Source organism: Vibrio mediterranei (genome assembly GCF_013364395.1).
GTDB lineage: Bacteria > Pseudomonadota > Gammaproteobacteria > Enterobacterales > Vibrionaceae > Vibrio > Vibrio mediterranei.
In genome coordinates this window covers 1380095-1841467 of the sequence record NZ_JABXGK010000001.1, presented here as the reverse complement: position 1 = coordinate 1841467, position 461373 = coordinate 1380095, and the positions used below count along the sequence as shown (strand labels likewise).

420 protein-coding genes, 3 pseudogenes and 1 riboswitch (2 of these 424 only partly in view) are annotated in these 461373 nt (G+C 43.4%); of the genes and pseudogenes, 200 read left to right on the top strand and 223 right to left on the bottom strand.

Going from position 1 to position 461373, the window contains the following annotated elements; all coding sequences use genetic code 11:
* Together pheT and ihfA are read left to right on the top strand one after the other, a co-directional pair.
* Positions 1-1551 carry the 3' portion of a phenylalanine--tRNA ligase subunit beta gene (pheT, locus tag HOP38_RS08665; protein WP_198557868.1) on the top strand. It extends 837 nt beyond the left edge of the window, so only the last 1551 of its 2388 coding nucleotides appear in the window; the start codon falls outside the window, past its left edge; the stop codon is at positions 1549-1551.
* A gap of 521 nt (positions 1552-2072) precedes the next feature.
* Positions 2073-2366: an integration host factor subunit alpha gene (ihfA, locus tag HOP38_RS08660; RefSeq protein WP_006074250.1), complete on the top strand. Its 294-nt coding sequence runs from the start codon at positions 2073-2075 to the stop codon at positions 2364-2366.
* Between the two features lie 95 nt (positions 2367-2461).
* Here ihfA and HOP38_RS08655 read toward each other — a convergent pair whose 3' ends face one another.
* Complete coding sequence (locus HOP38_RS08655; protein WP_006074249.1) at positions 2462-3238, bottom strand: RelA/SpoT domain-containing protein; 777 nt, start codon at positions 3236-3238, stop codon at positions 2462-2464.
* Positions 3239-3468: 230 nt separating this feature from the next.
* Between HOP38_RS08655 and HOP38_RS08650 the strand changes: the two genes are divergently transcribed.
* Entirely contained in the window at positions 3469-4122 is a 654-nt protein-coding gene (locus HOP38_RS08650; protein ID WP_038230379.1) for a thiopurine S-methyltransferase, read from the top strand.
* Between the two features lie 108 nt (positions 4123-4230).
* Here the strand turns inward: HOP38_RS08650 and HOP38_RS08645 are convergent, their stop codons facing one another.
* From HOP38_RS08645 to ppsA, 3 genes are all read right to left on the bottom strand, one after another.
* Positions 4231-4602, bottom strand: coding sequence for a SpoIIAA family protein (locus HOP38_RS08645; RefSeq protein ID WP_198557867.1), 372 nt, complete (start codon positions 4600-4602; stop codon positions 4231-4233).
* A 32-nt stretch (positions 4603-4634) separates the two neighbouring features.
* Positions 4635-5333, bottom strand: coding sequence for a toxin-antitoxin system YwqK family antitoxin (locus HOP38_RS08640; protein WP_006074245.1), 699 nt, complete (start codon positions 5331-5333; stop codon positions 4635-4637).
* A 218-nt stretch (positions 5334-5551) separates the two neighbouring features.
* A complete protein-coding gene (gene ppsA / locus HOP38_RS08635) occupies positions 5552-7945 on the bottom strand; it encodes a phosphoenolpyruvate synthase (protein WP_198557866.1) in 2394 nt (797 codons plus the stop codon).
* A 154-nt stretch (positions 7946-8099) separates the two neighbouring features.
* On the opposite strand from ppsA, the gene ppsR reads away from it, so the two are divergent.
* Entirely contained in the window at positions 8100-8933 is an 834-nt protein-coding gene (gene ppsR, locus HOP38_RS08630) for a posphoenolpyruvate synthetase regulatory kinase/phosphorylase PpsR (protein ID WP_088877401.1), read from the top strand.
* A gap of 79 nt (positions 8934-9012) precedes the next feature.
* A complete protein-coding gene (locus HOP38_RS08625; protein ID WP_198557865.1) occupies positions 9013-9654 on the top strand; it encodes a TPR domain-containing protein in 642 nt (213 codons plus the stop codon).
* A 28-nt stretch (positions 9655-9682) separates the two neighbouring features.
* Here HOP38_RS08625 and HOP38_RS08620 read toward each other — a convergent pair whose 3' ends face one another.
* Positions 9683-10744 (bottom strand): 3-oxoacyl-ACP synthase III family protein, encoded by a 1062-nt coding sequence (locus HOP38_RS08620; protein ID WP_198557864.1) that lies wholly within the window; start codon positions 10742-10744, stop codon positions 9683-9685.
* A 3-nt stretch (positions 10745-10747) separates the two neighbouring features.
* Positions 10748-11434 (bottom strand): hypothetical protein, encoded by a 687-nt coding sequence (locus HOP38_RS08615; RefSeq protein WP_198557863.1) that lies wholly within the window; start codon positions 11432-11434, stop codon positions 10748-10750.
* A 187-nt stretch (positions 11435-11621) separates the two neighbouring features.
* Between HOP38_RS08615 and HOP38_RS08610 the strand changes: the two genes are divergently transcribed.
* A complete protein-coding gene (locus HOP38_RS08610; protein ID WP_198557862.1) occupies positions 11622-12410 on the top strand; it encodes a ferredoxin--NADP reductase in 789 nt (262 codons plus the stop codon).
* A gap of 3 nt (positions 12411-12413) precedes the next feature.
* On the opposite strand, the gene HOP38_RS08605 is transcribed toward HOP38_RS08610, so the two are convergent.
* Positions 12414-12845 (bottom strand): hypothetical protein, encoded by a 432-nt coding sequence (locus HOP38_RS08605; RefSeq protein ID WP_006074231.1) that lies wholly within the window; start codon positions 12843-12845, stop codon positions 12414-12416.
* Positions 12846-12962: 117 nt separating this feature from the next.
* Positions 12963-14378: an ammonia-forming nitrite reductase cytochrome c552 subunit gene (gene nrfA, locus HOP38_RS08600; protein ID WP_006074229.1), complete on the bottom strand. Its 1416-nt coding sequence runs from the start codon at positions 14376-14378 to the stop codon at positions 12963-12965.
* A 494-nt stretch (positions 14379-14872) separates the two neighbouring features.
* On the opposite strand from nrfA, the gene nrfB reads away from it, so the two are divergent.
* The 14 genes and pseudogenes from nrfB to HOP38_RS08530 all read left to right on the top strand — a co-directional run bounded on the left by nrfB (position 14873) and on the right by HOP38_RS08530 (position 25815).
* Positions 14873-15466, top strand: a complete 594-nt coding sequence (nrfB, locus tag HOP38_RS08595) for a cytochrome c nitrite reductase pentaheme subunit (RefSeq protein WP_006074227.1) — start codon at positions 14873-14875, stop codon at positions 15464-15466.
* A 1-nt stretch (position 15467) separates the two neighbouring features.
* Positions 15468-16154: a cytochrome c nitrite reductase Fe-S protein gene (nrfC, locus tag HOP38_RS08590; RefSeq protein WP_006074225.1), complete on the top strand. Its 687-nt coding sequence runs from the start codon at positions 15468-15470 to the stop codon at positions 16152-16154.
* A 1-nt stretch (position 16155) separates the two neighbouring features.
* Positions 16156-17112: a cytochrome c nitrite reductase subunit NrfD gene (nrfD, locus tag HOP38_RS08585; protein WP_006074224.1), complete on the top strand. Its 957-nt coding sequence runs from the start codon at positions 16156-16158 to the stop codon at positions 17110-17112.
* 119 nt (positions 17113-17231) lie between these two features.
* Positions 17232-19202: a heme lyase CcmF/NrfE family subunit gene (locus HOP38_RS08580; RefSeq protein WP_198557861.1), complete on the top strand. Its 1971-nt coding sequence runs from the start codon at positions 17232-17234 to the stop codon at positions 19200-19202.
* Positions 19192-19608, top strand: a complete 417-nt coding sequence (locus tag HOP38_RS08575; protein ID WP_006074220.1) for a cytochrome c-type biogenesis protein — start codon at positions 19192-19194, stop codon at positions 19606-19608. Before HOP38_RS08580 ends, HOP38_RS08575 begins: the two co-directional genes overlap by 11 nt.
* Positions 19609-19679: 71 nt before the next feature.
* Positions 19680-20099 (top strand): GNAT family N-acetyltransferase, encoded by a 420-nt coding sequence (locus tag HOP38_RS08570; protein WP_006074218.1) that lies wholly within the window; start codon positions 19680-19682, stop codon positions 20097-20099.
* Entirely contained in the window at positions 20092-20580 is a 489-nt protein-coding gene (locus tag HOP38_RS08565) for a GNAT family N-acetyltransferase (RefSeq protein WP_198557860.1), read from the top strand. Before HOP38_RS08570 ends, HOP38_RS08565 begins: the two co-directional genes overlap by 8 nt.
* Positions 20570-21037: pseudogene (locus tag HOP38_RS08560) on the top strand (ASCH domain-containing protein). The gene HOP38_RS08565 and the pseudogene HOP38_RS08560 overlap by 11 nt, the downstream one beginning before the upstream one ends.
* A 6-nt stretch (positions 21038-21043) precedes the next feature.
* Entirely contained in the window at positions 21044-21571 is a 528-nt protein-coding gene (locus HOP38_RS08555) for a GNAT family N-acetyltransferase (RefSeq protein WP_006074213.1), read from the top strand.
* A gap of 1 nt (position 21572) precedes the next feature.
* The gene (locus HOP38_RS08550) at positions 21573-22061 is read left to right on the top strand and encodes a GNAT family N-acetyltransferase (RefSeq protein WP_198557859.1); all 489 of its coding nucleotides are present in this window, start codon (positions 21573-21575) and stop codon (positions 22059-22061) included.
* A gap of 127 nt (positions 22062-22188) precedes the next feature.
* Positions 22189-24090: an alpha/beta fold hydrolase gene (locus HOP38_RS08545; RefSeq protein WP_006074209.1), complete on the top strand. Its 1902-nt coding sequence runs from the start codon at positions 22189-22191 to the stop codon at positions 24088-24090.
* 46 nt (positions 24091-24136) lie between these two features.
* Complete coding sequence (locus HOP38_RS08540; protein ID WP_198557858.1) at positions 24137-24556, top strand: DUF1801 domain-containing protein; 420 nt, start codon at positions 24137-24139, stop codon at positions 24554-24556.
* A 71-nt stretch (positions 24557-24627) separates the two neighbouring features.
* A complete protein-coding gene (locus tag HOP38_RS08535; protein ID WP_038230407.1) occupies positions 24628-25044 on the top strand; it encodes a GNAT family N-acetyltransferase in 417 nt (138 codons plus the stop codon).
* Positions 25045-25068: 24 nt separating this feature from the next.
* Positions 25069-25815 (top strand): phosphotransferase enzyme family protein, encoded by a 747-nt coding sequence (locus HOP38_RS08530; protein ID WP_062459675.1) that lies wholly within the window; start codon positions 25069-25071, stop codon positions 25813-25815.
* 6 nt (positions 25816-25821) lie between these two features.
* On the opposite strand, the gene HOP38_RS08525 is transcribed toward HOP38_RS08530, so the two are convergent.
* Entirely contained in the window at positions 25822-26379 is a 558-nt protein-coding gene (locus HOP38_RS08525) for a lipid-binding SYLF domain-containing protein (RefSeq protein WP_062459678.1), read from the bottom strand.
* Positions 26380-26707: 328 nt separating this feature from the next.
* Between HOP38_RS08525 and HOP38_RS08520 the strand changes: the two genes are divergently transcribed.
* From HOP38_RS08520 to HOP38_RS26080, 12 genes and pseudogenes are all read left to right on the top strand, one after another.
* Complete coding sequence (locus HOP38_RS08520; RefSeq protein WP_198557857.1) at positions 26708-28399, top strand: mechanosensitive ion channel domain-containing protein; 1692 nt, start codon at positions 26708-26710, stop codon at positions 28397-28399.
* Between the two features lie 112 nt (positions 28400-28511).
* Positions 28512-28712 (top strand): hypothetical protein, encoded by a 201-nt coding sequence (locus HOP38_RS08515; RefSeq protein WP_063606343.1) that lies wholly within the window; start codon positions 28512-28514, stop codon positions 28710-28712.
* A gap of 74 nt (positions 28713-28786) precedes the next feature.
* Positions 28787-29083 (top strand): Dabb family protein, encoded by a 297-nt coding sequence (locus tag HOP38_RS08510; RefSeq protein ID WP_006074197.1) that lies wholly within the window; start codon positions 28787-28789, stop codon positions 29081-29083.
* Positions 29084-29090: 7 nt separating this feature from the next.
* Positions 29091-29504 (top strand): alternative ribosome rescue aminoacyl-tRNA hydrolase ArfB, encoded by a 414-nt coding sequence (gene arfB, locus HOP38_RS08505; protein ID WP_096443297.1) that lies wholly within the window; start codon positions 29091-29093, stop codon positions 29502-29504.
* 19 nt (positions 29505-29523) lie between these two features.
* Entirely contained in the window at positions 29524-29985 is a 462-nt protein-coding gene (locus tag HOP38_RS08500) for a GNAT family N-acetyltransferase (RefSeq protein ID WP_006074192.1), read from the top strand.
* 112 nt (positions 29986-30097) lie between these two features.
* Positions 30098-30367, top strand: a complete 270-nt coding sequence (locus tag HOP38_RS08495) for a hypothetical protein (protein WP_242456517.1) — start codon at positions 30098-30100, stop codon at positions 30365-30367.
* 21 nt (positions 30368-30388) lie between these two features.
* Complete coding sequence (locus HOP38_RS08490; protein WP_373682908.1) at positions 30389-30802, top strand: GNAT family N-acetyltransferase; 414 nt, start codon at positions 30389-30391, stop codon at positions 30800-30802.
* A 121-nt stretch (positions 30803-30923) separates the two neighbouring features.
* Positions 30924-31115 carry a CPXCG motif-containing cysteine-rich protein gene (locus HOP38_RS08485; protein WP_006074186.1) on the top strand — a complete coding sequence of 64 codons (192 nt, stop codon included), beginning with the start codon at positions 30924-30926 and terminating at the stop codon, positions 31113-31115.
* A 65-nt stretch (positions 31116-31180) separates the two neighbouring features.
* The gene (locus HOP38_RS08480) at positions 31181-31783 is read left to right on the top strand and encodes a LysE/ArgO family amino acid transporter (RefSeq protein WP_198557855.1); all 603 of its coding nucleotides are present in this window, start codon (positions 31181-31183) and stop codon (positions 31781-31783) included.
* Between the two features lie 38 nt (positions 31784-31821).
* Positions 31822-32190, top strand: coding sequence for a GFA family protein (locus HOP38_RS08475; protein WP_198557854.1), 369 nt, complete (start codon positions 31822-31824; stop codon positions 32188-32190).
* A 12-nt stretch (positions 32191-32202) separates the two neighbouring features.
* A pseudogene (locus tag HOP38_RS26085) lies at positions 32203-32769 on the top strand (GNAT family N-acetyltransferase); the annotation flags it as partial.
* On the top strand, positions 32755-33243 hold the full coding sequence (locus HOP38_RS26080; protein WP_373682907.1) for an HAD family hydrolase: 489 nt from the start codon (positions 32755-32757) through the stop codon (positions 33241-33243). The pseudogene HOP38_RS26085 and the gene HOP38_RS26080, both read left to right, overlap by 15 nt.
* Positions 33244-33247: 4 nt before the next feature.
* On the opposite strand, the gene HOP38_RS08465 is transcribed toward HOP38_RS26080, so the two are convergent.
* Complete coding sequence (locus tag HOP38_RS08465; protein ID WP_006074178.1) at positions 33248-34114, bottom strand: fructosamine kinase family protein; 867 nt, start codon at positions 34112-34114, stop codon at positions 33248-33250.
* 178 nt (positions 34115-34292) lie between these two features.
* On the opposite strand from HOP38_RS08465, the gene HOP38_RS08460 reads away from it, so the two are divergent.
* Positions 34293-34637, top strand: coding sequence for a DUF3802 family protein (locus HOP38_RS08460; RefSeq protein WP_006074176.1), 345 nt, complete (start codon positions 34293-34295; stop codon positions 34635-34637).
* 64 nt (positions 34638-34701) lie between these two features.
* On the opposite strand, the gene HOP38_RS08455 is transcribed toward HOP38_RS08460, so the two are convergent.
* Positions 34702-35172: an NlpC/P60 family protein gene (locus tag HOP38_RS08455; protein ID WP_198557852.1), complete on the bottom strand. Its 471-nt coding sequence runs from the start codon at positions 35170-35172 to the stop codon at positions 34702-34704.
* A gap of 145 nt (positions 35173-35317) precedes the next feature.
* Between HOP38_RS08455 and HOP38_RS08450 the strand changes: the two genes are divergently transcribed.
* Positions 35318-37357, top strand: a complete 2040-nt coding sequence (locus HOP38_RS08450) for a methyl-accepting chemotaxis protein (protein ID WP_198557851.1) — start codon at positions 35318-35320, stop codon at positions 37355-37357.
* 2 nt (positions 37358-37359) lie between these two features.
* Here HOP38_RS08450 and HOP38_RS08445 read toward each other — a convergent pair whose 3' ends face one another.
* Positions 37360-38172, bottom strand: a complete 813-nt coding sequence (locus HOP38_RS08445; RefSeq protein ID WP_006074171.1) for a sterol desaturase family protein — start codon at positions 38170-38172, stop codon at positions 37360-37362.
* Positions 38173-38240: 68 nt separating this feature from the next.
* On the opposite strand from HOP38_RS08445, the gene HOP38_RS08440 reads away from it, so the two are divergent.
* Positions 38241-38987 carry a tRNA-uridine aminocarboxypropyltransferase gene (locus HOP38_RS08440; protein WP_198557850.1) on the top strand — a complete coding sequence of 249 codons (747 nt, stop codon included), beginning with the start codon at positions 38241-38243 and terminating at the stop codon, positions 38985-38987.
* A 151-nt stretch (positions 38988-39138) separates the two neighbouring features.
* Positions 39139-40047 (top strand): N-acetylglucosamine kinase, encoded by a 909-nt coding sequence (gene nagK, locus HOP38_RS08435; RefSeq protein ID WP_198557849.1) that lies wholly within the window; start codon positions 39139-39141, stop codon positions 40045-40047.
* A 66-nt stretch (positions 40048-40113) separates the two neighbouring features.
* Here nagK and yegS read toward each other — a convergent pair whose 3' ends face one another.
* Together yegS and HOP38_RS08425 are read right to left on the bottom strand one after the other, a co-directional pair.
* Positions 40114-41016: a lipid kinase YegS gene (yegS, locus tag HOP38_RS08430; protein ID WP_006074166.1), complete on the bottom strand. Its 903-nt coding sequence runs from the start codon at positions 41014-41016 to the stop codon at positions 40114-40116.
* A 45-nt stretch (positions 41017-41061) separates the two neighbouring features.
* On the bottom strand, positions 41062-41865 hold the full coding sequence (locus HOP38_RS08425) for a Cof-type HAD-IIB family hydrolase (protein ID WP_198557848.1): 804 nt from the start codon (positions 41863-41865) through the stop codon (positions 41062-41064).
* Positions 41866-42013: 148 nt separating this feature from the next.
* Between HOP38_RS08425 and queE the strand changes: the two genes are divergently transcribed.
* Positions 42014-42694 carry a 7-carboxy-7-deazaguanine synthase QueE gene (gene queE, locus HOP38_RS08420; protein ID WP_006074162.1) on the top strand — a complete coding sequence of 227 codons (681 nt, stop codon included), beginning with the start codon at positions 42014-42016 and terminating at the stop codon, positions 42692-42694.
* Positions 42695-42711: 17 nt separating this feature from the next.
* Positions 42712-43398 carry a 7-cyano-7-deazaguanine synthase QueC gene (gene queC, locus HOP38_RS08415; RefSeq protein ID WP_124939739.1) on the top strand — a complete coding sequence of 229 codons (687 nt, stop codon included), beginning with the start codon at positions 42712-42714 and terminating at the stop codon, positions 43396-43398.
* Between the two features lie 33 nt (positions 43399-43431).
* Here the strand turns inward: queC and HOP38_RS08410 are convergent, their stop codons facing one another.
* The 4 genes from HOP38_RS08410 to HOP38_RS08395 all read right to left on the bottom strand — a co-directional run bounded on the left by HOP38_RS08410 (position 43432) and on the right by HOP38_RS08395 (position 47432).
* Complete coding sequence (locus tag HOP38_RS08410) at positions 43432-43791, bottom strand: DUF2750 domain-containing protein (RefSeq protein ID WP_006074158.1); 360 nt, start codon at positions 43789-43791, stop codon at positions 43432-43434.
* A 121-nt stretch (positions 43792-43912) separates the two neighbouring features.
* Entirely contained in the window at positions 43913-44536 is a 624-nt protein-coding gene (locus HOP38_RS08405) for an OmpA family protein (protein WP_006074157.1), read from the bottom strand.
* A gap of 1 nt (position 44537) precedes the next feature.
* A complete protein-coding gene (locus tag HOP38_RS08400; RefSeq protein WP_006074156.1) occupies positions 44538-45857 on the bottom strand; it encodes a TolC family outer membrane protein in 1320 nt (439 codons plus the stop codon).
* A gap of 384 nt (positions 45858-46241) precedes the next feature.
* Complete coding sequence (locus HOP38_RS08395; protein WP_198557847.1) at positions 46242-47432, bottom strand: class I SAM-dependent methyltransferase; 1191 nt, start codon at positions 47430-47432, stop codon at positions 46242-46244.
* A 150-nt stretch (positions 47433-47582) separates the two neighbouring features.
* Here HOP38_RS08395 and yccX point away from each other — a divergent pair, with 150 nt between their 5' ends.
* Positions 47583-47858 (top strand): acylphosphatase, encoded by a 276-nt coding sequence (gene yccX, locus HOP38_RS08390; RefSeq protein ID WP_006074153.1) that lies wholly within the window; start codon positions 47583-47585, stop codon positions 47856-47858.
* Between the two features lie 4 nt (positions 47859-47862).
* On the opposite strand, the gene HOP38_RS08385 is transcribed toward yccX, so the two are convergent.
* The 6 genes from HOP38_RS08385 to HOP38_RS08360 all read right to left on the bottom strand — a co-directional run bounded on the left by HOP38_RS08385 (position 47863) and on the right by HOP38_RS08360 (position 53391).
* Entirely contained in the window at positions 47863-48192 is a 330-nt protein-coding gene (locus HOP38_RS08385) for a TusE/DsrC/DsvC family sulfur relay protein (protein WP_124939737.1), read from the bottom strand.
* Positions 48193-48339: 147 nt separating this feature from the next.
* The gene (locus HOP38_RS08380; RefSeq protein WP_038230452.1) at positions 48340-49002 is read right to left on the bottom strand and encodes a Bax inhibitor-1 family protein; all 663 of its coding nucleotides are present in this window, start codon (positions 49000-49002) and stop codon (positions 48340-48342) included.
* A gap of 217 nt (positions 49003-49219) precedes the next feature.
* Positions 49220-49969, bottom strand: coding sequence for an amino acid ABC transporter ATP-binding protein (locus HOP38_RS08375; protein ID WP_031496112.1), 750 nt, complete (start codon positions 49967-49969; stop codon positions 49220-49222).
* 21 nt (positions 49970-49990) lie between these two features.
* Positions 49991-51088, bottom strand: a complete 1098-nt coding sequence (locus HOP38_RS08370) for an amino acid ABC transporter permease (RefSeq protein WP_198557846.1) — start codon at positions 51086-51088, stop codon at positions 49991-49993.
* A gap of 1 nt (position 51089) precedes the next feature.
* Positions 51090-52292 (bottom strand): amino acid ABC transporter permease, encoded by a 1203-nt coding sequence (locus HOP38_RS08365; protein ID WP_006074561.1) that lies wholly within the window; start codon positions 52290-52292, stop codon positions 51090-51092.
* Between the two features lie 70 nt (positions 52293-52362).
* Complete coding sequence (locus HOP38_RS08360) at positions 52363-53391, bottom strand: amino acid ABC transporter substrate-binding protein (RefSeq protein ID WP_006074559.1); 1029 nt, start codon at positions 53389-53391, stop codon at positions 52363-52365.
* Positions 53392-53848: 457 nt separating this feature from the next.
* On the opposite strand from HOP38_RS08360, the gene HOP38_RS08355 reads away from it, so the two are divergent.
* Positions 53849-54787: a siroheme synthase gene (locus HOP38_RS08355; protein ID WP_006074556.1), complete on the top strand. Its 939-nt coding sequence runs from the start codon at positions 53849-53851 to the stop codon at positions 54785-54787.
* A 41-nt stretch (positions 54788-54828) separates the two neighbouring features.
* Here HOP38_RS08355 and HOP38_RS08350 read toward each other — a convergent pair whose 3' ends face one another.
* Both HOP38_RS08350 and HOP38_RS08345 read right to left on the bottom strand, forming a co-directional pair.
* Complete coding sequence (locus HOP38_RS08350; RefSeq protein ID WP_006074555.1) at positions 54829-55311, bottom strand: YajQ family cyclic di-GMP-binding protein; 483 nt, start codon at positions 55309-55311, stop codon at positions 54829-54831.
* A gap of 1 nt (position 55312) precedes the next feature.
* Positions 55313-56377, bottom strand: a complete 1065-nt coding sequence (locus HOP38_RS08345; protein WP_171389084.1) for a 3-deoxy-7-phosphoheptulonate synthase — start codon at positions 56375-56377, stop codon at positions 55313-55315.
* 261 nt (positions 56378-56638) lie between these two features.
* Between HOP38_RS08345 and HOP38_RS08340 the strand changes: the two genes are divergently transcribed.
* Together HOP38_RS08340 and HOP38_RS08335 are read left to right on the top strand one after the other, a co-directional pair.
* On the top strand, positions 56639-57550 hold the full coding sequence (locus HOP38_RS08340; RefSeq protein ID WP_198557845.1) for a putative PEP-binding protein: 912 nt from the start codon (positions 56639-56641) through the stop codon (positions 57548-57550).
* Positions 57551-57676: 126 nt separating this feature from the next.
* Entirely contained in the window at positions 57677-58156 is a 480-nt protein-coding gene (locus HOP38_RS08335) for a PaaI family thioesterase (protein WP_006074551.1), read from the top strand.
* Positions 58157-58192: 36 nt separating this feature from the next.
* On the opposite strand, the gene HOP38_RS08330 is transcribed toward HOP38_RS08335, so the two are convergent.
* Positions 58193-59542, bottom strand: a complete 1350-nt coding sequence (locus HOP38_RS08330) for a hypothetical protein (protein WP_006074549.1) — start codon at positions 59540-59542, stop codon at positions 58193-58195.
* 112 nt (positions 59543-59654) lie between these two features.
* Here HOP38_RS08330 and HOP38_RS08325 point away from each other — a divergent pair, with 112 nt between their 5' ends.
* Entirely contained in the window at positions 59655-60494 is an 840-nt protein-coding gene (locus tag HOP38_RS08325) for a CvfB family protein (RefSeq protein WP_006074547.1), read from the top strand.
* 282 nt (positions 60495-60776) lie between these two features.
* Here HOP38_RS08325 and rsmF read toward each other — a convergent pair whose 3' ends face one another.
* From rsmF to HOP38_RS08305, 4 genes are all read right to left on the bottom strand, one after another.
* Positions 60777-62195, bottom strand: a complete 1419-nt coding sequence (gene rsmF, locus HOP38_RS08320) for a 16S rRNA (cytosine(1407)-C(5))-methyltransferase RsmF (protein ID WP_198557844.1) — start codon at positions 62193-62195, stop codon at positions 60777-60779.
* A 112-nt stretch (positions 62196-62307) separates the two neighbouring features.
* Positions 62308-64944, bottom strand: coding sequence for a PqiB family protein (locus HOP38_RS08315; protein ID WP_198557843.1), 2637 nt, complete (start codon positions 64942-64944; stop codon positions 62308-62310).
* An 8-nt stretch (positions 64945-64952) separates the two neighbouring features.
* On the bottom strand, positions 64953-66203 hold the full coding sequence (locus HOP38_RS08310) for a paraquat-inducible protein A (RefSeq protein ID WP_198557842.1): 1251 nt from the start codon (positions 66201-66203) through the stop codon (positions 64953-64955).
* A 39-nt stretch (positions 66204-66242) separates the two neighbouring features.
* The gene (locus HOP38_RS08305) at positions 66243-68039 is read right to left on the bottom strand and encodes an ABC transporter ATP-binding protein (protein WP_198557841.1); all 1797 of its coding nucleotides are present in this window, start codon (positions 68037-68039) and stop codon (positions 66243-66245) included.
* Between the two features lie 83 nt (positions 68040-68122).
* Between HOP38_RS08305 and HOP38_RS08300 the strand changes: the two genes are divergently transcribed.
* From HOP38_RS08300 to rmf, 14 genes are all read left to right on the top strand, one after another.
* Positions 68123-68596, top strand: a complete 474-nt coding sequence (locus HOP38_RS08300) for a GAF domain-containing protein (protein WP_006074540.1) — start codon at positions 68123-68125, stop codon at positions 68594-68596.
* Between the two features lie 98 nt (positions 68597-68694).
* Positions 68695-69324: an RNA chaperone ProQ gene (proQ, locus tag HOP38_RS08295; RefSeq protein WP_198557840.1), complete on the top strand. Its 630-nt coding sequence runs from the start codon at positions 68695-68697 to the stop codon at positions 69322-69324.
* Between the two features lie 17 nt (positions 69325-69341).
* Entirely contained in the window at positions 69342-71345 is a 2004-nt protein-coding gene (gene prc, locus HOP38_RS08290) for a carboxy terminal-processing peptidase (protein WP_006074538.1), read from the top strand.
* Between the two features lie 165 nt (positions 71346-71510).
* On the top strand, positions 71511-72173 hold the full coding sequence (locus HOP38_RS08285) for a hypothetical protein (protein WP_006074536.1): 663 nt from the start codon (positions 71511-71513) through the stop codon (positions 72171-72173).
* A 139-nt stretch (positions 72174-72312) separates the two neighbouring features.
* Positions 72313-74922 carry an aminopeptidase N gene (gene pepN / locus HOP38_RS08280; protein WP_198557839.1) on the top strand — a complete coding sequence of 870 codons (2610 nt, stop codon included), beginning with the start codon at positions 72313-72315 and terminating at the stop codon, positions 74920-74922.
* 95 nt (positions 74923-75017) lie between these two features.
* Positions 75018-75236, top strand: a complete 219-nt coding sequence (locus tag HOP38_RS08275) for a DUF2835 domain-containing protein (protein WP_006074533.1) — start codon at positions 75018-75020, stop codon at positions 75234-75236.
* Positions 75237-75393: 157 nt separating this feature from the next.
* Entirely contained in the window at positions 75394-80238 is a 4845-nt protein-coding gene (locus HOP38_RS08270; protein ID WP_038230488.1) for an NAD-glutamate dehydrogenase, read from the top strand.
* Between the two features lie 215 nt (positions 80239-80453).
* The gene (gene pyrD / locus HOP38_RS08265) at positions 80454-81464 is read left to right on the top strand and encodes a quinone-dependent dihydroorotate dehydrogenase (RefSeq protein WP_124939728.1); all 1011 of its coding nucleotides are present in this window, start codon (positions 80454-80456) and stop codon (positions 81462-81464) included.
* Positions 81465-81623: 159 nt separating this feature from the next.
* Entirely contained in the window at positions 81624-82169 is a 546-nt protein-coding gene (locus tag HOP38_RS08260) for a cell division protein ZapC (protein WP_198557838.1), read from the top strand.
* A gap of 569 nt (positions 82170-82738) precedes the next feature.
* A complete protein-coding gene (gene rlmKL / locus HOP38_RS08255; RefSeq protein ID WP_198557837.1) occupies positions 82739-84862 on the top strand; it encodes a bifunctional 23S rRNA (guanine(2069)-N(7))-methyltransferase RlmK/23S rRNA (guanine(2445)-N(2))-methyltransferase RlmL in 2124 nt (707 codons plus the stop codon).
* A gap of 6 nt (positions 84863-84868) precedes the next feature.
* Complete coding sequence (locus HOP38_RS08250; RefSeq protein ID WP_081411582.1) at positions 84869-85120, top strand: glutaredoxin family protein; 252 nt, start codon at positions 84869-84871, stop codon at positions 85118-85120.
* Complete coding sequence (locus HOP38_RS08245) at positions 85098-87020, top strand: ABC transporter ATP-binding protein (RefSeq protein ID WP_198557836.1); 1923 nt, start codon at positions 85098-85100, stop codon at positions 87018-87020. The genes HOP38_RS08250 and HOP38_RS08245 overlap by 23 nt, the downstream gene beginning before the upstream one ends.
* 5 nt (positions 87021-87025) lie before the next feature.
* Positions 87026-89116, top strand: coding sequence for a DUF3466 family protein (locus HOP38_RS08240; RefSeq protein WP_198557835.1), 2091 nt, complete (start codon positions 87026-87028; stop codon positions 89114-89116).
* 164 nt (positions 89117-89280) lie between these two features.
* Positions 89281-89454, top strand: a complete 174-nt coding sequence (gene rmf, locus HOP38_RS08235) for a ribosome modulation factor (RefSeq protein ID WP_006075701.1) — start codon at positions 89281-89283, stop codon at positions 89452-89454.
* Between the two features lie 135 nt (positions 89455-89589).
* Here the strand turns inward: rmf and fabA are convergent, their stop codons facing one another.
* A complete protein-coding gene (fabA, locus tag HOP38_RS08230) occupies positions 89590-90108 on the bottom strand; it encodes a bifunctional 3-hydroxydecanoyl-ACP dehydratase/trans-2-decenoyl-ACP isomerase (RefSeq protein WP_038230501.1) in 519 nt (172 codons plus the stop codon).
* Positions 90109-90179: 71 nt separating this feature from the next.
* Positions 90180-91817 (bottom strand): S16 family serine protease, encoded by a 1638-nt coding sequence (locus HOP38_RS08225; protein ID WP_198557834.1) that lies wholly within the window; start codon positions 91815-91817, stop codon positions 90180-90182.
* Positions 91818-91988: 171 nt separating this feature from the next.
* On the opposite strand from HOP38_RS08225, the gene matP reads away from it, so the two are divergent.
* Together matP and HOP38_RS08215 are read left to right on the top strand one after the other, a co-directional pair.
* Complete coding sequence (matP, locus tag HOP38_RS08220) at positions 91989-92438, top strand: macrodomain Ter protein MatP (RefSeq protein ID WP_124939722.1); 450 nt, start codon at positions 91989-91991, stop codon at positions 92436-92438.
* Positions 92439-92461: 23 nt separating this feature from the next.
* The gene (locus HOP38_RS08215; RefSeq protein ID WP_198557833.1) at positions 92462-92773 is read left to right on the top strand and encodes a DUF3634 family protein; all 312 of its coding nucleotides are present in this window, start codon (positions 92462-92464) and stop codon (positions 92771-92773) included.
* A gap of 98 nt (positions 92774-92871) precedes the next feature.
* On the opposite strand, the gene HOP38_RS08210 is transcribed toward HOP38_RS08215, so the two are convergent.
* Entirely contained in the window at positions 92872-93123 is a 252-nt protein-coding gene (locus tag HOP38_RS08210; protein ID WP_006075457.1) for a hypothetical protein, read from the bottom strand.
* A gap of 1409 nt (positions 93124-94532) precedes the next feature.
* On the opposite strand from HOP38_RS08210, the gene HOP38_RS08205 reads away from it, so the two are divergent.
* Positions 94533-94826, top strand: coding sequence for a hypothetical protein (locus tag HOP38_RS08205; RefSeq protein WP_198557832.1), 294 nt, complete (start codon positions 94533-94535; stop codon positions 94824-94826).
* A gap of 20 nt (positions 94827-94846) precedes the next feature.
* Positions 94847-95110 carry a hypothetical protein gene (locus HOP38_RS08200; protein ID WP_198557831.1) on the top strand — a complete coding sequence of 88 codons (264 nt, stop codon included), beginning with the start codon at positions 94847-94849 and terminating at the stop codon, positions 95108-95110.
* A gap of 453 nt (positions 95111-95563) precedes the next feature.
* Here HOP38_RS08200 and HOP38_RS08195 read toward each other — a convergent pair whose 3' ends face one another.
* Entirely contained in the window at positions 95564-95905 is a 342-nt protein-coding gene (locus HOP38_RS08195) for a helix-turn-helix domain-containing protein (protein ID WP_038230505.1), read from the bottom strand.
* 127 nt (positions 95906-96032) lie between these two features.
* Between HOP38_RS08195 and HOP38_RS08190 the strand changes: the two genes are divergently transcribed.
* Entirely contained in the window at positions 96033-96689 is a 657-nt protein-coding gene (locus HOP38_RS08190; RefSeq protein WP_198557830.1) for a hypothetical protein, read from the top strand.
* A gap of 4 nt (positions 96690-96693) precedes the next feature.
* Here the strand turns inward: HOP38_RS08190 and HOP38_RS08185 are convergent, their stop codons facing one another.
* Entirely contained in the window at positions 96694-97035 is a 342-nt protein-coding gene (locus HOP38_RS08185) for a helix-turn-helix domain-containing protein (RefSeq protein ID WP_038230505.1), read from the bottom strand.
* 127 nt (positions 97036-97162) lie between these two features.
* On the opposite strand from HOP38_RS08185, the gene HOP38_RS08180 reads away from it, so the two are divergent.
* The 8 genes from HOP38_RS08180 (at position 97163) to HOP38_RS08145 (ending at position 102975) form a co-directional block, all read left to right on the top strand.
* On the top strand, positions 97163-98467 hold the full coding sequence (locus HOP38_RS08180) for a replication initiation factor domain-containing protein (RefSeq protein ID WP_062463889.1): 1305 nt from the start codon (positions 97163-97165) through the stop codon (positions 98465-98467).
* A gap of 10 nt (positions 98468-98477) precedes the next feature.
* Complete coding sequence (locus HOP38_RS08175) at positions 98478-98819, top strand: DUF1293 family protein (RefSeq protein WP_038230509.1); 342 nt, start codon at positions 98478-98480, stop codon at positions 98817-98819.
* A gap of 262 nt (positions 98820-99081) precedes the next feature.
* Complete coding sequence (locus HOP38_RS08170; RefSeq protein ID WP_038230512.1) at positions 99082-99333, top strand: hypothetical protein; 252 nt, start codon at positions 99082-99084, stop codon at positions 99331-99333.
* Between the two features lie 118 nt (positions 99334-99451).
* Positions 99452-100846 carry a hypothetical protein gene (locus HOP38_RS08165; RefSeq protein ID WP_198557829.1) on the top strand — a complete coding sequence of 465 codons (1395 nt, stop codon included), beginning with the start codon at positions 99452-99454 and terminating at the stop codon, positions 100844-100846.
* A 2-nt stretch (positions 100847-100848) separates the two neighbouring features.
* Positions 100849-101166, top strand: a complete 318-nt coding sequence (locus HOP38_RS08160) for a DUF2523 family protein (RefSeq protein WP_062463896.1) — start codon at positions 100849-100851, stop codon at positions 101164-101166.
* Between the two features lies 1 nt (position 101167).
* Positions 101168-102271, top strand: a complete 1104-nt coding sequence (locus tag HOP38_RS08155; protein ID WP_198557828.1) for a zonular occludens toxin domain-containing protein — start codon at positions 101168-101170, stop codon at positions 102269-102271.
* A gap of 61 nt (positions 102272-102332) precedes the next feature.
* Positions 102333-102611, top strand: a complete 279-nt coding sequence (locus HOP38_RS08150; RefSeq protein WP_062463900.1) for a hypothetical protein — start codon at positions 102333-102335, stop codon at positions 102609-102611.
* Between the two features lie 25 nt (positions 102612-102636).
* Positions 102637-102975 (top strand): hypothetical protein, encoded by a 339-nt coding sequence (locus tag HOP38_RS08145; RefSeq protein WP_198557827.1) that lies wholly within the window; start codon positions 102637-102639, stop codon positions 102973-102975.
* Positions 102976-103206: 231 nt separating this feature from the next.
* On the opposite strand, the pseudogene HOP38_RS08140 reads toward HOP38_RS08145, so the two are convergent.
* Positions 103207-114234 (bottom strand): annotated as a pseudogene (locus HOP38_RS08140) (tandem-95 repeat protein); the annotation flags it as partial.
* 838 nt (positions 114235-115072) lie between these two features.
* Between HOP38_RS08140 and HOP38_RS08135 the strand changes: the two are divergent.
* Genes HOP38_RS08135 through HOP38_RS08115 form a run of 5 tightly spaced genes read left to right on the top strand, consistent with a single transcriptional unit; the run spans position 115073 to position 123814 of the window.
* Positions 115073-116419 carry an HlyD family type I secretion periplasmic adaptor subunit gene (locus HOP38_RS08135; protein WP_006074508.1) on the top strand — a complete coding sequence of 449 codons (1347 nt, stop codon included), beginning with the start codon at positions 115073-115075 and terminating at the stop codon, positions 116417-116419.
* A gap of 16 nt (positions 116420-116435) precedes the next feature.
* Positions 116436-118670: a response regulator gene (locus HOP38_RS08130; RefSeq protein WP_164491405.1), complete on the top strand. Its 2235-nt coding sequence runs from the start codon at positions 116436-116438 to the stop codon at positions 118668-118670.
* Positions 118645-120030, top strand: coding sequence for a TolC family protein (locus HOP38_RS08125; protein ID WP_198557825.1), 1386 nt, complete (start codon positions 118645-118647; stop codon positions 120028-120030). The genes HOP38_RS08130 and HOP38_RS08125 overlap by 26 nt, the downstream gene beginning before the upstream one ends.
* 41 nt (positions 120031-120071) lie before the next feature.
* A complete protein-coding gene (locus tag HOP38_RS08120) occupies positions 120072-121670 on the top strand; it encodes an ABC transporter transmembrane domain-containing protein (RefSeq protein ID WP_198557824.1) in 1599 nt (532 codons plus the stop codon).
* A complete protein-coding gene (locus HOP38_RS08115; RefSeq protein ID WP_006074500.1) occupies positions 121667-123814 on the top strand; it encodes an ATP-binding cassette domain-containing protein in 2148 nt (715 codons plus the stop codon). Before HOP38_RS08120 ends, HOP38_RS08115 begins: the two co-directional genes overlap by 4 nt.
* Before the next feature lie 19 nt (positions 123815-123833).
* On the opposite strand, the gene HOP38_RS08110 is transcribed toward HOP38_RS08115, so the two are convergent.
* Positions 123834-124196, bottom strand: coding sequence for a hypothetical protein (locus HOP38_RS08110; protein ID WP_198558288.1), 363 nt, complete (start codon positions 124194-124196; stop codon positions 123834-123836).
* Between the two features lie 259 nt (positions 124197-124455).
* Between HOP38_RS08110 and ccoN the strand changes: the two genes are divergently transcribed.
* The 10 genes from ccoN (at position 124456) to uspE (ending at position 133408) form a co-directional block, all read left to right on the top strand.
* Positions 124456-125883 (top strand): cytochrome-c oxidase, cbb3-type subunit I, encoded by a 1428-nt coding sequence (gene ccoN, locus HOP38_RS08105; RefSeq protein ID WP_006074498.1) that lies wholly within the window; start codon positions 124456-124458, stop codon positions 125881-125883.
* A gap of 11 nt (positions 125884-125894) precedes the next feature.
* Positions 125895-126515: a cytochrome-c oxidase, cbb3-type subunit II gene (gene ccoO, locus HOP38_RS08100; protein ID WP_006074497.1), complete on the top strand. Its 621-nt coding sequence runs from the start codon at positions 125895-125897 to the stop codon at positions 126513-126515.
* A 10-nt stretch (positions 126516-126525) separates the two neighbouring features.
* Positions 126526-126699 carry a cbb3-type cytochrome oxidase subunit 3 gene (locus tag HOP38_RS08095; RefSeq protein WP_006074494.1) on the top strand — a complete coding sequence of 58 codons (174 nt, stop codon included), beginning with the start codon at positions 126526-126528 and terminating at the stop codon, positions 126697-126699.
* Entirely contained in the window at positions 126699-127673 is a 975-nt protein-coding gene (gene ccoP / locus HOP38_RS08090) for a cytochrome-c oxidase, cbb3-type subunit III (RefSeq protein ID WP_006074493.1), read from the top strand. The genes HOP38_RS08095 and ccoP overlap by 1 nt, the downstream gene beginning before the upstream one ends.
* 89 nt (positions 127674-127762) lie before the next feature.
* Entirely contained in the window at positions 127763-128242 is a 480-nt protein-coding gene (locus tag HOP38_RS08085; protein ID WP_006074489.1) for a FixH family protein, read from the top strand.
* 3 nt (positions 128243-128245) lie between these two features.
* Positions 128246-130615 (top strand): heavy metal translocating P-type ATPase, encoded by a 2370-nt coding sequence (locus HOP38_RS08080; protein WP_198557823.1) that lies wholly within the window; start codon positions 128246-128248, stop codon positions 130613-130615.
* Between the two features lies 1 nt (position 130616).
* A complete protein-coding gene (gene ccoS / locus HOP38_RS08075) occupies positions 130617-130796 on the top strand; it encodes a cbb3-type cytochrome oxidase assembly protein CcoS (protein WP_006074487.1) in 180 nt (59 codons plus the stop codon).
* Entirely contained in the window at positions 130793-131467 is a 675-nt protein-coding gene (locus tag HOP38_RS08070; protein ID WP_198557822.1) for a sulfite exporter TauE/SafE family protein, read from the top strand. Before ccoS ends, HOP38_RS08070 begins: the two co-directional genes overlap by 4 nt.
* 91 nt (positions 131468-131558) lie before the next feature.
* The gene (locus HOP38_RS08065) at positions 131559-132305 is read left to right on the top strand and encodes an FNR family transcription factor (protein ID WP_006074485.1); all 747 of its coding nucleotides are present in this window, start codon (positions 131559-131561) and stop codon (positions 132303-132305) included.
* A gap of 158 nt (positions 132306-132463) precedes the next feature.
* Complete coding sequence (uspE, locus tag HOP38_RS08060; protein ID WP_006074483.1) at positions 132464-133408, top strand: universal stress protein UspE; 945 nt, start codon at positions 132464-132466, stop codon at positions 133406-133408.
* 163 nt (positions 133409-133571) lie between these two features.
* Here the strand turns inward: uspE and ttcA are convergent, their stop codons facing one another.
* From ttcA to HOP38_RS08040, 4 genes are all read right to left on the bottom strand, one after another.
* A complete protein-coding gene (gene ttcA, locus HOP38_RS08055; protein ID WP_006074480.1) occupies positions 133572-134465 on the bottom strand; it encodes a tRNA 2-thiocytidine(32) synthetase TtcA in 894 nt (297 codons plus the stop codon).
* 201 nt (positions 134466-134666) lie between these two features.
* The gene (locus HOP38_RS08050; protein ID WP_198557821.1) at positions 134667-135323 is read right to left on the bottom strand and encodes a DUF2987 domain-containing protein; all 657 of its coding nucleotides are present in this window, start codon (positions 135321-135323) and stop codon (positions 134667-134669) included.
* A gap of 3 nt (positions 135324-135326) precedes the next feature.
* Positions 135327-136124, bottom strand: coding sequence for a glucosaminidase domain-containing protein (locus HOP38_RS08045; protein WP_006074478.1), 798 nt, complete (start codon positions 136122-136124; stop codon positions 135327-135329).
* The gene (locus tag HOP38_RS08040) at positions 136117-136980 is read right to left on the bottom strand and encodes a hypothetical protein (RefSeq protein WP_006074477.1); all 864 of its coding nucleotides are present in this window, start codon (positions 136978-136980) and stop codon (positions 136117-136119) included. Before HOP38_RS08040 ends, HOP38_RS08045 begins: the two co-directional genes overlap by 8 nt.
* Before the next feature lie 336 nt (positions 136981-137316).
* On the opposite strand from HOP38_RS08040, the gene potA reads away from it, so the two are divergent.
* From potA to HOP38_RS08015, 5 genes are all read left to right on the top strand, one after another.
* Positions 137317-138432 (top strand): spermidine/putrescine ABC transporter ATP-binding protein PotA, encoded by a 1116-nt coding sequence (potA, locus tag HOP38_RS08035; RefSeq protein WP_038230549.1) that lies wholly within the window; start codon positions 137317-137319, stop codon positions 138430-138432.
* Positions 138416-139273, top strand: a complete 858-nt coding sequence (gene potB, locus HOP38_RS08030; RefSeq protein WP_006075155.1) for a spermidine/putrescine ABC transporter permease PotB — start codon at positions 138416-138418, stop codon at positions 139271-139273. The genes potA and potB overlap by 17 nt, the downstream gene beginning before the upstream one ends.
* Positions 139273-140043, top strand: a complete 771-nt coding sequence (gene potC, locus HOP38_RS08025; protein WP_006075154.1) for a spermidine/putrescine ABC transporter permease PotC — start codon at positions 139273-139275, stop codon at positions 140041-140043. Before potB ends, potC begins: the two co-directional genes overlap by 1 nt.
* 103 nt (positions 140044-140146) lie before the next feature.
* Positions 140147-141181, top strand: a complete 1035-nt coding sequence (locus tag HOP38_RS08020; protein WP_198557820.1) for an extracellular solute-binding protein — start codon at positions 140147-140149, stop codon at positions 141179-141181.
* 239 nt (positions 141182-141420) lie between these two features.
* On the top strand, positions 141421-142458 hold the full coding sequence (locus HOP38_RS08015) for an extracellular solute-binding protein (protein WP_006075152.1): 1038 nt from the start codon (positions 141421-141423) through the stop codon (positions 142456-142458).
* Positions 142459-142535: 77 nt separating this feature from the next.
* Here the strand turns inward: HOP38_RS08015 and cobB are convergent, their stop codons facing one another.
* The 11 genes from cobB to HOP38_RS07960 all read right to left on the bottom strand — a co-directional run bounded on the left by cobB (position 142536) and on the right by HOP38_RS07960 (position 153916).
* Complete coding sequence (gene cobB / locus HOP38_RS08010) at positions 142536-143273, bottom strand: Sir2 family NAD+-dependent deacetylase (protein ID WP_006075151.1); 738 nt, start codon at positions 143271-143273, stop codon at positions 142536-142538.
* A gap of 167 nt (positions 143274-143440) precedes the next feature.
* Positions 143441-144661, bottom strand: a complete 1221-nt coding sequence (locus HOP38_RS08005; RefSeq protein WP_096444206.1) for an ammonium transporter — start codon at positions 144659-144661, stop codon at positions 143441-143443.
* Positions 144662-144994: 333 nt separating this feature from the next.
* A complete protein-coding gene (locus tag HOP38_RS08000; RefSeq protein ID WP_006075149.1) occupies positions 144995-145426 on the bottom strand; it encodes a hypothetical protein in 432 nt (143 codons plus the stop codon).
* 16 nt (positions 145427-145442) lie between these two features.
* Entirely contained in the window at positions 145443-146444 is a 1002-nt protein-coding gene (locus HOP38_RS07995) for a formate dehydrogenase subunit gamma (protein WP_370736779.1), read from the bottom strand.
* 86 nt (positions 146445-146530) lie between these two features.
* Positions 146531-147139, bottom strand: coding sequence for a formate dehydrogenase FDH3 subunit beta (fdh3B, locus tag HOP38_RS07990; protein WP_006075147.1), 609 nt, complete (start codon positions 147137-147139; stop codon positions 146531-146533).
* An 11-nt stretch (positions 147140-147150) separates the two neighbouring features.
* The gene (locus tag HOP38_RS07985) at positions 147151-150006 is read right to left on the bottom strand and encodes a formate dehydrogenase subunit alpha (RefSeq protein ID WP_198557819.1); all 2856 of its coding nucleotides are present in this window, start codon (positions 150004-150006) and stop codon (positions 147151-147153) included.
* Positions 150007-150015: 9 nt separating this feature from the next.
* Positions 150016-150234 (bottom strand): transcriptional initiation protein Tat, encoded by a 219-nt coding sequence (locus tag HOP38_RS07980; RefSeq protein WP_006075145.1) that lies wholly within the window; start codon positions 150232-150234, stop codon positions 150016-150018.
* A 56-nt stretch (positions 150235-150290) separates the two neighbouring features.
* Positions 150291-150914, bottom strand: a complete 624-nt coding sequence (locus HOP38_RS07975) for a TorD/DmsD family molecular chaperone (RefSeq protein ID WP_198557818.1) — start codon at positions 150912-150914, stop codon at positions 150291-150293.
* A 12-nt stretch (positions 150915-150926) separates the two neighbouring features.
* Positions 150927-152588 carry a 4Fe-4S dicluster domain-containing protein gene (locus HOP38_RS07970; protein WP_198557817.1) on the bottom strand — a complete coding sequence of 554 codons (1662 nt, stop codon included), beginning with the start codon at positions 152586-152588 and terminating at the stop codon, positions 150927-150929.
* A 256-nt stretch (positions 152589-152844) separates the two neighbouring features.
* Positions 152845-153435 (bottom strand): DUF3306 domain-containing protein, encoded by a 591-nt coding sequence (locus HOP38_RS07965; RefSeq protein WP_198557816.1) that lies wholly within the window; start codon positions 153433-153435, stop codon positions 152845-152847.
* Positions 153425-153916 (bottom strand): DUF3305 domain-containing protein, encoded by a 492-nt coding sequence (locus HOP38_RS07960; protein ID WP_006075141.1) that lies wholly within the window; start codon positions 153914-153916, stop codon positions 153425-153427. Before HOP38_RS07960 ends, HOP38_RS07965 begins: the two co-directional genes overlap by 11 nt.
* Before the next feature lie 103 nt (positions 153917-154019).
* Here HOP38_RS07960 and HOP38_RS07955 point away from each other — a divergent pair, with 103 nt between their 5' ends.
* Positions 154020-154847, top strand: coding sequence for a formate dehydrogenase accessory sulfurtransferase FdhD (locus HOP38_RS07955; protein WP_038223221.1), 828 nt, complete (start codon positions 154020-154022; stop codon positions 154845-154847).
* A gap of 120 nt (positions 154848-154967) precedes the next feature.
* Here HOP38_RS07955 and HOP38_RS07950 read toward each other — a convergent pair whose 3' ends face one another.
* Positions 154968-156554: an ABC-F family ATPase gene (locus HOP38_RS07950; RefSeq protein WP_198557815.1), complete on the bottom strand. Its 1587-nt coding sequence runs from the start codon at positions 156552-156554 to the stop codon at positions 154968-154970.
* Positions 156555-156802: 248 nt separating this feature from the next.
* Between HOP38_RS07950 and HOP38_RS07945 the strand changes: the two genes are divergently transcribed.
* The 3 genes from HOP38_RS07945 (at position 156803) to HOP38_RS07935 (ending at position 160559) form a co-directional block, all read left to right on the top strand.
* Complete coding sequence (locus HOP38_RS07945; protein ID WP_198557814.1) at positions 156803-159145, top strand: ATP-binding protein; 2343 nt, start codon at positions 156803-156805, stop codon at positions 159143-159145.
* 8 nt (positions 159146-159153) lie between these two features.
* Positions 159154-160032: a mechanosensitive ion channel family protein gene (locus HOP38_RS07940; protein WP_062460461.1), complete on the top strand. Its 879-nt coding sequence runs from the start codon at positions 159154-159156 to the stop codon at positions 160030-160032.
* 188 nt (positions 160033-160220) lie between these two features.
* On the top strand, positions 160221-160559 hold the full coding sequence (locus tag HOP38_RS07935; protein ID WP_038222382.1) for a hypothetical protein: 339 nt from the start codon (positions 160221-160223) through the stop codon (positions 160557-160559).
* A gap of 89 nt (positions 160560-160648) precedes the next feature.
* Here the strand turns inward: HOP38_RS07935 and HOP38_RS07930 are convergent, their stop codons facing one another.
* The 3 genes from HOP38_RS07930 to HOP38_RS07920 all read right to left on the bottom strand — a co-directional run bounded on the left by HOP38_RS07930 (position 160649) and on the right by HOP38_RS07920 (position 164590).
* Positions 160649-160876: a hypothetical protein gene (locus HOP38_RS07930; protein WP_006071484.1), complete on the bottom strand. Its 228-nt coding sequence runs from the start codon at positions 160874-160876 to the stop codon at positions 160649-160651.
* 242 nt (positions 160877-161118) lie between these two features.
* The gene (locus HOP38_RS07925; RefSeq protein ID WP_006071483.1) at positions 161119-163143 is read right to left on the bottom strand and encodes a sensor histidine kinase; all 2025 of its coding nucleotides are present in this window, start codon (positions 163141-163143) and stop codon (positions 161119-161121) included.
* Entirely contained in the window at positions 163136-164590 is a 1455-nt protein-coding gene (locus HOP38_RS07920) for a sigma-54-dependent transcriptional regulator (protein WP_062460470.1), read from the bottom strand. The genes HOP38_RS07925 and HOP38_RS07920 overlap by 8 nt, the downstream gene beginning before the upstream one ends.
* Positions 164591-164914: 324 nt before the next feature.
* Here HOP38_RS07920 and HOP38_RS07915 point away from each other — a divergent pair, with 324 nt between their 5' ends.
* From HOP38_RS07915 to HOP38_RS07890, 6 genes are all read left to right on the top strand, one after another.
* On the top strand, positions 164915-165748 hold the full coding sequence (locus HOP38_RS07915) for an ABC transporter substrate-binding protein (protein ID WP_253251069.1): 834 nt from the start codon (positions 164915-164917) through the stop codon (positions 165746-165748).
* Positions 165748-166446 (top strand): ABC transporter permease, encoded by a 699-nt coding sequence (locus tag HOP38_RS07910; RefSeq protein WP_006071480.1) that lies wholly within the window; start codon positions 165748-165750, stop codon positions 166444-166446. The genes HOP38_RS07915 and HOP38_RS07910 overlap by 1 nt, the downstream gene beginning before the upstream one ends.
* 63 nt (positions 166447-166509) lie before the next feature.
* Positions 166510-167232, top strand: a complete 723-nt coding sequence (locus HOP38_RS07905) for an energy-coupling factor ABC transporter ATP-binding protein (protein ID WP_198557813.1) — start codon at positions 166510-166512, stop codon at positions 167230-167232.
* Positions 167210-167818: a molybdenum cofactor guanylyltransferase MobA gene (gene mobA, locus HOP38_RS07900; protein ID WP_198557812.1), complete on the top strand. Its 609-nt coding sequence runs from the start codon at positions 167210-167212 to the stop codon at positions 167816-167818. Before HOP38_RS07905 ends, mobA begins: the two co-directional genes overlap by 23 nt.
* A gap of 2 nt (positions 167819-167820) precedes the next feature.
* The gene (locus HOP38_RS07895) at positions 167821-169593 is read left to right on the top strand and encodes a bifunctional molybdopterin-guanine dinucleotide biosynthesis adaptor protein MobB/molybdopterin molybdotransferase MoeA (RefSeq protein ID WP_198558270.1); all 1773 of its coding nucleotides are present in this window, start codon (positions 167821-167823) and stop codon (positions 169591-169593) included.
* Positions 169594-169620: 27 nt separating this feature from the next.
* Complete coding sequence (locus HOP38_RS07890) at positions 169621-169887, top strand: DUF2960 domain-containing protein (protein ID WP_038230574.1); 267 nt, start codon at positions 169621-169623, stop codon at positions 169885-169887.
* Between the two features lie 418 nt (positions 169888-170305).
* Here HOP38_RS07890 and HOP38_RS07885 read toward each other — a convergent pair whose 3' ends face one another.
* Entirely contained in the window at positions 170306-170947 is a 642-nt protein-coding gene (locus tag HOP38_RS07885) for a LysE family translocator (protein ID WP_198557811.1), read from the bottom strand.
* Positions 170948-171114: 167 nt separating this feature from the next.
* Here HOP38_RS07885 and HOP38_RS07880 point away from each other — a divergent pair, with 167 nt between their 5' ends.
* A complete protein-coding gene (locus HOP38_RS07880; RefSeq protein ID WP_038230579.1) occupies positions 171115-172596 on the top strand; it encodes a carboxypeptidase M32 in 1482 nt (493 codons plus the stop codon).
* Between the two features lie 134 nt (positions 172597-172730).
* Entirely contained in the window at positions 172731-173216 is a 486-nt protein-coding gene (locus tag HOP38_RS07875) for a hypothetical protein (protein WP_038230580.1), read from the top strand.
* Positions 173217-173284: 68 nt separating this feature from the next.
* Here HOP38_RS07875 and HOP38_RS07870 read toward each other — a convergent pair whose 3' ends face one another.
* The 6 genes from HOP38_RS07870 to HOP38_RS07845 form a co-directional block, all read right to left on the bottom strand.
* On the bottom strand, positions 173285-173677 hold the full coding sequence (locus HOP38_RS07870) for a VOC family protein (protein ID WP_031497077.1): 393 nt from the start codon (positions 173675-173677) through the stop codon (positions 173285-173287).
* Positions 173678-174007: a nucleoside triphosphate pyrophosphohydrolase family protein gene (locus HOP38_RS07865; protein WP_038230582.1), complete on the bottom strand. Its 330-nt coding sequence runs from the start codon at positions 174005-174007 to the stop codon at positions 173678-173680.
* Positions 174008-174135: 128 nt separating this feature from the next.
* Positions 174136-175254, bottom strand: a complete 1119-nt coding sequence (locus tag HOP38_RS07860) for a linear amide C-N hydrolase (protein WP_198557810.1) — start codon at positions 175252-175254, stop codon at positions 174136-174138.
* A 219-nt stretch (positions 175255-175473) separates the two neighbouring features.
* Entirely contained in the window at positions 175474-175986 is a 513-nt protein-coding gene (locus tag HOP38_RS07855; protein WP_006071435.1) for a porin family protein, read from the bottom strand.
* A gap of 185 nt (positions 175987-176171) precedes the next feature.
* Positions 176172-180092 carry an ATP-dependent RNA helicase HrpA gene (gene hrpA / locus HOP38_RS07850; RefSeq protein WP_198557809.1) on the bottom strand — a complete coding sequence of 1307 codons (3921 nt, stop codon included), beginning with the start codon at positions 180090-180092 and terminating at the stop codon, positions 176172-176174.
* Positions 180093-180206: 114 nt separating this feature from the next.
* Entirely contained in the window at positions 180207-181538 is a 1332-nt protein-coding gene (locus tag HOP38_RS07845) for a MipA/OmpV family protein (RefSeq protein WP_031494492.1), read from the bottom strand.
* 250 nt (positions 181539-181788) lie between these two features.
* Between HOP38_RS07845 and HOP38_RS07840 the strand changes: the two genes are divergently transcribed.
* The 3 genes from HOP38_RS07840 to HOP38_RS07830 all read left to right on the top strand — a co-directional run bounded on the left by HOP38_RS07840 (position 181789) and on the right by HOP38_RS07830 (position 184639).
* Entirely contained in the window at positions 181789-182175 is a 387-nt protein-coding gene (locus HOP38_RS07840; RefSeq protein WP_198557808.1) for a VC1380 family protein, read from the top strand.
* Positions 182176-182198: 23 nt separating this feature from the next.
* Positions 182199-184121, top strand: coding sequence for an alkaline phosphatase D family protein (locus tag HOP38_RS07835; RefSeq protein ID WP_198557807.1), 1923 nt, complete (start codon positions 182199-182201; stop codon positions 184119-184121).
* A gap of 71 nt (positions 184122-184192) precedes the next feature.
* Positions 184193-184639, top strand: coding sequence for a tellurite resistance TerB family protein (locus tag HOP38_RS07830; protein WP_006071430.1), 447 nt, complete (start codon positions 184193-184195; stop codon positions 184637-184639).
* Between the two features lie 75 nt (positions 184640-184714).
* Here HOP38_RS07830 and HOP38_RS07825 read toward each other — a convergent pair whose 3' ends face one another.
* On the bottom strand, positions 184715-185245 hold the full coding sequence (locus HOP38_RS07825) for a 3'-5' exonuclease (protein WP_006071429.1): 531 nt from the start codon (positions 185243-185245) through the stop codon (positions 184715-184717).
* Between the two features lie 88 nt (positions 185246-185333).
* Positions 185334-186869: a sensor domain-containing diguanylate cyclase gene (locus HOP38_RS07820; RefSeq protein ID WP_198557806.1), complete on the bottom strand. Its 1536-nt coding sequence runs from the start codon at positions 186867-186869 to the stop codon at positions 185334-185336.
* Between the two features lie 333 nt (positions 186870-187202).
* Here HOP38_RS07820 and HOP38_RS07815 point away from each other — a divergent pair, with 333 nt between their 5' ends.
* From HOP38_RS07815 to HOP38_RS07800, 4 genes are all read left to right on the top strand, one after another.
* On the top strand, positions 187203-187835 hold the full coding sequence (locus HOP38_RS07815; RefSeq protein WP_006071427.1) for a DUF2760 domain-containing protein: 633 nt from the start codon (positions 187203-187205) through the stop codon (positions 187833-187835).
* On the top strand, positions 187835-189697 hold the full coding sequence (locus HOP38_RS07810; RefSeq protein ID WP_198557805.1) for an Hsp70 family protein: 1863 nt from the start codon (positions 187835-187837) through the stop codon (positions 189695-189697). Before HOP38_RS07815 ends, HOP38_RS07810 begins: the two co-directional genes overlap by 1 nt.
* An 85-nt stretch (positions 189698-189782) precedes the next feature.
* On the top strand, positions 189783-192581 hold the full coding sequence (locus HOP38_RS07805) for an Hsp70 family protein (protein WP_038230601.1): 2799 nt from the start codon (positions 189783-189785) through the stop codon (positions 192579-192581).
* A 144-nt stretch (positions 192582-192725) separates the two neighbouring features.
* Positions 192726-192878 carry a hypothetical protein gene (locus HOP38_RS07800; RefSeq protein ID WP_006071423.1) on the top strand — a complete coding sequence of 51 codons (153 nt, stop codon included), beginning with the start codon at positions 192726-192728 and terminating at the stop codon, positions 192876-192878.
* Positions 192879-192904: 26 nt separating this feature from the next.
* Here the strand turns inward: HOP38_RS07800 and HOP38_RS07795 are convergent, their stop codons facing one another.
* The 4 genes from HOP38_RS07795 to HOP38_RS07780 all read right to left on the bottom strand — a co-directional run bounded on the left by HOP38_RS07795 (position 192905) and on the right by HOP38_RS07780 (position 197412).
* Positions 192905-194170 (bottom strand): carbohydrate porin, encoded by a 1266-nt coding sequence (locus tag HOP38_RS07795; protein ID WP_198558269.1) that lies wholly within the window; start codon positions 194168-194170, stop codon positions 192905-192907.
* Between the two features lie 11 nt (positions 194171-194181).
* On the bottom strand, positions 194182-194829 hold the full coding sequence (locus HOP38_RS07790) for a DUF3299 domain-containing protein (RefSeq protein WP_062460523.1): 648 nt from the start codon (positions 194827-194829) through the stop codon (positions 194182-194184).
* Between the two features lie 49 nt (positions 194830-194878).
* Positions 194879-196258 (bottom strand): metal-dependent hydrolase family protein, encoded by a 1380-nt coding sequence (locus HOP38_RS07785; RefSeq protein ID WP_198557804.1) that lies wholly within the window; start codon positions 196256-196258, stop codon positions 194879-194881.
* Positions 196259-196461: 203 nt separating this feature from the next.
* Complete coding sequence (locus HOP38_RS07780; RefSeq protein ID WP_198557803.1) at positions 196462-197412, bottom strand: helix-turn-helix domain-containing protein; 951 nt, start codon at positions 197410-197412, stop codon at positions 196462-196464.
* Positions 197413-197559: 147 nt separating this feature from the next.
* Here HOP38_RS07780 and HOP38_RS07775 point away from each other — a divergent pair, with 147 nt between their 5' ends.
* Positions 197560-198318 carry a hypothetical protein gene (locus HOP38_RS07775; protein WP_006071418.1) on the top strand — a complete coding sequence of 253 codons (759 nt, stop codon included), beginning with the start codon at positions 197560-197562 and terminating at the stop codon, positions 198316-198318.
* Between the two features lie 208 nt (positions 198319-198526).
* Here the strand turns inward: HOP38_RS07775 and HOP38_RS07770 are convergent, their stop codons facing one another.
* Genes HOP38_RS07770 through HOP38_RS07755 form a run of 4 tightly spaced genes read right to left on the bottom strand, consistent with a single transcriptional unit; the run spans position 198527 to position 203547 of the window.
* A complete protein-coding gene (locus HOP38_RS07770) occupies positions 198527-200290 on the bottom strand; it encodes a phospholipase D family protein (protein WP_198557802.1) in 1764 nt (587 codons plus the stop codon).
* Positions 200291-200309: 19 nt separating this feature from the next.
* On the bottom strand, positions 200310-201374 hold the full coding sequence (locus HOP38_RS07765; RefSeq protein WP_006071416.1) for an AI-2E family transporter: 1065 nt from the start codon (positions 201372-201374) through the stop codon (positions 200310-200312).
* A gap of 9 nt (positions 201375-201383) precedes the next feature.
* Positions 201384-202403, bottom strand: coding sequence for a DUF2955 domain-containing protein (locus HOP38_RS07760; RefSeq protein ID WP_198557801.1), 1020 nt, complete (start codon positions 202401-202403; stop codon positions 201384-201386).
* On the bottom strand, positions 202393-203547 hold the full coding sequence (locus tag HOP38_RS07755) for an HlyD family secretion protein (RefSeq protein ID WP_006071414.1): 1155 nt from the start codon (positions 203545-203547) through the stop codon (positions 202393-202395). Before HOP38_RS07755 ends, HOP38_RS07760 begins: the two co-directional genes overlap by 11 nt.
* 235 nt (positions 203548-203782) lie before the next feature.
* Here HOP38_RS07755 and HOP38_RS07750 point away from each other — a divergent pair, with 235 nt between their 5' ends.
* From HOP38_RS07750 to HOP38_RS07730, 5 genes are all read left to right on the top strand, one after another.
* Positions 203783-204805, top strand: a complete 1023-nt coding sequence (locus HOP38_RS07750) for a helix-turn-helix domain-containing protein (RefSeq protein ID WP_031495396.1) — start codon at positions 203783-203785, stop codon at positions 204803-204805.
* A gap of 118 nt (positions 204806-204923) precedes the next feature.
* On the top strand, positions 204924-205568 hold the full coding sequence (locus HOP38_RS07745) for a DUF3299 domain-containing protein (protein ID WP_198557800.1): 645 nt from the start codon (positions 204924-204926) through the stop codon (positions 205566-205568).
* A gap of 773 nt (positions 205569-206341) precedes the next feature.
* On the top strand, positions 206342-206791 hold the full coding sequence (locus HOP38_RS07740) for a hypothetical protein (RefSeq protein ID WP_198557799.1): 450 nt from the start codon (positions 206342-206344) through the stop codon (positions 206789-206791).
* Between the two features lie 2 nt (positions 206792-206793).
* Entirely contained in the window at positions 206794-207297 is a 504-nt protein-coding gene (locus HOP38_RS07735; RefSeq protein ID WP_124941142.1) for a hypothetical protein, read from the top strand.
* A 36-nt stretch (positions 207298-207333) separates the two neighbouring features.
* Positions 207334-207813, top strand: coding sequence for a hypothetical protein (locus tag HOP38_RS07730; protein WP_198557798.1), 480 nt, complete (start codon positions 207334-207336; stop codon positions 207811-207813).
* A 41-nt stretch (positions 207814-207854) separates the two neighbouring features.
* On the opposite strand, the gene HOP38_RS07725 is transcribed toward HOP38_RS07730, so the two are convergent.
* The 10 genes from HOP38_RS07725 to HOP38_RS07680 all read right to left on the bottom strand — a co-directional run bounded on the left by HOP38_RS07725 (position 207855) and on the right by HOP38_RS07680 (position 215687).
* Complete coding sequence (locus HOP38_RS07725; protein ID WP_198557797.1) at positions 207855-208886, bottom strand: DUF2157 domain-containing protein; 1032 nt, start codon at positions 208884-208886, stop codon at positions 207855-207857.
* 98 nt (positions 208887-208984) lie between these two features.
* A complete protein-coding gene (locus HOP38_RS07720) occupies positions 208985-209779 on the bottom strand; it encodes a PhzF family phenazine biosynthesis protein (protein WP_198557796.1) in 795 nt (264 codons plus the stop codon).
* 18 nt (positions 209780-209797) lie between these two features.
* Positions 209798-210175, bottom strand: coding sequence for a VOC family protein (locus HOP38_RS07715; RefSeq protein ID WP_031496537.1), 378 nt, complete (start codon positions 210173-210175; stop codon positions 209798-209800).
* A 9-nt stretch (positions 210176-210184) separates the two neighbouring features.
* The gene (locus tag HOP38_RS07710) at positions 210185-210859 is read right to left on the bottom strand and encodes a YoaK family protein (RefSeq protein WP_038230619.1); all 675 of its coding nucleotides are present in this window, start codon (positions 210857-210859) and stop codon (positions 210185-210187) included.
* A gap of 40 nt (positions 210860-210899) precedes the next feature.
* Complete coding sequence (locus HOP38_RS07705) at positions 210900-211403, bottom strand: GNAT family N-acetyltransferase (RefSeq protein WP_198557795.1); 504 nt, start codon at positions 211401-211403, stop codon at positions 210900-210902.
* Positions 211400-211993, bottom strand: coding sequence for a DJ-1/PfpI family protein (locus HOP38_RS07700; RefSeq protein WP_096995712.1), 594 nt, complete (start codon positions 211991-211993; stop codon positions 211400-211402). Before HOP38_RS07700 ends, HOP38_RS07705 begins: the two co-directional genes overlap by 4 nt.
* 171 nt (positions 211994-212164) lie before the next feature.
* On the bottom strand, positions 212165-212800 hold the full coding sequence (locus HOP38_RS07695; protein ID WP_062460570.1) for an alternative oxidase: 636 nt from the start codon (positions 212798-212800) through the stop codon (positions 212165-212167).
* 428 nt (positions 212801-213228) lie between these two features.
* A complete protein-coding gene (locus HOP38_RS07690; RefSeq protein WP_006072464.1) occupies positions 213229-213822 on the bottom strand; it encodes a GNAT family N-acetyltransferase in 594 nt (197 codons plus the stop codon).
* A 290-nt stretch (positions 213823-214112) separates the two neighbouring features.
* Positions 214113-215486 carry a Na+/H+ antiporter NhaC family protein gene (locus HOP38_RS07685; RefSeq protein ID WP_198557794.1) on the bottom strand — a complete coding sequence of 458 codons (1374 nt, stop codon included), beginning with the start codon at positions 215484-215486 and terminating at the stop codon, positions 214113-214115.
* Positions 215487-215534: 48 nt separating this feature from the next.
* On the bottom strand, positions 215535-215687 hold the full coding sequence (locus HOP38_RS07680) for a hypothetical protein (protein WP_198557793.1): 153 nt from the start codon (positions 215685-215687) through the stop codon (positions 215535-215537).
* Between the two features lie 81 nt (positions 215688-215768).
* Here HOP38_RS07680 and sbcB point away from each other — a divergent pair, with 81 nt between their 5' ends.
* The 5 genes from sbcB to purT all read left to right on the top strand — a co-directional run bounded on the left by sbcB (position 215769) and on the right by purT (position 220739).
* Positions 215769-217190: an exodeoxyribonuclease I gene (gene sbcB, locus HOP38_RS07675; RefSeq protein ID WP_062460577.1), complete on the top strand. Its 1422-nt coding sequence runs from the start codon at positions 215769-215771 to the stop codon at positions 217188-217190.
* A 98-nt stretch (positions 217191-217288) separates the two neighbouring features.
* The gene (locus tag HOP38_RS07670; RefSeq protein ID WP_006072459.1) at positions 217289-217654 is read left to right on the top strand and encodes a CidA/LrgA family protein; all 366 of its coding nucleotides are present in this window, start codon (positions 217289-217291) and stop codon (positions 217652-217654) included.
* Between the two features lies 1 nt (position 217655).
* Positions 217656-218342 carry a CidB/LrgB family autolysis modulator gene (locus HOP38_RS07665; RefSeq protein ID WP_006072457.1) on the top strand — a complete coding sequence of 229 codons (687 nt, stop codon included), beginning with the start codon at positions 217656-217658 and terminating at the stop codon, positions 218340-218342.
* A 176-nt stretch (positions 218343-218518) separates the two neighbouring features.
* Positions 218519-219406, top strand: a complete 888-nt coding sequence (cdd, locus tag HOP38_RS07660; RefSeq protein ID WP_006072456.1) for a cytidine deaminase — start codon at positions 218519-218521, stop codon at positions 219404-219406.
* 157 nt (positions 219407-219563) lie between these two features.
* Entirely contained in the window at positions 219564-220739 is a 1176-nt protein-coding gene (gene purT, locus HOP38_RS07655; RefSeq protein WP_006072453.1) for a formate-dependent phosphoribosylglycinamide formyltransferase, read from the top strand.
* Positions 220740-220816: 77 nt separating this feature from the next.
* Here the strand turns inward: purT and HOP38_RS07650 are convergent, their stop codons facing one another.
* The gene (locus tag HOP38_RS07650; protein ID WP_006072452.1) at positions 220817-221173 is read right to left on the bottom strand and encodes a VOC family protein; all 357 of its coding nucleotides are present in this window, start codon (positions 221171-221173) and stop codon (positions 220817-220819) included.
* A gap of 178 nt (positions 221174-221351) precedes the next feature.
* Between HOP38_RS07650 and HOP38_RS07645 the strand changes: the two genes are divergently transcribed.
* Positions 221352-222722, top strand: a complete 1371-nt coding sequence (locus tag HOP38_RS07645; RefSeq protein WP_006072451.1) for an MATE family efflux transporter — start codon at positions 221352-221354, stop codon at positions 222720-222722.
* 90 nt (positions 222723-222812) lie between these two features.
* Positions 222813-223877 carry a DUF3080 family protein gene (locus tag HOP38_RS07640; RefSeq protein WP_198557792.1) on the top strand — a complete coding sequence of 355 codons (1065 nt, stop codon included), beginning with the start codon at positions 222813-222815 and terminating at the stop codon, positions 223875-223877.
* A gap of 3 nt (positions 223878-223880) precedes the next feature.
* Here HOP38_RS07640 and HOP38_RS07635 read toward each other — a convergent pair whose 3' ends face one another.
* The 4 genes from HOP38_RS07635 to HOP38_RS07620 all read right to left on the bottom strand — a co-directional run bounded on the left by HOP38_RS07635 (position 223881) and on the right by HOP38_RS07620 (position 226391).
* Entirely contained in the window at positions 223881-224741 is an 861-nt protein-coding gene (locus HOP38_RS07635; protein ID WP_006072449.1) for a DNA ligase, read from the bottom strand.
* 172 nt (positions 224742-224913) lie between these two features.
* A complete protein-coding gene (locus HOP38_RS07630; protein WP_038222565.1) occupies positions 224914-225297 on the bottom strand; it encodes a DUF4156 domain-containing protein in 384 nt (127 codons plus the stop codon).
* Between the two features lie 162 nt (positions 225298-225459).
* Complete coding sequence (locus tag HOP38_RS07625) at positions 225460-226203, bottom strand: chromosome partitioning protein ParA (RefSeq protein ID WP_198557791.1); 744 nt, start codon at positions 226201-226203, stop codon at positions 225460-225462.
* A 29-nt stretch (positions 226204-226232) separates the two neighbouring features.
* Positions 226233-226391, bottom strand: coding sequence for a hypothetical protein (locus tag HOP38_RS07620; protein ID WP_006072438.1), 159 nt, complete (start codon positions 226389-226391; stop codon positions 226233-226235).
* Between the two features lie 389 nt (positions 226392-226780).
* Positions 226781-226880, top strand: a riboswitch (glycine riboswitch).
* A 145-nt stretch (positions 226881-227025) separates the two neighbouring features.
* Between HOP38_RS07620 and HOP38_RS07615 the strand changes: the two genes are divergently transcribed.
* Positions 227026-228393: an alanine/glycine:cation symporter family protein gene (locus HOP38_RS07615; RefSeq protein WP_006072436.1), complete on the top strand. Its 1368-nt coding sequence runs from the start codon at positions 227026-227028 to the stop codon at positions 228391-228393.
* A 266-nt stretch (positions 228394-228659) separates the two neighbouring features.
* Here HOP38_RS07615 and HOP38_RS07610 read toward each other — a convergent pair whose 3' ends face one another.
* Both HOP38_RS07610 and HOP38_RS07605 read right to left on the bottom strand, forming a co-directional pair.
* A complete protein-coding gene (locus HOP38_RS07610; RefSeq protein ID WP_198557790.1) occupies positions 228660-230192 on the bottom strand; it encodes a bifunctional NUDIX hydrolase/phosphatase PAP2 family protein in 1533 nt (510 codons plus the stop codon).
* A 12-nt stretch (positions 230193-230204) separates the two neighbouring features.
* Entirely contained in the window at positions 230205-230699 is a 495-nt protein-coding gene (locus HOP38_RS07605; protein WP_006072428.1) for a GNAT family N-acetyltransferase, read from the bottom strand.
* Positions 230700-230875: 176 nt separating this feature from the next.
* Here HOP38_RS07605 and HOP38_RS07600 point away from each other — a divergent pair, with 176 nt between their 5' ends.
* Positions 230876-231211: a hypothetical protein gene (locus HOP38_RS07600; protein WP_006072426.1), complete on the top strand. Its 336-nt coding sequence runs from the start codon at positions 230876-230878 to the stop codon at positions 231209-231211.
* Position 231212: 1 nt separating this feature from the next.
* Here the strand turns inward: HOP38_RS07600 and HOP38_RS07595 are convergent, their stop codons facing one another.
* From HOP38_RS07595 to HOP38_RS07570, 6 genes are all read right to left on the bottom strand, one after another.
* Complete coding sequence (locus HOP38_RS07595; protein ID WP_124941134.1) at positions 231213-233093, bottom strand: propionyl-CoA synthetase; 1881 nt, start codon at positions 233091-233093, stop codon at positions 231213-231215.
* A 19-nt stretch (positions 233094-233112) separates the two neighbouring features.
* Complete coding sequence (prpF, locus tag HOP38_RS07590; RefSeq protein WP_006072423.1) at positions 233113-234288, bottom strand: 2-methylaconitate cis-trans isomerase PrpF; 1176 nt, start codon at positions 234286-234288, stop codon at positions 233113-233115.
* 10 nt (positions 234289-234298) lie between these two features.
* Positions 234299-236893: a Fe/S-dependent 2-methylisocitrate dehydratase AcnD gene (gene acnD / locus HOP38_RS07585; protein WP_198557789.1), complete on the bottom strand. Its 2595-nt coding sequence runs from the start codon at positions 236891-236893 to the stop codon at positions 234299-234301.
* A gap of 48 nt (positions 236894-236941) precedes the next feature.
* Entirely contained in the window at positions 236942-238072 is a 1131-nt protein-coding gene (gene prpC, locus HOP38_RS07580; protein WP_198557788.1) for a bifunctional 2-methylcitrate synthase/citrate synthase, read from the bottom strand.
* 104 nt (positions 238073-238176) lie between these two features.
* Positions 238177-239076: a methylisocitrate lyase gene (gene prpB, locus HOP38_RS07575; protein ID WP_062460608.1), complete on the bottom strand. Its 900-nt coding sequence runs from the start codon at positions 239074-239076 to the stop codon at positions 238177-238179.
* Positions 239077-239148: 72 nt separating this feature from the next.
* Positions 239149-239835, bottom strand: a complete 687-nt coding sequence (locus tag HOP38_RS07570) for a GntR family transcriptional regulator (RefSeq protein WP_006072419.1) — start codon at positions 239833-239835, stop codon at positions 239149-239151.
* 292 nt (positions 239836-240127) lie between these two features.
* Here HOP38_RS07570 and HOP38_RS07565 point away from each other — a divergent pair, with 292 nt between their 5' ends.
* The 3 genes from HOP38_RS07565 (at position 240128) to HOP38_RS07555 (ending at position 243350) form a co-directional block, all read left to right on the top strand.
* Positions 240128-241102: a tripartite tricarboxylate transporter substrate binding protein gene (locus HOP38_RS07565; protein WP_038228532.1), complete on the top strand. Its 975-nt coding sequence runs from the start codon at positions 240128-240130 to the stop codon at positions 241100-241102.
* Between the two features lie 214 nt (positions 241103-241316).
* Entirely contained in the window at positions 241317-241814 is a 498-nt protein-coding gene (locus HOP38_RS07560; RefSeq protein ID WP_006072416.1) for a tripartite tricarboxylate transporter TctB family protein, read from the top strand.
* A gap of 9 nt (positions 241815-241823) precedes the next feature.
* A complete protein-coding gene (locus tag HOP38_RS07555; RefSeq protein WP_006072415.1) occupies positions 241824-243350 on the top strand; it encodes a tripartite tricarboxylate transporter permease in 1527 nt (508 codons plus the stop codon).
* Positions 243351-243404: 54 nt separating this feature from the next.
* On the opposite strand, the gene HOP38_RS26150 is transcribed toward HOP38_RS07555, so the two are convergent.
* From HOP38_RS26150 to HOP38_RS07540, 3 genes are all read right to left on the bottom strand, one after another.
* The gene (locus HOP38_RS26150; RefSeq protein ID WP_198557787.1) at positions 243405-243884 is read right to left on the bottom strand and encodes a type II secretion system protein; all 480 of its coding nucleotides are present in this window, start codon (positions 243882-243884) and stop codon (positions 243405-243407) included.
* Positions 243885-244017: 133 nt separating this feature from the next.
* On the bottom strand, positions 244018-244704 hold the full coding sequence (locus HOP38_RS07545) for a response regulator (RefSeq protein ID WP_006072411.1): 687 nt from the start codon (positions 244702-244704) through the stop codon (positions 244018-244020).
* On the bottom strand, positions 244701-246320 hold the full coding sequence (locus tag HOP38_RS07540) for an ATP-binding protein (RefSeq protein WP_198557786.1): 1620 nt from the start codon (positions 246318-246320) through the stop codon (positions 244701-244703). Before HOP38_RS07540 ends, HOP38_RS07545 begins: the two co-directional genes overlap by 4 nt.
* Before the next feature lie 398 nt (positions 246321-246718).
* On the opposite strand from HOP38_RS07540, the gene HOP38_RS07535 reads away from it, so the two are divergent.
* From HOP38_RS07535 to HOP38_RS07515, 5 genes are all read left to right on the top strand, one after another.
* Positions 246719-246958: a hypothetical protein gene (locus HOP38_RS07535; protein ID WP_031493599.1), complete on the top strand. Its 240-nt coding sequence runs from the start codon at positions 246719-246721 to the stop codon at positions 246956-246958.
* Between the two features lie 206 nt (positions 246959-247164).
* Entirely contained in the window at positions 247165-248598 is a 1434-nt protein-coding gene (locus tag HOP38_RS07530; protein ID WP_198557785.1) for a TolC family protein, read from the top strand.
* The gene (locus HOP38_RS07525; protein ID WP_006072406.1) at positions 248595-249569 is read left to right on the top strand and encodes an HlyD family secretion protein; all 975 of its coding nucleotides are present in this window, start codon (positions 248595-248597) and stop codon (positions 249567-249569) included. The genes HOP38_RS07530 and HOP38_RS07525 overlap by 4 nt, the downstream gene beginning before the upstream one ends.
* Before the next feature lie 9 nt (positions 249570-249578).
* Positions 249579-250763, top strand: coding sequence for an ABC transporter permease (locus HOP38_RS07520; protein WP_198557784.1), 1185 nt, complete (start codon positions 249579-249581; stop codon positions 250761-250763).
* A complete protein-coding gene (locus HOP38_RS07515) occupies positions 250760-251899 on the top strand; it encodes an ABC transporter permease (protein ID WP_031493596.1) in 1140 nt (379 codons plus the stop codon). Before HOP38_RS07520 ends, HOP38_RS07515 begins: the two co-directional genes overlap by 4 nt.
* 64 nt (positions 251900-251963) lie before the next feature.
* On the opposite strand, the gene HOP38_RS07510 is transcribed toward HOP38_RS07515, so the two are convergent.
* The 7 genes from HOP38_RS07510 to HOP38_RS07480 all read right to left on the bottom strand — a co-directional run bounded on the left by HOP38_RS07510 (position 251964) and on the right by HOP38_RS07480 (position 262581).
* A complete protein-coding gene (locus HOP38_RS07510) occupies positions 251964-253265 on the bottom strand; it encodes a dicarboxylate/amino acid:cation symporter (protein WP_063606768.1) in 1302 nt (433 codons plus the stop codon).
* 353 nt (positions 253266-253618) lie between these two features.
* Positions 253619-254227 carry an FKBP-type peptidyl-prolyl cis-trans isomerase N-terminal domain-containing protein gene (locus HOP38_RS07505; RefSeq protein ID WP_198557783.1) on the bottom strand — a complete coding sequence of 203 codons (609 nt, stop codon included), beginning with the start codon at positions 254225-254227 and terminating at the stop codon, positions 253619-253621.
* A 139-nt stretch (positions 254228-254366) separates the two neighbouring features.
* Positions 254367-256163, bottom strand: coding sequence for a class I poly(R)-hydroxyalkanoic acid synthase (gene phaC, locus HOP38_RS07500; protein ID WP_198557782.1), 1797 nt, complete (start codon positions 256161-256163; stop codon positions 254367-254369).
* A gap of 79 nt (positions 256164-256242) precedes the next feature.
* The gene (locus HOP38_RS07495) at positions 256243-256590 is read right to left on the bottom strand and encodes a phasin family protein (protein WP_006072396.1); all 348 of its coding nucleotides are present in this window, start codon (positions 256588-256590) and stop codon (positions 256243-256245) included.
* A 99-nt stretch (positions 256591-256689) separates the two neighbouring features.
* Positions 256690-257901, bottom strand: coding sequence for an acetyl-CoA C-acetyltransferase (locus HOP38_RS07490; RefSeq protein WP_006072393.1), 1212 nt, complete (start codon positions 257899-257901; stop codon positions 256690-256692).
* Positions 257902-257916: 15 nt separating this feature from the next.
* Positions 257917-258657 carry an SDR family oxidoreductase gene (locus tag HOP38_RS07485; protein WP_006072390.1) on the bottom strand — a complete coding sequence of 247 codons (741 nt, stop codon included), beginning with the start codon at positions 258655-258657 and terminating at the stop codon, positions 257917-257919.
* 708 nt (positions 258658-259365) lie between these two features.
* The gene (locus HOP38_RS07480; protein ID WP_198557781.1) at positions 259366-262581 is read right to left on the bottom strand and encodes a S41 family peptidase; all 3216 of its coding nucleotides are present in this window, start codon (positions 262579-262581) and stop codon (positions 259366-259368) included.
* A 408-nt stretch (positions 262582-262989) separates the two neighbouring features.
* Between HOP38_RS07480 and HOP38_RS07475 the strand changes: the two genes are divergently transcribed.
* Both HOP38_RS07475 and HOP38_RS07470 read left to right on the top strand, forming a co-directional pair.
* A complete protein-coding gene (locus HOP38_RS07475) occupies positions 262990-265407 on the top strand; it encodes a hybrid sensor histidine kinase/response regulator (RefSeq protein WP_198557780.1) in 2418 nt (805 codons plus the stop codon).
* Between the two features lie 14 nt (positions 265408-265421).
* Positions 265422-265784: a DUF805 domain-containing protein gene (locus HOP38_RS07470; RefSeq protein ID WP_198557779.1), complete on the top strand. Its 363-nt coding sequence runs from the start codon at positions 265422-265424 to the stop codon at positions 265782-265784.
* Positions 265785-265837: 53 nt separating this feature from the next.
* Here HOP38_RS07470 and HOP38_RS07465 read toward each other — a convergent pair whose 3' ends face one another.
* Positions 265838-267658: a PhoX family protein gene (locus HOP38_RS07465; RefSeq protein ID WP_198558268.1), complete on the bottom strand. Its 1821-nt coding sequence runs from the start codon at positions 267656-267658 to the stop codon at positions 265838-265840.
* Between the two features lie 409 nt (positions 267659-268067).
* Here HOP38_RS07465 and HOP38_RS07460 point away from each other — a divergent pair, with 409 nt between their 5' ends.
* From HOP38_RS07460 to HOP38_RS07450, 3 genes are read left to right on the top strand one after another with little or no spacing between them, the layout of a single operon-like run.
* Entirely contained in the window at positions 268068-269690 is a 1623-nt protein-coding gene (locus HOP38_RS07460; RefSeq protein ID WP_198557778.1) for an ABC transporter transmembrane domain-containing protein, read from the top strand.
* Complete coding sequence (locus tag HOP38_RS07455; protein ID WP_198557777.1) at positions 269683-271749, top strand: ABC transporter transmembrane domain-containing protein; 2067 nt, start codon at positions 269683-269685, stop codon at positions 271747-271749. Before HOP38_RS07460 ends, HOP38_RS07455 begins: the two co-directional genes overlap by 8 nt.
* Positions 271742-273037: an HlyD family type I secretion periplasmic adaptor subunit gene (locus HOP38_RS07450; RefSeq protein WP_198557776.1), complete on the top strand. Its 1296-nt coding sequence runs from the start codon at positions 271742-271744 to the stop codon at positions 273035-273037. The genes HOP38_RS07455 and HOP38_RS07450 overlap by 8 nt, the downstream gene beginning before the upstream one ends.
* A gap of 64 nt (positions 273038-273101) precedes the next feature.
* Here the strand turns inward: HOP38_RS07450 and HOP38_RS07445 are convergent, their stop codons facing one another.
* Entirely contained in the window at positions 273102-285230 is a 12129-nt protein-coding gene (locus tag HOP38_RS07445; RefSeq protein ID WP_198557775.1) for a VCBS domain-containing protein, read from the bottom strand.
* A gap of 447 nt (positions 285231-285677) precedes the next feature.
* Here HOP38_RS07445 and ggt point away from each other — a divergent pair, with 447 nt between their 5' ends.
* Positions 285678-287447 carry a gamma-glutamyltransferase gene (gene ggt, locus HOP38_RS07440; RefSeq protein ID WP_198557774.1) on the top strand — a complete coding sequence of 590 codons (1770 nt, stop codon included), beginning with the start codon at positions 285678-285680 and terminating at the stop codon, positions 287445-287447.
* A 19-nt stretch (positions 287448-287466) separates the two neighbouring features.
* Here the strand turns inward: ggt and HOP38_RS07435 are convergent, their stop codons facing one another.
* Complete coding sequence (locus HOP38_RS07435) at positions 287467-288033, bottom strand: nucleotidyltransferase family protein (protein ID WP_198557773.1); 567 nt, start codon at positions 288031-288033, stop codon at positions 287467-287469.
* A gap of 116 nt (positions 288034-288149) precedes the next feature.
* On the opposite strand from HOP38_RS07435, the gene HOP38_RS07430 reads away from it, so the two are divergent.
* Positions 288150-288338, top strand: a complete 189-nt coding sequence (locus HOP38_RS07430) for a hypothetical protein (RefSeq protein WP_006072365.1) — start codon at positions 288150-288152, stop codon at positions 288336-288338.
* A 60-nt stretch (positions 288339-288398) separates the two neighbouring features.
* Here HOP38_RS07430 and HOP38_RS07425 read toward each other — a convergent pair whose 3' ends face one another.
* The 30 genes from HOP38_RS07425 to HOP38_RS07285 form a co-directional block, all read right to left on the bottom strand.
* Positions 288399-288875 (bottom strand): GNAT family N-acetyltransferase, encoded by a 477-nt coding sequence (locus HOP38_RS07425; protein WP_198557772.1) that lies wholly within the window; start codon positions 288873-288875, stop codon positions 288399-288401.
* A 2-nt stretch (positions 288876-288877) separates the two neighbouring features.
* On the bottom strand, positions 288878-289345 hold the full coding sequence (locus tag HOP38_RS07420) for a 2TM domain-containing protein (RefSeq protein WP_006072362.1): 468 nt from the start codon (positions 289343-289345) through the stop codon (positions 288878-288880).
* 199 nt (positions 289346-289544) lie between these two features.
* Entirely contained in the window at positions 289545-289946 is a 402-nt protein-coding gene (locus HOP38_RS07415; protein WP_124941116.1) for a DUF1801 domain-containing protein, read from the bottom strand.
* Positions 289947-289956: 10 nt separating this feature from the next.
* The gene (locus tag HOP38_RS07410) at positions 289957-290709 is read right to left on the bottom strand and encodes an SDR family oxidoreductase (protein ID WP_006072358.1); all 753 of its coding nucleotides are present in this window, start codon (positions 290707-290709) and stop codon (positions 289957-289959) included.
* Positions 290710-290902: 193 nt separating this feature from the next.
* On the bottom strand, positions 290903-291613 hold the full coding sequence (locus tag HOP38_RS07405) for an HAD family hydrolase (RefSeq protein WP_124941114.1): 711 nt from the start codon (positions 291611-291613) through the stop codon (positions 290903-290905).
* Between the two features lie 160 nt (positions 291614-291773).
* Complete coding sequence (locus tag HOP38_RS07400) at positions 291774-292190, bottom strand: GFA family protein (RefSeq protein WP_062460236.1); 417 nt, start codon at positions 292188-292190, stop codon at positions 291774-291776.
* A 32-nt stretch (positions 292191-292222) separates the two neighbouring features.
* Complete coding sequence (locus HOP38_RS07395) at positions 292223-292852, bottom strand: DUF1349 domain-containing protein (protein ID WP_198557771.1); 630 nt, start codon at positions 292850-292852, stop codon at positions 292223-292225.
* Between the two features lie 50 nt (positions 292853-292902).
* A complete protein-coding gene (locus HOP38_RS07390; RefSeq protein ID WP_124941112.1) occupies positions 292903-293430 on the bottom strand; it encodes a PH domain-containing protein in 528 nt (175 codons plus the stop codon).
* A gap of 206 nt (positions 293431-293636) precedes the next feature.
* Positions 293637-293912 (bottom strand): hypothetical protein, encoded by a 276-nt coding sequence (locus HOP38_RS07385; protein WP_198557770.1) that lies wholly within the window; start codon positions 293910-293912, stop codon positions 293637-293639.
* Between the two features lie 12 nt (positions 293913-293924).
* Complete coding sequence (locus HOP38_RS07380; protein WP_124941110.1) at positions 293925-294374, bottom strand: YHS domain-containing (seleno)protein; 450 nt, start codon at positions 294372-294374, stop codon at positions 293925-293927.
* A gap of 387 nt (positions 294375-294761) precedes the next feature.
* Entirely contained in the window at positions 294762-295151 is a 390-nt protein-coding gene (locus HOP38_RS07375; protein ID WP_198557769.1) for an MAPEG family protein, read from the bottom strand.
* 46 nt (positions 295152-295197) lie between these two features.
* Positions 295198-295581: a hypothetical protein gene (locus HOP38_RS07370; protein ID WP_198557768.1), complete on the bottom strand. Its 384-nt coding sequence runs from the start codon at positions 295579-295581 to the stop codon at positions 295198-295200.
* Between the two features lie 177 nt (positions 295582-295758).
* Positions 295759-296535 carry a phosphotransferase family protein gene (locus HOP38_RS07365; RefSeq protein WP_198557767.1) on the bottom strand — a complete coding sequence of 259 codons (777 nt, stop codon included), beginning with the start codon at positions 296533-296535 and terminating at the stop codon, positions 295759-295761.
* Positions 296535-296987 (bottom strand): DUF3291 domain-containing protein, encoded by a 453-nt coding sequence (locus HOP38_RS07360; RefSeq protein ID WP_031495862.1) that lies wholly within the window; start codon positions 296985-296987, stop codon positions 296535-296537. Before HOP38_RS07360 ends, HOP38_RS07365 begins: the two co-directional genes overlap by 1 nt.
* A gap of 69 nt (positions 296988-297056) precedes the next feature.
* On the bottom strand, positions 297057-297302 hold the full coding sequence (locus HOP38_RS07355) for a Rho-binding antiterminator (RefSeq protein ID WP_198557766.1): 246 nt from the start codon (positions 297300-297302) through the stop codon (positions 297057-297059).
* A 64-nt stretch (positions 297303-297366) separates the two neighbouring features.
* Positions 297367-297843: a GNAT family N-acetyltransferase gene (locus HOP38_RS07350; RefSeq protein ID WP_198557765.1), complete on the bottom strand. Its 477-nt coding sequence runs from the start codon at positions 297841-297843 to the stop codon at positions 297367-297369.
* Between the two features lie 39 nt (positions 297844-297882).
* Positions 297883-298356 carry a GNAT family N-acetyltransferase gene (locus tag HOP38_RS07345; protein ID WP_031495856.1) on the bottom strand — a complete coding sequence of 158 codons (474 nt, stop codon included), beginning with the start codon at positions 298354-298356 and terminating at the stop codon, positions 297883-297885.
* A 71-nt stretch (positions 298357-298427) separates the two neighbouring features.
* On the bottom strand, positions 298428-298793 hold the full coding sequence (locus tag HOP38_RS07340) for a hypothetical protein (RefSeq protein WP_198557764.1): 366 nt from the start codon (positions 298791-298793) through the stop codon (positions 298428-298430).
* A gap of 263 nt (positions 298794-299056) precedes the next feature.
* The gene (locus HOP38_RS07335; RefSeq protein WP_198557763.1) at positions 299057-299410 is read right to left on the bottom strand and encodes a DUF1428 domain-containing protein; all 354 of its coding nucleotides are present in this window, start codon (positions 299408-299410) and stop codon (positions 299057-299059) included.
* 574 nt (positions 299411-299984) lie between these two features.
* Complete coding sequence (locus HOP38_RS07330) at positions 299985-300380, bottom strand: GFA family protein (protein ID WP_006075009.1); 396 nt, start codon at positions 300378-300380, stop codon at positions 299985-299987.
* A 121-nt stretch (positions 300381-300501) separates the two neighbouring features.
* The gene (locus HOP38_RS07325; protein ID WP_198557762.1) at positions 300502-301446 is read right to left on the bottom strand and encodes an RDD family protein; all 945 of its coding nucleotides are present in this window, start codon (positions 301444-301446) and stop codon (positions 300502-300504) included.
* Positions 301447-301523: 77 nt separating this feature from the next.
* Positions 301524-301658 carry a hypothetical protein gene (locus HOP38_RS26145; protein WP_006075007.1) on the bottom strand — a complete coding sequence of 45 codons (135 nt, stop codon included), beginning with the start codon at positions 301656-301658 and terminating at the stop codon, positions 301524-301526.
* Positions 301659-301867: 209 nt separating this feature from the next.
* Complete coding sequence (locus HOP38_RS07320) at positions 301868-302323, bottom strand: GNAT family N-acetyltransferase (RefSeq protein ID WP_198557761.1); 456 nt, start codon at positions 302321-302323, stop codon at positions 301868-301870.
* Positions 302324-302461: 138 nt separating this feature from the next.
* Positions 302462-302851, bottom strand: coding sequence for a nuclear transport factor 2 family protein (locus HOP38_RS07315; RefSeq protein WP_006075005.1), 390 nt, complete (start codon positions 302849-302851; stop codon positions 302462-302464).
* A 109-nt stretch (positions 302852-302960) separates the two neighbouring features.
* A complete protein-coding gene (locus HOP38_RS07310) occupies positions 302961-303395 on the bottom strand; it encodes an Sbal_3080 family lipoprotein (protein WP_038223160.1) in 435 nt (144 codons plus the stop codon).
* 216 nt (positions 303396-303611) lie between these two features.
* Positions 303612-304025, bottom strand: coding sequence for a VOC family protein (locus HOP38_RS07305; protein WP_198557760.1), 414 nt, complete (start codon positions 304023-304025; stop codon positions 303612-303614).
* A 639-nt stretch (positions 304026-304664) separates the two neighbouring features.
* A complete protein-coding gene (locus HOP38_RS07300) occupies positions 304665-305132 on the bottom strand; it encodes a macro domain-containing protein (protein WP_242456516.1) in 468 nt (155 codons plus the stop codon).
* Between the two features lie 66 nt (positions 305133-305198).
* On the bottom strand, positions 305199-305729 hold the full coding sequence (locus tag HOP38_RS07295; RefSeq protein WP_198557758.1) for a hypothetical protein: 531 nt from the start codon (positions 305727-305729) through the stop codon (positions 305199-305201).
* A gap of 162 nt (positions 305730-305891) precedes the next feature.
* Positions 305892-306353: a hypothetical protein gene (locus HOP38_RS07290; protein ID WP_031418943.1), complete on the bottom strand. Its 462-nt coding sequence runs from the start codon at positions 306351-306353 to the stop codon at positions 305892-305894.
* 143 nt (positions 306354-306496) lie between these two features.
* On the bottom strand, positions 306497-306946 hold the full coding sequence (locus tag HOP38_RS07285) for a GNAT family N-acetyltransferase (protein ID WP_198557757.1): 450 nt from the start codon (positions 306944-306946) through the stop codon (positions 306497-306499).
* 276 nt (positions 306947-307222) lie between these two features.
* Here HOP38_RS07285 and HOP38_RS07280 point away from each other — a divergent pair, with 276 nt between their 5' ends.
* Positions 307223-307423: a hypothetical protein gene (locus HOP38_RS07280; protein ID WP_198557756.1), complete on the top strand. Its 201-nt coding sequence runs from the start codon at positions 307223-307225 to the stop codon at positions 307421-307423.
* A 125-nt stretch (positions 307424-307548) separates the two neighbouring features.
* Here the strand turns inward: HOP38_RS07280 and HOP38_RS07270 are convergent, their stop codons facing one another.
* From HOP38_RS07270 to HOP38_RS07215, 10 genes are all read right to left on the bottom strand, one after another.
* The gene (locus HOP38_RS07270; protein ID WP_198557754.1) at positions 307549-308010 is read right to left on the bottom strand and encodes a hypothetical protein; all 462 of its coding nucleotides are present in this window, start codon (positions 308008-308010) and stop codon (positions 307549-307551) included.
* A gap of 658 nt (positions 308011-308668) precedes the next feature.
* Positions 308669-309052 (bottom strand): hypothetical protein, encoded by a 384-nt coding sequence (locus tag HOP38_RS07260; RefSeq protein ID WP_198557753.1) that lies wholly within the window; start codon positions 309050-309052, stop codon positions 308669-308671.
* Positions 309053-309195: 143 nt separating this feature from the next.
* Positions 309196-309711: an AAA family ATPase gene (locus HOP38_RS07255; RefSeq protein WP_198557752.1), complete on the bottom strand. Its 516-nt coding sequence runs from the start codon at positions 309709-309711 to the stop codon at positions 309196-309198.
* A 110-nt stretch (positions 309712-309821) separates the two neighbouring features.
* Positions 309822-310787 (bottom strand): restriction endonuclease, encoded by a 966-nt coding sequence (locus tag HOP38_RS07250; protein ID WP_198557751.1) that lies wholly within the window; start codon positions 310785-310787, stop codon positions 309822-309824.
* Positions 310788-310935: 148 nt separating this feature from the next.
* Positions 310936-311595 carry a CatB-related O-acetyltransferase gene (locus HOP38_RS07245; RefSeq protein WP_198557750.1) on the bottom strand — a complete coding sequence of 220 codons (660 nt, stop codon included), beginning with the start codon at positions 311593-311595 and terminating at the stop codon, positions 310936-310938.
* 613 nt (positions 311596-312208) lie between these two features.
* Positions 312209-313021 carry a hypothetical protein gene (locus HOP38_RS07240; RefSeq protein ID WP_198557749.1) on the bottom strand — a complete coding sequence of 271 codons (813 nt, stop codon included), beginning with the start codon at positions 313019-313021 and terminating at the stop codon, positions 312209-312211.
* A 184-nt stretch (positions 313022-313205) separates the two neighbouring features.
* On the bottom strand, positions 313206-313742 hold the full coding sequence (locus tag HOP38_RS07230; RefSeq protein ID WP_242456515.1) for a hypothetical protein: 537 nt from the start codon (positions 313740-313742) through the stop codon (positions 313206-313208).
* A gap of 153 nt (positions 313743-313895) precedes the next feature.
* Positions 313896-314345: a GNAT family N-acetyltransferase gene (locus HOP38_RS07225; RefSeq protein ID WP_198557747.1), complete on the bottom strand. Its 450-nt coding sequence runs from the start codon at positions 314343-314345 to the stop codon at positions 313896-313898.
* Positions 314346-314495: 150 nt separating this feature from the next.
* Entirely contained in the window at positions 314496-314927 is a 432-nt protein-coding gene (locus HOP38_RS07220) for an ATP-binding protein (RefSeq protein WP_058965619.1), read from the bottom strand.
* Positions 314928-315051: 124 nt separating this feature from the next.
* The gene (locus HOP38_RS07215) at positions 315052-315474 is read right to left on the bottom strand and encodes a hypothetical protein (protein ID WP_198557746.1); all 423 of its coding nucleotides are present in this window, start codon (positions 315472-315474) and stop codon (positions 315052-315054) included.
* Between the two features lie 238 nt (positions 315475-315712).
* Here HOP38_RS07215 and HOP38_RS07210 point away from each other — a divergent pair, with 238 nt between their 5' ends.
* Positions 315713-316678 carry an integron integrase gene (locus HOP38_RS07210; RefSeq protein WP_198557745.1) on the top strand — a complete coding sequence of 322 codons (966 nt, stop codon included), beginning with the start codon at positions 315713-315715 and terminating at the stop codon, positions 316676-316678.
* Between the two features lie 51 nt (positions 316679-316729).
* Here the strand turns inward: HOP38_RS07210 and rplT are convergent, their stop codons facing one another.
* The 4 genes from rplT to thrS form a co-directional block, all read right to left on the bottom strand.
* Positions 316730-317083, bottom strand: coding sequence for a 50S ribosomal protein L20 (gene rplT, locus HOP38_RS07205; RefSeq protein ID WP_004401084.1), 354 nt, complete (start codon positions 317081-317083; stop codon positions 316730-316732).
* A 41-nt stretch (positions 317084-317124) separates the two neighbouring features.
* Positions 317125-317319, bottom strand: a complete 195-nt coding sequence (gene rpmI / locus HOP38_RS07200; RefSeq protein ID WP_004401085.1) for a 50S ribosomal protein L35 — start codon at positions 317317-317319, stop codon at positions 317125-317127.
* Between the two features lie 106 nt (positions 317320-317425).
* A complete protein-coding gene (infC, locus tag HOP38_RS07195; RefSeq protein WP_081411588.1) occupies positions 317426-317977 on the bottom strand; it encodes a translation initiation factor IF-3 in 552 nt (183 codons plus the stop codon).
* A gap of 3 nt (positions 317978-317980) precedes the next feature.
* A complete protein-coding gene (gene thrS / locus HOP38_RS07190; protein WP_031494507.1) occupies positions 317981-319906 on the bottom strand; it encodes a threonine--tRNA ligase in 1926 nt (641 codons plus the stop codon).
* 346 nt (positions 319907-320252) lie between these two features.
* On the opposite strand from thrS, the gene HOP38_RS07185 reads away from it, so the two are divergent.
* Entirely contained in the window at positions 320253-320444 is a 192-nt protein-coding gene (locus tag HOP38_RS07185) for a hypothetical protein (RefSeq protein WP_063605343.1), read from the top strand.
* A 61-nt stretch (positions 320445-320505) separates the two neighbouring features.
* On the opposite strand, the gene HOP38_RS07180 is transcribed toward HOP38_RS07185, so the two are convergent.
* From HOP38_RS07180 to HOP38_RS07130, 11 genes are all read right to left on the bottom strand, one after another.
* Positions 320506-321783: a glycosyltransferase gene (locus HOP38_RS07180; protein WP_198557744.1), complete on the bottom strand. Its 1278-nt coding sequence runs from the start codon at positions 321781-321783 to the stop codon at positions 320506-320508.
* Positions 321784-321906: 123 nt separating this feature from the next.
* Complete coding sequence (locus HOP38_RS07175) at positions 321907-322902, bottom strand: hypothetical protein (protein WP_198557743.1); 996 nt, start codon at positions 322900-322902, stop codon at positions 321907-321909.
* Complete coding sequence (locus tag HOP38_RS07170; protein WP_006070678.1) at positions 322889-324280, bottom strand: DUF3131 domain-containing protein; 1392 nt, start codon at positions 324278-324280, stop codon at positions 322889-322891. Before HOP38_RS07170 ends, HOP38_RS07175 begins: the two co-directional genes overlap by 14 nt.
* Positions 324281-324291: 11 nt before the next feature.
* A complete protein-coding gene (locus HOP38_RS07165) occupies positions 324292-325701 on the bottom strand; it encodes a DUF3131 domain-containing protein (protein ID WP_006070677.1) in 1410 nt (469 codons plus the stop codon).
* 27 nt (positions 325702-325728) lie between these two features.
* Complete coding sequence (locus HOP38_RS07160) at positions 325729-327045, bottom strand: DUF3131 domain-containing protein (RefSeq protein WP_124941086.1); 1317 nt, start codon at positions 327043-327045, stop codon at positions 325729-325731.
* Positions 327035-328894: a glycosyltransferase family 2 protein gene (locus HOP38_RS07155; protein WP_006070675.1), complete on the bottom strand. Its 1860-nt coding sequence runs from the start codon at positions 328892-328894 to the stop codon at positions 327035-327037. Before HOP38_RS07155 ends, HOP38_RS07160 begins: the two co-directional genes overlap by 11 nt.
* Positions 328895-328984: 90 nt before the next feature.
* Positions 328985-331141: a glycoside hydrolase family 2 protein gene (locus HOP38_RS07150; RefSeq protein ID WP_198557742.1), complete on the bottom strand. Its 2157-nt coding sequence runs from the start codon at positions 331139-331141 to the stop codon at positions 328985-328987.
* A gap of 9 nt (positions 331142-331150) precedes the next feature.
* The gene (locus tag HOP38_RS07145) at positions 331151-331603 is read right to left on the bottom strand and encodes an ATP-binding protein (protein ID WP_031496075.1); all 453 of its coding nucleotides are present in this window, start codon (positions 331601-331603) and stop codon (positions 331151-331153) included.
* A gap of 11 nt (positions 331604-331614) precedes the next feature.
* A complete protein-coding gene (locus HOP38_RS07140) occupies positions 331615-332739 on the bottom strand; it encodes a nucleotidyltransferase family protein (RefSeq protein ID WP_124941083.1) in 1125 nt (374 codons plus the stop codon).
* A gap of 32 nt (positions 332740-332771) precedes the next feature.
* A complete protein-coding gene (locus HOP38_RS07135) occupies positions 332772-333104 on the bottom strand; it encodes an STAS domain-containing protein (RefSeq protein WP_006070671.1) in 333 nt (110 codons plus the stop codon).
* 10 nt (positions 333105-333114) lie between these two features.
* A complete protein-coding gene (locus HOP38_RS07130) occupies positions 333115-334341 on the bottom strand; it encodes a PP2C family protein-serine/threonine phosphatase (protein WP_198557741.1) in 1227 nt (408 codons plus the stop codon).
* 148 nt (positions 334342-334489) lie between these two features.
* On the opposite strand from HOP38_RS07130, the gene HOP38_RS07125 reads away from it, so the two are divergent.
* Both HOP38_RS07125 and HOP38_RS07120 read left to right on the top strand, forming a co-directional pair.
* The gene (locus HOP38_RS07125) at positions 334490-335473 is read left to right on the top strand and encodes a hypothetical protein (protein WP_124941081.1); all 984 of its coding nucleotides are present in this window, start codon (positions 334490-334492) and stop codon (positions 335471-335473) included.
* 232 nt (positions 335474-335705) lie between these two features.
* The gene (locus tag HOP38_RS07120) at positions 335706-340148 is read left to right on the top strand and encodes a beta strand repeat-containing protein (RefSeq protein WP_198557740.1); all 4443 of its coding nucleotides are present in this window, start codon (positions 335706-335708) and stop codon (positions 340146-340148) included.
* Between the two features lie 107 nt (positions 340149-340255).
* Here the strand turns inward: HOP38_RS07120 and HOP38_RS07115 are convergent, their stop codons facing one another.
* The 4 genes from HOP38_RS07115 to HOP38_RS07100 all read right to left on the bottom strand — a co-directional run bounded on the left by HOP38_RS07115 (position 340256) and on the right by HOP38_RS07100 (position 344287).
* Entirely contained in the window at positions 340256-340513 is a 258-nt protein-coding gene (locus tag HOP38_RS07115) for a membrane protein (protein WP_006070667.1), read from the bottom strand.
* Positions 340514-341821: an HlyD family type I secretion periplasmic adaptor subunit gene (locus tag HOP38_RS07110; protein WP_198557739.1), complete on the bottom strand. Its 1308-nt coding sequence runs from the start codon at positions 341819-341821 to the stop codon at positions 340514-340516. It abuts the gene before it with no gap.
* Positions 341822-341829: 8 nt separating this feature from the next.
* Complete coding sequence (locus HOP38_RS07105; RefSeq protein WP_198557738.1) at positions 341830-343530, bottom strand: type I secretion system permease/ATPase; 1701 nt, start codon at positions 343528-343530, stop codon at positions 341830-341832.
* A 124-nt stretch (positions 343531-343654) separates the two neighbouring features.
* A complete protein-coding gene (locus tag HOP38_RS07100) occupies positions 343655-344287 on the bottom strand; it encodes a YdcF family protein (RefSeq protein ID WP_198557737.1) in 633 nt (210 codons plus the stop codon).
* 228 nt (positions 344288-344515) lie between these two features.
* Between HOP38_RS07100 and HOP38_RS07095 the strand changes: the two genes are divergently transcribed.
* Positions 344516-345937, top strand: coding sequence for a DUF3131 domain-containing protein (locus HOP38_RS07095; protein ID WP_198557736.1), 1422 nt, complete (start codon positions 344516-344518; stop codon positions 345935-345937).
* Positions 345938-345962: 25 nt separating this feature from the next.
* Here the strand turns inward: HOP38_RS07095 and HOP38_RS07090 are convergent, their stop codons facing one another.
* From HOP38_RS07090 to HOP38_RS07070, 5 genes are all read right to left on the bottom strand, one after another.
* Complete coding sequence (locus HOP38_RS07090) at positions 345963-347132, bottom strand: phosphoglycerate dehydrogenase (RefSeq protein ID WP_124941075.1); 1170 nt, start codon at positions 347130-347132, stop codon at positions 345963-345965.
* A 122-nt stretch (positions 347133-347254) separates the two neighbouring features.
* Positions 347255-348370: a phosphoserine transaminase gene (locus HOP38_RS07085; RefSeq protein ID WP_031496908.1), complete on the bottom strand. Its 1116-nt coding sequence runs from the start codon at positions 348368-348370 to the stop codon at positions 347255-347257.
* 227 nt (positions 348371-348597) lie between these two features.
* Positions 348598-349830, bottom strand: coding sequence for a DUF819 family protein (locus tag HOP38_RS07080; protein ID WP_006070660.1), 1233 nt, complete (start codon positions 349828-349830; stop codon positions 348598-348600).
* A gap of 537 nt (positions 349831-350367) precedes the next feature.
* The gene (locus tag HOP38_RS07075) at positions 350368-351879 is read right to left on the bottom strand and encodes a CoA-acylating methylmalonate-semialdehyde dehydrogenase (RefSeq protein ID WP_198557735.1); all 1512 of its coding nucleotides are present in this window, start codon (positions 351877-351879) and stop codon (positions 350368-350370) included.
* 73 nt (positions 351880-351952) lie between these two features.
* Positions 351953-353860, bottom strand: coding sequence for a bifunctional 5-dehydro-2-deoxygluconokinase/5-dehydro-2-deoxyphosphogluconate aldolase (locus HOP38_RS07070; protein ID WP_198557734.1), 1908 nt, complete (start codon positions 353858-353860; stop codon positions 351953-351955).
* Between the two features lie 527 nt (positions 353861-354387).
* On the opposite strand from HOP38_RS07070, the gene HOP38_RS07065 reads away from it, so the two are divergent.
* The 4 genes from HOP38_RS07065 to HOP38_RS07050 all read left to right on the top strand — a co-directional run bounded on the left by HOP38_RS07065 (position 354388) and on the right by HOP38_RS07050 (position 359104).
* On the top strand, positions 354388-355395 hold the full coding sequence (locus HOP38_RS07065; protein WP_006070657.1) for a sugar ABC transporter substrate-binding protein: 1008 nt from the start codon (positions 354388-354390) through the stop codon (positions 355393-355395).
* A 63-nt stretch (positions 355396-355458) separates the two neighbouring features.
* On the top strand, positions 355459-356952 hold the full coding sequence (locus HOP38_RS07060; RefSeq protein WP_006070656.1) for a sugar ABC transporter ATP-binding protein: 1494 nt from the start codon (positions 355459-355461) through the stop codon (positions 356950-356952).
* An 84-nt stretch (positions 356953-357036) separates the two neighbouring features.
* Positions 357037-358056: an ABC transporter permease gene (locus HOP38_RS07055; protein WP_006070655.1), complete on the top strand. Its 1020-nt coding sequence runs from the start codon at positions 357037-357039 to the stop codon at positions 358054-358056.
* A 217-nt stretch (positions 358057-358273) separates the two neighbouring features.
* Positions 358274-359104 carry a MurR/RpiR family transcriptional regulator gene (locus HOP38_RS07050; RefSeq protein WP_006070654.1) on the top strand — a complete coding sequence of 277 codons (831 nt, stop codon included), beginning with the start codon at positions 358274-358276 and terminating at the stop codon, positions 359102-359104.
* Positions 359105-359150: 46 nt separating this feature from the next.
* Here HOP38_RS07050 and iolG read toward each other — a convergent pair whose 3' ends face one another.
* The 10 genes from iolG to iolE all read right to left on the bottom strand — a co-directional run bounded on the left by iolG (position 359151) and on the right by iolE (position 370058).
* Positions 359151-360134, bottom strand: coding sequence for an inositol 2-dehydrogenase (gene iolG, locus HOP38_RS07045; protein ID WP_006070653.1), 984 nt, complete (start codon positions 360132-360134; stop codon positions 359151-359153).
* A gap of 113 nt (positions 360135-360247) precedes the next feature.
* Entirely contained in the window at positions 360248-361078 is an 831-nt protein-coding gene (gene iolB, locus HOP38_RS07040) for a 5-deoxy-glucuronate isomerase (protein WP_198557733.1), read from the bottom strand.
* A 140-nt stretch (positions 361079-361218) separates the two neighbouring features.
* Positions 361219-362043 (bottom strand): sugar phosphate isomerase/epimerase family protein, encoded by an 825-nt coding sequence (locus tag HOP38_RS07035; protein WP_006070651.1) that lies wholly within the window; start codon positions 362041-362043, stop codon positions 361219-361221.
* A gap of 98 nt (positions 362044-362141) precedes the next feature.
* The gene (locus HOP38_RS07030) at positions 362142-362975 is read right to left on the bottom strand and encodes a MurR/RpiR family transcriptional regulator (protein WP_006070650.1); all 834 of its coding nucleotides are present in this window, start codon (positions 362973-362975) and stop codon (positions 362142-362144) included.
* Between the two features lie 76 nt (positions 362976-363051).
* Entirely contained in the window at positions 363052-363879 is an 828-nt protein-coding gene (locus HOP38_RS07025) for a class II fructose-bisphosphate aldolase (protein ID WP_006070649.1), read from the bottom strand.
* Between the two features lie 10 nt (positions 363880-363889).
* A complete protein-coding gene (locus HOP38_RS07020; protein ID WP_006070648.1) occupies positions 363890-364759 on the bottom strand; it encodes a 5-deoxy-glucuronate isomerase in 870 nt (289 codons plus the stop codon).
* A 165-nt stretch (positions 364760-364924) separates the two neighbouring features.
* Complete coding sequence (gene iolC / locus HOP38_RS07015) at positions 364925-365920, bottom strand: 5-dehydro-2-deoxygluconokinase (RefSeq protein WP_006070647.1); 996 nt, start codon at positions 365918-365920, stop codon at positions 364925-364927.
* A gap of 11 nt (positions 365921-365931) precedes the next feature.
* Positions 365932-367107: a Gfo/Idh/MocA family protein gene (locus HOP38_RS07010; protein ID WP_088877186.1), complete on the bottom strand. Its 1176-nt coding sequence runs from the start codon at positions 367105-367107 to the stop codon at positions 365932-365934.
* Between the two features lie 73 nt (positions 367108-367180).
* The gene (iolD, locus tag HOP38_RS07005) at positions 367181-369052 is read right to left on the bottom strand and encodes a 3D-(3,5/4)-trihydroxycyclohexane-1,2-dione acylhydrolase (decyclizing) (RefSeq protein WP_096441244.1); all 1872 of its coding nucleotides are present in this window, start codon (positions 369050-369052) and stop codon (positions 367181-367183) included.
* Between the two features lie 112 nt (positions 369053-369164).
* Positions 369165-370058 (bottom strand): myo-inosose-2 dehydratase, encoded by an 894-nt coding sequence (gene iolE / locus HOP38_RS07000; RefSeq protein ID WP_006070644.1) that lies wholly within the window; start codon positions 370056-370058, stop codon positions 369165-369167.
* 550 nt (positions 370059-370608) lie between these two features.
* On the opposite strand from iolE, the gene HOP38_RS06995 reads away from it, so the two are divergent.
* Positions 370609-372051, top strand: coding sequence for a sugar porter family MFS transporter (locus HOP38_RS06995; RefSeq protein ID WP_006070643.1), 1443 nt, complete (start codon positions 370609-370611; stop codon positions 372049-372051).
* 89 nt (positions 372052-372140) lie between these two features.
* A complete protein-coding gene (locus tag HOP38_RS06990) occupies positions 372141-373043 on the top strand; it encodes a LysR family transcriptional regulator (RefSeq protein WP_124941068.1) in 903 nt (300 codons plus the stop codon).
* Position 373044: 1 nt separating this feature from the next.
* Here the strand turns inward: HOP38_RS06990 and HOP38_RS06985 are convergent, their stop codons facing one another.
* Together HOP38_RS06985 and HOP38_RS06980 are read right to left on the bottom strand one after the other, a co-directional pair.
* Positions 373045-373806 carry a sulfite exporter TauE/SafE family protein gene (locus tag HOP38_RS06985; protein ID WP_006070641.1) on the bottom strand — a complete coding sequence of 254 codons (762 nt, stop codon included), beginning with the start codon at positions 373804-373806 and terminating at the stop codon, positions 373045-373047.
* Between the two features lie 2 nt (positions 373807-373808).
* Positions 373809-374696 carry a sugar phosphate isomerase/epimerase family protein gene (locus tag HOP38_RS06980; protein WP_198557732.1) on the bottom strand — a complete coding sequence of 296 codons (888 nt, stop codon included), beginning with the start codon at positions 374694-374696 and terminating at the stop codon, positions 373809-373811.
* 194 nt (positions 374697-374890) lie between these two features.
* Between HOP38_RS06980 and HOP38_RS06975 the strand changes: the two genes are divergently transcribed.
* The 4 genes from HOP38_RS06975 to HOP38_RS06960 all read left to right on the top strand — a co-directional run bounded on the left by HOP38_RS06975 (position 374891) and on the right by HOP38_RS06960 (position 377781).
* Positions 374891-376096: an acetyl-CoA C-acetyltransferase gene (locus HOP38_RS06975; RefSeq protein WP_198557731.1), complete on the top strand. Its 1206-nt coding sequence runs from the start codon at positions 374891-374893 to the stop codon at positions 376094-376096.
* Positions 376097-376109: 13 nt separating this feature from the next.
* Entirely contained in the window at positions 376110-376763 is a 654-nt protein-coding gene (locus HOP38_RS06970; RefSeq protein ID WP_198557730.1) for a CoA transferase subunit A, read from the top strand.
* The gene (locus tag HOP38_RS06965; protein ID WP_198557729.1) at positions 376763-377440 is read left to right on the top strand and encodes a 3-oxoacid CoA-transferase subunit B; all 678 of its coding nucleotides are present in this window, start codon (positions 376763-376765) and stop codon (positions 377438-377440) included. Before HOP38_RS06970 ends, HOP38_RS06965 begins: the two co-directional genes overlap by 1 nt.
* Before the next feature lie 152 nt (positions 377441-377592).
* Positions 377593-377781, top strand: a complete 189-nt coding sequence (locus HOP38_RS06960) for a hypothetical protein (RefSeq protein WP_006070636.1) — start codon at positions 377593-377595, stop codon at positions 377779-377781.
* A gap of 99 nt (positions 377782-377880) precedes the next feature.
* On the opposite strand, the gene HOP38_RS06955 is transcribed toward HOP38_RS06960, so the two are convergent.
* Positions 377881-378669, bottom strand: coding sequence for a TerC family protein (locus HOP38_RS06955; protein WP_171391637.1), 789 nt, complete (start codon positions 378667-378669; stop codon positions 377881-377883).
* Positions 378670-378974: 305 nt separating this feature from the next.
* Here HOP38_RS06955 and HOP38_RS06950 point away from each other — a divergent pair, with 305 nt between their 5' ends.
* From HOP38_RS06950 to HOP38_RS06925, 6 genes are all read left to right on the top strand, one after another.
* Complete coding sequence (locus HOP38_RS06950) at positions 378975-379712, top strand: GntR family transcriptional regulator (protein ID WP_006070634.1); 738 nt, start codon at positions 378975-378977, stop codon at positions 379710-379712.
* 322 nt (positions 379713-380034) lie between these two features.
* Positions 380035-381480: a xanthine dehydrogenase small subunit gene (xdhA, locus tag HOP38_RS06945; protein ID WP_006070633.1), complete on the top strand. Its 1446-nt coding sequence runs from the start codon at positions 380035-380037 to the stop codon at positions 381478-381480.
* Complete coding sequence (gene xdhB, locus HOP38_RS06940; RefSeq protein WP_006070632.1) at positions 381473-383863, top strand: xanthine dehydrogenase molybdopterin binding subunit; 2391 nt, start codon at positions 381473-381475, stop codon at positions 383861-383863. Before xdhA ends, xdhB begins: the two co-directional genes overlap by 8 nt.
* Positions 383864-383877: 14 nt before the next feature.
* Entirely contained in the window at positions 383878-384702 is an 825-nt protein-coding gene (xdhC, locus tag HOP38_RS06935; RefSeq protein WP_006070631.1) for a xanthine dehydrogenase accessory protein XdhC, read from the top strand.
* A 65-nt stretch (positions 384703-384767) separates the two neighbouring features.
* A complete protein-coding gene (gene guaD, locus HOP38_RS06930; protein WP_006070630.1) occupies positions 384768-386102 on the top strand; it encodes a guanine deaminase in 1335 nt (444 codons plus the stop codon).
* 197 nt (positions 386103-386299) lie between these two features.
* Positions 386300-386662 (top strand): YgiW/YdeI family stress tolerance OB fold protein, encoded by a 363-nt coding sequence (locus HOP38_RS06925; protein ID WP_198557728.1) that lies wholly within the window; start codon positions 386300-386302, stop codon positions 386660-386662.
* A gap of 41 nt (positions 386663-386703) precedes the next feature.
* Here HOP38_RS06925 and HOP38_RS06920 read toward each other — a convergent pair whose 3' ends face one another.
* Positions 386704-387171, bottom strand: coding sequence for a DMT family transporter (locus HOP38_RS06920; RefSeq protein WP_063605382.1), 468 nt, complete (start codon positions 387169-387171; stop codon positions 386704-386706).
* A gap of 101 nt (positions 387172-387272) precedes the next feature.
* Here HOP38_RS06920 and HOP38_RS06915 point away from each other — a divergent pair, with 101 nt between their 5' ends.
* From HOP38_RS06915 to HOP38_RS06905, 3 genes are all read left to right on the top strand, one after another.
* On the top strand, positions 387273-388208 hold the full coding sequence (locus tag HOP38_RS06915) for a 2-dehydropantoate 2-reductase (RefSeq protein ID WP_198557727.1): 936 nt from the start codon (positions 387273-387275) through the stop codon (positions 388206-388208).
* Between the two features lie 2 nt (positions 388209-388210).
* Positions 388211-388762: a DUF2301 domain-containing membrane protein gene (locus HOP38_RS06910; protein ID WP_171388624.1), complete on the top strand. Its 552-nt coding sequence runs from the start codon at positions 388211-388213 to the stop codon at positions 388760-388762.
* A gap of 71 nt (positions 388763-388833) precedes the next feature.
* Positions 388834-389172, top strand: coding sequence for a hypothetical protein (locus HOP38_RS06905; RefSeq protein ID WP_006070625.1), 339 nt, complete (start codon positions 388834-388836; stop codon positions 389170-389172).
* A 118-nt stretch (positions 389173-389290) separates the two neighbouring features.
* On the opposite strand, the gene HOP38_RS06900 is transcribed toward HOP38_RS06905, so the two are convergent.
* From HOP38_RS06900 to HOP38_RS06890, 3 genes are all read right to left on the bottom strand, one after another.
* On the bottom strand, positions 389291-389992 hold the full coding sequence (locus tag HOP38_RS06900; RefSeq protein WP_198557726.1) for an SDR family NAD(P)-dependent oxidoreductase: 702 nt from the start codon (positions 389990-389992) through the stop codon (positions 389291-389293).
* A gap of 146 nt (positions 389993-390138) precedes the next feature.
* Positions 390139-390690, bottom strand: a complete 552-nt coding sequence (locus HOP38_RS06895) for a nuclear transport factor 2 family protein (RefSeq protein ID WP_198557725.1) — start codon at positions 390688-390690, stop codon at positions 390139-390141.
* 11 nt (positions 390691-390701) lie between these two features.
* Positions 390702-391565 (bottom strand): alpha/beta fold hydrolase, encoded by an 864-nt coding sequence (locus tag HOP38_RS06890; RefSeq protein ID WP_198558267.1) that lies wholly within the window; start codon positions 391563-391565, stop codon positions 390702-390704.
* A gap of 302 nt (positions 391566-391867) precedes the next feature.
* Here HOP38_RS06890 and HOP38_RS06885 point away from each other — a divergent pair, with 302 nt between their 5' ends.
* Positions 391868-392773, top strand: coding sequence for a helix-turn-helix transcriptional regulator (locus HOP38_RS06885; protein WP_198557724.1), 906 nt, complete (start codon positions 391868-391870; stop codon positions 392771-392773).
* 257 nt (positions 392774-393030) lie between these two features.
* On the opposite strand, the gene HOP38_RS06880 is transcribed toward HOP38_RS06885, so the two are convergent.
* Complete coding sequence (locus HOP38_RS06880; RefSeq protein WP_198557723.1) at positions 393031-393870, bottom strand: class I SAM-dependent methyltransferase; 840 nt, start codon at positions 393868-393870, stop codon at positions 393031-393033.
* 1006 nt (positions 393871-394876) lie between these two features.
* Between HOP38_RS06880 and HOP38_RS06875 the strand changes: the two genes are divergently transcribed.
* From HOP38_RS06875 to HOP38_RS06865, 3 genes are all read left to right on the top strand, one after another.
* Complete coding sequence (locus HOP38_RS06875) at positions 394877-395461, top strand: NAD(P)H-dependent oxidoreductase (RefSeq protein ID WP_088878035.1); 585 nt, start codon at positions 394877-394879, stop codon at positions 395459-395461.
* A 235-nt stretch (positions 395462-395696) separates the two neighbouring features.
* A complete protein-coding gene (locus tag HOP38_RS06870) occupies positions 395697-396353 on the top strand; it encodes a DsbA family oxidoreductase (RefSeq protein WP_198557722.1) in 657 nt (218 codons plus the stop codon).
* A gap of 85 nt (positions 396354-396438) precedes the next feature.
* Positions 396439-396978 carry a redoxin domain-containing protein gene (locus HOP38_RS06865; protein ID WP_198557721.1) on the top strand — a complete coding sequence of 180 codons (540 nt, stop codon included), beginning with the start codon at positions 396439-396441 and terminating at the stop codon, positions 396976-396978.
* 82 nt (positions 396979-397060) lie between these two features.
* Here HOP38_RS06865 and HOP38_RS06860 read toward each other — a convergent pair whose 3' ends face one another.
* The 5 genes from HOP38_RS06860 to HOP38_RS06840 form a co-directional block, all read right to left on the bottom strand.
* Positions 397061-397426, bottom strand: a complete 366-nt coding sequence (locus tag HOP38_RS06860; RefSeq protein ID WP_088878038.1) for a winged helix-turn-helix transcriptional regulator — start codon at positions 397424-397426, stop codon at positions 397061-397063.
* Between the two features lie 574 nt (positions 397427-398000).
* A complete protein-coding gene (locus HOP38_RS06855; RefSeq protein ID WP_198557720.1) occupies positions 398001-399602 on the bottom strand; it encodes a BCCT family transporter in 1602 nt (533 codons plus the stop codon).
* Between the two features lie 9 nt (positions 399603-399611).
* A complete protein-coding gene (gene dddP / locus HOP38_RS06850; RefSeq protein WP_124941054.1) occupies positions 399612-400949 on the bottom strand; it encodes a dimethylsulfonioproprionate lyase DddP in 1338 nt (445 codons plus the stop codon).
* Between the two features lie 524 nt (positions 400950-401473).
* Positions 401474-402493: an aldo/keto reductase gene (locus tag HOP38_RS06845; RefSeq protein ID WP_124941053.1), complete on the bottom strand. Its 1020-nt coding sequence runs from the start codon at positions 402491-402493 to the stop codon at positions 401474-401476.
* Between the two features lie 205 nt (positions 402494-402698).
* Entirely contained in the window at positions 402699-403583 is an 885-nt protein-coding gene (locus HOP38_RS06840) for a LysR family transcriptional regulator (RefSeq protein WP_124941052.1), read from the bottom strand.
* Positions 403584-403772: 189 nt separating this feature from the next.
* Here HOP38_RS06840 and HOP38_RS06835 point away from each other — a divergent pair, with 189 nt between their 5' ends.
* Positions 403773-405305, top strand: a complete 1533-nt coding sequence (locus tag HOP38_RS06835) for an aldehyde dehydrogenase family protein (RefSeq protein WP_239919895.1) — start codon at positions 403773-403775, stop codon at positions 405303-405305.
* 43 nt (positions 405306-405348) lie between these two features.
* Positions 405349-406689 (top strand): lyase family protein, encoded by a 1341-nt coding sequence (locus HOP38_RS06830; protein ID WP_198557719.1) that lies wholly within the window; start codon positions 405349-405351, stop codon positions 406687-406689.
* A gap of 397 nt (positions 406690-407086) precedes the next feature.
* Here HOP38_RS06830 and HOP38_RS06825 read toward each other — a convergent pair whose 3' ends face one another.
* From HOP38_RS06825 to HOP38_RS06815, 3 genes are all read right to left on the bottom strand, one after another.
* Positions 407087-408013 carry an alpha/beta hydrolase gene (locus tag HOP38_RS06825; RefSeq protein ID WP_198557718.1) on the bottom strand — a complete coding sequence of 309 codons (927 nt, stop codon included), beginning with the start codon at positions 408011-408013 and terminating at the stop codon, positions 407087-407089.
* 39 nt (positions 408014-408052) lie between these two features.
* Positions 408053-408457: a hypothetical protein gene (locus HOP38_RS06820; RefSeq protein WP_031496773.1), complete on the bottom strand. Its 405-nt coding sequence runs from the start codon at positions 408455-408457 to the stop codon at positions 408053-408055.
* A 141-nt stretch (positions 408458-408598) separates the two neighbouring features.
* Positions 408599-409756, bottom strand: coding sequence for an alpha/beta hydrolase (locus tag HOP38_RS06815; RefSeq protein WP_198557717.1), 1158 nt, complete (start codon positions 409754-409756; stop codon positions 408599-408601).
* Between the two features lie 275 nt (positions 409757-410031).
* On the opposite strand from HOP38_RS06815, the gene HOP38_RS06810 reads away from it, so the two are divergent.
* The 3 genes from HOP38_RS06810 (at position 410032) to HOP38_RS06800 (ending at position 412597) form a co-directional block, all read left to right on the top strand.
* A complete protein-coding gene (locus tag HOP38_RS06810) occupies positions 410032-410949 on the top strand; it encodes a helix-turn-helix domain-containing protein (RefSeq protein ID WP_124941038.1) in 918 nt (305 codons plus the stop codon).
* A 313-nt stretch (positions 410950-411262) separates the two neighbouring features.
* The gene (locus HOP38_RS06805; RefSeq protein WP_198557716.1) at positions 411263-412063 is read left to right on the top strand and encodes an SDR family NAD(P)-dependent oxidoreductase; all 801 of its coding nucleotides are present in this window, start codon (positions 411263-411265) and stop codon (positions 412061-412063) included.
* A 213-nt stretch (positions 412064-412276) separates the two neighbouring features.
* Positions 412277-412597 carry a hypothetical protein gene (locus HOP38_RS06800; protein ID WP_124941036.1) on the top strand — a complete coding sequence of 107 codons (321 nt, stop codon included), beginning with the start codon at positions 412277-412279 and terminating at the stop codon, positions 412595-412597.
* A gap of 67 nt (positions 412598-412664) precedes the next feature.
* Here HOP38_RS06800 and HOP38_RS06795 read toward each other — a convergent pair whose 3' ends face one another.
* The 5 genes from HOP38_RS06795 to puuE form a co-directional block, all read right to left on the bottom strand.
* Complete coding sequence (locus tag HOP38_RS06795; protein ID WP_062460126.1) at positions 412665-413927, bottom strand: urate hydroxylase PuuD; 1263 nt, start codon at positions 413925-413927, stop codon at positions 412665-412667.
* Between the two features lie 21 nt (positions 413928-413948).
* The gene (locus tag HOP38_RS06790; RefSeq protein ID WP_124941035.1) at positions 413949-414518 is read right to left on the bottom strand and encodes an ureidoglycolate lyase; all 570 of its coding nucleotides are present in this window, start codon (positions 414516-414518) and stop codon (positions 413949-413951) included.
* 20 nt (positions 414519-414538) lie between these two features.
* On the bottom strand, positions 414539-415525 hold the full coding sequence (gene alc, locus HOP38_RS06785) for an allantoicase (RefSeq protein ID WP_062460123.1): 987 nt from the start codon (positions 415523-415525) through the stop codon (positions 414539-414541).
* Positions 415526-415683: 158 nt separating this feature from the next.
* Complete coding sequence (gene uraD / locus HOP38_RS06780) at positions 415684-416199, bottom strand: 2-oxo-4-hydroxy-4-carboxy-5-ureidoimidazoline decarboxylase (protein WP_198557715.1); 516 nt, start codon at positions 416197-416199, stop codon at positions 415684-415686.
* On the bottom strand, positions 416199-417131 hold the full coding sequence (gene puuE / locus HOP38_RS06775; protein ID WP_088877161.1) for an allantoinase PuuE: 933 nt from the start codon (positions 417129-417131) through the stop codon (positions 416199-416201). The genes uraD and puuE overlap by 1 nt, the downstream gene beginning before the upstream one ends.
* A 359-nt stretch (positions 417132-417490) precedes the next feature.
* Here puuE and uraH point away from each other — a divergent pair, with 359 nt between their 5' ends.
* The 4 genes from uraH (at position 417491) to HOP38_RS06755 (ending at position 422516) form a co-directional block, all read left to right on the top strand.
* Complete coding sequence (uraH, locus tag HOP38_RS06770; RefSeq protein WP_006070606.1) at positions 417491-417844, top strand: hydroxyisourate hydrolase; 354 nt, start codon at positions 417491-417493, stop codon at positions 417842-417844.
* Positions 417845-418093: 249 nt separating this feature from the next.
* On the top strand, positions 418094-419437 hold the full coding sequence (locus tag HOP38_RS06765) for an NCS2 family permease (protein WP_006070605.1): 1344 nt from the start codon (positions 418094-418096) through the stop codon (positions 419435-419437).
* Between the two features lie 166 nt (positions 419438-419603).
* Positions 419604-421013: a nucleobase:cation symporter-2 family protein gene (locus tag HOP38_RS06760; protein ID WP_006070604.1), complete on the top strand. Its 1410-nt coding sequence runs from the start codon at positions 419604-419606 to the stop codon at positions 421011-421013.
* A gap of 141 nt (positions 421014-421154) precedes the next feature.
* Positions 421155-422516: an 8-oxoguanine deaminase gene (locus tag HOP38_RS06755; RefSeq protein ID WP_198557714.1), complete on the top strand. Its 1362-nt coding sequence runs from the start codon at positions 421155-421157 to the stop codon at positions 422514-422516.
* A gap of 92 nt (positions 422517-422608) precedes the next feature.
* On the opposite strand, the gene HOP38_RS06750 is transcribed toward HOP38_RS06755, so the two are convergent.
* Together HOP38_RS06750 and HOP38_RS06745 are read right to left on the bottom strand one after the other, a co-directional pair.
* On the bottom strand, positions 422609-422998 hold the full coding sequence (locus HOP38_RS06750; protein ID WP_031494100.1) for a VOC family protein: 390 nt from the start codon (positions 422996-422998) through the stop codon (positions 422609-422611).
* A 60-nt stretch (positions 422999-423058) separates the two neighbouring features.
* On the bottom strand, positions 423059-423493 hold the full coding sequence (locus HOP38_RS06745) for a helix-turn-helix domain-containing protein (RefSeq protein ID WP_198557713.1): 435 nt from the start codon (positions 423491-423493) through the stop codon (positions 423059-423061).
* Between the two features lie 144 nt (positions 423494-423637).
* Here HOP38_RS06745 and HOP38_RS06740 point away from each other — a divergent pair, with 144 nt between their 5' ends.
* Both HOP38_RS06740 and HOP38_RS06735 read left to right on the top strand, forming a co-directional pair.
* On the top strand, positions 423638-424144 hold the full coding sequence (locus HOP38_RS06740) for a DUF3087 domain-containing protein (RefSeq protein WP_198557712.1): 507 nt from the start codon (positions 423638-423640) through the stop codon (positions 424142-424144).
* 546 nt (positions 424145-424690) lie between these two features.
* Complete coding sequence (locus tag HOP38_RS06735; protein WP_038228374.1) at positions 424691-424954, top strand: hypothetical protein; 264 nt, start codon at positions 424691-424693, stop codon at positions 424952-424954.
* A gap of 83 nt (positions 424955-425037) precedes the next feature.
* On the opposite strand, the gene HOP38_RS06730 is transcribed toward HOP38_RS06735, so the two are convergent.
* From HOP38_RS06730 to gcl, 4 genes are all read right to left on the bottom strand, one after another.
* Entirely contained in the window at positions 425038-425652 is a 615-nt protein-coding gene (locus HOP38_RS06730; protein WP_038228372.1) for a TetR/AcrR family transcriptional regulator, read from the bottom strand.
* Between the two features lie 235 nt (positions 425653-425887).
* Positions 425888-426787, bottom strand: a complete 900-nt coding sequence (locus HOP38_RS06725) for a 2-hydroxy-3-oxopropionate reductase (RefSeq protein ID WP_198558266.1) — start codon at positions 426785-426787, stop codon at positions 425888-425890.
* A 22-nt stretch (positions 426788-426809) separates the two neighbouring features.
* Positions 426810-427586, bottom strand: a complete 777-nt coding sequence (gene hyi / locus HOP38_RS06720; protein WP_038228368.1) for a hydroxypyruvate isomerase — start codon at positions 427584-427586, stop codon at positions 426810-426812.
* Positions 427587-427596: 10 nt separating this feature from the next.
* Positions 427597-429390 (bottom strand): glyoxylate carboligase, encoded by a 1794-nt coding sequence (gene gcl / locus HOP38_RS06715; protein ID WP_198557711.1) that lies wholly within the window; start codon positions 429388-429390, stop codon positions 427597-427599.
* A gap of 312 nt (positions 429391-429702) precedes the next feature.
* Between gcl and aceB the strand changes: the two genes are divergently transcribed.
* Together aceB and HOP38_RS06705 are read left to right on the top strand one after the other, a co-directional pair.
* A complete protein-coding gene (gene aceB / locus HOP38_RS06710) occupies positions 429703-431319 on the top strand; it encodes a malate synthase A (RefSeq protein WP_198557710.1) in 1617 nt (538 codons plus the stop codon).
* Between the two features lie 102 nt (positions 431320-431421).
* On the top strand, positions 431422-431859 hold the full coding sequence (locus tag HOP38_RS06705) for a GlcG/HbpS family heme-binding protein (RefSeq protein ID WP_198557709.1): 438 nt from the start codon (positions 431422-431424) through the stop codon (positions 431857-431859).
* 34 nt (positions 431860-431893) lie between these two features.
* Here the strand turns inward: HOP38_RS06705 and HOP38_RS06700 are convergent, their stop codons facing one another.
* Positions 431894-432376 carry a MarR family winged helix-turn-helix transcriptional regulator gene (locus tag HOP38_RS06700; protein WP_006070592.1) on the bottom strand — a complete coding sequence of 161 codons (483 nt, stop codon included), beginning with the start codon at positions 432374-432376 and terminating at the stop codon, positions 431894-431896.
* 117 nt (positions 432377-432493) lie between these two features.
* Between HOP38_RS06700 and HOP38_RS06695 the strand changes: the two genes are divergently transcribed.
* The 3 genes from HOP38_RS06695 to HOP38_RS06685 all read left to right on the top strand — a co-directional run bounded on the left by HOP38_RS06695 (position 432494) and on the right by HOP38_RS06685 (position 434530).
* Complete coding sequence (locus HOP38_RS06695; RefSeq protein WP_088877153.1) at positions 432494-433387, top strand: DMT family transporter; 894 nt, start codon at positions 432494-432496, stop codon at positions 433385-433387.
* Between the two features lie 141 nt (positions 433388-433528).
* Positions 433529-433759 carry a glutaredoxin family protein gene (locus tag HOP38_RS06690; RefSeq protein ID WP_006070589.1) on the top strand — a complete coding sequence of 77 codons (231 nt, stop codon included), beginning with the start codon at positions 433529-433531 and terminating at the stop codon, positions 433757-433759.
* A 48-nt stretch (positions 433760-433807) separates the two neighbouring features.
* Positions 433808-434530, top strand: a complete 723-nt coding sequence (locus HOP38_RS06685) for a hypothetical protein (RefSeq protein ID WP_198557708.1) — start codon at positions 433808-433810, stop codon at positions 434528-434530.
* Here HOP38_RS06685 and HOP38_RS06680 read toward each other — a convergent pair.
* Entirely contained in the window at positions 434514-435383 is an 870-nt protein-coding gene (locus HOP38_RS06680; protein WP_006070587.1) for a LysR family transcriptional regulator, read from the bottom strand. The two genes, HOP38_RS06685 and HOP38_RS06680, sit on opposite strands and share 17 nt — an antisense overlap.
* 104 nt (positions 435384-435487) lie before the next feature.
* On the opposite strand from HOP38_RS06680, the gene HOP38_RS06675 reads away from it, so the two are divergent.
* From HOP38_RS06675 to HOP38_RS06660, 4 genes are all read left to right on the top strand, one after another.
* Positions 435488-436699 (top strand): MFS transporter, encoded by a 1212-nt coding sequence (locus HOP38_RS06675; RefSeq protein ID WP_198557707.1) that lies wholly within the window; start codon positions 435488-435490, stop codon positions 436697-436699.
* A 456-nt stretch (positions 436700-437155) separates the two neighbouring features.
* The gene (locus tag HOP38_RS06670; RefSeq protein WP_006070585.1) at positions 437156-437575 is read left to right on the top strand and encodes a hypothetical protein; all 420 of its coding nucleotides are present in this window, start codon (positions 437156-437158) and stop codon (positions 437573-437575) included.
* 140 nt (positions 437576-437715) lie between these two features.
* On the top strand, positions 437716-437961 hold the full coding sequence (locus tag HOP38_RS06665; RefSeq protein ID WP_038222115.1) for a hypothetical protein: 246 nt from the start codon (positions 437716-437718) through the stop codon (positions 437959-437961).
* Between the two features lie 330 nt (positions 437962-438291).
* Entirely contained in the window at positions 438292-438483 is a 192-nt protein-coding gene (locus HOP38_RS06660) for a hypothetical protein (protein ID WP_198557706.1), read from the top strand.
* A 78-nt stretch (positions 438484-438561) separates the two neighbouring features.
* On the opposite strand, the gene HOP38_RS06655 is transcribed toward HOP38_RS06660, so the two are convergent.
* Positions 438562-439002 (bottom strand): ester cyclase, encoded by a 441-nt coding sequence (locus tag HOP38_RS06655; protein ID WP_006070583.1) that lies wholly within the window; start codon positions 439000-439002, stop codon positions 438562-438564.
* Between the two features lie 118 nt (positions 439003-439120).
* Here HOP38_RS06655 and HOP38_RS06650 point away from each other — a divergent pair, with 118 nt between their 5' ends.
* The 6 genes from HOP38_RS06650 to HOP38_RS06625 all read left to right on the top strand — a co-directional run bounded on the left by HOP38_RS06650 (position 439121) and on the right by HOP38_RS06625 (position 444632).
* Positions 439121-440011 carry a LysR family transcriptional regulator gene (locus tag HOP38_RS06650; RefSeq protein ID WP_198557705.1) on the top strand — a complete coding sequence of 297 codons (891 nt, stop codon included), beginning with the start codon at positions 439121-439123 and terminating at the stop codon, positions 440009-440011.
* 172 nt (positions 440012-440183) lie between these two features.
* Entirely contained in the window at positions 440184-440759 is a 576-nt protein-coding gene (locus tag HOP38_RS06645) for a DUF1415 domain-containing protein (RefSeq protein WP_006070581.1), read from the top strand.
* A gap of 384 nt (positions 440760-441143) precedes the next feature.
* Entirely contained in the window at positions 441144-441407 is a 264-nt protein-coding gene (locus tag HOP38_RS06640) for a hypothetical protein (RefSeq protein ID WP_006070579.1), read from the top strand.
* A 419-nt stretch (positions 441408-441826) separates the two neighbouring features.
* A complete protein-coding gene (locus tag HOP38_RS06635; RefSeq protein WP_006070578.1) occupies positions 441827-442399 on the top strand; it encodes a nucleoside triphosphate pyrophosphohydrolase family protein in 573 nt (190 codons plus the stop codon).
* 523 nt (positions 442400-442922) lie between these two features.
* Positions 442923-444410, top strand: a complete 1488-nt coding sequence (locus tag HOP38_RS06630) for a SulP family inorganic anion transporter (RefSeq protein ID WP_038228347.1) — start codon at positions 442923-442925, stop codon at positions 444408-444410.
* A gap of 21 nt (positions 444411-444431) precedes the next feature.
* Positions 444432-444632, top strand: coding sequence for a hypothetical protein (locus HOP38_RS06625; RefSeq protein ID WP_198557704.1), 201 nt, complete (start codon positions 444432-444434; stop codon positions 444630-444632).
* A 115-nt stretch (positions 444633-444747) separates the two neighbouring features.
* Here HOP38_RS06625 and btuD read toward each other — a convergent pair whose 3' ends face one another.
* The 9 genes from btuD to HOP38_RS06580 all read right to left on the bottom strand — a co-directional run bounded on the left by btuD (position 444748) and on the right by HOP38_RS06580 (position 453425).
* A complete protein-coding gene (gene btuD, locus HOP38_RS06620) occupies positions 444748-445506 on the bottom strand; it encodes a vitamin B12 ABC transporter ATP-binding protein BtuD (RefSeq protein ID WP_006070575.1) in 759 nt (252 codons plus the stop codon).
* Positions 445490-446488 (bottom strand): vitamin B12 ABC transporter permease BtuC, encoded by a 999-nt coding sequence (gene btuC / locus HOP38_RS06615; RefSeq protein ID WP_006070574.1) that lies wholly within the window; start codon positions 446486-446488, stop codon positions 445490-445492. The genes btuD and btuC overlap by 17 nt, the downstream gene beginning before the upstream one ends.
* 45 nt (positions 446489-446533) lie before the next feature.
* Positions 446534-447562 (bottom strand): succinylglutamate desuccinylase, encoded by a 1029-nt coding sequence (locus HOP38_RS06610; RefSeq protein WP_038228341.1) that lies wholly within the window; start codon positions 447560-447562, stop codon positions 446534-446536.
* Between the two features lie 187 nt (positions 447563-447749).
* On the bottom strand, positions 447750-449549 hold the full coding sequence (locus tag HOP38_RS06605) for a M3 family oligoendopeptidase (protein WP_198557703.1): 1800 nt from the start codon (positions 449547-449549) through the stop codon (positions 447750-447752).
* Between the two features lie 113 nt (positions 449550-449662).
* Complete coding sequence (locus HOP38_RS06600) at positions 449663-450289, bottom strand: histidine phosphatase family protein (RefSeq protein ID WP_006070571.1); 627 nt, start codon at positions 450287-450289, stop codon at positions 449663-449665.
* A gap of 28 nt (positions 450290-450317) precedes the next feature.
* Complete coding sequence (gene cobU / locus HOP38_RS06595; protein ID WP_038228334.1) at positions 450318-450854, bottom strand: bifunctional adenosylcobinamide kinase/adenosylcobinamide-phosphate guanylyltransferase; 537 nt, start codon at positions 450852-450854, stop codon at positions 450318-450320.
* Between the two features lie 9 nt (positions 450855-450863).
* Positions 450864-451652, bottom strand: coding sequence for an adenosylcobinamide-GDP ribazoletransferase (locus tag HOP38_RS06590; protein ID WP_198557702.1), 789 nt, complete (start codon positions 451650-451652; stop codon positions 450864-450866).
* Complete coding sequence (cobT, locus tag HOP38_RS06585; RefSeq protein ID WP_198557701.1) at positions 451649-452677, bottom strand: nicotinate-nucleotide--dimethylbenzimidazole phosphoribosyltransferase; 1029 nt, start codon at positions 452675-452677, stop codon at positions 451649-451651. Before cobT ends, HOP38_RS06590 begins: the two co-directional genes overlap by 4 nt.
* Before the next feature lie 457 nt (positions 452678-453134).
* The gene (locus tag HOP38_RS06580; protein ID WP_006070567.1) at positions 453135-453425 is read right to left on the bottom strand and encodes a hypothetical protein; all 291 of its coding nucleotides are present in this window, start codon (positions 453423-453425) and stop codon (positions 453135-453137) included.
* Between the two features lie 722 nt (positions 453426-454147).
* On the opposite strand from HOP38_RS06580, the gene HOP38_RS06575 reads away from it, so the two are divergent.
* The 6 genes from HOP38_RS06575 to HOP38_RS06550 all read left to right on the top strand — a co-directional run.
* Complete coding sequence (locus HOP38_RS06575) at positions 454148-455032, top strand: sigma-70 family RNA polymerase sigma factor (protein WP_038222111.1); 885 nt, start codon at positions 454148-454150, stop codon at positions 455030-455032.
* A 76-nt stretch (positions 455033-455108) separates the two neighbouring features.
* Positions 455109-455792: an NAD(P)H-binding protein gene (locus HOP38_RS06570; RefSeq protein ID WP_006070565.1), complete on the top strand. Its 684-nt coding sequence runs from the start codon at positions 455109-455111 to the stop codon at positions 455790-455792.
* Positions 455793-455949: 157 nt separating this feature from the next.
* Complete coding sequence (locus HOP38_RS06565; RefSeq protein WP_198557700.1) at positions 455950-457317, top strand: L-cystine transporter; 1368 nt, start codon at positions 455950-455952, stop codon at positions 457315-457317.
* A gap of 163 nt (positions 457318-457480) precedes the next feature.
* Positions 457481-458605 (top strand): permease, encoded by a 1125-nt coding sequence (locus HOP38_RS06560; RefSeq protein WP_038228320.1) that lies wholly within the window; start codon positions 457481-457483, stop codon positions 458603-458605.
* A gap of 139 nt (positions 458606-458744) precedes the next feature.
* Positions 458745-460913 carry an FUSC family protein gene (locus HOP38_RS06555; RefSeq protein WP_198557699.1) on the top strand — a complete coding sequence of 723 codons (2169 nt, stop codon included), beginning with the start codon at positions 458745-458747 and terminating at the stop codon, positions 460911-460913.
* 11 nt (positions 460914-460924) lie between these two features.
* Positions 460925-461373, top strand: partial view of a TolC family protein gene (locus tag HOP38_RS06550; protein WP_198557698.1) — the 5' portion only. Its footprint extends 1174 nt past the window's final position; 449 of the gene's 1623 nt are visible here — the first part of the coding sequence; the start codon lies at positions 460925-460927; its stop codon lies beyond the right edge, outside the window.

The following is a 461373-nucleotide window of genomic DNA, read 5'->3' as shown; positions in this document are numbered from 1 at the left end:
ATGGCGGAACAAGGCGAGAAGTTAACACTTTTAGACGGTACTGAAGCAGAGCTTAACGCAGATACTCTAGTTGTTGCTGATCACAATAAAACACTGGCAATTGCTGGTATCTTTGGTGGTGAAGAGTCTGGTGTTACCTCTGAGACTAAAGACGTTCTACTAGAATGTGCATTCTTCGCACCTGACCACATCCGTGGTCGTGCTCGTAGCTACGGTCTTCACACCGATTCTTCAATGCGTTTTGAACGTGGTGTGGATTTCGCACTTCAGACAGGTGCAATGGAGCGTGCAACAGAACTTCTTGTTGAAATCTGTGGCGGTGAAGTAGCACCTGTTGTTGGTGTAGAGTCAGAAGCTGACCTGCCAAAAGCAAACACAGTAGCACTGCGTCGCACTAAGCTAGATGCGCTACTTGGCCATCACATTGAAGATGCGGACGTTGTTGAAATCCTTGAGCGCTTAGGCTTGACTGTTGAAGCATCAGAGTCTGGTTGGACGGCAACAGCACCAACATGGCGTTTCGATATCGCTATCGAGCAGGACCTGATTGAAGAAGTTGGTCGTATCTACGGCTACGACAATATTCCAAACCAGCACCCAGCAGCAGCACTTAAGATGCACAACCATGTTGAAGCGGATCTGCCTCTCAAGCGTGTTCGTAACCTGCTTGTTGACCGTGGTTATCAAGAAGCCATCACTTATAGCTTCGTTGAACCAGAGCAGCAAAAGCTAATCGTTCCTGACGTTGAGCCACTCGTCTTGCCATTCCCAATTTCTGCGGAAATGTCAGCAATGCGTCTTGGGTTGATTCAGGGCCTACTTAACACGGTTGTTCACAACCAGAAGCGTCAGCAGCCACGTGTTCGCCTATTTGAGTACGGTTTACGTTTCATCCCTTGTGAAACTGCAGAAAACGGTATGCGCCAAGAGCCAATGCTTGCTGGTGTTATTGCTGGTACACGCAGCGAAGAGCATTGGGATATTGAAACTAATACGGTTGACTTCTTTGACCTTAAAGGTGACCTAGAAGCGATCCTAGAACTGTCAGCAAACGAGAAAGCATATTCATTTGCTGCAGCGAAACACCCAGCGCTTCACCCAGGTCAGTCTGCGGCAATCGTCGTAGATGGCAAAGAAGTTGGTGTAATTGGTACTGTTCACCCAGAGCTTGAGCGTAAGTTTGGTCTTAATGGCCGTACTATCGTGTTCGAAATTGAATGGTCTGCAATTAACTCTAAAGTGATTCCAGAAGCGGTACAGCTTTCTAAGTTCCCTTCAAACCGTCGAGATATTGCAGTTGTTGTTGATGAAGCTGTAGCTTCAGGTGACATCGTTGCTGCGTGTCTAGAACAGGGTGGTGAGTTCTTGAAAGACGCGAAACTGTTCGATGTATACGTTGGTAAAGGTGTTGAAGAAGGCAAGAAGAGTCTTGCCATCGCACTAACGTTGCAATCAGTTGAACGTACTCTAGAAGACGCAGATATCGCTGGTGCGGTGGATACAATCGTTGCTCACGTATCTGAGAAGTTTGGTGCTTCACTGCGTGACTAATTATTAGTTATTCACTTAGCTAAGTGTTCGAAAAGCGAGTCAATTTAATTGGCTCGCTTTTTTTTGTTTAATCACATAGAACTGATGCAACCTAAAAATATAGCTCTTTATACACTAGATTGTATAACTTTCTGTCGAGCGGGTTAAACGTGTTTCATATTGGCTGGCATCTGCAACTTACTGTTTTTATAAGATAAATGCTGTAAAACTGTGGTCTGCGTTAGGTATTTTGTAATTTGTTGTTATTTTATTTATATCTGATATATCGAAGATAATTGAAATATATGACTGTGGTTGGGCTCTGTGTGCTGTTGAAACTTTTGTTTTGTGCTATTAAAACGGTAACTTGCTAATAGATAAGAAAATATCCTGACATTTCCATGATATAAAAAAGTTGGCGAAAATCAGAAGGTTGGCTTACACTTTTCAAAGTTAGACCGTTATGTTGTTGATTGGTCAAACGAAATGTTTAGCGCTATCGCTGTGATAGTAAGGTTTAAATTAGCTTTGAGGGGAGTTTTATGGCGCTCACAAAAGCCGATCTGGCTGAGAACCTATTTGAGAAACTCGGATTCAGTAAAAGGGATGCCAAGGAAACGGTAGAAGTATTTTTTGAAGAAATCAGAAAATCACTCGAAAGTGGCGAACAGGTAAAACTGTCGGGTTTTGGTAATTTTGACTTGAGAGACAAGAATGAACGTCCTGGTCGAAATCCTAAGACTGGTGAAGATATTCCAATTTCTGCTCGACGCGTAGTTACATTCCGTCCCGGCCAAAAACTGAAGGCACGAGTCGAGAACATCAAAGTAGATTAAGTTCTTACTTTAGAAAACAAAAAGACCACAATATGTGGTCTTTTTGTTTTTTTGTCGATGAATTTACTCGTTAAAGAGTCAAGACTAAAGCGACACTATGCCGCTTTAATATTGGTAGTAATGTATGGCTGCCACGCATTTTGATAAAGCTCTAGAGATTGCCTTCTTAAGCTGGTGATTTGCGCAGTTTCAATATCGTTCAAGCTACGATCTTGTGAGGCTGCGTTGCGCTCGATGCCTTGAATTATCTCATAAAGATCATGCTCTGGACCGCTTTTCACGTCGGCAATGGCTTTCAAGTGAAGCTGAACTTCTGCAATGATTCCGGTCTTAGGAAGTTGAACCAAAATATTCAAGTCACGGTAGCCAGAAGGCGCAGGACTCTTGAAGCGGTTTTTAACACGAACGACTTTGGCTTCGCGATTGAGAGTTTCATAAGCACCTACAAGACCTTCAACATCATCAGCTACGATTGTGCCACGAGCTAAGTCGGTGATTTGATTTACTTCACCATTAAGTTCAGTACGGATTTTTTCCTGTGCACGGTCATAAGATTTCACGCCTGCGAAATAAGCGTCAGTACCAGTAAGTAGGGCGGTAGTTTTACACAGCGACTCTAATTCGTGCTGAGCTTGGTGGGCTTTGCTATACAAGATATCAAAGTCAGAATGCGGTTGAAGTGCGTTGCTGTTAACAGCATCGATGCCATATAAGCCACTTAGGCTATGTTTGAATACAGATGGACAAACTTCGTTCTGTTCTTGGTTTCCTTTTGAAGTAGTTGAATCGGATTGATTAAGCGTTGCCGCAAATGCAGGTGCGCGGCTGAGTACCAATAGCATTAGTGCTGCGGTACGAAGAAACATGCTCATTCTCTCTCCTAGTTACGTTACGAAAACGGTATGCAAAAAGGACGATAACGTTCAGGAGTTGCACTACCTATAGTATGGGGACTAACTTACCGAACCCAACCTAAAAACACGAAACAGTGTCTGATGTGTGACCTAAGTCTCGCAATAAAGTTACCTTCAGAGGCATGACTTTTTGTCCTCATTCTGTAAACTCTACGTTAATGATTATCCACACCGAATATGAACGATAAATGAACGATTTTGAATTGTGGCATGATAAATGGGCATCGAATAAAATTGGCTTTCATCTGGAAGATGTGAACCCGTTACTTATCAAATACTGGAACCAAGTAAAACCAAACCGCACGGATGGTGTTTTTGTACCGCTTTGTGGTAAATCTGAGGACCTTGTTTGGCTAGCACAGCGCCACGATAGCGTTCAAGGTGTAGAGCTCAGTCAGATCGCTGTACGTGCCTTTTTTGCCGAGCATTTCTATACGCCAATGGTCACTCCAATTAATGGCCAATTTGAGTTGTATCAGTTTGACGAGTTAGATATTTACGTAGGTGACTATTTCACAGCTCCTATACGACCTGTAGAGCTTATTTATGACCGTGCTGCACTCATCGCGATGCCGGAAGAACTAAGAGCTTTATACGTCGAGAACTTGAAGCGCTCTCTAATGCCGGGTGGTCGAATCCTATTGATTACACTTGATTATGTCCAAGCTGAAATGTCCGGGCCTCCGTTTAGTGTTCCGTCGAGTGAAGTAAAGGCATACTTTGGTGAAGAATACCGTTTAACGTTGTTGGAACGGGATGAGGCAGACGATAATCATCGTCGCATAAAACAAGGCTTAACTCGATTTGCTGAAGAGGTTTGGCTTATTGAGCACCTAGATTAATGAGTGCAAGCAGTTTGCAGTTTAGCCTGACCAAGAAAGCCAGACCCTAAGGATCTGGCTTTCTTATATACTGTCTGTGGACTTTCAATGATCTTATGTTGAACGCGACTACTTGGGAGCTTGAATCCAGTTCCAAGCTTGTTCAAAGTCGGCTGAGGCGAATGCTTTTTCTTGAATATCAAACATTCGAGCGATAATAGCATCCGCATTCACCAACCAAGTAATAACCTTTCTGTCAGCAACGATTGCTACTTTTTCGATTCGTTTTAGATTTGTCAGTGTCCAGACAATGTCCTTAAATCCTGCCGCAAGCGACCAATTAGCACTTTCATCAAGTATTGCCATCACACTTATTCTTTCATGTTCTGCCAATAGCTTGTCTACCTCAGCGATAATGTGTTTTTCTTGCACTAAATCGACGTTGTCATCAAATTCAATGACCAGTATATCTGGGCGTGGTGATGGTAGGGTAGTGAACATAAGCATCTCCTTCGAAAGGCTAAACTGACGGACTAGGATTTATTATCAAACCAATGCTGTTCAGAAACCATCTTGTTATCTTTGACGGTTACTTCATATTGTTTCTGTCCATCAGGTGCGTATTTGGTCACGATGCCATCATTGATGTCTCCTTGATCGTAAGTTGCTTCGTAAGCTTTGTTTCCATTTGGATAGTAGCTAATGGCTAGACCGTCTTTCTTGCCTGAATCATAGTTTTCAACTGATCGTGGTTGGCCATTCTCATACCAAGAAGATAACTTACCTTGCAGTTCACCATCATCATACTTCGCTGAGACAAGTTTTTGACCATTATAGGACCACTCATCGAAAGCGCCATTTAATACGCCTCCTTTATATTCAGCATCGACTTTCAACTGTCCATTCTCATACCACTGTTTCCAATCTCCGTCTGCGAGACCGTCCTTGTAATTGATGGTAGAAGAGACCTGACCATTTGGATAGTAAGTGGTTTCTGCACCTACGGCTTTACCGTTAGCAAATCGGACATGAAGTGCGTTTTGCCCGGAGTTATATTTGCGTGTAAGTTCACCGGTGAAAGGTGTGGTTTCGTTTACTTGGTAAGCGATACCGTTTCTAACTTGAACGTAGTCAACGGAATTTTCAGTATCTTGGGCAGTTGACTCGGTGGCATAAGCACCAACAGATACACAGGTAAGTACACCCGCAACAATTGCAATGGATTTTCTCATAGCGTTACCTCATATGTAGAGCTTTGGTCTGCCTATCCAGAATAGGCTTGAGATAGCGCAATTAAAAAGTGAAAAAGTCGACAAGTATTATTGCAAAAATAAAACGGAACCTTTGGTTAAAACACGTGACTAACGTGCTCAAAACTAATCAAAACAGGCGTTCTGCTAACAAAAAAGCCAGAGCAAACGGCTCTGGCTTAGTCATAACGTGCAGCTATTTATTGCTTAGCAACATTACCCAATTTCAACCAGGTATCAATAACAGTATCTGGGTTCAGGGATACTGAGCTGATGCCTTGTTCCATTAGCCATTCTGCTAAATCGTCATGGTCGGAAGGACCTTGACCACAGATGCCGACATATTTGCCAGCTTGTGTTGCTGCATCGATAGCCATTTTCAACATCGCTTTGACTGCTGGGTTACGTTCGTCAAACAGATGTGCCACGTCTCCAGAATCTCGGTCTAAGCCAAGTGTTAATTGTGTCATATCGTTTGAACCGATGGAGAAGCCGTCAAAATACTTAAGGAATTCGTCAGCTAAAACTGCGTTTGAAGGCAGTTCACACATCATAATGACCTTAAGACCTTGTTCTCCACGGCGCAGTTCAAACTTAGCCAGTAAGTCGATAACTTGGGCAGCTTCGCTTGGTGTTCGCACGAATGGAATCATGATTTCAACGTTCTTTAGGCCCATTTCATTGCGTACACGTTTTAATGCACGAGTTTCTAACTCAAAGCAATCTTCGAATACCGATGAAATGTAGCGAGACGCACCGCGGAAGCCAAGCATAGGGTTTTCTTCGTGTGGTTCAAATGCTTTACCACCGACGAGGTTGCTGTATTCATTCGACTTAAAGTCAGACATACGAACAATCACACGTTTAGGCCAGAAAGCAGCGGCAATCGTAGCAATACCTTCAGTGAGTTTGCTCACATAGAAATCGATCGGGTCATCGTAGCCGCGAATGCGCTGAGTAATTTCAGCTTGTAGCTCTGGAGATTGCTGATCGAAGTTAAGTAGGGCTTTCGGGTGAATCCCTATCATTTTGTTAATGATAAACTCAAGACGCGCTAGACCTACGCCCTCATTAGGGATTTGAGCGAAGTCAAAGGCACGATCTGGGTTACCAACGTTCATCATTACTTTGGTCGGCAGAAGAGGTAATTCGTCAACGGCTGAGCGTCGTACTTCAAACTCAAGCTCTCCCTGATAAACGTAGCCCGTTTCGCCTTCTGAACAAGAAACAGTTACGGTCGCGCCGTCGGCAAGGCTATCTGTTGCGTTACCACAACCAACGATAGCTGGGATACCTAGTTCACGAGCGATGATTGCAGCGTGGCAAGTACGGCCGCCTCGGTTGGTGACAATTGCAGAGGCCTTTTTCATGACAGGTTCCCAGTCAGGGTCGGTCATGTCAGTCACTAGCACGTCTCCTTCTTGAACCAGTGACATCTGGTCAAGTGAATCGACCAATCTAACTGGACCTGTACCGATGCGTTGGCCAATAGCACGGCCTTCGACTAACACGTCTGCTTTGTTGTTCAGTTGGAAACGTTCGATGACATTTTGTTCACTTTGAGAGCATACTGTTTCTGGGCGTGCTTGAACGATGTAGAGCTTGCCATCAATGCCATCTTTTGCCCATTCAATGTCCATTGGACGCTGGTAGTGCTTTTCGATGATCATCGCTTGTTTAGCAAGTTCTTTGATTTCTTCATCAGTTAGCGAGAACTGGTTACGCTCTGCGTCAGACGTGTCAATGATGTCGACCTGTTTACCAATTTCTTGATTGTTGGAGTACACCATTTTAATGAGTTTGGAGCCGAAGGTCTTTTTAACAATCGGCGCTTGTCCTTGTTCAAGAAGCGGTTTGTGGACGTAAAACTCATCTGGGTTAACGGCGCCTTGAACGACCATCTCACCTAGACCCCAAGCCGATGTAATGAAGACGACTTGGTCAAAGCCAGATTCAGTATCTAAGGTGAACATCACGCCGGATGATGCTTGATCAGAACGCACCATACGCTGAATACCAGCCGATAGTGAGATACCGCGGTGGTCAAAACCTTGATGGACACGATACGAAATCGCACGGTCATTAAATAGCGAAGCGTATACGTGTTTAGTGGCTTCAAGAACGGCCTCGATGCCTTTTACATTTAAGAATGTTTCTTGCTGGCCAGCAAATGAGGCATCTGGTAAGTCTTCCGCAGTCGCAGAAGAGCGAACTGCTACAGATAGCTCTGTGTTACCTTCAATGAGTTCTTGGTAATTTTCTCTAATGTCCTGCTCTAGGTCAGCAGGGAATGGGGCTTCTAATACCCATTGACGGATGGTCGCGCCTGTCTTACGCAGTGCGTCAACATCATCAACATCAAGTTCGTCTAGTAGGCCATGAATGCGCTCATCCAATCCTTCGAAATCGAGGAACTGGTTGAAGGCATAAGACGTCGTCGCAAAGCCATTCGGTACTGACACTCCCGCATTAGCAAGATTGGAAACCATCTCGCCTAGTGAAGCATTCTTACCGCCGACCTTATCGACATCGTCCATGGACAGGCCATTGAACCAAAGGGTGTTGTTTTGTTGCATGTCTATCTCCAGAAACATTGCAGCTGTAGGATATAGCAATCGATTACGTATTCAGTAAAAAAATAGTTAACTATTTTTCAAAACTGTGGGGGAACGTTATTGAATGCTAGGGTTTGTTATCGATATTATGTAATGCATCCTACTTAAATTTTTTTGAAAAATTAAATAAAAAATGAAAAATAATGGTCAAAGTCGTGACGTGTTCTACGTTTCTGATGGAACAGCGATTACTTGCGAGACATTGGGGCACGTGGTTTTAGGGCAATTTCCGTTCACTGCGAATGAGAAAACGTTTCCATTTGTCGAAAGCGAACATAAGCTTGATGAACTCATTAGGGAAATTAATCAATCTTATGAACGTAACGGTGTAAAGCCGTTAGTGTTTTTCTCTATTGTTGTACCCGAAATTCGCACAGGTCTTATGCAGTCTTCTGCGTATTGCTACGATGTGTTGGAGAGTATTGTGGCGCAAGTAAAGGACGATTTGCAGCTAGAACCGAAACCTAAGTTGCAACGTTCTCACAGCGTAGGGAAGGATACGGATAAGTACTTCGATCGTATCGCAGCAATTGAGTATACTCTTGCTCACGATGATGGGATTTCACTCAAGAACCTTGATCAAGCTGATATTATTCTACTTGGTGTATCTCGAAGCGGTAAAACGCCAACAAGTCTTTATCTAGCCATGCAATTCGGTTTGCGTGTGGTGAATTATCCTTTTATCGATGATGATATTAAGCGTCTTCGATTGATGCCTGAATTTGAAATTCATCGTCACAAACTGTTCGGTTTAACCATTGATCCCGAACGTTTAACTGAAATACGAGAAAATCGATTAGCAGGCAGTGATTACGCAAGTACTGAGCAGTGTCTTCAAGAGCTGGCGAGTGTGGAGTCTTTATTTAGACGAGAAGCAATTCCGTACATCAATACGTCTTCATTATCCGTTGAAGAAATTTCAACCAGAATCCTCGAAAGAGCTGGGCTAAAACGCCGAGTGTTCTAGAAAACGACCACGAACTCACAGTGAATCTTAACGGGAACCGATATAATGTCGGTTCTTTTTTTATCTTGAGTAACAAGCTTTGTCCTTCAATATCTATCTGTTTGCTTTACTTTGCGGCATTGTCGTTTTCATTATCGCGTTGCTGAGTCTAAAAAGCATAGCTAGCGGTAAACAACGCTTTTTGTTTTCGGCTGTCGCTAGCGTCCTCGTCTGTGGTATTTCTTTGGGTATTTGGTCACAAATGCGCAATACACTCCCTGAGCTCGAACTTGCTGCACCATTTAAAAATGGTGAATCCATGATGCAAGAACTGCAGCAAGCACTAAAACAGAACCCTAATGATGCGAAAGATTGGTTTAGGTTAGGGCAGCTTTATATGCAAAGCTCTGAGTTTGATGCGGCGATTACTTGTTTTGACTACTCAATTCGACTGTCTGAGACCCCTTACGCTGGTCAGTATGCGGCAATAGCGACGGCGAAGTACTTTGATGAGTCGCAAACGATCACCCCTGAAGTGCAGCAGTTTCTTGATAAAGCACTCGAAATGGATGAGCACAACGACACCGCATTGCTACTTGTTGCGTCTGACTATTTTCTACATTCAGAACACAACAAAGCGATTGAAATTTGGACGAAAATCCTTGATTCCAATCGACCAGGGATTGATAGAGCGGCTATTATTGAGAAAATTAATCAAGCGAAACGCATGAGCGGCAACTAAATACTTACTGGTAATAATCTTTAGAGCCTCAACTTTTGTGCGTATAGATAAAGCCACCATACATATATTTGGTGGCCTCTGCGCCTAGAATAACGACCTTACTTCCCACCGTAAGCTTATCGCTATGAACTAGATTCGAAAAACTACACCAAATTGCAGCAGAGCCCAGATTTCCCCAATGTTTAGCATCATTGATGATCTTACTCGGGTCTATATCCAAAGCTTCAGCCAGCATACTATCGATTCGCCCACTTGCTTGGTGGGGGATGATGTAGTCAAAATCGTCCAACTCAAAACCTTGCTCTCTCAGCGCGAGAATACTCGCTTGAAACAAGGATTCGCCACTTTTACGGACATCGGTTGCGCTATGATGAAAGCGCGCCTTTCCCGCTTGAGTGTAAACAGATGCAGAGCCGCCGTCGAGAGATAAACCCGGTGACTTATCTATACCAATTTGACCAGTGAAACAGTGCGATATCGTACCTATTCCTTCGCTTGTCTCAGGTCCAATAATGACCCCTCCAGCACCGTCTCCCATTTGCATGTAATTCACCAATTGAGACTGGTCGAGAAAACCTTTGTCGTAATCGAAATACACTGACCCTGTTTCGCTACCCACGATGGCGATGGGTTTGTTGAGCAAAGCAAGGCGCGGAATGGCGATTTGTAAAGCACTTGCGAAACCTGTACAAGCTTGTCGCAGTTCCATAAACGGACCTTGGTATCGAAGCTTTTCGGCTACCCATGCGATGTTGGGAGGAAGCTGAGTGTCTGGCGTTGTCGTATGGCCAATAAGATAATCAATATCAGAGAGAGTATGTTGAGAGTTTGCGAGCAAATCTTTAATGGTATGAACTGCAAGATCAGAGTTGCTTGGATTTGGCTCGCTAGTATGAGTCTGAATGCTGCGTGAAAAATGACGACCTTCAATGCCTAGAAAAGGCACTATCCTTGCTGCTACTCTGGCAAAGCGTTTTCCGGAAAGTTGCTCAAGTGCTCCGAGTAGTTCCCCATTTGATAAGTATTGTTCGGGAAATTGATGGCTGGCGGCAAGCAGTGAAACGCGCCCGGGTAGAAAAGTTGCAGTCATAAATTATCCCTCTTTAGTCTCGAAAATCATGTCTAGATTTACTCCAAGCACTTCAAACGCGTCACGTTCGGTATTGAGTAGCTCATATAGCTTGTCTGAGATGTTGGTGTTCAGCTCACGCCATCGAGATTTATCGTATCCAAGTTCTATGGCGTGAAGCTTCGATACAGAGACATGCCTGGCCTCATCCTGTTTGATGGCGCGGCAAAGGAGAGTAAAAGGATGATGTGGTCCCAAAGAGCCTTTCTCAATAAACAGCATCAACTTACACACTAGGGCATCCAAACAAGCGATTTGAGCAAAGTGCTCTTCGAATGTTTTTCTTGCTCCCAATGAGGCAAAGAATCGCTGGCTGCGTCTTTTTATTGCAAGTATATCTGCAGGTTCTTCAATTTGATGACGAACCCACTCTAGAGCCTCTTCATGGTATTTCTCATCGGCAACGATACGCTCAAAATCGTTGGCGGCAATTGCTAAGGGACTTTCTTTTTTCCTCACTGATTCGTTGTAAAACACCCATTGAGAAGATTGTTCACCACATACTAGCAATGGCAAAAGGCGTGAAAGTGCCTTGCGTTCCATGTCGGTAAATTCAAGTAGTCGATGTTGGTATTCGTGCAACCAGTAGCGAACTGGACTTTCGCTAGGCACATCTAGTGGCACAGCTGGAAAACAAGGTTTCATGGTCACTAACACATCCTTTTTACGACACACAATATAGTTAGACCGGAAAGTTGAGAATTTCTTTCATCTGTTATTTAAATCTATGATGAAATGGTTCGAAAGTCCTAATTCCCTCATAAACTGTAGTTTAAATTTTGTCGGATTTAGCTCTATGATGAACAGAAGCTTATGTTTTCTTCATCGGAGGTAAAGTATGGCGAACATAGATAATGTGTTGGTTCCTAACGGTTTGGTTGAAGGGCGTGTACTCGCTAAGAAGCAGTGGACAGAAAAGCTCTTCAGCCTTGAAGTGGCAGCATCGATAGAGACTTATGTCGCTGGTCAGTTTACTAAATTGGGTTTACCGAACTCAGACGGCGAATGGGTTCGTCGAGCTTATTCTATGGTGAATCACCCGAAACATCCTTATGGCAAAGATCATCTGGAGTTTCTCATCATTGCCGATGACAACGGTCAACTGTCGCCGAAATTAAACGACCTAGAGGTGGGAGACAAACTGTTTGTCGGTAAACAGCCTTCGGGTTTTATGACTCTAGAAGAAATACCGGATTATGCCAAAGCGCTTTGGATGCTCTCTACCGGTACGGCGATTGGTCCCTTTCTCTCTATTTTAGAAGATGACTCGATTGCCAAACGCTTTGATAGCATCGTTCTTGTCCACGCCGTCCGAACCCAAAGTGAATTAGTATACTCAGACTCTATCGAATGCGCGAAAAACGCGTTGGGCGACAAGTTTCATTTCGTTTCTGTGGTGTCAAGAGAAGCGCATCCCACTAGTCTTAGAGGTCGAATTCCCGAGTTACTACTTAATAGGGAGGTTCAGAAACAGGTGGGCTTAGCGCTGAGTGCGCCAGACAGCTTTGTATATATTTGTGGAAACCCTGCAATGGTCAAAGATACAAGTGAGACACTGCTAGAGCTAGGACTTACTAAACATCTGCGTCGTAAGCCGGGTAATTTTGCGAGTGAAAATTACTGGTAGCCGCTAATAGGTGTAGCCTACACCAAAGTAAGCAGCCTCAAGACCGGTGTTATAACCTACATCAGCGGTGAAACCGGTGACGCCAGTTTTAAACAACAATCCAATATTGCCATTAAAACGGAGTGATGAGTCATAAGTTTTGATTGGAGAACCATTGAACTGCTCTTCGCTTCGGTTGGCAATTCCGGCACCAACATAACCGACAAAATTCTCACTCAAAGATTTTACTAGACCCACATTAAGAGCGAAATCATCATTGTTAGGGCCCGTTCCACCAGCCAAGTTGCTGTAAAAGCCGAAGCTTAAATTACGATCGTGATAAAGACCTACGCCAAAACCACCGTCACTAGTTGTGCCGACAGAAACGCTGTTGTAAGTGCCTGCAAGTAGGGGAGAGCTTACTACGCAGAGAACAAGTGCGAGATGCTTTTTCATAGAGCGCCAATTTAGGTGTCTGATAGTCATAGACTTAATGGTAGCAAAAAGCCCCAACTAAGTGGTTGGGGCTTTAACTAATAATCGAATAGATCACAGAATCATATTAGTGAAATATTAGTACTTCGCTTCTCTTGCTTCTGCTTCTTTGTCCCACTCAGGTACGACGGTTTCTAAGAAGTGCTGTTTCTCAGCGTTCATCTTATCCATATCCATACCTAATGCTGCTTGAGCTTTCTCTTTAGTTGAGATATCAGGGATTTCTACCGGATCAGTGATGCCTTTCTTAGCAAGCAGTCGGATAAGTTTCGCACGTGCATCTGCTGCTTTGTCCACTGATGTACCAAGCACCTCAAGTGCCACTTCTGGAGCGTGCATATGCACACCATGAGAAGCGATGGCATAGTCCCAGCGCCATTGTGCATGACGAATATCCATCAAGATAGGTTTCATCTCTTCTTCTGTCGCACCTGCATCCCATGCAGCACCAGCTTCAAAGTGAGCGGCAACGATTTGCTTTTCAGCGGTAAGCTTCATATTAAGAACTTGAGCTTTGCGCGTTGAAACGATGCCTTGTAATTGCTCTTTCGTTTGAGTGTGACAATTAGCACAAGTATCTTCGAAGCGATCAAATGGGTTACCAACTTTGTGATCAGTAAAGACCGTACCGTCTTCTTTGGTCACTTTAGGCATATGACAGTCAACACAAACTACACCGTTCTTACCGTGGATACCATCACGCCAAGTTTCGTATCCTGGGTGTTGAGCTTTTAACATTGGCGCTTTAGAAACTGCATGTTGCCAATCTTTGAAGTTCAATGCATCGTAGTACTCTTCCATTTCACCAACAGTTGTTCCCATATCCCACGGGAACTTAACCGCTTTCGTTGGGCCAGTGAAGTAGTACTCTACGTGACACTGAGCACAGACAGATGCTTGCTGGTCTAAGCGAGATTGTTCGTCAAACTTCTTGCCAATAGCTTCGAATGCACGTTCTACATACGGCTTTGCGATTGCCAATGCAGGCTCGCCGTTTTTAAACGCGTCACTGCGAGTATCGTGACAGTCAGCGCAGCCTATAGGGTTAGAGATTTCTGCACCTAGTCTTGCCCATTTGCCTTCAAAGTAGCCATCTTCGCCACGTTCATCGATCACACGACCAACATCTGGGCTTTTACAGCTCCAACATGCCATCGGCATAGGGCCTGATTTAGGATCTGTTGGACCGCCTGTTCTCAGTGTTTGTCTTACATCGTCTAACGCATAAAAGTGACCGCGCGCCTTATTATAGTCTTTAGCAAAGCCATAGCCTGCCCATAGGATGACCATATTAGGGTCATGCGCCAACGCATCTTCTATTTCTTCACTTTCACTTGTTTCTTTCCACGTTTTATATTGATCGGGATGATCTTTTTCGTAGGCTTGATTTCGAGGGTCAATCAACCCTTCTTCTGATGCTGCATAAGCTGGCACACTCGCGGCGCCTAATAGAGCTATTGCAGCAACGGAACTTAGAATCCAGTGCTTTTTCACAGTGTTATCTCCATATTCTAATTTTTGAAATGCGTTGTGGGGCTATTTCCCTAAATAAGATTTGGAGACGTCTTATCTTATTAAGACCTGTTAATATTAGCTCATATTCATTAATACTTAATTACATGTCGGGGCGTTTACTGTTTTAGATCAATTTATCTAAGTGATTGAGTTCACATCTATTTTCAACTAACCCTAAAGGGGTAGGTGGCTTTATTTGTGATGATATTAATTATCATTTTTAAATGGAAGTTATGTAAAAATTCACACACAAACATTAGTGATATTGCTCACTAATTACCTCTAAAGTGATAGGCAAATAACACATCGGAAACTATGATCGTCATGTGAAGCGTTGTGGCTCATCCTAAATAAGAATTGATTACATTTCGTTGGTAATGACTTAATTCAAGTAATTACTAGAGGAAAGTTATTAATTATTAATCTGACTTTGTAGGTTTTACCTTCAATATTGGGTTTAAGGAAAGGATACAATGGGCAATGTTAAATTGACCATGGTGATAATGCTTCAGGCCCTCCTAGCATTTACTCTCTATGGTTATTCACTCAATGCCTTAGCTGATGAAGCAGCCCTCGAAAAAGAAGGGGTATCTCAACGGCATAAGGTGGAGTTGATTCGTGACAAGGACTATAAATGCGTTCAGTGTCACAAAGACTCTAAACAGACACTTGCTGGCTCTCACGGAGAGGACGCAATCGAAATCATTGGCAGCGAAGTTAATTGTACTCAATGCCACAGTAATATCGGTCCAGATCACCGTGACGGTGGTTCTACGGTCATTAAATATCATCCTGCGCAGTCTCAGCCGGGTTCCGATAAAACATGGTTAGACCCTGAAGCTATCCTCAAAGCAAACAGCCGATGCACCGAATGTCATCAGCCGCAATATTTGCGCGAAGATAGCTGGACTCATGATGTGCATGCGAAAAACCTAACCTGCACCAATTGCCACTCAGTGCATGCCGAGAAAGCGAAAGTACTTTCTTACGACCACAAAGCAACTATTAAGATGTGTGTCGATTGCCACAAAGACTTCAACGAAAAACGTGAAGAGGAGGGCAAGTAATATGAGTTGTTCAAGACGAAATTTTCTCGCTGGCACAGGCGCTGTCATCTTTACCACGGGGGTGGCAACAACTTCAGTGTTAACTTCTCGACAGTCGGTAGCGAGTGATGACACCAAAAAAGCGGTGCGCTATGGCATGTTGCATGATGAAAATGCCTGTATTGGTTGTACCGCTTGTACAGACGCTTGTCGTGAAGTCAACAAAGTACCGGAAGGTGTTTCCCGCTTGGAAATTCACCGCTCAGAGCCTATTGGTGAGTTTCCAGATGTGGAGTATCGATTTACTCGTGATTCCTGCCAACATTGTGAAAACCCTCCTTGTGTTTATGTGTGCCCAACAGGTGCAGCTTATAAAGATGAAGAAACAGGCATCATCGATGTACACAATGAAAAATGCGTAGGTTGTGGTTATTGCTTAGCAGCATGTCCTTACCAAGTGCGCTTCTTCAATCCGGAAACTCGCTCTGCAGATAAATGTAACTTCTGTCGTGACACCAATTTAGCCGAAGGCAAGTTACCGGCGTGTGTGGAAAGTTGTCCAACTAACGCTTTGGTGTTTGGTGATTTGAATGATCCAAACAGCGATATTAATAAGATGAAGAGTATCAAGGTGATATACCGTGATAAAGAACAATTAGGGACTAAGCCTAAACTGTTCAAAGTTCCGTTCCATAAGGGGGAGGTATAGTATGAGTACTTGGGAAACTGCCTTTCATTTCGACTCTCTTGTGTGGGATTGGATTATTGCGATCTATCTATTTTTGGCTGGTATGTCCGCGGGTTCTGCACTGATAGCGATTTATCTTAAGCGAAAAGTCATAGAAGGCGATCCAGCGCAAAATGGCATCCTGAAGGCTATGGCTTGGTTGGCGCCATTTGGCATTATTGTTGGTCTGTTGATCTTGGTATTCCACTTAACCAAGCCACTCGAGTTTTGGAAAATTATGATTTACTTCAACCCAACGTCAGTGATGTCGATGGGGGTGATCTTATTCCAAGTCTACATGGTTGTCTTGTTTGTGTGGATTGGCATGATTTTCAGAAAGCCAATTATGGATGTGTTGGGAAGCAAGTTCGATTTTGTAGAGAACATTCTGATTAAGTTCGAGAAAATTGAGAATGGTTTGGAGTTGTTTTTAGGTTTCTTAGCTATCGTATTAGCGGCTTATACTGGCTTCTTATTATCGGCACTGAAAACCTATCCAATGCTTAACAACCCCGTGCTTCCGATTTTGTTCTTGTTCTCAAGTCTGTCGTCGGGTGCCGCTGCAAGTCTATTGTTTGGGATTTTGGTGTTTAAAGAAGATGCGCATAGCCCAAGTGTCAAATGGGTACACAGCTTTGAACGTCCTGTCGTTTTGTTCGAACTGTTTGTCATCGTTACCTTCTTTACCGGTCTTATCTTTAGTGGTGGTCAAAACGAAGCGGCCGCTTGGAATGCTATCGGCGGTGGATTCTGGTCTAACTGGTTCTGGTATGGCGTTATCGGTATGGGTATGTTGTTACCTTTGGCAATGAACTTCTTTAGTTCTGAAAAGGCAAAGCATAACCACGGCTTTATCCTAGTCGTCACAAGCCTTAGCTTAATCGGTGTTTTGATGCTACGTACGTTTGTGCTTTATGCAGGCCAAATGACGGTAGTCTAAGTATACTATCCCCGTGAAAGCGGGGATCTTCTAAAGCACTCTCTGCACAAATCTATATCGAGTGTGTTTTAGAAGAGTAACAGAGTCGTTTTCACTCTTGGCAACAACATAGAGGTTACATGATCGGGTACATTGGATTATTCACTTTGATAGTCGTTGCTGTCACGAGTAGTTTAGCGAGCATGAGCGGAGTCGTCTCCTATCGACTGCCGCTGCAACACAGACTGCACCTAGATAAAGTAGTGCAGTTACTGACATTACTAAGCATGCTATTTGCGGTTGCTGCTATCGTGGTACTTGCTGTCGCCTTCGCTGTTGATGATTACTCAATAAAATACGTTTCAGACAATTCAAACAGTCAACTTCATCTTGGTTACAAGATTGCTGCTACCTGGGGTGGCCATCAGGGATCGATGCTATTCTGGGTGGTGACGCTGTCACTTTGGGGTGCGGCTCTTTCTTTCGTTCAAGACTCTGTCAGGCGACATGCTATGTGGTTAATGCAGCTTATCGTCGCCATATTTGCTTGGTTTACATTGCTTGCGTCTAATCCATTTGAATTAAATGCCGTAATACCAACTCAAGGCAGAGACTTAAACCCCATGCTTCAAGACATTGGTCTTATCATTCACCCGCCATTGTTGTACGTCGGCTATGTCGGGTTTGCATCGGTATTAGCGCTAGCCTTGGGTTCACTGTTTACTTCGTCTTTGGGAACTTCGGCCAGTTCAACCCAATGGGTGGTAAGCGCAAGAGTGTGCGCCGTGGTTGCGTGGCTATTTTTGACTGCGGGTATCGCTGTCGGCTCTTGGTGGGCGTATTACGAACTCGGTTGGGGAGGCTGGTGGTTCTGGGATCCTGTGGAGAATGCCTCATTGCTACCTTGGTTAACCAGTTGCGCGCTAATACACACTATGATGCTTGCTAAACACCGTCAGTTGGTGTTCTGGACCTATTCTCTTGCATTCATTACGTTCTGCTTGAGTATCCTAGGCACCTTTATTGTTCGCTCAGGCGTATTGACTTCTGTTCATGCATTTGCGGTCGACCCAACCAAAGGTTTCAGTTTGTTGGCGATCTTAACCATCATCTTTGTTCTGGCTTTTGTTTCTTTGATATTACGTTCGGATAGCCTTCATTCTAAGGCTATCACTGACATTCGAACCAAACCTTTTCTGATACTTATTGCTGCAAACCTTTTTACGTTGGCGACTATGGTTGTGGTATTTGGTACGTTTTATCCTATGGTGTATGAGCTTTTGGGCTTAGGCAATATTTCTGTGGGTGCGCCATATTTCAATTTGTTGTTTGGTCCACTCTCAATTTTTGCTTTATTTGTCATGGGTTTTGTACCGTTTTGTCGGTGGAAATCTGATGAGAAACGAGTGCTTACCCCACTCATGGCGGTCTTGTTTGTTGCCAGTTTAATCGCCGCATTTGCCGTCGTATTGTATTACTCACAACATAACGCACATGTTGGTGCAGAGTGGTCGTTTTGGGCATTTATGACGGTCTGGGGCAGTGTGTGGGTGATGCTGTCTCATCTGCGGCTATTGCACAGTCATAAGATGAATCGTGGCCTGTATGCAGTAATATTGGCACATGTTGGAATTGCGGTGGCCGCATTTGGCTCTGCGATGAATGCTGAGTATTCGTATGAAATGACAAGAAAGCTAGGACCGGGTTCTAGTGTAGAGTTTGGTGATTTTAACGTGCGCTATCTTGATACCCACCTCTATGTTGCTCGCTCGTTCAGTTCAGAACAAGCTGAGATTGAAATTACTCCACTATCGAATCCTTCAAAAATACAACGTGCTTATCCTGAGAAGAGGCACTATCCCGTACGCGTGATGAACATGACAGAGCCTTCTATGACGCCAAAATGGGATGGCGATGTATACATATCATTGGGTGATAAAGTGGATGCTGAGCACTACGCGGTTCGCATCCAGTTTAAAGCTTTTGTGCGATGGATATGGTTTGGGGCGTTCTTGGTTTGTTTATCTGGAGTTTGGATGCTCTTGTCTCAGTTATTCTCTATTAAGCGTGTGCAATGTGAAAATAGTGTAGGAGACGCTAATGTTGTTTAGGAATATCGTAATCACTGGCTTCCTCTTATTATGTTCAATCCTAGCGCCAGTTGTTCATAGTTCGGAGAGCCAATTCGTGGAACTGTTTGAATTTGATTCACCTAAGCAGCAAAAACAAGCGATAGAACTGGCTAAAACACTACGTTGCCCAATGTGTCAAAATCAGAACTTAATTGAGTCAAATTCTCCGGTCGCGAAAGACATTCGTCTAAAAGTGTTCGAATTAATCAAACAAGGGAAAACAAACCAAGAAGTGAAGGACTTTATGGTTGCTCGTTACGGTGAACATGTTCTTTATCGACCATCCATGAGTCGTCATAATGCGTTGCTATGGGGAGCGCCTATCATGTTTGCACTGGGGCTTGTCGTGGTTATCTTTGTTAATGTAAAACGAAAGTCTCAATAATATCTAGTTGATCTTTCAACGGTAATTGTATATTCCTTTAACCCTATTGGTACAAGTAGGGACGGTTGTACATGTCATATTTCATTTCCTCGGACAAACGTTTATTAGATATTCCTCTCATCCATAGAGAGTTAGCTAACAGCTATTGGGCTAAAGGCATTCCTCTCGACGTGGTCGAAAAATCCATCGAACATTCTCTTTGTTTTGGTGTGTATACCGCCTCTAACGAGCAAGTTGGCTTCGCTCGAATGATAACTGATAGAGCGACGTTTGCTTATTTAAGTGATGTATTTGTAGTTGAAAAAGCAAAAGGAGAGGGGTTGGGTAAGCAACTCATTAAAGCCATTGACGAACACCCAGAGCTGCAAGGGTTAAGACGTATCATGCTCGCGACAAGCGACGCTCATGGATTGTATCGGCAGTTTGGTTATCAAGAGGTTAGTAACCCGCAAATCTTAATGCAAAAATGGAATCCTGCGATATATGACTAAATCTGCTGTCACGTTCGACACTATCTCTGAACACCCTGAGTTTAAGGCTACCATTGTTGATTGGTATTATCATCAGTGGGGGAAAAGAGATCCTAACAATTCACTTGAAAGCTATACGACCAAGCTTGATGATTTACTCGAGAATGGCGGTATCCCCGTTAGTGTCGTCGGTGTGCAAGATGGTGAATTGGTTGCGACCGCACACTTGAGACTAAATGAAATTCCAAGTTTCGAGAATTACGAGTTTTGGTTGGGTGGCGTTTATGTGCATCCATCGCGTCGAGCGTCAGGGGTAGCCTCGCAGTTAGTGAAGCAAATGATAGCAGAAGCCAAACAGTTCGGTATCGAGACACTCTACCTTCAAACAGAGAACCTGACAGGTGGGCTCTACGCCAAACTAGGGTGGGAGAAACGGCATCAACTCAATAATAAGGGTGTTGAAGTCATCGTCATGGTAAAGGAGTTAAGCAGTGACGCCTAAACAGCAAACATTTCTAAACCAGTACTTAGAACAGTTAACTACCTCAGAGCGAGCAAGCATAAAAGATGTGATTGCCGAGCATTTTTGTGGCGATTAATATAATGCCAACAAATGTGCGAAGCTAATTAATGAAGGTATTAAAACCGCTTCATGTAGCCTAAAAGCGGGGTATGAGATTGAGCAAGAACCATTGCCTCAAGTTGGGCGGTTGTCTGTTGTTTTGGACTGGGACCAAAATCCTATATGTATCATCAAATTGACATCGGTTGAGGTTTGTCCGTTTAATCAGGTATCTGAAGCGTTTGCTTACGCAGAAGGTGAAGGTGACAGGACCTATCAATGGTGGAAGCAAGCGCATCTACGTTTCTTTGAATGGTACGCGAATGAACTGAACATCACGTTTAGTGAGTATGATGACTTGGTGCTTGAGCGTTTTGAAAAAGTGTTTCCGAGGTAATTAACCATGCTTACTCTAGAGACACCTCGATTGCAACTGAGACAAATTGGTCGTAGTGACTTCAAGCTTTTCCGACTATTACACCAAGATCCAGAGATTATCCGTTTGTGTTTTGATGCCCCTTCAATGGACGAAATTAAACAACGATTCGAAGAGCGACTACCGGTTTGGCAGCCAGGTAGCGATCAGTGGTTATGCATGACAATTGTGTTAAAAAGTAATCAAGCTAAAGTCGGTGTTACAGGGTTCAAGGTATCAAATCGTGTTGCAGAAGTCGGTTACCTCATGCTCACCGAATATCAAGGGATGGGTATTGCTACAGAGTCGCTAAAATGCGTTCTAGATTGGGGAATATCGCAACTCGACGTCTCAAAGTTTAATGCTGTCGTAACTCAAGGTAATCATGGCTCCGAACGAGTGCTAGAGAAATGTGGATTCCACATTAAAGCGATAGAGAAAGAGGCGTATGTTATCGGAGGAAAAACTTACGACGATATTATTTATCAGCGCAATGTGACGAAGAGAGGAGAGTAAAGTGATAAGAAATGTCCAAGAGACAGACAGTATAGCTATTGCTAGGATCTACAATCACTATATTGCTCATTCGACATGTACGTTTGAGGAACACCCTGTAACCGATGCAGACATGGCTGAGCGTATTCGCGTTGTTGTTGATTCCGCTCTACCTTGGTTGGTGTATGAACATCAAGGACAAGTGGTTGGCTATTGTTATGCAAAAAGATGGAATGCACGCAGTGCTTACCGATTTACAGTTGAGTCCTCTGTGTATGTTGACCATGAAACACCAATAAAAGGTGTAGGTTCCAGATTATACGATGCACTGTTTAACGACTTACAGATACGTGGTGTTAAGAATATTATGAGCGTTATCACCTTACCAAATGACGCCAGCGTAAAGTTTCATGACAAGATGGGAATGCAACAGGTCGGTCACTTTAAGCAAATCGGATTTAAGTTTGAGCAGTGGTTGGATGTGGGCTATTGGCAAAAGGTTTTAGATTGATTAACGCCCTATAAATTTTCTTGAATTTATTTTGGTACTGTCCCCATATTATCCTTAGTTCACACTTTTTTTAGGCAACACATTCTGAACTGAGTGATTTTAGCGTTTAATAGATTTTGGAATCATCATGGGCAAGCGATACATCATAAGCAGCAAACATCACGACAACTTTATGTTGCGCCAACAACATGTAGATAAAATAGCCTTGGTGACCGAAGGTGGAGGGCAACGAGGAATCTTTACCGCAGGTGTTCTTGACGCTTTTTTACGTGCCGACTTCAATCCATTTGATTTGCTTATTGGTACGTCCGCTGGTTCGTTGAATCTCGCTTCCTATATCTGTGGACACCAAGGTCATGCCTATAAAGTCATAGCAGAAGCAACTCGCCATCCCGAGTTTTTCAAGCTCACTAAATACCTCTTAAGCGGCGAGGGGTTGGATTTAGACTTTTTGGTCGATAGTGCAGAAGTCAATATTCCACTGAATTGGGATAAGGGCTCGGACCTGTTGAAGACTAAACAGGTTATAGCGGTCGCCACTCATGCTCAAAAGCTGACCTCAGAGTGCTTTGATGTCACGGTTGATAACTGGAAAAATGTGCTAAGGGCGTCATGTGCTATTCCCGCATTGCATAAAAACCCCGTTGTGTTTGATGATGCACGGTGGCTGGATGGTGGTGTTTCAGCTCCAATCCCGGTAGAGGAGGCTTATCGTCGAGGCTACAAACATATTGTGGTCGTTCGTACTATGCCTATCGATTTTGACGACCATCATCCGCTGTTGGAAGCGATTTTAAAACGAGCGCCAACTAAAACGATGAGTGAACTATCAGCAATTCTTATCAAGCATGAGGAAAGCTATCGTAAAACACAGCGTTTTCTCGCATCACCACCTGATGACGTTAACATTTACGAAATCTCGCCGGCAATAAATCTTAAGTCTTCAGTTATTGGCAGTACTAAAAAACAACTTGATGCGGATTATATGCATGGTGTGCGTTTAGGGCGCTTATTTGTGGAAAGTGTTGGCAGAAAACTCGATATTCCCTATACACCATACAAACGGCATAAAATCGTGACATCAGAATTTGCCAATGATGATGCTTATCACCAAAAAATCGATGAGGTTTGGGAGAATCGAACTCGCGGTCATTTTAAAGGCGCGATGGATTGCGATATTGCTTGGGTCAATGTCAACCCACAAAACCTGAATCGAGCGTTGGTTTTAGTACAAGGCCGCAATGAGTCGTGTTGGAAATATAAAGAGTTAATGTATGAACTCAGCCAGCATTTTAGTGTTTACTCTTTTGATCACCGAGGGCAAGGCGAGTCAGAACGATTGGTTGAAAATAGCGAGTTGGGTCATATTGATCAGTTTGTCCATTATGTAGATGATTTAGCGCAGTTTGTCGAGAATGTGGTTCGCAACAAAGACAGCGATGAAGTGATGATGTTGGCGCACTCAATGGGCGGAGCGATTGCGACGCAATTTATTGCAAAATACCCTGACACGATTAAAGCGTGTGCGTTGACGAGTCCAATGTTTGGAATCAAGCTACCTAAGGTGGTAGGTGGCATACAAACCGCAACGATTAAGATGATCAGTCAGCTGCAGAAAACGCCGCACTTTGCACCCAAGCAAACTGCGTTTGTAACCAAAACGTTTGAAGGAAATGATCATACAAGTAGTCCAACGCGTTTTAAAGCATACAGTGACCTATTGAATAATCACCCCAAACTAAGACTTGGTGGAGTGAGCCCCAAGTGGATTACGGAAGCGATGGCTGCGGGTAAAACATGTATTTCCCAAGCGAAAAACATCAAAACGCCAATCTTAATTATTCAACCAGAAGGTGACAATGTCGTTTCCCTATCGGCACAAGATTCGTTTAATGAAAAGTGTACGAGCTCTCGACTATTGACCATACCTCACGCAAGACACGATGTGCTCATTGAAGCGGACCGCTATCGAGATTGGGCATTGAAACACATTATGAATTTTTATGACCACAAGCATAAATTCATGTAGTTCGCGCAATGTGAGAACGCGCGGGACCATCTGATAAGGAATAACGATGACCACGCTAAAAACTCGTCCTACAACAGAAGACCCCAGTGCTTTTATTGAATCAGTTAAGAATGAGCAAAGAAGGAGAGATGCTGAGACTTTGCTCACAATGTTTACCAAAGTGACTGGGCGGCAACCTGTTATGTGGAGAGAAAGCATTATCGGCTTTGGCGAATACGGTTACACTAACACTCGAGGAACGTATTCTTGGATGATGACGGGCTTTTCGCCACGGAAACAGAACCTGACCCTTTATATCATGCAAGGCTTTGACAATCTCCAATCCGAACTGGAGAAACTTGGCCAGTTCAGAACGGCAAAGTCATGTCTTTACATAAATAACCTATCAAAAATCGACCTGAAAGCTTTAGAGTTACTGCTTGTAAAAGCAGTAGCAGAAATGGAGTCTAAATATCTTTGTACCTGAAAGCAGGCTCTAGACAAAAAGAATGACCTGAGTAAAAAGGAGTAACTCAAGTGAGCGTAACTTTCCGCGAGATGCAAATCGCTGACTACGATAACGTGATGACTTTGTGGCGGCAAACTGATCATATGGTGATTCGAGAGGCGGATAACCGCGACAACATCATTGCTTATCTAGATAAAAATCCGAATATGAGTTTTGTGGCCATCCTACATGGAGAAGTAGTGGGTGCTGTTTTAGCAGGAACAGATGGGAGGCGTGGCTACCTGCAGCATTTGGCGGTTGCATCCCAGCATCGTGGAAAACGAATAGGTAAAACATTGGTGGAGAAAGTGACGGACTCTTTTGCTCAAATTGGTATCGAGAAAACGCACTTATTTGTTAAAGCTGACAACGAGGCTGCACAAGAGTTTTATCGTTCTATGGGGTGGGAAGTGCGAAAAGAAGTCAAAATGTATTCATTCAATGCCTCTGCAAACGTCGATATTTAATTTTAACCTTAATGAGTGAAACCAATGAGCCCCATTGTAGTAAAGACCGACACGGTTATCAGGCCTGCAAGTCCATGGTCTCGTTCTGTACATATTTTCCTTAAGTTTTTAGAGCAGCAAGGCATCCATTACGTTCCTAAAGTACTCGCTCTGGATAACGATAATGAGACACTTTCATTGGTAAAAGGCAAAACATTTAACTATCCGTTACTTGAGGAAATAGCCAGTCTACAGGCACTGGAAACAGCGGCGAGACTGCAAAGGCGGCTTCATGACGCGAGTGTTGGATTTATTGAGCAGTATGATGTCGCACGTTTAGATTGGATGCTGAGCTCAGACACCGAATCTGAAGTTATGTGTCATGGGGACTTTGCACCCTACAACGTGGCATTAGAGGCGAATAATGTCGTCGGGGTATTTGATTTTGATACCGTTCATCCAGGCTCAAGGTTGTGGGATTTATCGTATTCTGTCTATTGCTGGGCACCTTTCAAAACCAACTCGGTAGATAAACTCGGTGATATCGTTCAACAAGTACGTCGGGCAAAAGCATATCTGGATGCGTATGAAATAGATACAGTAAGCCGCTTTAAATTGGTTGAAACGATGGTGTCTCGTTTAAGGTATCTCGCCAGCTTTATGGAAGACAAGGCCAATGAGGGGGATCAAGGTATGCAGCAATGTATAGAGGAAGGTCATAGGCGCAGCTACCTCAACGATATTGATTATCTGCTACGCAACTATGATGAGATTACTCGAGGCATTCGATAGGCTTGTCTAGTCAGTAAGTGACTGGTTAACTTTAGCGCGAATAACTCTGGCTGTGACAGTTGCTGACGCTCCGCCGTCAGACAACACATGCAGAGTGAACTCGGGGTTCATATCACCAGAAGAACCTTGTGCTGCGGCGCTGCCTGCAGAGGCTTCCGCTCCAATTTCAAATTTCCATTCACCGTCTTTCCAATCATCGACCAGCTCTTGTGTGTTTAGAAGAATCAATACTTTGTATGAACGTGCACCCCAGCCAGCACCGAAATCGAGTCGTTTAACCGTAAAGTAGATATGTGGCTCGGCGCCTTTTATTACCATAACACCTTCGCCGCCTCCGACACCCACAACAGGGACTTTGGTCACTTTCATGTTTGCAACACCGTACGCTAATGCTTCATTCATTTGAGCTTGCAAGTGTGGTTCTTTTTTTAGTAACTCCGATATAGTGGTTTGCGCCATAGTGTCGAGTTCATTCCGCTCGGCTAATTTTTGCTGTTCACTCAATGACGAACATCCACTGGCGATGAGAATAATAGCTAGGAATAATAATCGGCGAAACTTCATGTTACATCCTCATCTAAATGTGATGAATTGAATCGAACTAATCTGTGGCACGCATAATAGGGTAGAACACTAGGTGATAACAATGGCCGTCAGGTAAAATCATGGCATTTTATAATATGAGAAGGATAAAGCGCATTGGTCTCGAATCACATAGGCGTGTTGTCAGAATCTACCTAAGCATAGTCGATAGTTTTCATACAGATGACACCGAAGACTATGGCAAGGGTGATCATGTCATCAATCTCTATCTAGAGATGCATGTACAAATGGTTTTATGGCCTATCATTAAAGCAATTAATCTAAACTTAACACCTTCAGGGAGTTGTGAATGAGTGTTTGTTTCCCTCAATTTTTAAAGACTAATGCTATTGCAGTATTTGTTGTATTCGTAATGTCGATGATGAGTGACGTTGCCTTAGCTCAAGATGATACCCCTACTAGGGTACCACCTCCAAAGGCTCAAGTAGCCTTAGACAAAATTAACGCGGAGATAAGAGATCTTTCGGAATCACTCAAAGCTTCTAGTGGAGATCAAAAAGACGCTATTCAATTCCGCCTCTTCAATAAAAACAATGAGCTAAGAGATGTCATCGGTAGCGCGGTTGAATCTAATGATTTACCAAAAGATATGCTCATTGAACAGGTACGGTTCCAGCAAAAATATACAGAAGGCGCGAAAACTTATCTAGAAGATAAGTTAAAAACGGTTGGAGAGCAGTTCAATAACGCCAAAGCTGAGAATAAACTGTCCATTTTAAATACTTATAGTGAAGTTCAAGACTATTTGAACGCCACCTTTAATGCGGCATGGCAAAACCTGATGTGGCTGAACAAACTTGGAGTTCAGGATGAGAGTGGTGAAGCGCAGTTTGAAGTACTAGTCGCGAAAAACCTGAGGTTAACGTCAGCGTCGATCGAATATTTCAACCAACAGGTGGAGGCGATCAATTCTCAGTTGGCATCGGCGCCAGAAGGAGACAAAGCTGCACTTCAAACTAGTCAGTTAGTGCTTAAGCAGCGTATTGGTATTGAAACAGAAAGTCTTCGTAATTTGATCGTTCTAGGTGATGACGTTGGTTTAGAAACGTCTGAATATAAAAGACAAGTATTCTCTGTAACTGGGAATATCACTCAAGACATTTTAGATTCAAAAGTGTTGATTTCGCTGTTGAGTTATTGGTGGAGTGCCGCCGTTGATTGGCTAGGCGATAACGCACCACAGCAACTATTCCAAGTGTTTATTTTCATTCTTATTCTTTTTGTTACACGCGCCGTTGTAAAACTGGTACGCAAGATTGTGACAAAAGCAGTTCACAACAAGAATTTGAAGCTCTCTCACTTGATGCAAAACTTCTTTGTGTCTATGTCGGGAAATATTGTCTGGATTATCGGTATCATGGTTGGGCTGTCACAGATAGGGCTTAACTTAGCGCCTATCTTGACGGGTTTCGGTATCGCAGGTGTGATTATTGGTTTTGCGCTACAAGATACATTATCTAACTTCGCAGCGGGTATGATGCTTCTTATCTACCGCCCATTTGATGTTGGTGATTTTGTTTTTGCTGGTGGTGTAGATGGTAAGGTAAGTCATATGAGTTTGGTCAATACCACGATTCGCACCTTTGATAACCAAATTATCATTGTTCCTAACAGTAAGATCTGGGGAGACGTTATCAAAAACGTTACTCACGAGCGTACTCGTCGAGTAGATATGGTGTTTGGTATTGGTTATGGAGATGACTTGCTCAAAGCTGAATCTGTTTTACATGAGATTATCGAGGCTCACCCTGCGGTTCTTAAATCACCAGAGCCTAACATTCGAGTTCATACACTGAATACCTCATCAGTAGACTTCATCGTTCGACCATGGGTAAAAACAGATGATTACTGGGATGTGTATTGGGATGTGACTAAAGAGGTTAAATTACGCTTTGATAAAGAGGGCATTTCTATACCTTTCCCTCAACAAGACGTGCATTTACATATGGTGGATAAATTGAAGTCTGAGTCTAACGCTTAGTATCAACACAATTATTCATTGATAGGGCTCTAATTTCATAAATTAGAGCCTTTTTATTATCTGTAATATTAGTTATTAAATAAGTTGAATATAAAAGCTCAGAGGTACGATTATGACGGAAGAAAATACAAAGAATAGCGAAGTGACAGTCGTAGACATCAAAATGCCATTTCTATCTATGGTGATATTTATGGTCAAGTTCGCCATCGCATCAATACCAGCTATGATCATCCTTGGGTTGATATTTAGCCTCTTTGGTATGATATTTGGTGGCATTTTTAGCGGCTTTCATGGCGGAATGGGGCACTACTAAAATGTCCTTGTCTAGTCACTGTGGTTGAATTTCTGTAGTATCGAGTGATTGATTCGCTAAGTAGAACTTTAGTAATGATTAGACATATCTTGTTGATTCGATTCAACGAAAAAGCAACAGAGCAAAGCATTAACGAACTTATGGCTTTGTTTGAGGCTATGCCCAAAAAAATAGCAGGAGTGGAAGCGGTAGAGTGGGGTGTGAACGATAGCCCAGAAGGTAAAAATAAATCCTATACGCACAGCGTAATGATGACATTCAAGGATGAAAATGGTCGACAGAACTATCTGCCTCACCCCGAACATGATGCTCTAAAATCGGTGTTCAGACCGATTTTAGACGACATTATCGTATTCGATTACTCAGTTTAAATTCAGCATGTTACAGATTTCTAATACGGTAACGTTGGCAGATTGGGAAATCGAGCTAAATGCAATTCGTTCGATGGGGAGCGGTGGTCAGAATGTTAACAAGGTTTCCACTGCTATCCATCTACGTTTTGATATTAGACGCTCGACACTACCCGCGATATATAAAGAACGTTTGCTTGCAAGCAACGACTCTAGAATCTCTAAGGAAGGTGTCATTGTGATTAAAGCGCAATCACATCGTACTCAAGAGAAAAACCGGGAAGACGCACTTGCGAGGCTAGCTGATTTGATTCGGTCAGTGATGGTCGTGCAAAAGAAACGTCGTGCAACAAAGCCAACTCGTTCATCGCAAATAAGACGCGTGGATAATAAGAAGAAGCAAGGGCAGAAGAAGTCCCTACGTGGAAAGCCAATATTGTAAATCTAGTTAAGGAGAGAAAGTGAAAATAATTAAGGATGATTTGACGGGTCCAGAAATAAAAGCCCTTTTACAAGCTCATTTGGATGACATGTACGCGACTTCTCCTCCAGAAAGTGTTCATGCTCTTGATATTGATGCTCTTCGTCAGCCAGAGATTACGTTCTGGACTGCATGGTTTGAAGATGATTTGGCAGGATGTATAGCCTTAAAAACCATTGAGTCGGGACATGGTGAAATAAAATCGATGCGCACGACAGAGAGTGCTCGTGGCAAGGGAGTAGCAAGAAAACTGCTTGCTCATCTAACCAGTAAGGCCTCAGAAAACGGCTTGACGCGACTGAGTTTAGAGACAGGAACCGAAGCATTTTTCGAACCAGCAAGAAACCTATATCAAAGAGATGGCTTTGTAGAGTGTGAACCATTTGCTAGCTACTCGCTTGACCCTAATAGCGTGTTTATGACGAAATCGCTGACAAGATGAACATGATCGGATTGAAAGAAGCCTTTTGAATATGGGCTCTCTATTTCGCTTCGTTTTCATAGCGAATATAAGTTCAGGGATTGTGGTCTGCATAGCTGGCTACATTTTCCCTATGTTGAAAACATCCGAACTTTCTGATTTCTCATTTTACGTCGCTATCGTGTTATGGGGCGTGGCTGGTTTAGCTTGGGATGGAGGAAGAATAAGCCGAACCTATGACGTCGATGTTGTGTCACAAAAGATGACAGCAATGGTTAGAGACCATAATCTTGAAGCTGAAAAACATAAGCACTATCGACAAAACTACTCTTTTGGTTTTTCTTTATTTGTTGCAGGCGTTTTCCCTCTGCTAATTTCCGCAACTCTCGCTTGGTTAAATTAAAAAGTGGGTAATAATAACGTGGTGAAAATATCTTTAGTTGAACTCGAACAGGTCCTACCTATTCGTCAGCAAGTTCTGTGGCCCGATTTACCAATAGAGAGCTCGCTGGTAGAAGGAGATAACCGAGCGATACATATCGGTGCATTTGTGGATGATAAGTTGGTTTGTGTTGCTTCGATATTTATCGATGGTAATCAAGGTAGGTTACGTAAATTTGCAACGCTTCCTGATTACCAAGGTCAGGGTATTGGCTCACAGGTCATCGAGTTTGTCTTGAACATGCTTGAAAGACAAAATATTGAGGTGTTTTGGTGCGATGCGAGGGAGTCTGCGCTGGATTTCTATAAGAGATTTGGAATGGTTATTGAAGGAGATATCTTTTACAAAAAAGGTGTGGCATACAAAAAGGCGTCGTTAGTTTTATCAACGCTATGATATGAGTAGCAGCACTGCGTTAGTATTGAACACCTTAGACGACAAATATCTCTGACTGCCATATTTGAGTATCTCTTTTGGCGATTCTACACTTTGATAAAACCTACCATGGGTGTAATCGATGGAAGCATTAAAAGAGTGGCGAGTAAACTGCCCGTATTGTGGAGAGGCTTTTGAAACATCAATCGACTGTTCCGTTGATGAGCAAGAGTATATTGAAGACTGTTATGTCTGTTGTCGACCAATCTTGTTTGAGGTCACATTAGACAGTGATGATGTGTTTGTAACAGTAAGACACGAGAACGAAACATAGGTTGAAATTCAATTAATTACGCGTTACAAGATAACCTCTCCTCGATAAAGGATTGTGAGGTTTACTTGGATGTAACGACTTTTTTGACAGGCTTTTCCTTGGGTCTGTCGTTGATACTTGCAATTGGTGCTCAAAATGCGTTTGTTCTAAAACAAGGGCTAAAGAAACACTATGTATTTGCCGTGTGTTCTGTATGTGCAGTTTCTGATGCCATTCTCATTTCTGCGGGTGTCGGCGGCTTCGGTGTCATTATTGAGCGGTTTCCGCAAATCGAAATAGTAGCTCGTTATGCGGGGGCTGCTTTTCTTACTGTATACGGGATCCAAAGCTTGCGTTCTGCTTTCAACAGCAAACATCAACTCGACCCTGAAGGGGATTCAAGTGCAAGTTTGCTAAAAACCATTCTGATTAGTTTAGCGCTAACTTGGCTAAACCCACATGTTTATCTAGATACCGTTGTTTTGCTAGGCTCTATTTCTACCCAATATGCTCCGAATCAGTTCTCTTTCGGGCTCGGTGCCGTGATGGCTTCCTTCGTGTTCTTTTTCTCCTTGGGGTATGGTGCTCGACTGCTAACGCCTATCTTTCATAAACCAATATCATGGAAAGTATTGGAGCTCGTTGTTGGTGCTATTATGTTATCCATCGCCCTTAGCTTGGTTTTGTAACCTAGCTAGATATCGTCAATTTAAACAGGGAAGAAATAATGTCTCACCATAACGCGCAATGTCATTGCGGAAATATAACTCTCAGTTTTGCCAACTGGCCGGCGAATTTAACAAGTTGCAACTGCTCTGTATGTAGTCGTTATGGGACATTATGGGGCTATTATGAGCCTGATTCGGTGACAGTTTCAGTATTACGTCAACCTACAACGGCGTATCAATGGGGTGATGGTTTTATCGACTTTCACCACTGTCCAGAATGCGGATGCGTGACGCATTACACTTCAACGGATAAATCGCCAACCCAGAAAGTTGCTATCAATTTCAAAATGGTGACCCCAGAAAAGATAAGTACCATACACATTCGCTATTTTGATGGTGCAGATAGTTGGAAGTATCTTAATGATTAGATAAGGATTTCGATGAATAATACCAAACTAAGGTTTCAGGATATTACCTTACGCAAGGCGTCAGCCGAAGATCTAGAACCGCTTTATCAACTTATGACGGCTGACGAAGAGTGGACGAAATACAACGGCCCTTACTTCGGTTATGTTCGGCCAAGATTATCTGAATTTAAGCAGCAACAGTTCCAAAAGTTCCTAGATGGTAACACAGGCTTGGTTATAGATTATTTGGGGCGAGCAATAGGCAGTGTTAGCTACTATTGGGAAGATAAAAACACGCGTTGGCTTGAAGCTGGTGTGGCCATTTACGACTCATCACTTTGGGGTAGGGGCATCGGGTTGAAAGCGCTGATTCCATGGGTGGAGCATCTTTTTGCAACATTGGAGATCGAGCGAGTAGGCTTTACTACTTGGTCTGGAAACCCTGGAATGATGCGATGTGCCGAGAAGCTTGGAATGACGCAAGAGGCAAGGCTACGTAAAGTTCGCTATTACCTAGGTGAGTACTTTGATTCGATAAAGTACGGTGTCTTGCGTGAAGAGTGGCAAGAGCTCTACAAGCGTTGGTTGAGTCGAGACCGAGTGTACTTGTTTGACTGGGGTGACACTCTAATGGTCGATGACCCTACACAAACTGGAAAAATGTGTGATTGGTCAAATGTTGAAGTAGTTTCTGGTGCCGTAGAGTTGTTGTCAGCGCTTTCTAAGCAGTATCCTATTTATGTTGCGACCAATGCACAAGATTCTAATGAAATCGATATAAAACAGGCATTTGAACGTGGTGGTTTAGCTCAATACATCACAGGCTACTTCTGTTTTAACAATCTTGGTGTTTCTAAAAATCACCCAGAATTCTATCGGCTCATCGCAGGCAAGTTAGGTATCCCGGCAAACAAGTTGACGATGACCGGCGATCAAAGGGACAAGGACATAGCACCCGCTAAATCCGTTGGCTTAGTCACCAACTGGCTTAATTCGAGTGGTGTGTCCGACCCGTATGATGTTGGCTTCGCCTCGTTGCTTGAGATATTAGATAAAGAGGTGAAGGTCGAGTAAACCTCTAAGAGGCTTGAATCGTTGAGATTAGCTCTTCAGCTTGGTCGAGGTAGCTGCCCCCAAAAAGGTTGCAGTGATTGAGCACATGATAGAGATTATAGATGTGCTTTCTATACTCGAACATAGGCTCAATGGGCAGTACGCTTTCATAACCGTCATAAAATTCCTGCCTGAAACCACCAAAGAGTTCTGTCATAGCGAGATCGCACTCTCGATCTCCCCAATAACTGGCGGGATCATAACAAATAGGCCCAAAGGCTGAGTTAGCCACATTGCCGTTCCAAAGGTCGCCATGCAGCAAAGAAGGTTTAGGGTTATGGCCAGAGAGCTGCTCGTTGATAAGGGAGACAAACTGGTCGATATCGGTAAAGCTGATTTGCTTCTCTTTAAGTAGCTGTAGTTGCCAGCCTATACGTTGTTCAGAGAAAAAGCGGGACCATTTTTTATGCCACTGATTAGGTTGTAAAGTAGCACCAATATAGTTGTCTTGATCAAAGCCAAATTCGGCTTGTTCACCCCATTTGTGCAGTTTTGCTAACTCAATTCCAAACTGATGACTGGCAGTACTCACGTCTAAAGGTTTGACAGGGATGTAATTAAGAATGATGAACGCACATTCTTTAGTTTTGCTAATTAACACCACCTCGGGTACATGAACCGTATTAGTGTCACGGAGCGCTTTGAGGTTATCCGCCTCAATCTCAAATTTAGCAAGGAAGTCTTTGTGATTGGTTTTCACGAAGTAACGCTGATCACCATCGCTAATCATATAGCATTGGTTAATATCGCCACCGCTCATTTTGACACGTTCTTTGATAGAAAAGTTGAACATGAGTGCATCGGATAGCTGATCTGAAATCGCTTGCCACATAAGTTACTCCCGTCTGCCAATCTATGGCTAGTGTAGAACAATATTGACTACATAACATACTGCCAGCGCACAGAATCATTGACGTGCAGCGCGATTTTTCGTACTAGTTCTTACAAACGTGAACTAGGTTTGCTATGTTTAAGTTCTTGTCATTTAAACAATTGCTAGGAGTTCAGTCGTGGTTGTAGATACTGACGGCTATCAGGCATTAATCGAACATCTCGCCATGAATCTTGATGTATTCACTTCAACTTCTGGAGATACGGGCGAAGAAACAATAGAAGATGTGTCCACGGACATGGTCGCGTCCAACATTATGGTGTTGTTTGAACAAAACCCAGAACTTCATTCAAGTGTGCGATTTAAGTTGCTAAAAGAAGTAGATTTAGTGATTCAAGACTTAGAAGAAGTATTGGCTGGAGTTTGGAACAAGCCGGCCACCAATGAGCAGGTTGCATTTCTTGAAGAGTATATAGCGTTAGTCAAAAATCTATTTGATACTGCTGTTGCAATATATGATTAAAGAAAATAACAAAAGGATTGTTCCCTCTCGGGATATTTTATTTCTTTGAGAGGGAGGTATTCTATTACTGAATATTTCTAAAATGCCAAAATGTTGATGCCCAATAAGGATTATCTAGTCTAGAGAGGACCACACCTTTAGATGTAGACGCATGCATAAAAGTATTCCCACCTAAATAAATACCCACGTGCCTAGTTTTTCTGCCCGTTTTAAAAAACACTAAATCACCGCTTTGAGCATTATTGTAAGCTACTTTATGGCCTATTTTAACTTGTTGTGCAGTGGTTCTAGGTAAGCTAACAGCATAAGCATCTTGATAGACAGCTTGTACAAACGCCGAGCAATCGACGCCAGAATAATTGGTGCCACCAAGTCGATAAGGAACGCCTTGCCATTTCTTGTATTCAGCCAAAAATGGTGCATTTTCAGCACTTTTATAATCAACTTGTGTATGTGGTGCTTGGCTTGGTTGGCTCGAACAAGCCGTCAACAATGCCACTATACCGTATGGAATCAATACTTTAACAATTTTCATCTGTCACACTGCTTACATTTATGTGTAATAAATATGTCATTAACGGCCTCTACCATTTCCGAATAATTTTATACCAAATTATCGTTTTGTACTATTTATCCACGAAATTTGGTCGCAATTTAACGATTGATGCAACGGAATCGCTATGAGATCGTCAACACAACGAAAACGTCCAACCTCAATAATTCACTCACTCAGCGCAATATTCATTTTAATCTGTATCTTCTTTATTGCTCTAAGTTGGCTAAGTTCAAGTGGATTAACACAAGTAAAACATCAATTCGATAATTTATCGGATCGCGTACTCCCTCTGGCAATGAATAATGCAGCCTTAACACAAGATACGTTGGAACAAGTAAAGTTACTGAACTATGGAAGCCAGTTATCTTCTGAGGCAGAGTTAAATGCTATCCAGGAACGTATCGCGCTGCTGACTAGCCTTAGTGAAACCCGGGTCAATAGTCTGTTCGAGATTGCAAAAAAGATAGATAGTGCCGTGACTCAAGACCAAAGAGCTCAACTCAGGGAAAAAATAGCTGAATTGCAATCCGTTACTGAGTCCGTATTGGCGTTTCAGTCTCAACTCATTGCAATGAAAGGTCGTATAGATAAGCAAGTGACGGGATTCCGTTATGGGTTAAGTTCTATTGGCCCTGAAATGAATCGTATTAGCCTAATTCTGTCTCAAGACAATCCATTGTCTTCAGATGCGGCGAGTCGATTTATTGCGAGTGCTAGTTCAATGGAGAGCACGTTCTTAGTCATGATGATGCAAGAAGAACTGAGTAAAGCGAAAAGTGAATATCGTGAAATGCGTAATCGAATCGCTGGAATCAACCTAGCATTTGCAGACTTCTCAGATTGGCACCCTGAAGTCAAAGAGTTTGCCAGTCTTATTGCACCATATGAAATGGTTCAGGACGGATTTAAACAAAGTGGTGTACTAAGTCAAATACTCGACAGGCTAGAAGTGGTTGAAAAGCAAAAAGTGGAGTTGGAACGTGCTGTTGTAATAGCCGATGACACGGTACAACTCCTACAGCAAATCTCTGATACTGCCTCGACACTAATAAAAGATAGTCAATCCGTAGTGAATCATACTCTTGATACAACCTCACAATGGTTAATTGCTGCTACAACATTTCTAATTGCAACAATCGTCGTAATCTTCTTCTCTCTGCGTCGATGGATAAATCGACCTTTAAAGAACATCATCTCTCAATTGAAAGGGCTCACAGAATACGAACTAACGGGCAAAGTGATGCTAGCGGGTCCTGCTGAAATGCAAGATATCGCCAGAAAGTTGAACCAAGTTATCGAGTCGACTCATGATTCGATTGAGGTGGTAACGAGAAACTGTGAAACACTCTATCAAACGGCGGAGATAAGTCACGGCGCGGCAGAGGAAACTCGTCTGAGTTTGCGTTCACAAAACGCCTCCCTAGATAGCATGGTGACAACGGTTACAGAACTGGAAGCATCGATTAAGGAGATAGCTCAAGTGACGACTGCGTCGTTTAACGATTCTCAACAAGCGGATAGTTATGCCAACCTTGGTTTGGAAGCGGTATCTGACAACCAAGAACGACTTCATATGTTGGATACGACGTTAGGCAACAATGAAGCGTCAATGACTGAGCTAGATGGCAAAGTGAAGCAGATTCAAGAGATGGTGGATATGATCAGTGGGATTGCAGATAACACTAATCTATTAGCATTAAATGCGGCTATTGAAGCTGCAAGGGCTGGCGAGAAGGGCAGAGGCTTTGCTGTTGTGGCGGACGAAGTTCGTAAACTCGCTAGTGATACTTCTGCACAAACCACAAACATTCGACAAATGATGTCGGAGCTCATCCAAGCAGCCCAAGACTCACGTCAATCGGTTGTCGAGTCACGCAAAGAAATGTCTTTTGCTTTGGAATCCAGCGACCGAGTAAAAACGTCTTTTACTGACATCGCCCATTCAGTGAATCAGATCCGTAACAGGGCAGAGCAAGTTTCTGTGGCTACTGAACAACAAGAGCGTGCCACGGCAGACGTGGGCCGCTCAATCATTCAGGTTACTGAGCAAGGTGAACATTCGAGCATGCAGTTGGAGTCCATGGTAGAAAGTGCTGAGCAAGTAGCGGAAATTGCGGGCCACCAGCAATCGATGTTACATAAATATCAATTGAACCAAGCTTAGTTCTACTGAGAATGGCTAGCGTCGTTCTTATCGTTCCTAAAAGGTTGGGTAAGCAGTTTGTCCAACCTTTGTTCTCTTGGCTCGACAAATGCTGGAATACCGATTACCACGCCATCATGCCCTAACTTAGGTTGAGCACGATAAGTTCCAAACAAGATGTCCCAGATGGATAGAAAGAAGCCAAAGTTGGAATGAGTTTCTTTGACGATCTCCGAGTGATGAACACGGTGAAAATCCGGTGTTACGATAACTTTTCTCAGCAAGGCATCAAACTTCAAAGGCAATTTGCCGTTGCTATGGTTAAACATCGCACTGGCATTGAGTACAATTTCGAAAATAAGCACTGCGATTGGAGGTACGCCTAAGGCAATCACGATCACTATTTTTATCCACATGGAGAGGATGATTTCAATAGGGTGGAATCGAGAGCCTGTGGTGACGTCGATATCCCGATCAGCGTGATGCATTCTATGCAATCGCCAAAGGATTGGAACGCGATGAAAGACTATATGTTGAAAGTAGATTGCTGCATCCAACAGCACTACACAAAGTGGGGCAATTAACCATGTGCTCACTTCGAACTGGTTAAAAAGCCCAATACTATGTTTCTGAGCAAAGAGTGCAGCTTCTATGGCAAGAAGTGGCATGACTAAGGCGAGAATTAGAGAGTTAAGGCCAACTAGGCTGAGATTGTTAATCCAACGCAAACGTCGTGTTCTTGTACGTTGTTTTCTAGGTACACACCACTCCCACACCGCACAAATTATGAGTACAGAGAGAAAGATCGACAATCGAATAGAGTCACTGTGTTCCATTGAATAGGGTTTCCTTTTACTTACAAAGTGTACCAGAGTAGAATCCCGCCACCTTTCGCTAGAATACCATGAAAATGAGACGTCACGCCTTCCATAAAATGTACGATGAGCGCCTAGCCGCGGCAACTAAACCATTTAATGCTCGTGGAGCGAAAGTCATACGTTGTAAAAGCTGCCAAATTGCGCAACAGTATTGTATTTGTGAGTACCAGCCAAAACCGAGCAATGACTTTGCAGTGTTGCTGTTGGTTTCTGATGCGGAAATTCTGAAGCCAAGTAATACAGGCCGCCTGATACTTGATACGGTCGAAGAAGGCTATGCGTTTCCTTGGCATCGAACTGAAACTCAACCAGAACTCCGTGCACTGCTAAAAGATGAGACCTATCAACCCGTCATAATCTTTCCAGAAGATTATGTTGATGATAAAAAGCGTTTAATCGACCAAAACCAGTTCGAAGTAGAGGGAACTAAGAAACTCTTGTTTATCCTTTTGGATGGCAGTTGGCGTGAGGCTAGACGTATGTTTAGAAAGTCACCATATCTCAATCAGTTCCCTGTGTGTTCGATTAAGCCTGATGCTTTGTCTAACTATATGATGCGAAAGTCAGAGAACGAAGATCATCTTGCTACCGCAGAAGTTGCGAGTATTGTCTTTGAGCAATTTGGGTCATTGCGTCATTCGATGATATTGAGAGAATGGTTCGCGGTTTTCCGCGAAAGTTACATGTTGAGCAAAACGCGTCTCTCTCCAGATTTATCGCGACCAGCACTGAATAATTTCATAGGTCTAATAAAAAACGAGAACTCGCTCTAAAGTTCCAGTTCTAATGTGATGGCTTGTTGAACAAGCAGTTCGAACAAGGGCATAAATCCGCTCTACGTCACGGTTTGAGGGGGTAGGGATATGGATAATGCCAACAGTTATCTATTTTTTGCCTCAAGTTGAGGTTAGCAAGGAGAGTTGCATGTATTACGGCTTTGATGTCGGTGGCACTAAAATTGAATTTGGTGCATTTAATGAAAAACTTGAACGCGTTGCGACAGAACGTGTACCTACACCAGGCGATGATTATCCGCTACTAGTAGAGACCCTAGCAGGTTTAGTGGCTAAGTACGATGCAGAACTTGGAACCGAAGGTAAAGTAGGTCTTGGTCTGCCTGGTATGGAAGACGCTGACGACGGAACTGTACTCACCGTAAACATTGCATGTGCGAAAGGCAAACCTCTGCGTAGTGACTTAGAAGCGAAGATTGGTCGCGAAGTGAAACTTGAGAATGATGCAAACTGCTTTGCATTGTCTGAAGCATGGGATGACGAACTGAAAGATGCTCCATCTGTAATGGGTCTAATTCTTGGAACTGGCTTTGGTGGTGGGTTGATCTACGAAGGCAAAGTGTTCTCTGGTCGTAACCACGTAGCCGGTGAACTAGGCCATATGCGACTCCCTATTGATGCTTGGTTCCACCTTGGTGAAAAAGCGCCGCTTCTTGATTGTGGCTGCGGTAAGAAAGGGTGTTTAGATAACTACCTATCTGGACGTGGATTCGAGCTACTTTATGCAAACTATTACGGCGAAAAGAAGAAAGCTATCGATATAATTAAAGCACGTGAAGCCGGTGACGCCAATGCTATTGAGTTCGTTGATATGTTCATGGAACTTTTGGCTATTTGTTTCGCTAACATCTTCACGGGCAACGATCCGCATGTGGTTACGTTAGGCGGTGGTCTATCTAACTACGACCTTATTTATGAAGAAATGCCTAAGCGTATCCCTAAATATCTAATGTCTGTGGCGAAGTGTCCGAAAATCGTCAAAGCGAAGCACGGCGATTCTGGTGGTGTTCGTGGTGCAGCATTCCTTAACATCAAGTAGAGTTGATTGGATTGAAAAAAGCGACCAGAAATGGTCGCTTTTTTGTTACTTGCATTAAGCTGAAAATCAGTGACTAACTAGCATTGGGCAGTGCTCTGGTAAAACCAATTGGATTGTGTTCGGCAGCACACAAAACTCGATATTGGTAGCTTCGATAGGTTCACCATCTAAATTTACAGGCATGATACCATCGGAAATCCATTCAATGGTTTTTACCTGATTACGTTTAACGAACATTCCACTATAACCATCATCTTGCATCAACTCCTCAATTACGGCAGGGATATCGCTGGGGGTGAATTCCTCAAGCGACACCACATCTAAATAGCCGTCGTTGATAAAGGAGGTTGGAGAGAGCGCTTGGCCACCACCGGCCATTCTCCCATTGCAAATAGCGCCGACAACCACATTGCTTGTGACAGTTTGACCATCAAACTTCACCGTGCCTTTAAAAGGTTGGAAGTTGATGGCTTGAACGAGGCCTGCGAGCGTGTAGGCTCCTCCGCCAAGGAAGTTTTTTAGGGCAATAGGTGTGTTTGCTGTAACTTGCGCACCAAACCCAGCTGTAGCGATATTCACAAAGTGACGGTCATTCGCTCTCGCTGCATCAACTGGCTTAGACGTTCCCGAAACAGCTAATAGCAAGGCATCGTAAGCAGAATTGGTTGGGATGGAGCAGGCGGTCGCAAAGTCGTTAGCGGTTCCAAGTGGCAAAACCGCAACTTCCATTGTGGTGATATTGTTTTTTAGAAGTGCATCGACTACTTCGTTTATGGTTCCGTCGCCACCTCCAGCAATGAGCCGAGAGACGCCTTGATCCGCCGCTTCTTGTACTAATCTTTCAATATCGCCTCCTTCCCAAGTCACACGGACTTCTATAGGGTAACCTTCACCACGGAGTTGATAGATGGCTTCTCTAATATCATCTTGAGCAGCTTTCTTTCCGTTAAGTAGGAGGCGATAAGTCATATTTTTTCCTTAAAACAGTATGTTATCTAGTCAACACAATGAAAACTATAGCACAAACTTTTCAATGGCTTTCGCTACACCGTCATCGTCATTACTGTCAGTAATATAGTCGGCAATGGATTTAGTTTCTGGCATGGCGTTCGCCATCGCAACACCTTTACCAGCGAATTTGATCATATGATGGTCATTTTCTGCATCACCAAAACACATGGTTTGTTCGTACGGGATATTTAAGTGATCGGCAATAACTTTAACACCTTCACCTTTGTTGCTTAAAGGGTTCAAAAACTCAAGGAAGAATGGGGCGCTTTGTACAATGGTATAGTCGTCGTGGTAGCGCGCTGGGATTTTACCGATGCCCTCAGTTAGTTGAGCTGGCTCACCAACAATCATCGCTTTGATGATCTCGTGATCTTCCTCTAGCTTATTAAAATCATAGATGGTGATATCTAGCTTATTGATCTCAGCTTCGTGGTCGGTGTAAGGATTCGCTTCTGTAGCAATCAAACCCAATTCGCGGCTAAAGGCATGGCAATGCAGGCCGAGCTGTTTCGCTAGGTTCGCTACTTCTTTAGCGCGACGACCATCGATGATTTGTTGATGAAGTATGTCACCTGATACTACCTTCTGTACAAAGGTACCATTGAAATGGATGACATAATCTTCTTCACCGTTCAAACCAAGCTCATTAAGGGCATCTAACATACCGTTGAGAGGGCGACCAGATGCAAGCACCACTTGGACGCCTTGTTGTTTGGCAGATTGGATAGCTTGTTTAGTACGCGGAGAGATTTTTTTATCAGATGTTAGTAGGGTTCCATCCATATCGATGGCAATGAGTTTATACACGTTACTTACCTAAAAAAGAAATAAATCAAACGCCTCTAGGATATGAAAAAGCGCGTTACACTACCAGAGATTTAGTATGACACTTTGTATTGAATTTCTTGGTCGCATCCTTTAAGGTCTGCTCATCTTATATAATTGGCATGATTTGATGAGTAATACTCGATTTAAAATCAACGAGATGTTTGAAACCATCCAAGGTGAGGGCATGTTTACCGGCGTCCCGGCGGTATTTATCCGACTTCAAATTTGTAACGTAGGCTGTTCGTGGTGTGATACGAAGCAGACATGGGATGCGAATAATGAAGACCAGCGTTCGTTTGGAGAAATCATAACTAAACAAGGTGACAGCCCTACGTGGAGCGATGTCGACGCAGCGGAAATTGTGGCTATGTATCAATCGCAGCAGTTTAACGCAAAGCACATTGTGATTACTGGAGGCGAGCCTTGTGAGTATGATCTAACCGCGTTATGTGAAGCCTTTGAAGCCATTGGATGTCGTTGCCAAATCGAAACCAGCGGTACTTCAGAAATAAGAGTCACGCCAGTAACCTGGGTTACGGTGTCACCAAAAGTGGCAATGAAGGGAAAACTTCCTGTACTTTCCTCGTCGTTAGAACGTGCTGATGAAATCAAGCACCCAGTTGCGACGCAAAAAAACGTCGACCAATTAGATGAGCTTTTACAGGGTGTAGAGTTAAAGAGTGATGTGGTTATTGCGCTTCAGCCAATCAGCCAGAAGCCACGTGCAACTGAGTTGTGTATTGAAACTTGTATTCAGAGAAATTGGCGTTTATCAGTTCAAACACATAAATATTTAAGTATTGCTTAAAGGGCGAGGAGATATTGATGAAAAAGGCAGTAGTCGTTTTTAGTGGTGGACAAGATTCAACAACTTGCTTGGTCCAAGCACTTGAGCAGTACGATGAAGTACATGCAATTACGTTTGATTATGGCCAACGCCATAAGCTAGAGATTGAAGTAGCGGAAGCATTGGCAAACAAGCTCAACGTGAAAGCACACAAAGTTATGGACGTTAGCTTGCTCAACGAGCTTGCGATTAGCTCATTAACTCGTGACGATATTCCTGTCTCGCACGAGCTTCAAGAAAATGGTCTGCCGAATTCATTCGTGCCGGGTCGCAATATACTGTTTCTGACACTGGCGGGTATTTACGCCTATCAAATCGGCGCGCAAGCTGTCATTACCGGTGTATGTGAAACGGACTTTTCTGGCTACCCTGACTGTCGAAATGACTTTATCAAAGCTATGAATAGCGCTTTGGTGCAAGGGATGGACAGAGAGTTTGATATTGTTACGCCACTTATGTGGTTAGATAAGGCAGAGACTTGGGCGCTGGCTGATAAGTTTAATGCGCTATCGTTAATCCGAGAAGAAACGTTAACCTGCTATAACGGCGTTATTGGCGACGGTTGTGGAGATTGTCCATCTTGTGATCTTCGAGCGAACGGACTGAATCATTATTTAGAGAATAAGTCTGAAGTGATGGCTTCTCTGAACGAGAAGTCAGAATAAAAAAAAGAGGCTGAAAGCCTCTATTTTTTTCGTTTACTTAGCGTTTAAGTACAACTTAGCGATAGCTGATGGTTCCATTTCCTTACCGTCTAGCTGACTGTTCCAGTTGGTACCTATTAGCACACCATCTTCATCGAGAGTTAGTAGCCAATCTTCTACAAAGATATCAAGTGGGATGTGTAACACTTCAAAATCAGCCCACTCTTCAACGTTGTGTGTTTTTGCGTCTTCCTCAGACGACCAAAACGGCATAACTTCTGTGTTTTCGAACTCAGTAGAATCGCACGCTAACCAACCATCTTCATTACGCAGGCCCCAAACAAGCTGGTTTTGGGTGGTTTCCTCAATAAACAGGTTAAGGTTTTGTTCGATATCTGAAGTTAATTTACTCATCACTTTATACTCTTAATAAGAATTGCTACAAGGTTAGCATGAGATACCGAATATCTAAATGAAATAAAACAAAAAGAGCGCTAATACATAGCGCTCTTAGTTTAACTGAGTGAAGAGTGAACTATTTACCGATAGTAGTAAAGATAGTCCATTCTTTTTCTACTTCACCTTTATAACCAACAACGGAAGCAACCACTTTTCTGTTCATCGCATGTGCAAACTCGGTATCACCAAGCTCTTCTGGCTGGGTATCGCCATAGCCCACAATAGTTAGGCGTTCTGGGGCAATACCGTTGTTGATGATCGCTTCACGAACAACCTCAGCGCGATTCTTCGAAAGTACCAAGTTCTTCTCTGGGTTACCAACTACACTCGCATAGCCTTGAATTTCAATAGTGGTATCTGGGTATTCCTTTAAGAAGTCTGCCATTTGGCTGATTTGTGTTTGGAATACTGGTTTGATATATGTTGACGCGTTATCAAACAAAATTCTCAACGCCATCGTATTCGACACGTCGACATATTGTTCACAACCATCGTTATCTAACGCAGCGCCCTCCGGAGTTGCAATACACAAGTCACGGGCATTAATAACGCCATCACCATCATCGTCGATTAAATCGGCTTTTTGATCGGCAAGAGGAGTTGCGATGTAGTCGTATTTATCATTTTCAGGCGTTGTTGCTGATGCAAAAAGCGGCAGAGAAACAAGGCCACATAGTAGTAATTTGGTCTGTAGTTTCATATTAATACTCCACCTTCTCGTTCCACTCTTTTGGAGTGTCAACTCGTAATGCTGCAAGTAAATCGCCAGTAGCATTCATCACTCTATAGCGAGCAAATTGCTCAGCGTATTTAGCGTCTAAATATCCTTTACGAGCCTCGAACAGTTCGTTTTCGGTGTTAAGAACATCAAGAAGAGTACGTTTGCCTATCTTGTATTGTTTTTGGTAAGCAACAACAGTGTCAGAAGCAGAGTCTACGTGATCGGACAAAAATTCACGTTGTTGAATGGTGAACTCTAAACCTGTCCAAGAGAGTTTTAATCCTTCTTCAACCATGCGGTAGGTTCTGTCACGGAAGTCTTTGGCTTTATTGAGTTGGTACGCTGCAGCTTCAGTACGATCGGAGTCTGAGCCGCCATTATATAAGTTGTAACGCATTCGAAGCATAGCGCGAGTTTCATTATCGGTACCGATATTACCACCGGCATCGTCACGCCAGTTATGGCCCGCATCGATATAGAAGGTAGGGTAGTTAACCCCTTTAGTTTGTTGGTATTGAAAACGAGCAGAGTCTACATCCACCTGAGAGACTTTGATTACAGGGTGATGTTCCATGGCGATTTTTAGTGCGTCATCTACGGTTGGTGGAATAGCGACTTCATCAGCTCTAGGATATTTGAGGCCCAAAGGGGCTTGCCCTACTAGGCGTTTAAACTGCGTATGTGTATCGAAAAGGTTGTTCTGCGCGGCGAGTAAGTTACCATGAGCTTTTGCAATACGAGCTTCGACTTGTGAAAGGTCTGCGGTTGAACCAATACCTGAGTCAACACGCTTTTTAATGTCTTTATATATTTTCTTGTGTACTTCTAGATTAGCTTCAGAGAGAGCCAATATCTCGTAGGCTTTGGTCGCGTCGAGATAAATCTGAGCAACTTCAAGCGCAATGTCTGAGGCATCCGCAAGTAATTGGTATCTCACAGACTCTGCTTCCGCAGCAGTTCGATCCATATCGTTTAATGTCTCGTTACCATCCCAAATCAATTGAGTAAGACTAATACCAACTTCCTTTCGAGTTAAGTTCTCGTTTCGACTATTTAAAGAGTTTTCACGGTCATAATCCGTTCTTTCGTAGCCGATACCACCGTCCAAGTCGACTTTAGGTCGATACGCCCCCACAGAAGCTTCTGCGTCATATCGTTTACTAACGTATTCATTATATGCGGCTTTAATATCAGGGTTAGTAGCAAGTGTGTTTGCCACTGCTTGCTCTAATGTTTGACTGCTAACCGGAAGGCTAAGGGCTACAAAACAAGCGGCTGCTGTTAGAGTGAACCTGTTCAATGTTATTCTCCTTAATCCTTGGCTAGACGAATTGCTGATTTTTGGTTTTGAGCTTGCAAATTCATCACTTCTACTCACTACTATTTATTCGAGTTAAGTCATAAACTTAGGTAACACGCTATAGAATTACTATAGCGCACAACCTTGTTCTTTCAACCTAGCTCGATCACACCTTGAACCTAAAGAGGGGTAGGTACAGGCTAGATGTTGGCTTTGTTATACATTGCCACATACTATTGAAAATAGTAGAGAAATTCGTTAATTCAATTAAGGAATTGAAAAAATGTCTTATTTTTGAGACAGCTCAATCAAAAAAGCCATTCTTTTCGAAAAAAGAATGGCTTAGAAAATGATGTAGAGTCTTGACTCTAAAATGCTTTAGGTCTAGAGGACTTTACAAGCAAACCCTTTCAAGTAGAAGCCTTCCGGGTAAGCGGTATCTGTTGGGTGGTCTGCGGCTTGTTCAAATCGTTCTACAAACTTAACAGAACGGTTAGCATCTACAGCGGCGTCTGCGATTATTTTTTGGAATAATGCGCCGTCCATTAATCCTGAGCAAGAGTAAGTCAAAAGGGTACCACCGGGCTTCAAGATCTGCATTGCTAGCATATTGATATCCTTGTAGCCGCGACAAGCGCCATTGAGTTGAGCTTTCGATTCGGCAAACTTTGGCGGATCCATGATAACTACATCAAACTTGGTTCCTTGATCTCGGTATTCACGCAATAACTTGAAGACATCTGCATTGAGGAACACCGCTTTTTTCTTCTCAGTGAAACCATTCAACTCGGCATTGTGTTTCGCGGTATCAAGAGCCAGTTGAGAAACATCGGCGTTAATGACACGCTTGGCACCGCCTTTTAATGCATAAAGTCCAAATCCACCGGTATAACTGAAGCAGTTTAGTACTTCTTTATCTTTTACATACTTCTGTGCTTGATAACGGCTATCGCGCTGATCCAAGTAGAACCCCGTTTTGTGTCCGTTAATGATATCGACGCTAATTTTTACGCCATTTTCTTCAATGACGACTGGCTTTGATGGTTTTTCTCCATGCAATACACCAGTGCGTTCTTTTAATCCCTCTTTTTTACGAACCGATACATCAGAACGGTCGTAAATAGAGCATTCTGGGAAGCACTGCGTAAGTGCTTCTACAAGGGCATCCTTTTGGAATTCTGCTCCAGCACTGAGCAATTGGCAAACTAGGAAGTTTTCATAGCGGTCGATGGTAATACCCGGTAAACCATCAGACTCTGCAGCTATCAAGCGATATCCGGTCAAGCCATCTCGTTCAATAATGTCTTCCCTTAGTAACTGCGCTTGCTTGATACGGCTGACAAAAAAGCTAACGTCAATATCTTGCTTTTCAAAGCTCCATACACGTGCTCGAATCTGAGAGTTAGGGGAGTATGCAGCCTTAGCTAACCACTCGCCATTGCTAGCGAACACGTCGACTGTTTCGCCAAGTGACGGCTGGCCGTCAACATGAGAAATACCTCTAGAGAAAATCCAAGGATGTTTGCGTCGAAGTGATTTGTCGCGACCTTTAACAAGATGAATAGCTGGAGCCATGGGATGCCTTACGAAGTTGAAACAGAGAAAAGGTTGGCTATTTTGTGTGAAGATTCAAACAAATGCAAATAGAGTTCCGTTAACCTGATTTAGAAACTGTATAGATGAACTAAAATCAGCTTAGCACGCTGTTCATGCAGGAGAGAAGATATGACTCAAATTTGTCAGAAGGTTGTTGTGAAAGGCATGGTTCAAGGAGTAGGGTTTCGTTACCACACTTGTCATGAAGGGTTAAAATTGGGACTGACTGGGTATGCTAAAAACTTATATGATGGCTCGGTTGAGGTGGTTGCATGTGGTGATCAAACTAAAGTTGAAGCTTTGTGTGAATGGCTAATGCAAGGCCCAAGGACCGCAACGGTTGATTCGGTGACCAAAGAGCCTTGTGAACAAAGTATTGTTTACAGTGGTTTTAAAATTCTCTGAGTACTTATAAGCACTTTGCAGGCTTTGGTAAACCTGCAAGTTTTGTAGCTTGCTTTGCCGGGCCTTTTTTGAACAGCTTGAAAAGATATTTACTGTTTCCCTTTTCCGGACCATGTGCCTTTTCCATTGCTTTTACCAGCATTCGTACCGCTGGTGAGGTGTTAAACTCCACATAAAAGTCGCGAACAAACATTACAACCTCTAGATGTGCATCGGTCAGTTCAATACCTTCCTCTTGTGCTAGAGTTTCGATCATCGCAGGCTCCCAATCTTGATGATTGAGCAAATACCCTTCGGCGTCAGTTTCGATGGTTTTACCGTTAAATTCAAACATGTTTTTGATCTTGTAATTGAAACACGTGGCAAGGTTAGCTTAGTTACACGCTTTTTTTCAAGAGTGGTAGGGTGGTTTTAATCAGTATTTAGATACAAAAAAGCCCAAGAACGTGTCTTGGGCTTTCCTTAACATCCAGCGACTTGATTAGTCGTCGTTCATAATACCTAGGATAGATAGTAGGCTGATGAAGATGTTGTAGATAGAGACATACAAGCTTACAGTTGCAGAGATGTAGTTAGTCTCACCGCCGCGAACAATTTGCTGAGTTGTAAGCAAGATAACGCCTGTTGAGAACAGGATAAACATTCCGCTCATCGCTAGGTATAGCATTGGCATTTGTAGGAAGATGTTTGCAACCATACCTACCAACAGCACAACGAAACCAGCTAGAAGCATACCGTTAAGGAACGATAGGTCACGTTTGGTTGTTAGTGCGTAAGCCGACGCGCTTAAGAACGCTAGAGCAGTACCACCTAAAGCGGTCACAATAACATCGCCCATACCAGCGCCAACATAAGCGTTAAGGATAGGACCGATTGTGTAACCTAGGAAGCCAGTAAATAGGAACGTAAATACCAAGCCCATGCTGTTGTTGCGGTTCTTTTCAGTAAGGAAAAGCAAACCGTAGAAGCCAACCAGCATAATAATCAAACCTGGGCGAGGCAGGTTCATAGCCATAGAAAATGCTGCAACGACCGCAGACCAAAGTAGCGTCATAGATAGCAGCGCGTAAGTATTTCGCAATACTTTGTTAGTTTGCAGTACACTCGCTTGAGATGAACTGCGAGATACCATAGGATCGTTCATAATCTTCCTCATAGATGATTGTCTTTACTTATATGACTATTTATGGGGCTGTTTGTTCGAAAAATCAAGTCCACAAATACAAGTCATTGAACAAAATCATAATAAAAATAATTGGTTAAGTGTGTAGTAAGTTGTAACACGATATTTCTACGTTGCAAATGGCAAAACAATGTAAAAATGGCGACTTAAAAAAGTCGCCATTTCTCATCCAGAGCAATCAGTGATGAAGTATCTGACTTAGGAAGTTTTGCGTTCGATCTGATTGCGGATTTTCAAAGAAATCAACAGGATTGTTCTCTTCGATTATCTCCCCGGCATCCATAAATATCACTCGGTCGGCAACCTCTTTTGCAAAACCCATTTCGTGCGTTACACACAGCATGGTCATTCCTTCCTCTGCGAGTTCTACCATTACGTCCAGTACTTCTCTAACCATTTCTGGGTCGAGAGCTGACGTTGGCTCGTCGAACAACATAACCTGCGGGTTCATACACAATGAGCGAGCGATAGCTACGCGTTGCTGCTGTCCACCAGATAGCTGACCAGGATATTTGTCAGCTTGATCTGGGATTTTAACGCGCTCAAGATATTTCATCGCAATGGCTTCCGCTTCTTCTTTTGGCATCTTTTTGACCCAAATAGGAGCAAGCGTGCAGTTCTCCAGCACCGTGAGGTGAGGGAACAAGTTAAAGTGTTGGAAGCACATGCCCACTTCACGTCTCACCGCTTCGATGTTTTTCAGGTCTTCAGTCAATTCGTTACCAGAGACAAAAATGTGTCCTGCTTGATGCTCTTCTAATCGGTTAATACAACGAATCATCGTTGACTTACCTGAACCGGAAGGGCCACAAATTACGATTTTTTCACCCTTTTTAACGTCAAGGTTGATATTTTTCAGTACGTGAAACTCGCCGTACCACTTGTTCATGTCCTTTAATTGGATCATGTAATCTTCTTGTTGCGTCATAATACGTCCTCGAATTTCCGTTTATCGTTTGTGACCGGTATGCAGCTTGTTCTCTAGCCAAATCGAGTATCTCGACATGCCAAAACAGAACACCCAGAACACTAACGCGACAAATACATAACTTTCCGTAGCAAAACCAAGCCACTCGGGGTCGGTGTTTGCGGCTTGACCAATACCCAGTACATCAAACATACCAATGATGAGTACTAGACTGGTATCTTTAAATAAACCAATGAAGGTGTTTACGATTGAAGGAATGGTAATCTTAAGTGCCTGCGGTAGCACAATAAGCCCCATTTTTTTCCAATAAGTAAGACCTAACGCGTCTGCTGCTTCATATTGGCCTTTTGGAATAGCCTGTAGACCACCACGAATAACTTCCGCCATATAAGCCGCACTGAACATGACAACACCAATCAATGCTCTAATCAGCTTGTCAGTTTCTACACCTTCTGAGAAAAATAACGGCAGCATTACCGACGCCATAAACAGAACAGTGATAAGCGGAACGCCACGCCATACTTCGATATAAACAGTACAGATACTGCGAATAATCGGCATCTCTGAACGTCGACCTAATGCTAACGCTACACCAATAGGTAGAGAGACGATAATACCCACAAGAGCAATGATCAGTGTGACAAGTAGACCACCCCATTTGTGTGTTTCTACGACTTCAAGCCCAAACACACCACCGTATAAGAGGCCAGCGGCGATGAAAGGATAGATGTTGACGAAGAACAACCAAATCCATAAACGTTTAGGCGTTCGCTCATAAGCAAGCAAAGCAACGAAAATTGCCAGTGTTGCGTAGAACAGGCGAGGGCGCCATAACTCAGCTTGAGGGTAGAATCCATACATGAACTGTTCCCAGCGAACGCTGATAAACACCCAGCACGCGCCTTCTCTCGAACAAGCGTCGCGAGTGGTACCAACCCAATCTGCTTTGAGAATAGCCCAATCGAACACATACCAAAGTAGAGAGAGAGCAAAGTAGCCTAAAACAATCGTTAGTAGAGAGTTAACTGGGCCATTAAATAGATTCTTTCGTAACCAACCTACCACACCAACAGTATTGGCTGGCGGCGGAAGGTCCGGTTGAAATTGATGCTGTGACATATTACCTCTCCACCAATGCAACTTTCTTGTTGTACAAGTTCATCAATGCAGACGTCACCAAACTCAAGGTTAGGTAAACGGCCATAGTCATTGCGATGATTTCAATGGCTTGTCCAACTTGGTTTAACGTAGTACCAGCGAACACAGATACTAAATCTGGGTAACCTATCGCCATAGCTAAAGAAGAGTTCTTTGTCAGGTTAAGGTATTGACTGGTGAGTGGTGGAATGATGATCCTCATTGCCTGAGGAATAACGACCAGTTTTAATGTGCGAGATTTAGGTAATCCAAGAGACATTGCTGCCTCGGTTTGACCGTGGTTTACAGCATTAATGCCTGAGCGAACGATTTCAGCAATGAAGGAAGCGGTATAGATACTTAAAGCAAGAGTCAAAGCCGCAAGCTCAGGAATAATACTGATACCACCTTTAAAGTTGAAGCCTTTAAGAACGGGGTACTCTGCCGTGATAGGCATGCCCATAACAAAAAATACAACAACAGGAAGGACAACGATTAAACCCAAACCAATGCGAAACATTGGTGTTTGTTGACCAGTAAGCTTTTGTTTGTTCTTAGCCCAAATATTAATAATGATGGTCGCAATAATACCGAGTATAAAAGCGCCGATCACCACGCTACTGCCTTCTCCAAACACTGGAGCAGGGAAGTAAAGGCCACGAACATTTAAGAAAATAGCTTCACCTAGGCTCATACTTTGACGAGCGGAAGGTAAGGCTTGAAGGACCGCAAAGTACCAGAAGAAGATCTGTAACAATAAAGGAATGTTTCGGAAAATCTCGATATACACTGCAGCAAATCGACTAACTAGCCAGTTAGAAGAAAGTCGAGCAATACCGATGACAAATCCGAGAACAGTAGCTAACACAATGCCTAGCACAGAGACTAGCGCCGTGTTTAAAAGCCCCACAAAAAAGGTTCGGCCATAAGAAAAGGTTTCGTCATACTCGATAAGAGTAAGACCAATTCCAAAGCCTGCTTCTTGGTTTAAGAAATCAAAACCCGTTGCGATACCTCGAGCAGCTAGATTGTTTAACGCATTGTTAACGATCGTATAGAAAAAGAGTCCTAAAGCGAGAACGGCGATAACTTGGAAAACAATAGAGCGGAAGGTGGGGTTGTATAGTAGATTTGCGCTTTTCGCAGGTTTGTTCTGCGGTGCGACTTGAGTCGTAGTAGGTTTCATACAGCTATAACCTCAAATCCTTTTAAAAAAAGGGCGGATGAACCGCCCTTATTTGAGCACTTAATAGTTATTAGCGGATTGGTGGCGCGTACATGAAGCCGCCAGCATTCCATAGTGCGTTTACGCCACGTGAGATTTGAAGTGGTGAACCTTCACCAACTGTACGCTCAAAACTCTCGCCGTAGTTACCTACTTGTTTAATGATTTGGTAGCCCCAATCATCACGGATACCTAGGCCTTTACCTTTAGGACCATCAACACCAAGAATGCGCTTGATGTTTGGATCTTTAGACTTCAGCATTTCATCTGCGTTCTTTGACGTGATGCCATATTCTTCAGCGTTCACCATTGCTGCTAGTGTCCACTTAGCGATGTTGAACCATTGGTCGTCGCCTTGACGTACTACTGGGCCAAGAGGCTCTTTAGAAATGATTTCTGGAAGAACGACCGCTGAACTTGGATCTTGAAGGTTTAGACGAAGTGCATACAGACCTGATTGGTCAGTTGTTAACACATCACAACGACCTGAGTCGAAACCTTTTGACGTTTGAGCTGCAGTATCGAATACTACTGGCTTGTATTCCATACCATTGTTACGGAAGTAATCAGCTAGGTTCAGCTCAGTAGTGGTACCTGATTGAACACAAACAGACGCGCCGTCAAGTTCTTTAGCGCTAGAAAGACCTAGATCTTTCTTAACCATAAAGCCTTGACCATCGTAGTAGTTAACACCAACGAAGTTTAGACCTAGTGCAGAGTCACGGTGTAGAGTCCATGTAGTGTTACGTGATAGTACATCAATCTCACCAGATTGAAGTGCAGTAAAACGTTCTTTCGCAGTCAATGGAACGTATTTAACTTTGGATTTGTCACCCAATACCGCAGCAGCAAGAGCTTGGCAGTATTCTACGTCAATACCTTCCCACTCACCTTTTGAGTTAGGGTTAGAGAAGCCTGGAAGACCAGTACTAACGCCACAGGTTAAAACGCCAGCTTTAGTGACTTTGTCGAGAGTGCCGTCAGCAGCAGATGCTGATGTACTCATCATTGCAGCAGATGCCGCTACTAAAGAAGCAATAAGAGTGAGTTTCTTTGCCATTGTGTATCCTTCCTGTTATTTCCGTGTAAATCAGGTCCAGCCTGAATACAATGTGCTAGTTATTGTTGTGTTGCATCATAAGTCGTTAAAATTGAACTGATTTGGTGCAATTTGTAACGACCGTTTAAAGCGTAGATAATGATTTGTGATTTCTCAAATTATTAATTTAAATAGTGTTTTGAGTTGCCACATACGTCTAAACAGTAGTTAGAATGACGAAATGTGATGATTTTGTAAATAGTGCAGCTTGGCACCAAAAGGGTGCTTCAGAGAGTGGTATGTTATATTTGTGTTAAATTAACATAATCAGTCGTTTTATTGATTTTGGTTCAAATTTTTGACTAATAAACATTAAAAATTCAGTGAAAAATTGTTTTGTGACCAATGTCTCGGTGACAAATATGCACCGTAATGGTGAATATGAATGAATAGTTATTTCGTTTAGAAAAGGAAATTTATGCGTTACTTTCCACTGTTTATGGATTTACTAGATCGACCAGTTTTGGTCGTAGGGGGCGGAGAGGTCGCGTGCCGAAAAGTGGATACTTTAACGAGAGCAGGGGCTCGCGTAACGATAGTATCACCTCAACTAGAGCCTTACCTTGATGATTTAGTCGAGCAAGGTAAATGTTTATGGGTAAAGCGTTTCTACGAAGCTGAGTTAATGCATCAGGACTTTGTGCAAGTTTGGGCGACAACTGATAACCCAGAACTTAACCATCAGGTGCATAAAGATGCTAAAAAAATGGGTATTTTGGTAAATGTCGTTGATGATACCCCGTATTGCGACTTCATTACTCCATCGATAATCAATCGCGGCCGCGTTCAAATTGCCATATCAAGTGGTGGTGCCTCGCCAGTTTTAATTAGAGGTATTCGAGAAAAGCTTGAGTCCATACTTCCCATGAATACGGCTCAGCTGGCGGATTTTGCCGCAAGCAAACGTGGTGATATTAAACAGCATTTCGCTACCGTTGATGAGCGACGCAAGTTCTGGGAGTTGTTTTTCAACGAACCTAGGGTAGTGGAATGTAAGAATAATCATGAACTTGAGCTCGCCTATCAACAGCTCATAAACAGTGACGCAGAGTTTTCCAATGCCTGTACGTGGATCAAGTTTGGTGTTGACCCTGAACTCCTGCCTATTAAAGCACTAAGGATTATGCAAGAGGCTGAAGTGGTGTTCTTTGACAAGAGTTGTCCATTCGGATTTGTTGATTTAGTTCGACGGGACGCAGAGCGCATCGAGTTTCAAGATATCGCACAAGTCTCTCAAGACATTCAGAAACGCAAAGCAAACAAAGAACGTATAGTAGTGTTTGTAGACCCGCAATCTTCATCACATAGGCTTCTAAAAGAGGGCGATGAGGAAATTGGCTTGGCGCAGATAAAATAAAAGGGCGTTAACGCCCTTTTAATCAAAACGACTAACTCGAGTTAGTCGCGGAAGTTATTAAACTGGAATGGTTGACCTAGTTCGCCAGTCTTAACTAACTGCATAGTTGCTTGCAGGTCATCGCGTTTCTTACCTGTTACGCGGACTTTGTCACCTTGAATCGCGACTTGAACTTTAATTTTCGAGTCTTTTACAAGTTTCACGATTTTCTTTGCAACGTTGGTTTCGATTCCTTGCTTGAACAATACGGTTTGGTGCCATTGTTTACCTGATTGTTCAGCCGTTTGCGATTCCATCGCGTTTACATCAACGCCGCGCTTAGTCAAGTTACCACGCAAAATATCGCGCATTTGCTTAAGCTGGAAATCGCCTTCACATGAAAGTTTTACGGATTCATCGTTTTGAGAGAACGATGCTTCGACGTTCCTAAAATCAAAACGCGTCGCCAGTTCACGGTTTGCATTGTCTACAGCATTACGCAGTTCTACTGTGTCGATTTCTGAAACAATATCAAATGACGGCATGTTAACCTTCCTTCTCGTTACGTTGTTTTACAGCATCAGCAAGAATGTCTAGCATTTGAACGGTATCATTCCAACTAAGGCAAGGATCTGTGATTGATTGTCCATAAGTAAGGTTATGGAGATCTTCCATGCTCTGGTTACCTTCTTCTATGAAGCTCTCAGCCATGATGCCTGAAATCTTATTGGAACCAGAGATAATTTGACCAGCGATGTCTTTCGCAACGTCGAGTTGCTTACGATGTTGTTTTTGGCAGTTTGCATGACTGAAGTCAACAACTAGGCGAGCTGGTAAGTCAAATGACGCTAACTGTTCGCATGCTTTCTCTATTGACGCTTGATCGAAGTTTGGTCCTGTGTCTCCACCACGTAGAATCACGTGGCCATATGGGTTACCACTGGTGCGGTATACTGTCATACGGCCATGTTTATCTGGTGAGTAGAAATAGTGCTGTGCTCTCGCGGCGCGAATCGCATCAATTGCAATTTTGATGCTGCCGTTGGTACCGTTTTTGAAACCAACAGGGCAAGATAAAGCTGAGGCCATTTCTCGGTGAATTTGCGACTCAGTAGTACGTGCGCCAATTGCGCCCCAAGTGATAAGGTCGGCGATGTATTGGCCCGTAATCATATCTAAAAACTCAGTTGCTGTAGCCAAACCAAGTTTGTTGATGTCTAGAAGCAAACCACGAGCTTTGTTCAAGCCAGTCTCAAGAGCATAAGAACCATCAAGATTGGGATCAGTAATTAAGCCTTTCCAGCCAACAACAGTGCGTGGTTTTTCAAAGTAAGTACGCATGACGATAAATAGGTCGTCTTTATACTTGTCTTGAATTGCACTTAAACGCTTAGCGTAGTCTAGTGCAGCTTCAGTATCGTGGACTGAACAAGGTCCTACGATGCAAAGAAGACGATTGTCTTCTCCGCTTAAAATACTTTCAATTTGACGGCGAGAATTAGCAATGCGCTCTGCAACGTCATCCGTGATTGGGTGATTCGTACTCAATTCTGACGGAGTCGGCATTGGACCTAATGCCTGTGTTCTTAGTTCATCTGTCTTTAATGGCATGGTGCAGCCTGCAAATTTATTACGAAGCGATAAAGATAAACGAAATGACAGTTAGAATAAACCTCTAATCCGGAGATAACCGTATCATTTGCATTGATTCGCCCTTCATAAAACACACATTGGTTAAATTAGAATCAAAGTTTGGCTTTATCCTCGTGCTACAAAAATAGTGGTCACATTTAATTAAAAGGAATCCCTTGTATTCATTGGCGGGAGTCGGTATTTTTCCTTTAAAGCAAATAACAACAGCACGGAGCAGCAATGGGGTACGACACTATCCAAACTGGCCAAGAAGAAGCCGAATCAACAACCAACCTGAACCTTGGAAATGTACTACCTAGTTTTGGCGAGCAGCAGCAACCTGCTACCCATCTTTATGTATCTATTTCTGAGCTCATTATGGAAAAGATATTCTTTCACCCCAACTATGCCTCAATGGTTGACTCTCTCGATACCGTAGAGCTCGAGGCAATAAATGCTATCTTAGGTGAGCAAAGTGCTTCAGAGTTTTTTGTTGAGACGTTAGTGAATGCAATTAAAGCGGCGAATATTGCTTCTTACGACACCGTACGTCTTGAACTCAATGATGCAAATAGCTACGAGATGAGTGCTCTACTAGGTGGAGGCGCGGAACCTGATGAGGTGAACCCTTGTCTGGGACTTCGTGGTGTCTCTCGATTTGCTTCTGACGCTTATAAAGCGTGCTTTGCGCTTGAATGCGAAGTGATAAAGCGTTTGAGAGCTGACGGTATTAATGTCGAAATCGTTGTGCCTTGCGTACGTGCCTTGAGTGATGCCGCTAAAATCATTGATCGACTCGCTGAGCAGGGTTTGCCACGAGGCCTTAATGGTCTAAACGTATTGTTTGCTTGTGACACTCCTTCCGCAGTGCTGCTGTCTGAGCGTTTGCTTCAGTATTTCGATGGATTGGTAATTAAAGTTGAGAGCTTGACTCAATTGACTTTAGGTGTCGACATCAATCAAGAAGAACTAGTTCATCTATACGACCCTCAAAACGAAGCGGTACTAAAGCTAATTAAAGAAGCGGTTGCCGCCTCAAAAGAAGCGCGAAAACCGGCTCTACTGACAATTGGATCACTCGACGATTATCCAGCCCTTAAAGACTTCATTTCTGAACTGGGTAGAATCGACGTATATTCCACTGCAGCTTAATTACGGCGGCGCTACAGTGAAAGCTCCTGTCTTCTTACGAAGTTAGGAGCTTTTTATTAACAAAATTTTGACATCTTCGTAGCTTTCTAGTTTACTGGTCAGACAAGTATGAATGAGGGAAGTCGTATGTTATCGCCGTTACAAAAGGCTAATTTTTACCTTAACGCGTTTGGGTTTATGAAGGTGCCGTTAATTTGGTTATGCCGTCCAAAATTACTGGAACTGAACGAAGAAAAGGTCGTAATTAATATTCCATTAAGGCGACGTACGAAGAACCACTTAAACAGTATGTATTTTGGCGTGCTTGCGGTTGGTGCTGATGTTGCCGGCGGATTTATGGCGATGAACAAAGCGCAAAAACGCGGTAATAAAGTGTCGTTGGCATTCAAAGAGGTCGAAGGCAAATTTCTAAAACGGCCAGAAGCTGATGTTCAATTTGTTTGCTCTGACGGAAGGCTTATTGATGAAATGTTGGACGAGACGATAAGAACGGGAGAGCGTGTGAACAGACCGGTAAAGATTACCGCCATCTGTCCATCACTACATGGTGACGAACCAATGGCGGAGTTTTCTTTGGTCTTGTCATTAAAAGCTAAGGCAGCGTAACCTAGCAAACCAAACTGTGTACTCAAACTTTTAGTACTACAGTGGGATTTGTTCTATATCGACAATTTTCGAACGGCTGAGCACAATTTTCCAACGATAGTAAATGGGTTCGTTACCATGGTTGTGCTCCTTCACAATCAGATTGAGCAAGTGACGTTTTTCTAACGATTCTTTCACTACTTGACCGTCTTGAAGCTTATAAAAGCGGTTGTTGGATTTATCCATCAATCGCGTCAGCGCTCGGAAGTTAATATTAATGACTTCACGAGTCTGATCATAACCACTGGTAAATTTAGAGGTCGCCATGTCGGTTAGTGAGCGATAGTGCAAGATTTCTTCTTCTCTTTGAACCACACGCTTCTTGCGAATAGACTTAATTCTATCTGGCATTTTTTCGAACGTTGTGTAGTCCAACCACTCAATTTTCCTGCCCACATCTTTCTTTGTAGTTGCATCGATATAACGTCTGCGCCACTTAGGTTTTCCTCTTTGTATCCAGCGCCACATAATATCGCGTAGGTCATCTTTAAATACTTCACGCAATGCGTAGATAACAGATAGTACAAGAATAAATGAAGCGGTAATCTCGCCCAGATAATCGCGTGCCAATATGACCGCGGACGTTACGAATAACATCACCAGTCCAGTCGCAGTACCTTTGATAACTCGTTTAGTATTACTGCCGACGGACGTTGACTTTTCTTGCAGTACTACAGGGTGTTCAATCAAGCGGCGCAATAATCTCATCTTGTTGCTAAGACGAGTAGGGTCTTTACGAACTTTTTCAGAGTTGTAGTTGTTAAGATTTCGATGTGCCTGTTCTTTTTCGACAATGGTAATAAGCCGATCTTTTAAAGGGGTATATGCCTTACCGTTAGGGATATAGACGACGAGTTCGAGAAACTTCTGCCCGGTATACCAAGATAAATAGTTATCAATGTTGGCATAGTGACGTTTAAGGCTTTCTTCATAAGGAATCGAACGGCGCATCTTCTTAAGAATATCGAGAGCGAGTTCAATGACTTCATCTATTTCATCTGCGGTGACATCTTCCTTCGCCGTTTCTTTTAAGGTTGCAACTGCTTTATCGAGGGCAATAACATATTGGTAGGCGAATAGACTCAAACTGACGCGGTATTGAGTATTAGAAAGGCGTCCTCGCTTTGCTAATCGCGAGTGAACGAGTGGCAGAAGTGTTTCATTACTGTAGTAAGCTCGCTTTTGCGAAATTGAATCGTAGTAGAAATCTGTTTCGGATACTAGATGTGACTTCATCCCTAGTTCGTTTGGGACGAATAAGTAAACATCTAAATCTAATCTTTTTGAATTTGCCATCACGTGTGCAATTTTGAGTGTAATGGCGTCTTGCTTGTCGACGGTGATCAAACAACTTCTCCGTGTACTTTGATAACGTTAAGCATATCAGAACCAAGGTAAACTAGCATCTTAAAGCGAGTCAGGTATAATCGCGCCAATTACCCCAATAGAGATAAACACAATGATTAACGTAGGTCGTATCAACCAGCTAGAAGTAACAAAAGAAGCGGATTTTGGTTGGTTTTTAGACGGAAAAGATTACGGTTCAATTTTATTAACCAAGAAGCACGCTCCTGAGGGTGTAGCGGTTGGTGATGTTGTTGATGTTTTTCTCTATTTTGATGCGGACAACCAAATTGCTGCAACCACAGAAAAACCAGTTGCACAAGTTGGCGAGTGGGGCCTGATGAAAGTTGAAGGCGTAAATAGCATCGGCGCATTTGCCAGTTGGGGAATTAAAGAGAAAGACTTACTTATTCCTTTTAGCGAACAGCGTGGTCGCCTGTCAGCAGGACAAACGATCCTGGTTTACGTGTACACCGACAAAGCATCCGGCCGTATCGTTGGTACCACGAAATTCAACAAGATTTTAGACAATACACCTGCACAATATACAAAGAACCAGCAAGTTGATTTGCTCATCGCTGAACGCAGTGACTTGGGCTACAAAGCGATCATTAATGGTGAACACTGGGGAATGATTTTCCCTTCGGATGTATTTGGTAAGTTGTTTATCGGTAAGCAGTTGAAGGGCTTTATCAAACAAGTTCGTTCTGATGGTAAGATAGACTTGACGCTTCAAAAAGTGGGCGTTGCAAAAATGGATGATTTAAGTGAAAAAATCCTAAGTCTACTAGAGAAGAAAGGTGGCTTCTTACCATTGAGCGACAAATCTACGCCTGAAGCGATTTTTGCCACCTTCAAAACCAGTAAAGGTACATATAAGAAGAGTATCGGTGGTCTATATAAGCAAGGTAAGATCAGTATTGATAAAGATGGTATTCGTCTGATTCAAGACTAATCAAAACTAACGATAAAACTTCAGACCAAAAAGAGGCCCAAAACTGATCCTGATTTGGGCCTAGGGGAATGGCTCATGGAGAGCCTACGCTAACTGTTTTAAACAAACCTGCATTCAATAATGCGTCGCTATGCTTCTTTATGTCAGTGCTTAGAATCTTTACTTTAAACGGCTATTGCGTTTAATTGCCTATGTGTTGATAACCTTTAAAGTGTAGTACAGAACAGGAAAAAAGCGATGTGACAAGCGGTTTTAGCTAGCTAAAACCGCTATGTATTTGGCTTAAAACAGGTTTTTGTCGCGCACCAACTCTCTTGGAAGGCCATTCTTTACTCTATTTCCAACCCATTTACCCAAACCAATAATAAAACCGTTATAACTAACGAACACTTCGCCTTTGCCAGATAAGCCCTCAGGCCTTACGTCTCGACCCATAAACCACTCTCTTGCGTCCTCTTTAGATAGGGGAACAGCGGCTGTTTCAGTATTAGTCAGAGCAGTAGCGACTTGATGTTGCCAGCGATAACCTTTTTTATGTTGTTCTGCGATTTTGATACCCATGCGCGAGAAACGAAACTCTCCCAACATTGGTTCTAGCGCTTCTGGGAATAACCAAATGTCATTGTCACGCTTCCATAACGTGCTGTGTTGTGGAAGAGAAATTCCCATAGTTTGCTGTAGTTGAGTGACAACGTCACTTGATTCTTTTCGAGTTAATGGTTGAAAAGGAAACTTACCTAGTCGCTTCTTTACTGTTGGTGCAGGGTAAGCAGCTGTTTTCTTAAACTTGGCAATAAAGAAGCCTTCACTGTCGTAAGTTTGCGGGAAAACGTGCAGAAACCCTTCTTGTGTTGTCGCTTTCTCTGCATCAGGGAACAGCTGTTGCAATGACGTGATTTCAACAGCATTTCCAAAAGTTTGTGTGAGATGAAGAGCAACCTGTTGGTTTTCTTCTGGACTTAAAGCACAAGTAGAATAGACCAAGGACCCACCTACTTTTAGGGCGTGAAATGCACTTTCAATAAGGTCTTTCTGGGTTTGTGCAATATCTTTGGTAGACGCTAGGCTCCAGTTTTTCATCGCATCGGCATCTTTACGAACGGTTCCTTCCCCTGAGCATGGTGCATCTAAGAGAATGGCATCAAACTGTTCGGGCAACCATCCGCCAAACACGCGAGCATCGTAGTTACTCATTGCAACATTACTGACTCCGCAGCGTTCGATATTGGCGTGCAATACTTTAACGCGGCTAGAGGCAAACTCATTCGCTACCAAAACTCCTTCGTTATTCATTAATGCGGCAATCTGAGTCGTTTTTGAGCCGGGAGCGGCGGCCATGTCCAAGACGGCTTCAAATTTGTCATCACCACAAAATAAAGCGCTAGGCGGAAGCATAGAACTGGCTTCTTGAATATAGAATAATCCTGCCATATGCTCTGCGGTGTTGCCAAGGGGTACGGTGCTTTCGTCTGCATCAATCCAAAATCCCTCTTCACACCAAGGGATGGTCGTTAATTCCCACCCATTTGCCAGTGCTTTGTTTAAAAAGTCATCAATTGAAATCTTAAGGGTATTAACGCGAATACTCTTTCTTAAGGGTCTTTGACAAGCGGCGATGAAGTCTTCCATGTTGAGAGTGCTAGGGAGGAACGTTTCAACATGTCTTAAGAAGTCTTCTGGGAGGTAAACATTGGCGTGCAAAATGATGCCTTTCGATAGCTGTGTTTATTTAGCAGCGAATTATATACCCAGCGGTAATCAAAGCAAATAAAAGCCCGCTATTGCGGGCTTAGGAAAGGCGTCTTTTGATCGATTAAGGAGTAGGGATTGGCGTGCGCCATTTTTTCCAGTTTTCTTCTGCAGAGGTGTTTAAATAAAACGACTGTCCAGCCTCTGCTTGAGGTTGAAGCTGTTTCCCTTCTGGAGTAGAGAACGTAATCCCTCCTCGAATCAGGCTATCAACAGTACCAGCCTTGATGTTAGCGCCCGAGAGGCCAATTTGCACATCTAAACCAGACACATTCCAAAACACGCTATTAGAACGGACTAAATAGGCATAGTGCGGATCAATTTGAATGGTGGAGATGACACGGTCAGCGAATGTGCCAAGCTCGACGTCAGTGACACGACCCACTTCAATGTCTCGATAGAGGATTGGTGTTCCAGGCTTAATTGAGCCACGAGTTTCACTTTGTAGCGTAAACTCAACGCCGTTTTCTACTTTAGGAAAATCGTTAAGGTCGAAAACCTTAGAGGCTTTTCCTTTACCCGGCTCTACGGCTATATATTGACTAACAATAGCGCCTAGGTTCTTCACACCGTTAAGACCGATTTGCGGTTTCACCATCCAATAATAGGTGCCTGATGTAGTTAATTGATTGACATACTCCGGCAGAATTCTTGCGATTACTTCAACACGCTCTTTATCGAAATCTGGAACGGTAAGCATCACTTCACCAACTTTTACCCCTTGGTATTTTAGCGGCATACCTTTACTGACTTGTTGGTCTGATGTCGTGGTATAGAGAGTAATAGACTGACCAAATTTACGAGCTGAGTTGAAGTCCTGATATAGTTTCCAGTTCTTGCCAGTTTTGTTGTCGATACCCGGCATGCTATCAAATGCGATACCGCCGTCGATAAGTGTTTTGAGTGGCGCAGCTTTAACACTGATCCCAGATAAAGAGGCTTCAACTTCAACACCAGAGCGGTTCCAAAATACCGTTTGCGGTGTAACGAGGTGCTTGTATTTGTTATCGATGCTCGTTTGAATATAGACTCCGCCATCGGTCAATGAGTAGTTTGATACGCTACCTACCTGCATATTTCGATATAGAACAGGACTACCTTCTTGGATTGGAGGAAGCTCATTAGCGAATAGTGTCAGGCGCATTGAACCAGTTTGGTCATGTTTTGCTAACTCAGCCAACGATTTGGTTTGGAACAAGGCAAATTCTGCGCGGTCTGTTTTCGCACCTTCACTGACAAAACTGATAGAGCCTGTTAGAAGTTGTTTTGCTGGTGGGACAGTAACGTTGAGTCCCGCTTTAGTTAACTCAGCGGTAGCACTGCCTGTTACGAAAAAGCGGTTTTGCGAGCGAATCAGATCTTTGTACTCAATATCAATGGAGATATCCATTGCCACTTGGTCGTCCACCAGTTCCACGCTATTTAGCGTACCGACAGGAATACCTCTATAAAGGACGCTGCTGCCAGGCTCAAGACCAAATGAGTTCTCAGAAAGTAGACGTATAGCGATAGATTTCGCTTGAACGCGGTCGAGTTCGTCTTGTTTAACTGCTACAAAGTCACGGGCTTGTTCGCCACTTCCAGGAACGAGCGTTAAAAAGTTTCCAGTAATCAGATTTGATAGGTTTTCAACCCCAGACAATGACACTTTGGCTTCTTCCAATAAGAACAATGTGCCCTGATTGAGCATATCACTGAAGGCTGGCTCGATAGATGCTGAAGCAATGATAGAGTCTCGTTCGCCGCTTAATGCCAAATTGTTGATACGGCCGATCTCAAGGCCGCGATACATAATCGGTGACCCATTGGCCTTCAGGTTGCTGTTATCGGGTAGGGCGATGCGAATTGGAATACCTCGACCAGCGGTTTTAAGATCTTTGTACAGTCTAAAATCTGTCCCAGCTTTTACCGGTTCACCACCGTCGGGAGAGTCTACGGCAATGGCGCCTGCGAGAATAGCACTCAAGCTTTCAAGACGAATGTCGACACCTTGAAAACCAACATTAGCTCCGATGCCACTCACATTCCAAAAGCGGCTCTTGTCAGTGATGATGTGACGAAACTCGTCTTGAATAGATGCTTTTATAATTACGGTTTCAGCATCATTATCAAGTTTGAAGCTATAGACTTCACCTATTGGAATTTTCTTGTAGACAATTTTTGAGCCTACTGAAATGCCCCCTAAGTCTCTTGCCTTTAAAGTAACAGTTAACCCGTCGTTGACGGCGAGTTCAGTTGGTACTGACTCAAGAGCCACATATTTGGATTTCGCGCTATCGGATTCGGTAGCAGGGAAAATCGATATGTAGTTACCGGATACCAGAGCATCTAATCCAGAAATGCCAGATAGCGACGCGGAAGGTTTTACCAACCAAAATTTCGTGTCTTCACCCAGTAATTTGGTTGCTTCAGGATATATATCAGCATCGACATAGATGTTACTCAGGTCTTCTGACAGATTGATGTCTCGCACCATACCCACCTCTAAACCTTGATAGCGAATAGTCGTTCTACCTGCGATTAATCCTTGAGCATCAGAGAAGTAGATTTGCACTCGTTGACCGGCATCATGAACGGCTTTTGCTAATAACCAACCCGCCAAGGCGATGGTCAAAACAGGCAAGATCCAGAGAGGAGATATGCGTCGATCTTTCTTAATCTCTGGGCTATAGGATGGTTGCTGTTGATTCTCGTTACTCATTAAAGCTACTACTCAACTTTGGTTTCAGGTTGCAAGGAAGGTTTCGAATTATATCTGTCCCACAGTAATCGTGGGTCCAATGTTTCGGCCGCAAACATGGTTAATACAACCACTATACCGAAGGCAACGGCACCAAACCCTGGGGTGAAGTTCAAAATCTGGCCACGGTCTACTAAGGTAAGCATGATTGAAATGACGAACAAATCAGTCATCGACCATTTGCCGATCCATTTAATCGCTCGGTAAATACTCATTTCGACTTTGTGATTTTTAACCTTGTCGAATTGAATGCAAAACATCAGATAGCTGAGGCCAATAATCTTAGCTACGGGTACTACGATACTCGCGACAAAGATAATAATGGCAATACCCAGCATGTCATTGTTAATAAGCGATGCGACCCCAGAAAAAATGGTATCTTCTAGGCGTTGTCCATTGGTAATTAAAATTGAAATAGGCACAAGGTTGGCTGGGAATATTGCAACGGTAGCGGCAATAAGCAGCGCCCATGTCTTCTGCATGGAGTTGGGCTTGCGATGGTGCAGTGGATTGTGGCAACGAACGCAAAATTCAGCTTCGGGTTGTGATAAATGGCATGTGTGGCAGTGGATTTCTTTCGCTTCTACTGGCAATGAGCTTTCTGCTTGCCAACTTTCCCAATAACGTCTTGTGCTTACTCGGTTCACTAGAACAATAGTAAGTACTTGTAGAATCACCAAGCTATATAGTGCATTACCAACGTAGATATCCGAATAATCTTGGAGCTTAAAGCATGAAATAGCGACACTGATCAGGAAGACATCTAACATTACCCAGTGCTTACTGTGTGAGAGAATGCTGAGCGATATTTTAAGCGTATTGAACCAACGATACTTCAGTGCGACATGAGCAGTTATCACTGTGGCACACATAGCGAGTGGGGCAATGGTGTGACAAAACAGGGTTAACAAAGCAAGCCCTGGGTAGCCTTCCTTAATGAGGGCATAAACCCCTTCCATTAAGGTGCCTTCAATCATCATTCCTACAAGTCGGATAGTTATAAAGTCGAAATAATGAGAAGGTATAAACAGAAGTAGGCAGGTTATTGCTAGCGCAAGGTTGCCACCAATTGAGTAACTTTCGCTGCGATAGAGTTGGGTACCGCAACGAGGGCAATCAGCACTGTAGCCTTTTTTTAGGTCGACGATGTCAACAGGCAATTCACAGCATTGGCATAAACGAACTTGGGTAGGTGTTCGCGCGTGAGAACAGGCACTCATCTTTCATGACCTATCAAAGATGAGTGTGTTGCTGTGGAGCTAACTTGCTGATTGCACTGAGCCATAAAGTGTCTGATACAGTCCTTCTGCTTCGACCAATTCGACGTGCGTTCCTGATTGAGTGACTTGTCCATCTTCCAGAACATAGATGAGATCGGCCTGTTTTACTGCTGAAAGTCGGTGAGCGACGATCAATGTGGTGCGGCCTTTCAAAAACTCAGTCAATGCGGTGTGTAAAGCCGCTTCGGTAGCAGTATCGAGTGCAGACGTCGCTTCATCAAGGATGACGAACTGCGGATCGCTTAATATCATTCTAGCAATAGCGAGTCGTTGACGTTGTCCTCCGGACAACCGAATACCATTGCGACCAATTTGTGTTTCTAGACCGTCGACTAACTTGTCAGTGACGTCTTGTAGCTGAGCAACTTTGAGCGCATTCCAAATGGAGAAGTCGTCATACTCTCTGCCAAGTGTCAGATTATGCCTCAAGCTGTCATTAAAAAGTATAGGTTGCTGTAAAACAACAGCAATTTTATCTCGAATTATGTCGAAACCTATGTCGTCAGTGTTAACACCATTGAAGCGAATGATGCCACTGCGTTGTTTATAAACGCCGATAAGTAACTGAATGAGCGTTGACTTGCCCCCACCACTTGCTCCCACCAGTGCGACCTTCTTACCCGCTGGGATATGCAAGTCCAGTTTATTGAGTACGTCTTTATCTTGATCATAAGAGAAAGAGACGTTTTCAATGGCAACATCTACCTCGCGATCAGCTTTGAATGGATTGACTTTACTAATGGCGCGCGGCTCTTCTTCCAATTCGAGTAAACTGTTGATTCTTATTAGTGCGGCTTTTGCGCTATACCAAGAGAACTGAATACCTAATAATTCCTGAACAGGGCCTAACATGAACCACAAATAGCCGAAGACCGCGAAGATTTGCCCTATGGTGAGATCGCTGAATAACACCATAACCATTGCGATGGCTCTGAAAAGCTCAAATCCAATTAAGAAAAGAAGAAACGACAATCTACCTGCGGCTTCAGACTGCCACGCGTATTTATCGGCGTTACTGCGAACTTCATCGGCTTGTTCTTTGAGCTGTTGTAAGAAATCTCGCTCTCGATTAGCAGCTCTAAGTTGATAAATACCATCAAGTGTTTCAACTAGGCGATTTTGAAACTTTTCGAACGCTTGGTTTTCTTGTTTTTTTAGATGCTTAACCATTCCGCCCAATTTTCGGGAGAAATAGACGACGATTGGGTTGACCAATAGGATAAACAGGCCTAGTCGCCACTCTAACCATAGCAAGACGATAGCGGTGCCTAAAACGGTTAGGAAACTAATAATAAATTTGCTTAACGTTGAGCCAATAAATTGGTCAATGGTTTCAATATCAGTAATTAAATGCGCATTAATGCCGCCACTACCGCGAGTCTCATATTGTTTGATGCTGATACGACCGAGCTTATCTATCATCTTGCATCGGATTTTATAGGTAATGGTTTTAGAAACCAGCGTAAACTGGCGACCTTGCAGAATATTTAGACCTTGGCTTACAGTACGCATAAGAACGACGAGTACTAAGGTAAGAGCGATGTAGCCGATAGGTGTCTGCCAACTATCTAACATGATCATATTCATATACTGCAAACCAGTGGAAGGTTGGTTAAGCAGAACTTCGTCGACCATCAGTGGCATCAATAGTGGGATAGGGACGCTAATGAGTGTAGCAATAAGAGCGATAATATTCGCCGCAATAAGCCGAGACTTATGATTTTTTACTTGAGTTATTAACCAGGAACGGCTAATAGTGTCTTTCGTACTTGTCATGCTTTTGAGAATAGTTCCTATTACGATTTTGAGGCATTGTACTGGTATTGTAAGATATTGAAAGTGTTATTGATGGACATATCATGAATCTAGAAAACTATGAACGCTTGGCGAAACAGGCTACAGCACTCATTGAATCCGAAACGGATTTTATTGCTAACCTATCTAATATTAGTGCACTTCTTTTTATGGAGTTAGATGATCTTAACTGGGCCGGCTTTTATTTAATGAAACAGGGCGAGTTAGTGTTAGGACCTTTCCAAGGAAAACCAGCGTGCGTCCGCATTCCAGTCGGCCGTGGTGTCTGTGGCACTGCGGCAGAAACCAACACCATACAACGTGTATACGATGTACACGCGTTTGAAGGTCACATTGCATGTGATGCTGCAAGCAATTCAGAGATTGTGATTCCATTTTCTATCGGTGGTGAAGTAGTCGGCGTCTTAGATATTGATAGCCCAACAATTGGTCGATTCAGTGAAATCGACGAAGAGGGACTAAAAAACTTTATGAATTCGGTAGAAAAGGTGCTCAATTCACATACAAACGCGGCTTAAAATGAAATTTGCCTGTGGTTTTTCTAGTGCAGGTCACTATAATACCAAGAATATTTTTCTTAATGCTTCGCGGATAACCGCATTAACCAGGAACCCACATGGAAAACACTGAGAAGTTGAAGAACAGCAAAGAAATTATCGCGTATATTGCTGAATGTTTCCCTAAATGCTTTACTGTAGAAGGTGAAGCAAAACCACTTAAAATTGGTATCTTTCAAGATCTTGCTGAACGTTTAAAAGATAACGAGAAAGTCAGCAAGACTCAGCTACGTGCAGCGTTAAGACAATACACTTCTTCTTGGCGTTATCTACACGGTGTAAAACCGGGTGCAGTGCGTGTTGACCTAGATGGCAATGAATGTGGTGAGCTAGAAGCTGAGCATGTTGAACACGCGCAAGCTACACTGGCTGAAAGTAAAGCTAAAGTTGCAGCTCGTCGTAAAGAACAAGCTCAGAAAGCTCGTGAAGAAGGCAAGGCAAAACCTAAAGCTAAAAAGCCTCAAGCACGTAAGCCACAAAACAATACTAAGAAACCAGCGAAAGTAAATACGCCAGTTGAAACGCGCGCTTTGAATGCAGATGAAATGATCATCGGTAAGCAAGTAAACGTAAACATGGGCAAAGGGAACATGGCTGCGACCATTGTTGAAATCAATAAGGAAGATGTGCGCGTTCAGCTAGTAAATGGCCTACAAATGGTTGTTAAAGCGGAGCACCTGCGCGCATAAAGGAGAAATTCCTACGCATGAAGTGCCGTTCAAAATTATCGATAGTTGCTGCTAGCCTTTGGCTAGCAGCTTCATCAGCTCACGCTTTGGAAGCGAAATTTGAAAAATCAGATATTCCTACCTTGGCTCCCGAAGTACAACATGAAACAGCCAGTAAACGCGTAACTTCTCGTTTTACTCGTTCTCACTACAAACACTTCACTCTAGACGACGAATTTTCAAAAGCGATTTTTGCACGTTATTTGGAAATGCTCGACTACAACCGAAATATCTTCACACAAGCCGACATAGACAAGTTCAACTCTTGGTCGACTCAGCTTGATGATCAACTCAAGGCTGGTAATAACCAAATTGCATTTGATGTGTATAACCTTTCGATGCAGAAACGTTATGACAGATTTGCATACGCGTTATCTCTGTTAGACAAAGAGATGAAATTCGATGTCGATGAAAGCATTACGTTAGATCGTTCAGAGGCCGCTTGGCCAAAGGATGAAGCGGAGCTTAATGAGCTTTGGCGTAAACGCGTTAAGTATGATGCGTTGAATCTGAAGTTGGCTGGCAAGAATTGGGATGAGATAAAAGAAACGCTTGGTAAACGTTACAACAACGCAATCAAACGCCTAACTCAATCACACAACGAAGATGCATTCCAAATTTATATGAATGCGTTTGCAAGAGAAGTTGATCCTCATACTAGTTATTTATCTCCTCGTTCTGCAGAACAGTTCCAGTCAGAGATGAATCTGTCTCTGGAAGGCATTGGTGCCGTTCTCCAACTCACTGATGACTATACTGTTATTCGTTCTCTAGTAGCAGGTGGTCCGGCATCTAAGAGTAAGCAATTAGGCGAAGGCGATAAGATCATCGGTGTTGGACAAGATGGTGAAGAGATCGTAGATGTAATCGGATGGCGACTTGATGATGTAGTACAGCTTATCAAAGGTCCAAAAGGCACCAAGGTTAAATTACAGATTTTACCTGATGGCAAAGACGCTAAGGCGACAGTTGTTGAAATCGTTCGTGACAAGATTCGTTTAGAAGACAGAGCCGTTAAGTCTGAAGTTATCGAGAAAGACGGGAAGAAAATTGGTGTTCTAGAAGTACCGAGTTTCTACGTTGGTTTATCCAAAGACACAGACAAACTAATTACCGAGCTGAAAGAAAAAGGTGTCGACGGCATCATTGTTGATTTACGCAACAATGGTGGTGGTGCCTTGACGGAAGCGACTGCAATGTCGGGGCTATTTATTGAAAGTGGCCCGGTTGTACAAGTACGAGACAGCTATGGTCGAGTCAATGTAAACAGTGATACTGACGGTAAAATCAGCTATCAAGGTCCATTGACTGTACTCGTTAATCGTTATAGCGCCTCTGCCTCAGAAATTTTCGCAGCTGCAATGCAAGACTATGGTCGTGCAATTGTATTAGGCGAAAACTCATTCGGTAAAGGTACAGTTCAGCAACACCGCTCACTAAACCATATCTATGATCTATTCGATAAAGAGTTAGGTTACGTACAATATACTATCCAGAAATTCTACAGAATTAATGGTGGTAGTACGCAGAACAAAGGCGTAGTGCCAGATATCGCCTTCCCAACGCCAATCGATCCTGCTGAAACTGGTGAGAGTGTTGAAGATAACGCACTACCATGGGATAGCATAGATAAAGCGAAATACAGTGAGTTACAACGTAACGATGAAATGATCGCATCGCTTACGACTAAGCATGAAGAACGCATTAAATCGGATATGGAATTTGGATTTATCGCAGAAGACATCGCTAAGTACAAAGCTGAAAAAGACGACAAAACGTTATCTTTGAATGAAGCTGCACGTAAAGCGGAAAGTGATAACAATGATGAGCTTAGATTAGAGCGCGTCAACTTGCGTCAAAAAGCGGCGGGAGAAGAGCCATACAAAACTTTGGATGACATCCCGAAAGATTATGAAGTTCCAGACGCTTACTTAGATGAAGCCGTGGCTATTATGGTCGACATGGTAAACGCCAAATCTTAACGTGTTCAAACTAAACAAAAGCGAGCCTAGTGCTCGCTTTTTTAATGCTTGTCCTCGCTTGCCTCAGATTTGATACTTAAAATTAAAAATCGTGATTTAGATCAAAAAATTTCGCAATCTCGTATTAATCCACCTAAGCTTATTATAACTGTGAGGGGGATACATATGAGATGGATTACACTACTTTTATGTGTTTTGTCGTTTGGGGTGCTGTCTGATACACGTAAAGATAACAATGACTTAACTCAGTTTGACCAACCGTTTCTGTTGGGAGATTGGTATTTAGTAAACCCGAGTCCAGAAGAAGGCCCGGACACCTTTTTAGCAATCAAGTTATCGCTGGGTTCCAACTACACTTTTTCGATAGACATTCAAAAACAAGATTACAGTATTGAACATTGGGAAGGGTTGTTTACCGCCAATGATGATACGATCATTCTCGGTCTAAACAGTGATGAACCACAGGTCTATAACTATAGTGGTAACCATAATATGCTTAATCTTAATGGAGTCGTCTTTACTAAAGCGTTGCCCAATGCACTCGCTGGTATCTGGTCTTCAGTTAGTGTGAGTGGTGATGACAAGCACGCTCAAGAAATTGCGAGAATGGATTTAATCCTTCAGCCAGATTTTGTGTTTACGTTTCGTGTAAGTTCAAGCGATGGGGATGAAGCGATTCATAGTGGCGTCTACTACACCGAAAATGATCACATCGTGTTGCTTTATAAAGACGGTGAACACGATGCAACTTATACATTAAATCAGGATGAACTGACTTTAGAGGTAGAAGACGGTGATATGTTTGCTGTACTCAACCGTATTCGCTAGCAACACTGGCAGTTACTCAAAAGCGTCAACTTAGTTTGACGCTTTTTTTGTATCCAATTCTGCACAGTAACAGTTCTAAGGTATATAATCGTCGAGGATTAAGCTAACTATGCTAACGATAATAATATAAGGACAAAGGATGACCGAGTCAGCACCTAAAGCCAAATACCGTAGCGACTATCAAACACCGTCGCATACTATCACAGATGTAAATCTTACTTTCGACCTTCATGAAACCCAAACTAAAGTGACCGCTGTTTCTCAAGTTAAGCAACTTGGTGAGGCAACAACCTTGGTACTTGATGGAGAAAATATCGAACTTATTCAAGTCAGAGTGAATGGAGAAGCTTGGAGTGATTTCATTACTAATGATTCCGGTTTGGAGATTTCTAATCTGCCAAAAGAATTCGAATTGGTGATTGAAAACCACATTTCTCCGTCAACGAATACTGCTCTTGAAGGTTTATATATTTCTGATGGTGCTTACTGCACTCAATGTGAAGCCGAAGGTTTCCGACGTATTACTTATTTTTTAGATCGACCAGACGTTCTTGCTAAATACACAACGAAAGTCATCGCAGACAAGACAGCTTTCCCATATCTCCTAAGTAATGGCAACAAAATCGAAGAAGGTGAATTAGAAAGTGGTAAACATTTTGTTACCTGGGAAGATCCACATCCAAAGCCTTCCTATCTCTTTGCTCTTGTCGCCGGTGATTTTGATGTATTGCGAGATATATTTAAAACACGTTCAGGCAGAGATGTCGCACTGGAAATATTTGTAGACAAAGGCAATCTCGATCGTGCTAATCATGCGATGGTTTCACTAATTAATTCGATGAAGTGGGATGAAGAACGGTTCGGTCTTGAGTATGACTTAGACATTTATATGATCGTTGCGGTCGATTTCTTCAATATGGGTGCAATGGAGAATAAAGGCCTCAATGTCTTTAACTCTAAGTTTGTTTTGGCTAACGACCAAACCGCTACAGATACTGACTACTTGGGAATCGAAGCTGTTATTGGTCATGAATATTTTCATAACTGGACAGGTAACCGAGTGACTTGTCGCGATTGGTTCCAGTTGAGTTTAAAAGAAGGTTTAACGGTATTCCGTGACCAAGAATTTTCTTCGGATTTAGGCTCTCGCTCTGTTAACCGCATTAATAATGTTCGTATTATTCGCGGCCCTCAGTTTGCTGAAGATGCTAGCCCAATGTCACATCCGATAAGACCTGACAAAGTCATTGAAATGAATAACTTCTACACTTTGACGGTTTACGAAAAGGGAAGTGAAGTTATTCGAATGATGCATACGTTGCTAGGTGAAGACAAATTCCAAGCAGGTATGAGATTGTACTTTGAAAGGCATGATGGTACTGCGGCTACGTGTGAAGATTTTGTTTCCGCAATGGAAGATGCATCGGGAATCGATCTGAAGCAATTCCGTCTTTGGTATAGTCAATCGGGTACGCCAACATTAACGGTTACCGATAGTTACGATGAATCTGCGAAGACTTATACGCTTAACGTTTCTCAACAAACTCAGCCAACTCAAGATCAAGCCGAAAAGCAAGCGTTACACATTCCGTTTGACGTAGAACTGTATGATGAAAAAGGAAATTCTCTAGAGTTACGTTGTAACGGAATTGAGTTAAATAACGTGTTAAATGTGACTCAGAGTGAACAAGAATTTGTCTTTGAGAACATATCTTCGAAACCTGTGCCTTCAATGCTTCGCGAGTTTTCAGCTCCGGTTCGTCTCGAATTCGATTACAGCGATGAGCAATTAGCCTTTTTAATGATCAATGCGAAAAACGATTTTGCTAAGTGGGATGCTGGGCAAATGTTGTTGGCAAAGTACATTAAGTCGAATGTTAATTCTGTTCAAAGTGGCATTAGTGTAGAACTACCGAGCTTGGTGATTGATGCATTTCGAGGCGTCCTACTGAACAAAGATTTAGAAGAGGCGTTCATTGCTGAAGCATTATCTTTGCCAAGCTTTAATGAAGTAGCCGGCTGGTATAAAACTGTAGATGTCGATGCAGTTTGCGACGTGTTGAAAGAGATTAAGTCACTGCTAGCAGATGCGTTACAAGATGAATTGTCTGCGTTATACCACACGTTAACTCAAGCCGATTATTCGATTGAGCATGACGCAATTGGTAAACGCTCGTTAAGAAACCTTTGTCTACAGTACTTGGTGAACGTTGATGAGTACCAATACTTGGCCGAGCAACAATATCGTGATGCCAACAATATGACGGACACTATCGCCGCAATGACTGCCGCAAATAGTGCTTCACTTTCGTGTCGTCAGCTATTGATGGATGATTATAGTGAGAAATGGAGTCATGATGGACTGGTTATGGATAAATGGTTTGCCTTACAAGGGGCCAATCCATCAATCAACGCTCTAGAGAATGTTAAACATTGTATGTCACACAAAGCGTTTAGTTTAAGCAATCCAAATCGTACTCGCAGTTTGATAGGTTCTTTCTTGAACATGAACCCACGTCGCTTCCATGATATCTCGGGTGAGGGCTATCAGTTTGCTGGTGAGATATTGACTCAGTTAAATGAATCAAATCCGCAAGTAGCGTCACGTTTAATTGATCCGTTGCTCAAGCTGAAGAAGTACGACGCAAAACGTCAGGAACTTATCAAAGTCGAATTGAATAAGTTACGCAGTTTGGACAACTTAGCTAAAGACTTATTTGAGAAAGTCACAAAAGCACTAGAGTCATAATCGATAAATAGCCAATACTGTATATATGAACAGTATTGGCTTTTTCTTAAATAAACCTAAGGAAAATTACTTAAATTGCGCAATATTTAAACAATATGAAACAGTACTGCTTTAATCTCAATATTTCGTATCAGAATTACCTTGCCCATTACACTGGTCATGCATCCAGTATTTTGGTGGTGACCGATGAGCGTTTAAAACTGCAGCTTCCCGCAAGTCGCTTTCGACCGTTTTTGACACAATTAGGCATTAAAGGTCGCTTTAGATTGATAACTGACCAGAACAATAAGTTTATACGGTTAGAATCACTGTAACCGCTCCAAATTATAGTGATATGAATAAGTGCATTAGTCACACTATCAAACATTTCCCTGAAACTTCTTCCATTTTTTATTAACTCTTTCTCAATAAAACTTTTACAATATAGAACAAGCCTACATCCCTCATAAAAACAAAAAGTGGAGCGTTTCTATGACCACGCGCGAACCAGTTGTTCCGGTTCTACTGGAGAAAGTATACAAGTTGATTGAATCCAAAGTTGAAGGGAGCAATCAGCCTTTAGTAACTAAACTCGCCAAACATATTTTTAGCAATGTTTCCCCCGATGATTTGCTACAAAGAAATGAATCAGATCTTTACGGTGCTGTTGTTAGTTTATGGCATCATCTCAATGAGAAAAAATACGATGAAGTGTCGGTTCGGGTATTCAACCCGGCGGTTAGTCGTCATGGGTGGCAATCAACTCACACTATTTTAGAAATCGCCGTTCCAGATTCTCCGTTCTTAGTTGACTCAGTCAAGATGGCTCTTAATCGAGTAGATTTGACTTGTCACATCATGCTTCATGGTCCGACTCAATTTGAACGCGATGAACAAGGGCAGATAACATCAGTTAATGAAGGGAAAGGGCACTTACAATCGATTTTCCATATCGAAATCGACCGTTTAAGTGACAAAGCTGAAATGTCAGCGCTTAAGGATGAGTTGGTTTCTATATTCGAAGACACTAGTTTGGTCGTTAACGAGTGGGAGGCGATGTCGGATAAGCTTAAGCAAATCACAAAAGATCTGGTTAAGAACAAAAAGAAACTTCCAATGGAAGCCGATCGTTTTGATGAAACCATCGCGTTTTTAGATTGGGTTGGTAACCACAATTTTACCTTTATGGGCTACAAAGAGTTTGATCTCATCAATGAAGAGGGTGACTCCATACTCAAACCTACCGAAGATAAAGGCTTAGGCCTGTTCGCCAGTGAAGAACGTGTCCGTTCGGTAAAAATTTCTGAGTTTTCCGACTCGGCACGCCTAGAAGCGAAAAAGCCTTTCCTACTTATTCTTACCAAAGGTAATAAAGCAAGTCGTATCCACAGACCCGCGTATACAGATTACATCGGAATCAAGAAATTCGATGCAAATGGAAAGGTTGTGGGAGAACATCGATTTACTGGCCTGTATACATCAGCCGTGTACAACCAAAGTGTATCCACCATTCCACTAATTCGCGAAAAAGTTGATCGTATCTTGGATGCTAGTGGATACCGAAATGGATCTTATTCATACAAAGCGCTTCGCAATATATTAGAAAACTATCCGCGCGATGAACTACTTCAAGCAAAAGAAGAAGAATTGCTTGAAATAGGTATGGGTGTGGTTCAAATGCAGGATCGTGACTTGATCCGCTTGTTTGTTCGTAAAGATCCGTTTGGTCGTTTCTTTAGCTGCATGGTGTATGTTAGCAAAGATCGTTATAACACTCAGCTTCGAAAAGATACACAACGGATCCTTCAAAACTACTTTGGCTGTGAGCAAGAGGTTGAGTTTACGACTTATTTCTCCGAAAGCCCTCTGGCTAGAACCCATTACATCGTAAGGGTTGATAACAATAATATGGATATGGATGTGAAGGCGATAGAAAGAAACCTAATGGAAGTATCAGCGTCTTGGGATGATCGTCTTTCGGAAGCTATTGTTGCTAATTTTGGTGAGAGCAAAGGGCTACCGTTATCGAAAGTGTATTCAAGAGCATTCCCTCGTTCATATAAAGAAGACATGATGCCGACCTCTGCTGTGGCGGATATTGAGCGACTTGAATCCCTTGATGAAGATAATAAGTTGGGCATGCTGTTCTACCGACCACAAGAAGCGGCGGCGGATTCCAAAGAAGTTAAACTGAAGCTATATCATCGTGATGAACCAATACACTTATCCGATGTAATGCCAATGCTCGAAAATCTTGGTCTGCGAGTGATCGGTGAATCACCGTATGAGATCGTTAAGTCAGACGGCGGAACATACTGGATCCTAGATTTTGCGATGCTACATAAGAGTGATGCGGTTGTCGATCTTCGAGAAGCTCGCGATCGATTCCAACAAGCATTCGCTGCAATTTGGTCTGGTGGTTTGGAAAGTGATGGTTTCAACCGTCTGGTACTAGGTTCCGGTTTAACTGGTCGTGAAGTGTCAATCTTAAGGGCGTATGCGCGTTATATGCGTCAAGTCGGTTTCCCATTCAGCCAGCATTATATTGAAGACACTCTGAATCATTACCCAGATCTAGCAAAAGACCTAGTTGAGTTATTTGCACAGCGCTTTATGCCTTCTCTAAAAGGAAGCAAGAAAGGGCAACAACGTGTTATTGATAAGATCCACAAACAGTTAGATAAAGTAGAAAGCTTGGATGATGACCGTATTATCCGTCGCTATGTCGAAATGATTTCGGCTACGCTGCGTACAAACTACTATCAGAAAGATAACAATGGTGTTAACAAGCCTTGGTTATCTTTAAAGCTTGAGCCAAAGAACATTCCAGAAATTCCAGCTCCAGTACCTGCGTTTGAAATTTTCGTTTATGCGCCGGACATTGAGGGTGTACACCTACGTGGTGGTAAAGTTGCTCGTGGAGGTTTGCGTTGGTCAGATCGCCAAGAAGATTTTCGTACTGAAATACTTGGGTTGGTGAAAGCGCAGCAAGTTAAGAACACGGTGATCGTACCTGTAGGGGCAAAAGGTGGTTTTGTTTGTAAACGTCAACCTCAACTATCATCACGTGATGAGATATTTGCTGAAGGTCAACGCTGCTATAAACAGTTCATCAGAGCGTTATTAGATGTATCCGACAACATTATCGAAGGTGAAATTATTCCACCGAAGAGTGTTGTTCGACATGATGAAGACGATCCGTATTTAGTAGTAGCTGCGGATAAGGGGACTGCGACGTTCTCTGACTTGGCCAACTCGGTATCAGATGAATATAACTTCTGGTTGGGTGATGCGTTTGCTTCCGGTGGTTCTAACGGATACGACCATAAAGCAATGGGCATTACCGCTAAGGGTGGTTGGGAGTCAGTTAAACGTCACTTCCGTGAAATGGGCATTGATTGTCAGAACGAAGACTTTACTGCTATTGGTGTTGGTGACATGGCAGGGGATGTATTTGGTAACGGTATGTTGTTATCGAAGCACATCAAACTTCAAGCTGCGTTTAACCACATGCATATCTTCATTGATCCAAACCCACAATCTTCAGCGAAAAGTTGGGAAGAGCGTAAACGATTATTTGATCTCCCACGCTCGAGTTGGGAAGACTATGATCCGAAATTGATCTCAAAGGGCGGTGGTGTTTTTGCTCGCAAGGCAAAATCGATCACGTTAACTCCTGAGATCCAAAAAATGCTTGGGACCAAGAAAGCATCCATGGCACCAAATGATCTTATCAAGATGATTCTCTCCATGGAAGTCGATCTACTTTGGAACGGCGGTATCGGTACCTACGTCAAGTCTAGCGCTGAAACGCATACTGATGTAGGTGATCGCGCTAATGACGTACTACGCATCAACGGCAACGAATTGAAAGCCAAGGTAGTTGGTGAGGGCGGTAACTTAGGTATGACTCAACTGGGGCGTATTGAGTACGCTTTAACTGGTGGTCGTGTTAATACTGACTTTGTTGACAATGTAGGTGGTGTAGATTGCTCCGATAACGAAGTTAATATTAAGATCTTCTTGAATGGTCTTGTGTCTAACGGTGATCTGACAGTCAAACAACGCAATGAAATCCTTGAGTCTATGGAAGATGAGGTTGGCGAAATTGTTCTAGATGATGCCTATTGCCAGTCAGAGTCTATCTCAGTAACAGAATTCCAAGGCGTATCGCTAGTCAAAGAACAGATTCGTTTCATACATACGCTAGAAAAAGCAGGTCATTTGGATCGTGGTTTGGAATATATTCCATCTGATGAAGAGCTGATTGAGCGCGAGAAACAAGGCATTGGAATGACAAGACCTGAGCTCTCAGTGCTGGTGGCTTACGGTAAGATGGTATTGAAAGAAGAACTGGTGACTGATGAGATCGCGACCGATGCGTATCATCAGCAGCAACTGACACAATACTTCCCATCTGAGTTACGCCGTAATTACATAGAAAGTATGTCAACGCATCCTCTGAAGGCTGAAATCATCTCTACAATGCTTGCAAATCAGATGGTTAACGAAATGGGATGTAATTTCGTGACTCGTCTACAAGAAGAGACGGGTGCCACAGTAGTTGATATTGCCAACGCATACGCAGCATCTAGAGAAATCTATGGTTTTGCATATACTTTCGAGCAAATACGTAAACTTGATAATATTGCCAGTTCAGAAGCGCAATATGAGCTGCTGTTTATTGTACGCCGCACATTACGCAGACTTGCTCGTTGGATCTTGAGAAATCGACCTGGCAAACAGTCGGTTGAGCAACTCGTTGCTCGCTACCGTGATGACGTTATGAAAGTAGAGGAAACACTTGAAACTTGCCTTGTAGCTGAAGAAGTAGCGGAACATCGTCTACAAGCTGAAAACTGGGTGGAGCAAGGAGTAGGAAAAGAGCTGGCCAATTATGTAGCTCGTTTATCTAGCTTACTATCCGCTGTTGATATTTCGGAAATCGCTGCAGAAGCTAACTTTAGTGTTGAGCAAGCCTCTAAACTCTATTTCCATCTCGGTGATCGTCTATCATTGCATTGGTTCTTAAACCAAATAAACAGTCAAGGCGTTGACAATAATTGGCAAGCTCTTGCTAGGGCAGCATTCCGCGAAGATCTAGACTGGCAGCAACGTTTGTTGACAGCGCAAGTCCTTAAATGTGGCTGTGGTGGCGATAACGAAGACGTTATCCTGTCACTTAATAATTGGATGGAAACTAATGCGAGTAGTTTGCTTCGTTGGGAAAATATACTCAACGAGTTCAAAGTAGGTAATGTTCATGAGTTTGCTAAGTTCTCTGTAGCACTCCGAGAATTGAGCTTGTTAAATTTAAATTGTGCAAACACACAATAAATAGATACTGCTAACCGGTTTTATTAAGTGATAAGCGCCTTTTATAGGCGCTTTTTTATTGTCGAGAGAATAATGAGTGACAATGTCACATAATTTGTGTCTTTATTCGCCTAATCGTTTGCGTTTTCGCGAGAAAACTAAAAACTTCATTGCATGTTCAAACAAATAAGTAAATAATACCACCCCGTTTACACGGGTTTTCTATCGGAGGCACAATGCTTTACCGTCTTGCCAGAACTGGCTTTTTCCAACTTGATGCCGAAAAGGCTCATGATCTCGCTATTCAGAACTTCAAACGTTTTACTGGCACTCCTCTTGATCTAGCATATCGTCAACAACTTCCTAATCGTCCTGTTGAATGTATGGGGCTGACTTTTAAGAACCCTGTAGGTCTTGCTGCAGGTCTTGATAAGAATGGCGAATGCATCGAAGCGTTTGGTGCTATGGGCTTTGGTTTTGTGGAAGTAGGGACTGTGACACCTCGTCCTCAACCAGGTAACGACAAACCTCGTCTTTTCCGTTTAGTTGAAGCTGAAGGGATTATTAATCGAATGGGTTTCAATAACCTAGGTGTCGATAACCTTATAGAGAACGTAAAGAAAGCAAAATTTGACGGTATTCTAGGTATTAATATCGGCAAGAACAAAGACACTCCGATCGAAAAGGGTGCTGAAGACTACATTATCTGCATGGAAAAGGTATACGAGCACGCTGGTTATATTGCCGTAAATATTTCCTCTCCAAATACTCCGGGACTGCGCAGCCTTCAATATGGTGAAGCACTTGATGAGCTGTTAGAAGAACTGAAAACGAAACAAGCGGAACTTGCTGAAAAACATAATAAATATGTACCTTTGGCATTGAAGATCGCTCCGGATCTTAGTGACGACGAGATTGGCCAAATCTGTGAATCGTTGATCAAAAATAAAATTGATGGCGTGATCGCAACGAATACTACGTTGGATCGTTCTATCGTAGAAGGAATGAAGCATGCGAATGAAGCTGGTGGCTTAAGTGGTCGTCCAGTTCAATCACGTAGTACCGAAGTAGTGCGTCTACTTGCTGAGAATTTGCAAGGTAAGCTGCCAATTATCGGTGTTGGCGGCATTGATTCCTATGTTTCTGCGAAAGAGAAGTTGATGGCAGGTGCAACACTCGTCCAAGTTTACTCCGGATTCATTTACCATGGTCCAAAACTTGTTAAAGACATCGTTAAAAACCTGTAATTACTGAAAAGTTACTGGGTCTAACATAAGAGAAGGGGAAAATTGTTTTCCCCTTTTTTTTTGCGTAATCGTTTGTAGAATTATATTCAACTGACAAAAAAGGTAATTAAGCGTTTTACCTAACAGTCTGATTATTCTTTAAATATAAGAGACGGAACGATGCTTAAACCCAGCGATACATGGATCTGGTATATGGATGAGGACAAAGGTTCTCTCATGCTGGATTTGGGAGATGAGATGGTTTTTAAAACCAATCTTTCCCGAAAGCTCCTTGTCGACTGCGCGATGGGTCAGAACAACTTTACTGTAGATGACGCATCCGCGTTCCAAACCTTTAAAGACCAAATAAGCATATTGGGGCTATCTGAGCCTCGACAGGCTGAACTCACACTCTATTGTGTTGCAGCCAAGCGCTTCCATAAGCCCGTTCAGCCAAAGAGTTGGTTCTTTGACCATCAAAATGGCAGCTATCAACCCCAAGAAGGCGATTTAGTCCGATTAGTTAATCAACATTCGGAAGGTTTCTTTATTGTCCTAGAAGTCGGTGAGAGTGCTAGCTTATGTGCCTTAGTAGATTTAGAGTCATTCAGTTTGACGCCAAGTAAAGGTGTTCAATTTGGCCAGAGCATTAAAGTCATGCATGACAGAATGGCTTGTGCACATCAATTTATGAGAATTAACCAGCCCATTGCTCTTGTCGGTTAAGAGCTTAGTAGGGTAATTCGAGCGCAAAATGCGCCAAATAGAAAAAGCAGTGGCAGCTTTTAGTAGTACACAACGATTCCAAAAACGTTCCTCGTAGAAATTTATCGGCCTTCATGGCCGATTTTTTTTGCCTCAATCCTAGAGGATACACCTCGTATTTCCCACCATCTTCCTATCTTGTTTTTAAGAAACCTATACCTTTGAGTCCTATCTGGTGATATTTCGCATATTTTTTTATCTAAATAGTGACTCTTTTTCTGCTTAAAACAGGGTGTTTTACCGCTATAAATTCCTCCTTTAGCTAAAAATGTAATAAAATTACGCATCAAAATACTCATTGGTATAGACCAAAACCAATGTAAATAAGTATTCACTTCGTCCCTTGGTCAATAAATACGACTGGTATATCATTAACGGCTAATGTAATGATGGTGACGGTGTTTATGAGTTTCATTCGGTTAAAGCTTGTTCGAACAAACGAATAACTAAGGGATTCGAGTAGGTTTGTTTAGTGAGAAGGCCGTTTGTCAGGTATAATCAACACCATTTTTCACAGTCAGATGAACACTATGAACCAATATCTTGCCGTTACTTCTAATGGACTCGAAAACCTACTGGCTCAAGAGCTTGAGCAATTGGGTTTAACTTCAGTAAAACCTGTACAAGCGGGAGTGAAGTTTAAAGCGTCAAATGAGCAGATTTATCGAGCTTGTTTATGGAGCAGATATGCTTCTCGCTTTGTTAAAGTGCTTTCGGAGTTTACTTGCCAAGATGATATGGACTTATATCTGGCTGCGTCTTCCATTAACTGGATTAATCACTTCCATAGCTCAAAGAAATTTATCGTAGACTTTAACGGTACCAACCGTGAGATTCGCAATAGCCAGTATGGCGCGATGAAAGTCAAAGACGCCGTAGTAGATTGCTTCAATAAGAAGAATTTGCCTCGCCCAAATATCAGTAAAGACCGCGCGGATGTGCGTGTTCATGTGCGCCTACATAGAGATAAAGCGCTTATTGGCTTAGATATGGTTGGCTCAGGTTTACACCAACGTGGCTATAGAACAGAAGCAGGCCGAGCGCCTTTAAGAGAAACATTGGCCGCTGCCATTGTTGCTCGTAGCGGCTGGAAAGAAGGGCAAAACATGCTCGATCCTATGTGCGGTTCTGGTACGCTGCTGATAGAAGCGGCCATGCTTGCTGCAAATATGGCTCCTGGTGTTAAGCGTCAAACATGGTGTTTTGAAGCACTTGAAGATTTTGAACCGGAGGTATGGGCAGAGGTTAAATCAGAAGCTAATGTCCAAGCTCGACGCGGTGTCAAAAAGACTGACAGCAGATTTTGGGGATTCGATAACGACCCTAAAGTGTTGAGAACCGCTAAAGAAAATGCCAAACGTGCAGGCGTTGAAGAGTTGATTAACTTTGAGCTTGGCGATGCGAGCCAAGTGACTAAACCTGCCGAGTTCGGAGAAGGTGTTGTGGTGTGTAACCCTCCATACGGCGAGCGCTTGGGCACGGAACCAGGGCTTATCGCACTTTATACCGAATTTGGCAACCAACTAAAAACTCAATTTGGCGGTTGCCAAGCCTCTATCTTCTCTAGTTCAGACGATTTGTTAAGTTGCTTACGTATGCGAGCAGAAAAACAATTTAAACTGAACAATGGTGCGTTACAGTGTCACCAAAAAAACTATTCAATTTCTCAACGCTCCGAAGACGAGTTAGTCGGCAATAAGGACGCACAAGTTGTAGCTCCGGACTTTTCTAACCGTCTCAAGAAGAACATTGGAAAGATTGGAAAGTGGGCCCAAAAGGAAGGCTTAGATTGCTATCGCATATATGATGCTGATCTACCTGACTACAATGTTGCTGTTGACGTTTATCAAGACTATCTGGTTATTCAAGAATACGCAGCTCCCAAAAGCATTCCTGAAGAGACAGCAAAGCGTCGATTAACGGATGTTATTCGTGCCAGTATCAAGGTAACCGGTGTTGGTACCAACAACGTGGTTCTTAAAGTACGTGAAAAGAAAAAAGGCTCATCGCAGTACAACAAACTGGCGGCTAAGTCATCAAAGCTTCACGTAAATGAATACGGGGCTCAGCTAATCGTTAATCTTTACGACTACTTAGACACTGGCCTGTTCCTTGACCATAAAATCACTCGCCGTAAGCTTGGTGAAATGGCGAGCAACAAAGATTTTTTAAACCTATTTGCTTATACAGGATCTGCAACTGTTCACGCAGCATTGGGTAGCGCGAAATCAACGACAACAGTTGATATGTCAAATACCTACTTAGAGTGGGCGAAAGAGAACATGAAACTCAATGGCCAAGTTGGCCGTCAGCATCAATATATTCAAGCAGACTGCTTACAATGGTTAGAAAAAGCCAACGGTAGTTACGACCTTATCTTTATTGATCCACCGACTTTCTCGAACTCTAAGCGAATGGAACAATCATTTGATGTTCAGCGTGACCACGTAACGCTAATGACGAACTTGAAACGACTACTGCGCGAAGAAGGTACGATAGTATTTTCGAACAACAAACGACACTTCAAGATGGACTTGAAAGCGCTGGAAGAACTTGGCCTTAAAGCCGAGAACATTTCAGATAAAACTCTGCCACTTGATTTTACTCGTAACAAACATATTCATAACTGTTGGGTTATTACTCACCAAAAGTAAAGGATTATGGAAAAGGAACTTATTCTATACAGTACTGAAGGATGCCATCTCTGTGAGATGGCATTTGAGCTCATATCTCAGGTTGGATTAACTGAGCAATTACAAGTGATTGATATTGCATTTGATGATGAGCTATTTTCTCGTTACGGCGTCACTATACCAGTTGTAAAAAGCGAACAATCTGAAATTAACTGGCCTTTTGACCTTTCTCAACTGAAACAATGGTTAACAGCTAATGGCATTACTTACCATTCATAATGGGCAACTAGCATTTGGTGATCATCCATTGCTAGACAAATCTGATTTCGCACTTCAAGAAAACGAACGTGTGTGTTTGGTTGGCCGCAATGGTGCGGGCAAATCAACATTAATGAAAGTGCTTGCGGGAGAAATCGTCATGGACGATGGCAAACTGCAGATCACTCAAGATGTCGTGGTATCACGGCTTGAACAGGATCCTCCGCGTGATCAGGCTGGTACGGTAGCTGATTACGTCGCTGAAGGACTGGCAGAAGTTGGTGAGTTATTAAAAACTTATCATGCTCAACTAGATTTGGTCGCGCAAGACCCGTCTGAGCGAAACATAAATCGATTGGCGAAAACTCAAGAGAGCTTAGAAGTTGCCGGAGCATGGCGCTTTGAAGACCGTATTAAGAATATTCTTGGGGCTTTGAAGTTAGATGGCAACACACTGTTAACTGACTTATCTGGTGGATGGCAGCGTAAAGCTGCGTTAGCTCGTGCTCTTGTTTGTGATCCTGATGTTTTACTACTCGATGAGCCTACCAACCATCTAGATGTAACCACAATCGAGTGGCTGGAAACTTTCCTAAAAGATTTTCGTGGCTCAATTATCTTTATCTCGCACGACCGCGCCTTTATTCGCTCGATGGCAACTCGCATTGTCGACCTTGACCGTGGTCAATTAGTTTCTTATCCAGGTAGTTATGAAACCTATTTGGTTGAGAAAGAGGAAGCATTACGTGTTGAAGAAATGCAAAATGCTGAATTTGATAAAAAGCTTGCGCAAGAAGAAGTATGGATTCGTCAAGGAATTAAAGCACGTAGAACGCGTAATGAAGGACGAGTAAGAGCGCTTAAAAAGCTGCGTGAGGAACGCCAAGGTCGTCGCGAAGTTCAGGGTAAAGTGAATCTTAAATTGGATGATAGCGCTCGTAGCGGAAAAATCGTTTTCGAAGCTAATGACCTCAATTATCAGATTGAAGGCAAAACCATAGTTAAGAAATTTTCCTTTAACATCCAGCGTGGCGACAGAATTGCGCTTATTGGTCCTAATGGTTGCGGCAAGAGTACTCTAATCAAGCTTCTCCTCGACGAATTACAGCCGACATCCGGAAAGTTGAAATGTGGTACTAAGCTAGAAGTGGCTTATTTCGATCAATATCGTGAAGCTCTTGACCCAGAGAAGACGGTGATTGATAACCTTGCTGACGGTAAGCAAGAAGTCATGGTAGGCGGTCGAGAACGACACGCGTTGAGCTATCTTCAAGACTTTTTATTCGCCCCAAAACGTGCCAGAACTCCGGTTAAGGCATTATCTGGCGGCGAGAAAAACCGCTTATTATTGGCGCGTATCTTCCTTAAGTCGAACAACTTATTGGTGCTTGACGAACCAACCAACGATCTAGATATCGAAACGTTAGAGTTACTCGAGGAATTACTTGCTAACTATCAGGGCACGCTGCTCTTAGTGAGTCACGATCGTCAATTTGTTGATAATACTGTGACTACGAGCTGGATTTTTGAAGGTGAAGGGGTTATAGAAGAGTTTGTTGGTGGTTATCATGATGCCCAACAACAACGAATGCAGGTCATCGAAGCAAGAAAAGCTTACGAACCTGTGAAAGAGACTAAAAAGCAAGCAGTTGAACCAGAAAAGAAAGCAACTGCTGTGAACTCTAAACCTAAAAAGCTGTCGTATAAGCTGCAAAGGGAATTAGAGGCACTACCTGCGTTACTTGAGCAGCTAGAGCAAGAATTAGAACAGTTGCAGGAAACCGTGAATAACCCTGATTTTTTCACTAAACCTGTCACTGAGACACAACCAATTTTAGATAGTTTGTCTGCCAAAGAGCAGGAACTGGAAATTGCCTTTGAGCGATGGGAAGAGCTCGAAGCAATGCAACAGGAAAGTTAGTCTTCATGAGTCGTATTAATTTCAAAATTTCATTAATTGCAGCCGGTGTTATGGCTGCAACTTCAAGTCAGGCAGCGTTGTATAAGGTTGTGGAAGTCGACCCAACAGCGAGCATGAGTTCGACTGGTATCTATGATGCAGAGGTTACAGAGTTTTATGGTTCTGCTATACAAAAAACTACTCGAGATCTAAGTGCTCTCCCATTAGGTTGTTTTCAAGATGGAACAACCTGTCCAGAATATTCATTAGCTGGAGATTCTAGGAATGGGTCAGAAGGGCATTCTTATCGACAAGAAGTACCCTTCAACTATGACTCTAGTTTCTATTACACAGATTGGGGGCGGAATAGGGACTATTGCCGAAACGAGCTAGGTTATCAAACTTGTGACCCTGCTTGGACTGACAAACTGTGGTATAGCTTTGGTTCAGGTAATAATGGTGCTAACGATAGCTGCGCAAGCAAACGTGGCAAGTTTGGCGGTCTTTTACGTGAAAGAGATGCATTCCTTAACTCACAACAAACAGGGTGGAATAACTGTTATGGTGAGGATAATTACTATTCAAACGCTCTAGCATTTGAAGAAAATACTGCTTCGTCTAACCCAGATTCTCCATCAGCAGCTAGTCGACTATCAATCACACCATCTTCTGTTTACAAGCCTGCTGGCGTGTCAACAGCGGACCAAAATTCCGAAAACGTTGTAGTTAATAACCTGTTGGATAATGGTACAGTCATAGGAAATACTAGTTCAGGCTATTACCGAACTTCTGCAGGCAATTTAGCTACAGCTTATAGAAACCGCGGCTACGTGTTTAGTGGCAGTTCAACAACGATGCTACCCCCATTAGCTAACGATGGTACTGATGATGAGAAAGCTATTACCGCTCAAATGGGACGCACAATGGCTTGGGATTCCTTTAGTGATGGCACGAATACTTACTTTGTTGGTAGTGCATCCGTAGGGCCGTTTGATTACGGCGACAGTAACAAAGATTGGGGAGGTGATTTAAATAATTGTGTTGGTAAGAGTGACCCAGCTGCATTGCGTGAATGTCAGAACTTTGCTTTTGCAACTAAAGCTGCTGTTTGGAATGTAAATGGAGACGTATTTCAAGCATCCAATTGGACAACTGGTACTTCACGAAATGTAGATAAAAAGGCTATGCAAGGTAGCGCAAGAGCTGCTGTTGTTAGTAGTAAAGTGGTAGGAGACCTTAAGGATAAGCCGGTATTGGTAGGATTAAATAGTTTCCAAGATGGTAGTAACCTGTTTATGGAAGCAACAGTCTTTAAGCCATCGACAGATCCTAATGCAAAAATTGAGTCTGGTAATTATTGGTCACCAGTACGGGTTACGCGCTCGACGGTAAAAGATGGCGATGATTTCGTTTATAGTAACTCTCAAGCGACAGACATTAATGAGAACTTTGTTTTAATTGGTGAAGCAAAACGTCGTGGAGATAAGAGAGAGAATGGTGCAGCACCAAATCGTATGTTCCTTGCCTCTGTTGATTCATCTTCAGGCGCTGCCGAGGCTCGCTATTTTGATGAACTAACTGGCAACAGTGGTATCTTCTTCCGCGGTGTTGGGGGTGAAACTGGTGCGATCAATAATTTCAATGAAATTGTTGGTGCAGTGGATGCAGAACAATCTACCGAGTATTTTGGTAAGAAGCGTCGCCAACGTGGTTTCATTTACCCTTATAATACCACTGGTACTGTTGCTGAAAGACTTGCTATCTTTGAGGGTAGACCGTGGTTGTTAGATGATTTGACTAATGGTGGACAATTTAGCGTTAGTAACAACCAATATCGCATTGTTGATGCTTCAGATATTAATGATGACGGTGTTATAGCTGCAACTGCACTTAAATGCGCAGGTGGTTATGATACAACTGGTCACAACTCGTATTGTGGTAATGGACAAAAACCTGAAAAAATTGTCGCTGTTAAGTTGATCCCGATCCCAAATGCTGCAGATCGCACCATTGAAGCTCGCGCATTAGAAGCTGCACCTGTAGAGCGTAAGGGTGGTAGTCTCGGTTGGATGGCAATGATTTTCCTAGGGTTCTTAGGGTTACGCCGTAACAAATAGTCACAAGTGACAAAAATCCCAGGTTCACACTTCTGAATCTGGGATTTTTTGTGCCTTGTGATCAGCGGAATAATGCGCAATTATTAAAGAGGAGTAACAAAAGCTCCACAAATCTTTAATGGTAGAAAGCTGGGAGACTGGCTTTGTATAATGAGGACCGTACTATGAAGAGACAAAAACGTGATCGTCTAGAGCGAGCTCAATCACAGGGTTATAAAGCTGGATTGAATGGTCGATCGATGGAAACCTGTCCCTATCAACAAATGGATGCTAAGTCTTATTGGCTAGGCGGTTGGCGTGATGCCCGAGATGACAAACATTCAGGACTCTTCAAGTAAGTCGGGAGCAAAATTGAAGTTTTTTAAGGCCTCATCTTGAGGTCTTTTTTGTAGTTGTTACTTCTAATGCACTATAACTAAATATGTGTGAGTAAAATAAACGACTCCGGAGAGTCGTTTATTGAAAGTTTCGATTTAGAAAGTTGATGTGTCTTTAAAGAGGCCGACTTTTAGGTCTTTAGCAACATAGATTTCTTTACCATCTACTAAAACACGTCCGTCAGCGATACCCATAACAAGCTTGCGATTTACTACGCGCTTCATGTGTAGCTCATACGTTACTTTTTTCGCAGTAGGGAGGATTTGACCAGTGAATTTTAGTTCACCTACACCAAGAGCACGACCTTTGCCTTCACCACCAATCCAACCAAGGTAGAAGCCAACTAGCTGCCACATTGCATCTAGACCAAGACAACCTGGCATGACTGGGTCACCAATAAAGTGACAATCAAAGAACCATAGGTCAGGGGTGATATCTAATTCTGCAACAATTAAACCTTTACCAAAGTCACCCTCGGTTTCTGACATTTTAGTTACACGATCCATCATCAGCATGTTTGGTGCTGGTAACTGAGGGTAGCCTTCGCCAAATAATTCACCACGGCTAGAGGCTAGAAGATCTTCACGGCTATAAGATTCACGTCTGTTTTGCATTATTAAATTACTCCAAATTTTGGTATGAGCATCTTAGTGAACAGGTGTACGCTAGACAAGTCCGACCACGACTAGACAAACCAGTTTTTAACCCTTTCTAACAAAGTTTCCGGCAGTTCAAGTTTTTCAAAATTTTCAATACGTTCGGCTATCTTTCCAATAACGCTATCTTCGTCTTCACTCTTGAACGGTTTATTAAGAAGTAGAGGAACCACTTCGTCAACGTGTGTCGCTGACCAGATATGGAACTCACCTTTCTTAATGCTTTCGACTACCTCAGTACTGAGTGCTAGGTGTTGAAGATTAGTTTTTGGGAGTACAACACCTTGTTTACCAGTAAAACCTTGGTGTTTGCATACGCTGTAGAAACCTTCGACTTTCTCATTGAGGCCACCGACGGCTTGAACGCGGCCAAATTGGTCGACAGCACCTGTGACCGCAATTTGTTGGTCGATAGGATAGCCAGATAATGCACTTACGAGAGAACACAACTCAGCTAGCGACGCACTGTCACCATCAACCTCGCAATAAGATTGCTCAAACACAATAGAGGCAGAATAAGGGAGCGGGGCATCAAGGTCCAACTCGGAAGAAACGAACGCCTGCATAATCATCATGCCTTTCGCATGGATGTTACCGCCAAGATCAACTTTTCGCTCGACATCAGAGACATCACCATCACCAAAGTGCACTACGCAGGAAATTCGAGCGGGTTCTCCGTAGGAAACTGGGTGCCCGGGAATATCTATAACAGTTAATCCGTTGACCTGGCCAACCTGTTGTCCCTGAGTTTCAATAACAACTTGCCCCTCGAGAATATCGTCAATTGCGCGTTCAGGAAGATACGCTTCTCTGCTTCGTTTCGCACAAATTGCTTCCTCAATATGAGCGGATGTTATTACTTTGTCATTACTAAAAGATGATGCTTCACCAAGAAGTGCCGAATGCCAATCGATGGACAGAGGAAGATACTGCTTATCTTCAGTTTCACGAGCTCCGGCTTGGAGAAGGCGCAGGTAGGCTGAACTATCTAGATTATATTCGGGAAGCAGCTTCTCTAGTAGACCATTTACAAAACCAAAGTAAGTCGAGATAGTTTTGTCGGAGACCTTTAGGTCACTCTCCAGTTCCGTATACTGCATAAAACCAGAGCGGAAATCATTGTCAGCATAATCAAATTCAGCGAGTTGGTCTCGGTCACCAAGAATTATCAATTTAAAATCTGATTGGAATTGTGGCGGAGATAAAACAGTGGACTGCTTATCAATAGCCACACTGTTTAGTGACGCTCCTGAAAGCAAAGCCTTAATATTTCCCCAAGCGCTTAACGTACTTAATGCCGCTTGAGTTGAAGCCACAAGAAATCCGTTATTAGCTTGTGAAATTAATCCAGCGGAAACTTCAAGTTGGTTATCAACCTTAGCGTAATGATCAAACAGTAGCGCAGAGCTTGTATCCTTTGTCACGACAACATGTTTTCCTAATGCTTTGAGTGAATCAGCTATTAGTTCACGGTACTTTAGGTTGTCACCATCTTTAACAACTAACACTTTAGATTTACAAGCTTTTGATGTGAAAAACTTAAGAGCGGCTTGTAAACGAGGTTGCAAATCAAGCAGCGATGCTGGTGCAATATTCGGTGCTTGTTCAATAGTGGTTTGATAGTTGTTGTACTGCGGACAAACGTCTTGCCAAGGGACTAGATTCATTAAGGTGCTACTTATTTAAAATTTGGATGGAGTATACAACGAAACCAGAAGTAACGTTAGTAATAGAGCACGGTTAATCGGGAGCAGATTCTCAGATTTTGTGTTCTTTTATTGAGTTGTTACGTGACTTGGGTTACGCTGTCACTGTAAACAGAGTAGGGACGCAAACCAATGAAATACCAACAGCTTGAAAACCTAGAATGTGGTTGGAAGTGGCAGTATTTATCTAAAAAGTGGCGCGAGGGGGAGAATATCACTCGCTATATTGATACCAGTGAAATCGATCAGGCCGTTGCGACTTTTAAATCATTAGAACACGAGCCTACTCTGGTTCTTGATTGGATTGATGAGCATATGTCTGCAGAGCTTGATAATAAACTCAAGCAGGCAATTCGTGCCAAGCGCAAGCGTCACTATAATGCAGAACAAGTTCATACAAAGAAAAAGTCTATCGATCTTGACTACCGAGTTTGGGAAAAGCTGTCTTACCGAGCAAACGAACTCGGATGTACATTATCCGAAGCGATCGAATACTTGTTAAGTGAAGCGTCGCGCAGTGAGAAAGCGACCAAGACAGTGAGCAGCCTAAAAGAGGACTTAAGTAAGTTACTGTCTGATTAGCCAGGGAATAGGGAGTAGTTGCGATGTTATACGTTGTTCTGATAGGTGCACTTGTTGTTTTTTGGCTTGTTGCCGTTGACCGTCCAGTTTTAACTGTAAAATTTGATAACGGTGAACTAGGTAACGTTAAAGGTCATATTCCTCCATCTTTTCGACATAATCTTAAAGATATTGTTGAGCGTGATAAAGCGACAGGTGTTTTAAAAGTTTACCAAACCCGTACCGGTATGAAGCTAAAATTTAGCAACTCAATAGCGAAAGCATGCCAACAACGTATTCGAAATGTATTCCCACATCAAGGATTCAAGTCAAAAGGCAAAAAGAAATCTCGATGAGTTCCAATTAGTTTAGAAGTGTAGGCGCTGTAAGAAGCGCCTTTTTTAATATACCTAATGCACTATAACTAAATTATTTGACTCGATAAGATAAACAACTATCCGTGCGCCGCTATTTCTCGTTCATCCCAGATTTTCATTAGGGTACGCCTTGATTCAGAATCCAGCATTTGTATCCGGCGACAAGTCCAGTTCTCGGCAATGTAATCAGCCATCTCTAGTGAGATAGGGTTGTTATCTGTTAAATAGGTTTCTAAAGCTGCTTCTGCCTCCAATAATGACAACCCTTCGATATCCCATTTTTGAATTCGTGTATAGCTAGTTGTAAACCACTCAATAGGTAAAGACATAGAATATTCCTTTTCTAATAATTCTTGTTGTTCTCGTTGGTGAAATTAGAATTAAACATCTAACTCATTTTGTAAAGAGAATATCTTAGAAAAACACAATAAAAGTTTATAAATATCTAAATCTATAATCAGATTCTATTTATAGAAGTGGTGCTATACATGCATTGCTATTTCTTTCGCTATAGCTTTGCAATATTGAATTTACATAGTCAATAGCTCGTTCCTGCCCTTGTTTTTAGTCCCAACACCTATAGAGAGTACGAAGGGGCTTGAAGTATAAGCGTGTGTATGTAATCTATCTTTAATATTCGTGAGGTTAATCGATTCTCGTAGTTTAAATATAGACTAGAGCAATAATGGTATCGAATATAACTAACTCTAATTATATGTATGTTGAAAACTCTACTGTTTAAAATTAGATGTTAAACACTTCGTGCCTATGGGTATATAAATGAAAGCGATTTATAACCACAAAGATATAAAAGGTTAATTAAAAGGCTAGGGAATGGATAGATTACCTAGCCAAACTATTAATTTACTAAGCTGTCGATTAATTTCTTACAACAAGTATTTGTGAACGCCTAAACAGATAGTTCGGTTATTTTCAGCCTGATGTTTTCTGTTTACACTCCAGTTTCTTTGGGATGTACGCGTCGAAGTGCTATGACTTCGCTGAAGCGATAAACAATCGAGGTAACGTGTTCCTATAATTGGTTAAGTTGCTTACTGTAGTTGTTTAGCGCTAAAAGAAAAGCCACGCTGTTAGAAAAGAAAGACTAAACAAGCGAAAACTTCGCCAACCAGGTAGGTATAAGCTTGTGTTGAACAGTTAAGGTAACGAAGAAAGAAAGCTCGTTTCAATACACTTTAGTTATACGCTATGGAACTTGTATCCAAAGGCTGTACCCATAGGATGAGGAAACCATTCGGTGGACAGTTATTTGAATAATACTAAGCCCCAAGCTATGAGCCAAAAGTATATATCGGAACAAGCCAAAGGCTTTAACTCTATAAGCTAATCAGTATTGAAATGCTTCATCAGGCGTAAAATTTAATGACTAGGTAAAGAACGTGGTAACGTGAGAAACTAGCAACATGGCGGGCTTTTCTGTATCTCATTGATACTAAGCCGACTATAATCTTAGTGCGCATTATGTGGTTAGATTTATGTTGAGTGGTTTGCTGAAAGCCAAGCGTGGTAAAGGGTGGGCGAGTGAATTGCTCATTGTCGGCCTCGAGGCCGTACATGCTAGGAGGGAGAATCGCTTTACTAGTGAAGCCCGTAACATAAATCCTGTAATACGCACTGATCAAATAAACGTCGATTTTATGCATCTTGGCACTTGGTTTTTTATACAGTAATCCCCATAACTTATATTGACATTATACGAGCAAAATAAGGGGGTTCGATGTCTAGTGAAACTTATCAGGTCGCTCATATTCGTGAGCAAGGACAAGATATGATTATCATTCCTTTAAATCAACGAGTCGGCACTTATAGTCAATCTCAATTAAACGATCTAAAACGCTCACTTCAGTTTTATGCTTCAGATGCAGGTTTGGCCGGAGAGGTATGTTTAGTTTGGGAGTCTGGCAGGACGTTTCATTTCTTAGCTCCAACTCCTTGGCATGCATTTTTTAGGAGCATTAACATGAGTGTTGTTGCTGCAAATATCAACAAAAAGCTAACTTGTAGAGCTTAATTTATAAAAGGAGACATTTAGTGATTAATGCCAATGATTTCATCGAAAAACATGAAGATTCGATAGCTCGTGAAGTTCAGAACATCTTGCAATGCATTGAAAGTATGTTGGAGGATCGTGGCGGCTATCTTGAACTAGACTGGAGTTTAGATCACGCTCCCGTAGGCACTATTTCTAAGGTAACTAAGCTAGTTTCTCAACATTTGAGTGAGTTAAATTGGGTTTGTGAGTCATCGATTAAGCGAAATTTAAATCGAGTATCTCTAACTATTTATCCTGCTTAACCAACTAATAGCCAAGTTGTTCAAGCAATTTGGCTTTTTAAAAGGGCGCTCGACTTAGTTCAGCACTGCGACTAACTCAAACGCCCGAGGCCAATCTCCCTTCAAACTAGTCGGTAAATCCCTTCCTTTCTGCCAAGCCTGCCTTGCAGAGACTCACCACATAAAAGGCGATTCATGCCACAGCAATCCATCGATGTTTTAGCGCGCCAGCTGTGCGAACAAGGGAGGGACCCGCGCCCCGCGGGAGGGTTCCCTTATGTCGTGCAGATAAGCGAAATCATGTTTGTCTGTACATGAAAAATCTTTTGGATCGAGAGATGAACAAGGAAGAGTGCACAGAAGGCAGAGGAAAACCCCCGTCTAGTATTACGGGGGTACTTTCGGTGATGTATCGGTTTTCGATGCTCTCGCGATCTATCGTCTTCCGACTAGGTCTATTACGTACATAGATCGTTAAGGGTTACTTTGTTCTAGTATTCCTTTAGTCGCATGCCTTATCAGTAAGCTTTCCAGAATCGTATCTATAACATTCCTTTCTTCATCGTCTAACGTGTTGATCTTATTTATCCTCATCAACAAGGTTTGATCTTTTGTTGTTTCCCATCTTCCGCACAGTTCATCAATGGATATTTCCAGCTCATTTGCGATTTTGATGAGGTTTTCCATTGTTGGCTGTCCTGCTCCAGATTCGTACTTTTTGTAAGCAGTAAGACTGATTCCCATCACATCTGCCATTTGTTGTTGGGTCATTGATTTTGACTTTCTGTTGGTAACTAACCTGTCTTTAAATTCCATATCAACCTCACATTTTGTTCATTATGTTTCTATTCTATAGCTGTTTTTGTTTACAGTGGTCTTGAAAGTTTGCGTTAGTTTCCCTATGGTAGCTTCATTAGTTGCCTTGACAGGTTTTGGAGATACAATGGAAAACGCATCAAAAAGACACTTTGCTTGTTCAGAATGTGGGCAAATCTACACGTCGTTCTTCCATTGTGTTTGTCCGTTCTGTCGAGCTGGCGTTGTTCGTCAACAAGAGATTGATAGCAACGATATTCACGCTCGTACTTCTTACACTCACGAACATAAACCTAATCGTTATCTCAAGAGAGCGGCGCGCGTTAATCCAGAGTATCTAGGTTCTAAATCTCTTGATATGGACGTTGATTCCGAGTACTTAAACACGTCTACAACCATTGACTGGCTTGCGTTTACCGTCAAGTTGTCAGATTTTCGTCACTGTACAAAATCAGCGCCTTTCTCTGGAATTGCTTTCCCTGACGTTCCTGAACTACCAGCTATGAGAACTAGCAGCGGTCAAGACTTGGAAGATGTAAACGAGTATCGTCGTCGTGTTTATTCCTCGTACTTTGAAAAATGCGTTCTCATCTTTCTCACTAGGGTTCTAGGTTTTACGGTTGGTTGCCTGATTGAATCTAAGTTCAACTTCTACGATAACCACTTCAATATCTATTCGGCAGATGGCCTTGAGTTCTGTATTACGGGGGTACTTTCGGTGATGTATCGGTTTTCGATGCTCTCGCGATCTATCGTCTTCCGACTAGGTCTATTACGTACATAGATCGTTAAGGGTTACTTTGTTCTAGTATTCCTTTAGTCGCATGCCTTATCAGTAAGCTTTCCAGAATCGTATCTATAACATTCCTTTCTTCATCGTCTAACGTGTTGATCTTATTTATCCTCATCAACAAGGTTTGATCTTTTGTTGTTTCCCATCTTCCGCACAGTTCATCAATGGATATTTCCAGCTCATTTGCGATTTTGATGAGGTTTTCCATTGTTGGCTGTCCTGCTCCAGATTCGTACTTTTTGTAAGCAGTAAGACTGATTCCCATCACATCTGCCATTTGTTGTTGGGTCATTGATTTTGACTTTCTGTTGGTAACTAACCTGTCTTTAAATTCCATATCAACCTCACATTTTGTTCATTATGTTTCTATTCTATAGCTGTTTTTGTTTACAGTGGTCTTGAAAGTTTGCGTTAGTTTCCCTATGGTAGCTTCATTAGTTGCCTTGACAGGTTTTGGAGATACAATGGAAAACGCATCAAAAAGACACTTTGCTTGTTCAGAATGTGGGCAAATCTACACGTCGTTCTTCCATTGTGTTTGTCCGTTCTGTCGAGCTGGCGTTGTTCGTCAACAAGAGATTGATAGCAACGATATTCACGCTCGTACTTCTTACACTCACGAACATAAACCTAATCGTTATCTCAAGAGAGCGGCGCGCGTTAATCCAGAGTATCTAGGTTCTAAATCTCTTGATATGGACGTTGATTCCGAGTACTTAAACACGTCTACAACCATTGACTGGCTTGCGTTTACCGTCAAGTTGTCAGATTTTCGTCACTGTACAAAATCAGCGCCTTTCTCTGGAATTGCTTTCCCTGACGTTCCTGAACTACCAGCTATGAGAACTAGCAGCGGTCAAGACTTGGAAGATGTAAACGAGTATCGTCGTCGTGTTTATTCCTCGTACTTTGAAAAATGCGTTCTCATCTTTCTCACTAGGGTTCTAGGTTTTACGGTTGGTTGCCTGATTGAATCTAAGTTCAACTTCTACGATAACCACTTCAATATCTATTCGGCAGATGGCCTTGAGTTCTGTGGAAAGGTTGGGGTGGGCGGCTCTAATCAAAGAGATACGATCCACTTTTCTATCAATGCTCAAGGTTGTAAACACCTTTTCACTAAGCGCACTCGTCAATACGTTCACTACTGGCTGTCAAATATTCTCAATGTGACTTTGCTTACTCGCTGTGATTTGGCCTTTGATGACTTCGACGGTATTCATACTTGCAAGAATGTCGAACTGGCTTTTCTTGATGACGGCTTTAAACGTTCTCGCGGTATCTCTCCAACATTCACGAACTCTGACGAATGGCATATCGATGGCGAAGGAAACAAGGTTTATAGCGTCGAAATGAGAAGGATTGGGTCTCGTTCTTCGCTGGTTCACTGGCGCATCTATAACAAAAAGCTTGAACAGAAAATCGATAAAGATGGCTTTGTCTGGTATCGCAGCGAGGTTGAATTGAAAAAGGTTTCGGTTGATATCCTCCTTGATATTGATGGCTATTTCTCCGGCCTTAATAACTACGCTAAATCACTTTTCTCTAAGGATGTTGAGCCTAAATCAATGTCCTTTAAATCAAAAAAACGTTGTGCTTGTGAAGTCCTTCAAGCGGCTTATTGGGCTAAACGTCAGTATGGCCGTGTTGTTAATGGCCTTCTGGATTTGTATCACGGTGACTTTGAGAAGGTGGTGTCGTCTTTGGTGCGTGACGACTCTCAACTGTCATTTACTTCAATGCACCAAAAATTAATTAACAGTTTATAGGAGTTCCAAAATGGTCAAAGTCATGGGGTTAGTTAAGCGTCAATATCCAAACGGCAAAAACAACAAGCCATTTTACGAATTGGTCATTCTTCGTTCCATTGAGAATGTTGATACCGAGAATTACAAAAAAGAGGGTCACGGTTTTGATACGGAGGTTCCGTACGGAAAAGATCCTATCAAGATACGTCCAGATTACGCCATTCAATTGCTTTCAACGGGGGCTTTTGTTCCTGAGCGTGAATATGAATTTCAGCTTGGCTGCAATCCAAATGACGTTTACGAACAATGGGTTGAAAAGCTCATTCCTGTCGATGACGACATCAAAAAGCACTTTCAAGCATCTTTGAAGTAGGTGACTTATGCCGTATTGCGTCGTCGCTGAGAAAAGCACAAACGTCTTAAAACTTAGTGGTCAGAAAATCTCTGATTGCGACGCACTTGTCGTGATATCCGCTAGTGAATATCACACCTATATCGGGGCTTTGGAATTGTCATCTTCTGAAATTTCAGGGCTTCTATTTTCGGGCTTTGGGCTCGTTATCTTGGGTTACTTATTGGCTGCACCTATTGGTCATGTGATCCGCTTTATCAATAAAATATGAAAGGTACATTCTATGAAAAAACTTATCTCTCAAGCTAAAAAAGCTGTCCTTCTTGCTTCCATTTCTTTGGCTTCTCCGCTGGTTTTCGCTGCGGGTGAAGGGGCGACAAGCCCAGTAGACCAAATTAAAACAGCCGTGTTGGGTGCTCTTGATGGTCTGTCTGCTGTTACTGCTGTGATTTTGGCTGTAGCACCAATCGGTATTGGTATTGCCATTGCGTTTAAGGTCTTCGGTAAGTCTAAGCAAGCCGTTAATAAAGCATGATTTTCTTGCTCCATGAGCTAGTTACTGCCATCTGGTTTTTGCTAGGTGGCATGATTGCACTAGCCACAATTCAAGGTTTAAAGGGCGGCTGAGGTCGCCTTTTTTGTAGGTGGTTTTTATGAAGCGACAATTACTTCTATTCGGTCTTATTCTCTGTTCATTTTATGCGGTCGCATCAGCGAGGCTTCAAGTTGCTGAGGCTTTGTTAGCCAGAGAGAGGGCGGTTCAATTTGGCTCCCAAATGTTAAAAGTCGACACTGCTGTGAAAGCTGTCTCTCCTGTAGCTCGTCCGTACTTTGTTACGCCTTCAAACGTGTCAATGTCTTCATTTGGAGGTTTCCTTAAAAGTATGTCTACCCAAGAGCCAGTTAAAACTGTATTAGCCGCGCTTGGCTTTGCGGTGTCGGCTGGTAATTGGGAATGGTCTTCTGACTCTAGTGGCGCGCCGAAACAAGGTAGCCTTTACTCCGTTCAGCTCAGTCAAATGCGTTACCCTGGTTATGGTGTGTCTATTCATACGGCTCTTAAAAATACGTTTGCTGAAAATGGTCAGAACTATGGAACAATAGATACGGTTGAGGTTACTCAAGATAATGTTCTTGTTGCAACGACACACAGTGGTTGGCGTTATGTTGGGTCTTGGGTTCATCTCAAGTGCGATAGCGCAACTTCAACGGTAGAAAGCTGTGCTCCTGATTATGTTCCTAGTCAGGCTGATAAAACTATTCCGGATGATGCATTTGCGGGCACGCTGGCATCAAGGTTTTCCAGTCTTTCTGATACGCAAAAACAAGCTCTGTTTCAAAATGCTGATGGCTCACTCGCTGACTTGGATTGGCAACCTGAGGCAACAACAGAGCCTACCTTTAGTGATGGTCGTCCACTTCCGTCAATTGGCGATCCTTTATGGCAATCTGCACTGGATTATTCACAAGGGAAAACCGTTCCAGAAGACAAAGCGGTTGACGCTCGTTACTTGGCGGATAATGTGGCCAAGAGCGACCAAACGGTTTTAGAAAAGAACGCTAAAGGTTCTAGCGGAGGTGGTACAAAACCCGAAGGTGGTGATGTCGATTTACAGCCTGTTATTGGTGCTATTCAGTCTCTGCAATCCAGTAATTCCAATGAGTTAAAAGCCATTAAAGAACAGCTTAAACAGAATGCCAAATCACCGGACTTAAGCAAGGCCGGAGAGGTAAGTTGTCTTGTTGGTTTGAAGTGCCCATCTTATGTCGACCTCAAGTATGAGAGCGGTTTAAAGGGGCTTCTCGATGATTTTAACACTCAGGTTTCTGCATCTAATCTCCTCAAGTTTCTCGATGGTTTTCGCTTTAGTGGTAATGGGAATGTGACGCCGCCAGTGTGGATTATTGATCTCACCAATGTCGATTTCTTGGGTAAAGGGCTAGGGCGTCATGATGTGAGTTTGCCTAGTTATATCTGGTCGTTTATGCGTGCTTGTCTTCTTTTCGGCACAGTGATGGCCTGTCGCAAAATCATCTTTGGGGGTTAACTATGTTTGATTGGATTGTTTCTCTGTTCAATACGTTCGTTGAGTTTCTTGGCCGTTTGATAAATACCTTGGTTGTCATGCTCACGAACTTGGGGCTAGGGGGCGTGGATGTACTTCTTACGTTTGTTATCTCTTTGATTAACGGCTTAGGTTCGTTGCTGTCTCCCATTGATTTAAAACCGTATCTCAGCATGTTACCTGCTGAGGCTATCGATATCATGTCTCTCGTTGGCTTTCCTCAAGCTATAACGATGATCATCTCTGCGGTATCGGTACGTTTTCTCCTTCAGCTTATTCCATTTGTAAGGTTGGGTTCGTAACATGATTAATCTCATTATGGGGCGACCGGGCGGCGGAAAAAGCTATGAAGCAGTGGTCTATCATGTGTTGCCTAATATTAAAGATGGTCGCAAGGTCATCACCAATTTACCTTTGAATATGGAAGCACTTATCGCTGTTTTTGGTGAGAAGGTTTCCGAACTCATCGAGGTTAAGTCCTTTGATTTGCATGACTATGGCAATGATAATAGGCCGTTTTCTAGCCCCAATGATTACAAGGATGAGTGGAGAAACGAACGGGGACAAGCACCGCTTTATATCATCGATGAGGCTCATATGATTCTTGGCAATCAGGCCAAAAAGGATCTTCTAGAATTCTATTCAATGCACCGGCATTTTGGTATCGACATCACTCTGTTAACACAGTCAGATAGAAAGCTTCACCGTGATATTCGAGATATGATTGAGATTGTGTATCGGTGTATCAAAAACACGGCTCTAGGCTCTAACAAAACGTATACGAAAAAGGTCAAAATGGGCTTGCGTGGTGATGTGGTGAACACTGAGCAGCGAACCTATGAAAAGCAGTATTTCAAGCTTTATCAAAGTCATACTGCGTCAAACTCTGCGGTGTCTGAGGCTCAAGCAAAGGATGTTCGTCCTTTATGGCGTTCTAAAATGGCGTGCGCTCTGTACGTTTTTATCATTCTTTCGGTTGTTGGCTTGGTTAATGTTTTTAGTCAGGATAGCTTGCTAGGTTCGCCAGCTACACCAACAGAGTCTATTCAGACTATAGAATCCACACAAGTTTCTACGGAGGTTCAAGAGCCAGAATTCTATGAACATCCTTTAGGTGACTTTAATTTCTTAGTGACAGGGTTTTCAGAGTCTTTGGTTTACGTGAGCAATCAAATTGATCCATCAAAGTCTTTGCGAGAATACTATTTTCAGCTTTCACAGGGTGACTATCAAATGAATGTGACAACAGGCCAGCTTCGAAGTCTCGGCTATCAAGTTGAGCCTATTAATGATTGCTTCGCTCGTATTCGTTTTCAGAAGTTCGAGCAGTTGGTGACGTGCGCATCAAAACAAAAGCAAGTGATTGAAGAGTTTAACCCAGTAGCAAACGCATCTCTGCCTATATAGTTTTTGTATTTAACGCACCTTGTACTAGCTTAAATAGGAGAAACTGAACTTGGGTATAGCCATGAAATCATTAATTATTCTTACGTTGGGTCTAGCTTCTACGATGGCTTATGCACTGATGCCACTGAAGGACGAGAAAATTATTGAGTTAGCGAAAGTATCAATGGAGGAACACCTACAAGAAGAAGGTTTGACGATTGATGACGCAAAAGTAGCACTGGCGTTTAAAGATAAATTCGACAAGGCAACCGTTTATTTTGAAGTCGACGAACACCACGGAGAGCCTGAGATTTACGTCGTGATTTGTCGAGACAATAAATGTTACTTGAATTACCGATAATCCACTTACCAAAGGTAGAAAGCATATGGAGTTCTATCAGCAACAAGATATTGTTTGGTCTTCAAAAAGGCTACTTAAACAATCAGAAACCTTAGAAGTTAAACCTTGGCATATCTATTGGGGGAATCCGCTTTCTAAGCTTGCACGACAAGCATCAAAGCTGGGTGAGTTTCTATATGGAGAAGATACTGAGATTCTTTGTGTAAAGTACAAATACTCATATGAGGATGTTTGGTCTGCTAGAGCGAATCTTTGTGAAGCTAACAGAATCATCTATGACATGAGATATCATCAAGTGATGACATACTTTAAACCAATGATTGCCATTTCTTTTACAGGGTTTCTCTATGCTCTGTTTCTATAATCAAAGTGCGTATTATGTATATTATGTTAAATAAGATACGCGTGAGCTTAAAATCCTTACCTTGAACCGCTCTACTATCCTTGTTTTAGCCCAGATTTAACCATAATCGATATTTACCATAAAATACCTAATAAACACATAAACTTAATCTGACGATTACGATTATGTGTTTATTACGATAATTACGCTTATAGACTCGTTCTCAAGTTGTAGTTGCTCATGTTTGTTTCACTACATTAAATTGTCATCAAGGTCTTGTTGAGCGCCGCCACCTGTATTGTCATCAGTGTCAAAGCTGCCCGAGTCGTCTGTGAAGTCAACATTAACTTGGGTGTTGTCACTTTGCGTCCAGTCTGTTCCTTGTTGTTGTTCAGTAGAAACTGTCTGCCCGCTTTGTGTTGCTTGCAAAGCGTATTGTTCATTGACATCGATCTGTAATGTCTCACTTGCTCCTTCAATCGGTGCATCAAGTTCATCTACACCTTGATAATTGACATCGACTTGTCCTTCAAATACATCACTGAACGAAACGGTTAATGGCTGTGTGAGATCTCCTGATATTGTGTAACTGCCATCGCCATTGTCTAGGCCACCTGTTACTTCAGCATCATTTGGAAGTCCAGTAACCACAATGTGGTCAACTTCATTAGATGAAGACGCCGCTTCTGGTGTTTCCAGATTGATAACATCACCTGGTGCGACGGTCACATCAAAGCTGTCATCTATTTCAGTATTATCTGGCACAACGGTCTCTAAAACTGTTGTTTGCTGCTCTGAGGCTTCCATTGCTTCAACGCTTAGATTCAAAGGTATGTTTTGTTCATCTCCATCAGTAGTGATTGTAGTTGCTAGACTGATATCACCATCGAACGTATCATCTGGCCAAAACGTCCAACTATCTTCCCCAGTTGAAATCAACGCGCCGCTATCACCCGTATAGGCTAAAGCGTTAACGTCGGATTCATCAGTCAAACCTAAATTTTGAAGTATGTGTGACTCTGAGATTTCGATAGAAGAATCAGCGGATTGAACTAGTAGGCCGCTATCAGCCGAGCCCTCTTCTACACCTACATTGAAGTGGCTTTGCACGCTATTGTCACCATCACTAGCGATGAAACCAATCTGAGCGGGGCCACTATAACCTTCAGCCGGAGTGAATTGATAGCCACCCTGCCCGTCTGATTCAATAATACCTTCACCACCAAGTAAAGAAACTGATTCGATACTAAGATCTTGATGATCATCAGAGCTGATCGTTGCTAACATATCACTATCTGAAAAATAGAGCGTTTCACTTGGGTTAACGTCTGCCTGGCCAATACCATCAATTTCTAAAGTATTAGGTAATGAACTTCCTGATTCATAAACGCCGATGCTCAACTGCTCATCATGGATAATCCCATCTTTTTCAATTATGTATGCTAGGTCTACATTCCCATAAAAGTCAGGTGCTGGTATAAAAGTCCAAGTTCCATCTGAGTTGGTGACTAATTCTCCCTGAGTATTATCAACTAAATGAACGAGTCTTACTGCATCACCCTGCTCTGCCTCCACATTTTGAGCTAGGTTAATGAGCTCGTCAGTACTAATAATGAGCTCATTACCTGAGATAACGTTAACATCACCAGCAAAGACACTATCATCCTGACTTGTAGTTTCATCACCATAGTCGACTGTTGTCGCCGAAACGGTCACAAAGAAGTTGCCGTGAAAATCTTGCGGTGGCGTCATTTGCAGATTATTGATATCCCAATCGGTAATGACGATCTGCTGACCTGCTTCCTCAATTACTACGGTATGAGTTCCGTCGGTGATTTGGAATCCTACGGGATAACCTGTCATCACGAGTTGACTTAGTAACTCAGAGCTATCAACTAACGATACATCTAGGTTTAAGTAGCCGGTCGTATCTTCTGAGAACACTAATGGCCCATCATGTGCGGTTGTGATAACAGCGCCGTCAGCTACGGGACGAATGTATACGGGCACATCTAGTGATGTTTCAAATTCTCCGTCAGAGACAATAACTTGCAGTTCGGAGATACCTGCAAAATCAGCGGTTGGGCTAAATGTCCAAGTGCCGTCTTCATTTTGGGCAATTTCACCACCATCTTCGGAATCAGGTACGATGACCCGTGAAACGACCAGCTCATCGGTATCTATGTCATCAAAGAGATCCACGAGATCTGATGCATCAAATGTAAAGGCACCATCCTCATTGGTGGTCAAAGATGCGTTGCCGACAGCAAATGGTTCATCATTAACGGGGATTACGTCGATACTAACAGTACCTTGAGCCTCTAAAGCATCGTCTGAAACAGCATAGTCAAGCTCAATCAATCCATTAAAATCTTGACTGGTTATGAGGTGGTACATACCGTCTGGCTGGACTTGCAATGTTGCATTTTCCGGTGCTCTTACGCTTAATTGATCGAGAGTTAGCGTATCTCCATCTCCATCTACATCTGACGCTTGCGCAAGAATATACGCTGGATCGATGACTAAGATCTGGTCTTCATCTGTGGATAGTGAAATTGCAGGTGCATCAGGCGCATCATTGACCTCTAAGAGATTGAGATGACCGCTTGCTTCGGTATCAAGGTGTCCGTCGTCTACTTTAAAAGTGAATGGAACATCACCATTGAAGTTCTCCACCGGAGAGAATGTCCATGTTCCATCCAGATTATCGACAAGCGACCCAAATGAAGCGTCTATCTGAAGGTCCTTCGCCGTCAACGTGTCACCGTCAACATCACTGGCATAAGCCAGTAAATCTTCTTGAGAGATAACGATACTCTCGTCTTCAACACCAGAAAGTTCAACATTTTCGGAGATCGGTGCATCATTCACAGCTTCAACGGATAGATTCAGAGTGTTAGGAGTAACGAACTCTCCGTCTGTAATCTTATAGCTGAGTTCGAGATCACCATTAAAGTCTTCGTTCAGTGTAATAGTGAATGTACCGTCATTATTGTCTGCAATAATGGCATTTTCATCGTTGGTGGCTAGCTCGAACGCCGTCAACGCATCGTTGTTTAAATCGACAGCATTAGCTAACAGCATTTCCTGGGAAACCAATAAGCTTCCATCTTCTTGCATCGTCGCAGAGACTGGGGTTGATTCAGGTGCATGCTCTCTTGCATCAATATGGATGGTTTGTGAAGTGGTCGATGTATCTCCATTGGATTGTTCTGTTGATGTCGCTACAATGTTGAGGTCAAACTCACCACTGTAATCAACGGGCAACTCTATCGAAATTGGTTCCAGTAGTGCTACTGTTGGAAGTGTGATAGGTTCGGAAGAGTCAATATTTACCTCACCTTGATAGATGCTGGTATTTACCTCACCTAAATCAATGGTAAATAGGAAATCGTCAAAGTCACGATCCCCTCCGTTGTACATGTCTTCAATACCGTAGACTAGCTCATTTTCGTTGTTGAAATAGGTACGAGTATGATTAATGTTATCTTGATTTAGATTGGGGCTTGTTCCCCCATGGAAGATAGCATCACCATTCTGACTTCGGATTACAGTCTCTCCTCCATTGCTGCTAACAAATACCAGTTGCGGGTCAATAGAATCAGTAGTAGCTAGCCCACCATTGACGTCTTGAAACTCGTAATGGCCATCGCTGAACGAAGAGAAGTTGTTATGATTAAAACCATTTGGCACGACAAATAGATTAAAGCTCTCACCTTCTTCTAGATCAAAACTAAATGCGGACTGTCCGGGTACTAAATCTCCTCCTCCTCCTACCTGAGACGCATTTTCGTAGACGATTTCAACGTCGTTAATCTGTCCGTTTTGGTCAACCTTATAGTATCCGACTGCATTATAGTATCCAGCCCCCTCACCTTCGAAAGTAACGGTAATTTCACTATCAACATAACTTGTGAGTCCATTATCTTGGTCATCGAGAACGGTTTGACTATCATAGCGGAGCACTGAGCCTTCAGGAATACCACTTGCTTGAACGGTAACTGATTCAGACCCATCCAAATCAGTCACTTGAGCTGAAACATTTAATTCAATAGTATTATCAGGGTCAACTTTGAGCCCATCTACGCCAATTTCAGCACCCAGTTCATCGGTTACATTCAACTGAGGGTCGTCGGCGACGGCGTTGACAGTTAATGAGATCGTTTCTGTTGCGGTTAATTCACCGTCCGATGCTGTATATGTTAGAGGAATCTCGCCGTTGAAATCATTAGATGGTGTAAAGCTAAAGCTACCATCACTATTCTCAACTAATACACCATCATTTCCAGAGTAACTTACATCGGTAATATGCAGTTCAGTGCTATCGATATCTGTTACACTTTCAAGAAGTTGTTCTCGTGTAATCGTAATCGTATTGTCTTCATCAACGTTGAGATCCACTTGTGTCGTATCGGGAGCATCATTAATGGCAGCTACCGCTATAGCGATTGAGGCACTAGAGGTATCGGTACCATCAGACACATCAAAGCTAAGATTCAACGCACCATTATAATTTTCGTTTGGAGTGAATGTGTGAGTACCGTTACCTAGTGACGTAAGTACACCGTCGGTACCTTCATAGTGGACACCGGTAACCGTTAAATCATCACCTTCAATATCACTCGCACCCTGCAGCAGTTCAGCGTCCGTAAAGGTTAAGGTGCCATCTTCATCCATGCTAAAGCTCTGATCGTAAATCACAGCGGCATCATTGACAGCTGTCACCGTCACGTCGAGTTGCGCTGGAGATACACCACCATTGCCATCGTCAACGGTATAGTTAATTTCGAACTCACCGTTAAAATCCGCATTCGGAGTGATGGTATATGTGCCATCACCATTGTCGGTAATCACACCATTTGGTATGGAAATATCACTAATTGTGACATTGTCACTACCATCTGAGCCGTTGTCAGTATTACCTTCATCGACGTTAAACAACAACGCAATATCAATTCCGTTGTCTGCGTTCGCCGCGTCTTCACTGGTCGGTAAGGTGAAGTTGTTCTGACTTCCCACTTCCTGACTTGGCACGACAATGCCATCTACGATATCAAACACATGCCAATGGTCACCACTGATGTTCTCTGGCAACTCCGGCGCGAAGGTTTGAACTAATGTATCTCCGACAAATACCTGAACTTGAACATTCTCAACCCCATCCACATCCCAACTGCGATTACTGTAGTTATGCACCGAATAATGCATATTGGCATCTTGATAGTTAGGTATAGTAATGGTTTCTGGCCCGTGTCCATTGGTGTCATCAACATCCTGCTGAACCATACCATCGCCAAGTTGATGGTTCATATCGCGATAATAGATATGATCTAATTCTGCACCGGTGTCGGTGTCATAAAGCCACAAGTGATTGTCCATATCTCTTGGTGTTGCACCCCATGTCACTACGATTCGCATGTCGGTAGCTTCTAATACCTCACTTAGCGAAATAACGCCACTATCGGTGGTTTCGCCGGCTGGAACGAGGAAGGTATTGGTAATAGCACCCTCTTGCTCAATAGTGACACTGCCTTGCTCAAATACATTGCCTGTCACTGTATATTGACCCTGGGCGTTAGTGACCGCGGTTGTTGAATTCCCTACGTCATCACTTAACGTAACTTCTGCACCCACTACGGGTTGACCGTTTTCGGCGTTGAGAACAGTACCGGACACGGTGGTCGATTCACCCTGCTCACCAATGACGGCGGTCATATCATCATTTTCGATGTCGGTGGCAAATTGAAGCAATTCAGCTTGGGTTACGGTGTATGAACCGTCTTCTTCAATGGTAATGGGCACATCAGCTGAAATAATCGGTGCATCATTGACTGGGTCAACGGTGAGAGCAAGATTCCCAGCCACCGGTGTTGACCCATCGCTAATATCGTAAGCAATATCAATTAAGCCATTGAAGTTCGCATCAGGTGTGTTGGTAAAAGTACCGTCACCATTATCTTGAATCGATGCATTAGCAGCCGACAGATTTGAAGCGGTGAGCTGGTCGCCATCAATGTCTGCAGCATTCGCAAGAAGCTGAGCTTGATTGACCGTAATACTGGTGTCTTCATCAACGTTGGCGGAGACATCGGAAGTGGTCGGTAAATCGTTCACAGGGTTAACCGTTAGAGTCCCTGCCGCTTGGATGGTTTCCAGTCCGTCAGAGACATCAAAGGAAAGGTTGAGGTCTCCGTTAAAGTTGTCATCAGGCGTAACGGTAAACGACCCATCTGGATTCTCGCTAACGCTTGCATTACCGCCTACGGTTACATTGGTCGCGGTTAAGTCATCACCATCAACATCATTGGCTTGTGATAACAGCTGGTTTTGTGACAGTGTAATGTTTCCATCTTCATCCAGCGTATAAGCAATGTCACCGCTGACTGGAGCATCATTAACCGCAAGAACATTTACGTCAAACGTAGCTTCGACCTGTGCGCCATCTTCATCGGCGATGACAATATCAAGCGTAACCGTTCCGTTGAAATTCTCATTAGGCGCAAAACTGCAGGTTCCATCGTTATTGACGGTGAAGATGCCATCATTACCAGAGTAGCTGACCTCGACCAAAGACACATCGCCCTCTACATCGGAAGCGCTAGAGAGCAACTGAGTTTCATTAAAGATTAATACATTGTCTTCATCGACGGTGTAAGACGCGGTACCAAAGACCGGGAGATCATTAACCGACTCTACCGTCACGTTGATATTTGCCGAGCTTGACTCTAATCCATCTGTGACGGAATAACTCAGTTCGAGGTCCCCATGGAAATTTTCATTAGGCGTAAAGGTATACGTACCATCACCATGGCTGTCTAATACACCCGACGTGCCATCGTAAGTCACTTGCTCTATAGACAAGTCGTCATTATCGATATCAGAGGTTGCAGACAAAATATCGTCATTGGTAAACAGAAGCGTTCCATCTTCTTGAATAGTAAATGGTAGATCTGTGGCGACAGGTCCATCGTTGACTGGTGTAACATTGACAAAAACGGTTGCGGTATCAAAAGAGCCATTCCCGTCGGTCACGGTATATTCGAATGAAGCTTGTCCATTGTAGTTGGCATCAGGCGTGAATTGGATCTGTCCGTTTTCATCTAGACTGACAGTTCCGTGTGAGTCGTCAGTAGAAGTTACGCTCACTAAAGTCAGCTCATCACCATCAATATCTGAGTCGTTTACTAAAAGATCGCTTGCTTGGAGCGTCAAGACTCCATCTTCTTCGACCTCAATTGCTCTTGAAGTGATAGTGCCATCAATTTCGATAAGTTGCTCTGTGACATTCAGAGTATCCTCAGCAGTGCTGTGATTTAAGTTCAGCTGCAGAGTGTTTGTTACTTCGCTTCCATCTCCTTGGATGGTGGTGATCTGAATTTCTTCTGCCATGGTTCTCGAGACAACCATGTTTTGTACTACGTAGGTTCCATTTCCACCTGTCGTTCCTAGTTCAAAATGATGGACTGGAACATCGGTTGTGAAGGAATACGTATCTTCGTATTCCCCAGATTCACGATAACCACCTTGGGTGCTGATAATGTTTCCTTCAGCGTCATAGGCAGTAATGTTCACCTGCGTTGCGTGGGAGCTAGTTTCATCAAAATACCCGCCGAGTCCATCAAGCTGGAACGTAATTTGATTGACGTCTTCTCCTTCAACTGTAACCGTGAGAGTTTCATCGTCGCTGAGTCCATTGGATGACTGATTACCTATTCCAGCACCGACATGACTATTGGGGCCATTCCACGCCGCTAAAGCACCCTCACTAACAACCGTTGTAACGACAATACCATCTTCAACGTACGTCGCGGTGTCTCCATCGACGTTACCCCAATCGGATGTCGATGCAGTCCCATCAAAGCCTTGGTTGTTTGGATCGTTGTCGAAACTGCCCACTCGGATATCACGAGTGTCCGATTGAATCTCAACAGTATTTGGTACAAATTGAACTTCGGTGTCAGCGGGATATTCCAATCCAATAACCATATCCGCCCAATCACCGTTTTCATCGAGATATTGTACCGCCCCATGCTCTGGTGCGACGTCTAAGCGAATCATAGGTTCAGCACTAGACAAATTGACGTCATCACGAGCAATAACAAGGTCGTTTACAGGATCAACTGTTAAGTTTAACGCGGTTGCGACGGTTTCTTGTCCATCAGTCACATCGAATGTGAGTGACAATGGCCCATGAAAGTTCTCGGCCGGAGTGATAGTGAAATTTCCGTTGCCATCATCAGTCACCGTGCCAAATGCTTCTAGGTATAGGTTTTCAGCTGAGAGTTGGTCACCGTCAACATCGGATGCGTGGATGAGCAACTGTTCCTGAGATAAAGTAATAGAATTATCTTCGTTAACTTGATAAGCAATTGGACCTGAAACGGCTGGAGTATCATTGACGGAGAGTACATCAATAGTCGCGGTGGTTGGAGACGTTAATCCTGACTCATCAGAAACCACTACTTGTAAAACGACTTCGCCATCAAAGTTTTCATTTGGCGAGAAGTAGTATGTTCCATTTTCATGAAGGGCTAAAATACCATCGCTGCCACTATACGTCACCGAATCTAGTGAGATGGCTTCCCCATCAACATCGCTCGAATTTGCCAACAGTTGCTCTACTGTGATGTCAATTACCCCTTCTTCATTGACTGAATAGGATGTAGAACCCGCAATTGGCGCGTCATTAACGGCAGCTACTGCTATATCTATCACCGCACTGCTGGTATCTGTGCCATCTGACACATCGAAAGTTAATTGAAGTTCGCCATTGTAGTTTTCATTTGGTGTGAAAGTATGAGTACCGTTACCTAATGATGTAAGTACACCGTCGGTACCTTCATAGTGGACACCGGTAACCGTTAAATCATCACCTTCAATATCAATCGCACCCTGCAGCAGTTCTTCGTCCGTAAAGGCTAAGGTGCCATCTTCATCCATGCTAAAGCTCTGATCGTAAATCACAGCCGCATCATTGACGGCTGTCACCGTCACGTCGAGTTGCGCTGGAGATACACCACCATTGCCATCGTCAACGGTATAGTTAATCTCGAACTCACCGTTAAAGTCTGCGTTGGGAGTGATGGTATATGTGCCATCACCGTTGTCGGTAATCACACCATTCGGCATGGTAATATCACCAATTGTGACATTGTCACTATCTTCTGAGCCATTGTCAGTGTGACCTTCATCGACGTTAAACAACGATGCAATATCAATTCCGTTGTCTGCGTTCGCCGCTTCTTCACTGGTCGGTAAGGTGAAGTTGTTCTGACCTCCTACTTCCTGACTTGGTACGACAATACCATCTACGATATCGAACACATGCCAATGGTCACCACTGATGTTCTCTGGCAACTCCAGCGCGAAGGTTTGAACTAATGTATCTCCGACAAACACCTGAACTTGAACATTCTCAACCCCGTCCACATCCCAACTGCGATTACTGTAGTTATGCACCGAATAATGCATATTGGCATCTTGATAGTTAGGTATAGTAATGGTTTCTGGCCCGTGTCCATTGGTGTCATCAACATCCTGCTGAACCATACCATCGCCAAGTTGATGGTTCATATCGCGATAATAGATATGATCTAATTCTGCACCGGTGTCGGTGTCATAAAGCCACAAGTGATTGTCCATATCTCTTGGTGTTGCACCCCATGTCACTACGATTCGCATGTCGGTAGCTTCTAATACCTCACTTAGCGAAATAACGCCACTATCGGTGGTTTCGCCGGCTGGAACGAGGAAGGTATTGGTAATAGCACCCTCTTGCTCAATAGTGACACTGCCTTGCTCAAATACATTGCCTGTCACTGTATATTGACCCTGGGCGTTAGTGACCGCGGTTGTTGAATTCCCTACGTCATCACTTAACGTAACTTCTGCACCCACTACGGGTTGACCGTTTTCGGCGTTGAGAACAGTACCGGACACGGTGGTCGATTCACCCTGCTCACCAATGACGGCGGTCATATCATCATTTTCGATGTCGGTGGCAAATTGAAGCAATTCAGCTTGGGTTACGGTGTATGAACCGTCTTCTTCAATGGTAATGGGCACATCAGCTGAAATAATCGGTGCATCATTGACTGGGTCAACGGTGAGAGCAAGATTCCCAGCCACCGGTGTTGACCCATCGCTAATATCGTAAGCAATATCAATTAAGCCATTGAAGTTCGCATCAGGTGTGATGGTAAAAGTACCGTCACCATTATCTTGAATCGATGCATTAGCAGCCGACAGATTTGAAGCGGTGAGCTGGTCGCCATCAATGTCTGCAGCATTCGCAAGAAGCTGAGCTTGATTGACCGTAATACTGGTGTCTTCATCAACGTTGGCGGAGACATCGGAAGTGGTCGGTAAATCGTTCACAGGGTTAACCGTTAGAGTCCCTGCCGCTTGGATGGTTTCCAGTCCGTCAGAGACATCAAAGGAAAGGTTGAGGTCTCCGTTAAAGTTGTCATCAGGCGTAACGGTAAACGACCCATCTGGATTCTCGCTAACGCTTGCATTACCGCCTACGGTTACATTGGTCGCGGTTAAGTCATCACCATCAACATCATTGGCTTGTGATAACAGCTGGTTTTGTGACAGTGTAATGTTTCCATCTTCATCCAGCGTATAAGCAATGTCACCGCTGACTGGAGCATCATTAACCGCAAGAACATTTACGTCAAACGTAGCTTCGACCTGTGCGCCATCTTCATCGGCGATGACAATATCAAGCGTAACCGTTCCGTTGAAATTCTCATTAGGCGCAAAACTGCAGGTTCCATCGTTGTTGACGGTGAAGATGCCATCATTACCAGAGTAGCTGACCTCGACCAAAGACACATCGCCCTCTACATCGGAAGCGCTAGAGAGCAACTGAGTTTCATTAAAGATTAATACATTGTCTTCATCGACGGTGTAAGACGCGGTACCAAAGACTGGGAGGTCATTGACTGACTCCACTAGTACATCGATAGATGCCGTAGTTATTGCTGTGCCATCGGATACACCATAACTTAATGAAATATCACCATTAAAGTTCTCATTGGGAGCAAAAGTGTAATTACCATTACCAAGATGAGTCAGCACACCTTGATCACCTTCATAAGTCACGTTATCGATGAAAAGCTCATCGCCATCTATGTCACTGGCACTGTTGAGCAAATCCGTATCAGTAAAAGTTAAAAGACCATCTTCCTGAATTTCATAATCCATACCACTGACAACAGCGGCATCATTTACGTTATCGACTTGGACTTCAAATGACGTTTCAGTTGTCTCGGAATCAAAAGCGTCATCCTGTTGCGATTGAACAAATTGTTCATCGCTTAAGACATTTACCTCAAATGTTTCTTCTGTTGTTGCGGTATCGCTGATTTCCTCCTGAGCGGCTCGAACCGAAGGCGAAACGGACGGTTGTGCTTGTGTAACTGCATCACTTGGAGTGGAAGAACCACCAGCTTGAGTATCAGGTTGAGTTTGCTCTCCACCTACCGCTTGCGCGCCCGCCCCACTAGCCGCGCCATTATCGGCTTGCGGTTCTGACTCACTAACGTTTGAATCTTGTGAATCGACAATATTTGATTGGCTGTCCTGTTGCTGTGCAGCTCCGTCATTTCCTGATTGTGTGGATTGTTCTGATGCAGCATTAGAATCATCTTGCTCTGCTCCTGCACTAGTCGGGCTATCGCTGAGAGCTTGGTTTATTTCATCCGAAGCATCGGCATTATCTGCTCCAGTCGCAATAGTAGTGGCAATGGTATTTTGTTGATTTTGCTGTGCTTGCTGTTGGTCTGTATTGGTATCTACTGTAGATATTTGCTCCACCGCATCATTAAGTGGATTGTTTTCATTGTTCGTTGCCATTGCCGCCTCCAAAACACACGATCCATTGTTGATTCGTCAACAGATTAGTAGATGAATTCCGGATTAGTAGTAAAGTTTAGCTGTTCAGCTCAAATCTCATTGATTCCAAACACAGTACTCATAATGAAAATTTATCTTTGAAAATTATTCGCTTATATCCTTAGCTATTTTTCAAACGGTCTAGTTCATTCAAGGAAATGAATCAGCATTAACTCAACCTAGCCTTTTCGTCGAGGCATATAACAAGGGTGGGATCGTGAGTAAGAATAGTATCGAGAAGCACATCAGAAATGCGTTAATCCAAAACTCGTCAGTGACAGATGAAGCACATTTGGATGAAGTAAAGATTAAAAGTGCAATGACTCCAGTTCATAAAGCTCTGCTACTGACGTTTCTCGTATCCATGGTTTTACTTGTGATAGCGTCGCAAGCACGAATAGATATCGTCGTCTCTTCTCGGGGAGAGTTGCTTCTCGACTCCGATATCGAGCGTGTGCAGCATCTTGAAGGTGGCATTCTTGATGAGTTATTGGTTAAGCCAGGAGACGTTGTTTACGAAGGTCAACCTATCGCTAAACTAAAGTCGCTAGACCGGAATTCGTTACTGTCCACTAATGACTCTGAAGTCACTCAATTAGAAATGGATCGTCTTCGCTATCAAGGGTTGATCTTAGGTCAAGAGCCCGATTTTTCTGAGTTTAGTGATTTTCCGAAATTAGTCAGCCTAAACGTGCAAGCTTGGACTCAAGAAAACAGTAAAAATCAATCCAGTGAGACGCTTATTGAACATGACATAGAGCACAAGAAAACCCTCGTGGATTCTATGAAGCGCAGAAAACAGAGCTCCAACAATCAACTCAAGTTAATTCGCAAGCAATTGGGGATTAAACAGACCTTATACAAGGAAGAGATGGCCTCATATGTCGATGTCCTGAATATGCAAGTACAAGAGTCGAATATGATTCGTGAGATTGAGAATCTCGACGAATCTATCATGAATGAGAGATTCCAACTGGAGCGCTTAGATAAGCAACTTGCAGATCTGGTAGCCAATCGAAACTCAGAGTATCAAGCGCAGATTACTCAAATAGAAAAAGAGCTCAGTATAAAGCGGATTCAAAGGCCACAATTGTCGGATAAAGTTGACCGATTAGTCGTATATGCACCTGTAGATGGTGTTGTTGATAAAGTGCATTTCAATTTCCGTTCCGCAGTGATTCCGCCAGGTGAAAGTATTGCTGATATCGCACCGCTAAATAATCAGCTTCATGGTGAAGCAAAAATCCCAAGAAAAGAGATGGGGTTCGTTGAAGTAGGTCAACAGGTAAAGCTTAAGTTTGATACTTACAATTTTTCTAAATACGGTTTTCTTTCTGGAACCATTACCTCCATAAGTCGATCTTCTTACGAAGAAGAAGAATCAGAATATTATCTCGCTAAGATTCTGATTGACCACGATTATCTAGAGCGCTCTGGCACTAAATACAGCCTGTCACCTTATATGGAGTTCACCGCAGACATAAAAACCGGAGACCGCCGAGTAATCGAGTACGCCATGAAGCCTGTCATGTCCGCGATTGATGATGCGTTTGACGAGCGATAGCGGGAGTGAAATCAATATGAGACCAAGGCATCAAATTTACACCTTTCCAATCATTAAACTCGGGATTGCATCGTTGATGATCCTGTCCTTGTTCGGTATTTGGTTGACGTTACAGTTCTATTTGTCCCACCCTTCTAAACAGGACTTTACTACCCCGTTAATTTCGCAAAGTCGACTCTTAAACCAACAATTAGAGACCACAATATTAAACTTAGATACATGTATTAATGGTGGCAGTTGTGAGGGTGTTAACTCAAGTTTAACCCTTCTGATGGGGGCACTTTCGGAGTTTAAATCGCTAGCTTCAAGTGATAAATCTCAGGTCAGTTTGGTCGGTGCTGTTGAGTATAGTCACCTAGAACTTGCGAGTTTGAGGTTTCAAGCGATAGACGATACTTCACTAGATGATTATCAAAGACTGAGGGAAGCGCTTAGTAGAGATTATGTAGAGATTCGTAATCGATTTGATGACCTCTTCTATGTGGAGCATCAACAAGCCATTAACGAGCTTAGATCTAGTATTGATAAACTCTTTCTGCTATTTCCGGCTATAGCATTAATCGCCATTTTTGTTGTATTAGGTGGATGGTATCGACTTAAGAAGACGGCGAGAAACAGACACTCTATCAATGAGAGTTTTCAATCTCTATCATCAAGGTTGGATTCTCTCGACTCCAAATCAATCGACGATATTTTGAATAGCGCTCACCTAGACCCTATCGAACGCAATATATACTCTAAACTTCGATTGGTATTTGAAAGGATGGATCAGCAACAAAAAGATGCGGACCTAAATCAACAACTCTATGGGTTAATCGGATATGAGATACGAGGAATTACCAGTACGATCAAAGGTGGTATCCAATATTTAGTTCAAGACTCAGAAGATAGTCGTGCGGTATTGGCACAAGACATTACTTCTGCTGCAGACACCTTGTCGGAACTCGCTGAAAATTACAACCGACTGTTATCCCAAGGAAGAGACAAAGGTAATAGCCATTTCTCTTTTCTTAACACTTTGTCTGAGTTGACTGTTCATCTCAAAAGTAAACTGCATCGAGAAGAGCGAGATATTGAATGTGATTTCAATACCAACCTTCCCAATACCATTGTCGGTCACCAAACTAGCCTTTTTTGGATTCTGTTCCTCAAACTTTCAAGCGCAGTACAAATTCAAAATGACAAACAAGTCCTGTTTCAAGTAGAGATAAAAAGCTCGGACAACGTCGACAAAACACGAATGTCGTTATCAGTTACCTTTCTTACTCACTTGAATGTTGAACGTAGCAAGATTGATTCACTTCATTGGTCAGAACGCAGTGATATAACCGCTTCTAATGATGAATGGACAGAATCTATTTTGAGTAATGTCAGTTATTTTGATTCTCGTTGGTATGAATCGGGACAACAAAGACGTTATGTCATTGAATTTGATATGGAAGCTCAGAACTTCTTTACCTTCAAGTCACAGCAACTTAACAATCGACATTTTGTTCTTTGTAGCCAAGGTAGGCTCTCTTTAGATCTGTTAACCAACTTGCTTACCTCTCAGGGAGCTCAAGTGACACTATGTGAAGATCCCAATGACCTATTTAGAGTGTCAGCCAATAGCACCAGTATTGATGCGATTCTCATTTCAGACACGATAGAAGGTATCCAAATGGACGCGTTTGCCAAAACACTAAGCGCCCGATTAAAACAAAATGAGACCAAGTTGTTTCTCTTGGCACACCATGCTGAGGGCATGCAAAGTGCCTTTGAGTATGTAGACAAAGTCTTCTTTACCCCTGCTCTCCCTTATGAGTTTATTCCTAACCTAACTGAGGCGTTGAACGCAGAGTCCGTTGAGGAAACACTGGAAAATAGCTCATTCTTGATTGTTGAAGATGACAAAGTGCAGCAATTCTTGCTCAAGAGAATTTTGATGAAACAAGAATATAAAGCCGACACGGTTGGGGATGGAACTGAAGCGGTAGATTGGGTCAAAGCTCAGCGCGCTGACATTATTTTTATGGACTGCATAATGCCAGGCATGGGAGGCATTGAAGCGACCAAGCTCATCAGAAAACATGAAAGTGATAATGGCTCTACAACACCTTCAACGATTATAGGAGCCACTGCACTTACCAGTGTTGCTGAGCACAAAGCGTGTATCGAAGCAGGTATGGACTATGTCATTAGCAAACCATACAAGAGTGATGAAATTATCAAGGTGATTAAGAAGTATGTGGCATTTCAGAAGCTTAATTAGCCTTTTAGTTGGCATGACCGTCACTATGACAGTACATTCTGCAACCGTATTGGAAGCGGTAGAGATTGGGCTAAACAACAACGTATCTCTTATTGCCAGTCGTAAAGGCGTTGAAGAAAGTGCCTACGATATTGACGTGAGTCGTTCCAGTTTCTTACCAACGATCTCTGCGGATGTAAAAACGACCTGGAACTCTACTACGACTCATTTAAGCGGGGTAAGTGATACTAATGCAAGCTACAACGATCATGGTTATGGTCTGTCTTTGACACAGAGTTTGTTTAATCTTCGCGATATCTACGAATATGGAACCAGTAAACTGGATTTCAGCATTGAAGAAGTAAGAAACGAGGCAAAAACTCAAGAAGTCATTCAACAGATTACTGAGCAGTATTTCGAGTTCTTAAAAAACGGCGCGAAAATCCGAGCGACGAAAGCTGAACTCGATTCGTCGATGGCTCGCCTCAAACAGATGAATCGAAATGTGTCGCTTGGTAATGTCGCAGCAAGTGAAGTTTATGAGGTGATAGCGCAAAAGGAAGGCATTGTTAACCGGCTAAGAAGTTTACAGAAAGACAAAGACGTTATATTAAACCGTCTTGCCTTGTTAACCCAGTATCCAGTAATTCCCTCTCAGGACTTAAAAGGTCAAGTACTGCTTAGTGAAATCCCGTTAGATCAACAACAAGACTTGTTGGGACAAGCGATGAAGTTTAACAACGATATCATCTTGTCCCAAAAAACCGTGGAGCGAAGTTATCGGACTTTAAAGGAAACGGGCTCGAACTTTGCTCCTAATCTATCGGCAAACGCAAGTTACCGACATAACGATACGAATAACTTCGACCTGTCGACTAACCCGAACTCAACAGGGATATCGGACGATAAATCTGTTGGGCTTGTGCTTTCTGTGCCAATAACCTCTGGTGGTTCAGACTATTACTCGTATCAAAAAAATAAAAAGACCATTGAGCGTAACGAACTGCTATTAACGGACAGTCAAAACACAGTTCGCAATGATGTGGAAACCTCTATTCTCAACTTGAATGACTTTTCCCAGTCAGTTTTTACTTACGAGACCATTATTAAAGCTAACTACTCCTCATACAAAGGTATTAAGCGCGCCCATAGTTTAGGTACGCGAACAATCACAGACTTGCTCTCTGCTGAAAGTAAGTTGTTTAACAGTATTAGAGATTACGAGAGTGCTAAATATGACTATGTCATCGAGTCTATTAAGCTCGATCGACTTGTAGGTAACTTGTCGCCTTTAACCATTGAAAAAATCATGCAAATGATGGATGAAGCTTCGAGCATTCGTTATCAAGACGTTATCCCTGAGCATTTGAAAGATAACTAGCCAGAATAATGGCTAGCGGCTTATGAAAGTGAGAACTTAGAATGGACACAGCGTACTTCTCTCAGAAAATATCTTGGATGGATAAATTTTATCTAACCTTCTCGACAATAATGTCGACGCTTTTTGCGCTAGTCTTGCCATTTTCAATCTTGATCATTTTTGACCGAGTATTGCCAAATCAAGCAACGGATACCCTGTTTGTTCTTTTCGCCATTATTCTTGTGGCTATCTATTTAGATTACTTGCTTCGTATGCAAGAAGAAGTCATTACCGCTTCTTTGGTGAAGAGTTTCGAACAACGGCTTACCAACAAAGTGTTTAGAGCTATTTGTCTGGCTCAAATCCCTGAGTTTAGCCGCTTGGAGCCCGGCCAGTATTTGGAGCGCATTGCTGCGATTCCAGAGTTAAAGAATTTTTTCGGTGGTGAAGTTGTTCGTGCAATTATCAATTCGGCCGTTAGCGTTATTACCATAGCGGTTATCACCATCATTAATTTATGGGCTGGAATTGCGCTCTTGGTCGCATCTCTAGTCCTAGCGATCGCCGCATTTCGCATTTCAAACCGTAAAGTTTCTGCCCAGCAAACCAAATCAGAGATTGAAGGACTGACTAACTCAAAAATCATTGAGATCGTATCGAGCCCGTTAGATAACAAGAGTCGAACCATGGAATATCGGCTTGAAAGTTTAATGACCGATATGATTAAAGCACGTGAGAAAAAGAGCATTGAGTACGAAAACCTCGAATCGCACTTCAATCTAATCTTGACCTTGATTCAACAACTATCGATAGCCGTCGTAGTGGTGTTGCTTGCAATATCTGTCATTAACTTAGAGGCAACACAAGGCGTGATGGCCGCCATCATTATGCTTACCAACCGTTATTTCTCACCCTATCAGCAAGTAATGAGGACTATTGGACGTTGGAAGCTAAATAGAGTGCAGATCATTGAGATATCGGAGATCTTAGCATTAGAACATTTTGAAAAATCACATGAAGTTCATGCGCCCCATAGTTTTGATGACATTACGATTCAACTCGATGAAAAACAGCGAATCATTATCAATCGTGGAGAGCCTATCCTACTTCAAGGTCCTTCGGGTTCAGGTAAAAGTCATCTAACTCGAAGTCTAACTTGCGATAACGAATGTGGCGATACAGTGATTCGTATAGGTGATTTATTGTTGTCTGAGCTACCTTACCATTCATGGCGCGAACAAGTTCACCGAATCGATCGGAACAGTGGCTTTGTTGAAGGCTCAATCATAGATAACTTAACCTGCTTTAGACCTATGTTAAACGGTGCCGCGTTTACTTTGTGCAAAGGACTTGCAGTTAAAAACGAAATCGATGCCTTAGAGCAAGGGTTCTATACCCAACTGAAGGGAAATAAAACTATCCCACTATCTAGGCAAGTGCAATATGCCTTGCTGATCATTCGCGCCATGCTTAGTCAGAAGAAATTGGTGATTCTTGACGATATCGATACGGTTTTCGACCCAGACTTTGCACAGCGAGTCGTGTCTATGCTCGTTCCTAAGTCTTCTGGTCAGTTTCTTATTATCGTAAGTAATAAAATCCGACCAGAATCGTATGGGTTGAAGTCGATCAAACTTTCTAAAGAGAGAGCTCACTTATGACGATACTGGTCGATTTCAATAATGTTTCCCAGCGACTAAAGGATTTTGAAGCTGAAGGGTTTGAATTCAGATATCAAGAGTCCCCTTTGTTACGTGGCCTTGCTTACACATTGATTTCTTTAGAATGGGAAGGCACACCAAGTATTTTATCCGATGCCTTTACTCCCGGTGATAACGACCAGCATGGCTTTGAATTAACACTCTCAAGGCTTGGTTATCAGTGCCGAACGACTGAGTTTAAGCGTGCCGTCGTTGAGGATCTCAAAGCGGCTAGGCTTCCTTGCTTCATAGAATTGGATAAGCTATCAGCGGTCTTGCTTGAAGTGGAAGGCAATAATGCGGTGTTATTCGATTATCGCAACAACAATACTATCTCAATTCCTATAGATGGTTTGAACTTCTCTTTAACCATCATCTCAGAATACTCGAAGCTATTCCGAGAGCCGCCTCCTGAGACTCAAGATAAAAGCAATTGGGTGAAATACACTTTCTATCGCTACAATAATGAATTCAAAAGCTTAGTGTTCCTTTCTTTGATCATTAACATTCTCAGTGCATTGCAGCCATTCTTTATTATGGGTGTCTATAATTTTGCGCTCTCTTCCAGTTCTGTGTCGACCCTGTATTGGCTGACAGTGTTTGCGATATTTCTCGCAATGGCCGAGTTCTTATTTCGACGTGTTCGTATGCGTATTCTTTCTACATCAGGGCAAGATTTAGCTGTCCATATCTCTAGAAATGTCATCGCCAAACTGCTTTGGCTGCCTTATTCAATGACTTCCAGCGCTGGGGTGTCATCCCAATTAGCAAGGCTGCGAGATATCGACCAATTCAGAAAGCTAGTCACCGCGGAATCTACGTTGAGCTATTTCGACTTGCCTTTTGTTGCGCTATTTATTCTCGCTATCACTATTCTATCTGGCTCGGCTGCGTTGACTGTCATCGCAGGCATCTTTGTTATGATCGTATTCTGTTTGTACGCTCGCTATATCTATACTCAAGCAACGTCACAAAGTTCGCGTGCTAACGCGATGGTGTCATATCAATGGAATGAAATCCTTAGAGGCATTACTACCCTACAAGGACTACCTTTGTTGCGAGTTATTCAATCTAGATTCAGAGCCGCACATGAGCAAAGCTCCAACGATGCTGCATTTGTCGCTAAGGTAAATGCTAAGATTCAAGCTATTGGTGGCGGCTTAATCCAAGCCGTTGGCACGGCAGCAATTGTTACCGCAGTCATAGGGGTAATTGACGGCACAGCAAGTGCTGGCGCAATGCTAGCAACCGTTATCTTAGTCTGGAAAGCTCTAGGGCCAATTATGGGGATCTACAACTCTTTGGCTAAATTCAAAACTATTCAATCTTCCACTGCACAGATTAATGCCTTGATGTCACTTGATGATGACAAAACGTCGATTGAGAAAAGCCCTCCAATTAGACAGTTTAATGGTGAAGTGGCGGTGAGTGGCTTGGTTCATCGCTATCAAGGTGCGACGACAGGTCTGACGAACTTGAGCCTACATATTACCCCTGGGAGCAAAGTTGCAATCTCAGGACCAGCAGGTTGTGGTAAGACGACCTTGTTGACTCTTATTGCTGGCTTGGAGCCTAGATATCAAGGCAGTGTGCTACTGGACGGTTATAATATTAAACAGTTCAACAACTATCGATATAGAAAAGGCATTAGCTATATTCCATTTGACCTCCATCTTTATGAAGGTTCACTGGAATCGAATTACATCCTGCATAATGGCGTAATTTCAAAAGAACAAATGATGAGATCCTTTACTTTGCTCGGGCTAGAGAAATTCTTTGAGCAAGGCCTAGAGACACATATAAATACAGAGATGCTTGCTCATCTACCTTCTGGATTACTACAAAGGTTGAGGTTGGCCATAGGGCTCGCAGATATGAGTCAAAAGATCATTCTGATTGATGAGCCCCTGATAGGCGTTGAAATTGAACATGCGACTTATATTAATCAGCTGTTCGCCGGTGTGTTAAGAGACAAAACTGTCATCTATACAACCGTAGCGCCTACATTAATTTCTAGCGCAACACATTGTTTACTTTTGGATAAAGATGGCTCTCAGAAATACTTCGGTACGCCTGATAAAGTAATGAACGCAATGGGAACTTAAAATCTCTACTACACAATTTCTATCTTGGCAGAATATCTACCTTAACAGAATTATCACTATCGTCTGAGATCACGAATGTTACCGGCATTTCATCTTTACTTATGTTCATAGTGGCGGTCACATTTAACGCTGAACCATCACTTTTTGAGCCTTTAATCGTTAAATCTTCTGATTTTGTGACCGCGAGCGTGTTTGTTGAATCTTGATACAGAAAACGGACATTTTTGTCTTGAAATTTGACCTCACATGGTTGTGAAGATTGACAAACAACCTCGCTAGACTCCTTATGGCTAATGGTTCTGTATGTAAATGCTGCAATTAGCACCACCATCATGATGATAATTTGAACAATCCTACCTTTTGTTAACTTCTGTGCTGGCATATTTACGTGTTCTCCGTGTAACAAACTTCAAAGTTTTGAAATAAATGGTCAAAAACCCGACCAACCATAAGGTTACTACCCTGTTTTTGATTTGTTAATTGAAGTATTATTGTTGGCTGAAAATGCTACTTTTTGTTAAATCCCGAAAGCTGAGTAACGTTTTGATTAGGCGTTAGTTCTTCTGAAGGGTTGGGTAGCATTACGACATGTGTCGTGTTGGAAGTAAAGTGTAGTTAATTAGAAAATTGGAAGCATGTTAATGAGCCAAGAAAAGCAGCTTGAACAAGTCTACAACTATACCGTCGTACGCCAGTTCACTTTAGTGACGATTCTTTGGGGTATTGTTGGTATGGCAGTAGGTGTTTTGATTGCCGCTCAATTAGTTTGGCCACAGCTCAACTTTGATACGCCGTGGTTGACGTACAGTCGTTTACGTCCTTTGCATACTAATGCGGTAATCTTTGCGTTTGGTACTAGTGCTCTGTTTGCAACGTCTTATTATGTTGTGCAGCGTACGTGTCAAACGAGATTATTTGGGGGCCCTCTTGTCGCATTCACCTTTTGGGGATGGCAAGCAATTATTTTAGCCGCTGCAATTACTTTACCGTTGGGTTTCACCTCTGGTAAAGAATACGCAGAATTAGAATGGCCAATCGATATCGCTATTGCAGTGGTATGGGTATCTTACGCGATTGTGTTCTTTGGAACACTTATCAAGCGAAAGACATCGCATATCTATGTAGCGAACTGGTTCTTTGGAGCGTTCATCATTACCGTCGCGGTACTTCATATCGTGAACAGTATGGCAATTCCAGTATCAATGGGTAAATCTTACTCTGTGTACTCTGGTGCCGTCGATGCGATGGTTCAATGGTGGTATGGTCACAACGCGGTAGGTTTCCTTCTTACGGCAGGTTTCTTAGGTATGATGTACTACTTCGTACCAAAGCAAGCTGAACGTCCTGTTTACTCTTACCGTCTATCGATCGTTCACTTCTGGGCGCTTGTTTCTCTGTATATCTGGGCTGGTCCTCACCACCTACACTATACAGCTCTACCTGACTGGACTCAGTCTTTAGGTATGGTGATGTCTTTGGTTCTATTCGCGCCTTCTTGGGGTGGTATGATCAACGGTATCATGACGCTGTCTGGTGCTTGGCATAAGCTGCGTTACGACCCAATTCTTCGTTTCTTGATCGTTTCTCTGTCGTTCTACGGTATGTCAACGTTCGAAGGCCCGATGATGTCTATTAAGACAGTTAACGCATTGTCTCACTACACTGACTGGACTATCGGTCACGTACACTCTGGTGCTCTAGGTTGGGTTGCGATGGTATCTATCGGTTCGGTATACCACCTAATCCCTCGCCTATTCGGCCAAGAGCGCATGTACTCTGTAGGTCTTATTAATGCTCACTTCTGGTTGGCTACAATTGGTACGGTGCTCTACATCGTAGCAATGTGGATCTCCGGTGTAATGCAAGGTCTAATGTGGCGTGCAGTTAACTCAGACGGTACGCTGACTTACAGCTTCGTAGAATCTGTACAAGCGTCTTACCCATTCTATACCGTTCGTTTCATTGGTGGTTTCATCTTCCTAGCAGGTATGTTCCTAATGGCATACAACGCTTATAAGACAATCACTGCAACGAAAGGTAGCTTGAAAGCTATCCCTCAACCGGCTTAAGGAGATTAAAAATGAGCTCAAACTCTAACAATCGCCATGAAGTCGTTGAACGTAACGTTGGCTTACTGGCTATCCTAATCGTATTCGCAATCAGCTTGGGCGCACTTGTTGAAATCACACCACTGATTTTCCAAAAGCAAACGACTGAACCTGTGAAAAACCTACGTGCGTACAGTGCACTAGAAATGGAAGGTCGCGATATCTATATTCGTGAAGGTTGTAACGTTTGTCACAGCCAAATGATTCGCCCATTCCGTTCAGAGACTGAGCGTTACGGTCACTACTCTGTCGCTGGTGAAAGCGTTTGGGAACACCCATTCCTATGGGGTTCTAAGCGTACTGGCCCAGATCTAGCTCGTGTTGGTGGACGTTACTCAGATGAGTGGCATCGTGTTCACCTAATTGATCCTCGTGAATTGGTTCCAGAATCAAACATGCCAGGCTTCCCTTGGCTTGAGGAAAACGTACTGGATGGCAAACTGACGCAGAAGAAACTTGAGATCTTCCGTAATCAATTTGGTGTTCCATACACGGACGAGCAAATCGCAAATGCATCTAAAGACGTAGAAGGTAAAACAGAGATGGACGCCATCATTGCTTATCTTCAATCTTTAGGCCATGCGATGAAATAAGGAGGGGCTTATGGATATCGGTACTATTCACAGTATTTGGACCATAGTTTTGTTCGCGAGCTTTATCGGTGTTGTGTGGTGGGCTTTCGGTAAAAGTCGTAAATCACGATTCGAAGAAGATGCAAACCTAGTATTCGCTGACGAGCAAAAACCCACCTCCGAAGAAAAAGGAGTGACTAAGTAATGACTACATTCTGGAGTCTATGGATTATTGTCATCACTGTCGGCACGTTGCTTGGTTGCGCAGCTATCCTGTATTGGTGTGTTCGCGACAAAATGGGTGTCGAAGAAGGCGAAGATATGGGACACGAGTACGATGGTATTCGTGAACTAAACAACCCACTGCCTAAGTGGTGGACTTATTTGTTCGTCGGTACGTTCGTATTTGCAGCAATCTACCTTGCGCTATATCCGGGTCTAGGTAGTTATAAAGGCCTTCTAGGCTGGCAAAGTTCGGACCAAACAGTACGTTCGATTGAAGAGTCAAAAGCATCGATTGCCGCTGCACAGAGCAACAAGTCTCTTGTACAGTATGCAAAAGAGCTAGATGACGCAGAAACTCACTTTGGTGAGGCATTCAACCGTCTAGCGAAGTCTTCGGATGGTGCGTTGCGCCCTATCCCAGAAATCGCAGCAGACAGTGAAGCAATCAAAGTGGGTCAACGTTTGTTCCTACAAAACTGCTCTCAATGTCACGGCTCAGATGCGCGTGGTCAAACTGGCTTCCCTAATCTAACGGACGATGCGTGGCTATATGGTGGTGAACCAGAAGCTATCGTAACTACTGTTATGCAGGGTCGTATCGGTCAAATGCCAGCGTGGAAAGACGCATTGGGCGAAGATGGCGTTCGTGAAGTAGTCAGCTACACACTGAGCCTATCAGGTCGTAAAGTTAACGCACGTGAAGCTGAAGCAGGCAAAGCTCGTTTTGTAGTCTGTGCAGCGTGTCACGGTACAGACGGTAAGGGTAACCCTGCTGTAGGTGCTCCTGATCTGACTGACCAAGTTTGGCTATTTGGTGATTCTCGTGCTGCTGTGACTGAAACAGTCATGAATGGTCGTTCTGGTGTTATGCCAGCATGGAAAGACATTCTAGGTGAAGAAAAAGTACAGCTGGTTTCAGCGTACGTTTGGAGCCTAAGTAATTCCGACAAATAAGTAACATTTCAATAACAGCCCCTTGTAAGGGGCTGTCTTTTCTAGATAAATTATAATTTCTTTCTTAGTTAGCTGTTGAGAACTTTTTTATGGTAAAGCCTTGGTATAAACAATTCTGGCCGTGGTTTCTAATCGCGTTGCCGCTTATCGTTGTGATTGCAACTGTCTACAGAATTTCACTGTTATTAGACAACAAAGTCAATCTGGTTGCCGAGGATTACTATAAAAAAGGCAAGGGAATTAACGTTGATCTAACCAAGATTAATGTCGCTAAAGAATTGGGGCTAAATGCTACGGTTTCGTCTGCTGGAGACACTATTCTGATTACGCTTCAGAAAGGTCAACTGCCCCACTTTCCAGCTCTCACTGCTACTTTTACTCACCGTACTCTGCCGGATAGAGACTTTGAAAAACTCTTAACTGCCGATGCTAAAGGCACTTATCGCCTTATATTGGACCATGATGTGCAAGGGCCTTGGTTCGTTGAACTACAGCCACATGACCAAGCGTGGATGGTTCAAGGTCGAGTCACTTTTCCAACTGAAACTGATGTAGTGTTGTTAGATTAGATTATGTGTAAGACGTGTTATCACTGCGGTGAAGATGTACCAGCCAACACGAGCTTCAGCGTAGACATATTAGGTGCAGAACGGGACATGTGTTGTCCCGGCTGTGAAAGCGTGGCTCAAACCATCGTGGATAGCGGATTAGTCTCCTACTATCAATATCGAACAGCACCGGCAGAGAAAGCCGATCTCGTCCCAGAACAATTGCGGTCGCTAATTCATTATGACAATGAAGATGTACAAGCTGAATTTGTACGGAACAACGAAGACACCAAAGAGGTGACGTTGTCACTTGACGGTGTGTCCTGCGCGGCTTGCGCGTGGTTAATAGAAAAACGTATGGCTGTCGAGCCTGGTGTGCTGTCTATTCGCGTTAATACAACCACCAACCGTGCTCTGCTTAAATGGGACAAAACCAAAACACAACTCAGCCAACTGCTCTCTTCTATCCATTCTTTAGGCTACAAAGCAGCACCTTTTGAGGCTGATAAACAAGAGGCTGCTTACCACGCTACCATGAAGCAGTATCTATATCGTCTGGGTATTGCTGGCCTAGCCACCATGCAAGTTATGATGCTTGCTGTGGCATTGTATCTAGAGGTGTTTGGTGATTTAGAACCGGAGTTTAAAAACTATTTCCGATGGGTCAGTTTGATATTCGCAACGCCTGTTCTTCTATATTCCGCCCTACCTTTTTATATCAATGCTTGGAGAAGTATTAAGGGTCGAACACTAGGGATGGATGTTCCTGTCTCCATCGCTCTCATTCTTGCTTACGTGGCCAGTTTAGTTGCTACCGTGGCTGAAAAAGGAGAAGTGTTCTTTGAGTCGATCTCCATGTTCACCTTCTTCTTGCTCGTTGGACGGTATCTAGAAATGCGCGCTCGCCGTAAGGCAGCAGCAGCAAGCGGCAACCTGCTTAAGCTTGTCCCTGCGATAGCCAACAAATTAGATGGTGACCAAGTACCAGTAAAATCTCTACAAATCGGTGACCAAATCAAAGTACTACCAGGTGAACATATCCCAGCAGATGGGGTCGTGCTCAGTGGTCGTATTCATATCGATGAATCTATGTTGACTGGTGAATCTCTACCTGTTGTTAAAAGCAAAGACGACTTTGTGTATGCAGGTACGTTGAATGGCGATGAAGCTTTCGACTTGGAAGTGCGCTCGACCAAAGCTGACTCCATGATCTCAAGCATTGTGAGGTTGCAAGATGAAGCGCAGTTAACTAAGCCCAAGATAGCTGAAATTGCCGATATCGTTGCACGCTATTTTGTGGCAATTATATTAATTATCGCTGCAGGAACATGGTTCTATTGGCATCAGACTAAGCCGGACGACGCATTCTGGATCATGTTGTCTGTCCTTGTTGCAACCTGCCCTTGTGCGCTTTCGTTGGCAACTCCTACAGCGATTACTTGTTCGAGTTCAAGAATGGGCACTCTTGGTATTTTGTCTCGTAGAGGTCATGTCTTTGAGACCTTATGTAAGGTAAATCATCTTGTTGTCGATAAAACGGGAACGTTGACACATGGCGACATCGAAATTGCTAAAACCAATTTGTTTGGTGATTTATCAGAGCAGCAAGCGTTGGAGTTAGCAGCCGCTCTTGAAAGTCATGCCAACCATCCTATTGCTCGCGCGTTTAAACCATACTTAAACCGTGAATTAGCGGTGAACAGCGTCGAAAACGTTATCGGCTCTGGGCTGACGGGGTATTTCGGTGATTCCTTAGTAAAAATAGGCAATGCTTCTTTTGTACTTGGTAGAACCGATAATGCTCGTAACAGCGTATATATGTCTATCAATGGTGAACATGTAGCGACATTTATATACCGAGATCCGATTCGAAAAGAAGCGGCTGAGTTTATTGATAAGATGCGTGCGGCAGGTGTAAAAACCACATTGTTAACTGGCGATACAATGGCAAATGCAGAAGTAGTCGCAAAAGAAGTGGGCATAGATGACGTAGTCGCCAGCGCTTCACCAAGTGATAAGCTGGACTATCTTAAATCTTTGGGTAGTAACGATGTATCTATGATGATCGGCGATGGTATTAATGATGCTCCAACTCTGGCGGGCGCTCACCTTTCTATTGCTATGGGTGGCGGTACAGACGTTGCTAAAGCTTCGGCAGATTTAGTGTTGCTAGGAGACCGACTTGATAAGATCTTGACTGCTCGAGAGTTAGCGATAAGAACAAGAAAGATTATTAGAGAGAACCTAGCTTGGTCTTTAGGGTATAATCTTCTCATCCTACCTCTCGCGGTTGCCGGTCTTGTCGCGCCTTACATCGCAGTAGTAGGGATGTCAGCGAGTTCTATCATCGTAGTTTCAAACTCGCTGCGCTTGCTCAAAGAAGAAGGTAAGTAACATGGAAAGCATCTACATATTGATCCCAATTGCCATTGTCTTAGTTTGTGTCGCAGTTGGTATCTTCCTATGGGCAGTAAAGAGTGAGCAGTTTGAAGATCTTGAAAGACAAGGTCACAATATTCTGTTTGATGAAGATGTAGAGCAGAAAAAGGATACCAAGAAGGATTCAAAAGAGTGACATTGGATCTATTAGGCGCCTTTACTATCGGCTTACTCGGCGCCGGCCACTGCATGGGAATGTGTGGTGGCATAGCCTCCCTCCTTTCTATCGGACAACCGAATAAAACCCCTACCACTCTTATCGTTAATTACAATCTTGGCCGTTTGATCAGTTATGCATTGATAGGTAGTGTTGTAGGTGGAACGATTGCAGGGATTGCGTCGCTTTCCCAGTTTAATCATGCACTTGCTATTTTGCGCATCATTGCAGCCGCCTTTATGGTGTTGCTTGCCTTCTACGTAGGGCGTTGGTGGAATGGCTTGTTAATTGTTGAAAAGCTGGGTCAGTCGTTATGGAAACGAATTTCACCTTTCGCAAACCAATTACTTCCTTTAAAGCACAGCAGCTATGCTATCCCCTTTGGTTTTCTTTGGGGCTGGTTGCCTTGTGGACTTGTTTATTCAACATTAACGTGGGCAGCGGTTTCTGGAAGCGCATTGGGCGGCGGCGCCACCATGTTAGCGTTTGGACTAGGTACACTGCCAGCGATGCTACTTGTTGGAACGAGCGCAACAAAATTAAAAAGCCTGCAAAATTCGCTAATATTCCGTAATATCGCAGCGATTTCTATACTTGTATATGGCCTGTATACAGGTTATGAATCGGTGATGATTTTTAACGCAAACTAATAGATGATTGTTTTATCATTGATTTTTTAGCTACCCTTAAGGGGTAATGAATGATAAAATCTTGATGTACATCAAATAGTGAAAGGTTGTTATGATTTCTGAAAAACCTGTAGCAAAACGTATTCAGTCCGGTGGCTGTGCCATCCATTGTCAAGATTGTAGTATTAGTCAGCTGTGTATCCCCTTTACTTTGAATGAATCTGAGCTCGATCAACTCGACCAAATCATTGAACGTAAAAAGCCAATTCAAAAAGGCCAAGAGCTTTTTAAAGCGGGTGATGAACTTAAGTCTCTCTATGCTATTCGCTCTGGCACAATCAAGAGCTATACCATCACAGAACAAGGTGACGAGCAAATTACAGCATTCCACCTTGCTGGTGATCTTGTAGGTTTTGACGCAATTACGGGTGATGAACACCCTAGTTTTGCACAAGCACTTGAAACATCAATGGTTTGCGAGATTCCTTACGAAATTCTAGATGATTTGTCAGGAAAAATGCCTAAGCTTCGTCAACAAATTATGCGTTTGATGTCGAACGAGATTAAAGGCGACCAAGAAATGATTCTACTGCTTTCTAAAAAGAACGCAGAGGAGCGTTTAGCCGCTTTCTTATATAATTTGTCGACACGCTTTTCTCAACGAGGCTTTAGTCCTAGAGAATTCCGTCTCACTATGACTCGTGGTGACATTGGTAACTACCTTGGTCTGACTGTCGAAACAATCAGTCGCCTATTGGGTCGCTTCCAAAAATCTGAAGTATTAAGTGTAAAAGGTAAATACATTACCATTATCGATCACGATGCTTTGATGGAAATGGCTGGCGTTACCAAAGAGTAAACTGACGTTTTTATCAGAACTCTACAACCTTTCAAAAAGTGGCTCTATGATGAGCCACTTCAAATTTCTACCTACCTGTTCTCCAATTTTTCTAAAAAAATTCATAGATTTGCGCTAAAGTTAATTTAGGTTATAGCCCAAATAGGTAGGGAGTATCTATGAGCATTTACAGTAAAATCCTCGTCGTTGCGAACCTCAATAGCGATGAGCAACCTGCCCTTGCTCGTGCGGTTCAACTTGCTAAGAAGAGTAAATCCAGAAGCCATATTTCGTTCTTCTTATCTATCTACGACTTTTCCTACGATATGACATCTATGCTTTCGCATGAAGAGCGTGACGCAATGCGACGCGGTGTGATTCAGCAACGTGAAGAGTGGATGCGCAATGTTGCCAAACCGTTTATCGATGACAGTTTTGATTTCGATGTAAAAGTTGTTTGGCACAATCGCCCTTATGTCGCCATCGTAGAAGAAGTGTTTGAAGGGAAGCACGATATTGTCATTAAAGCGACGCGCAAGCACGACATCTTAGAGTCTGTCATTTTCACCCCGACAGATTGGCATTTGTTAAGAAAATGCCCAGTGCCTGTATTACTGGTTAAAAATTCAGACTGGCCAGAACACGCTAACATTATTGCATCAGTGCATGTTGGCTCTGAAAACCCAACCCACATCGATCTTAATGACTGTATGGTCAAACAGCTTGATAGTTTAACTGAACGCCTTGGCGCAACGGGTTATTTGGTTAACGCCTACCCTGTCACCCCAGCAAATATTACCATTGAGCTTCCTGAGTTCGATCCTGCAACCTATACCGATGCAGTTCGTGGCCATCATTTGACAGCGATGAAAGCCCTAAGACAAAAACACGGTTATTCAGAAGAGCATACTATTGTTGAACAAGGCTTGCCGGAAGATATCATCCCTGATGTATCACGTCAGCTTGATGCAGGTATGGTCATACTTGGTACTACTGGACGTACGGGTTTATCGGCGGTGTTCATCGGCAATACGGCTGAACATGTAATTGATAAGATAAACTGCGACGTAATGGCATTGAAACCTGAAGGTTACATCAGCCCATTAGACCCAAGCCAAGCCTGATAAGTACGTTTCCCCTATGCGGGCAGGAATAGACTTGAACAGGACATTGAATCCTTTACATGATTCTGGATTGGGAATGTATAAAGATATAAATTCAGAATGCCTACTACAGAAAAGAAAGCGCCCCTCTAACGAGGGGCGCTTTTTTGATTAGATTTCGTAACTAAACATTGGTCACATCAATAAACATTGATTCATCGATATTAGTTGAAGAAACTGTCGCTTCGCTAAAGTCATAAGCTTCTCGTTCCCCTTCACGATCAAGTGGGAGGTTGACGAAGTCAAATAATTCACGATCAGCTAACTGGCTTGGGCTAACGTTTTGAATCGATTTGAAGATGCTCTCTACACGCCCTGGAGTTTTCTTATCCCAATCGATCAGCATGGCCTTGATTGATTGACGCTGTAAGTTTTCTTGCGACCCACATAGGTTACAAGGAATAATAGGGAACTCTTTATGCTCTGCGTAGCGAATCAGATCTTTCTCACGGCAGTACGTCAACGGACGAATAACAACGTTACGACCGTCGTCTGAACGCAGTTTTGGTGGCATTGCTTTGAGACGGGAACCATGGAACATATTTAGGAACATGGTTTCTACAATGTCATCTAAATGGTGACCCAATGCTATTTTCGTTGCGCCAATCTTCTCAGCGAAAGAGTATAGCGTGCCGCGACGTAATCGAGAGCATAAACCACATGTTGTTTTGCCTTCAGGGATCTTCTCTTTCACTACTGAGTAGGTGTCTTTATCCACAATATAATATGGAATGTTTAGTGTCTCGAAGTAGTCAGGCAAAATATGCTCAGGGAACCCTGGCTGTTTTTGATCTAAGTTTACGGCCACAACATCAAACTTGATAGGCGCTGCTTTTTGAAGATTAAGCAGGATATCGAGCATCGCAAATGAGTCTTTACCACCACTAATACACGCCATTACAACATCGTTCTCTTCTATCATGTTGTAATCTATGATCGCGTTTCCAACATTTCTTCTAAGGCGCTTTTGAAGTTTGTTGAATTCTAGGGTTTCTTTTCTTGTATCTATTTGGGTCATCGCGGGCTCTCACATTGCCGACAGATGTCGACGGTTGGATTTCCTATCAAGGGTTTATCTGGGGCGTGGATTATACGAGCTTTTTTGCCATTATTAAATGGTTGTTTCAAGTTGAGTTGTAGTGAGCGGATTTACAAGTGGGTTTGTAGCATAAAGAAGGATTCAATCCTCTCAGGTAAAGAGGATTGAATGTTTAGAAGCTTATTTAGCTGCTGGTAGATATGGCAGTACGCGCAGTGTCTGTGCTGGAAGCGTGATATAGCCATTTTCGCCAATATCCGCTAGTTTGACTTGTGCTTTTCTATTCTCGATCGGTTGTACTTTACCATTAGAAAAAGCGATTGAGCCAGATACGTCAGATGCAAACTCAAGTGTCACTCCTTCTACGTCAGGAGTAAACCAACTTGCAAACATGCCACCTAAGTCTTCTAACATAGTCTGCATTTGAGGCAGTAAGTTGTTTATTTCACTGTAAGAGACTTCTCCCGATAAAGGCTGTTTGGTCAGTACTACCATAGAGAAATCACATCGCTTGTCCTGCGGCGTATGTACAAACACCAACGGGTTGGCTTGCTTTAGATTACTGTCTAGAGGAACGAGTAATTCATTCGCAGCGCTCGTTTGAAGATCTTCATAATGTTCTTCTTTCTCCATCCAGGCTTTTTCGATTGTACAAAGTGATTTGTTGTCTGCATCAACAAAGAAAAAACCGACTTTCACGTCTTCATGGCCTTCTTTGGCATTATTCTTCATTTGCGAATAAAGCTTTGAGTAGGTAAACATGTATTCTTGAGCTAACGTAGGCAGCGTAAATGTACTCGCCGCCAATCCCAAAAGGGCTAGATTTATTACTTTCATAAGTTATTGTTTTTGTGTCCAGAATTCTTCATTATGACGAATCATTGCTTGCAGGTCTTTGACGTATGCCTCACCTCGCTCTGAGTAACGCAATAATCCGTTCGTCATTTCCAATGCGGCTACTTCCGTTCGCGGATCTTGTCCTTTGTCTCTTATGTTGGCACGAATCTCTCTCAGTTCTTGGTAAGCACGATTACGGTTAACGTTCATAAAGTAACCATGAATTGACCCTTGCGGGGAATCAAACTTTGCAACTTCGTGTGTTTTACCTTCACTTCTTTGTAAAGGAACCAGCCCACAACCTTTGCTATAGCACCACTGACCAAAGTAATTATTGGCCTCTTTAGCAAATCGAGAAGTGCCCCAAGCTGATTCATTTGCCGCTTGAGTAAGTACAAGAGCTTCAGGAAGGACATCGACCCTGTGCAACATATCTTCAAGCCATTCTAAAGTCACTTCTGTGGGTTCGAGCGAATACAGCCTTCCTAATCGTTTAGCGGTCTCAATTTGTTCTGAGCTTAGCGAATTCTCTTGTTGTAGAGCCGTTTTCATATCCAATAATCGTTTGCGCTCTTTCTGTACACGTGCATTTTCTATTTCGACACCCGGACGCAAGTAATCAAAGAAGGTTTTCTTTTTGGTACGCGTATCGGTAATTGTAGCTGTGTCAGGTTTGGATTCAGAAATCGGCGTTAACGTCGAATCTAGTTGCTCAGTGTCATCCTGTTTTTCATAGAAAAATAAAAAAGCGCTCCCCGACAGGAGAGCGATAATTGAAAGAATTTTGCGTGACTTACGCATCAAATACCTCTGGATTCTTATTTGGCTTGTCATCGTTTCTCGGAGGTGGTGGCGTATTGTCATCGTTATCACGATGATCCGAGTCGTCATTTGAGCCGCTGTCATCTTGAGATGCCACAATTTTCAGTTTGATGCCAAACATCTCTCGGTAAAGGATCCCCTTTACATGGAAGAAGAATGGCAACACAAAAATTAGACCGATTCCGTAGAACATGGCCCCAGCAATAAACATCAATACTAACAGAATGTAAATTCCTGCTAGTACGAATATCTTTTTATTTACTGCTCGTAATGAAAGTAAAAGCGACTGCAATGGCGGAACTTTCTTTTCACAAATAAGCAGAATCGATTGGCTAAAAGCTAACGATAAATACATAGACAAGAACGGCAGGATCATACTAACCATCCCTTGTAGTACAAGGCTAAACAGAGTTGCAATAATCACTGGGACAGTAAACTGCAGACCTTTTGCAATATGACGTGGCTTTGTAGTGAGTCCAGCAGCGTGGCTCATTGCCATCAACGAGATACCTGCATAAACCGGTGCACTTACTACTTCATAACTGAAGTTGGCGACAAATATAGCTTGAAAAATTTGTTCGTTCAAAAGAGATGGATCTTGGAACGCTTGTAAGATCACTGACGGGTCGCCAAGTTGCAATTGCAGCGCTATATAGAAGATTCCTAACTGCACAAAAATCAGTGCGATAATAGCAGGAGAGAAAGACATAAAATGCTTGGTGGTTTGCTTCCAAGCTTCTTGAAACACCGCTCCGGCTTTAAGTTCATACTGGCCGGACACCGCGCGCTCAATGCTTCCACCTAGATTGAAGTCTCTTTCAAAATCGTTTTTCATAGTATTTCCAAGTTACATCCACATCGCGAATGTGTAATTTCTTCGTTGAAAAGGCTGCGCCATTATAGCGGGAACAACAATGTATTATCACTGTTATAACCTTGCTTTCTTGTCTTTTTGGATGATAATTAACCACTTGATAAGGCGAAAATTTCGACTCAGTAAGTTCTTAACTTAGTATGGTAAATAATCTTTAGTTTTACCTGCAAAATTTTTTCTGTTTCGAGGTAAGAAAATGCTTTGAATTCACTCAATTGGTGATTATGATGCGCGCCTTAAATGTGTATAGCAACCGGCCAATTATAAAATTTCGGCCAAGGTGGAGAAAAACAGACGTTGAACGCTAAACATTCAGTAGGAACACCAGTAGTACAGCTATCAGGTGTAAGTAAAAGTTTCGATGGTAAGGAAATCATCGCGAATCTTAACTTAAACGTTAATCATGGTGAGTTTCTCACTATTTTGGGTCCTTCGGGCTGTGGTAAAACTACCGTACTTCGAATGATTGCTGGTTTTGAAACGGTTGATAATGGCCGAATTACCCTAGCTGACCAAGATGTAACGGACGTCCCTGCTGAACAGAGGCATGTAAACACCGTTTTTCAGAGCTATGCCCTATTCCCTCATATGACCGTGTTTGAAAACGTGGCATTTGGTTTGCGCATGCAGAAAGTACCTAACGCAGAAGTTGAACCACGTGTTCTCGAAGCGCTAAAAATGGTACGTCTTGAAAAGATGGCACAACGTAAGCCGCATCAGCTATCTGGTGGACAGCAACAGCGTATCGCTATAGCTCGAGCAGTTGTTAACAAACCAAAAGTATTGCTTCTCGACGAATCGTTATCTGCTCTTGATTACAAACTGCGTAAGCAAATGCAGATCGAGCTTAAACAGCTACAACGTCAATTAGGTATTACCTTTATTTTCGTTACCCACGACCAAGAAGAAGCGTTGTCAATGTCTGACCGTATTATCGTAATGCGTGATGGTGTGATTGAACAAGACGGTTCGCCTCGCGAAATCTATGAAGAGCCTAAAAACCTGTTCGTAGCGCGCTTCATTGGCGAAATTAACGTGTTTAACGCTATTGCTCGCGAGAGAATTGATGACAAGCGCATCAAAGCAGAGATCGAAGGTCAAGAGAGCATCGTCTATTACGACAAAGCGTTTGAAGCAGGAGAAAAGCTTCAAGTTCTTTTGCGTCCTGAAGATTTGCGCATTGAAGAGATTAAAGAATCTGAGAATAAAGGTATCGTTGGTCACGTTGCAGAGCGTACTTATAAAGGTATGACTTTAGATTCAGTTATCGAACTAGAATCAGGTATGCGTGTCATGGTCAGCGAATTCTTTAACGAAGATGATCCTGATGTTGACCACTCGTTAGGTCAAAAAGTGGCGGTAACTTGGGTAGAGAGTTGGGAAGTGGTGCTAAAAGATGAGCAAGAGATTTAATTTACAAAACGCCATCATCACTCTGATCGTTAGCTGGTTGGTACTGTTTGTACTCATTCCTAACGTGATGATCATTGGCACCAGTTTCTTAACCCGAGACGAAGCCAACCTCATTGAGATGACGTTTACGTTAGACAACTACGCAAGACTGTTGGACCCACTTTATGCCAAGGTGTTGTTCCATTCATTCTACATGGCGATAGTTGCAACTTTGATTTGCTTAGTCATTGGCTATCCGTTCGCGTATATCGTCGCAAAGATGCCTGAGAAATGGCGTCCGTTTATGTTGTTCCTGGTCATCGTACCTTTTTGGACTAACTCTTTGATCCGTACTTACGGCTTGAAGATTGTGCTCGGTACACAAGGTATCTTGAACAAAAGCTTATTGGCATTGGACATTATCGACAAACCGCTACGCATTATGTACACCGAAACAGCAGTGATGATCGGCCTAGTATATATTCTGTTGCCATTTATGATTTTGCCGCTCTACTCCGCAATCGAAAAACTCGATGGTACATACATTGAGGCTGCAAAAGATTTGGGTGCTAACAAATGGCAAACGCTAACGAAAGTTATTTTGCCGCTTACTATGCCTGGCATTATTGGTGGCTGCTTGCTAGTTCTGTTGCCAGCACTTGGCATGTTCTATATCGCTGACCTACTTGGCGGTGCGAAAAACTTGCTAATTGGTAACGTTATTAAGAGTCAGATTTTGAACGCACGTGATTGGCCGTTTGGTGCTGCGACGAGTATCGCTCTTACCGCTGCGATGGCAGTAATGTTGTATGCCTACTACCGAGCAGGCAAGCTCTTGAATCGTAAAGTGGAGCTAGAATAATGGGACGCGTAGTTAGATTTAGTTTTATGTCGGTAGTTTATGCGTTCTTATATCTACCGATCATCGTATTGATTGCCAACTCGTTCAATGCCAATAAATTTGGTATGAAATGGGGAGGTTGGACAACAAAGTGGTATCACGCTTTAGTCAACAACGACAGCTTAATGCAGGCAGCATGGCATTCACTTAATGTGGCTGTGTTTTCTGCAACTGCAGCTACGATAATTGGTAGCTTAACCGCAGTTGCCCTCTTCCGTTACCAGTTTAAAGGTAAAGGTGCGGTTAGTGGACTGCTGTTCATTGTCATGATGTCTCCTGACATTGTTATGGCAATCTCATTGTTGGCTATTTTCCTAGTATTGGGGGCACAACTTGGCTTCTTTAGCTTGTTAATTGCGCATATTACATTCTGTCTTCCTTTTGTTGTTGTCACTGTTTACAGCCGACTAAAGGGATTCGATGTAAAAATGCTTGAAGCTGCGAAAGACTTAGGTGCGGGTGAATGGACAATCCTGAAACAGATAATCCTGCCTCTTGCTAAACCTGCTGTTGCCGCTGGTTGGTTGTTGTCATTTACGCTTTCATTAGATGACGTTATTGTCAGCTCGTTTGTAACAGGCCCGACATACGAAATCCTACCGTTGAAGATCTACTCAATGGTAAAAGTGGGTATTTCGCCAGAGGTGAATGCACTGGCCACCATTATGTTAATTGTCTCTCTAATTCTTGTTGTTGCCTCGCAACTGCTTGCTAGAGAGAAAGTGAAATAAATCAGTAAAATCGCTATTTTATTTGCGGGAGCAGAATGGCGTCGACATTCTGCTCTTTTTCTATCTATGCCTTCGGGCAGCGTTTGTTTTGGAGCTAACGTCAATGAAAAAATGGGCTACTTTATTAGCTGGTAGTGCATGTGCACTCTCTCTACTTTCAGGAGCAGCGAGTGCTGAAGATGATCAAGAATTAGTATTTATGAACTGGGGGCCGTATATCAATAGCAGCATCCTAGAACAATTTACTAAAGAAACTGGCATTAAAGTGATCTACTCAACTTATGAGTCGAACGAAACTTTATATGCAAAGCTAAAAACACATAACAAGGGCTACGACTTAGTTGTTCCTTCAACCTACTTCGTAGCGAAAATGCGCGATGAAGGTATGCTACAGAAAATTGACAAATCAAAGCTGTCGAATTTCAGCAACCTAGATTCTAACTACTTGGATAAGCCATACGATCCTAACAATGACTACTCTATTCCACACGTCGTTGCGATTACAGGTTTAGCCGTCAATACAGACATGTATGACCCAGAAGAGTTTACTAGCTGGGCTGACCTTTGGAAACCGGAGCTAGAAGGTCAATTGATGCTTATGGATGATACTCGTGAAGTATTCCATATTGCTTTACGTAAACTTGGTTACTCGGGTAACACCACGGATAAAGCACAGATCGACGAGGCGTACACCGAATTACAAAAACTGATGCCAAACGTATTGGTATTTAACTCTGATAACCCAGGTGCACCATACATGTCTGGCGAAGTTGGTGTCGGTATGCTTTGGAACGGTTCAGCCGCTGCAGCGCAAAACGAAGGACTTCCAATCAAGCTTGTATTCCCTAAAGAAGGTGGCATTGGTTGGGTAGACAATTTCGCAATTAGCTCTGGAGCGAGAAACGTCGAAGCGGCTCATGAGATGATAGATTTCTTGCTGCGTCCTGAAATTGCTGAACAAATTTCTCGAGATACTGGTTACTTAACAGCCGTTAAAGCATCGAATGAAAAGTTCAAGGACAGCCCTGCTCTATTCCCTTCTCAAGAAGACTTAGATCGAGTTGAATGGCAAGACGCTGTTGGTGATAAAACTGTGGTTTATGAAGATTATTTCTTGAAGCTCAAAGCTGGTCAGTAACTCATAGCGAAATTGACAAAAAGGTGGCATTTGCCACCTTTTTTCATGATTGAGCTGCTATATCATTCTAAACGTTTAATTTTTGTAAATTCCTACATAGAGTATTCAATCATTGACTGATATAATGTTGTGATGCACATCAAATAATGATGGCGTGCAAAGTAATATAGGAACCCCTACTTTCCTATATTGTCATGTCTCCTAGAGACTCTTTGTCTACCAATACAAACGGAAAAGTAATGAAAAGCAAATTGTATGCAGGCGCACTTTGTGCGGCGACTCTTCTCACTACCCCGGCGTTTGCAGCCAACGAAGAACTTTACTTCTACAACTGGTCTGAATACATTCCTAGCGAAGTACTAGAAGACTTTACCAAAGAAACTGGTATCAAAGTCATCTACTCTACTTATGAATCCAACGAAAGCATGTACGCTAAGCTAAAGACCCAAGGTTCAGGTTACGATCTTGTCGTACCATCGACCTACTTCGTGTCTAAGATGCGTAAAGAAGGCATGCTTCAAGAGATTGATAAAGAAAAACTTACTCACTTCAAAGATTTGGATCCTAATTATTTAGACAAACCTTTTGATCCAGATAACAAATACTCAATCCCATATATCTGGGGTGCAACCGGTATTGGTATCAATACTGACATGCTTGATAAATCAGCAGTAAGCTCTTGGGATGACCTTTGGGATCCTCAGTGGGAAGGCCAGTTGATGATGATGGATGACTCTCGTGAAGTATTCCATATTGCATTGACTAAATTAGGTTATTCACCGAATACTACAAATCCAGACGAAATCAAAGCAGCGTATGAAGAACTAAGAAAGCTAGTACCAAACGTTTTGGTGTTTAACTCTGATTTCCCTGCTAACCCGTACCTTGCTGGTGAAGTGTCACTTGGCATGCTATGGAACGGTTCAGCGTACATGGCCCGTCAAGAAGGTGCGTCAATTGATATTGTTTGGCCTGAGAAAGGTGCAATTTTCTGGATGGACAGTCTTGCTATCCCTTCAGGAGCCAAAAACGTTGATGCTGCACACAAGATGATCGACTTCTTATTGCGTCCAGAAAATGCAGCGAAAATTGCTTTAGAGATTGGCTATCCGACTCCAGTTAAGACGGCTTATCCTCTACTTCCAAAAGAGTTTGCTAACGATCCAAACGTGTTCCCACCACAAGAAGTGATGGATTCAGGTACATGGCAAGATGAAGTTGGCGAAGCTGGTGCGCTGTACGAAGAGTACTTCCAAAAGCTAAAAGTAGACAACTAAGCACAGTTTTTTCAATGAATAATAAAATAGCCCTCAAGTACGAGGGCTATTTTTATTTAAGTCGACAATCGATGACCTTATGAAGCTGCCTTATCCTCGGTCTGTAACGCTAAAATCTCTCTGACCAGTTTTGGCACTTCTATGCTTGCCTTGCCATAGCGCTTCTCTTCAAACTCACTTTGAACCGCACTAGGTTCTAAGTTAATTTCAATCGTATGCGCGCCATGCATTTTTGCGTCATGGACAAAACCTGCTGCAGGATAAACTACCCCAGAGGTACCTATAGATATGAACAAGTCTGCTTTTTCTAATGCCGCATAGATATCACCCATTTTTAACGGCATTTCGCCAAACCAAACTATATGAGGGCGCATTTGTGATGGAATCTGGCAACAATGGCACAAATCACCCGTTTCGATGTCATTCACCATTTCGACGACCTGCCCTGACTCAGAGCAGCGAGCACGAAGCAACTCTCCGTGCATATGGATGATATTCTCACTACCGCCACGCTCATGAAGGTTATCGATGTTTTGTGTGATAACCGTTACTGTCCCCTCTAACTGCCTTTCTAGGTCCCCAAGAGCAATATGAGCCGCATTAGGTCGGATATCGGTTTGTTGAAGCTTCTGACGTCGTTGATTGTAGAAGCTTTGGACTAACTCTGGGTTTCTCGCAAATCCTTCAGGGGTCGCTACATCTTCGATGCGATGATTTTCCCAAAGTCCATCTTGTGCACGAAAAGTCTGTATTCCTGATTCTGCCGAAATACCTGCCCCGGTTAAAACGACAACATTTTTATAGGGAAACTTCATAAACACTCCTTGTGCTGACTTATCGTTGTTTTAATAAGAGTAACACGGAAGCAATAACAACAGTAGCTTTGGGGATTAGACCATAGTCTAAATTTACTTAGATTCAGTAAGTTAGATAGTGGGAATATGATGAGCACCCAAGTATTTCTTCGGGTGCTCTTATGTACTTAGTCTTCGTTAGTGGCGGATATTCTATGGATCGCCAGATCCGCTCCGTTAAATTCATCTTCTTCAGAGAGTCGTAATCCGGCTACTTTATCCAGAATGCCATATACTATCCCTGCACCGATTACCGCAACGACCACACCCGTGACCGTGCCAATAAGCTGAGAAGCGAAACTAACGCCCCCTAACCCGCCCAAAGCTTGCTGTCCAAATATCCCGGCAGCAATACCACCCCATACGCCGCAAAGCCCATGCAAAGGCCACACGCCTAATACATCGTCGATCTTAGTTTTATTCTGTAAGTAGGTGAACACCCAAACAAACAATGCTCCAGCAACTGAACCAGTAACTAGTGCGCCAATTGGATGCATCAAATCGGAACCTGCACAAATAGCCACTAAACCAGCTAACGGACCATTATGGATAAAGCCAGGGTCATTTCTTCCGACAATTAGCGACGCCAAGATACCGCCCACCATCGCCATCAGCGAATTCATAGCAACAAGGCCACTGATGCCTTCCAAAGTTTGCGCTGACATCACGTTAAAGCCAAACCAGCCGACACTAAGAATCCAAGCACCTAATGCTAAGAAAGGAATGTTAGAAGGTGCAAAGTTAGTATGCTTGCCCGCACGAACTCGTCCTTTGCGCATTCCTAAAAAGATAACCGCGACTAGCGCGATCCAACCGCCAACGCCATGTACAACGACTGAACCAGCAAAGTCATGAAATCCGGCGCCAAAGCTCTGTTCTAACCAGTTTTGGAATCCGAAGTTACCGTTCCAAATCATACCTTCGAATAATGGATAGACGATACCAACCGTAAAAAAAGTGGCAAGAAGAATTGGGTAAAAACGAGCTCGCTCAGCAATACCACCAGAAACAATGGCGGGGATTGCTGCGGCAAATGTCAGTAAGAAAAAGAACTTCACTAGCTCATATCCGTTGCCTTGTGACAATGTCTCCGCATCTGCAAAGAAAGTGCCCCCGTATGCAACCCAATAACCGATAAAAAAGTAAGCGATTGCCGAGACACCAAAATCGGCGAGTATCTTTACCAAAGCGTTTACTTGGTTTTTATGGCGAACGGTTCCCACTTCTAGGAACGCAAAGCCTGCGTGCATTAAAAACACCATGATGGCGCCCAATAGTAAAAATAGTGTGTCTGAGCTTTGCGTTAGTGTTTGTACGGCTCCATGTACCTGCTCTACCGAAGTGGTCATGTACTAATTACTCCTTTGCAACGATTCAATCCATGTAATGCACAATATCTGTGCTTCTTATTCTTTAAGCACACCAAAATAGGGAGCGCTAAAATCGAACGTTGTATAAGGCAATTAGCATTCCACTTATTGTCCAAACACAAGATAATCACTAAGTTATTGAATATTTGGATAAATACGTGCTTGCTAATCAGTAAGGTAGGACGCGCGGGCTTTAAAATCGCACCAATATAGTGAAATAGCACCAAAATGGTACGCACTACTATGTAGCAATGTTGTTATACCAAGAAATAGGGGATAAAAGAAAAGCTCCTTAAAAGGAGCTTTTCGACGTTATGGTAAGTGTTGTATAGGCTGTTCGGTATTACCAAATGTCATCGCGATATTTTGATTCAGCTTGCTCATTCCCATGAACATGCGAATGATCCACATAACAATCGCGACAGCAGCAAATAACATCCCAATGTAAGGAATAATATTTGCAATTTGGTCTATCCAACTGGCTTTGTACCAGTAGTTAGTCACACCTTTTAATAGCCCGTTCGATGTTGCTACCGTTACGATTAAAACAACAAAGAAAGTTAGGTTTAAAAAGAACGTGCGAATTAAACCATAATAGTGAGAGTTTACTACTTCGCTATCTTCACCTTTGTCTAAACGGTAACCTGCATAAATGATGGCAATCACGCCAGACAGTAACAAAGTAAACGGCGTAAACAAACTTAAGATATACGCCACCCAAATACCTTTATGATGTTGGTGCATAAAGTCCTCTACCCCTTTACGTTAATTTCTGCTCTGGTTTGACGGAATCAGGTTTGGCTTCGTTTGTCGTCGCTGTACCTTCACCACTTTGACCTTGCTTCATTTCCTCGTACCAAAGATCATGGTGTTCTTTTGCCCAAGTTTCGTCAACGTCACCTGTAACCATACCTTCTAACGCCCCTTCCATACCGAATAGACCGATATAGATATGGAATACGAATCCACAAATCAGTATAAGAGCTGAGAACATGTGAACTAAGTTAGATAGCTCCATATCTTTTCTCGTTTGTCCAAAGATAGGGAAATCGAGAATAAGACCACTCACTGCCGCGATAGCTCCAAAGAAGATAAGCAACCAGTAAATCGCTTTTTCACCACCATTGGAGAATCCAGCAGATGGGTGCGAACCTTTATGTTTACCAACCATCCCACCAAGTTTCATGAACCATTGCATGTCTGTCTTATTAAAGATGGACTTTCTCCACCATTTAAATAGAACAGCAAATAGCAGAATAAAGAATATTGGTCCCATGTAGTTGTGATACTGCTTAGCAAGATACACCGTCCAACCCCAAAGCTCGGTCGGTACATAAGGCTTCATAAAGTGTTTGCCATAAACAAGCATTAAGCCACTAAACGCCAACGTAAGAAAGGTAAACGCCATACTCCAGTGGAGAGCACGGTCCATTCTTGACCAACGACGTAGCTTTTTGCCGGTACGAGCCCCGCTTAGTTTCAAAGGGCCAACTAAGAAGTACATCAATACCACCATACTGATGCTGCCAAAGATTGCGACAGCTGCAGCAGGTGACATCCATTTCTCTTTGAGGATAAACCACGTTTCCCCTGGTGTACTGATTAACACACCATGTTCAGGAGAAGCAGACGTTGTTGTACCTTCCACCCCTTCTTTCACATGACGCCAATAATCCGCACCCGCGAGTTGCGTCATCTCACCTCTAACGACTTGATTGCTTTTACTCTCTTCTGCTCTTACTCCAAACGACAGTACAAGCATCACTGCTGCCAATAAAGGCAGCAGTGAGAGAGCCAATTTTCTAAGCAAACCTTGTTCTTTAAACAAAATAGGCATAGAGCTCTCCATTAGCTTTTCGTTGCGTCGTAAGCCAGATCATTGCCGTCAGTCCAGCCAGCATTCTTAGCACCGCGCTCTACAACACGTTGACGGAAGATATCAGACACTTTTTCTGCATCACCCGCTAACAATGCTTTTGTTGAGCACAATTCAGCACACATTGGCAGCTTGCCTTCTGCTATACGGTTAGCTCCGTATTTTGCACGTTCCTCTTCAGAGTTGTCTTCTGTTTCAGGACCGCCAGCGCAGAACGTACATTTGTCCATCTTACCGCGTTCGCCAAATGCTGCTTGTTTCGGGAATTGCGGAGCACCAAATGGACATGCAAATAAGCAATAGCCACAGCCGATACAAAGGTCTTTGTTGTGAAGCACGATGCCATCTTCAGTATGCTCAAAACAGTCTGCTGGACACACCGCCATACATGGCGCGTCTGTACAGTGCATACAAGCAACCGAAATTGAGTTTTCACCAGGTAGGCCGTCGTTTAATGTTACAACACGTCTACGTTGGATGCCCCACTCAAGCGCATCATCGTTTTCGTTTTTACATGCAGTGACACAGCCGTTACATTCAATACAACGCTTGGTGTCACATAGGAATTTCATTCTAGCCATTTTATGACTCCTTACGCTTTCGTGATGTTACAGAGAGTGACTTTAGTTTCTTGCATCTGAGTCACCGGATCATAACCATAGGTTGTTGCAGTATTCGCTGCTTCACCTATGACGTAAGGGTCACAACCTTCTGGGTATTTAGAACGAAGATCTTCACCTTGGAACTTACCGCCGAAGTGGAAAGGAATAAACGCCAAGCCTGGTTTCACACGAGGTGTCACCATCGCCTTGACTTTGATTCGTCCTTTCTCTGCACCTTCAACCCATACCATGTCACCATCTTTAAAACCGATGTCATTGGCATCTTTAGGGTTAACTTCAACAAACATTTCACGTTGTAGTTCAGCTAGCCAAGGGTTTGAACGTGTTTCTTCACCACCACCTTCGTATTCAACCAGACGCCCAGAAGTCAGTACGATTGGATACTCTTTCGATTTGTCCTGATCCTGAATCGACTTATACATGGTTGGTAGACGGTAAATTGATTCGCTGTCATCCCATGTTGGGTAGTCAACAACAAGATCACGTCTTGGTGTGTAAAGCGGCTCACGGTGTAAAGGAACACGGTCAGGGAACGTCCAGACAATTGTACGAGCTTTAGCATTACCAAATGGCATACAACCATGCTTAATCGCGACGCGCTGGATACCACCTGATAGGTCGGTCTTCCAGTTCTTGCCTTCTGCAGCTGCTTGCTCTTCTGGTGTTAGATCGCCCCACCAACCCAATTGTTTAATGAGCTTGTCGCTGAACTCTGGATAGCCATCCTCAAGTTCACAGCCTAGCGAGTAGCTGTCTTCTGCAAGCAAGCTCTTACCTTCGAATTCCACACCAAAGCGAGCGCGGAAGTTACCACCACCTTGCGCCACAGGTTTCGAAGTATCATAAAGAATATGAGTACCTGGGTGTTTCATCTCAGGTGTACCCCAACATGGCCATGGAAGACCGTAGGTTTCACCATTGATAGGACCGCCCTCGGCTTCCAGTGAAGTTTTGTGGAACGTATGCCAGTTTTGTTGATGCAGTTTCAAACGCTCTGGGCTTTGACCGGTATAGCCAATGGTCCACATGCCTTTATTGAATTCACGAGTAATGTCTTCAATGTTTGGCTGGTTATTTTCGACTTTAATGTTCTTGAACAACTGCTGTTCAAAACCAAGCTTCTTAGTCAGAAGGTACATGATCTCGTGGTCAGGTTTTGAGTCGAACAAAGGTTCAATGACTTGGTCACGCCACTGAAGTGAACGGTTTGAAGCTGTTACTGAGCCGTGAGTTTCAAACTGAGTCGTTGCTGGCAGAAGATACACACCATCAGTACGGTTGTTCATAACCGCAGCATGTGTTGGATATGGGTCAACAATAACCATCATGTCGAGTTTTTGCATTGCTTTTTGCATCTCAACACCACGAGTTTGCGAGTTAACCGCATGACCCCAGTAGAACATTGCGCGAATATTATCGTTTTGCTCGATGTTGTCTTTATTTTCAAGAACACCATCAATCCAACGAGAAACAGGAATACCCATGTTGTTCATCGGTTTCTTGCCGCGATACTCGTTTTGGTCAAAACGTTCTTTGATCCATTCGTAATCAACGTCCCATACTTTAGCCCAGTGTTTCCATGAGCCGTCTGCTAGACCGTAATAGCCTGGTAGCGTATGAGATAGCACACCAAGGTCTGTTGCACCTTGAACGTTATCGTGACCACGGAAGATATTAGCACCACCGCCAGAACGGCCAATATTACCTAACGCTAACTCCAGAACACAGTAAGCACGAGTATTGTTGTTACCCGTCGTATGTTGAGTACCACCCATACACCAAATGATGCTTCCTGGACGGTTTTCAGACAGGATCTTCGCAGCTTTGTAGACATCTGCTTCACTCACACCTGTTACACGCTCGACTTCTTTCGGATTCCATTTCGCGACTTCCGTACGGATTTCGTCCATACCAAATACACGTTGGCGAATAAACTCTTTGTCTTCCCAGTTGTTCTCAAAGACATGCCACAAAATACCCCAGATGAACGCTACGTCGGTACCCGGACGCAGTGAGCAAAAATGATCAGATTTTGCAGCTGTGCGGGTTCGACGAGGGTCCGCAACAACAATCTTACATCCATTCTTTTCTTTAGCGATCAGAATGTGCTGCATTGCAACAGGGTGCGCTTCTGCTGGGTTAGAACCAATGAACAGCATGGATTTACAGTTATGCATGTCATTGAAAGAGTTCGTCATCGCACCGTAACCCCAAGTGTTTGCAACACCTGATACGGTTGTAGAGTGACAAATACGGGCTTGGTGGTCGACGTTATTCGTACCCCAAAGCGATGCCATCTTTCTGAACATATAGGCTTGTTCATTGTTGTGCTTAGCACTGCCCAACCAATAAACCGAATCAGGGCCGGATTCTTTGCGGATTTCAAGGACCTTGTTACCAATCTGTTCGATAGCTTCGTCCCAAGAGAGCTTTTTCCACTTACCACCTTCCAATACCATCGGGTATTTTAGACGACGTTCGCCATGTCCGTGCTCACGCAAAGCAGCGCCTTTCGCACAGTGACCGCCGGCGTTAAAAGGGTGATCAAAAGCGGGTTCTTGGCCGGTCCAAACGCCATTTTGAACTTCTGCGTATACACCGCAACCTACCGAGCAGTGAGAACAGATAGTACGTTTTACTTCTGTTTTCGCATCGATTGGCACTTCTTTCGCTTCGGCTTTTTTAATCATTCCTGGTGCAAACGTATAGGCACCTGCCGCTAAACCACCAGCGGCAATGGATGAATTACGCATGAAAGCTCGGCGGCTTAGACCTAACTTGTTTTCATTTTTGCTGACGCTCTCGGAGCGTTTGGTCAATTTCATGAGATGCTCCTAGAGTGTGTCGTAATAGTCTTTGACGTGTTGCGTTTCACGATAACCACTTTTGTCTTGGTCATCCTGCTTAACATCAACAAGTTCAGTATTTGTTGCTGCTTTCGCAGTGCCAGAAATTACGGCTCCGGCTACAGCCGCTGTCGTTAACCCCTTTAAGAGATTTCTGCGACCTTCATTAAGTTGTGGCTGTTCGCCGTTTTGTTTTGCTTTGCTCATATATTGCTCCCTGAGTGGATGCCTATCCGTGAGATGGCATCTCTAGTTCGCGGACATTACTTCGTGGTTATGTTCTTAACGTCTATCTTCATTTTCGTCTGCGTAGAGCTTATGCTTTCAGCATATTTCACCTGCTCCACATCGAAAAACGCTTCCATAAGTGTAGAAACAGCTCGGTAAAACTGCGCACTTTTTGCGCAATCAATCTGTCTACACAAATCTTGATACCAAGGAGAAAGGTGTTTATTGAAAAACGCCTTCGCTTGTTCTTCTTGGTTTTGACTGATCAAATACGCCATCACTTCATTGATTGCTGAGATATGATCTTCCGGCTCTTTGACGGATTCATCTCGCTCCAAACCCAGTTGATTTAGGTCGTGTCTAATTAGTGCTAAAGGCTTCTCCATCAAAGAACCTGTCAGGTGCCAAGAAGCGAAAGGGACAACTTCACCTCTTCCTACTCCTATAAACAAATCTTGATATTCATCTTCTAAAGCACTGACTTCAGCTTTTTGAGCAGCTTTAGAAAGCAGTTCCCAAGCCGCCGTCATTTGATTGATCCCAACTTCGATCTCTAAGGACGATAGAAAATCGATCGTTTCACGTTCTGGTGCTCCACGACAAAGCGTTGAGATAAGCAAATAAATGTCACTTCTAAGCTCGTTGTATTCGTTATCCATTGACATTTCTTCCTAGTATTTCAGTTGCTCAGATGGGTTTTCTGCCATGCTTTCAAACACATCCACCACTCGACAGTCTTCACACATAGCGATACGTCTTAGTGACTCTTCATTATCAAAATGCGAGTGACCGCGTAACTTATCTTGTAGCATGGTTATCATGGATTGAGGAGCAAATGGTTTACCGCAGCGCAGGCATTCGGCCGCTTTTTCTTCATGAAGCGCCACGGTTGAGCGGCGGGATTCACTGTCCCAATTGATACGTTGGGTTAACGACAAAGCAGATTCAGGACAGGCTTTTTCACACATGCCACACTGAATACAATCTTGTTCTATAAAGTCTAAGGCTGGTCGATCACCATCGTTGTGTAATGCTTTGGTTGGGCACACGGCCACACAAGCCATACATAACGTACATTTGTCTGTGACACACTCTACTGTGCCGTATGGTGCGGTCGTTGGTAGTGGCAAGATGCTCTGTTCAACTTGGCGCTGTTCTACTAAGGCATCAAGAGCGTGGTACAAACGCGCCCTTTTATCACCTTGAATATCACCGAGTCTAAGACCAAGGTCTTCTTCAGTAAGAGTCGGAAGCCCTTCTCTTAAAGACTCAAGATAAAGAATGTCGATGGTTTCACGGGCCAAACCCAAACTATCAAGCAGCTGCTGAGCCATACCCACTTCGCGATTTAACACCGTTTGAATCGTTTCCGGCATATGTTTACTAGCAGCAAACAGCACTTGTGTTGCACCATTTACCAAGGCTGCAAACCAAGTATCTATACCCACAGAAGGTAATTCTTCGACAACAACGGGAATTACATTGTCAGGAAGGACATTCAAGGCCATAACGTTGTAAGACTCGTGGCGAGAGCTGCAGATAAGGACAATCGCTTTCTCCCCACCTTGGTTATGGTAGTTAGCGAGAGTTCGTTCGATAAACTTCTGCGTCTCCTGAGGGGTTGGCAGCGCATAGTGAATGGCTTCGGTTGGACAAGCGGTTGCACAAGTTCCAACGCCTTGGCATAGGTAAGGGTTAATTTCGATCTTATGGCCGATCTTATCATTACCTTCACTACTTAATGCACCTGCTGGACATGCATCCACGCAACGCTCGCAGCCTTTAACGCCTCGAGAGCTATGCGCGCACAAATCCGTATTAAGTCGAAAGAACTTTGGCTTATCGAACGTACCCATTAGCCCTGGTATTTCCTCCAGAGCATCAGCAAGTTTAGGATACCCGCGCCCCACTGGATAATAACCCGGGACAGGCACTTCTTCCGACATACAGCCATTCAGAGATAAGTCCAGAACCACATCAAACACATCACGGCCAATGGAGACTTCAGCAAGATTAACCGCTGATTGATTATTTTGAATGTGGACACTGAAGGTTCCGAGAAACCCGGAAATTTCGATACTATCGGCGTAATAGAGATTACCGTTGTCCGATGGTTCTCCATCTGTCGATAACAAAGTGACTGAATGCATAGTTGACAGCTGCTCAGCGGTGCTTGTTATGATGGCAGTAGGACCAACGATTAATGTATCACCGTGACTTTCATAACTCACAGTGGGTGGTATGAGATTCGACAATTCAACGGTATTTTCAAACGCGAAACTTCTGGCGCGCCCATTTTGAGTCGTCGATTGTTGTAATAGTTGTTTTATCATTGCTTGCTTCCAGTGCAGGAGTCTTGACGCTCCATAGCTATTGGTTTTATATGAACCATATATCACTATTTGCAATATCTGTTCCAACTCGTACAAAAGCCAAATTTACTGATTTATTAGTAAATTAGCTTAAATACCATTGGGAAAATTAGGGAGAAATGTCGCGTGAGACAAAATGTCTCATTTGGTGAGAAAATATTATGAGACAAAATGTACCTATATTTTGTGTGGTAAATTTTGTCTCATAATCAATTGATTACGAAGTCTTGTCATTTGGTTCGTGGTCATCAAAACCTTGGTTGTCGAAATAATCTGCATCCGCCTCAGACTTCTCTATATCATCCTGCCCTTCAGTTTCTGTGTGTAGAGTTTCGATGTCTTTGTGGCCTTGTTCAGGTTGAACTGAAGCAACTGGTTCTTCAGGCTCTGTCTCATCTGCCACATTTTTTATCCAGCCACGCAATGTTTCAGCCACATCAGACGCCAACGGTTTTACCGCTGAATAATCATGGTCATAATCGTTGAGTCCATCTACAACATTATATTCAGGACTCATGAACATCTTACGCAGTGCTGCCTTTTTGACAGCTTTATCTACCTCTGGATTAGCCAGTAATTGAGAGACTGAAAGCTCTTCGGGTTTCTCAGGAACCTCAGAATCGAGCGACTTTTCACCTTCCGAACTGCACTCTTCATGTTCTGCTTGCTCTCGCTCAACTTCTGACTCTGCGTTACCCTCAGCGACCGCATCAGCTTCATTGCTTTCTGGCAGTGCGTCGAGCTCTAATTCGTCTTTATTCTCGTCGAGCTTGCGCTGCGACCAACGTGATAGAAAACTACTGGCCACTTGAACGCCCCGCTCCTTTACGCTTTTTACGTCTCACTTCCAATAACTCTCCATGACGACCTATGAAAGCCTCCATCCAAGCTTGAATGGGTAATGGTATTGGTTTTGACAACACAAGATAATCACCGTCCATAAATGAGCCAGCAACTGCCTGTGAAGCCGTAACCATAATTGGCGTTAAACTGGTTTCCTCATGTGAATCTAAAACAACGAACAACATTGGATTTTGCGAGCTCAAGTTAAATCGGTAATCAGTACGCTCGTCGCGATAAAGCTCCAAAGTGGCATGAGGCTTGCTGATATCTGTAACTTCTAATTTAAATCCATCGAGTTCTCGCTGTGTTGTCGTCCAGCGACCCACTTGTTTTTCAACGATGGAAAGATCGATTTGTAGCGGCCATTGATGCTCGTTTTTCTCGACAATCAGACCGTCTACCAAAGAATCTTGGTTAGGAATGGATTCAGGTGATTCTGGATGCATTTCATGTCCCTAATTTTAGCGTTTGGTATTTGCTTACTTAATCAATCTTAGCAATAATCAAGCCAATAGCCTCATGCTAGCGACCAACAAAAAGGATAAACGCGTGGTTAAACCCAACATTATTAGAACAAGCGAAAATCCCCTACAGACCATTGAAGTCGATGTCTATGACGAATATGGAGAAAAGCTAACCAAACAGATTGCCTGTGAACGACCTCTTACCGTTATGCTGAACTGGAAAGAGATCGTCACTCTTATGACTCTTGGCTCAAGACCAGACTCATTAGTTCTGGGGTATCTGAAAAACCAAGGTTTCTTGTCTGACCCTGATGCCATTGAATCATTGATAATCGACTGGGAAACTCACTCTGCTGCCGTCATTACCAAAGAAAATACCGATTTCCTCGACGAAGCGTTGAAGAAAAAAACCGTCACTTCAGGTTGTGGTCAAGGCACAATGTACGGCAATGTGATGAAACAGCTCGAAGGTTATCAAGTTCCGCAAACGCCTCTAAAACAGTCTCAAATCTATGCGACTTTAGAAGCACTAACGCACTACAACGACACTTACAAAAAAGCGGGGGCCGTTCACGGGTGTGCTATTTGCCAACAAGATAAAGTACTGTCATTCGTGGAAGATGTTGGTCGACACAATGCCGTAGACACACTTGCCGGAGAAATGTGGATAAACCAAGAAACCGGTGAGGATAAGATTTTTTACACCACAGGACGTTTGACCTCAGAGATGGTTATCAAAGTGGCACAGATGGGTATTCCAGTCCTGTTATCTCGCTCTGGCGTTACTCAAATGGGCTTAGACCTTGCTAAACAATTTGGTATTACCACCATTGCTCGAGCTAAGGGGCTACGTTTTCAAGTGTTTACTGGGGCGGAGAAGATTGAGTTTGATGTGAAAGGTGAGCAAGCATAATAGTTGCTTGAGATATTAAAAAAGGAGTCCGAGGACTCCTTTTTGTTTGGTTCGAATGTCGCTATAAGAGGTTCCTGTTTTACTTAGGAATTGCGACTCTGAGGTCAGTACTCTAGATGATTAAACACCGCGAGCTTTTAAGAACTCTTCGTATGTGCCTTTGAAATCCGAGATCTTGTTGTCTTTGATTTCGAGAATACGTGTCGCGATTGACGATACAAACTGACGGTCATGTGATACGAAAAATAGCGTACCTTTATAGTTTTCTAATGCCAAGTTTAAGGATTCGATAGATTCCATATCCATATGGTTAGTTGGTTCATCCATCAACAACATGTTCGGCTTATGCATCATAAGTTTACCTAGAAGCATACGACCTTGCTCACCACCAGACAGCACTTTTACTGACTTTTTAATATCATCTTGGCCAAACAACATCCGTCCTAAGAAACTACGTACCACTTGTTCATCATCGCCTTCTTGGCGCCACTGACCCATCCAATCAGTCAGGTTCATGTCTTCTTCAAAATCATGAGCATGGTCTTGGGCGTAGTAACCGATATTGGCATTTTCTGACCATTTAAACTCACCCGTTTTCGGTTCAAGTTCACCGGCTAACGTGTTAAGTAGCGTTGTTTTACCTACACCATTCTCACCGATGATTGCAACACGCTCGCCAACTTCAAAGATAGCGTTAAAGTCAGACCACAATACCTCTTCAAAACCATTAGATAGGTTTTCCACGTTCAAAGCATTTCTGAACAGCTCTTTTTCTTGATCAAAGCGGATAAATGGGTTTTGACGGCTTGACGCTTTCACTTCTTCTAACTGAATCTTATCGATTTGCTTAGCACGAGAAGTTGCTTGCTTCGCTTTCGATGCGTTAGCTGAGAAACGAGAAACAAACGTTTGTAAATCAGCAATTTGAGCTTTCTTCTTAGCGTTATCAGCTAACAGACGTTCACGAGCTTGTGTAGCTGCAAACATGTATTCATCATAGTTACCCGGATAAACACGTAGCTCACCGTAATCCAAATCAGCCATATGTGTACACACGCTGTTTAAGAAGTGACGGTCGTGCGAAATGATAATCATGGTGCAATTACGTTGGTTAAGTACCTGCTCTAGCCAACGAATCGTATCCATATCCAAGTTATTGGTTGGTTCGTCAAGTAGCATGATGTGTGGGTCTGCAAACAGCACTTGCGCCAATAGAACACGCAACTTCCAACCTGGAGCAACTTCACTCATTAATCCAAAGTGTTGTTCTTCAGGAATACCAACCGCAAGTAGCAGTTCTCCTGCTTTTGCTTCCGCCATATAACCATCAAGCTCAGCAAACTGAACTTCAAGGTCCGCAACTTTCATCCCATCTTCTTCGCTCATTTCAGCCAAAGAATAAATACGGTCACGTTCTTGCTTGATGGCCCAAAGTTCTCTGTGACCCATAATAACAGTGTCTACAACCGTGAACTCTTCATAGGCGAATTGGTCCTGGTTTAGTTTTGCTACTCGCTCGTTAGGGTCGTAAGAAACGTTACCGCTTGTTGGCTCCAACTCGCCGCTCAAGATTTTCATGAATGTAGACTTACCACAGCCATTCGCGCCGATCAGACCATAACGGTTACCTTCGCCAAACTTGATAGAAATGTTTTCAAACAGTGGTTTAGCACCAAACTGTTGAGTGATATTTGCGGTTGATAGCACAAGCGTTACCTTTGAGATTAAACAAAACTGCGCAACCCTACAGTCTCTTGCCTTCAGATGCAAGTGACAACTGCATTCCCGCCCTATTGATACGTAGGATTCTGGTGACTAGACGTGCATCTTTTTAGCTGTGAAGCAATATTCTCTATCTTTTTATCGGCTGTCACGTGCAGAGTGTGGCGACGCTAACTACACTAAATTAAGAATTTAAATAGTTACAACTAGTTACGAACAGTGGTGTGCTAATAATGATCAATAAATCTCTCTGGATAGCAGTGTTAACGCTTTGCCTTAGCTTTCCAGCCTCTGCACGATGGGATTACCAAGATGACGATAATCCTGTCCCCTCTGAAGACGCCCAATCACTGGCTACTGAAGTCGCTGCGTTACCTGCGAAGTTATTCTTAACGCCTCAAGACAACAATAAGGTAAGGCGTTTACTCGCTTATACGTTAGATCAACAAGACCGCGAAATCTTGTCTTACGATGAAGCACTTGCGGTGTTTCGCGATGATGTGACTGACGAACATTGGTTTGACGTTGAAACGCAATATCTCACACTTAACAGTTTGAGCCATAGTAAACAAACTTTGTTAGAACTCGCCTCAGACAAGACATTCGATCAACTCACCGGGTTCGGTCCAGATGGCGTAACTCAGTTTAAACAAGAGTGGCGTATTACCACTCTGAACGCCGAATACTTTATCTTCTTTCAGTTAAGAAGTTTGAAGACCCTGGTGACGGAGATATTTATCTCCCCTGTCCCCGTTATTTGGGTAGGTATCAAGGTATTCTTTATTTATTGCGTTCTAATGTGGTGGCTGACTAATCAAAGGCGATTATTTGATCAACTAAAATCACATGTTGCATCTGTGGTAGGCAAGCCACCGATTTGGGTTCGATTTATCTGGTATCTTGGTCGTGCAAGTATAGCAATTGCTTGGTTGATCGCTATTACCGTCTCTTTACGTGTTCTTAGTAGCATCGAAGCGTTATCTCAACTGTCATATCTAGAGTTATTTACTTGGTGGATACTTGGAGGCTCTATTGCGATCTCCTTTATTTTGGAGTTTGTTCATCGCAATAGCTTCGCGACCAGTAAAGAGATCGTCGCACTACGACTTTCCACTGTTAGACGTTACGTTTGGAGCTTTATCGTTGCGGGTCTTGTATTGCAAATAGCGGCTCAAACTCTTGGCAAAGGAACAATTTATTACTGGATATCGAGCTTTTTTTCTTTGTGGTTCGCGTTGATTACCATCACGGTAATCGTAATGTGGAAAGATACTGTTTTTAGTTCGTTAGAGAAGATCTCCGAGAAGCCACTATGGGTGACATGGGCGACAAGTAAAAAAGATATATTTATAGTCGGCCTCATCGCCACCTCACTCGCGACGTTATGGATTGCACTGCATCACCTTAAAAACCGCCTTATTGGGCTCTTATCTCAATATACGGTATTCAATCAGGGACTCACCTACCTATTTAAAATAGAGGTCGCAAAACAAACCGGTAGCAGTGCAGACAGTAACCTAGTTCGAATTAAAGGAGATTCTGCGTTTGATTATGTCCTACCCGGCGATGATTTCAGTCCTTTAGTAGAATATGCCAAAGATGAATTTCAACAACTGTCAAAATACCTGCTCACCAATAGCCCTGCTATATGCGTCATCACTGGCGAACGAGGTGTTGGGGCAACTAGGCTTCTGAAGCAGGTATTGCATAAAGTAAAAAACGCTGAGCCAGTTTATGTAAACTGCCCTCTAGCAGGTTATAACCAGCTATTAATTCACTTTGCTGTAAGCATTGGATTGGAAGAAGACGCAAGCGAAATGAAAATCCTCAGTCATTTGCGTAAAAGCAATACCAATTATCTTATCGCAATTGATAACTGCCAAAGACTTGTAAAGCCCAAGGTGGGCGGACTCAACGATCTCATCCGCTTTACCAATTTACTGCGTCGTTCCAAAAAGAGCCATAGAGCGGTGTTTTCCATTGAGAAGGCTAGTTGGCGATTTGTTGATAGAGCCAGAGGTGAGCGTCTGCTTTTCGATTGGGTTGCATTTCTTCCTAAATGGTCAGAAGAGCAAATTGGCGCTTTGTTAGATAGCCGAATTAACCAAGGCCCCGAGCATAAGGTTGGCTTTGAAGGTCTTGTTGTGCCTAAGCAATGGGATAACGATAGTGAGTCTGAAGAAGATCGAGCGAAACAAGGTTTCTACCGTATTTTGTGGCATTACTCCGATGGCAACCCGACGGTTGCTTTGCGTTTCTTTAGGTTCTCACTACGACGAAATAAAGACACCGATGCCGTAGTAGTCCGCCTCTTTCATGCTCCTGAATCCGAAGAACTCGATAAAATGCCAAAACCGATGTTGGCCATACTACGCTCCATCGTTCAACTGGAAGCAGCTTCTCCTGAGGATGTGTCCGACTGCACCCAACTTACTATCTCTGAAGTTATTGGCACATTGCGTTATTTTCAAAGCCGAGGTTACATAGAGTGGAAAGAGGACAAGGCTCGTATTTCCGATCACTGGTTTAGACACATTACTAACGTGTTGGATCGCCAACATTTGCTGGTTAAATAGGAGGTTACATGAAACAGCTTATCTACATCATTGTTTTGTTATTACTGCCTTCTGTCAGCTTTGCCAATGAAGAAGTAGCTTCTGTGGACAGTATTACTCAATTTGCCACCTTGATTCGTTGGTCCGGTGTCGTTCTCAGTGTCATCATCATAATGGCAACTTGGTTGCTGATTAAGTTTATGAACTCCTTGGTGGACAGCATTGGTAGTCAGTTCGTGCAATATCGGATGCTATTGCAAAAGCTACAGTCCTTCTTACAATTCTTCATCTACATGACCGCTGGTATCGTAGTTTTCATGTTAAGCTTTAGAATTAACGACCACATTCTTGCCCTTATAGGTGGTACGCTTGCCGTTTCGGTAGGTTTCGCGATGAAAGACCTTGCAGCCTCCTTTATTGCAGGCCTAACAGTGATGATTGACCGACCTTTCCAAGTAGGTGACCGCGTCACATTCGAAGGTAACTATGGCGACATTTTGACTATAGGGCTGCGTTCTGTGCGTATGAGAACCTTAAATGATGACATCATTACCATTCCAAACAACAAGTTCCTTAATGAGGTGACGGTTAGCGGAAACTACGGTGCACTCGATATGCAAGTTGTGATTCCGTTCTACATTGGAATGAATGAAGATATCGTCTTGGCGAGAAACTTGATTCAAGAAGCGGCCTCCTCTAGTCGTTACATTCATCTGCCTAAACCTGTTACCGTTCTAGTGAAACAGACCATCACTGACAATTATCTAGCGATTCAGTTGACTTGTAAGGCGTATGTTGTTGATACCGCCTACGAGAAACTATTTGAAACTGATATTACTCTGAGAGTTATGGAAGAATTTAAAAAGCATGGTATTAACCCACCACAAATCGCTGTCAGATCAAGCTAACAACGTCCGCACGATCATACTAAGCAAATGAAATTTGTCGTTTAGATAAAAACTGCAAGTTGATGTGCCACAACGACCTATCTACTATTCCGGGCAGTTACGGTAGTAGGCGTGATAACGCTTACTACCTATCTGAAACCTTTGGAGTAATTGTCGTGAACAAATTTCAGAATCTGAATTACGATAAAATGGGTAAAGAACGCATCAAGCGTGAACATGATTTATTAAAGCTGAACTGTGTTAGTGACAGTGAGTTTGAATCAAGAATGGCGGTATGGGACCGCATGGCACTTTCTTCTGCACCACTGGGAGAAGCAAAGAATTTTATTGAAGCGACGTTTAACAAATTGCAAAACGACGTTGTAAACGCAAGCCGTGACTTTCAAGTTAGCTTTAGTGATTTCGAAGCAATGGCAAAAGACGAAATTAACTACATTCGAATCAATGTAGCGGATCAGAAAACACAATTTGTGTGGTACGCCATTATCACTTTAATGGTTGCTGGAACTGTCGCTATCTGTATGTAGCTTCAAGCCACATTAACATCGACCGTTTGCAAAGATATCTCGATATACGTCGAGATATCTATTGTGAATAGTTACAAGCATCTCTCATATTACAGAGCGTCAAACTCACGCTTCTTTTCTTCATACCACGCTTTCATTTCCTCAGGATTTTGCATCATCGCTTGAATCTTATTCATTGCATCAAGGTGTGCTGGCTCTTGTTTCTGATACATTTCCATCCCGTGCTGCTTACTTAACTCAGCAATTTGTTCGAATGTTTCTGCTTCAAACACCACATCGCATGCCCCACCAAGTTGTCTACAAGTCATTGATTTCATTTTGTTCCCTCTTCATATAGACAAAGTGCTCATCCTCTCTAATGGTAGTGAAAGAATGACGTTTATACAGATGATGAACTTTACTTCCTTGTAAGTGGTATAGCGTAAACAGCTTAAATTACTCCCTTGTGATGCAAGAACGTCTAATCTGGGAACCAATCCCTTAGCTTTGGAACTTAAGCAATCGTTAGGAACGTCCTTGGTGGTAATACGCTTTATATACTCCACTCATATTTATTACGTTAAGCGCTAACCAGTAAATGATGATCTGCTTTTTGCGGCAAATAGAGTGTAAACTGGCTACCCTCACCAAGTTTCGACTTAACACGGATCTCACCTCCCGTTTGACTCAGAATACTCTGAGATACAGAAAGACCTAATCCAGTACCATCTCGCTTAGTGGTGAAAAATGGATCGAAAATTCGTTTGATATTGGCATCAGAAATGCCGCAACCTTCGTCGATAACATGAATAAGCGAACCGATGCTTTGCCCTGCTTCTACCCAATCTTCTGTTAAGACGGTTAAACGCCCCTTACCTTGCATAGCATGAATGGCATTCATTTGTAGGTTGACTAGTATTTGCAGGAGTTGATGTCTATTCACTTCAACTGGCGTTTTCGCATTAAGGTCGACGATGAATTCCACGTCGCGTTTCTTCGCTCCAGTTCTTACCAAAGTGACGCTTTCATCCACAATTGGATTCACGTGCTGCCATGTTACTTCATCTTGCACACCACCTTGGCGACTGTATTGCAGTAGACTTCGAGTAATGTTTCGAATACGGTCGATTTGCGCCAATATGACATCAATTTCTTCTTCAACGCGAGATACATCGGATCCCAATTCGAAGCGCATAAGCTCAACATTACCCAGAATAACTGCCGTTGGGTTGTTAATCTCATGGGCAATGCCCGCAGTTAGCTCCCCTAAAGCGGCCAGCTTTTCATTGGTAACCAGTTTATTTCGAGTTTGGTTTAACAGCTTGATATGTAACTCAAGTTGCTCCGTTTTCTCTTTTAGGCTAGCGGTACGAGAATGCACTTTACCTTCAAGTTCATGGGCCGCTTCTTGAATCTGCTCATTACGGAATTGTAGTTGATTAAGCATGTTGTCAAACTGCTTAGCGAGTTGACTTAGTTCGTGTTTATCATCCAGCCCCAACTCACCAATGCGTTCTTCATCTTTGCCTAACTGAACCATTTTCACCACACGGTGGATCTGTTCTATGGGTCTAAATAGATCGCGAGCACCACGATAAACAATAAAGCCCGAAACCAATAGCAAGCCAATGATGATGACGCTTACCTCACCAATATTAGTGATATAAGTTTTAATCAATGGCCAAACTAGATATCCAGTGTAAGCAATTCCCACAATGTTATTATCGATATCACGAATAGGCTTATAACCAGCGATGTACCACGTGTCGTAAACGTACGCTTTATCTATCCAACTCTCTCCCTTGATTAACACTGCATTGCTAACCTCTTGGGACACTAAGGTACCAAGTGCTCGTCTACCCGTGTATGACTCATCCATCGGTACATTAGTCGCAATTCGTAAATCGTCCAAGAACAAGGTCACCGTCCCTTGTATATGACGTTCAAGATTGCTCACTGGATAAATAGTGTCACGAATTCGATCCACCAACGCCAAGTTGTTGTTCATCAGGACGCCACCATCCAAATAGCCTAACAGGTGACTGTTGTCGTCAAACACAGCGATGATAGAACGGCTCACCAAAGAGCGCTCCTCAAGCACGTGATTTTCTTGCTGCCAAACTTCTGAGTGTTCCGCCAGTGACGGTTCCATTTCAAAAGCAGCAGATCTCGACAACACATCAAAGAAAGAGCGTTGCTGTGCCATTTTTCGGTATTCTGACTGACTAATTTTGTTGGCCGGCATCCAACGCAAGAAGTCCAGTTGATAACGCTCGCGTTGGGAACTCACCCACACATCAAATTCGTTATTGGTTTGAATATGATTCAAGCGAGTCCGAAATTCATACGATTCAGAGAAAGCTTGGATGTGGTCGAATTGTTCATCTTGCAAGCTATCGATTTTGTCGCCAACGATGCTCAAGCGCTCGGATACGTCGATCAGCGCACTCTGCCATGTATAGTGAATAGACCAGTATGCCGTTATTCCAAATAGTGCGATTAGAGTGAGGAAAATAGGCGCTGACGTTAAAAACAATAGGCGGTATCGAACCATTGATTTGGTTCTGTAGCGCCATTTGCTCCATAGGCGCATCAATTTATTCATCTACGCAGCCTTCGTCCCACTCTTTGTACTTACGCTCCAACGTCTTTCGTGCTACACCTAGATCTCGCGATGCTGCCGATTTATTGCCGGAATGTGCTTCTACCACTTGTTGAATGTGAGATTTTTCGACATCTTTTAGAGACCATGAATTAGGATAGCCAAACTGACCATCTTGAATCATCGAATTCGCGGGCATCGTGGTCAAATCGTTGACAGACATGGTGATAGAAGTGTTAACCGGTGCTCCTTTTAACTCATTAAAGTAGTGAGCTGGCGGTTTATTGAGAAGAATGCAGCGCTCTAACAAGTTCTTAAGTTCACGCACATTACCCGGCCAATCGTAATCTTGCATAGAGTGCATATCTTCATGAGCCCATTTGGGTTCTGGAACACCTAACTCCTTGGCAAGTGACCGAGTAAAGAAAGGTACCAAATCTGATAAGTCAGCAAGGCGTTCTCTTAACGCTGGCACTTCTATTTTTAAAACATTTAAACGGTAGTAAAGATCTTGTCTAAACTTTCCTTGATCGACTTCTTCTTGTAGGTTGCGATTAGTTGCGGCAACGACTCGAACATCAATACTGATCTCTTTTTCTGTGCCCACAGGCCTAACCGTTCTCTGCTCTAATACACGCAGTAACGATGCTTGCATAGCCAGAGGCATTTCACCTATTTCATCTAGGAATAATGTTCCCCCGCTGGCTACCCGGAAAAGCCCTTCTCGATTCTTTTTAGCACCTGTAAAAGCACCTGCAGCGTGACCAAACAATTCACTTTCTAATAGCTCTGGAGCTAATGCACCACAGTTTATGGCAACAAATGGCCCCTGACGTTTACTGGCGGTATGAATACCTCTCGCAACTAGTTCCTTACCCGTACCCGACTCACCTTCTATCAACACTGACGCTCTAGATGGTGCAAATTGACCAATGAGCTGTTTTAAGTTCTTCGTCTTTTCAGAAAGGCCGATAATTTCTTTACTAACACGTCGGCTAATGTCATGACTCAAAGCGACATTAATTCTTTCAGCCAGTCGCTTATCCATACAGCGTTTAACGGCTTGCAGCATTTGGTCTAGGTTGAAGGGCTTTAGGATAAAATCAGATGCTCCTAATTTTAACGCACTGATCGCGACCTCCAAGTCGGCGTAACCAGTCATAAATATCACGTCGGCTTTACGATCTAAGTCGTTAAACGCTTCTTCCCACTCAATCCCAGACCTACCAGGTAAGTTGATATCCAAAATGATAAGGTCATAGTGATGGTTGATCCTAAGCTGTTCGGCTTCTTCAACACTTCCTGCAGTGTCGACTTGTCCAAACCCTTTACTCAATGCTTTTTTAAGAATGGCTTGCATGCCGACTTCATCATCAACGACCAGTACAGAGAATGCGAGATATGGTGACGTCAATTGGTTGGTAATTTCAGAGGTTTGAAAAAAAGTCATAAATATATGTATTCGTTCCTATTTGAGACAGAGTGTACCAATCTGCTACAAAACATCATTGGTTAAATTGCGACATTTTGTCCCAGCTCAAACTAATTGTAGTTTAACTGCGAGAAATATTAGCAAAATGTCGCACTTTGCCGCTTTTTTTCTAAGGAAATTATGGCATTGTCTTTGCTTATGGGTACCACGCGTATAGAAACAGGTACCATAAACATAACGAAGGGTACCTAGTGCATGAATCGTGCTGGTGGCGTTGTTCTTCACCAAACTATCATGCGTTTACGTAGATTAATGATAAAAATAACCAAAATGGACAATACTATGACATTCTCAAGATTAATGGTTTCTGCTGTGTCTCTAGCGGCACTGTCTGCAACGGCTTATGCAGATGGTACAGATACCGACCAATCTCGCATCCGTCTCGCAACGACAACCAGTACCTACCACTCAGGTCTTCTCGACTACCTACTCCCAGAATTTACTACTGATACTGGCTATCAAGTTGATATTATTGCAGCTGGTACGGGTAAATCTCTGAAAATGGGAGAAAATGGTGATGTTGATGTCGTGATGACACACGCTCCTAAAGCGGAACAGAACTTTGTCGATGCCGGCTATGGCATAGAACCGCGTAGCGTAATGTATAACGACTTCGTAATCGTAGGACCAGAGAAAGACAGCGCTGACGTACACGATCAGAAAACCATAGAAGAAGTGTTCTCGCATATCGCTAAAACTAACGCCATTTTTATCTCTCGAGGTGATGACTCTGGTACTCATAAAAAAGAACTGCAAATCTGGAAACAAACCAAGATTGAACCTAACTTCGGCGGCTATCGTTCTGTAGGTCAAGGTATGGGGCCAACACTTAATATGGCCTCAGAAATGCAAGGCTATACAATGACAGACAGAGGGACTTGGCTTGCCTATCAAGCTAAGCTAGACCTTGAAATCTTGTTCCAAGGTGACAAGCAACTCTTCAACCCGTACCAAGTCATTATTGTAAACCCAGAACGTTACCCTACTCTTAATACCAAAGGCGCTCGCGTACTGAGTGATTGGTTGGTATCAGATAAGGGACAATCTATGATCAATAGCTATCGTAAAATGGGCGAACAATTGTTTGTCGCTGATGCGAAGAAAACGAACAGTTAATGAGCATCACTGAAACCACTATGGAGGCGTTAAGCCTCCTATTTAGCCTCGATAAAGACCTATGGCGTATCGTAGCCGTCTCGTTCAGCGTATCTATATCAGCTGTATCACTGGTTGTTTTGCCCGCTATTATTGCCTCATATCTTCTGGCCTACAGCAATTTCCCCGGCAAGTGGTTTCTGCTCTCATTGGTGAACACCATGCAAGCGATTCCCACCGTTGTGATTGGCTTGCTTTTATATATGCTGCTATCACGTTCGGGACCTTTAGGTGACTGGGAAATGCTGTTTACTCAACGAGCCATGATTGTGGGTCAAATACTGATCTGTTTTCCAGTTTTGGTGTCAATGATGCATGGCGCGTTACAAAGCACCGACCGAAGAGCAATGGAAACCTCTGTAACACTAGGTGTATCTCGTTTTAGAACACTTATGACACTCATTTGGGAGTCGCGTTTTCCGTTAATGGCTGCTGTGATTGCAGGTTTTTCTCGAATCGTAACTGAAGTGGGCTGCTCAATGATGGTTGGTGGCAATATCATGGGCCTTACCAGAAATATCCCTACCGCCATTGCTATGGAAAGTCACAAAGGAGCTTTCGCACAAGGTGTCGCCTTAGGAATCGTCTTGTTGGTGTTGGCATTAGTGCTCAACTTTATGCTGTCATCAATGCGAGGTAAAGGCGTTCTAAGAACTTAACTTGCTCAACGTTTTTTGTTTCAAACACTATAATTAATTCAAGACTCTGCTTGAGGGACAATAATGACAATACAGCTTAAGGCAAAGCAGGTTTCCATGCGGTTCAAAGACCGTGTCTTATTCCATATACCATCGTTAACGATCGGACCAAACGAAGCCGTCTACCTAAAAGGCGATAATGGCGTCGGTAAGACTACACTACTGAAGATATTGGCTGGCTTATTAAAACCTACGTCAGGTGAGGTGTTTCCTAGTTGCCAAAGTATAATGTCGCGCTTGTTTGGTGGTTCTGGTCGTAAAGACGTTATCTATCTTCACCAATCCCCTTACCTTTTTGACGGCTCGGTCTATCAAAATGTCGCGTATGGCATTAAGCATAAGAGAGTTGAAGCCCATGATAAGCGCGCAGAAGTAATTGCGGCGTTGCGATTAGTCGGACTTGAAACGCTCGCTGACGAGCATGTATCAGTGTTATCTGGTGGTGAAAAACAGCGAGTCGCTATGGCTCGCGCTTGGGTTCTGAAACCTTCTATTTTGTTAATGGACGAGCCAAGCGCTTCACTTGACCAAGAGTCAATAGAACGTTTGGTTTTCATGGCTGAGGATCTGTTAAAGCACGGTTCTAGTATTGTAGTTACGAGCCATCAATCCAATGCGTTAACTAAGTTGTGTCGAAAACAATGGTGGATAAAAGACTGCACCTTGATAGAATCTCCACTGTTACAAATTATTGATAAAAAACAAACCGATCAAGAGAGTGATTATGTTGCATCCAACTCAGACTAGTTGGGTTATCCTCGCCGGAGGCCAAGCGTCTCGTATGGGCGGAAATGACAAGGGCTTAGTAGAATTTAATGGTAAGCCCTTAATCGAGTATGTTTTACAACGGCTCACCACACAAACTTCATCCATTACCATTAACGCCAACCGCAATGTAGACCAATATGGTCAATATGCTCCCGTTATTAGCGATACGTATAAAGATTATCCGGGACCTCTTGGTGGAATGCACGCTGGCTTAGCCGCTTCGTCAACTGACTGGGTTGGCTTTGTCCCATGTGATAGTCCGTTTATTGATGAACGTATTGTTGAACGTTTTTGTCATGCTGTCGAAGACTCGACCGATATTTTAGTGGCACATGATGGCGATTTTCATCAGCCTGTTTTCACCATGTTTCACAAGCGAGTTCTACCTAAATTGGAAGCATTTTTAGAGCGTGGCGATAGAAAAATCATTTTGTTATACAAAGAGTGCAATACCAAGTACGTTGATTTTTCAGATAATCCCGATTGTTTTGTTAATCTAAATACACCAGAAGAGCTGTCGAAACTATCAGCAACCATTGAGCATTCACAGAAGAGCACTCTATGACCATCAAATCCATTAATAATGTCCCGCTTCTGGGTTTCGCTGCTTATAGCGGTACTGGTAAAACAACATTATTGGAAGCCTTACTTCCAAAACTAACCGATACCGGACTAAGAATTGGTGTGTTAAAGCATGCGCATCATAACTTTGATGTAGATAAACCAGGAAAAGACAGCTATCGCCTTCGTAAAGCTGGTGCGAGCCAAATGTTGATCTCTTCTCGATATCGACATGCATTGATGACGGAAACTCCTGAGGCTGAAGCAAATTTTGAATACTTGTTGACGCGCTTTGATCATCAAACGCTGGATTTGATTTTAGTTGAAGGTTGCAAGAACATCGCTTTCCCTAAGATTGAGCTTAACCGTAAAGAAGTGGGCAAACCTTGGCTACACCCAAGTGATGAGAATATTATTGCTATCGCTAGTGATAGTGAGTTGGATGTGTCACTACCGACAATGAGCATCAATGATTTAGACGCCATCACAAGGTTCATCCTAAATTATGTTAGCCCAGATACCTCTAGCCCTCAGAAAGAGGCAGCGTGCTGCGATACGCTATCACCCGCTTTCTTATCAGTGAAACAAGGCCAAGAGCAAATTCTTAACGCCGTAAATGTTTTGTCTGCATCTGAAACTATCCCACTAACCAATGCTTATGGCCGCACGCTAGCAGAGAGTATTTCGTCTCCTATTAATGTGCCAGCGTTTACCAACTCAGCAATGGACGGTTATGCCATCATTGGTGCCGATGCTGGACTAAAACAATTCAATGTCGTCGCGAGTGTGATGGCAGGTTATGGCTACGACCAAGAACTTCGCTCTGGTGAGTCAGTACAAATCATGACTGGAGCACCAATGCCAGCTGGCGCTGATACCGTTATAATGCGTGAACAGGCTAACGTTGATGGCGATAGAGTGAGCTTTGGTGATGCCGGTATTAAAACCGGACAGAATGTTCGTCAAGCTGGAGAAGATCTTGCGATCAACCAATCGGTATTTGATACCGGCACATTGTTGCAGGCACCTGAGATGGGCATGATCGCCTCACTTGGACTAGATAGCGTAAAAGTGAATCGTAGCCTAAAAGTCGCGGTATTTTCTACAGGTGATGAAGTTCAAGCCCCTGGAACGCCTCTGCGTGCTCACTCTATTTATGATTCTAATCGTTTTACCATCATGGCGATGTTGCAGAAATTAGGTTGTGAAATTATAGATCTTGGCATTCTTGAAGATGATGAGTCCGTTATGGAGAATGCGATCACTGAAGCGAGTCGCAGCGCGGATTTGGTTATTACCTCAGGTGGTGTCTCTGTCGGTGATGCTGACTTTATTAAGAACGTTCTTGAAAAGCACGGTAACGTTGATTTTTGGCGTATTAATATGCGCCCGGGACGCCCTCTCGCTTTTGGTGACATTAATGGAACACCCTTCTTTGGACTTCCTGGAAATCCAGTCGCCGTAATGGTGTCGTTTATTAACTTTGTTGAACCCGCGATTAAGAAGATGCAAGGTGTTGGACAGTTTGTACCACACAAAGCCGTCGCCATTGCCTCTGAGCCACTGCGCTCTCGTCAGGGAAGAACAGAGTTTAGCCGAGGATTCTACGAGCTTGATGAAGAATCAGGACAATTAATGGTTCGCACGACGGGGAAACAAGGCTCGGGTATTCTACGTTCGATGAGTGAAGCAAACTGCCTAATAGAGATTGCACCACATATCGATACAGTAAAAGCAGGCGAAAGCGTGACAATTATCCCGCTACAAGGCAGAATCTAGCGCTAAATTATCAGCAGGTAGAAAATCATGGCTCGTACCATCATTTACGAATACAAGAATGAAGAGAAAACACTGACGTTTTCTTACCAACAGCATCGCAATATTCATGAGGCTGTCGCTGAAGCAGAGGGCATCGACCTTTCTGATTTCTTAAGAATGGAACAGCAAATCGAAGCCGTTTCGGATACCAAGGCTGTTCGCAATTATCGCGATAATCATTTTAAGAAATTGGGCTTTGGAAAAATAACTCTCATGCCTAAAGAGAACTTCGGAGTCGGCAAAAAGCCGATATAGTTACTGAATTCGATAACCAGGACACCGAGTCGATTGACTCGGTGTTTTTTTATTCACCCGACCAGAAACCAAACGTTTACCATATAAAAATTTTATTGTTGAGTGGAACTAATGGCATGAAATGGTAACTAACTCTATCAGCAGACTCGTAATATTCATTACAACAAAAACAGCGATAGAGCGAATATGATTAAGGTAATTTCTTTAGTAGCAACTTTGATGATTTTAGGTGGGTGCGCCTCGTACAACGAGTTTGCGAGCGAAACTCAACTATACAACCACAATCTAGAAGCTCGTAATTACTGCAAGCAAATAAGTGACTCCAAAGCATACTATCAGTGTTTCGATAAATTTCTATTGAAGTCCCCTACCGTCACACTAAATCAATTCTATACCGCGCAACGTTCATTGGAGAAAGCTAAGAACTCATCGGCGGCTCTTCAATCAACAGTTTAATACCGAGAATGATCAGTACTGCACCGGTCGTACCTTCCATCCAACGAACAAAATTTCCATTGTTAAGAAGTGATTTAGCGGAATTAAGCATGCCCGATAGTCCACATTGCCACACCATAGCGATAACAAAGTGAATCGCGGCCATTAACAATGATTGCAAAAATGGCGAGTATTCTGGGTTAATAAACTGAGGTAAAAACGCTAAGTAGAAAACAGCAGTTTTAGGGTTCAACACATTAGACAAGAATCCTTCTCTTAGAGAACGCGAAGCTGCTATGGTATTCACCTTATCTTGCTCTAGCTTTATGGTCTGATTTGATTTTAATGCTCGTAAACTTGAGATACCCAACCAAATTAGATAGGCAGCGCCCAACGTCTTTACAAACGCAAACAATTCCGCTGACTGCGTAAGTATCACCGATATACCCAGAGCTGAGAATGTTGCGTGAACAAATAGCCCCAAGCAGATGCCAAAACTGGTTATTGCACCATCATTGAAGCCGCCTCTAGAGGTGTTACGAATCACCAGCGCCGTATCTAGTCCCGGCGTTAGTGTAAGAATAGTAATAGCAATAAGGAAGGCTTCAAGGTTAAGAATATGCATAACGTCCACTGTCATCTTTCTAAAACATCAGAGTTCGAATTCTGAGGTAACTCCGATTAAAAATCCATGGTTAATTTGGATTTCCTCTCCAGATTTTATCGGCCACTTTCCGTAACTCCTTGTTAGTGTTAAGTTAGGACAATCGTTCACGCAAAAGGTCATAAGACATGGAAAACTACAACAAACTGGTTGAACACTATAAAACAATTTCTAATTTCAGCCATTTATCCGCTATATGTGGTTGGGATGCAGCGGCAATGATGCCATCTGGAGGCAACCAAGCTCGCTCAGAAGCGATGGCTCAACTGTCACTTCATATCCATCAACTATCGACTGCGCCGCAGCTAGCAGAATGGTTCGAACAAGCTCAGAGTGATGAGCTCGACCCTTCACAACGAGCCAGCTTAGGGGAAATGAAACGACAATGGCAGCTTACCACTGTCGTTCCAGAAGAATTAGTGAAAGCAAAGTCTCTTGCTGGATCCAAGTGCGAACACGCTTGGCGTACACAGCGTGGTGACAATGATTGGGATGGCTTTTGTAAAAACTTCGAAGAGGTAGTGAAACTTTCGCAAGAAGAGGCCCAAATTAGAGCGGAACAATCAGGCTTAACTCCTTATGATGCGATGCTGGATATCTATGAACCGGGGGTAAACTCACAGCAACTCGATTCAATCTTTGGTGACTTGGTATCTTGGTTGCCAGAATTAACTCAACAGGTCATTGAAAAGCAAAAAACAGAGTCGGTTTATACCACTGAAGAGTCATACAGTACCAAAGATCAAAATGCGCTTGGATTGGAAGTGATGAAACTTCTTCAGTTCGACTTTGACCATGGTCGTCTGGATATCAGTTCGCATCCTTTCTGTGGTGGTGTTCCTCAAGATGTCAGGATCACAACACGCTACGATGAATCTGACTTTGTTCAGTCTTTAATGGGAATTGTCCACGAAACCGGTCATGCTCGTTATGAGCAAGGCTTACCAAAACAGTGGGCAGGACTACCAGTTGGCCAAGCACGTTCAATGGGTATTCATGAATCTCAATCTTTGTTCTTCGAAATGCAATTAGGCAGAAGCCAACCTTTTATCGCCAACTTAGCGCCACTGGCTCAAAAACACTTCTCAACTAATGACGCGAAAGTATTCGAAGCAAACAATCTACAGAAAATCTATACCCGAGTGCAACCAGGGTATATTCGCGTTGATGCGGATGAGCTTACTTACCCTGCCCATGTTATTCTTCGTTATGAGATCGAACGAGATTTGATGAATGGTAAGATCTCCTATAAGGATATTCCTGAACTGTGGAATCTGAAGATGCAGCAGTACCTCGGTCTTTCCACACAAGGTAACTTTAAAGACGGTTGCATGCAGGACATTCACTGGACAGATGGTGCCTTTGGTTATTTCCCTTCTTACACTTTAGGGGCAATGTATGCAGCGCAGTTTATGGCGGCGATGAGAAAAGAGGTGGATGTGGACAACGCAATCTCTTCATTAGAATTGGCTCCGATCTTTGATTGGTTAAGTGACAATATTTGGAGTCAGGCAAGTACGCTTGCTACTGGAGAGTTGGTTAAACAAGCGACTGGCTCAGAACTTAACGCTCAATTCTTTAGAACACATTTAGAAAAACGTTACTTATAGTTTCGGTCATGACTCGCGAAGTTAGACGACTTGGCGAGTCAACACTTTCCAGTCTGTGGCGCAAAGTGATAAGTAATTCAACGGTAACCGTTTTAACATTGCCTATTAATAGTTAGTCAATAAAGGCAATAGAAATGAAACTGTCCACACTATCGGTATTATTAATTCCGAGCTTGTTCATCGCTACAAGTGTGCAAGCGAACTCCTCAGAAGGTCCTAAGCTAATTTACTCCGCACACATTGATAAAACGTGTGGTGTACAAGTTGACAGCGAGGCGACCGGCACCTTAGGTTTTGGAAACCAAGTTCCTGAAGATGGTGCAACGTTTAAAGTTATTTCTAATCATAATGAAAATCATATGAACCCAAAGCTCCAAGTCACTCACTTCGAGGCTGACGATGACAAAATTACAGCACAAAATACTACGTTGGAAATTGATGGGACTGCACACAAAGTAGAAGACTTACAGAACGCTCCTGTCGAAGTTCAAGTCGGTGAGAACACAGCTCACGGTTACACAAGTGTTGGAGAATTTGAGTTTGAGGAAAATGGAGATAAAACGGCAACGGTAACCTATACCATTACCTGTACGCATGACATTGTGAAGGTTCAAGGTTAAATCTCGACACAACATATAATGATTCGGGGGAGACCTATTCTATCCCCCGCCATTACTTCTGCTGATAATTATCTCTTTGAGTCGTATTCAATCACTGAAATAACCGCGCCACATGGATCCTCTATCACCGCTATCTTACCGACACGCTCAATAGTCGTCACTGGAACCAATACTAAACCACCGACTAATTCTGTTTTGTTCACAATAGCTTCAACTTCGTCAACGGTTACGTAAGTGCGCCAATGTGCTCGAATATCCTTATCATCGACAGTAAGTATGCCAGCAAAAGGTTCCGTAGCGTTATCACTTGTAACCAGTGCGTAGCGACTACCATTTCGACCCGGTACCTCTTTTAACTTCCAACCAAGCATTGATTCATAGAACCGGCATGCTTGTTCAAAATCCGGAGTTATCAACTCTGACCAACTAAATAATCCATGGTCTTCAAACGGTTTATCCACTTACATACCTTCCACTTTTGACAGCCATTTTTCTCTCTTTATTAGGCAAATATCCATGATTAAACGAGCAATTTCCTCTGAACTTTGGTCTGGGTTTTGCTCATGCAGTGCTCTCCAAGCGACGTCGATAGCGCAGTTAATAACATCGCACGCTTCACCTACAACACCATCACTTCCACCTTTTTCAGTAGGAGTGATGCCATCTTTAATCTGTAGTTCTACTGATAGCTCGCCGACTTCTTCTACAAGTTTTTGTAAAAAGAACGGATAGGTTCTGTGTGGTTTTTCGGTGCCAAGTTCCTCGGATACCTTAACGAGTTGTTCAAACATTCAATTTTCCCCTATTCAATCGCCTTAGCACCTTAAAGATGGGAGTATTCTTAGTCGTTTTTAACATCATTAAAAAAGCGACCAATTGAGTCGCTTTTATCAGAACCATGATGGTAGTTTTATCGGATTTATTGATTATTAATTGCGGGCTGCACGCTTTGTGTAATATCTTCAAATTCAAACTTTCCATCATCTAACGCTTTCTTAATCTCGCTTTTTGCAGAAAAATCTAACGCAGCAAGATCCACTTTCTTAATTCGGCTGTCGTTCATCGTTTTGTAGTAGAGAACGCCATTGGTTTGGTCAACCACTGAAGTCCACTGAGTCGCGCTTGGTAGATCTGGGATATGCTCTCGATATTGCGGGCCAAACTCAGAGCCAATTGGAATATCGAAGTTATTCAATATATGAAAGGCTTGAGAAACTGCCTGTGCCGAGGTTTTGAGTTCAGGTGCAGTGGTGACATAAAATGCCGCTCGTACGAACCTAGAAGGCGGCGTAATGTCTCCAGGTAAGCCTAAGAACCCTGAACCGATACCGAATGATTTTGCCTCGACCTTTCCAAACTGCCGAGGAGCACTGGTTCCAGGTTGTAAGTGCAGGTAGTTGTTTAAGTTGGTCACCTGCCAAGGAAACGTTGGAGAGTTAGTCAGAACGCCTACTTCATTTTCGTAAACATGCACCTCTCCTTGGTTCATAATTTCAATCACAACACTTCGACCTGTTTTGTCCGTTACACGCCAATGCCCTGTTGGTGAAGGCTGTCCTTTAGCATCTAGATATACTGGCACTATATCTATAGATTTCATCGCGGTTATTACTTCATCGACAGTTTTAAATTGCGACAACATCCAACGTACAAAATCCATATCGGTAATGCTCTTCTGTCTTGCTTCCTCATTGTACGGTTTTAGCGAACCGTACCCTTTGAAATAGAATAGTCCGGCACTCAACCCAGCCTCATTAACCCCTTCCCCAATAAACCGGTCATCACTTACTGATATACCAACAAAACCTAGACGACTACCCCAACTGAATCCTTGTTTATGATCGGGCATAATCGACGTGAACTGGTGCTTTCTCGGAGAGATGATCAGTTTACTATTTAGATTACTCTCACCCCATTCAATAGTGCGAGCTTGTATGAAGTCGTTTCCGACCGTAGAAAGAGAAATGCCAGTACAAGCACTAGCAGGTACGATAACGCTAGCTGAAAGCACTATCGCAATTAACGTTTTTCTGAACATTTCAAACAACCTAAAAGTAAGGCTACACATTGTAGTGCTATGAGTGTAGACCTAGTTCTCTTAGTTGAAAATGGAAATTGCAATACGATGAAAAGAATTATCTTTTCAGTTACTTAATTGATATTTTAATCCACCAAAAGACTCTCTATTCGTACAATTTTAGATCGCCAGGTACGAAAAAGGCGACCCAAGGTCGCCTTTTTACACACTTACACAGTTTTAGAAGATGTGAAGTGTAGCATTGATGGTAAAACTATCTAGATCTTTGTCATCAAATTTGGTTTTAACGCCGTTAAAACGTTGCCAACTCGCACCAACAGAAAGCATATCAGTCACGAAGTACTCTGCACCTACACCGTACATAAAGTCTGTACCGCTGTCGCTGCCACTTAGACCATCTTTATAATCAGCGTTGTAGTAGTGTAAACCACCTTTAGCGTAAAGCTGTACTGGACCAATATCGATACTTGGTTTAAGTGCTGCGTACCAAGAACCTAGTTCTGCGTAACCTTTCTTGCCCTCGCTAGTACCGTCGAAGTTACCGTGTTTCCAGTAACCACCTTCAATACCGATGATAGGCAGAATACCAGTACCAACGTGGAAACCCATTGGGGTATCGCTGTTACCATTGTAGTCTGCACGACCAGCAGAAACACCACCATACAACCACGCATCAGCAAACGCTGACGTCGACGCACCAACAAGCGCAAGCGCTAAAAGTGTCTTTTTCATTTGTAACCTTCTTGTTTAATAAAATGCGGCGAGTCCAATGAAAGCCACCGCGGAGCTTTATATATCACACACTATATCGTAGGAGAATCCTTCTAGTTTTAATTTTCGGTAAAACTTTCTGAATTCTCATACGCTTAGAAGTTATATCTATCACATTTTTGCATAGAATCTATTTAGTTGGACACTTAGCAAGCGTCTATCGCATTCAATACGCGTTTATCGGACACTGGGTATGGCGTACCGAGCTGCTGAGCAAAATAACTCACGCGTAGCTCTTCTAGCATCCAGCGAATCTCTTTAACGTTTTCTGGTATTTTCATGCCTTTTGGAATCTTGTTAAGTAACTCTTTGTAGTCTTGAGTGACGGATTCCACTTTTAGCATGTGCATGCGATCTCGATTTGGGTCAATCGGTAACTTCTCCATACGTTTCTCAATTGCTTTCAAGTAACGCAGAATATCCGGCAGTCGTTTCCAGCCACATTCGGTTGCGAAGCCTTTGAAAATCAATCCTTCGATTTGCGCTTTTATATCCGATAACGCGAATGCCATAGTCAAGTCTACGCGACCTTTTAGCTTTTTATTAATGTTGAACGCAGTCGTCAGGATTGTTTCCACTTGCTGTGCAATGTCTACAACTGTATCGCCCAACTCTCCACGCACATACTCTTTAAGTTGCTCAAATTTGTCTGCATCCCAAACTAAGCCACCTTGACCTTCGATAAGCTTATCGATACCGCACGCTATACAGTCATCAATTAAGTCTAACACTTTGCCATAAGGGTTGAAATAGAGACCCAGCTTAGATTTGTTCGGAAGATTGGTGTGCAGATATTTAATTGGAGACGGCACATTCAGTAGCAGCAAACGACGTTGCCCTTCTTTCATGACCTGCTCTTGTTCGACTTCCGTTTCAAACAACTTAATTTCAACGCTGTCTTTATTGTCCACCAGAGCAGGATAGGCTTTCACATCAAATCCACCGCGCTTTTGCGAATAGACTTTTGGCAGTTCACCAAAGCTCCAGGTATGCAAACCTTGCTGCTCAATGTCATCATCAGCAACTTTAGACAAAGTTTGTTGCACTTTGTCTTTCAGGCTTTCTTTCAACTCATAGAGATTGCGATTCTCTTTAAGCTTTCTATTGCGATGATCCACAGCACGGAAAGTAATTTTCAGGTGATCAGGAAGTTGTTCTAGATTCCAGTCGTCCCTTAATACTTCCACACCGGTCATGCGGCGAAGTTCTTTTTCCAATGCATCTAAAAGCGGTGCTTCCATCGGTGTGACACGAGCCAAGAATGCGTCTGCGTAGTTTGGCGCTGGAACAAAGTTCTTACGTAGTGTCTTTGGCAATGCTTTGATTAAGCTCACCACCAGTTCATGTCGCAACCCTGGAATTTGCCAATCGAACCCTTCACTATCAATCTGGTTAAGGATAGGTAATGGGATATGCACTGTTACACCGTCACTATCTTCTCCAGGTTCAAACTGATAACTTAGCTTGAGTTTAAATCCACCTTGATGCCAGAAGTTAGGATAATCAAGATCGGTGACATGACTAGCGTCGCCCTTAAACAGCATCTCTTTTTCAAAATTAAGAAGCTCTTTGTTCTTCTGGCTTGCTTTCTTCCACCACGTATCAAAATGGCGCCCAGAAACAACTTCCGTACCTACACGTTGATCGTAGAAATCAAACAGCTCATCGTCGTCAACAAGGATATCCCGACGACGCGACTTGTGCTCAAGCTCTTCTACTTCTTGTAGTAGCTTTCTGTTTTGTTTGAAAAATGCGTGCTTGGTTTCCCAATCCCCTTCAACTAAGGCACTGCGCACAAACAGTTCGCGACTTAAAACTGGGTCAATCGCGCCATAGTTAACCAATCGCTTCGGAACAATTGGTACTCCGTACAACATCACTTTTTCGTGTGCCATTACGGCTGCGCGTTTCTTAGACCAATGGGGTTCACTGTAGCTACGTTTGATTAGGTGTTTTGCTAGAGGCTCAATCCACTCTGGTTGAATTTTGGCGATAATACGTCCCCAGAGCTTAGAGGTTTCCACCAGCTCTGCCGACATAATCCACTTAGGTTGCTTCTTAAACAGACCTGAAGCCGGGAAGATATGGAATCGTGCGTTTCGAGCCCCTTGGTACTCATTTTTCTCTTGGTCTTTCACACCAATATGAGACAACAAGCCAACCAGTAAGGCAGTATGGACCGATTGGTAACTGCCTGGTTCTTGGTTGAGTTTTTCATCCATCTCACGCATCGCTTGATGTATTTGGAAGTAGACATCTTGCCACTCACGTACACGTAAGTAGTTTAAATAGTCTTGCTTGCATTGCTTGCGGAATTGATTTCCAGACAACGCTTTTTGTTGTTTTTGAATGTAATCCCATAGGTTTACAAACGTCAGGAAATCAGACTCTTTATCGAAAAAGCGCTTGTGTTTGTCGTCAGACGATTGCTGCTTGTCACTAGGACGTTCTCTTGGGTCTTGAATAGACAATGCAGAAGCGATAACCATGACTTCTTTTAAACATCCAAGTCTTGGTGCTTCTATCACCATTCGAGCCAAACGAGGGTCGATTGGCAGGCGAGCCAACTTACGACCAATTGGAGTTAAACGTTTCTTAGGATCTTTTGCTTTATCATTGATAGCACCTAACTCTTCAAGCAGACGTACACCGTCTTGGATATTGCGTTTATCAGGTGCTTCAACAAATGGGAAAGCTTCGATATCGCCCAACCCCAAAGCCGTCATTTGCAGAATGACCGACGCTAGGTTGGTTCTAAGAATTTCAGGATCAGTGAATTCTGGGCGTGATTCGAAATCTTCTTCCGAATACAGACGAATACAGATCCCCTCTTCTACACGGCCGCATCGACCTTTACGCTGGTTTGCACTTGCCTGAGAAACTGGCTCAATAGGAAGACGCTGAACCTTTGTGCGATAACTGTATCGACTAATGCGAGCGGTACCTGGGTCAATGACGTACTTAATTCCCGGAACAGTCAGAGATGTTTCAGCAACGTTAGTGGCGAGTACAATTCGTCGACCTGCATGTGGTTGGAAAATCTTATTCTGTTCGCCAGCGGATAATCGAGCGTACAATGGAACAATCTCAGTATCACGAAGGTTACGTTTTGCTAATGCATCCGCCGTATCACGAATCTCACGCTCACCGTTCATGAAAATCAGAATGTCACCAAGACCTTCATCACACAGTTCATCTACCGCTTCGAAAATGCCTTCTAGCTGATCTCTATCGCCATCATCGTCCCCAGACAGAGGGCGATAGCGAGTTTCAACTGGGTATGTTCGTCCCGAGACCTCAATAATTGGCGCGTCATTGAAATGTTTTGAGAAACGCTCTGGATCGATGGTCGCTGAAGTGATGATGATTTTTAAATCAGGGCGTTTCGGGAGTAACTCACGTAAGTACCCCAGAATAAAGTCGATATTCAAACTACGCTCATGCGCTTCATCAATAATGATGGTGTCATATTGATTAAGAAAACGATCGTGTTGAATTTCAGCTAGTAAGATACCGTCTGTCATCAACTTCACTTGAGTATTGTCAGAAATCTGATCGTTAAATCGGACTTTATACCCAACGAACTCGCCGAGTGACGTCTCCATCTCTTCGGCAATACGATTTGCCACTGAGCGCGCAGCAAGTCGTCTAGGCTGTGTATGACCAATTAAGCCAAATTGTCCTCGACCTAATTCTGAGCAAATTTTTGGTAACTGAGTCGTCTTACCTGAACCTGTTTCACCCGCCACAATAACCACTTGATTATTCTCAATGGCTTCGGCAATTTCATCTTTCTTCTGACTAACCGGCAGCTGCTCTGGGTAGTTGATGGTAGGTTTTGTAGCTGCGCGCTGTTGAGCAACCATCATCGATCGCGCAATATCGATAGCAATCTCGTCGAATACTGCAGATTGAGCTTCTGGTTTTTTAATTCTTGTTGCGCCCGCGATACGCTTACTCAAACGAAAGCGGTCGCGAATCATACAGTCTTTTAATGCTTTTTTAAGTGACTGTGGATTATTCGCTCGCACTTGCGACTGTTGATTGGAATTTTGAGAGGAAGTCAAAACGTTCCCTACTTAACTTTTTACTATTAAAAACTGGCCGGATTGTAGCACAGGTAGGAAATTCGCGTTAAGCCAGAAGGATACAAAAAAGCTCCGCAATGCGGAGCTTTCTGATTAGAAGTGGTATTGAAGATAGAAGGTGCTGTAGTTACTACCACCTTTGATTCGACCAAACTGGGACGAAGCTTCGAATATCGCACTGCGGTGATGCAGAGCATAACCCAACCATAACTCTTCAAGCTCTGGTTTACCGATAATAGAGCCTATGCTGATATCATAAGAAATATCAATGTAGTTCATAAGGTGACTCGCACGCTTCTCTTTCTTATCCATCTCTTGTTGTTCGATATAGGTAATGTTGTCGATATATGACAGGCCGTTACCCACACCTAAACGCATCTTCACTGGCCAGTTAAATGTGTAATATGCTTTGATAAGCGTGATAAATTCTGTACCAGAGCCTTGAACCTCAGAACTCCAGTGGTGAGCAATACCCGGACTCAAATAGATATCCAACGGCATACCAAACAACTCATCCGTTAATGGATGGCCATAAAATACTGATGTTACTTGGTTATTATACGGATCGCGCTTACCATTAAAGGTCAGGATATCACCCATGTCCGATGGTGACGCATAACCATGAGCTACACGCACATAAGGTTTAGCTCCGATATCACGACGTACTTGCTTCGCTTTTGATGTTGATTTTTTCTTCTCGTTGAAGAAACCAAAACCGAAATACACTTCGCCTTCAAAACGTTCTTTAATCACTGATGAATGATACGCTTGGTTATCTAGCATGCGAATATTAGTCGCACCTACAAGGTATAGGTTTGATACGACGTGGTATTTAGCATCAACGCCCATCGCATAGTCCATACCGCCACTTAGGCTATCTGTAGTGCCTCGGTATGTACCATAGTATTCGGTGTTAAAGTCAGCATCTTTATAACGTAGTGTAACGTTAGGACGTAATTCAAGGTCACCATAATCAAGCATACCTTGAAGTCTAAAGTTTGCATGATAACGGTTATGTCCGTCTGTCATTAGCTCAGTGTCGAAGTGCCAAGCGTCATCAAAGTTGTAACGCATTTGCAAACCATAATCCGCAGTGTCTCCCCCAACGGCATTTTGCTCGTCTGCTGGTATGTCGATAAAACGCATACGCGCAATGGCGTTAAGCTCTAACTCTTTGTCATCCGTTTTATAGAGGTGGGCGCCTGCCATAGTACCGTCTAGAAAGACATAGTCATTCTTAAAGAACATCATCGGAATAAAGGTACTAACGGAGGTATCACTTCCTTTGGTATCAAAAGGAATGTTCGCTGTACGCCACACTGCTGCAATGCCCCAATCCGCTTCTTGCGCTGACTCTTCTGCCAATACCACTGGTGCTGTACAAAGTGATGCTGCGGTCGCGAGCGCGAGATTTCTCTTTATCATGTCTTGCAGTTTCTCCAACTGGAATATGTTTACAATTAATAAGCTAAGGAGCACGTAATCACTATTTTGACTGATAGCCAAAATTCACACGCCATTTATCAAATAACCTAACAACAGCTACCTCAGTGAAGTAGAGTTGTATATTATGGGGTTAACGCATATTTTTATGTCACCACACTGTTATTTGCCTTATGGCTCAATAAATAACCAACAGTGATGGGTGTCATAGTTTCCACTATTTAGACGAATCGTGAAAGTAGAAAAGTTAAAAAAAATTCTCCAATCTTTGCCAAACGATCAACATATTGATGTCGTCACAGGTGAGACATGGCTTCCAGAAAGACTTTTGAGTGCTAAAGTCGATAATGACTTGTTATTCTTAGAGTTCGACAACGCTCCTGACGAAGCGGAAGATACGTTTGAAGGTCGAGGATTTGTTGAGCATGAAATAGAGCTTGTTCGTGAGCGATTAGCTCAGATGATCGACCAAAGCAACAATAAAGAGCATCTTTTGGATGCTTTGACTGCTTTTTTCCTAATCGGTCATGAAACGAGTAGCTCAGAGTTTGTCGAACTGCTTGAGCAAATGAATGAAGCTACGGCACCATCAGAGCACCCGGCACTGGAACATTCCTAAAAAGTAAGTAGAAAGAACGCCTCATGAAAAAGCTCAATCCTGTGTTGGCAGGACCAATATTACGTCGCACTAACCCTCAGCATATCACCCTATGGTTGGCGACCTCATTGTGTCCTTCAAACCTTCAACTTGCGATCAATAACGATGATGTGATTTCCTACAATGATTTTGATACTGAGCAGGTCTACAAAATAAGCAACAAGCTATGGATCATTCAGTTCCACACTAATCTTTTAACGTCTCAGACTGGCCACTTAGGTTATAACGTGGTTTGGCGAGAATCCAAGAGCAGCGTTCTTAATGACAACATGTTCTATTCATCGTCATCTTGGATAGACATCATATTGTCAGATAAGTCTGATCATATTCTTCACGGTTCATGTAGAAACCCACATCATCATAGTGAAGACAGCCTGCTTCAAGTTGATTCATTGCTCGATCAGTTAGCGAATTCTACAAAAGACGATGATCGACCAGACCTTTTGTTACTTACTGGCGACCAAATCTACGCTGATCATGTTGCCGGTCCCATGTTGGTGGCTATCCATAAAGTCATCAAATTACTTGAGTTACCTAATGAGTCATTTATTAGTGCTCCTGTTGAAAATGCAGATGAACTCTATCGTTGTACCAACGCTCTCTATTCTAGAGACCAAATACTCCCCCATTACCAAGATGAGACTCATCGTCTAAAGGGTCTGATTAACAAAAATGACACGCCTATTTTCAGCTCTAGAGAATGCGAAAATCATCTGATTAGCTTCTCAGAATTTTTGGCAATGTACTTGTTAAATTGGTCTCCTGAACTCTGGGATGCCATTCAGTTTAAACAACTGCGTCCCAATGATGGTTCTGAAAACCAACCTTTGTTAGAGAAAGACCAACCTCTTTGGAACTGGGAAAAAGCAGATCTCGATAAATTTGTCGCTGGCTTACCGAAGATCAGGCGAGTTATGGCGCATGTCCCAAGTTATATGATTTTTGATGATCACGACGTAACTGACGATTGGAACCTAACTGTTGGCTGGGAAAAAGCAGCTTACGAGAACGCGTTTTCTAAGCGAATAATAGGTAACGCTCTATTGTCCTATCTACTGTGCCAAGCTTGGGGTAATACGCCAGTTCAGATGAAGAGTGACTGGCGAGACAGTTTGGTTGGGCTGTTCTCTTATTCCAACGCAAACAAAATCATCGCGCAAGACCAACACGATGACTTAATTACGCAATTGCTGCGATACGAGAAGTGGCACTTTAGTCTTGATTCATCACCTAAAGTAGTGGTTCTTGATACTCGCACACGACGCTGGCGTTCCGAGTCCAATCTAAATAAACCATCTGGTCTAATGGACTGGGAAGCGATGGTTGAATTTCAACAAGAGCTCATCGGTCTAGACTCTGTTGTTGTCGTATCTCCCGCACCTATGTTTGGTGTGAAATTTATAGAAACACTACAAAGTATGGCGACAAAAATGGGTAATCCACTAATTATTGATGCTGAAAACTGGATGGCTCATCCTGGAAGCGCCAATACTCTACTGTCTATTTTTACCCATACTAAGACACCTAAGAACTTTGTCATTTTGTCGGGTGACGTACACTACTCCTTCGTCTACGACGTCAAACTTCGTTATAAGCAGACGGACTCGCACATTTACCAAATAACCTGTAGTGGAATAAAGAATGAGTTTCCGGAACCACTACTGACGATTTGTGACACACTCGATAAATGGCTTTATTCACCGCGTTCACCGCTCAACTTGTTTACTAAGCGTAAGCGTTTAAAGATCTTCAAACGTAAGCCAGAACCAAGTCACCATAATCGACTGGTCAATAAAAGTGGTATCGGAAAGGTACGATTGGATGATGAAGGCAAACCTATCGAGATATCGGTCCTTCATGGAGATGGTACAAAAACCACATTCCCTGAAACTAATTCCGAAAGCTAAACTCTAAATACTTGTGATCTGGCTCAACAATCACTATGTATTATAAATAAGCAATAAAATCAGGTAACGCCATGTTTAATTCCATTACTTCAATGTTTAAACAACTTATTGAAGGCGATGACTTATCTAACAACAAGTCAATTAGCCCTAACCTTGCTATCGCTGCACTGCTTTGCGAAGTGTCTAATGCCGATTATCAAGTGGAAGAGGAAGAAGAAAAAGCCAAGCTATCTTTAATTGAACGACTGTTAGGACTTGATGAAACAGAGTCGAAAACTCTGTTGGTTCAAGCGCAAGAACAAACCAAGAACTCAGCGTCTTTGTACGACTTTACCTCAAGCTTGAGAGAATTGAGTCAGGAGAAGCGCTTTGACTTAATCAAAGCCATGTGGGAAGTTGCCAACGCAGACGGAGTTATTGACCCGCTGGAAGATGCAGTGATTCGTAAAGTAGCAGAGCTCCTCTATGTTGATCACAGCGAGTTTATCCGAGCTAAGATTCAAGTCACTGACAAGTAGCGCCACACGTTATAAGCACAAAAAAGCCGAGCAGAGAGTATTTCTGATCGGCTTTTGTCATTCTTGGTCAGCGAGTTACAGCATGGTCAATGCCAATTTAGCAAGGTTATACGCATCAACATAGCCCGAGTGCTGTCTACCTTCCCACTCTATTCCTTGGCTTTCTTGTGCCGCTTTGTGACCAATACGCTTGTCTTTAAGTCGATTTTGTATGCGATATAAGGTCGCTAGATTAACAAACTCTTTGAATGGCATTTCGATGCCTTTCGATTGACATTCTTCGAGTAAGATAATGTCGTCTCGGCCCCATGAGGCATAAATTTTGTTAGGCCCACCAAAATTTTTAACCATCGACTGAATCACAGACGCTAGTGGACGCCCCTGCTTTTCTACTTTACGTGGTGTTATACCGGTAAGCTCTGTACAAAATAACGACACCTTATCAGTTTCAGGCTTAACGTAATATTGTGCTCGCTTCACTACTTCTTGTTTAACTAAATCTATTTCTGCTAGCCCTACTTCAATTATCTCGCCAGTCGTGCCAACACCGTCGACATTCCAACAACACATTTCAAGATCAAAACAAACGACACGATTATAATTCATAGGGATTTTAAGATTAGTTAAACGAACCGTCGGATTGTAACGTATCAAACGTCAAACCTCGACAGTTCTCCATTCAATCGCTAAAAAATCAAGCAACCATTGCTCTGTTCCTGCCTTTATCTTTGCTTCTATATAATAAATCATCGGCACGGTTCATGAGTTTCTCCAAGGACTCTCCTCTAAATACGGACGCACCTATACTCAGTGTACAAACAAAGTTTGGATCGATGGTGTCCCATTTCATAAAGGAAATATCTTCACACACTTCGTTTAGATAAATGTTGAGTAACTCTTCGTCAACACAACGACTTATCACAGCAAACTCATCGCCGCCGAGTCTGAACAGCATATCATCGGGATACAGTTGCGCTTTTATATACGCAGCAACTTGCATCAAGATTTCATCACCAGAAACGTGACCATATTTATCGTTAATTTGCTTAAACTTATCAATATCAATAATGACTAAAGAAAATGGCTTATTGCATGAAATATGGTAATCCGCTAACCGATTGAATGCGCGTCGATTGTACACTTCCGTTAAAGGGTCTCGCTCTACTAAGTATTGCAAGTCACGCGTTCTGCGACTGACCAACTTGGTCAATCTTCGTTGTTCACGCAGCATTAACTGAACCACGTAAGCCAATAGAATCGAAATGATAAAACCGCCTGAAGCAACACATAGGAGAATAAAACTGTCATTCTGTGAAATTTCTGAATCGTGTTTAAACTGAATGTTCCACTGTCGATCATAAAGATCCACAATGATGCTCTTTATATCCCCAGACAACGTTTGCCACGCTGGATTCTCATACATAATGGGGTCATCTTCGGCATCAAACCCTAAATCCACAACTTGAATACCCACTTCTCTACCGATGGAGGTTCGAGAAACAATCTGCTCGAAATATGCGGTTGTCCGAACAACTCCAATAACCACTCCACGTAATGAGTTATCACCGACCTCGAATACTGGGTGGTAAACTAGCATTCCTTGTTTCGGTAACGAACGATCAAACCCGTCCTGTAATAGGCGAATCTTATCTGACAAACTCGGCTCTCCGGTTTCCAGTGTGCTGCGAATCACTCGTCTAACACGCTCTCGGGAAGAGTAGTACCCCAATGCACGTAAGTTGGCTTCATTAACAGGATAGACATCACTTGCCACATAAATAGGCTCATCATTTTCAAGGATATAACCATCTTGGCGAGGTTCGTCTTTAGGTACCGTATATATTTGATAACTTGGAAAGTGTTGCTTGACTCGCTCTACGTGCGACTCAATCTGCTCAGGATACACCTTCTTCATCCATTGCATAGCTATCAAACTTTTTGAATCTGCTAGCAATGGAGCGACAAAAGTGGAGAAATTATCCCACGTTGGTGGTTGAGTTGCGTGATAGAAACTAGCTCCTGCGCCAATAAAAGCAACGTCCAACATGACAAGTTCTTTTATATTCTCTGCTTGGTTTTGAGCTAAGAACTCAAAATTAGAATCGGAAAGTTGTTTTTGTCCTTTATATACAAGATGTGTAATGAAAATCGTTAATACCAATCCGAGAATTAGTACTAACACGGAGTACCGCTTGACACCACGGTCCTCTTTGCTTAAGCCTGTAACCATATATATTGTCCTAACTGGTTATAGTTTTATTAGTGTTACCAGTTTTTATATTTGTATTAAATATTATTAGCCATGTGATATAAGTATCGAAAATACAATACCTTACCTTTTACTGTTAAATCTTACACAGCTCTGACATGGACAAAAGTTACAGTGTTGAAAAAAACAGCGAAGATCACCTAAATTTGTAAAATCATCATTATCTGCTGAATTCTTCGCCAAAAAACTCACTTTGTAATGACATTATTGCGAAACCATCGCGCTATGAGCCTTGATTATGCTAGACTTCGCCCCAAAATTAACAACTAATGACTGACACATAGAGAAACTCCTATGAACATCGATCTAAATGTTATCCCAACTACTTTCGACATGTTGCACGCTGGCCTAGCGGCTTCTAGCGTTTTGTTGCTTGCCATCGCGGTATCACGCAAAAGCAAAGTCGTTGAAAAAGTGGTCGAAAAACCAGTAGAGAAGATCGTCGAGGTTGAAAAGCCAGTAGAAAAAATCGTTGAAGTTGAGAAAGTCGTTGAAGTCGAAAAAGTCGTGGAAAAAGTTGTAGAAGTAGAATCTAAACTTGCGACTGCTTCTACCGATTCTGCAATGCAACTTCTGTCTTTGATGCAGCAAGAAGCTCGCATGGTCGATTTCCTGCAAGAAGACCTAACTTCATTCTCCGATGAAGAAGTGGGTGCAGCAGCTCGTGTTGTCCATTCTGGCGGTAAAAAAGTGATCACCGAGTACTTTGCTTTGTCTCCAATTCGCAGTGAAGACGAAGAAACTCGCGTAACAATCGAAGAAGGCTTTGATTCGCAATCTGTTCGCCTAACTGGCAACGTAACAGGTAATGCACCATTCTCAGGCACACTAATTCATAAAGGTTGGAAAGCCGACAAAGTGACTCTGCCTAAGTTGTCTGAGAACTACAACGCATCTGTCATCGCACCAGCAGAGGTAGAGCTATAATGGATCTATCAACGCACGAACAGAATCAGCCATCTGCTCATTACAGTGTAGGTATCGACTTAGGTACTACACACTGTGTTATGTCGTTTCTTGATACGACAAACGAGTCCGCGCAAGTGGAAGTAGTTTCTATTCCACAGCTTACAGCGCCAGGTACTGTAGAATCTTTCAAACAACTAGGTTCATTTCTATATCAACCTCATGAGCACGAGATGGGACAAGGCTCCCGCACTCTGCCATGGACAAGTGAGCCAAAGGCTCTGGTTGGTGCCGTTGCTCGAAACCTTGGTTCAAAAACACCTATTCGTCTCGTAGCGAGTGCTAAATCTTGGCTGTGTCACGGCGGTGTGAACCGACGTGAGAGCTTTCTTCCACAAGGCAGTCCAGAAGAAGTCACCAAAGTGTCTCCTCTTCGTGCGACTGAGCTGTATCTAGAGCACTTGAAGGATACATGGAATCACAAACACCCTGAGCATAAGCTCGAGGACCAAGACGTAACCATAACCGTCCCGGCTTCTTTTGATCCTGCAGCGCGCGATCTTACTGCAGAAGCAGCACGTAACGTTGGATTATCACACCTAACCCTTCTTGAAGAGCCTCAAGCAGCCTTATATAGCTGGATTGACAACAGCGAGGATAAATGGCGTGATGAAGTCAATGTTGGCGATGTAGTGTTAGTAGTCGATGTCGGTGGTGGTACCACAGACTTATCTTTAGTCGCAGTAACAGAACAAGATGGTAACCTGAATCTTGAACGTGTTGCTGTTGGTGAGCATATTCTGCTTGGTGGCGACAATATGGACCTTGCTTTAGCTTATCGCCTAAAGATGAAGCTAGCGCAAGATGGTAAAGAATTGCAACCGTGGCAAGTTCAAGCAATGACTCATGCTTGCCGCGACGCTAAAGAAGCCTTACTAAATGATTCTGAGCTTCAAGCAGTGCCGATTGTTGTCCCTAGTCGTGGCTCTAAGTTACTAGGCGCAACACTGAAAACGGAATTGACCCAACAGGAAGTTCAACAAACTCTTGTAGACGGTTTCTTCCCACAAGTGGGCATTCAAGATCATCCGGTTCAACGTGCTCGCGGTGCATTAACGCAAATGGGCCTTCCTTACGCACAAGATGCGGCGATTACTCGCCATATTGCTGCGTTCTTGAGCCGCCAAAGCAACGCAACAGATAACGCCTTTGCAGGTATTCCTGGCATGCAACCAGCACCTGAGTTCGTCAAGCCAACAGCCTTGCTCTTTAACGGCGGTGTCCTTAAATCGAAACTACTCTCTGATCGTTTGTTCTACACCATTAACGCGTGGCTTGAAACCGCGGGCTCAGACAAGGCAAAAATGCTTTCTGGCCTAAACTTAGATCTTGCCGTTGCAAGTGGTGCAGCTTATTACGGTAGCGTTCGACGTGGTCAAGGTGTTCGAATTCGCGGCGGTATTGCCTCGAGTTACTACATCGGCATTGAAAGTGCGATGCCTGCGATTCCGGGAATGGCTCCTCCAATGGAAGCCCTTTGTGTTGCACCGTTCGGTATGGAAGAAGGCAGTAGTGTTCAAGTCCCTAGTCAAGAATTTGGACTTGTCATTGGTCAACCGGTTCATTTCCAATTCTTCGGTTCAACTACCCGCCGTGATGATGAGGCAGGAGTTCATCTTGACTTTTGGCAACCAGAAGAGCTTGAAGAACTTCCAGAAATTCAAGTTACCTTGCCAGTATCAGAAGGCCGCAGCGTTGGCGAAGTGGTTCCTGTGACACTATCATCGCGCGTTACTGAACTTGGCACTCTATATCTGGAAGCCATCGCTTCGGATAATGGCCAAAAATGGCACGTTGAATTTGACGTCCGCGAAGACGCATAACAATAATTAAATGACAAAACGGCACATAATGTGCCGTTTTTTATCGCTAATCCCAGTCTTTATTAAGACCTAACTGGAGCATGTCATGGCATCCTCACAATATCTGGTCGGTATCGATTTAGGTACAACCAATACGGTTGTCGCATTCTGTGAAATTCAAGACGACCTCTCTAACTCTCCGGTCGAATTGTTTGAAATCGACCAACTCGTTGGCCCGGGCGAAGTAGTGCGTAAACCACTACTACCCTCTTTCCGTTATCATCCAGCAGCTCAGCAAGTGTCCGAAGCGGACCTCACTCTCCCATGGGAAAATCAATCGGTCGATGGTGATCTGAAAAATATCATCATTGGTGAATGGGCGAGAGAGTTGGGTGCAAAAGTTGAAGGCCGACAGGTCTCAAGTGCTAAGAGTTGGCTATCGCACACTGCAGTTGATCGTGAAGACGACATTCTACCGTGGGCCGGCGCGCAAGATGTCGAAAAAGTGTCGCCAGTCATCGCCAGCGCAAGCTATCTCAACCATATTCGTCAGGCATGGAACCACCGCCATCACTACAACAAACTTGAAGATCAAGATGTAGTCATTACGGTTCCAGCTTCCTTTGATGAAACCGCAAGGAAGCTCACCCTACAAGCCGCAAAATTGGCAGGACTACCAAAAGTCCACCTGTTAGAAGAGCCACAAGCCGTTTGTTATGACTGGTATGCGAGACACAAAGATACCGCAGCACAAGAGTTGGCCCAAGTACCGCTTATTCTGGTATGTGATGTTGGCGGTGGTACTACTGACTTAAGTTTGATTGAAGCTAAACACGACAATGACGAACTAACACTGAATCGAATCGGTGTCGGCGAACACCTTATGTTAGGTGGTGATAATCTTGATCTGGCACTTGCACATATGGCTGAGCAGCGCTTTAACGAGGCTAAAAAGCTTAACGCGGCTAGTCTTACCAAGCTGATTCAGCAAACTCGCAAGGCAAAAGAGGCGTTGCTGTCTGAAAATGCTCCAAATGACATGAAAATCACTATGTTGGGTAGTGGTTCTCGTTTAATCGGTGGCACGAAAAGCATCGCTCTTACCAAACAAGAAGTGCATCAAATAGCTTTAGAAGGCTTCTTTCCGACCACGAAGTTTGGTGAGCTACCTGACAAGAAACGAAGCGCTGTCGTTGAATTTGGACTGCCTTACGTTTCCGACCCTGCGGTAAGTAAGCATGTCTCCGAGTTCTTGCATTTGCACCAAGAGGTTGCGAAAGACGCCTTAGGCGATCAAAGTGACCCAGCGATTCCTGTTGGCCTGCTACTCAATGGTGGTGTTTTCAACAGCGACTTGGTCACACGTCGCGTGGTCGATATCGTTGAAAATTGGAAAGGTTCTGCTGTTTCTTTACTCTCTAACCCACATCCAGATTGGTCTGTTGCGCTTGGTGCTGTCGCTTTTGCAAAAGCACGTCGTGGTGCACAGCTTAAAATTGGTGGTGGTAGTGCCCGTTCCTACTTCCTACACCTACAAGAAAAGAACAAACTTGGCCAAGCTTTATGTTTATTGTCCAAAGGTACAGATGAAGGGCAAGAAATTCGTCTGACTGGTCGTCGATTTGCGCTAACTCTGGGTGAACCTGTTCGATTTAACCTTCTTACTTCAACCCATGATTACTTTGGCGAGCATCAAAAAGTACAGAACGGGTTAATGGTTCAAATCGACCCCGATCAGTTCGCACCGTTGCCTCCATACATCAATACGTTACAGGGTAATGATTCTCAGCTTGCTGCCAATCAAAAAGAACGAGTTGAAGTTCAGCTCGCTTGCCAATTAACCGAGGTTGGTACGCTTAAGATTGAATGTGTAAGCACTGAGGATGATGCTCAGCGATGGGCGCTTGAATTTGAAGTTCGAAATCAGCAGGCACAAGAAGAAACGGTCACCGCTCATCCTGGGCTGGAGCCAAGCAAAGATTTGATTTCTCGTTTGTATAGTGGCAACAAAAACAGCGCTGACAGCAAAGAAATCAAGCTGCTCTCCAAAACACTTGAGAAAAACCTTGGTAAGAAAGATGACTGGGATTTCTATACCTTACGTTCTCTAGTTGACAGTTTTTCACTGGGTCGCAAACGTCGTCGTCGTTCTGAACAACACGAAAAGAATTGGCTTCGCTTAACAGGCTTTTGTATGCGCCCTGGTTTTGGTGATGCGACTGACTCATGGCGTATGGAACAAATCTGGGGGTTGTACCAACAAGGTATTCAGTTCCAGAATGCACAAGGTTGGAGTGATTGGTGGACTTTCTGGCGTCGTGTCTCAGGCGGTCTAAATGAAGAACAGCAGGAAGTAATATTAGGAGGGATCGCCAAATACTTACATCCTGGTGCGATGAAGAATGCCAAAACATTCCAAGGAGCCAAGGATAAAGGCTATGAGGCCATGGTTCGTTTATCGGCAAGCTTAGAGAACTTGTACGTTGATGACAAAGTTCTGTTAGCTACTTGGTATCTCAGCAAGGCCCTCAACCAGTCTCAGTTCGAACAAGCACACTGGTGGGCATTAGGCAGACTTGCCTCTCGTACACCACTCTACGGCAGCCAACATAACGTGATATCGCGGGAACAAATTGAACAATGGCTACCAAAACTTCTTGAGCAAGACTGGCTAAAAGAACCAATGATAGGCTTTGCCTGTGTCCTGATGTGCCGTAAAACCGGCGACCGCTCTCTAGATATTTCTGATGACTATCGAGCGCAGGTTCTAGATAAGCTGAAAGCGTCGAAAGCATCTTCTAGTTGGCATGAATTGGTTTCCGAGGTCAAAACACTGTCGGAATCTGATTCTAAAAAGTTATTTGGTGATGCCCTACCAGTTGGTTTGCGACTTATCAATCAATAAAGCAGCGACACAGTTTGCTATGGTTTGGAACACTTTGGCACAAATAGGTAAGTAATATCGGCTATTCCAAGCTAATTTTCGTTAAGGCGTATACATTGCGCCTTAACGATGATTATCACTCCTCATAATAGCGGAAACCTAATAATGAAAAATCGAGTCATTGAGTATCAGCCATTAGGCATCGGTGCTTGGGTAAGAATTGAAGTCACAGTTGAAGTCGCCGATGTTCTTGCTAAAGAATATACAGGTTACGGATGGCCAGTCAGAGTGTATAGCTACATCTACGATGGAAATTAAAAAAAGAGCTCATATGAGCTCTTTTTTTAGATAGCGACTCGTAACCTTAGGCCGATAATCCAAGTACTATCTTTATCAGAAAACGCAGGGTTCTTTATATACTGTAAGTCTGGTGTGACTTGAATATAGTCATTCACAGCCCAGTTATAATATAGCTCTGAGGTAATTTGATTGTCTAAACCACTCCCAAACGCTTCATTGACTTCACTCCAGTTTACGGCGAAACCCAAATTACTCGTTGCATTACCCAAACCAAAGTAGCCGATACCTGCGCTGATAGAAGTATCATACAAGGCTACATCTCCGCTTGAGAACCCTCCCCGAATAAATGGCATCAACTGCGCTGTCGCAAAATAGCTCGCTGAAAAGTTGATACCACGGCCGTTTTGATCGCTATAGGTTGTACTACCATCTGGCAAGGTAATAGTAGACAAGTTATGTCTTGTACCACCATCAATATTCCATGCTGTGACATGTACGTTATCGGTATAAATTTGCTCTTGAGAAGCGGTCCAACCAAACTCTAACGTTGTAAAAAGTTTGCTGTCGTCAAAGAAAGAATTAAATGGGTCACTAGAGTCACCGTTAGCATCGGCTACCCCACCAATCAGATAAAAATTGTCAGTCAACATATGACCTACGGCTAATCCAAGTACACCATCATCAGGCAAGCCAATTGCGCCTCCTCCTGTGCTAAAGGCCAGGTTAGTAAATCCCGTCCAAGGGCTCGCAAGAGCATAAGTATCGACGTAATCGGTGGTATCTAGATACCCAAGCATGAGTGACGTTCTACCCTGGTTTAACTTTTGTTTCCAATACAAGTTAGTGAGACGACTGCCTTGGTCAGAATACGCAGGCCCTATCATACCGACATAGCCGACACCATCAGGTAGACTGGGAGTAACATTGCCGATAAACGAAAACTCTTTAGGTGAAAGGTCGGTGTACTTATGTCTGTGCTCTACTTTCCATACCAGTCCACCAACATTACCTGAATCTAGGCCAACCAAGTTCCAACTCCCGTAGAAACGAAACACACCAGCGGCGGCGTTATTTTCGCCTCCTGTCACGGTGTCCGAAGCACGAAGCCCCAGTGATTGATAATCTAAGCCAAATGTAAGATTTTGATCTTGTTCTAACGATTCTCTCCAGTTCAATTTTGGGGTTGGCTTTGTCTTGAGAGTGTTATCGACTGAGTCCGGGCTCCCAAAATCGGCACCAATAGCTATTTTGGGGACGAGCGACGCAAAGATCGCAGCTAAAGCAACACTTGATAGAAGGGTTTTAGTCATCATACGTCTCACTATAACGTTTCTGATTGGTAATAATCTTCAATGTTAGTGGCTTCCATACTGTAGCCCATTGTCACTGAGGTATTACCATCAACAAGAAAAACATCCTCTGTCTGTTTATCGCTGGTGAAAATACCCTCAACCCACACTGGATATTGAACATTTTTAATTTCAAATCCTTCTGGGTAGCGTATTCGCACTATTTGATTTGCTGGCGGAGGTGGCAAATGGATACATGCACCCGCAACTGGCACCAACAGAAAGTCAGTACTTTTCTCTCCTGTCATTTCTAGCGGCACGATAAAGCCAGCCATTCGAATATTTCGTTTATCAAAGCGATCCGTCGTGGTCTCCGATAGAGCTTGCATCTGAGCCATATAAGTCGCTCTTTTCTCGAGTAAATCACGAGCATCGACACCTTCACTACCCAACTCAACAATGAGTTGATTAGCAAGTTTTTGATTCGCTTTGTTGGGCACAGAGTCTAATAACAAAATCGTTTGTAAAGATTCTCTCTGAGCTTCGGTTATATCCGGTAAGACTACAATTTCTTCTTTCATTTGAGGTTTCAAATCCGTCCAATCTAAGACCGAGATTTGACTCGCAGACACGGAAAACGAAAATAGAACAACAATCAGGCTAGAACACCAATTCAACATGTACATTACTCTTGTTAAGAGGGCTCAGTTTCTGAGCCCCACTGAATGGCTATAGTGTGTTCTTGTAAACAACACCGTCTTTCATGATCACTTTAATTGTGTCTAAGTCTGCCTCTCGGGGCTCAGCATCAAACCATTTCTCGTTGGCACCGATTACTGATAAGTCCTCGAGTGGATTACCATCTACTAAGATAAGATCGGCGTATGCACCTTCTTCAACCACGCCTAACTTACCTTCAGGATAAGGGTCCATGACCCCAGATAGTTTGACAATTTCGCCATTCACTGACGTCAAGCCTTTGAGTGTGAAGAAGTTACCCAGCTCTTTACCAGCAAGGAATATGGTATGGTCGGTTTGCTTAATGCAAGCGGTTACATCACCAACACAGTCCGTGTGAAAACCCCATTTAGGTTGATACTTGTTGACATTTTCAATGTACTTGGAGAATGCCTTCGTCGCTGATTCTGCTTTTCGTTTCGAAGCCGGATTAGAGTTGATCGCTTCGATTTGAGTCAAATAGGGAGAAAAAGCCGTCATATTGGTTGTAATATACGCTCCCTTCTCTTTCATCTTTTTAGCAATATCACCGTCAAACATAAAACCGTGTTCAATAGTTTTTACGCCCGCATCAAGGTTGCGTAAAATTGCTTTTTTACTGTATGCGTGAGACATAACGTAGGACCCATAGGCCTCGGCAATTTCTACCGCTGCCGAAATTTCTTCTGGCGACATCGCATTTAGCTGCCAAGGGTCAAAAGATGAAGCGACACCGCCGGAAGACATGATCTTAATTTGCGTGTTGCCTTGTTTGAAATTCTGACGTGCAGCGGCCTTTATATCGGTAATACCATCGGCATTAAAGCTGACGCTGTTTCTCGCCATACTCGTCGTAGAACCGAAAAAATGTTGATTGGCTGTTGTGAGATTACTAAAGTCTGCGTGAGAACCTGTAGGACCAATGAAAGCACCAGAGGTATAAAGTCTAGGTCCCTCCAGCATCCCTGAGTCTATCGTTTTTCGTAAGCCGGTATTCAACCCGCCAGCATCACGCCAAGTGGTGAAGCCTGAACGAAACGCCGCTCGAGCGTTAACCGTAGAACGCGCGGCTAATTCTTCTATCGTGCGATTATTCTCGTGGTCACTCAAGTTACCGCCGTTTAATAGCAGATGGCCATGCCCTTCAATCAGACCCGGCATTAATGTCATACCACTCCCATCAATGACTTGCGCATCGGAGACTTCAACTACATCTTTCGATACCGCTTTGATTAAGTTGTCTTCCACTAATACGTAGTGGTTTTCATACAGTTTGTTGTCTGTGCCATTAAAAACATTAACGTTCTTAAACAAAATTGTGTCTGCTTGCGCTGAGAGCGCACAGACACAAGAAGCTGCGAGAAGAGACAGTTTGCCGCCGATCGATTTCATTATTTCACCTTTAGTCCATGCCAAGTGGAATCCACTTCGCGTAACATTCCGAATCATTGATATGAATTTGCTGCTACGAGGCTAATTGTTTTTTATGTAACACGCTGAGTTCACAAACAATTAACATCTAAACCTTAGGTGATAATTTATACATTTGCGAACCTAACGTATTGCCATTTGGCGACAAAACTTAAAGGTTGCTTTTACGTAGGGAGATTTGACCTATATTGCGAGGGAGTGATACCAACGTATCGCTTAAATGCTCGCGTGAAATGCGCGGAATCAGAGTAACCAAATTGTTGAGCAACTGTCGCAATAGTAGATGAAGACATAAGCTCAGTTTTAATGAGTTCAAACAAGATCTGTTCACTAAATTCCTTGTAATTGGTTTCCTCCTCTTTAAGTCGGCGTTGAATCGTTCTTGAGTGGATATTAATAACCTCAGAAGCTACATCTAGAGGTAACTTTCCAGCGGTAAAGTAGGGTTTAAGCGCGAGTTTTAAACTCTGAGTAAACCGTCCCAACTTTGGTAACGGTTCGCTGGGTACAGATTTTTGAACGTTAAACTTGGTCATCTGCATCATTACGCTGTCAGGTATTTTAATTGCAGTCACAGGGCGTTCGTTATAGAGCACCACATTCTGAAGTTGCGGTAGCAATTTAAACGCCTCAACGGAAGATGACTGAACACCAATTTCTTTCGGATGATACTGTCCTGCTGTTAACTGATGGACTAACTGTGTCATAAACGTCACAGAAAATATCTCTGCATATTGGAACCAAACTTCATCTGCACCCGTTTTCTCCCTTACAAACCACCACGCTCCACCAGCCCTTTTTATGTAGACTTTGGTATTGGACGATTCCATTTCTAGCAATTGACCAAATCTGCTAAGCGCCTCATGAACCGTCGTATTAACGGGTAATTTACTCAGATAATACGGGACATATTCAAGTGAGACCATTTCCCATACCCTAATCCCAAATTGATCGCTAGATAATCGCTTTCCGAGATGACATAACAGGTTTTTCAACGTTGATTCTGGTAAATAAGAATAGTTAGGTTGTTGAACAATTGTATTGGGAATACGCGCTTCTCTTAATAAAGGAAGTAGATCAACATCCATCCCCTTGAAGAGGTCAATAAAAAACATGACGTGTTCTGTTCGAATTATGTGGACTTGCTCTTCTTTTCTAGGTCTGGCCATCATCTAGTACACAAGTAATTAGGTGGTATAGGACTAATATAGTCTATCCTAGATGGTAACCATCTGAATAAATTAGTATTTAAAGGAATATATATGAAGTCGGTTAGTTTAGCTGCTTTAACTAGCATGACGGTGCTTTCCCCTTGCCTCGCTCAGTCAAGTCAGTCCGAGGAATGGGAATATTTGTTGGTGTTCCCAATGATATGGACACCAAGCATCACCGGTACCTCAGGAAATTCAGGTGGTATCGTGGATATTGACATTCCTTTTGATAATATTGTTAGTAATTTAAATTTCGGTCTCATGGGCGATTTCTATGCCCAGAAAGGTAAATGGCTATTGGGTGTTCGCGCTAACTATTTGCATATCAAAAGCTCCAATTCATCGACTTACAAACCAAAACTGCCGTTTCTTCCGGATATCACAACCACTATCGATCTAGATGCCACTATGTCTTTAAATGACCTCTTCGCTGGTTATGAAGTCACCCATGGCTTAGTGATGCTTACGGGGGTTAGACATACTTACAGTAAGTTCAATATTGATATAGGTGTTAACGAATACGACGCCCCATCGATCAATTCATCAGGGCACCAATTCGACTGGTTGGTGGGGTTAAAATATGCCCACTGGTTTAATCAGGACTGGGGATTGAGTCTTACTGTAGATACTAGTATTGCTGGCGACAATGATGTGAATAGAGGGCTCAATCTCGCTGGAATGTATCGATTAAGTAATCTAAACAACATTTGGTTCGGTTATCGCTACTTAAATATTCAAAATGACTCGGGCACTACACAGATAGATGTCACCCAGCAGGGCCCGATGATAGGTTGGGCGTTCAGTTTTTAGAATTGAGCAGTCTACAACCTATTTAACATTCTTAGCCTTGTTTGAAGATGAGCAGCCAAGTCGATATGCAACCACAACTCTTCAATATCTTGAACTCTAAAATGTACGATCATTAACGACTCCTATAGTTTGATTGACAATCAAACATACCGCACGAAAATGATCGACATTTGCCAGATTACGCCATCAATAGCGAATAACTCCCTGCCTAGAATTGATACTTGAGTCCCGTAGATTCGAGAATGTTATATATTTCTCGCTGGCTTTCAGATGTTTTGCCTTTCATACCCCCAACCGCCCTAAGCTGCTTCCGCATCTCTAACCACTCCTCACTACCCCAAAGTAATGAGTCTTGCTTAAGTAGTTCAAATTGTTGGTTGAGATCACTGATTATTTGCTCTCCCGATAAGAAAAACCCCACTTCATTGTTGTAAAGCAACGAACGAAAATCGAGATTGGTCGTGCCTACAAACGCTGTTTCATCAATAATCAGAAATTTCGCATGAAGTTTGCCATAGTATTGTGTTCCACCGAGTAATACCGAGTCGGGTTTACCTAATTGGTAGAACTTGATTCTTGGATGGTTAACCGCCTTCTTCCAAGCTGATGATTGAAGGAACTTTTCGTTGAGCTCGTTATTATCAAGGTCATCGTCTAACCAAGTTTGCTTGAGGGTTTCATCTTGCATAATGAGTGAAGGTACCGTGTGCATGTCGATCACGGCTTGAGTGAAGAAGTTATCACTAGTAAGTACTGAGTTAGTAATAACCTCAATACTTCGCTCTGGATCTTGTTCCAACCAACTCAACGCGATGTTTAGCTCTCTATCGATTACGCCTTCATCTTTTAGTAAATCCGACTGAAGAAACAGGTATGGTGACACTATTCTTATTTTTTTAAGCTCAGTATTGGTATAGGCAGTTTTCGCCAAAATGCCGCTGATTGAATTGGCATTAGCACTTTTGTTATGGCTATAACGCGTCACAACATCTTCCGCATTTAGATTGTCCAATTCGTGCGCAAATTTGGTATCTGCAGTACGATAATCTATATCTAGATACTGAGCTATACCAATGTATGCTTGATTAAACTCTGGGTTTGCTTTCAACTTCTGATAAGACTTTAACAATAAAGACTTGTCTCGATTGTAACTTGACCATGTATCAAGCTTTTTGTTGCCAGGTTTAGTAAACAGGACCGTAAAATAATACTCACTTAGTCGAGATGGCGACTGCTCAGGTTTCGATTCAAGTAAAGGACGGATTATGACTTCAATATCACGAAACGCTGAGTAGTCCTTACTTCCATTACTATCGATCCCGTAATAATGAAGCGACATATTCCGCCCACCCGTAATCACATAAGCATTTTGATTATAGAAACCGTCCACAATAAATAGCTTGTCGTGAGAGCGATGGTTCCATCTGGAATCACCATCTGTTAGTGCATTGAAGACAACCGCCTGTACGCGTGCTTTCTGAGTTGTAATCTGTCCTTCTCTATCACGAATATAGCCCGCGTTTTTTTCACACTGCATAAGGCCTTTTAAGTTCCCATTGTTAAGACTGTACGAACCCAAGCTATCTACCATAATGCGGATATCAACACCGCGTTGCACGGCCTCACACAAAGCTCCTAATGTGGCTTTACCTGCTAAATCGTCAGAGAAAATATAGTATGTAAGATCAATGGTGTGTTTCGCGTTTTCAATCAAGTAGATCTTCGCGGCTAGACTCTTTATCGCGTCCGCCTGCTGTGAGCCAATCACTTTAACAAGAGCTGGTTGAACTGGTAGTCGATTCTCAGACGAGAGTTTAAGATAATCTTTCTCTAAATCTTCAGCGTCGCGCCAACGACGCTGCTCCATTAGCTGTGATGTCCACTCATCGTCAGAAGAACTCGGAGAGTGAGCATTAGAAGCACACCCGCCCAAAACTAACGATAAAACGAAGATAGAAATCCCTTTCCACATTGAGCCAATTCTCCTTGCATTAATCTTTGGCTTTTTCTGGCTCTTCTAGCCAAGATACGAACAGTTGATAACTCAAACTTAATACAACGGCACCAACAAACAGGCCGACTATTCCTGACATAGCCATTCCACCTAACGCACCCAATAGTAAAACCAACATGGGAATATCTGATCCTCGACTTAGTAACATAGGCTTAAGAACCGCGTCGCTGCCGCTGACGATGACACACCATACTAAAAACAGTACTGCTGCTGTGGTCGACTGGGTACCGAACACATAAGCAATCACCGGAATAAGCGCCAGTATTGGCGGTAACTGGATAATAGCCATTAACAAGACCGCTAGTGCCCAAAGCCCTATCGCAGGCACATCAACGAACGCCATACCGACTGCGGCCATGATCGATTGAATAACCGCAACACCCAACACGCCTTGTACGACGCTACGAACTGTTGATTTGGATAGATTGACTAGCTCCGCACCTTTGCCGTTAGTGAGTCGATTAGCCACTTTGTTGAACGCTTTTTGGCAGTTCTCAGCATTCGCCATAAACACGCCAGCAATGATGGTCGAAACGATAAATTGTAGTAGCCCACCCGCAAAGGACCCCACAGCACCAGCTAATGTTGTTGCTAGCGATTTTATCTGCTCACTATATTTAGCCATCGCTCCTTCTAAGTTAGTCGAAGCATGATACATAGCGGCATATATCTTTTCACCAACTACAGGCAATTCTTTGACGGCTTGAGTCGGCCTTGGTACTTGAAGTGTTCCGTCCTGTAGCTGCGAATACACTTCTGTGCCTCCCGTATATAAACCACTAGATAACCAAACGAGTGGAATAAGTAGTAGCAGAACGCCAATCAACGAAAGCAACCCACTTGCTTTACCTTTGGAAATACGGCATTTAGCGTGTAACCATAACGCCACTGGATAGAGTGCGACGGCGATAATACCGCCCCAAACAACGAGCATCATGAAAGGTCTAAGAATGGAAAAACACCAATAGACCAAAATGGAAATGGTCGCGATTTTGATAAAAGTATCGATCGCATTTTTATTGAAGGAACTGTCAAAATTCATAACGTTTACCTAAATAGATTTCATCATCTGTCCATTGAACTGCAGGACCTTCCATTGCCTCGTTTCAATAAAGAAAGCAGCAATCATCATGTATAAAGCGACCAAACCAAGAAGTCCGAGCCTTATCCACATTTTTTCGTCAATCACACCAGAGCTCATTAACGTCGTGCCTATCAACACCAAAGCGGTATTGAATGCCGTCGCGTACACCGGTGCCTTTGTAGGCTCTGAGTACATTTTGCTACCGATAACAATTGCTAGAAGACTGATAAAGACAGTGTAAAAAACAATATTAGGGACTAGAGCTAATACACCAAACACTAGAACGGCAATCACACCACCAATACCATTGCTAATTAGCAAAAACAGACTTAACTTGATGGACTTTTCGCCTGTTATCATTAACGATAACAAAGCAATAAATATCATCGAAAGTAGCGCTTCAGAGATCTGGAAAATGAAGAAGAAACAGACAACAGGGAAAGCGACAATCATCGCTTTCAACGTGGAATGCCAGCGGAATTCCGAAGTAAATGGAACCGTTTGATAGCCCTGATGCGTTTCTTCTCTCTCCGGCATATAGATGTGCATTATTGCGAATATTGCGACTGCAATAGCACCAGATAAACTTAAACCCAACGCCAAAAATATAGCAATTGGTGGACTATCGATTGCCATAAAAGGCAACATCAATGTCGACATTAACAATATGGTTGCGAACAAATTCCATTTCGGGTCGAGAAACAGGTAATACCCCAACATCATCAACATTCCTACCCCTATTAATAGAGGAACCGGATATTGAGCAAGACCTAAGCTTAAGCTAACACCAATTACAACGGTTACGATCATCGCAAGAAGAAGTTCATAGACGATGTCTTTGTGTAATACCTTCTTTTCAAACAGAAACTTAGCGGTGAAAATCGGTGTTACAAACGCCAATGGCCAATCTATCCAAGCAGCAAGAAACGTAGCAATACCGACACCAAGCGTAAATCTGAGTACGCGATTTTGTGTGTTATCGGACATAAGACATCCAACTAACGATTCGAATCCAAGCCTTGCCTAACATGTTGAAGATGGTGTTGTTATCGGTGTATACCACGACATCCGCTTGACCACCTATTCGCAGCAACCCTGTCGTATCAGCCGTATCGAATTCAATCGTAACCGGAAGCATTTGAGTTTGTCTTAACCAGCCAGTTTGATTATTGGCTTGAGCCAGTTTGCCAGCTTGGTTGGACTGCCCCCAATCCACGCCCCAATCAACACTTGATATTTTGCCTGTGATGACCTTTCCTGGAGCAAAGTCGAGTGCTATTTCAACCTCATTACCTGGTTGAATATTACCTAAACTGTTCTCTCTAAAGTAAGCCTCAATCCAAATGCTATCTGTTGACACAAACGTCATTATGGGTTGGCCAGCGCTCGCATAAAATCCTTCGGACAAACTGAAGTTTGAGACGCCACCGTTGGTTGGAGCTCTAACTACGGTACGTTCTAAGTCCAGTTGAGCCTTCTCTAATGCAAGTAAAGCTGCTTTAATCTGGCTATTTTCTTCACCTTCTGCGCCAAGCTGTTTATTGGCTTTGTCCAAATCTGCCTGTGCATTTTGAACATTGGCGCGTGCCCTCGCCAAATTCGCTCTTGCTTTATCAGCCTCAGAAGCGGAAATCACCCCTTTTTCTGCCATAGTAAGTACACGACGAGTTTGCAGTTCAACGTTATCTCGTTCGACGATACTGCTGGTCAAACGAGCCTGTGCAGAGGCGATCGTCGCCGTTTGAGCTCCAACATTTTGTCCAGCAATTTCCAAATCCTGTTCCGCTTTTTGAACAGCTATCTCATAGTCCACCGGATTAAGAGCAATCAATGTATCGCCCTCTGACACTAACTGATTAGGCTTTACCTGAATATCGATCACTTGCCCAGAAACCTGAGGTTTGATCGGCACGACATAGCCTTTGACGCGCGCATTGTCTGTAGAGGGAATGATTCGATCTGAAATAATACTGATAGCGAGACTAGCTACAATAAAGACAACAAGAGCATTGGTAACTTTCTTCACTTTGTTCTGTTTCGCTTGCTCTGCGTTTTGTTCAGCTTGTTCAATTTGAGAATCTTTGTTCTGTTTCTCTACTGGCTGACTTTTTGATTCTGGTTTATCGCTCATTACTCATCCCTTGTTAACAACTTAATAACCAATCCTATCTAGGTATAGACTATTACCGGAACAAATTAAATTTAATTACTTTAAAAATTAGTATATTAGAGAACCAACACGTGTTTGCTTTGCTGATTATCACTGAGCGAAAATTGTAGTTGATGTGTTTTTTCAGATTTGCCATTTTGCGCCAAAGGTCTAACCTAAACATTATCAATATCTCAAAAATACCGTCTTAACGCCTATGACCACTAGCAAGGACCCAATTACGCCACTGATCAAATCTGGTTATGCCCGCGTATTGGTAGAACTCTTTCGCGAATACAACCACGACCCTCACCAAGCGATAAAAGAATCTGGATTACCACCAGACTTGTTCGATTTGGATCAAGAATTCTTACCCCAAGAGCCAGTGAAAAAATTAATCTATTTATTGGGAAATCAATTAGGAATTACTCAATTCGGCGATCTATTACGAACGGCGATTAGGCAAAAAGTTATACCACGCCTACTAGGTGAGTTATCTGAATGCAATACGGTAGAGGAAGCTTTAGTCCATACAAAACAAGTGTTTCAGTACGATGCCGTTGGCGTCAATGTTGGACTAGAACAGAGTCATGGAAGGACTTGGTATTGGTGCAAACGCCAATTTGATGACAGCCCGTTATTCCTTTGGTCAGAGATTTGGGCAGTGCTTTACGCTATTGAATTGGTCCGAGCCATGACTAAGTCCACATGGACTCCTAAACAAATTAAAATCCAATCGAAGGAAGTTGATGTATTTAAAGCTATCATAGGGACGTCACCACAATATTTCGTTGAAAATGAACGTATAGAATGGTTAATCGATAAGGAGATTTTGCAGCACGCTCCAAATATCACCAGTAAAGATTGTGCACCACAAGAACCATTAGTGACTTGGCACGCTAACTTTACCGACCGCGTGTTTACGGCATTATTACCCTATGTTCGGGAACACAACCTTACCCTAGAGCAAGCAGCCAAACTGTTAAAGCTGACACCACGTACGCTGCAGCGAAGGCTCAATGAAGAGCGAACAAGTTTCCGCCATATCAAAGATAATCTAGTATTTACTGTCGCAGTAGAACTAATGGGCGAAGAACGATCACTGACTCACATTGCTAGTCAACTTGGCTTTTCCGATATTTCTCACTTTTCGCGTTCGTTTAAGCGCATCAGCGGCCTAACACCTAAAATGTATCAAAGAACGATATTAAGTTTGAACGAAACACAGCGCAGTCCATAACCAAACAACACGGTTCATTCTTACAACAAGATACCAAAAAGAACTGGTTAAGGATGTACACATGGCAAGGTTACTGATAGGTTCTGTCGGTTAATGGTCAATTATCGGTATTTAAAGCATGCGTTCGTTAGTTATTTTATTCAGTCTTTCTTTGCTATTTATGGTGAAAGCACATGCAAATGACTGGCAGTGGCAAGATCTCTCGCCGACCATTGACGCGCCAACTTACCAAAACAAGTTCGCGAGTTTTACACCCACACAGCGCTATGATTTGATGACGATCGTAGACTATCAAAATAAACACAAACCTGAACGTGCAGCACTAGAGACAAATTATCGTGAAGCATTGATACGCTTTGCAAAGAATGGCATCAATATCCTTGATTTAATTGAAGAACAAAAGCAAATAGATGCCGATCATTCAGATTGGAATATGAATATCAATCCCACGCTAATTGGCAAGAAGGGGCGACTTCCTGGGTTCATTGTACCTCTTGAATTTGATGAGTTGATTGTTACTGAGTTTATACTTGTTCCTACTGCCGGCGCCTGTATTCACACTCCACCACCGCCAGGAAATCAAATGGTCGTAGTGAGTTACCCTAAAGGAATTGAGTTTCGAGGTTTATACTCACCGGTGTGGGTCGAAGGAACTTTGTTGGAGCAATCTACCGCTTCCAATATTGAGCTCTCCGACGGCAATACTGAAGTAATGAGCGCATACACAATGACCGCGGATAATGTCACAGTGTACGAGCAGTAGTATCTATTGTTGCTTTACAGGTTTTGATATTCAGAAACTTAAGATTCTGTATGCTAGCTCCGACCAAGACGATAAACCCTCTTTGCACGAGTTCCAAACAACCAAACATCTGTTGTTAAAGTAGCAAAAGCCACCATTTTACGCGTCCCTTCTCAGAAGTACTCAATAAATCGAGTGTATGGATTATTAAAAGTAGTCCAAAGCCAATCGTAGGTTCATCATTTAATTTTCTTCTTCGATACATCGATACAAAAACAATCTCAAAGTTAGAGCAGTAATTACGCAACCTTCCTTCGATGGTTAGCGTTTCAACGCCAAAACAAAGTTGTTTCACTTTTCTAACCTGCTGGCGCGAAATGGTAATCGTATTACGCGCAACTGCATTACTATCCCCTTCTTTGTTAGCTCTAGAGGTGATGTATGCGACTACTTAAATACTTTGTCTGCTTAACTGCGTTGGCTGCATCATTCACAGCCAGTGCCAATGTTCATAAGTGGAAAAACACTCAATTCGAAACCTATTCAGATAAAACGCAAGTGCAATTTACCCTGGTGAATCGTTCCAATGTCTCTGCAAATTACTATCTGAGGATCAACGAGAAGGTGTTTAACAATAAAATTGAGCTAGCGGCCAATCAGGAAATTGACTTAGACATTAGTGTTAAAACCCCTCCTAGTAAAACATCCGAAAAATTAGTGTGTACTAAGATGGTTACAGACTCCCCGAACACCTATGAAGTATGCACAAAGCTCACATTTAAGAGGTTTTAATCATGAGTTTTAGAATCACTTTGGGGTCGGCAGCTATGATGATTTCGATGAATGTACTGGCAAACCCTATCCCCTCACTATCAAACCCATCAGGTACTGATAGAATTCGGACATCTAATGGGTCTACCTGTGAACAAGCAGTATCAACGGGTAAAACTGTTCAATTTGGAACTTATGGTTCCCAAGGCGCAGATGATACATACAGTAACCAGTACGACCCTTATCACAATTATTACAACGAAGATGACCGCGGTATCTATGCTGCAGTCACAATTCAGTTTGGCGGTGAAGACCGTGTTGATTGCACAAAACTGTACGCGTTCGAAATGCGTCAGCGTAAACGAGAAGAAGAACTTGCTCAAGCTGAACACGAACTTAAGCTTCTGCAAATCGAAACAGAGAAGCAGCGTCTAATTAAAATGAAACAAACTAATACAACATTCGCGGAGTAATTATGCGCAAATCTACCGCTCTACTAGTCGCAGGTATGCTTGTTATCACTAATCATGCAGTGTATGCAAATAACAACTTTTCGCTAATGGATAACGATGCAGAAATAGAGTTTAAAGCATCCATTGAAGCACAGTGTGGTTTGGAAGTGCTCAAAGATAAAGGTGATTTGGCATTTGGAGATAGTTATCTAGCGGACGCAGCTCAAATTCAGATTATCGATAACCGTCAAAATGGCCGAGTGTTACTCAGACTAGACGACTTAGAGTATGACCAAGACGATTATCTAAGGAATCTAGAGTACAGCTTTTTCCATTTTAAAGTAACAGGTAGCGGTGAAAAGGAAGGCAGTGCTCTTGCTTGGATGGTAGGTAAAACCTTTACACGTCATGAACTTGGTAATGAGCGTAAGCTAGAAATCCGAGCCAGAGTTTCTCTTTCTGAGGAAGATACAGTTGCCAAAGATGACCTGACAATAAAAACCGAATGGGTCACGATTTGCGCTTAATGAGTCGGCCTAGCAAGCATCTATTGGAATTTATTTATGTTCAGATTGGTCACTAATTGTTGGGTTCTAGCTCTGTTACTACTATCAACGACATGTTTGGCAGAAAACAACGATGCTCAATTAAGATTCCGTGCAGACATCCCAGCACGCTGTGGAATTGAAGTCATTGATGCAGAGGGAGAACTGTCATTTGGCGAAGATTACGATTTACGTGAGATTCGACTGCGTTTGGTTCATAACATCCCTCACGGTAGTGTAATTCTGCGTTTAAAAAATGCTGACTTTGGAGGTTTAGAATCGAGCCTACCATCTGAGAAGTTTCGATTTCAAATTGATTTTCCTCAGCGTTATGAGGGCGATATCAACTATTGGCGTAATGGTATTCAAATCGAAAAGGATCAGTTAAACCCAGATCAAATCATCGAAATAAGAGCAAGAGTGGATATCGACGAGTCGATGGCACCAGCGGGTGAGCATATGATGAGGCTCGATTGGGAGAGCTTATGCGTAAGATAAACGCTCCCAAAACTATTGTTAAATGAGTTTAACGAAGCAGATTACTCTTTTGCACGTCCAAGGCGGTATATCTTTTCAGCACGAGTCCCAAAGAACCAAAAGCTTGTTGCCAAAATAGCAAAAAATACCGCTTTATGTGTACCTTCCCAGAAGTACTCTATAAAGCGCGTGTACAGATTAATGAAGATGAAAATGAGCCCGAAGCCACGCGTAAGTTCATCATCAAACTTCATTCCGTGACACACAGCTACAACAGACGCAATAAGTAATAGTATCGACCAATGTAGCAAAGAGAACTGAGTGACATTACTCCACACACTAAAGTCCGCATAATTACCAAACACCGACATTAACCACATCGATATAAAGAACACAAATAGCCCCAAAGCACGAGTAGTGATGGCGAAATCTTCTTTAGATGGCCAACGTTTTACTGCCAACGTACTTGTTACTATCAGTACTAAACCATAAAGCACATAACGGAATGGGAAATTAAGTCCAAGAAAATAACCTTCGTCGCTTAGTTGATAGGTTTCAAAACCAAGCCAAGTACCAAATGACAGTAACGCACACAACCAAACAATATGCGACGGAATCCACAATCCCAAAACGCCATACACTAGCGAGGCAAGCAGGATTAACTTGGTTAAGCTATTGGTTTGAATAACCTGCCCTAGAAAATAAATCGACACAGCAGTACTGACAATACCCAGTACAAATAAGGCCTCATTGCTAAAGGCTTTGTCCGGAGTCTTCGATTTTCGTCTTACGCCAATAAAGTAAAAGCCCGCTGATATTACGGCGAAAAATCCACTCTTCGCTATGTCAGGTGCAGAGAAGATCTCATCCAGTAGTTTAATCAGCCATTCATCGAGCAACACGGAAAGTACCGATAAAACGATGCAAACAATTGCAATCCAAAATGAGTACTTAGCAATAAGTGACCAATCGACACTAGCGACTTGATAGCTGTTTTTCAGTTTGTCATGTTCTTCTTGGTTGATAGTGCCTTGTTCAAGCCATTGCTCTATCGCACTGTCAACAACACGACCTTCTCTTTTTGAAAGCTTCATTCGTTTGACTCTTCTACTACTGGGATAAATAACTGACTACGCGTCCCACTTCTAAGCCTATAAGTGGATTTCATTAGTCGTCAAATTGGTGCGTGACTCTAAACGTTCAGAGTGGACTTCGCAAATAATACGGCATTACCAGAAATACAGACACTGTCCTGAAGCACCTCACCATACAAGATCCCACTTCTTTTAGAAGCTTGTAAGGCCGTGAGTTTTGATTTGCCGAGTCGTTCAGCCCAATATGGCATCAAACCCGCATGAATCGAGCCTGTGACGGGGTCTTCATCACCGCCATTCGCTGGCCAAAAATAGCGAGAAACAAAATCATATTGATCGTCGGAACCTGGAGCTGTCGCGACTACATCATAAGGAGCAAGTGTTTTTAGTGGCTCATTTTGCGTTGTTAAAGAGACAACATGTTGTTTTGACTCGTAAATAGCGAAATATGCTTGCTTACTTCGTAGCACCTTAGATGGTTCTATAGATAGTCCTCGAACAAGCGCTTCTGGAACCTCGTCTATTTCACAAGGCATAAGAATGGGAAACGTCATCTCTATTCGCTCACAAGCTCCTTGTACCACGATTAGGTCACCGACATCGTTGGTAGAAAAACGAATTTCGCCAGTGTGAGACAAGTCATTGAACAGTACAAACGCGGACGCCAATGTGGCATGGCCACAGAAATCAATTTCAGTGATTGGAGAAAACCATCGAATATAGTAGTGGTTGTGATCAAGACGTTTAAGATAAGCGGTTTCAGATAAGTTGTTTTCTGCTGCAACGTTAAGCATCCATTCATCGTCAGGGTACTCCTCAACGAGGATAACAGCTGCACTGTTGCCCTTGAATGGCTGTGTGGTAAAAGCATCGACAATCCATTGCGTGGTCATGATTTTCCTTAGAGTTGACTATTGATAATTACAAAGTTCGATAAGATTACCGTCTGGATCGCGCAGGTAAATTGACAATATGCTGCCCGTAGCGCCTGTGCGATTGACAGGCTCTGTGAATACGTCAATACCTTTAGAAATGAGTATCTGTTTAGCTTGTCCAACCGGAGTGTCTATTACAAAACACAAGTCTTCACTTCCCGGCACTGCAAAGGTTGCTTTAGGTTCTATCTCTTGTCCCTTGATATGCAGATTGATCTTCTGAGAACCAAAATGAAGCGCATGCCGATTATCACCAAATGTTTCATATCTCATTCCTAGCGTTTCATAAAACTCCACAGATGATTGCAAATCAGCAACTGTGAGTACGAGATGATCAATCGATTGAATGTTCATAAATTCCCTCTAACTTGCTCGATTGGTATAAGCGATTCTCTTGCGATAAATTCGGTACACTAACGCTAAAACTAGGCATGCTGCCGCAGGGACAACGAGCGCCATAAACGCTAAATTCCGATACAACAGAGCACCCACTATACCGCCAACGATGAACCCCGTTAATATGGTGACAAACAGCTTGGCCTTTCGTTTATCAAATGTCTCGCCTCTTAATGTCGAACCAATCATGATTCCCAAATCAGTAACGATACCAGTGACATGAGTCGTTCTAACTACCGCTCCACTAAACGTGGTTGCCAAGGCGTTTTGCAACCCACATGCAGCTGAAGCAAAGTAGGTTCCACTTTGAGAACCATTGAGTAGTAAATAAGTGGCGATCAGCAAAAATAGACTTTCAATGCAAAGAAGCCACTCGTATTGGCGACCGAGCTTTAGCGACACATTTGAAATAAATAGACCAGAAATCGCCGACCCTGCTAGGAAGCTAACGATAATTGCGAACATATGACCTGCAAGAGACCAATCGTGAATCAGTTGAGTACCTAATAGTGTTGCAGTACCAGATAAATGTGAGATGGCCTGATGCTGAAACCCCATGAGCCCTACAGCATTCACTGTCCCTGCTAGTAAAGAGAGAACAAACGCACCCGACTCAATCCAACGAGGTAACTTAGATATCACAACAATCACCTATCTCAACAACATAACTCAGAAGGCAGCATCATAGACCTATTTCATCTGCTGTCTTTGATTTAAAGCACATAATGTGTTGAGGACCAGCTTGACCACCCAGATATAGTTCTTTCGTATCAATAAATCCTACTGCTAAATAAAGTTGATACGCCGCCTTGTTTTTACAGTTAACGGTCAAATATAGGTCATTGTATTCAGTGCCCAGCCAAGCGTTAAACTCTTTGACTAAAAGCTTTAAACACATCTTAGCGAGACCTCTACCCTGAAACCGCGAATCGATAAAAAAAGCGCGAAGGCCAGTAGCATTCTCCAACGTAGTTCCTAATGTAACTTGGTATGCCTCATCAAGTAGGAAAAAACCTGCAGGAGTCTCGCCCGAATAGATTACCCATTGACTCTCCTTGGGGTAACCTAAACTGCTCTGAATAATATCGGATACTACACCCACAAAAGGCAACTGTTCATCTGACACAGCTAGTGCTAACACATTTTCCGATATTGGATGGGTTAAACGTCTTACAGCAATACTCATAAAGTAACTCCATGTTCACACCAATCAAACTCCATCTGTTTTGCTGTTTTAAGTGCGATGTCACGTCCGCGCAATTTTTCAACCAACCTCAAGCTCATATCAATCCCAGCAGAAATACCAGCTGATGTGACAATGTCACCGCAATCTACCCAACGTGTATCATTGATAATGGTTAACTCCGGAAACAGGTGTTGTAGTTCATTTTGATCTTCCCAGTGAGTCGTGACAGTTTGGTTAGAAAGGACACCCGATTTCGCCAGCAAAAATGCGCCTGTACACACAGAAGCCACAAGCGTAGAGTTAGCTGCTGTCTCTCTCACCCAATCTAATACGCGAGTGTTTTCCATCTCTTGGATATGAACCCCACCGGGGACAATCAGTACATCAATTGCCGGATGACTGTAGATGGAATAGTCGGATTGGATTTTAAGACCACCTCTTGCTAAGACGGTACCTTGTGTTTGAGATAGAAGGCTGACTGACCATTTGTCTTCTTCGTTCAGAAACCGATTCGCCGTAGAAAAGACTTCAAAAGGCCCAGCAAAGTCTAATACCTCTACATCACGATACACATAGATTCCAACATTCATCACAGCCTCCATTCTGTTAAGATACTGTTACCTACAGTATTGAGTTACAAAGATTATTTCAACCTTTGTAACCCAAACCATAAGTATTGGATAACGTCAAAGGCATCTCACTCACAACAAATGAAATCGTTGTTCTAAATAAAAAAGACGCCGAAGCGTCTTTTTTATTGGTTAGGCAAGATGCGAAGGCAAATCTTTACGTTCATAAGCATCAGCAAACCCGTGGTTTCTATCTCTATGACCGGCTTCATCCTGCCTGATTCTTAAAACAACATCACGCAACAGTGCATCGTCCGCTAACTGGTAATAATCGATCGCAATTTTGGGAGCCGGTATGTTCTCTATGTACCCTTCGTCTATCTTCTCTAGGTATTCTGTATAGCTTTTACAGGCTTCTTCTTCAAAATAACCTACAACTCGATGTGCAACTTTGGAAGAGAGTAAATAGATAATCGAGTAAACAACAATAAACACGCCCTGACCCAGTAGAACTATGAGCCTCTCCAACCAACTGGGTTTGGCAATATCTAGAAAAATCATTAAGTGCATTCGCTCATTTTCAGCCTCGTCTAAAAGCTCTCGGATCCAACCTTCATCGTCTCTCATACGCCTAAGCGCTTTTAAGTGATTGAACATACCCGCTACCATTCCAGGTACGGCGGCGATGGTTTCCAGAATAACTGCCCTTTTATCGTATTTTTTGCCGTAAAAAAGGTTGAGTACATACTTCAGCAACTTAGTGACAGAAAGAGCGACTTTTTCTGAAACACGTTCAGCTTTCTTGTGCGTCAATTTGAATTCTACCATTACTGATCTCTCCATATGATTAATCTACAAACAACATACATACTTAACGCCATTCATTCAACTATTTTTGAATAACACCAATAATAGTTGAGTTTTTATAGGGTTATTAAGACAAGATCATAAGAAAAAAGGCATTGAAATAGATAATAGTTTCGTTAAATCAGGAGCTTAAATTCAATCATCACTTTTATTGAAAAAGTTGAATCGTAGGGGGAATACTGGCTATCTAAGAATAATTAAGCGAAAGACACTGTCTAGCAGACACAGGCAGTTACACAATTGCGTCACGGCTGAATTTGTTCCCCTTAACAGGGTAAAGGGCATCAGATCATTGCGAGGAGGATTGAAAAGCGTGGATGATTATACGTTTGAGGATAGGTGCAAAAAAGAGCCTCGGTTTAACCAAGGCTCTTTATTGAGAACTGTTTTTAGCTTTGAGCAGGTCGAAGCATGAACCAGTATGGGAAATTTTCACTCTTAGACAGTACTTCAAAGCCTCGACGTTCAAAAGTCTTCACAACTTTCTCACTAGATGCCACGACATAGGTTGGTTTGCCTGCCGCATCTGCTTGGTCAGTGACGGTTTTGATTAACGCACTCGCCAGACCTTTTCCGCCAGCTTTCGGTGACACCCCTAGGCCCCACAACCAATAGCAATCTTGCAACGGTGGCACTGCTAGCATTTGTTCGCAGACTTCTTTTGCCAATTCAATTTTGCACGAGCCCATCATGCGCGTAACAATGGATAGAATCTCCATTTTTTGCATCACATCCGGCTGGTGCTTGCCTGGTGAGCGCATAATAACGCAACCATCGCGCTCAGGAGTGGTGTACACTTCACCACCGGCTAACCCCCACTCGCCAACCGCCCAACGCCAGTAACAATCATGTGCGAAGTCAGCCACCTCGTCTTGGCGTAATGCTGCTTGCATCGCTTCATTATCAGCGTAGGCATCTAGAAACATGTTACATAGATCTGGTACTGCAGAGTAATCGGCTTTGATAATTTGTAATTCAGACATGCTACTTCCTCATGGCGGATTTAAATCGAGATCGTAAGAAAAGAAACACACGCACATTTGCTTGCCTTCTTCCTTCAATAAAACAGCACTTTAAAGCAAAGTCAATATTCTACGATAGTTAATAACATATCGATTAATAAAGCAGCATAACCTGCAAATAGAGGCGTTTTATCTGACGGTATTTGGACAGGTTTGGAGATTGTGAGTTCCGCCAATAAAGCAAAGGCTCCATATAATGAAGCCTTACTTATTATCAAAATTGGCGGTTTAGCCTTTCAACTATAAGGTTGCTATACGTGTCTCTCTTCGCAAAATGTTGCTTGCTTCGCGCGTGGTTTTAACACGATCGCTACTACCGCTGATAATGCTAATGCGAAGCAGTAATAGGAGTTAGAAACCACTTCTAAAGGCGATAATTGGAAAACGGAGCCAAGCAGTAACACTTGAGCACCATAAGGCAGTATTCCTTGAATTACACATGAATAGATATCAAGTAAGCTTGCTGAGCGGCGTGCGGTTACTTTGTTTTCTTGAGCCAATTCTCGAGCCACGCTACCAGAGACGATAATGGCTACGGTATTGTTTGCCGTACACAAATTTACCAGAGAGACTAAGCCTGCAATACCGAACTCACTCGCCTTTCTGTTTGCTTGCGTTGAATGCGTTGACCCAAACTTACGAATCACTTTAGTAATAACTTGCGTTAGAAATGCTAAACCGCCTTGACGACGCATTAGCTCACTCAACCCACCAATTAACATAGACAATAAGAAGATTTCTTGCATGTTGCCAAAGCCGGCATAGATATCTTGAGCAAAGCTTGTCAGTTGGTAGCCCTCAACAGAGGTCAAACTTATCGTACCCGCAAGCAGAATACCTACGGTTAAAACAACAAATACGTTTAATCCAGAGACGGCCAATACCAAAATCGCAATGTAAGGCATGACTTTAAACCACTCAATGTCTCCAGTTTCCGGTAACTGAGTCGCAGAACTATTCAATGCGAAAATCACTAAAGCAATAAACGCTGCAGGAATAGCAATACGTATATTTTCTTTAAATTTATCTTTCATTTCACACCCTTGCGAACGTGTCGCAGCTATGGTTGTGTCGGAAATAATAGATAAGTTATCACCAAACATAGCGCCACTTAGTACGACACCCGCAGTCAGTGGAACACTCATGCCCGCAGATTCTGCAATACCAAGTGCAACAGGGGCAACGGCGGCTATAGTACCCATTGATGTCCCCATTGCAGTCGCAATGAAAGCTGAAATAAGGAATATACCAGGAAGAATCATGCTTGTTGGAATGGCTGATAACCCAAGATTCACTGTCGCATCAACACCTCCAGAGGCTTTCGCTACGGCAGCAAACGCACCCGCTAACAAATAAATCATGCACATGGCAATGATATCCTGATGCCCCACACCTTTAATAAACTGCTCAATAGCTTTGTTCAGTGTTTCTTTACTTAAAACGATCGCCAAAACCACCGCTGGTAATGCAGCAATTGGCGCAGGAAGTTGATAAAACGCGAAATCTACACCTTGTAAGGATAAATAGGTCCCTACACCTATAAATAATGTCAGGAATAGCACAAGAGGAAACAGTGCTATAGGTGAAGGAACAATAGATTGGTTGTTTTTATTCGTTTTGGTCATATCAAAAGTGGCAGCAATAACAGGAAGGCGTGCAGCATAATGCCGCCATTAAGACATGTCAACGTCTAGACGTCCAAATGTCCATGCACCATTCCACTGTATGATAAAACAGCTAAACGAAAGCGAGGTAAATACTGAAAGAAATAAAACACCCGCATCACGTGGATAATACCGCTGAGAATGCTCAATGTTCGTTGCCATACACTCTCTCGGGTGGTCTAATAAGAGTTATTCAAGCATCATTTTATCATGCTTAGTCTATGATTTAAGGAACCATTTCTAATGTCCCAACACCAACCCACTTATTTCTTTTTCGATTATGAAACATGGGGAGTGAGCCCTGCTAAGGACAGACCTTGTCAGTTTGCGGGTGTACGGACGGATGAGAACTTTAATATCATTGGTGAGCCATTGGTTATTTACTGCCAGCCACCATCGGACTACTTACCTTCTCCCGAAGCAGCATTAATCACAGGTATCACACCACAACTTTGTCAGGAGAAAGGGCTCTCAGAACCAGAGTTCATTGCTAAGATTCATCACGAACTAGCCACACCAAACACAACAAGCCTTGGTTACAACAGCATTCGCTTTGACGATGAGGTAACTCGTTATACCTGTTATCGTAACTTCATCGATCCTTACGCATGGAGTTGGCAGAACGGTAACTCACGTTGGGATTTATTGGATGTTATGCGCGCATGCCACGCACTCCGCCCTGAAGGAATTGAATGGCCGGAGAATGACGAAGGGTTTACCAGTTTTAAACTTGAACATCTCTCTGTTGCTAATGGTATCGAACACGAAAATGCTCACGATGCCATGGCAGACGTTATTGCAACGATAGAACTAGCCAAAAAAGTAAAGGCCGCGCAGCCAAAACTGTTTGACTACTTTTATTCGATGCGTCAAAAGCGAAAACTAAACGAACTCGTCGATATCGTGAACATGACACCCTTGATGCATGTATCTGGAATGTTAGGTAAAGAGTGCCAATATACCAGTTGGGTAGTACCTATCGCGTGGCACCCAACCAATCAAAATGCGGTTATCGTTGCTGATCTGGCCAAAGACCCACAACCACTATTAGATTTAGATGTTGATGCATTACATCAGCGCCTATACACCCGACATGATGAACTCGCACCGGACGAGAAACCTGTCCCGCTTAAACTTATTCATCTCAACAAGTGCCCTATTCTCGCGCCGGCCAAAACGCTCACAGCGGAAAATGCAGAGTCCATTGGCATTGACAGAGAGCAGTGTTTGAAGAACCTAGCCCTAATCAAACAACATCCAGAGATCCGTGAAAAACTGATCGGACTATATAGTATTGAGCGCGAGTTTGAGAATGATGGCGACGTAGATACTCAGCTCTACAGCGGCTTTTTCTCGCCAGCAGACAAGAGCGCGATGGATATTATTCGCGAAACGGACCCAAACAATCTATCTGCATTAGACATTAGTTTTAGTGATCCTCGTATTGAACCGCTGCTATTCAGGTACCGTGCACGCAATTTCCCATGGAGCCTTGATGAAACGGAACAAGCTCGCTGGGCAAACCATTGTCGTGAGTTTTTCGAAAGTCGTATTGAAAGCTATATGCTAAATATGGAAAACTTAGTTCACGAACATGAGTCTGACGAGAAGAAACTCGCCATACTAAAATCCGTCTACCGCTACGTGGAGCGTCTCGTTTCTTAACTTCTCCAGCCATGTAGTGACTGTGCAGCCAAACCTCAGGATTCATTCTTTTGGCTGCACTTAAGGAGAGTCGTTACTTTTTATACTAAGAGGAAGCCATGCTCAAAACCGCGCTTCACTATATACTATCGTTCGCTATTATTTTCGTTGCCCTATTTATCGGAAATACCATCCAACATTTACTCGATGTGTCCGTGCCTGGCAGTATATTTGGCATGTTACTGTTATTTGCGGCGATGGCGGGCGGAGTTATCCCGGTTAAACTCGTTCAACCGGGTGCTCACGTGTTCATTCGTTATATGATTTTGTTGTTCGTTCCCATTAGTGTCGGGTTAATGAACCATTTCGATATGTTGATTGCTAACGCTCTGCCGATCTTAGCCGGTGCTATTGGCGGTACACTTATTGTTCTGACCGCACTCTCCGTCTTCCTTGATCGATTCTTAAAGAAGGGAGATAGCTAATATGTGGCTGCTAGTTACTATCGTCGTTTTCTTTGTTGCCCGTTTTATTTCTCAGAAAGTAAAGAATCCACTATTTAATCCGCTACTCCTCAGTATTGCGATTATGATTCCTTTACTCACGTACCTTAAAGTGCCGTTTGACACGTATTACGCGGACAACGAGTGGATCAGCTATCTGCTACAACCCGCAGTGGTTGCACTTGCCTATCCGCTCTATGAGCAACTCCCCCAAATACGTGCTAACTGGAGAATAATCGCGTTAGCATGTGGTGTTGGCAGTGTTGCTTCCATGTTCACGGCTTCAATGCTCGCTGTATGGTTAGGCGCCGACATGCAACTCATCGCTAGTTTGTTGGGTAAATCGGTCACCACGCCTATCGCAATGGAAGTTTCAAGCCATTTAGGTGGGGAGCCGGCCATTGCAGCCATTCTAGTGTTACTCGTCGGATTATTTGGTGCGATATTAGCGTACCCAATTTACAACTTACTCGGTGTCACGCATCCCATTGCAAAAGGATTAACCATGGGCACGGTGTCTCACGCTCTTGGCACAGCCACTTGCGCAGAGAAAGATCCTAGAGACGCGGCATTCAGCTCACTTGCTCTCGTTGTTTGTGGTGTTATCACTTCCATTCTTGCCCCGTCTATGTTCGCATTCTCCCTCTGGTTTGGGACTGTTATCGCTTAACACTTCAGGACTGTATAGCCAGTAAAACTCGTCGTTTACTGGCTACAAATTGTGTGACATCACTCTTATTGCTGAAACATTGCATTAATTGCATTTTTATTTGTGATCATAATCACCCTTATTTCTCACTAACTTGCATAGAATGTCAGTAAACCGCAAAAGATAAAGGACACAGCATGACAGATCGTTTTGAGTCAGCGCTTGCAGATATGCCAGAGCAGATCGTTAACTATCTAAAACCTATCATTACTAAGCCAGAATTTGATGCAACGCTATCACAAGAGCAGTTTGAACAACTGCTTGTTCTTTCTGGCCTAGAAGATGATGAGCTTCGCGTTGCCTTGCTGCCTTTAGCTGCAGCCTATTCATATGCACCTATCTCTGAGTTTTTTGTTGGCGCAATTGCACGTGGGACATCAGGCAAACTGTACTTCGGCGCAAACATGGAGATCATTGGGGCGCAACTTGGTCAAACAGTTCACGCAGAGCAATCCGCTATCAGCCACGCTTGGATGAAGGGTGAAACTGGACTTAAAGATATCACGATTAACTTTAGTCCTTGTGGTCACTGCCGCCAATTTATGAACGAGCTGACCACTGCGGACAAGCTAGTTATTCAATTGCCGCAGCGCGATGCAATGACGCTACAAGAATATTTACCAGAGTCCTTTGGACCTAAAGATCTTGGTATTACCGAAGGGTTAATGAGCCCATTAGCTCACGCTTTAACTACTGACGAAACCGATACGCTCGTCGTATCTGCAGTAGAAGCGTTAAATCGCAGTCATTCACCTTATACTCAAAACCTAAGTGGTGTTGCTATCGCAATGAAAGATGGCTCTGTCTACCAAGGGGCGTATGCTGAGAACGCAGCATTTAATCCTAGCCTTCCACCATTACAGGTAGCGTTTGTTCAGTTGCTTCTAGATGGTCAAAACTTTGAAGACATTCAGCTAGTAGCGCTAGCAGAAGTGTCCAAAGGTAAAATCAGTCACCTTGCAGACACTCAAGCAACACTTGAGGCCATTGACCCAGATATCCAACTAGAATACGTGTCAATTTAGCGCTGCAACTCTCTGATATCGTTTAGCCTCGCTCATGCGGGGCTTTTTTAGGCCAAAATTTATACTGATAATAAAATCTCGCGCAAACGTTTGCTTTCCTGCAATAATCCAGTATGATCCCCCGAAATTCTTCCTCATGAATGCTCAAGGACACTCTATGTTTGGTACTGCTACTCGTGAAAATGCTACACGTGTTTTACTTTTAGGCTCTGGTGAATTAGGTAAAGAAGTTGCCATTGAATGCCAACGACTAGGCTTAGAAGTCATCGCTTGTGACCGATATGCTGACGCCCCTGCAATGCAAGTTGCTCACAGAAGTTATGTGCTCGATATGTTGGACGGCGAAGCACTAGAGGCCATTATCAATCAAGAACAACCCGACTACGTAGTGCCGGAAATCGAAGCCATTGCAACGGACAAGCTAGTCGAGTTAGAAAGTAAAGGCTTAAACGTTGTTCCTACTGCGAATGCAACCAAGCTAACCATGAATCGTGAAGGTATCCGTAGACTGGCGGCTGAAGAACTCGGCCTGAATACCTCTCCTTACCAATTTGCAGACAGCTACGAAGACTTTAAAGCGGCTGTAGAAAATGTCGGTGTACCATGTGTAGTGAAACCAGTTATGAGTTCTTCTGGTAAAGGTCAAAGTGTTATCAAGTCAGAATCCGACATTGAGAAAGCCTGGACCTACGCTCAAGAAGGTGGCCGTACTGGCGCAGGTCGAGTCATTGTTGAAGGTTTTATCGATTTCGATTACGAAATTACTTTATTGACCGTACGCGCTGTCGATGGCGTTCACTTTTGTGCTCCTGTGGGTCACCGTCAAGAAGATGGTGATTACCGCGAATCTTGGCAGCCTCAGGCGATGTCAGCTAATGCAATAAAAGCGGCAGAATATACGGCAGAGCAAGTGGTTAACGCGCTGGGTGGCTATGGTATTTTTGGTGTAGAACTGTTTGTTAAGGGCGATAAAGTTATTTTCAATGAAGTATCACCTCGCCCACATGATACAGGTCTAGTCACGCTGATTTCTCAAGACATGTCGGAGTTTGCATTACACGTGCGTGCTTTTACCGGCCTACCAATTAACGGCATCACCCAATATGGTCCTGCAGCTTCCGCTGTTGTTCTCGGCCAAGGCACATCTAACAATATCCGTTACGAAGGCCTTGATGAAGCTTTAAGTCTTCCACAAACTCAAATCCGCCTCTTTGGAAAACCAGATATTGATGGGCGTCGTCGTTTAGGCGTTGTACTTACTAAGCGTAAATCTCTAGAGACAGCAGTCGATGAGGCTGTCGAATGCGCTAAGAAAGTAAAAGTTATCTACTAACACGAGCGCTTTTACGTAATGGAATGACCAATGGGCTCCAACAGAATGCTAGAGCCCATTGGCGTATTTAGTGCTTATTATCTAGATTCAGACCAAACAGCAAACTCGTTGCCACTTGGCTCGATGAAATGAAAGCGGCAGCCACCCGGAAAGTCGAAAATATCCCGTACTATACAGCCACCATTTTGTTTCACCCGCTCCAGTGTTTCGGAAATCGCCGCGCTGTAGAAAACCAGCAACGCCCCACCCTGTTGAGCTTTTGAACTTAACTCTGCGCGATAAAATCCGCCGTTAAGTCCTTGGTTTGAAAAGGCTGTATAATCAGGTCCATAATCCTCAAACGTCCAACCAAATGCCGCTTCAAAAAACGCTTTTGTCGCGGAAATATCGGCCGCTGCAAACTCAACATAATCCAATTTATCGTGTGTACTCATCAATTCATCCTTGCCGCTCTGATAATTCAATCATAAAACACGTTCACTATAATAATTGTGAGTAAACGTTTGTTTCCAAAACAAACAATTATCTGACCACAGAGACAATAAATTATGGTGCGAAATGACAAACTTCTTTATCATTCATCATGGTTATTTATAAAACATGGAATCTTACGTGCAACGCTATCAGACTGAAGCTAAAAATCTCATCAAACTTGCCTCCCCCGTTCTCATTGCCTCAATTGCTCAAACCGGTATGGGGTTTGTCGACACTATTATGGCAGGTGGTGTGAGTGCCGTTGATATGGCGGCGGTTTCCATTGCCGCCAGTGTTTGGCTTCCTTCTATTCTTTTCGGTATAGGTCTGTTGATGGCCTTGGTACCCGTTGTTGCACAACTCAATGGCGCTGGAAAGCAAAAGCAGATCCCTTATGAAATCCATCAAGGTTTCATCATGGCTCTGCTTATTAGTGTTCCAATCGTGTTAGTCCTATTACAAATAGAAACCATACTCGATTTAATGAGTGTCGAAACCATCATGGCCGACAAAACCGTAGGCTACATTTACGCGGTTATTTTCGCTGTCCCTGCTTTCCTGTTGTTCCAAGCACTACGTAGTTACACAGACGGAATGTCGCTGACAAAGCCCGCTATGGTTATTGGTTTTATTGGCTTACTGATCAATATTCCACTTAACTGGATCTTTGTTTACGGGAAATTTGGTGCTCCAGCTTTAGGCGGCGTTGGATGTGGCGTTGCGACCACAATCGTCTATTGGATCATGTTCTTTATGATGTTGTTTTATGCCGTCACTACTGAGCGTCTCAAGCACATTGAACTTTTCAAAACTTGGCATAAACCAGAACGTAAAGCACAGGTTCGTTTATTTAAGCTTGGCTTTCCTATCGCTGCTGCAATCTTTTTTGAAGTATCTCTTTTTGCAGTGGTCTCATTGCTTGTCGCGCCACTTGGCTCACTTGTCGTGGCGTCGCATCAAGTGGCAATGAACTTTTCATCTTTGGTCTTTATGATCCCAATGAGTATCGGTGCAGCAGTCAGTATCCGCGTTGGACATAAACTGGGTGAAACTGATACAGCTGGAGCAGTCATTGCTTGTCGTGTCGGCCTCGGAGTGGGCCTTGGGGCCGCTATTTTCACCGCAATCTGTACGTTGATCTTTAAGCAACAAATCGTTCACCTTTATACCGACAATGTAGAAGTAGTAGCGCTAGCAATGCACCTGTTGATTTTTGCAGCCATCTATCAATGTACAGACGCAATCCAAGTTGTTGCAGCGGGCGCATTGCGTGGCTATAAAGACATGAAAGCCATTTTTAATCGTACATTTATCGCCTATTGGCTAATTGGATTACCGTTAGGCTACGTTCTCGGAATGACCGATTTAATTATCGAGCCAATGGGAATTGTTGGTTTCTGGATTGGCTTTATTGCTGGTCTATCAAGTGCCGCTATCATGCTCACTATCCGACTGCTATGGATGCACCGTCAAAACGATGAGTTACAACTCGAATACGCGAGCCGCTAGCTTTAGAGCATCGATAAGTTTATTAAGGGTGATCAAAGATAGACTACGCTTACGTAATACCTAGATACGTAATATAACGCGCAGAAAACTTTGAAAGCACTAACAACACCTCCATCAGCAAAAGCAGTCATGGCGCTTGTTTTTTTCTTAAGCGCCTTGTCTGGATGTATTGAGCAGAAAGGAGCTGAGAGCCGTTTCGAAGACTATTTGTCAAGAATTGCCTCGGTTCAAAACAGCTCCACGTTACCTAGCCCTAGCATCACTTTAATCACCCTTCCTAGCCAACGTGAAATTACTATCGATATTCCACGCACTACCTTGGGCATTATCGACAGTTATCAGCTCAGAAAATGCCATCTCTTTGAGTTGATCGCCGAGCGTAATTCTGTTTTAGGTAAAGTCCAGGATCAATTTCGTGATTTTGACTACCAGATAACATTAATCGACGGTATCGAGCGCTGCTTGTTATCCGACAAAATAGAGCAAAGTGTGAAAGCTCAGCTTGAAGACATTCTGGCCACTAAATACCGTTATCTTCCCAGCTACTTTTCAAATCTTATCTTTACCAGTAATGCTATGCGCGCTCAGCTATCCGGTAATCAGTGGTTAGATGAAGGGATAAGTAGTCAAGCGGCTCAATTACATTCTGCGTTAAATACATTCAATAGTATTGCCGCTTACATTCTCACACAGACCGAAGGAAGCCATACCTTAACCTTACCTCCGTCGATTACACCGTACCAAGAAACATTAGAGAAAACGAAACTTATCGGAAATCTCGCCTATTCTCTTCAAGCGAGTACACAGTGGCTGACGGTAGCCACTCAACAATTACAGAAGTACGATAATAAAATTTTGTGTGGGGCTAACAGAGATACTACCCGCTTTAACTATTTGGTTAATATCTTCAACAACCTATTCATCACCGATATTCAGCCTTACCTCTCGTTTCTCAGTAGCGAGTATCAAGCCATCTCTCGCGAAGTGGTGTTTATCAAGCACGTTTTGGATAAGGTCCAGCAAGATAAGGTGTCGGTTTATCGACTCGACCGCATTTATGATGAGTTCAAAACGGCAAATCAGCAGCATGTATTCTATTGGAAATCGTTGTTTAAGCGCTGTGGTAAAACCCTGACGGAGATAAGACAACCGTAATGGCTACTCTGGATCGCGAATTCGGAAAAATCGAGCAAAGCGTGGTAATCCATTGACTGTCCAACCGTTGTGCTTAAAAGTAATCATGGTTCCGATTTTAGGAGGATTAGTACGTTCTATATCGCTAAATCCACTACCGACATAAAACCGTGCGCCGTCACTGAGTTCGATAAGTAATGCGCCCATCTTTCCTTGATACTTGCCTTTCCCCTCTTTGTAGCCAACCACTAGGCCTTCCATATCTTGTACGGTTTTGACTTTAACAAGTGAATGGTTTCTGCCCGGATGATAGACCTCATGTTTCAGTTTAAGCATCAGCCCTTCAGCCTTGTTCGCTGTTATCGATTCTAAATAATCATCGAGTTCTTTGTGACTTAAAACAGTACGCTGTTCTACACATTGAACATGTCTCAAAGCAACACTTTCACAGTAACGCTTAAGAAACTCATATCGTTGTTCAAAGGTTCCTAAATGCCCAGGAGCGTCAAACAATTTAAAACGAATTTCTTGCCAAGCTTCATTGTCGGGCTTTAGGTCAAGTACTGTATTTTGGACTTTTGAAAACTGCTGTCTTCCCGCCCATAACTCTCCTTCGACCATGATGGCGGGAAGCGAATGTGTAAACCAATCTGGAGCGTTAATTACGCGTCCCGAGCGCGTCACTAACTGTTCTCCTGTCCAAATAGCACGAATACCGTCCAACTTCTCACTAACATAGTACTCGTTTATATTCAGGCTTTGGTCGTAATTGATGGCGTTCACAACGCTAGGTTTAGTGTCCAGGTAGGCGACTCCCTCCGCAAAACCATCCGTTGATAACATCGATATTGATATAATATAGGGCCAATAATTTGCTCTGTTCATTCTACTGTTCTTTAGACGTTAAAATTAACGTTATTCTAGATAACAACAGTATTTTAGTTCGATTATTTCCATGCAAAGTCGAGCTAATTTGAATGATCTAGTAGCTAGGAATATATCAATTACAATTGAGTTTGAAGTAACTCGATAGAATATATTCTTATCGATAAAAATATCATTGTTCCGCGCAGAAATACGCCTCACCAATTAACGTACTACTGTAAGTACCTTTACTACTAGACATACCAAATGAATTTTTGTCCGCATAAGCGTACAGACCATCGTTACTATTATCTACACTCTTTTGTAGTACAACGACATTCGCTCCTAGTTTATGTGCCTCGTTTTTCAGCTGGTTTCTAGCACCAACCAGAATGTTTCTGTCACTTGTAAAATCGGCGGTAAACCAATTACCTTGCGTTCCATCGACTTCACCTAAGTACAAGCAATTTGCAGGTGCAGAATCGACAATTCTGACCGATTTAGCATCTTGGTTAATGGGCTTAGCAGAGCAACCAACCATTAAAGTAATGACTAGTAATAATGTGGAGTTTTTCATTTATTCACCAATCTAAAGATACGATTCTTATGAAGCCCGCATATTACAATCAGATTGATAGATCATAGAATCAGAGTGTGAATGACATTCACTTCATAATTCAGGGAGGAGATTAATTGGCAAAGTATTTTTAGATATTTCTACTTTGCCAATCCTTGAATGTTATTGAATTCCGAGTTCGCTTTTCAACGTCGCAATATGGTTGAGATCCATATTATGCACTTTCAACATCTGCTCGATTTGGCTAATACGTGATGTGGCAGAATCATAACGGTCACATGAATCTGACTTTGCATCCCAAGATGTGCCTTCCAGGAATAGATCACAATCCTTCTTCCAGCGTTTCAAGTTTGGAGTCAGCTGCGATTTTTCTTGTTCCAACTTAGCCACTTCAGTTTTCAGTTCTGCTTCTCGCTTAAATAGCTCTTGAGACTGTTCGAACATCGAACTTTGGATATCCGTTTTACGTTCCAGTTGAACATTCTGTTTTTTCTGCTGCGCTAGTTTCTTACCTTGAGCACTCAACTGGTTTTCGAGTTGCTGGTTATCGGCTTCAAGTTTGGAAATCTGCTCATTCAAAGCATCTACTTGTTGCTGATGTTGTTCCACTTTCTCTTCCACCACTTTGCGCAACTTTAATTGTGACTCTGACTCGGCTAAAGCAAGTTTTTCATCCAAGTTAGATTGTTGAGTTTGAGTTTTGACTAGTGCTTGCTGGTATTGGGTATCGAGCTCTTTATATCGCTGCTGCCAGTCATTTTGCGTGACTGCCGAGCCAATAAGACCACCAGCTGCTAAACCCAGCACCGCGGCGATGCCAATATACAACCTCGCACGGGTATCTTTCTGTTCGATGACGACGACATCATCATTTTCGACCGGCTGATTTTCAGGTTGTTTATCCACTCTAACCTCTTTAAAAGTTGTTCATAGGTTTATCGAATTAACTCAGATATGACCAAGGTTGCCGTATAAATAACAAACGCAGACAGCACCGTAATCACCACACCTTTCTGTACCTTCTCATTGGTTCTATATCGAAACAGTAAAAAGGCCAGAGCCACTAGAAACGCAATTGCAATCAATCGAGTCATAAACATCTCCTTTGCACTAACGGCTACATTTTAAGCAAAAGTAGTGAATTTCCAGAGAGTTAACTGTACTACTCATCACTTTAGCGTACAACTTCAATTCTAAAGTCAGAAACATGTTCAAATATACCAAATGGAACGATCTACGCCCTATTTTGGCTCAAATAAATTGTAAAATTATTCATGACATCGTTTTTTATTTACGATAGGATTGCCGTCACAGATTATCTAGTCACTAGATATTTGTTCCGTTGAAGACTGCAGGAGAGTGGTTTATTAACCTTGCATTAACATTTGGTTAGTATGACCCGCCGAAGAAGTAAATCTTTCAGGTGCTTTATTCTGAGAAATCAGAACTTATCTTAGATAAGGATAAAGTGAGGACTGTAGTTGGAGGAACCTCTGGAGAGAACCGTTAAATCGGTCGCCGAAGGAGCAAGCTCATTTCATGTAATGAGTGAAACTCTCAGGCAAAAGGACAGAGGAGAGAATAGCACCATTGAACAACTCATATTTCTACTGTAACGAACAACCGTTTACGGTCAATACTGAGTGGTAATGAACTCAGATCATTTTCGGTCTGTGGATTACTGCCCTTCTCTCTTCTCCTTAAGTTTTGTTTTATTAAGGGGAAATCATGAACGACCTTCAATCTTTACTACAAGCTATCGACTCTTTTGTATGGGGACCACCATTACTCATTTTGCTTGTTGGTACTGGCGTATACTTCACGTTTAGACTTGGCTTACTTCAATTTAGACATCTTCCAACCGCGCTCAAGCTCGTATTCAGCAAAGACAAATCCAGTAATGGTGATGTTTCTAGCTTCGCTGCATTGTGTACCGCTTTATCAGCGACAATAGGGACTGGTAACATCGTAGGCGTTGCAACTGCAATTAAGCTAGGCGGCCCAGGTGCTTTATTCTGGATGTGGTTAGCGGCGCTGTTTGGTATGGCTACTAAGTATGCCGAATGCTTGCTCGCCGTTAAATATCGCAAAGTAGACGATAAAGGACAGATGCTTGGCGGACCTATGTACTATCTGCGCGATGGTGTTGGTTCTAAGTTCCTAGCCACGATGTTTGCTGTCTTTGCTCTTGGTGTAGCTTGTTTTGGTATTGGTACCTTTCCGCAAGTCAACGCTATTCTGGATGCAAGCCACATTTCTTTCGGTATCTCTCGCGAGATCTCCGCTTCGGTTCTTACTCTTCTTGTTGCCTTTGTAACCTTAGGTGGTATCAAGTCTATTGCTAATGTGGCAGGTAAAGTCGTACCGACCATGGCGGTGTTTTATGTACTAGCCTGCTCGAGCGTTATAGTCATGAACGCCGAGCAACTAGGTGCCGCAATTCAACTTGTCGTAGTATCTGCATTTACTAGCACAGCGGCAACAGGGGGCTTCGTTGGGGCCAGCATAATGCTGGCAATTCAATCCGGTATTGCTCGTGGTGTATTCTCTAACGAGAGTGGTCTAGGCAGTGCGCCAATGGCGGCGGCGGCGGCTAAAACTGATAGCTGTGTTCGCCAAGGCCTTATCTCTATGACGGGTACGTTCATCGACACAATCATTATCTGTACCATGACAGGCCTTGCATTGATTTTAACTGGTGCGTGGCAAAGTGATTTTGCTGGCGCAGCTATGACCACTCATGCTTTTGCTGTCGGTCTAAATTCGGATACTCTCGGTCCTCTACTGGTATCGATCGGACTGATATTCTTCGCGTTTACTACTATTCTTGGCTGGAATTACTATGGTGAACGTTGCGTTGTATTCCTCATGGGCACCAAGGCGGTATTACCTTATAAGATCATCTTCGTTGGTTTGGTCGCGTCTGGCGCTTTCTTGCACCTAGATATAATTTGGATTATTGCCGACATCGTGAATGGCTTAATGGCGGTGCCTAACCTAATTGGATTGGTGTTGCTCAGAAATGTCGTTATTGAAGAGACTAAACTCTACTTTGCTTCGACCTCTAAAGACAAGCGTGAGGCTGTTATTGCATAGAGTCATCAACTCTTAAATTAGAAAAGGTCTGATGTTTAATCAGACCTTTCTTTTTACATAAACATTATGTCAGCAACGCTATCTAGTGCCGCATCGGTTGCGCCGTTTAATTGAGTGGCCAATGTCGCCATAAACGCCCAACAAGCCGCTATAATTGCAATGATCATAGGAATGTCCTACCGAATGAATGAAGCCATAGATTAACGTCATCCATAAACCATGAGTTACCTTTCTACGCCAAATGCTAATCCGTTTACTAAAACGTCTTAATGGCAGTTTCTCTTACGAAACACGATCATCACAATAGCCGGAATCATAATAGTCACCGGTATCACCAATGTTTGTAACAGCAAAGATCCAATACCACTGTGCGCAAACATGGTTTCCAAACGAAAATAGCCAATTAACAACAGTAGAATAAGTACCAAAGAACAGAGGAGCTCTTTCAGACACATCTTCGAACGAGGCGGACAATAGCCATTTGCGACAGCGAACAATAGCATTCCGATGCACAGCGCTAACCAGCTTAAAAATGATGGGTATTGCCAGATATAAGCACAGGTGGCCGCAATCGCCGTTAGTATGAGCCACACTTTAACCCGCGTAAACGTGTAGTCTTCAATGACCGCAAGGCTAAAATGATGCCTAATAAAATGCCAGCCAACAAGCGCACCAATAATTGCACCGGCTAACATGTCCGACAAGAATGCACCCCCACTTATAAATTGGTAGAACGCGATGATGATAGTGACCAAAAAAGCCGCGATGGCGAACTTACTCAAATGGCGTGGCTGTATTTGACTCACCACGATACTGGAAATACAAATCCAATTCGCCATGATTAAGTCGGGAAAGCTGAACCCGCTTCGCTCGTTATAGTTAAGCGTGGGTAAATAAGCATGGGGAACAGGAAAGCTAAACCCCTGCTTTGCGACCAAAATAAATAACGAGGTCGCCGTCACAGCAAACATAAGTTGTGCGGTAAAGTAGCGCCCCCATAGCCAAATGAACAGTGGCAGGAATGAAAGAAGTAGTAACGGCTGCAACACGATGTAAAGTACATTACCACCTAAGACAACTAACTCTTGTAGTTGCTTCGGCGCTGCAACAAGCGCTTCTTGTGTACTAGATAACCAAGACAATTCGAGTTGATGAACTTTTGGCGCAGAACTGATTAGGTTGTCGATATAACTGATAGGCTGATTCGGGATCGCAGCAAACATAGATTCTACCATCGGCCACTGACTAGGATATCGATACTCGGTCGATGATACCGATTTTGGGCTCAGTAGGTTGGCACTACGTACCTCCACACCAAAATGGGGTGCAAAATAAATAGGAAGTTCTACCCCTCGACCATAATTCGTCTCACTGTAAGCAATAATGTCAGACTCGACCTTACACTCATAGAACACTGCACGTTTAGTTCGGCCTAACTCTTGACCAACGACAACCACCAATCCTGCCTCTTCCCATGTTTCACGTTGGGCAGTGAGTCGTGGATCTTCGTTATTATCAATCGTTCCTCCCGGCAAAGATAGCTTTCCCGTTACGATTTCATCGACCAGCAGAATGCGATCGTCAGCACGAACCAAACACAATGCTCCTCTTATTGTAGGAGCTAATGGTGGATCATTATGCACAAAAGGCTGTCGGAGATTATCCGACAGCTCATTGAACGAGGTGTTTGGCACCTTAGACGTTACGTTCGGCGACATGTCCGAAGCAGCAAAGCTCTGATGTATTGTTAGTAGCGCAAGCAATAGCGTAAAAGCAATATGGCTCAAAAGTTGAGTCACAGACATACCTAATTAGATTTTTTTTCTAAGACAATGTATATGAGGGATAAATCCCTCTTTGTTATATAAGTTCAGAGCGGCGTGATTAAAGTCCCAGACCTCAACCATAATCTGACTAGCCCCTAACTCAATTAAACGACGTTCACTTTCTTTCAGTAATTTTTGAGCAAACCCATGATGCCGATAATCAGGTTTTATAAACAGCTCATCGATATTTCCTATTAAACAAGGCTTACTAATCGGTGACAGTAGTTCACAAAACTGCGCCGTCACAAAACCGACGATCTGAGGGACGCGCTTGTCGCCATCAATGGTTAGAACAAGTACCAAGCAGTCAGGTGAATCTAGGTAACGTGCAATGCTCTTTTCTTCCTGCACCTCTGATGCGGGTTTGAAGTCTTCGGGGACAGCTTGGTGATGATACTCATGCAACTCATACATAAGATCATTTAGCGTTTCCAAATCTTGTGTATTAGCAGAGCGAATTCTATAGGCTAAATCAGTCATAGACGCGTGGTAAATGTTGCAAAAAGAGAAAGTCGTTTACAAATGTGCGCCTAGTGTGAGGGTTTTGTCAGGCATGTGCAAATAAAAAAACATAACGAAAGATGATGTGGGAGTCTCGTGGGTGAATATCACACTCTCAAGTGACTATACTTATCCAAAACGATAAGGAGCATGATATGTCACGTACACTGATTTGCACTTTGTTCGGCCTACTATTATGGGCGCCCTACTCTTTGGCTTCTTTGCCGATGAAATGTACGTTAACGGCTACTACCGACCATTTTTGGTTCTATCAAGAACAGTTAGTATTTCAAAGTGAGCAGTTCGTAATTTTTCAGAATTTTAAAGGAAGAGTTGTCACACAGGTCGACCTAAAGACCGGAAAGTTCAGCCGTACTACCTATATCGGCGAACCTTTTACTCCTAAGTATCAAATGTTGTTTGGTAACTGCGAGGAACCGAACCATGTTCTTAAAATGTGGCAGATGAGTTCGGTTCCTTATGACAATTAAATCAGTCTGTATGCAACGCTCGTTCAATTTCTGAAAGGCTGCTTGGGTCATCAATCGTCGAAGGGACAGTGTAGGTTTCACCGTCGGCTATTTGGCGTATAACTCGACGTAGAATCTTACCAGAGCGAGTTTTGGGTAATCGTTCTACTACTAGTGCGTGTTTGAAACATGCAACAGCACCGATTTCCTGACGAACTTTACCGACCAATTCATGTTCCAGTTCCCCACTATCAACTTTGACACCATCTTTTAATACCACTAAGCCCAATGGCAACTGACCTTTGAGGTCATCATGCACACCAACAACTGCGCACTCTGCAATCGCTGGATGTCCACCAACAATTTCTTCCATCTCACCAGTAGATAAGCGGTGTCCTGCTACGTTTATGACATCATCCACTCGTCCCATAATGAATAAGTAGCCATCCTCATCCAGATAACCGCCATCTCCAGAGACATAATAACCTTCAAACTGACTTAAATAGCCCGATTCAAATCGGTCATGATTGCGCCACACGGTAGTAAGGCAACTTGGTGGCAATGGACGTTTAAGTGAGACAAAACCTTGTTGATTAGCGCCAACTGGCTCACCGATTTCATTGAGAATCTCAACGGTAAAACCTGGACTTGGTTTCGTTGATGAGCCCGCTTTGACACCCATTACCTCGATACCTAACGGGTTAGAAGAGATAGCCCAACCAGTTTCCGTTTGCCACCAATGGTCGATCACTGGCTTTTTGGTATGTGTTTCTACCCACTCTAACGTCGGTGGGTCGAGACGCTCCCCCGCCATAAAAATGCTCTTTAACCCGCTGATATCATACTTAGACAACTCCAAGCCATCAGGGTCTTCCTTCTTGATTGCTCGAAACGCTGTAGGTGCAGAGAACAGCACTTGAACATTATATTCTTCACACACACGCCAAAATGCACCTGGGTCGGGCGTTCTTACTGGTTTACCTTCAAAAAGAATTGAAGTGCAACCGTGAATAAGCGGTGCATAAACAATGTAAGAATGCCCTACTACCCAACCTACATCCGACGCGGCCCAATATACGCCATCAGTTGGCATGTTGTAGACTGCAGACATTGAGTACTTCATAGCGACGGCGTGCCCACCGTTATCGCGCACCACACCTTTTGGTTTCCCAGTCGTTCCTGACGTATACAAAATATATAGAGGGTCAGTGGCAAGCACAGGTACACATTCATGGGGCAACGCGGATTCATATTCTGTTTGCCAGTCCAAATCACGTTCTTGATTCAGCTCTGCCTCACATTGCGGACGTTGCAGTACAAATACATTGTTCGGCTTCCAACGACTATCCATGATCGCCTTGTCAACCAATGGCTTGTAAGGTAAAACCTTATTGATTTCTATACCGCAAGACGCGGTCATAATGACTTTAGGTTCAGCATCCTCAATTCTGACAGCCAGTTCGTTTGGTGCAAAGCCGCCGAATACTACTGAATGAATCGCCCCCAAACGTGCACAAGCCAACATTGCCATTGCCGCTTCCGGGATCATTGGCATATAGATAACAACACGATCGCCTTTAACCACTCCTTGTTTAGCAAGCATTCCCGCGATTTTTGCAACCTTATCTCGAAGCTCAAAATAGCTATACTTTTGCTTTGTTCCTGTGACAGGTGAGTCGTAAATGAGAGCGGTTTTCTCCCCTCGCCCATTTTCGCAGTGATAATCAAGTGCTAACCAAGCAGTATTCATAACACCGTCAGGAAACCAACGCTCGATGCCGTTTTCATCTTTCTCAAGTATGGTTTTTGGCGCTTCAAACCAGTCAATGGCTCTTGCTTGATGTTCCCAAAAAGACTCTGGTTGCTTCTCAGCCCACTGATATTCTTGTTGATATGCAGACATAATGCGTCCTCCAATATGTCTATTTCATAGTATCCGATGGCACACGAACCCAACCTTCCATAAGGATTCGAGCACTTCGACTCATTATTGCTTTATCTACTGTCCAGCCATTCGATGACTGTGAAGCAACCGCCCCCACCTTCAATGTTCCAGAAGGGTGCCCAAACGTCACAGATTCTCGGTTGCCTCCGCCAGCAGCCAAATTTACGACGGTGCCGTCTACGCTTGCAGCGCAGGCGATGGCAACGGCCGCAGTGCCCATCATCGCATGGTGTAATTTCCCCATCGACAAGGCACGAGCTAATAGATCAACGCTGTTGGCCTCAATGGGCTTACCACTCGATGAAACGTAGTCTTTTGCAGACGACACAAAAGCCACTTTCGGTGTGTGCTGCCTAGTCGCGGCTTGATCAACCGAATCAATCAAGCCCATTTTTACCGCACCATGCGCTCGGATTATTTCAAACTTTTCAAGCCAAGCCTCATCACTGTTAATGTCATCTTGAAGTTCAGCACCTGATAAACCTAGTTCCTTGGCATCGATAAAAATTGTTGGGATACCCGCACTGATCATGGTCGCATTAAAGACACCTACATTTGGCACTTCTAGATCATCAATCAAGTTGCCCGTCGGGAACATCGAGCCATTGCTGTCACTAGGGTCAACAAACTCAACCGCGATCTCGGCAGCCGGAAATGTCACTCCGTCGAGCTCAAAATCACCCAACTCTTGCACTTCGCCGTCGACAATAGGGACGTTAGCGATAATGGTTTTTTGAATGTTTGCCTGCCAAATTCGAATTTTCGCGATACCGTTTTCGGGTATCCGCTCGTTATCAACCAACCCACTATGAATAGCGAAAGGTCCCACCGCAGCCGATAAGTTGCCGCAATTACCACTCCAATCGACAAAGGCCTTGTCGATTGAAACTTGCCCAAATAAATAGTCAATATCGTGATCATCACGGGTGCTTTTTGACACTATCACCGTTTTACTGGTGCTCGACGTCGCGCCTCCCATGCCATCAATCTGTTTTGCATAAGGATCTGGACTTCCTATTACGCGCATCAGTAACTTGTCTCGTGCTGCTCCTGGTTGCTGAGCTTCAAGAGGGAGATCCAACAAGCTGAAAAAGACCCCCTTGCTAGTACCGCCACGCAGATAAGTCGCAGGAATTTTAATTTGTTTAATCATTCCTTTCCCCTTACTGTGCTAAGAAGTCTTGAGCAAATCGCTGTAACACGCCACCAGCAGAGTAGACTTTAACTTCATCTTCAGTATCCAAGCGGCAAGTCACTGGCACATCGAGTTTTTCCCCGTTGGTTCGGGTAATCACTAAAGCAAGATCACAACCCGCTTTGATATCGCCTACGACGTCGTACAGTTCCGTGCCATCAAGCGCTAACGTATTGCGGTTGGTACCTTTTTTGAACTCAAGAGGTAGTACTCCCATCCCCACTAAATTGGTGCGGTGAATTCGTTCAAAACCCTCTGCCGCAATAGCTTCAACCCCGGCTAGGCGCACACCTTTTGCAGCCCAATCTCGCGAAGAACCTTGCCCATAATCAGCACCCGCTACAATGATTAACGGCTGTTTACGCGCCATATAGGTCTCAATGGCTTCCCACATTCTTGTGACTTTACCTTCCGGCTCAATACGAGCGAGAGATCCTTGAACGACCTGTTCATCCTCTTTAACCATCTCGTTGAACAATTTTGGATTCGCAAATGTCGCTCTTTGCGCGGTCAAGTGGTCACCACGATGGGTTGCATACGAGTTGTAGTCTTCTTCTGGCACGCCCATGCTTGTCAGATATTCGCCGGCAGCACTAGTGGCTAGAATCGCGTTCGATGGCGACAAGTGATCAGTGGTAATGTTGTCGCCCAATACTGCTAAAGGTCGCATTCCTCGCAACGTGCGTTTACCTGTCAACGCCCCTTCCCAGTATGGCGGTCTACGAATATAAGTGCTGCGTTCACGCCAGTCATAGAGTGGGCTTTTCGCTCTCTCGGCCTCATCCAGCTTGAACATTTGAATATACACTTGGTTAAATTGCTCAGGTTTCACATGTTGGCTAACTACAGCGTCGATCTCTTCGTCACTTGGCCATATATCGTTGAGATAGATGGGGTTACCGGAAGCATCAAGACCAAGAGCATCGCGCTCAATATCAAAGCGAATGGTACCTGCTATCGCATATGCAACAACCAATGGCGGTGAGGCGAGAAACGCTTGTTTAGCGTAAGGGTGAATTCGCCCATCAAAGTTCCGGTTACCCGACAATACAGCAGTGGTGTAGAGATCGTTTTCAATGATCTCTTGCTGAATTTGTGGATCCAGCGCACCACTCATACCATTACACGTGGTACAAGCGTAGGCGACGATGCCAAACCCCAACGTTTCGAGTTCTGGTAACAATCCCGCTTCTTCTAGATACAGTTTGGCGACCTTGGAACCCGGTGCGAATGATGATTTCACCCACGGTTTGCGGAGTAGTCCTAACTCATTGGCTTTTTTTGCGATCAACCCTGCCGCCACAACATTTCTTGGATTACTGGTATTTGTACAGGAGGTAATAGCCGCAATGATAACAGCACCATCTGGCATCTTATCTTGCGTCTGCTCCCAAGGTGCAGCAATACCCTGCTGGTTTAACTCAGCAGTTGGTAATCGGCGATGTGGGTTGGAGGGACCTGCTAAGGTTCTTTCAACTTTAGATAGGTCAAATTCAAGTACTCGTTCATATTGTGCACTTTCTAAAGCATTTGCCCAAAACCCTGTTTGCTTAGCATAGTTTTCTACCAATTTAACTTGTTCATCATCGCGACCAGTAAGCTTCAGATAGTTAATAGTCTGCTCGTCAATGTAGAACATGCCAGCTGACGCGCCGTATTCTGGCGTCATATTTGAAATGGTGGCACGATCACCGATAGTCAGATGCTTAGTACCGTCACCAAAGAATTCCAAATAACTCGATACTACACGTTGAGCACGCAAGAACTCAGTTAACGCCAACACAATATCAGTGGCGGTAATACCGGGTTGACGCTGTCCAACAAGACGAACCCCGACAATATCTGGTAAGCGCATCATGGATGGTCGACCTAACATCACCGTTTCCGCCTCTAAACCACCAACGCCAATGGCAATAACACCAAGTGCATCAACGTGAGGCGTATGGCTATCTGTGCCGACGCAGGTATCGGGAAATGCCACGCCTTGCTTAGTTTGAACGACTGGCGACAACTTCTCTAAGTTGATTTGGTGCATAATTCCGTTACCGGCTGGTACTACACTAACGTTCTCAAAGGCGGTTTTACACCACTCGATAAAGTGGAATCGGTCTTCATTTCGACGCTCTTCTACGGCTCGATTCTTTTCAAACGCATCAGCCTCAAAGCCGGCATGCTCAACCGCCAATGAATGGTCAACAATCAGCTGAGTTTCAACAACAGGGTTGACGCTGGCCGGATCGCCGCCTTGATTAGCTATCGCGTCTCTCAATCCAGCTAAGTCCACCAAAGCAGTCTGCCCAAGAATGTCATGACAGACAACGCGGGCTGGATACCAAGGGAAGTCTTTATCTCGACGGCGATAAATAAGCTGAGACAAACACTCCTCTAGCTCTGACGGTTCGCAACGACGTACTAAATTCTCTGCCAAAACTCGAGACGTGTATGGCAAGTGCTGGTAGGCTCCTGGTTCTATGTCATCAACCGCAGCTTTGGCATCGTAATAGTCCAACTGCGAATTGGGGAGAGCTTTGCGATATTGGTAATTTATAGTTTGATTAGACATGCTCATATCCTTTCTAAACGCTCTTTTTTCTCTGCTTAGTATTCACAGTTAGTCACGTTCGTTGATTTCCACCCACTCTCTTGCTTCTGGGCCTTCATAGTCCGCGCTTGGTCTAATAATTCGGTTATTTGCGCGCTGCTCATAAACGTGAGCAGCCCAACCTGTAAGTCGACTCATGACGAAAATAGGTGTGAACAGTTTGGTAGGAATATCCATAAAGTGGTAAGCCGACGCATGGAAAAAGTCAGCGTTACAGAACAAACCTTTTTCGCGTTTCATTACCGCTTCTACCCTTACCGAAACATCGTAAAGATAGGTATCGCCAACTTGTGTAGATAGCTCTTCTGACCAACGCTTAATGAGTGCATTACGCGGATCGCTCTCACGGTAAATAGCATGCCCAAAACCCATGATTTTATCTCTGTTGGCTAGCATCTGCATGATGTTCGCTTCTGCTTCGTCCGCGCTACGCCAATCTTGAATCATATCCATGGCGGCTTCGTTTGCACCGCCGTGCAATGGACCACGCAGAGTGCCTATAGCTGCGGTGATGCAGGAATGAATATCGGACAAGGTTGACGCGCAAACACGAGCTGCAAAGGTCGAGGCATTAAATTCATGCTCGGCATAAAGAATTAACGAACAATGCATCACTTTTTTGTGAAGCTCAGATGGCGACTTATCAGTCAGCATTTTCAGGAAATAGCCCCCAATACAATCCTCTGACTGGTCCTTGGTATCAATACGCACGCCATCATGACTGTAGCGATACCAGTAACAGATAATCGCAGGAAATAGCGCAAGCATTCTCTCTGTCGCCGCTTCTTGTTGTGAGAAGTCTAGTTCTTGCTCTAAATTACCTAGCATCGAGCAACCCGTTCTCATCACATCCATCGGGTGAGCATCGGCGGGAATCAACTCCAGTGCCTTTTTCAAAGATTCAGGTAGGCCACGTAAGCCCACAAGAATGGTCTTATATTCATCGAGCTCTGTTTGATTAGGTAAATGGCCACGCAATAGTAAGTGCGCGACTTCTTCAAATTGTGCATTGTTGGCAAGATCGGTGATGTCGTAACCTCGGTAAGTGAGACCAGTCCCGGACTTACCTACTGTACATAACGCTGTCGTACCTGCACTTTGGCCTCGTAGACCGGCTCCACCTATGGCTGAATTAGGCATTTTGAACTCCTTTTCCCGCTTTTGTCCCTTTTGGGATCTCTTAACGCGGCATCATGTTATTGGATAAAGTTAGTAAATGGTTTTCTTGAGCTTCCGTTGTATTCCTAGGATTTGCTTTCGGTAAATAGTTGATCCAGTTTATCTTCGTAGCTGTGATAATTGAGATGTGCATAGAGCTCTGCACGAGTTTGCATTTGCTCGGTAAGCGCTTCTTGATTGCCAACACTTAGCAAATGCTGGTAGACATTCTCTGCTGCCTTGTTCATCGCTCTAAATGCAGATAGCGGGTAAAGGACCATATCGACGCCGACTTTTGCCAACTCGTCACAACCAAATAACGGGGTTTGCCCAAACTCGGTAATATTGGCAAGAATCGGAACATCTTTACCTGTAGCCTGATTCAAAGCCGTTTTGAATTGCTGATAGTGTTCAAGCGAGGTCATCGCCTCGGGGAATATCATGTCAGCACCCGCGTGAACACACGCAATCGCGCGTTCAATAGCCTTATCCATCCCTTCAACCGCCAGTGCGTCGGTACGGGCCATAATGACAAAGCTTGCGTCAGTTTTGGCGTCTACCGCAGCTTTGACTCTATCTACCATTTCTTGCTGACTAACAATGGCTTTATTAGGGCGATGGCCACAACGCTTTTGAGCCACCTGATCTTCAATATGCACCGCTGCAGCCCCTGCTTTTTCCATCGCCTTAATCGTACGAGCAATGTTAAAAGCGCCGCCGAAGCCAGTATCAATGTCCACCAGCAAAGGCAAGTCACACGCATTTGTAATGCGCTCTACATCAACCAAGACGTCATTTAAGGTAGTAATACCTAGGTCAGGAAGTCCATACGATGCGTTAGCAATGCCACCACCCGACAAGTAAATAGCTTGATGACCAACGTTTTTTGCCATCATGGCGCAGTAAGGATTTACCGTACCAACGACTTGAAGTGGGTTACCGTTAGTGACGGCGTCACGGAATAGTTGTCCCGGGGATACTGACATGATTGTCTCCTTGTTACTTTCCCTTATGTAACGCAGTGCCGGACATCTTTACTGCGTCATCTATAAATTGAATTAGCTGTCTAGGTTCTTTTCGATTAACGCCTTGCTTCGTGAAATGTGTCTTCTCATCAGCAGTTCTGCCAATTCAGGATCACGATTTTTAATCGCGTCTAAAATAAAAAGATGTTCCTTTAACGCTGCCTCAGGACGAGATTGTGTCCGAGGTGATTGATATCGATACATCCTCAACAAGTGGTAAAGCTCATTGCATAGCAAGTTTACTAATTGACTGTTTTGACTGGCTTTGATGATGCGGTAATGGAAGTCAAAATCACCATGCTGGTGGAAATAGGAAGCACCATCCACTTCGTCTATATGCTCTGAGTGTCGGTTTAACAGCGTTTCCAACTCACCAACTTCTTTATCACTGATGTTTTGTGCAGCCAGTCTCGCCGCCATTCCTTCTAGAGCTTCACGAACGGAGTACAACTCCACCAACTTATCTTGAGATAAGGTAATCACGCGCGCCCCTACATGAGGAATTCGTTCAATCAGTCCTAACCCTTCTAGGCGCATAATAGCCTCACGAAGAGGTCCACGGCTCACTTCAAAGCGTTTTGCTAGCTCTGGTTCAGAGATCTTGCTACCTGATTCAATTCTCCCTTCAACAATCTCTTCGATGAGCTGTTCTGTTAAATTTTCAGACTTGGTCGCTTCTTTTAACGGCGCATCGTCATTCATTACTGGTTCTGCACTCATATCAATACTCACCTTAGAATTTACTACATTGTTGACAGTTCTCATTACATGAACATTATTTAAGCAGCTTAATGCCATAAGTTCAACAGGATTGTCGACAATGTAGACTAACGTCTAACTTAAAAACCAACGTGTGAACTTTATGAACAAAATTCACCCTATGTTCTTTATCCTCAATATCTGCACTTTATTGATGCATTTGTAACAAGTACGTAACCTTTAGCTAACCCATAGAGGTCAAGTCAGCATCCCTCTGCTGGCAGACAATAAAGTCAACATAAGGAACGTGAACATGTTTAAGGCACTAAAACCGACCCTAGCGGCATCGATTGTGGCAACTACTCTTTCTTTTGGTAGTTATGCTGCAGATCTAGAGAAGATTCATTTCTTAATTCCTGGGGGTGCTGGCGGCGGTTGGGATATGACAGCACGCGGAACAGGTGATGTCTTGGTAAAAGCAGATATTGTCGACAATGTTTCTTTTCAAAACCTGTCAGGTGGTGGCGGTGGTAAAGCAATTGCACACCTAATCGAAACCGCGAAACGCCAAGAAGACACTTTGATGGTTAACTCTACTCCTATCGTTGTGCGTTCATTGACTGGTGTTTTTCCACAATCATTTAGAGACCTAACACCTGTTGCAGCAACGATTGCTGACTATGGCGCTATTGTTGCTCCAGCAGATTCTCCATACAACACATGGGAAGACGTAGTTGCTGACTTCAAAGAGAACCCTCGTAAAGTCAAAATTGCAGGAGGCTCAGCTCGAGGAAGCATGGACCACCTAGTCGTTGCGGCAGCATTTAAAGGTGAAGGTTTTGATGCGAAAAAGGTACGCTACATTGCCTACGATGCAGGTGGTAAAGCGATGGCCGCTCTTCTATCGGGCGAAACCCAGCTTCTGTCAACAGGTCTTGGTGAAGTGCTAGAAATGTCGAAGTCAGGTCAAGTCAAAGTACTTGCTGTTACTGCACCGAAGCGTCTCGAAGCAGCGCCGAATATTCCAACACTAACCGAGTATGGAAACGAAACTGTCTTTGCTAACTGGCGTGGTTTCTTCGCAGCTCCAGGGGCGAGTGAAGAGAAAGTCAAAGAGTGGACAGAAGCGTTGTCGAAAATGTACTCCACTGATGAATGGGCAGTAGTTCGTGACCGCAATGGTTGGATTGACAACTACAAACCTGATCAAGAGTTTTACCAATTCCTTGAAGACCAAGAAAAGCAGATGGGCGCGCTCATGACTGAACTTGGTTTCTTGAAACAGTAAGCAACACTAAGGAGGGATTTGCTGTTCCCTCCTCTTGCCAATATTTTGCCGTATATGAGACGCAGCTACGAATCCTTCAGTTTGTAATTGCTCTAGCAGTACTCCTTTGTTTATTGGGTAAAAAGACTGTGTCCTGAGTTCTCTTACCCACTTGGTCGACGCTCATCGATCCCTTGTATACGGCCTTTTCTCTTTTCTTTACCTGGAGTGAGTTATGTCAGATTTCACCTCTAAGCTGTTCACGAAAGAAAATCTACTTTCTCGTGATCGTGTAGGTGCGATGATATTTATGATCCTTTGCTTATGCTATGGATACCAGACATCGCTAATCCCAATGTTTCCTGGGGATGAGTACGAACCGTTCACCGCGAGAACGTTACCAAGCATATTAACCGTTGTTGGTATTGTGCTGTCGGTAATTCTTCTTGTCACCGGACAACCTAATGAAAAAAGCGGCGCCGTCACTGATTTCAATTGGAAACTACTGATTGGATTTTTGGTGTTAATGGCCGCATATGGCTTGGGACTAACCTATCTAGGATTTGTCCTCGCTACTGGTTTCTTCTTAATGATTGGGTTCTATTTACTTGGTGAACGTCGTAAGAGCATTTTACTTGGTGCTTCTTTTCCTTTTGTCATCGCTTTCTATCTCATGCTTACGCAAGGACTAGATATTTATCTAGAGCCTGGACTCATCTTCACTCTTTGGTAGGACACCATTATGTTAGACGGAATTTTACAAGGATTATCAACGGCAGTTATGCCGATGAACATCATGATGGTGATTGTCGGTTGTTTTGTCGGTACTTTTATCGGGATGCTTCCGGGTCTGGGCCCTATTTCAGCAATCGCGTTAATGATCCCTATTACTTACGGACTGGATCCCTCTTCTGGCCTAATCCTGATGGCCGGTGTTTACTACGGCGCGGTATTCGGAGGTTCAACCTCATCCATTCTTATTAATGCTCCGGGCTGTTCATCAACTGTTGTTACCGCATTTGATGGTTACCCAATGGCACAGAAAGGCCAGGCAGGTAAAGCGTTAGCTCTCGCAGCCTACTCTTCTTTTACCGGCGGTACACTTTCTGCCATCATGTTGCTGTTCGCAGCCCCCGCCCTTGCCAAAGTTTCATTGAGTTTCCAGTCTTCGGACTACTTTGCGCTGATGCTACTTGGTTTATCTGCGGTTGCGGCATTCGCTGGCAAAGGTCAGGTTATTAAAGCGTGGATGATGGTTGTGCTGGGACTCATGCTATCAACAGTCGGTATCGATAAAGGTGTGGGTGTCGAGCGTTTTACCTTTGGCTTAACTGACTTAATGGACGGATTTAGTTTCCTATTACTTGCGATGGCAACCTTTGCTTTAGGTGAAACCTTGATGGGTATACTTAAGCCAGAAAAAGATACACGCCAAGACGAACAGCGCAAGATGAGCGATATAGGAAGCATGAAGATCACTAAAGAAGAAGTAAAAGAAGTGGCACCTGTCTCTATTCGTTCTTCTATCTTGGGCTTCTTTACCGGTGTCCTTCCAGGCGCAGGCGCAACCATTGCCGCTTTCCTTTCTTATGGTATGGAGCGTAACCTTGCGCCTAAAGACAAAAAAGAAGAATTTGGCAAAGGAAGCATTCGTGGCTTGGTTGCACCAGAGTCAGCTAACAATGCAGCATCAAGTGGTTCGTTTGTTCCGCTATTGACGCTCGGTATCCCTGGCTCCGGTACAACTGCAATTATGTTAGGTGCACTGATCGCCTATGGTATTCAACCGGGTCCTCGACTATTCGTTGAACACCCAGACGTGTTTTGGTCAGTCATCATCTCTATGTACTTCGGTAACATCGTTCTAGTTATCTTAAACCTACCGTTGATTCCTTATATTTCTAAGCTACTAGCGGTACCAAGAACGGTATTGTTGCCGATGATCCTATTCTTCTCTATTACTGGGGTGTATTTGGTCTCGTTCAATACCATGGACGTGTTTATCATGCTGCTCGTAGCAATGGCAGCAATCGCACTAAGGCTAGCCAATTTCCCATTAGCTCCGTTACTGCTTGGTTTTATTCTTGGCGGATTAATGGAGGAGAACTTAAGACGAGCACTGATGATCAGTGATGGTGAGCTAAGCTTCTTGTGGGAGCGCCCTATCACATTGACGTTTACTGTATTGGCTGTACTAGTACTTGTCGGACCCGCGTTGCTTTCGTTGGTTAAAAAATGGTTTTATCAACCCAAGAAAGTTGAATCTTAAGTTCAATATGAATTGATACTTACAGAGCCACTCTATTGAGTGGCTCTTATTTAATTAACAATTCTGGTCGATAATCGTGTAACGGTACTCGCCTTTTTCAGAGTCTGGTTGAGTAACAAGAAGAAAGCAGCCGCCCTCTTTCACAGCTTCAACATTGCGTATTTCTTTACCACCATAGATGACCAACTCACCACCGTCACTAGCACCATTCTGTTTGACATGATAATTCATGTCTGTATCAAGAAATTGAGCGACGTTGTTTTTAGTATCCAGTTTCAAGTGGCCATTGATTAAGTTTACTCTTTTACCATCAACTTTGACTGCTTTATCTCCATTGCGTTCAACGCCATTGATTACGGCCTTGCTATAAACCAATGAGTCCATACCTTTAACCGCAGCTTGAGCGCCTTTCAACACGCTTACTCGGGCATCACTGGTAAGATTTAAGAACCTTGGTGCGGCACTGACCGCTAAAATGCCAAGAATAACGATAACTACAACAAGTTCGATAAGCGTAAAGCCGTTACGTTTCATGAGGATTTTTCCTTTCTATTGGGCTGAGTTTATTGAATCAAGATCACGATTCGGCCGAATAGTACGAAAAAAGCCCTTTTGTAAAACAACAAAAGGGCTTTAGAAATCCTTTGAAAATCAGATTAAGAGATGATTAACGTATAACTTTACGATAACAGCGCTCTGGGCGTCCGACGGTGCCGTAATTCACGTCAGCTTCCAGCTCGCCATTACTAATAAGAAACTCCAAGTATCGCCTTGCTGTTGTTCTGCTCGCGCCAATCATTTCCCCCGCTTCATCGGCGGTAAATGGCTTATCTTCTTTAAACAATGCACGAATTTTCTCAAGAGTCACGCCATCAATCCCCTTGGGTAGTCGAAGCTCAACATTTTTCTCTGCGCTACTAGTTTGCATCATTTCGTCTACTAACGATTGATCCAAACCTTCCACATGATGCAGTTGCTCAGTACGTTTCTGGTACTTTTTCAATGCCGCCTCCAGCCGAGGAAACATAACAGGCTTTAATAAATAATCAATCACACCGCCACGCATCGCCTGTTGCAGAGTTTCAACATCGCGTGCAGCAGTAATCAAAATAACATCACACTCTTGATTCAAACTCCGTAGCCAAGCCAGTATTTCTATGCCTGTACCATCAGGCAAATAAACATCGAGCATCACTAGTTCGGGTTCTAATATTTCAAGCTGTATTTCAGCTTCGGCTTTTGATGTCGCCATTCCAACTACTTCAAAACCACCAATTTGCTCTAGGTATCGACGATGCAGTTCTGCGATTTTTAAATCGTCTTCTATTATCATGACTCGTGTTAAGTCACTCATGCTAATCCATCCTTAGGAATATATACCGTCACACGTGCGCCGATATCCTTGTTTTCTACTATTTCCAACTGTCCTTGGTATCTTTCAGTCAATTGTTTGACTAAAAACAATCCCACACCACGATTAGTGACTGATTTACTCGACACTCCGCGTTGCGTTAGCGATTTCACATCGAGATGCTTGGGTAAGCCACACCCCTTATCAATGACTTCTAAAATGATTTCATTACCAAAGTCACTCACCGACACTTCAACGTCTGACCGTTCTATCCGCTCATGAGGAGAGTGCGCAATAGCCGATAATGTTGCTTCAAACGCGTTATCAATTAAATTACCCAAAATGGTCACTAAGTCATCGGCATTTATCTCTTTTGGCAATGGTTCAAGTCGCGACTCATCTTCTACTTTTAATCCTAATCCCAGCTCACGTGCGCGCTCTGTTTTTCCAAGAAGCATACCGGCGATCAACGGGTCTTTAACGGTTTCTCGAAGGAACTCAATTAAGCTCTGATAGTGCTCAGTTTCTTGCCCAATGAGATGCTGCACCGCATCCAATTCCCTCATTTGTACCAATCCACTTATAGTGTTCAACTTGTTTCGATGTTCATGAGTCTGCGAACGTAACAGCTCGGCATAAGCTTTGGTTTGCGATAGCTGTTCAGTCAATTCCGAGATTTCATCGCGCAAACGAAAACTCGACACCGCACCAACGACTTTTCCATCAACAACAATGGGACTGCGATTGGCAACGATACGTTGTTGATTGAGATACAGCTCAATATCATTATCTGACTCTTGGCTTTCGATCAAACTTTGCAGGTCGGAGTTCGGTAATACCTGGTACAACGGTTTGTTCATAACACCCGATTTAGTTAACCCTAAGATCTCACACGCACTGGTATTAATCGAGCGTAATACCCCGTCGGAGTCAATGCTGATAACACCTTCCTTAATGGTGCTCATAGTGACGTCCAACTCGCCATAAAGACGACCGATCTCTTCTGGTTCAAAACCCAATAGTGCTTTTTGAAAACGACGTGAGATAAAGTAAGAAACAATCGCGTTCACAATGAGCACCAGTATTGCCATTCCAAGGAGGAAAGCTAAATAGGGCTCAATACGATCTTGGAGTCTATCCAATAAGTAGCCGACGGAAACAACACCTATGATATTGCCATCTTTATCAAATACCGCCGCTTTGCCTCGAACTGACTTTCCAAGAGATCCTTCTGCAAACGATACGTAGGTTTGACCATGAATCAGAGCTTGATCATTATCACCCCCTTTCATTGGCAACCCAATTCGCTCATCAATTGGATGGACTAAACGAATGCCTTTCTCGTCACCAATAACAATGAAGGCTGCCCCAATCATCTCTGTAAGTCCACGAAATCGGTTTTGCATTCGGGCAGACGTGTTCTGTTCAATCATATTGATAACAGCACTAGACTGCGCCAAGAATGTTGCGACGCCTTTGGCTTTTAGCCCCATTTCCTGCTCTTGGGACTGCTTGATGTAGCTAAATCCAGCTAATGATAAGACAAGCAACTGCAACAACCCCGAAACCGTCATAATTATGAGCATTCGGTGTCGAAAACTTATCTGGTTCCATTTCATGATAACTCTCCCTAATACCCATACTGTAACAGCGTTGTAACATACGAGCACTCAATTGGGTATCGAACTGTGAAGCACATAATTAAATTACGTAGAATCAGTCAAATAGACGACAAAAGTGCTCTTTGATTCCTACAATTAGAGTGTAAATATTCATGTCAGTTACATGCATATGCAACCGAATATCTGATTATGATCACATCACTTTTAGCTTATTTTTAGAACAATTCAGCCGTTATTCCGTATAGTAAAATTGTGATCTAAAAAGTACCTGAGTCTACTTGCTATTTGTCGACTCAAACGTAACTTTCAAGGTCACTTATAACTAGAAAATAATAAACGAAAACGCAGTAACCCTTGTGCAGAGCGCAAAATACAACGTAAGAAGGAACGTCGTTATGGAACGGGACTGTTTTGGAATTTGCCTTAATCGGGCGCTTCTGTCGAAAAATCGACGCGCTACATTTACTCACGTCAGAGCATATCAAGCGACAAACTCACAAGCATCGGAACTAGAACACGAGGTTTTGGTATCGTTCGCTTCACCACAAATGTCGGGCAGTGAAGTCTTAAAAGAACTGCTTCAAGCAAAAGACCTAATGTGGAGAGCTGGCTACGTTTGTCCATCAAATGATTAAAGTCGTTTGATTTCAAAAAAGCAACGGCACGTAATGTGAAGTTGCTTTTTTAGTATCAGTGACCAAAATATATCGTTTAGCTTCTAAATAACAGACACTTAACCACATAGAGATCAAAAAAACATCTATAGTTAGGTTATTGCACACCATTTTATTAGAGCATATACTCTAATCAATTTATTAACATCATCTGTTTTGGAGCATACATGAAGATAAGGTCCCTACCGCTGGTTGTGGGCGCATTGCTAGGAACGCTTTCTTTCGGTGGCTACTCTGCCGAAGTCTCCTTTGATGAAGCCTGGCAATTGCTTCAACAAAACAATAATTCTCTAGCCGCACAACGAGCCAACGTAGAACGATACGGGCACTTACAAGACGCAAGCGGTAGTTTAAACCTACCTAAGGTCACGGTTGGCGCTAACTACACTCGATTGGATCAAGATGTAACAATTAGTGGCTCGCAATTTGCGGATAGCCTTAGTGGAGTCCCTAACCTACCCGCCGGAGCATTAGGACCGGTCTTAGGACAAGTTGCAAGTGCTCTAGGGGGCATTACTTCCACCATTGAAAACCAAGACATTTTCACCTCTTCAATCCGAGCAGTTTGGCCGATTTTTACGGGTGGTAGAATCACCGCAGCGCAAACCGCCGCCGAGGGTAAAAAAGAAGAGGCTCAAAGCCAGCTTGCAATGGAAGTTCAAGCTCGATACGAAGATCTAAGTAAGTACTATTTTAGTGTGGTGCTCGCGCGCAATGTCGTCGAAACCAGAATGGCGGCAGAAAAAGGGCTAACCAAGCACCGAGACTTCGCAATTAAACTTGAAGAACAAGGACAAATTGCTCGAGTTGAGCGCCTTCAAGCTGAAGCTTCATTAGCCAAAGCGGTGGTGGAGCGCAAAAAAGCACAACACGGCCTAGATATCGCAGAAGCTGCGCTTACCCAAGTTTTGGGGCAATCTGAAACCGTTGAACCTCGTGACCAACTCTTTATCAACGAAAACCTACCACCTCTGGATGCTTTCGTTGATCAAACCCTCAACACCTACCCTGGCCTTTCCATTCTTGATGCGAAAGAGAAACAAGCAAGTAGCTTGATGAAGGCTGAGAAAGGTAAATATTTCCCAGAAGTATACGCCTATGGTGACTATAGTCTGTATCACGGCGATTCATTGGCCGGACAGATGAAGCCAGATTGGCTAGTTGGTATTGGCGTAAGTGTCCCACTTCTTGAGAACACAGGTCGCAGTGAGCAAATGAAAGCGGCTAACAGTGCGGTATCTCAAGTACAATTTTTAAAGAAACAAGCGAAACAAGACTTAAGTGTCTTAGTTGAAAAAACTTACTTAGAAGCGCAGCAAGCACTCGATGAAGTGCAAGGGTTGAATACCAGTATTCAACTTGCAGAAGAGAACCTCAAGCTACGCCAAAAAGCCTTTTCTCAAGGATTAGGCCGCTCTCTAGACGTGGTCGATGCTGAGCTCTATCTTGCCAGCGTCAAGACCCAGCAAGACGCCGCAAGCTTCCAGTACTTACTGTCATTAAATAAATTACTCGCGCTTTCTAGCGAGATGAACAACTTTTCTACGTATAAATATAACGCTATTACCCCAGCTCAACTAAGAACGAAGGATGCATCATGAACAAGGTAAAACCTACTTTACTGACATTAGGTACGATTGCGATTATTGGTTGGGTTGGATACAAATTTTATGATGCCTATCAAACACCTCCATTTCGACTACAAGGGCAAATCGAGTCTCAGCAATATAGCATTTCATCAAAAGTACCAGGTCGAATTGATGAAGTATTAGTGCGAAAAGGTGACGAAGTAGCTGAAGGCCAACTCATTTTCACCATCCATAGCCCAGAAATCGAAGCCAAACTTGAGCAAGCCGTAGCCGGACAGAAAGCTGCGGGAGCGCTTGCCAAAGAAGCGGAGACAGGCGCACGTAAGCAACAGATTCAAGCAGCAGAAGACCAATGGCGCAAAGCAAAAGCCGCTGCAGCATTACTTGAGAAAACGTATCTACGAGTTAACAACCTATATAAAGATGGTGTGGTAGCTGAGCAGAAACGTGATGAAGCCATGACTCAATGGCAAGCGGCCAAATACACTGAAAGCGCAGCATTTCAGATGTACCAGATGACCAAAGAAGGGGCGCGTTCTGAAACAAAATTAGCGGCGGCAGAAAAAGCTCGAATGGCGGAAGGCGCGGTAGCCGAAGTGGAAGCTTATGCAGCTGACACTAAAATCCATTCTTGGTTTGATGGTGAAGTTTCGCAAGTATTGCTGCACAGTGGCGAACTTGCGCCTCAAGGCTTCCCTGTAGTTACGGTTATTGATACCAAAGACACTTGGGCCGTACTGAATGTACGTGAAGATCTTTTAAGCCAGTTCGAGAAAGATAAAGAATTTGATGCTTATTTACCTGCACTTGATGAAACTGTCACCTTTAAAGTGTTCCACGTTGCTGTAATGGGTGACTTTGCTACATGGCGTTCAACTGACGCGACTCAAGGTTTCGATCTTCGCACTTTTGAAGTTGAAGCTCGTCCAGTAGATAAGGATGTACCGCTTCGTATGGGTATGAGTTTAGTGGTAGAAATGTAGGAAGCCATTATGCCTCACTCTTTTCCAACATTAGCTACACGAAGACTCGCGAAAAGTCAGTTTCATAGCCAATGGCAGATACTACGCCATGACAAATGGCTATTATCCTGCCTCACTTGGGTGCCAATATTATTGTGCCTTTCTATCTATTGGATCTTTTCCCAAGGAATCGCCAGCAACTTACCCATCGGCGTGGTTGATCTGAGTAAGAGCCAGTTATCACAAAAGCTAATTCGAAACTACGATGCCACATCGATGTTGAGTGTCAATCATCAGTACGATGACATTGGTCAAGCTCGTGACGCCCTCATAGAGGGCGATATTTACGCAATTCTAACCATACCGTATGGTTTTGATAAAGCGATAGTGAAATCATTACGTCCAGAAGTGACCTTATTCTATAACAGTCAGTATATACTCGTTGGACGCTTGATTAATTCTGCGGCTCTACAAGCACAAGGCACTTTTAATGCTCAAGTTGAAGTTGTCAAAGCTCTAGCAAAAGGCGACACAACAGGCGCTGCAGCCATGGGTAAAGCAGTCAACGTGAGAACTCAGATAACACCGTTGTTCAACAAAGGCACTAACTATGCTCAGTTCCTAGTGAGTGCTATCGTTCCAGCAATTTGGCAAATCGCTGTTGTGTCGTTCACTGTACTGGTGTTGAGTGCAAACTATCGAATCTCCGGACTCGCTCCTTGGTTAGGGCAAGAAAAACCCATATCAAGATTGGCACAGACCTTGTTCCCTTATTTCCTCTGGTTCTTGTTGCAAGGCACTTTCTTTTTAGTGTGGTTTTACGACTTAATTGGATGGCCAAAGGAAGGGAGTTGGCTGGTGCTCTTCTTTGCACAGATCGTTACTACGGTCACCTGTATGATAATGGCAGCACTGTTTTTCTTCTTAACTTGCGATGCTGCACGTGCGATGAGTTTTGCTGGAGCATTTACCGCACCTAGTTTTGCATTTATGGGAATTACTTTTCCAGCGACTGACATGAATCCCCTCGCATTATTTTGGCGCGAGCTATTACCAATCAGTCATTATATTGAAGTTCAGGTAAGCCAGGCAAGTTACGGCGTCACTCCACTTCAGTCACTTTCGCACTTAACACCCATGTTAGGTTACGTCATCCCATTGGTAGTAACGTCTGTATTAATTAAAAAACATATGAGTAAGGAGTTAGTAGCATGACGCTGTTAGAACATGTAAAACTCGAACTCAAAGCCATTCTCACCAATCCCGTAGTAGTACTAACGGTATTTGGTGGCGTGATTTTCTATTCGTTTTTATACCCTCTTCCCTACACTCAGCAAACACCAAGAGAACAACCAATCTCTGTAGTCAACTTAGATCTCAGTCAAACCAGCTTTCAATTGGAACGTATGGTCGACGCAACACCAAATGTGAAAGTGGTACAGCGAGACCATACTATTGCAGCAGCGAAAGAGGCTTTTTTAAATGGGGAAGTGTCCGGTATTTTGGTGATTCCTGAGCATTTCTACAAAGACCTTATGTTAGGGAAAAGTCCAGTACTTGCCTACGCCGGCGATGCCGCTTTGTTTTTGGTTTATGGAACCGTGGTTGAGGGTCTAGCGCAAGCTGGCGGGACTTTAGCAGCAAAAGCCAAAGTAACCAAATTGCTCATCGATGGCGTACCTCTGGAACTGGCGAGCAAACAGTATGCTGCGACTCAGCTTAACACCAAGCCTACCTTTAACCCTCGAATGGGATATGTAGACTATGTTGTGCCGGCCGTCTTTGTATTAATCCTTCAGCAAACTCTCGCAATGGCGTCAGGTTTGGTTGGTGGCACGCAACGTCAAGGTAAAGGTTATTGGCGCTCTCAATCAGTATTGTCTGTTGTGGCTGTTCGCAGCATTGTGCTTACGCTTATTTACTACCTACTTGGTATGTATTACTTCGGTGCTAGCTTCGAGATGTATGGTATCAGTAAGCTAGCTCACCCCATCGAATTGCTGACTCTAATGTTGCCGTTTTTGCTTACTTCTTGTTTTATTGGCATATTTTTGGGCGCCATTACACCACGAAGAGAACTGGTGACTGTTGTTGTTCTGCTAAGCTCAATGCCTCTGATCTTTTCCGCAGGCTTTATATGGCCAACAGAAATGCTACCAGAGCCCATCAAGTGGTTTGCTGCAATCTTCCCGACGCAAGCAGCAATTAATGGCTTTTTGAAGCTAAATCAAATGGGTGCCGAGTGGTCTCAAATACGTGGGGCATGGACGCAACTTTGGATTCAAGCTTTCGCTTGGGGAAGTCTTGCTGTATACAGCTTCAAGAAATATAGAATCAGCAATGCTGAATAAATGAAAGACAAAACAAAAGGGGCTAATGACATATCATTAGCCCCTTTTATTTTCTTTCGTTGAATTAGCTTCGAACTAGTTCAACCTTTTCTTCGCTTTCACCGGCAGCAGGATCGTTGAACTTATCAATATTCAATGCGCCTTCCGATTTGGCAACAATACAAGTAACTGCGCTATCACCTGTGATGTTAACTGCGGTACGAATCATATCTAATAGGCGGTCAACACCCATGATTAATGCAATACCTTCTAAAGGTAGACCCACTTGATTTAGTACCATGGCTAACATGATAAGGCCAACACCAGGAACGCCCGCAGTACCAATTGACGCAAGGGTCGCTGTCAGAATTACCGTCAGGTAATCACCCATGGTTAAATCAATATTAAACGCCTGAGCAATAAACGCAGTTGCCACGCCCTGCATGATCGCAGTGCCATCCATGTTGATAGTAGCACCGAGTGGAATTGTGAAAGACGATACCTTGTTATCTACGCCAAGACGATTTTGAGCCGTTTCCATGGTAACAGGAATAGTTGCGTTAGATGATGCGGTAGAAAATGCAAACATGACAGCATCTTCCATCTTCTTCAAGAAGGTAACAGGACTTAAACCTGTAAATGACTTAAGCATGACACTGTACGTCACCAAGCCATGCAATAGTAATGTGGCCGTTAGAACGAAGAAGTACTCTGCAAGGTTAAAGATGGCGCTTAAACCTAAACCAGTAAACAGCTTAGCCATTAAGAAGAATACACCATAAGGGGCGATGTTCATTAACAAGGCTACCAACTTCATGATCACTTCGTTAAGGTCACGGAACACAGCCGCGATTCGCTCTCCAGGTTCGCCCGCAGCACTAATCGCAATACCGAACAATACAGCAAACACGATAACCTGTAGTGTTTTACCTTCTGCCATTGCGCTAATAGGGTTAGTTGGGAACATGTCAATGATGACCTGCCCTAAAGATGGGGCTTCAGCAGCGGCAAATGAACTAGCGGCAGTAAGGTCTGCACCTGCACCCGGTTGGAACACAGTGCCCATGGTAAGAGCTAAGGTGATCGCAACTGCTGTCGTCGCTACATAAAAAAGAACAGTCTTACCACCTAAACGGCCTAGAGTGGTTACGTCCTTCAAAGAACTCGTACCACAAACTAGCGATACAAAAACCAAAGGTACAACAAGCATCTTCAAGCTGGCGATGAAAATTTGGCCACCAACTTCGAACAAACCATTAACGATGTATGCGTCTACAAATCCGTTCTCAGCAAACAAGCTTCGAATCGCGAAGCCCGTCAAAATACCTGCAACCATACCGATAATCACTCGTGTAGTCAGTGACATTGGTTTTTTGGTATTAGTCATAATTACTCCTTATTTTTATATTGCTTAGAGATGGGGACATCTAAAAGCCGGAGCAGATTAGCAGCTAGACGCTGACGATTAGAATTACAAATTTGTTTTCTGATTCTGCACTGTGACTGGGATCACTCATGTTGTTACACACAGCACGCTAACAAAAACCTTAATGCTACATATTACCAACAAAACAGCATGCAATATAACACCAATGGCCACAACTAATATTATGTTCTTTTAAAGTTCACATAAGAAATATTAATACCTGACTAGCATCTCAATATACCATCTTAATGAAATAAAAATACCTAGCACATAATTCTGGGTATTTTGAAATGAAAGGTAAATAATCTAAGCCATCAAATAGACACAAGACTCAGTTCGAAAACAACAGCAGTTTCTTCTGGAACCCTAGGGTGTTCATCTTCTTTATAAGCTAAGTGAGCTGGGACATATAAACGCCACGTAGAGCCTAGCTTCATCTGTTTTAGCACGACTAACCAAGAGACAGGAGCCTGATTTAAAGAAATCGTTAGCGGCTCAGGCAGATGTACAGAGCTATCAACTTGACGTCCGTTTAGAAGCCAAGTCTTATGTCTGACCTTACACTGCGTTCCTGACGAGACACTAGCGAGCTCATTCCCCTCTTTTAGTATTTCATACTGAATACCAGAGCTATGGGTTGTTACTTCGCGGCGCTGACCATTCTTTTTGAAAAAAGCCTGTTCAAATTCTGTTTGTTGCTGCTTTAGCTGTTTCTCTGTTTCTTTGCGCTGGTCTTCCATCTGTTGCTTCAACTGCTCATTTTCAGACGGGTCAAATGGCCATTCTTTTTGCATGAATGTGTCCATGATGGCTTCTTGGACAATTTTGATATTCATTTTTGGAAATGATTTTTTGGCAAGCTCCAACGCGATCTCTCGACCGTAGATATAGCTTACTTTTTGTTCTAACGTCTCTATTTCCATCCCAACCTCTCAACAACTAACTCTTGGTCTAATGTTAAGACTTCTTATACAGAAAAAAAGTATGTTACGGATAAAAAGGCTTGATACTGGAAAAAGAAAAGGACCAAGAGGTCCTTTTGCATTGATGATTATGTGAACTTTAGGTCAGTTCATTATCTGGCAGGGAATCGACCACTGGCAAAGTTTGCAACACGTATTGACCAGGAGCACTACCTACTACAGGATATTCTTCATTTCCTGTTGAAAACGGTTCAACTTGCTCTTCCGCGCTAAACTGTTTGAGCCACTCGTTCCAGTGCAGCCACCACGACCCCTTATGGTGTTCTGCATTCCCTATCCACTCTTCTGCGGATTCTTCTAGAGTAGAATTAGTCCAGAAACCATATTTCTCTTTTGCGGGATGATTAACGATACCTGCAATATGCCCTGATTCGCCCAATACGAAAGTTTTGTTCCCACCCATTTTCAACGCACCGCGATAAGTTCCTTGCCAAAGTGCAATATGATCCTCTTTGGTGGAAATAAAGTAACTTGGGATTCGTATCTTATCTAAGTCTATCCACACGCCGCCGATTTTCACACCTTTATCCTGAATCAGCTTGTTTTCAAGGTATAGCTGTCTTAATAGAAAATTATGTGTAGCTGCAGTTACATTAGTGCTATCACTATTCCAGTACAACAAGTCGAAATCTACGGGACTGTTACCCTTAAGGTAATTATCGACATAGTAGTTCCAGTAAAGACTATTTTCTCGAAGCAAGCTAAATGTCACACTGAGTGAGCGACCATCCATATAACCTATGGCGTTATTTTGTAGTTCAATAGCTCTGATGATGGTGTCGTTTATATAAGCTCCTACTTCGCCTGGCTGGCTATAATCAAGCAACGTGGTAAAAAACGACGCTGAGACAATCCGTTTCTTCATACGTTTGGCGGCGTAGTACGCCACAGTGGAAGCGAGGACAGTGCCACCAATACAATATCCGGCAGCATTGATTTGATCTTTACCGGTGATCGACTCAATGGCAGAAACTGCTTTGACGACACCATTAGTCACGTAGTCGCCAAACTCCACCTTAGCTTGAGAAGATCCAGGATTTCGCCACGACATCATAAATACACTGTGGCCCTGCTCCAGCAGCCATTTAACCATCGAGTTTTTCTCACGAAGATCAAGAATGTAGTATTTGTTGATGAAAGGCGGAACGATAAGCAATGGTGTAGAGTTCACCACTTCCGTTACTGGACGATATTGAATCAGCTCAAATAGCTCATTCTGATAGACAACATCTCCAGCCGTATTAGCGACATGTTCACCTATTTGGAATGCTTCAGTATTCGTCATGCGAATTTTCAGCACATCAGCACTTGCTTCGATGTCCTCTTGGAACTGCTGAAGTCCAGCAAGCAAGTTTTCTCCATTTTGCTCAACAGTTAGTTTAAGTAGCTCAGGATTGGTGGCGATGAAATTCGTTGGTGAGAGTGCATTCAACGTTTGTCGGGAGAAAAACGTCAATCGCTCTTTGATTTTCTCATCGACACCTTCCACCGAGTTGATGGTCTCTAAATAAGTCTTACTGAAAAGAACATAGGACTGCTTGATGAAGTTATAAAACGCTTCTTCTTTCCATGCATCATCTTCAAATCGACGGTCGCCTTTTTCTACAGAAACGACGTCTTCTTTACTTGATTGCAGTGCTACTCGCTGCCAAATCTCTAGTTGTTGAGTCCACCATTTAGTTTGCATGTCCAACATAGCAGCGGGTTGCTGTGAGGCCTTATCCATAAAAGCTGCAGTATCTTCTGCGTTGAGTTCCTGCATTGCTTTAGTTAGAGGGCTATTAACGGCTGCCTTGCCTTGCTCGAAGTCTTTCCACCATTGCTGGTTGCTCTCCTGCAGTTTCACAAGGTAGTCCGAAAAGAAGTTTTGAAACATAGTTAAAACCCTTTTCTTGGAAAACAAAAAAGGCTGCGGGAACGAGTGCCCCCGCAACCCTAATAAAAAAACTGAATCATTAAGCTGGCGTGTTAGCTTTTACTGTTTCAGTTGTTAGAGCTTCAATATCTTCTTTGAATTCTTTCGCAACTTGTTGGAGCTTATTACTGTCATCCATCATTTGTTGAGATAGGCGAGACAGTGTATTAAGTTGTTGGCTATTAAAAACAGCAAATGATGACACGTCTTTAATTTCGGAGGCCGCTTTCATTTGGCTTAAACCAAGCTCACTGTACGAACGCATGGCATTAAGTTGCAGTTCAGTTAGAGTTTCTACATTTTTCGTCATCAATTTGTTGAATTTTGCATATGGTTCAAACGTTTTTTCTGACTGTTCATTGAAAACTTTAAAGATATCCGTGTACATGATTATTTCTCCTAGGAAACATATTCCAATTTTATATAACTATCCCATTAATATTTGGGAATCCGACAACACTGTAATGAGCTATTAACAATTACGTTTTTAAGACTTGCAGTTTTTCAAAAGTACTGCTGTTCCCATACCACCACCCACACATAAAGATGCAACGCCGATATTCTTTTGTTCGCGTAACATTTCATGAATAAGAGTGACAATAATTCTATTACCAGACGCTCCTAATGGATGTCCTAGGGCAATAGCACCACCATTTGGATTAGCTTTTTGTAAAATAGACTCCGCAGACACACCATGCTGCGATGCTAAGTTTCGTATAACCCCTAACGCTTGGGCCGCAAACGCTTCGTTAAGCTCAAACACATCCACGTTTTCTATGGTTAAGTCAGCTTTACTAAGCACTTTAGTCACCGCTTGAACTGGGCCAAGTCCCATTACTTGCGGGTCAATACCAGTTTGAGCGCAGTTAACGACTTCACATAATGGTGTCAACCCTAAGCGTTCAACCGCCGACTCGGAAGCCACAACCAAAGCGCTAGCACCATCATTAATGCCCGACGCATTACCCGCCGTCACTGTACCTTCTCTATCAAATGCAGGCCTTAACTTAGATAAGCCTTGCATGGTCGCGTCTAGTTTGGGGTATTCATCGGTCGAAAATTCGACGCTTTGACGTCGAATTTTCACCTCAACGGGTTGAATTTCATCTATAAACTTCCCTGCTTCAATGGCTGCGGCCGCTTTTTGTTGACTTTGTAGGGCATACGCATCTTGATCGTCACGAGAAATATCGACTTCCTTAGCGATGTTTTCAGCGGTCACGCCCATGTGGTAAGCATTAAAGACATCGGTGAGTCCATCTGAAACGAGAAGATCCTTTGCAGTGATATCCCCCATTTTATGGCCTGAACGTGCCGACGCTGGCATAGCAAACGGGATCTGCGACATAATCTCAACACCAGCAGCGACAACAACTTCTGCCTCGCCTGATTTGATATGTGATGCGGCGTCCATGAGCGTTTTCATTCCGCTACCACATACCATGTTTAGCGTATAAGCTGGAACTTCCGCTGGAATACCTGCATAGATAGAAGCTTGTCGTCCTACCCCCATGCCTTGATTTGCACTCACAACGTTACCGACAATCACTTCATCTATGTCGTTAACAGTTATACCGCAGGCATCGACCGCACCAGCAATCACTTCCGATGCAAGTTTTCCAGCAGTAACGTTCTGTAAGCTGCCACCAAAACTACCGATTGCTGAACGCTTTGCTGCAACAATAAAAACTTTTTCCATTATCTGTTCCCTTGATTACGCCATGTATAGGCCGCCATTGATGGCAACCGTTTCACCTGTGATGTAAGCGGCCTCTTCACTTGCCAAAAATGCTACCGTGGCGGCAACTTCTTCTGGTTTTGCTAGGCGTTTCAGTGGAATGGTGCTTTTAATGGAATCGAGAACGTCTTCACGCATGGCCTCAACCATAGGCGTGCCTGTATAACCAGGTGCAACAACATTTGCTGTAACTCCAGATCTAGCACCTTCTGAAGCAAGCGCTTTGGTAAAGCCAATCATTCCAGCTTTTGCTGCAGCGTAATTCGCTTGGCCAAACTGCCCTTTTTGACCATTTACCGATGAGATATTGATGACACGGCCATTACCTTTTTCACACATAGCCGCGAAAAGAGGTTGCGTCACGTTATAAACACTATTCAGATTAGTGTTGATAACATCAAACCACGCTTCAGCCTTCATTTTCTTAAACTGGCCATCCCTCGTAATACCGGCATTGTTTACGACCAGATCAAATGTCCCTTCTTCTTGCTGAAGTTGATTTAGCTTTTCGTTACACTCCTCAGTATTTGTAACATCAAGTTCAAACAGCCTTACTTGGTCTTCTGTGAAACCCTTGCTGTCGAACCATTCCTTAGCGCATGAATAGTTACCTGTGTTATAGGTAGCAATCAGACGATATCCTTTATCGACAATTGCAGATGATATTGCGGAACCAATTCCGCCTTTTGAACCGGTGATTATTGCGAGCTTCTTCATTAATGACTCCATTCCTAGCAACTAGCATTTAGCTATTTATGTAAAATACTAAATTCTGACGTCCTAATTTGCGTATTTATTATGATGACTGACTTTATTATTGATATTACTGAGCTTTTGTTACGCTTTGACTTATGGATATTAAATTAATGAAATCTTAATATTTAACCACCCTTTAATCGTTGCACGGAGTAGTACTTAGATACTGATCACAATCATGAAATTACTAAATTACATTTTATCCACCCGTTCTCCTTGAAGAAAAAACCCGAATCAATTTTTCAACAAACCTTTTAATAACAGTCACTTTAAATTTATATTCGTATTAATAAGGAATTACCATGCACCAAAATAATGATTGGTATCTATCAATAACATTTAATTACAAATCTCAATTTCTATCACATTATTCTTAGATTGAATAATATAGATCACTGAAAGATATGAGATATTTATTTAGAGCTAAAGCTTAAATATCATCAAATGTAAATGGTCTCATGTAGTTATATATGGTCAAAGCACCATACTGATGCAATACACATTATTTTGGTGCTTTTCATTAAGACGTGATCTTTTTCACAAAGCCTCACAGCGCTTTAACATTAATGTCTTACACGAAAGTATGTTCTATCTACTTCCATGAAAAAGGCCCTTGAACTCAAAGTCAAAGGGCCTTCAAAACTAAGTACTTATATGTAGTTGCCTATCTTAGTTCAGCTTCGCCAGCAACTCCTTAATAGCAACGCTTAGTTGACGGTCTCTGTCAGAAGCGACGTCGTCAGGTGAGTTATAAACCAAGATATTTGGCTTCACTTCATTGTTCTCGAACCATTTACCCTGATCATTTTTGAAACCAAGTTGCGGCACACCATATTCTAACAATGGTTCTTGCTGGTTTTCCCAAAGCACGTAAGTTCCCGTCCCTGGCACGCGTTCACCCACTAGTTTTCCAATTCCCTCTTTCTGATAAAAGTAAGGTACCACTGAACCATCTGAGTAACTCGATGCATTCGCTAACATAATGCTAGGTTTTGCCCAACGGCGAAGTGGGAAAGAGCCTGCTGAATAACCATCTCTCGATACCGCTGAACTGTGTCTTACGCCAGATAATAGATTCATTATTTGATCATGTAAGTTCCCTCCGACATTGTATCGGACATCAATAACAACCGCTTCTTTATCTCGATATCGTCCAAACAATTTGTTGACCAACTGACGATATGAATCGTTACCCATTTCAGGAATATGAATATAACCCAGACGTCCATTTGATAGCTTATTGGTCAGCACTTCACGCTCCGTTACCCAACGTTTATACGAGAGTTTCGCTTCGTCAGACAACGAAACTGGCTTAACGGCTACGGATATCGTCTTCTTATTCCCAGGAGTAAGAACAGATAGTCGAGTTACTTTACCTTCTAGGTTATTGAGTAATGGATAAATATCCTGACCAGGTTGAACATCTACACCATTGACCGAGTAAATAATGCTACCTGATTTAATCGGGTTATTCGGCAGATCCGCTGGCCCTCCTAGTAGAACGCTACGAACTCTTGCACCTTTCCCTTGATATTTGTCATCGTAAATTATGCCGAGTGATGCTGGCGACTCCCAGTTACCTGGGTGCATCCTATACGTAGAACCAGTGTGCGAGGCATTCAACTCACCAGCCAACTCGCTTAATAGCTGAGCAAAGTCGGTATAATTATGTATGCTTGGTAAATGTTTTGCATACGCCTCTCTATACCAATCCCACTCTACTCCATGTAGATTCTTGTCGTAGAATTTGGTCTTGGTTAAGCGCCATACATGGTCAAAGATATATTGTGTTTCTTTCGCAAAGTCATATTCGGCATCCAAGCTAAAATGAACGTCATCACTATCGCCATTAGCCAAATCGATTTTCTCTAGTTGTCCATGACCGATGAGCATCAACATCGTTCTGTCAGGCGTTACCGTAATGGCTTGGATGTCGTCCGCGGAGCGTGTGAACATCACTTCATGCTCCCCTGTTAAAAGGTTCAGGTGCACAAATTCGATATCATCGCCTCGTTGATTGGCAACAACCATTTCAGTGTTGTCGGGAGAAAGGTAACTCGCCAAAACTGACATAGAATAAGGCGTTAAGCGTTGGATTCTATCTTGAAGGTTGTTGACATCAATCAGAGTTTTATGGTTTGGAGCAGCAGAGTGTTCTTCTTGCTCAGCTAACCACGCTTGGTCTTGAGATAGGCCCAAGTTCGCTTCTGTCTTTTTATTTAGAGTGACCGCATATACGTCACCATTTACGGTACTGCCATCCAGTTCTGTCAGCCCGTCTTTGTCTGATGTCCAGTAAACAACCTGACCATCATCAGAGAACTTTGGCGCAGATTGAACAAATCCGCTGTAGCTCAATGTGATGGGTTTGTTCTCGCCTTTGCTATCAAGTAGAACAATATTATTAGCACTTAACGTACTACCATCACGAGATACTATATACTGATCATCTGGCGACCACTGATAACGCCAATCTGAATCCTCGTAGGAATACATAGATTGGCTATTAAGAAGTGTCGTTTTGGCGCCATCTTCAATAGTCATTACTTTTAACGTATTTCTTGATTCTCTGTATGCAATGCGTGTGTCATCATGAGACAACACAGGTTGGGTCTCATCTACCGGCGTATCCGTGAGTTGCTGTTCTGTTATCTGACTTGCCGTAAGAAAGCTCTTATCGTGATCGCCTATATGACTCGCAAATAAATCCCAATTCCCTGCTCGCTCAGAGCCATAAAGTAATGTCATTCCATCACTCGAGAACGAAATGTCTCTTTCTGCTTGTGGGGTATTCGTCAACCGACGTGCCTCTCCGGTCAACGTAGAGATGACAAATACCTCCCCTCGAGCTACGACGGCGACTTCCGGAGCTGTTGGTGATACCGCTAGTTCAGTAATCTCATAGGCCAAATTCACGTTTCTAGTACTGCTATCACTGCGCGCTTTACGTATTTTGATGTCAACTTCATGCGCTGCCTTATCGCCTTTCCTCTTAAGCCAAATACCACCGTCAAACCCGTAAGCTAAATCACCTTGGGTGCTAATCGATAAAAACCTAACGGGTAACTTTTGATGATGAGTTACGGCAACAGCATCACCTTCAGGCTCAGTCAAAGACTGCTTCCAGATGTTAAAACTGCCTGAACGTTCAGATAAGAAATACATGGACTGGTCATCCTCAGACCAAACTGCGTTGCGATCTTCACCTCTAAAAGTTGTTAGTTGTGTGTGTTTGTGAGTTTTAGCGTCATATTTCCAGATATCTCTTGCAGCATCTGATTGAGCACCTTTGCGCCACTGTTGTTCGGTATACGAAGGCAAATCGGTATACAAAGCCTGACTACCATCATGAGAGACCGAATAACTACTCACTGAATTTTCTAACAAGACCTGCTCTCGACCACCCTTTGCAGGAACTGTATACAGTCTGTAGGAGCGGCCAAAAAATCCGTTATTTAATTCGCTATCACCATTACCGATCCTAAAAGATTGAAATAAGACTTGGCTACCATCGGCACTAAAGGAATAAGGGATATCCTTGCTACCGTGGAAAGTTAATCGTTGAGATTTATGAGTGTTCATGTTCAAAACAAACACATCTCCCCGACCATACTGGTTAGATTGGTATGCTAACGACTGTCCATCAGGAGACCATACAGGATTCGAGCTATAAACCGTCTCACTTGTAAGCGGAACTGCATCGCCACCCTTTGCGTTAGCTACCCAGACTTGGCCACTGTAAGTAAATGCAATCTGATCACCGGCCGGAGAAATAGCAATGTCTCGATACCATGATGAGCCATCTGATGTTTGTGCAATAAGCAAAGAGGCGTGACTAGCCGAGAAAAGGACAAAGCCCACTCGGGCTAAATGTGAAAATTTCATGGATTCCCTTAAGTGTTGCGTTTTTACCCATCATGCCACAGATTTGGGCGGGAAATTTTCATCACGAAATCATTGTAAATACAGACAAGTATTCGTCACTTTATCAAGCAATCACTCACCAAGAAAATATGCGAGATAATCTCCTACCCAGCCTATATCACACAGCATTTAAATACTGCAAAATGACATATCCAATCATCTTTGCACTAATGAATTCTTATTCCTCAACCTTGCGTCATGGCCTCAGGCATACACAAAAATACAAGTTGCTACAAAGTATTGACTCTGCTCTACCAAAATTAAGGAAATAAAAACTAACGCCATCTAGTTTTGTTTCATTTTTGTTACTACTTGTTTTGCGTTACACTACGGAGTGCAAAAAACGTTGTACCATAAGGATATGGATTGATGAGCAACACCTTTCCCACTCAGGCTATTCGCAAAACCCTTACTTTAGGCGCATTTGCTATTCTTAGTTTCTTAGCCCTATTTTTCTATACTCAACATTCCGTTGATAAAACCAAAAACCAATTGATTTCGCTTCAAAAGAGTATTCTTACCGCATCTAACGACATGCTAATGATGCGTCGTCACGAAAAAGATTTTATTGATAGAGTCGACCACATATATCTACAGAAAATGGAGACGGATTATCAAAACATTCTGGAGCAGCTAGGTTCGATCAATGCAACCATTATTAATTCCGGACTAAATACAGATTACGATGGGCAACAGGCATTATCCCATGTCGATGATTATGTTCAACGCTTCTACTTACTGGCTGATATTGTGTTGCTTATTCATGGTTCAGAGGGTGAAACCGGCCTTATTGATAATTTAAAGCAGAAGACGCTCGCATTCGAGTATGCCTTGATTCAAGCCAACTCAACACCACTTGATTACATTGCTCTAACAACCAAAGATTTAATGTACCAGTTCTTCGCCGAGTTTGACCCTACTGTTCTACCTAGAATTGAACGAACCCTCGTTCAAATGCAATCAGAGTTAAGCGCTCAGGAATCCTCATACGAACTCCTATATAGATTTCAGGAGTTCCGACTTGCTTTTTATGCTCTACAAAGCGCATACGAGAATTTTGGGTACTCCTATCAAGAGGGACAACTTGGTGAACTCAGAGCCACCATTCATAAACTGGAAGGCAAACTGAATACCTTGTTTAATATCTTACCAAAGCAGATAAACAGCGAAATCGTTAAGCATGAGAATCATCAATCTCTTGCTACTATTTTGCTCATCGCTGCCATTGTTCTCATCCTACTTTATGTTGTTAGACAAACCTCTACCCTAGAGAAACAGCTGATTGATGCAAGAGAGCACGAAAAACAAGCGAATCAAGCTAAGAGCACATTTTTGGCCAATATGTCTCATGAGATTCGTACGCCCCTTAACGGTATTTTAGGTATGACTGAGATCCTCGGAGACTCCAAGCTTAGTGCCATCCAAAAAGATTACCTGACGACCATCAATGCATCATCTCAGACCTTACTCATGCTGATTAACGATATACTCGATCTTTCAAAAATCGAATCCGGGCATTTAGAGATTTGTCCTCACACGACAGCAATAAAAGAGACGATCTTTGATACCGCGGCACTAATCGCACCCAAAGCACAGCAGAAACAAATCGATATTCTCATCGATATCGATCCAGAGATACCTGACTATGTGAAAGCCGACGAACAAAAAGTTCGCCAAACATTAATGAATTTAGCTTCCAATGCGATTAAGTTTACTGAAACAGGCAGCATCGCATTCTCTCTAAAGTTGAGAGCTCAGACAGAAGACAGTGTCACCATTGGCTTTTCCATCCAGGACACAGGGATAGGCATTGATGAAAAAAAGCAGAAGCACATTTTTGAAGAGTTTAAACAAGAAGATGTCGATACCTCGAAAGACTATGGCGGTACTGGTTTAGGCCTGGCTATTTGCGCAAAGATGGTGGAAATGATGGGTGGCAACATTCATCTTGAATCAATTAAAGGAAAAGGCTGTCACTTTTACTTTGACCTTGAATTCAGCCGCGACAGCCATAGTGTAAGTTATGAGCCATCGCTACATGTTCAATACTTCTCAGACTATCCAAATCCACTGTTGCTTTCGGAACTTGAACGTTACGGAGTGAAATACGTGCACGCTGCTGTATCAGACATCAACACGCTAGAACTCACTGTTGATACGATCATTATTCTTGATAGCAATGCCAACTTCTCTTCGGTTCAATCACAATTCAAAGAGCATGATATTGTCCTGTTGCGCGATAACAAAGAAACCGCGAATGCCAATGGATTACAGGTTTCTGCGTTTCTAACATCACCACTATTTGGTAACAGATTGATCAACAGCCTACGTAACCTTACGGCGACTAGAGCACCTACAGAGGTGACTAGCACCAATGACACCAATCTAAAATCGGAGAGAACCTTTAAAATCTTGGTTGTTGAAGATAATAAAGTAAACCAACAGATCGTTAGTTTAAATTTGAAGAAGCTATCTATTGACTTTGTGATTGCCAATAACGGTCAAGAAGCAGTTGAGATTTATCAACGAGACTATTCGACTATTGGACTTATACTTATGGACTGTATGATGCCCGTGCTTGATGGTTTTGAAGCCACCAAAGCAATTCGAGAGTTCGAAGCTGAGAATGCTCTTAAGCAAACTCATATTATTGCCCTAACCGCTTCGGTGCTCGATGACGATATTCAAAAGTGCTATCAAAGTGGCATGGATGACTATTTACCCAAACCTTTCAAACGCGAAGTGTTGATGGAAAAGCTAGACTCTAAGTTCCAAGCATCCTGTTAAACCAAGGAGTGTTTATGCTGAATAACTACATCGATGTCCTAAAGAACAACTATGCGAACTTCAACGGCCGAGCGACGCGCAAGCAATACTGGAGTTACGTGTTGGTCAGCTTTGTCATTGCCTTACTATTCAATATCATCGATAGAATCGTTGGTGCCGGTAGTGAGCAATTCGGGTTATTTGGTACGTTTTATTCTTTAGCTGTACTAGTACCAACATTGGCTGTGGGATGCCGACGACTACATGACACTGGTCGAAGTGGTTGGTGGTTATTCCTTTATTTGATTCCTTTGTTAGGCGCTCTCATTCTAGTCATCTTTTTCATTTTCAAGAGTGACCATGACAATGGGTACGGAGCCGCTCCTCCTTCACTTTAGTAAGTAGAAAAAGAGACTCACGCAGAGTCTCTTTCGATTTTTTGAGGCCCTTATCAGGCCCCGATGATGCCGCCATCTGTACGCGTAATCATCATTACAGATGAACGTGGTATAGAATTACCACCTTCAGGGAAATGTGATGGAGCAAGGTCTTCGCCAGGATGCTGCACACCAACAAACATCGTCTTATAGTCTGGAGAGAAGGTTAACCCTGTAATCTCACAAGCAATTGGTCCAGTCAGGAAACGGCGGATTTCACCCGTTTGTGGGTCACTACAAAGCATTTGGTTGTTGCCCATACCCGCAAAATCACCCTTGTTTGAATATTTGCCATCAGTTTGAATCCATAACCTTCCAGCGAGGTCAAAACCAATTCCATCAGGGCTATTGAACATGTTGTCCTTATTGATGTTGTCACTGCCAGCCATCAAACCAGCTTCGTGCACTTCAGGATTGCCCGCAAGTACATAAATATCCCAGTTAAACGTGCCTGCTGAGTGGTCACCTTTCGTCGGCTTCCAACGAACGATGTGACCATATGGGTTCTTTTCTCTTGGGTTTACTGCATTCAGTGGCTGTGAATCTTTAACACCGCGATGTTTATTGTTGGTCAACGTACAGAAGACCGACTGATTGTCCGGATGTACGGCTACCCATTCTGGACGATCCATTGTTGTCGCACCAACTTGGGTGGCTGCCTCTCGAGCAAAAATCATCACTGAAGCCGCATCAGGGAAGCCGTTTTCAGGTGTTAGACCATTCTTACCCCATGTAAGCTCCAACCACTCACCAGTACCGCTCAATTCACCTTCTGTTCCAGTGAATTTAGCAACGTATAATGTTCCTTCTTCAAGGAGATCACGATTAGAATCTGCACCTGCTACGTATTTTTTCTTAGATATGAACTTATATAAGTGCTCACCACGTTCATCATCACCTAAATACACCACAACATGGCCATCATCATTGATCGTCAACGCCGCATTTTCGTGTTTGAAGCGACCAAGAGCACTACGCTTTTTTGGGGTTGCATTAGGATTCATCGGATCAACTTCAACAACCCAACCATGACGATGCGGTTCGTTAGGGTCTTTAGCCATATCAAAACGCGTATCATACTTATACCAGTCATACCCTCTGTCTTTATTACCCAGACCATAACGCTTATAGCGGTCGCCTAATTCACTCCCCGAAGTATTAGCGAAATAGCCATTAAAGTTCTCTTCGCAAGTTAGGTAAGTCCCCCACGGCGTTTGCCCATTAGCGCAGTTATTAAACGTACCGAGTATCTTCTTACCCGACTTATCAGCATTGGTTTTAAGCAGTTCATGACCGGCAGCAATACCCGTCATTTCCATTTCTGTGTACGCCGTGATTCGACGGTTTAGGCGGCCATCTACATTCACTTGCCACTTGCCATTGTTCTTTTCTAACTCAACAACCGACACCCCGTGTGCTGCCTGTGCTTTTCTAGCATCATCTGCTGAAATATTATTACCTTGATGCTCATAAAGGTACTCGTTGTTGGTGTACTCGTTATTCACAACAAGAACAGCTCTGTCGTTGGAAATTAAGAAAAACGTCATACCGTCATTGTTGTCACCAAATTGAAGTTCCTGTGCCTGCGCATTATTCGACTGGCTAAACGCCGGTGCACCTTTTCTGATAGCGTCACCCCAAGAGATCAATACATCTGCCTGATAACCTTCTGGTACTTCAACCGTATCGGTTGTTGAAATAGGAATAGCATCAAAGCCAATTAACTGCGATTTGCTTGGCATAGTGTTAGCAACAGCCTGACTAATAGGACTCGCAGCAAAAAAGCCAGCCGTTCCAGCAGCCCCCGTTGCTTTTAGAAAACGACGACGCGACATAGCAGCTTCAACAAAACGATTGAATTCTGGTTCTTGGTCTAGCGCTCTTTGATCTGGAGTTCGATTAAAATGCTTCACTTTGACTTCCTTTCTACTAAAGAAAAGGCCATTAAATTGGCCGTTATTACTATTGTGGCCGCTATGATGCATTCAAATTATGACACCTCAGTTACAAATAATTAACACTTATATTATTAGAAGTTTCTTTATGAACGATTTAGTGTCTGTATAAGTTAACCTCCCTACACAAACACTGCTATGAAATAGATATTGCTTTTAAGTACAGTATTCCTCCCATAACAATCGAACACTAAACCTTAATAATTTGTGGATTTTTCTTTCCTTACTATTTGAAATGTCGCTGCTTTTGTCCGAGTCTTAATTGATATGGATAAGAAATGAGCTAGGTATGGACACAACATTCTCTTCAGGTATTCAGGGCATTAAAAAAGTGCTGCTGCCATCAGTGCTTATCAATATTCTTTCTCTTGCCGTGCCTTTAACGGTGCTACAGATTTATGACCGCATAATTCCAAACCAAAGTTACGGCACTGCGACGTTGCTACTAGCAGGCGCAACGATAGCGGTATTACTTGATGCTTTACTCAGATACGTTCGTTCTAGGGTACTGGCCGCAGAATCTTCCATGCTCGAACAACAACGTTACGCAGAAACAGTTCGGGCGTTAGCAACGTCACCTATTAAGGAAATTAAGCAATTAAAAGTGGGAGGCGTTCAGAACGGATTAGAAGCTATCGCAAAAATCAAAGATCTCTATTCAGGGGGACTTCTATCTGGATTGATAGATATTCCTTTTGCGCTGTTGTTCCTATTTTTAGTTTACTATGTTGGCGGAAGCTTAGTAGCGGTACCTATTGTCGTATGGGCTATTACATTCAGCTTCGTCTGGCTGTCAGGTAAAAGAGCAAAACAACGAAGCTTAGAGCATGCCATTACCGAGGACGCAAGAGCGGGGTTTGTACTCAATCTCAACCGTAACATTCTTGGTATCAAACGTCAGGCAAATGAATATAAGACGTATGCAGCTTATAAGGGTATTAATCAGGAACATCGACTTACTCATTCAGAAGACGAACGAAAGAACGCCTTCGCTCAAGAATGCATCTATCTAGCCTCCTTGGGAACCTCCGTTATTTTAGTCATAGCCGGTGCCTCCCATGTTCTTTCTGGAGAACTAACAACTGGTGGGCTTGCTGCTTGTTCCATCTTGGCTGGCCGAGCGGTAGCGCCACTTAGCGCACTGACTAGCTTGAATATTCGTTATGCTAATATGCAAACCGCCATACAAAGCGTAAATGCGTTATTAAAACTTTCACCTCAAGACCAGAGCATAAGCGCTGCTTTACCATCTTTTTCATCACTACATATGAACGATCTAGCAATAAAGCGCTTCTCAAAAACCTATGTTGTTAATGCCAGTATTTCTTCGGGCTCAATCTGTCAAATCACCTGTCCCGATAAGGAAGCAGCTAGCCACTTTCTCACTACAATAGGAGGGGCTAATCAGGAGCATGCCGGTCAGTTCTTGTTAGATACCGACACAACTTCTGCTTTGTCGCGCCAATATTCGAGCTCTTACATAGGGTCTCGTTCTTCAATTCTTCAAGGTTCTATTTTAGACAACTTATGTGGGTATAAGCCCGAGCTTTCTGAACGCGCCTTAGCATACAGTAAGTCACTTGGCTTGTATGACGTGCTAACTCAGCTACCGGATGGTTTCGAAACCAAACTGGGGGATCTTCCGACTATACCGTTAAGCCACAGCAGTATCCGCTTAATCAACATTTGTTTTCAGCTCGCTCGCCCTACCTCCATTATTTGTATTGATTTACCTGAATTGGACTTAGACATAGATACTTGGCCTAAGTTAGCAGAAATCATCCAAACAGAAGCGAACAACGGCCGAACCATATTTCTAGTCAGTTTTAATCACACTTTTACCTCTATATGTGACAACACGATCTTATTGCAGCTTGATGCGAACGCTGAGCAAGGAGAGAACAATGAATAATATTGAAACAGCCTCATTGTTGTCACTCAGAGCACTTGAAGTGAACAGCAACGTCGATGTGTTCGCTCATCAATGGGTAGAAGAAAATGGCCTCGATAACTTAGAAGACTATTTGAGTATGCTCGACCGACTCAATGTGCCTTATCGAATCGTCAATGCACAGCAACAGCTTCATACGAAATCTTATAAAGTGGCAGTTTTGGTCACCGACCAACAACTGATAATCGCTCAACCCAAGGACCAAGTCTTATTCGAAGTAACCAATGACACCCCTTTTTCATCACAAGATTTAAAACAATTCAGCATCGCGATCTTACTAGATGGCTCACCTCCTGATAAACCCGACCCCAACTGGATGGGCACAAGGTTGGACGCTTACAAAGCGGTGGTCCCAAAAGTTGCGTTAGCGAGTTTGTTTTCTAACTTATTCGCACTGGCGATTCCTTTCATCACAATGTCCATCTACGATCATGTCATTGGTGGTGATGCAGCCCACGAGCTACAGGGAATTGCAATAGGAGCGGGCATTCTGTTTTTCATGCTTTGGTTGCTTAGAGTGGTACGAAGCCAGACGTTAACCACTGTCGCCAATCGAATAAGTCGCGAAATTTCCGATGCGCTCATTAAAAAGCTACTGACCGGAAGTTATAACGTTTGTAAGGCAACCCCTCAACAAAGCCAAATCAATCAATTGAGTTTTGCGGATAGAGTCGCAGGGGTTCTCGCTGGCCCTCTGGGAAACGCGCTATTTGATATCCCATTTGTCCTGCTATTCATCATAGCGATTGCTATATTGGGAGGTTGGTTAGTCATCGTTCCTATTGTCGCCCTCGGTCTGTATTACGTGGTCGCTCGCAGTAGTATCAAAAATTCAGCTTTAAAAGCCAATCAATCCACCATTGCAGGAACCAACCGCCAAATGCTCATAGCCGAGCTATCTACCCACCTCGGTTTTATGCGTAGTGGCCAACTACTAGAAGGTTGGTTGTCTCGATTCGATAAAGCAAACCACTTAGCCGCTCAGAATGGCTTCAAACAGACAGTACACCAAGCGAAATACACATCGATTTACTACGCCATAGGCGTGACCTCGACGCTCGCTGTCGTTGGTTTGGGCATCGATTTGATTTTTAACCAAGTGATGTCGGCTGGTGGACTGATCGCAACCATGATGTTGATTTCCCGAGTAACAGGTCCGGCCCAAACCCTCGCTAACAGCGCTTTTAGGCTTCAGCAGCTTAAGCAAACACAAATGACGATCAATCGAACGCTCACTCTAAATTCGGAAGAAGCATATCGATATCAACATCATACTTTGCCAAGTTCACCGCCACGGATTGAACTCGACCAAATTACTCTCCGCTATGCTAAACAGGCTAAACCGGCTCTTAGTGGGGTAAGTGCAGTAATAGAGCCAGGAGAAATCATAGCCATTACAGGGCCCTCTAACAGTGGTAAAACAAGCCTTATCGACACTATCGCAAGTTTCCAACCAGTGCAAAACGGTGTCGTTAATATCAACGGTATTAACTTAAGCCAATACGCGCCATTGCTCTATCGCCATTGGATGTTCTACAAAGCTGCTCATCCTCAAGTGCTCCTGACTAACATCCGTGAATGGTTCTCGGATAAACAAGAGATACAAGATGCAGAAATTATCCATGCTATTGAGCAAGCAGGTGGTAAAGATTGGCTTAACTCATTACCAGCTGGACTTGATACCAAACTCACCGAATTCTGGCCTGCCAGTATGTACGATTTATTGTCACGTTATGAAGCTAGAATGTTGATTGCTGCAAAAGCCCTCGCCATTCATTACCCTCTCTATTTGCTCGATAACCCTCTTCATGACTTGTCACCTAAGTCCGTTGAACTGTTTAAGACCTTCCTTAATAAAAAAAGAGGTCACTCTACAATTCTATTCAGTTCACAAGATCCCGAGTTAATTAAGCTAGCAGACAAAGTTATCGTCTTAAACCAAGGCGCTGTCGCCTACTTTGGTGCCCTGAACGAAGAGAACAATAGTGACAGCACAATGGAGGTCGCTGCCAATGAATAAATCTCAGTATGCTGAAGCAATCGAATCACAACAGACCAAGAAGCTATTGTCTGTAATCACTTATTCAATCGCCTTGTGTGTGATTGCATTTGGTACTTGGTCAGCTGTAACTCAAGTTGATGAAATTGCCAAGGCAAAAGGCACGGTCGTCCCAGAAGGTGAGCGTCAGGTCATTCAAAGTGATATTGGTGGCAAATTGAAAACCATTTCTGTCGCAGAAGGCGATATGGTCGAAGAGGGTCAAGTGTTGGTTGAGTTTGATGCGACCTTCCAAACAACAGCCTTGGAGGAATTGAAAGCTCAACAAGCTTCTCTCAATTTAACGATAGAAAGATTATCTTCACTTATTGACGAGCGCGAGCCTAATTTTGATTTATACCAAAGCCAATATCCAGAACTCGTTGCACAGCAGAGAGCTCAGCGCAGCGCGCAAATTGCTCTTTACTATCAAAAACGGATAGTGCTAGAAAAAGAGGCGGAGCAAATCGCAGAACAATTACGCAGTACAGAAAAAGCCATTCCAGCTTACGAACGCCAGTTAAGCGCGTCAAAACAAGAGCTCAGCATACTTCAAAAAGGACAAAAAAGCGGTAATATTTCAAGACTTCGTGTTCTTGAAATGCAGCAAAAAGTAGCCTCTATTGAACAGCAAATTGAAGAAGCGAGGGGTAAAAAAGCTCTGCTAATCAAACAGGCAGATTCTAATGATGAAAAGATCTCCCAGTTGCTCGCAGAAGCCAAAGTCGAGGTAGCCGATCAGCGCTCGAAAGCTGCCTCTGAACTCTCTGCACTAGAAGCTCGTGTTCGCTCTGGAGAAGCGAAGCTGACTAATACTGTTTTGACGTCACCACTACAAGGTTTAGTTCAAAGTATACCGAGTACAAAAGTTGGTGCTGTAATTCAGCCAGGGGGAACCGTGGTCGAAATCGTGCCAATTGGAGGCACGGCAGACTTTAAAGCTCAGCTATCTCCGAGAGATATAGGTTTTGTTAACGAGGGACAAAGTGCGAGAGTCAAAATTGATGCCTACGACTATAGTCGATTCGGAGCTCTTAAAGGTATCGTAGAGTCCATATCCCCTACAACCAGCAAGGATGAGAAAGGCAATATCTTCTACGAAGTCACCATTGCAGTCGAGAAGCCCTACTTTAGGGACGACCCAGATAGATTTGCGTTGTTACCGGGAATGACCGGTGAAGTGGATATCACCACTGGCGAAAAAACGGTGTTCCAATATCTGTGGAAACCGATATTCACAAATATCAGCCGTGCCTTTGGTGAGCGATAATCTTCTCAATCATTAATATTCGCTAGTTTGACTAACGCCCTTGATGAACAAGGGCGTTTTGTTGTTAGCGAGTCGGATCATCTGGTAACGTCGGATCTTGCATATCTTGATGGTCACTATCGATATCTTGGAAGTGCTCAATATCACTTTGAGCACCATGATGCGCCACATCACTTTGATGTTCGGTCGTAATATCATGCTGCTCCGCGTCATCAAGAACGATATCAAGATCATCAGGCAACGCGCTTTGCTCGATAGGCTGAAGCCCCTCTTGCTGAGTAATGCCTAATTTATCCAGATAGTTTGAAGCATCATGTTGCTGATGATCATCATTACCCGACGTCGCATCGCTAATTCCTAGCGCAGACATTATCGTTAGAGACTCTCCATCCGCTACCGCGTCATCGTCCATCGGCTCATCATTCAGAACCGGAGGTGGAGGCGGCGGTGGGTTGATATGGCTATGTGTGTGTCCTTGAAGGTCTTCAGTCGTAACAGCACTTACCCCTGTTGCTGAGTTGTGGGTTGTCACTTCCGTTGCAAAGTAGTGATGGCTGCCACTTATAGGCTGAGATGAAACCAGCGTAACATGTCCGTTTGTAGGCACGGTGTAACTGCCATCTGGGTTTGCGTGAATCGTATGTCCAGCACTTTGCAAAGTGACATGAGTTTGCAAATGCGTTATCCGGATATCCGTGACAGTTTCATCATGAGAAGACAGGTGAGCTTGGATGCTCACATCACATTCATAATGCCCCTGGCTTTGAACAGGAAAGTTCGCAGGAAGGTGCCCTTTTAGTACAGTGCCATCACCCAGAATGATGTTTTCAATACTTTCTATCTCCATCTCTTCATGCCCATCACTGAGCTTTTCACCATGGTCACGCAAACGTGGTGCGTTTTGGCGATTATAGGCACCAAGGATTAGCGTGTCTGAACCATGCCCCCCCTCAATCTCCTTGTCTGTCAAGCTACCGCCGATATAAAGAATGTCATTACCACTCTTCAGCTCGGCTTCTTCTGTTAAGCGCCCTTGCACAATAATAATGTCTGAGCTGCCATGCCCATTTATCTCATGGTGCCCGCTCGCCGTTGTGGCGGACTGCCCTATACGGTGAGCGTAATCTCGGACTGTGGTGGCAGTTATGGTTGGGGTTACATGACGAGCATGCCGAGCATCAACAGACACACTGATTGTCGGTGGCGTGTAAGGCACAGGGTCAGTATGACCATTAATGGTCATAGTAACTTGTTGGCTGGTTTTCCCACCATGCCCATCATCCACCAGCACAGTAAAAGTGTCGTGCAGCACATCACCATCATTTAACGCGTTAACGCGTGAGTTAGCATTGTCGAGATGATATGTCCAAGTATTACTATGACTATCTAGTTGTACCGAACCATAACTCGCGCCATGACTTGGATCTAGGCTCAAACTGAGCGTATCCCCATCGGTATCTTGAGTCGTCAGTTGTCCGGTTGAGGTTAAGTTGCCATCTTCGGTCACCACGTGTCTGCTGGTACTTTGACCTGGTAGCACTTTTTCTGAAACCGTAGGGACGTCATTGGTTCCGGTGACCGTTATCACTATGTCATGCGTGGTGCCATCTTTTGCTTGGACTGTAATGGTTTCTGTATCCGTCTCGCCTTGCTTAAGCTGCTGTACAATGGGGTGCTGGTTGTAAAGGTCGTAGGTCCAATGTCCACTACTATCAATATGCGCATGCCCATATCCTTTACTACCGACAATACCCACACCGCCTTGCACCGCAATAAAACCTTGCGTGCCATCAGGGTCAGCCACATTTAAGACCCCAGCTGTTTGGGTGTGAAGATCCTCTTGAGTTCGACCCGTTGAATCACCTGTGAATACTGCAGGGTCAGGAACTGCGACAATATTAATTAGGTACATTCCAGGCTTAGAGTCAGTATGCCCATCGTTTGCCGTAAATCTAATGCCCCCTAAGCCACTCGTATTAACACTATGGTAGTTCGGTGTTGGGGTATAGATTAATGAAGCCAAATCCGCAGCGGCTACGTCATCACCAACAGAAATTGCCTGCCCGTTGAGTGTCAGTGAACCATGAGCGATGCTGGTAATGGTAATGTGATGCAGTGAATCCCCATCAACATCTGCGTATTTGAAGTCGGCTTTGGTAAAGCTGTGAGGTGTATCTTCCAGTAAACTGGTAAAGCTTGAACCAACCGTCGGCGCATCATTGATCGCGTTCACATCGATGACCATGGATGCACTCACCGAGTCTTGATGGCCATCATTCGCACTGAACTCAAAATGCGCATAATTAGCGCCGCTCTGATTTTGTATTGGTGTGAAGGTTAAATGACCCGCGTCTAGGTCTGCTTTAGAAACTTGTTGATTGGCAGTGACAGCCACACCATTCAAGGTTAACAGACCGTGGGAAGGTAACTGAGTAATCGTGATGTGGTTTAGTGCATCATGATCAGCATCTTGGTAGCCAAACTCTGCTGCGGTGAAAATATGACTTTGGTCTTCATCGCTTGTGACCGTTTGTGGTGTCACCGTTGGTGCATGTTGAGCTGGCGGCTTAACCTCTATGGATAGCGTATTTTGCGAGGAATCATTAACTGGGGTACCGCCATCGTCTCCGACTCGATATACCATGTTGGGTACTTTCCCAGCGAAGCCCGTTTCAGGAGTAAAGATGTAGTGACCATTAGCTTCAATAGCCAGTGTGCCAATTCCCGCTATGGCATGAGGGTGACCTGGAGTGACAGCCACGTAATTCCCCGACACAGGGTCTTGTATCTGAATATCTTGAAGAACAAGGTGGGCATTAGTGTCTGAATCTGTCGCCGCAGCCGCTGCGCCTTGTGAGGTGCCTACACCAGAAATGAGATTACCTTCAATGGGTCCCGTGTTTTGGACGCCAGAGTCCGTGAAACTATGTATCGTTGGTCTATCCGTCGAACCACTAATGGTCACTGAAATCGAATGTTTAGTGCCGTCTATTGAGGTAATCTCGATACTATCAGTTAAGGTCTGGCCGTTATCTAAATCTTGAATGTTTGAATCGCTGTTGTCGGCAGTATAGACCCATGTCCCATCTAGTTTAATCAAGAAGTGACCATAGGTACCATCTTGCGAAATTTGGTTCTGACCTTTAAGATCTAGTGCCGCTTCGCCTTGTCCGTCAACATCAGAGATCACAAGGCTTCCACGACAAAATAGTGCATCTTGAATAGTGGTTGAACCGGCAAATCGAGTGTTGTGTTGCAGGTTGGTATCTTCAACAAGGCTTGCTGAATCGCCAGTAAATGTTGCCGCATCATTAACGGCAGCTAAGTTCATTGTGGCGGACGTCGATACTGAAGCACCATGTTCATCTTTGACGTCATAAGTAAACTGTACCTGTCCGTGATAATTTTTCTCTGGTGTGAAACTGAAGGTTCCATCTAAGTTATCGACTACCTGCCCATGATCAACACTCAAGTTGTGCACACTCAACTGACTGTGGTCATCAACATCACTGGCATTCGCGAGTAAATCCGCCGCGTTCAATGTGACTGGCGTGTCTTCTGTGCCTTGAGATAAGCTCACCGCGGAAGTCACGACTGGAGTGTCGTTAGTACCGTGTACGGTCACCGTAATGGTTTGCTGAGCGGTTCCATCAATCGACTCAACCGTAAAGGTTTTCTGGTAGCTTTGTCCTTCGCCTAAATGTTGTAGCTTGGCATTGTCAATTGTGTACTGCCATCCGCCGCGAACATTGATAGAGAAATGTCCCCCTTCTGGCGTATCAAAACTCTGAGTAACGAACCCCGCTTGACCATGGTCGGGGTCGATAACATGTAAATTTCCACCGCTCCACACTTGATTTGGCGTACTTCCCGGTGAAAGGTTATCTTCATAAGCATGATTATCTAATGACGAATATTGCCCAACGACAATACTTGCTTGATCATCTTCCCCAATGACTTTAACGATGATGTTGAGTTTCTGACCATCACTGGTTCTGACCTGATAAGGGATCTCCATCGATTCCCCTTTATGAAGGCTATCGATCAAATCATCGGCATGTCGATTACGAGCTGATTCCAGTCGGAACTGATAAGAACCATCAGGCCAAACAGTTAGATCTCCTGGAGCATAACCTTGTCCCATATATCGACCGCTAAAGGCAAATTGAGTGTGATCACCCGTGTCGGGATCCGTAAGTTGTAAGTTGCCATGGTAAATCGACGTTTTACTTAATAAGGCTTCAGACTCTGACATTTGGATAACATTGGATGTCAACACTGCTTTGTCATCGGTACCTTCAATCGTTAAAGTTGCCGACTGCGGTGTCTGCCCTCCATGCCCATCATTAACAAGATAGCTTACTACGACTTGCTGGGCTTGACCTACGGCAAGATGCTGAAAAGTTGAGTGTGTTGCATCAACAATCACTGAATGTCCATCTGCACCTAAAACCAAACCGTCAGGCAGACTAGTCGTTGCGGTAGCACCATCGACTGAATATTTGATTTGGGATACAGACAATGCATCCCCTTCTTTGTCTGTTGCGCCAGTTAAAAGATCAACGGAGTGATTATTGGTTGAGTCCTCTTTGATACTATCAGTAATAGGTTGAACGTCAGGGCGGTCGTTGACTGCAGCTAATGTCGTGTTTGCTCCTGTATGTGTAATTCCGCCATGCCTGTCAGCAACATCGTAAGTAAAATGAACGGTGCCGTTGTAATCATGATCTGGATTGAAGGTGAAACTGCCATCCGAATTAGCGGTGATACTACCGTGGTCTGCCGTAAGATTTTGAGCATGCAGCCAACCCCTGTCGTTTGAATCGGCATCTGTAGCGTTGGCGATAAGTTGTGCCTGCGTAATATGTATTGACGAGTCTTCTTTACCAGACGGTAAAGTCACCTCACCACTCACTACGGGCACATCGTTATTACCACGTACAACAACCGATACACTTTGTGAAACCTTACTGCCATCAGTAGACACGGCCTCAATAGTAAAGTGCTCCCAGTATTCGTCTCCGTCACCTAGTTTTGTCGCTTTGCTTTGGTCAACGTCATAATGCCATTGGCCATCGGAACTTAAATGGAACGAACCATACTGACCACTAATGCCACTTGTAGGTGTTGCTGTCCAGCTCACGGAGTCATGAAGGTCAGTATCATGTGCCGTCACGCTACCTGCAACAGAGGCGCCTGTTTGAGCATTCTCTACAACATGACCAAGCTCCGATTTAGAATCAATGACGACCCCATCCTCACTACCACTTACTTTGACGGTAATAGGAAATTCAGTGCCGTCAGTGGCGATTAACTTGATCGATTCGGTAAGTGATTCACCGTGCTTTAACTCTTGAACGTGAACATTAGAGTTGTCGCCAATATAGCTCCATGAATGCTCACCCGCATGCGGCCCACTCACTAAGGTATGAAACTGAAACTTACCAAACGGAGTGGTCACATCTAGGTCACTGCCCAGATTCCACGTATATTGCTGTCCAGCAAATTCAACCGTTACTTGTGTATTCGGGCTGTCCACGTCTGTGATTTGTAACGTTTGCCAGTCGACAGCATCCATGATGTTTACATTGGTCGACATGTGAGTGGCAACATCTTCCGTAGCAGTGCCATGGTCAGCACCTGTAATAGTGGTTTTGTCGTCCACTGCGGCAAGAGTAGTATTTGCTCCCGTGTGTGTTGTTCCTCCGTGAGCATCTACAACATCATAAGTAAAGTGTACCTGTCCGTTGTAATCTTTGGTGGGTGTGAACGTAAAAGTACCGTCTTGATTATCTCTGATAGAGCCATGGTCAACTTGAAGATTGTCCACGTGCAACTTACCCGCATCACTACTATCAACGTCCATACTATTGGCCAACAACTGCGCTTGAGTGATCGTTTGTACCAGATCCTCTTTTCCGGAATTGAGTTGCACCTCTCCAGAAGCAAACGGAGAGTCATTATCACCGTGGATGGTAATAACAACATCATGAGTCGTGCCATCCGCACTTCGGATGGTAATGGTATCGGTCAGGTTTTCGCCTGTATTGAGTTCATCTATTTTGCGACCTACCGCGCTATTGCCTACATCAACGCTATAATACCAATCACCGTCAGGCTGGAGTATTAAACGGCCATACTGACCAAAATACTGATAGGTCGGAGCATTGTTATCAAAGTGTGCCTCGCCAGAATCATGATCAACAATGTCTAGTTTTCCTGAGGTATGTATCGAATCATTCCATAAGTGGGAAATAATACCCCTCTGATAATCAGGAGAGCGATCGGCATAGGTTGACTCGTAGACATCTCCACTATCAGCACCAGTAATCTGCGCTGCATCATTGGTGCCTGTTACAGTGATATTGAGATCTTTAGTCGCGCTTGCTCCATGCTCATCCGTGACGGTAACTGGAATGGTGAGAATCTGAGTCTGGCCTTTCGCTAAGTGGTCGTAGCTCGCATTGGTTGGATCAAACGTGTAGCTACCGTCAGCATTGAAAGTTAGCCCATCCACAGGCTTGGCAATGGAGTAGACTAATGTCGCACCGTGGTCGATATCACTTCCCTGCATCTGACCATTGAGCAGCGAACCATCTTCATTCACCGTTTGGGTTTGCCCCACAAGAATCGGTGTATCGTTGGTACCTACGATATCGACAGTAATCACATGGGTGTCACCGCCAAGTGTTTGCACCTGATATTGAACGTGCTTCGTTTCACCTTGCGCTAAATGTTGTAGGTTGCCATTCGGGACGCTGTAAATCCAACCTCCCGCTTTGTCTATTGAAAGGCTGCCGCCATATGGATCACTAATCGCGTGAGCATTCAAAGTATGATGGAAGCCACGTTGACCGATGTCCGGATCTATTACATTAAGAACACCACCAGTAAATACTGTGTGTCTTGCGTCACCTTGCACGTGAAGATCTTCTGTCACTGATCCAGTACTTTGGCCAGTAATGATTGCCGCATCATCAGTGCCCTTAACGAGTATTTCCACTTTTTGAGTCGCACGGGAACCATCACTGGAGATAGCGACAATGTTAAATGCCTCTGCCTTCCCATCACCACTTCTCAATGAGTCAACTTTTGAAGCATCCAAGTCATAATGCCAATGCCCAGCTGGATCGACGTAAAAGGTACCATAGCTGCCTGCTTGAGATGACGCAGAGCCTGTTAATTCAAAAGAGACATGATCGCCCTTATCGAGATCGTGCGCCTGAAGCATACCAACAACAGTCGTTTTGATATCTTCAACTGCCGTTCCTATAGCCGCTGTTAGCGCATCTGGAGTGTCAATAATGACATGATCGTCTTGACCTTGGATGGTCGCCGTTACTGGAATTCGAGTACCATCTTTTGTGATGAGCACCATAGTGTCCTGAAGCTGCTGCCCGGTCTTCAGTCCTTGTATTTCTGAGCTAGTATTATCGGCAGTGTAGCTCCATTTGTTTTGACCGTCGGTGCTATGTGTCGTTGAGAAATAACCATGGTTTGCAGTCAGGCTCATGCCAAAATCTGCTGGCACTGCATGCTTGATACCATTAACTTCGATAAAAGCGACTTCTGCCTCTGAAGCACTATCCACATCGGTTACATCTAAATTCGTCCAACCAGACCAGAGTTGCCCAGCGGTACCAGATCGCAGGTGATCCTCTGTCACCGAACCTGAATCTTGTCCAGCAGCCAGTACACTTGCGTCATTGGCGGATGCAAGATCGAACGACGCACCTGTCGGTGTAGAACCGCCATGGGCATCATGAATGTCGTAACTGAAATGGATTTTACCGTGATAGTTCAGTTCTGGCGTGTAAGTATAGGTTCCATCATGGTTATCGCGGATAGAGCCATGGTCAGCAAGCAAGTTGGTGACCCTCATCAATCCTGCATCGTTACTGTCAACATCAACAGCATTCGCCAGCAAATCAGCCTTGGTGAAGGTTTGGCTGACGTCCTCTTTGCCAGACTGCAAGGTAACTTCTGATGAAACGTAAGGAGCATCATTATCCCCATGTATGGTTATAACAATATCGTGAGTAGTTCCATCTTTGGAATGAACGGTGACCGTATCGGTGAGAGTTTCCCCTTGCCCCAACTGGTCGATTGTTGAGCCTACTGTGGTCTTGGTGGAGCCTAAGTGCCAATCGTGAGTACCCGCAGCAACGGCATAGTCCCAATGTCCATCTGGTCGAAGCAGTAGGTGCCCATATTGACCGCTATATGAATACACCTTGCCATTGGGGTCAAACTCACTTTCACCAGAATCAGGATCCACAATCGTCAGTTGACCGCTTGTTGTCAGAGAGTCTTGACCAATAACCCCAATGCCGGGCTGTGCATAGTCAGGAGACTTATCCTGCCCTGCTTGATTCTCATGTACATCACCAGTATCCACGCCTCCAATAACCGCGGCATCTCCTTTACCTTGGAGGTTTATGGTCAAGTTTTGCGTCGAGCTTGCACCATATTCATCGGTCACCGTCACCGGAATATCTATGATCTTGTGCTCACCGTCTTTGAGCTGTTCATAGCTAGTATGAGAAGGGTCAAACGAGTAGCTGCCATCAGCGTTAAATGTCAGCCCATCAACAGAGTGAGCTATCGAATATGTGAGCGTCGCACCGTGGTCAATATCTCGGCCTTGCATCTGTCCATTAAGACTGCTTCCATCTTCTGTCACTGACTGTGTTTGTGCGCTGAGTGTTGGCGCATCATTAGTGCCGTGTATATTTACTTCAATCGTAAACGTTGTCCCATCTTTAGCTCGAACCACGCATTGATCGGTAAGCACTTCACCTTGACTTAATGACTGAACTTGAGGCTGATGGTCTCGGATCGTATAGGTATAGTGACCATCGCGCATCAACAGAATATGGCCGCCAAGCTTGGTATCATAACCTATGCCGTTATAGGTTTGCGGGCCGTAGTTAATATCAAATTCCGCTTCCCCTTGATCGGGGTCGACGATGTCGAGTTTACCTTCAAAGTGAAGCTCATCATGGGTATCGATATACCCCCTATCTTCTGTAACTCCCGCTAAATGATGGTCGGTTGATGCGTAGCTTATTTGTGCATTATCTGACACCGGCTTGAGTACCGAGTTCGCTGAGGTGATAACGCTTCCACCATGTCCATCAAGGACTTCGTAGTTAAAACGTACTGGTCCGTTATAGTTGAGTTCTGGGGTAAATGTGAACGAACCATTGTGATTATCTGTAATGGTGCCAGCGGAAGTACCGTCTGCCTTGAGTGCAATAAGGTTGGACACTGATAGATGTCCCGCATCATTTGCGTCTACATCCGATGCATTGGCAAGCAAGGCGGCGCTACTGATGATATAAGGCTTGTCTTCATTACCAGGTGGCAATGTCACTGTCGAGGAAACTTCAGGATCATCATTGGTACCATGTACCGTCACAGTAATGACTTTTTGCGCAGAACCATCTTTTGATTCAACGGTAAATTGCTCTTGGAAACTCTCCCCCTTGCCCAACTGCTGAATCGCAGGCAAGCTGTTGTCAATGTGGTACTGCCACATGCCCGTTTCTGTCACCGTGAAGTGACCTCCGTGGGCCGACACTAATGTTTGAGGCTTCAATTGATCGTCGTCATGGTCAGGGTCAATAGCCTTAATGATACCCGTTGCAAATAGCTCTGAAGGGTATGCCGGAGACGTCATCGAGTCTTCGTGTAAGTGATTGTCTGTCGTACCGTAATTAACAACAATCTGAGCGCTATCTTCTTCACCATGAATGGTCACGGTGACAGGTTTTGTTTGCCCATCGGCGGTCTTCACATTGAAGGTTTCGGTGATACTCTCACCAGGCTTCAATGCTGCCACCGTTTTTTGAGCATTGGCAGTACCGACGTAGTTACCTTGAAGAAAGTACTCGTAGTGCCCATCTGCACGTAGCGCAAGAGAACCCAATCGAGAGCTAGATTGATAGATCATATCGACGAACTGAGGATTGTCGGTAGTATCAATATCCGTTAGTTGAAGAGCTCCTTTGATAGAAGTGCCGTGATAGGTGTGCTCGGCAACAGCTTCACCGATATTTATTGAACTAGAAACCAGCTGCGCTTTATCGTCGGTACCAACAATTTTTACAGTGACACTTTGAGGCGTTGAAGCTCCGTGACTATCCGTAACTTTGTAACTCAGCTCAAACGTCGCAACCTCACCTTGCGCAAGATGCTGGAATGTAGAACTTGATGGGTCAACCTGCAAATGACCATTAACTATGCCAAAACCGTCAGGAAGCCTCTCTATATGACCATTCACTTTAACTTGAAAAAGGCTACCCACACTTAGCGCGTCACCATCCACATCTTGAGCTTGGGATAGTAAGTTGATGTCAAGGTGTTGAGACTGGTCTTCATGGAACTGAGCGGTTATTGGAGTTACTGTCGGCTTATCGTTAGTTCCTTTGATAACAAAGGACAGCTCTTTTTGATCTTGCCCACCCGCAGTATCAGTTACAATGACAGTGGTTTTCACAGTCTTTGTGTCGCCAACTGCTAAATGTTGGTACGAGGCATGACTAGGATCGAAGGTATAACTGCCATCTGAGTTGAATGTCAGGCCATCAATTGGGTTTAAAGTGGTGTACGTCAGTAAGTCTTGGTCAACATCAGTGGCTACCATTTGACCATGGAAAACCGCGCCATCTTCTTTAAATGACTGCGACTGGCTCGTCATTACCGGCGAGTCGTTAACACCATCAATTTCTATCTTTATTTCATGAGTCGTTCCATCGACCGATGCTACAGTAAACGTTTCATGTAGTTCATCACCTTTACCTAATTGTTGAACTGCGGCTTGTAGGTTATTAGCTTCGTAACTCCAATGACCATTCGCATCAATACTCAAACTACCAAATTGGCCAACAAGTACTTGTGAAGCAAAGTGTGCTTCACCTAAGTCAGTATCGACAACCGTTAGGTCACCCTGTGTCTTTATGCTGCCATTTTTGACATGCAAATCTTCTACGACTACACCAGAGTCGACCCCAGAAATGACAGCATTATCATCGCTCCCACCGATAACTATTTGGATATTTTGACTTGTGTGGTCAGCGGTATGGATTGATATTGTTTCAGTCATTTGCTGTTGAGAAGAAAGCTGCTGTATTGCATTGAGGCTGTTATCAACTTGATATTGCCAGTGCCCTTGTTCATCAATAGTTAATGTCCCAAATTGCCCTTTTATAACTTCCGCTAAGGTATGCGATTCACCATGATCAATATCTTGTACTTGAACTTGTCCAGCAACGGTAAGTAAACCAGCGGAGTCAACATTGATGTCTTCTTGAATGTGACCAGAAACTTGACCTATAACACTAGGGATGTCGTTAGTACCCGTGACTTGAATAACGAAGTTTGCATGAGATGTCAGTCCTGCGGAATCAGTCACTGTTACTGGTACTGTCAGTTCTTTAACTTCGCCCTCTTTCAAGCTCTGATAAACGGTATCCGTCGGATCAAAAGTGTAAGTACCATCTGGATTCAGTGTTAAGCCATCCACATGAGTATTTGTAGCAAAACTTATGGTTTCATTGGTGTTTTTGTCTGTCGCAATCAATTGACCATGCACCAGTTGCCCATCTTCTTTGACCTGTAATTGTTGGTTAGAAATTTCAGGCCTGATAAATTGCGGTGCATTCTGATGTGAAAAAGGTTGGTGTAGATAGTCTTGAAAGCCAGTTAAAGTACTGCGTGGCGAAGAAGTTGGTTCTGAGGACTGGTTAACGTTATTGGTAGCCAATAAATGAGAGTTTGTGTAGGCGTGAACTTTATAATGGTGCAATTCCAATCTCGCACTTGACGCAATATGAGCGTCTCTAGCTTCGTTTGTATCAGCGTTTACAAGCTCTGACTCTTGTAAACTTGCACCTATGTGAAGGGTATCGGTATCAGAAGACTCACCATGGTGCAGTGCTTCTGTGGTTGGATGACTAGTTGGGCGTAACGAGTTTTCATTACCTTGAGCGCTTGCATGTCTAGTGGCTAGAGAAGGTAATATCAGAGCTAAAGCAGGAGGTAGACCGACTTGGTATCGCAAGGTACTAAAAAGGCGACGTTTTTTTTCGTTTTTTTGCTGCTTCTTACGGCTAACGGTCTTTTGGGGTAGAGTTTCCTTTATACTCTGGCCGCTTTGGGTCTTCGCTTTATCACTCTTTTTATCCGTCATTCGTCCATTCCTAACTTCTAACTCTTTCATAAAGTTAAGGATATGGATGAAGAATTTGCTAATTATTCTTATCGGTTTTGCTTATTTTTCTATATAGAATCAAAACAAAAGTTTCATTACAAGTTGGTCTAAGTCAGCAAAACAAATCAGGCTAATGTAGACGACAATAAGTACCACTATCATCAAGTAGTAACAAGCCCGTTTTGTTGCATCACTTAGCTGTCGACTCATTATAAAGAGCATTTCTTACCTCTCTTTGTTACATAGACGCATACATAAAAACAATAATCATTGAAAATGACAGCAGTGTTATTTGGCTTCAATTCAGCAAAGTAAGTTTCGGAAGCAAGTGCACATAAATAGACTAGAATTAGGAATTATCTTTTTCAGGAACGTAAAAAAGACTGTGGTAACAGGTAATTAACCCCACTATTATAAGGAAGTCAGATGTCAGTTAAAGCGCCCACCTCTCGACTAATTGCGATTACAATTAGTGCCTTACTCGCTTCATCCAGTGTACACGCTTCGCAACAAGCGGCGGATGCCTTTGCACCAGAAATGGCAACCGGGACGAGCGACAAACAACTCGTCAAAGCAAAAGACTGGATGGTAACCGCAGCCAACCCTGAAGCGACACAAGCTGGCGCTGAGGTTCTAGCTCGCGGTGGCAACGCTGTTGATGCCATGGTTGCCGTGCAGCTGATGCTAGGTTTAGTCGAGCCACAATCAAGTGGCATTGGCGGCGGCTCATTTCTTGTCTACTGGGATTCGAAAAAGCAGCGGTTAACCACCTATGATGGTAGAGAAACAGCACCATCAGCTGCCAATGGTGACTTATTTCTTGATAAGAACGGAAAACCACTTAAGTTCTATGACGCAGTGGTAGGTGGTCGCTCGGTGGGCACACCAGGTACAGTCAAACTGCTTTGGGACGTTCATCAGAAATACGGTGCTCTTGATTGGGATGAAGTGGTGTTGCCTGTCGCTCAGAAAGCCGAGCAAGGTTTTACTATCAGCGAAAGATTGTCGATGCTCATTGAAAATGACGTCGATTTTCTTACTAGACACCCAACAACAGCCGCTTATTTCCTCAATAAGGACGGCACCCCAAAAACACAAGGAACCTTGCTAAAAAACCCTGACTACGCACAAACCTTAAGAACTATTGCAGAAAAAGGCAGTGACGGTTTTTACAAAGGCCCCGTAGCTACAGCGATAGTCAACGCCGTTCAAAAGGAAGCAGCAAGCAATCCAGGCAAACTTTCACTGGCCGACCTTGCTAACTATCAAGTAAAGAATCGACAAGCCGTCTGCGCCCCATATAAGCAATACGATGTTTGCGGCATGGGCCCTCCAAGTAGTGGCGCGCTAACACTGGGACAGATTCTGATGTTAACCGAACCATTCAAATTAAATGAGCTGGGAAGTAATAACCCAACCAGTTGGCAAATTTTAGCAGATGCTTCAAGGCTAGCATTTGCTGACCGCGGTCTATACATGGCCGATAGCGATTTCTTCGATGTACCAGTGAAAGGACTGCTGGATCAAAAGTATATCGCTGAAAGAAGCGCGCTCATCACACCAAACGAAGCGCTGCAAAAAGTATCCGCTGGCTCTCCACCCGCAGTAAAAACCGTTCAACTGGCACAAGATCAAGCCATAGAACTTCCGTCTACAACGCACTTCAATATTGTGGACTCGCAAGGCAATGTTATATCCATGACCTCTTCCATTGAAAACGTATTCGGGTCGCGTGTCATGGCAGCTGGATTCTTATTAAATAATGAGCTTACCGACTTTTCATTTGTGGCCAACAAAGATGGTAAACCTGTGGCTAACCGAGTGGAAGCGAATAAACGCCCACGTTCTTCAATGGCACCGACTATCGTCATGCATGACGATAAGCCTTACCTTGCTATCGGCTCTCCCGGCGGCAGCAGAATTATTGGCTATGTGGCGCAAAGCATCATTGCACACGTAGATTGGGGAATGGACATTCAACAAGCCATTGACCAACCGCGCATGATTAACCGTTTCGGTGCCATGGATGTTGAAATAAACACGCCTCTGGCGGACTATACACAGCAATTCGAAGCAATGGGCTATAGCGTTAATAAGAGAGATCTCAACTCTGGTCTGCACGCAATACGAATTACTGAAACAGGTTTAGAAGGTGCCGCTGACCCAAGACGCGAAGGAGTGGCGCTCGGTAAATAGACATCTTGCTATGAATGGCCTAAGTGCTTAAATGCAATTTAGGCCATTTTTCTAACCACTGCTTCTCATTCACGCGATTCAGAAATATCTGATAGTCTCGCTTGCTGTTATAACTCACAACCCCCTCGAACAACGATTCCAGTTCAAAAGCGTGAACAATTTCGATTTGGTCATTGTCGAGCAGCCTAACGGCTATAGCTGTTTCTTTCTCGGGCCAATAAGACATCGCATCTTGCAAGCTTTTATATGGTTTGTCGCCATTACGAGTATGCATTACCGCTTGGTTCTTGACTTGCCAATGATAGCGAGGGTGTTGCTTGGATAGCTCTTTTTCGATCGTTCGCTGTATCTCTAGCCCCTCCACCTGATCATCAAAATAAACCACATCAATATCGTTTAACGGCGTTGAAAATTGATACTGATGCAGCGAATCCCAAACTAAGTTCCGAACAAAACCCGCAGCTACATAAAGGCGATAGGAAGGCATAGAGAGTGCCCGAATGGATTTGAGCAACTTAATTCGGTTCTCATCTTGTACCAATAGCTTGGTCAATTTTTCAAAACATTCATTTGGATTATTTCGCATACGAGTTATATCACCACACACATTATTAAAAGACGCTCTTCATTGACTTAAATCAAATTATTAATTTGATATTGGTTTTATGTTGTAAAGGTGTTAAACACAAGGAGACAAGCATTATGGAGTTAAAAAAGGACCCACGCTGCTATACCGACATTTGTATCGATGGTAGATGGTTTCATCACGATCACTGTACCGACACAGCCTATATGCTTTGGGGAGGCAGTTCACCACAACTTAAACTAGAAAGAACACCAAATACCGAAGATGAACTGATTGGCCTTTTAAAACAGGCAAGATATAAATAACTTATGATGCTGGTTAGCCTCTATTACGTCTACCAGCATCGAAAATAAAGCACTCTAACTCTAAGTGAGTTCCACTCCTACCACTTGATGATTCTCATCACATTCAGAGTCGATAGTTTTCCATCCAAGATGTAGATACATCAACGGCACATCAGTATAAGCAAACAGAGTTTTCTGTTCGGTATTAGACATCAGGTGAATTGCACAGTCGATGAGGTGGCGGGCAACCCCCTGACCTCGCCAAGTTTCATCAACATACAATGCATTAAGCCAAATTACATTAGGTGGATTTTTATCGCTGCCACTGTCTTCCGGAGACGAAAATAAAGTAAACGCGAGCCCACCTATCAGCTTTCCATCCTTCAACGCCGCAATAGGGTTTGGAATGCCCTCCTTACGTTCCACATCAAATCTAAAGTCACTCCAACTAAGCTGAAATAGTCGCTCTAGTTCTTTCAACATTGTGGGTTCAATAACTTCAAGCGTTTGAAACGTCGCTGGAAAGCTATTTAAGGGTTGTGTTGTCACTTGTTTCATTTCTACAGTTTTTTTCCGAGACGCTTTTCAATTTGTCGCTTTTCCCATTTAGGACCAAAGAAGCTAAACAGTTCAAACGCATTGATTCCGTGGTTGAGAATGCCGATCCCCCATCCCATCGCTGGCCACCATGCCCAAATATAGCTAGGGTCCGTGACAATGTTAATGGTAAACAGTAACGTCATAACTAACACATACGTCATTAAGTGAGAGTAAAAACCTTTGATAGATCTTACCTGATCGATAACGTTCTGTTCTTCCTGAGTGATCTCTACTTTACTGGTCATTTTAGGCTCCTGCTGTAGTTCAGTGATGGTTGTTTCAAATACAGCAGCTAGTGATTTTAGGGACTCCAAACCCGGCTTTTGCCCTCGCTCAATTCTCTGAATCGTCCTTATACTTAATCCGCTTAATTCAGCTAATTGTTCTTGAGACCAACCACGTTGTAATCTGAGTTTTCTAATAATCATCATTTATCCTTTCTGCTGTTGCAAAACAACTGTACTTACTTGGAGCTAAAATCGTTACGACAGCAATCTGTCACCGCTATGACACTCTTTAGTTATCAGATACTTAAAAATTACATTCTGACTTCTGATATAGCCAAGTTAGACAACAACAATGCGTGACACACAATAAAAGTTACTTATTTTTCGCTTTGCGACTACTTTACTGCCCTAATAATGGCAAGTGTTTAACGTTATGGTAAGTAAACGCCAAAGTGACACATTGGTTAATCATTGAAGGGAGTGGTTTTGAAGTAGATAGAATGATAGCGCGATTACCTTGGAATTGAAGCGATTCTCCGTAAAGCTCTTTAAAGGTGTCAACAAGCTTCGATTGGCAGTTGAAGTACAAATAGTATTGAGTAGGAGTGTTAAGTTTCCAATCTATGCGTATTGGGCTCCCTCCCTCAACTGAATAACTCGGCTCTCCCCATTTCAACGATTCCTTTACTTCACCAAGCTCAAGCTCTTTAGCTACTTGATAGATCAACGTCCTGAGTTCGAGCATCCGTGAACGCACTTCATTCGGATATTGGTTGAATTTTTCTTCGACAGATTTGTCCATGAAAACCCCGTTATAAGCCACCAGCTAAATCGAGAAAGTTACCCGTTGAATAGGAGGATTTATCCGATGCAAGCCAATATATCGCTTCTGCCACTTCTTCCGGCTGACCACCTCTACCAAGCGGTAGAACCGATTTGAGCCTGTCAACTCTCCCTGGCTCCCCACCATCACTGTGCATATCCGTATATATCAGCCCTGGACGAACGCAGTTCACTCGAATACCTTCTGAAGCCACTTCCAACGATAACCCTTTAGTGAGGGTATCAATTGCACCTTTAGACGCGGCATAATCAATATACTCATTTGGTGAGCCTGAACGCGCTGCTCCAGACGACACATTTACAATGCAACCGCCGCTACCACCATTGCGCGTCGACATTCGTTTGACCGCTTCTCTTGCACATAGAAAATAACCAGTGACATTCGTTGTTAGTATGGTGTTGATTCTGTCTGCGGACATATCCTCTAAGCGAGTCTGCGGTTTTAAAATACCCGCGTTATTTACCAACACCGATAGTGTTCCTAATTCACGATCAACGGTCGAGAATAAGCGCAGAACTTCATTTTCATCAGATACATCGGCCTGAACAGTGATGCATCGCCCTCCTTGCGCTTGTATACTTTCAGCCAAAACCGAAGCAGAACCTACGTCAGACCTATAGTTAATACATACCGCATAACCTTTCTTTGCAAAAAGTGTGGCGGTAGCTGCTCCTATACCTCGGCCCGCACCAGTAATCAATACTGCTTTATTCTTATCCATACGACTAAATCCCGACTTCATGCATCTTGGAGTCCATTACCTTAACACATTAAAGAAATAGTACTTGGGCATACCACCAAACACAGCAACACAAATGAGTCGTAGCAGTGTTAACCAGCCTGCGATACGAAGTACAATCACCGATAGTTATTGCCGATTACCCGAAGTGCGTCGAAGTTTCTTTCTGATACCGTTACGCATATTTCCCGATTATTTGAAGTAGATCTTCTACTTTATGGGCAACATAATCAGGCTTGGCTAGCCATCCATCTGGCTCTGAACGACTGTAAGCTGCGGCAACTGAGATGACCTTAGAACCTGTCCCTAGTTCTTTCTGCAAGTTACGAGCGAACTGCGTATCTGCTTCATGATCGCCGATATACATCAGCAATTGTTCATTTTTGCTTCCCAAAATGGACTCTACACATTTGATGCCGCCATAAGGATTTGGTTTTTGGCTTCCATCAGGAACATCGTCATAACCGACAACCGACTTAAATGGCAAATTGATCCCGTGATTTTTCAGCACACGACGAATGTTGTTTTGAGAGTTCTGAGAGCAGATGCCGTGGGGAATATTAGAGAATTGCTCGATAACACCTTGAATGCCATTAAACAGAGAAACTTCCGTTTGGTTTTTCTCCTGATGCTCAGCCCACATTCCTCCAGCGACAAGCATTTCTTCGTGTGTTAATCCATAGTAGTCAACATATAGCTCTTGCCAATTCTTAGCACCATGGTTCGCTTCATGGTACAAGTCTTCACTAAGCAAGTATTTCGGTAAATTCTCGTTTGATAGGTGTGGTGCGACTATCGATAAAATCGTTTTGGTAATATCAATATTCTTTGGCACAGAGTTAACCAACGTGCCATCATAATCCCAGAGTATTGCGTCTAACTTCATTATATTCAAATCACCTAATTTTTTTAATTTTATCAGAAGATTAGTTGGTTTCAGCGCTCTACTTTAATGGTTTATATATTGATGACTGTGAGGTATCGCAGAAAAGGACAGATTGATACGCAGTGTTACCCATACCTTCCTCGTAAACGCTTCAAATACACTAATGTTCTTCTGTCATAAAGCCAAGATATTCCGGGGCGACTACTCCCTTACGAAACCATTCCGTTTTTTCCGAACAAAAAATCTGAGCATTGGGAGACAAAGAGAGTGCAGTATCCAAACAGCCCACAGGAACAACCAAATCCTTCCCGTTCTGCGATTCATGAGGTAAACCCGAGCCGCAGCGTGAACAAAATACCTTAGTGAATGCACCGCTCGGATGGTCAAATCGAACAGTCAGTTCTTCACCTTTAGTCCAAACTATGTTGTTTTTATGGGTAATCGCATTTGAAGCGTGCGAAGAACCCGTTACCCTGCGGCATTGCTCACAATGACAAAAGTAAAAGTTCTCAAAGTTGTCTTGAACTTCAAATCTCACTGAGCCACACAAACAGCCACCAGCTACTGTCTTTGTCATAACATCTCCTTATGTTAGCTTTTCCAATTCCATTAAACAGCGTGAGCTAACCACTTGCATGGTTCTATATTCAATTCAGTGAATCTAGCGGTAAATGAAGATTGCAAAGGGCTACAAGCATAAACACCAAACCTCACTGGAGTTTGGGCAGGTAAAGGTGGATTTGATTTCCCCATGTCAGCCGTCGTCTCACCCAATTGATGAAGATGGAAAATCCGCATTTGCTTAAAGGTTTGCCCATCAGATGACGACTCAATCAGAAAGTCAGGACCACGACGACTTAGGCGATACCAAATCTCGTTTGGCAATGGAATATCGGACGTTGCCCAATCCGAATAACCTAGGTTTGTCACAACACTGCCTAGCCTTGAATACTCTTCATTCTCATACTCAATCGAAGCTTTAAACCAGTTTTCGCTGTCTAGATAAATGATTAAACCGCATTGATCGAACTGAGCTTGGTAGTCAAATTGTACTTTCGTAGTGAAAGTGAAATTCTCAGTTGTCTCAAGTTGTAGTGCTGGAGCGTTATCATTTCTGAAGCCATAGTAAGACCGCTGCCAAAAGTCCGTCTCGGGATCTGTGGTTATTGATACAGACCCTTTAGTTACCTCACTGTTCCTCGGTTTGTATAACCATTTCGCTGTCGTAAAATCTATCATTGTTAAGTTCTACTGCTTTCTTGTTGTAGGCCCTATCATACCAATAAGTATCAGTGTTTCTGAGCGCTACGTATAATACTGAAAACATAATTGGGGTCTTTAATTAAATCTAACTTGGGTACACCTTTGGGTGTGCCTGATAGAGTCATTCCACGTTGCGTCGCACTTTGCGAGCCCAGTAAGATGGTTCCTAATCCATCAGAACGCTCCGACAAACTGACCTCAGGAAGCGCTTGGATGTTCAATGAGGTGATATTCCTCTGCACAAAGCCATCAACTATGATGATTCTCTCATTGGTAATTCCATAAAATGTCTTCTTCCTTTGAGAGGAGTCCCAGAAAAAACGACCTAGTACAAAGTTCAAACCAATAACGACAAACACCCCACCAAACAGTAAAAAGAAAATCGACGCTCCCGAGTTAAACGCAGTAAATTCCCAAAAAATCGCAAAACCACACCAAAGTAAACTAAACGGAACCAGAAACAGGTCGGTACGTCGGAATACGATTCCCTGCTTTGGCTGCCCTGACCAAATCAACTTCTCTCTTGGCTCAAGTGCTTGTTGAATAATGTGCATACTTCTTCCTTGGGTGTTAGTAAAACCGCCAGTTCTCTTTTCCTAGTATTGTTCTTAGCAGTGCTTTCCGTTGTAGCCTTATCGTCCATCAGTTAGAGCGTCACTTTCAAGTAACAATTATTTATATAGCAGCGTTTAATTAGGTTAAGATTTATTTCCACCTTCTTAGAATCTGACAGGCACAAGATGCAAGTATCAGAATGATTTCAAATAGAAGAGTAGCAATCCTTTGGTAGGGCTGGGAGAGTTAGTGCTTGAGATTGCAATCCAATCGAAGATATCAGCATGTACAGTTTCTTTAAGAAACCTTGGTGCTCACTTTTGTAAATAGCCTCGGCTTCCTCTGCCGATACTACTGTGATAATTAACGATTGTTCGACAAAACCTTGTTTGATTAACTGAGTAGACTCTTCTTTGAACGTTGCTGACTCTATACAAAGGTAAGTGTAACTATCACCTTTGTTATAAAACTCAAAATCCATTTTTCCCTCAATTTAGTTCTTAAGTAATTCAGGCCAATTTAAATCAGCTTTTTGTACATTCCCGCTAATATCCTTTTGCCAGTTTTTTTGAACTGACTTGCTATAGTTCAAATACAACTTATTCTCGAAAATATACCAAGCATTAGGATCGATGCTAGCCGTGTAGCCTTGACTTACAGCCCACGCGCAGTATCCGCCGTATTGAGGCGCATAAGCTGTTGGGTTAGAAACAAACTGCTGCCGGTTTTCCTGTGTCGAAAAGTACCATTTAGCGCCATTCCACTCATAAGTAATATCACTATCACCTTTTAGTGGTTTACCTACCGTAAAGTAAGCAACTGGGTCATAACCTTTTATCGCTTTGCCAAAAAAATCACTATAGGTGGGTTCCAGTGCATAAACATAAGTCCACGAACTTAACCACATCAGTATTATCGAAAACAATCTTGCTGAGTATTTCATAACGCACCCTCCTCTATCACCATAGATAAAGAACTGAGAAAGCAGCGAAAGATTTCATTCACGCGATAGTTTAAAAGTACTAATCCGTTAAACTCAGCCTAGGGAAGTAAAGTAACAAATACCTGCAACCATTAAGAGGTCCCTAAAAACAAAAGGACTTGGCTTGGTTAAATCTTTCGGTACCCCTTTTTCAATAAGATGCAATTGAATGAACTCAAACTTCGACATGTCGGCCTCTACTTGTTGCTTAGAACATTATGATGCCTATTTGGTGAGGATTACGCTAACCGCTCGTATACTTCGACACACTTCAAATTCATCGGACTAAACCACATCCCATTATGAGTTGCACTAAATGAAGAAATGGGCCTAATAAATAACCTGCCATCAACTAGGCATACTCTGCAACATAATCGCAAAAGAGCAACCTATTGCAACAGTCCAAGATAAAGAACGTAACGTGGCTTTGTTGAGCAAGTAAAGAATGTTGTAAATAACACGAAATACGATGTGCACTACCGCTAAAAACTGTACGGTCTCATTAATGGTTCCCGTTGCAATGGCCAGCAGTATCGCGATAGCAAATACAATCAAAGATTCGAAAGCATTTTGGTGTGCCGCTAAAGCACGCTCGCCAAACCCTTTGAGTTTTGCTTGCTGTTTTCTGGGATTTTTATTGTCGTAACCTCCAGCTCTATGCATTGCGACTGCAAGAGGCATTTTTGCTAGATAAGGCAGTAGTGCCGCAATAACTAAACAAAGTACTAATGTCGTCAAGTTCTAATCCTTGTAAAGGTTGTCCTACAGCCCTTTGTGGGACCTATCATGTACATTTATTCAACATAAAGTCCCAATCTTCTTCTGATATCCAAGACTGGAACACCCTCTTTCTATGATAACCAGTCTGGGTTAGAGAAGTAACTCTAATATAGGGTTTACCCAATAGCGACTTTTGATACCTTAATGCCGCTGGTATATCGTAAAGGTAGACATCTTCATTATCAGCAGTCAGGTGACTTTCATTGTTTCTGATCGTGATTAAAACCTGAAACACCGCACCAAATAAGACACTTGCATATGCCATAGCACTTTGTTTATTTGAGAATACAAAGTGAACAACTAATACAGCCGTAACCCCTCCCACTAACGAAGACAGGCCCATCTTCCACGCTCGATGTAACCCAACAAATTCGATTGTACGTTTCATAGAACTTTCCTCCTGGTTGTTATGTTCTATGAACCACCCACTGATAGACAGATTGCTTGCTACTATTGCGACTGGAATCACTGCGGCATATTCAGGTAGAGTGTTGGTAATCTACTTTAGTGACTGTGGAGTTCACATTAACAGTACTAGAACAGGTCCACTTTATCGGCTTATCCATTACAACGATGTCACCACCTTTTGGCACCAAGCAGGAACGTTACCATTAAACCAGTTGATGTATTTCTGAGCCTCGTGGTTTCGACGACAAATCAAAAGATTAGTCACCTCAATCACTATCCAAGCTTTCGCTATTACTAAATGCTTTTCCAGCATTTCTGCGGAAATAGAAGGATTGTAGATTAAATATTTATCTATGACTGCACGATAGTCTGAGCGCGTACCCAACCCTTTAACTAGTGGCGCAAGATCGATAGCAGGGCTACCGAAACCAAATCGCTCCCAATCGAAGAGAACAAGCTCACCATTATCCCTTCTCCCCCAATTGCCATCATTAGTGTCGCCAGATACTAATCCACGATGCTCAAATAGTTCTGAAGACAAAGTCTGGATAGTTAAGAGTGCATCTTGTGTTTCACTAGGAAGTGACAAAGCTCGAAAAGCAAACTCTGTGTCCTGTAACGACCAAGCATGCTGTTTTACCTCAAATGCAGGAATATATAAGGATTGATGAATGTGCGACAACTGCTCAAAAGTACCACTAGATTGCTGTAGTTCCTCTAAAGTTACTTTATTTGGTACTAGCTCAATGAATAAATCGTCGCCATCTACGTTAATTAGTTGTGGCGTCTGCACATTTTTAAGTTTCGGTGCAGCATATTGATAGAAGCCAACTTCCACGGAGGACGCATTCCGTTTATTGATGTAGGTCCTTCCCTCGTCTTCACAAAGGATAACTTGGGCGTTTCCCATCTTCGATAAATCTTGCGACTTCATTACTTAGTCTTAATATCGAGCGGCGTATAATTAGTCTTGAACGTAAACGCGTAGGGACTATCACCATTCGCTCTTAGATACGCTAATCGTTCCAAAGCTTCTTCTGTTGATGGAATGTGGTGGTCTTCAATCCACCATAACACGTAGGTATCCTCAGCAAGTCGGTGAAACCATTCACCTTTGCGGCGCATAAAATCTCTATGGTGTGTTCTAAACATAAAGTTTTTAAGCGAATCTACCGACTCCCAAACAGACATATTTACTATCATGTTGGGGTCATCGAAGAGTTGTATACTGGTCGCATCACCGCTGTCATCTTTTAAGCGCCAAATAAAGCCTTCACTTTCTTCTGCAATGCCATTGACCAAGTCTAAGTTATCAACGAACTCCTTAATCTCAGGAGCATCGAGCGGATATTTTGCTAATGCGATATTTAGTTGTGCCAGTTTCATAAATTCCTTTCCTTGGAATGCATACGGTTGATAGCTAACATCATTCTTTTTCCCATTGATGTTCAAACATCATTTAAAGACGACTTCAGAAAAATGTGGGTTATCTACCAATACCTCTAACTTATTGATTTCATCTAATATAACAAGAACATCTGTTTCCTTAGCACTTAGCTTCAGACATTCATTGTTGCTCTCGTCTCGCGCTGTATCCAATGCAATACCTTCTAGTGGCTGACCCACTTTCATCGTTAATTTAACCGGATAACGATACATACACGCTATTTCAATATAATCGTAGTCACTGCAACTTATCATTCGTTAACCTCAGAACTGCTAACCCACCAAATTACCCTAGTTATATATTGCTAGAAGGCGCTTTTTATAGCTGCTTCTCCATTCGAAGCAGGTCCCAAACCACCCCATCATAGGATCTTGTCCCTGTTTCACGAGACGTGACGTTAAAGCCTAACGCTTCATAACAACGCCTCGCTGTTCGATTGTGCGCAAAAACTGCGAGTGACAACTGCGTCGCAAAGTATCGCGTTCGAGATAATTCGATTAACTGCGTTAGCATGATTTTAGAGATCCCCTGGCCCCGAAAGTTGCTCGACACAAATACACGACAAATACGGAAATTTGACTCAGTGACTTTGAACAATTCAACGTAGCCAACACGCAGGCTACCGGATACAAGAATAAAAGGAAGGACTTCGGGTTTAGCGCAGTGGCTGGTGAGTTGATGGTGGTCTAATGGAAAGGCGAAATTTGGCCCTCCCCATTGATAATTCAGTTTTTCTGAGTCAATCCATTGGATGAGCGTATCGTAATCTGCTTTGTCGAATACTCTGAGTTTCATGGTTCTCTCACTAATTGGCTCTCGCATTAAGTACATAGACTAAAGCACTTTTTCATAGCATTGCTCTCGTTGCATTGCGCCCCATAACTCACGTTCTATTTCCTCAACCTTACTGAATCCATATTTGATATATAGCGATTTTGAGACAGCAAGTCCGGCTACCGTCCATAACACTACCTTGGAGTAGCCTCTGTCAAGACAGAAGTCCAGCGCTTGTTCCATAAGCGCTTTGCCCACTCCTTTCCCTCTTGCAACTGGGTCAATAGAAAACCACCTGAGCTGTGCTTCGACCTCAGAAAGCTCGCAAATACAAATTGTCCCGACAAGCTTGTTATTAAGCCTGACAAGCCAAATCCTCTCTCGATCATTGTTTCGCTTAGCAAATTGCGCCAGTGGTTCGGCAACATAAGCTTCAAATGTCACGTCATATCCATATTCACTCGAGTACAATAGCCCGTGCTGTTTTATAATCTGCCCAATATCACCAGGCCTTAAAGTATTTGATATTTCCATTATTCTCCATTCCATAAGAAGAAGTCGACAAACGCGACAAGGCGGTATAAACCACACGGTCCCAAGCAGTACTATGAACTAAGCTTCAGGAATACGCCCTCTTCCCTTAATTGAGCACGTAAGTCTAGCAACTGAATATTAGCCGATATTACTGATAGCAGATTTCCAAAGGCTAGTCCGAGCATAAGACCAGCGGCGTACCCAGCCCAAACCTCCAAGTTCGGCTGATAAAACATATTAACGGCCTGACAAAAGAAAATCAGACTGATTAAATAATGACGAAGTTCCCCGCAGCTCACTTTATAAGTATTAGTCGCATAGTCGTAGCAGATTTTGACTTGTGAACTTAAGCCGCCCAACTTGATGTACATTCTAGTTTTGCCACTTTCATAAGAAATATCATTTAACTCAAGCACTTTCTCGATACGTTCTAGCATATTTTTATTCCCTTTGAGCTTATTCAGAATCTATCAAGACTATTACTCTGCGGGAGCACATTCAGAACAAGAAGGCTATTTCACGAGATACTTCAAAAACAGAGTTGGTTTCATTGTGATTTGTGACGAGCAGAGATTCACCTCAACAGTATGACGTTGGTATTTCTTCTCTCGCCACAACAAATCAGCAAACTTGAAGGAAAACCACCAAGCACTACACATTACCGCTATTACTTGACAGCTTTACTGTGCATAGAAAAACTCTATTTGTCTAAAACGACATCAAACCCCCCATAAATAATGCGCTTGCCATCGAATGGCATTGGATTGTTTTCTGGGCTCATCCTCGGGTCTTCTATTATTTTTTCCCAAGCAGAATCTCGTACACCCTTAGAAGGCCAAACGACCCATGAGAATACAACTGTTTCGTTGCCCTCTGCTTGAACCGCCATAGGGAATGAAGTAATTTCTCCATCAGGCACCTCACTTCCCCAAGCTTCTACAACCTTTATTGCGCCGAAATCTTTGAACATCTCTGCTGCAATTTCTGCGTGCGCAATGTACTTTTCTTTATTCACTGTTGGTACGGCAGCTACAAATCCATCGACATATGACATAAGCGAACTCCTTTGTATGGAGTAATAATCGTAGTACAAGGACTGCGTTGTACATAGCTGCCTGCCGTTATAATGAGCTTTAGCAGATGCTGACACTGCAAGTGTTCGGACTTATAGACTGCTTGAGTCGTTTGAGGGAACTATAGCTTCCTAAGAGGCTGTAATAACTGTGTTACAAAGAATAAGAGCACCACTACTCCTGTAGCTTCCCACCACATCAAATACTCGATTCGCGTGCACATACTAATCAAATAAAGAGTGACAAAGTACATTAGGTAATAGAAACGATGATATACACCTAGAAGAGATCGACAGTTATCACAATATATAGGAATCTTAGGATAAGCTTTAAGTTTGCTAGCACATGTTAATGACTCATCACAATTGGGGCATTTAAACATCGAATATTCTCATGCAGTTGAATAGAGATTCAACCTAACCAATGTAAATACACTCAACCAATCGTCTAGTTAAATTCTTCGGCCAGGTTCAGATTAATGAGTAGATTTAGCTGTATTCTCTTTAAAGGCTAGCAAACAACAGTATTCAAAATATGCAACGCAATATCAGCTCACTATCTGTCCGCTGGGTGGTTGACCCCGTCATTTGTCACCACATCACCCAGATCAAACGGGTTAACTCCTTGCAAACATCCGACGTTGTATCCGTATTCAGTCGGGTCGGAACGTCTTTGGTGATGAGTGTAAATGCCACAGTTCGAGCAAAAATAGTGTTTTGCCGTATGCGTATTGAACTGATATAGCTTTAAGTGTTCCTGCCCTTTCAAGATACGAATACCGTCTAGTTTCACTGATGCAACGATCGCTCCACGACGACGGCACATTGAACAATCGCAACGTCGAGGCTTATCTATTCCATTTGGTAGGTGCAACTCAAGCTCAACAGAACCACAATGACATGTAGCTAGATGGTAAGTTTTAATCAGGGTGTCACCGACTAACTTGGTCATTCGTTTATCTCCAGTTTGATAAAGCGGTTTTAGGCGACAAGTAATAGCACGCTAAAAACGAGGTGAAGTGGAACCTAACAAGCTGTCACGCGCCTTACTTTAAATCCATGTTAAATTCTCATTACTCCAGACCTGTTAATTCTTGTGGGGTAAATTGGTAATTGTGGCTATTCCATTTTGAAGCAATACCAATGTCATAGCCGTAGACAAGGGCTAATTGAATTATGTCTTTGCTTAGTGATTCTGGATAAGTCTTAATTATTACCTGCGCTAATTGCTTTGCAGTTTTGGAATCATCAACATTATCCTTATAAAGAAACGCTTGAGCATTCACATACGTAGTTGTTCTAGTACCTGAATCAGATGAGGTAACCGTACTTGAGCCTGTTGTTACCTCTGCATATCTAACCGATTCATTGCTGTTTATTGCTTCCTGAGTTACTAGCAGACCTTTAAAAGGTTCTGATTCAAATAAACTAGAAGTATATGCTGGCACAAGCGCTGCAACGATGAATAAAACAGCCACTACCCCTAAGTGAGGTTTCCAAAGTGAAGGGAGTTCTTGACGATTGGCCTTTGCATTTACGACGTAAGTACCTACCACAAGGTCATGTAATGATTGTCGAGTTACACGATTAAAAACGTATAAGTAAGAAATCGAAAGTAAGCCACCAAGAGTAATCAAAGATAAGGGGTACATTAAATATGAAAGAGATAATTCGTTTGGAATCTGTGCTCCATTCAGTGAAAATGGAATCGCTAGGAAGCTATACCTTGCAAAGGATTTAGGCAGACTAATTGTTGAATTGGATGAGTCTACAACTCTGATGTTTAGTGCTTTTTTACCAATTGTTTGACCATTTGATACAGAGCTATTCATAACTCCAAAATATGTAATTGAAACGGCAAAACCAATTAACCTACCCCACCCGCCAAGTTGGGCGAAGGTGTCTTCAAGAAACAAACCTATAACAGACCCAAAAACACCTAGTATTAGAGAGTCGATAACCAAGGCCCCGATTCTTCTCCAAAAGCCGCAAATCCATTTCTCTTGCACTTCTTCCAAAATTCAATCCCTAATACAACGTTTGAAAACAATCCAATACATTGTTATGTGTGTTTAATTCCCAAGCTGAGCAAGTATTATTTATTGTTTTCCTTACCCTGAAAATACTCTTCGTACTTTCTGGCAACCCACTGATGAATGTGAAATCCAGTTTTGCGAACCAGGTACCAATCTACAGCAGCTAAAATAACCAAACCAATTATCGTTCCCATAGAAAATTCTCCATAAACATCATGTGTAATTTCATAAAATAGTTAACAACACTGTGAACCTAAACAAGCTATTAGTGTTAGTTCTGGTTTTCCCTAACTTTACATAATACTGAAGCATCACGTTCGACTGAGTGGCTGCCAATAGGCGGAACTTGAACCCAAACTGAAGAGCGTTACGAACCTGCCTGAGTTCATTATTCGCAGACTACCTACAACGCGAGCTTAAACCCTTCATGTGTCGCTTTGAATCCAAGTTTTTCATAGAACCTGATTGCGTCAGGGCGCTGCTTGTCACTTGTTAGCTGAACGATTGTACAACCTTTGTTTTTTGCCAGTTCGATAGCATGTGCGAACATTTGCTCACCGAAGCCTTGTCCACGATAGTCGCTATGGATTCGGACTCCTTCGATAAGACAACGCCAACTACCAATATGCGTCAGGTATGGAATAAAGGTAATTTGAAGCATTCCAACTAGAGAGTTTTCCTGTTCAACAACAAGCAATTGGTTGTTTGGATCTCGTACAATAGCTGCGAACGCTTCAAGATAAGCGCTGTTCAACGGAATAGAGGAATCTTCTCTTTGACTACCAAGGAGGTCGTTTGAAAGCAAAGCAACAAGACTTTCTAAGTCTTCAAGAGTAGCTGAACGATATTTTAATCCCATTGAGGGTTCCTTTTTACTTTTGACTACTAACATCCTGTTAAAAGTAACAGTTTACCGCCTCCACACTCAAGCAAAGTCAACGTCTTCTTTAAACTCAACCAAAATCGGCGCCCTTTACGCGTCTACTTGAGTAGTTTTTCAGGTGCCCTTTCGCGATACCTTTATTTCAAATACGTCACATGGCGTACCTTGATGATATTTAAGCTGCCACAACTCTCCGACTAGAACCCAAATGGAACTGCGCTTGGTGAAGTTGCTAACTTGACCACCGTCATCGATTAAAGCAGATTCATACGTCAGTAATTGAACTGTTGGCTCTAATGCGACACATTCATAATTCTGAGAGTGTACCTGCACATTTGATGGTTTCTCCGTTTCCATCATTCGAACAATTGATTTGAAGTCGTAGCTATTACCTGATCTACCAACTTCTCTAAAGCCTGGATGGATAAGTCGCTCAATTTCTACTTTGTCTTGTCGGACTTCGAATTGGTGCAACGCAATTTCTTGTTCGATTAGTACTTCCATTAATTCTCCGAAATCGATAAGGCAACAAACGCCGCAATAAGGTTGAGCAACGCTTGCCATACTTGAGCCAAGCGTTGCTAATCACTAAATGCTTTGTTATGAGCCTGTTTTAATTGGTTTCGGCTTTGCCCAACATTTGGTCGATAACAGGTGTCATTTTTTCTTTCACACTATCAAACTTAGACATATCTAGACCACCTTTACCGTCGAGGTGATACTCACCATAAGCGATCTTCTTGTGATTTTTGTATAAACGAAGCTCTGCATGAGATAGGTAAGGAACGAAGTCCCATGACCTTAAAGCTGTGTAGGTAAGCTTGTAGTTGCAAGATTCAGGTACAAAATCAACGAACTCTGTCGTAATGCCGTGATATTGGAAGCGATCTTCGACTACTCCAACAAAATCATCAACTATGACTTTCGGGTTATTCTGAATACAGACATGCTCCAAACTATAGTCATTGGATACAGGCTCAACTGTAATTGATGTACAGCCGGAAACAATAAGAATTGAGCTTACAGCTAACAAACTTGACGCTTTCATATAGACAACCATTTGCATTATTTTAGTTGTAGCTGATTATACAAGCGGAAACATATTCGTCATTGAAATATGTTAAGTTTTTGATCTGACACGTAACGCCCAGTTAAGAGGTTGATAACTTTCAACCTCTTAACCAAACCTTGCCACCGTAATCACTACAGCTATTAAAACTGACAAACGTTGGCAATCCTGCTTAAACGGTTTGTTATGTGTGTGCTATTTTGTCGCACTATTTAATTGCAGTAAGTCCCATTTGTTACCATAAAGATCTTGGAACACAACTACTGTACCGTACTCTTCAGTTCTTGGCTCTTCGTTAAAAACGACCCCATTTTCTTTCATTAGGTCGTAGTCTCGCCAGAAATCATTAGTTTGAAGAAACAAGAAAACACGGCCACCAGATTGATTGCCAATAGCTTGAGATTGTTCTTCGGTGCTTGCTTGAGCCAAAAGCAAATTTGTACCATTCGAGTTTGGGGGAGATACTTGAACCCAACGTTTATCACCACCTAAATCAGTGTCTTCGACCAATGTGAATTGAAGCTTTTGAGTATAAAACTCGATAGCATCGTCATAGTTTTCAACGACTAAAGCCACATTTCCGATTTGCTGTTGAACTGGTTTAGACATACATACTCCCAACTACTTTAATGTTTTGATTTTCCGTTATTATTTAGCTTTCGGAAAAGCACATAACGCCTTACTAAGTGGTGCTTATAGCTAACTCCACCAAGCGCAGATAACTTCATACCAAAACTGTCGAACGATATGCATCCAACTTAGTATCTTGTTATAACTCGGTTTCATCGACATACTCTATTTGCTTACTCACTGAAATGACAATAATAAAGGCTAAAGACATAGTTATTAATACCCGAAGAAACATGGATGGTAAGAGTGATTGAGTAGAAATTACCAATGGTCCAGAAAAGCCACCAATAACAGCCCCAACGTAAACTCGCCTCCGACTCCATTTAATCAATGCACTACAGTCTATACATCTATACTTCGTCCAGTGAGAACCCCAAATAAACCAGCTAAGAGAAACGTTTCTTTTGCAATTAGGACATCGTCTTGCTTTCATAACAGCCTCGTAAAACTAACCAAAGCCAATATGCAACCATTGGATTAATGCAACTTCAAACCTGCTTACAAAGTTTGCGAGGAACTTCTGAGACTTATAACGCCGCATTAAGGTGTGAGCAGCGCTTGGCTATACTTGAGCGAAGCGAAAGCGCCAAGCGTTGCGAATCACTCTTAAATGCTTTGTTATATGCCTTTTCTCAACGAATTCAATTTGTCCAAGTACATTTTATATAGGTCTTGCTCTACTAGATAAAAGTAGATTTGAAGGCCTGTTTTTAGATATGGTTCTAGCGTATTAATCGCTATTTCTGTAGCTTCTTCATATGGATAGCCATATTTACCACATGAAATGGCAGGAAAAGCGATCGACTTACACTTAAGCTCTAGTGCTATCTTAATACAATTAGTATATGCACTACGTAAGAGTTCCTCTGGGTTACTGTAATCTCGATAGATGGGACCAACAGTGTGGATTATAAACTTGCAATCAAGGTGACCAGATCGAGTTACTTTCGCTTCACCTACAGGACAACGAACACCGTCAAATTGCTCTATCTCTAAACACTCTTTGAGTACACTTGGTCCTGCCGCTTTGTGAATAGCCCCGTCGACACCGCTACCTCCGGCGAGAGAAGACTTAGCAGCATTCACAATTATATCTGTTTTAGCCGATGTTATATCACCTAAAACTACTTTAAATTCATCCATTCCTATCTACTAATCCACACCAAAGTCTTTTGACAACGCTTTCATTAATTTATCATTTGCTTGATCAAGTTTCGACTCTACAAAGTTACCGTCAAAATACTCATTAAACTCATCTCTCCAAGAGTCCAACTCTTGAAACTTTATAGCTTCTGCAACGATTCCTGCATTTGCCTTGTGTCCTCGATTAGTAACAAAACATGTATCCATAAACTCTTTATAAGCAAGCTGCATTTCGTTTGACCAGAAAGGCCTTGTTGAGTGCATCTTTTGATCAACTTTTCTTTTGCTATCGATAACATCTTCTGGTGTTAGTATTTTCCACTTACCCACACGTTTGATGTAGCAATAAATATCATTTAATGGTTCTTGTATCTCAGCATAAATCTCTGCTCGCTTTTGTACTATAGCCTGATTAGCTTGTAAGCGACTTTTCAATTTCTCTAATGAGCTGTTAAACCAAAGGCCTGACAATAAAATCACTATTATTGGAGAGAGCACTGAGAGTACAGGAGCTATCTCATCCCAACTTGTTAAATCCATAATTATCTCACTTACTTAATTTCTAACGTGGGGTACTCGGGCATATAACGCCCTGCTAAAGGGTGAGCAACGCAATACCGATGTTGCCGCATACCAGCTTAATCACTTAAACCAACGCATTGTGAAAATACCACGCGTTGCGAATCCCTGTTGAGCAGTTTGTTAGCTGCTGCCGAGTAACTTGATACTCTCTGTAAATATCTGTGTAGCTGACGATATAAGCTCTGAGCGATTTGGCAAATAATCTTGAATTTTTGGTTTGATAGCTTGATCATATGCTTTCAATATTTGAGAGGTCACATCCTCAGAGTTAAAACGTAAGATATGCTCTAACCTTACATTATATTGCTCACCATACATTGTTCGAAACTCTGCAGTACCAGTATCCAGAGAACGATTAAACTTATTAATGTAATGTTCGTAGTGCTTTTTATTGAGGAGTAATATTTTGATTCTCTTTAGCTTCTCAGCCTTAACCACGACCCCATCAATAAAGAATGGTTGTCCCAACTGATATGGCACGACTATGTCATCAATCAATCTACCAAACGTTAATTCTGAAAGAATCAATGGTTTTTCAATTCCATCAACTTCTGCGTAAACAGCAAACAAGCTATTTTCCAAGATTATCTCCTAATTTTAAAAAGGCCAGCTAACGCCTTGTTAAGTAGCAGCTAACAGCCACTACACTCAAACAAAGCCACCGTAATCACTAAACTCAACCAAACCAAAATCGCCATACGTTAGCTGTCTGCTTGAACAATTTGTTATGTGGCTAGCGACTTACCCAGACAAACAGACTTGTTGGTGTTGACGTACTTTCCATAAGCGCGAACTTTCGAGTAACCATGTCGCTCGTAGAAACACACCGCATTATTATTTATCTTGCGTGTTGAAAGTATTGAGCGCTTGTAGCCTTTGATAACAGCACAACTCTCAAGCAAAGTGATTAGATAGCTCCCTGCTCCTTTGTACTTTGAATACATTCGCTTCAACTCACATGTCTCACTGTCGTGCTTACGAAATGAACCACATGCGACAGCTTTTTCACTTTGATAGATGACTAAACAAATATCAGAACCCAAGTTAAAAGAATCTGCATCAAATGAACTCTCGCCAGAATCTGATGTAAGAGCTTTAAGTTCAGAACTCAACTCTGCAACCAAATTTGCAAAATCCTCATCGCTTGGTGTTGTTTCCCTATACGTGAACTGCACGTAGCCTCCTGCCACATAACGCTTTACTAAGCGGCGCTTGCGACTAACCTGTCACGCGCACATAACTTCAAACCAAAAGTGGCGCACGTATGGCGTCCGTTTGAGTAACTTGTTAGAAACTCACTCTCCGTAAACGGCCAACTCACCACACCTCAACACCTATACCGCAGATAAAACCAAAGCGCTCGGGTTGCTGCACGAGTCACTCAAAAGAATGCAGCTTCAGCATGAGTTGTATTTGAGGTTTACTAAAACAAGCCACCCACCTAGTACTCGGTGAAGGTAATTGCCACCCAAAGAACCAGTTGGACGCACCTGAGACAATGGCATATTACCCTTGCGTTCAAACTGAATGGCGACAACACCGAAGAAGAAACGGCAGCTAAAACGGGCTTGATGGTTAGTGAATTCTCAATCTCTTCAGCGAACCCCGAACCAACAACCACAATTTCCCTTATGTTCCAGCAATCTTTCTAACGCCCTGTTAAGGTGTGAGCAACGCAATATCAATGCTGCCGCATATCACCTTAAACACAAAAACCAACGCAAAGCAAAAATGCCACGCGTTGCGAATCACTCTTAAACAGTTTGTTATACCACGACTAAAATACGACCTCTAAACTAGACAACTTGTATCTTGCCCAAGCATCCATATAGTAGTCACTGTTACTGTCCCAGAACTCTGATGGCATTTTTCTTTGGTATTTTACATTCAAAATACTGTGCTCTTTCGGTGTGACAATACAGTAGACACAGTACTTGTCGATAACATCATATACATCAGAGACTTGGGGGTTAGTTAACGATAGTAAGATGCGCACAACCTCAGCCATGGGCACAACATGCTCTTTCTCAACTTTGTCGCTATTCCGAGCTGAGATTGTCCATTGGCATTGCTCTTTTATCTTTCTTGTATCCCACTTACCTGTCCCATTTACTGCACCGACACGATACGCATACAAATTATCAACTAAATTGCGATAACAATGAGAATCATCAACTCCATCATCAACAAGAACTAGAATAGCTTTAGCAAGAGCTTCAGCTTTAACTGCATATGACATATATAGAACCGCTTCAAAAAGCCGAATCGTAAACTACTTTCTTGTATGCAGAAACTCAGTTTCTCACATAGTGGTATAACGCTTTACTAAGCGGCGCTTGCGACTAACCTGCCAAGCGCACATAACTTCAAACCCAAAGTGGCGCACGTATGGCGTCCGTTTGAGTAACTTGTTAGAAACTCACTCACCGTGAACGGCCCACTCACCGTACCGACAAACCTATACCGCAGATAAAACCAAAGCGCTCGGGTTGCTGCGCGATTCACTTAAAAAGAATGCGGCTTCAGCATAGGTTGTACTTGAGGTTTGCGAAAACAAGCCACCCACCTAACTCTCGGTGAAGGTAATTGCCACCCAAAGAACCAGTTGGACGCATCTGGGACAATGGCATATTACCCTTGCGTTCAAACTGAATGGCGACAACACCAAAGAAGAAACGATGGCTAAAATGGGCTTAATGGTTAGTGAATTCTCAATCGCTTCAGCGAAGCCCGAACCAACAACCACAATTTCCCTTATGTTCCAGCAACCTTTCTAACGCCCTGTTAAGGTGTGAGCAACGCAATACCTAAGCTTCCGCATACCACCTTAAACACTAAACGCAACGCATAGCAAAAATGCCAAGCGTTGCGAATCACTCTTAAACAGATTGTTAGCACTATTCCTCAACGTTGTATTGCTTACCTTCCAATATACCGTTGTTAGATAGAGTAATCTCCAATCGTTTAAATAAAGCGAGGAACTCAGCAATGCTAAAGTCAAAACGCAGCTTCTTAACTACAAGGTTGTTTGACTCACCTTCCAGCATTTCTGGAATGTTGGTGTAACCCTTAAGATCGGTTACTAAAAACTTCACACTGACAGGATCTTTATGTTCACCATGGTTTTCACCAATCCAAACTGAAATGCCAACGACAAAATCATCAGTAGATATATGCTGATGCTCTCTTAACCAAGAAGTCGCATCACTATGTGTGGCTTCGTCTGCTGCCACAGTTCCCTTTAGATCGTTGTACTGAACCGAAGCTTTAAAAACTTCCATAAGTGTCTCCTTTTTTCACTTGACAGTGCTAACGCCTTGCTAAGTTGCAGCTAACGACCACAACACTCAAGCAAAGCCACCGTAACCACTAAACGCAACCAAAACACAAATGCCAAGCGTTAGCTGTCGACTTGAGCAATTTGTTAGCTGCTTTCTACCCACCTGACAATTTCTTTAGCCACGGAGGCTGGTGATAAATTAGTTGTATCGACTGAATGAAGGCTTAACTCCCTTAGCTCTCTTGCGTCTACGAGTGACTCTGTTATCTTGCTTTGTTGCCAACCTCTTTCCCAGAGGCGATTTATTCGAACTTGGTCGTCACAATCCAATAGCAACCACTCGATGTCTGTGAAAAAAGATGTATCTTGGGACTGAATGTCCTCAGGAGTGTTTGGGCAAAACCAAACGACAGACTTCCCATTTGCTGTAAGTGACTTCAAAATATCAAACCACAGATTTCCATATGGAACCCATGTGTCTGGATCTGTATAAATACTGCTCTTTGCCAGTGTACTTGCTGAATCTGCAATCAAATCTATGTCAAGAAAAACACAATTTGATTGGTAAGCGTATTCTAATAACTCATTCACTACCGTCGATTTGCCAGAGCCTGGGGCTCCAGTTACTATGCGCAATTTTTTATTCACATGTTTGCCCATAAATGTATTTCATAAAAACAGCTAACGCCGCATTAAGGTGTGAGCGATACTTGGCTACACTTGAGCGAAGCGAAAATGCCAAGCGTTGCGAAACACTCTTAAATGTTTTGTTAGAAGCTATTTATCACGGTTTGCATAGACTTCTTGATATCATTTCTAGTGCTTCCTGTAACCACATAAATTCTATTACTTTCCGCTAACTCATTGTGACTATTAATCAGGTCTATTGCTCGCTTTGTTAAGCCAGATTTAGCGACTAGGATTCCGATTTTATTGGCATTATTGACAATATTGACGAACTCTTTTGCAGTGCCTAACCCCAATAACTTTGAGTACGCTTTTACCTCAACAATACACTCAGCACCCGATACATTAATTAAAAAGTCGAAATGCTGATCACTTTTAGACACTTGTACTGATTTATCTATATCAAGGTCATCGATTACTTGGCCCACCATAGCTTCGAATTCGTAAGCAGAATGAAAAGTATTCGCAGAGTGTATAACGTCACCTGTTATATTAATACTGGACGATATGTCGACTTCAGTCTCTTTATCTGCTCTAAGTTTCACAACGATACTAACTAGCGCCAGAGCGGAAATAACTCCAGTTAATGCGTATATCAAGAACGAAATCCAAGATGAATAATCACGTTCAGCCGCTGTAGGATCTGATGGCTCTTTATACTGTGAACGAAGCTCTTTTATTGCCACCATCAACTCTTTTCGTTTATCTAAAGGGATAAACTTGTTTTGTAGAAAGTCGTCTTGAATCTGATTTAGCAACTCAGGAGAAGTAAACTTGTACTTGATGGCATAAACTAGCTCTTTACCTTTAATGATTTCATCAATATCTGCTAGCGTTATCGACTGCTTATAAAACAACAACTCTTGCACATCAGCCACTAATTCTTGGTGCGCCAGTTTTTGCTTGTTTAACCCGAGCTCCTCAACATAATCTGGGACATAAAAAAAGCCTAGATACAGTGTTGCAACAACACCAATGAAGCTGAAAAGATTCCAAAAATTCGAAATCGCCCAAGACTTTAATAATTTGATTCTTTCCCAAAGGGACATTTTATCTCCTAATAGCTTCTAACGCCGCATTAAGGTGTGAGTAACGCAACCACGAAACCCGACCATACCACCGTAAACACAAGACTCAACGATGGAATGAAAAGTGCCAAGCGTTAGGAATCACTCTTAAATGCTTTGTTAGCTGAATTTATACTGCCAAGCCATTTTGTTTCGCAAATTCAAGTACTTTAGGAATGTCACCTTTGACTAGAATTGGCATTGCTTTCTCGATTAACTCAACTTCCCAGTCCCACCATGCTAGCTCCAAAAGTACTTCTTGGTCAGCTTCACTGAACCGAGTTTTAACGACTTTCGTAGGGTTACCTACCGCAATACTATACGGTGGAATATCTGTAGAAACGACTGATTTAGCACCAATAATTGACCCATGACCGATGTTTACTCCGGGCATGATTGTTACGTCATAACCAAGCCAAACATCATTGCCAATTACTGTGTCTCTGTATGCTTTAAATGGGTACTCTGTCAACGGTAGAGCTTCAGCCCACTTTTCTCCGAAAACTGCAAACGGATATGTTGTGATACCTGAAGTTGCATGGTTTGCGTCAGGCATGATGAATTGAACCCCATTAGCAAACGCACAAAATTTACCAATATGAAGTGAGTTACCCGAAATACCAAAGTTATATAGTACATTTTTAGTCAGGAACTCTGTTGGATCGTCAAAGTCACTGTAATAGCTAAAATCACCGGCATGAACATTAGTCACTTCGCTTTCGGCGATTAGAGGTTTCAAAAAGACTGTATTTTTGAAGTCTTTGATAGGAAAAAGATTGTCTGATTTCATAGAGTTATTCTCGTTCTAATTTGCCTCTATTATTCCACACGCTGTAGGTCAATGTATTCAGCTAACGCTTTGCTAAACGGCGCGTACGACCAACCTTGCCAAACACTCTGAACTTCAAACCAAAAGTGACACACGTATAGCGTCCGTTTGAGTAATTTGTTAGTTGCCTACGCCCCTATTTTCTTACTTGCGCCAAGATGCTCATTGCTTACTGCTATCTAAATTACTATCACCATTCCGTGCTTGATAGCTGACAGAACTGACATATTTCGATTAATGCGAGTTGGCGCGAAAAAGAAACCACCGAAGTCACTGAAAAACAGGTTGAGGAAGATGTCATTTCTGTTGCTCACGGACGGGCACAAAAAGCAGTGCCGCGAAACCTCGATTACTATAGAGAATGACGCTTTCACGCTGCCACCGGAAAGAAAGTTAAGCAGTGGGGCTTATCGCCGCATAGCTGAAGGGGCCATCATTTGACCACTAAATTTCAAAGTGCAACTAACGACTGCAATAAGGTGTGCCCCACTGAACTAGCAAAGCGCACCAAACTCCATACCAAAACCGCCGAGTGTAACGCATCACCTTGATTGCTTTGTTATAAATCGGTGTTTTAAACTAATGAACTTAGCTCTCTTTTGTACACATCTTCAGGTATTAAACAATCGTCACTATATCCCGGCATATCAGCAACTTGGCGACAAAAGTAATTGTGGTAATCACACAACCAATGGTATTTATACCAAACTTTTGTATTCATTCGATGCAACTCGACGGCTTCGATTACTTTTTGTTTATGTAACAGTAACAACTCAGCATTTATTCGGTAGCCATCTGAGTGCTCTTCAATAAGTTCATCAAGATAGCTAATAAAACCTTTACCGTCAGCATCGATTACGACATCGCTATTTTGTGGAGAGTGCTTTGGACTAGCGTAAAACTGTGTATGTGAGCGTACAATTTCGAGAACCTCATCCGACAATATTATTTTAGGGTCATTTGCGAATTTACTTTCCAAAGCGTATGCATCTAAAAGAGCTTTGCCGTAAATCATATTGTCATCTACGAACAGCTTTCCTACGGAAATGCCTCCCCTTACAAAATAGCCATTCAACGCCATAGACAATTGATACTCTCGAAGCGCCATTAATATAAATCCGAACTCACTTTCACCATCGGGGCTAAACCAAGGCAGTGCTAATACTATGTTGTCACTAAACACTTTCATGCTTAGAACGGAGCCTCGCTCTGTATGTTCACTGAGTCTCGCTACCATCTTTGATGTAACATCATGATATTTATGAAAAAGTTCAAGCTCATTTGGCTGCTCTGATGAGCTAGATATCATCTCGCTAAAACCTAAAACATCCATAAACACACAGTACGACCTTTTCAGTACTGGCTGCTCATCATCAAAATAGTTCATATCTTCCTCTTAGATTTATAACGCCCTGTTAAGGGGTGAGCAACGCAATACCGAAGCCACCGCATACCGCCTTAAACACTAAAACCAACGCATAGTAAAAATGCCACGCGTTGCGAATCCCTCTTGAACAGTTTGTTATGTATTTTGGTTGCAAAAATTTATTAGCAAACTTTATACATAGAATTTAATAATACTTCCTTAGAAACCTAAAGATTAGAGAAAGTAAAATAAATGCAATAAGACTTAAGTAAGCTCTCCATTTAACCTGCTCGGCATTAGATTTATTTATCATATTAAGACCATCAGAACTAGAAAGAAGAACTTCATCTCCAGCTTTAACGTAAACAGTATAATAAATATTGTCTAAATGCGTTTTAACTAGCCCAACACTTAGGTTTTCTGTATCTTTGCGCGAACCATATCCTAGGGAATAGTTATTATTTATTAAATTAAAGTCATACCCTTGAACTTTAATATCGTACTTGTGTTTTTTATCAAAAATAATTTCATAAGATAGTCCACGACCAGCAGTACCATGCTTACCTGTTACCTCAGCTTTATGGTATAACACATCGTTATCAGTGTATGGCCCCTCAACAACTCTATTTTCTATAACACATATCGACATAATAAAAATGGCTATGAGAACTCCAGGCGCATAATATGAACCACAAATTCTCCTAACAATACGAATCATGCTTTTACTCGTTTCTAGTTGCATTGACAGTAGCTCCAACGTTAATTAGTCAGTTGTCACTAAACCAATGATTAAAATACATAACGCTTTACTAAACGGCGCTTACGACTAACTTACCAAACGCACATAACTTCAAACCAAAAGTGGCCAACGTAAAGCGTCCGTTTGAGTAATTTGTTATATGGTTAACACCTTACCTAAACATATCGATCTATCTTTATGCACGTACTTTCCGTATGCCTCGATCTCGCTGTAACCATGCCGTTTATAAAAGTTGATTGCTAATTCGTTTACTCTACGCGTTGATAAAACCGCACGCTCATAACCTTTTTGGCGAGCATATGATTCAAGCTGTGAAATCAGGTAGCCACCCGCTCCTTTTACTTTAGAAAACATACGCTTTAGCTCACATGAGCTATCTTGATGTTTCCTGAATACTCCACAAGCTATCGCTTTACCTTGATCATAAACGACTATGCATCCATCGGTTCTTGAGCAAAACTCGTCACGTACAAACGAACTTTCTCCAGTGTCTGTCGTTATCGTGTTGAGTATGACATTTAGCTCTTCCACTAGAGCTGAAAAATCTTCGCACTTGGGGTCGGTAATTTTGTACTTTAGATGCATTGAACTCTCCAACCATATAACGCCCAATTAAGGGGTGAACAACGCCTCCCCCCAAACCTAAAACATTGTGCCATAAACACTAAATTTGAAGTAGAAGCAAAAATGCCGAGCGTTGTGAATCCCTCTTAAATTGCTTGTTATGTGTAAATTTTAAGGCACAAGCTCAAACAACATTTTTCCTATTGATGAATAACTAGCTTCAATAAAAGCACTATTGTCAAAGGCATATTTCTTCTTGTTGTATATGCCAAAGTTTTGGATCCAAGTTAGTTTATTACCAAAACGCTCAGCTACATGATGGCAAGTTCCACCTCGCGTTCTGGTCGCACAAAAAATAATATTAGAAAGAGGCTCAATCACATCTAGATGCTTCCTTACTTGAGATTCACAATCCCCTTGAGTCGAAACACCTACATACTTACCTTTGATTAAGAACACAGCTCTATGGTCAGTACCACCAACATTTTCGTCTAATACTACTTTTTCTGCATTATCTCTAAGAATATTAATTAGCTGATTTAAAGTTGATGTTTTTCCGGAATTTGAAGCTCCATAAAGTGCATATATTCGTTCTAGTTCCATTTTTACTCCTTACACATAACGCCTTGCTAAGCGGCGCTTACGGCCTACTTTACCAAACACACTGAACTTTTAACCAAAAGCGGCAAACGTTACGCGTCCGGTTAAGCAATTTGTTATGCATTGTTTAGTATCTGACACAAGTCCCAAAAACAACTTTGTCATTACTCATAAAAACAAATGGCTTTCTAACAGCATCTTCGTATTCATTGATCGTAAGAGCATAGATATTTGAACCTGCCCCTGCCCCTTCTTCAACCCTCATAGTGGTAACAACTTTGTAGGAGTTCTCGGTGGAACCATAATCAATAACTTGTGGTTCTGTAAAATAAGAGTTTTTCAATTCACCTGTCATATAGCCAGTTTTTCTCTCAACGGTGAATTCTTTGCCAATATATTGTTTTTTATAATACTCATATAGTTTTCCTGTATCACCCGAAGCAATACTAAAGCGATCAACTGTACATTTGTAATCAGTGCCCGCTGCTGCAACACTAAAACTTATTATGGAAACCATGTTAACCATTATGGTGCTAAGAACCTTTTGCATTGGATAATTCCTCAAAATGCATAACGCTTTATAGACGGATTATTTCCGTACTTCCGCACACGCTACCGCCTTCTAAAAACATAGAATCTAACCATGTTAGATCATTAGTGTATGAAAATCAGTAGATTAAGTATTATTAGCTTTGTTGCACATCACAAAATGCGGAAATTTTCCGTATAAGTCCTCAAATCTTACTTAGACTCAATAACTGTACATAAATACAGTATCGGAGTAAGTTATGAAATCCCCGTTTTTGAACTACATTCGTGACTTTATGCGCGCGAGGCACTATTCGGAAAGGACAATAGACGCCTACCTCTCTTGGATATTTCAGTACATTGTTTATCACGATAAAAAGCATCCAAAGGAAATGGGTACTGCGGAGGTGGAAGATTTTCTTTCCTATTTGATTACAAGTCGTAACTTGGCTATGCGTACTCAGAATCAAGCACTCAACGCGCTAGTGTTTTTATATAAACATATCCTTCATGACCCTATAGACGTCAATATGCGCTTTAAGAAATCTAATAAGAGCAAAAAGCTCCCTACAGTCCTCACAGTAAAGGAAGTAAGCAAAGTGCTTGAAAGTATGCCGCCGAGCTTTTTATTGCCAGCACAACTCATGTATGGCTCTGGCTTGCGTCTTATGGAGTGCCTTCGGCTCAGGTATCACGATATCGATTTTGATTATGGCGCGTTGAGAATATGGCGAGCAAAAGGAAATAAGAATCGAGTAGTTACGTTAGCCAGAGAGCTATTCCCAGCGATACGGCGACAGCAGCAACACGTTGAGAGTATTTGGAGACAAGATGTTAAGCAGAGTGACTATTCCGGCGTGTGGCTCCCCAATGCATTGGCGACTAAATACCCAAACTCAAACAAAGAGCTCAACTGGCAGTTTCTGTTTCCTTCTGCTCGGCTGTCTATCGACCCTACTTCTGATTTGATTCGTCGACACCATATTAATGAGTCGAGCATACAAAAAGCTCTGAAATCTGCGGTGAAAAAGACGGGGATAGAAAAGCAGGTTAGCTGTCACACGTTGCGGCATTCATTTGCAACTCACTTACTGGAAAGTGGCGCAGATATTAGAACAGTGCAGGAGCAATTGGGGCATACAGATCTTAAAACGACTCAAATATACACGCACGTCATTAACCGAGGAGCGAGTGGCGTGAAAAGTCCGTTATCTAATATTCTTTAGATACAAAAAAGGAGAGCTTTCGCTCCCCTTTTACATAGACCTAACTGCTAATTAAAGAGCAGCTTTCGCTTTTTCAACTAGAACTGCGAATGCAGCTTTGTCGAATACCGCGATGTCAGCAAGGATCTTACGGTCGATCTCGATAGATGCTTTCTTAAGACCGTTGATGAAACGGCTGTAAGATAGACCATTTTGACGAGATGCAGCGTTGATACGTGCAATCCACAGTTGACGGAATTGACGTTTCTTGTTGCGACGGTCACGGTAAGCGTATTGACCAGCTTTAGTAACTGCTTGGAAAGCTACGCGGTAAACACGTGAACGTGCACCGTAGTAACCTTTAGCTTGTTTTAGAACTTTCTTATGACGTGCACGAGCTTGTACACCACGTTTTACGCGAGGCATTATGTCTCTCCTAAACTAAACGATTGATAAACTAAAAAGAATTAAGCGTATGGCATCATACGAACAACTGCAGCCACTTCACACTTAGGAAGGATTGCATTTGGACGAAGCTGACGCTTGTTCTTAGTAGTACGCTTAGTCAGAATGTGACGTTTTGTAGCGTGCTTGTACTTAATACCACCAGCAGTTTTCTTAAAACGCTTAGCAGCACCTTTGTTGGTTTTCATCTTAGGCATGATGAATAACTCCGCATTGTTGAGTTGATTAAACAATAGTAATTAGGGCGAACAAAACCCAGCTGTTCAGAAAACAGCTGGGTTTTCTTACTTGTAAAGCCTTTAATTACTTCTTCTTAGGGGCCAATACCATGATCATTTGGCGACCTTCGATTCTAGTCGGGAAAGATTCTACTACAGCTAAATCTACAGTATCTTCTTTCAGACGATTTAGAACGTCGACACCAATGTCTTGGTGAGCCATTTCACGGCCACGGAAGCGAATTGTTACCTTCACTTTGTTGCCGTCTTCTAGGAAACGCGTCAGGTTGCGTAGTTTTACCTGATAGTCTCCAATATCAGTTCCAGGACGGAATTTTACTTCCTTAATCTGAATCTGCTTTTGCTTCTTCTTCTGCTCTTTCGCAGCTTTGCTCTTCTCGAAGAGGAACTTGCCGTAGTCCATCACACGACAGACTGGTGGCTCGGCGTTAGGGCTGATCTCTACGAGATCCATACCAGCTTCTGCAGCTGCATCTAGTGCTTCTTGAATCGATACGACACCAACAGATTCACCATCTGCACCTGTTAGACGAACTTCACGAACGCCACGAATTTCACCGTTTAAACGGTGCTGGTTTTGTTTGGCCGGTTGTTGGCCACGTCTTCCGCCTTTAATAGCTTATTCCTCCAGATTGAGCTTACGGCTAGAAACCTCGGCTTGGATGTATGAGATAAAGTCATCCACTTTAAACTTGCCTAGGTCCTTACCCTTACGTGTACGTACTGCAATTTCTCCGGCTTCCATTTCTTGGTCACCACAAACAAGCATGTACGGGATACGCTTCAAAGTATGTTCGCGGATTTTAAAGCCAATCTTCTCATTTCTCAAGTCCGCTTTGGCTCTAATTCCACTTTTTTGCAGTTTTTGTGTTACTTCTTGAACATAATCAGACTGTTTGTCAGTGATATTCATGATAACAGCTTGTTCTGGCGACAACCACGTTGGGAAGAAGCCAGCGTATTCTTCGATAAGAATACCGATGAAACGCTCAAGAGAACCTAGGATTGCACGGTGAATCATAACAGGAACTTGACGTTCGTTGTTTTCATCCACGTATGTAGCACCTAGACGACCCGGTAGGTTGAAGTCTAGCTGAACTGTACCACATTGCCATGCACGATCTAGGCAATCATATAAAGTAAATTCGATCTTAGGACCGTAGAACGCACCCTCACCTTCTTGAATCTCGAATGGAATTTCCATTGCTTCAAGAGATTGTTTTAGTGCTTCTTCAGAGCGATCCCAGATTTCATCGCTACCTACACGCTTCTCAGGACGAGTCGACAGTTTCACCACGATGTTATCAAAACCAAACGTGTTGTATGTATCGTAAACCATCTTGATGCAAGAGGTTACTTCGTCTTGGATTTGGCTTTCAGTACAGAAGATGTGTGCATCATCCTGTGTGAAGCCACGAACACGCATAATGCCATGAAGTGCGCCTGACGGCTCGTTACGGTGACATGAGCCAAACTCAGCCATACGTAGCGGTAGATCACGGTAAGATTTAAGACCTTGGTTAAAGATCTGAACGTGACCTGGGCAGTTCATTGGTTTAATCGCGTATTCACGGTTTTCTGATGAAGTCGTGAACATTGCGTCTGCGTATTTGTCCCAGTGACCAGAACGTTCCCAAAGAACGCGATCCATCATTAGAGGACCTTTTACTTCTTGGTAACCATATTCAGTCAGTTTTTCACGAATGAATACTTCTAAGTCACGGAATACAGACCAACCGTTGTGGTGCCAGAACACCATACCTGGTGCTTCTTGCTGCATGTGGAATAGATCCAACTGCTTACCAATTTTACGGTGGTCACGTTTTGCCGCTTCTTCTAGACGCGTCAAGTGCGCTTTAAGCGCTTTTTTATCGTGGAATGCAGTACCGTAGATACGTTGAAGCATCTTGTTGTCACTGTTACCACGCCAATATGCGCCAGCCACATTCAGTAGTTTGAAGTGTTGGCAGAAGCCCATGTTAGGAACATGAGGACCACGGCACATATCAATGTATTCTTCATGATGGTAAAGGCCTGGACGGTCGTCTTTAGAAACGTTCTCGTCTAGGATTTCCATCTTGTATGGTTCGCCGCGACTTTCAAATGTGTCACGAGCTTCCTGCCAGCTAACCTTTTTCTTGATAACTTGATACTTGGTTTTTGCTAGCTCTTTCATACGTTTTTCGATTTTTTCAACGTCTTCCATAGTAAGAGACTGTTCTAAATCGATATCGTAGTAAAAGCCATTGTCGATCGTAGGACCGATTGCCATTTTCACATCTGGGTACAGTTGTTTAATAGCGTGACCAAGTAAGTGAGCACAAGAGTGGCGAACAATTTCAAGACCGTCTTCGTCTTTCGCCGTGATGATTTCTAGGCTCGCATCGTTTTCAATTAAATCACAAGCATCTACACGTTCGCCATCCACACGACCAGCGATGGTTGCTTTCGCAAGACCAGGACCGATTGAAAGAGCGACATCCATTGTAGAAACAGGGTTATCAAATTGACGTTGGCTACCGTCAGGAAGAGTAATTACAGGCATGTAGTATCCTATTTACAGTGGTCTTGCACACCAAGCAAGACATGTTTTATTGGTTAGCAATTTTCAGTGAAGCGAAAACTGCCGCGATTTCATTGTGTTATCTGCTTATTTTGATGCAAATACGGATGCACCAGCCAAAGCGAACGAACATTGTAAACAAAGCTCAAGAAATAACAATCAGAAATGTGACATGTTTAATAAAACAACGATAACTCGCCTCTCTCCCATAGCGTGGCACACCTCGTAAATCCCTGCTATTACAACCTCATTCTCGTTATGTGAATCTTTGATTTCACATCAAAAGCTTCTAATCTATATATTAGGTATGTTGGAAAAAGGACTTCTTATGGACCACTCAGAATATTACGTTAAACTCAATCAAGATGGGCATTCTACCGTATATTGTGAAGGACACTTATCGCTAGGCAGCGAAGTTATCGAAGTTGAAAACCAGCTCGACCAAAATCATGATGATTCCACCGCCATCATTATGCTTGCTAATGGTACTCGAATATCCGGAGTCAAAGTCGTCGAATAAGATAAACAAAAAGTAAAAAGGAGGCATGCTTGCCTCCTTTTTAACATCCTCACTCCGTGAGTCACGAACTCGCGTTAGCGTATCTCGCTTGCTGTATCCAAGCTCTTACCTCATTAGGCGACATAATGGCAGGATCACCCAACGATTTGTCATCGGCTTCAGCAAGCTGTTTTGGCAAAATATCAATAAGCAGTTCTAGATCTTTGTGGGAATGAATCTCCTCATCAAAGACCTTTGCCATATCACGACTGTACGACGCATGACGAGCCCTTGCCGCTTTGACTAACCCTTCTAACAACGTATACCAAGTTGTCATAGGACCTTGCACAATCGAGGCAGACTCTGCTGCTGAATCAATAAAGGCAAATGGCACGGTAGTAATCGGCTTGTTGTATTCCATCGCGGCCAAGATCCAATCGGTATCAAATGAAAAATCATACACTGTTGGATTACGAAGGATAACTTGCAGCGCATCACGAGAATATAGCTTAAATGCCGCCTGAGTATCTTTAATACCTTGAGAGAATATTTGCTCCCCTATCATGCGCTGCATATGGCGTAGAGTCTTAATGCCGATGCCCCAACGCTCTTCTTGTTTGACCAAAATCGACTCTGGATGTTTGCGATTACCTAAAACCACTTGTTTGGCCTGTTCTAAGTAAGGTTCTAGCAGCAATCCTATTTGCCCTAAATGAACTGAGTTGTCAGCATCGGTATAAACAACGACATCTGCGCCCTCATCTATGGCCTTTTGGCAACCAAGTACAATCGCTCCACCTTTACGAGAGTCGTCAGCACTATTCAGAGTAGCTAACGGTCCTTCATCCGTATCCAAATGTTCCGACAGTTTAAATACTGTGACTTTATCGGGCTGCTCTGTGGTCTTAACGATACCTTTCGCAATATCAGCACTATCATGAGGGCATCCATCATCTACTGGGTAAAGATGCCAATCGATGCAACTTCCCGAAGTGATCCAAGCTAGCTGTTCTACCTTCATTCTCAACGAATCTTCACCGTTGGGGTTTTGTTCTGTTTTGGGGTTTAATCGATTGTGCTCTCCCCACATCGCAAACACCACACCAATGCGCAATGGTGTCTGGATTTTTCTTACATAGCGCTTTGAGGCAACCAATTTAACAGCTAAGCGGTATTCCAGTGGCGCTTGGTCTTCTATCGCTAATTGCTTTAAGTCGCCAACAGATAGGCTGCTCAACGCATCCAGTTGCTCTGCTAATTGCAACAAGCCCCTTTGTTGGTGATTATCGGTAAGGTCGAAATGTACGTTCGAGTTTTGGAGAAGCGTAGATGCTTGCTTGAGATCTTGATTGCTAGCCATGGTCCCTGCCCTAATTAGTGGAAACAAAAGCAGACTAGGATTTATGGACGTGAGTTCAAATAATTGTCTTCAATATATCTAGCAGGTAATTCTAAACAAACCATATGAAATCGTGTTGTTTACCTACTGTTTTTCTTGCTCTACCGGAACTGGAGCAAAGCTCCTTCGTTGCACAGCCTCGACACCCGAGCTACTCTCTGCGCCAATATTGGCTCTTGGTACTTGCCTCTCTGTGTTGAGTGTATTGTCTAAGTCCTCCAAATCAGCTTCATTTGCCAGAGCATTTATCTCATCTCGTTCTGCGGCTTCGTAATCGAACTCATCAATTGGCGTCGCGATTATCGTAACCTCGTTTTCAGCTGGCGCTGGTGAAGTTTGAATCAAGTGACGATTAGTCACCACTGCTCTAGCTGGGGCGGAAGTTGGAGCTGCATTATTAATAGCTTCGGGCGTTTCGTTAGGTTGTGATGCTGGTTTCGGCACAAAACCTTGAGATTGAGAAAAATTCGATTCAATGCCTTTTAGCTTTTTTTGTCCTGGAACCGTCTGCGTAGCTACTGGTGGTGGCGTGCTTGATGGTAAGCTTGTCTGTATGCGAGTAGATTTTAGGCCAATCTTGGGACCAGAGAATGCAAATAGATTGAGTTTTTCCTGCCAAACTTGCAAAACTGCCGCATCATTTTCCCACGATTGGTCATAGCCACCAGCAACATCAAAAGTCTGCATTTGCGTCAGCAGTTGAGTATTTGCTTGTTCATTTTTTTGATGAAGATACTGCTGCATTTGAGACCATTCCGTCCCTCCAGTCAGTAAATAACGCACACTATTAGCCCAATACTCATACGCTTTCGGGTCATTGTCTAAGTTGGCACACACCGTGGCTAGAGCTTCAGCAAGACCTGCGTATTGCCACATTTTTTCCGTACCCAGTTTTGCTTCCGAGGCTAGTATTTGCAGACTCAGTCTATGGTATTGTTCCGCTGCTTGTTTAAATCTTCCGTTACCAGCCAGTAAGGTTGGCTGACTAAATACCCTTAATTCGACGTCCTGAACCTGTGCACTCGTAGACGTGGCAAAGGAAAACAGGAATAACAACAGCAGAAATCTAATTGTAGTCATCAAACGTCTCCACTAAACACTTACCAGGATGATAGAAACGTGAGTCAAACTGTACATCTCGGTATTCTCGTGTTCCCGATGGTTGATAGAGTTTTCCATTCTGCTTGTATAGCAAGGCTTCTAGAACCCCAGCGTTGGTCTTAAGCGTAATACTCTTTTCGTACTTACTGTTTCTTTCATAGCGGCCTTCATACCAACCTCGTTGCGGATCGTAGAGTTCACGCACTAGTACCATCAAGCGGTCGGTATAATCGGTCTTCCACAGCGCCCACATTTGAAAAGCCACACGAGTCGATACCAAAGCAAGCAAATCATGGGAACTTCCATCTTCGGCTAACGTTATCCATGGAGTACCCAAGGCATAGACCGCGTCATATACAAAATAAGGATCGCCTGCTACTACATGATCACCTCGCGCGGTATAGATTCTATCTACATCCCAACGCGCTTCTTGCACTAAATAAAGAGAATCTGCCATCGCGGACATTACCGGGTCAGAGTGATTCGCATCGTTGGAACTGGTATCCGAAATCTTGTCCCAGTTAAACTCTAACCCCATCCATAAATAAGGAGTGCTATAGACAGGTCTTAGGACGTCAAAGTCTCTGGGGTCTCTGCCATCAAAAAGCAGGTCGATGCCATAAATAGTTGCAACGTCATAAGGGTCTATTCGCATCGCTTTGTAAGGTACAACTTGCCAATCTAAATAACCATAAGAGGTATATTCTTCGACGCCCAAACGCCCCTCTTTATAACGGGTCACATTGCCGCCATATATTGCACCGCCGAACAACTCACCATCTTCATTGATAAGTTCACAGAAGTTCCAGCGCAATACTGCCTTATCAATGTATTCGGTAAATTCAGGAGAAAATTGCTTAACGATGGCGAGTGCAATAAGTAAACGCCCAGTATCTAACGAGGACCATCCAATATCACTAGGTTGCAAACCATAATCCACTTTCTGTCCCGTCTGGGTGTGATAGACCTTGTGCGGAACTTGTCCCATACTCAAGTTCATGTCATTGAGAAAAGTCAGTACTAAGGTGAGTCGTTCGTCGTATTGTTTGGTTGAGATAAACTCGAACTCTTTCGCTGCGAGCAAGGCGAATAGATAATCGGCAATCCCTGACATATTGGTTGATGGGTAGTTGTCGATGCCATTAACTAATCCAGTTTGAAGCTGGGTGTTGTTCTCAATGTATTTCCAGGCAGTACTTGCCCAAGCCAACTCTTGTTCAGTTAGCTTACCGTAACGTCCCTGACGAAATGTCTGAGAAGTATTGATTGCTTCAACACCAGAACTTACACCTTGGACAATGGTTCCACAGGCATAAAGTAGAGGCAGAGCTAAAAGCAAAACAACCAGCCTTTGCATTCGATGCGCCCCTAAGACTTATTTTTCTTCTTTTTATAGTTCTCGCGTGGCAAGCACTGACCTTCATAACCAAAAGGCGATTCCAATGCTTTTTCCCACAAGCTCGGTGCTATATCGTCATGATACTTGAGTAACTTCCCTTGTTGTTTGTAGAGCAGAATTTCTAAGGTGATACCATTATTGTTCGATGTAAATGTGTTGATACGACCGGTACCATTCTCAAAAATACCCTCGTAAAACCCTTTATCTCTATCGTAAAGGTGAGAAATATGATCGAAAAGTAGATCGGTATACTCTGTATCCCATAAAACCCACATCCCCATCGCGCCCTTTACTGCAACAGCGGAGAACTGCGGTAGATATTCGCCATTCTCAGAAATAGTATTCCAAGCAAAGCCATCGGTATAAATGGTGTCATAAACGAAGTATGGAGGCCCTGCTAATTGGTGCTCGGTACGCGCAGTGATAATACCGGTTTGCTTGTATCGTTCCTCTTGTACACGATAAATTTGTAACGCGAACTCAGCCATCCATTCATTAGTATAACTGTAGTTGTGTCCTGTCCTATCGTCGGTCAAGTCCCACCCTAACTCAATACCATCTAAAACATAGCTTTCAGTTACAACGTAACTATGCGCTTTGAGCTTTCTAGGATCTCGGGTATCGTAAGGGACATCATAACCGTACAAATTGATGGTGGCATAAGGCTCTGGATCAGAGGCTTGACTAGTGTCAAACCCCCAGAGTTGGAATCCTTTGGCTGCATACTCTTCGTAACCCAATCTGCCCTCTTGCAGATACTGAACAGGCTTGTCTTTCTCCAGCAACGCACCAAACATAGTGCCGTTCTCGTCAACGACATTACAGAAATTCCATCTCAAAATCGCTTGGTCGATACCGGTCGCATACTCTGGATAACGATGTTTGACGATATATAACCAGATGAGCAATCGGCCTAAATCGAGAGCAGAATAACCGATTTCCCCTGGCTGGTTACCGTAGTCCACTTTGGCAGCAGTTTGTGTGTTATAAGCCTTGTTAGGTAACTCGCCACGGAATAGGTCCAATCGATTTAACGTTCCTATAAAGGCAATCAATCGACGGTCCATTTCCTCTTTCTCAATAATTCCTAACTCGTACGCACTCACCATACCTGCTAGGTAGGATGCCGCATCCCACCAAGTGACCGATGGGTAGTTATTTACCGCATTCACCAGACCTGTTGGCTCTTGATAATTATTCTCGAAGTACTTCCAAGCAATACGAGCCATATCCATTTCTTTTTCGGTAAGCTCACCTTGTCGAGCCTGCGGAATGCTCCAATGACTTTTACGTTCGACAATATCGTCGGAAAACTGATTATATTTATTACCACAGCCAGCCACTGCAAGCGCAACACATAACGTTGTCAAATAGCGCATGTTATTCTCCCTAATACAACCTTGTCCTTATTTTGCGCCTACGCTTAATAATGGTCCGTTTTCTATGTAGGCCAGCGACTCTAAAACAATGCCATTGGTGTTCGCGGTAATTGCTCTATTAGGTCGTCCATCAACTTCATAGCGACCCGAATACCACCCTTTGGTTTCTGAGAACAGAGGCGATACTTCACTAATTAACAAATCCGTGTATTCATTCTCATACAAGGCGTACCAACCAAACGCAGCCTTGGTAGATAGGGTTTTTAGGTGTGACTGGTCTTTACCATCATCTGAAATTGCGTTCCATTCTTTACCGTCAGAAAAAACCGTGTTGTAAACGAAATAAGGTGGCTCATCGACGTTATCTTCACTTACTGCAGTAACCACGCCAGTATCATCATATCTGCGCTCTTGAGCACTAAACACACGGTGCGCGAAGATTTTCGAGACGCTGTCAGAACCAAACTCTAGCCCATCAAGAATATAAGACTCACTAACCACGTAGTTGTGAGCATGGAACTTAGCTGGGTCGCGTTTATCGGTTGGAATTTCAATGCCGTAAATATCAATCAGGTCTAGATAATCAATATATTTCATTGAATTAAATACATCTCGTCCCATCAGGAACAGAGATTTAGACGCGTATTCTTCATAACCAATACGTCCTTCTTGCACTAACTCAAAACCGCCTTGTTCACTTGGTCTAGAACCGTATAGATATCCATCGATTAGCATTTCGCTAATCTTCCAGTGATTAAGAATGTTGTTTACATCTGCGTTGAAATTAGGATATTGCCAGATCAATATATTGAGTGGCACTAGTATTCTACCGATATCAATGGCTGACCATCCTATCCCTTCAGGAGTCGGGTTGTTTTGGTAATCCACCATTTCTAACGTTTGTGTGTTGTAAGCTTTATTTGGCAACTTACCTTCAACCAGAGGAAGTCTAGCAAGTGAACGCAACGCTTTCTGCATTCGCATTTCAAACACTTCATCAGTGATCACATTGATTTTTTCCGCAGCAATGAGGCCCATTAAATAAGAGGCGGTATCCCACATAGTCGTCGACGGATAGCCATCAACGGAATTCACCAATCCCGTGTTATCTTGGTAATTGTTTTCAAAGTAGCGCCACGCCGTATTCGCCCAAGTAAACTCTTCATGAGATAACACTCGATTTTCTTTAAGTGGGATCTCTTCGTGAGCTTCAAAGGTGATATTGCCTAACACCTTTCCGTAGTCTCGCGTCTCTATATTGAAAGCGATGACCAATGCAGTACACAGACCAAGAATGAAAACAACGTGGTGCCTTGCAGCCAATAATGCGTCTTTAAACTTCATACTTTAAATCCTCTGTGCTGGTGACTTCTTCTTTGTTTTTCTCTTCTTTTGGAGGCTCCCAAAAAGCGGCAGCTATCATTCCCCACATAGCTAGCATGTTATTGAGAATCCAGAATGTGTTGAACACTAGACCGCCACCGGAGTATTCACCCCAAGAGCCCGTGTAGTAACCGACCCAAGCATAAAAAATAGCGAAGAGACTTAAGCCAAACACCACCATTTGAGGCAATACAAGTTTGGCAAAATTACCTGTTTGTCTTTCTTTTGGTGTGGTTGGGAAGCTAATTTTGCGTCCTCTAAGCACTGTCCAAAGCGCACGCAAATTAACTGGGAAAAATGACAAGAAATTTGTCTTACCTTTGTAGCCAGCCACACCCCAAGTGCCCACCATCATCGCGATTTCCGCAGTTAAGATGTACGGCAAGAAATGTAAATAAAAGGTCACATCATAAGCACTAACAGGAGCGATTGAGGTAAGAAAATAGATTATTGGACAAGCGAGAAAAATGATATTCCAGACTGCCGATAAGTTAGACCAGAAGCTCGCGCCATACATGAGTTTTTGCTTAAAGCTCAAGCCCTTCCTGAAAATCGGATTGTCATTCATAAAGATGTCGATGGAACCACCAGAGTACTTAAAGCGCTGAACCGTCCAAGTTTGCAAGTCTTGCGGTGACAGCATTTTACTTTCTACTCTCGGATGCATTACCGAACGCCAGTTTCGTTCTGTATCTGAATGAAGCACAATCGAAGTGTATAAATCCTCTGATACGTGGAATTTGTATGGCGTAAATTCCGTATCAAACAAAATCTCATTTCTAAGGTTGTCTGAAATCGACTGATCAACCTCTTTTTCCTTAGTTAGTTTTCGTATCTGCTTTTCAACATCTTGTTGCTCTTTGGTGATCTGTTCAGCGTATGCTCTTAGCGCTGCTTCCATTACCGCCTCGCGTCTATGAATCGAGCCTGCACCACAACAAAATGACGCGTTTACCCAGTTACGACGACGTTGAATAACGTCATAGAACATTTGCGGATCATTGACAAAAGGATCCTGGCCAAAGGTCACTGGCCCGTAAAACTTTTCTACTCCTTTGCCAAGAGCGGCGGCAGCTTTACCAAATTTACGCTCCAGCCAGACCGGAAGACGAACTCCTTCTGGTAAATCAAAGAACCATTGTGGTGTCTGGACCCAAGCCACATTTGGGTCTCGGAAATAACCTAGCGTATTCTCTAGAATCGTAGGTAGTGGCCTAGTGTCAGCATCACAGATAACCACGAAATCACCATAAGTCTGTTCCATGGCATTTCTCAGATTACCGGCTTTGAACCCCACATTTCCCTCGCGAGTGATGTATCCAACATTCATCTCCTCTGCAAGTGCCTTCATCGACTCCCGTTTGCCATCATCAAGAATGAAAATTTTCATCTCGATGTCATGGGGATAAGTAATTCGTTGGGCGTCTTCAATACTCAGTCTGACGAGGTCAGGCTCTTCGTCATAGCTCGGGAAAAAGACATCGACCGCTAACGGCCTGTCCTCGGCGGAGTCTTTAACACATTGATTGATATTTGATGGTGGCTCTTTCTTAGGTTCATCTTTAGTTTTCCATAAGTTAAACGTAAACAATATAGAGCCGATAAATGCACAAGATTCTGCAAAAGCCAATGGAAGTGAAAACCACAATGCATCCATGTTCAGAGCGTAAGTCCAACGCCACCACAGGTACCAAACACCTAACGTTAAATTACACGTCGCTAAATATTGATACAGCAACTCTCTCGGTATACTGTGAGGTACAGGTTCCGGCGGCACTCGATGTTCATACTTTTGAAAATAGTTGTCCATTTGCCTAGCTTCCCTATAGAAAATGAAATTTCCTACTTATTAACCCTAATGTGTCGATTTAAAAACACCTATCATTTAACGCTCTGCACATTAGTAATCTCCTTTGGAATAGTGATTACTGGATATCACTTCTCCATCCCTTGACTTAATATCAATCACAAACTCTGAACCCACCATATTTAGCGGAACTGAAGCAATGTCAGAAATCGAATTTGAAGCGATAATTACATCGTTTTGTTCCCAACATAAATTGAGTTTATTGTTATTATCGAAACATTCGAGCGACACGGTTGCTTTTGAAAATTCGCTTCTTGAGTCATTGATTACACTGATATTTATAATCTTAGACGACTTGTCATTATTTACACTGGCAATCGCTAAAATAGGCTGAAATGACTCTTTAACTGCAAAATAGGCAGGTTTAGGATTTCGTTCTGCATCAAGAATTGCCCAAGTTACGGCTTGCCAACTATCCACAAACATAAATTGATATATTGCAGCGATGCCTTTATTTTTTTTCAATCTAAGTTGCTCAGCGGCGTATTTATTCACTTGCCTTTGATATTGCTGTGTATTAGCAATATAGTCATTAAGAGAGTTCCCTACTTCCACCCCTGCAATATTGAGCGTTTCATGATGCTGATAATTATGATACGAAAGCTTCTTAAGCTGTGCTTTATTGAGTGGCCAATTAGACTCCCCATTCAATATTGTTTCCACAACATCAACATCAGGGAAAGACTGTGCCCCAAATTCACTGATGATTGGCGGGCCTGCGATTTTACGGTAGTCCTTATAATGACCCGAATACCAACCAAACCATGGATGCTCATGGGTGTAAGACGCTTCTCTTGCAATACGATGGTCGCCCGTTGCTTTTAAAGCCTGATAAACGGCTTTAGTAAGTTCCAAATTATGGTCAGGTTGATAACTTTGGTACTTATATTTCATCCACGTTGCATCCCACGGCGGTTCATTGTGAGCGCTCCAAAATGCGATAGAAGGATGGTTGTATAGCATATCGGTCATATCTCTGGCCTGAGATTCTGCTTCAGAGACCAAACCAATTGAGTCCTCATAACCCCATTGCAATGGGAAGTCTTGCCAAACAATTAGACCGAGCTCATCTGCTTTATCATAAAAACGCTTACCTGCAACATGAGCATGTACTCGAACACTATTGATGTTGGCTTCTCGCATCAACATCAAATCACGTTCATATTCTTCATTCCCCATTTCACCTAGCCACTGACTACCAATGTAATTAGTCCCACGAATAAAATACGGTTGGAAGTTTACGTAGAAATGTTGGTTGTCCTCTGAATATTCAAAATGTCGAAAGCCTATTTTTTCAGAGCGTTGATGAGACAAAATTCTTTCACCTTCGAATACTTCAACACTAAGGTCGTATAAAGTTGGCGTTCCCCAATCATATGGCCACCACAGTTCCCTCTTCATACTAGGAATGGTCCAAAGGATGTCCGATTTTCCTTTAATCACCGAACGAGTAAATTCGTAGCGTTCAATCGTCGCTTCAGATCGTTCGGTGTTATGACGTTGCAGTGTGATAACAATGGTTGCGTCAGCGGTAATACTGCTATCCAAAGTCAGTTTAAGTTGCCCAGTCGTCTCTCCATCACGACTTATCTCAGGGACAAATTTAAATGCTTTTATCGCTATCGGGCCAGTTCTCTCGAGAGCTACGCTTCCCCATATTCCTCCAGAATTTGCTTCTTGTCCTCTATCGGACCAAGCTCCCCCAGGTCGAGTGTCATGGTGATTTAGAACGCCTTTAATCTCTTTTTTGTTGAGAGACCAATCTTCTACTTTCTGGTCATTTTCGCTCGTTACCACCACAGAGAGTTGATTGTCGTTAGATTTGATAACATTTGTGACTTCGTAATCAAAGGGGGCGAAATATCCGCTATGAGGCTTGAAAGGAATATTGTTGAGTGCAACTCGTGCTTGATAATCGACAGCATCAAACTTGAGCCAGTAACGCTTCGATGAGTCATAATTACTGACATCGAAGTTAGTCTGGTACAAAGCACTACCTGAATACTCTACACCTGAACTGTACCAATTTGATGGAACTGCGATGCTCGTTTGCTCTGCATTTTCAGAACTAAGCTTTTTGAAATCCCAATAGCCATCCAATGACTGGGTGGCATCAGTGTGAGCTAGCTCGGTAGACGTACAGCCTACCAATAGTATTCCAATACTTAACTTTGCAATCCAACGCCACATCCCAGCCACCTATACCACCGCGTCATATGACTTAATTAAATGGAAAGTATTGCGGTTGTCATCGAATGTTAGTTCGACTTTATCAACTAAAGCCGCAAGAATAATAAAGCCTCTGCCTGACGTTACCCACGTGTCGGGGTCGTCCGCGTCCGGTTCAATAAAATCGGCCTCAAGCGCAGACGCAAAATCATCTTGAGACATTCCTTCTCCGAAATTGGTGATATCAACGGTGATCGTCGAATCTGTCAACGTACTTACAATTTCTATAACCTCACCCTCACGCTCTTTATAAGCATGCTCAAAAGCATTATTTACCAACTCAACCACGCACAGCTCTAGTTCATCAATAACACTGTTTTTGACCGCTTGTTGAGACCAAAATGCCTTCAGGTCATCGGCAACATTTCTTGATGTAATCAGTGAGCTTTCATAAGTGTGAGTAAATACATTGCTATCAACCATGCTTTCTCCCATCACATTTTATTAATCACATCGGCTAAACGATTTAAAGCTGGGTGTGGGCGCAGGTTAGTCCATTGAGTTTTATCCTCAACCTCACCGTCATGTCCTATGCCAAAATCACCAAAGATAGTCTGTTCCTCGACAACAGCATTGGTATGAATTTGTGTGTAATCAAACACCAGAGAATGTTTTATTGTCGCATTGGCGTCCACTTGACAGTTTGCGCCAATCAAAGCGGGACCAGTGATGGTCGCACCCTCCTTAATTTGACATCCACTACCAATAACAACTGGCGGAACAATATTGCATTTTTCAAGATCGACTTGGGTGTTAATCCCGAGCCAGATACCCGCTTTCACTTGCGTGCCCGGCACTCTATAACCTGGAACTTTTCCGCTCAATACATCCTCGGTAACACCCCAAATATCCTTGATGTTACCGACATCCAGCCACTGAAAGTTCATTTCAACAGCGTAAAACGGTACATGTTGCTCTACGAGTTTAGGGAATAACTCACTACCAATATCAAACTCTTGGTCGCTAGGAATATAGTCGAAAATAGCGGGTTCAAAGATGTAAATACCTGTATTGGCAAGATTAGACAGCGCATCTTCGCGAGCGGGCTTTTCCTGAAAACTTTGCACCAAACCTTTATCGCCCGTTACCACAACACCGTATTTTTCGACTTCTTCTTCAAGCACTCGTTTGGTTATAATGGTCGCAATACCTCCGCATTTTTTATGCTTGCGAACCGCCTCTTTCAAATCAAGGTCAATCCACGCATCACCACACACCACGACAAACGTCTCATCAAAGAATCCTGAAAACTCTTGAATGCGTTTCATCCCCCCAGCCGAACCTAGGGCTTTGCTTTCAAACTTGCCGTCTTTAAGCTCTCCCTCACAAGAATAAGAAAGCTGAACATCAAAATGGTGACCATCGCCGAAATAGTCTTCTATTACCTCAGCCAAGTGACTCGTATTAATGACAATCTTAGTAATATTGTGTTGAGCGAATAACTCAATCATCGACTCCATTACAGGTTTACCCAATATCGGGATCATAGGTTTAGGTATCTGCTGAGTGATGGGTCTAACTCGAGTCCCCTTGCCTGCCGCCAATATCATTCCTTTCATTGCCTATCCCCTAGCCTAATTAGAATTACCACTTAAACCGACGCCGTCATTGCATCCTCAACCGTGTCATAGGTTTTTACTAGCCTATCCATTCGGGTCAACTTCAATAGATCTCTAACAGGTTGTTTAGCGCCAACAATAGCAATTTGCCTATCTCGAAGGAGCTTATAAACCGCCATTACAGCTCCTAGGCCACTGCTATCCATGAAATTTACATTCGATAGATCAAGCAACAAATTAGGTTTAATATCGCCCTGAATATCTTCCATAGATTGCCTAAACGTTGGAGCCAACTTAGCGTCAAAACGCGATTCTTGTACTTCCACAACCGTAAATAGGTCGTTGTTCGACACTTCATAATTCATAGTAATTTTCCTATTGGTTTGGTGCCCATTTACAAACTAAAATACTGATATCATCATCAAAAACGTCACTCTTTTGCCACTCTCTCACCTCTGACACAATGGCATTCGGTTTGTTTTCAAAGTCTGTAGAGGCATGGTGTTGTATCCTCTCTTTTAACCTTTCTTCGGTGTAAAACTCGCCTTCAAATCTTGCTTCAGTGATGCCATCGGTATAAATCCAAACCTCATCGCTAGGACCAAGCGTCACCGACTTTTGCTTGTAGTCTGCAAAATCAAACATACCGACAACAAAGTTATCCTCTCCAAGAAATTCCGTAGACTGCGTTTCATGCTGATACCACACAATTGGTGGATGACCAGCAATGCAATAATCTAACTGCCCAGTTGCCTGGTTCAATACGGCATATACCATAGTAAAATAAAGGGGGTTTGAATCATCTTGGCTATATATGTCATTTAGTTTCGCCACTACCTCATCAGTTCGGCGAATTACTTTTCCTGAGGACGATTCCTTATAAACCACTGAGTTTGGACCACTTGCGATAGACAGCGTTTGTTGGACGGAGAAGGACAACAATGCAGAAGATACCCCATGTCCCGACACGTCTAATAAATAGAAACCAATATGCTGCTCATCGAGTTCGAAATAACCCAAAATATCGCCACCAATCTGCGCACTCGGAATCGATGTGTAATTCATCAACACGTTGTTGAATTCAACTTTCGTTGGTAGCAATTGACGAATAAAATCGCCTGCCGCGTCTAAGTCTTGTCGGATGGTGGCATACGCATTATCAAGCGCCTGATTCTTTTTGAGTAATTCGTTATGAAGATTTAAATTTCTAAAACCAGCTCGAATACGCGCATCTAGTTCGTCTATAGCTGTATTTTTGGCAACAAAATCATCAGCACCTGCATTAATCCCACTGACAATCGAGTCATTATCATCTTTAGCAGATAATAAAACGAAGAATATATAGCGATTGTAATCTGTCGATTTTAGAGCTTGGCACAATTGAACCCCATCCATTTTAGGCATAACCCAATCACTCAATACGAATTGAATATGTTCGCTTTTCTGCAGTATTTCTAAGGCTTCATAACCATGACTGGCTACAGTGACACTATACCCCTTCTTCTTAAGAAGTGAGCTCATTAGAATCTGCGTGGTTTTATTGTCTTCCACCAATAAAACCTCTTTAGATTCTGCTGCGTCTTTGAACTCTTTTTGTGTCATTTACGAGATTCCGTCTCACTTATGAAGCATTATTTACTAGAATAGAAACTGAGAACGAAAAAACAAAAAAATATTTTGCTTTTCTTTACCTTAGAGCAAGGTTGTATATCTGAAGTTAGGACTACGGCTTGCAAGGACGCAATAATAAATGAAGAAATACGTCATTATTGGCTTATCAACCATCACATTTTCCTCGTTGTGTTTTGGTGATGAATATCTATCAAATACTCGCGAGCATGCGCCTGCGCCTATTTCCCCAAACCTGACCAATAGTGATAACTCCATCAATAATAAAGATGAAGACAGTGAATTAGACTTAATTTGGCGAGGCGTAGAAAGCTCCTTCGAACTGCCATTTGGTGAACTAAAAGACCGAGAAGGGTTATCGGGGCTAAGTGGTAACTTTTCACTTAACTTGCCTTTAATTCAAACCCAAGATGCCAACTTGCCTTCCGGCGCAACAAATGGCCCTTCCAATGTCAATTACACAGCAAATTTATCGTTGAAATATGTATTAATCGGCAACTGGTTTGCCTCTGGCACTCTTTATTACTATTTCGATAAAGATCAGCAACAAACATGGAACCCAGACTTTACCTATGTTTTTGGTTATAGCGATTGGCGTCCTTACACTTTTAGTCTTTTGTATTCCAATTACGGTGGGAATCGTTTTTCACCTGAACCAGGCGGCTCAAGAACCAATTTTGATGAGGGTACAGTATCGCTTGGATGGAAGTTTCCAATTACCGGAAAGCTACTAGAGTGGACTCGAGTTTCCGAAGACGGGAGCATTGGGTGTCAAGTCGACTACAATTGGACACCCTCATACTTCGACCTTGCGTCCTCCAGCTACAAGGCTCATCACCGAACCGCATCTCTAGGGTGTAAGTACGCTATTTTCGGGAACTGGTACGTTAACGCCACCGCATTCTATTACTTTGATAAGTCCCAACAACAACCCTGGAATCCCGACTATACCTATGGGTTTGGGTATTTCGATTGGCGGCCAGGAACAATCACTTTGCAATATAACAACTACTCCGGTAACCGTTGGAACCCTGGTAACGCGGCTGAAGGCACTGGCCGTTTCCTAGATGGCTCCATCACCATTGCATATTCATTTGCATTTTGAGTCTCTTAACTTTTTCGTGCAAATTGCGTCGCATATTGGCTTCCACGTAAATCTCAAAATGACACAGAACATCTGCTAAGAATTTTTATTCTAGTTTTCAGATTGTTATAGCCATGAGCAAATTGGCACATATTCTGCTCTACTCCGATTGCGGCGGTTTTGTGGAAAACAGTTCAAAACCTCCTAATTCATATGTTAACGCATCAACGAAATTGGCTAGAGAGAGAATCCCATGGACGGAACAAAAAACGACGACCTGATTACAGGTACTGACCAAGCCGACAATCTAAACGCTAAGTCCGGTAATGATGAAATTCATGCTAAACAAGGTAATGATTTCGTGGCGGGTGGCGAAGGTTCTGATCATATTCAAGCCGGTGAAGGTGCGGACACGGTGCTAGGTGATGTGGAATACGATTCCTCGTCAAACAGTGAAACTTCAGATAGTAGCAGTGGCGATGATAGTTGGGGAACCACGACAACCGTCTATAGCTATTCTGGTTCAGAGTCGAATTCATCAGAAGAAACCATTGTACATGGTGTACGTCTAGGCAATTACATCATAGAGCAAACGGGCAACCTCACTGCAAACTTCAATGTAAGTGGCACCTACGAGACGGTCATAGTCACAATCAAAGATGACCAAGGTGTCGTCATCCACTCTCAAGAAGCCATTGTTGACGAAAACGGTGATGTCGTCATCGATTTTGAGTTTACTGAATCTCAAGTGTCTGCTGATACACCTGTCTTTTTTTCGTTAGAAAGCGTTGATGGTACTCCCATTGATGACGATCTTGAGAGCGTCAATATCGCCGTTCACAACATCTTTAACGACCAAATTTATGGTGGCGCCGGAGACGACATTCTCAAGGGGCAACAAGGTAACGACACCATTTATGGTGAAACGGGTGACGATTTCTTAGATGGTGATATCAATGACGACCGTTTGTTCGGCGAAGAAGGCAATGACGTTTTAGTTGGTGGTAACGGAGACGACTATTTATCCGGCGGCACCGGAAATGACACCCTACTTGGCAGCGACGGAAACGATACGTTACATGGAGATGAAGGTGACGATACGCTGTTAGGTGAACTTGGTGACGACACTATTCACGGCGGCGACGGTGCAGATATTATCATTGGGGACGACGGCGCCGACACCCTATACGGTGATGCAGGTGATGACAAAATCTTTGGTGGCAAAGGTGATGATCTCCTAGAGGGTGGCGAAGGCGCGGACGAGTTACAAGGCGAAGAAGGTAACGATAATATTCTTGGTGGTTCAGGTGCAGATTTTGTTATCGGTGGTGCTGGTAATGACACTATTTCCGGAGGCGACGACAATGATCTCTTGCTCGGCGGCGGCGGCGATGACGTAATGCAAGGTGACGCTGGAAATGACGTTCTTGTTGGCGAATTTGGTAACGATACGCTCTCCGGCGGTGACGGCAATGACGTGCTTATCGGTGATTCAGGTAATGATGTGCTTGTCGGAGGTCTTGGTAACGATGAGCTCTATGGTGGCGAAGGCAGTGACACAATAGACGCAGGCGATGGTGACGACATAGTGCATTCGAATGAAGGAGCCGATGTTATCGCTACAGGCGCAGGCAACGATCAAGTATATGCAGGTGAAGGCAATGACGTCATCAACACAGGCTCAGGCGATGACATTGTATTTGGACAAAGCGGTAGTAATGTCATTGATACAGGAACGGGGGCCGACACTATTTACACCGAATCTGGTGACGATGTCATTTCTTCGGGTGCCGATAACGATACCATTTTTGCCGGCTCCGGACTCAATCAAATAGATTCAGGAGATGGCGACGATACTATCTATGCGGATGATGGCGCAGATAACGTCATTTCTGGGCTTGGAGACGATGTCATCTATGCTGGCGACGGTAACAATACCGTTAAGGCTGGGATTGGTGACGACAAAGTTTACGCGGGGTCAGGTGACGACGATATTGATGCGGGTGACGGACACGATGAAGTTTTTGCGGGCGGCGGCAATGACACCATCAATGCTGGACTAGGAAACGACTCTATTTTTGCAGGCGGTGGCGACGATGTTGTTTTGGGGCAACAAGGGGCCAACAAACTTTTTGGTGAGGCAGGCAATGACACCTTAACTGCGGGCAGCAATGCCAGTGAACTCTTTGGTGGTTCTGGCAATGATGTACTAACAGGTTCTGACGAAAACGATCTACTCGCTGGTGGTTCAGACGACGACCAACTATTTTCTGGCAAAGGTGATGACACCATATTTGCCGGCTCAGGTGCCGATAACGTGGTCACGGGTGAAGGTAATGATACCGTGTTTGGCGAAGCGGGTAGCAACACCATCAGTACAGGTACAGGAGATGATGCAGTTTACGGCGGTACTGGGACTGATACCGTTGATGCAGGCGAAGGTAATGACGCTATTTATGCCGACCGAGGCAATGATGTTGTGCACGCAGGCTTAGGCGATGACCACATTGATGGTGGTGACGGTGATGACAAGCTCTACGGTCAAGATGGAAACGACGCTATTTTTGGTGGCGACGGTAACGATGAGTTAGTGGGTGGTGACGGCTATGATTTCCTCGCTGGTGGCGCAGGCGATGATGTCATGACCGATGATGGACAAGACACATTATTAGGTGAAGCAGGCAACGATACCCTCACAGCGGCAGCGACTGGCTCACACAATATCTACGGTGGCACGGGTGATGATACGCTGATTGGTAGTGATGCCGCGGACACACTTTACGGAGGAGCCGACAACGACACCATTACTGGCGGCGGCGGCAACGATACCCTATTCGCGGGAGACGGTGCGGACACTGTCACTGCTGGTACTGGAGATGACACGGTTTATGGCGAAGCGGGTAACAATACTGTCAACCTTGGTGAAGGCAACGATACGTTATTCGGCGGTTCTGGAAGTGACCATGCTGTTGGCGGGCTTGGTAACGATAGCCTCTCCGGTGGAGGTGGCGCAGATGTTCTATCAGGAGACGCTGGTGAAGATACGCTGGATGGCGGGGATGGTAATGATGAACTATCCGGCGGGGAAGCAACAGACGTACTTCTTGGTGGCGCAGGCAATGACACCTTAAGTGGTGATGCTGGAAACGACTTTATTTACGCAGGAAGCGGCGACGATACCCTGCTTGGGGGCGATGGTACCGACCAACTATTTGGTGAGTCAGGAGATAACCTGATTGATGGTGGTAGCGGTGACGACATTCTAATGGGCGGCACGGGAAACGACACCATTTTAGGCGGTGACGGTGATGATTTCATCAAAACGGGCGCCGGTAACGATACGGTTTCTGGTGGTGTTGGTAATGACAATATCAGCGCTGAGTCTGGTAGTAATGTGCTATCCGGTAACGCAGGTGACGACACTATCACTTCAGCGGATGGTAATGATACTTTGGATGGGGGCGAAGGTAATGACGCGCTTACTTCCGGAGGGGGACATGACACGGTTCGCGGTGGATTAGGCAACGATACTATCGTCGCTTCGGCAGGTAATAATACCCTTTACGGTGATGAAGGAAATGACACGATTAGTTCCGGTGCAGGTGACGATACCTTGTATGGGGGAAGCGACAACGACTCGCTCATTTCAGGTGCTGGTCATGACAAACTGTATGGAGGCGACGGCAACGACACGCTCAATGCCGGCTCTGGCCATGACGTCTTAGAAGGTAACGAAGGGGATGACAGACTCTACGGCTACGGCGACAACGACCAACTCGACGGCGGTTCCGGTAATGATCAGTTGTTTGGTGGTGATGGCGATGACCAGCTAATTGGTGGTATTGGTAACGACAAGCTCAAGGGTGATAGTGGTGTCGACCTACTCTACGGTGGCGAAGGCAATGACCGTTTAGAAGGCGGGTCAGGAAACGATACCCTATTTGGGCAAGATGGTAATGATACTCTCTATGGTCAATCCGGTGACGACCAAATGTTTGGTGAGTTGGGCGATGACAAACTCTTCGGCGGTAGCGGTAACGACAATCTCTCCGGTAAGGAAGGGAACGATACGCTCGATGGCGGAGGTGGTAGTGACTATGTAGATGGCGGTGTGGGTAACGACACCTTACGCGGCGGTAGCGGTGATGATCTTGTCTTTGGTCAAGAGGGCAATGACTCTCTAGATGGAGGGTCGGGTCTTGATCAGCTGTTTGCAGGAAGCGGTGACGATACTTTAACATTTGATAGTGAGGAAATGACCTCTGGTGATGCGAACACCGTATATTTTAGCGGGGGTGAAGGGTTCGATGTCCTTGTCGTGGGCAGCGACGGTGACAACCAAACTATAGATATGTCTAAAACTGCATTCCAAGAAATAGAAGGGGTAAGAGTCAACTCTTCAGATACTGACATATCCATTGCATTAGACAAAATAGTAGTTAACGACACCGCTGGAGAGGCGAATGGACAATTCGTGTGTACTGGCGCCAACTCCATCGACCTCACAGGTTGGGGTTGGGAGCTAAAAGGTACGACAACAGACATGGATCAAGGTTTGAAAGATGCCTACGAAGCACAAAATCTTGATACATCTAGCCTATACGGCTACAAGCTTGAAAGCTCAGACGGTAAAGAGGTCACGATTTGGAGCGACCTAGACCAAGGCAATATCAACTTCCCAACAGATATTGCTTAACCTTTTTCCTTGTGAGTTCCTGACTGTTTGCCCTTCGAAAGAAGGGCTTTTTTTATGCCACTATTTAAGAGTAAAGCTGGAGTAAATTTAGAGATAAGATATTGGTTTTAAGAATGGAGATAACCGTATACTTTTTCGTTGCAGTGCTGGCAGTGGTAAGAGTGATGGTGGGTTTTCTGACCACAATGTGGACAAGGAATCATACGTTGATCTTTACTAAGTAGCATAACAACTAACCCTATGGGCCCTAAGACATAACCAAGTAAAATCCCAGCAATTAGTCGACCTTTGAGTGCTCCTACTACCCCACTCGCAATAAAAAACGCGCCATAAAAGCTTAGCCAAAAAAGCATGTCTGAATCCATCTATACTTCCCTCATCGCCCGATAATAGCTAACCGTTAGCGGTGCTGTTAGGTAATCCCAAAGTGTTCGCTGTTCCAAAACAATAAATACTTCAGTTTGCATGCCAGGGTATAGTTCGATGTTTTCTAACTGATGCAGCGCTTCGGCGTTTAACCTCACTTGTACTTTGTAGCCAACGACATTGTCATCAACATCATCACCCAAACGGTCTGCAGCGACATAAGTCACCTCACCATCCACAGGCGGGGTCTTTCGAATGTTATAAGCGCTTAATCTGACTTTGGCTTCAAGACCGACTCGCACCACATCAATATCTTGTGGAGGTACCAAAGCTTCGATAATCAACTCATCACTGTCAGGGACGATTTGCATTAAGATATCACCAGGATTCACCACTGCACCTACTCCAGCAATATTAACACCAACAACCGTTCCTTGATGTTCACTGCGTATTGTTACCCGTTCGCGCACATCCGACGCCGCTTTCAAGGCTTCTTTGACGTCGCGCGCTTCTTTTTGAGTCGAGGCTAGCTCAGCAGCATAGCTTTGCTGTTGTTCTAGGCGCTGCGCTTTATGGGTTTGCTCTAAAGCGTTTAGCTGCCTGAGTCCAACCTCAATATCGGCATTCACCTCTGCAAGCTCTGCGTCAATTCTTGCCAATGCTCTTTGTAGCTCCAACATTCGAGTCTTTGAGACATAACCTTTATCCACCAGCCCCTTGGTCATATCAATTTCTTGTTTAACTAAGGAGAGTTGTCGTTCCACTGCTCGCTTTTGAAACTGCCCTCCTCGTACTTGCTCATCTAATAAGGCTTTACGCTGTAAGTACTGCCCTTGTGAGAGCTCTGATTTCAAAAGAGCCTGTTGAAACTGGACTTGCTCGTTACTCACGATATTGCTCAATATCTGCGTACGTTCAATGGTGTTAGTGGCTAGTTCAGTCCTATCTCCCATACTCCAATCAACAACACTGCGCTCTTCGAGCAGTGCTTTTAATCGGCGTTTTTGAAACTCTAACGACATAAGCTTGAGATCTAAGCGCTGAAAATCTGCTTCTGCCCTCGAGTTCGATAACTCTACTAGAATTTCGCCGACTTCCACATGCTGACCCTCACGCACAAAAATCTGTTTTACGTATCCACCTTCCAGGTGTTGTACAGGTTTACGTTTGCTCTCTACTACCACGACACCTTTTGCGATAGATGCGGAGCTAAGCTCTACACTCGTACTCCACCAGACAAAACCAAACACCGTTAGTAAGGTAAGTACTATCCCTGATTTAATGACTTTCGATGTATCAAAAACCATAAGTCCTCCTACCCTGCTGTTCGCGCTGTTGATGCTGCTGGTTCTGGAGTAGTATCCACACTCGAAGATAAACCGAGGAACTGCTCACTCTTACCAGCTTTCTCGACCTTCCCATCTTTTAAGAGCACAACCCAATCCATTTGACGCAGAAAACCAGGGCGATGACTGATCATCACAACGGTGATTTCGTTCTCTTTACAATGTTGGAGCACAATAGCGAGCGCGACTTCACCTTCTGGGTCAAGGTTAGAGTTGGGTTCATCAAGTACTAGCACTTTAGGGTTGGAGAAAATCGCTCTAGCAAGACCAATTCTCTGCATCTGACCACCAGACAGCTGCAAACCACCTTCACCGCAGTAGGTTTGATACCCTTCAGGAAGCGAGATAATCAGTTCATGTATGCACGCTAATTTTGCCGCTCTAACTACATCCTCATCATCAGCGTCACTGAAACGACAAATGTTGTCTCTCACCGTCCCAGCCAGCAAACCAACATGTTGTGGTAAATAACCAATGTGTTCCCCGAATTGTATATCCGACCATTGGCCTATAGCCGCCCCATCCACTTCTATCATTCCAACACTTGGCTGATAGATCCCCATAATGAGTTTCGCTAAGGTAGACTTTCCCGAGCCTGAATTACCCAGTATGGCAAGTGCTTGACCGGCCCCAAGTTTAAAACTAATGTTCTGCAATATTGGCTCCTGCACATTAGGTAACTTCAGCCCTACATTCTTGAAATGCACTTGCCCTTTAGGATCCGGTAGTTTAATTTTCTGCGTTGCATCTTCGGAGCTTTGTAACACGTTTAAACGTCGCCAAGACTTATACGCAACGTACCAAGATTTCCAACTACCCACCGCCTGTTCAAATGGGGACAACACGCGCCCCATGATAATGGAGCTCGCAATGATCGCTCCTGTACCAAGCTGTTGATTGAGAACTAAATACACGCCTAACGACAGAACTACCACTTGAAGTAAGGTTCTGAAGTATCGACTAAGTGCCAGTAGCTTTCCCGCTTTCGAATTAACTAACCACTGATAGGCAAGCATCTTTTCACTTTTATGTTCCCATACACGGCCAATATTCTCTGACATTCCCATCGCTTTAAGCATTGGGGCATTGCGCAAATAGTCGTTTAGCTCCATGTTGGTGCGATTTGAAAACTGAACAGACTCTTCATTAGTGGTTCTTGACTGAACCAACATGATCATTGCTAACAAGACAAAAGTAACAGTGCCAAATAGAGCAACTAAGCCAATGTATGGGTGAAGCATAAAGAGAATAATGAGGAAGAACGGTGACCAAGGAATATCGAAAATTGCAGACGTCGATGGCGTCACCAGAAAATTACGGATCTCCGATAGATCCTGCAAACCTTGCTTTTCAATTCTGTTGGTTTGGGAGGATTGAGATATGCTTCGAGACAACAATAAGCCGCTTAAAGAAGCATCCAGTTTAAGTCCCGATTTTTGAAGAAGCTCTGTTCGAATATGCTCTAGTAGGAACTGTGCGGTAATAAGAAACAGCACAATCCCCATCAGCGCAAACATGGTTTCCATGCTATAACTCGACAAGACTCGATCGAATAACTGCAAACCATAAATAGGTAAAGACAGAACTAAGAAATTAATCGCAAGACTGAACCAAGCGGCTACCCACAATTCCTTGCGAGCCTGAGAAAACGCTGTTCTGATACGTTCCATGTGTTCTCTATACTGTTGTAATTGCTTCGTACTGGGCAGTATAGGAACTACGTTGGGTATTTCGAGATTATTTGATGATCAAACTCTCTTTAGAAACAAATCCTTAGTGTAACGCTCACATCGTTTAAGCAAGTTGTAAAAGACGGCTGATTTCTTGTCCAGTCACAAACTGTCTTTGGCTTTCTTTTAACACCCAATTAATTGGATTTCTCACCCATGGCTGTGGGTCATTTTTCGGAAAGCGGTCTACCGTTCTTAATCCAACCACGTTCAAACCTACTTCCTGACACGTCTCTATACATCGTTTGGCGTGCCATGCTTGCGCAACCACTATCACGTTACGGCCCACGGATTTATCTAACGCTTTTCTTGCTACGTCAGTCGTGGTTTGGTAGTTGTCATCAGCAATTACATGTGCATTGGGCAAAGCCGTAATGTGCTCTGCTACTTCTTGTTGTATATGCGCGTCAAGAAATCCGTTTTCACGAACCAAATCAGTGGCTACATTGGCAAGTCGTTTGTTGACATCTTCGCTATCACCGAAAGAAAATGCCACTACGCTATGTGCATTGAGTGGTGAACCAAAGTTTTCGCTAACGAGCGTTGTAGTTTCTAAATACTGAGCAAGCCTTTGTTTCTGAACGGTATCTAGCTGATAGTCGAGTTGTTCAGATTTAAGAAAATTAGCCAAGATACTGGCTGACTGGCGAACGAGAGAAGCGTTAGATTGAGTGAGTAAGTCGATGAATTTTCGCATAGGAGCACCTTAATTTCAGCTCGCCTATCCGTTGACTTTTGAAGAGTCCTTTGACGCAGAACATAGTAACAGAATTATCGAAAAAGAACAGAAAAACGTTCAATTATTATACAAATTACTTCTAATTTAAAACCTCCTGATAAGTATCGTAAAAACTAGATTAGAAAAACATTATTCATGTCTTATCATTTAGTTAAGCATGGAATCTAGAGTAAGGGAGCAATATAAGTGCAAAAGTTGATGGCAAAGCTAGCTCTCTACGTTGCTTTCATTCCCGTGCTCACTTTTGCGTCCGATGAAATAGAAGCACCCAGTTTTTATGGCGGAAGAGGCGTCTCTCAGGGTGATACCTCTGAGGCACCTTCCACTATCGAATACCAAAGAAGGGCGCTCGCTCCCCCAATTATTGTCGAAACGATAATTGATGTCCCTTCAAATGTTGAGCTTAACAAACCATCATTGTCCCCAACTAATTCAAGTCAAACTGTTGAACTAGATTTGTCTCGTTTAACGCGCAACGATTGGCTACTTGCAAAAAAATCCATGTACTACTTTGATTTAAATTATCATCCTGAAACTGGGTTCTGGGATTCCGTACAAGGCTATCATCACGCGACCATGTGGGACATTGCGAGTGGAATTTCAGCAACGCTAGCAAGTTATGAACTTCAACTCATTTCCAGAGAAGAAGTAAGAGATAAACTTAGTCTTACTTTAGATACTCTCGCTACTCTAGCTTTGTATAAAAATACCCTCCCGAATAGGGAATACAGCACCAAACATGGAAAACCATCAGGCAGTTACAGCGACACCCAAAGTAATGGCAATGGTTGGTCGGCGCTTGATATAGGTCGATTACTTATTTGGCTACGCATCACCGAACAAATGCTGCCCGAACTGGCTAGTAAAGTCGCCATCATAGAAAAAAACTGGAAACTGGCATCAGCAGTTCACAAAGGTACCCTTTATGGCACCAAACTATATAAAAACAAAGAACACTACCGACAAGAAGGACGCTTAGGCTATCTGCAATACGCCGCACAAGGGTTTGAGTTATTCGGTTATAACTTAGCGCAGAGCTTTACCAAACAGCACGTAGAAAAAGTGTCGGTCGATGGTATGTCTGTATATGTGGATAATCGAAACGTCCCCTATTTCACTACTGATCCCTATGTACTAACTGCCATAGAAATAGGGGCAAAGAACGTATGGTGGAATCAACTTGATCAACTTTACCAACTGCATAAAAAACGTTCCAAACAGTTAGGACAACCTCAAGTATTTGCTGAAGACGCGATGAGTAAAAGTCCTTGGTTTGCCTATAACAATATTTACTATTATGGCAAACCTTGGCTGAGCGTGAGCCCCGGGGGTAAACCGATCGAGAACCCACAGACGTTCAGTTCAAAGATAGGATTCGGACTAAGTGTTTTATATGCCGACGATTTCTCACAACAACTCTACAACACGGTTGTTAAAACCAGTCTAAGCTCTCGAAGTATCCCAACTGGTCGTTATAAAAATGGCGGCACTAACACCGCCTATAACATCAATACCAACTCTCTTGTGCTTACAGCACTATGGTATAAAGCGCTTGGTAATCATGCTCTCTACCCTTATGCATTAGAGCAGTCAAATTCCGCCAAATAGCCTGCAAGTTCGCCAATGTTGTCACCTAGAGTGTTCTTACGTTAAACACATGCTCTACATTGCTGATAGCTGAAAGGAGTTCATCGTTAGGCTCTTGCTCAATATCGAGAATGGTATACGCGACCTCCTCTCGGCTTTTATTCAGCATATCGAGCACGTTAATATTCAAATCAGCCAACAGAGACAATACGCTACCCAAGACCCTAGGGACATTATCGTTAGCAAACGTAATTCGGTAGCCCTCTGCCCTTTCTAAACGAATCGTAGGAAAGTTAACTGAATTAGTAATGTTGCCATTTTCCAAGAAATCAATGAGCTGCTCCGCCCCCATGATGGCGCAATTTTCCTCTGCTTCGGACGTCGAAGCGCCAATATGAGGCATGAGGATCACGCCATCACGCCCAATAAGAGAGGGCGTTGGAAAGTCAGTCACATACTGATCAATTTGGTGATTCTCGAGCGCGGTTATTACTGCGTCTGTATCGACAATTTCTTTACGAGCAAAATTCAGCAACACCATGCCTGGTTTAGCTGAAGACAATAAATCGTGGTTAATCAATCCTATAGTTGAAGGCAGTGCAGGAACGTGAACGGTCACGAAATCACATTTTGCAATCACCGACACTAAATTCTCCGCTCGCTTAATACGACTTGATAACCGCCAAGCCGCTTCAACACTCAGCGCTGAATCGTAACCAATCACGTTCATACCAAGATCAATAGCGGTGTTAGCGACAGAGGCACCAATTGCGCCTAAACCAATTACACCAAGTGTTTTGCCTTTGATTTCAGAGCCAGAAAAACGCTTCTTTTCCTTCTCTAATAGCTTGTCCATCGCCATGGCATCTGTCATATCGGAGAGGGTGTGGGAGTAACGAATACCACCCACGACATCTCTTGCCGATAACAAAAGCCCGGTTAATACCAACTCTTTCACTGCATTGGCATTAGCACCCGGCGTATTAAACACGACAATTCCATTTTCCGTGCAAGATTTGATCGGGATGTTGTTTACCCCTGCTCCGCATCGTGCAATGGCTTTAACGCTTGAAGCAATGGACTCATCAAGGAGTTTATGACTGCGAAGCAAAATTGCATCAGGCTCACCAAACTCACTACATACTTCATATTTGTCGCGTGAAAACTTATCCAATCCTTGATTCGAAATAGCGTTGTAGGTCTTTATTTTCTTCATTGTCGCTTCACCTTAAGTTGAAATTCCATTTCTACTCATCAGCGTACTGTTATTGTCCCAAAGCTGGCTTTTTTCTGTTGTGCCAGAGACAACAAAGCACCTGACCAGCAGGTGCTTTGTAATTATTGTGTGACTTCAGCATAAGCCCAATCTAGCCATGGCAGTAACGCTTCCAAGTCGCTAGATTCAACGGTAGCCCCTGCCCAAATTCTGAGTCCCGCTGGCGCGTCCCGATAAGCGCCGATATCAAACGCGACACCTTCATCATCCAACAATTTAATCATCGCTTTAACTTGCTGCTCCGATGCATCAAGCGTGAGGCATACACTGGTGTTAGAACGTTGTGTTGGTTCTTTAGCTAAGAAGTGTATCCACTCTCGTGATTCAACGAAGTTTGTTAGTACAGCAAGGTTGGATTCTGATTTCTCAATCGCCGCACCTACACCGCCAATATCTGCCACCCAATCTAGAGCATCAATATAGTCCACTACGCATAACATAGAGGGCGTATTAATCGTCGCACCCTTGAAAATGCCTTCTATGAGCTTTCCACCCTTTGTCATGCGGAAAATCTTCGGCAATGGCCACGGGGGTGTATAAGTCTCTAATCGCTCGACCGCTTTAGGGCTCAAAACAATGACCCCATGAGCCCCTTCTCCACCTAACACCTTCTGCCAGCTGAAAGTGACCACATCCAGTTTTTCCCAAGGCATAGCCATCGCAAACACAGCGGAGGTTGCATCACAAATAGTCACCCCTTCTCTATCATCGCTAATCCAATCACCATTCGGGACTTTCACTCCAGAGGTCGTGCCATTCCATGTAAAGATGGTATCGTGATGCTGATTAGCCTGTGTTAGATCTGGTAGCGACCCATAATCAGCTAAATAACTATTTACTTGTTCAAGTTTCAACTGTTTGGTGATGTCCGCTAACCAACCTGAGCCAAACGACTCCCAATGGAAAACATCGATTGGACGATGACCTAACATCGACCACATCACCATCTCCATAGCTCCAGTATCGGATGCCGGAACGATGCCAACACGATAGTCTTCAGGGATACCCAATATCGCTTTGGTTTTTTCTATCGATTCAGCCAGTACGGCTTTACCTAGAGATGAACGGTGACTACGACCTAATGTGGAAGCATCCAGTTGAGTGAGATCATACCCCGGACGCTTGCTACATGGTCCAGAAGAGAAGTTAGGGTTTTGCGGTTTGAGTTGAGGTTTCATAAGCCTCCCTGCTTGTGAATATTGAATAACTATTCATCACATTGTCGTAAAACAGACGCTAAGGCAAGAGGGTTATGCTGAACGACAATAAATATTTGTATTTACTGTGTGAAATGAGCCGTTTTCTCTGCAAAAACAACAAAAGAGTGCTTTGGATTTTTGAGATAACCCAAAATTAAAAAGGCAGTGCTTTTACGCACTGCCTTGAACGGGATACTGTTTGTTTCTTATCCCACAACACCAACAGCAGCTTGCATGATGATACCGCAGATGTAAGCTCCGTACGTCCCTAGCGCATAGCCAAGTACTGCCATCAAAATACCTACTGGTGCTAATGATGGGTGGAAGGCGGCGGCGACAACAGGCGCTGATGCTGCACCACCAACGTTGGCTTGGCTACCTACAGCCATAAAGAATAGCGGAGCACGAATCAGCTTAGCCACAAAGATCATCAGCAATGCGTGAATCGTCAGCCATGTAATACCGATAAAGAAGTAGCCCGGATTATCTAGAATAGCAGTCACGTCCATTTGCATACCGATAGTCGCCACTAGAATATAGATAAACGCTGAACCGATTTTAGAAGCCCCAGCATGTTCTAGTGTGCGCGCTGGTTTGAACATGGAAGCAATCAATGCAAATGTCGTAACAAGAACGATGAGCCAGAAGAATCCTGACGTCAGACTGTATTTCTCTAACTCTGGCGCATTGGTTGCGATCCAAGGAGCAATCAAATCAGAGCCAAAATGTGCGAGACCCGTTAAGCCAAAGGCGATCGCCACGACTTTCATCATATCTGTCGTCGTGATTGGACGAGAGTTTTCCTCTTCGTACTTCGCAACGGTTTCTTTTAGTTCATCGATAGAAGAGGTGTCAGCTTTAAGCCATGCATCCATTTTCTTTTGACGACCAGCCATGATAAGCAAGATAGCCATCCAAATGTTGGCACAGATAACGTCAACCGTAATCATCGCAGAAAATAATTGGTCGCCTACACCGAACACTTCTTTCATCGCAGCTTGGTTAGCACCGCCACCAATCCACGAACCTGCAACTGTTGTTAGGCCACGCCATACATCACCAGAAACGAGGTCTGGATTGATAAAATCTAAAATTACGATTGCGGCTGGTCCACCAATGATGATACCCAATGTACCCGTTAAGAACATAATTACCGCTTTCGAACCTAAGCCGAAGATCTTCTTCAAATCTGCAGAAACGATCAACAGAACCAAAGCGCCCGGCAGTAAGTATCGGCTAGCAACAAAATATAGCTTAGAGTCAGAACCGTCGATAATGCCCGTTGTATTAAGTAAAGACGGGAGGAAATAGCACAGCAACAGACCTGGGACAAAAGAGTAGAATTTTCTCCAGAAAGGATTTTTGCTGCTCTCGGTGATAAATACCCCACCAAGAATGGCAGCAAGTAAGCCCATTATGACTGCGTCATTCGTGATCATTATTGTTAGTCTCCTTAACTTGCATCCATTGAAACATTTGGACACATTTGGTCAGTGGCCAGAGACTATACATATATCTCTTTATTGTCACAAATTTTAACAATTTTTACCCAATCGAAATGAATAAATAGAAATTCATCTTTGCCAAAAATCGTTTAGCCTACGCGTTTTGAGTCTGTCGATTGCGTATAGCCATTCACTAGAATTAAGTAAAAACGCTATATTATCAGCAAGTTGTAATACGAACTTTATGTTGTTCAGTAATCATTTCGGCAACAATTCCTTCACCACTAATCATCAACTCCGCAATACAACTAGACGCATAAAAATTGTTAAATCGTACAAATATCAAACAAACATCTATTGATTGTTATTTGATACAAATCACATTTGAGAACATAAAAGTGTTGAATTTTAACGGTGATTTTCACGAAACTTTACACCATGTATCACATTTTCAGCACTATTTGCCGCAACTGAACCAAAAAAAGAGGAGCAAAGCTCCTCTTTCGTTTACTCGTTAACATTGAGTATAGGTCATTCCATAGTCGGCATTGAGAATGAGCTTGTATGCTGTTCTAATCGAACACTAGCAGGCCAACGACTAGTCACGGTTTTCATCTTGGTATAGAAACGTACGCCATCATTTCCATGAACGTTTAAAGGTCCAAAGATAGAACGCTTCCACCCTCCAAAACTATGAAATGCCATTGGAACAGGAATTGGCACGTTCACACCCACCATGCCAGCTTGAACATCCTCACTAAACTGACGTGCGGTTTCCCCATCACGAGTGAAAATAGCGGTCCCGTTACCATATTCATGTTGATTGATTAATGATAAAGCCGTTTCGTAGTCACTGACACGAACCACGGCTAACACCGGTCCAAAAATCTCTTCCTTATACACTGTCATTTCTGGCGTGACGTTATCAATCAGAGTTGGGCCAACAAAGTACCCTGTTTCATTTCCCGTAACGGTAAAGTCGCGGCCATCAACAACAATTTCAGCACCTTGTTCTTCGCCGCTAGTGATATAGTCGCAAATGGTTTGTTTGTGAAGCGCAGATATCACCGGGCCCATATCGTTTTCAGTACCCTCCACAATACCTGGGCCTACTTTCATTTGTGAAATTTGCTGTGTGAGCTTCTCAATCAAACGGTTTGCGGTCTCATCGCCGACTGCCACTGCGACGGACAGTGCCATACAACGCTCACCTGCTGCACCATATGCCGCCCCCATAATGGCGTTGGTCGCCATATCCATATCGGCATCTGGCATCAAGATGCAGTGGTTCTTCGCCCCGCCAAGGGCTTGGCAGCGTTTCCCATGAGCAGAGGCTGTGGCATAAATGTATTCAGCGATTGGCGTAGAACCTACAAAACTAACCGCCTCTACTTTAGGTGACGTAAGCAAGGCGTCTACAACTTCTTTATCACCATTAACTACATTAAAGACACCATCAGGTAATCCCGCTTGTTTTAACAATTCAGCAAGAATCAAAGCCGTTGACGGATCTTTCTCAGACGGTTTCAACACAAAAGTATTACCCGTCGCTATGGCAACTGGAAACATCCACATTGGAACCATGGCTGGGAAATTAAACGGAGTAATACCAACACAAACACCGAGAGGTTGCATCAAAGAGTGACTGTCAACGCCAGTGCCGACATTAGCTGAGTGCTCACCTTTCTGTAGGTGAGGGATACCACAGGCAAACTCCACCACTTCTAGCCCACGAGTCACCTCCCCTATCGCATCGGAGTAAACCTTGCCATGCTCATTTGAAATGGCGCGTGCTATCCGATCCATATTCGCTTCAAGTAACGCCTTGAATTGAAACATCACTCGCGCACGTTTGAGCGGTGACGTCTTAGACCAAGCTTTAAAGGCTGTACTCGCCGCTTCAACCGCTTGCTCAGCTTCATGAGCGTAACTCAATACCACTTGTTTTGTTTGTTCTCCGGTTGCAGGGTTATAGACCGCACTAAAGCGCTCACTTTCACTGTTAACAATCGCCCCTGCGATATAGTTCTGAATGGTTTCCATAGTATCTCCACAATTCTAATAAATACTCAGGCATCGAATATCACTACGATGTACTCGGCCTGAGTGCATGTAGTTACATTCGATTTTTCCACGCTGAAACAAGCGTTAGATAGTTCGCCTTTATATTCGCTTTGAATGTGTCGTCATCTAATTGGTTAGCAAGCCACGCTTTCGAAGGCTCACCAAAGATAGTCCGCCCTACAGCAAACCCTTTAACAAGCTTACTGGCTTGAGCGTGTTTAAACCCTTCAGCCAGCGCTTCTTTCGAGGCATCTAATCCAAGTAAGACAACGCCATAGCAATGGCTGTCATTGCTTGACACTAGATCTTCAACCGCTCTCCAGCCTTCAGGTAATAGAGGAGGCAACTTCCACCAATCCGGTTTGATTCCTAACTGATAGAGTCGCTGTATCGTTTCGATATAATAGTTATCACCTTGAGGCATCGAGCTTGGCAGAATGACTTCAATCAGTAATTCATGCCCTGATTGGCAGCATGCAAGATAAACATCACTTAGTAGGCGCTCTTGTTGCTTTTTGAGTTCAAGAGCATCGTCAGGATGATAGAAGACTAAGCACTTCACAATGTGTTCTTTAGGCCAAGACACAAGTTGCGAACCAATATTGCCATGTTCAAGCTCCAAAGGACGAGAGCCTGGCAGCTCGATTGGTCTTCCAATCCACCAACCTTTACCTGTAGCTTCATTGAGTGCAGCTTGTCCATAAGTACTATCACATAACAAACCGGCTCCGCCTTGTAACCCCTGCTCACGCACTGTTTCTGAATACGCTTCTAGTATCAGCTTCTTGAGCTTGGGCAACTGACTCAATGACGCACCGACATCTTGAGCCATTTGCTCCAATTGAATTCGATGGTCAAAGGCAAGTATGCAAAGGTCGTCCCACTCTTTATCTCGAGTAGTCACACGATGTAAGTGATTCAATCTTGTATCTAAGTCTGGCCTTGGGACTTGCTCTGCACGTGATAAGTAATCGTCCAACTCCTCTTTCGAAGGCATCGCCGGAGCGCAACCGTGACGAGAGACAACTAGTGCTCCACAAGCATTCGCATAATCACACGCTTGTTGCCAGCTTTCATCATTGAGGTAGCCTCGCAATAGTCCAGACATAAAGGCATCGCCAGCGCCGAGCACATTAAGCACATCAACTCGTACACCCGTTGCGTTAATTGCACCATCAAGGTGGTCTGGAATTTGCGAATCGTAGACCGAGCAACCTAAAGCACCTCGTTTGCAAACCAATGTCGCATCAGTGACTTTGCGCACCCCATTAAGTGCTTGTAACGTCTCGGTTGAACCACCTGCAATATGGAACTCCTCTTCTGTCCCGACGATCAAATCGAACAGGCCGAGCACCTCTTGTAATTGCTCAGTGACCACTCCTGATTCAATAAAGCGAGTCTCACCATCGCCCAGTGAAGTTAATCCCCAAAGCACCGGGCGATAATCGATATCCAACGCAGTTCTTACGCCGTGCTTTCTTGCATAGCGAAGTGCAGTAAGCACGGCATCTCGGGTCTTAGGATTCGACAAATGCGTGCCCGTGATAGCGAGGCAGCGTGCTGACGCAATATAGTCTTCGTCTATATCGTCAGACGTAATGGCCATATCGGCACAGTTGTCACGGTAGAAGATCAGCGGGAAAGTATCTTCATCTTTGATACCCAATATGACTAAGGCAGTTAGACGTTCTTTATCAGTAATTAAGAAACTAGTGTCTACACCAAGTCTTTCAAGCTCTTCACGAAGAAATCGCCCCATATGTTCATCGCCCACACGAGCCAGCATTGACGACTTTAACCCTTGTCTCGCTGTGCCATACGCGACATTACCAGATGAGCCACCTAGGTATTTCGAGAAGCTGCTCATGTCTTCTAGCCGTGAACCAATTTGCTGACCATAAAAATCGACGGCCACCCTGCCCATGCAAATCACATCAAACTTCTTATCCTTCTGCCTCATTACCTCATCTCCTCCAAGATTAATGAAATTTTTATTTCATTTTATTATAAATTGGAATTATCGATAAAAACCGTGATCGGCCGCCAGTTTTTATGTCCAATCTAATCAACAAACCTAAAAAACGATCGAAATCGAAAATTATTTTTCATTTAACCGAGATCGTTTATCAAATCACCCCACCATGCCTCGATCCATTTATAACTTTTAAAAAACACACGTTACAGATTATTTATTCCGTTTTAAAACATATACTTAAAAAGAAAACCACCAATAGGCAAGAAAATCAAGTGAGATCGAGATAACACTTTTAACAATTACGACACATTAACAGTGGTGATATTTTGAACATCACCTTATAGTTAAAAACCAACGGATAGTAGAAAATATTTTTCAATCAAGTTTGCTACCACCGTTAGTAAAAAGTCAGAGTGAATACTGAATAAATGCTCTACAGATTTCATCTAATAACGAAATGAAATATTCATATTTGTCGATAGATAAGTGTGATGGATACCAAGGAGGCATTTATGCCAACTAAGAAACAAGGGATTACTATGTTGCTGGACAGAATGTTAATACTCGCATCAAACACCAAAGCACTGCTTAAAGGAACGCTATTAGTTCTTGGACTTATTGTTCTTACCGCTTGTGGTCAGGAAGAGAAAAAAGACGATGTAACACGCATTGGAGTAGCGATACCAAACTTCGATGACACCTTCATGGTTTATATGAAAGATGCCATGGATAAATACGCTAAGCAGTTTGATGGCAAAGTCGAACTCACATTTGTGGACGCCAAAGAAGACGCAGCCAAGCAATTAGGCCAAGTAGAGAACTTCATCGTTCAGCAAATGGACGCCATTATTTTGGTTCCAGTTAACACTGATGCCACGCAACCTCTTACAGACCGAATCATCAAGGCAGGGATTCAACTTGTTTATCTGAACCGTCGACCTGACTATCTGCCCGATAGTGTGTTCTACGTTGGTTCTGAAGAGCTGAAATTTGGCGAAACACAAGCTCAATACATCACAGATTCAGTCGACGGCGGTAATGTTGCCATTCTTATGGGTATGCTGACTCATGAAGCCGCAATCATGCGCACTAAAGGTGTCGAAGACTACTTGTCTAAAAATCCAAACTTCCACGTTGTCAGAAAACAAACCGGTCTATGGCAGCGCTCACAAGGCATGACGGTTATGGAAAACTGGCTCAATTCAGGAGACAAGCTTGATGTCATCGTTGCAAACAATGACGACATGGCTCTAGGAGCAATTCAAGCATTGCGCGCAGCAGGCAAGCTTGATGACACCTTAGTCGTTGGCGTTGACGCAACACCTGATGGTTTGGTTGCGGTAAAAGATGGAGCCCTAAGCGCTACTGTATTCCAAGATGGCGCGGGCCAAGCACGAGGTGCTATCGATGCTGCGGTAGATGCTGTTAAAGGCAAAAAACATCAACAGGTCACTTGGATCCCCGCTGAGCTTGTGACTCAAAGTAATTTAGCAGCATTCGAAGCGAAGCAAAAAGGTTAACCACCCACGCTCCGTGTTCTCCCCCTCTTTAGAATACGGAGCTTTTTTCGGAGTAGTAATAGTATGAGCCAAGTCTTACTAGAAATGCGTGGAATCACCAAAACCTTTCCTGGTGTAAAAGCGCTCGATAATGTGCAGCTCACTTTGAAACAAGGCCGAGTTATGGCGTTGATGGGTGAAAATGGTGCGGGTAAATCAACCCTAATGAAAGTGATGTTTGGTATTTACCAAAGAGACAGCGGTACCATTCGCTACAAGGGAGAAAATGTTGAGTTTCAAGGCGCCAAAGAAGCGTTAGAAGCGGGTATTTCAATGATACACCAAGAGCTATCTCCTATCCTGCATCGAAGCATCGCAGAAAATATCTGGCTGGGTAGAGAACCGCTAAAAGGGCCACTACGCCTTGTAGACCACGCCAAGATGTACAGTGACACCACAGAGTTATTAAGTAAATTGGACTTAAAACTCGACCCCAAAACTCCAATGAGTGAACTGACCGTCGCAACTATGCAAATGGTGGAGATTGCGAAAGCTATCTCCTATCAATCAGAGATCATCATTATGGATGAACCAACTTCCGCACTCACGGATAAAGAAGTTGACCATCTGTTCGAAATCATCGAAATGCTGAAGTCTCGTGGTTGTGCGATTGTTTACATCAGTCACAAGATGGATGAGATATTCAGGATCTGTGACGATATTACTGTCTTTCGTGACGGCTGTTTTGTCGGCGAGCGCGAAGCGAAGCTTACCAACAATGACGAATTGGTACAGATGATGGTAGGTCGAGATTTGGGAGAAGTATTCCCTCCCCCAACCGCCAAACCGGGTAAAACTCGCTTGGAGGTTGAAAACCTCACCGTTGAAGGCGCATTCAGCGATATCAACTTCAAATTACACGAAGGAGAAATTCTTGGTATCGCGGGTCTAGTAGGCGCAGGTAGAACCGAGTTAATTGAAACGCTTTTCGGCGTTAGGCAAAAAGACGCAGGCACTATTCGAATCAATGGTGATTACGTCGAAATTAACACACCACAAGATGCTATCCGACACAAAATGGCATTCCTAACCGAAGATCGACGACATTCAGGGCTTTATCTGATGCTCGATATTTTCGCCAACACCTCTATTGCTCATTTGGACGCCTACCGAAACAAAGTCGTCAACGTGCTCGATGTGAGAAAGATGAAGCAAGACAGCCAAACCCACTGTGAAAAGCTAAAAGTAAAAACGCCGGGAATGTACGAAATGATCGACAATCTGAGCGGCGGTAATCAACAAAAAGTATTGTTGGCTCGCTGGATGCTGACTAAACCTGACATCTTATTCCTAGACGAACCCACAAGAGGAATCGACGTTGGAGCGAAGTCAGAAATCTATAAGCTAATGCGTCTGCTAACCGGCATGGGTAAAAGCTTGGTCATGATCTCATCAGAACTTCCAGAAGTCATGGGAATGAGCGACCGCATCTTAGTTATGCATGAAGGCAAACTCAAAGGTCTTATCGACGGCCCTGATGCGACGCAACAGAAAATCATGTCGATGGCACTCAATTAAACATTGAGACACCCCCAATTTAAAACACCACGAGTCTTTCAAACTAGGACTTGAGGCCAGAGTAGTAACTCAAGGAATGCAGTTATGATTGCTAAACTGATTAAAGCGACCTCACCTGAAGGTCAAGCTCAAACTAATTTCAAGCGCATGGTATCTAAATATGCGATATACGTAGTATTTGTCTTCATGTGTGTTGTAATGTCCATCCTATCGCCCGTTTTCCTATCGGTCGCTAACTTATTGAATGTAATGACTCAAATGGCAAGTATTGGTCTTCTTGCGCTTGGCGTTACTATCATCATCATTACCCGAGGCATTGACTTATCTTCTGGTTCAGTACTTGCGGTAGCGGCCGTAGTCTCAGCCAGTATGGCGCAAACCATCGACTGGTCAATGCGTATGTACCCTGCGATGCCAGAGCTACCTATCATCGTTCCTATTCTAGCGGCATTAGCTGTTGGCGCATTATGCGGTTATATCAATGGAGCACTCATTGCTTACACTGGTATTCCTCCATTCATTGCGACTCTAGGTATGATGATCGTTGCCCGTGGCGCTGCCCTGCTTTACTCAGATGGTCGCCCTGTAAGTAGCCTTATTGATTCTTATCAATGGATTGGCCAAGGCAGCATCGTGGGTATTCCTGTTCCTGTTATCATTTTCGCTGTGATGGCTTTCGTGTCATATGTACTACTGAACTACACCCGATTTGGTAAATACGCTTATGCCATCGGTGGTAACGAAACCGCCGCGTACGTCTCTGGCATCAATGTAAAGCGCTATAAGATCTTGGTTTATACCTACGCGGGTTTGTTAGCGGGTATATCTGCGCTGATTTTGGCGGCTCGAATCAACTCTGGTCAACCGGGTCTGGGGATCATGTACGAGCTAGATGCAATCGCAGCAGCGACTGTCGGCGGCGTATCGCACGCTGGGGGCATTGGTACGATACAAGGAACCATTATCGGTACCATGATTATGGGTGTACTTCAAAATGGTCTCGACCTTCTCAACGTTTCGGCCTACTGGCAGCAAGTAGTAAAAGGCTTAGTCATTATCTTTGCCGTTATGTTTGATATGAAGCGCCATAAGAAGAGTAAATAGTGCAACTACAGAATAACTTTGAGTAGGGTACGAGGCGGCTCTTATCTAGGATACCTTGGATGCCTCGGTATAGTCGCTCTCGGTTTGGCTCATCGCGCCTTTTTACAAGGCGCGTTTTTCTTCCTCGTTACACACTCAATGAAACAAATATTTCAAACCACTATAAAATGAGGTATTTTGTACGTCTATCCTTTGATTTTGGCTTTCGGAGAACTCTATGATAGCGGCTGCTACATTAAGTGAACTACAAGAACAAATACGTTTAGAATATTCCGGCTTAAGTAAACGACTTCAACAAGTAGCAAAATATGTGCTTGATAACCCAAATGATATCGCACTGGAAACTGTTGCTATCATTGCGCAGAAAGCCGAAGTTCCACCTTCCACCTTAATTCGATTTGCCAGCGCCTTTGGTTTTAGTGGCTTCAATGAGATGAAACAATTATTTCGTAACAAAATCGTTGAAGAGACCTCAAGCTATACCGATCGAGCAAGAATCCACAAGCAGCTACACACAGAACCATTAGCGCCTGAAAGCCCAAAACAGATACTTCAAGAGTTTGCCAACGCTAACTCACAAGCCATGAATTTCCTGGCAAACCAAACCTCAGAGCACGATCTTAATAGTGCTATCGATATTCTACAGAGCTGCGAAAACATCTATCTAATTGGCTTACGCCGCTCTTTTAGCGTGGCTTCCTACTTCACTTATGCACTACGTCATTTAAACAAACGTGCATTTCTGATTGATGGCCTCGGGGGAATGTATGAAGAACAACTGAGCATGATTGGTCCAAACGATGCCATTGTTGCCATCAGCTTTAGCCCTTATGCCAATGAAACCGTCGCCCTAAGTGAAGTGGCTTCCAAAGCAGGTGCGAAGCAAATAGTGATAACAGATAGTCAGGTCAGCCCCCTCGCCGCTTTTAGCGATGTCAGTTTCGTCATCAAAGAAGCCAAAGTGGACGCCTTTCGCTCTCAATCCGCTTCGCTATGTTTGGTTCAGAGTATTGCCGTTGCCATGGCGATTAATAATGAACACGAATAAAAACAGCGCCCTAAATTGGGCGCTGTTTTTATGACATCGTCAAGAACTAGATAAAGACCGTTCGCTTGCTATTCATTGACTCAATTGCGGCGTCTGCTAAACGCAGTGCAAACTCGCCATCGATACCGGAACAATTAGGCTTACCACCATTAAGAATGTCTACGAAGTGTTGCCACTCCCCAATGTACGCCTCTTTATATCTCTCTAAGAAGAAGTGTAGTGGTTTCGCGCATTCTACTCCTTGAGCAGAAGTCATACTTATCAGGTTCTCACGGACGTTTTCCGCTTGAAGCATGCCTTTCTCGCCGTGCAGTTCAATACGCTGATCGTAGCCGTAACCAGACTTACGACTATTCTGAATCGTAGCGATTGCACCAGACGCAAAGTTCAATACAATCACTCCGGTATCAATGTCACCTGCCTTTCCGATCTCAGGGTCTATTTTACAACTGCCATGAGCAGTGACCGAGACCGGGTCTTCACCCAAAATGAATCTCGCCATATCAAGATCATGGATAGTCATATCACGGAACATGCCACCAGATACTTTACTGTATTCCGCAGGTGGCGGCTCTGGGTCGCGAGAGGTAATCGTCAGTGTCGCAGGCTCACCTACTTCACCTTCTACCACGCGTTGTTTCAGGTTCGCAAAGTGAGGGTCAAAACGGCGATTAAAACCGACAAGTAAAGGCACCTTATATTGTTCGACAACACCCAAGCAATCACGAACTCGGCTTGAATCGAGATCGATCGGCTTTTCGCAGAAGATCGTTTTACCTGCTTTCGCGCCCAGTTCAATCAAATCAGCGTGAGTATCGGTAGCGGAACAAATACATACCGCATCAACACTTGTGTCGGCCATTGCTTCTTCAATAGATTGACGTTTAGCACCATATTGGTCGCATAAAAGATTGGCATTGACATCATAAGGGTCAATCACCGAATACAAGTTAGTTTCAGGGTGATTGGCAATGTTCACAGCATGAACTTGCCCAATGCGCCCTGCTCCAAACAGCGCGATATTATACATTCTGCACTCCTTCCTTTGCTTGTCGTTTGTCCAACTCGATGGTGAGTCAAACCAGAATAAGTTGCTCATGAGCGGCATGGTTTCGGTAGGTAGCCATATGACACTCATCGCGATTACATGTAGTCCTCAGAATTAATCCATGCATGAGGACCCTCCCAACTGAACAGCCATTTGCGCTTAGGTCCGGCCATTACATTCAGGTAATAGCTGTCATAGCCTGCCATGGTAGCTACAGGGTGGTAACCTTTTGGCACCATGACCACGTCTTTGTCATACACCGCCATGCACTCATCTAACTCCCTATCATCGGTGTACACGCGCTGCATACAAAAGCCTTGAGACGGGTCTAAGCGATGATAATAAGTTTCTTCTAAATAGGTTTCTTGGCCGTCGATATCTTGGTCGTGTTTATGGCTAGGATAAGAACTCGTACAGCCCTCTTCAGTAAAGACCTCGACGACGAGCAGGCTGTCCGCGAGTTTGTTATCTGGGAGAATATTGTGTACGTACCTTTGGTTCTGTCGCTTACCTCGGTGCTCAGCATCAACATCTTGAGGGGCAATATGACGAGTCGGAAAAGTACCTTCACTGGGCGCTTCGCAAACCGCTAGTTCCAAATCCGTTTCAGCCAGTACGTGAACACTCTGCTGGGGTGCGACATACACCGAGTGTGGCTTAATACGCTGTTGGTTTTCATCTTTTTCAAATGGCGACATACGTTCACCAATATTATTAAACACCTGATTATTAACCGTCACAGTTGCTCTTCCCGACACCAAGACTAAACACTTCTCGGTAGCCGTTTGATCAAGCATTAACACTTCCCCTTTTGCGATCTCATAAACTGAGAAGCCCACGTATTGCCAATTTGCACTCTCTGGCGTAATCGATTGAACACGGGAATCAACAGATGATTGAGAATACTTAGAAAGTAGATAAGACATTGGGAGCGCTCCGTTGCCAATGAGGCCTTGTGAAATATTTAATTCAATTATATTTATATGAAATATTTATTTCGTGACATAGACAACAAAGTCCACTTAATACGGAGAATATTTAACCGTTAAGTGGACACATTATTTGCTTAGAACAGGGCTTTCATACCTTTAAGCATCTTAGTAGCGACATCGTAATAATCTTGCTCCCACATTTGATCATTTAAATATTCGCCCGAATAGAAGCCTTGGTAACCCGTAGACTGGATGGCATCAACCCACTCAGACAAAGGAATATCGCCTTGACCAATAAAGTGACCACGTAACTCTCTTTCATCTGGCCAAGCTGCTCCTTCTTCAGGGCGAGTACCATCTGAAATATGGACGTTGTAGATAAGAGAGGGATCAATGTTGGCGATTTGCTCGAGACTTGCGCCTCGGCATGCCCAAAAATGCCAGGTATCGAGAACAAAGCCAAAGTTGTCGCGCCCTACAGCATCTAACAAACGATAGTAATCGTCGAGCGAAGCAATGGGAGTCCATGCAGCACCCTCATATTGAAAGCGAATGCCATAATCTTTACCTATATCCGCAATCGAACGTATATTTTGAGCTGTCAGCTCAATATTTTGCTCTAAAGTGAGTCCGTTCAATGCTTCAAAGGCATTAAGTTGAATGGTAGGTGCACCTATTTGCTGAGCGAACTGACATAACACTTCCGCATCTTGGAACAATTGAGCTTTCGACGCTTTATCCGTCACTTCGATGGCGCCAATAATATCAATCGCTGTAGGCTCTATGTTGAAATGATCTAAACGCTGTTTAAATTGCTCTGCGGATAGGCCGGCTTTAATGTAGCGCCAGAGTTTTTCAGTGTGGATTTCTAACCCTTGATACCCAGTATCATGAGCTAAACGAATGTCAGAAATAACATTGCTGTGGAGTGAACACATTCCATGTAAAGCATAACGCATAGTGGATCTCCTTGAATTTTGGCAACAAGAAGCTAAGCCTTGATGCATTTGCTTTACAAGGCTTACTCTTTAATAGTCTGGATGTTCATTAATTGTGATTAATTTACTTCGCGGCACATTAAGCTAACCGCTAATGTCTGAGCTAGGTACATTGAACTACTCAACGAGCGGAACCCCATTACCTCGCCTTCTTGCACTTCAAAACACACTTCCATCTTACTGCCTTGAGGCGTCATCTGATTGTCGGTAATGGCGATAATAGGTACGTTCTTTTTGTATGCTTCGTCAATTAGGTCACTGGTTTCTTGCGCGTAAGGGTTGAATGTCACCGTGAACAGCACATCATTTTCGTTCATACGACGCGTCATGGGCGACAACATACCACCATGATCATCTAAGAGCACAACGTTGTTATCCGATTTCATTAACGCATACCAGAGGTAGAACGCTACAGGGTAAGCTCGGCGCATCCCTTGAATGTAGATGGTTTCAGCCCCTTCAAGCATGGCCACAGCACGTTCCAATTTCTGTGGCGACACCATAACTTGAAGTTGTTCAAGCGCCTCAATATTGGCATCACCAAAATCTTGAAAGATGGCTTGTGGAGAATCGTGTGGTACATCTTCCATCTCACGTGCTTTACGAACACGTTCTTTGTAGTCTCTAGGACGATTCAAATACTGATCTCTAAACAATATTTGCATAGACGTGAAGCCATCAAAGCCCATCGCATTGGAGAATCGACTTAGTGTCGACAACGGTACATTGGCTTGTTGCGCGATGGTTGCCATGGTTTCTACGGCAACCAGCATTGGCTGTTCCATGACAAAGTCGGCTACCTGCTGCAGCCTACTGCTCAGGCCGTCATAGCGTTTCACGATAAGCTCGCGTAACGAATCTAAATCAGCGGGTACTTTTACTTCTACATCCATAGTGATAACGCTCTCCTATCCGAACGCAATAAATAGTCAACCGGTCCCCTTCCCAAATTAGGTTGGGGACTCTATTTTATGATAATAATTCAAAGTTGCGAATCGCTTCTTGCTTAACATACGGCATTGCTTTCTGCATAAAGTAGATTCGATCAAATTTCTGCGGTTCATCATTCATATAACCGCGCAAGTTATGACCAAGAGCTTGACGCAAGCAGGTACCAATATTGAATTTTGATACGCGACTCTGTTTCAACTTAAGCATGTCTTCATCGCGAATACCGCTCGTTCCGTGAATGACTAAAGGTACAGTGACCTCATTGGCAATACGATCTAAACGCCCAAAGTCGATAGTACAGGTTGGCTCGGTCAAACGATGAATATTGCCTACCGAGATTGCTACACAGTCAACGCCACTTTCTTGGGCAAATCTAGCAGCATCCTCAGGCTCAGTATAGATAGATTTGATATGGTCGCGTCCCTCTTCGTAAGGTACTGAGCCAATCTCACCTTCTACAGAAGCACCCAGTGCGTGAGCCACTTCGACCACTTTTTTTGTGCGAGCGATGTTTTCATCCAGAGTCAGTTGAGAGCCATCAAACATAACCGAGCTGAAACCCGCTTTAAGCGCACGATAGACAATGTCTTCTTCATAAGTATGGTCCAAATGTAGGCAGACCGGTACGCTGCTCTTGTGAGCGAGGTTGAGGAACATCGCCGCAGCGGTTTCCACACCGTAGAAATCGACAACGTCTTTATTACAAGCCAGAATGACAGGCTTACCAACTTCTTCCGCCGCTTCTACCACTGCTCTTGCGTCTTCGAAACCGAAAATATTAAAACAAGGTACTGAATAATCAGAAGCCGCCGCATCAGGTAATAGATCATTAAGATTCACTAACATGCTTTGTCTCCTATTTGAACTTCGCAATCATATCTTTGATACCGGGAATGGTATTCACTTGATATTCATGGTGAGGGTCAAAATGTTGAATCAGAGACTTGTCAGTCTTCCCAACAATAATGGTGAAGTAATACATCTCATAGCCCGGTGCCGCCACACTTGGGTGGTAACCTTTGTCGATAGCGATTACTGAGCCTGTTTTAACGTGATAAACCGGACCATGGTCATCTTCATGTTCATACAAGAACTGAGCACCAAAACCGAAATCAGGGTTAAAACGGAACTGATACACTTCTTCGTACAGTGTTTCTCGACTGCCATCTTCTTTCACACGATCTTCATCATGCTTATGTGGAGGGAAACCTGACCAACCACCAGCGCCAACCGTAAACAATTCGCTGACTAACAAACGACCGCGTTTGTCAGCATTTGATTGACCAAGAACATGTTTGATTTTACGGTGCGTTTTGGTGTCGTCTGAGCCGTATTGAACGATATCGACATTCTCTTCACGAACGCAGAACGGTTCTAGTGACGCTTCAAACTTACCGCCAGCAATCATGATGTCGGCATTCTCGCTGACACACTCTATTTGCGCTGTGTAACCAAGTGGTACATAAACCGCTTCTGGATTGCCGTCCCACACTGACGCACGTTTACCAATGTTGTCGAACACTTGGGTGTCTTGCCCATTAGTCACTGAAACACTACAAGTGCCACCAGCTAATACGATGACAGACTCATACCCTTCAACCTCATGGTTGAATGTGCCGCCTTGAGTCAAACAAACTTGGTTGAAATAACACAAAGGTGTGACTTCATCATTAATACCTACAATGGGCTCATTTTTATTATCGTAGGGTGGTATGTGTTTACCCATATTCTTTCTCCTCACTGCTCTTTTCTTGAGCGCAGTTTCAATTCCCTAAACTTGTTCATTAATAAAAAAACCGGGCCACGATGGTGTGTATTTTCGCGAGTATCTGAGGTCGAAATACCGGCCCGGGAGACTAAATACTGTCTTCAATCACATCAGTCGATGCCACTAAACACCTTGGTTTCTTGTCTCAATAAAATCAAAAAGCTGCTCTTTCGTTGGCATAGCTTCGGTACAGCTATCCCCACTGACATTAATCGCAGCCGCAGCGGATCCATTTCTCACGCCTTCTTGCAGTGTGCCACCATTCACTAAGGTCCAAATCAAACCACCTGCAAAGGAGTCACCAGAGCCAAATGGCTTATTCACTTCAACTCGGAAGATGCCTTGCTGGAACTTAGAGCCATCACGGCAATACACTTTCGAACCAAACTCACCAGCCTTAATCACCACAATCTGGGTGTTGTCGCGCATAAAGCGTTCTGCTGTGGCATCGTCATCCTTATTGCCCGGTGCAATCACCGTTTCCATCATGTCGAACTCTTCACGATTGCCGATCACGATATCGGACAGGCTAGAGGCAATCCCGTAATAGATAGAAGCATCAGTATCGGTGCGCCATGAATAAGGACGGTAGTCCACATCCAAGACAACTAAAGTGTTACTGCGACGCGCATGTTGCATCGCGATCAACGTAGCTTCACGACTTGGGCTCTCAGAAAGTGCCGTGCCTGTCACCACCAAAACCTTTGAACTTGCGATATATTCAGGGTCGATTTGCTCTGGCTTTATCGTCAGATCAGAAGCGTTATTTCGATAGATAAGGACCGTACAGTCACTTGGTTTCATCTCAGTGAAAGCGACCGAAGTACGAGAGCCAGAGTTGTCAGTCATCATGCCGTCTAGGTTGATCCCCTGTCCTGACATGTAACCTTTTACATAGCCACCAAACGCATCATCAGCAACACAACCAATGAAACCCACTTTGCCACCTAGTTTGCTCACAGCGACCGCAATATTGGCCGCTGAACCACCAACAAACTTGTTGAAGCCCGACAAATCCGCCATATCGGTTTTTGATTCGCGGGCGTATAGATCCACACCCGCGCGTCCTAAAACGATGGCATCCAACGGTCTGTCATGTTGAAATGCAATTTTCGTCATCGTCGTTCCTATTATTTGTAGCTAACCCAAGCCGCGCCTTGGTCTGCAGACTCAACGCACTTCTCACACAAACGAACCCCTTCGATGCCGGCATCAATACCAGGGAACCAAATACCCGCAAGGGCTTCTTGGTCATCACGGTCAGCTGCATCAAATGCCATAGCGAAACGGTGATATAGGTTAGCCCAAGACTCAAAGTAACCTTCAGCATGACCACCACCAACACGGTTAGAGGCAACACCTTCTGCGTCTTGATACAAGTACCCCATGCCACGCTCTAGTACGCGAGGTGCTTCACCTTGTACTTCGTAACGAAGTTGGTTTGGATACTCATCCCACCATTCGATCGATGCTTTAGAGCCGACAATACGGATCTTCTGTTGATGCATCGAACCAGAGTTCACAGCCGATGCCCAAAGCGTACCAACTGCGCCGCCTTTGAACTTGATCATCACATGTGCGTTATCTTCAAGTGGCGCACGAGATTCGATAAAGCTTTGGCGCATACATGCCAAGCTATCAACTTCTAGTCCGGTCATTACCTCGTTGAGATAAAACGCATGGGTACCAATGTCACCTAACACATAAGTAGGACCTGATACTTCAGGGCTCACACGCCATTTCAAACCTGGGTCATTTTTCTCGTATTCTTCATTATGGAAGCCGTGAGCGAACTGCATATTGATGACACGAACCTCACCAAGGTCACCACGTTGCACCATTTCACGCGCCTGTTGGACCATAGGGAAACCTGTATAGCCATACATCACACCGATAACACGATTGTTTTGCGCCGCGATAGTTTTTAGCTCTTCCGCCTCTTCAGTCGTAAAGGTGATTGGCTTTTCGCACACCACATGAAGCTTGGCTTCTAGTGCCGCTTTACAGATTTCGTAGTGAGTAGAGTTTGGCGTAGCAATAGAGACAGCTTGAATGCCATCTTCACGCTGTGCTTCTTGAGCAAACAACTCTTTATAGCTTGAGTAACAACGCTCTGGATCTAGGCCAAGATTGACGCCAAAATCGCGGCAACGATCAGCATCTAGGTCAAACGCACCCGCAACCAACTTAAACAATCCATCACGCTGTGCTGCATTGCGGTGAGAGTAACCAATTTGGCTACCACGACCACCACCTACCATTGCCCAACGAATTGGCTGTTCAAAATGACGCTCTTCATTAAACATGCTTGACTCCTTGTGTGGCTCCTAGTGTCTAGGAGCCGAGATTAAGTGTTAGAAAATTAAATAGAAATCTGAACTAGACACCGCGGCGCTGTGTGGCGCGGCCTTCTTCCCAACTCACCACTTTCTCTGCGACGTGGTCGTTGCGTGTTACCTCTGGTAGACCGACTTCCCACCAGCAATCGCACTTAGACCATGCTGCTGGCGATACTGGGTCAATATCAACCACGATAACGTAAGTACGGTCGGCTTCTTTAGCGCGTTGGAATGCTGCATCGAATTCATCTACCGACGTCAGCTTCTCACTGATCGCCCCTTGCGCTTCAGCGTGTTTAGCGAAGTCGACACGAGCCACTTCACCATCAGGACGACGACAGTCTTCAAGTAGGTTGTTAAAAGAGTCGTTACCCGTGTTGTTCTGAAGCTTGTTGATAACAGCAAAGCCACCGTTATCGCACACTACGACTATCATCTTGTGACCAGTAAGGACGGATGAGTAAATGTCTGAGTTTTGAATCAGGTAGGAGCCGTCACCGACAAGCACAACCACATCGTTGTCTGGGTTCGCCACTTTAGCGCCCCAACCGCCGGCAATTTCATAGCCCATGCATGAGAAACCAAACTCGATATCAAACTTGCCGATTTGGTAGTTTTGCCAGTTCATTGCTAATTCAGCAGGCAGGCCACCTGCGGCTGTCAGCACGGTATCACCCGGCTGCATGGATTTGTTCAGCTTACCAATCACTTCTGCGTATGAAGACAGTCCAGGTAACAGGTCGCCCTCTTGAGGGTTGGTACGACGATGAACGACCGCTTTCCACTCATCGGCCTGCTCTTTCGCAGTTTGAGCCCAGGCATTATCACCCTGCCAATCACCAAGTAACTTCGATAACTCAACCAAGCCACGTTTGGCATCACATTTGACTGGCAGCGCGCGGTGTTTTATCGCATCAAAACGGCCAACGTTAATAGTGATAAGCTTCATGTCTGGGTTCTTGAATACACTCCACGAACCTGTAGTAAAGTCTTGCAAACGAGTACCAATTGCGACGACTACATCCGCATGCGCCGCCATGTAGTTGGCCGAATCAGAGCCTGTCACACCAATAGGTCCTGCATTGAGCGGGTTGTCTTGCAACATCGTGGCACGACCCGCGATAGTCTCTACAACCGGAATATTGTGTTGTTTTGCGAATGCCGCGAGCTCATCAGTTGCAAGTGAGTAATGCACTCCACCACCAGATACGATCAGTGGTTTTTCCGCTTTCATCAGTACTTCTTTTGCGTCCTCAAGGTCAGCAATTTCTGGCTCTGGTCGACGAATACGGTGAACTTTTTCTTCGAAGAACACTTCAGGGAAATCGTAAGCAACGCCTTGAATATCTTGAGGAAGGCCGATAAATGCAGGTCCACAGGTCTCTGGATCAAGCATGGTGTCTATCGCTTGAGGCAATGAGTGCATCAGCTGTGAAGGCGAGATAATACGATCCCAGTAACGAGTTAGTGGTTTGAAAGCATCGTTACAAGTAATAGATGGGTCGTAGAAATTCTCCGGCTGTTGTAATACTGGGTCAGGTAAACGGCTTACGTATGCGTCCCCTGAAATCAATAGCACAGGAAGTCGGTTAGTGTGAGCAATACCCGCTGCGGTCACCATATTGGTTGCACCCGGACCAATTGAACTTGTCGCGATACCAATACGTCTGCGCTGGTTTGCTTTTGCATAAGCAATCGCCGCCGTCGCCATCGACTGTTCATTTTGACCACGCCAAGTCGGAATTTTGTCTTCAATGTTCTTAAGTTGCTGTCCAAAGCACGTCACGTTGCCGTGACCGAATATGGCAAAAGCGGTGCCGAAAAGTTGCTCTTTTTTTCCATCTATTTCGATCATTTGAGCAGCTAAGTATTGTGCAAGCGCTTCTGCGACAGTTAGGCGTACAGTTTTCATTCTATTCCTCGGTAGTCTCAACTTTGTCCATTCCATGAGTAAGCTACGTTTTGCATCCCTAACCCCGTAGCTTTGTGATGGGGAGCGTGGCTCCCCATCATCCAGAGCTCAATTACAAGCCGTATTTCTTCGCGTAACCTGTGATGTTCTCGTAAGCAGTTTTTGCGTAAGTTAGTGGGTGAGCTTTTGCTGGGTCTTGTTCAGCTTCAACCAATAACCAACCTTGATAGTTACGAGCTTTAAGCGCAGCAAACACGTCGTCATAGTCCACATCGCCCGTACCAGGGACAGTGAATACACCGTCAAGAACAGCATTTAAGAAGGATTTATCAGCTTCGCGAGCCGCTTTCATGACATCAAGACGAAGGTCTTTGAAATGCATGTGACCGATGCGATGACCCCAACGCTCAATCATAGTCACTGGGTTACCGCCACCGTATGTGATGTGGCCAGTGTCCAATGTTAGGAATACAGACTCACCCGTGAATTCCATCATAAGGTTGATGTCATCTTCTGTTTCACAGATAGTGCCAACATGATGGTGGAAAGAGAGCTTAATATCGTGTTCGTTTAGCAGATAGTCAGCGACTTTGGTCAACTTCTCGCAGTACATTTTCCACTCATCCATTGATAAGATGACGCGCTGTGAAAGTGGTGTGTTGATGTCGCCATGGACAGTGTTGCTCACTTCACCATATACCATTGCTTTACAGCCTGCTGCCTTAAGAAGCTTGATGTGGTCTTGCATCGCTGCAATCTCTTCATCAGCCGTCATCGTCATTAGGTTGCCGCTATACCAACCTGACGCGAGTACAAGGCCATGTTCTTTAAGTAGTGGTACTAATACTTCTGGCTCACGTGGATACTTGGTGCCTAGCTCTGTGCCTGTGAATCCAGCTTCAGCCATTTCACTTAAACACGTTTCCAAAGGGATCTCGCCACCAAGCTCTGGCATATCATCGTTGGTCCAAGTCAGTGGGCTAATTCCATATTGCACGTTGCTCATTTTTATTCTCCGACAATGTTTTAAAGATTTTCCAAGTGATTCAAAGCGCTCATGTTGATCAATTCATCGCATTAGCAAACTTTGAACATCTCCTGTTGTTTCACTGAGGACTACTTTAGCCAAAAAAAACACCTATGAAAAATATTTTTCATATCATCCAGTGAGATTTTCAAAACAAGATGAAATTGGAAAAAACCTATATAGCACGCGGCTTACCACTGTTTTTGATCTAGATCTCACTTTTATTAAACATATATTTTTCAAACACTTATAACATTTGTAGGATTTGAAAAAGATTTTTCATAGTTTGATGAAGATAACATTTTTGGACAAAATGACAGTTTAACGGTAGTCGAAACAGAAAAGAGTCAATATGATTAAAACACCAGCAAAATGAAAAATAATTTTCAAATTACACAACTATAACATCTGCTGGACTTATAGAATGCCAATACTCGTACCCTACAAACCGAAGTATTGGGCGTTACCCAACTGGAACTGGTTCGATGGTAAAGGGACAGCTTTGGGGAATCTCAATAAGGAAAATAAAATGGAAGCAACATCCAAGGCAGAAGCACGAAAACACAATATTGCCTATATTGTTCGAATCTGCTGTATTGCAGCACTAGGCGGGATACTACTAGGATATGATACCGCGGTAATTTCAGGCGCCATTGGCCCTATTAGAGAACACTTTGGTTTAACCCCAGCACAAACTGGCTGGGCCGTATCCAGTGTCGTACTAGGCAGTATTATCGGCGCAGTCAGTGCCGGTTGGGCTGCTCTTAAGTATGGCCGTCGCAACACCCTATTCATCGCAGCCGTGCTCTTTATGATTTCGGCCATTGGTTCAGCTTTAGCCGCCACATTTAGCTTCTATGTCATCTTAAGAATTGTCGGTGGTGTTGCCGTCGGTCTGGCATGTGTTGTTTCCCCAATGTATATGTCTGAAGTCGCTCCTAAAGACTTTCGAGGGCGCGCCGTCAGTATGTTCCAACAGTCTGCCGTTATTGGTCAAACAGGTGTTTTCTACGTCAATTATCTTATCGCTAAAGGTATGTCAGAAGCTTGGTTAGTGGATCTAGGCTGGCGTTGGATGCTGGGCTCCGAAGTGATTCCGGCGGCACTGTTTGCAGTGTTACTGTTTATTATTCCAGAGTCCCCTCGTTGGTTGGTACTCAAAGGAAGAATCGATGAAGCGAAAACCACTCTGTCTAAAATCTCTAACCCAAAACATGCAGAACAACTTATTCTGGAAATCCAAGACTCCCTTAAAGACAGTTTAAGCACTGCTAAGAACAAAGTGAGTTTACGCTCTCCTCTCTTATTCGCTATTCTTGTCATCGGTACCTTTGTTGCGGCGGCGCAACAGTTAACGGGTATCAACGTCATCATGTATTACACCCCTGAGATCCTGAAACCGATTACGGGCTCTACAGAAAACGCTCTATTCCAAACTACCTTCGTTGGCGTGGTATTCATTCTAGGTAATGCGCTTGGCATGTATCTTATCGACAAAGTCGGACGTCTACCGCTAATGAAATACGGTACCTTCGGCTGTGCACTTGGTATGTTTGTTGTGGGCTATGTTTTGTATCAACAAACGGAAGGTTATGCCGCCTTGTTCGCGCTATGTCTATACGTTGTTTCCTATGCCACTTCATGGGGCTGCGCATGTTGGACCATGATTTCTGAGATTTTCCCGAACAGCATCCGCTCTAGAGCGATGGCGATCGCCGTTGGTGCTCAATGGTTTACTGGCTTTATCGTCACTCAATCTTTCCCTATGCTCAACGAAAATGCCTATCTAAAAGAGAACTTTAATGGTGCATTTGCGTTCTGGTTATTTGCGATTCTTTCTATCATCTGTATGTACGTTGTTGTTAAGTATGTGCCTGAAACCAAAGGCGTCAGTCTGGAAAAAATGGAAGAAGCCATGGCGAAAAAATTGGGCAAAAAAGTGCCACAGTCCACATCTGAAGCACGTGCTTAATCAATAAGACTCCACAACAAAACGGGAACAGGCTAACTTAAGGTCTGTTCCTTTTTTGTTTTTAACCTGGCCAACACAATGAGGCGTTTATGCTCGATAAAATGGCGTTTTTTGTTTACGTGATTCGCTCTGGCTCCATTTCTTCTGCGGCACGACGATTCAATATTTCAGTTTCGGCTGGCAGCCGCTGGTTACAGGAACTTGAAAACCACTTTGGAACCACTTTGTGTCGTCGTTCAAATCGACTTTTGGAAGCCACTCAGGCCGGTCAAACTCTATTCGAAGAATTCTCCCCCCTAGTCGATAGCGCAGAACGCATCAGCAGAAAGCTAGAAGATTACCAGTCACAAGAAAAAGGCCATATCGACATCGTCTGCACGCCTGTCTATGCCAATCATTATTTGATGGATATGATTGCCCAATACTCCAAGGCTCACCCAGACGTGACATTTAATATCAACGTCACGCCTTGGGCGTTAGACCATGCAAGTACCTCTGACTTAATGATCAGCGCCAATGCCAGCTTCCAAGGTTATCGCGAAAAAGATTTACTGCTGGTGAAGCGAGAATTGATGCAATGTCCGTTTATTGTCGTCGCCTCTCCACAATATCTTGAATCGCACAACCTACCTTCTCACCCTAGTGACTTGGCTCAACACCCTTGTTTGATCGCCACCACGCTCACCGGAAGTAACGATTGGATCTTTCGTCAGCAAGCGGAAAATATCATTTTAAAGGTACCGAAAACCGTTGAGGTTAATGATAGTGATTTGTTGCTAAGAGGGGCTTTGAATGGAATTGGAATTGCGTACCTGCCTGAGTTTGTCGCGAGAAGTTACATTGATAATGGTAAGCTAATCGCACTACTGCCCGACTATCAAACCAGTATTTGGAGTTTAAATCTGTATTATCATTCGCCGCAGACCGCCTCTCCCACGGCGACAAAATTTAAGGATTTTTTGCTTGCCAGCAAAGAAGAACGGCATAGCTGACTTATACCATTACGAAGCTTTGTATCGCGTCGTAACATAGCTTCGCACCAGATAAAAATAAGAACGCGTAGCAAAGCTGATAGATTCGCTCCTGACTAACTTTATGAAGTAGCATTACACCAAGTTTCACTCCCACCGGAGCGAACGGAATAAGTAACAATGCGGTGAATAAATTGGTTTCATCAAACTCCCCCAGCGCCACATATGGGACTACTTTTACCACATTGATAATGGCAAACAGCACCGCCATAGTTGCGATAAGTGTGACTTTCTCTAAGCGCAGTGGCAGCAAGTAAATACTTGCTGGGCCACCACCTGCATGGATAGCCGTACTGGAAAACCCGCCCAATGCACTCCAAAACCACGCGCTCAGTTTCCCTGGAGTCGATGACGACTGTTTACCACCAAACCAGTGCTGAAAACAAAAAGCCAAAGACAGCAAACCTATGGTGAGTTTTAGGCCAGTTTCAGGTGTCACACTTAAGAATAACCCCGCGAGCACCACACCTAGAATCGACCCAGGAAGCATTTGCTTTAAAATCCGATAATCAGCGTTCTTGTAATGGTGACGAACGGCGAACGCGTCCATAACAATAAGAATGGGCAGTAAAATTGCCGCTGCCTGAGTAGGAGAGATGATGAGTGCCATTAACGGAACCGCGATGATCCCCAATGCCCCTCCTAGCCCACCTTTACCTATGCCATAAATCAACACAGCAGGTATTGCCATTATGTAAAACCAAGGATCGCTGACTATCGGCATGGTTAGACTCCTAATGAAGCGAGGTAGTTGCGGCTGCGCTGAAGGTCAACTTTTACCTGTTGCGACTGTTTAACGTTGTGCTCGTGTTCCACAACTAGCCACCCTTGATAGTCAATTGATTTTAAACTCGCAATGACTTGATTGAGTTTGATATCGCCGTCTCCAAGTGGAGTAACAAGCCCGTCAGAATAGGCATCAAACCACGGCTGTTTGTCTCTAATTGCTACACGTAACTTGTCGATAGATACATCTTTCAAATGAACATGCTCAATTCTATTCGCATACTGTCTGATCAGGCTCAAAGGGTCCATTCCATCTAAAAACGTATGACCAATATCGAGACATAATCCAAGTTCGGAATCGGAAAATTGATGCAATACAAACTCTATCTCATCTTTAAACCCAATATACCCACCAACACCGGGATGCAGTAAACAACGCAATCCATGCTCCTGAGCTAGACTAGTGATTTGTCTCATGTTGTTGATGAGGTGATGTTTCTGTTCTGAGGTTAATCGAGGTGCTGTTGCACTTTGACCGAGACTGCCAAAGCGCTCAGGATGATTACCTTCCATAAGCAGTAGCGTACCCACTCCTAGCGCCTTTAAACGAGCGCACGTTTTCTCAGTTTGGTTGAGAATTGCTGGCATTTTTTCGCTGTCACTAAAGGGTTGTTGTAGCTTACCAGCACATATTTCTAGTCCTCGCGTTCGGCACGCACTTTTGGTCAGCATCGACTCCTCTGGAAAGTAGCCGTCTGGCCCCAGTTCAATACCACGATATCCGCAGTCACTTGCCTCCATTAGCACTTTACCCCAACTTGGGTTTAGCCCATTGTCTGGCTCTTCGATACCCCAACAGCATGGGGCGCAAGCTATTCGATTATGCATAACGTTTTCTCCAATTATCCTGATACCAAGATAAAAGTGTTAATAATGAAAAGACGTGATCAACCACCAATTTGGTATTTGCATTTATGCAAAGCCGCTTTGAATTCTTGTCTATAACACATAGTCGCTGCTCCCTTTTAGACTGAAACAAAGCGCTCAAACAGACGCATCATTTAAGGTATTGGGAGACAGAGATGGAACGAATTTTTATTGTCGCAGCAAAACGTACCCCTATAGGGAGCTTCAATGGTTCACTTAGCTCACTATCCGCAGTTGAGCTTGGTGCACACGCTATTCAAGCCACAATCGAGCAGGCTGATATTGCGCCAGACCTGATCGATGAAGTGATCGTAGGCAATGTGTTAACCGGAGGTTCTGGTATGGGTCCTGCCCGCCAAGCGGCTATTAAAGCGGGGATCCCAGATTCCGTTCCTGCCTACACCCTTAACATGATCTGTGGCAGTGGAATGAAAGTCGTAATGGATGGCGCAAGCCACATTCGAGCAGGCGATGCCGACATCGTCATGGCTTGTGGAATGGAAAGTATGTCCAACGCGCCCTTTATCGCCAACGGTCAAATCCGACGCGGATATAAAATGGGCCATCAAAACCTTGAAGACAGCATCATTAAGGATGGGCTGACTGATGCGTTCCACCAATACCATATGGGTATCACGGCAGAAAACATCGCCAAGAAATTTGAACTAACACGTGAAGAGCAAGATGCTTTTGCACTGGCGAGTCAAAAGAAAGCTGTCCACGCCTTAGAAAGCGGTGATTTCACCAACGAAGTTGCCCCACTCACTATTATAAGCCGCCGGCGCCAAACTGAAGTAAAAAGTGACGAATACCCAAAACCCGATTGCACCTACGAAGCTCTACAAAAACTCAGACCTGTATTCACCGCCGAAGGGACGGTTACCGCAGGTAATGCATCTGGCATCAATGACGGTGGTTCAGCCATTCTATTGGCCTCTGAATCCGCAGTACAACGTCATGGTTTAATACCACTTGCAGAGCTTATTGAATACGGACAAGGGGCTATCGCGCCCGAGGTTATGGGACTTGGTCCAGTTCCCGCGATTGCCAACGCACTAAATAAAGCCAATTTGTCGATAACTGATATTGATGTGTTCGAGCTTAACGAAGCCTTCGCGGCCCAAGCTCTTGGCGTTGCTCATTCATTAGCGGAACAACACAACATTGATGTGCCATGGCTATTAGAGCGAACCAATTTAAGTGGTGGAGCGATCGCACTCGGCCACCCTATCGGAGCGTCAGGTAACCGGATTCTTACCACTCTTGTCTATCAATTGCATCGAACTCAGAGTGATTTGGGTTTGGCTTCATTGTGTATCGGTGGCGGCATGGGCACAGCCGTCATTATCAAACGTTGTTAAAGAGGAAACGACCATGAAAAAAGCAGCATCACCTCAACAACTCAAAGACATTCTTCATGACGGCATGACCATCATGGTAGGCGGTTTTATGGCAACCGGTGCGCCAGAAAAACTTATCGACCTACTAATCGAATTCGACATCAAAGACATCACACTCATTACTACCGATACGGCATCACCCGGTAGAGGTACGAGTCGACTGATTGCTGAAAAGCGAGTCAAAAAGCTTTATGCATCACACATCGGCCTTAACCCAGAAACAGGGGCACAAATGAACGAGGGAATCTTGGATGTCGAACTCGTCCCTCAAGGTACTCTTGCCGAACGAATTCGCAGCGGAGGAGCCGGACTCGGTGGTGTTTTGACGCCTACTGGCCTGGGCACTATTGTCGCCGAAGGCAAACAAGTTATTAATGTTCAAGGAAAAGACTACTTGCTAGAAACCCCTTTGAGGGCAGACATCGCACTTATTCGCGGCTCCATCGTTGACCGTCGTGGCAATGTGTTTTACAGCAAAACCACACAAAACTTTAACCCCTTGATGGCAACCGCTGCTGACAAAGTAATTGTTGAAGCGGAGTCTCTGGTAGACATAGGCAACATTCAACCTGAAGCCGTGCACACCCCTAGCCTATATGTGGACTATATCTTAACGGAGGACGCGTAATGAGCACTCAACTAGACAAACATACTATTCGCCGTCGCATCGCCTGGCGTGTCGCTCAAGAAATGCGTGACGGAGATATCGTCAATCTAGGCATTGGTCTACCTACTCTAGTGGCTAACGAAGTCGACAAAGATGTCGAAATCCTTCTTCAAGCAGAGAATGGACTGCTTGGTATTGATAATTTAGCTGAAGAACATGAAATAGACGCTGACTTGGTTAACGCAGGCGCACAACCAATTACCGCAATCGAAGGAAGTTGCTATTTCAATAGCGCGGATTCGTTCGCCATTATTCGCGGCGGCCATGTCGATTCCACCGTGTTGGGCGCATTGCAAGTGGATGAAAAAGGTAATCTCGCGAACTGGATTATTCCAGGAAAAATGGTGCCCGGCATGGGTGGCGCAATGGATCTCGTGGTTGGAGCAAAGAAGGTGATCGTTGCGATGGAGCACACTGTCAAAGGCAAAGCAAAGCTATTACGCGACTGTACTTTGCCACTCACGGCTGTAAATCAAGTGGATTTGATTGTCACGGAAATGGGCGTCATAGAACTGACTGAACAAGGGATGCTGCTCACTGAATTAGCTCCGGAGTTTTCTGTTGAAGACGTTCAGCAAGCAACAGAAGCTGAACTTCGTATTTCCCCTGCATTAAAACTAATGTCCATCCCTACCTAATTCTGGTCTTAGAACTCTGAACATAAACCAGACGCCTAGTTGAGTTTAATCACTCACCTAGGCGTTATTTTTACCCTCAGCACAAAATACTGGATATTCATACAGCGCAGGTCTATACTGGTTGTACATACAGCAATTCATGAGGTGTAGTTATGTTGCAAGAAAAACTAGAACGCATCAATGAGCTTCGCAAACAAGCGATGTCTGATCCTGAATTCATGAAGTCTGCGCAAGCACACGCTGATGCGATTAAACACGAATATCATCCCACTCCAAGCAAACGTAGCAAGAAACCCAAAACATTGTCCGATATCTACCAAGGCTACGATTTTGGAATTTAACTCATAGACAAATCCAAAAAAGGAGAGCATAAGCTCTCCTTTTTGATGGTTTGAATAGCCTTAGCACACTGATACCAGTCTTTAAATACAGGACCCTGACTAGGCTATCGTCCCCACTCTAAACGGACGAATTTTCCGGATAGTCATTGGATTTTGACCACCTTGCACAGACAACCTTTTAGCTTGAGTGCGTTTTAATTGAATGTGACAAAGTTCCAATATCAAACCAAACGCCATAGCAAAGTATACGTAACCTTTGTTGATATGAATTGCGAAGCCTTCTGCCATCAACAAGCCACCTAACAACACTAAGAACAATAACGCTAGGGTTTTGAAGCCTGGGTACTGGGTGACAAGGTTATTGATTTTCTCTGCCGTCAACACCATGACCACCGCCGACGCTAATATCGCAGCAACCATGATTGGCACTTCACTTGTTAAACCAACCGCCGTAATGACAGAGTCCATAGAGAAGACCGCATCCACCGCAACAATCTGTAATAACACCACCGCCAAGCCTGCGCTTACTCGTGTCGAATGCGCACTTTCATCGTGAGTCAGCCAGCTCCAAAGCTCTTTCAAACTCTTGGCCAGCAAAAACGCACCACCCAAGATCATAATGACATCTCGTCCAGTGAAGGCGAATTTAGCGATTTCGAATAAAGGTTGCGTCAATGACATGACCCAAGTGATCGAAAAAACTAACACGATACGCGCCATAACGGCCAAGCCAATACCTAGGTTTCGGGCCAACTTGCGTTGATGTAGTGGAAGGCGCTCACAAAGTACGGAGATAAACACGACGTTATCAACACCGAGTACGATCTCTAAGGCAAATAGTGTGGCAAAAATAGCCCATGCTTCAGGCTGAAGGAAAAGTTCTAACATGATTGCGGCTCCAGGAAAGTGGAACCAATGGAATTGTAAAGTCGACTATAGGGGTCGTCCATTTAGGGTTAATACCTCTGTTACTTAGGGATCGCAAGTAAATCACCAAACCCTCTAACGAGCAATATGTCAGAATGTAACCAAACATGTCGTTGATTCATAAATTGATACATGCAACCCCAAACAGTGAATACGCGCCAATATTGCTTAGTTCGTCACAATTCCATCTTTGTATAGCCACTTGTATACAAACTGAAGTATTATTGTTTTATTAGGGACATAAATCATGAGAGTGCTGTAATCAGATGGGAAGCCTGAAAAACTCTGTAAGTAAAAGCGTAAAGACCAAAGTTGCTGGTCAGACGCAAGATGACGTCGTTTATTGTCATATTTTTGATGCCATATTAGAACAACGCCTTCCTCCCGCAACCAAACTAAATGAAGAAGCTTTAGCGGAAATTTTTGGTGTGAGTCGCACCATTATTCGTCGTGCACTGCTTCGATTATCGCTTGAAAAAGTCGTCGATATTCGACCGAATCGTGGCGCTATTGTTTCCGCGCCTTCAGTTGAAGAAGCACAACAGATTTTCAAAGCTAGAGAAGTGCTTGAGCTCGCCATTACTGAACTCGCGGTTGTAAGCGCAACCAAGGCGCAAATTGCTGAGTGCCGTAAATTAGTCGAAGAGGAAAACGCCGCCTTTGCCAAAGACGATTACGGCAGTGGCCTGCGTTTATCTGGTGAGTTTCATATCAAGCTCGCCGAAATGGCAGACAACGCACCTTTGCTAGCCTTCCAACGCAGTATTGTCTCGCAGTCGTCACTGCTCATTGCTATGTACGAAACAGGCAACCACTCCAACTGTTCTCAAGATGAACACACCATGTTGCTTGATGCCATTGAGAACGGCGATGAAGAAGTCGCACTTGAGCTTATGAAAGAACACTTAGAACACATTCGTTCTAAATTGAATCTCGATGGAAACAACGCCTCCAACGATCTTCATGTGGTGTTCTCAGACGTGCTTAAGAATAAAGCGAGCTAAGTTGAATAACACGTTATAAGCCAACCAAATACGGTTGGCTTTTTTGATCCTGCTTGCTCCCTCGAAATTTCCGCAGCTTATCGTTTTAAACAACGAAATAATCATGACTGATTTTTTGTAACACAGAATCGACGTCTGACTCCACATTTTATTAAATAAAATCATACACATACAATGCCTACTTCATTCTAAAATCGATTAAAAGCCTTAGTTTTGTTGCTATTTTGTAAAATTTTAGTTGACCTCTTGGTCAAATTATCCAATTATTGACCCAAAGGTCAGAAAATTATAAAAACGAACTATCACGGAACAAGGAGGTCTCTTGATTACTTTTCTACTCAATCAAGAAATCAAGCAGGAAGTAAATGTCTCCCCCAACATGACTGTGTTGAACTATCTACGCACTCATGTAAAGAAAACTGGAACAAAGGAAGGTTGTGGTTCTGGTGACTGTGGGGCATGCACTGTCGTATTAGGTGAGCTCGTCGATGGGCAGCTGAAGTATCGCAGCGTCAACTCGTGTCTAACGTTTATTTCTGCTCTACACGGAAAACAGCTCATTACGGTGGAAGACTTACAAGAAAAAGGTCAATCACTCCACCCAGTGCAAGAGGCAATCGTCGAGTTTCACGGCTCACAATGTGGTTATTGTACACCTGGTTTTATCATGTCGATGTTTGCATTGACCAAAAACAAACCTAACGCAAGCAAGCCTGATGTTATGGAATCTCTTGCGGGCAACCTATGCCGCTGTACGGGTTATCGTCCTATCGTCGACTCGGCTTTATCACTTTGCTCAGAAGAACGTATTGTTGACCAATTCTCTGAATTAGAGCGTGCAACCATTCAGAAGCTTGAGAGTATTCAAGATGAAGATGCAAGCTTACGCCTTGGTCATCTCACTGCTTTTTCGCCAAAAACTACTGACGAATTGGCCAAGCTTTACAAAGCACACCCCCAAGCTAAATTGGTTGCTGGCGGCACCGATTTAGCGCTTGAAGTAACTCAATTCCATCGTGAAATCGAAACGCTAATCAGCGTGAATCTGGTGGAAGAAATGAAAGTGTGCGAAGAGACGGACCAAACGTTAGAAATTGGTGCCAATCTGCCTATTTCCGATGCGTACCAACTGTTGACTAAGCACTACCCTGATTTCGGAGAACTTCTACATCGCTTCGCCTCACTGCAAGTGCGTAACCAAGGCACGATTGGCGGCAACATTGCCAATGCTTCCCCTATCGGTGACACCCCGCCGCTACTGATAGCGCTTGATGCTAGCATTCAGCTTCGTTGTGGTGATGAAACGCGTGTGATTCCAGTGGAAGAATATTTCATTAGCTACAAAGTAACAGCGCAGCAAGAGAGTGAATTCATCGAAAAGATCATCATTCCAAAACCAAGTAACGACAGCTTCCGAGCGTATAAATTGTCAAAACGTTTAGATGATGACATTTCAGCAGTATGCGGCGCTTTCGCCATTACTGTGGAAGATAACGTCGTGACAGACGCACGAGTCGCTTTCGGCGGCATGGCAGCAACACCGAAGCGCGCCACACTTTGCGAACAAGCGCTTATCGGTCAAGCATGGAATGAAGAGACCATTGCCACCGCGATGGAAGCGGTGAAAAACGATTTCGAGCCGCTTTCCGATTTCCGAGCAAGCCAAGAGTACCGCACTATTTCAGCTGCCAATATGCTTAAGCGCTATTACATTGAAACCAATAACACCAGTAATCTGATCGAAACGAGGGTAACGTCTTATGTCTAACGTGAATCATCAGCAACTGACTCACGAAGAGATGGTTGCCATTGTCAAACAAGATTTAAAAACCGGCGTGGGTAAGAGCGTTAAGCACGACAGTGCACCTAAACAGGTAACTGGTGAAGCGGTCTACATTGACGATCGTCTTGAGTTTCCAAATCAGCTGCATGTGTATGCTCTTTTAAGTACACAAGCGCACGCGAAAATCACCAAATTGGACGTATCGCCTTGTTATGAATTCGATGGCGTTGCCATCGCAATTACGTCCAAAGATGTGCCCGGCCAATTAGATATCGGCGCGATTCTACCTGGTGACCCTCTGTTAGCCGATGGCGTTGTGGAGTATTACGGCCAGCCTGTTATCGCTGTAGCCGCAAACGACCTAGAAACGGCCCGTAAAGCCGCTCATGCCGCCATCGTCGAATATGAAGCACTACCTGCTATCCTTGATGTCAAAGAAGCCCTTGCCAAAGAGCACTTTGTGACTGAAAGCCACCAGCAAAAGCGTGGTGACTCTCAAAAAGCACTCGCAAAGGCCAAACACATCATTGAAGGCGAGCTTGAGATCGGCGGGCAAGAGCACTTCTATCTAGAAACCCAAGTCAGTAGTGTTATGCCAACCGAAGATGGTGGCATGATTGTCTATACCTCAACCCAAAACCCGACTGAGGTTCAAAAGCTTGTCTCGGAAGTGCTCGGCGTTGCCATGCACAAGGTCGTTATCGACATGCGCCGCATGGGTGGTGGCTTTGGTGGTAAAGAGACTCAAGCGGCTGGACCTGCCTGTATGGCAGCGGTTATCGCACACCTAACAGGTCGTCCAACCAAAATGCGCTTACTGCGTAATGAAGATATGACCATGACGGGTAAACGTCACCCATTCTACAACCAATACAAAATCGGTTTTAACGATGATGGTGTGATTGAGGGAGCTGAAATCATTGTCGCTGGTAACTGTGGTTACTCCCCTGACCTATCAAGCTCTATTGTCGACCGCGCCATGTTCCACTCGGACAACGCCTACTATTTAGGCGATGCAACCGTAACAGGCCATCGTTGTAAAACCAACACGGCATCGAATACCGCATACCGCGGGTTTGGTGGTCCACAAGGCATGATGACTATCGAACACATCATGGACGAGATCGCTCGTTACCTGAAAAAAGATCCGCTCGAAGTGCGCAAAGCCAACTACTACGGTGAAGAAGGTCGTGATGTTACCCACTACTATCAAACTGTAGAAGATAACTTCTTGCCGGAAATTACTGAGCAACTCGAACAAAGCAGTGATTACCACGCGCGACGTAAAGAAATTGCCGAGTTCAACCGCAACAGCCCGATTTTGAAAAAAGGCTTATCCATTACTCCAGTGAAATTCGGGATCTCATTTACCGCGACTTTCCTAAACCAAGCTGGAGCACTGATTCACATATACACCGATGGCAGTATTCATTTGAATCACGGTGGTACTGAAATGGGCCAAGGCTTGAATATCAAGGTGGCTCAAATCGTAGCAGAGGAGTTTCAAGTAGATGTTGACCGTATCCAAATCACTGCAACTAACACCGACAAGGTGCCGAACACCTCGCCCACTGCGGCCTCATCGGGCGCCGACCTCAACGGTAAAGCCGCGCAAAACGCTGCAATAACCATCAAACAGCGCCTCATAGAATTTGCATCATCACACTTTAAAGTCACGCCAGAGGAAGTGATTTTTAAGAATGGTATGGTACAGATTCGTGAAGAAATTATGACGTTTGCGGACTTTGCTCAGCTGGCATGGATGAACCAAATTTCATTGTCGAGCACCGGATTTTACCGCACGCCAAAAATCTATTATGACCATGAGAAAGCGCGCGGTCGCCCTTTCTACTACTTCGCTTACGGAGCATCGTGCTCAGAAGTAATCATTGATACGCTGACAGGTGAGTACAAAATCCTGCGCGTCGACATTTTGCACGATGTTGGTGCATCACTAAACCCTGCGATCGATATTGGTCAGGTTGAAGGCGGATTTGTACAGGGTGTGGGCTGGCTAACAACCGAAGAGCTGGTTTGGAATGAACAGGGCCGCCTAATGACTAACGGACCTGCAAGTTACAAGATCCCAGCGATTGCGGATATGCCTATCGACTTTAGAACCCACCTTCTGGAGAACCGCAGCAACCCAGAGGATACGGTGTTTAATTCAAAAGCCGTTGGTGAACCACCATTTATGCTAGGTATGTCAGTGTGGAGTGCGCTCAAAGATGCGATCTCGTATGTCGCCGTGGACGGTGCAATTCCTAAACTCGACACACCAGCAACACCTGAACGTGTATTAATGGCGGTACAAGCCGTCACACAAGGGCAGAAAAATACAACCACTACCACAACGGAAGCAAACTAATAAGAGAGGTCACTATGTTTAAGGACAATTGGATTCATGAACTCGCGAAGCTTGAAGAAAACCACGAGCCTTGTGTCATGGTGACCGTTTTGGAAGACCGAGGCTCTGTGCCGCGTGACGCGGGCACGAAGATGCTGGTAACACGAGACAAGATTATCGCCACTATCGGCGGTGGTCATCTCGAACATGTAGCATCAAAAATGGCACGAGAGATGCTTATTTCAGGAGAGAGCGCACTAAAAGTAGAGCGTTTTAATCTTGGAGCCCGCCTCGGTCAATGCTGTGGCGGAATGGCGACGTTAAGCTTCGAACCTATTGGAACAGCGCAGAAACACTTGGTGTTATTCGGTGCTGGTCATGTCGCAAAAGCACTACTGCACATAGTGTCGACATTACCATTTAGAGTGACCTGGATAGATGAACGAGAGGCAGAGTTCCCAGAAGTACTCCCAGATGGCGTGAAGAAACTGGTGTCAGATGACCCTGTTGGTGAAGTCAAACACATGCCACCGAATAGCTACTATTTGGTCATGACTCATAATCATCAACTTGACTTCGACCTGTCAAAAGCCATCATTGATCGCAATGACAGTGCGTACTTTGGAATGATCGGTTCATTGACCAAACGTAAGAAGTTCGACTTTAGGTTATCTCAGCGCGGCTATACACAAGAGCAGATCAACACCATGACCTGCCCTATCGGTATAGGCGCAATTACCGGCAAACACCCTGCAGAAATCGCTGTATCTGTCGCAGGGGAACTGATCTCACTCTATCAAGGCAATCCAGTAGAGCAAAAACGTCCGGATCCGTCGCAAGCACTGCATGAAGTAAGTTAAATGCTTACTTAAAGGACTCAGAATTTGAAGGCCAATTTGTGAGGAGTTGGCTAAAAGGAAGTACCATGACATCACAGCGTAAGGCCTACAGAGCCAGTATTTTACACAGCATTGCTGACCCGAAAGACGTCGGGTTAGAGAACTCGTATGAGTTTTTTGAAGACGGCATGATTGTCGTTGAACACGGTCATATCATCGATATTGGCTCAGCTACAGACGTACTAGCAAGACACCCAAAGCCACTAAAAGTCACCACCTATAAAGACAAGCTGATTACGTCAGGTTTTATTGATACTCATATCCACTATCCACAAACAGGCATGATTGCCTCTTACGGCGAACAGCTATTGGATTGGTTGGAAAACTATACCTTCCCAGAAGAAAGACGATTCAAAAACCCGGTTTACGCACACAAAGTCGCGAAACTATTTTTGGATGAACTGGCGAGTAACGGAACCACTACAGCCCTAGTGTTCGGTACTGTACACAAAGAATCGGTCGATGTTTTCTTTGAAGAGGCAGAGAAACGTAAGCTTCGTATGATAGCAGGTAAAGTGCTCATGGACCGCAATGCACCAGACTATCTAACCGACACGCCAGAATCAGGATACCAAGCGTCTAAAGAGCTAATCGAAAAGTGGCATAATCGCGGCCGTTTACTCTATGCCGTCACGCCGAGATTTGCGCCAACCAGCACGCCAGAGCAACTTGCAACCGTAGGCAAGCTGCTTGAAGAATACCCAGACGTTTACATGCATACGCATTTATCGGAAAACAAGAAAGAGATTGAGTGGGTACTTGACCTCTTTCCAGAACGTGAAAGCTATCTTGATGTATACGATCATTACGGACTGCTTCACAAGCGTTCGGTGTTCGCTCATGGCATTCACTTATCTGATTGCGAATGTCAAAGGTTGGCGGATACAGAATCTGCTATCGCTTTCTGCCCTACTTCCAACTTGTTCCTTGGTTCAGGCCTATTTAAGTTGAATAAGCTTGAGGAACATGGCGTGCGTGTTGGTATGGGCACCGATGTGGGTGCGGGAACCAGCTTTTCGATTCTACAAACAATGAGTGAAGCGTACAAAATCATGCAGCTCCAACAAGAAAAGCTGCACCCATTGAAATCGCTCTACTTAGCAACACTAGGCGGCGCTAAGTCTCTTCATTTGGAAGACAAGATTGGTAACTTAGCCGTTGGCAAAGAAGCCGATTTCGTAGTGTTAGACCTTCACGCGACTCAATTGATGCGCTTTAGAATGAAGCAAGCCACTACTCTAGAAGAGAAACTGTTTGTATTGATGAGCCTTGGTGACGATAGAACGGTCTGCGAGACGTATATCTTTGGCGACAAAGCTTATGACGTTCAAGGCGAGCGTGATAAGCGCTTAGTCAGTTAACAAAACATAGCAATAAATCGAAGGCCCTTAGTGGGCCTTTTGTTTTATCTAGATAAACAATTTCGAGAAATAATTTAAAAAAAAGCGCATTTTTTTGTTAGATGAACGAATTCTGAATATTAACTTCAAATCTCGTTAAGATTGACTCAGGCATAGTAGCACCATCAAATGAACACAACGCCTACTTTGAGGTTTTTATGAAAAAAGTAATCATCACTACAGCACTTATCCTTACTTCAGGTTTTGCAGCTGCGAAATCTATGCCTGAGCAAGGTGGTTTTAACGGCCCTATCAAAGGCGCACAAACAACAGTCGCTCAAGCGCTAAGTGCCAATGATGACGCTCCGGTTCAAATCACAGGTAACATCACGCACTCTTTGGGTGACGAGAAATACCAATTTACTGACGGCGCGAACACCATTGTGATTGAAATCGATCGTGAAGATTGGCGCGGTGAAGACGTTACACCAAATGACCGTGTAACAATTACTGGTAGTGTGGACAAAGACACGCTGGAAGATGCAACCGTTGACGTTAAACGCGTTGTCATCGCGGGTTAATAGCCAACAATACTCATCCCATTTTCAAAAGCGGCTGTCATTCAGCCGCTTTTGTTTGGCTGATAGGTTACCAACATCACACCCAATATGATCAATAACGCTCCGCCAATTCGTTGTGGCGTCATTTCAATTGTCGGATATCCCAATAACCCATACTGATCATAGAAAATCGACGCGATAACCTGACCACAGACGATAGAAATCGCCAACGCCAACGCACCAAGTTGCGGTGCTAAATAGATCGACATAGCGATATTAAAAGCCCCTAAAAGCCCACCTATCCATGCCCACCAAGGTAGCGATGATATAGAGCCTTGAGGAAACCAAGGTTTGCCTTCAATCACGACCAGCATGCCTAGCACAGCTGTTCCAACCACAAACGAAACAAACGCCGCTTGTAACGATGAACTCATACCAATTTTCAATTGCGCGTTGACGCCAGCTTGAGACACTAAACCAACCCCAACAACAACGCTGAGTATCACCAGTACGACACTTGTTACGTTCACATCAGTCTCCCGTCAAAACACACTCTTACAAGCGTAGCACTTCATTCATAATAAAATTCATGTACATTAGTACGATAACAACATTGATTTAGGGATATGACATGAGCAAAAAGGTATTCGCAGTTATTGGCACAGGCGCTATTGGAGGTTATTACGGAGCAAGACTCCATCACGGCGGCAATGATGTGCACTTTCTCTTCAACAGCGATTATCAACATGTCATCAAAAACGGCTTAAAAGTCGACTCCCATTATGGTGATTATTCAATTTCAGCTGAAAGCTTAAATGCTTATAATGCAACGCGTGATATGCCCATAGCCGATGTCGTTCTTGTCGCGCTAAAAACCACCCAAAACCACCTTCTCGAAGCACTGCTTCGCCCTTTATTAAAACCCAATACACTTGTTATGTTGCTTCAAAATGGCATTGGTGCGGAGCGAGAGGTAGCTGAACAATTTAACCTTCCTTTTGTCGGAGGCGGATTGTGCTTTATTTGCTCAAATAAAGTGGCACCTGGACATATTGACCATATCGATTACGGCCGTATCACTATCGGCACTTATGGCGATGCCGGCATTGAAGCACTCGAAGACTTTGCCAATCACCTGACTCAAAGCGGCGTAGAAGTCGATGTCGATCAACGTATCATAGACGCAAGATGGAAGAAGCTGTTGTGGAATGTCCCTTTCAATGGACTGTCGACCGTACTCAACACCGATACTGCTGAAATGATGAGCTGCGAGGAGCTGGTTAATCTTTCAAAAGAAATCATGATTGAAGTTCAACATGCCGCAAAAACCACGGACACTGACATTTCAGACACCTTGATTGATACCATGCTATCAAACACCGCTAAGATGAAGCCTTACCTCACTAGCATGTTACTCGACAGGCGCAACCATCGAGAACTTGAGATTCAATACATGTATAAAAACGCGATCGATTTAGCGAAAGATCAAGGTGTCGCTATGCCAAAAACTCAGATGCTTTATGAACAGCTATGTTTTATCAATAACCAGATAAAAAGCGTGAAATAATCATGGCAAATCCTGAATTTAAAGAAGACTTAGATGCATTGGATAAGCTCAGTGTCTGTCTGTATCGGTTGGGTATATCACTATTTTCCATCGGCTGTTTGCTGGCAGCCGCATTAAGCTACGAAGGTATCACACTCGCCAGTGTCACATCTCCATTTGATCAATGGATATTCTGGATGCTGCTTACATCCACGGTTTTATCCGCCGCCAACATCCACGTTTACGACAAAACGGTAAGAACGGTGATAATGTGGAGTGGCTGGTTAGCACTCCTATTTGTGGTCACAGACCTCCCAACGTGGGTATCCCTTGGCTTTTGCTTTGTGGTGTTTTCCGGCATTGCACTCAAAGAATCATTCTGCTTCAAAGTACCCGGACTCAAACTGATACCTGTTCTTCTCGTTATTGCAGTACTTTGCACTGCCCTGAACAAACTACCAGTTTTAGTTGCGCTCTACATCGCTGTCGGCGGAATTATGGGTTTCTTATCGTTTAAGAAATGGCAAATGCCGCTTCACTTCGATATTGGCATTAAAGCGAATTATCAGATTTAGTAATCAAATCTCTGCTACAACCACTCCTGATTAGTGATAATATCTCCGCATCAGAATTACCGAGATACACTATGTTTATCCATCACGTTAACGGCATCGACTGGCTGGTGATTACAGCCTTTGAAGAACTAAAAACCATGTTTATCGAAGATGCAGGAGCGATCCCCTCTTGCTTCTCTAACACCAGCGAATTAAGCCTGATTGACCAAGCCAAACGTACTCATGGATATTTGCCTTCACTCGACGGCGAAATCACCGATACTGGCACATTTCAACGTCAAAATAACGAAGAAGATTTGAACCCACAGCTTGCCTGCCTAGTTGAAGGACGTGGTCGGGTGTTTATCTATCACGGCGGCTTTGTGGCTTTTGTGGATGATGAGCAAACCTTTATTACCCAGATGGACTAAATACTTATACTACATTCCTGAACGACATTCTTTGTGAGGAGCCTACCGTGAATGAATTCCGCTCTTCGAATAGAAGATAAATATTTATTTCGAAAAACGACACAGTGTTCATTTACTACTAAAACACAATTCGTTCGCGGTCCCGAAAGAAGCCACCAGTTGGTCCGTTCACCGGCAGATTTGCGGCCCATACTATTCCTTCGGCCCCTATCGCTATTGGGCGCCCTCCGTTTCCCCCCATGTCAGTAGCTACCCATCCTGGACAGACTGAGTTTACAAGAATACCTCTGCTTTTCAGTTGATTGGCAAACATTAACGTCAATGAATTAAGCGCGATCTTGGACATGCTGTAGGCAGGTGTGCTGCCAGTCTGATTATCAAGCGCACCGGCACCACTGCTGATATTAACAATACGTGCTTGCTGACTGCTTTGGAGTAAAGGTAAAAGTGCTTGTGTCATTCGCCACGCTCCAAACACATTGGTATCCATCGCTTCTTTGACAGTAGTGAGATTAGCATTTGTCACATTTTGCCAGGTGTCATAATGAATCGCGGCATTGTTGATTAACACATCGACAACGGAAAACCGCTGCTTAACACGCTCAACCAAATGAGTAATGCTACCCTCATCAGTAATATCAAGCTGTGCCGCTAACAAGTTGTCCCAACCTAACTCTTTTACAGCTCGCTGTGCATCACTCAGCTGGCGAGCTGTAACAATGACAATGTCACCTTGCGCTGCCAGTTGGCGACTAACTTCTTTACCAAGACCACGGTTTGCCCCCGTAACAATGGCGATTCGCGGTGTTTTATTTCTCATGTCGAGTTCCTTATAAAATCTCTACTGCATCAACGCGGAATTTGGTCACGATGATAGTTTTTACCTTTGCCACCTAAAATCTAGGCAGAGCAAGCTCTAGCAAACGACCAAGTATCCACTTGCTAGGCAATATTGCTCTGACGTATTTATTGGTATATCACTTTAAGCGCTTCGCGAGATTTTAAGTTTTGCGCTGCATAGTTAGGCGCCTCTGCCAAGATATCTCGACTACCTTGCTCTGCTTTTCGATTCAATTTCACTGAGGTGATTTGCCAGTTATCGCTTGCCCGTTGCAACTCAAACTCGTATTCACCTGAAACCGCCCAAAAACCTACTGCACCGAGCCAATGACTTGCTGTGAAGTCCACTGTCGCATTCGCTTTATCGCCATCAATAAAGACGTTTAAATTGCTCAAGTCATGGAATGTTGTATCAAACCCGGGAAGGAACCCTGCCCATTGCTTGATCAAGTCTTGGCGTTTGACTAGTTGAGCCTCTCCACCAAACAGTGTGGTGTAATCCACCGTCAATTCTGGAGCGAATAATCGACCTAAGTATTCAAATGCACCCTGGTCTGCCAAAGCCGAGAAGCTGTTAATGTTGCTACGAATTTTCGCTTCGTCCAAAGGCATGGTTTGAGCATTCACATTCATGGTAATCACCCCGATAAACAGTAACCACAGTTGTTTAAGTTTCATGACACGACTCCTTATAGGTTCGCTTCGAAGTGCTCTACCACTTCATCGACAGCCAGTTTTACCGCTTCTGGTTGGTCGTAAAAATCGAACTGGTTAATGTCGTATAACCATACTGCGTTAACGTTGCTACCAGCACTCTCTGTGTAACGATGCGCACCTGCAGGCAGAGCCATGGCTTCAGAGGCCACCATAAGAACTGGTTTATCTTGCGTTGCTGCGCTTGCTTGAGCATCGTAGTTCAACCAGCCAGTCCATGATGCAACGTTGTATTGGTTGTCATATTCAGGAATCAATCCACGATCGACTTCGGTGTAGTAAGGTGCTTGATACATCAGTGCACTCTCGTTGGTTGTGCTTGCCGCTTCTATGTAAACCGGAGTCGCTGAACGCGCTGCTTCTTCCGCTGCTACGAGTAGGTTTTTCGCGCTTTCTTCTCCGCCATAAATTTCAGTCGCCATCGCTTTGTCGTGCAACCAAGGAGCAACCACTGCTGCTGCGTTTACTTTGGCATTACCAGCAACCGCATCCAACATGTAACCCGCCGACGCACAAATACCCAGGCCACCAATGCGTGATGCATCAATGTCGTCTAACTGACTCACTGCTTCAATCACTGCGCGAATGTCCGCTGTTTTACGTGAAGGATCTTCTAGGTACATCACCTGGTCTTTACTTTCACCCCAACCACGGAAATCAAACGTCAATGCCGCATATCCTCGCTCTGCTAATGCTTGAGCGTAAACCGCTGGCATCTGCTCTTTCACCGTTGTCCACGCACCCGTTACGATAACTACTGGGGCATTATCCGCACCTTTTGGTAGGTAAAGGTTTGCAGCTAGTTGACCAACTTGAGTATTAAGTTCGATGTGTTTCATGGTGGTGTCCTCTATAGCTAGGTTAGTGTTGTTATCATCTGCAGAAACTGAGTGAGCAAAGGTGGTAAACGGCAAACTGCTTACTAGTAGTAAAAGCGATTTCTTTAACATGGCATCCTCTCTGTCTTATGTTTTGCCTGAAGCGTCCGGCTAACTTGGGTATAGATTAGCGCTGTGACGCTAGAGAAGATTGAACATTCCTGCCCAAGTTTTTGTACTTTATTGCCCGCTCTAAAAGTTGACGAAATGTACAAAACTCCGCTAACTTCAGCGAGCAAGTGAATGACAACAAAGGAAAGAAAATGAAGTCCGAGCTTAAGTTTTATGACTCTGAATCTAATGTGCTATCAAGCTGTGGCGACGTGCTGGATATTGAGTTTTCAAACCATGGATTAGATTGGTCGGGCGTATTGGTAGAAAAGGGCACGTCCCCTTATTTCTATCCGAAGAATGTCTACACACCCTACTTCTACTTTGCACTGGCACTAGAAAAAGATTTGAATTGGAGCGTCGAAAAAGATGGTACGTTCGCCGATCTAAAAACCAGCCCGGGCAACATCTGGATCAACCCGCCAAAAACTCCGTTTACCCATGATGTGGCAGAGCCTTGCTACTTCGTCATCTTAGCGATTGAAGAGCAGGAGTTTTTCTCACATTGCCCGCTAAATTTAGACGGAATTGAGCTGCAATTTTTGAACAACTACAATGTGTTGGATGAAACCATTAAGGGCATCATTGAACTGTTTATGTTAGAAGCAAAAGGCAAAGGGCGAAATGGCAAAGTCTACCTCAATAACCTGGTTTCGTTGCTTGCAACCCACTACATCCAAAACTATTCCAACTACTTTGACCTTAAGAACAACCAACTTGCTGCCTCTAAGTTCGACCAACACCAAGTTAGTAAGATTGACCAATACATCGAAGAAAACATGGGCAACAACATAGCGGTCGATGATTTAGCAGAATTGCTCGGTTGTAGTAAGTTTTATTTCCTGAGAGAGTTCAAAAAGCTCATCGGTGTAACACCTTATCAATACCTGATGAATAAGCGTTTGGAGCAAGCACGAGTGGCACTCTCCTCTGCTCCAGTAAATATAGCTTTAACGGCACACGAGCTTGGCTTTAATGACCAATCCCACTTTACTCGTGCGTTCAAAAACCATTTCGGCATCACACCGGGGCAATACATAAAAAACAATGAAAACTGATAGTTAATTGGAAAAAATCACTTTCGGACTTCATGCCCGTCATAGCTTCTTAGGCATAAATGAGTTGAGAGTCATAAAACCATTCTGAGATTTCGGACTGCTTCCCGTACTGCAACAGCTCGACCAAAATACATCTAGCTAGCCCAATCCGTTTAAATTCTTTAATGGCCTATTATTTGGCTGTTAAGTGAAGAAACTGAGTTTGCTCTTACGCTAAGTAAAAAAATGGAGCGATTTCTCGCCCCATCTAGTTCTAGTTACTTGTGGCCGATAACCAGTGCCATCTCATCACCATCCGCAAAGACGCTTCCTTTGAGATCGCTATATTTCGCTTTGATCTCTAAGCCGTGTGGCCCTAGTTCACTGGCTAGCATTTCCAAGTTGAAGTGCTGTAGCCAGTTATACACTGTCCACTCTCGCGCATCTTCGAAGATGACGTATTTGTCTAGGGTCACCATCTCAGTTTCGTATTTGAAATTTGATTGCAAACACCAGTAATTATCTGCGCTCCAGAAACCACCCATAGCGTTCTTCTCAAGGTTTCTAGATTCAGTTTGAGCTGCAAAGCGAGTCGTAGTGTAAACATCCAGTGCAATCGAACCACTAGGCGCTAACAGGGATTTGAACTTACCTAATAAGGTCGCACGCTGATCTGGATTTAGAGCGCAAAGGTCACACATCACCAGAGTGATCAAGTCGAATTTGCGAACATCACCGTACTCAAGATAATTCCCATAGTGATACTCGATATCAAGCTGTGATTTCTTGGCTTGGCTTCTAGCGTATTCAAGCGAATTATGTGAAAAATCCAGACCAACAACGGTACCAACACCTTTGGATTTTAAGCGCTGGGTATATAGGCCAGGCCCACAACCGAAGTCAATGGTCTTAGAATCTGCACTTAGGCTAAACTCAGAAACTAGCCAGCTAGTAGACGCATCAATAAACTCCGCAGTACGAGATGCAAGGCTAAGTTCTGGGTTTAGATGAAATGCCAGCATCTGCTTTGCGATATGACTATCAGTCCACAATACATCAGCAGTATATGCAGACCATACAACAGGCTTTGCACTAGCCTCGTCGATTTTATTGTACATTTTTTAGTTCCGACAATAAGTTAGATTTATCGTCCTTACTTTCAGCTGAAGTTATTTCGTTGAATACCGTAAGGACGCTTGATAGATATTGTTTGTATAAAATAAGTCATTGCTGGTGCCTCCTTAGTAATGAGTTTAATTCGCCGACAAGTTATCAGCTCTTACAAAGACAAGCAACAAAGAGGGAATTTGGAGAAAAAACAGAATCTGGTAAGGTCTGACGACTATGACACATACGATTTGGATAAACTCCCAAACGAGCTCTAAACGGATTGGTAGTGGTATTGTAATAAGGCTGAAGAAAGGCACTTCTCAATTACAAAGTGTTAGCTATCATGGTTCTGGGCAAAAATAAGTTACGGAAAATTGCCTATTTAAAACTCATGAATAATAAAAAGTATAGTCGCAAAATAGCAGACTAATCATTTCTTTCCGCTTGCTGTTTTAGTAGTGCTGATATAAATCAAGTTAAAAAGGCTGATGTCAAGCCATACAAACCAAGTCACCATAAATAGCAGCGTAAAAACGGCGAATTCGGTAAAACCAAGGTGAGGACTCAAGTAATTTCCCAGCACGAAAATCGATAAGACATGAGCCAAGTCGTGAAAAACCCTATCCAGTGCACATGATCGCTGCTGGTCTCCGCATCTTGATGGGGCTTGGGTTTGCGCCACAATGGATGTTTCTTGAATAAATCCATATAGTTACGTCCTTTGCAAGATCACTGTGCGCTAAGCCGCATGTTCTGTTCAGTATGGTAGCACCACCAATAATTTCAACTAGTTTATTTTTGGTAACCTTTAACCGTCTATCAACCCACACGCCCACTCCAATGAAAAAAATAAAAGTACCGTAAAACATACACTTAAGAACATTCAATTCGATCTTTATGGTGGTTACTAAAAGTTAACTAATTGCACTAGAAATGTAGGTAACCATAATAAACCACAAGACAGCGAAATCATTATTCGCTCGGTAAACATCCAAATATTGAAGGGTTAATATCATGAGTAACGTTCTAATCATTAACGCACACGAACCATCTCCATTTTCTGAAGGCAAACTCAATGCGGCTTTAGTTGAGAAAGCTCGTACCCAGTTAGAATCAAAGGGTCACGAAGTTCGCGTAGTGACAATGCAAGATGACATCGTCGTTGACGAGCAACTGGCGAACTTTGAATGGGCAGATCGAGTGATCCTACAGTCACCTGTCAACTGGATGACCATCCCATGGTCTTTCAAGAAATACATGGATGAAGTATTCACTGCGGGTATGGGAGGCGCACTCTGTGCCTTTGATGGCAGAACACCAGAAGAACCAAAGAAAAATTATGGAACAGGCGGCACTCGAACCAATACCAAATACATGCTTTCTTTCACATTCAATGCACCAGAGGAGTCATTTAATGATGATAGCGAATACTTATTCCAAGGTCGCGGTGTGGATGATTTGATGTTCCACATGCACGCAAACTTCCGCTTCTTTGGCATGACTGCACTGCCAACGTTTGCTTGCTACGACGTGATGAAAAACGCAGACATTGAGAACGACTTTGCTCGCTTTGAATCGCACCTAGACGCATACTTCTAAGAGGTAGTCATGAGCACTGGATTTACTAAACGTCAAGCGCTGGAAGTGCTGACTGGCCTGGCTGCTTAGCTTATCTCAAACTTCACTAACGCATTGGCGCACACTCAGCCGGATGCGCCATTCTAGAAGTTTGCGTGGACGCACCCTAGCGAACGTTAAACTCAGTTAAAGATAGCAAACGCAAATAAAAGCACTGTTTGCCGCGTGAGTACAGTGCTTTGAGTGGGAAACTCATATGAATAATACAATTAAGCTCGACATTATTAGTGATGTTGTCTGTCCATGGTGCATCATCGGATACAACCATTTAAAAGCAGCTATCAAACAGCTTGGCATTGAAGATAGCATCGAGATTGAGTGGCAGCCTTTTGAATTGAACCCTGATATGCCTGCTGAAGGTGAAAACCTTCGAGATCACGTTGCTCGTAAATATGGCAGTAGCGCAGAGGAAAGTAAGAACGCGCGCATCCGTATCGCCAGTATTGGGGCAGAGCATGGCTTCAAGTTTAACTACTTTGATGAAATGAAAATGGTGAACACTTTTGACGCACACCTTTTGCTTGATTACGCCAAGAGTTTGGGCAAGCAGACTGAGCTAAAATTACGTTTATTTACCGCATTCTTCAGTGAGCAGAAAGACGTCTCTGACCGTGAGATTCTTAAGCAAGAGCTAATTTCTGTAGGTCTTGAACCCGAAGAAGGAATGCGTTGGCTAGATGATGTGCAGCGACGAAGCTCAGTACGTAGTACAGAGAAACAATGGCAAAAAATGGGCGTATCGAGTGTTCCAACGGTGATTTTCAATGGAGAACATGGTTTTTCTGGCGCGCACCCAGTGGAAAGTTACAAACAGATCTTAGCTGAGTTAATAGCTCAGGCGAATCAACGCTAGGTTACTAAAAGTATACTGGTTGCAACTTATTTCTTAGTATCCTATCTTTTTCTAACTAGTTGTGACTTCAATCTCAGGAGCCCAGATGACATACTCACAAAAACTAAAAGCGGGTGACGCTTTTCCTATATTAGAGGCAACAAAGCTTGATGGAACCAAAGTCAAGTTAGGTCAACCTCAAGGTGATGCAACATGGCAAGCGGTGTTTGTCTATCGTGGTAAACATTGTCCACTTTGCACCAAATATTTGAATGAAATTGAGACCTATAAACAAGCATTTAGTGAGTCAGGTGTTGATATTTTGGCAGTCTCTGGTGACTCAAAGCAACAATTGGAGCAACACCTAGAAAAGCTCGATATCAGTTTTCCTATCGCCTATAGTCTTACGGAGCAACAAATGAAGACTCTGGGGCTTTATATATCACTACCACGCTCCGAAGCTGAAACCGACCATAACTTTGCAGAGCCGGGGTTGTTTGTCGTCAATGAACACGGCAACCTACACGTGGTAGACATATCCAATAACCCATTTGTTAGACCTGAGCTCGGTGCACTGACCCGAGGTTTGGCATGGATTCGTAACCCAGAGAACCACTACCCTATCCGTGGCACACTAGACTACTGAATCGCCAGTTCGAAATACTACAAGGCAACCATATTGGTTGCCTTGCTACGTTAAAGAGGGAGTTAGATAAATGTAGCTCTCGCTATCTTAGCTGTATATTGTTGCTTTCAGACCATTTTCTCAACTCATCGAGAATTGTTAAAGCACTGCGCCCAAACTCGGTAAGTTCGTAGCTGACTGCCAGTGGTTTTTCATTGAGCACACGGCGTATAACCATGTTTTCACTTTCTAGCTCTTTTAGACGCTGATCGACCATCTTCTTGCTAGCACCGCCCAACATTCTTGAAAGGTCATTGAATCTCACTGGACCATCTTTTAGATGGTAGATAATCGATCCCTTCCATTTTGAACCCAAAATCCTCATACCTTTTTCGATCGCACAAGGCTGAGTACAGGCATCAACGACGCTCTTACGCCCTTTTGGGTCAACTTCAACTTTCGCTTTCATACAGCCCCACGTCATTTTGAGAAACTAAGTAATGTAATTTATCAGCATTGATAATAAAAACGTCACTCGTAGTTATTGAATACGCACATCGAATAAGTATAAGAGTAGGCACCTAATGGCGAGCGCCTTACGGTATATTTTAGTTACCTAGAGATTGAATACAATCAGTATACTTTTAGTAACCTAGTTGATAATGAGCTGTAACAACTAATATAAAAGTCTCCATAGACTGACTGTACAGCTAGTTTTTTTGGCCATTTCGACTAACTTTTCTCGTCACAACACATGTCTATAACTTGTATTGGAGCAGTTTTGTGTTGCGTACTCCGTCAGCACACCTCTGGACAAAAGTGAGTCAGTGACTATTTTAATTTAGCAAATCATTGATAACTCTGTGTATGGAAAGACACTTAAACCGGTATCCAACCTTTTATACATATATATAAGGGAAGTGTGGACTTTTGAGTGCTCTCCTACTCAAAAGTAGCTCTAAGGAGGAACTTGAAAGTGAGGAGAGCTGTATAGTCAGTGAATCGTCTATATTATTGATTTTTCGTAATCTAACTCAATATGATTACTTACCACCATGGATGAATTGAGCTTTCCTATATTCAATCTCTGTTTGTTCTGCTTTTCTAATTACTTCATCCAATTCGGCTCCTCGGGTTTTGGTAGCGGGTGAATAGACTTCAACATACACAGACTTCATAAACCCATAACTCATCATCGTTACCATAATGGCGAAAGGGCACCCCATAATAACGAGTAGCGATTGAATAGCGGTCATGCCTCCACTCATTAATAACAAGCTAGTGATACCAGAAATTGCAATTACCCAGCCAATACGTTGTGAAATCGGAGCATTATCTTCATCCTTTGATGTCAATGTATTGATAACAAGCGTGCCCGAATCAGAAGTCGTTATAAAGAATACGAAAATACTGAATAGAGCTAAGTAACTAGGTAGACTCCAATCAGATACCAACTCAAAGAACTTAAATAATGCCGACGAGGAGTTGGTCATCACTGCCGCACTTAACTCCTCGATACCTTGGTTATGAATAAGGTCCAACGCACTATTACCGAATATTGTTAGCCATGCGAAAGAAAAACCCACTGGTATAACAAGTACACCTACCACAAACTCTCGTATTGTTCTGCCACGTGAAATTCGAGCAATAAACAACCCCGTTGGCGCAGCGAAAGCAATCCACCAAGCCCAGTAAAATAGTGTCCAACCATAAAACCAATCTGGGTTAGTATAAGCGTAAGTATCAAAAGACAGGGGTACAAAGCTCGCCAAATAGTTGCCGATATTTTCAACTGTTGAGTTGAGGATGAAGGTAGTATTAGAGGCTAAAAATACATACGTCATTAGTCCAATTGCGACGCAGATGTTAATGAGTGATAGCGCTTTTATCCCTTTCTTTAGGCCAAGCACCAGTGAAATACATGTCGTTATTCCAATAATTGCAATCAAGACAATTTGATTGCCTGTGCTAATCTCCACGCCTAGTACATAATTTAAGCCAGTATTAATTTGTTGCACGCCAAAACCTAGGGGAGTCACAATACCAACCACTGTTGCAAGTACAGCAAAGACATCAATAGCTACTCCTAAAGGTCCATTGATTCGGTCACCAAATATTGGATAAAATGCGCTTCGCATTTCTAGTGGACGGCCTTTACGATACGCTGCGTAAGAAATAACAAGAGCTACAATAGTGTAAATAGCCCATGCATTGATGCCCCAATGAAAGAAAGTAATGTTCATTGCATCTCTCACTGCTACATCACTCTGTGCCTCAACGATAGGAGGGTTCATATAATGCATGACAGGCTCAGCGACGCCGAAAAAAACAAGCCCAATGCCCATCCCTGTGCTAAAGAGCATCGAACCCCATGCAAACCCTGAAAATTCAGGTCTCTCATTATCTTTACCGAGCCTTAAATCTCCAACACGGCTACATGCACTAAAAATTAAGATAGAGATAAACAATGCGACACTGCCCATATAAAACCAGGCAAACTTATGCGCGATGTAGTTTTTCAGATTTGAGAACATGTCAGTGCTTGCTTCTGGAGCAAGTAATACATAGACAAAGCACAGAGTTAAAATTATCCCAGCTCCCGCGCTTACTAGTAATTTATGAGTGTTTTTAGGTACGGATGTCATGTGCTGCTCCTACTTTAATAACTCTTTTTCAAATGGGTAGTTCGTTAGGTTTTCAAACCCATCTTCTGTGATAATGACTTGGTCTTCCAATTTGACCCCTTCTTTGCCGCCAACAGCGCCAACATATGCCTCAACACAAAGTGCCATGCCTGGCTCCAATACACCGTCATACCCATGACCTTCTAGATCTTCTGGATATCGTATTGAAGGGTACTCATCGCATAAACCGACACCGTGCATCATTACTCCATAGCGTTGTGGTCGGTATTTTTCAGGAAGTAAAAGGCCAGAGCGTGTTACTTCTTCGAATGTCATACCTGGCTTTAGTATTTCCATATTGTGTTGGATATGTTCATAGGCCACGCGGTATAAATGTCTCTGTTCTTCGGTCGCTTCTACATCACCGATTAGCCACGTGCGTGATAGGTCTGCACAGAATCCATAAGGACCAATGAGGTCAGTATCAAAAGCTAACAGCTCTCCTTCTTTAACTACGCGAGGACCGCACTCTTGGAACCATGGGTTTGTACGAGGTCCTGAAGACAGGATTCGACACTCTATCCATTCACCACCGCGCTTAATGTTTTCTGCATGTAACACCGACCAAATATCGTTTTCAGTGACGCCAGGAACAGTTGCCTCTTGCATTTTTTTCATTGCAATCTCTGTCGAAGCAATCGAACAGCGCATTGCGTTGATCTCATCAGTGTTTTTGACTGCTCTAGCTAGTTCCATCACTTCTTGGCCATCAAAGATATCGAGGCCTTGCTTATCGAGCTCACGCAAACCAACAATCTCGATCTTGTCTACAGCGATACGATTGCTCCCACCACCGTGACGCTTAACGATGTCAGCAATCTCTTTTGCAAAATGATGGGCGTGTTCATTGGTTCGATTTCCAGTTTCGAAGTAGAAGAATGACGCTCCATTACGTACTTCTTTCACAAGCGGTAGGTGTGCAGATAAATGGTCACAGTTATGGAAATCCCAAAGAATCATGTAGCCCTCTGCAGATACAAAACAAGCACGAGCGTGGTTGTGTGCAATCCAAAGCTGCATGTTGGTCGAATCTGTTGCATATCGAATATTCAAAGGATCAAATAACAACACCCCTGCCAAGTCACGGGCTTGCAATTGGTCTACAATGCGTTTTAATCGATACTCTCGCATTTTATGCAGATTTGGTGGAGTGAGACCTAGGTCTGCCCACTCTTGGAATGCAAGAGCAGTAGGCCCTATCTCGACTCTATCATTGTCGTTCACGCTTCCATCTGGTTTTAATTGTGCGGCACGTCGACGTGACGGATCTATTTTTCGATTGGAGCCAAGTACAAATTGGTTTGTCATTTTATTTCCCTTAATAAACCACCGTATTAACTGGGTTTAATGTTACAGCAATGTTATTGGTGATTGATGGAAATAAAGTCTCATACCTAAGAACAAAATTCGCTGGGTAATGAATCCTCTGATTAAACAATCGGTTAGATTAAGTTGAGCTTGAATGTCTATATGCCAATAGTGATAGCCATCAATAACGCGTTGTTAATTTAGTGTTGCATTTTGAAAGGTTTACTTTTAGTTCTGTGAGCTAAGTTTAATTGCCTGACGTGCGTAAAAGCCAATATCATTCTAGGTATCAGTAAGTTAGGTTGATTTTGTAAAACCAGTGGCTTGTAAAACCCTTGGGTTAGCAATAGAAGTAGATGGAGATAGTTGAGCTAACTGTTGACTATATCCGGAAGGGGTCAAAAAGTGTTAAGTATGACTGGCGTCATTCAGGAAGCTGACAGTTATAGATGGGGTTTTCAAATTAAAAATACAAAAAATGGCACGTTAAGTGCCATTTGAATACAGTTTGAATTATATGCCATTTATTCAGCGTAAATACCTTTGGGAAGGCGAGCCTCTCGAGGTATACGATTTCCTGCGGTGTAATCGTTGATTATGTCGCAAGGCGTATAATTTCGTTCTAACTCAAATATATCATCTTGATCTAGATTCATTTCCAACGCAGCTAGAGCGCTATTGAATTGTTCAGGTGTATCAGCACCAACTAACATCGAGGAAACGTATTGTTTAGATAGTACCCAAGCTTGTGCTACCTGAGCGGGGGCTACGTTGTGCCTCTGGGCTACGCGGGCAACAGAAGTAGAAATATCTAATGAAGCCTTGTCGTTATACATTTCGGCAGTAAAGAAATCGGTTTTGTTTCGGTTAGACTGCAGATCATTAGTGAGAATACCCCGAGCAAGAGGACTAAATACCGACACTCCGATGCCTTGGTCTTGGCAATATGGAATCATCTCTCTCTCTTCTTCTCGGTAGGCACAATTATATTGTAGTTGCATGTTGATAGGTTTTACCCAACCGTTTTGATCACATACCTGGATGATCTTAGCGAGCTGCCATGTATACATGGTTGAAACACCAATATAGCGAGCTTTGCCTGATCGAACGATATCATTCAGCGCGCACATTGTTTCTTCTATAGGGGTGTTTACATCAAAGAAATGAAGCATGTAAATATCTACATAGTCCATCTTCATACGCTTTAGCGATGCATCAATGGAGTTCATTATATGCTGGCGAGAATGGCCTTGTGCGTTGATGTCATCATTCATTTGGTAGCCAACTTTAGTTGTTACAATCAGTTTGTCACGTTGTCCAATGCGATTGAGAACATTACAAACGACTTCTTCACCTGCCCCATATGAGTAAAAGTCTGCTAGGTCGATAAAGTTAACACCATGGTCGATAGCATGACGAATGATTGGTTCGCTCTCTTTCTCATTAAAGATCCAAGGCTTCCATTCTTTAGAACCCATGTTCATCGTTCCAAGGCACAAACGAGACACCTTGAGGCCAGAGTTACCTAGTTGTACGTATTCCATATTCACCTCTCGCATTATGTAAACGAAATGTTTAATTTTTGTTTGTTGACCTGAGTATTTAGATTCAAAAGCCAACAAAACACGAGTGAATATAAGTTAGGCTTGTATGAGTTTAGTTCATTACCGCATGCAATGTGAATTTAAAACCTTAAAAAACAATTGGTTATATTTTTGCCTTCAATAGGGGTTATTTGAAAAATTGAAGCTAAGACACGCTAAGACACTCTTCTTTCAACCAGGACACAAATGCTTCAACTTTACTCGTACCGACTTTGGGAGTCGGGACATGAATGAAGTACCCATAGCGACTGCGGCATTGTAGAGGGTGGAACTGAATGAGCTCTTGTTTTTTAAGTGAGTGATAGACCATATTGAGATCTACAACCGCGAACCCGCCCCCAGCGATAGCTGTATTTATCACCTGCTCTTGAGTACTCATCGAAATCCCTTTTCGGTGTCCCTCTGCCAATTGGATATTTGCTGATTCAAGCCAGTCTTTCCATGCTGGGAGGTTATGGCCGTGGTGGCGAATATGGAGCATCTTATGTGTATGCGCCTCAATATTCATGCTCTCGGTAACAAGATCTTGATTGCAGACTGCTACGTATTTTTCTTTAAACAACAAGTTGTCTTTTGCATAGAACTCACTGACTTCATCAAAGAGGATTTCAATATCGTATAGGGTACTTTGTTCTCGTTTGCTATAGATCTGTAAGTCATACTGAGGAAATACTTTTGCAAAGTTAACGAGGTGAGCACTCAACCAACGACTGGTAAATGTTGGAGGGGCTAGGACAACTAATCGCTGTTGGAGATTGGGGTTTCGTATGACCTCTAATCCTTTCTCAACCTCAGAAAGAGAACGAGAAATTGTGTCGAGAACTTGCTCGCCAATCGGAGTTAACTCAAGAAGCCCTCGAGTAGATGTGCGTTTGAAAAGCGGTACACCTAAATACTCCTCAAGTTGCTTTATCTGTTTGCTAACCGCCCCCTGTGTAACATTTAAGATGTTTGCCGCAGCGGTGAAACTCAAGTGGGTGCCTGCAACTTCAAATACTCGAACTGCATTAAGCGAGGGTAGCTGTCTCATTATCTTGCTCCTAGTCACAAATACAGCGACCTAGAACTAAAACTCAGTCACTGCGTTTCACATTAACTTCCGCAATAGCGCGCTTTTATAGATTTTTCTGAATTCTAATGATTAAATTTCATATGTTAATTACTTTTATTCGGTTGTTGTGAAATTGTGACATCTGTAAATTTTTAAGGACTGACCACAATGACAAATGCGCAGTTTGGAGAAAATATGGATACTCAATACAATTTAGCGATCACTACAGCTAAAGAGTGGCTAAGCAAAGATAAAAAGCAATTTATTGGTGGCCAATGGGTTCTCGGCAACTTAGAGAATAATTGGATGGTTACCAACCCTAGCAATAGAGATGTGTTGTGTAACATCCCTTTAGCTGATGAGCAGTTAGTTGAAGAAGCGACGGCTGTTGCCTCACAAGCTCACCAATCTGGTGTATGGAGTAAAGTGAGTAGGACTGAACGAGCTAAAGTTCTTCGCGATATTGCTCAAGTTATTCGTGATCATACTGAAGTCTTAGCGGTGCTAGAGACGCTACCAAACGGGAAACTTTTAACAGAGTCGTTGGCAGATGATATCCCAACTTGTGCTGATATCTTTGAGTACTATGCAGGTTGGACTGACAAGTTTTATGGCGAAACGTCACCTGTCGACCCTGAGTACCTTAACTTCACGAATAAAGAACCGGTTGGCGTATGTGCGCTTATCGCACCTTGGAACTTTCCTCTTTATCAGGCCGCGTTGAAAATTGCTCCGGCTTTAGCTATGGGGAATACGGTTATTCTTAAACCATCCGAGTTTACACCTTTGACCTCCTTATATTTGATAGAAAAAATTGTTGAAAACGTTGATATTCCAGACGGTGTTTTAAACTTAGTAATTGCTGATGGAGCGGCTTCAAATCAACTAACAGTCAGCAATAATGTGCAAAAAGTTTCCTTTACGGGCAGTACACCAATTGGACGCAAAATTATTGAGAATAGCGGCCAATCAAACATGAAATCAGTCACGCTTGAGCTTGGCGGTAAGTCTCCTTGTATCTTCTTTGAGGATACTGAAAACTTGGATGCAGCTATTGATCGTGCCTTTACTGTTATGTTCTCTCACAAAGGTGAAAAGTGCTCCGAACCAACACGATTCTTAATTCAAGAAGGAATTTATGACTATGTTCTCGAGAAACTGATTGCGAAAGCAGAGGCTGTTAAGTGTGGTGATCCGTTAGATCCTGAAAGTGAACAAGGGCCTCAATGTAATGAAGCGCAGTTCAATAAAATCATGTCTTACATTGAGATAGGTAAAACCGAAGCGAAACTGGTTGCTGGTGGTACGCGAGATACATCAAATGGGAATGATAATGGTTACTTTGTGCGACCAACGATTTTCTCAGAAGTACCTGAAGATGCCCGTATAGCTCGTGAAGAGATCTTTGGGCCAGTGCTTTCTTGTATCAAATTCAAAAGTGAAGAAGACGCCGTTAGAATAGCTAACAACACGGAATATGGACTTGCAGCAGGTATATACACATCCAATGTGACTCGCGCACATCGAATGGTTGATCAGATTGATGCTGGTATGGTGTTTGTAAACAAATATGGTTGCTATGGACTTGCCAGCCCATTTGGAGGCTTTAAACAAAGTGGCTGGGGTAAAGAAATGGCCATTCATTCGCTATCTTCTTACACAAAGACTAAGAGTATTTGGGTCTACTACGGCGAAAGCTAATCAAATATGTTGGGCGGTCCTATCCGCCCAATTAAGGAAAATCATGCAATACAGAATCGAAGTCGATAATATTGGTGAAGTGAAAATTCCGGCGTTACTCCCTTATGGTGCTCAAACACAGCGAGCTCTATATCTGTACCCCGTAGACAATCAAAAAACACTTGGCGACTACGCTTCACTTATCAACGCTGTTTTACGTATCAAATTAGCTTCTGCTCGTGTAAACAGGGAAATAGGAGAAATGGATCCAGTACTTTCATTGAACGTTGAAAACACCTGTCAGTCCATATTAGAAAACTACCAAAGGGAGCTATTCCCCGTTCACGCATTTCACGGTGGTGGTGGGATTTCCGTTAATATGAATGTCAATGAAGTCGTCGCGAACATTGTCAATCACAGTTATTATGCCCAGCCCTACGGCACTTATTCTCCCGCTCATCCGAATGATACCATTAACATGAATCATTCAACGAGCGACTGCTTGCAAACCGCAAGTCACTTGGCTGCGATTGAAGCCCTTGACCGCTTAGATATAACCATCGAGCGCTTGATATACGCGCTTGAGTATTTAATAGCGAATCACAGCGACAGTTCTAAACTCGCCAGAACCTGTATGCAGGATGCTGTCACGATTGAGTTTAAACAATTCTGGAGCGGTTACTTAGCATCACTACACACCTATCAAATGCACCTTAAAGCGTGTCGCAATGACCTTCAGGCTGTTAATTTAAGCGGTAATATTATTGGTCGAAGTGGTGACTGTTCAACAGCTTATGCCGAGCGTTGCATCTCAGTACTTTCAGACGTTACCGGTATAGAGCTTCGCAAGAACGATAACTTGTTTCAATCCAGCCAATCATTCGATGCTCAAACTAATTGCGTGAGCCAAGTGGAGAACTTAGCGGGCTTTATTATCAAGATCGCGAAAGACCTGCGTCTGATGTCTTCCGGTCCAGAGGGCGGTTTATCGGAAATTACGCTTCCAGCAGTACAGGCTGGTTCAAGTGCTATGCCTGGGAAAGTAAACCCTACGATTCCCGAGTTTGCCATTCAGTCTGCTATGCAAGCACAAGGGCATTGTTACTCATCTAAACAAGCACATATCCATGGAGAGTTAGATTATAACCCGTGGGGAATGCTACTGATTATCAATCTATTAGATGCGATAGATCACCTAGAGAAAGGAATTTCAGTACTAACTGAGAAGTGTATTCTCGGGATAGAAGTCAATTCAGAGACACAATCTCGTAATGAGTCTGCCTTAGTGCCACTCGTCGTACGGGTTAAGTCTAAGATTGGATACAAAGCGACTTTAGACCATGTTAAAGAGGCAAAAAACTCGACTGAATTAAAAGAGACGTTACAAGAGATACTCAAGCGGTGACCTCTACTCATTAATAGCAAATAATACTGTAACCGGAATGCTAGATTGTGGCACCCAGTCTATTAAAGCGTGCTCTAATCTTTTGATGTCACTCCACCTACTAGTGACAGTTCTGTAGACATTATTCAGATTAGAATAAATAGGCCAAGTACCTATCTGCAAAGCATCACACGAAAGTTATGTAGCTTGTAATGGGGCACTTTTGAGTTCCAAAAGTGCCAACTGTGAAGACTCTGGACAAATGGGGTTAATGTAAGGCTCTATCGAGTTGTTAATTGAGCCCCGTTTTATCGCTGTTCAAGCACTTATCTCAGCGTTAAGGAAGCGTTAAGGAAGCGTCAAGGAAGCGTTAAGGAAGCGTTCTAGTATAAGAATAATAAAGCGCTTTCTTGAGTGATTATTTGTTAAAAAAACTAGCCACTGCATTTGCTGAAAGCGTTACTGCTTCTGGTTTGTAGTAAAAATCAACGTGGCTAAACTTACCTAAAGCCAGTACTTCATGCTCATTGGTTAACTTTTCAATAAACGCTGTTGAGCAAATTGCGGTTGGCGCATCCTGACCATAAACAACTAGCGTTGGCTGTACTATTTTGTCAGCGTAGTGCTCACAAAGAGAGAATAAGGATTGCATTGGTTGATCTGCCACATGTATGTTGGTGAAATTCTCGACTGCTACAGGACCTCGATAGCCATCACGACCATAGTAATCATATGTTTCACCTGCCATTTCCGGAAAGGCAGCTTCTCCAACAAACTCCTCTTTTGACTGTTCGTCATTTAAGCCAAATGGGGCCACATAGGCAGCTTTACCGGTTTCAAACATTTTCTGCTTAGAATCGTTTGCAGCTGCAATCATTTGATGAACGGTTGCTTTATCTGTCCATTGGAATGCATCCGCTGCCATCATGCCTGAAACAAGCGCCATCTTTTTAATACGATGGTCCGTCACCGCTGAAGAAGCCATAATTGAACCGCCCTGACAGACACCCAGACCGTAGATTTCATCGACATATGGTAGCGAGCTTAAGAATGAAACCGCATCCCACGTATTTTCTATTAAACGGAACATGTAACGAGACTGCATATACTCACCAGGAAGTGACGGAGAGTCACCCATACCTAGGTAATCAAATGCAAGGAAGATAAAACCACGCTCTGCCATTTCAGCACCATAAGTTGCTAGCACTTGCTCTTTCACTTGTGGAAACGGGCTTGCACCTAGGATAGCTTTGTACTTCTTGTTTACGTCAAATCCCGCAGGTACATAGAGATTACCAACCAGATCTACACCAAATGATTTGAAAGTTACTTGTTTAATATTCATATTCCTACCTTTTGTTTCTGCTACTTTATTGAATTTGCATTATTCGCTTTCAAACACTGGAATTAATTCTAGTGTTGCCGCTTCGTGCTTTTTTGTGTCAAACGTTAGACGCATTATTGGATATAGAAGCCCCAATAACTTCCGATAAGCTGAGTTGACTCGGGACGTCACCATCGATAGGTCATTAGGAACTTTGCCATTGACTAACACCTCTAGGTCACCGACTCTCATCGCTCCATTGGGTTCGCCGTCCAAGCTTGGATTATTGATAAATGCGTCATACCAACTTCGCTCGTTGAACTTATACTGTCTGACAAAAAAACGGCCATCGGTTTGTACAATGGTGATATCTATAAAACGGTGATCGCCACATCTAATCTGATGAACTTTTTTCCTGTCAACGGCTTGAATCAATTGACTTAATTGTTCTTCCTTTTGTCGCATAGTTATCACCTCATAAGCTGTCTGGTAATTGATAAGGCTATCTTAGGTGGTACGCTTCGATATAGCAGTGCACAAAACTGCAAGACTTGTATACAGAATGACGAGGCAGAGTTAATACATCTGGTGATGCGGGAAGTGTTATTATTGAGCACTTGCTACTTCGAGCATAGCCTTCTCAAGGCTTTGATAGTATGGGTTCCAAGTCAATCGAGCATGCACCTTACCCTCCTCTTCATAACCCCAAGCCGACAACCACACTTCACCTCCTTTCTCGCAATAGGCTACCGCGTCACTGTCCATGCTATTCATACACATCGTGTAGGTTGCATCTTGTCCGTAATAAGCATTGCTTGGAGCAAATAAAGGACTCATGTGAGATGCCGTACTAATCCTCAACCCATCCAACTTCATACTCGATACCGTCACGGTTTCCTGCCCAATATTAGACTCACCATACCAAAGCAGTTGATTACTCGGATGTGTAAAGCGTTGTTGATATAGAGCATTTACCGCTTCTGGGTCGATAATACTGTCCGCCTCACTCAACACAATTAGAGTGGGGATCTCCACTTGATTCTCTTTCAATAACTCTCTTAGCTTTGCTGCACTTTGTGAGTATGCTATTGCTCCATTTAGCGGTGCAGAGTTATAGCGAGTAAAGTTGTCCTCATCAGTGGTGTAGCCATCAAAAAAGATGGAAGCGATAGGTGCTAACTTTTCAAGATATGGCGTTTGAGACTGAAAGCCTGGAGAGAACAGTAACAAGCCATCAATACCTCCATTTTCGATAGCATGAATTGTGACGAGGTTGCCTCCTGTAGAAAAACCGCCCAACCAGACCTCTTCGTATTGTTGTTTCAATAAACCAGCGTAATGATCAACGATAGTTTGCCAATCGTTATAGCTTGGCAGGGTTAAGTCACTTGGCTTGCTCCCATGACCTGGAAGTAGCAACACTTCCACATGAAACCCTTGCACACGCAACGAAGGAGCAATGTCCGAAAAGCTATATGGTGAATCACCCAAACCGTGTACCAGTAAAACGGCCTTGTTTGTCTTGTGTTTCGGTGTCAATTCGAATGGCATGTTCATAGTAATTTCCTTATCGTGGTCATCACTGATGTAACTACGATTTTCCGCTAGCCACTTCTCTGTCACCATTAAATAATCGGAAAATGACGGCTGAATATAATCGTAATAATCCTGTGACTGACTTAGCGAAGTTGAAGAACCAGAAATACAACCGGCTAATGAAAAAACAACGCTAAGTAACAGCAACTTGTATAGATTTGCAGACATACCTTTGGAAAACCTCTCTTGTCAGAGCGCAATTGCTCCGTCGATTAGAAGGTCATAATAAGTGGTGGCTATAATTTAAGCAGTGCACAAAACCACGAGAGTTGTATACAAATCCCCGAAATTGATCATTTCGTTGTTTTGTATACATATTAAGGAGTTTTATATACTGTATTTCTGCTTAGACTGACGCATAGTAGTTAGCGCAATGATCAACGTTATCGTCGGCTATTGTTTATGACTGATGCCAGCATTGCGTTACACCATGAGGTTCAATAATGAAAAAATTCCACTTTGAAACGATTGCAGAACAAAATGCAGCACTTGGTTTACGTCCACCAGAGCACCCTCTTGTTGATGTAATAAAAATGAGCTCAAACAATGATGATAACCAGCTAAATTGTGAACAAGAGTTGGCGCTATCCACCAGTTTCTATTCGATATCGCTCAAACACATTATTTCTGGTGAACTCATGTATGGCCGCACAAAGTACGACTGCTCGAATGGTACTATGCTGTTTTTTGCACCTAATCAAGAAGTATCAGCAAGTGGGATTAAAGTTGATGCAGTAGCTCGAACTATCTGTTTCCATCCGGACTACATTCGTGGCCACAAACTACAAGATGAACTGAAGCAATATCAGTTCTTCAATTATTCCGTCAATGAAGCGCTGCACCTTTCTCCAAAGGAAGAGCGACATATGGCAAATATGTTTGATACGCTTGAGATTGAAAACAGCAATTGCTTAGATGCCTTCAGTAAAGACCTAATTCTCTCGCAAATCAGTACGTTATTGATGTATGCCAATCGTTACTATCACCGACAGTTCTTGATGCGCAAAGAAACAGATACATCGGTATACGATAGGTTTTCAAATCTATTGGAGGCTCGATTAGAAGCTGTTGTTAGTCAATCGGAAACTATTCCTGAAGTTGAAGATATGGCGCGAGATATGAATATGACGAGTCGCTACTTAAGTGATGCCCTCAAGGCAGAAACCGGAAAGACAACCAAAGACTGGATTCATTACGCTTTGATTGAAAAGTCAAAGGATCGCTTGCTTTCAAGTAAGGATTCTGTCGCGACTATTGCATATAGTCTTGGCTTTGAATATCCACAGTATTTTTCGCGTTTATTCAAAAACAAAGTAGGAATGACACCATCTGAATATCGAGCAGAGAACATTCGTCATTAATCGGAATTTTGGATGACGAATGTCCTAAGGTAGATACGAAACACGAAAAGGGACATAAACTCGTTAATCTTTCACAAAACCACGATAGGTGATTGGCTGATATAGCTTAAAAGCACTAAGAACTCTTTATTGTTTCCATCTATTATCAACAAAATCTATAAAGTATTTCCTTAACAAGGTGACTTGTCGAAGAGTCCGGCTAACATTACAGTGACCAAATCGATTGGGCAGTTTGTTGTTATGTGCCAGTCCATGACAAGAATTTATCTGTTGTTATTCAGATAAAAATCTATTGAATAACTAGGAGCTTAGAATGAGCAAAGTGATCTTAATTACTGGAGCAACCGATGGTATTGGGTTAGCAACTGCCAAGGATTTAATAAAGCTAAATCATACAGTTATCATTCACGGTCGAACGCCAGCCAAAGTTTCAGGCGTCGTTGATCAGTTACTGGAATTGAATTCAGATGCGAAAGTAGAAACGATCATTGCTGATTTATCTGATCTCAACCAAATAAACAAAATGGCTGATGAGGTTTCTCAGCGATTCTCTCAAATCGATGTCCTCATTAATAATGCCGGCGTATTTACAGCTCCCGCAACTAAGACTGAAGATAATCTCGACATTCGTTTTGTCGTCAATACTATTGCCCCTTATCGTCTTACACAGGCTTTAATTCCATTGCTTGCTGCTAACGGACGTGTGGTTAACTTATCTTCGGCAGCACAAGCCACTGTCAACTTGGATGCATTGCGAGGAAACAAGCCACTCGGTGATTCAGATGCATACGCGCAAAGTAAACTCGCTCTTACTATGTGGTCTCGCGCGTTGGGATTACGCTATGGGCAAACAGGACCAATGATTGTGTCTGTTAATCCGAAGTCATTTTTGGGAAGTAAAATGGTGAAAGATGCATATGGTATTGCAGGAAATGACTTAGCTCTCGGTGCTGATATTCTAGTTCGAGCATCGCTGTCCGATGAATTCGCGCATGCACATGGCAAGTATTTTGATAATGATTTAGAAAACTTTGCCGCACCGCATCCTGATGCATTAAATGAAACGAAAACTGAACAAGTATTATCCGTTATTGAAATGTTATCTGCTAGATAGACTCATATAGGAATAAAAAGGTTAGCCAACAATATCGTGTCGAAAGGTTAACCTTTTCTATTATTAATATTCAGGATAGGCAGCAACTATAAAAATAGAGTAATAGACCTAGCCATTATCGCAATTCTTGACAAAACCATGACAAAACCTCGACTGTGGTAACCAACTGATTCCTATAACCTTCCCGCTCCGTTCAAACCCAAAATAAAAACTATGATTATATTTACCATTGATTCTTTTAAAGAGGTTTTTCATATTCATACCTCAATGAAGAATAACCAGTTTAGTACTCAATATTTCAACGATGGCAACAAGCTTCATAAGTTGAAAGGAATAAGTATTAAAAAAGACGTGTTTGATGTATCGGGAATGTACCATGAAGTTATTACTGGCTGCACATTTGAGTTTTACAGTCGATCTGACATCAAAGTTAAAATCGTCGAAGGTGAGTTTCACGTCGAAGACATAGAGCTTTCACGACAAACTACGACAGATTATGGTGTCTGTACCTCAGCATCTGAGTTCTGCTTTTAGCTAAACCATAAAAAAACTGACTAGCATGTGCTAGTCAGTTTAAACGTATTAAAGATGACTTCATCAGTTATTGAATCTGAGCACCTTGTTCTACCCATTCTCCAATTAACATACGTTCCTCATCTGTCATCTGAGTTAGATTACCTAACGGCATTACCTTCGTCGTCACGGTTTGCGCGACAATGCGTGGTACATTCACTTTGATCTCTTCAGGCGTATCCAGAATCACGCCAGCCGGAGCGGTTTGGAATGCAGCATGTGTTGGCGTTGCAGAGTGACATACCGAACAGCGCTCTTGAATGACATCATTAATTTGTGCAAAGGCAATTGTGCCATCATCTGCTTGAGCCGCAATATCGGCTGAGGCTTGCATGTCTGCATGATGATCACCAGCTTCAACCACAGGTGCTTTTGCGACAGGGGCAGCTGGTTTGTTGGCATAAGGCGATGTAACAAAGGCTAGCGTTACCATACCCAAAGCAGCAGCAGGTATTGTCCATGCGAACTTCTGGCTACCATGACGTGTATTAAAGTAGTGACGGACCAAGATACTAAATACTGATAGCGCAGCCAAAATTGCCCAGTTGTATTCAGAACCATATGTGCTTGGGAAATGGTTGCTGATCATGATGAACAACACTGGCAAAGTCAGATAGTTATTGTGTCGTGAACGTAACAGGCCTTTTGCTGGCAATGTAGGGTCCGGCTCTTGATTGTTTTCAATCGCTTTCACTAAAGCACGTTGCGCAGGCATGATGACGAAGAACACGTTACCAACCATGATGGTACCAATGATAGCGCCTACGTGGATGTAAGCACCACGTCCACTGAACACCTGCGACAAACCATAGGCTGCACCTACCAACCCTAGGAACAACACGATACCTAACAGTACCGGCGTTTTGCCCAAAGGCGAGTTACACAGTAGGTTGTAGATTACCCAACCAGAGATAAGCGCAGCAATACCGATCATAATCGCTGTTGTTGAGTCAATGCCCGAGCCAGGTGCTACTAAGTAGATTTCAGCATTAAGGTAATACACTACGCCCAGTAGCAAGACACCAGTAATCCAAGTAAAGTAAGCTTCCCACTTAAACCAGTGAAGGTTTTCTGGCATTTTTGGTGGTGCCAGTTTGTATTTCTCAAGATGGTAAATACCACCGCCGTGAATCGCCCACAAATCGCCAGATAGGCCGTCTCTAGGGTTAGTACGATTGAGATTGTTCTCAAGCCAAACGAAGTAGAAAGACGCTCCAATCCATGCGATACCTACAATCATATGGGCCCAACGAATCATCAGGTTGAGCCATTCTGTCATGTGCGGATCCATAACACACTCCTCAAAAGCAGCTTAGACAGTCGCTTGCTGCTTGTCCTTATCTTGTTTCGTCTTATCGATGTCTTGCGGCAAATCCTTCAAGTCCAACTGTACAAGGTTCTCTTCAAAGAACACTTCATCACAGTTATGCCCTTCCCCAGCTCTATCGACGATCAGAAATTTATCTTGGTCGGTCAGAGCCAAAACAGGATGGTGCCAAACTCCTTTGTGATAGTTGACCCCTTGACGACCGTTACTATAGAAAGCTCGGCAGTCAGTCAAAGAAGGATTGTCGCCTTTTGGTGCGACAACGATAAGATACGGTTGACCAAGCAATGGTATAAAAGCCTGTGAACCCAGAGGGTGTCGCTCTAACATTGAAATAGTGAGCGGATACTGAAGCGGGGTCGCTTGGAAGATACTCATGATCGCACGCCCCCCCAGCTCTTCAACATCGGCTTCAGCTAACTTATGGTAGCGACGAGTCGAACCATTATTGATCATAAAATAGTCACTATTTTCAACTTCAATCACATCACCAAACTGCTCAAATGCGGCTTTAGTGAGTGGCTCAATAGTTAGATGGCAAATACCATTACTCATAAAAATTCCCTCTATTAAGTTTAGTCTGCTTTTGTACCAAATAGGCGTAAGCGACTAATACCACCATCAGGGAAGATGTTTAGTCTTACATGGGTAACTGGACCAATCTCGTTAACCTCAGCTACAAACTCATGAATATCGTGTGCGTTCAGTTTTTGAGAAGGAAGTAGCTCCTTCCAAAATAAACTCTGAGTGGCGACTTGATCATCTGTTCCACCTTTCACGTAAGCGGCTTGAATTGAGCAGCTATCTGGGTAGTTACCTTTGAAGTGCGCTGTATCAACAACAACACGACCAACATTACCCGCATGTCCAAGTGCCACAATCACCCAGTCGTTACCCGGTGTTCTGCGTCGAGCGGTCTCCCAACCATCACCCATGTTTTCACCACGACCAGGGCCAAGGATATTTGACTTGTTACCATAGTGCTCATCACTACAAGCCAACGCACGACCACCATTTTCTACGGCCGCCAAGTCAACTTGTTGCAACTCGTCGATAGCATTCCAATCTACACTAGGGCTTCCGTAGACACGAAGACGCGCTACACCACCGTCTGGATAGATGTTAAGACGAACATGGGTATATACTTTGTCGCTGTCAATTTCGTTTAGATGGTGCTTGTCACCTTCTAGACTTTGTGACGGTAGAATTTCTTCCCAGCCTTCCGCATGAGTGGGATCAGCATCTGGGCTATAAATGGCGTCAACAGACGCTGACGGAGGGAAGTTACCTGTGAAAAATGAGGTATCGATATCAAGGCCTGCAATCGTTCCCGCTAAACCGAGCTTAACCACACAGAAGTCATAACCTTCGCCACGTTTACGGCGGCTTTCCCAGCCGTCCATCCATTTGCCATTGTCGTCATAAAGGTCGTCTTTCCACTCAGGTGCTTCTCGACGAAGTAAACGACTCTTGTCAGCAAAAAAGTCATCGGTAGCGTATAGCGCTTCTGCGCCTAGTTTGTCATCTGCAAGGTTGATGTATTGTTCAATATTCAAAGACATTTCCTGTCATCCAGTTCAATTAATCCAATTAATAATAAAATGAGTACCTGCTTGCTCGTCGCCATTATCGGCCTCTGCCGACGCGCTCATTGCTTAGATTTTCCAGCTTAGGCTTTCGAGCTTAGGTTAATAAAAGAGATAGTCGCCTTTCCTTTGACTTACATATCTCTCAAGCGAAATAACGCTATCTTGTTGATTTCGTTAAGCGCAGTAGCAAACTCAGTTTCACTATCATTGCCTAATCGCATCTCGAACGATTCAAGAATTTGGTAACGATTGGCCCCTTTAACCGCCATGATAAAGGGAAAGTTGAAGCGATTTTTGTAGCTGTTGTTGTAAGTAGTAAATTTGGCAAATTCCTCTTCGGAGCACTGGTCAATACCAGCACCAGCCTGCTCGGCTGTAGATGCCGCGGTAAGTTCTCCATTGACCGCTGCTCTACCGGCTAAATCTGGGTGAGCGTTGATCAAGTCGAGTTGTTTTTGCTCAGGCGCATTAAGCAGCGTCATCGACATTTTCAAATGTAAACTTTCTATATGGTTATCATCTGCATCCAATCCAGCGTCAAAAACGGACTCAGCCACCCAAGGACTGTGCTCATAAATGTCAGCAAAGCTTGAGACAAACTCATCACGTACCATAGTTGTCGGTGTGCATGATTTGAATTGTGTCATTATTGAGCTCCTTGCTGTTCATCGGGTTGATATGGGTGGTGTTCATGCCAGTGTTTGGCAATATCGATGCGGCGACATAGCCACACATCTTCATGTTGACTGACGTAATCTAAAAAGCGTTTTAGCGAGGCGATACGTCCCGGACGTCCAATTAATCGGCAATGTAAGCCTACAGACATCATTTTTGGTGCAGTTTCACCTTCTTCATACAGAGTATCGAAGGTATCTTTTAGGTATTGGAAGAACTGCTCACCAGAGTTGAATCCTTGGGCGGTAGCAAATCTCATATCATTTACGTCAAGCGTGTACGGTATAACTAACTGGGGTCTCCCTGCCTCTGTGTGCCAGTAAGGAAGATCATCATCATAGGCATCAGAGTCGTAAAGGAATCCGCCTTCTTCTGCCACAATACGTCGTGTATTTGGACCGGTTCTTCCGGTATACCAACCAAGCGGACGTTCACCCGTCACCTGCTTAATAATCTCTATCGCCTTGATCATATGATCGCGCTCTTGCGATTCATCAGTATATTGGTAGTCGATCCAACGATAGCCGTGACTGCATATCTCATGCCCCGCTTCTTTCATTGCCACAGCGACTTCAGGATAGCGCTCAACCGCCATCGCAACCGCGAAAATGGTTAGTGGAATATCATACTGCTCGAACAACCTAAGCACACGCCATACACCTGCACGGCTTCCGTATTCGTAAATCGATTCCATACTGATGTGACGCTCACCTTTTATTGGCATAGCACCCGGAATTTCTGATAGGAATGATTCCGATTCATCATCTCCGTGCAGTAGGCAACGCTCACCGCCTTCTTCATAATTCAATACAAAGGAAACCGCGATTCGTGCGTTATTTGGCCACTTAGGGTGAGGGGGATTCGCTCCGTAGCCGATGAGATTGCGCGAATAATCCTTATTCATCCACAGACTCCTTCTTGGTTCTTTTCTGCACTCTCTTTGGAGTGCGCTTTCACTCTTTGGTTTACTTAATTGTATACAATAATTTATCTCAATGTAAAGATTTTGTTTATCAAATTACATTTTGGAAACATAATGCTATTTTTCAACAAGTTATAATTGAATGATTTTTAACCATCACTATTTTAGTGCATGTTCCGCCCATATTTAGCACTGTTTTGATGCAACATTTTCATAACATAAACCTTTACTAATGGCGTAAATTGTGTACATATTAATATCAATAGAATTAAACAGACCTGATTTTTGTATACAGAATTACAAGATGACATTAAAGGAGCGTGTGTAAGCACGAAGCAATTATGGGACGACTAACAACGCATGTACTAGACACCGCAAATGGTGTGCCTGGGTCAGAGATCCAAGTGGATCTTTTCCGTATTGAAGGTGAAGAAAGTCAGTTTATTAAGAGCGTAATGACGAACTTCGATGGCCGAACTGATTCTCCTATTCTTGAAGGCGATGACTTTGTCGCTGGAAAATATCAACTCATTTTTCATGTCGCTCCTTACTTTGAACGTAAAGGTGTCGAGCTAGACCAAGTTCCTTTCCTTGACGATATCGTAATTCGCTTTGGATTGAATGATGAGGATGCGCATTATCATGTGCCTCTGCTCGCCTCCCCTTACAGTTTTTCAACCTACAGAGGCAGTTGATCGCTGTAGCAACCTTCTCCTAGCAAGTGCAAGACAACAACAGGCAGCCTTGCACTTCTAAGAGCTCGCTCTTTTGCGAAAGAGCAATAAGTAAATTGGAATGAACCTACTCTCTTTGGAGAATGGCACTAGTGCTGGAGTGACTCTGCAGCAAGGTGTCATGGGTACTGCTGTTTTCAATTTAAGGAAAAGCAACAAACTTTATACCCAATTTCTACATTAAGGGTATTGTGTAAAGGACTTACTCAAATGAATGAAAGCAAAGCAGAAGTGCTCAACGAATCGGCTGGAAATGGCGTGCTTGAACGCTTTTTCAAGATAAAGCAACACGGTTCGAGCGTTAAAAATGAGCTCGTCGGAGGTGTAACGACCTTTGCTACTATGGCGTACATTATTTTCGTCAACCCAAGCATTATGGCGGCCTCTGGAATGGATCAGGGAGCGGTCTTCGTCGCCACCTGTATTGGTGCAGCCATTGGCTGTTTACTCATGGGGCTGTTTGCTAACTGGCCCGTTGGACTCGCGCCCGGTATGGGTCTTAACGCTTTCTTCTCTTTCACTGTCGTCAGTGAAATGGGATACAGCTGGGAAGTGGCACTCGGAGCGGTATTTATCTCCGGTATTCTCTTTGTCGGTATGAGCTTCTATAAGATACGACAGTGGATCATTGAGAGTATTCCTGAAAGTTTACGTTACTCGATGACGGCAGGTGTCGGTCTCTTCTTGGGTCTTATCGGCCTGAAAACCGCAGGTATTGTTGTTGAAAACCCAGCAACGTTGGTCTCTCTAGGTGACTTCACTAAACCAGATGCGCTTTTGGCTGCTATTGCCTTCTTGATCATTGCGGTGCTCAGTGAGCGTCGCGTGTTCGGTGCGGTATTAATCGGTATTCTGAGCGTTACTATTGTTGGCATGATGTTGGGTCTTGTTCAATACAATGGCTTCTTCTCTGCACCACCAAGCATTGCCCCAACCTTTATGGCGATGGACATTTCAGGCGCACTTAACGTTTCTATGGTCAGTGTGATTCTTGCTTTCCTTTTTGTGAACATGTTCGACACAGCAGGTACGCTAATGGGTGTCGCTGAGCGAGCTCACCTAATCAACAAAGAAACAGGCAAAATTGAAGGGCTAAGCAAGGCACTTAAAGCCGATAGTATTTCTAGTGTTGCTGGTGCATGTGTGGGTTGTCCACCAGTGACCAGTTATGTAGAAAGTGCCGCAGGTGTAGCTGCAGGCGCTAGAACTGGTCTATCCGCGATTGTCGTTGCCGCTCTTTTCCTAGCGGCAATCTTCCTTTCTCCATTAGCCGGTATGATTCCTTCTTATGCTACAGCTGGCGCTCTTATTTATGTCGCGTTCGTCATGATGAGTAGTATGCAGCATGTTGATTGGAAAGACTTTACCAATGGTGCTCCAGCAGCCATTACAGCGCTAATGATGCCACTTACTTTCTCTATCGCTAATGGTATCGCTCTTGGTTTTATCACTTACACCGTTCTTAAAGTAGCAACGGGCAAAACCAAAGATGTCTCTATTTCAATGTACCTATTAAGCGCCATTTTCGTTGCCAAACTGGTATTCATTGGCTAACCCAAAATCAAGCGGTAATCGCGCCTTAACGGTTACCGCTTGTTTTTAACCCTGCCGTTTAGGTCAGCACAAAGGACGAGCAGGATTACTATCACTACGCAGTTTGTAGAAGTCACCATGTCACCACCAAGGAAGAGTCGATTCATCGCTCTCTAAAGGAATAAGTATGAAACTTCTGTACACCCTGAACCAAAAACCGCCTCACGGCATGACCTTTTTACTGGCCGTCCAACATATGCTGGCCTCTATCGGTGGTATCGTCGCTGTACCATTAATTGTTGGCGCTTCCATTGGCCTACCTAACGACGAAATTGTCTCCCTCATTAACGCCGCCTTACTGGCATCTGGTATCGTCACCATCGCACAATGTGTCGGTTTCGGCCCTATCGGAATTAAGCTACCTGTTGTTATGGGTTCAAGCTTTGCCTTTCTTGGTGTTGCCATCTCCATAGGTAAAGATTCTGGCGTATCCGGCATTATGGGTGCAGCGTTGGTTGGCTCGTTTGTCGTCATATTAGCTAGCTTCTATATGGACAAAGTTCGTAAGCTCTTCCCAACTGTTGTAAGTGGAGTTGTGGTCACCTTAATCGGGCTGACCATACTCCCCGTTGCCATGAACTGGGTCGGAGACGCCCCCGCCGTTAGTAGTGAATTTGCTACCTTGCCTAAGCTGTTTCTTGCCGCTGTGTCACTTGGTATTGTGATTGCGGTATCGGTTTATTGTAAAGGTGCGGTTGCGGCTTCAGCTATTGTTATCGGCCTTGCCGGTGGTTACATCGTAGCGCTGTCCATGGGAATGGTTGATCTCAACCAAATAAGCACCGCTGAATGGGTAGGTGGTCCAGAACCGTTTAAATATGGTCTTACATTCTCAGCCAGCGCCATTGTCAGTATGAGTTTGGTTTATATAGTTGTCATCGCCGAAGCGACTGGTGACTTTATGGCACTCGCAAACAACTGTCACACCAAGATTGATGGTAAAGACCTTAAGCGCGGATTGCTTGGCGATGGTCTGGGCAGCACACTTGCGTCATGCTTAACGGCTATGCCACTGGCATCATTCAGTCAAAACGTAGGTATTGTTGGCATTACAGGTGTTGCGAGCCGTTACGTTGTTGCGGCAACGGGTGGATTGCTCATCTTGGGTGGTTTGTTCCCGAAACTGGCAGCGATTGCAGTAACGATTCCAAAACCGGTGTTAGGCGGTGTGGGTTTTGTCATGTTTGGCATGATAGCTTACGCGGGCATTCGCATGCTTATTAAAGCAGCTGACACTAAACGGAATGCTCTTGTCATCTGCGTTGGTTTAGCATCAGGACTGGCAGTCACGTTTGAGCCACGCTTACTTCAACATTTCCCTCATGAACTTTCAAACTTCCTTCACTCAGGGATTACAACTGGTACGATCGTCACCGTACTTTTGCATCAGTTCTTGCCAAAATCAAGCAAGCGCGAAGAGCAAGAAGCACACGAAGAAAGCCGTGCTATGGTTAAGCAAGAGATTCATGAACTTCAGCAACAAGAAGAAAACCAAGAAATATCACAGACAGAGCTGTCTGCAAAAGGTAATAATTAAGAACAGCTAACAATACAGTGGCTACAACTGTCGTGCTCTAGGACATGGCTTAATCAATGACATAGAGCACCTTACATCAACTAAAAACTTAAAAAAGACCCTCTTCCCTGAAAAGGCTGAGATGGCTAAGGATTACTATGAATGGAAACCGTATGGATTAAGAATCCACTTGCTATTTACACTGGCACTACAGAAGACGCTGGCGGCGGTATCGTTGTACAAGGCAGTCGAATTGTCGAGCTAGTAGCAAGCAACCAAGAACCCACCACAACCATTACGGCGGTTATCGACGCATCACAACATGTCGTCACTCCAGGGCTCGTGAATGCCCACCATCATTTTTATCAAACGCTAACTAGAGCTTACCCCGATGCGCTCAACAAAGAGCTGTTTCATTGGCTAAAAAGCTTGTATCCAGTATGGGCAAATCTCGACGAAGAGATGATGAGTGTCGCTACAGAATTAGCACTTGTTGAGCTATTGCTCTCTGGCTGTACGACAGCCTCGGATCACCACTATTTAATCCCGACTGGCCTTGAACATGCGATAGATTTGCAAGTTGAAGCCGCGCAAAAGCTCGGAATAAGAGCCATATTTACTCGCGGTTCGATGAGTTTAGGGGAAGATGATGGCGGACTACCACCGCGTCACACAATACAAACTGAACAGACCATCGTTGATGACAGCTTGCGCTTGATCAATAGCTATCATCAACGTGAAGATGGAGCGATGACTCAAATCGCGCTCGCACCTTGTTCGCCATTTTCTGTGACCACTGATTTAATGAAAGAAACGGCACGAATCGCCAAAAATGAATCGGTGATGACACATACGCATCTCTGCGAAACATTGGACGAAGAAGATTTCTGTCTTGAGAAGTTTGGTATGCGTCCGGTAGATTACCTTGAGGACGTAGGTTGGCTTAATGAGCGCACTTGGTTAGCTCACGGTATCCATTTTAACAGTGAAGAGATTCGCAGACTTGGTAAAGCAGAGGTAGGAATAAGTCACTGCCCTACTTCTAATATGATGTTAGCGTCCGGTATCTGTAAAAATAACGAGCTTGAGAAAGCTGGCGTGAAAGTAGGCTTGGGTGTAGATGGTTCAGCCTCCAACGACGGTTCAAACCTAATAGCGGAGGTTCGTATGGCGATGTATTTGCAACGCCTTCGCTATGGCTCTAACAACGTAACACACTTTGACGCGCTTCGCTGGGCAACATCAGGATCAGCGCGCGCCATGGGTCGCACAGATATAGGCGAACTCTCCGTCGACAAACAAGCAGATATTGCCATGTTTAAGCTCGATGACATTCGCTTCTCTGGCAGCCACGATCCACTCGCTGCTCTACTATTGTGCGGAGCTCAACAGGCAGACCGTGTGATGGTGGCTGGTCAATGGCGAGTTCACGATGGTGCTGTTATGGGCGTGGATATGCCACAGCTCATTGAGCGACATAAAGCCGCCGCACTTCGCTTAAGACAAGCAGCAATAAGTATGTAGCTTATTCATTGAGTTATCACGATAGCAAAGGGTCTCACTATTAGTGAGACCCTTTTTATTCACATCAATAACTTCTAACGAGATGTGATGCGTTAAATTTCTTGCATCAACTGAATATAGTTACCGCAGGTATCATCAAGTACTGCAATCATCACAGTGCCTGTTTCTCTTGGCGCAATGGAGAACTCAACACCAAGGGCAGACATTCTTTCGTATTCCGCAGCAATATCGTCAACAACAAACGACGTCCAAGGGATACCTGCCTCTTTAAGAGATTGTTGATACAACTTGGCAGGTTCAAATGCCATGGGTTCAAGTAGTAGTTCAACACCCGATTGTTCCTGTGGAGATACTACGGTTAACCATTTGTGCTCACCTACAGGTACTTCCGTCTTCTTCACAAAGCCCAACATGTTGGTGTAGAAGTCTAATGCTTTGTCCTGATCGTTGACAGGAACACTCGTTAAAGCAATTTTAATCATTCATATTTACCTTAGATGTAATGGAATAACTAAAAGATAGCCAAGAAGTCATAGGAAAACTTATTCTAGATTGCTTTTATTGCGCTTTTGAAACTCCCTTGGTGAATAACCCGTACACTTTTTAAACACCGTGGAAAACGTCGCTACGCTTTCGTACCCCACTTCAAAGCAGGTATAGGTAATCGGGTGCCCCTCTCGCAACAGTGCTTGCGCTTTGGCGATGCGCATATCCCTGAGATAGCTTCGAGGTGTGACACCATAGAGCTTTTTAAAGAGGCGTACATAGTGAAAGCGCGACATCAACGCCGCTTTAGCTAAGTCGTTCAACTCAATATTCTCTGAGTGGAATTTTTCCATGAAGGCTTTGGATTGGCGAATGAGTAAATACTGCTTGGCCTTTATGGGAGATTCACTGTAGAGACGGTCAATCTCTTGTTCATAGAATGTTTTGTTAGAAGGTGCCACTTGGACTCTGTCCCTTTCCAAAATACTCATCAAAGTCTAACACACGACTTGACCTTAATTGCTAGGCAAACAAATCTCAATCGGTATGATTTATGAGTACGAGCAAGTGTGTATAATCGTCGGTAGACTCTTGCTGTCAGCATGAGAAAGACAGCGAACTAAAATGGATGGAAGATGAAATTACAAACTATCGATAAGCAGTTATACCGATCTCGTTTAAACATCGTCATAATCGCTTGTATCGCGACCTTAGCAATTTCAAGTTTAGCGATTTCACAAACCCTGATTTATCTCTTCCCTTCTCCTTCTGGCTCTCACTTTCACTGGAACCTTCTAGGCGTCATAGTTAGTGCTATTGGGCTTGTTATTGTTCTTCTAAAACTCAAAGCCCAACCCAAGATGAAAGAGGTCGTTTATGTTTGGGAACTGAAACAAGCACTGAATCTCATTTATCGCAAAAATCGCAAGCTGCTAGCCGCCGCCGAACAAGGCAACGCTGATGCGATGTTAGCGCTGCAGTTCAGCTACGAAGGGTCGCGCCAACTTTGGCAACTTGATGACAACACCATCACCATAAGTAGCTTAAACAGTGCACAGGAAAATCTTGACGAATGGATACAAAGGTACGGCGTAACAATCAATGTCAGCGACTATGACTCAGCAATATTGAAGCAATTTTAATATTCACCTAGCTACATACAATTATCATCAATTAAAAATCGCCTTTAAATAATATATTTAATAGGCGATACTTTCTAAAGAAACACTCTGTTTCAATCACAAACAAATCCTCAGACTTTTATTAAAACCCCCATAGAGCAGTGCCAACCAACTAACACACAGGTCATTTTGAAATATAATCTAACTAATTAATACACAATGACCAATATATTAAATAAGTCATTGATTTATATATGACATACTTAATTTTACTTTGATTTAACCTTCAGGAAACATCTATTTTTAATTTATCCACTTCATTTGCACTTTGAAAGTAAATCCAACCCAGTACCCACAAAGAAATTATGGGATATATTAGTTTCAATATTAAAAGTTCCGTTAATTAGTTTCTAGCTGTGTGACTGTTTGTATCAATAGATTTCTGGCACATTGATATAACGAACTTATATAACTATATTCACAAACCATAATAACTATATAAATATTTGTGCACTGGTTAATAACCTTTGTTGAAGTCAAAGTCGTTATAATACTCAAGGAAATCTCATGATTGAAATCCATTGGTCGGTCGCGCTCGCAATGAGCTTTTGCAGCTTTCTAGGCATACTAAGAGTGTATGGAAGGCGTGTTGATCGATTTATGAAGCGTGTTTCTGCTCAGATGTTAAAAATTCTCAATGGCTCTATGAAAGCCTCTAACTACGCTCAACAGCGAACAGAAACAGAGTTGTATCAAATTGGTAGTCAGGAACGTAAATACGAATTTGGTGACTATATTCGCCAGCAAACCACCCGAAATAAAGACCTTTAGCATATCTATTAGACACAGCTGCTTCTATTCCGCTCTATATCGATGGAGCAGCTGTACGTCACCTCTACCTTGTAAAAGTGCACTTATACCCGACTCTTAACACCACAACCTTGTATAACTAACTTGGTGAGAAACGTCGCCGCTTGTTCATAATCTGCGTCGTCTAATTCGGGTTTATCCAATACACTGCAAATCTGCCAATTAAAATCAGCGTAGGTCTGAGTCGCAGACCAAATCGCAAACATAAGATGATGCGGTGGTACTTCATCCATAAAGCCTTGTTTCGACCAAGTAGCAAACTTGGAAATGATCATCTGCGATTGTTCAAACAGCTTGTCTCGAATGGATTCTGGCAACACCTTTGCCCCGGACATTACTTCACTAGCGAACACACGAGAAGCATGAGGATAATCACGGGAAATCGTCAGTTTGGTACGAATGTATTGAGTCAACGCTTCGACGGGATCATCTAACTGTTCGATAGGTAATGACGCAGCAAGCAATGGCTGAGTGACGGTTTCGAGCACGGCATAGTAAAGTTTGTCTTTGGAGCTAAAGTAGTAAAAGACGTTAGGCTTGGGAATATCTGCCGCTTTTGCTATATCGGCCATCTTGGTGGCAGCGTAACCATGCATAGCAAACTGTTCACTGGCAACCTCGATAATAAGGTCTTGGTTCTTTCGTCTGATTCGCGACATACTCTTCCCTGCTCTCATGTGCTACTTAGTTAATCTTAATGAAAACAAAGAATAAGTCCAAAACTTATGGGGAATACTGAGAGGTAAAAAATCCCAAAACCGATACAAACAGCGCCTGTTAATGTTGAAGTTAGAAGCCCTTTAACTCCAATAACTGCCTGCACGATTTCGGGAACGCGTATAAAAGGAGACAAAACTACGCGATTGATGCGGAAATCATGGCCCTAAGTAATCATTAATCGTTACGGATTGAATGATTAGAGCGAGCCTCTATTGCTTTAATTAGTGCGGAGTGGTCCCAGTTTTCACCCCCTAAGTCGGCACACTCACCAAACAGTGCTTGCGCGTTTTCAGTGTTGGGTAACGCGACCTCAAGTTCTTGAGCTCCAGTTAGCGCAAGGTTTAGATCTTTTTGGTGAAGCGCAATCTTAAAGCCAGGGTCAAATGTGCCTTCTACCATACGCTCGCCATGCACTTCTAAAATCTTAGAACTTGCAAAGCCTCCCAATAGCGCCTGTCTCACACGCGCTGGATCCGCACCGGCTTTCGATGCAAAAACAAGGGCTTCCGACACTGCCTCAATATTAAGTGCAACAATGATTTGGTTAGCGACTTTACATGTTTGGCCTGCGCCACTATCACCAACAAGCGTGATGTTTTTGCCTAGTTTCTCAAACAGTGGGCGAGCTTGATCAAATGCTTCTTGGTCGCCGCCTACCATAATGCTCAGTGTTGCATTAACAGCACCCACTTCACCACCTGACACCGGAGCATCTAGATACTGTGCACCACTTTCTTTAATGCGTTTAGCAAATGACTTAGTCGCGATTGGCGAAATTGAACTCATATCAATCACTAACTTTTGAGACGTGCTTGCCGCTAACCCCTCTTCCACTCCGCTTGCTCCGAACAATACGTCTTCAACTTGTGGTGTATTTGGCACCATTAGAATGATAACGTCAGCGAGCTCAGTCGCTTCTTTCGGTGAGTGACATACTGTTGCGCCGCGAGTAACCAGTTCAGCCGGTGGAGCATTGAAGTGATCCGACAATACCAATTCGTAACCTGCCGCTTGCAGGTTTTTAGCCATTGGCTGACCCATAATTCCGGTACCGATGAATGCAATTTTCATGATGTGTTCTCCTTAACGTATCGAATTATTGAAAAGCGTTTAACCAAGAAAGACCTTCTTCAGTGGTCGTCTTCGGTTTGTATTCACAGCCCACCCAACCTTGGTAGCCCATTGCGTCAAGTTCTCTCAATACAAAGTCATAATTGATTTCACCGGTACCTGGCTCATGACGCCCCGGGTTGTCAGCCAATTGAATGTGAGAAATTTGCGATAAGTTATTGGTGATGGTCGGAATTAAGTCGCCTTCCATAATTTGCATGTGATAGATGTCGTATTGAACCGATAGGTTCGCACTACCGACTTCTTCAATAATGGATTTCGCTTGTTCTGTGGTGTTCAAGAAGAAGCCTGGAATATCACGTGTATTAATCGCTTCAATCACCAACTTGATGCCTGCCGCTTCCAGTTGCTGAGCAGCATAACGAAGGTTGATTACGAACGTCGTTCTCGCGTCTTGCTCAGTCACACTTGCCGGAACAATTCCTGCCAAGCAGTTGATTTGCTTACAGCCCAGAGTCTGGGCGTAGCTTATCGCTTGGCTCACCCCTTGTTGGAACTCTTCGATGCGACTTGGGTCGACCGCAATACCACGATCTCCCGCATTCCAGTCACCAGCAGGAAGGTTAAACAAAACCTGCTCTAGATTATTGTCATCCAACACCGACTTAATAGTTTCTGCTGTGAAATCGTAAGGAAACAGATACTCTACTCCGTGAAACCCTGCATTAGCCGCTTTTTCAAATCGACTCAGAAAGTCAACTTCATTAAACAGCATCGATAGGTTAGCTGCGAATTTTGGCATAATTTTCTCCTTAAGACTGTGAGTTTGACGAATCTAGTGACGACAGTGCAGTTGGTGCATCCGTTGCATTTTCAGCTAGTGGTTCAAATTCATTGATAGCGTTGATTTCGACACCCATTGAGATGTTAGTGACACGCTCTAGAATGATTTCAACCACAACAGGGACCTTGTGTTTCGCCATCAGCTCTCTTGCCTGAACGAACGCATCTTGGATGTCTTCTGGCTGTGTTACACGAATCGCTTTACAGCCTAACCCTTCCACCACTTTCACATGGTCAACACCATACCCTTCAAGTTCTGGAGAGTTCTGATTGTCGAACGCAAGCTGCACGCAATAATCGATGTCAAACTGACGTTGTGCCTGACGAATTAGGCCAAGATACGAGTTGTTAACGACTACGTGGATATATGGAAGATTAAACTGCGCACCCACAGCTAACTCTTCAATCATAAATTGGAAGTCATAGTCACCTGATATTGCGACAACATCACGGTTTGGATCCGCAGCTTTCACACCCAGCGCAGCGGGAGCAGTCCAGCCTAAAGGACCCGCTTGGCCACAGTTAATCCAATGGCGTGGCTTGTATACATGAAGGAACTGAGCCGCCGCGATTTGCGATAGACCAATCGTGCTGACGTAACAAGTCTCACGACCAAATGCTTTGTTCATCTCTTCATAAACACGCATTGGTTTAATTGGCGTTTCCGTAAAGTGCGTTTTACGCAACATACTGGATTTGCGCTGCTGGCATTCACCAACCCAAGACGCACGATTAGGTAAAGTACCTTTTGATGAACGTTCGCGAGCAACATCGACTAATAGCTCCAATGCAGGTTTGGCATCCGACACAATACCAAGATCCGGGCAGAATACGCGTCCAATTTGAGTCGGCTCAATGTCTACGTGGACAAACTTGCGGCCTTCGGTATACACATCCAATGAACCGGTGTGACGGTTAGCAAAGCGGTTACCAATACCGAATACAAAATCAGAGTTCAAAAGCGTTTCGTTACCGTAGCGGTGTGCCGTCTGAAGGCCCACCATACCTGCCATCAACTCGTGATCATCAGGGATAGTACCCCAACCCATCAACGTTGGAATCACTGGCACGCCAGTCAGTTCCGCAAACTGTTGTAGCAGTTCTGATGCCCCTGCGTTGATAACACCGCCACCTGAAACAATGACCGGTTTTTCGGCAGCACACAGCATATCAAATGCTTTTTCTGCCTGCTCGCGAGTTGCGGTTGGTTTGTATGCCGCAAGTGGCTCGTAGGTATCGATATCAAATTCGATTTCGGCTAGCTGTACGTCTAGTGGCAAATCGATAAGAACCGGGCCAGGCCTACCTGAACGCATTAAATGAAATGCTTTTTGAAATGCGCGTGGCACTTGAGCGGGCTCTAGTACTGTGGTCGCCCACTTTGTTACTGGTTTGGCAATAGATTCTATATCTACCGCCTGAAAATCTTCTTTATGCAGTCTTGCTCGAGGGGCTTGCCCAGTAATACATAGAATCGGAATCGAGTCCGCCGATGCAGAATAGAGTCCCGTGATCATATCCGTTCCAGCAGGTCCCGATGTACCGATACAAACACCAATATTACCTTGGTTAGTTCGTGTGTAGCCTTCTGCCATATGTGATGCGCCTTCAACGTGGCGGGCTAACACATGGTCAATACCACCTAGGTGTTTCATCGCCGCATACATGGGGTTGATTGCTGCGCCCGGAACACCAAACGCAATGTCTACTCCCTCTTTCTTTAGTACGGCTACAGCTGCTTCAATTGCCTTCATTTTCGCCATTCTAATATCCCTCTCAGATTGTATACAATTCAAATCCATATTGTGTACTATGAACCATATCCAGAGAATCGCAACCCCAAAATCAACATTTTTGCAACATAGAGTTAAAGCACTAAGTGACCACTTACGCCGTAGTTCCTAACAGATAATACTTTATATAAAATATCTTTACGTAAAAATATTTTCAGAAAAATTCGATGATAAATTAATGTTAAATACCCTTTGATCATTTGTTTGTTTTCCAATATAAGTAAATACACGGATACAGTTTTGTATACAAAATAAGAAAGTATTGTTTAAAGGAGACGAACAATGGCACTTAATGAAGTTATGGACGCAGCACAAGCAGATTGTCTTAAGGTAATTGGAGATACCCAGTCCACAGCTTATCAAGCGATCCTAAATTCCAACGCTCTAACCTTCCTAGAAACGTTAGTTGCGCACTTTGGCAGTAGACGCACTCAACTGCTACAAGACCGTGAAACCAAACAAGCCGCCTTTGATGCGGGCGAGCTACCAGATTTTCGCAAGGACACCAAATCAATAAGAGATGACAAGAGTTGGAAGGTTAGCCCGCCGCCAGCTCCGCTACTAGATCGTCGCGTTGAAATTACCGGTCCTGTTGATAGAAAGATGGTCATTAATGCACTGAACTCCGGCGCAAAAGTATTTATGTGTTGCTTTGAGGATGCTTCCTCCCCGACCTGGCAAAACATGGTAGAGGGACAGATCAACTTACGCGACGCTAACCTTGGAACCATCAGTTATTACGACGACACCAAAGACAAGCAATACTCATTGAATAGTGATCCAGCACTATTAATTGCTCGACCTCGCGGACTTCATTTACCAGAAAATTCTATTCAATATCAGGGCCAGCCGATTGGCGGGTGCTTAATGGATTTTGCGTTGTATTTCTTCCACAACTATCAGTCTCGTGCAGACAAAGGCTTAGGTGTTTATTACTACATTCCAAAGTTGGAAAGCATGGAAGAAGCGAAATGGTGGGATGACGTATTTGCCTTTACTGAACGCTACTTCGGGGTACCAACAGGAACAATTCGAGCGACCGTGCTTATCGAAACACTACCTGCTGTATTCCAAATGGAAGAGATGTTGTATGCAATGAAGGACCACATTGTGGCCATGAACTGTGGTCGATGGGACTATATATTCAGCTACATTAAGACGTTGAAGAACCACAAAGACCGAATTTTACCAGACCGACACGGCATCGGTATGGACAAAGAGTTCCTAAACGCCTACAGCCAATTACTGGTTAAAACCTGTCATGCACGTGGTGCACTTGCGATGGGCGGGATGTCTGCCTTCATTCCAGCAAAAGATCCTGAAGAAATGGAACGTGTAACAGCGAAAGTCATTGAAGATAAAAAACGCGAGTCGAATAACGGTCACGACGGCACGTGGGTCGCGCACCCTGCATTGGTTGATCTTGCGATGTCGGTGTTTGACGAGCAGCTTCAGGGGAAAACAAATCAACTTGATTATGTCAGTCCATCGGAAGACATTACTGCCGAGACGCTATTAAAACCTTGCGAAGGTACGCGTGATGAAGCGGGTGTGCGCAAGAATATTCGTATTGCTCTCTACTACATTGAAGCATGGATACAGGGGCACGGTTGCGTACCAATTTATGGACTGATGGAGGATGCCGCAACGGCTGAGATCTCTCGTGCCAACATTTGGCAGTGGATCCACCACGGTGTCACTCTGGATGATGGCCAAGTCTTTACATCATCACTCTTTCACACTTGGCTCTACCAAGAGCTAAAAACGATTAAACAGGAAGTTGGCGATGCACGTTATGCTGCAGGACGCTTTGATGAAACAGCTGACCTTTTTTATGAGCTTTCTACAGCAAAACAGTTCGCTAACTTCCTGACCCTTCCAAGCTATTCGTTACTTTAACCAAACTGTTGGCAAAGTACGCCTAAATCCTGCTGACTTAATCCGAATAAGTGCTTAAGGCAGCAGGTACGAATAGCGCAAGCTATGAGACGAGGAGATAACATGGGAAGTTTAACTCTACAACAAGCACTGACCATTATTGATGGCACATTTGAAGCTGGACTGTCTGACGACTGTGCGCCTTTGACTGTTGCCGTTCTTGATAATGGAGGAAAACTGATTTCTTTGCAGCGACAAGATGGGTCTAGCATGATGCGACCTGACATTGCAATTGCCAAAGCATGGGGCGCATTGGCGCTAGGTTGTTCCTCCCGAAAACTAGCGCAAGACGCTGATTCTCGTCCTGCATTTATCTCCGCGGTTAACGTACTTGCCCACGGTAACATGGTTCCCGTTCCGGGCGGACTGCTTATTCGAGACGCAGAGAAAAACGTGATTGGCGCTATTGGCGTGAGTGGCGATCTCTCTGATATTGATGAGCGCTGCGCTATTCAAGGGATTAACTGTGCCAACTTATACAGCGATGAGGTAGCCGCTTAACGTATAAGGCCCTAACGAATTAGGGCCTTAATGCTTATTCATATTGGCTTAACCAAGTTTTAAACAACTGATTTGCCTGTTTTTTCTGAGAAGCCGAAAGAGATTTCACCAGTCCATCTTGCACTTCGACGTGTTCTTCGATCATTTTATCAATCAGCACTAAGCCATCTTGAGTCAATTGCACCGTAACGCTTCGACGGTCCGCCTTGCTGTGCTCTCTCGAAATTAATCCTTTGGACTCCAACTTATCCAATCTATTGGTCATCGCTCCTGACGTAAGCATCATCGTGTTAATTAGCTCTGACGGCGTTAAACGATAAGGCTTACCGCTACGTCGCAAGGTTGCTAAGACATCAAATTCACCAAGTTTTAAGTCGTATTTTTTATGTAAATCCGCCACTTTGGTTTCCATATATTTGGCAATGCGCATTAGCCGCCCCATCATGGCCATAGGTTCTGTGTCCAGCTCAGGCTTCTGTTTTGCCCACTGCTCTACTACGCGATCAATCGCATCCATGTCTTATTCATCCACTGGTTAATCATCAAGAAAAATTAGTTTAACATAAAGATACTTTACAGACAGCCAATTTGTCGTTAGAGTGTGCGCAAATATCTTAACGTAAAGATAAATTAAATGAACATACTTTTGGCAATGATCCCCGCCTTTTTCTGGGGTACAACTTATGCCGTAACCAAATTTACGCTACCAGACTGGCCGCCGATTTTGTTAGGGGCTCTGCGAGCGCTACCAGCAGGTTTATTATTACTGCTGGTTAAGCCGACTTTACCTAAAAAAGGTGAATGGCAAGTATTACTAACGCTTGGTCTTATCAACATCGCCACCTTCTTTGGTTTGATATTTGTGATGGCGCAAACCTTGCCGTCTGCCATTTCAGGCGTAGGTATGGTTTCGGTGCCTGTTTTCGCAATGTTATATCAATGGCTGGTAAAAAAACACCGTCCGAGCTGGTCACAAGCATTGAGTGGTCTAGCGCTGGTATCACTGGCATTTTTCTTGTTTTCGCCAGGTTCGATCAGCCTTAACCCAATAGGTTTAGGCGCAATGCTTGCAGCGATTATGTGTATTGTCGCGGGTAGTAGTATCACTAAGTCATTGGGCACTAGAATTCACTGGTGGACAATATTAACTTGGCAGCTAATCTTAGGCGGCGCAATCTTAGCGATTGCTTCTGGCTTTCACGCCGCAATTGCACCGGAAACTTATGTCTCGGTCATCGAGAACTTTGATGGTCGAAACCTGTTTGGTTTAAGTTGGGTCGTTGGTCTCAATACCGCACTAAGTTACGGCATGTACGTATGGCTGTTACAGCGGATGACCGTGGTAGATTTCACTTTCGGTGGTATCGCAAACCCAATAGCAGGCATTGTTTGTGGCCTAATGCTACTTGGTGAGTCGTTCACGCATACTCAATACATTCTGATGATGGGTATGATAATAACCTCACTGATTCCACAAATGATCATGGCGATAAAACAGCATCGTGTGACGCGACTAGCCAACCGATAATTACAAGATACCGTTTTCCCAAAAGCGTTTAATACAATGCTCGGCAGCTTCTACCGAGCATTGTTGTTTCCGAGGCTAACACTTTACAAACATAGTCAGAACCGTACTATAGGCGGCTGTTTTTACCAAAAGAGAATCCTTGTGAAACGATTAGTACTGTATGTCTCAGACAAATGCCCTCACTGTAAAGATGCTCAGCGTTATTTGGACAGCAAGGGTTATAAATACCGCCTGACCAATGCAAAAATGCAGCGTGGTCGCAAAGAGTTAGATGCGATTGGAGCTCGTTCTCTTCCTGTACTGAAAATTGGTGACCAATATATGGTAGGTTGGAACCCGAAGAATTTCGAACGTATGTACAAAAGCAATTAATCCTTCATTTCCTATACTGCTTCTGTCAATGTCGAGAGGCAGTATAGTATGAACAATTGGTGGGCATTTTTAATTGGATTCGTTACCGCTTTCAGCCATGCGGACAGTTTAGAAGTCTTGGATGAAGCGAGGATCATTAATCAACGACTGTATTTAGTTCATATTGGCAGTCAGCCTTCGCCGATACACACTTGTTTCGCCACCCAAATTGCCAACCAAACGTTAATCACACCGGCTCATTGTATCTACGATTATACCTCTCGCAGTTTCTACCCACTTAGAGATATTCGGCTAACCGCGCTATTTGGCCAAGATGAACGTTATGACTTTGCTCACGCGACTTCAGTAAAGACCGATCACCAGAACGTCGAAAAGATGACGGCGCGAGATGACTGGGCCATTCTTGAAGTGGGTTCTCAGTTAGGCTGTCATCAGGATATCGCCGCTCTTGTCGACACCTCTACCGTTCAATGGGAGAACGAGCCGATTCAATTGTTGGTTTATGATCAAGCTCGTGCAGCACTTGCCATTGAAACCTGTTTTGTTGACTCATCTAATCTGAGCGACATGACCATAAGTCAATGCAGTGATATGACTCAGGTGTTTTCTGGCACACCTATTTACGTCCAAATAGGTGTGAATATGGCTTTGATTGGTATGGTCACCAATAAACAACAAGACATAAACCATTCTGTTTATTCCGCAACGTCTATCGGGCAAGTGCTCACTCGGCTACCTACTTCGAGTACTTGCATCAAAGATGCTTCTTAACAAAGTCTATAAAAGTCCTATCAGCGCGCGATAAGTACCCATCTTTACGCCAAGCTAGAGCAAGGTCGACGAATACTGGCGGCTCAAACGACAACCCCTTAAGTTCTGGTTCATGCCCTGTGACCAACTCCAATAATGCCGTAATAGCAAACTCACGCTTTACTATAGATAAAATCATTGGGAGAAGATTAGTTTCAAACGAGAACTTCGCTTCGATATTACGGCGTTCACACTCCTCATCAATAAAGTCGCGGTGGAAATATCCGGGTTTAAACATCACCAGTTCTTCATCGAAAAACTCGTCAAAATCTAATGATTGTTTATTTGCAAATGGGTGGTTTTGACTGACTACCGCGACCATTTCAGAGCGAAAGATCTGGTCGACTTCTAGATCACCGGGCACGTCCGTATTGCGAATAACACCGAGGTCAATATCTCCATGGAGTAACATCTTTCTGATGTCTTGTGTCCCTGCCTCAATAACCGTCATTTTGAGATTGGGATAGGCACTCTTAAATGCCATGACTATTTCTGGAAAAAAATAGGACCCCATCATACTTGGTGTCCCCAAACGAACTTCGCCCTTTAATAACCCTTTCATCTCATCAATGGCTAGGCTGGCATCATCAATTTGCCGCAGAACCTTCTGAGCATGAGGCAGTAATACTCGACCTTCCTGTGTCAACATAACTTGTTTATCGACGCGAGAAAAAAGCTGTACACCGAGCTGCTGCTCAAACTTCTTGATAGAAATGCTCAGTGCAGGCTGAGCAATGGCCACCGCTTGGGCTGCTCGGGTAAAGTTTTGGTGTTCTGCGACGGCAAGAAAGTGCTTAAGTTGTTTAATATCCATATTAATAAAATATATCGAAGTTATAGCTTTAATATATTTCATCAATCCATATTTGAGTGCTAACTTGGTCACATAAGCATCGTTTAGTTATAGAGAATCAGGTTGTGATAGAGCTGCATACGAAACAATACCAACAGATAACTTGGGCATTAGCCCTCGGCTCCTTTTTGGTGTTTTGTAATCTATATATCTTCCAACCAATCCTACCGCAGCTTGCTATACACTTTTCAGTCTCTGAAACTGAAATAAACTGGGTGTTCGCTGCTTCTACGCTAGGGCTGTCGGTATGTCTAGTACCTTGGGCTATTACTTCGGAGAGCTTAGGCCGACGGTTCGTTATGCTCGCAGGTTTATTTGCGATTCCTGTTATCGGTTATTTGATGTTGTTAACCGATAACTTATCGACACTCGTGTTTCTGCGAGCTTGTATGGGAGTATCCTTAGCAGCATTTGCCTCAGTAGCCGTCGCCTATATGGTAGAGGAATTATCCAGTGAAGCCTTTACTCGAGCTATCGGCGGCTATATCGCTGCCAACTCACTAGGTGGTATTGCAGGGCGTGTTGCTGGCGGTATACTCACAGGCTACTTTGATTGGCATACCGCGGTGCTAATTATCTCCAGCTTTACATTAGTTTGCGTCATCATTGTCGCCTTGCTATTGCCGAAGCAGCAACATTTCAAACCGACGCGTGGCCTTTTCTTTCACCACAACCGAGCCCTGTTAACTCACCTTTCAACACCGATAGTTTGGGTTGCAATGATTATCGGCGGTATTAATTTTGCACTCTTTGTCAATTTATACTCTGTTATGGGGTTTAGATTGGTGGCGGATCCGCACAATCTACCAGTCACGTTATCTGCGTTGATCTTCCTTTGCTACTTAGCGGGGACGGTTTCTTCCAAATGGACTGGCAAATGGCGCGCTCACTTCTCGCCAATTCTTGGAATGGCGCTAGGCACGACACTCAGCTTACTCGGTATGCTAGTCGCAATAATAGAGAGCATTCCTGCTATGTTGGTCGGGCTACTTCTCATCAGCGGCGGCGCGTTTTTTACTCATACATTGGCATACGCATGGGTAAGTCAGAAAGCGACTACCGCCAAAGCAACGGCTACCGCACTTTATCTTGTGCATTATTACGTAGGCGGAAGTATTGGTGGTTTCTTCTTACTATATTGTTGGCAACACGGTAAATGGACTTCTGTGGTTGAAGGTGGGTTAGTCTTATACCTTGTCCTGTTTGCATTATGTTGGAAACTTTCCAAGCTAGTTCGAGCAGAGCAAACTACGGCACTTGTCGCAGACTCTCGTTAAATCCTCTCCTAAACTTTCCTTTACCGTTGGGCACATACTAACCAACGGTAATCAATATTAATGTAAGTAACAAATAACGTTAATAACTTTTCTCGTTACAAACCTTAACTAATTGTTTAAGGTTTATTTACTTTGTGGCTATCCAACAACTCACAGAGTTATTAACGAACTACACCGTTAATATTAATGCTAACATTCTACACGAATCCGTGTATTAGCCCTCTAACAAACTTCCATGAAAAATTGTTAGAGGGTTCTTTTTAAAATATGAAATCACAAGATCGCCCAATTGAAGGTCATGTATGACAAGGACTATTAAAACCATTAGCCAAATAAGTTAAAAATCGTTTAATAATATAATCAAAATAACAGTAAAAATAGTTAATTAATCAACAAACCATGTCAGCCTATATAATCAAAATTAACATAAAACGAAGATTTTATGAGAGGTAAACAATGGGACGCGCTACAGCACAACGCAAACCTTTCCAAATTCTTACCAACCCTGATATAGAGAACTTATTGGGTGAGAACGCCCCACCTCTTTTCCCCGACGGGACACTATTCATAAACCGAAAAGTGAGCAAAGTGTATTGGTGTGTCGTATCTAACGGTGATTTGATGTCATTTGGAGGGCATGTTGGACGAAGTAAGAAAGCCTCGTCGCATAAGCTGCTGACAAGGCTAAGCGGCGATTTTATCGGTGGTTGGTTCTTGTGTCATGACATTAAGGTCATCTATACCGGGAATATCTCTCAACACCAATCTATCACTGAAGTAATTAAACATCGCAAGGTCTTTCGCAAAAGGCAAATTCCCGTAATGGAACCGACGATAAGAACCTTGAAAGATGTTAGATGTGCAAAAGATCTATGAACATCAATAATGAAGAAACCAAACATGACCAATAACAATATTCAAGTATTCTCTTTTTTCTCGTTATGTTTAGTTAACAATTGGCTAATGCGAGATCTACTATCTTATTTTTCTCTCAAAAGAACATCTAGGTATTAGTTATGAACACACTAACAATAAATGAACTATATGACCGTTTGAAAGAAAAGAAAGTCGAATCTGTCTGTTCTCAATGTGGCTCTGAATATTGGCGAACACCAAAGATCAATAGTCGCTATTCCAATATTTCGGCTCTACCAGATACTATCTATACGGTGACGATGGGCAACATTGAATATGTACATCTCTGTTGCGATAAATGCGGTTTCACTCGTTTTTTCTCAAAAGCGCTACTTTTTAGTCAGTAGCGGCATAAGAAGATGGATAAAGAAACGCTCGCTCTCATCCTACTTTTATTTTCTGCCTGCGCTGTCGCAACGACAACGTATTACTTGCTCAATGCTTGTTGATATGGCGCGTATAGTTAAGTTTTTAGACCACCCGCTCACAAAGACCCTACTCAAGGTCTGCACTACTGACTGTGTTGAGCGTCTGGCCATTGCGATGATGTGGCTCTGCTTTCTTCTTTTGATAGCTCCAGCGTTTCTCACTCTCATGGAATTACTCACTTAAGGATTTTTTGTTTTTAAGCGATTACAACTGTCAATCAAACAAAGACAAACAAGGAGGAAGTACCTATGAAAAAACTGATATTTCTAGCGCTATCACTAGCTGCTCCGCTAGCCTTCGCTTACACAGTCAAGTACGACTATGAGTTTAAGAATGGTGATCATCGTATTTGCCATTACGATGACAACGGTCGTGACTACGTCGTTGAAGTCCCACTGGCGAAGTCTTGTCCTGCGGAGGTAGAAAGAAAATCCGATTAACGATAAAAGCCATCTTATACAAGATGGCTTTCTACTTTGTTGACTCAAAGAAATACTTCGAATTCTATGCTGTAAGTGTTAATTACGCTCTTTGGTGACATCTAGGTGTAAGCCCAATTGGTTAGCCATACTAAGTTCGTTTCGTTCAACAATCTCTTCGATTATTTTGCCTTCATTATTGAAACGGAAATAGGTAAGGCTAGTCCATGTCACATCTTTTCCTGACACATCAAAACCCATCCACGTGTTTGAATTTTCAGCCTTATGCGTTAACGCCACGACTACTTCGCCCTCAGTCTCGATGACTCTTTGAAACGTTGTTTTCACACTTTCGTACCGTTCAGTAACACAAGATTTGAGCTTAGCTTCAAACTCTTCAAGCCCTCGTAATGTTGTTCCGCAATCCGGTCTATGGATCAAAGCATCAGCCGCAAAATATTCGCCCACACGCTCTGTTGCCTTTCCATCAACACAAAATTCAAAATAGTCTTTAATTGTTTGAACTTGTTTACTTGTCATCTTTATTCTCCTTTTACTTTACCTTTGTTTTTATTGTTATTTTATTGGCATCAGTAGATTTGAATAGACTTTAAAAGGTGGATAGGATGTCAACAATTAGTACACAATAAGAAGAACCATGAATCTACTTACACTTATGCGCTCGTTTATCAGTACCGTTGAAGAAGGCAGCTTCACTGGTGCTTCAAAGCAATTAGGCGTATCCAAATCTCTGGTTAGCCGAAACATTCGAGATCTAGAGAATCATCTAGGTACGCGGTTAATGAATCGTTCAACGAAAACACTGTCTTTAACTGATGCAGGTAAACACTACTACCTTGAGTCAAATATTTTAGTGACTAAGTTGGATACGCTGAACGACAGCATTAAGCACGATAGCGTTGCAATGTCGGGTACGTTGAACGTTCTCGCACCGAATGGTCTTACCGAGATCATGTTAATGCCATTCATCTGCGAATTTTGTACTAGGTATCCAGAAGTTAAAGTTAACCTACTCCTTGATGACGGAGTAAACGATATCTCTTCGCAAGGCTATGACGTCGCCATCCGCTCGGGTAACTTAGTCAAACAAGACCTAGATCTTGTTGCTACGAAACTCACTGAAAACCAATGCATTGTCTGTGCGTCACCACAATATTTGCAAAATCATGAGCCGATTCTACATCCAACAGACTTATTGTCTCATCGGGTAGTTGAAGACCCAAATCTTAAAAACTATTCTCTATGGCGTTTTCGCAAGGGCATAGAAGAACACGACATTGAGGTTTCGCCTTCGATTTCGGTCAATAGTGTTCAAGCCATTAAAGTGGCGCTGCTCAACCACTTTGGTGTCGCTATGCTCCCAAGACAATTGGCTAAAAAAGAAATCATTGATGGTAAACTCATCGAAGTGCTCAGCCACTACCAATTACAAAACCGGGCAGTGTACGCACTCTATCGAGAACGAGTTAATACACCTCGAAAAGTCAGAACGTTTATTGAGGAACTTAGAGCTTTCTTGATGCTTTGACTATTATTGACTGTGACCCAAAAGAGTTTCAAATTAGCCTCAACTGCATTAGCATGTGGCTAACTGACGCTTTAATCCAATGGGTTCGAGTATCATTTCACTTCAGCTGATGGATTTTTGGTGCCTCAGCTTAAGCAACTGAATAGCAACAATGCGTTGATTACAAAAATATATGAAAGAAATTAGACCCTTACGTGAAGAAGTAGTAAAGATCGAGCAGCAAGTTCAACAGTGGTTGAAAGATGTGGTTATTGGTTTAAACCTTTGCCCTTTTGCCGCTAAACCAGAAAGAAACAAGCAAATCAAAACTTTTGTTAGTCTGGCCAATAATGAAGAAGGTCTTTTAGAAGATATTCTGGGTGAACTGATGTTATTGGAACAAACCGAAGTGAGTGATCTCGAGACCACGTTGGTTGTAGTTCCGAACATGCTTGAAGACTTTATGGACTATAACTTCTTTATTGATTGGGTCGAAGCGCTTATCAAACAAAATGATTGGGAAGGTATTTACCAAGTCGCGACATTCCACCCAGATTACTGCTTTGGTGGTGCAGAGCCAGAAGACCCAGAAAATCTGACCAATCGTTCTCCCTACCCTATCTTCCACCTTATTCGAGAAGAAAGTATGGAGCGAGTGCTAAAGCACTACCCGAATCCGGAAGCGATCCCAGATAATAATATTGATCGCGTCAGCGCTCTAAATGAATCGGAAAGAAAACAATTGTTCCCATATCTATTTGGTCACTGATCAAATTCAAGCTCTGCTCAAGTCAACCTTACATTGCGATTTTAGTCGTATCGAAACCGTTAACTCAGTGGTAGTTTCACCTTAATTGATTTGATGAGACTACCACCATGAAACCTTGGATTAAATTTATCCCTTTGATTCTGCTTGTCACCTATTTTGTGACCTACGACATCATGGATCAAATGGGACATGACAACGCAGCCCAAACTACGGCTCAAATAGAGTCAACGAAGTGATTAGTATGCCCACTATGCTGTTAGTTTAGTGGGCGAACTTTTCCACGTATAAATGCCATACAATTCTGACAAGTCTTTGCTTTGTAGTATTCATGCCTACTGATACACTACAGCCATCCTTAAGACTCTATTCATTCAGCATTTTAATATGAGTTTATCTCTAACTATCTACAATACTGTTGGAGAAACAGGCATCGAACTTGCCACTTTTTCTAACGCTTGCTCCGATAGCATTCTCGCCCAATGGAATGCCATATCAACAGCAAACCAAGTCACGCCTCACTACCTCGTGCTTTTAGATGGCAAAGATCATGTGAATAGTAAGTTTATTAATCAAAAAGAGGTGTATCAGTTACTAGAACTATGGGGCAATTTCGATGACTTTTATACTGAACTGCCAACTGACAGATGACACTTCCAACACAAACTTGTGTCTAGTTAACGCCCATTTTACTGCGCTATTGAGTACAAGATGTTAAAAGGCCACCTCGAAAGGTGGCCTTTAAGTACGACGACTCGGGACCCTAATTCCGAAACGACGTTTTCCAAAAAGTACGTGTACTTTCTGAAACTGTAGACCAACCCGTTCTCGTATACATGACACCGATTGGTCGAAATTCACAGCTTGTTTTGGGGATCGAAATAATTCTAATAACAATCATGATCTTATTCAATCTTACAGTGATTAGATCGTGAACAAAGTGCACACACAAATTAGCAATAGTGATAATTCAATCACACTTATATCTACAATACGCATATATCGCATTGCTAGCGAAAAGCTATGGTGTTTGATAGGATCGTAAAACCTATACCAAAAGACAGAAATCGATGAAATTAACCAAACTTACCCAAGAGATTTTCGATCACCTTTATCGTGATATCACTGAGTTCCGTACTACATTTGACCTACCAGTAAATGACTCTAATTCTCTAGATGATGCAGCGGATACTTTGCATAGCTCTCTTGCTATCGAAGAAATGACTGAGTTGGCCGAAGCTGACAGCAAAGTCGAACAAGCGGACGCGATCATCGATTCTGTTTATGTCTTAATGGGTCGCTTAGTGCACCTTGGCGACAGCAAAGTAGAAGATAACGTGGCTATCAGTTACCTTATTGAGCTTCTACTGCATGTAGCAGCCAACCGCGACATCGACTTCATCAAATGCTGGGATGAAATCCACTCTAGTAACATGAGCAAAGTATGCCGCAACGAGCAAGAGTATGCGGAAACTGAAGCGCACTACGCGAAGCAAGGCATTGCCCTAATGGCCGTTCAAAAAGGCGAATACATCATCGCAAAATGTGCTGAAGATTTCGTTTCTGAAGCAAAAACAATTCGTAAAGGCAAAGTACTTAAATCCGTCTATTACCGCCCAGCAGATCTAACTCCTTTGGTATAGACCGAGCGACTTGCTTTAAAATGGCTATCCTTGTGATAGCCATTTTTGTTTCCCTTAGAATCATTCACCCCTTCGCTTTATTTCTACCTATCAAAACTGCAAGTTATGATTGAGCATCTATGCACATAACGAGATGAGCGTACAATGCCAGCCATTCGATACCAAGGCAAAAAACCTAATGCAAGTTTATAAAAACTGGCGCTAGTTTAATACCTTAGTGCTATCGAATAACTCTTGTCGGCGCTCTCCCAAGCGTCACAGCTATACGCAGACTGATTGAGGCATCTTTGCCTTCTTGAGGTCAACACAGCATTGGTCACGGCATGTAAGTAATTACACGATTACTCACTGCGATTAGGTATCGTCCCAGATATCTGGTTGTGACTACAAAATCCCAAAAATGAACGCTCGGCGACAGCCGAAACAAAAAGAACTTAGGTTCTAAACGACAAATTCGTACTTGCGCTCGCGCGAAACGAAGTTGGCTTTTTACAATTTGATAATTAGGACAGAACTCATTTATATGGCAGTTTTTAGTAAAGAAGAGTGGTTTAGTAACATCAGCAACGACCTCTTAGCAGGTATTGTTGTTGCCCTAGCATTGATTCCAGAGGCTATTGCTTTTTCGATTATTGCAGGATTAGATCCTAAAGTAGGCTTGTATGCCTCGTTTAGTATCTGTGTCGTCATTGCTTTTACTGGCGCAAGACCTGGCATGGTCTCAGCGGCTACTGGAGCCATGGCTTTATTGATGACCTCTTTGGTTAAAAACCACGGATTGGATTACCTTTTGGCAGCAACCCTGTTAACCGGAGTGATTCAATATGTAATCGGTTGGCTTAAACTGGGCAATCTGATGCGATTTATCGCCAAATCGATCATTACTGGGTTTATCAATGCGCTAGCCATTTTGATCTTCATGGCACAATTGCCTGAGTTGACCGATGTGACATGGCACGTGTACGCACTAACACTAGCAGGATTAGGCATCATTTATTTGCTTCCTTTAATTCCTAAAATTGGCAAGGCGTTACCCTCTCCTTTGGTGTGTATTGTCGCGATTACCCTAATCAGTACCTACCTGGGTTTTGACGTCAGAACCGTTGGTGATATGGGTGAACTGCCTAATACTTTACCAGTGTTCCTTTTACCTGATATTCCATTCAATTTAGAAACGCTGCAAATCATCTTCCCTTATTCACTTGCCTTAGCAGTTGTTGGCGTGTTGGAGTCACTAATGACGGCGACCATCATTGATGATTACACCGATTCAACCAGTGATAAGAACAAAGAGTGCAAAGGTCAAGGTATTGCTAATATTGTTGCAGGATTACTGGGCGGCATGGCTGGTTGTGCCATGATTGGTCAGTCTATGGTTAACATGAAATCAGGAGGAAGAACTCGACTGTCCACCTTATTTGCCGGCGTAGCATTGCTGGTAATGGTAGTTTTTCTTGGCGACTTCTTAAAGCAAATCCCAATGGCTGCACTTGTCGCTGTGATGATTATGGTTTCCATCTCCACCTTCTCTTGGAAATCGCTGGTCGAGATAAAACATCACCCACTCCAATCCAATGTCATCATGCTAGCAACGGTGGTATCCGTGGTTATGACACATAATCTCGCCATCGGCGTGCTAGTTGGCGTACTTTTGGCTTCCGTATTTTACGCCAATGCCAGTATCTCTATCATGGATGTGGTCGACGAAGTTATTGTTGATGGAGAGCATATTACTCATAAGGTTCATGGGCAGATTTTCTTTGCATCAGCCTACGACTTCGTTGATATGTTTAGCTATGACAATGAGCACCCTGTGGTCACAATCGATTTATCAGATGCTCACTTTTGGGATATTACCGCGGTTGATGCCTTAGATAGAGTGGTATTACGTTTTTCCAAACTTGGTAATCAAGTTGAAGTCATCGGGATGAATCCTCAAACCGAAGCTCTGGTCAGAAAATACGGTAAATATGACAACCCTAACTTCTTAACTATGACATTCGGTCACTAATCACCATTGGGAGAACCAACAATGAGCTTACGTTATGACGAAGAACTCGCTACCTATTTTGGTGATGAAGATATGAAGTTAGATCGGCTTTTGTATCTACTGGAGCAAACGCGGAGATATGAATCAAGATTATATTGGATGAAATTGAAAGTGATGATTTTTGGGATCGCAATTCCATCCATTTTATCTGTTATTGCGATTTTCGTGGCTATCAACCACTAATGTTAATTCTTCAGTTCAATCATTAAGCTAAGCATAGGTTAGCTGTACAAAGCTAACCTATTACGACGATGAGGCTGTTCGTCCAAATGCGCTGATCATTCTATTAACGGCATCATTAATCTTCAAAAATAAGATAGGCTCTGCCGTTATGCTCAACCTTTTGCACATTGGTCCTGTAAACTGAGTTAATGTTCTCAACTGTCAGAACATGCTGGCTACTCCCTACCGCTTCGAGTACACCATTGCTCAATAGCACAACATTGTCCGCCCTTCTCAAAGTCACGTTCAGATCGTGATTCGCCACAACGACAGTTGTACCCTGTCCAGTGACAAGATCTATGAGTCTATGGAGGTATTTTTCCTGGCCAATATCAAGTGGAGCCGCTGGTTCGTCCAGAATTAGATATTTGGCTAATGGGTTGATGGGTTTCCAAACTTGAAGACAACAAGCCGCTAACCGCACTCGCTGCCACTCACCACCAGATAAATGATGGACGGTACGACTCAACATGGTATCCAGATTAAGCAGTTCGACAATAGATAGAATGGCTCGATTTACCTCTTCGCTGTCATCTCTGCAATTTGCAGGAATGGATAACGAAAGAAACTGGTAAACAGGCATATTGAACGCTGGGCGAGCGGATTGACTGAGATATGCTCGCGTTAATGCAATATCTGGCAGAGATAAGGTCGACAGCGCCGTACCTTCAATAACAATGTCACCTTGATAGTCAATCACACCAGCTAAAGCTGCTAGTAAGGTGCTTTTGCCACTACCGTTCGGACCAATAACATGCGTTAGTTGTCCCGTTGGGATATCGATCGTCAATGGTAGTAACCTAGTGCCAATAGTTAGGTTATGAACTTGAATCATGACTTTTCACCAGCATCCAAATAAAGATCGGCGCTCCTATTGTCGTGGTCATCACTCCAACGGGTAGCTCAGCAGAATCCAATACTAGTCGCGCAAGTATGTCAGAGATCACCAACAATGTTGCTCCCGTTACCGCAGACAATGGCAACAGATAACGGTTTTCAGTGCCGAAAGCCAAGCGAAGTAGATGCGGGACAACTAATCCAACGAAGCTAATCACACCACCTAAAGCAACCGAGCCACCTACCAACAGCGATACACAAAGGATAAGTTGCCAACGGACGCGGTTTACATCCACCCCCAATTGCTTAGCGTGAACTTCTCCTACCATCAACTTATCCAAAACCTTACCTTGAAGGCATAGCCAGATGCCTATTGGAATCATTAACACCGTGAGAACATGCTGATACCAACTTACGCCACCGACGCTTCCCATCAACCAGTACATTAACTGGCGAAGACTAAGCTCGTCACTGAAGTAGAACGCCCAAGTCACCACAGCGCTAGATAGTATTCCAAGCGCGACCCCCACTAACAGCAGTCGAGTTGTTGTCAATCTCATGGTTTTGGCCATACTCACCAATATCAAGGTGAAGCCAAGTGCCCCAACCACCCCGGATAACATAAAACCCAGTGGCGTCGCAGCCGCGGGAAAAGCAAACAAAATGATCACCATTCCTAAACTGGCACCGCCTGAAATACCCAGGACACCAGGTTCTGCGAGTACATTACCTAACAACACTTGCAGCGAAGCACCAGAGAGCGCGAGCGCGGCTCCAATCGCTGCGGCAGCAAGCAGTCTTGGTAAACGCAAATCATAGAGAAGACGAGACTCAAGTGCGGTCTGAGGTGAGAACGGATTAATAAAAAGCTCTCCAACCGATAGGTGGAGTAACGCGAAAATAACTAAGACGCCAGTCATCGCAATAATCAATTTGCGCCAGCGTCTTTGGTTTTGATTCAGTAACTGATTGAATTCCATTTGAGAAGCATAACAGCGGCGATGCAGAACGCCACTGTTTTTCGATCAATCGTAGACCAGTTGGTCATCCTCATAGCGGGTTGCCACTTTAACCACCATCAAGGCAGCGCGTTGCCCAACCACCACTTTGCGGTTCGGAAAAACAATGGCTTCATGATCGTTCTTTGCCATTAATGGTTTATCACCGTCATGGCCAAAGACTTCACCGTGTTTAAACTCTGTGAAATTCTCGACATCATCGTCAAACAAGAAGCCAAAATCATCATGGTGACGAACCACAGTGCGTGACACACGATAAATGACTGGCTGCTTCGCTAAATGCTCTGGTGTTTCTTCAGACAATAGATCTCGAGTAGCAATATCAAACGCAAGCAGTTTTTCCAGATCGTTTTCGCCAATTCGCGCTACACGCCCAAGCTCCATTGTTAACGCTTGTGCGCCATAATTCTCGGCGGAGAACCAACTAAACGTACTCGACGGCGCATTGGATAACAGCACCGCATCCATATGCGCGCTCGCAACGTAATCAAACAGAGCCTTGCTTCTTACCGCATGTCGTGCACGAGGGCTAACGACAAAAGAATAGTGTTTTGATTCACGAATCGCACAGTGCAAATCCAAATGCCAGCGACTTGCCTCTTCTGTTCCTTGATAAAACTTGTCGACTAACAATCTCAAGTGCTTAGCAATCGCCACCTCACGGTTTACGGCGTGCTCTTTACTACCGAATAATCGATTTAGATTCTCATCAATAAAACGAGTATGTCGGTTGGTAGCCTCTGGATGAGCAATGATAAACAGACAACGAGCATTCAGCTTTAAAAAGCCCGATTCTATGTCTTCCACCATTTTGCTGACCAGTTCCATCGGTGCTGTTTCGTCACCGTGAATGCCACATGAAATTATGATGTGTTTACTGTCTTTATCTAGATGTTTTGGGGTAACTTCTAATACCCCACGATAACTCAGTTCCATTTTCACTCCATCTGGAGTGTTCAGCGATTTTGCAGTGAACTCAGTTTCGGTTTCCAATGTATCTTTCAGAAATGACTGGCGAAAAAGCGATTTCGTCATGCGCTGCTCCCTATCTAACAGCGGTATGGTAATGAAACATTCAATAAATTTATACGGATATGATCGCGTTTATCGAAGTAAGTCTCGTAACTTTAAGGCAAAACACCTATTTTACCGAAAAATCAATGTTGAGCACTACGCATGTGGTGACATAACTACCCTATCACCACAGACGTTTCAGGCTTTCTTAACTTTCTAGGCTATCAAGCAAAGATTCAAATTCATCCACTTTCAACGCCAACTTAGCCATTCCTTCATTCCAAAATGAGGCTTGAGTGAGGTCTTTACCCATGTGCTTCAACACCACCTCTTCAGCTAAATAAGATCCTGTATCTCGTAACAAGGAAACATAGTCAGGGAAGAATGCCTCTCCTTTGCTTGTACGCTGTGCATAAACACCCTGGCTAAATAGATAACCAAATAAATATGGATAGTTGTAGAAACTCAGTTCAGAGATGCTGAAATGCAGCTTGCTCGCCCAGAAATATGGATCGGTTCCTGACATGGAATCACCATACCAATCACTCCATGTTGTCGACATAAGTTCGCATAGCTGTTTGGCGTCCAACTCACTTGTTTCTCGGGCTTCATAGAAGGCTTTTTCAAACTCATAGCGCACTGGAATATTTATCGTCAGAGCGTAGGCAGAAGATAACTCCTCCCACAGCATTTCTAGCTTCTCTTCCGTGGTTTGCGCTTGATCTAACAAGTAATCTCGAACGATATTTTCAGCAAAAATGGAGGCCGTTTCTGCCAAAGTCATCGGGTAATGAGTGCGACACAGAGGCAAGTCACGCATCACCCAGTTGTGAAAAGCATGTCCTAGCTCATGAGCTAACGTTAGCAAATCCGAGCGGCTACCACCCCAAGTCATAAAGACCAATGGCGTGCGTGTCGCGGCAAGCTTGGTACAATACGCGCCTAAACGGCGGTTGTTTGACGGCTCCGCATCAATCCAACCATTATCAACCATGGTTTGAACAAACTCCGCCATGGATGGGTCGACCTGTTCAAATGCGGCTTTAATGACCGCGATGCCTTCTTCAAAAGAATAGACTTGTGCTTCGCCACTGTTTAATGGTGGCATCGCAGCGAGGTGGTTCCAAGGTGTCATCGCATCAAGTCCATGAACGCGAGCCATTAATCTTCCCGCTTTCTGACCTATTGCTTTACTCTCATTAGCAGCAGACATCATCGCATCCAGTGTTTCTCGTTGAATACGATTCTCGCGCAAGCTAGAGTCTAAGAAATGTTCTTGCTTCGCTTTTGAACGCTTTTTACCTTCATTGTGTCGCCAACCGGCTAAGGCATTCACGATGGCAGCAAACGACGTTTCATTAGCTTTCATGGCTGATTGAATGCCTTCCCAAGCAGCTTGCTGCTTAGCAAATTCACCACCATACAAGAGACTCGCCGCTGTTGAAAATCCTACGGTTTCAGAGCCGGAATCCGTTTTGATATCAATGGTCAGTGAGCCAGTAATATTATCGTATAACCTGCCCCATGCATCGCGTCCGTCCACTTGCATCGCTGAAAGCAGTTGCTCTTCCTCAATGCTCAGCTGAGTTTCGGCTTTGCGCTGCAATAACTCTATTTGAAAACCTTGCCCGGAGACTGAAGGATTATCATGATCTAAAACTTGTTCTATGAATGACACTTCCGCCAACGCTAGGGTATTTTCATACGGCGTAAACGCCTGCTCCAGCTCTGAGTTGAGCTGAGCAATACGTCCAATTAACTGTTTGGCTTGTGTATTTTGCGCATCTGTAGAGGCATAGCAATTTGCCAAGGTATTTACGGTCGCCAACAAAGTGCCAGCCGCCTCCATGGTTTGAATCGCATTTTGCATCGCTGACACGTTTTGACGTTCACCACTATGGCTATTCAACAATTCAATAGAACGTTGAATCAAAGCAATGTCTTGCTCTACTTTTGGATCATCAAGGTTTTGATAAGCTATTGATAGATCCCAAACGGCTTTGTTCATTGCGATATTTCCTTGTATTAGTGTTTCGCGAAACCTAAACATCATTGATTCCACGAGACCTAGTTAACGGTTGCTGACAGCCTTCGAAGAGGCACAGCTGCCGTAACTCACTGTTATAACTTAAAAGAATGTAGAGAGGCCCCGACCGTTTTCACTTTTACATGCGCAGGGAACTCGGAATTAAACTGTAAATGAGTGATAGAGGCATTGCCAATATCAAGCGTTGAGTAGAGCTTTGGATTGGCCCAATCTAAACCAACAACTTCCGCTAAAATCAATCGAATTACACCACCATGAGCAACGACCAATGTTGTTTTATTGGGCTGACTAAGTAACGCAAGAAGGCTGTGCCAACCGTGAAGAACACGAGCTCTAAATTGACTCAGTGACTCGGCTTGTGGAAGAGGATGGTTCACCGGGTCACTCCAAAACGGCTCGACGCTCAACCAATCTTGTTTGCTCATCTTATCAAATGGGACACCATCAAAGGTGCCAAAGTTCATTTCAGCCAATTCATCGACGTGCGCTACATCGATATTCATCGTTTGACTTACCATTTGCGCTAGCGTGGCACAGCGCTTTAAAGGAGAAGAGTAGATGTTTTGAATATCAATTTGTGTGGCGGCCAAAGCTGAGACAATGTCTAGGTTGGTATTCTTAGCAACTTCAACATCGGTTACGCCGTATAAAGCTGGAGGCGCCGATACTTTGCCGTGACGCATCAGTAAAATGTTCTGCATTACCTTCCCTTGTTACTCCGCTCCGCAGTTACTTCAAAACTAACGGTAAACCAGCGGCGACAAACACAACTTTCTCTGCAATCTTTGCGATTTGTTGGTTCATACGCCCCCCATTATCCACAAAAAGGCGAGACACTTCGCCCATAGGCACAACCCCTAAGCCGACCTCGTTCGACACGACAATTACATGCGCATCACATTGTGCTAAGGCCTTGACTAAGGTTTCAATTTCCCTCATTAAACCCAGATCATCACAGTCGTCACCTAAATGGAAAAGGTGGTTGTTCAGCCACAACGTGAGGCAGTCAATAAGTACGACATCCGACGATGAGAAGGTCGATAATTGCTCCACCAGCGCCAATGGGCACTCCCACTCTCGCCAGCCAAGTCCACGTTGGCGACGGTGGTGCTCAATACGAGCGCGCATTTCGTTATCAATCGGCTCAGAGGTTGCTACATAATGCTTGGTAAGCCCCTCGCTAGCGTCAATTAATTCCGACACTCTATTTTCTGCAAAGCTTGATTTGCCTGAGCGAGCACCGCCTATTATCAATTCTACTGGCACAGACTTCTCCTATGGCACAGTGTATGCGAGCAAGATAAGGTAAACCGACAGCTCCACGATTTGTTGCGCAGCGCCAAGGCAGTCACCTGTGAATCCACCTAATCTCGCCATAAGCCAACGTTTAAATCCTATTCGAAATAACAATGCCCAAATCACTAAAGTAATAGTGATTTGCATACCCCAATAAACCGCTGGAAGCAGTGCACACACAGCGAGAAAAATAAGCTCTTTTTGTGTTTGTTGATTAGCTAGCGGTTTGCTTTTGCTACCCTCTGGATCAGACACATACGGCATCGTCGATATCAACGATGCCGCGACGGCTCGACTAAAAACATACGCCAGAATAATAGCGGCAATGAACTGGTTGTGGTTAGCAAGCTCTACAAGGGTGACGAACTTTAACAGTAACACCATCACGAGTGTGCTGACGCCGTATGTTCCAAGTCGGCTGTCTTTCATGATAAGCAGTCGTTTTTCGACCGTCATTCCACCGCCAATGCCGTCTGCCATATCTGCGAGGCCATCCTCATGAAATGCACCCGTTAATAGCAAACTAAACACCATTGTTATAACAACAGCGACAGACACTGGAAGCACAGTACTCGCAACAGTAAAAACGAGCCCACACAGTGCCCCAATAACAAAGCCCACTGCCGCAAAATAACGACCGGAGCGATTCATCCGCTCAGTGGAATATGGCGTGTCTTTAGGTATCGGCAAACGTGAAAAAAAACTCAATGCGAGACAAAACAGTTGCCATTGATAACGCCACCAACTGCGAGATTTTTCGTTACTCACACTGTTACTCCAGCACTCTCGAAGCTTGCCATTGAGTTATAGAACTCAGCCGCACATTTAATAAGTGGATACGCAAGTGCCGCTCCAGTCCCTTCACCTAATCTTAGCGACAAGTCTAAAAGCGGCTTCGCGTTAAATTGTTCCAATACATAACGATGCGCTGCTTCTTGAGAGGTATGAGAGAACAGTAAAACATCTTCTAAGCTTGGTTCTAACTTAGCGGCGATAAGCGCTGCAACGGAAACGATAAAGCCATCCACCAACACTGGAACGCGTCGTTTTGCGGCTTCTAGAAAACCACCCACCATATGAACAATTTCAAAACCGCCCAGTTCGGATAAGATCTCCATGACTGATTTGCTCTGCACTCTATCGACACCTTGCTGAACCAACGCCAGCTTTAGCGCAAGTTGCTCGGCATTAATTCCAGTCCCAAGCCCTACGCTCTGGGCCACTGGTAGCTCGGTGATAGCAGAAAGCAACGCTGATGCTGAGCTAGTATTACCAATACCCATTTCGCCAAACATGAGTATGTTTGCGCCGCTTTCTATCTTTGATGCGACGATATTCCGTCCCGCTTCGATACCTTGTGTAGCTTGTTCTAGTGTCATTGCAGGATGTGCGGAGAAATCATCCGTTCCACATCCTAAACGACTCAAAACTAAGGTACCTGAACTATCTGAAACTGGCTCAAGCATTCCGCAATCTACAACGGAGAACGCTATCTCGTTAGCACGGCAGAAACAGTTAATTGCAGCGCCACCGGCAAGAAAGTTCATCACCATTTGCTGAGTTACCGCACTTGGCGCAATGCTCACTCCTCGCTCGGCCACACCATGGTCGCCAGCAAATACTATGACATGCGGATTTGATACATCGATACTAGTTGCTAAATTACCTAAAGAGAGGCTTTGAATCTTTGCCAACTGGAAAGCGATGCCCTCAAGCTTTCCTAATGCACCTAATGGCTTGGTCTTTTGGTCTATTCGGTTTTGAATAGATTGATCAAATGTATTCGCTAGCATGACGTCCTTTCTTTATGGTTCCACTTACTCTAACTCCCTGCAAAACGGTCAAAATTTGCATTAGAGCTTATAAGCTATACTTAGGGTTCACCTAGTGTACTTATTACGAGATCACAAACCAACTTTAGATCTCACCCAAATCTTGGAAGCATAACGTGAAGGACAGCCTTGTATTGCCAAGATCATATCAACAAACGTACATTGAGAAGAAGGAATTGAGTTAAATCGGACTAGGTGTTGAAAATAACAACATAACAAAAAAGTGAGGAGGCAATTATGCTTACCAATCAAAGAGCTCCGTCTAAAAAAGGACCGCAAAATAGTAACAAGAAACGTTCTAATGTACCTTTATCGCTGACGTGACCAAATCACTTAACTGTAAGTAAAATAGTAAAGCCCCCTACAATGCTGTAGAGGGCTTTTTAGTGTCCGTCATTTTAGAGGGAAAGTTGGCTTGCTAAGTGTCAATCGGCTGCTGAAGTTCAGAAAATAGTTGTGCAAGGCCATCGTCTGAGATCACTGGTGTAGTTTTGTGGCAAGTAGAACAATTACTCGGCTTTCCATCGCACATTTGGCGCATCATAATATCATCTAAATTGCGCGTACCTTGCTTGCAATCATGCTCAATAGTTTTAAATACGTGACATTTATCTGAGTTAGGTATATCCGCTAACCCAACGATAGAAACTCCTTGCATCCTCGCAAGCACAAGAAGCTCTTCTATCTTCTGTTTTAATTCTTGATTCATATTATTGTCCCGACTCTGGCGGTCTTTACCTGTCTATTTATACTAAAGTCTAATGTACTTATTAAATCCAACAACCTTGATCACTTAAATTGATACATTTGTCATATTTCTAAACTATCGTCCTATTTTTATAAAACGCTTCGCAAACGACAGCACTTTGTAACATGCCGGTAAATATATAGCTTCCAAGAATATAAAATAGGTTAAATATCACACAATTAAACGGCTAAATGCAATACGATGCATGATACTAAACCACCCAAGAAAGGCCAATTATTACACCAGCATCCACCTTTATAATCGCACTTTTATCTACAAAACAATCAACAATAAAGAATTTTCACAACGTAACGAGCATGATTTATACAACTGTAAACGCAGCCACTTCAATTTAGGTATACATTAGAAGTGTTGAGTAAAATCGTTCTGAACAACAGAAAAACCTTATGATTTATATCATATAAATCATAAGGTTAAATTGGCGGTGTAATGGCGCACATACGCAGGAACATTGATACAAATGATGCTTATTCTCAAACAGGTGGTGGCAACAAATGAAACAAAGGATAAATGTTGCCGCTATGTATCCATTTTATTAAATGAACATTGTATTCCGATTTTAAAATATAGTAATTTATGACAGAGAAACCAATTTCATAGCTGAACAATATAATCAGAAGAAGAAAGACACATTTATTACAAGCAGTTGGGAAGGGATGAATATGAGAGCAGTCAAGGAAAAGAGCAGTCATACAACTTCAGGTAAAGATGAATCCCTAAATATTGGTGCAACGTATTTCAAAGAAGTCGCAGGACACGATCTTCTTAGTGCCGAAGATGAAAGACACATTGCAAGAAAAGCGCGAGCTGGAGATACATTAGCGCGACAGCACTTAATCAACTCCAACCTTAGATTAGTGATTAGAACAGCGAAGCGCTATTCAAACAGAGGGCTTGATTTCTATGATCTAATCAATGAGGGAAACATAGGGCTCATTCAAGCGGTTGATAAGTTTGATCCAGAGTTAGGTTATCGCTTTTCAACGTATGCAGTTTGGTGGATTCAGCAAGCGATTGACCGAGCGATCATGAACCAAGGCCGAACCATTCGTGTTCCTGTCCACGTTACAAAGCAAATACGTGAATGTAGCAAAGCAGCTCATGAGCTTCGCAAAGAAGGTAATCATGAGCCTACGTCTTCAGAAATAGCAGAGCGTACAGGCCGTGCACCTGAAGAAGTAAGCAAACTGCTCAAGCTCTCTGAACAGTCCTTATCACTAGATAATGGCTGGGATGAAGAAGGCGATAAGAAAGATCACTTGCAAACCATCGATGATGACGATGTATTTGAGCTTCCAGAACAAGATATCGTGACCCAGAATCTAAATAAAGCTCTCATTGATTTGGTGGACAGTTTACCCGACAAACAACGCGTTATTCTACATCACCGTTTTGGATTACTTGACGATGATCCCAAGACATTAGAACAAGTGGGAGAAATTGTCGGCGTCACCCGAGAAAGAGTGCGTCAGATACAAAAAAGTGCCATGGAGACGCTTCGAGATAAACTTAAACGACAAAATCTAACTCGAGCAGAAATTGATTAATTTCGCTTCTATCACAGCACGTTAGCTCAACATTTACTATAGTCCCACTTACCATCGGTTAGTGGGACTTTTCTTTATGTCATCAAGTTACAATGCCATCATCGCTGGCGCATCTGGGTTAGTGGGAAGCAAACTGCTCACACTGTTAGAGCGAACCGATCACATTGAAACGGTTTACGCGCTATGTCGCTCGCCTCTAGATACACACGCATCAAAAACGATCCAACTAATGGATGGGGCGCTCAGAGTTACAAACTGGGAAGACTCCTCGCCTACCCCTACTCTTGGATTTATCTGTCTCGGTACTACCCTTAAACAAGCTGGCAGCAAAGCGGCGTTGGAAAAAGTAGATTACGACCTTGTCTGTGATGTTGCTCAAACCATGAAGATGATTGGTGTAACGCGTATTGCGGTAGTTTCAAGCTTAGGAGCCTCTCCAAGATCTCTTTCCCATTATCTCAAGTGCAAAGGGCGCGTTGAACGTCGTATCGAAGGCATGGGATTCGACCAAGTTGTCTTTGTTCGACCTGGACCACTCGCAGGTAGAGAAAAACAGATCCGATCAGATGAAGTGGCTGTTCAAAAAATATTCAGCCTCCTATCACCTCTCATGATCGGCCCACTTAGATCATACGCCCCTATCCCCGCAGAGTCTGTTGCTCAAGCGATGCTCTATAGCGTAATTGAACATCATGATGCGAATTGCGTCGCATATAATTCTGCAAATATGTTGGATATTCTTTCTAGTTATCAAAACTAGCTCGAATATATATTAAACAGCATATAACAAATTGCTCTAACTAATGACATTAATTTATTGTTAACGATTACAACAGATCGGTACTTTAGCCATCTACACTTCTAATTACCTTATGCTAAATAAGGTTTATACGTCAGATGGATAAAAGGATACTTCAATGTCAATTGCGGTTGTCGCAGCGCTAGCGATATTTTTAGGCATACTCTACTTTTTGTATGGACAGCAACAAAAGAAACACGCCCTTTCACGTCTTGTTTTATTCGGTTTGGTTTTAGGGAGTGCTTTCGGACTCGGACTACAATTACTACTAGGTGAAGGTCACGCAGCAATTTCCGAAACCCTTGAATGGGTTAACGTTGTGGGCAGAGGCTATGTCGGTCTTTTAAAAATGATCATCATGCCTTTAGTCTTAGTTTCTATGATTGCCGCGGTGGTAAAACTGGAAAAAGGCGGCTCTTTAGGCAAAATTAGTGGCCTGACTATTTCTGTACTACTTGCTACGACTGCCGTATCCGCACTTATCGGTATTGCAGTCACTCAAGCATTTGGTTTAAGTGCTGAAGGGCTCACTGAAGGTGCACGTGAAACGGCTCGTATCGCGGTACTAGAAAGTCGCGTCGACCGTGTAAGCGATCTCACAATTCCACAAATGCTGGTTAGCTTCATTCCAACCAATCCATTTGCTGACCTAACCGGTGCCCGCTCTACTTCTATTATCGCTGTAGTTATTTTTGGTGTCCTTACTGGTATAGCTGCACGAAAAGTGATGGCCGAGAAAGAAGAGCTTGAGTCACCGATCCGCACTTTTGTCGATGCAACGCAATCTGTTGTTATGCGCCTCGTAAAAATGATTATGGCATTAACGCCTTATGGCATTGCGGCTCTGATGGCGAAAGTTGTCGCGACTTCAAGTGCAGGTGACATCTTAAATCTACTTGGTTTTATCGTTGCGTCTTACTTAGCCATTTTCTTAATGTTCTTGGTTCACGGCTTCTTGGTCTCACTTGTTGGCGTAAGTCCGAAAGAATATTTCCAGAAGATTTGGCCAGTACTAACTTTTGCGTTCTCATCTCGAAGCTCTGCTGCGACCATTCCATTGAACGTAGAAGCACAGGTTACCAAACTCAACGTACCACCAGCTATTGCTAACTTATCAGCATCATTTGGGGCGACAATTGGACAAAACGGTTGTGCCGGTATCTATCCTGCAATGTTAGCCGTAATGGTTGCACCAACTGTCGGTATTGACCCAATGGACTTTAACTTCATCCTGTCGTTAGTTGCCATTATTACTATTAGCTCTTTTGGTATCGCGGGTGTCGGTGGCGGCGCAACATTTGCTGCTCTTATCGTACTGCCAGCAATGGGGTTGCCGGTCACTATCGCTGCGCTACTTATCTCCATTGAACCTTTAATCGACATGGCGCGTACCGCACTGAATGTCTCTGGCGCGATGACCGCAGGTACTATTACTAGTCGTCTGCTCAAGAAGAAACAACCTGAGCTCGAGCAAGCTAACGCATAATAACTAGCTCAAGTCATTCTAGCGAAGCGGCCTTCATGGCCGCTTTTTTTATTATTAATTTCAGTGCGTTAAAATTTATTTCGATATTTATCGAAATATTTATTGATCTCAATCCAAATAGTTCTATAATTCCAAACATATCGAATCATTAGGACTAACTAATATGAACGCTGAATTTTTAGAAATGGCTAAAGAAACTGCAAACATGTTCGCCTTTCTAGCCACTGAACTTATCATCCTTTTCTTAGCAATAAGTTACATTGTTGGGGTATTGCAGGAGTTCCTAACACCTGAAAAAATCCAATCTATTCTGAGTTCCAAAAATGGCAAAGGTTACTTTATCGCTGCCCTTCTTGGCTCAATTACACCGTTTTGCTCATGCTCAACCATCCCTTTCTTAAAAGGTTTGCTGAGAGCGAGAGCGGGGTTTGGCCCAATGATGGTTTTCTTGTTCGCTAGCCCATTACTTAACCCTGTAATCATCGGCTTGTTCGTGGTGACATTTGGTATCAAAGTCGCAGTGTTCTATTTCTCTATCGCAATGTTCGTTGCCGTCACTGCTGGCTATGTTCTAGAGAAACTTGGATTTGAACGCTACGTAAAACCTGAAGCATACCAAACCAACTCAGCAGCGAGCTCATGTGGTACATCATGTGGTGATACTGAACCTGCAAAAGTTGAAACTTCTTCTTGCGGCACATCTAGCGGCTGTGGCACTTCTGCAAAACCGGTTGTAACGCAGGCAAAAGAGTCGTCATGCTGTGCACCTGTGGCTGCGAAAACAAGCTGCTGCTCTAGCGAGGAACCAACCATTACCGACATCAACACCGATGGCAGTGCATGCTGTGGCACCACTTCAGCAGTAACAAAAGAAGATAGCCGCTGGCTACGTATTTGGAAATCGACTTGGAGCGACTTCAAACAAGTATTCCCATATCTAATGATTGGTATCTTGTTAGGTTCATTTATTTACGGGTTTATACCAACTGACCTTATAGCAGAATATGCTGGTGAAGGAGTATGGTATGCGATTCCGATTGCAGCTGTTATTGGTATTCCACTATACATTCGTGCAGAGGCCGTTATTCCGCTAAGTGCAGCTTTGGTTCAAAAAGGTATGGCTTTAGGATCTGTGATGGCACTTATCATTGGCAGTGCTGGTGCCAGCTTAACAGAGGTTATCTTGTTGAAATCTATCTTCAAGAACCAAATGATTGCCGCTTTCTTAGTCGTTATCTTAGGCATGGCAATTAGCGCGGGTTACCTCTACAGCTACCTATTTGGTTAATACAACTTAGTAAACTTCAAAGCGCTGCTCGGCAGCGCTTTTTTCTTTAATTTTCAATAGTTATCGTCAAAATTACCACGCAAAACTTCATTTAATGTCTATAGTTTCTTATGAGTTGGTATCTTCAACGTAAGGGATTATGAACGACAAGGCCAAATTCGCGACAAAGGTAGCACTCAGTCTTACCCTCGCTTACCTCATTCCATTTGCATTAGGTTGGCCTCAGGCTTCTACTGCGGCTACCACTGTTATGCTCATCGCATCAACAGGAAGCCAACGTGAATCATTAGAGAAAGGAACCTTAAGAGTACTTGGAACCATAGTTGGTGCCGTTATTGGATTGTTGCTAGTCGGTATGTTCGCCCAAGATCGACTGCTATACATGCTGAGTGTTTCTGTTGTGGCATCCTTTATCTTCTATTTTAAAAATGCCTATCTAAAAGATCCGACGTTATTCATGTTAACAGGCGTCATGACTTTAATGATGTCAAACGGAGGAGATGCAGAAGGTGCATTCTTATATGGCGTAGACCGTGCTCACATGACCGTGTTTGGTGTCATTATTTACACTTTGGTAGGCACCTATCTGTTCCCAAGCAAAACAGAACAGAATCTTCGCCTCATGACCCACGACGTCGTTTCGCTCCAAAAACAGATCCTCGAACGCCTCTCGCCACCAATCAACACAACATCTCATATAACAGATTCGGAAAAGGCGTCTGAACCATCGTCAGACGATAGTCAGTCCCCCAGTCTAAATGACTTAATTGAGAAGTTGTACGCGAGTCAAACCGCCTTAGAAACTCGCTTTTCTACCGAAAGTAAAGAATGCAGCGATGTGTCCGCTTATCTTCAAGAGTGGCAGCTCACGCTTCACTACACCAAACAGATAACCAATCTGCTGATAGCAACTTCTAGCTCGAACTTTCTGCAGGGTGAGCCTCAGAAATTTATCACCAATTACGATGAGTTTGTCGCCGATATTCAGCAATTATTCGAACAGTGTGAACACTACCTCCGAGTATCAGACGAGGGGTTAGAGTATCGTTGGCAAGAGCGCAAAGTCGCCTTAGACCTAGACTCTCTCAGTAATCATCCTCATCTCTCTAAGAGTTCTGCCATTACCTTGGGGTATGTGCTCAACCGCCTTCATACCAGTATTTCGAGGCTGAACGAAACCGTTAGCTGTATCGATTCCGTTACCAAATCAGTGTCATTTGACGAAAAGCCTCGGAAAAGTGCCGGAGCTTTCCTATGGTGGGACGCAGAAAACTTTAAGACATCGATTAAAGTCTTTGTGACCTACTGGGTAGCCGCTTTTATCTGGATCTTTTTCAATCCTCCGGGTGGGTATAGCTTCGTCATTTTCTCCACCATTTTTGTTTCTTTACTCTCTTTCCTACCCGTGCATCCTAAATTACTCGGCTTTCTATTTACGTTCGGGTTTATCTTTGCCGTTCCCGCTTACGTTTTTGTTCTTCCCACACTGGAACTTGGCATCGAACTCGCCCTTTTCCTTTTTGCGTATACCTTTATTGGCTTCTATCTATTTAAAGGCCCCATCACAATCTTCTTTATGATCGGCCTTTTTATTCTCGGTATCAACAACGTCATGAATTACCATTTTGGCATTCTCCTTACCATCATGATGTTGTTCTATCTTGTGGTTTTAATGCTTGTGTTCGCCCATTACTTCCCTTTCTCAAGTAAAGCCGAACGCCTATTCTTATTGGTAAGACAAAGACTTTTCACTCATGTTTATCAATTAGTTGTTAAGCTTCAAATGCTAAACCGCTCAACCCTGGCTAACTTTACAATTCAATTACATCTAAAAACGGCCAATGTTGCTGCTAAGAAACTTGCATTGTGGGCAAGTAAGATCGATCTCAACTACTTTGACAAGAACGATCACCAATCACTGACTGCCTACACAAAGCAGTGTCGTAATTTAATAAATCATTTAAATACACTCGTCATCGCACAAACTCATCTGAAAAATAACCCATTGATTACTAAGCTTAGAAACGAGTACACGGACGAAAGCTTACTAACGTTAATCCGTACTCATAACCGTGATCAAAGAGAGCGTGTACAAACGCTTGAAGACGTGCAATGCGAATACGCTAAAACAGAGGCTATTCTCGATGTGTTTTTTCAGCAGTTAGATCCTGAGCAGTACGCTCAAAAAGACATTGCAGAGTTCTATATCTTCCTCAGCTTAAAACGAAGTGTTTTTGAGTCTCTGATAAAAGTGGAAGAAGCGGTTCAGAATGTCGACCTCAATAATCTCAAAATGCATCGATTTTAGGAAAGGTAGTAATGATCTCTCATCTCACAAAGTCCTGTTTTATCGCGTTAGCCACGTTGTCTATGACAGCGTGTACTACGCTTGGTCCAGATTTTACACCGAGTCAAGAAACCCAACTTCCGTCATCGTGGAACGATTCAGACACACAAGCTAGCATGGACTCAACCGTAAAATGGTGGGAACAGTTTAACGACCCGACTTTGAACAAACTGGTTGATATTGCCTCTCAACAGAATTTAGATGTGGAAGCCGCCGGTTTTAGAATCTTGCAAGCGCGTTCAGTTCTGGGTATCGCCGATGGATTGCAATATCCTCAGCTACAATCCATATCTGGCAACCTAGCCAAAGCTTACGCCAATGAAAGTTCATTCAACAATGCAACCTTGAGCTTTGATGCGGGTTGGGAAATGGATGTTTGGGGAAAATATGCACGCGGAATAGAATCAGCCCAAGCGGGTTA

Coding starts and splice junctions, on each gene's coding strand:
- ihfA (WP_006074250.1), top strand. CDS start 2,073: ATGGCGCTCACAAAAGCCGATCTGGCTGAGAACCTATTTGAGAAACTC.
- HOP38_RS08655 (WP_006074249.1), bottom strand. CDS start 3,238: ATGAGCATGTTTCTTCGTACCGCAGCACTAATGCTATTGGTACTCAGC.
- HOP38_RS08650 (WP_038230379.1), top strand. CDS start 3,469: ATGAACGATTTTGAATTGTGGCATGATAAATGGGCATCGAATAAAATT.
- HOP38_RS08645 (WP_198557867.1), bottom strand. CDS start 4,602: ATGTTCACTACCCTACCATCACCACGCCCAGATATACTGGTCATTGAA.
- HOP38_RS08640 (WP_006074245.1), bottom strand. CDS start 5,333: ATGAGAAAATCCATTGCAATTGTTGCGGGTGTACTTACCTGTGTATCT.
- ppsA (WP_198557866.1), bottom strand. CDS start 7,945: ATGTTTCTGGAGATAGACATGCAACAAAACAACACCCTTTGGTTCAAT.
- ppsR (WP_088877401.1), top strand. CDS start 8,100: ATGAAAAATAATGGTCAAAGTCGTGACGTGTTCTACGTTTCTGATGGA.
- HOP38_RS08620 (WP_198557864.1), bottom strand. CDS start 10,744: ATGACTGCAACTTTTCTACCCGGGCGCGTTTCACTGCTTGCCGCCAGC.
- HOP38_RS08610 (WP_198557862.1), top strand. CDS start 11,622: ATGGCGAACATAGATAATGTGTTGGTTCCTAACGGTTTGGTTGAAGGG.
- HOP38_RS08605 (WP_006074231.1), bottom strand. CDS start 12,845: ATGAAAAAGCATCTCGCACTTGTTCTCTGCGTAGTAAGCTCTCCCCTA.
- nrfB (WP_006074227.1), top strand. CDS start 14,873: ATGGGCAATGTTAAATTGACCATGGTGATAATGCTTCAGGCCCTCCTA.
- nrfC (WP_006074225.1), top strand. CDS start 15,468: ATGAGTTGTTCAAGACGAAATTTTCTCGCTGGCACAGGCGCTGTCATC.
- nrfD (WP_006074224.1), top strand. CDS start 16,156: ATGAGTACTTGGGAAACTGCCTTTCATTTCGACTCTCTTGTGTGGGAT.
- HOP38_RS08580 (WP_198557861.1), top strand. CDS start 17,232: ATGATCGGGTACATTGGATTATTCACTTTGATAGTCGTTGCTGTCACG.
- HOP38_RS08575 (WP_006074220.1), top strand. CDS start 19,192: ATGTTGTTTAGGAATATCGTAATCACTGGCTTCCTCTTATTATGTTCA.
- HOP38_RS08570 (WP_006074218.1), top strand. CDS start 19,680: ATGTCATATTTCATTTCCTCGGACAAACGTTTATTAGATATTCCTCTC.
- HOP38_RS08565 (WP_198557860.1), top strand. CDS start 20,092: ATGACTAAATCTGCTGTCACGTTCGACACTATCTCTGAACACCCTGAG.
- HOP38_RS08555 (WP_006074213.1), top strand. CDS start 21,044: ATGCTTACTCTAGAGACACCTCGATTGCAACTGAGACAAATTGGTCGT.
- HOP38_RS08545 (WP_006074209.1), top strand. CDS start 22,189: ATGGGCAAGCGATACATCATAAGCAGCAAACATCACGACAACTTTATG.
- HOP38_RS08540 (WP_198557858.1), top strand. CDS start 24,137: ATGACCACGCTAAAAACTCGTCCTACAACAGAAGACCCCAGTGCTTTT.
- HOP38_RS08535 (WP_038230407.1), top strand. CDS start 24,628: ATGCAAATCGCTGACTACGATAACGTGATGACTTTGTGGCGGCAAACT.
- HOP38_RS08530 (WP_062459675.1), top strand. CDS start 25,069: ATGAGCCCCATTGTAGTAAAGACCGACACGGTTATCAGGCCTGCAAGT.
- HOP38_RS08525 (WP_062459678.1), bottom strand. CDS start 26,379: ATGAAGTTTCGCCGATTATTATTCCTAGCTATTATTCTCATCGCCAGT.
- HOP38_RS08520 (WP_198557857.1), top strand. CDS start 26,708: ATGAGTGTTTGTTTCCCTCAATTTTTAAAGACTAATGCTATTGCAGTA.
- HOP38_RS08515 (WP_063606343.1), top strand. CDS start 28,512: ATGACGGAAGAAAATACAAAGAATAGCGAAGTGACAGTCGTAGACATC.
- HOP38_RS08510 (WP_006074197.1), top strand. CDS start 28,787: ATGATTAGACATATCTTGTTGATTCGATTCAACGAAAAAGCAACAGAG.
- arfB (WP_096443297.1), top strand. CDS start 29,091: ATGTTACAGATTTCTAATACGGTAACGTTGGCAGATTGGGAAATCGAG.
- HOP38_RS08495 (WP_242456517.1), top strand. CDS start 30,098: ATGTTGAAAACATCCGAACTTTCTGATTTCTCATTTTACGTCGCTATC.
- HOP38_RS08485 (WP_006074186.1), top strand. CDS start 30,924: ATGGAAGCATTAAAAGAGTGGCGAGTAAACTGCCCGTATTGTGGAGAG.
- HOP38_RS08475 (WP_198557854.1), top strand. CDS start 31,822: ATGTCTCACCATAACGCGCAATGTCATTGCGGAAATATAACTCTCAGT.
- HOP38_RS08465 (WP_006074178.1), bottom strand. CDS start 34,114: ATGTGGCAAGCGATTTCAGATCAGCTATCCGATGCACTCATGTTCAAC.
- HOP38_RS08455 (WP_198557852.1), bottom strand. CDS start 35,172: ATGAAAATTGTTAAAGTATTGATTCCATACGGTATAGTGGCATTGTTG.
- HOP38_RS08450 (WP_198557851.1), top strand. CDS start 35,318: ATGAGATCGTCAACACAACGAAAACGTCCAACCTCAATAATTCACTCA.
- HOP38_RS08445 (WP_006074171.1), bottom strand. CDS start 38,172: ATGGAACACAGTGACTCTATTCGATTGTCGATCTTTCTCTCTGTACTC.
- HOP38_RS08440 (WP_198557850.1), top strand. CDS start 38,241: ATGAAAATGAGACGTCACGCCTTCCATAAAATGTACGATGAGCGCCTA.
- nagK (WP_198557849.1), top strand. CDS start 39,139: ATGTATTACGGCTTTGATGTCGGTGGCACTAAAATTGAATTTGGTGCA.
- yegS (WP_006074166.1), bottom strand. CDS start 41,016: ATGACTTATCGCCTCCTACTTAACGGAAAGAAAGCTGCTCAAGATGAT.
- queE (WP_006074162.1), top strand. CDS start 42,014: ATGAGTAATACTCGATTTAAAATCAACGAGATGTTTGAAACCATCCAA.
- queC (WP_124939739.1), top strand. CDS start 42,712: ATGAAAAAGGCAGTAGTCGTTTTTAGTGGTGGACAAGATTCAACAACT.
- HOP38_RS08410 (WP_006074158.1), bottom strand. CDS start 43,791: ATGAGTAAATTAACTTCAGATATCGAACAAAACCTTAACCTGTTTATT.
- HOP38_RS08405 (WP_006074157.1), bottom strand. CDS start 44,536: ATGAAACTACAGACCAAATTACTACTATGTGGCCTTGTTTCTCTGCCG.
- HOP38_RS08395 (WP_198557847.1), bottom strand. CDS start 47,432: ATGGCTCCAGCTATTCATCTTGTTAAAGGTCGCGACAAATCACTTCGA.
- yccX (WP_006074153.1), top strand. CDS start 47,583: ATGACTCAAATTTGTCAGAAGGTTGTTGTGAAAGGCATGGTTCAAGGA.
- HOP38_RS08385 (WP_124939737.1), bottom strand. CDS start 48,192: ATGTTTGAATTTAACGGTAAAACCATCGAAACTGACGCCGAAGGGTAT.
- HOP38_RS08380 (WP_038230452.1), bottom strand. CDS start 49,002: ATGAACGATCCTATGGTATCTCGCAGTTCATCTCAAGCGAGTGTACTG.
- HOP38_RS08375 (WP_031496112.1), bottom strand. CDS start 49,969: ATGACGCAACAAGAAGATTACATGATCCAATTAAAGGACATGAACAAG.
- HOP38_RS08370 (WP_198557846.1), bottom strand. CDS start 51,088: ATGTCACAGCATCAATTTCAACCGGACCTTCCGCCGCCAGCCAATACT.
- HOP38_RS08365 (WP_006074561.1), bottom strand. CDS start 52,292: ATGAAACCTACTACGACTCAAGTCGCACCGCAGAACAAACCTGCGAAA.
- HOP38_RS08360 (WP_006074559.1), bottom strand. CDS start 53,391: ATGGCAAAGAAACTCACTCTTATTGCTTCTTTAGTAGCGGCATCTGCT.
- HOP38_RS08355 (WP_006074556.1), top strand. CDS start 53,849: ATGCGTTACTTTCCACTGTTTATGGATTTACTAGATCGACCAGTTTTG.
- HOP38_RS08350 (WP_006074555.1), bottom strand. CDS start 55,311: ATGCCGTCATTTGATATTGTTTCAGAAATCGACACAGTAGAACTGCGT.
- HOP38_RS08345 (WP_171389084.1), bottom strand. CDS start 56,377: ATGCCATTAAAGACAGATGAACTAAGAACACAGGCATTAGGTCCAATG.
- HOP38_RS08340 (WP_198557845.1), top strand. CDS start 56,639: ATGGGGTACGACACTATCCAAACTGGCCAAGAAGAAGCCGAATCAACA.
- HOP38_RS08335 (WP_006074551.1), top strand. CDS start 57,677: ATGTTATCGCCGTTACAAAAGGCTAATTTTTACCTTAACGCGTTTGGG.
- HOP38_RS08325 (WP_006074547.1), top strand. CDS start 59,655: ATGATTAACGTAGGTCGTATCAACCAGCTAGAAGTAACAAAAGAAGCG.
- HOP38_RS08315 (WP_198557843.1), bottom strand. CDS start 64,944: ATGAGTAACGAGAATCAACAGCAACCATCCTATAGCCCAGAGATTAAG.
- HOP38_RS08310 (WP_198557842.1), bottom strand. CDS start 66,203: ATGAGTGCCTGTTCTCACGCGCGAACACCTACCCAAGTTCGTTTATGC.
- HOP38_RS08305 (WP_198557841.1), bottom strand. CDS start 68,039: ATGACAAGTACGAAAGACACTATTAGCCGTTCCTGGTTAATAACTCAA.
- HOP38_RS08300 (WP_006074540.1), top strand. CDS start 68,123: ATGAATCTAGAAAACTATGAACGCTTGGCGAAACAGGCTACAGCACTC.
- proQ (WP_198557840.1), top strand. CDS start 68,695: ATGGAAAACACTGAGAAGTTGAAGAACAGCAAAGAAATTATCGCGTAT.
- prc (WP_006074538.1), top strand. CDS start 69,342: ATGAAGTGCCGTTCAAAATTATCGATAGTTGCTGCTAGCCTTTGGCTA.
- HOP38_RS08285 (WP_006074536.1), top strand. CDS start 71,511: ATGAGATGGATTACACTACTTTTATGTGTTTTGTCGTTTGGGGTGCTG.
- pepN (WP_198557839.1), top strand. CDS start 72,313: ATGACCGAGTCAGCACCTAAAGCCAAATACCGTAGCGACTATCAAACA.
- HOP38_RS08275 (WP_006074533.1), top strand. CDS start 75,018: ATGAAACAGTACTGCTTTAATCTCAATATTTCGTATCAGAATTACCTT.
- HOP38_RS08270 (WP_038230488.1), top strand. CDS start 75,394: ATGACCACGCGCGAACCAGTTGTTCCGGTTCTACTGGAGAAAGTATAC.
- pyrD (WP_124939728.1), top strand. CDS start 80,454: ATGCTTTACCGTCTTGCCAGAACTGGCTTTTTCCAACTTGATGCCGAA.
- HOP38_RS08260 (WP_198557838.1), top strand. CDS start 81,624: ATGCTTAAACCCAGCGATACATGGATCTGGTATATGGATGAGGACAAA.
- rlmKL (WP_198557837.1), top strand. CDS start 82,739: ATGAACCAATATCTTGCCGTTACTTCTAATGGACTCGAAAACCTACTG.
- HOP38_RS08250 (WP_081411582.1), top strand. CDS start 84,869: ATGGAAAAGGAACTTATTCTATACAGTACTGAAGGATGCCATCTCTGT.
- HOP38_RS08245 (WP_198557836.1), top strand. CDS start 85,098: ATGGCATTACTTACCATTCATAATGGGCAACTAGCATTTGGTGATCAT.
- HOP38_RS08240 (WP_198557835.1), top strand. CDS start 87,026: ATGAGTCGTATTAATTTCAAAATTTCATTAATTGCAGCCGGTGTTATG.
- rmf (WP_006075701.1), top strand. CDS start 89,281: ATGAAGAGACAAAAACGTGATCGTCTAGAGCGAGCTCAATCACAGGGT.
- fabA (WP_038230501.1), bottom strand. CDS start 90,108: ATGCAAAACAGACGTGAATCTTATAGCCGTGAAGATCTTCTAGCCTCT.
- HOP38_RS08225 (WP_198557834.1), bottom strand. CDS start 91,817: ATGAATCTAGTCCCTTGGCAAGACGTTTGTCCGCAGTACAACAACTAT.
- matP (WP_124939722.1), top strand. CDS start 91,989: ATGAAATACCAACAGCTTGAAAACCTAGAATGTGGTTGGAAGTGGCAG.
- HOP38_RS08215 (WP_198557833.1), top strand. CDS start 92,462: ATGTTATACGTTGTTCTGATAGGTGCACTTGTTGTTTTTTGGCTTGTT.
- HOP38_RS08210 (WP_006075457.1), bottom strand. CDS start 93,123: ATGTCTTTACCTATTGAGTGGTTTACAACTAGCTATACACGAATTCAA.
- HOP38_RS08205 (WP_198557832.1), top strand. CDS start 94,533: ATGTCTAGTGAAACTTATCAGGTCGCTCATATTCGTGAGCAAGGACAA.
- HOP38_RS08195 (WP_038230505.1), bottom strand. CDS start 95,905: ATGGAATTTAAAGACAGGTTAGTTACCAACAGAAAGTCAAAATCAATG.
- HOP38_RS08190 (WP_198557830.1), top strand. CDS start 96,033: ATGGAAAACGCATCAAAAAGACACTTTGCTTGTTCAGAATGTGGGCAA.
- HOP38_RS08185 (WP_038230505.1), bottom strand. CDS start 97,035: ATGGAATTTAAAGACAGGTTAGTTACCAACAGAAAGTCAAAATCAATG.
- HOP38_RS08180 (WP_062463889.1), top strand. CDS start 97,163: ATGGAAAACGCATCAAAAAGACACTTTGCTTGTTCAGAATGTGGGCAA.
- HOP38_RS08175 (WP_038230509.1), top strand. CDS start 98,478: ATGGTCAAAGTCATGGGGTTAGTTAAGCGTCAATATCCAAACGGCAAA.
- HOP38_RS08170 (WP_038230512.1), top strand. CDS start 99,082: ATGAAAAAACTTATCTCTCAAGCTAAAAAAGCTGTCCTTCTTGCTTCC.
- HOP38_RS08165 (WP_198557829.1), top strand. CDS start 99,452: ATGAAGCGACAATTACTTCTATTCGGTCTTATTCTCTGTTCATTTTAT.
- HOP38_RS08160 (WP_062463896.1), top strand. CDS start 100,849: ATGTTTGATTGGATTGTTTCTCTGTTCAATACGTTCGTTGAGTTTCTT.
- HOP38_RS08155 (WP_198557828.1), top strand. CDS start 101,168: ATGATTAATCTCATTATGGGGCGACCGGGCGGCGGAAAAAGCTATGAA.
- HOP38_RS08150 (WP_062463900.1), top strand. CDS start 102,333: ATGAAATCATTAATTATTCTTACGTTGGGTCTAGCTTCTACGATGGCT.
- HOP38_RS08145 (WP_198557827.1), top strand. CDS start 102,637: ATGGAGTTCTATCAGCAACAAGATATTGTTTGGTCTTCAAAAAGGCTA.
- HOP38_RS08130 (WP_164491405.1), top strand. CDS start 116,436: ATGAGACCAAGGCATCAAATTTACACCTTTCCAATCATTAAACTCGGG.
- HOP38_RS08125 (WP_198557825.1), top strand. CDS start 118,645: ATGTGGCATTTCAGAAGCTTAATTAGCCTTTTAGTTGGCATGACCGTC.
- HOP38_RS08120 (WP_198557824.1), top strand. CDS start 120,072: ATGGACACAGCGTACTTCTCTCAGAAAATATCTTGGATGGATAAATTT.
- HOP38_RS08115 (WP_006074500.1), top strand. CDS start 121,667: ATGACGATACTGGTCGATTTCAATAATGTTTCCCAGCGACTAAAGGAT.
- HOP38_RS08110 (WP_198558288.1), bottom strand. CDS start 124,196: ATGCCAGCACAGAAGTTAACAAAAGGTAGGATTGTTCAAATTATCATC.
- ccoN (WP_006074498.1), top strand. CDS start 124,456: ATGAGCCAAGAAAAGCAGCTTGAACAAGTCTACAACTATACCGTCGTA.
- ccoO (WP_006074497.1), top strand. CDS start 125,895: ATGAGCTCAAACTCTAACAATCGCCATGAAGTCGTTGAACGTAACGTT.
- HOP38_RS08095 (WP_006074494.1), top strand. CDS start 126,526: ATGGATATCGGTACTATTCACAGTATTTGGACCATAGTTTTGTTCGCG.
- ccoP (WP_006074493.1), top strand. CDS start 126,699: ATGACTACATTCTGGAGTCTATGGATTATTGTCATCACTGTCGGCACG.
- HOP38_RS08085 (WP_006074489.1), top strand. CDS start 127,763: ATGGTAAAGCCTTGGTATAAACAATTCTGGCCGTGGTTTCTAATCGCG.
- HOP38_RS08080 (WP_198557823.1), top strand. CDS start 128,246: ATGTGTAAGACGTGTTATCACTGCGGTGAAGATGTACCAGCCAACACG.
- ccoS (WP_006074487.1), top strand. CDS start 130,617: ATGGAAAGCATCTACATATTGATCCCAATTGCCATTGTCTTAGTTTGT.
- HOP38_RS08065 (WP_006074485.1), top strand. CDS start 131,559: ATGATTTCTGAAAAACCTGTAGCAAAACGTATTCAGTCCGGTGGCTGT.
- uspE (WP_006074483.1), top strand. CDS start 132,464: ATGAGCATTTACAGTAAAATCCTCGTCGTTGCGAACCTCAATAGCGAT.
- ttcA (WP_006074480.1), bottom strand. CDS start 134,465: ATGACCCAAATAGATACAAGAAAAGAAACCCTAGAATTCAACAAACTT.
- HOP38_RS08050 (WP_198557821.1), bottom strand. CDS start 135,323: ATGAAAGTAATAAATCTAGCCCTTTTGGGATTGGCGGCGAGTACATTT.
- HOP38_RS08045 (WP_006074478.1), bottom strand. CDS start 136,124: ATGCGTAAGTCACGCAAAATTCTTTCAATTATCGCTCTCCTGTCGGGG.
- HOP38_RS08040 (WP_006074477.1), bottom strand. CDS start 136,980: ATGAAAAACGATTTTGAAAGAGACTTCAATCTAGGTGGAAGCATTGAG.
- potB (WP_006075155.1), top strand. CDS start 138,416: ATGAGCAAGAGATTTAATTTACAAAACGCCATCATCACTCTGATCGTT.
- potC (WP_006075154.1), top strand. CDS start 139,273: ATGGGACGCGTAGTTAGATTTAGTTTTATGTCGGTAGTTTATGCGTTC.
- HOP38_RS08020 (WP_198557820.1), top strand. CDS start 140,147: ATGAAAAAATGGGCTACTTTATTAGCTGGTAGTGCATGTGCACTCTCT.
- HOP38_RS08015 (WP_006075152.1), top strand. CDS start 141,421: ATGAAAAGCAAATTGTATGCAGGCGCACTTTGTGCGGCGACTCTTCTC.
- cobB (WP_006075151.1), bottom strand. CDS start 143,273: ATGAAGTTTCCCTATAAAAATGTTGTCGTTTTAACCGGGGCAGGTATT.
- HOP38_RS08005 (WP_096444206.1), bottom strand. CDS start 144,661: ATGACCACTTCGGTAGAGCAGGTACATGGAGCCGTACAAACACTAACG.
- HOP38_RS08000 (WP_006075149.1), bottom strand. CDS start 145,426: ATGCACCAACATCATAAAGGTATTTGGGTGGCGTATATCTTAAGTTTG.
- HOP38_RS07995 (WP_370736779.1), bottom strand. CDS start 146,444: ATGCTTGTACTGTCGTTTGGAGTAAGAGCAGAAGAGAGTAAAAGCAAT.
- fdh3B (WP_006075147.1), bottom strand. CDS start 147,139: ATGGCTAGAATGAAATTCCTATGTGACACCAAGCGTTGTATTGAATGT.
- HOP38_RS07985 (WP_198557819.1), bottom strand. CDS start 150,006: ATGAAATTGACCAAACGCTCCGAGAGCGTCAGCAAAAATGAAAACAAG.
- HOP38_RS07980 (WP_006075145.1), bottom strand. CDS start 150,234: ATGAGCAAAGCAAAACAAAACGGCGAACAGCCACAACTTAATGAAGGT.
- HOP38_RS07975 (WP_198557818.1), bottom strand. CDS start 150,914: ATGGATAACGAATACAACGAGCTTAGAAGTGACATTTATTTGCTTATC.
- HOP38_RS07970 (WP_198557817.1), bottom strand. CDS start 152,588: ATGATAAAACAACTATTACAACAATCGACGACTCAAAATGGGCGCGCC.
- HOP38_RS07960 (WP_006075141.1), bottom strand. CDS start 153,916: ATGCATCCAGAATCACCTGAATCCATTCCTAACCAAGATTCTTTGGTA.
- HOP38_RS07945 (WP_198557814.1), top strand. CDS start 156,803: ATGATCAATAAATCTCTCTGGATAGCAGTGTTAACGCTTTGCCTTAGC.
- HOP38_RS07940 (WP_062460461.1), top strand. CDS start 159,154: ATGAAACAGCTTATCTACATCATTGTTTTGTTATTACTGCCTTCTGTC.
- HOP38_RS07935 (WP_038222382.1), top strand. CDS start 160,221: ATGGGTAAAGAACGCATCAAGCGTGAACATGATTTATTAAAGCTGAAC.
- HOP38_RS07930 (WP_006071484.1), bottom strand. CDS start 160,876: ATGAAATCAATGACTTGTAGACAACTTGGTGGGGCATGCGATGTGGTG.
- HOP38_RS07925 (WP_006071483.1), bottom strand. CDS start 163,143: ATGAATAAATTGATGCGCCTATGGAGCAAATGGCGCTACAGAACCAAA.
- HOP38_RS07920 (WP_062460470.1), bottom strand. CDS start 164,590: ATGACTTTTTTTCAAACCTCTGAAATTACCAACCAATTGACGTCACCA.
- HOP38_RS07915 (WP_253251069.1), top strand. CDS start 164,915: ATGACATTCTCAAGATTAATGGTTTCTGCTGTGTCTCTAGCGGCACTG.
- HOP38_RS07910 (WP_006071480.1), top strand. CDS start 165,748: ATGAGCATCACTGAAACCACTATGGAGGCGTTAAGCCTCCTATTTAGC.
- HOP38_RS07905 (WP_198557813.1), top strand. CDS start 166,510: ATGACAATACAGCTTAAGGCAAAGCAGGTTTCCATGCGGTTCAAAGAC.
- mobA (WP_198557812.1), top strand. CDS start 167,210: ATGTTGCATCCAACTCAGACTAGTTGGGTTATCCTCGCCGGAGGCCAA.
- HOP38_RS07890 (WP_038230574.1), top strand. CDS start 169,621: ATGGCTCGTACCATCATTTACGAATACAAGAATGAAGAGAAAACACTG.
- HOP38_RS07885 (WP_198557811.1), bottom strand. CDS start 170,947: ATGCATATTCTTAACCTTGAAGCCTTCCTTATTGCTATTACTATTCTT.
- HOP38_RS07880 (WP_038230579.1), top strand. CDS start 171,115: ATGGAAAACTACAACAAACTGGTTGAACACTATAAAACAATTTCTAAT.
- HOP38_RS07875 (WP_038230580.1), top strand. CDS start 172,731: ATGAAACTGTCCACACTATCGGTATTATTAATTCCGAGCTTGTTCATC.
- HOP38_RS07865 (WP_038230582.1), bottom strand. CDS start 174,007: ATGTTTGAACAACTCGTTAAGGTATCCGAGGAACTTGGCACCGAAAAA.
- HOP38_RS07860 (WP_198557810.1), bottom strand. CDS start 175,254: ATGTTCAGAAAAACGTTAATTGCGATAGTGCTTTCAGCTAGCGTTATC.
- HOP38_RS07855 (WP_006071435.1), bottom strand. CDS start 175,986: ATGAAAAAGACACTTTTAGCGCTTGCGCTTGTTGGTGCGTCGACGTCA.
- HOP38_RS07845 (WP_031494492.1), bottom strand. CDS start 181,538: ATGATAAAGAGAAATCTCGCGCTCGCGACCGCAGCATCACTTTGTACA.
- HOP38_RS07835 (WP_198557807.1), top strand. CDS start 182,199: ATGAAAAAGCTCAATCCTGTGTTGGCAGGACCAATATTACGTCGCACT.
- HOP38_RS07830 (WP_006071430.1), top strand. CDS start 184,193: ATGTTTAATTCCATTACTTCAATGTTTAAACAACTTATTGAAGGCGAT.
- HOP38_RS07825 (WP_006071429.1), bottom strand. CDS start 185,245: ATGAATTATAATCGTGTCGTTTGTTTTGATCTTGAAATGTGTTGTTGG.
- HOP38_RS07820 (WP_198557806.1), bottom strand. CDS start 186,869: ATGGTTACAGGCTTAAGCAAAGAGGACCGTGGTGTCAAGCGGTACTCC.
- HOP38_RS07815 (WP_006071427.1), top strand. CDS start 187,203: ATGAACATCGATCTAAATGTTATCCCAACTACTTTCGACATGTTGCAC.
- HOP38_RS07810 (WP_198557805.1), top strand. CDS start 187,835: ATGGATCTATCAACGCACGAACAGAATCAGCCATCTGCTCATTACAGT.
- HOP38_RS07805 (WP_038230601.1), top strand. CDS start 189,783: ATGGCATCCTCACAATATCTGGTCGGTATCGATTTAGGTACAACCAAT.
- HOP38_RS07800 (WP_006071423.1), top strand. CDS start 192,726: ATGAAAAATCGAGTCATTGAGTATCAGCCATTAGGCATCGGTGCTTGG.
- HOP38_RS07795 (WP_198558269.1), bottom strand. CDS start 194,170: ATGACTAAAACCCTTCTATCAAGTGTTGCTTTAGCTGCGATCTTTGCG.
- HOP38_RS07790 (WP_062460523.1), bottom strand. CDS start 194,829: ATGTTGAATTGGTGTTCTAGCCTGATTGTTGTTCTATTTTCGTTTTCC.
- HOP38_RS07785 (WP_198557804.1), bottom strand. CDS start 196,258: ATGAAATCGATCGGCGGCAAACTGTCTCTTCTCGCAGCTTCTTGTGTC.
- HOP38_RS07780 (WP_198557803.1), bottom strand. CDS start 197,412: ATGTTTTTTATTGACCTCTTCAAGGGGATGGATGTTGATCTACTTCCT.
- HOP38_RS07775 (WP_006071418.1), top strand. CDS start 197,560: ATGAAGTCGGTTAGTTTAGCTGCTTTAACTAGCATGACGGTGCTTTCC.
- HOP38_RS07770 (WP_198557802.1), bottom strand. CDS start 200,290: ATGTGGAAAGGGATTTCTATCTTCGTTTTATCGTTAGTTTTGGGCGGG.
- HOP38_RS07765 (WP_006071416.1), bottom strand. CDS start 201,374: ATGAATTTTGACAGTTCCTTCAATAAAAATGCGATCGATACTTTTATC.
- HOP38_RS07760 (WP_198557801.1), bottom strand. CDS start 202,403: ATGTCCGATAACACACAAAATCGCGTACTCAGATTTACGCTTGGTGTC.
- HOP38_RS07755 (WP_006071414.1), bottom strand. CDS start 203,547: ATGAGCGATAAACCAGAATCAAAAAGTCAGCCAGTAGAGAAACAGAAC.
- HOP38_RS07750 (WP_031495396.1), top strand. CDS start 203,783: ATGACCACTAGCAAGGACCCAATTACGCCACTGATCAAATCTGGTTAT.
- HOP38_RS07745 (WP_198557800.1), top strand. CDS start 204,924: ATGCGTTCGTTAGTTATTTTATTCAGTCTTTCTTTGCTATTTATGGTG.
- HOP38_RS07740 (WP_198557799.1), top strand. CDS start 206,342: ATGAGTTTTAGAATCACTTTGGGGTCGGCAGCTATGATGATTTCGATG.
- HOP38_RS07735 (WP_124941142.1), top strand. CDS start 206,794: ATGCGCAAATCTACCGCTCTACTAGTCGCAGGTATGCTTGTTATCACT.
- HOP38_RS07730 (WP_198557798.1), top strand. CDS start 207,334: ATGTTCAGATTGGTCACTAATTGTTGGGTTCTAGCTCTGTTACTACTA.
- HOP38_RS07725 (WP_198557797.1), bottom strand. CDS start 208,886: ATGAAGCTTTCAAAAAGAGAAGGTCGTGTTGTTGACAGTGCGATAGAG.
- HOP38_RS07720 (WP_198557796.1), bottom strand. CDS start 209,779: ATGACCACGCAATGGATTGTCGATGCTTTTACCACACAGCCATTCAAG.
- HOP38_RS07715 (WP_031496537.1), bottom strand. CDS start 210,175: ATGAACATTCAATCGATTGATCATCTCGTACTCACAGTTGCTGATTTG.
- HOP38_RS07705 (WP_198557795.1), bottom strand. CDS start 211,403: ATGAGTATTGCTGTAAGACGTTTAACCCATCCAATATCGGAAAATGTG.
- HOP38_RS07700 (WP_096995712.1), bottom strand. CDS start 211,993: ATGAATGTTGGAATCTATGTGTATCGTGATGTAGAGGTATTAGACTTT.
- HOP38_RS07695 (WP_062460570.1), bottom strand. CDS start 212,800: ATGGTAGAATTCAAATTGACGCACAAGAAAGCTGAACGTGTTTCAGAA.
- HOP38_RS07690 (WP_006072464.1), bottom strand. CDS start 213,822: ATGTCTGAATTACAAATTATCAAAGCCGATTACTCTGCAGTACCAGAT.
- HOP38_RS07685 (WP_198557794.1), bottom strand. CDS start 215,486: ATGACCAAAACGAATAAAAACAACCAATCTATTGTTCCTTCACCTATA.
- HOP38_RS07680 (WP_198557793.1), bottom strand. CDS start 215,687: ATGGCAACGAACATTGAGCATTCTCAGCGGTATTATCCACGTGATGCG.
- sbcB (WP_062460577.1), top strand. CDS start 215,769: ATGTCCCAACACCAACCCACTTATTTCTTTTTCGATTATGAAACATGG.
- HOP38_RS07670 (WP_006072459.1), top strand. CDS start 217,289: ATGCTCAAAACCGCGCTTCACTATATACTATCGTTCGCTATTATTTTC.
- HOP38_RS07665 (WP_006072457.1), top strand. CDS start 217,656: ATGTGGCTGCTAGTTACTATCGTCGTTTTCTTTGTTGCCCGTTTTATT.
- cdd (WP_006072456.1), top strand. CDS start 218,519: ATGACAGATCGTTTTGAGTCAGCGCTTGCAGATATGCCAGAGCAGATC.
- purT (WP_006072453.1), top strand. CDS start 219,564: ATGTTTGGTACTGCTACTCGTGAAAATGCTACACGTGTTTTACTTTTA.
- HOP38_RS07650 (WP_006072452.1), bottom strand. CDS start 221,173: ATGAGTACACACGATAAATTGGATTATGTTGAGTTTGCAGCGGCCGAT.
- HOP38_RS07635 (WP_006072449.1), bottom strand. CDS start 224,741: ATGAACAGAGCAAATTATTGGCCCTATATTATATCAATATCGATGTTA.
- HOP38_RS07630 (WP_038222565.1), bottom strand. CDS start 225,297: ATGAAAAACTCCACATTATTACTAGTCATTACTTTAATGGTTGGTTGC.
- HOP38_RS07620 (WP_006072438.1), bottom strand. CDS start 226,391: ATGACTCGATTGATTGCAATTGCGTTTCTAGTGGCTCTGGCCTTTTTA.
- HOP38_RS07615 (WP_006072436.1), top strand. CDS start 227,026: ATGAACGACCTTCAATCTTTACTACAAGCTATCGACTCTTTTGTATGG.
- HOP38_RS07605 (WP_006072428.1), bottom strand. CDS start 230,699: ATGACTGATTTAGCCTATAGAATTCGCTCTGCTAATACACAAGATTTG.
- HOP38_RS07600 (WP_006072426.1), top strand. CDS start 230,876: ATGTCACGTACACTGATTTGCACTTTGTTCGGCCTACTATTATGGGCG.
- HOP38_RS07595 (WP_124941134.1), bottom strand. CDS start 233,093: ATGTCTGCATATCAACAAGAATATCAGTGGGCTGAGAAGCAACCAGAG.
- prpF (WP_006072423.1), bottom strand. CDS start 234,288: ATGATTAAACAAATTAAAATTCCTGCGACTTATCTGCGTGGCGGTACT.
- acnD (WP_198557789.1), bottom strand. CDS start 236,893: ATGTCTAATCAAACTATAAATTACCAATATCGCAAAGCTCTCCCCAAT.
- prpC (WP_198557788.1), bottom strand. CDS start 238,072: ATGCCTAATTCAGCCATAGGTGGAGCCGGTCTACGAGGCCAAAGTGCA.
- prpB (WP_062460608.1), bottom strand. CDS start 239,076: ATGTCAGTATCCCCGGGACAACTATTCCGTGACGCCGTCACTAACGGT.
- HOP38_RS07570 (WP_006072419.1), bottom strand. CDS start 239,835: ATGAGTGCAGAACCAGTAATGAATGACGATGCGCCGTTAAAAGAAGCG.
- HOP38_RS07565 (WP_038228532.1), top strand. CDS start 240,128: ATGTTTAAGGCACTAAAACCGACCCTAGCGGCATCGATTGTGGCAACT.
- HOP38_RS07560 (WP_006072416.1), top strand. CDS start 241,317: ATGTCAGATTTCACCTCTAAGCTGTTCACGAAAGAAAATCTACTTTCT.
- HOP38_RS07555 (WP_006072415.1), top strand. CDS start 241,824: ATGTTAGACGGAATTTTACAAGGATTATCAACGGCAGTTATGCCGATG.
- HOP38_RS26150 (WP_198557787.1), bottom strand. CDS start 243,884: ATGAAACGTAACGGCTTTACGCTTATCGAACTTGTTGTAGTTATCGTT.
- HOP38_RS07545 (WP_006072411.1), bottom strand. CDS start 244,704: ATGAGTGACTTAACACGAGTCATGATAATAGAAGACGATTTAAAAATC.
- HOP38_RS07540 (WP_198557786.1), bottom strand. CDS start 246,320: ATGAAATGGAACCAGATAAGTTTTCGACACCGAATGCTCATAATTATG.
- HOP38_RS07535 (WP_031493599.1), top strand. CDS start 246,719: ATGGAACGGGACTGTTTTGGAATTTGCCTTAATCGGGCGCTTCTGTCG.
- HOP38_RS07530 (WP_198557785.1), top strand. CDS start 247,165: ATGAAGATAAGGTCCCTACCGCTGGTTGTGGGCGCATTGCTAGGAACG.
- HOP38_RS07525 (WP_006072406.1), top strand. CDS start 248,595: ATGAACAAGGTAAAACCTACTTTACTGACATTAGGTACGATTGCGATT.
- HOP38_RS07520 (WP_198557784.1), top strand. CDS start 249,579: ATGCCTCACTCTTTTCCAACATTAGCTACACGAAGACTCGCGAAAAGT.
- HOP38_RS07515 (WP_031493596.1), top strand. CDS start 250,760: ATGACGCTGTTAGAACATGTAAAACTCGAACTCAAAGCCATTCTCACC.
- HOP38_RS07510 (WP_063606768.1), bottom strand. CDS start 253,265: ATGACTAATACCAAAAAACCAATGTCACTGACTACACGAGTGATTATC.
- HOP38_RS07505 (WP_198557783.1), bottom strand. CDS start 254,227: ATGGAAATAGAGACGTTAGAACAAAAAGTAAGCTATATCTACGGTCGA.
- phaC (WP_198557782.1), bottom strand. CDS start 256,163: ATGTTTCAAAACTTCTTTTCGGACTACCTTGTGAAACTGCAGGAGAGC.
- HOP38_RS07495 (WP_006072396.1), bottom strand. CDS start 256,590: ATGTACACGGATATCTTTAAAGTTTTCAATGAACAGTCAGAAAAAACG.
- HOP38_RS07490 (WP_006072393.1), bottom strand. CDS start 257,901: ATGGAAAAAGTTTTTATTGTTGCAGCAAAGCGTTCAGCAATCGGTAGT.
- HOP38_RS07485 (WP_006072390.1), bottom strand. CDS start 258,657: ATGAAGAAGCTCGCAATAATCACCGGTTCAAAAGGCGGAATTGGTTCC.
- HOP38_RS07480 (WP_198557781.1), bottom strand. CDS start 262,581: ATGAAATTTTCACATTTAGCCCGAGTGGGCTTTGTCCTTTTCTCGGCT.
- HOP38_RS07475 (WP_198557780.1), top strand. CDS start 262,990: ATGAGCAACACCTTTCCCACTCAGGCTATTCGCAAAACCCTTACTTTA.
- HOP38_RS07470 (WP_198557779.1), top strand. CDS start 265,422: ATGCTGAATAACTACATCGATGTCCTAAAGAACAACTATGCGAACTTC.
- HOP38_RS07465 (WP_198558268.1), bottom strand. CDS start 267,658: ATGTCGCGTCGTCGTTTTCTAAAAGCAACGGGGGCTGCTGGAACGGCT.
- HOP38_RS07460 (WP_198557778.1), top strand. CDS start 268,068: ATGGACACAACATTCTCTTCAGGTATTCAGGGCATTAAAAAAGTGCTG.
- HOP38_RS07455 (WP_198557777.1), top strand. CDS start 269,683: ATGAATAATATTGAAACAGCCTCATTGTTGTCACTCAGAGCACTTGAA.
- HOP38_RS07450 (WP_198557776.1), top strand. CDS start 271,742: ATGAATAAATCTCAGTATGCTGAAGCAATCGAATCACAACAGACCAAG.
- HOP38_RS07445 (WP_198557775.1), bottom strand. CDS start 285,230: ATGACGGATAAAAAGAGTGATAAAGCGAAGACCCAAAGCGGCCAGAGT.
- ggt (WP_198557774.1), top strand. CDS start 285,678: ATGTCAGTTAAAGCGCCCACCTCTCGACTAATTGCGATTACAATTAGT.
- HOP38_RS07435 (WP_198557773.1), bottom strand. CDS start 288,033: ATGCGAAATAATCCAAATGAATGTTTTGAAAAATTGACCAAGCTATTG.
- HOP38_RS07430 (WP_006072365.1), top strand. CDS start 288,150: ATGGAGTTAAAAAAGGACCCACGCTGCTATACCGACATTTGTATCGAT.
- HOP38_RS07425 (WP_198557772.1), bottom strand. CDS start 288,875: ATGAAACAAGTGACAACACAACCCTTAAATAGCTTTCCAGCGACGTTT.
- HOP38_RS07420 (WP_006072362.1), bottom strand. CDS start 289,345: ATGATTATTAGAAAACTCAGATTACAACGTGGTTGGTCTCAAGAACAA.
- HOP38_RS07415 (WP_124941116.1), bottom strand. CDS start 289,946: ATGGACAAATCTGTCGAAGAAAAATTCAACCAATATCCGAATGAAGTG.
- HOP38_RS07410 (WP_006072358.1), bottom strand. CDS start 290,709: ATGGATAAGAATAAAGCAGTATTGATTACTGGTGCGGGCCGAGGTATA.
- HOP38_RS07405 (WP_124941114.1), bottom strand. CDS start 291,613: ATGAAGTTAGACGCAATACTCTGGGATTATGATGGCACGTTGGTTAAC.
- HOP38_RS07400 (WP_062460236.1), bottom strand. CDS start 292,190: ATGACAAAGACAGTAGCTGGTGGCTGTTTGTGTGGCTCAGTGAGATTT.
- HOP38_RS07395 (WP_198557771.1), bottom strand. CDS start 292,852: ATGATAGATTTTACGACAGCGAAATGGTTATACAAACCGAGGAACAGT.
- HOP38_RS07390 (WP_124941112.1), bottom strand. CDS start 293,430: ATGCACATTATTCAACAAGCACTTGAGCCAAGAGAGAAGTTGATTTGG.
- HOP38_RS07385 (WP_198557770.1), bottom strand. CDS start 293,912: ATGGATTTTGAGTTTTATAACAAAGGTGATAGTTACACTTACCTTTGT.
- HOP38_RS07380 (WP_124941110.1), bottom strand. CDS start 294,374: ATGAAATACTCAGCAAGATTGTTTTCGATAATACTGATGTGGTTAAGT.
- HOP38_RS07370 (WP_198557768.1), bottom strand. CDS start 295,581: ATGAAACGTACAATCGAATTTGTTGGGTTACATCGAGCGTGGAAGATG.
- HOP38_RS07365 (WP_198557767.1), bottom strand. CDS start 296,535: ATGAAGTCGCAAGATTTATCGAAGATGGGAAACGCCCAAGTTATCCTT.
- HOP38_RS07360 (WP_031495862.1), bottom strand. CDS start 296,987: ATGAAACTGGCACAACTAAATATCGCATTAGCAAAATATCCGCTCGAT.
- HOP38_RS07355 (WP_198557766.1), bottom strand. CDS start 297,302: ATGATAAGTTGCAGTGACTACGATTATATTGAAATAGCGTGTATGTAT.
- HOP38_RS07350 (WP_198557765.1), bottom strand. CDS start 297,843: ATGAAACTCAGAGTATTCGACAAAGCAGATTACGATACGCTCATCCAA.
- HOP38_RS07345 (WP_031495856.1), bottom strand. CDS start 298,356: ATGGAAATATCAAATACTTTAAGGCCTGGTGATATTGGGCAGATTATA.
- HOP38_RS07340 (WP_198557764.1), bottom strand. CDS start 298,793: ATGCTAGAACGTATCGAGAAAGTGCTTGAGTTAAATGATATTTCTTAT.
- HOP38_RS07335 (WP_198557763.1), bottom strand. CDS start 299,410: ATGTCATATGTCGATGGATTTGTAGCTGCCGTACCAACAGTGAATAAA.
- HOP38_RS07330 (WP_006075009.1), bottom strand. CDS start 300,380: ATGACCAAGTTAGTCGGTGACACCCTGATTAAAACTTACCATCTAGCT.
- HOP38_RS26145 (WP_006075007.1), bottom strand. CDS start 301,658: ATGGGAACGATAATTGGTTTGGTTATTTTAGCTGCTGTAGATTGGTAC.
- HOP38_RS07320 (WP_198557761.1), bottom strand. CDS start 302,323: ATGGGATTAAAATATCGTTCAGCTACTCTTGAAGACTTAGAAAGTCTT.
- HOP38_RS07315 (WP_006075005.1), bottom strand. CDS start 302,851: ATGGAAGTACTAATCGAACAAGAAATTGCGTTGCACCAATTCGAAGTC.
- HOP38_RS07310 (WP_038223160.1), bottom strand. CDS start 303,395: ATGAAAGCGTCAAGTTTGTTAGCTGTAAGCTCAATTCTTATTGTTTCC.
- HOP38_RS07305 (WP_198557760.1), bottom strand. CDS start 304,025: ATGTCTAAACCAGTTCAACAGCAAATCGGAAATGTGGCTTTAGTCGTT.
- HOP38_RS07295 (WP_198557758.1), bottom strand. CDS start 305,729: ATGGATTTAACAAGTTGGGATGAGATAGCTCCTGTACTCTCAGTGCTC.
- HOP38_RS07270 (WP_198557754.1), bottom strand. CDS start 308,010: ATGTCATATGCAGTTAAAGCTGAAGCTCTTGCTAAAGCTATTCTAGTT.
- HOP38_RS07260 (WP_198557753.1), bottom strand. CDS start 309,052: ATGGAAGTTTTTAAAGCTTCGGTTCAGTACAACGATCTAAAGGGAACT.
- HOP38_RS07255 (WP_198557752.1), bottom strand. CDS start 309,711: ATGGGCAAACATGTGAATAAAAAATTGCGCATAGTAACTGGAGCCCCA.
- HOP38_RS07250 (WP_198557751.1), bottom strand. CDS start 310,787: ATGTCCCTTTGGGAAAGAATCAAATTATTAAAGTCTTGGGCGATTTCG.
- HOP38_RS07245 (WP_198557750.1), bottom strand. CDS start 311,595: ATGAAATCAGACAATCTTTTTCCTATCAAAGACTTCAAAAATACAGTC.
- HOP38_RS07240 (WP_198557749.1), bottom strand. CDS start 313,021: ATGAACTATTTTGATGATGAGCAGCCAGTACTGAAAAGGTCGTACTGT.
- HOP38_RS07230 (WP_242456515.1), bottom strand. CDS start 313,742: ATGCAACTAGAAACGAGTAAAAGCATGATTCGTATTGTTAGGAGAATT.
- HOP38_RS07225 (WP_198557747.1), bottom strand. CDS start 314,345: ATGCATCTAAAGTACAAAATTACCGACCCCAAGTGCGAAGATTTTTCA.
- HOP38_RS07220 (WP_058965619.1), bottom strand. CDS start 314,927: ATGGAACTAGAACGAATATATGCACTTTATGGAGCTTCAAATTCCGGA.
- HOP38_RS07215 (WP_198557746.1), bottom strand. CDS start 315,474: ATGCAAAAGGTTCTTAGCACCATAATGGTTAACATGGTTTCCATAATA.
- HOP38_RS07210 (WP_198557745.1), top strand. CDS start 315,713: ATGAAATCCCCGTTTTTGAACTACATTCGTGACTTTATGCGCGCGAGG.
- rplT (WP_004401084.1), bottom strand. CDS start 317,083: ATGCCTCGCGTAAAACGTGGTGTACAAGCTCGTGCACGTCATAAGAAA.
- rpmI (WP_004401085.1), bottom strand. CDS start 317,319: ATGCCTAAGATGAAAACCAACAAAGGTGCTGCTAAGCGTTTTAAGAAA.
- thrS (WP_031494507.1), bottom strand. CDS start 319,906: ATGCCTGTAATTACTCTTCCTGACGGTAGCCAACGTCAATTTGATAAC.
- HOP38_RS07185 (WP_063605343.1), top strand. CDS start 320,253: ATGGACCACTCAGAATATTACGTTAAACTCAATCAAGATGGGCATTCT.
- HOP38_RS07180 (WP_198557744.1), bottom strand. CDS start 321,783: ATGGCTAGCAATCAAGATCTCAAGCAAGCATCTACGCTTCTCCAAAAC.
- HOP38_RS07175 (WP_198557743.1), bottom strand. CDS start 322,902: ATGACTACAATTAGATTTCTGCTGTTGTTATTCCTGTTTTCCTTTGCC.
- HOP38_RS07170 (WP_006070678.1), bottom strand. CDS start 324,280: ATGCAAAGGCTGGTTGTTTTGCTTTTAGCTCTGCCTCTACTTTATGCC.
- HOP38_RS07165 (WP_006070677.1), bottom strand. CDS start 325,701: ATGCGCTATTTGACAACGTTATGTGTTGCGCTTGCAGTGGCTGGCTGT.
- HOP38_RS07160 (WP_124941086.1), bottom strand. CDS start 327,045: ATGAAGTTTAAAGACGCATTATTGGCTGCAAGGCACCACGTTGTTTTC.
- HOP38_RS07155 (WP_006070675.1), bottom strand. CDS start 328,894: ATGGACAACTATTTTCAAAAGTATGAACATCGAGTGCCGCCGGAACCT.
- HOP38_RS07150 (WP_198557742.1), bottom strand. CDS start 331,141: ATGTGGCGTTGGATTGCAAAGTTAAGTATTGGAATACTATTGGTAGGC.
- HOP38_RS07145 (WP_031496075.1), bottom strand. CDS start 331,603: ATGGTTGATAGCAATGTATTTACTCACACTTATGAAAGCTCACTGATT.
- HOP38_RS07140 (WP_124941083.1), bottom strand. CDS start 332,739: ATGAAAGGAATGATATTGGCGGCAGGCAAGGGGACTCGAGTTAGACCC.
- HOP38_RS07135 (WP_006070671.1), bottom strand. CDS start 333,104: ATGAATTATGAAGTGTCGAACAACGACCTATTTACGGTTGTGGAAGTA.
- HOP38_RS07130 (WP_198557741.1), bottom strand. CDS start 334,341: ATGACACAAAAAGAGTTCAAAGACGCAGCAGAATCTAAAGAGGTTTTA.
- HOP38_RS07125 (WP_124941081.1), top strand. CDS start 334,490: ATGAAGAAATACGTCATTATTGGCTTATCAACCATCACATTTTCCTCG.
- HOP38_RS07120 (WP_198557740.1), top strand. CDS start 335,706: ATGGACGGAACAAAAAACGACGACCTGATTACAGGTACTGACCAAGCC.
- HOP38_RS07115 (WP_006070667.1), bottom strand. CDS start 340,513: ATGGATTCAGACATGCTTTTTTGGCTAAGCTTTTATGGCGCGTTTTTT.
- HOP38_RS07110 (WP_198557739.1), bottom strand. CDS start 341,821: ATGGTTTTTGATACATCGAAAGTCATTAAATCAGGGATAGTACTTACC.
- HOP38_RS07105 (WP_198557738.1), bottom strand. CDS start 343,530: ATGGAACGTATCAGAACAGCGTTTTCTCAGGCTCGCAAGGAATTGTGG.
- HOP38_RS07100 (WP_198557737.1), bottom strand. CDS start 344,287: ATGCGAAAATTCATCGACTTACTCACTCAATCTAACGCTTCTCTCGTT.
- HOP38_RS07090 (WP_124941075.1), bottom strand. CDS start 347,132: ATGAAGAAAATAAAGACCTACAACGCTATTTCGAATCAAGGATTGGAT.
- HOP38_RS07085 (WP_031496908.1), bottom strand. CDS start 348,370: ATGAAACCTCAACTCAAACCGCAAAACCCTAACTTCTCTTCTGGACCA.
- HOP38_RS07080 (WP_006070660.1), bottom strand. CDS start 349,830: ATGATCACGAATGACGCAGTCATAATGGGCTTACTTGCTGCCATTCTT.
- HOP38_RS07075 (WP_198557735.1), bottom strand. CDS start 351,879: ATGGAAACCATTCAGAACTATATCGCAGGGGCGATTGTTAACAGTGAA.
- HOP38_RS07070 (WP_198557734.1), bottom strand. CDS start 353,860: ATGAGGCAGAAGGATAAGAAGTTTGATGTGATTTGCATGGGCAGGGTG.
- HOP38_RS07065 (WP_006070657.1), top strand. CDS start 354,388: ATGCCAACTAAGAAACAAGGGATTACTATGTTGCTGGACAGAATGTTA.
- HOP38_RS07060 (WP_006070656.1), top strand. CDS start 355,459: ATGAGCCAAGTCTTACTAGAAATGCGTGGAATCACCAAAACCTTTCCT.
- HOP38_RS07055 (WP_006070655.1), top strand. CDS start 357,037: ATGATTGCTAAACTGATTAAAGCGACCTCACCTGAAGGTCAAGCTCAA.
- HOP38_RS07050 (WP_006070654.1), top strand. CDS start 358,274: ATGATAGCGGCTGCTACATTAAGTGAACTACAAGAACAAATACGTTTA.
- iolG (WP_006070653.1), bottom strand. CDS start 360,134: ATGTATAATATCGCGCTGTTTGGAGCAGGGCGCATTGGGCAAGTTCAT.
- iolB (WP_198557733.1), bottom strand. CDS start 361,078: ATGTCTTATCTACTTTCTAAGTATTCTCAATCATCTGTTGATTCCCGT.
- HOP38_RS07035 (WP_006070651.1), bottom strand. CDS start 362,043: ATGCGTTATGCTTTACATGGAATGTGTTCACTCCACAGCAATGTTATT.
- HOP38_RS07030 (WP_006070650.1), bottom strand. CDS start 362,975: ATGGATGTAGAAGTAAAAGTACCCGCTGATTTAGATTCGTTACGCGAG.
- HOP38_RS07025 (WP_006070649.1), bottom strand. CDS start 363,879: ATGTTAGTGAATCTTAATGATCTATTACCTGATGCGGCGGCTTCTGAT.
- HOP38_RS07020 (WP_006070648.1), bottom strand. CDS start 364,759: ATGGGTAAACACATACCACCCTACGATAATAAAAATGAGCCCATTGTA.
- iolC (WP_006070647.1), bottom strand. CDS start 365,920: ATGACGAAAATTGCATTTCAACATGACAGACCGTTGGATGCCATCGTT.
- HOP38_RS07010 (WP_088877186.1), bottom strand. CDS start 367,107: ATGTTTAATGAAGAGCGTCATTTTGAACAGCCAATTCGTTGGGCAATG.
- iolD (WP_096441244.1), bottom strand. CDS start 369,052: ATGAAAACTGTACGCCTAACTGTCGCAGAAGCGCTTGCACAATACTTA.
- iolE (WP_006070644.1), bottom strand. CDS start 370,058: ATGAGCAACGTGCAATATGGAATTAGCCCACTGACTTGGACCAACGAT.
- HOP38_RS06995 (WP_006070643.1), top strand. CDS start 370,609: ATGGAAGCAACATCCAAGGCAGAAGCACGAAAACACAATATTGCCTAT.
- HOP38_RS06990 (WP_124941068.1), top strand. CDS start 372,141: ATGCTCGATAAAATGGCGTTTTTTGTTTACGTGATTCGCTCTGGCTCC.
- HOP38_RS06985 (WP_006070641.1), bottom strand. CDS start 373,806: ATGCCGATAGTCAGCGATCCTTGGTTTTACATAATGGCAATACCTGCT.
- HOP38_RS06980 (WP_198557732.1), bottom strand. CDS start 374,696: ATGCATAATCGAATAGCTTGCGCCCCATGCTGTTGGGGTATCGAAGAG.
- HOP38_RS06975 (WP_198557731.1), top strand. CDS start 374,891: ATGGAACGAATTTTTATTGTCGCAGCAAAACGTACCCCTATAGGGAGC.
- HOP38_RS06970 (WP_198557730.1), top strand. CDS start 376,110: ATGAAAAAAGCAGCATCACCTCAACAACTCAAAGACATTCTTCATGAC.
- HOP38_RS06965 (WP_198557729.1), top strand. CDS start 376,763: ATGAGCACTCAACTAGACAAACATACTATTCGCCGTCGCATCGCCTGG.
- HOP38_RS06960 (WP_006070636.1), top strand. CDS start 377,593: ATGTTGCAAGAAAAACTAGAACGCATCAATGAGCTTCGCAAACAAGCG.
- HOP38_RS06955 (WP_171391637.1), bottom strand. CDS start 378,669: ATGTTAGAACTTTTCCTTCAGCCTGAAGCATGGGCTATTTTTGCCACA.
- HOP38_RS06950 (WP_006070634.1), top strand. CDS start 378,975: ATGGGAAGCCTGAAAAACTCTGTAAGTAAAAGCGTAAAGACCAAAGTT.
- xdhB (WP_006070632.1), top strand. CDS start 381,473: ATGTCTAACGTGAATCATCAGCAACTGACTCACGAAGAGATGGTTGCC.
- xdhC (WP_006070631.1), top strand. CDS start 383,878: ATGTTTAAGGACAATTGGATTCATGAACTCGCGAAGCTTGAAGAAAAC.
- guaD (WP_006070630.1), top strand. CDS start 384,768: ATGACATCACAGCGTAAGGCCTACAGAGCCAGTATTTTACACAGCATT.
- HOP38_RS06925 (WP_198557728.1), top strand. CDS start 386,300: ATGAAAAAAGTAATCATCACTACAGCACTTATCCTTACTTCAGGTTTT.
- HOP38_RS06915 (WP_198557727.1), top strand. CDS start 387,273: ATGAGCAAAAAGGTATTCGCAGTTATTGGCACAGGCGCTATTGGAGGT.
- HOP38_RS06910 (WP_171388624.1), top strand. CDS start 388,211: ATGGCAAATCCTGAATTTAAAGAAGACTTAGATGCATTGGATAAGCTC.
- HOP38_RS06905 (WP_006070625.1), top strand. CDS start 388,834: ATGTTTATCCATCACGTTAACGGCATCGACTGGCTGGTGATTACAGCC.
- HOP38_RS06900 (WP_198557726.1), bottom strand. CDS start 389,992: ATGAGAAATAAAACACCGCGAATCGCCATTGTTACGGGGGCAAACCGT.
- HOP38_RS06895 (WP_198557725.1), bottom strand. CDS start 390,690: ATGAAACTTAAACAACTGTGGTTACTGTTTATCGGGGTGATTACCATG.
- HOP38_RS06890 (WP_198558267.1), bottom strand. CDS start 391,565: ATGAAACACATCGAACTTAATACTCAAGTTGGTCAACTAGCTGCAAAC.
- HOP38_RS06885 (WP_198557724.1), top strand. CDS start 391,868: ATGAAGTCCGAGCTTAAGTTTTATGACTCTGAATCTAATGTGCTATCA.
- HOP38_RS06880 (WP_198557723.1), bottom strand. CDS start 393,870: ATGTACAATAAAATCGACGAGGCTAGTGCAAAGCCTGTTGTATGGTCT.
- HOP38_RS06875 (WP_088878035.1), top strand. CDS start 394,877: ATGAGTAACGTTCTAATCATTAACGCACACGAACCATCTCCATTTTCT.
- HOP38_RS06870 (WP_198557722.1), top strand. CDS start 395,697: ATGAATAATACAATTAAGCTCGACATTATTAGTGATGTTGTCTGTCCA.
- HOP38_RS06865 (WP_198557721.1), top strand. CDS start 396,439: ATGACATACTCACAAAAACTAAAAGCGGGTGACGCTTTTCCTATATTA.
- HOP38_RS06860 (WP_088878038.1), bottom strand. CDS start 397,426: ATGAAAGCGAAAGTTGAAGTTGACCCAAAAGGGCGTAAGAGCGTCGTT.
- HOP38_RS06855 (WP_198557720.1), bottom strand. CDS start 399,602: ATGACATCCGTACCTAAAAACACTCATAAATTACTAGTAAGCGCGGGA.
- dddP (WP_124941054.1), bottom strand. CDS start 400,949: ATGACAAACCAATTTGTACTTGGCTCCAATCGAAAAATAGATCCGTCA.
- HOP38_RS06845 (WP_124941053.1), bottom strand. CDS start 402,493: ATGGAATACGTACAACTAGGTAACTCTGGCCTCAAGGTGTCTCGTTTG.
- HOP38_RS06840 (WP_124941052.1), bottom strand. CDS start 403,583: ATGAGACAGCTACCCTCGCTTAATGCAGTTCGAGTATTTGAAGTTGCA.
- HOP38_RS06835 (WP_239919895.1), top strand. CDS start 403,773: ATGACAAATGCGCAGTTTGGAGAAAATATGGATACTCAATACAATTTA.
- HOP38_RS06830 (WP_198557719.1), top strand. CDS start 405,349: ATGCAATACAGAATCGAAGTCGATAATATTGGTGAAGTGAAAATTCCG.
- HOP38_RS06825 (WP_198557718.1), bottom strand. CDS start 408,013: ATGAATATTAAACAAGTAACTTTCAAATCATTTGGTGTAGATCTGGTT.
- HOP38_RS06820 (WP_031496773.1), bottom strand. CDS start 408,457: ATGCGACAAAAGGAAGAACAATTAAGTCAATTGATTCAAGCCGTTGAC.
- HOP38_RS06815 (WP_198557717.1), bottom strand. CDS start 409,756: ATGTCTGCAAATCTATACAAGTTGCTGTTACTTAGCGTTGTTTTTTCA.
- HOP38_RS06810 (WP_124941038.1), top strand. CDS start 410,032: ATGAAAAAATTCCACTTTGAAACGATTGCAGAACAAAATGCAGCACTT.
- HOP38_RS06805 (WP_198557716.1), top strand. CDS start 411,263: ATGAGCAAAGTGATCTTAATTACTGGAGCAACCGATGGTATTGGGTTA.
- HOP38_RS06800 (WP_124941036.1), top strand. CDS start 412,277: ATGATTATATTTACCATTGATTCTTTTAAAGAGGTTTTTCATATTCAT.
- HOP38_RS06795 (WP_062460126.1), bottom strand. CDS start 413,927: ATGGATCCGCACATGACAGAATGGCTCAACCTGATGATTCGTTGGGCC.
- HOP38_RS06790 (WP_124941035.1), bottom strand. CDS start 414,518: ATGAGTAATGGTATTTGCCATCTAACTATTGAGCCACTCACTAAAGCC.
- alc (WP_062460123.1), bottom strand. CDS start 415,525: ATGTCTTTGAATATTGAACAATACATCAACCTTGCAGATGACAAACTA.
- uraD (WP_198557715.1), bottom strand. CDS start 416,199: ATGACACAATTCAAATCATGCACACCGACAACTATGGTACGTGATGAG.
- puuE (WP_088877161.1), bottom strand. CDS start 417,131: ATGAATAAGGATTATTCGCGCAATCTCATCGGCTACGGAGCGAATCCC.
- uraH (WP_006070606.1), top strand. CDS start 417,491: ATGGGACGACTAACAACGCATGTACTAGACACCGCAAATGGTGTGCCT.
- HOP38_RS06765 (WP_006070605.1), top strand. CDS start 418,094: ATGAATGAAAGCAAAGCAGAAGTGCTCAACGAATCGGCTGGAAATGGC.
- HOP38_RS06760 (WP_006070604.1), top strand. CDS start 419,604: ATGAAACTTCTGTACACCCTGAACCAAAAACCGCCTCACGGCATGACC.
- HOP38_RS06755 (WP_198557714.1), top strand. CDS start 421,155: ATGGAAACCGTATGGATTAAGAATCCACTTGCTATTTACACTGGCACT.
- HOP38_RS06750 (WP_031494100.1), bottom strand. CDS start 422,998: ATGATTAAAATTGCTTTAACGAGTGTTCCTGTCAACGATCAGGACAAA.
- HOP38_RS06745 (WP_198557713.1), bottom strand. CDS start 423,493: ATGAGTATTTTGGAAAGGGACAGAGTCCAAGTGGCACCTTCTAACAAA.
- HOP38_RS06740 (WP_198557712.1), top strand. CDS start 423,638: ATGAAATTACAAACTATCGATAAGCAGTTATACCGATCTCGTTTAAAC.
- HOP38_RS06735 (WP_038228374.1), top strand. CDS start 424,691: ATGATTGAAATCCATTGGTCGGTCGCGCTCGCAATGAGCTTTTGCAGC.
- HOP38_RS06730 (WP_038228372.1), bottom strand. CDS start 425,652: ATGTCGCGAATCAGACGAAAGAACCAAGACCTTATTATCGAGGTTGCC.
- hyi (WP_038228368.1), bottom strand. CDS start 427,586: ATGCCAAAATTCGCAGCTAACCTATCGATGCTGTTTAATGAAGTTGAC.
- gcl (WP_198557711.1), bottom strand. CDS start 429,390: ATGGCGAAAATGAAGGCAATTGAAGCAGCTGTAGCCGTACTAAAGAAA.
- aceB (WP_198557710.1), top strand. CDS start 429,703: ATGGCACTTAATGAAGTTATGGACGCAGCACAAGCAGATTGTCTTAAG.
- HOP38_RS06705 (WP_198557709.1), top strand. CDS start 431,422: ATGGGAAGTTTAACTCTACAACAAGCACTGACCATTATTGATGGCACA.
- HOP38_RS06700 (WP_006070592.1), bottom strand. CDS start 432,376: ATGGATGCGATTGATCGCGTAGTAGAGCAGTGGGCAAAACAGAAGCCT.
- HOP38_RS06695 (WP_088877153.1), top strand. CDS start 432,494: ATGAACATACTTTTGGCAATGATCCCCGCCTTTTTCTGGGGTACAACT.
- HOP38_RS06685 (WP_198557708.1), top strand. CDS start 433,808: ATGAACAATTGGTGGGCATTTTTAATTGGATTCGTTACCGCTTTCAGC.
- HOP38_RS06680 (WP_006070587.1), bottom strand. CDS start 435,383: ATGGATATTAAACAACTTAAGCACTTTCTTGCCGTCGCAGAACACCAA.
- HOP38_RS06670 (WP_006070585.1), top strand. CDS start 437,156: ATGGGACGCGCTACAGCACAACGCAAACCTTTCCAAATTCTTACCAAC.
- HOP38_RS06665 (WP_038222115.1), top strand. CDS start 437,716: ATGAACACACTAACAATAAATGAACTATATGACCGTTTGAAAGAAAAG.
- HOP38_RS06660 (WP_198557706.1), top strand. CDS start 438,292: ATGAAAAAACTGATATTTCTAGCGCTATCACTAGCTGCTCCGCTAGCC.
- HOP38_RS06655 (WP_006070583.1), bottom strand. CDS start 439,002: ATGACAAGTAAACAAGTTCAAACAATTAAAGACTATTTTGAATTTTGT.
- HOP38_RS06650 (WP_198557705.1), top strand. CDS start 439,121: ATGAATCTACTTACACTTATGCGCTCGTTTATCAGTACCGTTGAAGAA.
- HOP38_RS06645 (WP_006070581.1), top strand. CDS start 440,184: ATGAAAGAAATTAGACCCTTACGTGAAGAAGTAGTAAAGATCGAGCAG.
- HOP38_RS06640 (WP_006070579.1), top strand. CDS start 441,144: ATGAGTTTATCTCTAACTATCTACAATACTGTTGGAGAAACAGGCATC.
- HOP38_RS06635 (WP_006070578.1), top strand. CDS start 441,827: ATGAAATTAACCAAACTTACCCAAGAGATTTTCGATCACCTTTATCGT.
- HOP38_RS06630 (WP_038228347.1), top strand. CDS start 442,923: ATGGCAGTTTTTAGTAAAGAAGAGTGGTTTAGTAACATCAGCAACGAC.
- HOP38_RS06625 (WP_198557704.1), top strand. CDS start 444,432: ATGAGCTTACGTTATGACGAAGAACTCGCTACCTATTTTGGTGATGAA.
- btuD (WP_006070575.1), bottom strand. CDS start 445,506: ATGATTCAAGTTCATAACCTAACTATTGGCACTAGGTTACTACCATTG.
- btuC (WP_006070574.1), bottom strand. CDS start 446,488: ATGGAATTCAATCAGTTACTGAATCAAAACCAAAGACGCTGGCGCAAA.
- HOP38_RS06610 (WP_038228341.1), bottom strand. CDS start 447,562: ATGACGAAATCGCTTTTTCGCCAGTCATTTCTGAAAGATACATTGGAA.
- HOP38_RS06605 (WP_198557703.1), bottom strand. CDS start 449,549: ATGAACAAAGCCGTTTGGGATCTATCAATAGCTTATCAAAACCTTGAT.
- HOP38_RS06600 (WP_006070571.1), bottom strand. CDS start 450,289: ATGCAGAACATTTTACTGATGCGTCACGGCAAAGTATCGGCGCCTCCA.
- cobT (WP_198557701.1), bottom strand. CDS start 452,677: ATGCTAGCGAATACATTTGATCAATCTATTCAAAACCGAATAGACCAA.
- HOP38_RS06580 (WP_006070567.1), bottom strand. CDS start 453,425: ATGAATCAAGAATTAAAACAGAAGATAGAAGAGCTTCTTGTGCTTGCG.
- HOP38_RS06575 (WP_038222111.1), top strand. CDS start 454,148: ATGAGAGCAGTCAAGGAAAAGAGCAGTCATACAACTTCAGGTAAAGAT.
- HOP38_RS06570 (WP_006070565.1), top strand. CDS start 455,109: ATGTCATCAAGTTACAATGCCATCATCGCTGGCGCATCTGGGTTAGTG.
- HOP38_RS06565 (WP_198557700.1), top strand. CDS start 455,950: ATGTCAATTGCGGTTGTCGCAGCGCTAGCGATATTTTTAGGCATACTC.
- HOP38_RS06560 (WP_038228320.1), top strand. CDS start 457,481: ATGAACGCTGAATTTTTAGAAATGGCTAAAGAAACTGCAAACATGTTC.
- HOP38_RS06555 (WP_198557699.1), top strand. CDS start 458,745: ATGAACGACAAGGCCAAATTCGCGACAAAGGTAGCACTCAGTCTTACC.